This is a genomic window from Streptomyces sp. NPDC094143, from assembly GCF_040303825.1.
Classification (GTDB): Bacteria; Actinomycetota; Actinomycetes; order Streptomycetales; family Streptomycetaceae; genus Streptomyces.
Window position 1 is genome coordinate 1 of record NZ_JBEOTZ010000001.1, and the last position, 461,373, is coordinate 461,373.

395 protein-coding genes and 13 pseudogenes (1 of these 408 only partly in view) are annotated in these 461,373 nt (G+C 71.5%); 181 read left to right on the top strand and 227 right to left on the bottom strand.

Annotated features, from left to right (window positions below; all coding sequences use genetic code 11):
• Positions 1–302 precede the first annotated feature (302 nt).
• The 3 genes from ABTZ58_RS00005 to ABTZ58_RS00015 all read left to right on the top strand — a co-directional run bounded on the left by ABTZ58_RS00005 (position 303) and on the right by ABTZ58_RS00015 (position 4,555).
• Entirely contained in the window at positions 303–2,363 is a 2,061-nt protein-coding gene (locus tag ABTZ58_RS00005) for a GNAT family N-acetyltransferase (protein WP_351348400.1), read from the top strand.
• On the top strand, positions 2,360–2,839 hold the full coding sequence (locus ABTZ58_RS00010; RefSeq protein WP_345576891.1) for an ASCH domain-containing protein: 480 nt from the start codon (positions 2,360–2,362) through the stop codon (positions 2,837–2,839). Before ABTZ58_RS00005 ends, ABTZ58_RS00010 begins: the two co-directional genes overlap by 4 nt.
• A 456-nt stretch (positions 2,840–3,295) precedes the next feature.
• On the top strand, positions 3,296–4,555 hold the full coding sequence (locus ABTZ58_RS00015) for a hypothetical protein (protein WP_351348403.1): 1,260 nt from the start codon (positions 3,296–3,298) through the stop codon (positions 4,553–4,555).
• A 243-nt stretch (positions 4,556–4,798) separates the two neighbouring features.
• Here ABTZ58_RS00015 and ABTZ58_RS00020 read toward each other — a convergent pair whose 3' ends face one another.
• From ABTZ58_RS00020 to ABTZ58_RS00045, 6 genes are all read right to left on the bottom strand, one after another.
• The gene (locus tag ABTZ58_RS00020) at positions 4,799–7,438 is read right to left on the bottom strand and encodes a pPIWI_RE module domain-containing protein (protein WP_351348406.1); all 2,640 of its coding nucleotides are present in this window, start codon (positions 7,436–7,438) and stop codon (positions 4,799–4,801) included.
• Entirely contained in the window at positions 7,438–10,704 is a 3,267-nt protein-coding gene (locus ABTZ58_RS00025; RefSeq protein WP_351348409.1) for a pPIWI_RE_Z domain-containing protein, read from the bottom strand. The genes ABTZ58_RS00020 and ABTZ58_RS00025 overlap by 1 nt, the downstream gene beginning before the upstream one ends.
• 38 nt (positions 10,705–10,742) lie before the next feature.
• Complete coding sequence (locus ABTZ58_RS00030) at positions 10,743–12,083, bottom strand: restriction endonuclease-related protein (RefSeq protein WP_351348412.1); 1,341 nt, start codon at positions 12,081–12,083, stop codon at positions 10,743–10,745.
• 300 nt (positions 12,084–12,383) lie between these two features.
• On the bottom strand, positions 12,384–17,315 hold the full coding sequence (locus ABTZ58_RS00035) for a DEAD/DEAH box helicase family protein (RefSeq protein WP_351348415.1): 4,932 nt from the start codon (positions 17,313–17,315) through the stop codon (positions 12,384–12,386).
• A gap of 133 nt (positions 17,316–17,448) precedes the next feature.
• A complete protein-coding gene (locus tag ABTZ58_RS00040; protein WP_351348418.1) occupies positions 17,449–21,291 on the bottom strand; it encodes an Eco57I restriction-modification methylase domain-containing protein in 3,843 nt (1,280 codons plus the stop codon).
• Complete coding sequence (locus ABTZ58_RS00045; protein ID WP_351348421.1) at positions 21,285–24,242, bottom strand: helicase-related protein; 2,958 nt, start codon at positions 24,240–24,242, stop codon at positions 21,285–21,287. The genes ABTZ58_RS00040 and ABTZ58_RS00045 overlap by 7 nt, the downstream gene beginning before the upstream one ends.
• A 480-nt stretch (positions 24,243–24,722) precedes the next feature.
• On the opposite strand from ABTZ58_RS00045, the gene ABTZ58_RS00050 reads away from it, so the two are divergent.
• Positions 24,723–25,613, top strand: coding sequence for a DUF5655 domain-containing protein (locus ABTZ58_RS00050; RefSeq protein ID WP_351348424.1), 891 nt, complete (start codon positions 24,723–24,725; stop codon positions 25,611–25,613).
• Positions 25,614–25,694: 81 nt separating this feature from the next.
• On the opposite strand, the gene ABTZ58_RS00055 is transcribed toward ABTZ58_RS00050, so the two are convergent.
• From ABTZ58_RS00055 to ABTZ58_RS00135, 17 genes are all read right to left on the bottom strand, one after another.
• Positions 25,695–26,876 (bottom strand): DnaB-like helicase N-terminal domain-containing protein, encoded by a 1,182-nt coding sequence (locus ABTZ58_RS00055; RefSeq protein ID WP_351348427.1) that lies wholly within the window; start codon positions 26,874–26,876, stop codon positions 25,695–25,697.
• Complete coding sequence (locus ABTZ58_RS00060; protein ID WP_351349555.1) at positions 26,876–28,120, bottom strand: DNA cytosine methyltransferase; 1,245 nt, start codon at positions 28,118–28,120, stop codon at positions 26,876–26,878. Before ABTZ58_RS00060 ends, ABTZ58_RS00055 begins: the two co-directional genes overlap by 1 nt.
• Positions 28,121–28,125: 5 nt before the next feature.
• Complete coding sequence (locus ABTZ58_RS00065) at positions 28,126–28,998, bottom strand: adenine nucleotide alpha hydrolase family protein (protein WP_351348430.1); 873 nt, start codon at positions 28,996–28,998, stop codon at positions 28,126–28,128.
• Positions 28,999–29,123: 125 nt separating this feature from the next.
• Entirely contained in the window at positions 29,124–29,963 is an 840-nt protein-coding gene (locus ABTZ58_RS00070; protein WP_351348433.1) for a hypothetical protein, read from the bottom strand.
• Positions 29,964–30,150: 187 nt separating this feature from the next.
• Positions 30,151–30,600, bottom strand: a complete 450-nt coding sequence (locus ABTZ58_RS00075) for an XF1762 family protein (protein WP_351348436.1) — start codon at positions 30,598–30,600, stop codon at positions 30,151–30,153.
• A 4-nt stretch (positions 30,601–30,604) separates the two neighbouring features.
• Positions 30,605–32,395, bottom strand: a complete 1,791-nt coding sequence (locus tag ABTZ58_RS00080) for a type IV secretory system conjugative DNA transfer family protein (protein ID WP_351348439.1) — start codon at positions 32,393–32,395, stop codon at positions 30,605–30,607.
• A gap of 33 nt (positions 32,396–32,428) precedes the next feature.
• Positions 32,429–33,205 carry an SPDY domain-containing protein gene (locus ABTZ58_RS00085; RefSeq protein ID WP_351348442.1) on the bottom strand — a complete coding sequence of 259 codons (777 nt, stop codon included), beginning with the start codon at positions 33,203–33,205 and terminating at the stop codon, positions 32,429–32,431.
• A gap of 598 nt (positions 33,206–33,803) precedes the next feature.
• Positions 33,804–34,598: an SPDY domain-containing protein gene (locus ABTZ58_RS00090; RefSeq protein ID WP_351348445.1), complete on the bottom strand. Its 795-nt coding sequence runs from the start codon at positions 34,596–34,598 to the stop codon at positions 33,804–33,806.
• On the bottom strand, positions 34,595–34,957 hold the full coding sequence (locus ABTZ58_RS00095) for a hypothetical protein (RefSeq protein ID WP_351348448.1): 363 nt from the start codon (positions 34,955–34,957) through the stop codon (positions 34,595–34,597). Before ABTZ58_RS00095 ends, ABTZ58_RS00090 begins: the two co-directional genes overlap by 4 nt.
• A gap of 21 nt (positions 34,958–34,978) precedes the next feature.
• Entirely contained in the window at positions 34,979–35,782 is an 804-nt protein-coding gene (locus tag ABTZ58_RS00100; protein ID WP_351348451.1) for an SPDY domain-containing protein, read from the bottom strand.
• Entirely contained in the window at positions 35,779–36,162 is a 384-nt protein-coding gene (locus ABTZ58_RS00105) for a hypothetical protein (protein ID WP_351348454.1), read from the bottom strand. Before ABTZ58_RS00105 ends, ABTZ58_RS00100 begins: the two co-directional genes overlap by 4 nt.
• A 264-nt stretch (positions 36,163–36,426) precedes the next feature.
• Entirely contained in the window at positions 36,427–36,837 is a 411-nt protein-coding gene (locus ABTZ58_RS00110; RefSeq protein WP_351348457.1) for a hypothetical protein, read from the bottom strand.
• Positions 36,838–36,849: 12 nt separating this feature from the next.
• Positions 36,850–37,500 carry a hypothetical protein gene (locus ABTZ58_RS00115; protein WP_351348460.1) on the bottom strand — a complete coding sequence of 217 codons (651 nt, stop codon included), beginning with the start codon at positions 37,498–37,500 and terminating at the stop codon, positions 36,850–36,852.
• The gene (locus ABTZ58_RS00120) at positions 37,497–38,255 is read right to left on the bottom strand and encodes a hypothetical protein (RefSeq protein ID WP_351348463.1); all 759 of its coding nucleotides are present in this window, start codon (positions 38,253–38,255) and stop codon (positions 37,497–37,499) included. Before ABTZ58_RS00120 ends, ABTZ58_RS00115 begins: the two co-directional genes overlap by 4 nt.
• Positions 38,256–38,283: 28 nt before the next feature.
• Positions 38,284–38,976, bottom strand: a complete 693-nt coding sequence (locus ABTZ58_RS00125) for a hypothetical protein (RefSeq protein ID WP_351348465.1) — start codon at positions 38,974–38,976, stop codon at positions 38,284–38,286.
• A 14-nt stretch (positions 38,977–38,990) separates the two neighbouring features.
• On the bottom strand, positions 38,991–39,491 hold the full coding sequence (locus tag ABTZ58_RS00130) for a hypothetical protein (protein WP_351348468.1): 501 nt from the start codon (positions 39,489–39,491) through the stop codon (positions 38,991–38,993).
• The gene (locus tag ABTZ58_RS00135) at positions 39,488–39,928 is read right to left on the bottom strand and encodes a hypothetical protein (protein ID WP_345576835.1); all 441 of its coding nucleotides are present in this window, start codon (positions 39,926–39,928) and stop codon (positions 39,488–39,490) included. Before ABTZ58_RS00135 ends, ABTZ58_RS00130 begins: the two co-directional genes overlap by 4 nt.
• A gap of 552 nt (positions 39,929–40,480) precedes the next feature.
• Between ABTZ58_RS00135 and ABTZ58_RS40075 the strand changes: the two are divergent.
• Positions 40,481–40,573, top strand: a pseudogene (locus ABTZ58_RS40075) (IS5 family transposase); the annotation flags it as partial.
• An 85-nt stretch (positions 40,574–40,658) separates the two neighbouring features.
• On the opposite strand, the gene ABTZ58_RS00140 reads toward ABTZ58_RS40075, so the two are convergent.
• The 20 genes from ABTZ58_RS00140 to ABTZ58_RS00235 all read right to left on the bottom strand — a co-directional run bounded on the left by ABTZ58_RS00140 (position 40,659) and on the right by ABTZ58_RS00235 (position 58,338).
• Complete coding sequence (locus tag ABTZ58_RS00140; protein WP_351348471.1) at positions 40,659–41,513, bottom strand: hypothetical protein; 855 nt, start codon at positions 41,511–41,513, stop codon at positions 40,659–40,661.
• Entirely contained in the window at positions 41,510–43,033 is a 1,524-nt protein-coding gene (locus tag ABTZ58_RS00145) for an ATP-dependent nuclease (protein ID WP_345576831.1), read from the bottom strand. The genes ABTZ58_RS00140 and ABTZ58_RS00145 overlap by 4 nt, the downstream gene beginning before the upstream one ends.
• 329 nt (positions 43,034–43,362) lie before the next feature.
• Positions 43,363–43,860, bottom strand: coding sequence for a hypothetical protein (locus ABTZ58_RS00150; protein WP_351348474.1), 498 nt, complete (start codon positions 43,858–43,860; stop codon positions 43,363–43,365).
• Between the two features lie 449 nt (positions 43,861–44,309).
• Positions 44,310–44,654 carry a hypothetical protein gene (locus ABTZ58_RS00155; RefSeq protein ID WP_345576827.1) on the bottom strand — a complete coding sequence of 115 codons (345 nt, stop codon included), beginning with the start codon at positions 44,652–44,654 and terminating at the stop codon, positions 44,310–44,312.
• Positions 44,651–45,100 (bottom strand): hypothetical protein, encoded by a 450-nt coding sequence (locus ABTZ58_RS00160; RefSeq protein WP_351348478.1) that lies wholly within the window; start codon positions 45,098–45,100, stop codon positions 44,651–44,653. The genes ABTZ58_RS00155 and ABTZ58_RS00160 overlap by 4 nt, the downstream gene beginning before the upstream one ends.
• Positions 45,101–45,132: 32 nt before the next feature.
• Positions 45,133–45,696 carry a hypothetical protein gene (locus tag ABTZ58_RS00165; protein WP_351348481.1) on the bottom strand — a complete coding sequence of 188 codons (564 nt, stop codon included), beginning with the start codon at positions 45,694–45,696 and terminating at the stop codon, positions 45,133–45,135.
• On the bottom strand, positions 45,663–46,241 hold the full coding sequence (locus ABTZ58_RS00170; protein ID WP_351348484.1) for a hypothetical protein: 579 nt from the start codon (positions 46,239–46,241) through the stop codon (positions 45,663–45,665). Before ABTZ58_RS00170 ends, ABTZ58_RS00165 begins: the two co-directional genes overlap by 34 nt.
• Positions 46,234–46,971, bottom strand: coding sequence for a glycosyltransferase family 2 protein (locus tag ABTZ58_RS00175; protein WP_351349557.1), 738 nt, complete (start codon positions 46,969–46,971; stop codon positions 46,234–46,236). Before ABTZ58_RS00175 ends, ABTZ58_RS00170 begins: the two co-directional genes overlap by 8 nt.
• A 44-nt stretch (positions 46,972–47,015) precedes the next feature.
• Positions 47,016–47,633 carry a hypothetical protein gene (locus ABTZ58_RS00180; protein WP_351348487.1) on the bottom strand — a complete coding sequence of 206 codons (618 nt, stop codon included), beginning with the start codon at positions 47,631–47,633 and terminating at the stop codon, positions 47,016–47,018.
• Positions 47,634–48,165: 532 nt separating this feature from the next.
• Entirely contained in the window at positions 48,166–49,245 is a 1,080-nt protein-coding gene (locus ABTZ58_RS00185; protein ID WP_502995991.1) for a DUF8094 domain-containing protein, read from the bottom strand.
• Entirely contained in the window at positions 49,246–49,758 is a 513-nt protein-coding gene (locus tag ABTZ58_RS00190) for a hypothetical protein (RefSeq protein ID WP_351348493.1), read from the bottom strand.
• A gap of 14 nt (positions 49,759–49,772) precedes the next feature.
• A complete protein-coding gene (locus ABTZ58_RS00195; protein ID WP_351348496.1) occupies positions 49,773–50,021 on the bottom strand; it encodes a hypothetical protein in 249 nt (82 codons plus the stop codon).
• Positions 50,022–50,589: 568 nt separating this feature from the next.
• Complete coding sequence (locus ABTZ58_RS00200) at positions 50,590–51,024, bottom strand: hypothetical protein (RefSeq protein ID WP_351348499.1); 435 nt, start codon at positions 51,022–51,024, stop codon at positions 50,590–50,592.
• A gap of 95 nt (positions 51,025–51,119) precedes the next feature.
• Complete coding sequence (locus tag ABTZ58_RS00205) at positions 51,120–52,637, bottom strand: VirB4 family type IV secretion system protein (RefSeq protein WP_351348502.1); 1,518 nt, start codon at positions 52,635–52,637, stop codon at positions 51,120–51,122.
• A 28-nt stretch (positions 52,638–52,665) separates the two neighbouring features.
• Positions 52,666–53,121 carry a DUF6238 family protein gene (locus tag ABTZ58_RS00210; RefSeq protein ID WP_351348504.1) on the bottom strand — a complete coding sequence of 152 codons (456 nt, stop codon included), beginning with the start codon at positions 53,119–53,121 and terminating at the stop codon, positions 52,666–52,668.
• A gap of 40 nt (positions 53,122–53,161) precedes the next feature.
• Positions 53,162–54,634, bottom strand: coding sequence for an SCO6880 family protein (locus tag ABTZ58_RS00215; RefSeq protein ID WP_351348507.1), 1,473 nt, complete (start codon positions 54,632–54,634; stop codon positions 53,162–53,164).
• A gap of 84 nt (positions 54,635–54,718) precedes the next feature.
• Positions 54,719–56,125, bottom strand: a complete 1,407-nt coding sequence (locus ABTZ58_RS00220) for an SCO6881 family protein (protein ID WP_351348510.1) — start codon at positions 56,123–56,125, stop codon at positions 54,719–54,721.
• Positions 56,126–56,140: 15 nt separating this feature from the next.
• On the bottom strand, positions 56,141–56,809 hold the full coding sequence (locus ABTZ58_RS00225) for a hypothetical protein (protein ID WP_351348513.1): 669 nt from the start codon (positions 56,807–56,809) through the stop codon (positions 56,141–56,143).
• Entirely contained in the window at positions 56,809–57,126 is a 318-nt protein-coding gene (locus ABTZ58_RS00230) for a DUF6112 family protein (protein WP_351349559.1), read from the bottom strand. The genes ABTZ58_RS00225 and ABTZ58_RS00230 overlap by 1 nt, the downstream gene beginning before the upstream one ends.
• Positions 57,127–57,219: 93 nt before the next feature.
• Complete coding sequence (locus ABTZ58_RS00235) at positions 57,220–58,338, bottom strand: C40 family peptidase (protein WP_351348516.1); 1,119 nt, start codon at positions 58,336–58,338, stop codon at positions 57,220–57,222.
• Positions 58,339–58,857: 519 nt separating this feature from the next.
• On the opposite strand from ABTZ58_RS00235, the gene ABTZ58_RS00240 reads away from it, so the two are divergent.
• From ABTZ58_RS00240 to ABTZ58_RS00300, 13 genes and pseudogenes are all read left to right on the top strand, one after another.
• A complete protein-coding gene (locus ABTZ58_RS00240) occupies positions 58,858–59,613 on the top strand; it encodes a DNA-methyltransferase (protein WP_058082975.1) in 756 nt (251 codons plus the stop codon).
• 208 nt (positions 59,614–59,821) lie between these two features.
• Entirely contained in the window at positions 59,822–60,370 is a 549-nt protein-coding gene (locus ABTZ58_RS00245) for a DUF4913 domain-containing protein (protein ID WP_058084157.1), read from the top strand.
• A complete protein-coding gene (locus tag ABTZ58_RS00250; RefSeq protein WP_351348520.1) occupies positions 60,367–60,849 on the top strand; it encodes a hypothetical protein in 483 nt (160 codons plus the stop codon). The genes ABTZ58_RS00245 and ABTZ58_RS00250 overlap by 4 nt, the downstream gene beginning before the upstream one ends.
• Positions 60,850–60,865: 16 nt before the next feature.
• Positions 60,866–61,561, top strand: a complete 696-nt coding sequence (locus ABTZ58_RS00255; protein ID WP_351348523.1) for a hypothetical protein — start codon at positions 60,866–60,868, stop codon at positions 61,559–61,561.
• 13 nt (positions 61,562–61,574) lie between these two features.
• Positions 61,575–62,321, top strand: a complete 747-nt coding sequence (locus ABTZ58_RS00260) for a hypothetical protein (RefSeq protein WP_351348526.1) — start codon at positions 61,575–61,577, stop codon at positions 62,319–62,321.
• Between the two features lie 152 nt (positions 62,322–62,473).
• Entirely contained in the window at positions 62,474–62,809 is a 336-nt protein-coding gene (locus ABTZ58_RS00265) for an SH3 domain-containing protein (RefSeq protein WP_203349077.1), read from the top strand.
• A 105-nt stretch (positions 62,810–62,914) separates the two neighbouring features.
• Positions 62,915–63,382: a hypothetical protein gene (locus tag ABTZ58_RS00270; protein WP_479132021.1), complete on the top strand. Its 468-nt coding sequence runs from the start codon at positions 62,915–62,917 to the stop codon at positions 63,380–63,382.
• Positions 63,379–63,699, top strand: a pseudogene (locus tag ABTZ58_RS00275) (hypothetical protein); the annotation flags it as partial. The gene ABTZ58_RS00270 and the pseudogene ABTZ58_RS00275, both read left to right, overlap by 4 nt.
• 20 nt (positions 63,700–63,719) lie before the next feature.
• Entirely contained in the window at positions 63,720–63,941 is a 222-nt protein-coding gene (locus ABTZ58_RS00280) for an HAD-IA family hydrolase (protein ID WP_351348529.1), read from the top strand.
• Between the two features lie 28 nt (positions 63,942–63,969).
• Positions 63,970–64,830: an SPDY domain-containing protein gene (locus ABTZ58_RS00285; RefSeq protein WP_351348531.1), complete on the top strand. Its 861-nt coding sequence runs from the start codon at positions 63,970–63,972 to the stop codon at positions 64,828–64,830.
• 18 nt (positions 64,831–64,848) lie between these two features.
• Positions 64,849–65,340 (top strand): hypothetical protein, encoded by a 492-nt coding sequence (locus ABTZ58_RS00290; RefSeq protein WP_351348534.1) that lies wholly within the window; start codon positions 64,849–64,851, stop codon positions 65,338–65,340.
• A gap of 255 nt (positions 65,341–65,595) precedes the next feature.
• A complete protein-coding gene (locus ABTZ58_RS00295) occupies positions 65,596–66,084 on the top strand; it encodes an SPDY domain-containing protein (protein WP_351348537.1) in 489 nt (162 codons plus the stop codon).
• Positions 66,085–66,200: 116 nt separating this feature from the next.
• The gene (locus ABTZ58_RS00300; protein ID WP_351348540.1) at positions 66,201–67,223 is read left to right on the top strand and encodes a SpaA isopeptide-forming pilin-related protein; all 1,023 of its coding nucleotides are present in this window, start codon (positions 66,201–66,203) and stop codon (positions 67,221–67,223) included.
• 201 nt (positions 67,224–67,424) lie between these two features.
• Here ABTZ58_RS00300 and ABTZ58_RS00305 read toward each other — a convergent pair whose 3' ends face one another.
• Together ABTZ58_RS00305 and ABTZ58_RS00310 are read right to left on the bottom strand one after the other, a co-directional pair.
• A complete protein-coding gene (locus ABTZ58_RS00305; protein ID WP_351348543.1) occupies positions 67,425–67,646 on the bottom strand; it encodes a hypothetical protein in 222 nt (73 codons plus the stop codon).
• A gap of 504 nt (positions 67,647–68,150) precedes the next feature.
• Positions 68,151–69,068 carry a restriction endonuclease gene (locus ABTZ58_RS00310; RefSeq protein ID WP_351348546.1) on the bottom strand — a complete coding sequence of 306 codons (918 nt, stop codon included), beginning with the start codon at positions 69,066–69,068 and terminating at the stop codon, positions 68,151–68,153.
• A 523-nt stretch (positions 69,069–69,591) separates the two neighbouring features.
• Here ABTZ58_RS00310 and ABTZ58_RS00315 point away from each other — a divergent pair.
• The 3 genes from ABTZ58_RS00315 to ABTZ58_RS00325 all read left to right on the top strand — a co-directional run bounded on the left by ABTZ58_RS00315 (position 69,592) and on the right by ABTZ58_RS00325 (position 72,030).
• Positions 69,592–69,882 (top strand): hypothetical protein, encoded by a 291-nt coding sequence (locus ABTZ58_RS00315; RefSeq protein WP_351348549.1) that lies wholly within the window; start codon positions 69,592–69,594, stop codon positions 69,880–69,882.
• Between the two features lie 12 nt (positions 69,883–69,894).
• Positions 69,895–70,713 (top strand): SPDY domain-containing protein, encoded by an 819-nt coding sequence (locus tag ABTZ58_RS00320; RefSeq protein ID WP_351349563.1) that lies wholly within the window; start codon positions 69,895–69,897, stop codon positions 70,711–70,713.
• Positions 70,714–70,809: 96 nt separating this feature from the next.
• Positions 70,810–72,030: a HEPN/Toprim-associated domain-containing protein gene (locus ABTZ58_RS00325; protein ID WP_351348552.1), complete on the top strand. Its 1,221-nt coding sequence runs from the start codon at positions 70,810–70,812 to the stop codon at positions 72,028–72,030.
• A gap of 310 nt (positions 72,031–72,340) precedes the next feature.
• Here ABTZ58_RS00325 and ABTZ58_RS00330 read toward each other — a convergent pair whose 3' ends face one another.
• The 10 genes from ABTZ58_RS00330 to ABTZ58_RS00375 form a co-directional block, all read right to left on the bottom strand.
• On the bottom strand, positions 72,341–73,036 hold the full coding sequence (locus ABTZ58_RS00330) for a hypothetical protein (protein WP_351348555.1): 696 nt from the start codon (positions 73,034–73,036) through the stop codon (positions 72,341–72,343).
• A 77-nt stretch (positions 73,037–73,113) separates the two neighbouring features.
• On the bottom strand, positions 73,114–73,473 hold the full coding sequence (locus tag ABTZ58_RS00335; protein ID WP_381079850.1) for a hypothetical protein: 360 nt from the start codon (positions 73,471–73,473) through the stop codon (positions 73,114–73,116).
• A gap of 173 nt (positions 73,474–73,646) precedes the next feature.
• Entirely contained in the window at positions 73,647–75,365 is a 1,719-nt protein-coding gene (locus ABTZ58_RS00340; protein WP_351348558.1) for a relaxase/mobilization nuclease domain-containing protein, read from the bottom strand.
• Complete coding sequence (locus tag ABTZ58_RS00345) at positions 75,362–75,757, bottom strand: plasmid mobilization protein (protein ID WP_351348561.1); 396 nt, start codon at positions 75,755–75,757, stop codon at positions 75,362–75,364. Before ABTZ58_RS00345 ends, ABTZ58_RS00340 begins: the two co-directional genes overlap by 4 nt.
• A 263-nt stretch (positions 75,758–76,020) precedes the next feature.
• A complete protein-coding gene (locus ABTZ58_RS00350; protein ID WP_058083009.1) occupies positions 76,021–76,224 on the bottom strand; it encodes a hypothetical protein in 204 nt (67 codons plus the stop codon).
• Positions 76,225–76,343: 119 nt separating this feature from the next.
• Complete coding sequence (locus ABTZ58_RS00355; protein ID WP_058083010.1) at positions 76,344–76,535, bottom strand: hypothetical protein; 192 nt, start codon at positions 76,533–76,535, stop codon at positions 76,344–76,346.
• Complete coding sequence (locus tag ABTZ58_RS00360) at positions 76,532–78,157, bottom strand: hypothetical protein (RefSeq protein ID WP_351348565.1); 1,626 nt, start codon at positions 78,155–78,157, stop codon at positions 76,532–76,534. The genes ABTZ58_RS00355 and ABTZ58_RS00360 overlap by 4 nt, the downstream gene beginning before the upstream one ends.
• Complete coding sequence (locus ABTZ58_RS00365; RefSeq protein WP_351348568.1) at positions 78,154–78,798, bottom strand: WhiB family transcriptional regulator; 645 nt, start codon at positions 78,796–78,798, stop codon at positions 78,154–78,156. Before ABTZ58_RS00365 ends, ABTZ58_RS00360 begins: the two co-directional genes overlap by 4 nt.
• 158 nt (positions 78,799–78,956) lie before the next feature.
• The gene (locus ABTZ58_RS00370; RefSeq protein ID WP_351348571.1) at positions 78,957–79,640 is read right to left on the bottom strand and encodes a zinc finger domain-containing protein; all 684 of its coding nucleotides are present in this window, start codon (positions 79,638–79,640) and stop codon (positions 78,957–78,959) included.
• A 3-nt stretch (positions 79,641–79,643) separates the two neighbouring features.
• On the bottom strand, positions 79,644–80,555 hold the full coding sequence (locus tag ABTZ58_RS00375; RefSeq protein ID WP_351348574.1) for a helix-turn-helix domain-containing protein: 912 nt from the start codon (positions 80,553–80,555) through the stop codon (positions 79,644–79,646).
• A 1,153-nt stretch (positions 80,556–81,708) separates the two neighbouring features.
• Here ABTZ58_RS00375 and ABTZ58_RS00380 point away from each other — a divergent pair.
• From ABTZ58_RS00380 to ABTZ58_RS00390, 3 genes are all read left to right on the top strand, one after another.
• Positions 81,709–82,506: a helix-turn-helix domain-containing protein gene (locus tag ABTZ58_RS00380; protein WP_351348577.1), complete on the top strand. Its 798-nt coding sequence runs from the start codon at positions 81,709–81,711 to the stop codon at positions 82,504–82,506.
• Positions 82,406–83,293 (top strand): MmyB family transcriptional regulator, encoded by an 888-nt coding sequence (locus tag ABTZ58_RS00385; RefSeq protein WP_351349567.1) that lies wholly within the window; start codon positions 82,406–82,408, stop codon positions 83,291–83,293. Before ABTZ58_RS00380 ends, ABTZ58_RS00385 begins: the two co-directional genes overlap by 101 nt.
• 96 nt (positions 83,294–83,389) lie before the next feature.
• Positions 83,390–83,797, top strand: a complete 408-nt coding sequence (locus tag ABTZ58_RS00390) for an acyl-CoA thioesterase (protein ID WP_351348580.1) — start codon at positions 83,390–83,392, stop codon at positions 83,795–83,797.
• A 139-nt stretch (positions 83,798–83,936) separates the two neighbouring features.
• Here the strand turns inward: ABTZ58_RS00390 and ABTZ58_RS00395 are convergent, their stop codons facing one another.
• The 19 genes from ABTZ58_RS00395 to ABTZ58_RS00485 all read right to left on the bottom strand — a co-directional run bounded on the left by ABTZ58_RS00395 (position 83,937) and on the right by ABTZ58_RS00485 (position 104,515).
• Positions 83,937–84,773: a GNAT family N-acetyltransferase gene (locus ABTZ58_RS00395; protein WP_351348583.1), complete on the bottom strand. Its 837-nt coding sequence runs from the start codon at positions 84,771–84,773 to the stop codon at positions 83,937–83,939.
• Between the two features lie 68 nt (positions 84,774–84,841).
• Entirely contained in the window at positions 84,842–86,029 is a 1,188-nt protein-coding gene (locus ABTZ58_RS00400) for a bifunctional class I SAM-dependent methyltransferase/NUDIX hydrolase (RefSeq protein WP_351348586.1), read from the bottom strand.
• A 19-nt stretch (positions 86,030–86,048) separates the two neighbouring features.
• Entirely contained in the window at positions 86,049–87,953 is a 1,905-nt protein-coding gene (gene fxlM, locus ABTZ58_RS00405; RefSeq protein WP_351348589.1) for a methyltransferase, FxLD system, read from the bottom strand.
• Between the two features lie 20 nt (positions 87,954–87,973).
• Positions 87,974–89,962, bottom strand: a complete 1,989-nt coding sequence (locus ABTZ58_RS00410; protein WP_502995980.1) for an ATP-binding cassette domain-containing protein — start codon at positions 89,960–89,962, stop codon at positions 87,974–87,976.
• Between the two features lie 460 nt (positions 89,963–90,422).
• Positions 90,423–91,211: a 3-deoxy-manno-octulosonate cytidylyltransferase gene (locus ABTZ58_RS00415; RefSeq protein WP_351348592.1), complete on the bottom strand. Its 789-nt coding sequence runs from the start codon at positions 91,209–91,211 to the stop codon at positions 90,423–90,425.
• Between the two features lie 22 nt (positions 91,212–91,233).
• Positions 91,234–91,800, bottom strand: coding sequence for an NUDIX hydrolase (locus ABTZ58_RS00420; protein WP_351348594.1), 567 nt, complete (start codon positions 91,798–91,800; stop codon positions 91,234–91,236).
• A 4-nt stretch (positions 91,801–91,804) separates the two neighbouring features.
• The gene (locus ABTZ58_RS00425; protein WP_351348597.1) at positions 91,805–92,926 is read right to left on the bottom strand and encodes an adenosylhomocysteinase; all 1,122 of its coding nucleotides are present in this window, start codon (positions 92,924–92,926) and stop codon (positions 91,805–91,807) included.
• A gap of 26 nt (positions 92,927–92,952) precedes the next feature.
• The gene (locus tag ABTZ58_RS00430; RefSeq protein WP_351348600.1) at positions 92,953–93,954 is read right to left on the bottom strand and encodes an NAD-dependent epimerase/dehydratase family protein; all 1,002 of its coding nucleotides are present in this window, start codon (positions 93,952–93,954) and stop codon (positions 92,953–92,955) included.
• Positions 93,955–93,987: 33 nt separating this feature from the next.
• Positions 93,988–94,824: a phosphotransferase gene (locus ABTZ58_RS00435; RefSeq protein ID WP_351348603.1), complete on the bottom strand. Its 837-nt coding sequence runs from the start codon at positions 94,822–94,824 to the stop codon at positions 93,988–93,990.
• Positions 94,821–95,477, bottom strand: a complete 657-nt coding sequence (locus ABTZ58_RS00440) for a histidine phosphatase family protein (protein WP_351348606.1) — start codon at positions 95,475–95,477, stop codon at positions 94,821–94,823. Before ABTZ58_RS00440 ends, ABTZ58_RS00435 begins: the two co-directional genes overlap by 4 nt.
• Positions 95,474–96,235 (bottom strand): phosphotransferase, encoded by a 762-nt coding sequence (locus ABTZ58_RS00445; RefSeq protein WP_351348609.1) that lies wholly within the window; start codon positions 96,233–96,235, stop codon positions 95,474–95,476. The genes ABTZ58_RS00440 and ABTZ58_RS00445 overlap by 4 nt, the downstream gene beginning before the upstream one ends.
• Complete coding sequence (locus tag ABTZ58_RS00450; protein ID WP_351348612.1) at positions 96,232–97,077, bottom strand: class I SAM-dependent methyltransferase; 846 nt, start codon at positions 97,075–97,077, stop codon at positions 96,232–96,234. Before ABTZ58_RS00450 ends, ABTZ58_RS00445 begins: the two co-directional genes overlap by 4 nt.
• A gap of 31 nt (positions 97,078–97,108) precedes the next feature.
• Complete coding sequence (locus tag ABTZ58_RS00455) at positions 97,109–97,621, bottom strand: P-loop NTPase family protein (protein ID WP_351348615.1); 513 nt, start codon at positions 97,619–97,621, stop codon at positions 97,109–97,111.
• A gap of 96 nt (positions 97,622–97,717) precedes the next feature.
• Positions 97,718–98,782 (bottom strand): glycosyltransferase family protein, encoded by a 1,065-nt coding sequence (locus ABTZ58_RS00460; protein WP_351348618.1) that lies wholly within the window; start codon positions 98,780–98,782, stop codon positions 97,718–97,720.
• Entirely contained in the window at positions 98,767–100,485 is a 1,719-nt protein-coding gene (locus ABTZ58_RS00465; protein ID WP_351349571.1) for a carbamoyltransferase family protein, read from the bottom strand. The genes ABTZ58_RS00460 and ABTZ58_RS00465 overlap by 16 nt, the downstream gene beginning before the upstream one ends.
• Positions 100,486–100,493: 8 nt before the next feature.
• Positions 100,494–101,450: a thymidylate synthase gene (locus ABTZ58_RS00470; protein ID WP_351348621.1), complete on the bottom strand. Its 957-nt coding sequence runs from the start codon at positions 101,448–101,450 to the stop codon at positions 100,494–100,496.
• Complete coding sequence (locus ABTZ58_RS00475; protein WP_351348624.1) at positions 101,447–103,300, bottom strand: CDP-glycerol glycerophosphotransferase family protein; 1,854 nt, start codon at positions 103,298–103,300, stop codon at positions 101,447–101,449. Before ABTZ58_RS00475 ends, ABTZ58_RS00470 begins: the two co-directional genes overlap by 4 nt.
• Positions 103,297–103,926 carry an HAD family hydrolase gene (locus tag ABTZ58_RS00480; protein ID WP_351348627.1) on the bottom strand — a complete coding sequence of 210 codons (630 nt, stop codon included), beginning with the start codon at positions 103,924–103,926 and terminating at the stop codon, positions 103,297–103,299. The genes ABTZ58_RS00475 and ABTZ58_RS00480 overlap by 4 nt, the downstream gene beginning before the upstream one ends.
• A gap of 100 nt (positions 103,927–104,026) precedes the next feature.
• Complete coding sequence (locus tag ABTZ58_RS00485; protein WP_351348630.1) at positions 104,027–104,515, bottom strand: ATP-binding protein; 489 nt, start codon at positions 104,513–104,515, stop codon at positions 104,027–104,029.
• 343 nt (positions 104,516–104,858) lie between these two features.
• Between ABTZ58_RS00485 and ABTZ58_RS00490 the strand changes: the two genes are divergently transcribed.
• Both ABTZ58_RS00490 and ABTZ58_RS00495 read left to right on the top strand, forming a co-directional pair.
• The gene (locus ABTZ58_RS00490; RefSeq protein WP_351348633.1) at positions 104,859–106,247 is read left to right on the top strand and encodes an NsdA family TPR-like regulatory protein; all 1,389 of its coding nucleotides are present in this window, start codon (positions 104,859–104,861) and stop codon (positions 106,245–106,247) included.
• 75 nt (positions 106,248–106,322) lie between these two features.
• Positions 106,323–106,808, top strand: coding sequence for a TrmO family methyltransferase domain-containing protein (locus ABTZ58_RS00495; protein ID WP_100829610.1), 486 nt, complete (start codon positions 106,323–106,325; stop codon positions 106,806–106,808).
• Between the two features lie 101 nt (positions 106,809–106,909).
• Here the strand turns inward: ABTZ58_RS00495 and ABTZ58_RS00500 are convergent, their stop codons facing one another.
• Complete coding sequence (locus tag ABTZ58_RS00500) at positions 106,910–107,305, bottom strand: hypothetical protein (protein ID WP_351348637.1); 396 nt, start codon at positions 107,303–107,305, stop codon at positions 106,910–106,912.
• A gap of 148 nt (positions 107,306–107,453) precedes the next feature.
• Between ABTZ58_RS00500 and ABTZ58_RS00505 the strand changes: the two genes are divergently transcribed.
• From ABTZ58_RS00505 to ABTZ58_RS00525, 5 genes are all read left to right on the top strand, one after another.
• Entirely contained in the window at positions 107,454–108,560 is a 1,107-nt protein-coding gene (locus ABTZ58_RS00505) for a helix-turn-helix domain-containing protein (RefSeq protein WP_351348640.1), read from the top strand.
• A gap of 16 nt (positions 108,561–108,576) precedes the next feature.
• Entirely contained in the window at positions 108,577–109,245 is a 669-nt protein-coding gene (locus ABTZ58_RS00510; protein ID WP_351348643.1) for a YdcF family protein, read from the top strand.
• A gap of 21 nt (positions 109,246–109,266) precedes the next feature.
• Entirely contained in the window at positions 109,267–109,971 is a 705-nt protein-coding gene (locus ABTZ58_RS00515; RefSeq protein WP_351348645.1) for a WbqC family protein, read from the top strand.
• A gap of 763 nt (positions 109,972–110,734) precedes the next feature.
• Positions 110,735–110,941 (top strand): helix-turn-helix domain-containing protein, encoded by a 207-nt coding sequence (locus tag ABTZ58_RS00520; RefSeq protein ID WP_208898215.1) that lies wholly within the window; start codon positions 110,735–110,737, stop codon positions 110,939–110,941.
• Between the two features lie 219 nt (positions 110,942–111,160).
• Positions 111,161–112,096, top strand: a complete 936-nt coding sequence (locus ABTZ58_RS00525; protein ID WP_351348649.1) for a tyrosine-type recombinase/integrase — start codon at positions 111,161–111,163, stop codon at positions 112,094–112,096.
• Between the two features lie 380 nt (positions 112,097–112,476).
• Here the strand turns inward: ABTZ58_RS00525 and ABTZ58_RS00530 are convergent, their stop codons facing one another.
• The 10 genes from ABTZ58_RS00530 to ABTZ58_RS00575 form a co-directional block, all read right to left on the bottom strand.
• Positions 112,477–117,789, bottom strand: coding sequence for a sacsin N-terminal ATP-binding-like domain-containing protein (locus tag ABTZ58_RS00530; RefSeq protein ID WP_351348652.1), 5,313 nt, complete (start codon positions 117,787–117,789; stop codon positions 112,477–112,479).
• 467 nt (positions 117,790–118,256) lie between these two features.
• Positions 118,257–121,511, bottom strand: coding sequence for a type I restriction-modification system subunit M (locus tag ABTZ58_RS00535; RefSeq protein WP_351348655.1), 3,255 nt, complete (start codon positions 121,509–121,511; stop codon positions 118,257–118,259).
• A 306-nt stretch (positions 121,512–121,817) separates the two neighbouring features.
• Positions 121,818–122,765, bottom strand: a complete 948-nt coding sequence (locus ABTZ58_RS00540; protein ID WP_345576790.1) for a hypothetical protein — start codon at positions 122,763–122,765, stop codon at positions 121,818–121,820.
• A gap of 91 nt (positions 122,766–122,856) precedes the next feature.
• A complete protein-coding gene (locus ABTZ58_RS00545; protein WP_351348658.1) occupies positions 122,857–123,804 on the bottom strand; it encodes a hypothetical protein in 948 nt (315 codons plus the stop codon).
• 53 nt (positions 123,805–123,857) lie between these two features.
• A complete protein-coding gene (locus ABTZ58_RS00550; protein ID WP_351348661.1) occupies positions 123,858–124,412 on the bottom strand; it encodes a hypothetical protein in 555 nt (184 codons plus the stop codon).
• 903 nt (positions 124,413–125,315) lie between these two features.
• Positions 125,316–125,612 carry a hypothetical protein gene (locus ABTZ58_RS00555; RefSeq protein ID WP_351348664.1) on the bottom strand — a complete coding sequence of 99 codons (297 nt, stop codon included), beginning with the start codon at positions 125,610–125,612 and terminating at the stop codon, positions 125,316–125,318.
• A complete protein-coding gene (locus tag ABTZ58_RS00560; RefSeq protein WP_351348666.1) occupies positions 125,609–126,913 on the bottom strand; it encodes an NAD(P)/FAD-dependent oxidoreductase in 1,305 nt (434 codons plus the stop codon). Before ABTZ58_RS00560 ends, ABTZ58_RS00555 begins: the two co-directional genes overlap by 4 nt.
• Positions 126,906–127,079, bottom strand: coding sequence for a rubredoxin (locus ABTZ58_RS00565; protein ID WP_351348669.1), 174 nt, complete (start codon positions 127,077–127,079; stop codon positions 126,906–126,908). The genes ABTZ58_RS00560 and ABTZ58_RS00565 overlap by 8 nt, the downstream gene beginning before the upstream one ends.
• Positions 127,076–127,240 (bottom strand): rubredoxin, encoded by a 165-nt coding sequence (locus ABTZ58_RS00570; RefSeq protein WP_351348672.1) that lies wholly within the window; start codon positions 127,238–127,240, stop codon positions 127,076–127,078. Before ABTZ58_RS00570 ends, ABTZ58_RS00565 begins: the two co-directional genes overlap by 4 nt.
• On the bottom strand, positions 127,240–128,415 hold the full coding sequence (locus ABTZ58_RS00575; protein WP_351348675.1) for an alkane 1-monooxygenase: 1,176 nt from the start codon (positions 128,413–128,415) through the stop codon (positions 127,240–127,242). The genes ABTZ58_RS00570 and ABTZ58_RS00575 overlap by 1 nt, the downstream gene beginning before the upstream one ends.
• A gap of 105 nt (positions 128,416–128,520) precedes the next feature.
• Between ABTZ58_RS00575 and ABTZ58_RS00580 the strand changes: the two genes are divergently transcribed.
• Together ABTZ58_RS00580 and ABTZ58_RS00585 are read left to right on the top strand one after the other, a co-directional pair.
• Complete coding sequence (locus ABTZ58_RS00580) at positions 128,521–129,105, top strand: TetR/AcrR family transcriptional regulator (protein WP_351348678.1); 585 nt, start codon at positions 128,521–128,523, stop codon at positions 129,103–129,105.
• A gap of 365 nt (positions 129,106–129,470) precedes the next feature.
• Positions 129,471–129,665, top strand: a complete 195-nt coding sequence (locus ABTZ58_RS00585; protein ID WP_351348680.1) for a glycosyl hydrolase family 28-related protein — start codon at positions 129,471–129,473, stop codon at positions 129,663–129,665.
• A gap of 187 nt (positions 129,666–129,852) precedes the next feature.
• Here ABTZ58_RS00585 and ABTZ58_RS00590 read toward each other — a convergent pair whose 3' ends face one another.
• Both ABTZ58_RS00590 and ABTZ58_RS00595 read right to left on the bottom strand, forming a co-directional pair.
• On the bottom strand, positions 129,853–130,182 hold the full coding sequence (locus ABTZ58_RS00590; protein WP_351348683.1) for a hypothetical protein: 330 nt from the start codon (positions 130,180–130,182) through the stop codon (positions 129,853–129,855).
• Between the two features lie 14 nt (positions 130,183–130,196).
• Positions 130,197–130,316 (bottom strand): annotated as a pseudogene (locus tag ABTZ58_RS00595) (ubiquinone biosynthesis methyltransferase UbiE); the annotation flags it as partial.
• Positions 130,317–130,467: 151 nt separating this feature from the next.
• Between ABTZ58_RS00595 and ABTZ58_RS00600 the strand changes: the two are divergent.
• The 4 genes from ABTZ58_RS00600 to ABTZ58_RS00615 all read left to right on the top strand — a co-directional run bounded on the left by ABTZ58_RS00600 (position 130,468) and on the right by ABTZ58_RS00615 (position 133,306).
• Entirely contained in the window at positions 130,468–131,166 is a 699-nt protein-coding gene (locus ABTZ58_RS00600; protein ID WP_351348686.1) for a GNAT family N-acetyltransferase, read from the top strand.
• A 422-nt stretch (positions 131,167–131,588) separates the two neighbouring features.
• Positions 131,589–132,647 (top strand): peptidoglycan recognition protein family protein, encoded by a 1,059-nt coding sequence (locus tag ABTZ58_RS00605; protein WP_351348689.1) that lies wholly within the window; start codon positions 131,589–131,591, stop codon positions 132,645–132,647.
• Between the two features lie 86 nt (positions 132,648–132,733).
• On the top strand, positions 132,734–132,964 hold the full coding sequence (locus tag ABTZ58_RS00610; protein ID WP_351348692.1) for a hypervirulence associated TUDOR domain-containing protein: 231 nt from the start codon (positions 132,734–132,736) through the stop codon (positions 132,962–132,964).
• A gap of 6 nt (positions 132,965–132,970) precedes the next feature.
• On the top strand, positions 132,971–133,306 hold the full coding sequence (locus tag ABTZ58_RS00615; RefSeq protein WP_351348695.1) for a DUF3140 domain-containing protein: 336 nt from the start codon (positions 132,971–132,973) through the stop codon (positions 133,304–133,306).
• Positions 133,307–133,337: 31 nt separating this feature from the next.
• Here the strand turns inward: ABTZ58_RS00615 and ABTZ58_RS00620 are convergent.
• The 7 genes and pseudogenes from ABTZ58_RS00620 to ABTZ58_RS40080 all read right to left on the bottom strand — a co-directional run.
• Positions 133,338–133,596, bottom strand: a pseudogene (locus ABTZ58_RS00620) (gfo/Idh/MocA family oxidoreductase); the annotation flags it as partial.
• A gap of 141 nt (positions 133,597–133,737) precedes the next feature.
• Positions 133,738–134,007, bottom strand: coding sequence for a hypothetical protein (locus tag ABTZ58_RS00625; RefSeq protein WP_502995995.1), 270 nt, complete (start codon positions 134,005–134,007; stop codon positions 133,738–133,740).
• A 130-nt stretch (positions 134,008–134,137) separates the two neighbouring features.
• The gene (locus tag ABTZ58_RS00630) at positions 134,138–134,308 is read right to left on the bottom strand and encodes a hypothetical protein (protein WP_351348697.1); all 171 of its coding nucleotides are present in this window, start codon (positions 134,306–134,308) and stop codon (positions 134,138–134,140) included.
• Positions 134,309–134,519: 211 nt separating this feature from the next.
• Positions 134,520–134,747 (bottom strand): hypothetical protein, encoded by a 228-nt coding sequence (locus ABTZ58_RS00635; RefSeq protein WP_351348700.1) that lies wholly within the window; start codon positions 134,745–134,747, stop codon positions 134,520–134,522.
• A gap of 421 nt (positions 134,748–135,168) precedes the next feature.
• Positions 135,169–136,191 carry a CNNM domain-containing protein gene (locus ABTZ58_RS00640; RefSeq protein WP_351348703.1) on the bottom strand — a complete coding sequence of 341 codons (1,023 nt, stop codon included), beginning with the start codon at positions 136,189–136,191 and terminating at the stop codon, positions 135,169–135,171.
• On the bottom strand, positions 136,188–137,540 hold the full coding sequence (locus tag ABTZ58_RS00645) for a hemolysin family protein (RefSeq protein ID WP_351348705.1): 1,353 nt from the start codon (positions 137,538–137,540) through the stop codon (positions 136,188–136,190). The genes ABTZ58_RS00640 and ABTZ58_RS00645 overlap by 4 nt, the downstream gene beginning before the upstream one ends.
• A gap of 465 nt (positions 137,541–138,005) precedes the next feature.
• Positions 138,006–138,465: pseudogene (locus ABTZ58_RS40080) on the bottom strand (hypothetical protein).
• Positions 138,466–138,607: 142 nt separating this feature from the next.
• Here ABTZ58_RS40080 and ABTZ58_RS00655 point away from each other — a divergent pair.
• From ABTZ58_RS00655 to ABTZ58_RS00670, 4 genes are all read left to right on the top strand, one after another.
• On the top strand, positions 138,608–139,003 hold the full coding sequence (locus ABTZ58_RS00655) for a cell division protein SepF (RefSeq protein WP_351348708.1): 396 nt from the start codon (positions 138,608–138,610) through the stop codon (positions 139,001–139,003).
• A 180-nt stretch (positions 139,004–139,183) separates the two neighbouring features.
• Complete coding sequence (locus ABTZ58_RS00660) at positions 139,184–140,386, top strand: AAA family ATPase (RefSeq protein WP_351348711.1); 1,203 nt, start codon at positions 139,184–139,186, stop codon at positions 140,384–140,386.
• Positions 140,379–140,705, top strand: coding sequence for a nucleotide pyrophosphohydrolase (locus ABTZ58_RS00665; RefSeq protein WP_309097992.1), 327 nt, complete (start codon positions 140,379–140,381; stop codon positions 140,703–140,705). The genes ABTZ58_RS00660 and ABTZ58_RS00665 overlap by 8 nt, the downstream gene beginning before the upstream one ends.
• A gap of 200 nt (positions 140,706–140,905) precedes the next feature.
• Complete coding sequence (locus ABTZ58_RS00670) at positions 140,906–141,376, top strand: DUF6099 family protein (RefSeq protein WP_351348714.1); 471 nt, start codon at positions 140,906–140,908, stop codon at positions 141,374–141,376.
• Between the two features lie 448 nt (positions 141,377–141,824).
• On the opposite strand, the gene ABTZ58_RS00675 is transcribed toward ABTZ58_RS00670, so the two are convergent.
• The gene (locus tag ABTZ58_RS00675) at positions 141,825–142,001 is read right to left on the bottom strand and encodes a hypothetical protein (RefSeq protein WP_351348717.1); all 177 of its coding nucleotides are present in this window, start codon (positions 141,999–142,001) and stop codon (positions 141,825–141,827) included.
• A 239-nt stretch (positions 142,002–142,240) separates the two neighbouring features.
• Between ABTZ58_RS00675 and ABTZ58_RS00680 the strand changes: the two genes are divergently transcribed.
• The 6 genes from ABTZ58_RS00680 to ABTZ58_RS00705 all read left to right on the top strand — a co-directional run bounded on the left by ABTZ58_RS00680 (position 142,241) and on the right by ABTZ58_RS00705 (position 151,619).
• Positions 142,241–143,164, top strand: coding sequence for an LLM class F420-dependent oxidoreductase (locus ABTZ58_RS00680; protein ID WP_351348720.1), 924 nt, complete (start codon positions 142,241–142,243; stop codon positions 143,162–143,164).
• 159 nt (positions 143,165–143,323) lie between these two features.
• The gene (locus tag ABTZ58_RS00685; RefSeq protein WP_351348723.1) at positions 143,324–144,787 is read left to right on the top strand and encodes a 3' terminal RNA ribose 2'-O-methyltransferase Hen1; all 1,464 of its coding nucleotides are present in this window, start codon (positions 143,324–143,326) and stop codon (positions 144,785–144,787) included.
• Positions 144,784–147,360, top strand: a complete 2,577-nt coding sequence (locus tag ABTZ58_RS00690; protein WP_351348726.1) for a polynucleotide kinase-phosphatase — start codon at positions 144,784–144,786, stop codon at positions 147,358–147,360. The genes ABTZ58_RS00685 and ABTZ58_RS00690 overlap by 4 nt, the downstream gene beginning before the upstream one ends.
• A gap of 383 nt (positions 147,361–147,743) precedes the next feature.
• Positions 147,744–148,967: an arginine deiminase gene (locus ABTZ58_RS00695; RefSeq protein ID WP_351348729.1), complete on the top strand. Its 1,224-nt coding sequence runs from the start codon at positions 147,744–147,746 to the stop codon at positions 148,965–148,967.
• Between the two features lie 109 nt (positions 148,968–149,076).
• Positions 149,077–150,084, top strand: a complete 1,008-nt coding sequence (gene argF / locus ABTZ58_RS00700) for an ornithine carbamoyltransferase (RefSeq protein WP_351348732.1) — start codon at positions 149,077–149,079, stop codon at positions 150,082–150,084.
• Positions 150,085–150,188: 104 nt separating this feature from the next.
• Positions 150,189–151,619, top strand: coding sequence for an amino acid permease (locus tag ABTZ58_RS00705; protein ID WP_351348735.1), 1,431 nt, complete (start codon positions 150,189–150,191; stop codon positions 151,617–151,619).
• Here ABTZ58_RS00705 and ABTZ58_RS00710 read toward each other — a convergent pair.
• Positions 151,576–152,043 (bottom strand): ATP-binding protein, encoded by a 468-nt coding sequence (locus tag ABTZ58_RS00710; RefSeq protein ID WP_351349573.1) that lies wholly within the window; start codon positions 152,041–152,043, stop codon positions 151,576–151,578. The two genes, ABTZ58_RS00705 and ABTZ58_RS00710, sit on opposite strands and share 44 nt — an antisense overlap.
• Positions 152,044–152,350: 307 nt before the next feature.
• On the opposite strand from ABTZ58_RS00710, the gene ABTZ58_RS00715 reads away from it, so the two are divergent.
• A complete protein-coding gene (locus tag ABTZ58_RS00715; protein WP_351348738.1) occupies positions 152,351–153,178 on the top strand; it encodes an enoyl-CoA hydratase family protein in 828 nt (275 codons plus the stop codon).
• Entirely contained in the window at positions 153,163–155,508 is a 2,346-nt protein-coding gene (locus tag ABTZ58_RS00720; protein ID WP_351348741.1) for a bifunctional salicylyl-CoA 5-hydroxylase/oxidoreductase, read from the top strand. Before ABTZ58_RS00715 ends, ABTZ58_RS00720 begins: the two co-directional genes overlap by 16 nt.
• Positions 155,509–155,523: 15 nt before the next feature.
• Here ABTZ58_RS00720 and ABTZ58_RS00725 read toward each other — a convergent pair whose 3' ends face one another.
• The 3 genes from ABTZ58_RS00725 to ABTZ58_RS00735 all read right to left on the bottom strand — a co-directional run bounded on the left by ABTZ58_RS00725 (position 155,524) and on the right by ABTZ58_RS00735 (position 158,635).
• On the bottom strand, positions 155,524–156,102 hold the full coding sequence (locus tag ABTZ58_RS00725; protein ID WP_351348744.1) for a cysteine hydrolase family protein: 579 nt from the start codon (positions 156,100–156,102) through the stop codon (positions 155,524–155,526).
• A gap of 106 nt (positions 156,103–156,208) precedes the next feature.
• Positions 156,209–157,021 (bottom strand): PaaX family transcriptional regulator, encoded by an 813-nt coding sequence (locus ABTZ58_RS00730; protein WP_351348747.1) that lies wholly within the window; start codon positions 157,019–157,021, stop codon positions 156,209–156,211.
• Positions 157,022–157,036: 15 nt separating this feature from the next.
• Positions 157,037–158,635: an AMP-binding protein gene (locus tag ABTZ58_RS00735; protein ID WP_351348749.1), complete on the bottom strand. Its 1,599-nt coding sequence runs from the start codon at positions 158,633–158,635 to the stop codon at positions 157,037–157,039.
• A 126-nt stretch (positions 158,636–158,761) separates the two neighbouring features.
• Between ABTZ58_RS00735 and ABTZ58_RS00740 the strand changes: the two genes are divergently transcribed.
• Complete coding sequence (locus tag ABTZ58_RS00740) at positions 158,762–159,889, top strand: acyl-CoA dehydrogenase family protein (RefSeq protein WP_351348752.1); 1,128 nt, start codon at positions 158,762–158,764, stop codon at positions 159,887–159,889.
• The gene (locus ABTZ58_RS00745; protein WP_351348755.1) at positions 159,886–160,284 is read left to right on the top strand and encodes a RidA family protein; all 399 of its coding nucleotides are present in this window, start codon (positions 159,886–159,888) and stop codon (positions 160,282–160,284) included. The genes ABTZ58_RS00740 and ABTZ58_RS00745 overlap by 4 nt, the downstream gene beginning before the upstream one ends.
• A gap of 13 nt (positions 160,285–160,297) precedes the next feature.
• Here ABTZ58_RS00745 and ABTZ58_RS00750 read toward each other — a convergent pair whose 3' ends face one another.
• Complete coding sequence (locus tag ABTZ58_RS00750) at positions 160,298–160,492, bottom strand: DUF5999 family protein (RefSeq protein WP_351348758.1); 195 nt, start codon at positions 160,490–160,492, stop codon at positions 160,298–160,300.
• A gap of 467 nt (positions 160,493–160,959) precedes the next feature.
• On the opposite strand from ABTZ58_RS00750, the gene ABTZ58_RS00755 reads away from it, so the two are divergent.
• From ABTZ58_RS00755 to ABTZ58_RS00775, 5 genes are all read left to right on the top strand, one after another.
• Positions 160,960–162,549 carry an ABC transporter substrate-binding protein gene (locus ABTZ58_RS00755; protein ID WP_351348761.1) on the top strand — a complete coding sequence of 530 codons (1,590 nt, stop codon included), beginning with the start codon at positions 160,960–160,962 and terminating at the stop codon, positions 162,547–162,549.
• A gap of 20 nt (positions 162,550–162,569) precedes the next feature.
• Complete coding sequence (locus ABTZ58_RS00760; protein WP_351349575.1) at positions 162,570–163,538, top strand: ABC transporter permease; 969 nt, start codon at positions 162,570–162,572, stop codon at positions 163,536–163,538.
• Positions 163,528–164,427 (top strand): ABC transporter permease, encoded by a 900-nt coding sequence (locus ABTZ58_RS00765; protein WP_351348764.1) that lies wholly within the window; start codon positions 163,528–163,530, stop codon positions 164,425–164,427. The genes ABTZ58_RS00760 and ABTZ58_RS00765 overlap by 11 nt, the downstream gene beginning before the upstream one ends.
• 98 nt (positions 164,428–164,525) lie before the next feature.
• Entirely contained in the window at positions 164,526–165,455 is a 930-nt protein-coding gene (locus ABTZ58_RS00770; protein ID WP_351349577.1) for an ABC transporter ATP-binding protein, read from the top strand.
• Entirely contained in the window at positions 165,448–166,101 is a 654-nt protein-coding gene (locus ABTZ58_RS00775) for an ABC transporter ATP-binding protein (protein ID WP_351348767.1), read from the top strand. Before ABTZ58_RS00770 ends, ABTZ58_RS00775 begins: the two co-directional genes overlap by 8 nt.
• 36 nt (positions 166,102–166,137) lie before the next feature.
• On the opposite strand, the gene ABTZ58_RS00780 is transcribed toward ABTZ58_RS00775, so the two are convergent.
• From ABTZ58_RS00780 to ABTZ58_RS00805, 6 genes are all read right to left on the bottom strand, one after another.
• A complete protein-coding gene (locus ABTZ58_RS00780) occupies positions 166,138–166,437 on the bottom strand; it encodes a hypothetical protein (protein WP_351348770.1) in 300 nt (99 codons plus the stop codon).
• A gap of 139 nt (positions 166,438–166,576) precedes the next feature.
• Positions 166,577–167,341, bottom strand: coding sequence for a class I SAM-dependent methyltransferase (locus ABTZ58_RS00785; RefSeq protein ID WP_351348773.1), 765 nt, complete (start codon positions 167,339–167,341; stop codon positions 166,577–166,579).
• 90 nt (positions 167,342–167,431) lie between these two features.
• Positions 167,432–168,628, bottom strand: coding sequence for an aminotransferase class V-fold PLP-dependent enzyme (locus ABTZ58_RS00790; RefSeq protein ID WP_351348776.1), 1,197 nt, complete (start codon positions 168,626–168,628; stop codon positions 167,432–167,434).
• Between the two features lie 5 nt (positions 168,629–168,633).
• Positions 168,634–169,953: a pyridoxal-phosphate dependent enzyme gene (locus tag ABTZ58_RS00795; protein ID WP_351348779.1), complete on the bottom strand. Its 1,320-nt coding sequence runs from the start codon at positions 169,951–169,953 to the stop codon at positions 168,634–168,636.
• On the bottom strand, positions 169,950–171,431 hold the full coding sequence (locus ABTZ58_RS00800) for an alanine racemase (RefSeq protein ID WP_351348782.1): 1,482 nt from the start codon (positions 171,429–171,431) through the stop codon (positions 169,950–169,952). Before ABTZ58_RS00800 ends, ABTZ58_RS00795 begins: the two co-directional genes overlap by 4 nt.
• A gap of 370 nt (positions 171,432–171,801) precedes the next feature.
• On the bottom strand, positions 171,802–172,350 hold the full coding sequence (locus tag ABTZ58_RS00805) for a DUF488 domain-containing protein (protein ID WP_351348785.1): 549 nt from the start codon (positions 172,348–172,350) through the stop codon (positions 171,802–171,804).
• 135 nt (positions 172,351–172,485) lie between these two features.
• Here ABTZ58_RS00805 and ABTZ58_RS00810 point away from each other — a divergent pair, with 135 nt between their 5' ends.
• The gene (locus tag ABTZ58_RS00810; protein WP_351348788.1) at positions 172,486–173,541 is read left to right on the top strand and encodes a beta family protein; all 1,056 of its coding nucleotides are present in this window, start codon (positions 172,486–172,488) and stop codon (positions 173,539–173,541) included.
• 412 nt (positions 173,542–173,953) lie between these two features.
• Here ABTZ58_RS00810 and ABTZ58_RS00815 read toward each other — a convergent pair whose 3' ends face one another.
• Positions 173,954–175,483, bottom strand: coding sequence for a helix-turn-helix domain-containing protein (locus ABTZ58_RS00815; protein ID WP_351348791.1), 1,530 nt, complete (start codon positions 175,481–175,483; stop codon positions 173,954–173,956).
• An 84-nt stretch (positions 175,484–175,567) separates the two neighbouring features.
• Positions 175,568–175,768: a DUF4236 domain-containing protein gene (locus ABTZ58_RS00820; RefSeq protein ID WP_094053964.1), complete on the bottom strand. Its 201-nt coding sequence runs from the start codon at positions 175,766–175,768 to the stop codon at positions 175,568–175,570.
• Positions 175,769–176,302: 534 nt separating this feature from the next.
• Here ABTZ58_RS00820 and ABTZ58_RS00825 point away from each other — a divergent pair.
• Complete coding sequence (locus ABTZ58_RS00825; RefSeq protein ID WP_351348794.1) at positions 176,303–179,101, top strand: aconitate hydratase; 2,799 nt, start codon at positions 176,303–176,305, stop codon at positions 179,099–179,101.
• A gap of 74 nt (positions 179,102–179,175) precedes the next feature.
• Here ABTZ58_RS00825 and ABTZ58_RS00830 read toward each other — a convergent pair whose 3' ends face one another.
• The 6 genes and pseudogenes from ABTZ58_RS00830 to ABTZ58_RS00855 form a co-directional block, all read right to left on the bottom strand.
• Complete coding sequence (locus tag ABTZ58_RS00830) at positions 179,176–180,534, bottom strand: ABC transporter substrate-binding protein (protein WP_351348797.1); 1,359 nt, start codon at positions 180,532–180,534, stop codon at positions 179,176–179,178.
• Positions 180,535–180,592: 58 nt separating this feature from the next.
• Positions 180,593–181,879 (bottom strand): sugar ABC transporter permease, encoded by a 1,287-nt coding sequence (locus tag ABTZ58_RS00835; protein WP_502995981.1) that lies wholly within the window; start codon positions 181,877–181,879, stop codon positions 180,593–180,595.
• Complete coding sequence (locus ABTZ58_RS00840; RefSeq protein WP_351348800.1) at positions 181,870–182,649, bottom strand: ATP-binding cassette domain-containing protein; 780 nt, start codon at positions 182,647–182,649, stop codon at positions 181,870–181,872. The genes ABTZ58_RS00835 and ABTZ58_RS00840 overlap by 10 nt, the downstream gene beginning before the upstream one ends.
• 14 nt (positions 182,650–182,663) lie before the next feature.
• Positions 182,664–183,736, bottom strand: a pseudogene (locus ABTZ58_RS00845) (sugar ABC transporter substrate-binding protein).
• A 530-nt stretch (positions 183,737–184,266) separates the two neighbouring features.
• A pseudogene (locus tag ABTZ58_RS00850) lies at positions 184,267–186,588 on the bottom strand (SpoIIE family protein phosphatase); the annotation flags it as partial.
• An 801-nt stretch (positions 186,589–187,389) separates the two neighbouring features.
• Positions 187,390–187,539: pseudogene (locus ABTZ58_RS00855) on the bottom strand (aminoglycoside phosphotransferase); the annotation flags it as partial.
• A 72-nt stretch (positions 187,540–187,611) separates the two neighbouring features.
• On the opposite strand from ABTZ58_RS00855, the pseudogene ABTZ58_RS00860 reads away from it, so the two are divergent.
• A pseudogene (locus tag ABTZ58_RS00860) lies at positions 187,612–187,761 on the top strand (aminoglycoside phosphotransferase); the annotation flags it as partial.
• 238 nt (positions 187,762–187,999) lie between these two features.
• Positions 188,000–188,371, top strand: coding sequence for an MmpS family transport accessory protein (locus ABTZ58_RS00865; RefSeq protein WP_502995992.1), 372 nt, complete (start codon positions 188,000–188,002; stop codon positions 188,369–188,371).
• Positions 188,372–188,541: 170 nt separating this feature from the next.
• Here the strand turns inward: ABTZ58_RS00865 and ABTZ58_RS00870 are convergent, their stop codons facing one another.
• Positions 188,542–189,618 (bottom strand): acetylxylan esterase, encoded by a 1,077-nt coding sequence (locus ABTZ58_RS00870; RefSeq protein ID WP_351348805.1) that lies wholly within the window; start codon positions 189,616–189,618, stop codon positions 188,542–188,544.
• A gap of 231 nt (positions 189,619–189,849) precedes the next feature.
• On the opposite strand from ABTZ58_RS00870, the gene ABTZ58_RS00875 reads away from it, so the two are divergent.
• From ABTZ58_RS00875 to ABTZ58_RS00890, 4 genes are read left to right on the top strand one after another with little or no spacing between them, the layout of a single operon-like run.
• Complete coding sequence (locus ABTZ58_RS00875) at positions 189,850–190,836, top strand: ABC transporter permease (protein WP_351348808.1); 987 nt, start codon at positions 189,850–189,852, stop codon at positions 190,834–190,836.
• Entirely contained in the window at positions 190,830–191,702 is an 873-nt protein-coding gene (locus tag ABTZ58_RS00880) for a carbohydrate ABC transporter permease (protein WP_351348810.1), read from the top strand. The genes ABTZ58_RS00875 and ABTZ58_RS00880 overlap by 7 nt, the downstream gene beginning before the upstream one ends.
• Positions 191,703–191,743: 41 nt before the next feature.
• Positions 191,744–193,399, top strand: a complete 1,656-nt coding sequence (locus ABTZ58_RS00885) for an ABC transporter substrate-binding protein (protein ID WP_351348813.1) — start codon at positions 191,744–191,746, stop codon at positions 193,397–193,399.
• A 19-nt stretch (positions 193,400–193,418) separates the two neighbouring features.
• Entirely contained in the window at positions 193,419–194,102 is a 684-nt protein-coding gene (locus ABTZ58_RS00890; protein ID WP_351348816.1) for a hypothetical protein, read from the top strand.
• Positions 194,103–194,207: 105 nt separating this feature from the next.
• On the opposite strand, the gene ABTZ58_RS00895 is transcribed toward ABTZ58_RS00890, so the two are convergent.
• A complete protein-coding gene (locus tag ABTZ58_RS00895; protein ID WP_351348819.1) occupies positions 194,208–196,190 on the bottom strand; it encodes an alpha-glucuronidase in 1,983 nt (660 codons plus the stop codon).
• Between the two features lie 20 nt (positions 196,191–196,210).
• Positions 196,211–200,008 carry a GH92 family glycosyl hydrolase gene (locus tag ABTZ58_RS00900; protein ID WP_351348822.1) on the bottom strand — a complete coding sequence of 1,266 codons (3,798 nt, stop codon included), beginning with the start codon at positions 200,006–200,008 and terminating at the stop codon, positions 196,211–196,213.
• A 368-nt stretch (positions 200,009–200,376) separates the two neighbouring features.
• On the opposite strand from ABTZ58_RS00900, the gene ngcE reads away from it, so the two are divergent.
• The 9 genes from ngcE (at position 200,377) to ABTZ58_RS00945 (ending at position 212,633) form a co-directional block, all read left to right on the top strand.
• On the top strand, positions 200,377–201,831 hold the full coding sequence (gene ngcE / locus ABTZ58_RS00905; RefSeq protein WP_351348825.1) for an N-acetylglucosamine/diacetylchitobiose ABC transporter substrate-binding protein: 1,455 nt from the start codon (positions 200,377–200,379) through the stop codon (positions 201,829–201,831).
• Positions 201,832–201,873: 42 nt separating this feature from the next.
• Positions 201,874–202,800, top strand: a complete 927-nt coding sequence (locus ABTZ58_RS00910; RefSeq protein ID WP_351348828.1) for a carbohydrate ABC transporter permease — start codon at positions 201,874–201,876, stop codon at positions 202,798–202,800.
• The gene (locus ABTZ58_RS00915) at positions 202,800–203,723 is read left to right on the top strand and encodes a carbohydrate ABC transporter permease (protein ID WP_351348830.1); all 924 of its coding nucleotides are present in this window, start codon (positions 202,800–202,802) and stop codon (positions 203,721–203,723) included. Before ABTZ58_RS00910 ends, ABTZ58_RS00915 begins: the two co-directional genes overlap by 1 nt.
• Before the next feature lie 416 nt (positions 203,724–204,139).
• The gene (locus ABTZ58_RS00920; protein ID WP_351348833.1) at positions 204,140–205,351 is read left to right on the top strand and encodes an ROK family transcriptional regulator; all 1,212 of its coding nucleotides are present in this window, start codon (positions 204,140–204,142) and stop codon (positions 205,349–205,351) included.
• 133 nt (positions 205,352–205,484) lie between these two features.
• The gene (locus ABTZ58_RS00925) at positions 205,485–206,588 is read left to right on the top strand and encodes an ABC transporter substrate-binding protein (protein ID WP_351349581.1); all 1,104 of its coding nucleotides are present in this window, start codon (positions 205,485–205,487) and stop codon (positions 206,586–206,588) included.
• A gap of 184 nt (positions 206,589–206,772) precedes the next feature.
• Positions 206,773–207,564 carry an ATP-binding cassette domain-containing protein gene (locus tag ABTZ58_RS00930; RefSeq protein ID WP_298568213.1) on the top strand — a complete coding sequence of 264 codons (792 nt, stop codon included), beginning with the start codon at positions 206,773–206,775 and terminating at the stop codon, positions 207,562–207,564.
• Complete coding sequence (locus ABTZ58_RS00935; RefSeq protein WP_351348836.1) at positions 207,561–208,859, top strand: sugar ABC transporter permease; 1,299 nt, start codon at positions 207,561–207,563, stop codon at positions 208,857–208,859. The genes ABTZ58_RS00930 and ABTZ58_RS00935 overlap by 4 nt, the downstream gene beginning before the upstream one ends.
• Before the next feature lie 189 nt (positions 208,860–209,048).
• Positions 209,049–210,971 (top strand): 1-deoxy-D-xylulose-5-phosphate synthase, encoded by a 1,923-nt coding sequence (gene dxs / locus ABTZ58_RS00940; protein ID WP_351348839.1) that lies wholly within the window; start codon positions 209,049–209,051, stop codon positions 210,969–210,971.
• A gap of 147 nt (positions 210,972–211,118) precedes the next feature.
• A complete protein-coding gene (locus tag ABTZ58_RS00945) occupies positions 211,119–212,633 on the top strand; it encodes an amino acid permease (RefSeq protein WP_351348842.1) in 1,515 nt (504 codons plus the stop codon).
• A gap of 1,028 nt (positions 212,634–213,661) precedes the next feature.
• Here ABTZ58_RS00945 and ABTZ58_RS00950 read toward each other — a convergent pair.
• A complete protein-coding gene (locus tag ABTZ58_RS00950) occupies positions 213,662–214,033 on the bottom strand; it encodes a PIN domain-containing protein (RefSeq protein ID WP_351348845.1) in 372 nt (123 codons plus the stop codon).
• 80 nt (positions 214,034–214,113) lie between these two features.
• Between ABTZ58_RS00950 and ABTZ58_RS00955 the strand changes: the two genes are divergently transcribed.
• From ABTZ58_RS00955 to ABTZ58_RS00965, 3 genes are all read left to right on the top strand, one after another.
• Entirely contained in the window at positions 214,114–215,133 is a 1,020-nt protein-coding gene (locus ABTZ58_RS00955) for a hypothetical protein (RefSeq protein WP_351348848.1), read from the top strand.
• Between the two features lie 231 nt (positions 215,134–215,364).
• Positions 215,365–216,636: a nucleotide sugar dehydrogenase gene (locus ABTZ58_RS00960; protein WP_351348850.1), complete on the top strand. Its 1,272-nt coding sequence runs from the start codon at positions 215,365–215,367 to the stop codon at positions 216,634–216,636.
• On the top strand, positions 216,633–218,417 hold the full coding sequence (locus ABTZ58_RS00965; protein ID WP_351348853.1) for a glycosyltransferase: 1,785 nt from the start codon (positions 216,633–216,635) through the stop codon (positions 218,415–218,417). The genes ABTZ58_RS00960 and ABTZ58_RS00965 overlap by 4 nt, the downstream gene beginning before the upstream one ends.
• A gap of 62 nt (positions 218,418–218,479) precedes the next feature.
• On the opposite strand, the gene ABTZ58_RS00970 is transcribed toward ABTZ58_RS00965, so the two are convergent.
• From ABTZ58_RS00970 to ABTZ58_RS00995, 6 genes are all read right to left on the bottom strand, one after another.
• Positions 218,480–219,904 carry a polysaccharide deacetylase family protein gene (locus ABTZ58_RS00970; protein ID WP_351348856.1) on the bottom strand — a complete coding sequence of 475 codons (1,425 nt, stop codon included), beginning with the start codon at positions 219,902–219,904 and terminating at the stop codon, positions 218,480–218,482.
• Between the two features lie 59 nt (positions 219,905–219,963).
• Positions 219,964–221,403, bottom strand: coding sequence for a cellulose binding domain-containing protein (locus tag ABTZ58_RS00975; protein ID WP_351348859.1), 1,440 nt, complete (start codon positions 221,401–221,403; stop codon positions 219,964–219,966).
• A gap of 162 nt (positions 221,404–221,565) precedes the next feature.
• Complete coding sequence (locus ABTZ58_RS00980; protein ID WP_351348862.1) at positions 221,566–223,695, bottom strand: 3-hydroxyacyl-CoA dehydrogenase NAD-binding domain-containing protein; 2,130 nt, start codon at positions 223,693–223,695, stop codon at positions 221,566–221,568.
• Positions 223,692–224,909 (bottom strand): thiolase family protein, encoded by a 1,218-nt coding sequence (locus tag ABTZ58_RS00985; protein ID WP_351348865.1) that lies wholly within the window; start codon positions 224,907–224,909, stop codon positions 223,692–223,694. The genes ABTZ58_RS00980 and ABTZ58_RS00985 overlap by 4 nt, the downstream gene beginning before the upstream one ends.
• Positions 224,910–225,029: 120 nt before the next feature.
• Positions 225,030–226,067 (bottom strand): LacI family DNA-binding transcriptional regulator, encoded by a 1,038-nt coding sequence (locus ABTZ58_RS00990; RefSeq protein ID WP_351348868.1) that lies wholly within the window; start codon positions 226,065–226,067, stop codon positions 225,030–225,032.
• Positions 226,064–228,436 carry a glycoside hydrolase family 2 protein gene (locus ABTZ58_RS00995; protein ID WP_351348871.1) on the bottom strand — a complete coding sequence of 791 codons (2,373 nt, stop codon included), beginning with the start codon at positions 228,434–228,436 and terminating at the stop codon, positions 226,064–226,066. The genes ABTZ58_RS00990 and ABTZ58_RS00995 overlap by 4 nt, the downstream gene beginning before the upstream one ends.
• Positions 228,437–228,599: 163 nt before the next feature.
• Here ABTZ58_RS00995 and ABTZ58_RS01000 point away from each other — a divergent pair, with 163 nt between their 5' ends.
• From ABTZ58_RS01000 to ABTZ58_RS01010, 3 genes are read left to right on the top strand one after another with little or no spacing between them, the layout of a single operon-like run.
• Positions 228,600–229,913: an ABC transporter substrate-binding protein gene (locus ABTZ58_RS01000; RefSeq protein ID WP_351348873.1), complete on the top strand. Its 1,314-nt coding sequence runs from the start codon at positions 228,600–228,602 to the stop codon at positions 229,911–229,913.
• A complete protein-coding gene (locus ABTZ58_RS01005) occupies positions 229,913–230,860 on the top strand; it encodes a carbohydrate ABC transporter permease (RefSeq protein WP_351348875.1) in 948 nt (315 codons plus the stop codon). Before ABTZ58_RS01000 ends, ABTZ58_RS01005 begins: the two co-directional genes overlap by 1 nt.
• A complete protein-coding gene (locus tag ABTZ58_RS01010) occupies positions 230,857–231,687 on the top strand; it encodes a carbohydrate ABC transporter permease (protein ID WP_351348878.1) in 831 nt (276 codons plus the stop codon). The genes ABTZ58_RS01005 and ABTZ58_RS01010 overlap by 4 nt, the downstream gene beginning before the upstream one ends.
• A 15-nt stretch (positions 231,688–231,702) precedes the next feature.
• Here the strand turns inward: ABTZ58_RS01010 and ABTZ58_RS01015 are convergent, their stop codons facing one another.
• From ABTZ58_RS01015 to ABTZ58_RS01025, 3 genes are all read right to left on the bottom strand, one after another.
• On the bottom strand, positions 231,703–232,992 hold the full coding sequence (locus tag ABTZ58_RS01015; protein ID WP_351348881.1) for a ribonuclease D: 1,290 nt from the start codon (positions 232,990–232,992) through the stop codon (positions 231,703–231,705).
• Positions 232,993–233,209: 217 nt separating this feature from the next.
• Positions 233,210–233,872, bottom strand: coding sequence for a response regulator transcription factor (locus ABTZ58_RS01020; protein WP_003993737.1), 663 nt, complete (start codon positions 233,870–233,872; stop codon positions 233,210–233,212).
• Positions 233,873–234,195: 323 nt separating this feature from the next.
• Positions 234,196–234,870, bottom strand: coding sequence for a DUF3000 domain-containing protein (locus tag ABTZ58_RS01025; protein ID WP_351348884.1), 675 nt, complete (start codon positions 234,868–234,870; stop codon positions 234,196–234,198).
• Positions 234,871–235,000: 130 nt separating this feature from the next.
• Between ABTZ58_RS01025 and hemE the strand changes: the two genes are divergently transcribed.
• Entirely contained in the window at positions 235,001–236,068 is a 1,068-nt protein-coding gene (hemE, locus tag ABTZ58_RS01030; protein WP_351348887.1) for a uroporphyrinogen decarboxylase, read from the top strand.
• Between the two features lie 18 nt (positions 236,069–236,086).
• Here the strand turns inward: hemE and ABTZ58_RS01035 are convergent, their stop codons facing one another.
• The gene (locus ABTZ58_RS01035; RefSeq protein WP_351348890.1) at positions 236,087–236,905 is read right to left on the bottom strand and encodes a rhomboid family intramembrane serine protease; all 819 of its coding nucleotides are present in this window, start codon (positions 236,903–236,905) and stop codon (positions 236,087–236,089) included.
• A 134-nt stretch (positions 236,906–237,039) separates the two neighbouring features.
• On the opposite strand from ABTZ58_RS01035, the gene ABTZ58_RS01040 reads away from it, so the two are divergent.
• The gene (locus ABTZ58_RS01040; protein WP_351348893.1) at positions 237,040–237,372 is read left to right on the top strand and encodes a hypothetical protein; all 333 of its coding nucleotides are present in this window, start codon (positions 237,040–237,042) and stop codon (positions 237,370–237,372) included.
• 73 nt (positions 237,373–237,445) lie between these two features.
• On the opposite strand, the gene ABTZ58_RS01045 is transcribed toward ABTZ58_RS01040, so the two are convergent.
• Together ABTZ58_RS01045 and ABTZ58_RS01050 are read right to left on the bottom strand one after the other, a co-directional pair.
• Positions 237,446–238,843 (bottom strand): FAD-dependent oxidoreductase, encoded by a 1,398-nt coding sequence (locus ABTZ58_RS01045; protein ID WP_351348896.1) that lies wholly within the window; start codon positions 238,841–238,843, stop codon positions 237,446–237,448.
• 27 nt (positions 238,844–238,870) lie between these two features.
• Positions 238,871–239,860: a DUF4349 domain-containing protein gene (locus ABTZ58_RS01050; protein ID WP_351348899.1), complete on the bottom strand. Its 990-nt coding sequence runs from the start codon at positions 239,858–239,860 to the stop codon at positions 238,871–238,873.
• A gap of 158 nt (positions 239,861–240,018) precedes the next feature.
• Here ABTZ58_RS01050 and hemG point away from each other — a divergent pair, with 158 nt between their 5' ends.
• Both hemG and hemQ read left to right on the top strand, forming a co-directional pair.
• Entirely contained in the window at positions 240,019–241,494 is a 1,476-nt protein-coding gene (hemG, locus tag ABTZ58_RS01055; RefSeq protein ID WP_351348902.1) for a protoporphyrinogen oxidase, read from the top strand.
• A gap of 5 nt (positions 241,495–241,499) precedes the next feature.
• Complete coding sequence (gene hemQ / locus ABTZ58_RS01060) at positions 241,500–242,243, top strand: hydrogen peroxide-dependent heme synthase (protein ID WP_351348905.1); 744 nt, start codon at positions 241,500–241,502, stop codon at positions 242,241–242,243.
• Here hemQ and ABTZ58_RS01065 read toward each other — a convergent pair whose 3' ends face one another.
• The 8 genes and pseudogenes from ABTZ58_RS01065 to ABTZ58_RS01095 form a co-directional block, all read right to left on the bottom strand.
• Positions 242,244–243,845 (bottom strand): alpha/beta hydrolase, encoded by a 1,602-nt coding sequence (locus ABTZ58_RS01065; protein ID WP_351348908.1) that lies wholly within the window; start codon positions 243,843–243,845, stop codon positions 242,244–242,246. It lies immediately after the preceding gene.
• Between the two features lie 115 nt (positions 243,846–243,960).
• Complete coding sequence (locus ABTZ58_RS01070; RefSeq protein ID WP_351348911.1) at positions 243,961–244,731, bottom strand: TIGR04222 domain-containing membrane protein; 771 nt, start codon at positions 244,729–244,731, stop codon at positions 243,961–243,963.
• Positions 244,732–244,949: 218 nt separating this feature from the next.
• A pseudogene (locus ABTZ58_RS40085) lies at positions 244,950–245,360 on the bottom strand (SCO6045 C-terminal-like domain-containing protein); the annotation flags it as partial.
• Positions 245,361–246,287: 927 nt separating this feature from the next.
• Positions 246,288–247,109 (bottom strand): annotated as a pseudogene (locus ABTZ58_RS40090) (MbnB/TglH/ChrH family RiPP precursor modification enzyme); the annotation flags it as partial.
• 305 nt (positions 247,110–247,414) lie between these two features.
• The gene (locus tag ABTZ58_RS01080) at positions 247,415–247,876 is read right to left on the bottom strand and encodes a DUF7144 family membrane protein (RefSeq protein ID WP_351348917.1); all 462 of its coding nucleotides are present in this window, start codon (positions 247,874–247,876) and stop codon (positions 247,415–247,417) included.
• A gap of 70 nt (positions 247,877–247,946) precedes the next feature.
• Complete coding sequence (locus ABTZ58_RS01085; RefSeq protein WP_351348920.1) at positions 247,947–248,726, bottom strand: aminoacyl-tRNA hydrolase; 780 nt, start codon at positions 248,724–248,726, stop codon at positions 247,947–247,949.
• Positions 248,727–248,808: 82 nt separating this feature from the next.
• Positions 248,809–248,988, bottom strand: coding sequence for a hypothetical protein (locus ABTZ58_RS01090; RefSeq protein WP_351348923.1), 180 nt, complete (start codon positions 248,986–248,988; stop codon positions 248,809–248,811).
• A 43-nt stretch (positions 248,989–249,031) separates the two neighbouring features.
• Positions 249,032–250,549, bottom strand: coding sequence for an FAD-dependent oxidoreductase (locus ABTZ58_RS01095; RefSeq protein ID WP_351348926.1), 1,518 nt, complete (start codon positions 250,547–250,549; stop codon positions 249,032–249,034).
• An 85-nt stretch (positions 250,550–250,634) separates the two neighbouring features.
• Between ABTZ58_RS01095 and ABTZ58_RS01100 the strand changes: the two genes are divergently transcribed.
• Both ABTZ58_RS01100 and ABTZ58_RS01105 read left to right on the top strand, forming a co-directional pair.
• A complete protein-coding gene (locus ABTZ58_RS01100; protein WP_351348929.1) occupies positions 250,635–251,039 on the top strand; it encodes an ArsR/SmtB family transcription factor in 405 nt (134 codons plus the stop codon).
• A complete protein-coding gene (locus ABTZ58_RS01105; RefSeq protein ID WP_351348932.1) occupies positions 251,036–251,521 on the top strand; it encodes an SRPBCC family protein in 486 nt (161 codons plus the stop codon). Before ABTZ58_RS01100 ends, ABTZ58_RS01105 begins: the two co-directional genes overlap by 4 nt.
• 9 nt (positions 251,522–251,530) lie before the next feature.
• Here the strand turns inward: ABTZ58_RS01105 and ABTZ58_RS01110 are convergent, their stop codons facing one another.
• The 7 genes from ABTZ58_RS01110 to zapE all read right to left on the bottom strand — a co-directional run bounded on the left by ABTZ58_RS01110 (position 251,531) and on the right by zapE (position 258,856).
• Positions 251,531–252,385 carry a PPK2 family polyphosphate kinase gene (locus tag ABTZ58_RS01110; protein WP_351348935.1) on the bottom strand — a complete coding sequence of 285 codons (855 nt, stop codon included), beginning with the start codon at positions 252,383–252,385 and terminating at the stop codon, positions 251,531–251,533.
• Between the two features lie 85 nt (positions 252,386–252,470).
• Entirely contained in the window at positions 252,471–253,856 is a 1,386-nt protein-coding gene (locus ABTZ58_RS01115; protein ID WP_351348938.1) for an alkaline phosphatase PhoX, read from the bottom strand.
• 90 nt (positions 253,857–253,946) lie between these two features.
• The gene (locus ABTZ58_RS01120; RefSeq protein ID WP_351348941.1) at positions 253,947–254,810 is read right to left on the bottom strand and encodes a slipin family protein; all 864 of its coding nucleotides are present in this window, start codon (positions 254,808–254,810) and stop codon (positions 253,947–253,949) included.
• Between the two features lie 153 nt (positions 254,811–254,963).
• Positions 254,964–256,457 (bottom strand): SulP family inorganic anion transporter, encoded by a 1,494-nt coding sequence (locus ABTZ58_RS01125; RefSeq protein ID WP_351348944.1) that lies wholly within the window; start codon positions 256,455–256,457, stop codon positions 254,964–254,966.
• A 14-nt stretch (positions 256,458–256,471) separates the two neighbouring features.
• Positions 256,472–257,053 carry a carbonic anhydrase gene (locus ABTZ58_RS01130; protein ID WP_351348947.1) on the bottom strand — a complete coding sequence of 194 codons (582 nt, stop codon included), beginning with the start codon at positions 257,051–257,053 and terminating at the stop codon, positions 256,472–256,474.
• Positions 257,054–257,128: 75 nt separating this feature from the next.
• Positions 257,129–257,560, bottom strand: coding sequence for a hypothetical protein (locus ABTZ58_RS01135; protein ID WP_351348950.1), 432 nt, complete (start codon positions 257,558–257,560; stop codon positions 257,129–257,131).
• 198 nt (positions 257,561–257,758) lie between these two features.
• Complete coding sequence (zapE, locus tag ABTZ58_RS01140; RefSeq protein ID WP_351348953.1) at positions 257,759–258,856, bottom strand: cell division protein ZapE; 1,098 nt, start codon at positions 258,854–258,856, stop codon at positions 257,759–257,761.
• A gap of 37 nt (positions 258,857–258,893) precedes the next feature.
• Here zapE and ABTZ58_RS01145 point away from each other — a divergent pair, with 37 nt between their 5' ends.
• The 4 genes from ABTZ58_RS01145 (at position 258,894) to msrB (ending at position 262,336) form a co-directional block, all read left to right on the top strand.
• Positions 258,894–259,697, top strand: a complete 804-nt coding sequence (locus tag ABTZ58_RS01145; protein WP_351348956.1) for a pyrimidine reductase family protein — start codon at positions 258,894–258,896, stop codon at positions 259,695–259,697.
• Between the two features lie 242 nt (positions 259,698–259,939).
• Entirely contained in the window at positions 259,940–260,413 is a 474-nt protein-coding gene (locus tag ABTZ58_RS01150) for an indole-3-glycerol phosphate synthase (RefSeq protein WP_309094948.1), read from the top strand.
• Positions 260,414–260,522: 109 nt separating this feature from the next.
• On the top strand, positions 260,523–261,914 hold the full coding sequence (gene murC / locus ABTZ58_RS01155) for a UDP-N-acetylmuramate--L-alanine ligase (protein ID WP_351348959.1): 1,392 nt from the start codon (positions 260,523–260,525) through the stop codon (positions 261,912–261,914).
• A 14-nt stretch (positions 261,915–261,928) separates the two neighbouring features.
• Positions 261,929–262,336, top strand: coding sequence for a peptide-methionine (R)-S-oxide reductase MsrB (gene msrB / locus ABTZ58_RS01160; RefSeq protein WP_309094950.1), 408 nt, complete (start codon positions 261,929–261,931; stop codon positions 262,334–262,336).
• Between the two features lie 6 nt (positions 262,337–262,342).
• Here msrB and ABTZ58_RS01165 read toward each other — a convergent pair whose 3' ends face one another.
• The 4 genes from ABTZ58_RS01165 to ABTZ58_RS01180 all read right to left on the bottom strand — a co-directional run bounded on the left by ABTZ58_RS01165 (position 262,343) and on the right by ABTZ58_RS01180 (position 268,340).
• A complete protein-coding gene (locus ABTZ58_RS01165) occupies positions 262,343–265,252 on the bottom strand; it encodes an ABC transporter substrate-binding protein (RefSeq protein WP_351348963.1) in 2,910 nt (969 codons plus the stop codon).
• Positions 265,253–265,912: 660 nt separating this feature from the next.
• Positions 265,913–266,629: an FAD:protein FMN transferase gene (locus ABTZ58_RS01170; RefSeq protein ID WP_351348966.1), complete on the bottom strand. Its 717-nt coding sequence runs from the start codon at positions 266,627–266,629 to the stop codon at positions 265,913–265,915.
• Positions 266,630–266,632: 3 nt separating this feature from the next.
• Positions 266,633–267,040 carry an FMN-binding protein gene (locus ABTZ58_RS01175; protein ID WP_351348969.1) on the bottom strand — a complete coding sequence of 136 codons (408 nt, stop codon included), beginning with the start codon at positions 267,038–267,040 and terminating at the stop codon, positions 266,633–266,635.
• 13 nt (positions 267,041–267,053) lie between these two features.
• Positions 267,054–268,340 carry a ferredoxin reductase family protein gene (locus tag ABTZ58_RS01180; protein ID WP_502995993.1) on the bottom strand — a complete coding sequence of 429 codons (1,287 nt, stop codon included), beginning with the start codon at positions 268,338–268,340 and terminating at the stop codon, positions 267,054–267,056.
• Between the two features lie 205 nt (positions 268,341–268,545).
• Between ABTZ58_RS01180 and ABTZ58_RS01185 the strand changes: the two genes are divergently transcribed.
• The 7 genes from ABTZ58_RS01185 to ABTZ58_RS01215 all read left to right on the top strand — a co-directional run bounded on the left by ABTZ58_RS01185 (position 268,546) and on the right by ABTZ58_RS01215 (position 275,347).
• The gene (locus ABTZ58_RS01185; protein ID WP_351348975.1) at positions 268,546–269,244 is read left to right on the top strand and encodes a response regulator transcription factor; all 699 of its coding nucleotides are present in this window, start codon (positions 268,546–268,548) and stop codon (positions 269,242–269,244) included.
• Positions 269,241–270,698, top strand: coding sequence for a sensor histidine kinase (locus tag ABTZ58_RS01190; RefSeq protein WP_351348978.1), 1,458 nt, complete (start codon positions 269,241–269,243; stop codon positions 270,696–270,698). The genes ABTZ58_RS01185 and ABTZ58_RS01190 overlap by 4 nt, the downstream gene beginning before the upstream one ends.
• A gap of 81 nt (positions 270,699–270,779) precedes the next feature.
• A complete protein-coding gene (locus ABTZ58_RS01195; protein WP_351348981.1) occupies positions 270,780–271,904 on the top strand; it encodes an ABC transporter ATP-binding protein in 1,125 nt (374 codons plus the stop codon).
• Positions 271,901–272,602 carry an ABC transporter permease gene (locus ABTZ58_RS01200; RefSeq protein WP_351348983.1) on the top strand — a complete coding sequence of 234 codons (702 nt, stop codon included), beginning with the start codon at positions 271,901–271,903 and terminating at the stop codon, positions 272,600–272,602. Before ABTZ58_RS01195 ends, ABTZ58_RS01200 begins: the two co-directional genes overlap by 4 nt.
• Positions 272,599–273,264, top strand: a complete 666-nt coding sequence (locus ABTZ58_RS01205) for an ABC transporter permease (RefSeq protein ID WP_309096870.1) — start codon at positions 272,599–272,601, stop codon at positions 273,262–273,264. The genes ABTZ58_RS01200 and ABTZ58_RS01205 overlap by 4 nt, the downstream gene beginning before the upstream one ends.
• A gap of 75 nt (positions 273,265–273,339) precedes the next feature.
• On the top strand, positions 273,340–274,296 hold the full coding sequence (locus ABTZ58_RS01210) for an ABC transporter substrate-binding protein (RefSeq protein ID WP_351348987.1): 957 nt from the start codon (positions 273,340–273,342) through the stop codon (positions 274,294–274,296).
• A 127-nt stretch (positions 274,297–274,423) separates the two neighbouring features.
• Positions 274,424–275,347, top strand: a complete 924-nt coding sequence (locus ABTZ58_RS01215; RefSeq protein ID WP_351348990.1) for a hypothetical protein — start codon at positions 274,424–274,426, stop codon at positions 275,345–275,347.
• Between the two features lie 13 nt (positions 275,348–275,360).
• Here the strand turns inward: ABTZ58_RS01215 and ABTZ58_RS01220 are convergent, their stop codons facing one another.
• From ABTZ58_RS01220 to ABTZ58_RS01250, 7 genes are all read right to left on the bottom strand, one after another.
• Positions 275,361–275,945, bottom strand: a complete 585-nt coding sequence (locus ABTZ58_RS01220) for a GTP-binding protein (RefSeq protein WP_309096873.1) — start codon at positions 275,943–275,945, stop codon at positions 275,361–275,363.
• Positions 275,932–276,291, bottom strand: a complete 360-nt coding sequence (locus tag ABTZ58_RS01225; protein ID WP_351348994.1) for a DUF742 domain-containing protein — start codon at positions 276,289–276,291, stop codon at positions 275,932–275,934. Before ABTZ58_RS01225 ends, ABTZ58_RS01220 begins: the two co-directional genes overlap by 14 nt.
• A 1-nt stretch (position 276,292) precedes the next feature.
• On the bottom strand, positions 276,293–276,724 hold the full coding sequence (locus ABTZ58_RS01230) for a roadblock/LC7 domain-containing protein (RefSeq protein ID WP_010034179.1): 432 nt from the start codon (positions 276,722–276,724) through the stop codon (positions 276,293–276,295).
• A gap of 14 nt (positions 276,725–276,738) precedes the next feature.
• Positions 276,739–279,252 carry a sensor histidine kinase gene (locus ABTZ58_RS01235; protein WP_351348997.1) on the bottom strand — a complete coding sequence of 838 codons (2,514 nt, stop codon included), beginning with the start codon at positions 279,250–279,252 and terminating at the stop codon, positions 276,739–276,741.
• 191 nt (positions 279,253–279,443) lie between these two features.
• Positions 279,444–280,454 (bottom strand): substrate-binding domain-containing protein, encoded by a 1,011-nt coding sequence (locus ABTZ58_RS01240; protein WP_351349000.1) that lies wholly within the window; start codon positions 280,452–280,454, stop codon positions 279,444–279,446.
• Between the two features lie 397 nt (positions 280,455–280,851).
• Positions 280,852–281,328, bottom strand: a complete 477-nt coding sequence (locus tag ABTZ58_RS01245; protein WP_351349003.1) for a DUF6114 domain-containing protein — start codon at positions 281,326–281,328, stop codon at positions 280,852–280,854.
• Entirely contained in the window at positions 281,328–281,999 is a 672-nt protein-coding gene (locus ABTZ58_RS01250; RefSeq protein ID WP_351349006.1) for a DUF6230 family protein, read from the bottom strand. Before ABTZ58_RS01250 ends, ABTZ58_RS01245 begins: the two co-directional genes overlap by 1 nt.
• Positions 282,000–282,625: 626 nt before the next feature.
• On the opposite strand from ABTZ58_RS01250, the gene ABTZ58_RS01255 reads away from it, so the two are divergent.
• Entirely contained in the window at positions 282,626–283,267 is a 642-nt protein-coding gene (locus ABTZ58_RS01255) for a Tat pathway signal sequence domain protein (RefSeq protein WP_351349009.1), read from the top strand.
• Positions 283,268–283,285: 18 nt separating this feature from the next.
• Here the strand turns inward: ABTZ58_RS01255 and ABTZ58_RS01260 are convergent, their stop codons facing one another.
• Positions 283,286–284,146: a lytic polysaccharide monooxygenase gene (locus ABTZ58_RS01260; protein WP_351349012.1), complete on the bottom strand. Its 861-nt coding sequence runs from the start codon at positions 284,144–284,146 to the stop codon at positions 283,286–283,288.
• A gap of 361 nt (positions 284,147–284,507) precedes the next feature.
• On the opposite strand from ABTZ58_RS01260, the gene ABTZ58_RS01265 reads away from it, so the two are divergent.
• From ABTZ58_RS01265 to ABTZ58_RS01295, 7 genes are all read left to right on the top strand, one after another.
• On the top strand, positions 284,508–286,307 hold the full coding sequence (locus ABTZ58_RS01265; protein WP_351349015.1) for a S8 family peptidase: 1,800 nt from the start codon (positions 284,508–284,510) through the stop codon (positions 286,305–286,307).
• A gap of 272 nt (positions 286,308–286,579) precedes the next feature.
• Positions 286,580–287,227: a ScbR family autoregulator-binding transcription factor gene (locus tag ABTZ58_RS01270; RefSeq protein WP_351349018.1), complete on the top strand. Its 648-nt coding sequence runs from the start codon at positions 286,580–286,582 to the stop codon at positions 287,225–287,227.
• Between the two features lie 56 nt (positions 287,228–287,283).
• Positions 287,284–288,474 carry a damage-control phosphatase ARMT1 family protein gene (locus ABTZ58_RS01275; protein WP_351349021.1) on the top strand — a complete coding sequence of 397 codons (1,191 nt, stop codon included), beginning with the start codon at positions 287,284–287,286 and terminating at the stop codon, positions 288,472–288,474.
• A 159-nt stretch (positions 288,475–288,633) separates the two neighbouring features.
• The gene (gene cyc2 / locus ABTZ58_RS01280; protein WP_351349024.1) at positions 288,634–290,832 is read left to right on the top strand and encodes a germacradienol/geosmin synthase Cyc2; all 2,199 of its coding nucleotides are present in this window, start codon (positions 288,634–288,636) and stop codon (positions 290,830–290,832) included.
• Between the two features lie 205 nt (positions 290,833–291,037).
• Entirely contained in the window at positions 291,038–291,601 is a 564-nt protein-coding gene (locus ABTZ58_RS01285) for a PDZ domain-containing protein (protein WP_351349026.1), read from the top strand.
• 280 nt (positions 291,602–291,881) lie between these two features.
• Positions 291,882–293,009 (top strand): aminopeptidase P family protein, encoded by a 1,128-nt coding sequence (locus ABTZ58_RS01290; RefSeq protein ID WP_351349029.1) that lies wholly within the window; start codon positions 291,882–291,884, stop codon positions 293,007–293,009.
• A gap of 47 nt (positions 293,010–293,056) precedes the next feature.
• Positions 293,057–294,028, top strand: coding sequence for an aminoglycoside phosphotransferase family protein (locus ABTZ58_RS01295; protein ID WP_351349583.1), 972 nt, complete (start codon positions 293,057–293,059; stop codon positions 294,026–294,028).
• Between the two features lie 15 nt (positions 294,029–294,043).
• Here the strand turns inward: ABTZ58_RS01295 and treZ are convergent, their stop codons facing one another.
• Entirely contained in the window at positions 294,044–295,789 is a 1,746-nt protein-coding gene (gene treZ, locus ABTZ58_RS01300; protein WP_351349032.1) for a malto-oligosyltrehalose trehalohydrolase, read from the bottom strand.
• Between the two features lie 173 nt (positions 295,790–295,962).
• Between treZ and ABTZ58_RS01305 the strand changes: the two genes are divergently transcribed.
• Positions 295,963–296,514 carry an FHA domain-containing protein gene (locus tag ABTZ58_RS01305; protein WP_351349034.1) on the top strand — a complete coding sequence of 184 codons (552 nt, stop codon included), beginning with the start codon at positions 295,963–295,965 and terminating at the stop codon, positions 296,512–296,514.
• Positions 296,515–296,634: 120 nt separating this feature from the next.
• On the top strand, positions 296,635–298,056 hold the full coding sequence (locus tag ABTZ58_RS01310; protein ID WP_502995982.1) for a M14 family zinc carboxypeptidase: 1,422 nt from the start codon (positions 296,635–296,637) through the stop codon (positions 298,054–298,056).
• 9 nt (positions 298,057–298,065) lie between these two features.
• Here the strand turns inward: ABTZ58_RS01310 and ABTZ58_RS01315 are convergent, their stop codons facing one another.
• The 4 genes from ABTZ58_RS01315 to glgX form a co-directional block, all read right to left on the bottom strand.
• The gene (locus tag ABTZ58_RS01315; protein WP_351349587.1) at positions 298,066–299,316 is read right to left on the bottom strand and encodes a M14 family zinc carboxypeptidase; all 1,251 of its coding nucleotides are present in this window, start codon (positions 299,314–299,316) and stop codon (positions 298,066–298,068) included.
• A gap of 79 nt (positions 299,317–299,395) precedes the next feature.
• Entirely contained in the window at positions 299,396–299,632 is a 237-nt protein-coding gene (locus ABTZ58_RS01320) for a hypothetical protein (RefSeq protein WP_351349037.1), read from the bottom strand.
• 464 nt (positions 299,633–300,096) lie between these two features.
• Complete coding sequence (treY, locus tag ABTZ58_RS01325) at positions 300,097–302,460, bottom strand: malto-oligosyltrehalose synthase (RefSeq protein ID WP_351349040.1); 2,364 nt, start codon at positions 302,458–302,460, stop codon at positions 300,097–300,099.
• Between the two features lie 139 nt (positions 302,461–302,599).
• Positions 302,600–304,726, bottom strand: a complete 2,127-nt coding sequence (gene glgX / locus ABTZ58_RS01330) for a glycogen debranching protein GlgX (protein WP_351349043.1) — start codon at positions 304,724–304,726, stop codon at positions 302,600–302,602.
• A gap of 181 nt (positions 304,727–304,907) precedes the next feature.
• Here glgX and ABTZ58_RS01335 point away from each other — a divergent pair, with 181 nt between their 5' ends.
• The 3 genes from ABTZ58_RS01335 (at position 304,908) to ABTZ58_RS01345 (ending at position 307,760) form a co-directional block, all read left to right on the top strand.
• On the top strand, positions 304,908–305,474 hold the full coding sequence (locus tag ABTZ58_RS01335; RefSeq protein WP_351349046.1) for a hypothetical protein: 567 nt from the start codon (positions 304,908–304,910) through the stop codon (positions 305,472–305,474).
• A 190-nt stretch (positions 305,475–305,664) separates the two neighbouring features.
• Complete coding sequence (locus tag ABTZ58_RS01340; protein WP_351349049.1) at positions 305,665–306,906, top strand: DUF5919 domain-containing protein; 1,242 nt, start codon at positions 305,665–305,667, stop codon at positions 306,904–306,906.
• Positions 306,907–307,037: 131 nt separating this feature from the next.
• Complete coding sequence (locus ABTZ58_RS01345; RefSeq protein ID WP_351349052.1) at positions 307,038–307,760, top strand: 3'-5' exonuclease; 723 nt, start codon at positions 307,038–307,040, stop codon at positions 307,758–307,760.
• A gap of 14 nt (positions 307,761–307,774) precedes the next feature.
• Here the strand turns inward: ABTZ58_RS01345 and ABTZ58_RS01350 are convergent, their stop codons facing one another.
• A complete protein-coding gene (locus tag ABTZ58_RS01350; protein WP_351349054.1) occupies positions 307,775–308,638 on the bottom strand; it encodes a phosphotransferase enzyme family protein in 864 nt (287 codons plus the stop codon).
• A 159-nt stretch (positions 308,639–308,797) separates the two neighbouring features.
• Here ABTZ58_RS01350 and ABTZ58_RS01355 point away from each other — a divergent pair, with 159 nt between their 5' ends.
• From ABTZ58_RS01355 to ABTZ58_RS01370, 4 genes are all read left to right on the top strand, one after another.
• A complete protein-coding gene (locus tag ABTZ58_RS01355) occupies positions 308,798–309,742 on the top strand; it encodes a carbohydrate ABC transporter permease (protein ID WP_502995983.1) in 945 nt (314 codons plus the stop codon).
• Complete coding sequence (locus ABTZ58_RS01360) at positions 309,739–310,572, top strand: carbohydrate ABC transporter permease (RefSeq protein WP_351349057.1); 834 nt, start codon at positions 309,739–309,741, stop codon at positions 310,570–310,572. The genes ABTZ58_RS01355 and ABTZ58_RS01360 overlap by 4 nt, the downstream gene beginning before the upstream one ends.
• The gene (locus tag ABTZ58_RS01365) at positions 310,572–311,846 is read left to right on the top strand and encodes an ABC transporter substrate-binding protein (RefSeq protein WP_351349060.1); all 1,275 of its coding nucleotides are present in this window, start codon (positions 310,572–310,574) and stop codon (positions 311,844–311,846) included. Before ABTZ58_RS01360 ends, ABTZ58_RS01365 begins: the two co-directional genes overlap by 1 nt.
• Positions 311,847–311,927: 81 nt before the next feature.
• Positions 311,928–313,133, top strand: coding sequence for a glycosyltransferase (locus ABTZ58_RS01370; RefSeq protein ID WP_351349063.1), 1,206 nt, complete (start codon positions 311,928–311,930; stop codon positions 313,131–313,133).
• A gap of 60 nt (positions 313,134–313,193) precedes the next feature.
• Here the strand turns inward: ABTZ58_RS01370 and ABTZ58_RS01375 are convergent, their stop codons facing one another.
• Positions 313,194–315,443 carry an MMPL family transporter gene (locus tag ABTZ58_RS01375; protein ID WP_351349066.1) on the bottom strand — a complete coding sequence of 750 codons (2,250 nt, stop codon included), beginning with the start codon at positions 315,441–315,443 and terminating at the stop codon, positions 313,194–313,196.
• A gap of 340 nt (positions 315,444–315,783) precedes the next feature.
• Between ABTZ58_RS01375 and ABTZ58_RS01380 the strand changes: the two genes are divergently transcribed.
• Entirely contained in the window at positions 315,784–316,338 is a 555-nt protein-coding gene (locus ABTZ58_RS01380; RefSeq protein ID WP_351349069.1) for a DUF1697 domain-containing protein, read from the top strand.
• A gap of 145 nt (positions 316,339–316,483) precedes the next feature.
• Complete coding sequence (locus tag ABTZ58_RS01385; RefSeq protein ID WP_351349072.1) at positions 316,484–317,293, top strand: GvpL/GvpF family gas vesicle protein; 810 nt, start codon at positions 316,484–316,486, stop codon at positions 317,291–317,293.
• Between the two features lie 22 nt (positions 317,294–317,315).
• Here ABTZ58_RS01385 and ABTZ58_RS01390 read toward each other — a convergent pair whose 3' ends face one another.
• The 15 genes from ABTZ58_RS01390 to ABTZ58_RS01460 all read right to left on the bottom strand — a co-directional run bounded on the left by ABTZ58_RS01390 (position 317,316) and on the right by ABTZ58_RS01460 (position 332,118).
• Positions 317,316–318,059 carry a sirohydrochlorin chelatase gene (locus ABTZ58_RS01390; protein WP_351349075.1) on the bottom strand — a complete coding sequence of 248 codons (744 nt, stop codon included), beginning with the start codon at positions 318,057–318,059 and terminating at the stop codon, positions 317,316–317,318.
• A 5-nt stretch (positions 318,060–318,064) separates the two neighbouring features.
• On the bottom strand, positions 318,065–318,964 hold the full coding sequence (locus tag ABTZ58_RS01395; protein ID WP_309094638.1) for an ABC transporter permease: 900 nt from the start codon (positions 318,962–318,964) through the stop codon (positions 318,065–318,067).
• The gene (locus ABTZ58_RS01400) at positions 318,951–319,739 is read right to left on the bottom strand and encodes an ABC transporter ATP-binding protein (protein WP_309094637.1); all 789 of its coding nucleotides are present in this window, start codon (positions 319,737–319,739) and stop codon (positions 318,951–318,953) included. Before ABTZ58_RS01400 ends, ABTZ58_RS01395 begins: the two co-directional genes overlap by 14 nt.
• Positions 319,740–319,775: 36 nt before the next feature.
• Positions 319,776–320,879: an aliphatic sulfonate ABC transporter substrate-binding protein gene (locus ABTZ58_RS01405; RefSeq protein WP_351349079.1), complete on the bottom strand. Its 1,104-nt coding sequence runs from the start codon at positions 320,877–320,879 to the stop codon at positions 319,776–319,778.
• Positions 320,880–321,102: 223 nt separating this feature from the next.
• Positions 321,103–322,437 (bottom strand): sulfate adenylyltransferase subunit 1, encoded by a 1,335-nt coding sequence (locus ABTZ58_RS01410; RefSeq protein WP_351349082.1) that lies wholly within the window; start codon positions 322,435–322,437, stop codon positions 321,103–321,105.
• A gap of 2 nt (positions 322,438–322,439) precedes the next feature.
• Positions 322,440–323,378, bottom strand: coding sequence for a sulfate adenylyltransferase subunit CysD (cysD, locus tag ABTZ58_RS01415; RefSeq protein ID WP_351349085.1), 939 nt, complete (start codon positions 323,376–323,378; stop codon positions 322,440–322,442).
• Positions 323,375–323,911: an adenylyl-sulfate kinase gene (gene cysC, locus ABTZ58_RS01420; RefSeq protein ID WP_502995984.1), complete on the bottom strand. Its 537-nt coding sequence runs from the start codon at positions 323,909–323,911 to the stop codon at positions 323,375–323,377. Before cysC ends, cysD begins: the two co-directional genes overlap by 4 nt.
• A gap of 29 nt (positions 323,912–323,940) precedes the next feature.
• Complete coding sequence (locus ABTZ58_RS01425; RefSeq protein WP_351349089.1) at positions 323,941–324,651, bottom strand: phosphoadenylyl-sulfate reductase; 711 nt, start codon at positions 324,649–324,651, stop codon at positions 323,941–323,943.
• Positions 324,648–324,827 carry a hypothetical protein gene (locus ABTZ58_RS01430; RefSeq protein ID WP_053667764.1) on the bottom strand — a complete coding sequence of 60 codons (180 nt, stop codon included), beginning with the start codon at positions 324,825–324,827 and terminating at the stop codon, positions 324,648–324,650. Before ABTZ58_RS01430 ends, ABTZ58_RS01425 begins: the two co-directional genes overlap by 4 nt.
• On the bottom strand, positions 324,824–326,521 hold the full coding sequence (locus ABTZ58_RS01435; protein ID WP_351349093.1) for a nitrite/sulfite reductase: 1,698 nt from the start codon (positions 326,519–326,521) through the stop codon (positions 324,824–324,826). Before ABTZ58_RS01435 ends, ABTZ58_RS01430 begins: the two co-directional genes overlap by 4 nt.
• Before the next feature lie 130 nt (positions 326,522–326,651).
• Positions 326,652–326,735: a putative leader peptide gene (locus ABTZ58_RS01440; RefSeq protein ID WP_311241247.1), complete on the bottom strand. Its 84-nt coding sequence runs from the start codon at positions 326,733–326,735 to the stop codon at positions 326,652–326,654.
• 126 nt (positions 326,736–326,861) lie between these two features.
• Positions 326,862–327,434: a GNAT family N-acetyltransferase gene (locus tag ABTZ58_RS01445; RefSeq protein WP_351349096.1), complete on the bottom strand. Its 573-nt coding sequence runs from the start codon at positions 327,432–327,434 to the stop codon at positions 326,862–326,864.
• 22 nt (positions 327,435–327,456) lie between these two features.
• Positions 327,457–328,773: a hypothetical protein gene (locus tag ABTZ58_RS01450; RefSeq protein ID WP_351349099.1), complete on the bottom strand. Its 1,317-nt coding sequence runs from the start codon at positions 328,771–328,773 to the stop codon at positions 327,457–327,459.
• Positions 328,774–328,948: 175 nt separating this feature from the next.
• Positions 328,949–330,226: a GAF domain-containing protein gene (locus tag ABTZ58_RS01455; protein WP_351349102.1), complete on the bottom strand. Its 1,278-nt coding sequence runs from the start codon at positions 330,224–330,226 to the stop codon at positions 328,949–328,951.
• A 245-nt stretch (positions 330,227–330,471) separates the two neighbouring features.
• Positions 330,472–332,118, bottom strand: a complete 1,647-nt coding sequence (locus ABTZ58_RS01460; protein WP_351349105.1) for an acyl-CoA dehydrogenase family protein — start codon at positions 332,116–332,118, stop codon at positions 330,472–330,474.
• A gap of 110 nt (positions 332,119–332,228) precedes the next feature.
• Here ABTZ58_RS01460 and ABTZ58_RS01465 point away from each other — a divergent pair, with 110 nt between their 5' ends.
• Positions 332,229–333,380 (top strand): YihY/virulence factor BrkB family protein, encoded by a 1,152-nt coding sequence (locus ABTZ58_RS01465; protein WP_351349108.1) that lies wholly within the window; start codon positions 332,229–332,231, stop codon positions 333,378–333,380.
• A 14-nt stretch (positions 333,381–333,394) separates the two neighbouring features.
• Here the strand turns inward: ABTZ58_RS01465 and ABTZ58_RS01470 are convergent, their stop codons facing one another.
• Positions 333,395–334,210 carry an NmrA family NAD(P)-binding protein gene (locus tag ABTZ58_RS01470; RefSeq protein WP_351349111.1) on the bottom strand — a complete coding sequence of 272 codons (816 nt, stop codon included), beginning with the start codon at positions 334,208–334,210 and terminating at the stop codon, positions 333,395–333,397.
• Between the two features lie 159 nt (positions 334,211–334,369).
• Here ABTZ58_RS01470 and ABTZ58_RS01475 point away from each other — a divergent pair, with 159 nt between their 5' ends.
• Together ABTZ58_RS01475 and ABTZ58_RS01480 are read left to right on the top strand one after the other, a co-directional pair.
• Positions 334,370–335,305, top strand: coding sequence for an AraC family transcriptional regulator (locus ABTZ58_RS01475; RefSeq protein ID WP_351349114.1), 936 nt, complete (start codon positions 334,370–334,372; stop codon positions 335,303–335,305).
• Between the two features lie 85 nt (positions 335,306–335,390).
• Complete coding sequence (locus ABTZ58_RS01480) at positions 335,391–336,080, top strand: helix-turn-helix domain-containing protein (RefSeq protein ID WP_351349117.1); 690 nt, start codon at positions 335,391–335,393, stop codon at positions 336,078–336,080.
• Here ABTZ58_RS01480 and ABTZ58_RS01485 read toward each other — a convergent pair.
• Entirely contained in the window at positions 336,060–336,464 is a 405-nt protein-coding gene (locus ABTZ58_RS01485) for a VOC family protein (protein ID WP_351349120.1), read from the bottom strand. The genes ABTZ58_RS01480 and ABTZ58_RS01485 overlap by 21 nt on opposite strands.
• A 113-nt stretch (positions 336,465–336,577) precedes the next feature.
• On the opposite strand from ABTZ58_RS01485, the gene ABTZ58_RS01490 reads away from it, so the two are divergent.
• Together ABTZ58_RS01490 and ABTZ58_RS01495 are read left to right on the top strand one after the other, a co-directional pair.
• Positions 336,578–336,985: an SRPBCC family protein gene (locus tag ABTZ58_RS01490; RefSeq protein WP_351349123.1), complete on the top strand. Its 408-nt coding sequence runs from the start codon at positions 336,578–336,580 to the stop codon at positions 336,983–336,985.
• An 88-nt stretch (positions 336,986–337,073) separates the two neighbouring features.
• Positions 337,074–337,727 carry a ThuA domain-containing protein gene (locus tag ABTZ58_RS01495; protein ID WP_351349126.1) on the top strand — a complete coding sequence of 218 codons (654 nt, stop codon included), beginning with the start codon at positions 337,074–337,076 and terminating at the stop codon, positions 337,725–337,727.
• Between the two features lie 96 nt (positions 337,728–337,823).
• Here the strand turns inward: ABTZ58_RS01495 and ABTZ58_RS01500 are convergent, their stop codons facing one another.
• From ABTZ58_RS01500 to mmuM, 3 genes are all read right to left on the bottom strand, one after another.
• Positions 337,824–338,246, bottom strand: a complete 423-nt coding sequence (locus ABTZ58_RS01500; protein ID WP_351349129.1) for a RidA family protein — start codon at positions 338,244–338,246, stop codon at positions 337,824–337,826.
• A gap of 154 nt (positions 338,247–338,400) precedes the next feature.
• The gene (locus ABTZ58_RS01505; RefSeq protein WP_351349132.1) at positions 338,401–339,450 is read right to left on the bottom strand and encodes a LacI family DNA-binding transcriptional regulator; all 1,050 of its coding nucleotides are present in this window, start codon (positions 339,448–339,450) and stop codon (positions 338,401–338,403) included.
• Positions 339,451–339,673: 223 nt separating this feature from the next.
• On the bottom strand, positions 339,674–340,585 hold the full coding sequence (mmuM, locus tag ABTZ58_RS01510; RefSeq protein ID WP_351349135.1) for a homocysteine S-methyltransferase: 912 nt from the start codon (positions 340,583–340,585) through the stop codon (positions 339,674–339,676).
• A gap of 334 nt (positions 340,586–340,919) precedes the next feature.
• Between mmuM and ABTZ58_RS01515 the strand changes: the two genes are divergently transcribed.
• The 7 genes from ABTZ58_RS01515 (at position 340,920) to ABTZ58_RS01545 (ending at position 349,385) form a co-directional block, all read left to right on the top strand.
• Positions 340,920–342,038, top strand: a complete 1,119-nt coding sequence (locus tag ABTZ58_RS01515) for an aminoglycoside phosphotransferase family protein (RefSeq protein ID WP_351349138.1) — start codon at positions 340,920–340,922, stop codon at positions 342,036–342,038.
• A gap of 23 nt (positions 342,039–342,061) precedes the next feature.
• Positions 342,062–342,889, top strand: coding sequence for an MOSC domain-containing protein (locus ABTZ58_RS01520; RefSeq protein ID WP_351349141.1), 828 nt, complete (start codon positions 342,062–342,064; stop codon positions 342,887–342,889).
• A 141-nt stretch (positions 342,890–343,030) separates the two neighbouring features.
• Positions 343,031–344,122 (top strand): glycoside hydrolase family 43 protein, encoded by a 1,092-nt coding sequence (locus tag ABTZ58_RS01525; protein ID WP_351349144.1) that lies wholly within the window; start codon positions 343,031–343,033, stop codon positions 344,120–344,122.
• 1 nt (position 344,123) lies between these two features.
• Positions 344,124–345,536 (top strand): RICIN domain-containing protein, encoded by a 1,413-nt coding sequence (locus ABTZ58_RS01530; protein ID WP_351349147.1) that lies wholly within the window; start codon positions 344,124–344,126, stop codon positions 345,534–345,536.
• 175 nt (positions 345,537–345,711) lie between these two features.
• Positions 345,712–346,749 carry a rhamnogalacturonan acetylesterase gene (locus ABTZ58_RS01535; RefSeq protein WP_351349150.1) on the top strand — a complete coding sequence of 346 codons (1,038 nt, stop codon included), beginning with the start codon at positions 345,712–345,714 and terminating at the stop codon, positions 346,747–346,749.
• A gap of 78 nt (positions 346,750–346,827) precedes the next feature.
• A complete protein-coding gene (locus ABTZ58_RS01540) occupies positions 346,828–348,510 on the top strand; it encodes a DUF2264 domain-containing protein (RefSeq protein WP_351349152.1) in 1,683 nt (560 codons plus the stop codon).
• 59 nt (positions 348,511–348,569) lie between these two features.
• Positions 348,570–349,385, top strand: a complete 816-nt coding sequence (locus tag ABTZ58_RS01545; protein WP_351349154.1) for an isocitrate lyase/PEP mutase family protein — start codon at positions 348,570–348,572, stop codon at positions 349,383–349,385.
• Between the two features lie 17 nt (positions 349,386–349,402).
• On the opposite strand, the gene ABTZ58_RS01550 is transcribed toward ABTZ58_RS01545, so the two are convergent.
• Both ABTZ58_RS01550 and ABTZ58_RS01555 read right to left on the bottom strand, forming a co-directional pair.
• Positions 349,403–349,990, bottom strand: a complete 588-nt coding sequence (locus ABTZ58_RS01550) for a TetR/AcrR family transcriptional regulator (protein ID WP_351349157.1) — start codon at positions 349,988–349,990, stop codon at positions 349,403–349,405.
• A 162-nt stretch (positions 349,991–350,152) separates the two neighbouring features.
• Positions 350,153–351,490, bottom strand: a complete 1,338-nt coding sequence (locus tag ABTZ58_RS01555; protein ID WP_351349160.1) for a jacalin-like lectin — start codon at positions 351,488–351,490, stop codon at positions 350,153–350,155.
• A gap of 248 nt (positions 351,491–351,738) precedes the next feature.
• Here ABTZ58_RS01555 and ABTZ58_RS01560 point away from each other — a divergent pair, with 248 nt between their 5' ends.
• Positions 351,739–353,430 (top strand): PHP domain-containing protein, encoded by a 1,692-nt coding sequence (locus tag ABTZ58_RS01560; RefSeq protein WP_351349163.1) that lies wholly within the window; start codon positions 351,739–351,741, stop codon positions 353,428–353,430.
• Positions 353,412–353,939: a hypothetical protein gene (locus ABTZ58_RS01565; RefSeq protein WP_351349165.1), complete on the top strand. Its 528-nt coding sequence runs from the start codon at positions 353,412–353,414 to the stop codon at positions 353,937–353,939. Before ABTZ58_RS01560 ends, ABTZ58_RS01565 begins: the two co-directional genes overlap by 19 nt.
• A 6-nt stretch (positions 353,940–353,945) precedes the next feature.
• Here ABTZ58_RS01565 and ABTZ58_RS01570 read toward each other — a convergent pair whose 3' ends face one another.
• Positions 353,946–354,128 (bottom strand): hypothetical protein, encoded by a 183-nt coding sequence (locus ABTZ58_RS01570; RefSeq protein WP_351349600.1) that lies wholly within the window; start codon positions 354,126–354,128, stop codon positions 353,946–353,948.
• An 89-nt stretch (positions 354,129–354,217) separates the two neighbouring features.
• On the opposite strand from ABTZ58_RS01570, the gene ABTZ58_RS01575 reads away from it, so the two are divergent.
• Positions 354,218–355,513 (top strand): MFS transporter, encoded by a 1,296-nt coding sequence (locus ABTZ58_RS01575; protein ID WP_351349168.1) that lies wholly within the window; start codon positions 354,218–354,220, stop codon positions 355,511–355,513.
• Between the two features lie 46 nt (positions 355,514–355,559).
• On the opposite strand, the gene ABTZ58_RS01580 is transcribed toward ABTZ58_RS01575, so the two are convergent.
• The 6 genes from ABTZ58_RS01580 to ABTZ58_RS01605 form a co-directional block, all read right to left on the bottom strand.
• Complete coding sequence (locus ABTZ58_RS01580; RefSeq protein WP_351349171.1) at positions 355,560–358,433, bottom strand: glycoside hydrolase family 2 TIM barrel-domain containing protein; 2,874 nt, start codon at positions 358,431–358,433, stop codon at positions 355,560–355,562.
• Positions 358,434–358,445: 12 nt separating this feature from the next.
• A complete protein-coding gene (locus ABTZ58_RS01585; protein WP_351349174.1) occupies positions 358,446–359,327 on the bottom strand; it encodes a carbohydrate ABC transporter permease in 882 nt (293 codons plus the stop codon).
• The gene (locus ABTZ58_RS01590; protein ID WP_351349177.1) at positions 359,324–360,292 is read right to left on the bottom strand and encodes a carbohydrate ABC transporter permease; all 969 of its coding nucleotides are present in this window, start codon (positions 360,290–360,292) and stop codon (positions 359,324–359,326) included. The genes ABTZ58_RS01585 and ABTZ58_RS01590 overlap by 4 nt, the downstream gene beginning before the upstream one ends.
• Before the next feature lie 20 nt (positions 360,293–360,312).
• Positions 360,313–361,578, bottom strand: a complete 1,266-nt coding sequence (locus ABTZ58_RS01595) for an ABC transporter substrate-binding protein (protein ID WP_351349180.1) — start codon at positions 361,576–361,578, stop codon at positions 360,313–360,315.
• A 222-nt stretch (positions 361,579–361,800) separates the two neighbouring features.
• Positions 361,801–363,045, bottom strand: coding sequence for an ROK family transcriptional regulator (locus ABTZ58_RS01600; RefSeq protein ID WP_351349183.1), 1,245 nt, complete (start codon positions 363,043–363,045; stop codon positions 361,801–361,803).
• A 970-nt stretch (positions 363,046–364,015) separates the two neighbouring features.
• Complete coding sequence (locus tag ABTZ58_RS01605; RefSeq protein WP_351349186.1) at positions 364,016–364,402, bottom strand: STAS domain-containing protein; 387 nt, start codon at positions 364,400–364,402, stop codon at positions 364,016–364,018.
• Positions 364,403–364,629: 227 nt separating this feature from the next.
• On the opposite strand from ABTZ58_RS01605, the gene ABTZ58_RS01610 reads away from it, so the two are divergent.
• Positions 364,630–364,980, top strand: coding sequence for a helix-turn-helix transcriptional regulator (locus ABTZ58_RS01610; RefSeq protein ID WP_351349189.1), 351 nt, complete (start codon positions 364,630–364,632; stop codon positions 364,978–364,980).
• Positions 364,981–365,228: 248 nt separating this feature from the next.
• Here ABTZ58_RS01610 and ABTZ58_RS01615 read toward each other — a convergent pair whose 3' ends face one another.
• A complete protein-coding gene (locus ABTZ58_RS01615; RefSeq protein ID WP_351349192.1) occupies positions 365,229–366,485 on the bottom strand; it encodes a D-arabinono-1,4-lactone oxidase in 1,257 nt (418 codons plus the stop codon).
• A 180-nt stretch (positions 366,486–366,665) separates the two neighbouring features.
• On the opposite strand from ABTZ58_RS01615, the gene ABTZ58_RS01620 reads away from it, so the two are divergent.
• The 6 genes from ABTZ58_RS01620 (at position 366,666) to ABTZ58_RS01645 (ending at position 374,132) form a co-directional block, all read left to right on the top strand.
• Entirely contained in the window at positions 366,666–367,673 is a 1,008-nt protein-coding gene (locus ABTZ58_RS01620) for a hydroxyacid dehydrogenase (RefSeq protein WP_351349195.1), read from the top strand.
• 130 nt (positions 367,674–367,803) lie between these two features.
• The gene (locus ABTZ58_RS01625; RefSeq protein WP_351349198.1) at positions 367,804–369,129 is read left to right on the top strand and encodes a radical SAM protein; all 1,326 of its coding nucleotides are present in this window, start codon (positions 367,804–367,806) and stop codon (positions 369,127–369,129) included.
• 183 nt (positions 369,130–369,312) lie between these two features.
• Positions 369,313–370,806, top strand: a complete 1,494-nt coding sequence (locus ABTZ58_RS01630) for a cellulose binding domain-containing protein (protein WP_351349201.1) — start codon at positions 369,313–369,315, stop codon at positions 370,804–370,806.
• A 198-nt stretch (positions 370,807–371,004) separates the two neighbouring features.
• On the top strand, positions 371,005–372,111 hold the full coding sequence (gene rsgA / locus ABTZ58_RS01635; protein ID WP_351349204.1) for a ribosome small subunit-dependent GTPase A: 1,107 nt from the start codon (positions 371,005–371,007) through the stop codon (positions 372,109–372,111).
• A gap of 99 nt (positions 372,112–372,210) precedes the next feature.
• A complete protein-coding gene (locus tag ABTZ58_RS01640; RefSeq protein ID WP_351349207.1) occupies positions 372,211–373,626 on the top strand; it encodes a bifunctional transcriptional activator/DNA repair enzyme AdaA in 1,416 nt (471 codons plus the stop codon).
• Complete coding sequence (locus ABTZ58_RS01645) at positions 373,623–374,132, top strand: methylated-DNA--[protein]-cysteine S-methyltransferase (protein WP_351349210.1); 510 nt, start codon at positions 373,623–373,625, stop codon at positions 374,130–374,132. Before ABTZ58_RS01640 ends, ABTZ58_RS01645 begins: the two co-directional genes overlap by 4 nt.
• A 19-nt stretch (positions 374,133–374,151) precedes the next feature.
• Here ABTZ58_RS01645 and ABTZ58_RS01650 read toward each other — a convergent pair whose 3' ends face one another.
• Positions 374,152–374,634 (bottom strand): DUF456 domain-containing protein, encoded by a 483-nt coding sequence (locus ABTZ58_RS01650; RefSeq protein WP_351349213.1) that lies wholly within the window; start codon positions 374,632–374,634, stop codon positions 374,152–374,154.
• Positions 374,635–375,941: 1,307 nt separating this feature from the next.
• Between ABTZ58_RS01650 and ABTZ58_RS40095 the strand changes: the two genes are divergently transcribed.
• Both ABTZ58_RS40095 and ABTZ58_RS01660 read left to right on the top strand, forming a co-directional pair.
• Complete coding sequence (locus tag ABTZ58_RS40095) at positions 375,942–376,985, top strand: protein phosphatase 2C domain-containing protein (RefSeq protein WP_502995985.1); 1,044 nt, start codon at positions 375,942–375,944, stop codon at positions 376,983–376,985.
• A 66-nt stretch (positions 376,986–377,051) separates the two neighbouring features.
• Positions 377,052–378,794 (top strand): pyruvate dehydrogenase, encoded by a 1,743-nt coding sequence (locus ABTZ58_RS01660; protein WP_351349219.1) that lies wholly within the window; start codon positions 377,052–377,054, stop codon positions 378,792–378,794.
• Positions 378,795–378,800: 6 nt separating this feature from the next.
• Here ABTZ58_RS01660 and ABTZ58_RS01665 read toward each other — a convergent pair whose 3' ends face one another.
• Positions 378,801–380,573 (bottom strand): helix-turn-helix domain-containing protein, encoded by a 1,773-nt coding sequence (locus ABTZ58_RS01665; RefSeq protein ID WP_502995994.1) that lies wholly within the window; start codon positions 380,571–380,573, stop codon positions 378,801–378,803.
• Between the two features lie 33 nt (positions 380,574–380,606).
• Between ABTZ58_RS01665 and ABTZ58_RS01670 the strand changes: the two genes are divergently transcribed.
• Positions 380,607–381,230, top strand: a complete 624-nt coding sequence (locus ABTZ58_RS01670; RefSeq protein ID WP_351349224.1) for a hypothetical protein — start codon at positions 380,607–380,609, stop codon at positions 381,228–381,230.
• A gap of 425 nt (positions 381,231–381,655) precedes the next feature.
• On the top strand, positions 381,656–382,147 hold the full coding sequence (locus ABTZ58_RS01675; RefSeq protein WP_351349227.1) for an ATP-binding protein: 492 nt from the start codon (positions 381,656–381,658) through the stop codon (positions 382,145–382,147).
• 57 nt (positions 382,148–382,204) lie between these two features.
• Here ABTZ58_RS01675 and ABTZ58_RS01680 read toward each other — a convergent pair whose 3' ends face one another.
• Together ABTZ58_RS01680 and ABTZ58_RS01685 are read right to left on the bottom strand one after the other, a co-directional pair.
• A complete protein-coding gene (locus tag ABTZ58_RS01680) occupies positions 382,205–383,245 on the bottom strand; it encodes a DUF2637 domain-containing protein (protein WP_351349230.1) in 1,041 nt (346 codons plus the stop codon).
• Between the two features lie 305 nt (positions 383,246–383,550).
• On the bottom strand, positions 383,551–384,402 hold the full coding sequence (locus tag ABTZ58_RS01685) for a (2Fe-2S)-binding protein (protein ID WP_351349232.1): 852 nt from the start codon (positions 384,400–384,402) through the stop codon (positions 383,551–383,553).
• Positions 384,403–384,578: 176 nt separating this feature from the next.
• Between ABTZ58_RS01685 and ABTZ58_RS01690 the strand changes: the two genes are divergently transcribed.
• Positions 384,579–385,367, top strand: a complete 789-nt coding sequence (locus ABTZ58_RS01690) for a GntR family transcriptional regulator (RefSeq protein WP_351349235.1) — start codon at positions 384,579–384,581, stop codon at positions 385,365–385,367.
• Positions 385,368–385,599: 232 nt separating this feature from the next.
• On the opposite strand, the gene ABTZ58_RS01695 is transcribed toward ABTZ58_RS01690, so the two are convergent.
• Positions 385,600–386,364 (bottom strand): hypothetical protein, encoded by a 765-nt coding sequence (locus ABTZ58_RS01695; protein ID WP_351349238.1) that lies wholly within the window; start codon positions 386,362–386,364, stop codon positions 385,600–385,602.
• Positions 386,365–386,528: 164 nt separating this feature from the next.
• Entirely contained in the window at positions 386,529–388,202 is a 1,674-nt protein-coding gene (locus ABTZ58_RS01700) for a PucR family transcriptional regulator (RefSeq protein ID WP_351349241.1), read from the bottom strand.
• A gap of 377 nt (positions 388,203–388,579) precedes the next feature.
• Between ABTZ58_RS01700 and ABTZ58_RS01705 the strand changes: the two genes are divergently transcribed.
• From ABTZ58_RS01705 to ABTZ58_RS01725, 5 genes are all read left to right on the top strand, one after another.
• Positions 388,580–389,470, top strand: coding sequence for an FAD binding domain-containing protein (locus ABTZ58_RS01705; protein WP_351349243.1), 891 nt, complete (start codon positions 388,580–388,582; stop codon positions 389,468–389,470).
• A complete protein-coding gene (locus ABTZ58_RS01710) occupies positions 389,470–390,051 on the top strand; it encodes a (2Fe-2S)-binding protein (RefSeq protein ID WP_351349246.1) in 582 nt (193 codons plus the stop codon). The genes ABTZ58_RS01705 and ABTZ58_RS01710 overlap by 1 nt, the downstream gene beginning before the upstream one ends.
• Positions 390,052–390,053: 2 nt before the next feature.
• A complete protein-coding gene (gene pucD, locus ABTZ58_RS01715) occupies positions 390,054–392,441 on the top strand; it encodes a xanthine dehydrogenase subunit D (protein WP_351349249.1) in 2,388 nt (795 codons plus the stop codon).
• 203 nt (positions 392,442–392,644) lie between these two features.
• Positions 392,645–394,102, top strand: coding sequence for an NCS2 family permease (locus ABTZ58_RS01720; RefSeq protein ID WP_351349252.1), 1,458 nt, complete (start codon positions 392,645–392,647; stop codon positions 394,100–394,102).
• A gap of 33 nt (positions 394,103–394,135) precedes the next feature.
• Positions 394,136–395,290 carry an XdhC family protein gene (locus ABTZ58_RS01725; RefSeq protein ID WP_351349255.1) on the top strand — a complete coding sequence of 385 codons (1,155 nt, stop codon included), beginning with the start codon at positions 394,136–394,138 and terminating at the stop codon, positions 395,288–395,290.
• A 359-nt stretch (positions 395,291–395,649) separates the two neighbouring features.
• Here the strand turns inward: ABTZ58_RS01725 and ABTZ58_RS01730 are convergent, their stop codons facing one another.
• The 3 genes from ABTZ58_RS01730 to ABTZ58_RS01740 form a co-directional block, all read right to left on the bottom strand.
• The gene (locus ABTZ58_RS01730) at positions 395,650–396,090 is read right to left on the bottom strand and encodes an SRPBCC family protein (RefSeq protein ID WP_351349258.1); all 441 of its coding nucleotides are present in this window, start codon (positions 396,088–396,090) and stop codon (positions 395,650–395,652) included.
• A 147-nt stretch (positions 396,091–396,237) separates the two neighbouring features.
• Complete coding sequence (locus ABTZ58_RS01735; protein WP_502995986.1) at positions 396,238–396,768, bottom strand: Vgb family protein; 531 nt, start codon at positions 396,766–396,768, stop codon at positions 396,238–396,240.
• Between the two features lie 47 nt (positions 396,769–396,815).
• On the bottom strand, positions 396,816–397,604 hold the full coding sequence (locus ABTZ58_RS01740) for a polysaccharide deacetylase family protein (protein WP_502995987.1): 789 nt from the start codon (positions 397,602–397,604) through the stop codon (positions 396,816–396,818).
• 194 nt (positions 397,605–397,798) lie between these two features.
• Here ABTZ58_RS01740 and ABTZ58_RS01745 point away from each other — a divergent pair, with 194 nt between their 5' ends.
• Genes ABTZ58_RS01745 through ABTZ58_RS01760 form a run of 4 tightly spaced genes read left to right on the top strand, consistent with a single transcriptional unit; the run spans position 397,799 to position 400,807 of the window.
• A complete protein-coding gene (locus ABTZ58_RS01745; protein WP_351349264.1) occupies positions 397,799–398,431 on the top strand; it encodes a D-glycero-alpha-D-manno-heptose-1,7-bisphosphate 7-phosphatase in 633 nt (210 codons plus the stop codon).
• Positions 398,428–399,417 carry a glycosyltransferase family 9 protein gene (locus ABTZ58_RS01750; RefSeq protein ID WP_351349267.1) on the top strand — a complete coding sequence of 330 codons (990 nt, stop codon included), beginning with the start codon at positions 398,428–398,430 and terminating at the stop codon, positions 399,415–399,417. The genes ABTZ58_RS01745 and ABTZ58_RS01750 overlap by 4 nt, the downstream gene beginning before the upstream one ends.
• Positions 399,414–399,572, top strand: coding sequence for a hypothetical protein (locus ABTZ58_RS01755; protein WP_351349269.1), 159 nt, complete (start codon positions 399,414–399,416; stop codon positions 399,570–399,572). Before ABTZ58_RS01750 ends, ABTZ58_RS01755 begins: the two co-directional genes overlap by 4 nt.
• 59 nt (positions 399,573–399,631) lie before the next feature.
• Positions 399,632–400,807 (top strand): glycosyltransferase family 9 protein, encoded by a 1,176-nt coding sequence (locus tag ABTZ58_RS01760; RefSeq protein ID WP_351349272.1) that lies wholly within the window; start codon positions 399,632–399,634, stop codon positions 400,805–400,807.
• A 46-nt stretch (positions 400,808–400,853) separates the two neighbouring features.
• Here the strand turns inward: ABTZ58_RS01760 and ABTZ58_RS01765 are convergent, their stop codons facing one another.
• The 4 genes and pseudogenes from ABTZ58_RS01765 to ABTZ58_RS01780 form a co-directional block, all read right to left on the bottom strand.
• On the bottom strand, positions 400,854–401,174 hold the full coding sequence (locus ABTZ58_RS01765) for a DUF3040 domain-containing protein (protein ID WP_351349274.1): 321 nt from the start codon (positions 401,172–401,174) through the stop codon (positions 400,854–400,856).
• A gap of 114 nt (positions 401,175–401,288) precedes the next feature.
• Positions 401,289–401,935 (bottom strand): annotated as a pseudogene (locus ABTZ58_RS01770) (polysaccharide pyruvyl transferase family protein); the annotation flags it as partial.
• Positions 401,936–402,002: 67 nt separating this feature from the next.
• Positions 402,003–403,445, bottom strand: coding sequence for a family 43 glycosylhydrolase (locus ABTZ58_RS01775; protein WP_351349277.1), 1,443 nt, complete (start codon positions 403,443–403,445; stop codon positions 402,003–402,005).
• 146 nt (positions 403,446–403,591) lie between these two features.
• Complete coding sequence (locus ABTZ58_RS01780; RefSeq protein WP_351349280.1) at positions 403,592–404,404, bottom strand: class I SAM-dependent methyltransferase; 813 nt, start codon at positions 404,402–404,404, stop codon at positions 403,592–403,594.
• Positions 404,405–404,902: 498 nt separating this feature from the next.
• Here ABTZ58_RS01780 and ABTZ58_RS01785 point away from each other — a divergent pair, with 498 nt between their 5' ends.
• Positions 404,903–405,358 (top strand): VOC family protein, encoded by a 456-nt coding sequence (locus ABTZ58_RS01785; RefSeq protein WP_351349282.1) that lies wholly within the window; start codon positions 404,903–404,905, stop codon positions 405,356–405,358.
• 39 nt (positions 405,359–405,397) lie between these two features.
• Here the strand turns inward: ABTZ58_RS01785 and ABTZ58_RS01790 are convergent, their stop codons facing one another.
• Positions 405,398–405,559 (bottom strand): hypothetical protein, encoded by a 162-nt coding sequence (locus tag ABTZ58_RS01790; protein WP_502995988.1) that lies wholly within the window; start codon positions 405,557–405,559, stop codon positions 405,398–405,400.
• A gap of 275 nt (positions 405,560–405,834) precedes the next feature.
• On the opposite strand from ABTZ58_RS01790, the gene ABTZ58_RS01795 reads away from it, so the two are divergent.
• The gene (locus tag ABTZ58_RS01795) at positions 405,835–407,391 is read left to right on the top strand and encodes a Re/Si-specific NAD(P)(+) transhydrogenase subunit alpha (protein WP_351349284.1); all 1,557 of its coding nucleotides are present in this window, start codon (positions 405,835–405,837) and stop codon (positions 407,389–407,391) included.
• Positions 407,392–407,397: 6 nt separating this feature from the next.
• Positions 407,398–408,831, top strand: a complete 1,434-nt coding sequence (pntB, locus tag ABTZ58_RS01800) for a Re/Si-specific NAD(P)(+) transhydrogenase subunit beta (RefSeq protein WP_351349287.1) — start codon at positions 407,398–407,400, stop codon at positions 408,829–408,831.
• Positions 408,832–408,903: 72 nt separating this feature from the next.
• Here pntB and argG read toward each other — a convergent pair whose 3' ends face one another.
• From argG to ABTZ58_RS01820, 4 genes are all read right to left on the bottom strand, one after another.
• A complete protein-coding gene (gene argG, locus ABTZ58_RS01805; RefSeq protein WP_351349290.1) occupies positions 408,904–410,358 on the bottom strand; it encodes an argininosuccinate synthase in 1,455 nt (484 codons plus the stop codon).
• A gap of 72 nt (positions 410,359–410,430) precedes the next feature.
• Positions 410,431–411,423, bottom strand: coding sequence for a methylmalonyl Co-A mutase-associated GTPase MeaB (gene meaB, locus ABTZ58_RS01810; protein ID WP_351349293.1), 993 nt, complete (start codon positions 411,421–411,423; stop codon positions 410,431–410,433).
• Positions 411,420–413,606: a methylmalonyl-CoA mutase gene (scpA, locus tag ABTZ58_RS01815; RefSeq protein ID WP_351349296.1), complete on the bottom strand. Its 2,187-nt coding sequence runs from the start codon at positions 413,604–413,606 to the stop codon at positions 411,420–411,422. The genes meaB and scpA overlap by 4 nt, the downstream gene beginning before the upstream one ends.
• Complete coding sequence (locus tag ABTZ58_RS01820; protein ID WP_351349299.1) at positions 413,603–415,414, bottom strand: methylmalonyl-CoA mutase family protein; 1,812 nt, start codon at positions 415,412–415,414, stop codon at positions 413,603–413,605. Before ABTZ58_RS01820 ends, scpA begins: the two co-directional genes overlap by 4 nt.
• Positions 415,415–415,593: 179 nt before the next feature.
• On the opposite strand from ABTZ58_RS01820, the gene ABTZ58_RS01825 reads away from it, so the two are divergent.
• The gene (locus ABTZ58_RS01825; RefSeq protein WP_351349302.1) at positions 415,594–416,571 is read left to right on the top strand and encodes an SDR family oxidoreductase; all 978 of its coding nucleotides are present in this window, start codon (positions 415,594–415,596) and stop codon (positions 416,569–416,571) included.
• A 64-nt stretch (positions 416,572–416,635) separates the two neighbouring features.
• Here ABTZ58_RS01825 and ABTZ58_RS01830 read toward each other — a convergent pair whose 3' ends face one another.
• Entirely contained in the window at positions 416,636–416,857 is a 222-nt protein-coding gene (locus tag ABTZ58_RS01830) for a hypothetical protein (RefSeq protein WP_351349305.1), read from the bottom strand.
• Between the two features lie 134 nt (positions 416,858–416,991).
• Between ABTZ58_RS01830 and ABTZ58_RS01835 the strand changes: the two genes are divergently transcribed.
• The 6 genes from ABTZ58_RS01835 to ABTZ58_RS01860 all read left to right on the top strand — a co-directional run bounded on the left by ABTZ58_RS01835 (position 416,992) and on the right by ABTZ58_RS01860 (position 421,256).
• Positions 416,992–417,447, top strand: coding sequence for a DUF4383 domain-containing protein (locus ABTZ58_RS01835; RefSeq protein ID WP_351349308.1), 456 nt, complete (start codon positions 416,992–416,994; stop codon positions 417,445–417,447).
• Positions 417,448–417,453: 6 nt separating this feature from the next.
• Positions 417,454–417,927, top strand: a complete 474-nt coding sequence (locus tag ABTZ58_RS01840; RefSeq protein ID WP_351349311.1) for a hypothetical protein — start codon at positions 417,454–417,456, stop codon at positions 417,925–417,927.
• Positions 417,924–419,099: a zinc-dependent alcohol dehydrogenase gene (locus ABTZ58_RS01845; RefSeq protein WP_351349314.1), complete on the top strand. Its 1,176-nt coding sequence runs from the start codon at positions 417,924–417,926 to the stop codon at positions 419,097–419,099. Before ABTZ58_RS01840 ends, ABTZ58_RS01845 begins: the two co-directional genes overlap by 4 nt.
• Before the next feature lie 61 nt (positions 419,100–419,160).
• Positions 419,161–420,147, top strand: a complete 987-nt coding sequence (locus ABTZ58_RS01850; protein WP_351349317.1) for a Rieske (2Fe-2S) protein — start codon at positions 419,161–419,163, stop codon at positions 420,145–420,147.
• A complete protein-coding gene (locus ABTZ58_RS01855) occupies positions 420,125–420,673 on the top strand; it encodes a DUF1360 domain-containing protein (RefSeq protein ID WP_351349320.1) in 549 nt (182 codons plus the stop codon). Before ABTZ58_RS01850 ends, ABTZ58_RS01855 begins: the two co-directional genes overlap by 23 nt.
• A gap of 49 nt (positions 420,674–420,722) precedes the next feature.
• Positions 420,723–421,256, top strand: a complete 534-nt coding sequence (locus ABTZ58_RS01860; RefSeq protein WP_351349323.1) for a hypothetical protein — start codon at positions 420,723–420,725, stop codon at positions 421,254–421,256.
• 9 nt (positions 421,257–421,265) lie between these two features.
• On the opposite strand, the gene ABTZ58_RS01865 is transcribed toward ABTZ58_RS01860, so the two are convergent.
• Positions 421,266–421,940 carry a hemerythrin domain-containing protein gene (locus tag ABTZ58_RS01865; RefSeq protein ID WP_351349326.1) on the bottom strand — a complete coding sequence of 225 codons (675 nt, stop codon included), beginning with the start codon at positions 421,938–421,940 and terminating at the stop codon, positions 421,266–421,268.
• Positions 421,941–422,196: 256 nt separating this feature from the next.
• On the opposite strand from ABTZ58_RS01865, the gene ABTZ58_RS01870 reads away from it, so the two are divergent.
• From ABTZ58_RS01870 to ABTZ58_RS01880, 3 genes are all read left to right on the top strand, one after another.
• Positions 422,197–423,396, top strand: a complete 1,200-nt coding sequence (locus tag ABTZ58_RS01870; protein WP_351349329.1) for a hypothetical protein — start codon at positions 422,197–422,199, stop codon at positions 423,394–423,396.
• A gap of 10 nt (positions 423,397–423,406) precedes the next feature.
• A complete protein-coding gene (locus ABTZ58_RS01875) occupies positions 423,407–423,997 on the top strand; it encodes a hemerythrin domain-containing protein (RefSeq protein ID WP_351349332.1) in 591 nt (196 codons plus the stop codon).
• A 124-nt stretch (positions 423,998–424,121) separates the two neighbouring features.
• Positions 424,122–425,237 carry a winged helix DNA-binding domain-containing protein gene (locus ABTZ58_RS01880; protein WP_351349335.1) on the top strand — a complete coding sequence of 372 codons (1,116 nt, stop codon included), beginning with the start codon at positions 424,122–424,124 and terminating at the stop codon, positions 425,235–425,237.
• A 141-nt stretch (positions 425,238–425,378) separates the two neighbouring features.
• Here the strand turns inward: ABTZ58_RS01880 and ABTZ58_RS01885 are convergent, their stop codons facing one another.
• The 3 genes from ABTZ58_RS01885 to ABTZ58_RS01895 form a co-directional block, all read right to left on the bottom strand.
• Positions 425,379–426,170, bottom strand: a complete 792-nt coding sequence (locus ABTZ58_RS01885; protein ID WP_351349338.1) for a S1 family peptidase — start codon at positions 426,168–426,170, stop codon at positions 425,379–425,381.
• A gap of 205 nt (positions 426,171–426,375) precedes the next feature.
• A complete protein-coding gene (locus ABTZ58_RS01890; protein ID WP_351349341.1) occupies positions 426,376–429,231 on the bottom strand; it encodes a helix-turn-helix transcriptional regulator in 2,856 nt (951 codons plus the stop codon).
• 200 nt (positions 429,232–429,431) lie between these two features.
• A complete protein-coding gene (locus tag ABTZ58_RS01895) occupies positions 429,432–430,268 on the bottom strand; it encodes a helix-turn-helix transcriptional regulator (RefSeq protein WP_351349344.1) in 837 nt (278 codons plus the stop codon).
• Between the two features lie 125 nt (positions 430,269–430,393).
• Between ABTZ58_RS01895 and ABTZ58_RS01900 the strand changes: the two genes are divergently transcribed.
• The 7 genes from ABTZ58_RS01900 (at position 430,394) to ABTZ58_RS01930 (ending at position 442,124) form a co-directional block, all read left to right on the top strand.
• Complete coding sequence (locus tag ABTZ58_RS01900) at positions 430,394–432,073, top strand: AMP-binding protein (RefSeq protein WP_351349347.1); 1,680 nt, start codon at positions 430,394–430,396, stop codon at positions 432,071–432,073.
• Positions 432,070–433,653: an AMP-binding protein gene (locus tag ABTZ58_RS01905; RefSeq protein ID WP_351349350.1), complete on the top strand. Its 1,584-nt coding sequence runs from the start codon at positions 432,070–432,072 to the stop codon at positions 433,651–433,653. Before ABTZ58_RS01900 ends, ABTZ58_RS01905 begins: the two co-directional genes overlap by 4 nt.
• Before the next feature lie 68 nt (positions 433,654–433,721).
• Complete coding sequence (locus ABTZ58_RS01910) at positions 433,722–434,747, top strand: LacI family DNA-binding transcriptional regulator (RefSeq protein ID WP_351349352.1); 1,026 nt, start codon at positions 433,722–433,724, stop codon at positions 434,745–434,747.
• 262 nt (positions 434,748–435,009) lie between these two features.
• Positions 435,010–436,140: a glycoside hydrolase family 12 protein gene (locus ABTZ58_RS01915; protein ID WP_351349354.1), complete on the top strand. Its 1,131-nt coding sequence runs from the start codon at positions 435,010–435,012 to the stop codon at positions 436,138–436,140.
• A gap of 306 nt (positions 436,141–436,446) precedes the next feature.
• Positions 436,447–438,681 (top strand): glycoside hydrolase family 3 N-terminal domain-containing protein, encoded by a 2,235-nt coding sequence (locus tag ABTZ58_RS01920; RefSeq protein ID WP_351349357.1) that lies wholly within the window; start codon positions 436,447–436,449, stop codon positions 438,679–438,681.
• Positions 438,682–438,763: 82 nt separating this feature from the next.
• Positions 438,764–440,986: a glycoside hydrolase family 6 protein gene (locus ABTZ58_RS01925; protein WP_351349360.1), complete on the top strand. Its 2,223-nt coding sequence runs from the start codon at positions 438,764–438,766 to the stop codon at positions 440,984–440,986.
• Positions 440,987–441,041: 55 nt separating this feature from the next.
• Positions 441,042–442,124, top strand: a complete 1,083-nt coding sequence (locus ABTZ58_RS01930) for a lytic polysaccharide monooxygenase (protein ID WP_351349363.1) — start codon at positions 441,042–441,044, stop codon at positions 442,122–442,124.
• 64 nt (positions 442,125–442,188) lie between these two features.
• On the opposite strand, the gene ABTZ58_RS01935 is transcribed toward ABTZ58_RS01930, so the two are convergent.
• On the bottom strand, positions 442,189–442,866 hold the full coding sequence (locus tag ABTZ58_RS01935) for a hypothetical protein (protein WP_351349366.1): 678 nt from the start codon (positions 442,864–442,866) through the stop codon (positions 442,189–442,191).
• A gap of 183 nt (positions 442,867–443,049) precedes the next feature.
• On the opposite strand from ABTZ58_RS01935, the gene gcl reads away from it, so the two are divergent.
• Positions 443,050–444,834 carry a glyoxylate carboligase gene (gene gcl, locus ABTZ58_RS01940; RefSeq protein WP_351349369.1) on the top strand — a complete coding sequence of 595 codons (1,785 nt, stop codon included), beginning with the start codon at positions 443,050–443,052 and terminating at the stop codon, positions 444,832–444,834.
• Positions 444,835–444,902: 68 nt separating this feature from the next.
• Here gcl and ABTZ58_RS01945 read toward each other — a convergent pair whose 3' ends face one another.
• The 5 genes from ABTZ58_RS01945 to ABTZ58_RS01965 all read right to left on the bottom strand — a co-directional run bounded on the left by ABTZ58_RS01945 (position 444,903) and on the right by ABTZ58_RS01965 (position 449,503).
• Positions 444,903–445,082 (bottom strand): hypothetical protein, encoded by a 180-nt coding sequence (locus ABTZ58_RS01945; RefSeq protein WP_351349372.1) that lies wholly within the window; start codon positions 445,080–445,082, stop codon positions 444,903–444,905.
• Between the two features lie 473 nt (positions 445,083–445,555).
• Positions 445,556–445,792, bottom strand: coding sequence for a hypothetical protein (locus ABTZ58_RS01950; RefSeq protein ID WP_351349376.1), 237 nt, complete (start codon positions 445,790–445,792; stop codon positions 445,556–445,558).
• 312 nt (positions 445,793–446,104) lie between these two features.
• The gene (locus ABTZ58_RS01955) at positions 446,105–447,562 is read right to left on the bottom strand and encodes a catalase (RefSeq protein ID WP_351349379.1); all 1,458 of its coding nucleotides are present in this window, start codon (positions 447,560–447,562) and stop codon (positions 446,105–446,107) included.
• A gap of 198 nt (positions 447,563–447,760) precedes the next feature.
• Entirely contained in the window at positions 447,761–448,654 is an 894-nt protein-coding gene (locus tag ABTZ58_RS01960) for a 2-hydroxy-3-oxopropionate reductase (protein ID WP_351349382.1), read from the bottom strand.
• A 27-nt stretch (positions 448,655–448,681) separates the two neighbouring features.
• Complete coding sequence (locus ABTZ58_RS01965; RefSeq protein WP_351349385.1) at positions 448,682–449,503, bottom strand: TIM barrel protein; 822 nt, start codon at positions 449,501–449,503, stop codon at positions 448,682–448,684.
• 277 nt (positions 449,504–449,780) lie between these two features.
• On the opposite strand from ABTZ58_RS01965, the gene ABTZ58_RS01970 reads away from it, so the two are divergent.
• The 7 genes from ABTZ58_RS01970 (at position 449,781) to ABTZ58_RS02000 (ending at position 455,511) form a co-directional block, all read left to right on the top strand.
• A complete protein-coding gene (locus ABTZ58_RS01970) occupies positions 449,781–450,032 on the top strand; it encodes a hypothetical protein (RefSeq protein WP_351349388.1) in 252 nt (83 codons plus the stop codon).
• Positions 450,029–450,397: a helix-turn-helix domain-containing protein gene (locus tag ABTZ58_RS01975; protein WP_351349391.1), complete on the top strand. Its 369-nt coding sequence runs from the start codon at positions 450,029–450,031 to the stop codon at positions 450,395–450,397. Before ABTZ58_RS01970 ends, ABTZ58_RS01975 begins: the two co-directional genes overlap by 4 nt.
• Positions 450,398–450,560: 163 nt before the next feature.
• Complete coding sequence (gene uraD, locus ABTZ58_RS01980) at positions 450,561–451,070, top strand: 2-oxo-4-hydroxy-4-carboxy-5-ureidoimidazoline decarboxylase (protein ID WP_309095804.1); 510 nt, start codon at positions 450,561–450,563, stop codon at positions 451,068–451,070.
• Between the two features lie 7 nt (positions 451,071–451,077).
• Entirely contained in the window at positions 451,078–451,473 is a 396-nt protein-coding gene (gene uraH, locus ABTZ58_RS01985) for a hydroxyisourate hydrolase (RefSeq protein WP_351349395.1), read from the top strand.
• A 4-nt stretch (positions 451,474–451,477) separates the two neighbouring features.
• A complete protein-coding gene (gene pucL, locus ABTZ58_RS01990) occupies positions 451,478–452,425 on the top strand; it encodes a factor-independent urate hydroxylase (protein WP_351349398.1) in 948 nt (315 codons plus the stop codon).
• Positions 452,426–452,533: 108 nt separating this feature from the next.
• A complete protein-coding gene (locus tag ABTZ58_RS01995; RefSeq protein ID WP_351349401.1) occupies positions 452,534–453,913 on the top strand; it encodes an 8-oxoguanine deaminase in 1,380 nt (459 codons plus the stop codon).
• 209 nt (positions 453,914–454,122) lie between these two features.
• Positions 454,123–455,511 (top strand): nucleobase:cation symporter-2 family protein, encoded by a 1,389-nt coding sequence (locus ABTZ58_RS02000; protein ID WP_351349404.1) that lies wholly within the window; start codon positions 454,123–454,125, stop codon positions 455,509–455,511.
• 96 nt (positions 455,512–455,607) lie between these two features.
• Here ABTZ58_RS02000 and ABTZ58_RS02005 read toward each other — a convergent pair.
• The 3 genes and pseudogenes from ABTZ58_RS02005 to ABTZ58_RS02015 form a co-directional block, all read right to left on the bottom strand.
• Positions 455,608–455,742, bottom strand: a pseudogene (locus ABTZ58_RS02005) (acyl-CoA thioesterase); the annotation flags it as partial.
• Positions 455,743–455,822: 80 nt separating this feature from the next.
• Positions 455,823–456,458, bottom strand: a complete 636-nt coding sequence (locus ABTZ58_RS02010) for a hypothetical protein (protein WP_351349407.1) — start codon at positions 456,456–456,458, stop codon at positions 455,823–455,825.
• 77 nt (positions 456,459–456,535) lie between these two features.
• Positions 456,536–457,744: a pyridoxal phosphate-dependent aminotransferase gene (locus ABTZ58_RS02015; protein ID WP_351349410.1), complete on the bottom strand. Its 1,209-nt coding sequence runs from the start codon at positions 457,742–457,744 to the stop codon at positions 456,536–456,538.
• An 87-nt stretch (positions 457,745–457,831) separates the two neighbouring features.
• Between ABTZ58_RS02015 and ABTZ58_RS02020 the strand changes: the two genes are divergently transcribed.
• Complete coding sequence (locus ABTZ58_RS02020; RefSeq protein ID WP_351349413.1) at positions 457,832–458,470, top strand: winged helix-turn-helix transcriptional regulator; 639 nt, start codon at positions 457,832–457,834, stop codon at positions 458,468–458,470.
• 397 nt (positions 458,471–458,867) lie between these two features.
• Here the strand turns inward: ABTZ58_RS02020 and ABTZ58_RS02025 are convergent, their stop codons facing one another.
• Complete coding sequence (locus tag ABTZ58_RS02025; protein WP_351349416.1) at positions 458,868–460,361, bottom strand: IucA/IucC family protein; 1,494 nt, start codon at positions 460,359–460,361, stop codon at positions 458,868–458,870.
• A 100-nt stretch (positions 460,362–460,461) separates the two neighbouring features.
• Here ABTZ58_RS02025 and ABTZ58_RS02030 point away from each other — a divergent pair, with 100 nt between their 5' ends.
• Positions 460,462–461,373, top strand: partial view of an IucA/IucC family protein gene (locus ABTZ58_RS02030; protein ID WP_502995989.1) — the 5' portion only. Its footprint extends 621 nt past the window's final position; only the first 912 of its 1,533 coding nucleotides appear in the window; the start codon lies at positions 460,462–460,464; its stop codon lies off the right edge, out of view.

The following is a 461,373-nucleotide window of genomic DNA, read 5'->3' on the forward strand; positions in this document are numbered from 1 at the left end:
CTGGCGAGCTCCCACAAGCCGTCCGGAACAATCCAACTCCACGTACCCCGCCCCATGAACGGACCAACGAGCGATCACCACATAGGACACCGTCTAAGTCCGTGCGGTCGGCGTCATCACCGTTGCCGTCAGCTCGGCCTCCCTGACCTGCTGGCGAGTCGGCCATGGCGGCGGTGAACGAAACAAGAGCGGATGGGTTCCCGCCAGTTAGCCGGTTTTGATCAATCAGTGGCTCGCCACTGACGCTGTTGGGCAGTATGCCGTCCTGGGGCATTGTCGGTTGAGGGAACCGGAGGGGGAACATGGCGATCAGAGTGCTGCCGGTGTCTGCGGAACAGTCGGAGCTGCTGGACGCGGTTATCGCTTTGGGTAACCGGTATACGAAGTATCTCGGGCTGCTCACGCCTCCTGCCTACCGTAAGCACGCCGAGGACGGCGGCCTGCTGGTGGCCGTGGATGACGAAGAGGTCGTCGGCTACGCGCTCTTCGGGCTGCCCAAGCGGAGTCTGTATGTGCGGCTGGCTCATTTGTGTGTGGCTGAGGAACACCGAGGTAAGGGTGTCGCTCGTGAGCTGATCGACGCGATCCGCGCGCGGCACGCTCATCGGCTCGGTATCCGTGCCAAGTGCCGGCGCGACTACGGGCTCAGCGGCATGTGGACAGCGCTGGGTTTCGTTCCCAAGGGTGAGAGCCTGGGGCGGGGCAAGGACAAGGAGACGCTGGACACGTGGTGGCTCGATCTGGGACACGAGGATCTGTTCGCCGAGGCCCAGAGTGATGCGCTTCTGGTGGTGACCGTCGATCATGGCGTGTTCGCCGGGCTGCGCGGTGCGGGAACGGAACGCGCCGTTGAGGAGTCCCGTGCTCTCGCGGCAGGATGGCTTGCCGACCTGATCGAGCTCGCGTTCACTCCGCAGCTTCTGCACGATGTGCGTGATGTCGAGGAGCGTGCGGCGCGCAATCATCAGCGTGCGGGGCTTGCCGAGTTGCGGTCACTGTCTCCCGACAGCGCTGCCGTGGCCATCCGCTTGGAGGAGCTGGCCGCGGCAGCGAGGAAGGAGCTGCCTGCTGTTCCCCTCGATGATCGGCAGCGTGCCCGCTTGCGCTACGTGGCCGAGACGTCGTGTGCCGGGCTCCAGGTGCTGGTGACGCGCGATCCCGCACTAGCGGCTCTAGCGGACATCGCCTGGGACGTCGCACGGGTCAAGGTCGTCTCCCCGGCGGTGGTCACGCTGCATGTGGACGAATTGCGCCAGGCCCAGGTGTACCGTCCTGCGGATCTCATGGGCACTGCCTTCTCCGCCGAGGAGATCGCGCCAGGCGGTGAAGGAGAGCTGGTCGCCTTCTTCGACCAGGCTGAGGGCGACCGTGGAACGGGCTTCGCGGAGCGGCTGAAAAGCCTCGCCAATGACGGGGTGCTGTGGCGCAGGGAGTTGCTCCGGGATGGAGAAGGGCACCCGGTGGCCCTTTACGTCTGGGCGATGGACGGCCGCACGTTGAACGTCGCGTTCCTCCGTACGGCGTCGCACCCGCTGGAGGAGACACTTGCACGGCAACTGCTGTTCATGCTCAAGCGCCTTGGCCGGGAGCGAGGGGCGCAGGCGGTCCGTATCACCGATCCGTTCCTGTCTCCGACGGCTATGGCGGCTGCCGGCGCCGACGGCTTCACCGAGGACGAGAGCGGCTTCACCGCGCTTCTGGTCGACGTCTGCGGACCTGCTGAAGCGGTCTCGGAGAAGGCTGCGGAGATCGCGGGGCGGATGAGGCGGTCGACGCCACGGCTGGATGCTCGTGTGTCGCCCGAGATCGCGAGCGTGGCCGAGCGGGTGTGGTGGCCGGCCAAACTGATCGACACGGCCCTCCCCTCCTTCATCGCGCCCATCAAGCCGCGCTGGTCCACGGAGCTCTTCGACGTTCCGGCCATGCTGGTTCCCCGTGACGACGTACTGGGCATCAACCGCGAGCATGTCTACTACCGCTCGTCCGGACACCGCGGAGAGAGCGTTCCCGCCCGAATCCTGTGGTACGTCAGTGAGGGGACTTCTGGGCAGCAGGGCAAGATGGTCATCGGCTGCTCGCGCCTCGACGAGGTGGTCATCGACGACCCCGACACCCTCTTCTCGCGATTCGAACACCTGGGCGTATATGGTCATGCCGAAGTGCGTGCCGCAGCCGATGTGTCGGGCAAGGCCATGGCGTTGAGGTTTTCGGACACGGAGATCTTTCCCGTACAGGTGACGCATGCACGAGTGACCGCGTTGGCCAAGGGGCTGGGGCTACGGTGGGTACCGCCAATGCAGCTGTCAAAGATCAGCAACGCGCTGTTCCAGGCCATGTACGAAGAGGGGCACCGAAAGACGTGAGTGATCCGGAGCGCGCGATGCTGCTGTCCGTCCACCCTAGGTTCGCCACGGCGATCCTGGCCGGAACAAAGACGGTCGAGGTCCGCCGACAGCGCGTCGCCGTCCTGCCTGGAACTCCAGTACTCCTCTATGCGACCGCGCCCACGATGGCCATCGTGGGCATGGCTCGGATCGCTTCTGTGCAAGTGGCCTCCCCGCGGGAGGTCTGGTCGGCCAGCCGCACGAGTGCCGGGATCAGTCGTCGCGAGTACGACGAGTACATGAGTGGAGCGACTCAGGCCAGCGGTCTGTTGCTCAAGGAACCGATCACCTTCGAGGACCCGGTAACGCTGGCCGCGCTGCGAGCCTCGGGACCGTTCCATCCACCGCAGAGCTACCGGTACTTGACCGGTGAAGATCTTCGGAAGGTTGCTGAGGCGGCACCGGTGACCGGGGCGGCCCTTCAGGGCGCATTGAAGGACCTGACGCCAGCCTAGGCCGAATACACCTGCTCAACATGCGGGAGAGGATGCGCTAACGTCAGGGCGCGCGCCCGCCTCCCTCGCCGACCTGACCCAGGCCCGGACGGCTTGACCAGCCGAATGTCAACGCCCGCCATCCGAATGGTCGGCCGAGCATCGACCCGGCTACCGCCCGAGCGCTGTTTCTCACCGCCGAGGCGACTGCCGACCCAGGCGGGTCGGGCGAGGGCTACTCACTGGTGCCGTGGGTCGCGTGGTTGAGGTGTGCACCAGACTAGTGCTTGGGAACCATCCTGCTCCACGGTGCACCCCGCTACAGTCAGCCAGATGCAGATGGACCAAACTTCGCAACTGCGAGTGGAGTTGACGAGGTGGCTGACTCAGGTACGCGAGGCCAGCGCACTGGGAACACACGAGTCGGACTGGCGGCCCCTCGCCGGCCTCCCGGCCTGGCCATGCGTGAGGAACTGTGTGTCCGCGCTGGCCCCGCCGGAAAGGCGCGACGACTTGTATGCCGCGGACGGTAGCCTGCGGGATGAAACTCTGCTGTACCTGAGCGGGCTGAGCCGAGTGGCCCACGCCGTCGGCCACGGTGCGGACATCGACGATGATCAGGTGGCGGCGCGCTTCTCTACTTTTTGCACTGCGCCCCGGCCGGCCTCTGAAGACTGGCTGTTCCTTGATGGCCAGGCCCCGGCCGGCACAGACATCCCGCTCGGTGAGTACACCCTCCGCACCCTCCGGCGTGACGAACTGCGACACCTGCGCCCGCCGCTGCACTCTATTACCGGCTCTGTTGAGGAAGCGCCCGCTGCCGAGAGCGTTCTGGACGGGGCGCTCGTCCTCCAACGCACGGTCAATGAAAGGGCGTTGGTCAATGGCTACCGCTTCCCTCTGATGGGGATGCACACCCGGCCCGAACTGCTGCACTGGCGACCGCTGCTGACCTTGCTGTTGTGGAGCAGCAACATGCTCCGTATGAACGCCTGGTTCATCGTCGAACGAGAACGCCGAGCAGACCTCCACGCTGGCACCGTGCCCGTGGTCCCCGACATCCACGTCGACGACACGGGTAGGGAGATTGAGTACGAGAGGCGTGACACCGGCCTGTGGCGGGTGACCAAGATGGACCTGCCACGGTTGAACGCATTCGCAACAGCCGTGGACGGGCTGATCAGCACGGTGCTGGCGGGTGCTGACCAGAAGAGCAAGAGGGCCAAGATGCGTGCCAGGCGTCTGCAACGAGCGAGCGAGCACCTGGTCCGTGCCGCACACCGGACCTACGGCAACGACTTCGTCTGGGAGGACGATGCCGATGAGGTCACACTGCACTATGTAATCGCCTTGGAGGCGCTCCTGGCGGATGAGGAACAAGCCGATCTCAGCCGCAAGGTGAAACAGCGCGCCGCGGCTCTGTGGATGACCGACAGCCACAGGCTCGCGGTCGCTCAGGTTGTGGGCAGGGCCTATGGGCGCCGCTCGAAGTACGCCCACGGTGACGACACTGGCGACGCCGACACAAAGGAATTGCACCAGTTGCGGCGCGTAGCCCACAGCACGCTGCTGCGCTGGCTGGTCACAACCGTGTCGACGGGGCCGGATCTCCCGCTGGAACTCGACAAGACCCTGCTGTCCGACGAGCTACGAACAAGCACGGTCACGGCCCCGTTGAGGTCGTTCTACGAGGCAACACCGCCGGTGCGACTGCCTGCGGATTTGCTGTCTTCCTGACGCTAGGAGGTCGGATCTGGCCTGGGCGATTCCCAGTCGGCTCCAGACGCATCCGGGCTGGTGCTCATACCGCCAGTCGCGACCTGACTGAAGTCTCGCCGCGACTGGCTGAGAGTAAGGCACATGTGCGGAAGGTGCCCGCCACACCTCCGCGCCGCCGCGTTTGCAGGCCATTTGTCGTGGTGGTGTGCTGGTGTGCCCGGCCTGTGTGTGACCGAGCACCGGTGGGCCCAGCAGGGGAGATCAGAAGATGTATTCCTCCATCAGGTCGGCTAGGTGCACGATTGCCGGCCAGGTGGTCGCGATGGTCGTGTGGGCGTGGAGGCGTCGCTGAGCATGGACGTACATGGCCCAGTCGGCCGGGTTGTCGCCGTCCTGGAGGAAAGCGGGCACGATCTCCAGCGAGTTGGGATTGGAGCAGGTCCAGGTGCGGTTGGCGGTCTGGGCCGGGTCGAGCTTGGTGAGGGTGAGGGGGGTCTGGTTCTGGTCGGAGCGTGGGTTAATGCCCCAAAAGGCGCGTTCCCCGACTTCGACCAGGCCGGAGAATCGTCCATGTCGGGTCACAGAGATCAGTTCGTCGGTGTCGTCGCCGGCGCTGACCATCTCCTGGGTGATGCCGAAGGCTCTGGGTACCGCAGAGCGGTCGCTGCGCTCGCGTAGCCGGATGATGCGCAGGCCCGGTTGGTCGCCAGGCTTGCGGCGGACTGGGTCCGCGTTGGGGGCTGTGATGTCGATGCCCGGCAGTACGAGCTGGTCGAAGGTGATGCGGCCGTCCTGTAGCCAGGGCCAGATGTTCTTGTCGCTCGTCCGGGCGCGGCGTACGAGCAGCAGGCGGTCGGCGGTGGAGTCCAGCGACAGCGCGTTGGTGAAGAAGTCGGCGAGGGCCGCGCGTGCGGTACGGGGTACGCGTCCGCGTCCGGCCGCGAGGGCTTCCGGCAGTGCGGTCAGCGGCATGGGGTGCTCGGCGGGGCTGCCGGCCGTCGTCATGAGCTGTGCCGTGGGTTCCTCGTGGGTGTGCTGTCGGATGAGCATCGGCACGAGCATCCGCTCGCCGGCCGGGGCAAGCCATACGGTGATCAGCTCGAAGGGGCCTTCGACGCCGGGTGGGGCGGGGAGTTTGGGCAGATGGCCCGCCTGGCGGAGGGCGTCCCGGAGAGCGGAAGTGGCGCGCTCGATGTCGGTCGTGGAGAAGTCGGTGCCGGGGAAGCGCTTGGCGAGGGTTGCTTTGCTGGGATTGGGGTTTGCTGGCGGGATGGGGCGCAGTCCCTGGACGTTGCGGCGGAGGCTTGGGAGCACCTTCTTGAAGAGGGGCTTGGGGTCGCGTTGGCGTGTGCGGGTGAAGTAGGCCGCGCCTTCCATCTCCACGATGCAGGCGATGGGATGGGCAAGGCGAGGGAATGCACGGGTGATTCGTTTGGTGCGTTCGGCCTCGCTGGCTTCGTAGGCGGCCCGCCGGGCTGCTGGGTCCGACTCGGTGGAGCGCGGCAGGCCGGCGGTGAGGTCTTGCGGGTCGCGGCGGTGGAGGGTGAGGTTGATCGGCCCGGTGAAGCTGGTGCGATCCGCTGTTGCGGTGGCGGGGGCCAGGTCGAGTTTGCTGGCGGCGGTCTGCAGGCATTGCCAGGTGCGGTCAGAGGACGCCCAGACTTCGATCTCGTACGTGGGGGATTCGGGCAGCTGCATCGGCAGGCGCGTCTTCGCACGGGTCCGCGCCTTGGGCGTGGGCGTCAGCGGGACCAGGCACTTGTTCTCCAGCTGTCGGGCGACCTGAGTGAGGACCTCCATATGGTCGCGGGGCTGGTAGCCGTGGCCGACGGGGTGCTCGTGGGTGGCACGAGTCGGCGGGGTGCCGTCCTGGTCCGGATGGCGGTAGGTCATGCCAGTGCTGTGGACGAGGTGGGCAGCGAAGGGCTGAGCAGCGGCGTTGCCCGGAGCGTTGCGCAGCTCATCGAGGCTGGGTGGCTCGTGGTGGGTGAGGCGGGCGAGGATGCTGGCGACGCCCGGCTGCCAGGTCCAGGAGCTGTCCTGTCCGCGCCGACGGATGGTGACGGAGCTCTGCAGGAGCATGGGACGTTCGCGGCGGTGGATGAAGCCTTCCTTGGCGGAGAGCAGGACGCTGGCGGTGGGGTCTCCGTTTCCGCGGCGGGGGATGTAGTCGACGGCGTTCGTCGCGAAGCGGGTCATACCCAGGTCGACGTGGAGGTGGACTTCGGGGACGCCGGGGACGGTTTCCAGGTGGAAGGTGAGGACGTCCACGCTGGCGCCGGCCGCGCCGTCTTCATCGATGAGGAGCTCGGGTTGGCCGAGGTGCAGGGTGCGGCGGCCGTCGGCTTGGGTGGGGCCGAGGCGGAGATCACGGTGGTGGCCCAGGAGCCGGAGTTCGGTGATGGTGAGGTGTTCGGCGACGAGGCTGGGCAGGAGTTCGAAGACGTGCGGTGGAGGGTCGGCGGTGCCGTTGGAGTGGAGGCCGTGCTGGGCCAGGTCGAGGTCTTCTGGGATCCATTCGAACTGGCCGGCGCCTTCAAGACGGCCGTACCAGTCGGTGTCCGGCACGTCGGGCGCGACGTGAGCGGAGGCCCATGCCGACAGCGCGATCAGCAGCAGGTCCGGGTCGATCTCGGTACGCGCGCGGAGCCAGGCCGGATGGCGTGGATCCCAGTGCACGGAGGTGATGTCCGGGTCGATAAGGGTGAGCAGGTCCCTCAGTGACTTGGTCGGCAGGTGGTCGGGTCCGTTGCGCGTTCGGCGGCCCGGGCGGGCTTCCCAGGCTGCTTGGAGAAGGCTGAGCATCCCCGGTGGGCAGGTCGCGCGGTAGCCCGTGACGGGCCAGCTGGCCCCGGGGGCGAAGGTGAGTACGGTGGCCTGGGTGGCGCGGTAGGCAGGCATCAGCGGTGACCCCAGTCGATGTTGTCGAGGAGATGGGAGGCCAGGCCCCAGCAGGCGTGGGCGAGTGCGTGGTCTAGGCGTTCTGCCGCGCTGGCGGTCGGGCCTGGATCGGTGAGCCAGCCGTGTAGGAGTTGCTGGGCGGCGACGATCACGCTCGTGCGCGGAGTATCGGCGGCGGTTTCGTCGAGCGTGGCGGTGCGGGGCGCGAAGGCGGCGTCGCAGAGGTACACCAGTACGGGTTCGTTACCGCGGATGCCGCGGCCGATCGTCTGGTGGAGCGGGACGAGGAAGTTGCCGACGAACGCCGCGTGTTCGACCGGGTCGGTGAGGCGGGAGAACAGCACCGGTTCTCCGACTCGCTGCTGCCAACGGCGGCGCTCGACGTAACGGAGTTTGCGCGCGAGGTCGACGGGATCGATCAAGGGGTCGGCCAGTTCAATAGGGTCGCGGAGGCGGCGCATCGCCTCTCGGCTGAGCAGGGAAAGTGGGAAGGTGGCGTCGTCGGCGGGCGGGTGGATGCGGGCCAGGTAGAACACAGCGCCGAGGGCGGCGACGCGGCGGGCGTTGAGGATGTTGTGGCCGCGTTGGACGGCTCCTTCGGCAGCAACCAGGATGTCGGCGCCGGACGCGGCAAACGTGGGCAGGCGGCGCCTTGGGATGCTGTGCCGGGTGGGCGGGTCGTCGTCGCGAATGACGTGCAGGGCCGTGTACGGCGTTTTGTGGTTGATGTAGTCGGCGACGGTCTGGGCGTCGCGAGTGCTCTGCACGGTGAACAGGACTTGCTGACGGTCGGGGGCCAAACGCAGACGGGCTTGCTGGAGCAGGGACTCGCGCGCACCGGGGGCTGGGTTGCAGATCCAGTCGGCGGCCGTGCACAGGGCGTGGGTGTGGAGGGCGGGGTTGCCGCCGGTGCCCGAGGTGAAGACGGGACGACCGTCGGGGTAGCGCGGCGGCCGGAAGAACATCTTGCTCTGCTTCAGCGCAGCCCTGGCCTTTTCCGGCTCTCGTAGTACCAGGTTCGGGGCGACGTCCAGGTGGAAGCGGGGCGAGGCGGGCATCCAGCTGGTGGCGGAGGCAAGGACGACATGTGGCCCCTCGATGCCCTCGGCCGTCAGGAGATCATGGAGGTGGTAGAGCAGCCAGCGGCCAACCCCGCGGAGCCACAGGATGCTGAACGATCCGCTGTCACCACCGGGGTTGGGCTGCCACTGAAGCGCCATCAGGTTCCCGGCAGCCTGTTCGGGCACGAACGGCATCAGGTCACGCGGCGGCTGTCGGCTCCAGAAGTCCTCCCCGTCGCCGATCGGGGAGGAGCTGATGGCGGGCAGCCGTTGGGCGACTTCGAAGAAGGACGTAGTGATCCGCGCGGCCCACACCCCGGCCTGCAGCAGTTGTGCCCACTCCGCCAGCGTGTCTCGGACATCCGCCTCGTCGATGGCGGGCTGGTGGGTGGTGATCCACGCCTCCGCGGCCTCCTGGGCCGAGACACGAGTGTCATGGGCTGCCGTCATCGCCTCGATCAGCTCCGCCCAGTTCGCCGCAGGAGCCTGGAACGGAGCGGAGAGCAGCGAGGCGAAGTTCTCTTCGAAATACTCGTCGGAGGCTTTTTCCAGTTCCGCCTTGTCCGTGAAGTCGGTTCGTTCACCAAGGCCGTGAAGGCTGCGGGCCAGGCGCCGCAGGAGGCTGTACCCGGTGAACGGTCCCTCGGCGATGACAGCTCGCAGGGCATCCGCATCCGGTGCGATGACCAGCCGGTACAGCTCGGTCAGGGCCTGATCGTGCCGACGGAAGTGCTTGTCGCTGGCCGTTACCTCCGGGTCGAGGAGGTCGAGGAACCAGGAGTGCTCAAGCCGCTGTCCGATTCGGTCCCCCACCCGGTGACTCCAGCCCCTGCCGGGCTGGGAAAGGATCTCGTGCAGTAGGAACCGGTCGTCGAACTGCTGCTGCACGGTGTCGGCTTCGTCCACGAGCAAGACGGACAGGTGGTGCTGGGCCGCTTCAGCGACGCGGACTTCGATCTGGGACTGCGGCATCCGCGTTGAGGCCAGTCCCGCTGCGGTCGTCACCCACACCTGTGCATCGGCAACCATGCGTGCCGCCGTATGCGACGGACACTGGGACAGAAGAGGGCAGTCCCGACGCCCGCTCTCGCCGGCCACGGTGAGCCGGCCTGTGCAGGGTCGCTCCTCACGTGGCAGCGGGGCCCGGTTGGCCCTACTGGTCAGCCGCAGCTCCTCCAAGTAGCACTGGTCGTCGGCGAACGCCGCGGCAGGGTCCAGACCCGTGGGGAAGGTCTTCTCGCCATCGTGGAGGAGCGAGCGCCAGAACCGGTCCTTGTGGACGCCTTCCCGGGTGCGTCCGAAGATGGGCACAGCCGCGATGCCCAGGGCTTGCAGGAAACTGACCTTGGCGAACACGTCGCTGCCGGAGGCAAGGACGAACCCGACCTTGCCGCCGCGGTGGGCGACGATGAAGGCGATCAGGTCCAGCAAGGTGGATTTACCACTGTTCATCAGGCCGACCACATGCCACAAGCGGTCGATGGTCATCCGCCACCGCTGGTCGCGGAGATGACCTTCGATCTGGTCGGCCAGCAGGGCTTCCATCTGTTCGAACCGTTTGACGAAGTCCCGGCTTTCGATCTCCGGATGGGCTTCCAGGATCTTGTCGATCTGTTCGGCAGCCCACCGGAAGTCCTCTCGTGTGAGGGCGATGGGCTCCTGGGCCCGGGGGGCCGCTGCGGGCAGCACTGCTGGAGCGGGCGCCGGGATAAGCGTCTCGGGGACGCGGATCTGTTCCCTGCTGCCGTCGGCCCGCTCGAAGAAGCACACCGAACCAGGCGGTGCCGGTCGGTACGGGGAGGTCGTCTGGTAGGGGGCGATCTTCTGCAGCGTCTGACGGTAGAGGTCATGTCGGCCCGCGGCGTACGGGGTGGACCGGTGTGTGAATACGGTCGACAACTCCGGCTTGTGGCCGGGCATGTCACAGGGTTCAAAGCCGCGTACCTGGGCCGGGAGCTTCACGTACTGATCGAGCTTCTCTCGCATGGTCCCGGTCTTGGCGAGCGGGCCCATCAGCTCCCGCAGAGTCCGGATCTGCGGGCCCAGGTCCTCATCCAGGCGCATGTATCCGGACAGCACCGGCCACAGCGCGCCGATGCCCCGGCCGGGCAGATGGTCGTCCAGGAAGGACAGACCTACCTCAAGGGCGCAGACTTCCCAGGGCCTGAGGGGGCCGAGGAGGGGGCGCACACTGTCGTCCGCCAATTCCTTGATCAGGGACTTGCTCCAGGCACGGGTGTCCCTCATCGCGTTCCTCCTGCCCGGCGCGCACGGACGGTGACCTGCCGCAAGAACGTCTTCTCGTCGAGGACCTCGACGCCGGTAACTCGGCCCTGCAGCTCGCGCTCGAGATCCGCGCAGTAGCCGGGAGTTCTGAGGCGGTGCATGGGGATGACGATGATGTGCCTCCGCGCCGGCACGCGGGGATCGCAGCGAAATCCTCGGGCGAGCAAGGCTGGGCTTGAGCAGTCCTTGGCGTCGACGGCCCAGCACTCCGCCTCTGCACCTGGCTCCTTGGCCTTGAACGTCACTGCCATATCCCACGCGTCCAGGCACGGCCAGTCTTCGACGCACAGGCATTCGTGGGCGATTTCTCTCACCTGGTCCAGCAGCCGGCCCTCCAGAAGTCCCGGGTCGTGGAAGAACTGGCGGGTTGCCCGGTGCTGTGTCCAATAGCCACCCAGACACGCCACTTCGTAGCGCTCTGCCACCCCCGTGCAGCCAGGAGTCCCACAACCAAGCGCCCTGTCATCCAATGGATTACGGCAGTCGGCACAGCGCCGCAGGCGAACCTTCCCCGGCGCCTGGACCGGGTGGTGAACGTAGGCGATGCGGACGAATTTCGCGAGGAACGAGTCATGGTCGGAGTCCGCTGCCGGTAGTTCCCGTGCCAGCGTCTGGACCTCGCGGTCGCTGAGCACCGGATGGTCGATCAGCAAGCGCCGCAGCCGACGGTAGACCTGCTGGACTGCACCGTCGTCCCCACCGTTCATCCGTGCACACAGCATCAGGACGGCGAAGACCTGATTCTGAACGAGTTCCGCCTCGACGTCAGCGTGCTGGACCAGGTCTGCCGCCTGCTCGGCGAATTCGGACAGGGAATCGCCCTCCAGCAGCACCGCTTCCAGATCGACTTCGGCTAGGGACAGCGGTACAGGCCACGATCCCAGCGGGCGACGGCACCAGTCGAACAGCTCCAAGTCGTTGCCAGGTCCATCCAACCTCAGTGCCTGCGCCTTCCACCACAGGCGACCCCGTGCATCACGCCAGGCACGCGGCAACGGCCCCGACCCGTCCGTGCCAGTAGCTTGAAGGCCGGCCCGCTGCCGTTCGAGGCGGATTTTCGCCAAGGCGGCACACAGCAGCTCCACTAGCAGGTAATCGTCCTGAGCGGTCCGCGGGTCTCTGTCGTCACCGGGGCTAGCGTCACGCGACGCAGGGACCGCAGCAGCCCCGTGGTCGTCATCTGGGGAGTTACCGTCAACCGATCGCCGCTGCGTATGGCCGTAGGAGGAGGCAGCGTCCTGAGTAACACTCATAGTCGATCGGTATACCGGAACCCACCGACAACGCACGCCTTTCATGTGAACAAGCGTTCAGTTACTCGACCATGAATTCGAATCAATGCGTGGTGCTGCGATAATCTCGTGGCGCCGCTACTACACGCCAGAAATCGAGAGGGAGCGGCTCTCCGCTATGCGGATGGTCATCAAGCCGGTTGCCGCAAGACTTGATGCCCTTGCTCTCGTCCGTGGCTTGACCGGGGATATTGGCGAAGAGATCCCGCTGGTGTTGTGCCAAGCCGGTCGGTGACTGGCCCCGCCTACGCGATGGTGCCGGGAGCAACCGCCTTGAGGCGGTTGCTCCCGGCACCATGGAGTTGATCAGATCTCGGTGGTGAGGCGCTCCAGTATTTCTGCTGCGCACTGCTCGGCGTTGCGGACGATCTGCCCGCCCCAGTAGGACAGAACCGTCCATCCATCGGCACGCATGGCGTCCCGCTTGGCCTTGTCCGATGCCTGTCGCTCCGGGGTGTGGTGGTGCTTCCAGCCGTCGCAGAAGACGGCGACTTTCTGGTCGGGCCAGGCGAAGTCGGCCACCGTGACGGGGCGAGGCGTTCCATCAGTGGAGCCACGGTCTCCCCAGTTGTACTGGGCGTGGCCGCGAGGTGCTCCGAGGGCCATCAACGCGATGGCCAGACGCCGCTCAATTGCGGACCGCGGGCGGCCGTGGAAAGCGTCCGTGTAGCCGGGCACCCGACGCCCGTCCACTGCCGGAGCATTGGCGAAGCGACGCAGGAAGTCTGCGGCCACATGACGGTCGAGCAGGTCTTCTTCCAACTGGTTGCCGTAGGAGCGCAGGCAGGCGTAGCAGGAGCGCTCGCACGAACAGCCCTCCAGCACTGGGACTAGGGCGGCGGCCACTTCACCGAAGCGGGCGGCGAGCTGGCGCAGGTAGCCGGCGCCGCCGGGCACGTCTTCGTACAGAACCGCGAGTCGGAAGGTGGCCTCGTCGCTTTCCGGATCGGGTCGAGGCCAGTCGAAGCCCGCGACTTCGTCGTCGCCAGCCTGGAGCATGACGCGGCAGCCAAGATCCAGGGCGGCGCGGATGCTCGCGAGGAACTCCTCGAGCCGGTCCGGGCGGATGTCGAGTGCCTCTAGGTCGGGGAGGACCTGCAGACAGTCGACGCGGCGGTCGACCTGCAGAATGCTGTATTCGAGCCGCTGGTTACTGCAGATCTTGTCGTGGAACTGCTTGCGGTCTCGTTGAGCGCGGGTCGGGGTGGGGCCCGGGATCGCGTCGAACCACAAGCCGCACCCGGTGCAGATGACGAAGCGCTCGCTGGTGGTCTGGGTTCTGGTAATGCGCCCGCGGTTGAGGACGGTCAGATCCGCACCGCGCTCCCACTGCAGTACCAGGCCCTCGCGTTCGAAGAGGTAGGTCTCGGCGGTGTTGGGGGCGCCGAGGTGGTGGGTGACTTCGAAGGGAGATCGGGAACGGTGCTCTTCATCGGCGGAGATCCGCTGTCGGCGTGAGGCGCGCATGGCGCGCATCGGCACGCTGAGCTGAGGGCTCAGGTCGTCGCTGTCGCAGGACAGGCAGTGCGCGCTGGTCGGGGCGTTCACGGTGTCGCAGCGGTTGCACAGGTTGATGTGGTCGAGAGCGCCGATGCCGTCGGAGTTGATCAGGTTGGCGCGGCGGAAGTCGACTTGGTCAACGAGCCACTTGTCGCCGCGGGCGTACACGAGCTGCCCAGGGGCGTAGTCCTTCAGTGCCTGGACGGAGTCCTGGGACAGCTCAGCAGTCTCGCGTTCAAGCGCAAGGCTGGTGGTGTCGGTGGGGAAGGCGTAGGACGGAAGGAAGCCAACGGAGCTGAGGTAGGACAGCACGTACGCGCGGTTGCGGTCGCCGCTGCGCATGGCCTCAAGACTGGCGTTGATGCTGGTGAGTGCGCGGGAGGCTTCCTTGTTTCCCGGCTTGCTGGCGGCCTGCATCCACTCTTCCAGCAGACCCTTTTGGCGGATGCGGTAGGGCTCGACGTGTGCGTTGAGGTCGTCGATCCAGGAGTCGACCACCTCGTATGCCCAGTTTTCGGTGAGCCAGGTCAGATCGCCCTCGGCGAGGCCGAGGCGGAAGGCGGCGAGGATCTGGGTCGCAATGCGGTCGCGTCTTTCGGCGAGGGCGGTCTTGACTTCGTCTATGCCGTGGAGGTTCCCGTCCGTGTCCTCGGTTACCAGGCCCCGCATCCACTGGGGGAGGTTCTGTCCGCACAGCTCCAGTGCCATGGCTCGGGCGTGGCGTTTGAGCACACGCTGGTTGTCCAGCAGGAACGCCGGCGGGCGGATGGCACCGCGGATCATCTCCACCGGCCGCGCATAGTAGTAGCTGTCGTGGGGCATGCCGCCGGCGAAGGTGACGACGAGCGCGACCCGCTCCTCCCGTCGCCCGGCTCGGCCGGCGCGTTGGGCGTAGTTACTCGGACGCGGAGGCACGTTTCGCAGGATGACGGCGAGGAGCTGGCCCAGGTCCACGCCCAGCTCCAGTGTCATGGTGCAGACCAGCAGGTTGAGATCGCCCTCTTTGAACCGCTCCTCAATCTGCTCGCGGTCCTCCAGCGGCACCTGCCCAGAGTGCTCCTCGGCCTTGATGACCAAGGGCGCATCGCTTGCGGCCAGCAACCGCTCGTGGTCATCGGGGTCGCCATGCCACGGTTCCATGCTGCCCTTGCAGTTGAACGTCGCGCACCTGTTCTGCGGCGAAGGACCAGGCTGCACGGCCCGGCAGGCACGGCACCGGTAAGTGGTCTCGCTGGCGGGCTTGATCTCCACAGCCTGGGGCGGAACCTGCCGCAGCACGACCCGCTGTCGGCCGCTGCCCACCTGGGTGCCCTTCAGCAGCTCGTGCTCGGACAGCACGTCGACGGCCTTGCGTACGCCCCGCTCGATCGCATCGGAGCTGGTCACGCTTGGGAAAGCGGTCCGTACCAGACGTCCGGCCGCGCCCTTGGAGCTCATGGCTAGGGGATTGGCACCCGGCACTCTGATGTTGGTCTCGCCGTAGCCAGTGACGGACTGTCCCAACCCCATGGTGGCGCCAGCCTCGACGAGCTCGGCCTCCGTCTTGGCGTCCAGGCGCTTTTGGAGCAGGTCATGGCCGAGCCCACCGCGGGTGCGCACAAGATCTAGCATGCGGGCCAGAAGCCAGCGAGCCGCGGCGGTGTTCGCGCCCAACGTGTCGGTGAGCGGCTTGAGTGCTTCATCGCTCAGCGCTTCCAGGCCCGGATAACCGATCGTGACCAGCCCGAGGCGCTCCAGGGTCGGTGGCCGGCGCTCATCACTGGCGAGTTCCCCGAGTAGATCCCACTCGCACACGCGCAGAGCCCGACGGCGGGCGTCCTTGCCCGCCGGGTCTTCGTAGAGACCGGAGTCCTGGCCGCGCCGGAAGACGTCCTCGACAAGGCTGTTGAAGCTCGCGGGTGGCTCCTCCTTACGGACGCGGTCAGACACACTCTCCACGATCAGGCGGCGCACCTGCACGGCCCGGGATCGGTCGCGCAGGTAGCCTGCCTGGAACGCGGTGTCCTGCCGCGAGTCGGCGAAGATCAGCAGGCGTCGTAGCATTTCGTCATCGCTTTGCGCTGCCAGCCCCGTGTGCAGGCTGAACGCGGCAGCAGTGACCGCGGCGGCAGTACGCGCGGTGAACTCCTGCACAGCGCCATGCGAGCGGAGGTACCCGCACACTGGGCATCGCGTGAGCGGCCGATCGGGCTCTGGCACAGCGACAATGACCTCACGGGTCGCGGCTCCGCACCCGAGGCACGTCGCACCGTTGGCGTCCTTGCCGCAGCTCGTGCACCGGCGCGCCGGGTACCAGTTCCGGTCACCGGTCTGAGGAACCTGCAAAGGTTCATCGGCCGTCAGACGGCGGGCCACATAGCGAGCGACCGGACCGTCGGGGTCATCCCGCTCCAGGTCGTAGTCCTGACCACAGCCCAGGCACACCCCCAAGGGCGTTGTGACCTTGGCGCCACAGCCGTCGTGGCTGCACGTTGTTGCACCGTCCAGCAACAGATGCTCGGATTCCCCGGCACAGCGCACCGGAGTGGGCAGGCTCCGCAGGAACAGGTGGACCTTGGCTTCTAGGACAGGCGGGCCTTCCGGGGTGTGGGTGTCCGCCCCGAGCAGCAGCCAGCCAGCTACTTCGTCTTCTAGTGCTGCCCGGTCTGCGCCCTGCCGCTGCGGCAGACTCGCGAGAAGATCCATCAGCTCATCAACCGTGCTGGGCTCGGACAGGTGCGACCGCAGCAAATCCAGCACCGGACTTGCCTGTGGATCGCCCAGCACGGCCCGCAGCCGTGACGTGTTACCGCCGTCGGCGAGGGCCTGGCGAAGCTGGTCGCGGTCCGGTGCCGGGCCGATCAGGTCCACATCCGGCTCGGGCTGGGGCACGGCCGTCTCTTCAATGATGCTGTCCACATCGAACGGGGCGGCGAACAAGCTGCTCGCGAACTCGGCGGTGCGCTGCAGGTCGACGGCGTGGTCGCCTCCCGCGCTCACCGTCGCGGACAGGCCAACACAGATCAACCCCTCATCGGCGACATGACCGCGAAGCCGCCGCACAAGGCCGGCGATCTCGGTGCCAAGCGCGCCCTGGTAGGTGTGGATCTCGTCCAAGATCAGATGGCGCAGCACGCCGTTCCGGAAGAGCTCCCGATCCTCCCGGCGCGTCAGGATGTACTCCAGCATGGAGTAGTTGGTAAGCAGGATGTCCGGGGGCATCTCCTGCATACGAGTCCGGTCGTGCGTAGGCGTCGCGCCCGTGTAGACCCCGTAGGTCAGACCCAGCGCCTCGCAGGCCGCCTTGATCCGGTCCTCCTGGTCGTTGACCAGGGCATTCATCGGGTACAGCGCAATCGCCTTCACCCCGGGACGGTGCCTGTTCTCGTAGGCATGCGCGATAACTGGGATGAGAAAGGACTCCGTCTTACCCGAACCGGTACCGGTGGCCACCAACGTGTTCAGGCCCTGTCGGATCCGGGTCACCGCAGTCACCTGATGCGTGAAGAGTCGCTCGACCCGAGGGAAGGCGGTCGTGACCTCAGGCGGCAAGCCGATGCTCGCCGCGAGGTCGGACAACGTAGCATCCAACTGGAAGCGCGGCTGGACAGACAGGTACGGGCCGCGCCACAGCAACGCCTCGTCATCCACCAGCCGCTCCAGGCGGGACCGCAGCCCAGAGTCGGCGATGGGATAGGTGGTCCAGGTGAACCGCCGGTAGTCCTCACGCAACCGATCAGCCAGCTCCAGCGGATTCATCTCTTGCCCCTCCTGCACCCGTTGTTGATCACCAGTCGAACCGCGGGCGCTCCCGAACAGGGAGAGCCCGCCTACGACTTGGATTGAGCGTAGTGCCGAGTACTGACAACGCGTGCCGCGCGGGCGGTCAAGATCAGCCAGCCAGGCGCGCGAAGTGCTCGCGGACGAGGGCCTTGTACTCCTCGCTGGGCCGTACCGGACTGCCATCGGAGTCTGCGCTCTGCCGGAAGTCAGCCAGGATCAGCTCCAGCTGCGACGCAGACAGCCCGTAGAGGTGGGCGACTCGGGCGTCGAGCTCAGCTCGTAGAGCTTTTTCCTCTTCCTTCGTTAGGCCGCCGCAATCGACACCCAGGGCTTCGGCCAACTCATTGAATTCGGCGGTACGGCATGTGAGGCGGCCAGAGAGCCGTACGACTTCTGCACCCGGCCCCTCGTCAAGGGGCACATCCGGCACGGGCAGCGTCGAGATGATGGCCTTGCTGACGGTGGTCGATACCTTCCTCCGCGCAATGAAGTCCACTGTCAAACTATTGAGAAGGGCAGCCGCGAAGACCATAGCTTCCGAGCTGAGCACCGTGCGATAGCCATTAGCGGCATGATCGAAGACGGACCGATAGAAGAAATGCATCTCGGTGACCGCCGTTTCCGGAGGCACGATGGCAGCAATTAGGGTTCGCTCATCATTGGAACGAGCCTTTTTTCTCAAGCACAGCCTGTAAGAGTCGGCAGGGACTTCCAGTGTTTCCCGTCGGGGTCCGGTAGTCCTGAGGAAGAGTTCTCCGCGTGAGCGAGTCAAGGACCGAACGTCCTTCTTCTTCGCGCGCTTTCTTGCCCGTCCTACGAGTGCGGACTCGCCGATTCCCTCCTTGAGTCGATTGACGGGCTCCGCGAAATCATGAACGTATTGATGAATATCCTTGCCGTCCCGCATGGGAATTCCGGTACCGCTCGGGGAGAAAGCGGAACGGTCGTCGGAAATGTTGAACTCACGCCCCCATTCGATCTGCCACCTGCCAATCGGCATGGCGTCCAAGAAGAGAGGACGATCCTTGTAAATCGACTCCATCAACTGAAGCAGGCCGGGGTCTCGGGCATCCGGCACTGCAAGTGATTCGGGGTCAAGGGCCTCAAGTGTCGCTCGTGAGATGGGAAGGCTGCGACGCTCCAGGTCCAAGAGGTGTTCCAACTCCGACACGTTCGAGGTGAACGGAAGGGGATCCGTGTGACCGCCACGGCCCGCGACGAGGAGGATGAACTGCTCTCTCCGGTCGATCGGGAAGATGCCGTTGGTGTTGTCGCACAGGACGAATCTGTCGATGTCAAAGTGGTCCAACAGTTCACGGCGGTGGTCAGCCGTGGACACGTCCGAGGCGACTCCGGAGTCAATTACCAAGCCGATGCGCCCAGACGGGGACAGCAAGGAGATTTCCCGCTCAAGGAAGGTGCGGTAATAATTGAATGCGATACCATGAGAATATAGCATTCGATACAAGCCGGACGACTTGATGAATGCCTTAATTCCGTCAAGTCTCGCGTTCTCGGATTCCCTGGCTTGTCGAATTTCCGGCCGATCGTCCAGTTCTTGCTGGCGGGCGGTGCGCTCGGTTGCCTTTTTCAGCAGCGCATAAGACGGGTCGAACTGGCCATAGAACTCGGCTGCCTTGAATGCGATGCCTTCCCACGGGGGGTTTCCGATTATGGCGTCGAAGCCTGCATTCGGGCGCCGCTCTCCGTTCGTGTCGAAGAACACCTCGGGAAACTCGATCTCCCAGTGGAACGGGCGGATCTTTGTGCGAACCTGTTTTGGTAGGGCTGCCAAGTGGCGCTGAAGGGGATCTCCGCGCTTGATGGCGTCATGCGCGGCGAGCCACAGTCCACTATTCCCTTTGAGTTCGTCCGAGAAGAAGAAGGGGGCCACCCACCAGTCGCCGAGCGCCTGTAGCCTCGTGAAGTCGTCACCTTCAAGAAGCCGCTCGAAACGCTTCTCCTTCGCTCGTACCTGGAGGCGGTCTTCTGAGGGGCTAGACGCTAGCGCTTGACGCACGCGCACGACCGAGGCGAGATCGGGTTCCTCCACTGTGAACAGCGCATCTTGCAAGTCACTCGCTGTGGCAGAGGCGCGTTGAGCGCGCCCTCCTTGCGCTGGCACAGGGACGCCTGACCAGCTCCCGATCTCGGCCCCGACGACTGCATTACCGCAGCGGAGGTGCGCATCGAGGAAGGATAGGGGCTTTCCTGCTGCCGCTGTGGTGAGCCAGAGGGATACCTTGGCAAGCTCGACCGCCATCGGGTTGAGGTCGACGCCGTAGATGCAGCGTTCGACGATAAGGCGGCGATAGGTGGCGCGCTCAGCGTCGTCCAACTTGTGGTCGAGTAGTTCGCCTTCTCGGGCAAGGGCTTCACCGTAAGCCTCGGTCAACTGGTGCACAGCCGGGACGAGGAAGGCACCCGATCCCATGGCGGGGTCACAGATCTGCAGGTTGAGAATGTCTTCGGGAGCGGCGTCCTGGATCAGGGGCCGGAGGGTCTCGCCAACGACGAAGTGAGCCAGCGGACGAGCCGTGTAGTAGGAGCCAGAGCCCTTGCGCTGACCGCTGGCTTCGAAGAGGTAGAAGGTGCCAGGGCCGTAGGTTTCTAGGATCTCGGCGCCCGCGGGCAGCTGCTCGGCGTCGAGTACCTGCACGATGGCCGACTGTCCTCGTCCAATGCGGGCAAGAGCCTTGGGGGAGTCGGCGATCTGAGGCTCGAATGAGAGCAGCCCTTCGTAAATGCTCCCCAGCTGTTCGACGCCAAGCTCGCGGTAGTTGACTACTCGTCGTCCCATGGCTGTTTTGCTCGTGGGGCGTTCGGCCTCGGTCCAAGAGAGGGCGTCGATCGCGTCTCGGACGAAGATGTCGCCGACGGTCATGGCCGGGTCGTCGAGCAGCGGGCACTTGGCTGGGTCGAAGAGGCCCCCGTTGAAGCCGGTGATCTGGAGCTCGCCAGCGTCGATGCCGTCACGAAGCAGGGACCACGACGCTTGGAGAGAGTTCCACAGAAGACCGCCATCGGGTGCCCAACCGGTGTCGGTGAGGATCTCCCGCCGGAGGCCGCGCAGGGAGTAGCCCCGGTCGTATGAGGGGGTGCCGACGGGAAGGAGGCCCCGGTCCTCTGCGTAGGCTACGAACAGCAGCCGGTACGCGATCTTGAGGGCGTCGGCGAAGAGGTCGCGTGGCTCGGGGACGGGCTGCTGGTGTTGCCGCCAGTGGTGGAGAGCGCCGTTGGCGATGGCGCTGATGGCGGTGCGCACGCCGCCGGAAAGATTTTCACTAACGGCGGTGGCGGTGTCGGAGCTGGCGTCCTCCACCCGCTTCCACAGGATTTCGCCGGTGGAGTCGGCGACGAAGGCTTCGGGTCGCAACAGGGCCCACAGAACACGCCATTCGTGGTCATCACCGAGTTCAGCTAGGCCGACGAGATCCACTGAGAGGTAGCTGGCTTCCCCGCCGAGTCCGGGATCGCGTCTGATCACACGCAGTTCGCTCCCGTTACTGAGCAGGACGGCGGGTAGCCGGTGCTCGCGTGCGCACACTTCGGCCTGACGCTGGGGCCGCAGCTTGCCTGCGCGGCGGCCTGTGGGTGAGGCGTCCAGGTGCTGCCCGGGCGGGGTGATCAGCACGGAGACAAGATCGGTAGAACCGGGTTGGCCATCGGAAGCACTGGCGCGGCCGGGGACGGGTTCATCTATGGTCGGGAGGCTGCCGGCAAAGCTCCAACCGAAGCACGATAGCCAGGTGAGCATGCGCTTGCGGGTGTCCCCCGTAGTGCTGGTCTCGTCGATATCGGCGACCAGGCGCCGCAGCTCACGCTTGGCGTGACGGATGCCATCTGCCGCGTCGTCGGCTCCGACCCGGTCGTGTTGTTCGCGCAGGAAGAGCGCCGGGTCTGAAAGGTAGTACGTGGACAGAGTGGTGCCAGCGACGGTGATATTCAGCATGCCGGCACCTCCACGCACACGATGCACCCGACTGCTTCACTGGGGGTGACATCGGCGACCTGGTAGCCGCGGCTGAGAGTCTTGCGGCGTCGGCCAAACTCGTCGTCGACGGCGGCTCGGGCTTCTTCGAGGGTGTGGAAGGCACCGTGTCCGGTGTCAGCGAAGAGGCCGAACTGGACACTGTCACCCGCGCTCGTGGCGAAGCGTCTTTCGGCCTCGGCGAGTTCTGCCGCGTGCCAGCGGTCAAGGTCGGCGTGTAGGCGTTGAGATTGGGCGCTCAATTGTTCTCGCATGACTTCGGCGCGGACGGCGATTCGACGAGAGGCTTCTTGCTGCCCGAGGAGGGCGGCGGTGTCGAAACCAGGAGCCAGTTCCTGACGGGCCTTGTCGATGATGTCGAGGCTGCCCGAGGGCGCGGGGCGCTGGCGCAGGCGGCGCAGGTCTGCGGTCGGGTCCTGGCTGGGCGCGGCGGGTGTGCCATCGGCATTGCGAGGGACGAAGACGGGTACCAGCGGCTCTTCCAGGACACGGCCGTCGTCGGAGGTGATTCGGGCGACGTAGGTGAACAGCCACCCGGCATGGCCCACAGCCACGGGTCGCACGGCGACGCGGTTGGCGGCGCGCTCGTCATAAAGGCGGGTGCGGACGCGCTGCAGGACTGCCCGTACCAGGGGGTGGGCTGGCGTGAGGAAGGCAATTCCGTGGTGCTCAGGCTCAAGGGCGACGGAGCGGCTGAAGGTGGCCTGAAATGCCTCTTGAGGGACGAGCGGATACTGCTTGAGGAGAGGTCCAGGCTCGATGGTCACGATGTCACCGTTGCCCGAAACAGAGCCGCCGCACTGCCTCACCACGGAGGCCACCAGTTGCCGGAACTCGTCGAAGTCCGGTAGGAGCCAGCGGGCCTGTTCGAGGGCGGCCGTGGTCTCGCCCTCGACCTGCTTCTCGTTCTTCATGCTTTGCATAAGCACGAGGGCACCGCTGCGCTCGAGGTAGTCACGGACCTGCTGGACTGCCCGTTCCAGGCGTTGTTCCAGTTCTTCAGCGTCGATGTCTTCCAGGAGACCATCGATCACGTCGCTTCGGCCGGCGACGCCCAGGACGTCGCTGCTGGAGCCGAGCTGCTTGGTGATGGTGGAAAGCTTGTCACGTAGCCGCTGAAGGATTTCCTCGTCACGAGTCTCGGCCAGATAGAGGTAGCTGATCTCGACGACGTGCGGCTGGCCATAGCGGTCGACGCGGCCGTTGCGCTGTTCCAACCGGTTTGGGTTCCATGGCAGTTCGTAGTGAACCACAACGTGGCAGGCGTCCTGCAGGTTGAGCCCTTCGCCAGCGGCATCGGTGGCCAGCAGGATTGCTCCGGGCATGGCGGAAAACTTCTCCAGCACTTCGCGACGCTTTGCCAGCGGGATGGAGCCGTCGATCCGCAGCAACGGCCCGTGGCCCAGGTTTTTCTCCAGGTAGTCCAGTGTGTCGCGGTACTCGGTGAAGAGGATGACCCTCTCCCCCCGCCGCCCGGCGCGGAAGCCCTCCAGCCAGCCCTGTAGGCGGGTGAGCTTGCTGTCATCGCCGGGGCTGAGAGCCTCGACCATGTCCAGGAGCCTGCCGACCAGGCGCTGCTCCTCGCGCAGATGATCCTCTGGGAGATGAGCGGCCACGCCCTCCAGTGCCAGTTCCTCGGCGGCCCGCAGGTCTGCTTCCGGAAGTGCGGTGTCCCCGCGGTATTGCTGCAGTACGTCCATGCGCTGCCGACCGACATGATCGACCGGCGTGATGCCGAGACTCTCCGCTCGCCGGCGCAGGCTCTGCAGGAGCGCGTAGGGGCTGGACAGGGCGCGCTTGCGCAGCACCTCCAGGGCGAATGCCTGCACGTAATAGGAGTCCGTGCCGCGCAGGGCGTGCAGCGTGCGCTTGCTGTGCCCGCGCAGCCGCTGGTGGATCTCCTTCTCTCGGCTGGTTGGGCGGACCTCGATGGGCTGCGGTGGAAGGCGTCGGCTGATGGGCTGTGGCGGTTCGCCGCGGGTGACGTCGTCCTTGAGTCGACGCACGATGTAGGGCTGGACCAATTCTGGATCCAGCCGCCCGTCATCGGCGGCCAGGTGCGGAGACAGGAGCTGGAGCAGGCTGGCGAAAGACTCCTGGTACCCGTTATGCGGCGTGGCCGACAGCAGGACCAGCTCTCGGCTGTGGTCGGCCAGTGCGCGGGCCAGTCGGCTGCGGTCGGTGGCGCTGGAGCGCCCCTCTCCCGCGTATGCACGGGCGACGTGATGGGCCTCGTCGATGATCACCACGTCGAACGGGGGCGCGGCATGAATGGCCCCGACGTTGTTCTTCAGGTAGTCGATCGATGACACCGCGTACGGGATGGCGGTCCATGGACTGACCGTGGTCGGATTGTCCCGGCGGACCTCCAGCCACTTCTTGCTATCGACCTTGGCGAAGTCGAGGTTGAAGCGGAAACGCATCTCCTCGACCCACTGGTCTTGGAGTCCTGCCGGGCAGGCGATCAGTACGCGGTCCGCGCGGCCACGGCGGGCCAGCTCCATCAGCAAGAGGCCGGCCTCGATGGTCTTGCCCAGACCGACATCATCCGCCACCAGCAGGCGTACGCGCGGCTGACGCATGCCGACGAGGACGGGCACCAGCTGGTAGGGCTCCACATCGATCCGGCCGTGCTCGACCGCCAGAAGGTCTCCGCGGCCGTGGGCCATAGTGAGGGCCAGCGCGTCATGCAGTTCGTTAAGCAGGACGGCGTTACCTGGCTCGAAGCGTAGCTTGGTCGGCGCCTCCAGGCTGATTGTCGGTTCCCTACTGGCAAGCACCGTCAGATGGCGTGGCCCGGGGCGCTCATCGGCCCGGCGTAGATCAAGGAATGTCTCGCTGCCTGCGCCGCGGACAGCCTCGACCTCCCACACGCGATCTCGGAGCCGTACCCGCATCCCGCGCTCGTACATGACTGACGTGTCTCCCTACCTGCTGATGAGCAGGTAGAAGGCTACCTGGACCTACATCGCAGGGAGACAGATCAGGTAATCAGGTCTCGCGGGGTAGCGCGGCATCATAGTCCCACCCCACAGTGCGGTTCCGGGCCTGGCGAAAGATAGGGGATCTGTGCAGGACGTCCGCGACTGTTGTTGAGGTGGCAGAGTGGCTGCAGCGGCAGAGTGCTGAATGTGGATGAGATATGGAGCAAGGGGCCTAGAACACGCCTGCTCCGTCCACTGAGCTACGGGTCCTGACCTGCGAAGACGGAGTATCTCAGATGCTTGCGAATGTCGCAGCTGGGACGTATGTGGGTTTCCAGCTTCCCGGGACGGTGGGACGCCGGGGGCCCGGACGTAGCGTCTTACACCATCTTCACAGGCCCAGAGCCCCTCGCGGAAACAATCCCGAGCCTGCCTGGCGTTGAGGATCACCGACCCTAGGAGGCGGAGGTGTCGGGCCTGAAGCTGTTCCACACGACGACGAGCGGCGCGACCGAGGTCGCGCCGCGTCTTGCTGAGACCGAGGCAGATGTGCAGGGTCTGGTCGAGACACACATGGAGACGCTTCTGGGCGTCCGGTTTCTGGCGAGCGAGTACAGCACTGGACCTTTCCATGGGGGCAGGATTGATTCGCTCGGCCTGGATGAGAACGGATCACCCGTCGTTGTGGAGTACAAGCGCGGTGTTGACGCCGGCGTCATCAACCAGGGGCTGTTTTACCTGAGCTGGCTCGTGGACCACCGGGCGGAGTTCGAGCACCTGGTCCGCGACCGGCTCGGGGCCACGGCCGCGGCCCAGGTGCTGTGGAGCAGTCCGAGGCTGATCTGCGTCGCCGGGGACTTCACCCGCTACGACGTGCACGCCGTGCGCGAGCACCGGCGCAGCATCGACCTGGTCCGCTACCGACTCTTCGGCAGGGACCTGCTCGGCCTTGAGACCGTGGCCTCCGTCAGCGGCAGGTCGCCGGCTGTGCGACGGGTGCGCAGGCGGTCGACCGTACTGGCAGTGAAGGGCGGCCCGAGCACGGCGCTGGACGAGCTGGCGCAGGCGCTGGATGAGACACTGCTCGGTCTCGGGGATGGCGTGAACTGCGTTCAGCGTAAGACGTACCGGGCGTATCAGCGTCTGCGGAACTTTGCCTGCGCCTGCCCGCCGCAGAAGACCAAGCTCCTTGTCTACCTCAAGGTCGATCCGAAGGAGGTCGATTTGGTACCCGGCTTCACCCGGGACGTGACGGGGCTCGGTCATCACGGGACGGGTGACCTTGAGGTGCAGCTGCGCACGCTTCGGGACCTTGATCGAGCGCTAGACCTGTTCCGTGCCAGCTACGCAGCTGCCTGATGGGCTCACAGGTAGCGCCGACGAGGGGGTTCCTTCTGCCGACGGCCGCACCGGTTGGGTCCGGCCGCCGGAAAGGTTCGGTCAGCGTGCGATGCGGCTGGTCGGTGGGGCTGTGGTGGGCGGCGGGCCAGCGCGGGGCGCCGTCCTGGCCGTGCGGCGCGGGGACCAGGTTGTTGGCGTGGACGTGGTGGCGTGGTGCCACCGGGCGCGAATGGCGGTCATTTCGGCGAGGGCGCGGCGGCTGCCGACGACGAGTTGGTAGGGGGTGTTGGCCGGGTCGTCGGTGAACGCCACGATGCGGCGGCCGACGTGGTGGGCCGTGGTAATCACAGACCGGTGCAGTATGCGCTCGCCCAGGTAGAGCGCGGACACGTCCGGTTCGGCAAGGAAGGTGAGCAGGTGCCGAGGGTCGTCCGCGGCGCTCAGGGCACCGCGCTGCTGGGCCTCCCATATGACGGTAACGGGGTCGACTGGCACGTCGCGGCGTACAAGTGCGGTGAGGCACTGCCAGAGCGCTGCGTGCAGGGGGTGGGTGAAGTCCTCGGGGGTCAGCCAGCGCATCTGCTCGACTTCGGCCGGGCGTGCCGTGCACGTGGCCAGCAGCAGCCGCTCCTCCTGGGCGGCTTCGCCGCCGTCGTGCAGGGGCGCCGGCGGTGGTGCGGGAGTGCGCGGCAGGGGCCCGGAGTGCGCTGGGAAGGCGGCGGCGATGTCGTCCACGACGGATGCGAGGGTGTCGGCCTCGGCCAGTGCGGCCGGCACGGGATGCGGGAGCGAGGCTTCCCGTGCCGTGTGCACCAGGCGGTCGGCGGCCTTGCGCAGGCGGCGGCGGGCGGATTCGGCCGCGATGATCCGGGCGTACGCGGGGGTGTGCCGGGGGTTGGGACATGCGCTGATGAGTCCGTGCAGGTGTGCGGCGGTCAGTCCGCGTGCCTGCTTGCGGGCAGTGGTGAGCACTTTGCCGAGCCAGACGATGTGCTCGGTGCGCTCGGCCAGGCCAGAGGGTGATTGCGCACGCAGTGCGGCGAACGCGGCGGCGTAGTCGGTGTTGTCGGCCAGGGCGGGGGCGGGCACGGCGCAGATCGCTGCGAACACCGCGGCGTGCGCCGCGGTGGAGAACGCTTCTGGGCTGATCCCAGTTACGTCAGCGAGGTGCTGCGGGTCGGACAGGAGGGCGCCAAGTAGAGCCTGCTCGGCGTAGTACACCGGCGGCCACGACGTGATGGTGGCGAGGTCGTCCTCGTCAGGTTGTGGGGTGCGGGGCATCAGGCGGCCAGAGTGAAGTCGTCGGTGTTGAGCGGGACGTTGAGGTGCGGAGCGAGAAGGTGGGCGGCCAGCCGGGGAGGGACGGCGTTGCCGATCTGGGAGAACTGCTGGCCCTTGTTGCCCTGCCAGGGGTAGTCGGCCGGGAAGGACTGCAGGATCCCCGCCTCCCGGGCGGTGATCCGGATCGGCTCCGGCATCGCCAGGTTCTGCCCTTCAGGGACGTGCAGGGGTACGGGAGCGGCGGGTTCGGCGACCCAGGTGCATTCGTTCGCGCGGTGCCCGAAGAAGAGTGTCCCGGCCGGCTCGTCTGCCCGTCGCACGGTGGCGTTGGCCTGGTTGTTGCTCCGCAAGGACCATGCCCAGCGGTTGGCTTCCGCAGGGCACGGCTGCATTTCGCGGTCGACCAGCTGGTCGGTGCGCCTGCCGTGTCTGGCGGCCCCGCCCGGGTGTGGGGTCCAGGTGCCGCGAGTGCGGGCGTCGGTGAGGGTCTTGCGGGCCCCAGAGGGGAAGGGTTCGGGGCCGCCTCCTGGTCCGCCCCCGGCGCACACGGTGGGCACCGGGCCGTCGGTACGGCCCCAGCCCAGGGCTTGAGCCATCGACACCCACCGTGCGCGGCCGGGACCGAACAACGATTCGGGCTCGGCGACCTGGGCGTGTGTGGGCGGCGGCGGCTCGGCGGTACGGACGCGGGAGGCGAGGAGGATCGCACGACGGCGGGTCTGGGGGACGCCGTAGTCGGCAGCGTTCAGGATCCCGGTCCACACGGAGAAGCCCCAGGTACGCAGCACCGCGGCGTACTGCTTCCACAGAGGCAGGACGTCGGGGACCTCTTCCATGGCCACCCACTCCGGCTCGCCCACTGCATTTAGGGCGTGCAGGTAGCGCATGGGCTCGGCCGCGAGCAGGGAGCGGGCGTCGGCGCACGCGGCGAGCAGCTGCTCGCGGGTGTCGCGGCCGGCGGCGAGGTCGGTGACGGCCTGGTGGACGAGGGGCTGGTCGACTAGGCCGAGGCGTTTGCCGGCCATCGACCACGCCTGGCACGGCGGGGAGGCGATCAGCCCGAGCACGCGGCCGGCGAAGATCCATACCGGATAGCGGGCGACATCGGTCTGGATGGTCAACTGCCCGGCTCGGGCTCGCGTTTTGCAGGCCCAGGTGTCCCATTCCAGGCCGATGTCGCGGGCCCCGAGGACGGAGAGGGCGTGGCTCCACCCGCCGGGGCCGGCGAACAGGTCGAGGATGATCCGTCTCACGAGGCCAGGGCGAAGTCGTCCTGCACCAGGTCGGTCTCTCCTCGGCAGGTCCAGGGAGAGCAGCCGTCGACCACCCCGTTCTCCAGTTCCTCCTCCATGGGGGCGCGGTCGTCGAGTTCTTGCTGGCGGGCGGCCCACTCGGCAGCCGTGACGTGGTCGATCGGGGCCTGGTCGAGCGGCACCCGGGAGCGGTGGAGGAACGCCTGCCCCAGCAGCTGGTTGCCGCCGGCGTTCGCGCGGGCGTTGCCCTGGCGGATGGCGGCGTCGAATTCCACGACGTCCTGCCACTCGTCGGGGCTCGTGTCCCGAATGTGCCGCCACTGCGCGTTGCCGTGGAACGGGCAGCCCAGACAGCTGGACTTCGGGGTGTCCGCGAGACCCAGCGAGGTTAGGTAGCGGACGCAGTCGGTGCGCGACCAGCCCAGGTCGATGAGCGGGTGCCGGTTGCGCATGTAGCGGACGTCGGCGTCCTTGGCGCGGTGGAACTCGTCGGTGGAGATGCCGACCCACTGCTCGACGAAGACGTCCTTTGGGACGCGCTGCGGGTAGGGGTAGCCGAGGAGTTCCCGGACTTGTCGTTTGATCGGTTTTATCTTGTATTCGCCGGTGCACTGGCGACGGGTCATGCCCTGCTTGCCGTCCTGGTTGAGGATGTACAGGGGCATGGAGGCGAAGCGGTGACCGGGGTCGAGGGCGTCGCGTCGGATGTTGCCGGAGGAGACGCGCAGGATCGGTATCCCGGCGGGAGCGGCGATCTCCTTCTCCAGCCGGTTGAGGTGCCGGTAGACGGCGTGTGGCTCCCAGCCGGTGTCGGCGAAGATCGCGTAATCGGCCTTGGGGAGATGGCCGTTGGCGGAGAGGGCGAGCATGGCGCTGGACTGGACGCCGGCACCGAGCGATATACAGACGAGCGTGGGCGATGCGGGAATCTGGGGGCTTCCTTGTGTGAACGAGGCTGCGGCAGGAAGGCAGGCGGTGTGCGCGTGTGGCGCCGTCAGCGGCGTGCGCGGGCGGTGGTGGCCGTAGCCGGGGTGGAGACAGGGCGGGCCGCGGACAGGCGGATGTGCAGGGGGGAGCCGATGACCGTGCTGAGGACGGAAAGACCGAGAGATGTCAGGCGGACGCGGTCGCGTAGCGGCCCGCCGGGGAAGAAGGGGGGTGCGGAGGCGGGCTCGCGGGTGACCAGTTCCTGGGTTTCCAGGTGGCGCAGCACGTCGATGCCCACCGACACGGTGTGGCCGTAGCCGCGTTGCTCGTACTGCCCGGTAACGATGACATGGCCACGGGCGACTTCGAGCAAGGCGTCGCGATGGCCGGCGTCCATGCCGGGGACGGTGGTGCTGCTGCGCGCCCGGTCGGGAAGTCTGGCGGCAATATGCGTGGCGGACTCGACGATGGCGGCGGGAGCGAGGGCGGTGAGTTCGCGGGCCAGCCGCAGGTACTGACCGAGCCCGCGACGGGAATCGGGGGGTGCGTGCGCTGCATCGCTCTCGGGCAGAGCTTGCTGGGCGGCGGTGAGGTAGCGGGTGGCACCGCTGGTCAGGTAGGCGATCTGCTTAAGCCGTACGACGGCGCTGGACACCGGTTCGATGGCAGGCAGGCGCTGCTGCCGGACCGCTGTGATGGAGGCAAGGGCCTCGCGTTCCAGACGCCGGGCGGATGACACGGAAGCACCCGGATCATGAGGGGCGCGGCCGGAGAACAGCAGGTCGATCCGGTCGTTGTGCTCGGTGTACAGGTCGGCAAGCGCCAGCAGCCGCTCCACGGGCATCAGCGGCACGGGCGCGTCCACGTCGAATAGGGGCGTGTGGTTGTGGTCGGGTGGTGTCGTCATCACAGGTTGCGGAGGTAGACGGGGTCAGCGCAGACGGGCGGCACGCTGGTCGGGGAGTGGCGCCGGCACGGCGAGCCCGCCGGGCGGCTGTGCGATCTCACAGACAGGCTCGACTCCGGTTCATGACGAGGGATTTCAAGAGCGCCAGGTGTGGTGGACCGCCGGCCTCCGGCCCTGTCGCAAGGGTTCAGGGGGCTTCCCACAAGAGCCGGGCGATGCGGTCGTTGCCGCGGTCGGTCCGGGGCCGGCGGGGGGTGTGCCATCCGGCCCGGGGCGGCCGGCTGGCGATGACACGCCAGCCGGCCCCGCGCAGGGACGCGCCGCTCTCGCCGTCCTGTGTGTAGGTGATCAACCGCCGGTATCCGAGGGCTTTCGCCGCTCGCCATGCCGCTCCGTACAACAGCGAGTTGGCGTTGCGTGCCCCGTCACTGGCGGTACGGGCCACCTCCAGGGTGGTGCCGTTATCGAGGTGGCGGGCGACGGGTCGGCCCACGATCGCCACGGCACGCAGGGTGCCTTCCTCGTCGGCGGCTCCGACGGCGAAGATCTGTCCTGGCGGGGGCGCGTGGTGCCGGTGCCAGGTCCGGACGAAGTCCTTGGCCTCGCGGAGCGGACCGGCACCAGGTGCAGCCGGCACTCGCTCATGCGGCCTGCCCGTAGTCGGACTGGCTCGGGGCGTGCTTGGCGACGGCACGCTCGGTGATCGCCTTCGAGGCGCGGGCCGAGGCGGCGGCCAGTTCGTCTGCACCGGGCTCTGCGTACCAGGGGCGCAGGTCGAGCATCGCGGCGCGCATGCCGGTGGCGAAGACCAGGGCGGTTCCCTTGGGCAGGGCGCGGATCGCATCGGCCGGCAGGATCCGCTCCTGCCGCATCGACACGGACGTCGACTTCCCGGACTCGGAGGTGGAGGTGGAAGTGGTCTCGACGTCGTGGTCACCGATCAGTCGGGACAGCTTGTCCGCGAAGTCCGGGTCATCGATACCGGAGCCGATGACCTTGACGGTCGCGGCCGACCACATCGCGTCCATGCCCGCGTCACCCCAGACCTTCTGGCCCTGGCGGTAGGACTGCAGGATCGTGATCGGGATGATCCCGCGTGAGCCGAGGTGGGAGTACAGGTCCGGCAGGTCACTGATCTTGCAGACGTTGGCGGCCTCGTCCAGGATCGCCAGCATCGGCGGGTCGAGCCGGCCGCCGGCGCGCTCGGCCTGGGCGGTCGCGGCACGCATCACGGAGTCCGCGCACGCGGCGATCAGCGCCGACGCGCCTCCGCCGCCGTCCTTCGACAGCAGGTACAGGGTGTCGGTGGAGGTGACGAACTCGGCGGGCCGGAACTCGGGGACGTCCTTCTGCGGGGTGACCCAGGCGGCGATCTCGCTGTTGAGGAGGGCGGCGGCGTACTGGCGGGCGGTCTCGTAGATGCCGTCGCGGGTCTCGGGCGGGCCTTCCACGGTGCCCTTGAGCTGGGCGGCGACCGCGGTGAAGTCGTGGTCGCGCAGGATGTCGAGTGGGGTGCGGTCGGCGGGGAAGGCCAGCCACTGCATCACGTCGGTGATCGGCCGGTCATCGAGCGCGGCGGCGAGAAAGAGCTGGCTGAGGATGTTGGATCCGGCCTTGGACCAGAAGTCGCCCTGCTGGGAGGCGTCCACGGAGGCGGCGAGGAAGTGACCGGCCAGGCGGCCGGCGCCGTCCAGGGTCTTGGCGTCGGCGAGGGGGTTCCACCACATCTCGCGGGCGGCGTGCGCGATCTGCTGCGGGTCCATCGACCACACCCGGCCCACCGCTGCGCGGGCGTCGAGGGTGGCGGTGTAGGCGTCGCCGGCCGCCTTGTTCGAGGTCAGCAGGACGGGGCCCGGCGCGTTGAGGATGGAGGGGATCGCCAGCGAGGTGGTCTTGCCCGACCGCGGCGCCATGATGGCGACGGCCACGTCCTCGTACCCCATGCGGACCTCGTGCCTGGTGCCTTGGAGATTGCCGAGGAGGATGCCGGTGTCGCGGGCGTCGATGTGCTTAGCGGTCTTCAGGCTCGGGCGCAGCGAGCGCGCCTTGTCGGTGATCGCCTTGGCCATCAGAGGCTCGATGTCCTTCGGCTTGGCCATTCCGGTGATCTTCTTCTTCCGGCCGCCGCCGTTGCTCTTGTGCCGGGCCCACAGCAGGCCGGCTGTTGCACCGAGGGCGAGAAGGACGGTGACGGGGATGATGCGGGCACCGATCAGCAGGGACGTTTCTCCGGCCGTCGGCCAGAGCTGGTCGGGGTGGAGCAGGGCGGTGGTCGGCTGGTACGACGCCCAGGGGTGTTCGGTGAGGCAGGCGGTGATGTTGCCGGACAGCCAGGCGAGGTGGGACAGGGGGACGACGACGGCGAGGACGCCCATCAGGAGACGGAAGGCGATGTCGTAGCCGTCGGAGTTGTTGGCGGAGGTGGGAGGCAAAGGGCTACGTGCTTCGGTGCGGGGACAAGGGCATCAGTGGGTGCGGCCAGGACCGGCGGACGGGCGTCGGGGGATGGCGGTTGGCGCTGCCGGGGCCGCGTGTCGGGCGGCGAGTTGGCGGACGCGGTCCTCCAGCGCGGAGGCGACCTGCTGGGCCGGTACTTCCTGGCGGGTGTGGGTGACCAGATCTGGGTTGCGGGTCGGGAGGCTGAGTACCGTGCCGGTGCGTGCTGCCGGGTGCGGGTCGGTGAGCGCGGTGGTGAATGCGGCGATCAGGTGCTTGGGTGTGTGCTCGCCGCAGCGGGCCTGCCACACCGGGGGCCGTGCGTCGTCCAGGACGGCGCCGATCCACCAGGTCCCTGTCGTCTCGTGGACGTCGACCCGCACGGTGCCGTCGGGTGAGACGAACCGGTGGGGGTTGTAGGACGGCGACCACCCGGCGGCCAGGAGCGGTGCCAGGGGGTCGTGGGTTTTGTCCCGGTCGGTGGTGGGATCGGTGAGTGCGTCGGTGAAGCCCGCGATGATCTCGACGGGGGTGCGGGCGCCGAAGCTCGCGTACCAGGCGGGCCGGTCCTCGGTGGGCGCGTGCTGGAGCGTCCACCACTGGCCGTAGGGGTCCGGTTCCAGCCGCAGGAGGGCCTTTTGGTCGGGGCTGGAGAGGATGACGCGCGGCATCAGGGGGTCGTGGCCGTGGCTCCAGCTGCAGGCGTGGTGCAGGGGGACGGTGATCCATGCGGGATCACCGCCGCCGGCCAGGTGACGTGGAGCAATGAAGTCGACGTCGACCGTCTGGGAAGGGCCGTCGTGCACCGTCACCTCCGCGCTGCCGCGGTTCGGCCAGTGGCCCGGGCTGGTCGCGTGGTGGGCGGGGGAGCCAGCGGGGACGGCGCGTGCCGGGCAGCGTTGTTGATCTCACTGATCACGTGACCGTGGGTAGCCCAGTCGTCGAGGTAGCTCCAGCACTCGGCGCGGTGCTCGGCAAGGGCGGCGTCGAAGACGTTCGTCCCGGGCTTGCCGTCGGCCGGGAGACTTTCGCGGGTGCGGAGCCACTCCTCGTGCAGCGTGTTGAGGCGGTCCAGCGCGTCGCGCAGGACGCCGAGCTGGTAGATCCAGCGGGTCTGCGCGGTGCCGGCCGGAACCAGAGACAGTTGTGCGTCGGCGGTGTCCAGCAGCTGCTGGGCGCCTGCGCGCAGGTCCTCGAACGCTGCGGCGGTGTCGGCATCGCGCTGTTGCTGGCGCAGCCCGTAGGCGTGGTCGTCGTACGGCCAGCCGTCGAGGTCGGTGTGCTCGTCGGAGTAGACGTTCCAGGCGTCGAGGATCTTCTTGACCTCGCGGATGTAGCCGTCGAGGTGGCCCAGGAACTCACGGTGAGCGTGCGGGTAGGAGATAGGGGTGTCCTTTCGCGGGGTCAGCGGCGGGCGGCCAGCCGTGCGGCGGCGGGCGCCGCCGGGGAGGTGCTGGGTTTGCTGTTCTGCCGGCGGGCGGCACGGACCTTGGCACGGATGCTGTTGAGACGGTCCGTGTGTGCCTCGACGATCTGCTCCGGCCTGAGCGGGCTGGGTGTCTGAACGGCGCTGTGGTGGGCGGTGCGGTCGCCCATCCCGCGCTGGAGCGGGGCGGGGTCGACGAGCGTGGTGAGGAAGGCGTTGACCAGGTGGTCGGGCGTGCGGTCGTCGAAGGAGGCGTGCCACAGCCGGCGCCCGCGGTCGGGATCGTGGATCTCCACCTGCCAGGACGGGAGGGAGTCGGAGCGCCGTTTGAGGCGGCAGACAGCGTCCGGTGAGCTGGCCGCGCCGCGTGCGTCCAGGAGCCATCCCGCAGCGTCCGCCACATCCAGCGGGCTGCTGTGTTCGGTGGGTGCGGGGGCGACGAGGGCGTCGGTGAAGCCGGCGAGGACCTCGGCGGGCACGAGTTCGCCGAAGGTTGCGGTCCAGCCCGGCTCGGTGTCGGTGGATCCGACCCACAGCCGCCACCAGGCGAACGTGCCGGACTCCGGGACGAAGTCGAGGCGGTAGCGGTGATCCGGGCTGCTCAGGACGATCTCGGGGCTGAGTGGGTCGGAGGTGCGTTTCCATCCGGCGGCGGCCAGGCCGTGGGTGACATGGCGGGCGTCGCCGGGGCCGGCGAGGTGACGGGGACTGGTGTCGAACGGGATGCGCCAGGCGTGCCTCCTGGCGAATTCTTCGAGCTGCTGTCCGCTCACCGGCACGTGCCGCACCCCAGCGTGCGCGTCGGTTCGGAGGAGGCGTACAAGGCGCGGAGGTCGTCGATGACGTAGTGGAGAGTGTGCTGGTCGGTCTGTTCCCAGGCGGCACTGCGCAGTTCCTGGACCAGAAGGTCGACCTTATGGTCCAGCGGGGTGTGCGGGCGGTGGGTCTGCACGGTGCGGGCGAGGGCACGCAGGGCGTCGGCGAGCTGGACGGGAAGGCCGGTGTACTCGTCCAGCAACGGCTCGACCAGGGCGAGGGCTTCGGCGGGGTCCGGGTCCTGGCGCAGGTATTCGGTGAGGCGGGAGAGGGTCTCGGTGGCGGCGTGGACGCTGTCGGGGGTGAGGTCGGGCACAGAATTCCTTGGTGGTGCGGGTCAGCGGTGGGCGCGGAAGGCGCCGGCACCGGCGTGGTGTCGGGGAGTGGTGCGGGGGCGTGGGCTGCGGACGGAGTTGCGGGCCCAGGTGGCGGCGCGGGCGGCGGTGATGCGGGCCTGTTGCCAGGCGCTGAGCTGGGAGGGCAGGACGGACACGGAGGTGGTTTGGATCTTCGTGCTGTGCGGGACGCGTCCGCGGGGGCGCATGACCGGCTCCGGAGAGGCCAGCGCGGTGGAGAAGGCTTGGACGAGGTGCATGGGGGTGCTGGGTGCGAACTGGGCGGTCCAGCCGTTGCCGCGCTCGTCCCGGGCGCCTGACCACCACAGGGCGTTGCCGTCACCGTCCTGGCGGAAGTGCATCCACGCCGTACCGTCGGGGCTGGCCGCCGTGTAGTTCCGGCCTTCGAACTGCGTGTGCCAGTGCTGTTCTTGCAGGGGCGCCCACACGTTGGGGGCGTGCGCGGAGCGGGAGCGGGTGAGAGCGTCGGTCAGTCCCGCGACGATCTCCACCGGCGCCTGCCGGCCGATCACTGCCCACCACTCGGCCTGGTTGCCTTGTGCCGCGCTGCGGATGGTCCAGCCGCCGGGCTGGGTGTAGGGGGCGTAGGAGAGGCGGACCGCACGGTCGGGGCTCTCCATGACCAGAGGGCCGCCCTTCTTGGACTTGTCCTGCCAGCCGGACGCGCGCAGGAACTCCGAGACGTGACGGATGTCGCCTCCGCCGGCCAGCGCCCGGGGCTCGACGAGGTAGTGCTGCTCGGCCTGCTCGCCCGGCCCCCAGCCCTGCCACTGGGTGTTCCTCACCGGCGCCGCCGGGCGACCAGCGGGGCCGGGGCGGGAGGCTTGCTCGCTGCCAGGCCCGTCCGTGTGCCGAACTGGACGAGGGTGTCCTTGTGGTCGTCCAGGTCCCGGCCGATGCTGTACAGCTCGTTCGCGGCCCGGCCCAGGGACAGCCACACTTCTGCCGGCAGCGCACCGCGTTCGGCCTGGTGCCGGGCAAGGCGGGACCCGGCTTCGACGAGTTGTGTGAAAGCGCCGAGGATGCCGTCATCCGGGTTGACGATGCGCGCGATGACCTGGACGGCTTCGTCGGCAGGCAGTTGGTGCAGATCGTGGGAAAGGTGTGCGAGCCGCTGGGTGATCTCGGCGGTCAGTCGGGCGGTGTTCTGTGTCGGGTGCGGCATGCTCCTCCAGGCGGTAGATCGGGATTACGGGCGGGTGGTCCGGCGGGCTTCACTGAGGGCGGCCTCGGGGCGCGCACTGGCCAGGAGACAGGTGCGGTCGGGACCTGCCGGTATGCAGGCGCGCAGGTAGCGGCGGAACACGGCGGTCGCCAAGCGGGGGCTGAGGCGCCGGCTCATCGGCGGGGGTGTGCGGGGAGTTACGGGCTTCTCCGAGTGGTTGTTCGGGTGGGGGTGAGGGCGGGCCCCGGCTGGGGCCCGCCGCGTTTACGGGGTACGTCCGGTGGGCGCGGGGCGCCGGGAGGTGGCGGCAGGGCCGCCGGGCGGGTGGGTGGTCTGGCGGGAGGTGCCGGATCGGATCTTGTGCAGTGCCTGCTGGTAGGCGGCCTGGTCGAACACCTCGGGTGTGCAGTTGACCTTGTATCCGGCCAGCAGGAGGGTGGGGATGGCGCAGGTCGCCAGGCGCTGCTGCTCGGCGCTGTCGAGGTGTGCGGGGACCTCGTGCCAGATGTAGACGGGCTCCGGGGTGGGGAACTGGTGTCGTTCGAAGCCCAGCTGGTCGAGCTGGTCGAGCAGCTTCGCGGGCGCACCGGTCGGCGTCTCGACGTAGATGGTGGTATTCAGCCATCTGCGGTAGATCTCGACGTCGGTGCCGTACTCGTCGGCACGGTTGCCCATGACTCTCCTGTTTCAGCGGTTGCGGGATACGGCAGCGACAGGACGCTGTGCTGGGCTGTGCGTCCTCACGGCCTGACCCGGTTGGGCGGGCATGCGGGCGACGTCGTTCCGGACGCGGAGGATCTGGTCGGCGGCCCGCGAGAGCGCATCAGCCGCGCTCCCGAGCTGCGCAGCCGGTTCCAGGTTTGCGCCACTGGCGCCGGGCTGCAGGGACCACAAGCAGGCGACCGCTATGGCCTGCCGGATGAGCGGCAGAAGTCCCTCGGCGGGTGCGGCGATCTCGGTCAGGAGGGCAGCCCTCTCCTCGCCGCTTGAGGCACGAGTGCCCTGTTGGGCCAGCTCAGCGACGTACCGCAGTGCGGCCTCCCGGCCGGCGTCGGGTACTGCGAGGGCGTTCAAAGCTGGGTCGAGGTGAACGCTGTATCCGGCGCTCAGCAGGGCGTGCGATGCGGCCGTGGCTTTCCGACGCTGTTCGGCGGCGGGAAGACCATGGGGAAGACGGTGGTACGTGCCGCGGGGGCCGGGGTGATCGAGGAAGCCGGCTCGCTGCAGGAGAGCGGCGGCTTGCTCGGTGCCGCCCAGGGCGACGACCAGTCCGCTTCGCGCGTCCTTGGCGATGGTGACGTACTCCAGGACATCGAAGTCGGGCTCGACCTCGCTCATCGCGTCCGGGCCGCCGGCGCCCGGGACGCCGTCGGGGCCGGCGGGGCTGCCGGCGCCGTGGCAGTGGGGGCGATCCGGCCGGAGGGGTGCTGGAGTGCGGTGCCGATGCCGTGGGCGCGCAGCTGCTGGCCGGTTTGGCGGACGGCACGCGCCTGCTTGTAGGTGTCGTCGCCGGAGAGCCGGTACACGCCGGTCTGCTCGTCCTTGACGAAGCCGTTGGCGGCCAGCACGTTCGCGGCTGTATCCCCGACCGGGGCGGCGGCGAGGCTGCCGTCCGGCTGCCAGGTCAGCACGACCCGGTCCGGCTGCGAGGGCACGATGTCGTCCATGGCGTTGAGGCGGACGCGGGCCAGGGCGGTGTCGTAGCGGGCGAGCAGGTCACCGGCGACCTGTTCTGCGGTGAGGAAGGGATCGTCGGTCACCGCGATGCCATTGGGCTCGGGCACGCCGCGGTACGCCTCGTTGGGCAGGCCGCGCGGTGCAACTGCGGCGATGAGGAAACCGTCGCGCTCGTCGTGCCGGTCGAGAATGACCAGCTGGGCACCGTCCGGACGGGACAGGACGGCCGCCTGGTGCAACGGGTGCGCGGCGAGGGATTCGGCGACGAGGTCCAGGTCCCAGACGCGGTCGGCCAGCTCGGCAAGAGCCTCCTGGTCCTTGGCGGGGTGGTGGGTGCTGCGCCAGGTACCGGGGAGTTCACCGGCGAGAACGTCTGCGAAGGAGGCGAGGCGCTCGGGGTCTTCGTGGTGGTGCATGGAGTCCTTGGCGGGGGAGGGGGTGGTGTCAGCGGCGCGGTCCGGCGGCCACGGGCGGGGGGACCGGGATGGCGCGCGGCGGAGGTGGGCAGGCGCACACGGCGGACCGCTCGCGTTCGTCGGCAGGGACCTCCTGGGTGCACGCGACGCGGCCGGGGTGCAGGGCATGCCGGTCGGCGAGGTCATTGCGCGTGTGCACCAGGTCGGTGCGGACGACGGCGAGGCGTTCCTCGGCGAGGTAGCGCAGCCGTCGCGCGGTGTACGGGGCAGTCGGTGCGCCAAGACCGTCGTGGAACTCAGCCGCCGCAGTGAGGACTTGACCGACGGCATCGAGGATGCCGTCGCAGGGTGCAGCCAGCTCTGTCAGGATCTCAGCGACCTCCTCTGTGGTGGTCGCCTGCCGGATCCGGTCGGCGAGCTGGGCCACCGAGGCACCCAGCGGCTCGTACTGCGCGGGGCGGCGGTCGGTGTCGAAGGCCGGGTCGCAGTCGACGCGGTAGCCGACCGCCCGCAGCCGGGCCACGGCTTCGGTGGCCAGGCGGTTCTCCTCGTCCTGCACCAGGCCGGCGGGAGCGCGGTGGTAGGTCTCGTGAAGGCGGTGGACGGGCACGAAGCCCGCCCGTTGAAGCACGCTGTGGGCTTCCGGATCGCCACCGCGGGCAAGGACCTCCTCGGAGTGCGGGTCGCGGCGGATGGTCAGGGCGCGGTCGGCCAGAGGCAAGGGAAAGGTTTCTCCTAAGGTGAGTGCCCGGCACAGGCCCGGGCGGCCGGTACCACTGGCGCTGCGGTCAACCGCTTGGAGCAGGTGGTCAGGCGGGCAGCGGCGTCATCGAGGTCCTGCTGGATGCCGTAGAGGCGGCGGGCGATCAGCTCCAGCTGGTGCGCAGTGTCGGGACCGGTTGAGGACTGGAGAGAGGCGCGGTACGCGGTGTGTTCGATGAGGCCGCGCACGGTGGCCAGCGGACCGGACCGCTCGTCGGCGAGCTGGGCGAGGACGGTGGCGAGTTGAGCGGAAGCGGTCGGTACGGCCCTGGCCCCCTGCCGGTCGTCGGATGCGGACGTGGTGGTGGTGAGGCGCAGGTCCTGCTTAAGGCGGTGGGCATCAGATGCGAGCCGTTGCAGCAGGTCGGCTGCCAGGCGTGCTGGCCAGAACCGGAACGATGTGTCCCTGGTGGCCTGGGTCCGTGGGCGCGCCAGTGTGGGGGTGCGGCCGGGGCGGCGGAGAGGCAGTCTCACCGGCCGCCCCGGGCATCGGCGATGTGGACCAGTTGGCCGAGGGCCGTGGTGGTGTACCAGCCGCAGTCGATAACAGCGTCGGCGTGGTCGGCGTACTTCGGCATCAGATGATCAGCCATGGCTCGCAGGTAGCTCATGCAGTCCGGGCAGCGGCGCGAGAGGTGCACGAGGTAGCGGGGGTGCGCGGTGATGAACGTCTGCGCTCCGCCGTTGGGATCGCGTAGCCGCCAGCCGTCCTCGTCGGTCGGGGTGTGCCAGGACGAGGCGACGACCTGCATCGCATCCCCCCACAACTCGGCCCCCGACACACCCTTGACGACCACGACTTGGTCGCCGGCCTCGAAGTGCCCATGAGTGATGTCCCGATAGGGCGTGAGGGGATCGGGTGTCGGCGCGAAGGCCGGGGTGGATGGCGGGGTCCAGGATGGTGGGAGCATGCGGATCCTTCCACGCTGTGCGTGTGGCGGCGGGAGGATCAATGGTCCGCAGGATCACCGGTTTGGCTAACCGGCGATCTGCGGCTATGTTGCGCCCCGATCCGGAGGCCGGTATGCGCCGTGCTCTGGCGGAAAGTCACTCGCAGTAGACGCTGTCACGTGGGTAGAGCGCCGGGGAGAACGGCATGTCGGATCACCTTGGGGGGGGGTAGCAATGCGACGGTCACCGATTTCCGGCAGGGATCGTGGCGACGCTGTTCATCCTGGAGGCCGCAGCATCCGGTGGTCTTAACTGGGCCAGACCCAGAGGTCGTTTTCGCCTGAGTTGCCCGTGTATCCAGTGGATTGTTAGACCGCTGGGTTCTGGTGATCTTACTGCTGAGGGGCGGGTTGATTACTGCTAATCAGGTGGGGTGACAGGCGAGGCTGGAAGTGGCTTGTGCCTGTCTCACGCCAGGGTGCCCGGCCTTCGCTGCCGAGTGCTTCCGTTGTCGCGGCTGTGCGCCGGGGCGAAGTCAGTCCGCGGCGGTACGTGGAGACACCCCGACGTGACGCCCTTATCCGAGTGATCCGTCCGATGTTCGCTGGGAGTTGATCGAGCCGGTGCTGTCGGCCTGGCGCTTCGAATTCCGAAACGATGGGCTGTGGAGCGGACACCATCTCTTGGCCCGACCCGACACCACAGGCCAAACGTCACATGCAGTGATGAAACACCGAGAAAAGCGACCTCTTAAGGGGCTTCATCGACGCCGTGGTGGAGGTACCAATCACTGCTGGCTAGCCCGTAGCGCAGGGCTGTATCCCAGGCGTTTGGCCCATGTGTACGGGCGTGCTGCTTAGCGGCCTCATATAGGTGATCGGTCAGGGCGGGTATGCCTCCTTCGCTTCGTATCTGCCGGTGCAGCCACTGGTCCGCAGTCACCACGGACACACTGAACTCGGCATAGCGGTCAGCCAGTTGGAATGTGTCGAAGTGGTACTCCACGCGGGCACGGAGCTCAGCGTCCCAGTTGGGCAGGGCCTGGATGTGGAACTGCACGGGCCAGCCCGTGATGTCCGCAACGAGATACCGGCCAGTTTCGCCGGGGCGGTCGTAGTAGGGATGCAGGGTGCGCTGGCCAGCGGTGATGCCGATCCGATCGCCTTTCATCTGGTTGCACTTGCCGCAGGCCGGCACCAGGTTGACCGGACAAATTGCGTACAGCGGCAGTGCCTCCTTGGGCAGGTGGTGATCGAGCGAACCGATCTCACTGTTGCCGCACAGGAGGCAGCGCCCGAACGGTGCGCGGGCCTTGAGCTCGTCGTACTTCCTTCTCCCGTCGCGACGCCCCACCAGCCCTGCACTGTAGAGGGTCTTCAGATGTACCCCGTCACGGTCCGGTGTCTTCTTCTCGGCGTCGCGCTCGTAGATGGCAAGTGCGTAGAGCCGGTCCTGCTCGGCGAAGTAGGTGTACTTCTTCTCGGCTGCGGACAGGTCTCCTTCGCGGGCCAGGAGCCGCTTCTTCAGGACGGGGTCCTGCAGGCGTCTGCAGGCGGCGGTCAGTGTGTCTTTCACCGTCATGGCCGGAGGGTCGATCGGAATCATGAGGTGCTTCCCTCCCGGCGGAGGGTGAGGACACGCAGCAGACCGCGGGCTTCGCTGCCCAGGGACTCGAAGTCCGCCACAATGTCCTCGTAGCTCCGCCCCGCGTCAACCTCCCTGGCCAAGGCCGCGTAAAAGCCGGTGGCGGCGGACTCCAGGCCGAATGCCTCGTGCGTGAGTGCGCTGACGTTCTCCCCGTAGGTCTCCATCTGGGGCCGCTCCGCTTTCACCACGTCGCCGTAGCGGCGCAGCGTGTAGACGCACGACCGCGGTACCTCCTGCAGGACGACCGGTGAGTGCGTAGCCACGACCGCCATCCCGTTGACGTCGGACAGGAAGTCCGACAGGGCGCGGATGAACGCCGAGAGCAGGGGTGGCTGAAGGTGGGCTTCGGGCTCGTCCACGAAGACAACCGTGCGCTCGGTCACCTCATGGACTAGCCGTGTCAAGGTCAGCAAAGCGATCTTGTGGCCAGAGCTCATCGGCTCAAAGAGCTGCTTCGCGGCGGCTTCGAACCGGCGGTCAGATCCCTCGGACAACAGCGCTTCGAGGTCGCCTTCGTAGTCGTCCAGAAAGCCGGACTCCGGATACCGGAGCGTAGCCATGATCTGTTCCCAGCGGCTGCGCCGGGCACCGATACGGGCCGTGGCAAGACTGCTGGCGAATTCCTCGGACAGGTCCTCACCCGTCTTCAGGCGCTGCGGATCACTGCCGTCCCGCAGCCCGATGTACGCGAACCCCGCAGGCGCGTCCTGGTGGTGAAGTAGTTCATCGAAGGCGCTGAAGGACACCAGCACCACGTTCGGTGTGACCTGGGCAGATCGGGACGTCGTGAGCTGTCTGACCTCGATACTTCCCGAGGCTACCCCGGCAGCCATCGCACGCATCATGCTGGTCTTGCCCACTCCGTTGCGGCCGATCAGTGCGTGTACGTTGCTCGGCGGCAGTGACGCCGGGATGGCACGGAACTGCAACTTGGGCGGTTCATGGCCAGCATCGGGAGGTCGGGGAGGCGTATAGTCCCACTCGAAGGTGACGACCCGCTCTCGGCCTCGAGCGATTAGGTGCAGGCGCTCCAGTTCCGCTCGAGGATGGCGGACGTCCCGCATTAGGGAGTCTCTGAAAACCCGCAGATCCCGCACACGGTCCACAACGTCGTCGCTGTAGTCGTATGCGATGTCTCGCAGGGCAGTCAGCACGCTGACTCTCTCGCCATCAGTCAGCGTGCTGAGCGCCTCGTAGTACCGGTCATCGACGCCCAGGCTAAAGAAGTCCTCGTCGAGAGCAGTGAATCGGCGTGGCAGCCGACTCTCCGTGGCGTTGAACTCACCACGGCCACCTGACCCCATCTCAACGTGCCCGATACGGACACCGCCAACGGTCTGCGAAACACTCCCGCGACGCTTGATGCGCAACTTGTATAGCGTCACGAAGCCGTAGTCGTTCCAGTTGTCCGGCACCAGAAAGGCGCCGTCGAACTCCGCAGGTAGATCCCGTGGCCCTTCCACCACCACGAACTGCATGACGCCCCCTCATCCCCCAGCTCGCCCTTGATCACACTGTAATCCAAAGACCGCGACCAGCTACAGAAACCCTGAGTCGGACGACGTGCTGCCCACCCGGTCGGCAAATAAAGGGTCGTTTCTTCCTGGTGTTTCATCACTTATGCGACGTTTGACGTCTGGAGTCGGGTTGCGCCAGGAGATGGTGGTCTCGTTGGTGAGGCGTCGGACCATGAGGCCGGTCATGGCGTGTGGATCAAACGCACAAGGCAGTTCCCCATCATCATGGATGGCGAGTACCGGGCGGGTCGCGCGAGGTCCCCTGCTCACTACTTCGGCGCGGTCAGTTCCTAGCGAAACGGGTTCTCGGTACCACGGTCATGCTCGGTGGCGGCGTCGAGGAGTTCGGGCAGGTCAGTACCGTCAGCGTCGCGCTGATCGATCCACCACCCGGCCCGTGTGACCGTACGGGCTTTCTCCTCCAGATCTGCCCAATCGGCCTCGTCCCAGGTGCCTTCGACAACGAGCGTGGTGTGGGCTGCAGTCATGAGCTGGTGGCGGGAGCGTTCACCCCAGTCCACGGCGCGTTCCGGCCCTTCCAACGGGGGCATGCCGAACTTGGTGGCCCACTCGGCGGCGGCCCGCTGTTCCTCGGCCCGCTTGACGGCAAGCCACTCTTCCTTGGAGGCAGTGTCCTTGCCGCGGGTGGCCTTCCAGCAGTCGGTGCAGTCCCGTTCGCCGAGCCAGCGGGCGAACCCGGCCCGCCGGTCGGCGGCGCGGTCGGACAAGTCATGGACGATTTCGTGGCCGCAGGCGTGCTCGACGGTCCACTTCGTATGGACAGCCATAGATCGATCTCCTTGAACGGGTCGTGTGTGAGTGAAGGTGAAAAGGGGCCAGCCCGCCGAATCCGCAGGCGGTCCTACGCTCGGCGGGTGACGGCCGTGCTACGGGGCGGCGCTGGGGGAGGTGTGGTGCTCAGGGCGGGGCGGGGCCGCATCCGCGGTGGTAGCGGGGTGCGGTATGGCGGCAGCACGCCGACCGTGGCGGCGAGATCCTTGGCCGCGTCGTGCACCTCGCGGGTGAGGAACGTGAGTTGCCAGCCAATGGCGTCGAACTGCTGCCGGCGGACGGTGTCCAGCTGTAAGAGAAGCGGCCCGCCGTATCAAGGAGGCGCTCCAACCGGACCAAGGGACCGGCTTCGTAGCCTTGCTGCGGCGGTGAGCAGGGCCTCGGAGACCTCGCCGGCGGTGCGGGCCTCGATGACCTCTTGGAGCAGCTCCTGCATCGGAAGGTTTCAGCGGCGGGGCGGCCTGCTGGGCGGTGCATCGGCAGTCATGGCCGGCGGCCGTGAGGGCGCGGCCGGCGCCTCCTGGCCGGGTGGGTGAGGGCGAAGACCGGGGTCGAGGTGCACCGGGTAGCGGGCGGCGGTGAGCATGTCTGCTGCCCAGGCCGCGTGCTCGTTCTCCCAGCCCTGGCCGAGGTCGAACGGCAGCCGTATCCAGTGCCCGCGCAGGGCCGGCAGGAAGAGGAACCCGGCTCGGAGCAGGATGTCCCGCGCGAACGCGTCGATGGTGCCGGTGACCTCGACCTCGCCACCCCGCCCGCGGGTGATGCGGATCGTCTCACCGCAGGGTGTCATCGGGAGCGTCCAGCCGACAGGTGAACGGTCGGAGCGTAGGTGGGCTTCGGTGGGATGGCTCGCGTGGCCGGTGCGGTGGTGGTCGGCGCCGCACGGCGTTGGGGGGAGCGCATGGCCGCGGCCTGTGCGATGCGGGCGCGACGATCCGAGACATCGTGGCGCCGTACCGGGCGCGGTGCGGCGGCCGGTGCGTCCGGATCGAGGCCCATGTCGGCGGACACCGAGTAGCCCTGGGCCCGCAGATCGCGGACGGCCTGGCGGGTGCGGCGCGGACCCTCACGGTCGGGCTCGGTGAGGCGGTAAAGCCCGGGACGATCGGGGGTGGGCTCGAACTGCTCGCGGGTGAGGAACCAGTGGGCCAGGTGCGCGGGCATCGTGGCGGTGAAGGAGGCGACGAAGCCGTGCTGGGGATGAGTGCCGAAGGCGAAGTGAGTACCAGGGTCCAAGTAGGTGGGTCTCCTTAGGAATCGGGTGCCGGTCAGCGATGGCGTGCCTGGCCGGGCGTGAGCCGGTGGGGCGGCTGGGGAAGGGCAACAGTGGGGCGTGGGCGAGGGGAGGCAGCGCGGGCCTGGCGCAGAAACTGCTGGCTGTGGGCGAGCCAGGTCTCGATGGCCGGCCGGGTCTGTGCTCGGTGCTCGGCGCGAGACAGCGGAACGCCGCTGTTCAGGTCCTCGCGAACCTGCAGCGTGGTGAGGAGCGCGACGGCGAGCTGGTCGAGCACCTCGGCGTCCTGCGGCCACGCGCTGGTCGCTGGACGGCACTGGTCGAGTAGCGCCGGGGCGTGGTCCAGGACGGTGAGGAACTCCCGCCACGCGCTTTCCAGGAACTCGCCGACGGCCGTGGTGAACACCGGGGGTTCGACGCGAACGGCGCCGCCGGGCTGGGGGGCGGCAGGCAACTCATTCCAGGAGCCCCACTCCGACTGGATGAGGTCGAGGGCCTCGGCCACGTGCGCGATCCGGCGCTCGTGGACGGCGCGGTCGTAGGCGGGCAGGTAGCGCTGGATGATCACCTGCGCGGCGCGGCCGGGGAACGGTGGCACGGTGATGCTGCGGGGAGCGTGCGGATCGTCGAACCCCTCACCGAACGGCTCTGGTACGAAGCGCCGACGAGGTAGCTCAGTTGATGACCGGGGTGTTCGACGAGAAGCAAGGTGGTGCCGGAGATGGGGTCGGTGAGAGTGGCGGCGTAGGGGATTCGGTCGGTCTGTACGACGCGGGCGAGTTCGCCGCAGTCCCACAGGTAGGCCACGAGGTCTTCCTGCCACACCGGGTGGGAGTAGATCTCGACCCGGGTGTCCCACTGGCCGGGCAAGCAACGGGCGATGTCCTGGGCGGTGTCACCGATGAAGCGCCGGCTGCTGGCCGTCACCTGTATCCCCCGCGCCTCGGCACGCTCGGCCGAGTGGGCCAGGGTGGCTCTGACTGCCGCCTCGTCCGTGTAGGTCAGCTGGTACACCCCGGCCTCGCCCCGGCGAAAACCGGCATCGTTCAACGCGCTTTCCGCGGACTTGTACTGCTCGCCGGTCGCAATGGCGACGACGCCGACATTCCGGCTGTAGGTGAGCGTGATCTGTGCGTCAGCCACGCAGGGCCTCACGGTGCAGGAGCGAGCGCAGGCTGCGGCCGTACTGCCAGGCGTGCTCGCGGGCGGCGCTCTCCAGCTGGTCGTATCCCGGCTGGGCGGTCATCTGCCCGGTGTGCTTGCGGTAGCGGTAGACCGGCAGTGGCAGCAGGATCCCGGGAGCGAGGCTGGTGATGCTGACGGCCGTCATGTAGTCCTCGCCCTGGACGAGGCCGCCCATCGGGGCCGCGCGCACCAGCTCGGTGCGGGCCAGGATCGTGGTCGGTCCGATCGGAATGGTGTCGGCCGGTGAGCGCCAGTACGTCCATACATCCCCCGCCTGGTGCCGGCCGGGCGGCGCGGGGCACCGCCAGAGCGTGGTGCTGCCGTCGGGGTGGAGGTCCTCGCTCCACCCGGCGCACCAGCCCACCCCCGCCTGCTCCAGGGCGCCGAGCCGGGCGGCCATTGCGTGGTCTGGGAACAGGTCGTCGTCGTCCGCCCAGTTCACGTACGGAGTGCGGACGAGATTGAGGGCGAGGTTTCGGGCGCAGGCGGCGCCGACGGGCCGCGGCACTGTCAGGGTGCGTACGCGCGGATCGCTGGCGAGCGCTGCCGGCAGACGGTCGGCGCCGACGCCGTCGAGGGCGAGGACGGCCTCCCAGGGCACGGTCTGCCGACAGAGACTGCGGTGCATGGCGGTCAGGAAGCCGAGGCGGTCCTCGCGCAGGCGGGTGGCGATGACGACCGTGATCAGGGGGGTGGACAGGGCGAGGTCTCCGGTGTGCGGGGGCGGGTGGGTTAGCGGCGTGCGGCCGTGCGGGGCCGTGGCGAGACCGCGGCCCGAGCGGTCCGCGGGACCGTGCGCGTGGAGGTGGCGAGCGGCGAGGGCGTGGGCGCTGGCCAGTCAGCCGGATGGTCGCTGAAGAGGGTGCGGGGATCGGTGTCCCAGCCGATGACCGGACCGGCGTCGGCGTGGGGCACGCTGATCACTTCGATGCCCTCGGAGCGCAGGACATAGCCCCACTGCACGTCCTGGTCGGCGGCGGTTCGTTCCGTGACCGTCATACGGACTGGTGGGGATCCGTCCGGGGTGATGAGGTGGTCGAAGGTGCGGCTGGGCCACTGCTCGCCGCCGGTCAGCGCCGTGAATACCTGTGGTGGCGCGCCGGCAAGGAGGTTGGTGCCCAGCTCGTCCCAGCAGACGGCCACGCCGTCGACGAGGTGTTGGACCATGGCTTCGACGTCGCCTTCGAAGCGGTACTGGAAGGCGGCGAGGAGCAGGGGCAGCTTCGTGCTCGGCTGGCCGTCGAGCTGGACGTAAATGCCGTCATAGCCACTGGTGGTGGGGCGGGCGATGAAGGAACGGGTCGACAGAAGGAGCCTCCAGAGGTTGTGATCAGCGACCCGGGGCCGCACCGGTGGGCGGTGCGCCGGGCGGCGCGGGCGGGAGGCCGGGCCCAGCGCGGCCCGGGAACGGGCTGGGAGTGGGCGGCGGTGTCGGGTCGTACTCGGCGCGCAGGATCGCCAGATCCGCTTGATGGCCGAGGGCCAGCGCCGACAGGCTGTCGCTGGCCGCCCTCATCAGCATCTTGGGCGGTGAGCCCAGCTCCGCTCCGCGGTTCTGGCCCCGCCACCGGGCTGCAGCCACAAGGTACTCACTCACCGCTTCGAGCACGGGTGCGGTGGCATCCAGCAGGCGCTGGGTGACCGCACTGGCCTGCGCGGGGGTCTCGGCGGCGGCAAGGGCATGGAGATAGGGGCCGAGGTCGGGCGCCGGCAGCGGCTGCTCGGGCAGTGGGTGCTGGGCCAGGAACGGCTCGGCGTCCCGCCGGGCCCACCGCAGCAGGTCGTTGTCCGTGGCGATGCCGTAGCGGGCGGCGGCGATCTGGTCGCCGTCTCGGCCGACGTTGTCGTACAGATCGAAGTCGGGATCTCGCAGGGCCGGCTCCTAGAGAGAGAAGTCGGGGACAGTGGGCTTGGCGTCCGTCCGGCGGCAGCCGTAGCCCAGCAGGCTGGAGGGCTTCGGCGTGGCCGGGACACCAGCGACGTCGGAGCAGGTAAAGGTGTAGGTGAAGGCAGGGGCCGGTGCGTTGAGCCAGGCGCGGTCGAGCTTGTCCGGCACGATCTGAAGCCCCGGGGCGGCCACGGCGTCGTGCTGCGTGTGCGTGTGGGAGAAGATCACGAGTGCACCGGTAGCCGTCTTCAGCGCGTACGCATCAGGGAACTCCGTATCGGCCGAGGAGAAGCGGGTGGTGCCGCGTGTGCCGAACTTGCGGGTCGTCTGGTCGTGGACCTTGGTCTGCCGCCGGGACGCCTCGGTCGGGGTGAAGACCTTCTTCCCCGTCTTCTCGCCTCCGGTGGCGAAGTTGTCCGCGATGGCCGTCCGCAGCACGCCGACCGGCGCGGCGAGCGAGGCGGAGGAGGCGTCGACCGCGGTGGCGTAGCCGTCCTTGTCGAGGATGATGTTCGGCAGATGCTCGGGGTCGTCGAGGTCGACGGCCGCGACCATCTCCCAGCGCTTGGCCTTCGTGTTCTCGGCCAGGACCAGCACGCGGGCGTACTGCTTCCTGCTGCCGGAGCGGGTCACGGCGGCGAACCACCGCTGTTGCCCTGGCGTGATGCGCGGGATGTAGACATCCGTTGCGTCGAGGTCGTACGCCCACGGCCGGTACGGCTCGCGGTCCGACCTCGGCAGGGCCGCCTCCTCCTTGAGGTCGGCGGACGACATCGCGTACAGCGGTCCGTCCTCGACGGTGTCGAGGAGCTTGGTGTCGCCGGTGGCGTTGGCCGTGTTGTTGATCTTTGAGTAGTGGGCGATCTGGGCCAGAGCCTCCTGCTTCGCGAGCGCCGGCTCAGCGGTCGGCGTGGGCTGCGCGGTGCGGTGCGGGGCGCCCGTGGTGCTGTCGTGGGTGCTGCTGGAGGTGGAGCACGCGGACGCGGTCAGCGCGACAGCAGCGGCGGTGAGCAGGAGTGTGGTGCGGCGGACAGAAGTGTGCAGGGGAATGAGGAAACTCCGGGGGATCGTGATTCAGCGGGTGCGGGCTGGCGCGGGCGTCGGCGGTGACGGGGCTGGCCGTATCGATCGGGCGTCCGCGGCAGTGCGCAGGGACTTGGCGGCACGGGCGAGATGCGCGCGGCTCTCGGCAAGGCGTTCCACGAGTTGCTGGTGCGCGGTGTCCACGGTCCAGTTGCCGGCGCGGCCAGGATCTTGGTGGCTGAGATCGGCGAGGACGCCAAGGCAGTGGACGGCACCGCCCAGAGCAGCGAGTGCGGCTCCGAGGGCGAGGGCGGCGCGGCGTTGGGACGGCGTGGCCTGGTCCGGATGACGAGCAGCGGCTCGGTGGCGGAAGGCGCTCTCGCCGGCCAGGTAGCCCAGCAGCCGGGCCAGGTGCCGTACCTCATCGTCCAGAATCTCGCCGAGTCCGGGGCCCGGTTGGACCTGGTCAGGAAGCGGGAGCTGGTCGGCGACGGTGTTGATCCGGTCGGCCACGTCGTGCAGCAGCATCCGCTGGTCGGGATCGGACAGCGACGGTGTGCGCACAGGGAGGTCCGGTTCTACCGCCGGGCGGTCGGCTGCCTCGCGCCGGGCGGTGCGCCCAGGGCCGGTGCTGCCGTGCGGGGCGGAACGGATGGGATGGGGGCGGCATGCCGGAAGTTGACGCCGATGCCTTGAACGGTGAGCTGCCGGACCGCGCTCTGCAGCAGCAGGGCGCGTGCCTCGGTGCTGTAGGAGGCGGGGAGGACGAACGCCGCCTCGTGCGGGCTGTACTGGAAGTAGCAGGCGTACAGCACGGTGCGGGCCACGGCGGGCACGCTGGCGGACGGGGCGCCCACCACGCCGTCGGGGTACCAGATCAGCGTGAGCGACTTGGTGACCTCAGGCGCGGCGGGCCGGTGCGGTGGCTCCGGCTGATGGAGGGCGTTGCGCCGGACCGCGTTCAGGGCTTCGGCGTAGCGGGGCAGGACACGGCGGACGACCTGGGCGGCGGCACGGACCGGATCGTCGGGGACGGCGATGCCGTTCGGCTCGTCCCTCCCGCGGAAATGGTGCGGCTTGAACCCGTCGGGCCGTAGCGGCGCTACCAGGTACTGGCGGGGTAGCGGGGGCGCGGTATCACGCAGAGCTGTTCGCCGGCTGGCCCGTCGAGGAAGGCGGTCGGCGGGTCCCAGTCGAGCAGGGCCGAGTGGGTCGGCCCGCAGTCCCAGACCTGGTCTGCGACATGCGGCTGGTCCTGGGGCGGTGGGAATCCGGTGTACCGGCGGTGCCACTGCCCAGGGAGGTGCGCCGCGAGTTCGGTGGCGAAAGCGCTGTGAGTCTGTGATGACAGGTGGCTCCTCCTGGGGGCGGAAGGGGGCGGCCAGGGCGGCAACGTCAGCGGCGGGACCCGGGCGTGTGCCGTGGGGCGGTGGGGCCCGGCGAGGTGGTGGCCGTGGGCGCGGTCGCGCGTGTCGGTTCTGCGTTTGCTGTCGGTGGCGCGTAGTGGGCGCGCAGGTTCTCCAGGTCGGCTTGGGCCACCTTGGCCAGGGCGGTTCGGATGCTCAGGGCCGCTTCGCGCAGCAGGCGCACCGACTGGGGCGTGTGCCGGTGCTCGGTGCCGGCCCAGAGGGCTACGGCGATGAAGTGGCTGGCGATGTGGTCGAGGACGGGTGCGGTGGCGGCGACCAGCTGGTGGGTGATGGCGCTGACCTCGGCAGGTGTCTTGGCCGCGGGGAGCGCCTGGAGGTACGGCGTCAGGTCCGGTAGAGGGGTGGGCTGGTCCGGCAGCGGGTGGTGGGCCAGGAAGGTCTCGGCGTCGCGGCGGGCCATGCGATAAAGGTCGCAGGGTGGAGCGGGGCCGTCGGACTGTGTGGAGGGGCGTGGCGACAAGGAGTCTCCGGTGCGGTGGGCGAGGCCGTCCAGGGTCAGTGCATGCGGGCGTCGGTGTCGAACAATGCCAACTCGCCACTGTGTAGCAGGTGTTGGACGATGAAGGACCTGCCGGCGACCTTCCACAGGCCACGGCCGCGGTTGAGGTGGGCGATGGCGTCGACTTCGACGGAGGTCAGGCCGAGCAGGGAGGCGGCGGCGTGGAGCTGGTCGGTTTCCTGCCGGTAGATGATGCGGGTGGAGCAGTCGGCGAGGAGGCCCTCGGCGAGTGCCCGGCCCTGTGATCCGGCGTCGCCGGCGGTGAGCAGGTCGCTGAGCCTGTGGATGACCATGAGGTTGGCGATGCCGAGTCCGCGGGAGAGCTTCCACTGGGCCTGCATGCGCTGCAGCAGGCCGACGTGGCGCATCAGGCGCCATGCCTCGTCGTAGACGATCCAGCGCCGGCCCCCGTGCGGGTCGGTCAGGGCGGACTCCATCCAGGCGGAGGCGCAGGTCATGGCGAGGACGAGGGCGGTGTCGTCGCCCGATCCGCCGAGCCGGGACAGGTCGATGGTCAGCATCGGCGCACGCGGGTCGAAGCGGACGGTGGAGGGCGCGTCGAACATGCCGGCGAGATCGCCGTGGACGAGGCGGCGCATGGCGTGGGCGAGGTCGCGGGCGGCCTCGCCGAGGTGGCCGGACATCGTCCCGGCGGCCTCGTCGAGCTGGGCCGGGTTGTTGAGGGCGGAGGCGACGTCGCCGAGCAGCGGTGTGCGGCCGGTGCCGGCCGCACGGTTGACTGCGGCGTCGAGGGCGACGTCGAGCGCGGTGTGCTCCATGGGCAGCAGGTCCCTGCCCAGGACGGTCCGGGCCAGGGACCCGAGCAGGAGCAGGCGCCTTTTGCGGATCTCGCCCTCCCAGTCGGCCTCGGTGATGCTGTCCGGGCGCGGGGCCGCGTCCAGGGGATTGAGGCGGCCGGGCAAGCCGGGGCCGAGGGCGACGGAGGTGCCGCCCAAAGCCTGGGCGACCGGGGTCCACTCCCCCTTGGGGTCGCAGGGGACGTACACGCGGTAGCCGAAGGCGATGGAACGCAGAGCGAACGACTTCGCGAGCGCGCTCTTGCCCTGGCCGATCACGCCAGCCAGCAGCACGTTCGGGTTGGTGAAGCCCTCCACCTTGCCGTACAGCGCGAACGGGTCGAACACGAAGGATGCTTCGGCGTGGACGTCGCGTCCGATGTAGATGCCCTCCGCGCCGAGCCCCCCTTCGGCGAGGAAGGGATAGGCGCCCGCCGCGATGGCGGTGGTCATGCGGTGGGCAGGCAGCTTCAGCCGCTTTCCTCGGGCGGACGCCCGTCCGGGGCGCCCGCCGGGCGGATAGACGGGTGCAGGCGCGGCGTGCTCGTCCGGTGCCGGGCCTGTGGCCGGGTGGGTGGCTGTCTCGGCGCGTGCCTTTGCGGCGGCTTCGGCGAGCTGCCTGCGGGCGGCGCGCCGGGCGGCGCGGTCGGTGCCGTGCGGGGTGAACAGCGGGCTGGCGGAGGCGCGGCGGGCGCGGCGGGCGGGCCGGTGGTTCATCGGGGGCCCTCTATTCGGCGGATGGTGCTCAGCGCACGCACGAGGTGGTGTGCGGTGCGTGGTGCAGGTCGGTGGGGGTGGTCTTGCGGCGGACGATGTGCCCGGCGGCGAGGTGGCGCTGGCAGATGGTCAGGAAGGGAGGCCCTTCCGGGAGCTGTCCGGGCTGGCACTCGGTGGAGTCCGCGGACGTGGCCGGCAGAAGGTGGAAGGCCGCGTGGATGTCGGTGGTGGCCTGCCACAGCCGGGTGCGCGCCGCAGCAAGGTGTCGGCCAGCTGCGGGATGCGGGGGCCGTGCCGCGTCGGCCAACTGGTCGAGGAGCCAGTGGAGTTCTGTGAGGTGGGCGTGGAGGGTGTCGAGGTGCCCCCGGTCCGGGAGGATCGCGGGCACAGAGCCGCTCAAGACACGCCTGTGATGGCGGATGCCTGCGGTGGCGGCCCGCAGGTAGGGGTGGGAGTCGGTCTCGCTGGAGCGGGGCTGGGGCAATCGGGGGTCCTTGCCGCCGTGGAGGCGGGAGCGGTGGCGTTTAGAGGGTGGTGCGAGCGAGGGGGAGTGCCGCGACGGCGAAGGCGTCGGGCTGCTGATACCAGAGCCTGCGCAGGTCGACGCCTCCGGTGACGGCGGCGGTCTCGATCTGGGCGCAGGCGGCGTCGAGGGCGGCGTCGGTGTCGGCGGTGACGGTGATCAGGCCGGTCAGGGCGACGTCGGCGTGCCCGGCGATCAGCTGGCGCTCGCGGATTTTGACGTCGGCGTACTCGATGGAGTCCTCCTCGCTGTCGACCTGCCCGCGCCGGGCGCGTTCGGAGGCGTCGGCGATGATCGCGGCCTTCTTTCGCTGGACGTCGCGCAGCGCGGACTCGAGCCGCTGTGGGACGTAGGTGAGGGAGAGGGTGCGGCGCACGCCGGCGGTGAACATCAGGCCGTGCAGGAAGCCTGCGCCCATCTCGGTGCGCGGCCAGTTCTCCACCCAGTAGGTGGCGTGGCGGGCGGAGTCGGTGGCGATGCGGTCGTACTCCTCGACCTGGACGACGGGGCCGGCGGCAGCCGGGTCGGCTTCCGCGCGGCCGGTCGGGGACCACTGCTGGAGCGCGGCGAGGGCCTTGGGGTCGTAGGCGGTGCGCACGACGGCGGCGATCTCCCGCGCGGACAGCCACCCGGTGATCATCAGTCCGGCGTTCCGGGCGGCCTGGGCGATCGAGGCGGTGGTCTGTTCCATGACGGTGAACGCGCCGGGCAGTCCGCCGCCGGCCTGGGAGATGAGGCGCTTGGCGGCCTTGAGGTCGAGGGAGATCGCCAAGTAGGTCTCGTGCGGGGCGGCGGCCGGTCCGGCGGAGGCGACCAGGTCTGCGTACACCTGTCCTGCGACCGGTGCTTCGGGCCGGCCGTGCTGGGCCCAGTGCCGGGCCAGGGTGTCACCGGAGTCGGGGACCGTGCGTTCCAGGACCTGCACGGTGGCGACGTGCCCGGTGCGGGCGGTGCCCGCCAGCGCACGCCCCCAGCCGATGACGTTGTGGTTCTGCGTGGCCGGGTCGAGCAGGGCGAAGGCACGGCTGCTGACGCGGGCGACAGCGGTGAGTGTCTGATGGTGCGGGTCGTGCACGGCGGCGGCCCCATTGACGGAGTCGCCGGGGGTGACGACCTTGAGAGAGGCCGCCGTGCCGGGCAGATGAAGGATGCCGTCCTGGCGGGGCCGGGTGACGGGCCGGGCCAGCCACAGGGTCTGTCCGCTGTGGCGGCGCCAGGCGAAGCGCGCGACGATCGGCGCCCAGTCGATCAGCGAGCGTCCCTGCCGGCGAACGGCGACCACAACGGCCACCGCCGCCCACAGCGGAGTCAGGGTGATGGCGCCCAGCAGCCCGGTGGTCAGGACCGTGACCAGGAGCAGAGCCAGCGCGGCAGAGGCGAGGACGAGCTGGTGGAGGGTGAGGCCGAGCAGGATGCCTCGGCGGCTGCGGTGCGGGAACTTGACGGTGGCCGGGGATACGGCGAGGTCGGACAAGGAGGCTGCTCCTGGAGCGAGGGCCCGGGGGCGGGAAGGACCGTGAGCCTTCCCGCCCCCAGGGATCGGGCATCGGGCAGGAGATCAGAGACCGGTCGCGGGCGGCGGCTGTGAGGCCGCACCGTTAGGCGCGGAGGTCGTGCCAGCGGTCTGTGTGCCCGCGGCGGGCGGGGCGCCCTGTGGCGGCGGAGTCGTGGCCGACGGCGCGGACTGCCATCCGCCGCTGTGGCCGGCGGCTGCGGCACCTTGGCCGAATCCGCTCGCACCGGGGGTGCCTGCGCTGGTAGGGCTGCCGCCCATCTGGCCGCTGGTGTCGTCGGCGACGTGGGTCGGCGGCGGCTGGACGGCCTGCTCCAGACCGGACTTGGCGGAACTGCCGCCCGACGGGCCATCGGAGGCACCGCCTTGGGCAGTGTCCTGTCCGTTGCCGGACGAGTGGGAGGCGATGTCGCCGGGGAACCCGTCTTGGCCGGGCACGGTGTCCGGGCCCTGCGGAGCTGCTGCGGCTCCGGCCGCGGCACCGCCGGTTCCAGCGGTGGCCGCCATCGCCGCGGCCTTCCGGCCCGCGCGCTCGGCGTGCTGCCTGGCCAGCTGCGCGCCCGCTCCGCCGGCACGGTGCAACGTCTCTCCGTCGGATCCCTCGGCCGCCCAGTGCACGAACTTGAAGGTGGCGTAGGGGCACAGCAGCACCAGGATCATGACGACGATGCCGGCGAGGACGTCCGCGAGGGCGGCCAGGCCGTCCTTGGCGTCGGTCTTGCCCATGGCGGCGATGCCGAGGACGAAGACGATCGTCATCAGCAGCTTGGAGACGACGAGGGTGGCGGTGGCCTCGATCCAGCCCTTGCGCCAGCGGCGGGCGACTTCCCAGCCGCCGCCAGCTCCGGCGAACACGGCGAGGGTGACCATGACCAGGATGCCGACCTTGCGGACCATCATCACGCACCAGTACAGGAAGGCGCCGATGGCGGCTCCGATGCCGGCGAAGACGGCGACGAGCCAGCCGAGCCCGGCAAGTCCTGGCAGGGATGCCACCTTGACCATGCGGCGGACCGCGGAGGCTATGTCCGTGTGCGCGGCCTGGAAGAGGCCGGCGGAGAGGGCGTCGGTGACTTCGATCGCGACGGTGGTCAGGGCGATCGCGGCGAACGCGAAGATCACGCCGGAGGCGGTGCCGGTGAACGCCTGGGTCAGGGCCTGGCCGTCGCGGCGGATCGCGGCACGGACCAGCTGCGCGCAGAAGGTGGCCACGAGCATGACCAGGCCGATGGGCAGGATCGTCTCGTAGTTGTCGCGGAACCATCCCGCGTTCAGGTCGACGCGGGTGGTGGCGTCGACGGCCTTGGACGCCAGGTCGGCTGCGGACGCGGCGAGTTCGCCGGCGCTTTTCGCCATCCAGTCGCCGATGTACTTGCCCGGGTCGGAGGCGAAGTCGATGGCCTCGCCGACCGCGCAGACCTTGTCCGCGACGGGGAGATCACAAAACCCCATGAGGACTCCTTTCGGTCAGGGCGCGACGCGCGGGGCGATGGCGACGAGCGAGCAGTCGGCGGAGGGGCGGCACTGCACAGCGAGGGTCATCGAGCGGTCCTCCGCACCCCCGCCGCCCTTGGTCCAGGTGATCGTCTGCTGGCCGGTGACGGTGACTGCGTAGATGTACGCCTTGGTGATCGCGGCAGGGTCCTCGGACAGGGCCTGTTTGAAGGCGGCCGGGTAGTGGCCTTCGCTGATGGTCGCGGTGGCGTGCTGCTTCTGGTCCGCCATCCGAGACCACAGCACCGGGTCCGGTATCTGCGCCGAGACCGACGCCCAGTCGCCGTACTCGCTCTCCTTCGTCATCCACGCCTCCATGCCGGTCAGCTGCTGGGCCTGGCTGGTGGTGCGGGTGTCGTAGGACCAGAGCATCTTCGCGGCGGCTTTGGCGAACTCCACCGGATCGGAAATCCTCGGCGGCCCGGCCACCGGGCCACTGGCGGAGGAAGGCTGGTCCGTCGGGGAAGCGGAGCCGTGCACCGGCGCCGGGACGGGCGGGGCAGCGTGGGTGCGGTTGCCGTGGCCGGAGAAGATGGCCGCCGCGGCAGCCAGGGCGAGCAGGCAGGCCAGGCCGACCGCAATGGCGATGATGCGGCGATTCGGGGCCCAGCCGAGGCTGTATCCGGGGAGGCGTTTGAGCATCAGTGGACCTGCGACCCCAGACCGGAGAAGAAGGCCACGATGCCGTTCGCGGCGCCGAGCCCGAGGGCTGCGCCGGCGGCGACGGTGGCGCCCTTCTTGCCGTTGGCCTCGGCCTGGTGGCCACCGGTGTGGTGGCCCCACGCCCAGACCGCGAGGCTGACGGCCAGGGCGCCGACGACCGCGATGATCGCGAACATGTTGATGCTGTTGACGACGTTCTTCAGGACGGTCAGGCCCGGAAGGCCGCCGCCTTTGGGGGAGATGCCGGGATCGTAGGCGAGTTGGACGGCACGGGCAGCGAGGGGTGACGCGGGTATGGAGGGCTCCTTGCGTGGGCAGGCCCGAAGGCCCTGGCGGGAGGGGCATTTCAGAAAGAGGGGGTGTGCCGAGCGGCGGGAGAGAGGCCGGCGTCAGATGACGCGGCGGGCGGCGAGGACGGCCCAGTCCTTGAGCGGCGTGATCCGTACGGGCTTGCCGGTCCGGGGGGCTTCGATGACCAAGCCCTCGCCGATGTACATGCCGACATGCTCGGGCCGGGCCGCGGTGCCACGGCTGAAGAGCAGGTCACCGGGCTTGAGGGCCTTCGGTGAGACGGCCTTGCCCTCGCCGACCTGGGTGTAGGTGGTGCGGGTGAGGGTGATGCCGGCGTGGGCGTACGCCTGCTGCATCAGGGAGCTGCAGTCGCAGCGGGCCATGGCGTCCGGGCCGTGGGGGTTGGTGCAGGATCCGCCCCACTGGTACATCGTGCCGAGCTGCTGCATCGCCCAGACGATCGCCTTGCGGGCTCGCGGGTCGGTGCCCTTGGGGATCTTGTATCCCTTGGGAACGGCGCCCTCGGGGATGGGCCCGTAGGACGTGCCGTCGGCGGTGTCGCAGCCGGTCGCGGGGGCGGGCTTGTCGTCGGTCTTGCCGGCGTCCTTCTCCCCGGAGTCGGGGAAGGTGGCGGCAATCGCCTTCTGCAGCGTGGTCGCCAGCGGTTCCCACTGTGCGTAAGCGTCCGGATAACCGGAGCGCTGCACTGCTTGGGCGGCCTGGGTGACGGTCATCTGCTGCCAGCCGTGGACCTTCAGCAACGCCTTGTAGAACTGCTCGGACGCGTAGACGGGATCGTGGATCTGCGCGGCGGTGCCCCAGCCCTGGCTGGGCCGCTGCTGGAACAGGCCGAGAGAGTCACGGTCGCCGCCGCCTAGATTGCGCAGCCGGCTCTCCTGCATCGCGGTGGCCAGCGCCACGATCTGACCGCGCTTGGGAACGCCGAGGCTGATGCCGGTGGCGACGATGGTCTGTGCGTTCGGGATCTGCTCGCCGGGCAGGTCCAGGTCCTTGATGTGCACCTTGGAGGCGTCTGCACCGTCGAGGATCTTGGTGACCTGATCAGCGATCTTGCTGGTGTCCACGTCGGAGAGGCAGTCGAGCGATGAGGTGGTGCTCTGGGCGGCTTCGCTGGAGGTGGCCATCATCACGGCGCCGCCGCCGAGAAGGAGAGGGGAGAGGAAGACGACGCCGATGCCGGCGGCGAGCCCCTTCAACCTGTGGTGCCCACGCGCAGATCACCGGTTTCGGGCAGGGGCGGATAACGAGACGTCATGCAGGGGTCCTTCGGGTGCGGTGTCCGGCACGCCGCGCGAGCGCAGGGAACGCGGGAAAGGGAGCGCAGCAGACCGGGGTGGGCGGAATCAGGAGTGGCCGGCCACAGGCGAGTAGCCGCTCGCCGAGCGTGGCCGACAGGTGAGGTAGGTGTGCGGGGGCAGCGTGAACCTCCACGAGCCAGAGGGGGAGTGGGCCAGCGGCGGTGTGCGCCGGGCGGTCCAAAAACAGTAGGCCCAGATCGGCCGTTGACCAAAAAGTCGGCGCGAGGTGCCGGAATCCGGCCCCTCAGCAGCGCACTTCTTGGTCATCGGCCGAATCACGGCTACAGTTTTTGAACTCCCCCTCGCCCTCCCCAGACCATGGTCATGGGCCTGCTCATGCCCGTTTTCCGGCCAATGGGGCTTGCCGACGCGACGGGCATTCCACGCACGTACTCCCACCCGAATCGGGGTTCCTCTTTGCCTTTTTCCCTGCACCAGGGCGACGCGCTGAGCGTCCTGTCCAAGCTCCCGGACGACTGCGTCGACGCCGTCATCACTGACCCGCCGTACAACTCCGGTGGGCGCACGGCGAAGGAGCGCACCAGCCGCTCCGCCAAGCAGAAGTACACCTCCGCCGACGCCAAGCACAGCCTGGCCGACTTCACCGGCGAGAACATGGACCAGCGCTCTTACGGGTTCTGGCTGACGCAGATCATGACGGAGGCCCACCGCCTCACCAAGACCGGCGGTGCGGCGCTGCTGTTCACCGACTGGCGCCAGCTGCCCATCACGACGGACGCGATCCAGGCGGCCGGCTGGCTGTGGCGCGGCGTCCTGGCCTGGCACAAGCCCCAGGCCAGACCCCAGAAGGGACGCTTCACCCAGAACTGCGAGTTCATCGTGTGGGCGTCGAAGGGCGCCATCGACGGCTCCCGCAACCCGGTCTACCTGCCGGGCATGTACTCCGCTTCACAGCCGTCGGGCTCCCAGCGGCAGCACATCACGCAAAAGCCCGTCGAGGTCATGCGCGAGTTGGTCAAGATCTGTGCGCCCGGCGGCACAGTCCTCGATTTCTGCGCTGGCTCCGGATCCACCGGCGTGGCCGCCCTGCTCGAAGGCCGGGACTTCATCGGCGTGGAGAAGACCGAACACTACGCGTCCATCGCCGCCGACCGGCTGACGAAAACGATCCGTCAGACCCTCGGCCAGGAGGACGTGGTCCTCACCGCCTGACTCCACCGCCCCGCCACATACGAATCCGTGTCGACCGCCGCATTCGGTCGGTGCACTGCCGGATAGTTCCTGTCCCCATTTCCGCGGCACTCAGGAGGTTACTTCTCTCATGTCCGAATCCATCGACCCCCCGGCTGACGGAGAACTGGAGCCGGTGCGGATCCCGGACACGCAGCTGGAGGGGATCGAAGCCAGTGTCCGTCGGCTGATGGAACAAACCGCAGAACAGGCCCGGCAGTTGGATCACCTCGCCTCCGCTCCGCCCGCAGCTTCGCCGTTTGCGGCGTTCGGCATGCCGGGGTTCGGTGGATCCCCGGCACCGGCTGCGCCGGAGCCTCGTCCCATCCTGGAGCTGGAGGGCGAGGCGTACGAGGACGAACTCGACGCCCTGTCGGACTGGGTCGACGACTTCCTCTTGCCGATCTACGGGGCGGAGGTCACCACGGCGGCGCCCTGGTGCCTGCAATGGCAGGAGCACAGCGACGTCGTCGCCTGGCTGCACGCCCTGTGGCTGGCCTACCAGCAGCACAAGGACCCCGAGGCGGGCCTGGCCGGCATGTTTGTCTGGCACCGCGACTTCCTCACCCACGCCATGGCCGCGATCCGTGCACCTGGCGGCCCCCTGTCCGCCTGCATGACCTCCCCGGACCGTCCCGCGCACCGTCTCCTTCCCGGACCGCCCCCCTCGGCCCGCGCGGAGAAGGAGTCCGCCGCGGCGGAGGCGTCCGGGCCTGGGGAGTACGGGCTGACGGCATGAGCGAGGGGCAGCAGCCGGCTTTCGGCCTGAGCTTCGATCCCCGTGCCCTGAACGACCTGCTCCAGGCGCCATCCGACATCCGCGATCTCACCCTCGCCTATCTGCAGGAAGTGGTGAACGCCGAGCGCTTCGGGCTCCGCCTGACTGGTGACCTGGAGGGCTACCGCAAGCTGTTCGTGGACGCTCGCAAGGACTGGCGGGTCGTCTACGGCATCCGCCCGGCGCCCGAGTCGTCGGCGCACCGGCGGGAGATCCACGTGGTCGCCGTACGGCCGCGGCCGGGCAACGACGTCTACGACGAGGTCGGCCGCCGCCTGGGAATGACCCGCCGACCGCTCAGCGCCCGCACCCACGCGGCACGCGCCCGTTCCCCGCAGCTGGTCACCCGCGGTCCCGTACCCAGGCCGGCACCGCTGCCGTCCGCCATGCCGGGCCTGCCCCGCCCCGCGCAGAGCCCCTCCCCGCTTCACACTCGCTGACCACAAGGAACCGCCTATGCCCCCTGATCCGGCGCCCACGGCTGCCCGCCGCGCTGTGTCCCCGCTCGACCCTCGCATCGAGGCAGCCACCGGCCACGACGTCGACACCCTGTGGGCCCACCGCGACCGCGGCATCCTCGACCAGGAGCGCACCGAGCTGGTCGACCGACATCGGGAACTGGCCCAGGCCGAGACCGGCGTCACGTTCTACCGCACCCTCCTGCACCGGCTGTCCTCCGGGGAGTTCCCCGTCGATGCCGCTTTGTTCGAGCGGATCGACCGCACCGTGGACCAGCTGGAGGAGGCCGCCGCATCCCGCGACGCCGCCATGCGGCGGGTGCCCGACGCGCTGGAGCCGATCGAAGCCGCCGCGCGATCAGCACAACGTGGCGGCGAGGCGCAGATCACCGCGGCTGATCAAGCGGCGCTGCTGGCCATCGCCGGCGGCGCCAAGCTCTACGAGCATCTCCTGACCGGCCGGCTGTCCGTGACCACCGCCTCAGGCACCCGCGTCCCCTACGCCGAGCTTCAGCGGCTCCAGTCCGCCAGTCTCGTCGCCCTCGATACCAGCCATCCCGTCCAGGCCGGCCAGCCGGTCAGTCTGACCGACGCCGGCCGTGCCGCGCTGACCGCTAACCGCCGTACAACGCAAGCGTCGTTGCCCACGGCGCGACCAGGGGCATGGCCGTCCGCACCGGCACAGCGACGCTGAGCTGAAAGACCGCATGCCCACCCACGAACCATCCCCACCCGCCGACCGGGACCTGTCCCCTTCCCTGAGCTTCCGGGTGGACGACCTTGACGCCGACGAGCAGATCAGCGCGGCATTCTTCCGTCTCGTCAGCGTTCACAAGGACATGCTCGTCTCCCTCGCCGAGCACCACAGCGCCGATGGCGCCCGCAGCTTCTACGTCCTGTACGACGGCTCGGCCACCTGGGACCACCCAGGTGTGCCGCAGTACGTAGCTCTCCACCTGCAACGAGACCTGGAGAGACGCACGTTCAGTTTCGAGCGGGCCACGTTGCCTCTTTCCTCGATGGCGCAGTCCTGGCTGATCCGCCGCGGCTGTCCGCCCGAGTTCCTCACGCTCGATCCCGAACGGGGCACAGCGCCGGCCGACGAGGCGACGCAGGCCCTGGAGCAACGGCTCATGAGAGACGGGGACCACTACGCGCTCGGCTGGTCCCACACCCAGGACGACCCGGACGACTGGCTCACGCTCGCGGTGTTGCGGGCCCTGGACGAGCGCGCCCCCTCCCCATTCCGCGTCGTAGTCGAGGACGTCGACATCGAAGCGGGAACGCACACACTGCGCGAGGGCGGCTTCGATTCGGTCGAAGAAGCCTTGCAATGGTGCGATGACCGCCTCGGTGGCGTAAGTAAGGCTCTGCCGCCGGTCCGCCCGGTGCCATCCCGCCCTGCTCCTGCGCCGAAACCGGCGTCCTCCCGGCCCTCTGGCCGCTCACGCTGAAGCCCCGTTTTCCCGTCGGCGCGGCGAAACATAGCCGATGATCGCCGGTTGGCCAAACCGGCGATTCTCCGGACTCTTATACGGCCGCCGGGAGCACCCCGGGTTCGGCACTCCCCAGCATTCCTTTTCCCTCGTATGGAGGTTCTTTCCGCATGCGCGCAACCCGCATTGCCGTATCCGCTGCGATCCTCGGCGCCCTCGCCCTGCCGATCGCGTCGGCGACCACCGCCACGGCCGCCCCGAGCAGCGCCCTGACCTCCCAGTCCTGCAACGACCCCGGTCCGTGGGTCATCGGCACGAAGGCCGTGACCATCCGCTCCAAGGCGTCGGCCAAGTCCACCGCCGTGGGCATCCTGTACCGCGGGCATAAGTTCACCGTCCACAAGACCAGCGGCAACTGGCGCTACATCACGGACCGAACGACGGGTGTGAAGGGCTGGGTGTCCGCCACCTACGTCTACCGCGACGTTCGCATGTGCCTCGACTAAGCCGCGCACGCCAGTACTCGACTGTATAGCGGCGCTTTTGAGCGTTCGATTCCCTCCCGGATCTGCCAGTTAGAGGATCCCGGTGTCTACCAAGAGGAGTCTCTCGTGTCTGACGCTCCACTCGATGCGATAGACGATGTCGTGGGCGTGCTCACCGAACAGATCGAAATCCGTTTCGGGATGAGCATGAATCAGTTGAAAGCCGCCGTCGCCGCTGCGCCGACCGCCAACTCGCAGGCCACCGACGTGGTCAAGTGGCACGGCCTTCTCCTCGAATCGCAGGCAGCGCTGGAGCGTGCGGAGGACACCCTCGTGGCCGCGCTGGACGGCCAGCCCAGTGAGGTCGACGACCCGACGATGGAGTTGGCCCATCGCGTCAACGCTGCCGTCACCGCCCGCGACGGGCGGGCCATGGTTGTGCGGTGGCTAATCGACCCGGAGGCCAGGGGCAAGCAGGATCTGGCCGCCCGGCGGCTGGCCCGCTTGCGCGGGCGTCAGGGACCGGCCGTCACCACCAGCCCCCCGCCGAGGCCGGCGACCACCCAGCAGCAGGGAAGGAGCCTTGCGCGGTGAGCGCCCGGCTCAAGCCCAGCTCCGCGGACGACCGGCTGCACCAGGTCTTCGGCGTCCCGGTCTGCGACCTGTACACGGCAGCGGTTCGTCCCGACGCTTCCCCCGCGCTGTGCCGGGCTCTGGAGCTGCGCTCCTTCCTGGCTCTGGCCGAGGAGCAGGTCGCCCGGGTCCGTGACCGTGTACACGCGGCGATGGCCGGGGACCGTGACATGGGCGAACTGTCCGCCGAGGACCTGCGGACGGATGCGCAGTGGCTCGAGGCGGCACTCGATGCCCGCGACGGTTACCGCTTCGCCCTCGATCAGCTCCTCTCGACACCCACGACTGGCAGCAGCTGATGACCCAGGCCCTGTACTCGGCCCGGCTGGAGGCGTGCAAGCCCGACCCGTCCGCCTACCACCATGCCCTTGCGGCCACCGGCGCCCGCAACCCGGAGCGCGTGTTGTTCGTAGACGACCGCGCCGACAACTGCCAGGCCGCTCGCAGCCTGGGGCTGACCGCGCTGCACTACACCGGTCGGCCCGCCGTCCTTGAAGCGGCACTGCTCCCCACGGCGTGAACCGCCCCACCTCACTGTCCAGGATCCTGTGCTACCTCACGACGACACCATCGACGGGGACGTCTACGTCTCCCCGCGCTACCTTGCCCGCGCCACCGCGATCGGCGATCCCGGCCTCGACCCGCTGCGCAACCTCGGTTGGGAACTCCGCCACGACGATCTCGGCAACGCCTACCTGACCGCGCCCGACAGCAAGGTCCGCCTCGGCTACCTCCCCGAGGGCGAGGACGACGGCCTGTGGCGCATCAACGCCTACAAAGACCCCTTCGGCCCGCCCGTCTGGGGCGTGTGCTTCAACGACTCCTGTCCGACGGAGTTCGTCACCGCCTTCACCACCGCGCTCGCCGAGGCATATCAGCAGGGGCCGGACAGCTACCTGGCCAGACCCCTCTCGGGGGACAAAGACCATGACCCCTTCCTCGCGGTCGCACCACTCATCAACCGGGGCTGGCTCATCGACCGGCCCCGCTGGGGCGTCTTCGCCGTCCAGTCACCCGACAAGCTGGCCGGGCTCGAATACACCACCGGCGACCTCGACCCGGAAACCGAGCTGACCACCCGTGGGGCACGCTGGCAGCTGTGGGCCGGCACCTCCATCGACCGGCCCTACTGGTACGCCACTGCCAGCACGGACACCCCCGTGGCTCTGCTCAAGGCCGTCACCGAGTGCGTCTCCGACCCGGCGCCGCTGCCTCGCTGGCGCGAGGACACCTACAGCTACGTCAAGAGCAAGGGCCAGGTCACCTCCATCGTCCCGCCGAGCCCGCCGGCTCCGACCCCGCTCGATGTCCAGCGTGCCGTCACCCGCCGCCCGACCGCCCGGCCCGCTGCCAGCGTCCCGCGCTGGAGCACCACCAGCCGACCCGTGCTGGCCGGGCCACACCGCTGACACCACCGGGAGACCCACATGGCCATGCACGCCCCCGAGTTCTTCGCCCAACTCGACTTGCCCTTCGCCGACAGTGCCGTTGTCGGCGACACCTACTACGCCACCCCCGTACCCGGGGGACCGCTGCGGCTGCGGATCGACTTCAGCCCCACCCAATGGGCCAACGAGTACGCCGGCCTCCGCCTCGCTACCCTCCACCAGGACTGCGGGCAACTGGACGTCACCGTTCTGCGGTTCGCCGATCACGGGACGTTCGATCACCGCGACTCCACGCGCGGCCTTCAGCCGCACAACTCGGGCTACGGCACGTTCAAGGAGTTCAAGGACCGACCCGACTGGGTGCCGTGGGAAGGGGCCCACACAAACGGCCTGCGTGATGCGATCGAGCAGTACAGCGCTGTGTGGTTCCCCGGTACGTGGCCGGCACCCGCCCTCAGCCGAGCCGCGGGCCGGACGGCGCGGCCGGTCCCGTCGCCGGCGGCTCAACGCAGCGCCGCGAGGGCCCGCTGACCACGAAATTCCCACAGACAGGATCCCTTTCTGTTGCCCGACCCCTTCGAAGACCCCGACCGTGATCAGACGGTGCGCGTTCTGCCCCGCCACCTGGCGGGTCCCGGCTCGGTCGACTTCCGAGCCATCTGGCCCTTCCCCTTCGACGACGACTGGTCCCTGCATCAGCCTTCAAAGGAGGAAGGGGCGGTCGCGTGCAGCCCGTGCCTTCGGCTCCGTACCGGCTACGTCCCCGACCCCAACAGGCGGGGCCACATGCAGTGGATCACCGCCGCACACCGCGACCCCTTCGGCCCGGCCACCTGGCAGATCACCTCTGACGCCACCACGCCGGTCGAGCTGCTCGGCGACGTGCACAGCGAACTACTCGACCTGTACCTCGAAGGCCGACACAGCGACAAAGATCATCTGTTCCAGTCCCAGACGTCAGCGCAGGAGGCGTACGTCCCGCTGCTCGCCCACGGCTGGAGGCACACGATCAAGACCGACGGCACCCAGACCTTCCTCGCCCCAGACGCCCTGAGCGGGATGCAGCACCAGTACGACAGGACCCCCAGCTCCGACCTCGCGCCGTCCTGGCGGATCTGGGGCGGCCTGCCGGCCAACCCTGACTGGCGCGTGCAGTTCTCACCATCAACCCGCGTCGCGCTGGTCGCAGCGTTCACCGCCTCCCTGCTCTCCACCGAACCGCTAGAGCGCACCGTGAAGGACATCCCTTCTTCACGCGCCACCACGTCTCCATAGCGACCACAACGGCCAAGCAGAACGAGCCCTTTCCCCCGGTCGCTACGCCGCCTCCAAGACTGGCTATGAGCCGAACCCGCTAACGCCAGTACCCGCCACCAAGGAGCCCCTTCTTCGTGCACCCCCGTACCGTCCGCGGCACCGTCCGCTCCACGGCCATCGCCGCCGCAGTGGTCGGCACCCTTACCTGGGCACCGGCAGCGACCGCACAGCCCTCCCAGCCGACGCCCTCCAGCACCACCCTCACCGAGACCCTGGCACCCGATGCCGGAAGTGTCGCGCTCACCACGAAGGACCCGGCCGGGGACGTTGTCCAGGGCGCCTCATATCTGCTTCTCGACGCCACGGGCCAGGAGGCCGGGCACGGCACAACCGACGCACAGGGAACGCTGACCTTCCCCGGCCTCGCCCCGGGCGTCTACCGGCTGAAGGAGACCGCCGCCGGCAGCCCCCTCTATGACGTCGTCGCCGACCAGGACGTGATCGTCACACCCGGCGGCACAACCCGCCTGGCCATCGTCGCCCCGTTCAAGCCCGGCCACGTCCTGCTCCAGGCCAAGGACGACAAGACCGGCAAGCTCCTGCCCGGCGCCACCGTGAACATCGGCAGCGGCGACACGATCCTGCTCACCCTCACCACCGGGCCCAAGGGAACGGCCACCGGTGACCTGCCGGTGAGCAGCCGGAAGGCCGAGTTCTGGATCAAAGAGACCAAGGCTCCCGCCGGATACGACCTCTACACGCGCACCAAGACCTTCACCGCAGGCCCAGGCGACCCGGTCACCGTGAACGTCACCAACTCGAAGCGTTCGACTTCGTCGAACCCCCCGACCAAGAAGCCCACCCACACCCCGTCCGCACCAGGGGACGAGCCGACCAGCGGAACCTCCGGCGGATCCGGACCCAACCCGGCCACCTCCGGCACACCCGAAACCGCACCTTCGACCGCCCCGGTGCAGGACGCGACCGATGATCCATCGCCCACGGCCTCGGTCGGTTCTCTGGCCCACACCGGAGCCGACGCCAGCCCGTGGCTCCTGGGCGGCGCGGGACTCCTTGTCGCCGGTGGCACCACCGCCGTCATTGCCGCTCGGCGACGAGCCAGGACCGACAGTGAGGAAACCCCTGCCGACAACTGACCACAGCTGAGCACAGAGCCCAATTGCCCCCGGAACCCTCGCGGACCGGGGGCTCTCGGCTGTTCAGCCCACCTGTGGGGCGGTGGCTTACACCAGGCGCCTTGGAAGAGCACCGGAAGTCGGCGCGCTATGGGTTGATCGGCGCGTTCATCCCTTCAACGAGGAACTCCCGGGCGCCGCGTAGGCAGGTGACCAGCTCCGCTAGGTCGCGCGGCAGTCGAGGCGGATGTTGAGCCCACCAGGAATCCCTGATTCGCTGCGCCGTCCCGCCCGCAGCTTGGAGATGTTCAGCCCATCGCGGCGGGCGATGATCGCGAACTGGTCGTACTTGCCGGTGAGCGACTTTCGTTCGAGGCTCTCCAGCGGCGTGCGGCCTCCGGGGGGCGGACCGCTGCCCGGCTTGCCGGGGAGTTGCCGGCTCACTTCGTTGTGTTCGACGCCGTTCAGATCGATGGGCGTGAACTTTTGCGGACGCCGTCGTTGAGCGACGTGCCTGCCTGGAGGCCATGTTCATCGAGCACCGCCTGAGTGCCCCCTGGAGGCTGTGTCTGGAGACGACCGACGTTGTCCTCGCGCAGGAGTGGCTTATCTCCCGGACCCAGGTTCCCGGCATCGAGGGCCTCGTGACCGAAGTAGTCAGCAGCGCTACCTCCCCCCGGTACCCGAGCCCTCATGACGGTGCGCCGCCGGGACACGACGGAGGAAATGCCTCGATTCGATGCGGGTGCCATACCATCCGCACGATGACCGGGGTGTTGCGGTCCGCAGATAGCGGACCGGCGCGTGGAGAATATCGACAGAATTCTTGTGTGCTGCCATCCAATCGAGGTAGTTGACATCGAACCTAGTCGTCTTGTCCAGAGGCTGAGGCCGCCGAGTCGACAGGAAGCCATACTCACAGACAATCACACCCTGGATCGGCTTTCTCTAGTCGCTTAGAAGTCGAACTAGCTTCTGGAAGTGGTTATCTTTCTCTGTGAGCTCTTCGATGTCAATCTGGGCCGCACGGACACGCAACTCGTTCGGCCTCATCGTACTTTTCGCCTCACGCTTGGAAGCGAAACCCAACCATCTCTCGCTCCAGGGGCCTGCGATAACTCCCTCTAGTCGCCCTGCAACGTATATGACTGCATCAGGTAGCTGCTCTGCGGCACTTGCTAGATCCGTGAAGATCACGACAGGTCCGACGCGAGATTCCGAAGCGGCCAGTGCAACGTTCGCAAGTCCCATGGAGCCCTGTGACTGAATTACGGTCAACTTTCGTGTCTTGATTCCCTTGGAAAGGAGATTCTCTGCGATTCCACGGATAAACAACTCGTCGCGCATCCCTTCCACTACCACGGTGAGAGGTTTGTCGCTAGGTTTAATCGTTGCAACGTAGGGAACGAATACCTCCCCCAGCTCAGCTGCCAGGCGGAGCTTGTGTCGGAGAACGTTCCCGAACCCGTGTGTCGCGGCGGCGAAAACGTCATCACGATCAAAAAGGAGCACGTTCAAATTTTTACCTACGCGTAAGGCGTCGACGGCATCAGGGCTGTATTCTGACATGGAAATGAAGATGCCAATTGTTCCAACGAGCTTGCCGTCTACCTTTCCTTTGAACTGGTAGATGGCGGACGCGGGAACCTGGTCTTTCCACCACTTCGCCTCGACTAGGTGAAAGCGTCCCTCATACATAAAGGAACCATCTATCTCTTCCCCTGCAGGTCGAAACGATGTCCTCGGAAACATCCCCTCCGCTGCGAGGAGCCTGTTCAGCCATTCTTCGAATTTGCGCCCCCGTGTCTGAGGTGTCATTCCCTGATCAAGCTTGGCTAGGTTCTCTAGTTCTTCACGTGGCGTCACAGGCGGAACACTACGAGCCTTTGGGGCCAGACCGCAGGCGTAGTTCGGAAAAGGTAGGTGTCCTCCATCGTCACCGCTGTCGAGGAGACTGCCCCGTCACCCCGTCACCCCGTCACCCCGTCACCCCGCCGGGTCCGCAGCGGTCCGCCCCGACTTTGGTGGGCGTACGCACGGTCAGATGCACAAGTCGATGGGGCTCGATGGCATCCGCCCCTCCATTGCATGACAGAAGACAGTTTCGCCTGGGGCAGACAGGAAAGATCCGCGAAAGACTGGCCACCACTCTCAGCGGCATGTCAACGTAGACGACCTTCCCGCAAAACTGCCAGGTCAGAAAGGTGATGACGCGGGACGGTCGACCGCTAGCCGCTTCTCCCGAAGTTCCTTCAACGTGAGACGCCGGCTGGCACGCTGCGTCGCCCCCGTCCCAGAGGTGCCGGAGCCGCCCGACGCGTGCAGCGCGCCCGAACTCCAGGGCTCCGCCTGCTGGCTGGCCGCCCATCCCCATGCAAGGAGGCTGTCCGTGCCGTCTACGGAAATGACCGTTGGAGATCTCATCGACCTGCTGTCCGCCTGCGACCGCGACGCCCCGGTCCGGCAGGCGATCAACCCGTTCTTCCCGATGGAGCACCGCCTCGCCCAAGTCGTCCAGTCCCTGAACGCAGCCGGGCAGACGGTCGTCCATCTCGCCGAGGGCAGCGATGAGCACAGCCAGCTCGGTGTCCTGCCGCCCGAGGTAGCCGTGACGCTGGCCTGGCAGTCTCCCGTCCAGCCACCGCGTCGGCCCCGCCGCACGGCTCGCGGCGGCCAGTAGATCCTCATCATCCTGGAGGTACCCCTGAATCCCGACTTCCCCCTCGACCCCGCCGCACCCGATCGGACCCAGGCCGCGCACTGGGTGGGCCCCCGCCACCTGGCCGGCGACGACGGACGGCTCTACGACACCGTCGCCGACACCCTCACCGGCCTTGGCTGGATGAGCCTGACGATGGTCCGCGGCCGGCAGGAGCCGGACGAGGCGCCGGAGGACCGACAGGTCGTACGCAGCACCGTCCTGCACCTCAGCCCCGACACCCTCCGATGGGCCCAGTGGGTCCTGGCGGACGAGCCGTTCCTGCTGGGGGACCTGCCAGTCGCCTGGCAGGTGTCGGCTCGCACGGACACGGCCAGTCCGCTCGCGCAGTGGTCCGCGTACTTCACCCCCGACGTCCCCGGAGAGGCCGTCGTCGACTTTCTCGTCGCTCTCGACGCACGGCAGCGCCCGGCCGAGAAGTTCGGCGGGACCGAGCTGGTCCTCGACGCTGTCACCACTCACGGCTGGCTCCTCGACATCGACCAGCCCCGTGCGGGAGCGATGGACGCGACCTTCACCTCCCACATCAGCTACGGCACGGTGCCAGCCCTCATTCAGGACGCCGACCCGCGCACCCTGACCGACAACACCGCGACGAGCCTGGACGGGTGGCAGGCATGGGCCGAGCCAGTGCTCGGCGCACGATGCCTGTGGGCGGCGTCGTTCAGCTCCAGCGTCCCGCACGACCTGGTCGCCGCCTTCGCAGGCTCGATCAGTTCCACCGCGCCAGTCCTGCGCCGGGTGCTCCCCGCGAGCACCGAAGACCGGCTCCTGCGCGCCCCGGCCATCTGACGCCACGCATCCCGATCAACTCCAGGCGGCAGTCAGGAGACCGAGGCTGCAGAATCACACGTGCGATCAGTGGGATCAGCAGAGCATCATGCCGGGATGGGCCACTACTCCTACCTCCAGATCGGCACCGCCAGGGCGCTCCTCTGCCGCGAAAGCTATTACCGCGACCTGGCCGCTCTGTTCGTCGAAACTGACTGCTACCGCCGGAAGGAGACGGCCGAAGACTGGGGCGCCGAGGGGCAGTACGGCTACGAAGCCTCGATCCGCGAGATGTCCCAGCGCCTGGAGACGCAGGGCATCACGCCATTGGTTGCCCTGGCCGATCTGGCCGAGGGTTTGGGTAAGTGGACCGAGCAGCCCGCCGGTGGAGAGGGCCCGCAGAATCCAGAGCTGGCTCCGCCGGACATCGAGCAGGTTGAGCGAGATGTTCGGTTCTTTCTCAGCTCCGATCTCGAAACTCTCCCCTACTCCGAGTTCAAGCGAGTGAGCGACAGCGGTGTGCTCATCGACTTCCTGCACTGGTACATGGACACCCGGAGTCTGGTACGTCTACTGCTGCACTGGGCGCCGGACCAGAACGCAAGGATCGCGCTCGACCTGAGCGAGCTGACCGGATGCTGTGTAGAGCTCGACCCCACGAAGCCCTATGCCAGCCAGGCGCGGGCAGAGCAATTGGCGGTCGCAACAACCAACCTTCCGCTGGTCGTGATCACAGAAGGTTCCACCGACGCGCGGCTCCTCTCGGAGGGTATGAAGGTGACCCATCCTCACCTGGTGGATTTCATCAGGTTCTTCGACTACGGGGCTGGCTCCCGGCCGCGCGGCGGCGCTGACGCCCTTGCTGAGGTCTTCAAAGCGTTCGTTGCCGCTGGGATCGGGAACCGATTCGTCGCCATCGCGGACAACGACGCCGCCGCCCACGAGAAGCTTCTCGCTCTCAAGAAGAACCGCTGGCCGCCGACGTGCCGGATTCTGCACTACCCCACCCTCCCCCTGCTTCAGGCGTACCCCACCTACGATCCCGCCACCGGCATTTCCGCACCCGCAGACGTCAACGGTCAGGCCGGCAGCTTGGAGTTGTACCTCGGGAAGGACACCCTCACTGACACGAACGGCGACCTGATGCCCGTTCACTGGAAGGCGTTCGAGCCGAAGACTGGCCTGCGCCAAGGGACGCTGAGCGGTCCGGGCAAGAAGGCTGCGCAGAAGAGGTTCGAGGCGAAGCTCAAGGCGGCCCGCTCCGGCCAGGCGGTGGGCATCGAGGACTGGAGCGGCATCAGCGCGATCATCGAGTCGATCATCCGCGCGTTCCAGTGACCGGCTCGCTGTCGGCTGACCAGGCTTACTCCAGTCCCCTCAGGCCGTCTCGGACGCTCTGACGCTCGGCTTTCCCCGCGCTCCAGTGTCCGCTGGTGGACAAGAGGGTCGCGGTGGGATTCGACGGCCTGGCGCACGATGGTGGCCAGGATGTCCGGAGGCATTGCCTCAGCTGGGTGGTGGCGGTGCCAGAGAACGAGCGACGGTCGGTGGTCTTGGGTGGGGACGGTCGTACAGGGCTCCAATTGTCAGGCGACGGTGCCCCGTCCCGCCAGGAACGCGCGGGGCGGGGCACCGAGCAGTGGGAGTTTCAGCGGCCTGCGGTTGCCTTGGTGAGGGCCTTGTCGAGGTGCCGGTCGACGAGAGCGGGCGAACCGGAAACGACCACGAGGACGTTCCCGTCGCGGATCGCGGTCTGCTTCACCACCCTGTCGTGTCCGCCGGCGGAGAAGGCCAGCAGCTGGCTCCACTGCTCCTCGCCGAGGTGGGGCGATGCCGTCTTCTGGGTGGCGATGTCAACGGCGGAGCCGCCGACGAGGATTTGGTACTCGGGGCACCCGGCCATGGCGTCGAAGACCTCGACCATGCCGTCGGACAGCTTGGCGGGCGTGTCGCTGTACAGCTCCTCCGAGACTTCGGAGTCGCTGTGGCCGGAGTAGGTGAAGGAGGTCTTCGCCTGGCGGGGGAAGTCGAGCGATCCTCCGGTGGCCGCCTCGCCGCCGAGGTCGGAGAGGGCAGGGCAGCCGAGAACGGTGACGTCGTCATGCCGTGCAGGGAGCTCGGCCTTGCGGGTGTAGCCGCTGCCCAGGTCGCTCTCGTCGAGCAGGCGGGCGGTGAGTGCGGCCGACGACAGTGGGGTGCTGTTCACCTCATTGACGGCCGGGCTGCCGGAGGCGGCGGAGGACGACGGTGCAGGAAGTGCCGCGCTGTGGGGCGAGCAGGCGGGCAGGGCGAGCAGGGCAACGGCGGTGATGCCGACGGCGGTGGTGGCGACGCGAACGCGCACGACTTGACCCCTTGGTTCTGGGAGAAGGTTGGGCAGTGCGGGCCAGCGGGCCCTGTGGGGTCGTAGGGGTATAGGGGTCAGTGGCCGAGGTGGCGCAGGCAGTCCTCGAACGTGGCGTGCGTGGCATCGACCGGCGCGGAGTTCCGGTTGTACCAGGCCGTGTCCAGGCGCCTCTCCTGCTGCTGGTGACCGGCGCGGCAGCGCAGCCAAATCTCATCTTGGGTCGAGATGATGATCCAGTCCCGGTACGCGCCGCACTCCGCGCAGGTGACGACCTCGCCGTCCAGGACGAGAGGCCGCAGCCAGGGCATCATCCGGCCGGCGACCTGGTCGTGGCTCGGGACCCGCAGATCCGGCGGCAGGAAGTCGTCCACCTCGGCCACTGGCTCGGACAGCTGCACGCCAGGCTGCGGCATCGGAGGCGTGGGGAGGGGCATGCGCTGCCACATCTCCCACATCTCCTCGTGCCGGCGCTGCATCTCGATGTCGAACGCATCCGGCTTGCGGCGGCGTATCCGATCAAACACGCTGGCTCCTCCTGCGCCTCGTCCTGCTCGCGTCATGATCGTCCTCGAAGGCATGTGACCTGTTCAACTCGCAAAGTCCACAGTCACGACCGGCCTCGCCGGGCGGTGGTCCGGCCCTGCTCCGCGCGTCCGGTGCGGCTGGTCAGGTGCTCCGTCCCGCGGTCGGCGGTCACGGCATTGCTGGTGTCGGCGGGCAGGTCGGCACTACGGCGCAGGCGCCAAACCAGCACGTCGCTGACGGATTCCGCGGTGTCGAGTTCCCTGCGTCCGGCGGCATCGGCGAGGAGCGCGGTGGCGTTGTGGCCGGCGGCTTCGGCGTCGGCGAGGGTGGCTGCGAGCGCGTACCAGCCGGGCTCGGCCAGGACCTGGTCCGCCAACTCCGGCACAGCCTCACGCAGCACGGCCGTCTGCCGCTGCAGGAGAGGGTGGCCCAGGCGCCGGCCGCGCTGGTAGAGGGCGCCCAGCGGCTGGGCGGCGGCGGCCTGGTAGGCGGCACGAAGGTGTTCGGCGGCTTGACGGGCGGAGGCAGCTTGCTGAGCGTGGCCCTTCTTCGCGTGCCAGTGCATGGCCGCGGTGACGAGGAAGAACAACATGTCGATCGCCATCGCGGTGGTTGCCCCGTCCTCCCCGCGGCCGAGCGCGGGCCCGCTGAGGACCAGGTCGCGGGCGGCCTGCCGCAGCGCCCGGTCGTGGCCGCGCTCGGCCCGGAAGTGCGAACGGGAGGCCCGCTCGAAGGCGAGGGCGGCCTCGCGCAGTTGAGTCCGGGTGTGGGCGGCGGAGGTCTTGGCGAGCGCGTCCAGGACCTCGCCGGCCGAGGCGATGTGAGCGGCGGCGACCGCGTCGTCGCCTTCCTCGATGACGATCAGTGCCTGCCATGCCGCGGAGGCAGTGCCGCGGCGCGCGGTGGACGGGGCGCCGGGCGCCGTGCGTGACGGCGCAGCGACTGAACCGCTGGCCTGGTCGTCGTCGGCGGACCAGCGTTCGCGGATGCGGGGCAGCGATAGGTCCGGGGCAAGTCTGGACCCCGAGTAGAAGATGGGTTCGCCGTCCTTGTTGCGGTCGTCGGGCAGCGCGACGGTGTAGCCCAGCAGGTCACCGGAGGGCGCGATCCGCCGCCGGATGAGCAGGCCGGCAGCGGCGAGCCGGTCGAAGAACTCCCTCTCACCGGTGGCTCCGGCCACGGCCCGGCGAACGGTCTCACGCAGTTCCTCGCGCGGGGTGCGTTCCCGCTGCTGTCGTTCGGCCTTGTGGCGCTCGGCGCTGGTCGGCCGCTGGGCGGCGGTGCCGTCCCCGGTGTTGAGCCGCTTGAGGCCGTACTCGGCTTCGATCAGACGGGCTTCGGCCTGAGCGCGTCCCGCGTCGTTGTTCAGGCGGGGCCTACGGCCGTCCTCCCGGACGAGGGTGGCGATGATGTGGATGTGGTCGTCGGCGTGGCGGATGGCCGCCCAGCGGCAGGCGGCGGCGTCGCCGTCGGGGGCGATGCCGGTGGCCGCGACCATGCGCCGGGCGATCTCGCCCCACTGCTCGTCGGAGAGTACGGGGTCCTCTGGCGCGGCACGCACCGACAGATGCCACACATGCTTGGCCGGGCGACGGCTGGGGGCGAGGGCTTCGACCGGCTGGTCGAGGAGCTTCTGCAACTCCGTGTACGTCGCCTGCGGGTCGCGGCCGGGGTCTGGCGCCAGGCTGTCCCAGGCGGCCACGAGGTGCGGGTCGACGTGTTCCTCGTGCGTGCCCGGCCCGTACAGGTAGTACAGCAGCCCGATGGTGCGTGTCCCGCGCTTGTGGACTCTGGGGATCATGCGACGTGGTTCTCGGTGTCCAGGTAGTGCTGGGTGAAGGTCTCCACCCGCTTGGCGGCGCGGTGGACGGCGTCGAGGACGGCTCGGGTGTGCGGGACGTCGGCGCCGGCGTTGGTGGCCTTGGCCACCTGGTTGAGGTTGTTGCCGATCTGGCCGAGGTGCCGGCGTACGGCGAACAGCTCGGTCAGCACTTCTCGTTCGGTGGCGATCTCGGCAGCGGCGCGGTCGAGGTCACGGGCTGCTTTGAGGGCGGCGTAGGCGAGGAAGCTGGCGACGCTCATGCGGCAGGCGGACGCGGCGCGGACGAGGAGCTGGTACTCGTCGTCGTTCATACGGCAGCTGGGCTGACGCATGCGCTTGTGCTCGTCACGCAGGCGCTCGCGCTGGCGCACGTGTGGCTTCGGCGGCGCGGCGTGCTCGCAGTACGCGGTGTGGCACGTGTGCGGCAGCCCCCCTTCTGGATGCGGTCCGCCCTCGGTCGCATCCTGGTGGACCGGCACCTCCCGGTGCCGGTCCGCTCCCGCCATTCCAGAGGCGGGGGAGGCAAGAGCATTGCTCCCGACGGGAGCAATGCTCTTGCGATAACTTGCTCGCCCCCGGACCGAGTTGGGGTCCCGAGCAGGATCCGGGGTGGCGCTGTTCTCGTTCGGGTTCGTCATCGGCTGTCGGGCCTCGCCGTACGGAGCTGCCGCTGGATGGTGGCGGCCAGATCGAGAACGGAGGCCGGTCCGTGCAGGAGCTGGACCGGCCCGTTCGGCACCTGCTGGACGAGCCACTGGCCGGTCGGGACGGGCACCATGGCGTAGACGAGGTGCCGGCGGACCAGGACGGTGGCCCACGCAGCCGCCTCGGTGGCCATGTGCCGCGACGGAGGGTTGGGGTGGGAAACCACGGGATGCCTCTCGGTACGGGGCGGTGGCCCGGGGTGCGCCGGGCCACCAAAGGGGGACAGGGGGAGTGACCTGCTGGTTTGCAGGGTCAGCCGCACTCGGGGCAGCGTCCGACGTGGCCGCTGAGCGCCCGGGCCATCCGCGCCTTCGTTGAAGCGGCGTACGTCGAGCTGGCCTTCGCCGACGGCTTGCCGGCATGCCGCCTGGAGTGGGCGCTCAGATAGCCGATCTCCCGCTCGTATTCCTCACGGATGGCGGCGAACTGCGGGCAGGTCCTCATGGTGTGGTGCTCCTTGTCGTCGTGTTGCTGTTTGGGCTGCGCAGGGCTGCCAGGACCAGGCTGAGTCGGTCGTTTCGGCCGCCGGGGAGCTTCTCGCGGCGGATGATCTCCCTGAGCTGGACTCGAGTCACGGCCGCGTTGCCGTCCCGTTCCAGCAGCGCGGGCACGTGGGGGCGGATCAGCTCGACCAGCTGGTCGATGTCCTGCTCCGGCTCACGCGCCGGACGCTGAGCCTGCGGGCCGCGGGACCGGCTACTGCGTTTGCTCTTCCCCTTTGCCTTGGGGGCCGGCGTCCGGCGCAGGGGAACCTGGGCCCTCCGGTCCCCGGTGGTGTCGGTCACCGTGTCGTTCGGTCCCCGGTCCCCGGTGGTGTCGGTCACCGTGTCGTTCGGTCCCCGGTCCCCGGTGGTGTCGGTCACCGACTCGTCGGTCCCCGGTCCCCGGTGCCATTCAGGGCGTTGTGCAGGCACTTCATCGACCAGGAGGCCGGTCCCCAAGCGGCTCTCGTGCTCCTCACCGGGCTCCGCGTTCACTGCCTTGGTCCCCGGCTCGTGGGTCCCGTGAATCGAGCCTCGGTCCTCGGTCCCCGCCTCGGTCCCCGCTGCCCGGTCCTCGGTCCCGGGGTGCTGCTTGGCGTTCTCGGTGTCTGGTCTCCGGTGAGGTTGCAGTCCCCGGTCCCCGTTCCGAGTGACGACGATGTGGGGACCGTGGTTGGCCGAGCTGCTCTCGGTGCTAGCGGCGGGGACCGTGGTCGCCATCTCGCCGGAGCGCGGTGGGGACCATGGGGAGGGCAGCGGGACGGTGGCGAGCGCGAGCGCGTGTCGGCGGGCGGCAAGCTGGGCCAGCAGCTCGGCTCGCTGGGCGGGGACGGTGGCGACCGAGGCCCGGCCGATCGCTATCGACAGCCGCCGGGTCAGGCGCCGACCCCGTCGACTCTGCCGCTGCTCGGCTGTGAGTTCGGCAAGCCGGGTGGCCAGGGCCACGGCGCGGGCGGTGGCGCGGTCACGGCTGATCTGCGCAGCGTCGCGGTCCCGGGCGGCGATGCCAAGTCGGGACAGCAGGCGCTCGCGTGCTTCTCGCCCGAGAGTGGCGATCAGGCCGTGGGAGGCGGCACCAGGGGTGCGCAGGCGCAGCTCGATGCCCATGGCCAGGTGCCAGAGCATCGCCGCCATCACCGGTCCGACGAAGGCGCGGACAGTGCCTCCTACGGGACCGCTCTCGGCGTAAGCGGGGATCACTTGTACTCCGGTGATGAGCCACACCAAGGTGCCCGGCAGTCCAGGAGCGCCCTGGGTGTTCAGGTTCTGCCGGGCCATCAGGGCGGTGGCGAACAGGCCCAGTTCCGCGGCGGCGAACATGCTGGCGCGTTCGGCCGTGCCGGCGATGTTGAGATAGTCGGCGGCGAAGCGCCAGCTGGTGTCGGCGCTGTAGGCGGTGCAGCCGAGCGCGGCCAGGGCGGCGACCACGACCGCGGCATTGCCGAGTCGTTTCTGCGGGTTCTGTGCCCGTCGCCGGAACGCCCAGCCGACCAGGGCCAGGGCCAGCGCGGCGGCGGGGACGCCGAGGGCGAGCAGGTGGGAGAGGTCGGGGCTCGCACCGAGGGACAGGGAAGGGTGGGTCATGCGGCCTTTCCGAGAGGGGGGTGCGCCGAGGCCGGCGCCACCGGGCGGGTGACGGGCTGCTGTGTGGCGGGCCGGGCGGACCCAGGTCGGCTGGCCTTGCTGGGTGCGGCCTTCCTTTTTGCGTCCTTGCGACGAGGTACGCCGAGGGTGCGGTCGCGGTCGAAGACCTTGTTGGCGGCCTGCCGCAGCAGGTCCCGGGCGTGCTTGGTGCCGATCTGCAGAGCGACGGCGAGCCGGTCGGGGCGCCATCCGCGGACGTAGGCGTGGTCGATGACGACCTGCCGCTCGGCCTCGGTGAGGTGGACGTCGCGGCCGTTGAAGAAGGCGACCACGCGGCTGTAGTCGAGGCGATGGGGCAGTCCCTTGTGCCAGGGTTCGCGTTCTTCAGCGGTCAGCCCGCCCCAGACGCCCTCCTTGAGGTCGTTCTCCAAGGCGTAGTTGAGGCAGTCGCGGCGCACGGGGCACATGGCGCAGAGTTCCTTCGCGTCGGCGATGGCCTCGTAGTCCCGGGGCAGGGGAAAGAAGGTGGCGTCGGCGTCATCGGGGTCCATGCCGTGGCAGGCGCCGTGGGGCTGCCAGCTGGTGTCGCCGATGCCGCGCAGGCCGGTGGCCGGCGTGGTGTGGGTGGTGATGTGGCGCAAGGTGGTCTCCGGTGTGCTGCCGCGCCGGCCGACAGCAGGTCGGCGTGGGTGGACGCGGCGTCGGGCGCCTGCTGCGGCGCGGGACAGGGGCGCGGCAGCAGGGGCGGGACGGTGGTGTTGCGCGGGTGCACCGGACGGTGCACCGTCGTGCGAGTCGGTCAGGCCAAGGCCGCGTGCTGGGCGGCGGCGAGGTCCAGGCGGCAGTGATGCGGGGTGGCCCGCGGGGCGCTACCGCGTGCGAAACCGTCGGGGTCGACGCGCCGGCGGCGGCACGGCTCGCCGACCGGTGCCTCGCACCAATCGCAGCGCACCGAGAGAGCGTCGGGCTGGCCCTGGGCGAGGGCTGCCTCGCGGGCGGCGCGGGCGCGACGGAAGGGCGCGAGGGCAGCCCTGGCCTCCGGCGGAATGCAGGAGCCGACTTCCTTCAGCCGGGCTTCCAGCCTCGGGCTGACACGGCTTGCGGCCAGCTGCCGGTACATCACCGGCTGGGCGGAGCCGGTGGCGACCGCACGGCGGGTGCCGACCAGCTCAGCGGTCCATGCCGCCTGGTCGTCGGGGTCGGCCGACGGGGTGGGGTCGGTGTGCCGGTGCAGGCGGTCGCGCTTGTAGCTCTCCCACGGGCGGGCGATGTCCGCGGGCAGGATCTGGTACGGCGAGACGCAGATGTGGCGGCGGGCGACGACGCAGGCGTCCCAGCCGTGCGGCGTGGCCAGCGGTACCTCGTCCAGCAGCTCGTGCCACTGGGCGAGCTGGTCACGGGCTTCGCCCTGGTCGGTGCGGATGGTGCGGGGATCGAGTCGGCCGATGTAGGCCAGCAGGGCGGCAGTTTCGCGGCGGTCCATGGGCTACTCCGTTCCGGTCGGCGTCGGCTCGTTGAGGGCGGCGAGGAGAGCGGCGGTGTGGGCCTCGGCGCGGGTCATGCCGCCCGTCGGGGCGTGTCCGCTGCCGGGTATGGCGTAGAGCTTCGGGCGGGCCGGAGCGTGCTCCCGGGCGATCCAGGAGCGCCAGTCGGCAGCCCAGGCAGCGGGCGGTCGGGGGGTGTGCCCGGCGCGGTGGGCGCGCCACTTTGCGTCGGCTGTTCGCAGGCCCTCCTCGCCGAGGCGGTCGAGGTGGCCTTGCTGGCGGGCCCAGGTGTGGCTGGCTGGGTCGACCTGCCAGTCGGCAGCCGAGGTGACGGCAGCACCACTACTGCTGCCATTCCGGTTCAACTTAGGTTCTCTACGGTTCTGTGTGTCGGATTCCGTACCGTGCTGGGGTCGGATTCCGGCACGTCGGGGGGTCAGATTCCGACGCGAGGGGCCGGATTCCGTACCGGCCGGATTCCGGCGGGAGGGGCCAGATTCCGCACCCTTCTTGGGCCAGATCCCGTACCGCCGCAGGCCCTTCTCGGCCTCCTCGTCCAGCTTGGGCACCGGATCGGAGTCGGTCGGTGGGTCGACGTACGCCTCCGGGTCCTCACGTCGAGCGTCGGCGACCTTCGCCAGCCACGCGGCAGCCCGGGGCAGCCGGTACACCGTGGTCCGTTGCGGGCCCTCCAGGTGCCCCAGCACCCTCAGCTCGCCGCTCTTGTCGAGCGCGACCAGCGCGTCCCTCACTGCCGTCCGGCTGGCGTTCGTTCTCTGCACCAGACTCGTCAGCGAGGCCCAGGCGACGCACCTGTCGTCGGCGACCCGGTCGGCGATCGACAGCAAGACCAGCCGCGCGGTGCCCCGGCTGGAGCTGTGCTCCCACACCCACTCGCGTGCGTTGACGCTCATCGGACACCCCCGGCCGCGACGCCCGGCCGGCTGTTCACCGACGCCGGGCTGGCGTGCAGCGTGCCCAAGCGATGCGACGCCAGGGCGAGAGCCGATGCCGCGCAGGCCGGATGACGGGGCCTTTTGCGTATGGCGGGAGGCATGGAAGAATCCCCTTTGCAGTGTTGCCACGCTGAAGCGCCCGTCGGAAAGGGATCAGCGTGGTGATGGTGGGCAATCTCCGCCCTCTCTGGCCTAGCCGGGCCGGATCGGGGCGGTACGTGCCGCTACGCGTTCGGCGTCCAGGAGTAGCCGCTCCTGGGCGCCGTCGCTGTATACGGACCTGCGCGAGTCGTTGGGTTCCTGCCCTCCTCCTCACGCTCGATGGGCACCAGGCGGGGTGCCCGGGGGACGACGAACATACGCACCGACCCGTGTCAAGATCCAGAGTTGGCTCTAAAACTCTGTACTTGTTGCAGAGAGTGACGAGGTCGCACGTCCGGTCGACTGGTGGCGATCGACCATATACTGCTGAGCCGCTGCGGGGCGACTGCCGCGATTACCGGCAGTACTCATAGACACGAAGCCGTAATTCGAGGCGCTAACATCTGCGCAGAAAATATGAGGTGGTCAATTCCGGCGCTTGTCGTCGCCCTCATAGCACCGAATGGCGAATCAATAACCGTCGCGCTGCGCGTACCGCTATCCGGCTTCGGGTTGTTGTTTCAGTGGGCCGGCTCGACGGATGTTCCGGGTCGTCGTCGACGTCGACAAGCAACCGGCTAAGCGGTGGACACAGACCGAAGGACCCGAGCGTCTTGGACATGATCCTCACTGCGACCCCCTTGTGTCTCATGCCACATTGATGAGCGGAACTGCTGGCCAGAGCGATTTAAGTCAAGCCCGTCCGACCCCGTCAACGGCGATCATTTGTCCAGTTTGTGGGGGTAGGTGGCCAGGGTGTTGCAGTAGTTGGTGCGTACCTACGACGCCGTAACTCACCTATCAGGTAAGGGAAATGCCAGCAGCGGTGCCAACCGAATGTCTGCTAAGAAGTGTGGTCTAGACCGTTCATCGCTCCGCTCAGCGAAAAGCGGCAACGTTTTGCCGATTTGCCGGCCACCTCAAGGAGTGGATCTTGAGGCATGTCCGTTTAGGGCGTGAACGTGCCACCATGTCGCGCCTCATTTGTTCGACGTTGAACCATGTGGCCGCCTTTCGCGGGCGACCCACCCGGTTCAAGATCGTTAAGGATTGCGTATGGTTCTTCCGGGAGGCGAAGGGCGGGTCCAGCGCATTCGCTGCCGCTGGGCCCTTATGTGCGCCCAGAACGTTGCGTCTCCTGAGAGTCAAAGGCAGGATTTTCGTGGTCACGCAGGAACAAAAGCCCAGCGGGAATGACGCTACGGGCGGGCAGATTTCGGAGCGCGACGGCAGCGGACAGCAGTTGGCCGGCCACTACATGGGCTTTGGTGCCCTCCTGCGCAGGTGGCGCAAGGCGGCAGGGGTAACCCAGTATCGGACGGCCAGGGCTCTGGGCATGAGCGAGCGCACGTATCGCAAGATCGAACGTGGTGCGACACCGCCCCGACTGTCCCGCACGCAGTGCGAGGCCCTTTCCGAGCTACTTCGGCTGGACCGCGATGAGCGTCACGCACTGCTGCTCTACAACGTCGGCTCGATGCTCGTTCCGCCGAGTGGGTCCAGCCAGCCGGAGCTGCAACAGGCTTTGCGTCTGCTCATCGACCGGCAGATGCCCAGCCCCGCGTACCTGTGTGACCAGCACTGGAACATCCTGGCCTTCAACCACCGCCATGGCGGAGTGGTGGCCGTGGGTGATGGAGCCGGGCGCGAATCTCATTCGGTGGGCTCTGACGACGCCGGAGGCCCGCGCCCAGTACCAGGACTGGGACAAGCACGCCTCGGCGTACGTGAAGATCCTCAAGTTCGCCCAGGCCACCAGGCCGAATGACGCCGAGCTGCGCCGGCTGATCGAGGACGTCAAGAAGGACCCCGACGTGCGGCACGTCTGGGAGACCGAGCACGATATGGGGGAGACACGCGATGGCCATGTCTTCCGGATGAACGTGCCGACGCTGGACTGGGAGACGATCGAGGTCGTCAGCCACGTCCTCTATCCCGCGTCGATGCCCGACTGCCGCTTCGTTGTGATCACCTGGGTTGAGGGCCATGGCGACGAGGAGCGCGACGCCCTCGGCGGCGTCCGCGATGCCTGGGCAACCATGACCGCGAACGAAGAGGACGTGGCGACGGCCCAGCGGCACGCGCAGAACCGCGCGGCCGAAGACGCCGCAACCCGCTGGCGAAGGGAGGCGGCAACCCTCGCGTCTCGCATGGTCGTCGCCACTGCAGACGAAGCGGCAGCGCTGGCGGGTGAGAACGGCGTCCCCCTGCCGGCCATCAGCAGAACCGTGGGTCCCGACGTCCATCTGACGCTTTCCCCGGACAAGCGCACCGTGGTGTGGGCCACAGAAGAGACCACCGGCTGCTGGTCCGTCACCCATGTCTCACCGGCCACCGTTATCGCTCGCGTGCCCAGGCACACGATCGAAGGCGCGTGCCTCCTTGAGATGCGTCAGCTGGTGCGCGCTGCGCTGCCGGCCGATCCTGCGGCGGCAAGCGTTCGCATCGGGCAGCTCCTCGACGAGCGCGACACCGAGCAGCGTGTGCTCCGCGATGTCCTGCAGCAGGTTCAGGAAGGCAATGCCGAGTCGCCGAAGAGCTGCATGGCAGGCTGAAGGACCGAGATGGATGGCCTCGCTCAGAGCCGCCCGCCGACAGCATCAGTGGCCCCCATGCCATCTGCCCCCCACACACACAGGAAGACCTTTCTCGTGAAGAAGTACACCTATGCCCTCCCGTTGCGCTGGGCCGACGCGGACGCGTACGGGCACGTCAATAACGCACTCTTCCCCCGGTACATGGAGGAGGCGAGGACCCGGATGTTCCAGGAGATGCTGCCCACCGACGAAGCCGGCCGCCGCCAGCACGCATTCGTGGTCAGCCGCTCCATCGTGGACTACCGCGCTCCCCTGTCCTACCGCGAGGAGCCCGTTGACGTGCACGTCAGGGTCGTCACCTGTCGGGGGGCGAGGCTGGAACTTGCCTACGAAATCCGTGACGCGGACCATCTGTATGCCGAAGCCACGACCTTGATGGCCGCGTACAACCTGGAGACCGGCAGGCCGCGGCGGATCTCTCAAGCCGAGCTGGACTTCCTCGCTCGCTACGACGAGTCCTGAACCGCTGAGCTGTCTCTGCATGCATGCAGGCCCCGGCTGACGACGTCTAGCCGGGGCCCATGCGTCTCTGGCCGCATCCGTCACTGCCGGGAGAGGCGGTTGCGCACGTCGAGAAGCGGGAGCACGTGGCAGGGCTACGTCAGCGAAGCAGCTCGTCGCCGGAATCCTGTGATGGAAGGAACTTCGCGGCTTTTCGGGCCAGGACGGCAGTGAAGTATTCACGTGCGTCGGGACGCAGTCGTGCGAGGGCGACCATGCCAGTGATGACAGCGTCGGCCACCTCGTCTTGGACGTCTGTCCACGTGTGGCTGTGCCCTTTTCTCGGGTTGGTGCCCCGGGCTCCGATGACGGCCTGCGCGGCCTCGCCGACCTCTTCGGCGAGCTTGAGCACTTGCAGGGTCCATTGCTCCTCTGGCGCGAGTCCGTTCTCGGCATCGAGACGGCTGAACGTGTCGGCCAGACGCTGGATCGTGTCCCAGTCGTCGGTCAGAGCGCCGCACCTGTGCTGACCGCGGGATTGCGGAGGTAGTGCGGTTCTGCGCATCAGTGCTGGATCGCTGACGAATCCGAGCCCCTCGTACAGAGACGTGGATTCGTCACTGGCGTGCAGTTCGAAAAGGGTGATGTCCTCCTGCTCCAGGTCGTTGAGGAGCGCGGTGAGGGCGGCTTTGGCGTAGCCGCGACGTCGGTACCCGGGCCGGGTGGCCACGGCTTGGATGCGTGCGGCCAGTCCCTTGGGATACCGGGCTGCGGGCAGTACGGGGCTGACGAGTGCCAGGGCGCAGGTGACGAGTCCTCCCTCGGGTGCTTCGACGACGTAGGCCCGGGCATCGCCGTGAGCCTCGAGGCGTTCGGTCAGTTGGTCTCGGCACAGGGCCAGCCAGTCAGGGGTGAGCGGCTGGGAGAGGATCAGCTCGGACCGCAGGCGGGTGATGCCTTCGGCATCGGCGGGCGTGGCACGGCGTGGAGTGGTCACGGGATCGGTCCTGTTGATTCGGCGATGGGTGAGGCGGTAGGGGGTTCACCGGGCGAGGCCCGCCTCAGTCAGGGCTGGGATGACGCGGAGGCGGTCGTGTGCGGGTCGGTGATGGGCGAGAAGCGGGCGGGGGCGTGGTCGATGGGGAGGTCCGGGCGCCAGGTTGTGAGGATCTGGGCGCTGCATTCGAACAGGTCCGGCGGCAGGGCATCCAGCGGCCACCAGCGCCAGTCTCCGACACTCTCGCCAGGCTGGTCGGCCGGCTCGCCTTGCCAGTGGGTGGCGAGCGCGCCGAAGGTGATGCGGACGACGTCGCCGACCTGGTCGAGGAACATGCCGAGAAGACGGACGTCGGCCGGGTCGGCGCACAGACCGGTCTCCTCGGCGAGTTCGCGCACGACTGCCTCGTGCAGTGACTCGCCCGGCTCCACGGTCCCGCCGGGCAGCTCCCGTGTGCCCAGCCGGTGTCGGCCGAGGAGGAGGCCCTCGGGTCCGAGGAGCACTGCGCCGACGCCGACGGCCGCATGGGCGACGGGTGGCTTCGCGGTGCGGGGACGGGCGGTGATCCGGGCCGGCCGGTGGACCTGGAACAGTCGGTAGGAGGCGTGGTTGTTCCTCTCCGGCGCGTCGAGGACGGTGATGCCCTGCACGCGGAACCCGTAGTGCACGAGCAGGTCTTCCCACAACTCGGGTGTGAGCACCCACATGTGCACCGTGAGATCGTCGCCGCCGGCCATGCGCAGGATCTCCGGGCGTGGGGTGACGGTCGAGGTGGGGCCGTCGCCATCGGAGTTGGTGTGCAGCACGGTGAAGTACAGCCGTCCGCCCGGTTTGACGGCGGTCGACAGGGCGGGCAAGAGCCGATGCGGGTCGAGGAAGTGGAAGGTGCTGAGGGAGTAGATCACGTCGTACGGGGCTGTCGTGCCCAGGTACTCGACAGCGTCGGCGTGCACCAGCCGCAGGTCCGGTACATCGGGGTAGCGGGCACGCGCTCTCTCGATTTGGCTGAGGGAAGCATCGACGCCGTCCACCTGCGCTCCGTAGGTGCGGGCCAGGTGGGCGGCGTGCCGACCAGGGCCGCAGCCGATGTCTAGGACCCGCAGGCCCTCGACGTCCCCGAGGAGGGCGTCCCCGGGCCCGTTCGCTGCAGGGCCCCAGCTGATCCGTTCCACTTCCGGCAGGGGAGTGGCGCGCTCCAGGTGGTGCTTTCCATAGGTGTCCCAGGCGAGGCGGGTCTGATGCTCGATGTCCAACACGTCGACCTCCGTGCTCAGTTCAGGGGCGGAGTGCATAGCAGCGCAGCACGTCGAGATCGGCGGTGCGTACTACGGACCAGCCCGCGGTGAGGATTTCGGCCTCGGCGGGTGTGATACCGAGGTGCCTGTACGGATCGTCCTCCTCGCGGCGGCCGGCGAGTTCGGTGACGACCCAGAAGGTCCCGCCGGGCGCCAGGACCTGTCGGACGCGGTCGAGGAAGGCCGCCTTGTCGTCGATCCACCGGTAGACCAGGCGGCAGGTGACGATCGCATACGCGGCATCCGGCAGGGCGCTGAGGTCGTCGGAGACGAAGTCCATCAGGTGCCAGGCCGGCCCGTCGCCCCGCTGGGTGTTGCGGGCCGCGGCGATGGCGCTGGGCGCGAAGTCGATGCCGATGGTGCGGTAACCGAGCTGGTGAAGGTGGCGGGCGAGTGAACCCTCGCCAGTGCCGATGTCGAGTGCCGGGCGTCCGTGGCCCGGTCCGACATGATCGGCCAGCATCGCTGCCTCGGTGCTGGTGACCTCGCGATACCGGCGTCCGCCGGCCCAGAGCGGCTCCCAGTAGTCGGCGGTGGCCGGCACGGTCGCCACTCGGCCGCTTTGCGAGCGGGCCGAACAGCAGGGCTCATGGTCTTGGGCGTCGGCAAGGGCTGCAGGCGCTGCTTCGCCGGGAATGACGGGCCAGTCGATCTTGATCCGCGTGTGTTTCTTATGGAACACGTGCAGGCCGTCGGTATAGGCGCCGGTCGGTCCGGTGGCGTCCTTGGGCTGGACCGTGATGTGCGGGCAGGGTGCGGCGCGGTGGTTGCGCTGCCAGTGCCGGACGTGCTCGGCCATTTCTGTGGCCGCCAGGTGACCGGCCGGTCCGTAGCCGTGGATGACGAACTCGTAGGCGCCGTTGCCATTTTCGCCGTCTCCGATCCGCTCGTGTGCCAGACGGGCGAGTGACCTCCCACGCACCATGGCCGCGCCGGGCCAGTGCGGGGGTGGGGGACTGATGACGCCGGTGTGGTGGTCCGGGTCGACGGACAGGCGGCAGAAGCCGGGGAGAGCCCCGGCCAGATAGAAGCTGAGGGAGTCGAAGGGTTCCTCACCCCCGACGGTGACGTGTGTACGAACCGTTGAGGGCGCCATGTCGAAGGCCGGGGCCAGCTGGTCGACGGGCATGGGTGTTCCGTCCTCGAAGGCAAGGCGGATGCCGCAGCCTGGGATGGTGCGTAGATTCGGTTCCCATGCGCCGGCGCCTTGCATGGGGACGAAGCCGCACACGGTGAGTGGCTCCTCACTGATGAGTGCACCGTCGTGTTTCGTGAACCCAATGGACCAAACGTACTGGTGGAGGCGTAGCGGGGCGACGAGGCGTCCGCCCTCCGCGACCATGGTGATCCACGGCAGATCCCAGGTGTCGACCGTGACGATCACCGCGTCGAATCCGCCTTCGGGGACGACATCGGCGGGCAGATACTCGGCGTCCGCGGTGAGGACACGGACACGGTCGTATCCGGCGGCGGCGAGGAAGCGGGCGGCGCGGTCGGTGACGTCTGGGTCGATGTCGACGGTGGTGGCCTGTCCGGTCGGGCCGACCAGTTCGGCGATCAAGGCGGCGTTGTAACCGCCTGAGCCGACCTCCAGGACATGGTGGCCAGGCCGGAGGCGGGCCGATTCGAGCATGACGGCCTGGAGCCACGGTGCGCTGACGGAGCTGCTGATCCGGCCGTCGGGCGTGTGGCGTGTGGGGATGATGTCATCGGCGTACGCGGTCTTAACGGGCACTTCCGGTGCGAAGGCATGGCGGGGAACCCTGCGCAGGGCGGCCTCGACAGTGGCGGTGCGTACGTGGCCAGCCGCGAGGAGCTGGTCGACGAGCCGGTGCCGCAGTGCACTGGGATCGTGTTCCTGTGCGGTCGTGGGGGGAGTCGTCACCCGGGGGCCTTTCGAGCGGGTCATGCGGGATCTGCGATGGTGGGGGAGCCGGGGCGGGGGATGGTGCCCGCGGGGGCGTACTGGGCGGCTTGCGCGTCGAACATCGAGGCGTAGCGGCCTTGGGCGGCCATGAGTTCGTCGTGGCTGCCGTGCTCTACGAGGCGTCCGTGGTGCAGGACGTAGATGCGGTCGGCGTGGCGGACGCCGGACATGCGGTGGGTGACCAGGACGACGGCCCGGTTCGGGGCGGCGAGCCGGCGGATGCGGTCGAAGGCGGCGATCTCCGCTTCCGGGTCGAGGGCGGAGGTGGGCTCGTCCACGATGAGCACGCCGTCGGCATCCGAGGTGGCGCTGCGCCAGTGGGTCCGGGCGAGCCCGATCTTCTGCCACTCGCCGCCGGACAGTTCGCTCGCGCCGCGGAACATCCGGGCCAGCAGGGTGCGCAGCCCTTCGGGAAGTTTTGCGATGACCGGTCCGGCACCCGCGTAGTCCACCGAAGGCTGCAGGTGCTCGGGATCGGCCGGCCGGGCGGGCCGGCCGATACGGATGTTCAACGCCGCTGTCACGGGCCAGCGTTGGAAGTCCTGGGTGAGCAGTGAGACGCGGTCGAAGACCTCGGAGCGGTCCAGGGAAGCGATGTCCGCTTCTCCCCACCACACGATCCCGCTCTGCGGCAGCAACAGGCCCGACAACACCTTCATCAGAGTGCTCTTGCCTGAGCCGTTCTCGCCGACCACGGCGGTGACCGAGCCCATGGGCAGCGTGAGGGAGACCTCGTCCAGGGCGGGGGCTTCCCGGTCCGGGTAGCGGTAGCTCACTTTTTCCAGAGCGACCTGCCTCACCCGCGTCGGAACGGGATCGCCCCCGCTGGGAATGGTGCGCCGCGCCGCCTCGTCCAGGAAGCGGGCGTGGTCGCGGACGTAGAGGGACTCCTCGTGCAGCTGGTTGATGTTCATCACCAGCGCGCCCAGGCTCGCCGAGCCGGACCGGACGGCGATGACGGCGGTCCCGGCCACGGCCAGACTCATGTGCCCGCTCGTGATCAGCCAGAACATGGCCGCGTACGTCGCCGCCATGGCGAGCCCGGACAACGCGGCGGCCACCCACTCGGTGACCGCCTTGCCGACGGCCAGCCGCTCCTGCTCGGCCTCGGCGCTCTCGGCCATCCGCTCGTAGCGGCTGAGCAGGAACGGCCCGACGGCATGGATGCGCACCTCCTGCGCGGCGGAGCGCTCGGTGAGCAGGTTCCCGATGAGGCGGCTGGCCCGTACGTGCTCGACCCAGGTCATCACCGACACGTACCGTTCCTGCGCCACCCGCATCGCGCCCCAGCCGCGCGGCGCCGCGATCAGGATCAGCAGCGGCAGCAGCACCGGGTGGAGGATGGTGAGGACGCTGGCCGTGGAGATCAGGGAGATGGTGCCGTTCAGCGCGGCCACGCAGGCGCTGATCATGCGGCGGGCGGATGCGGCGCCGTACTGGGCGACATCGATCAGGCGTCGGAACTCCGGGTCCTCGATGGCCTCCAGCTCCACCGACGCGGCTGCGGCCAGGTACTGGGTCGTGGCGATCCGCTCGACCAGCGGCTCCAGCCGGCCCGCCCGCGAGGTGGACCAGCCGGCCAGACCCGAGTTGACCACGGCCGCTGCTGCGGCGGCGACCAGGCCCGGCAGCACCGCGTGCAGCCGCTGCTCGGCGGTGCCCGAGCCGAGCAGCGCGTGCATGACGGCGTTGACCGCGAGCAACCCGACCGCCGCGGCGACACCCTGCCCGATTTCGCTGACGGCGACCGTGAGCAGCGCGCGGCGGTCGGCACGCCACGCCATCCGCAAGGTCGCCCCGACCAGACCGGGCATGGAGCGCAGAGCCGACATCATCGTTAAGTCCAGCCGGGCACGCTCGTGTTCCGACCAGCCCAAGTCGTAGCGCAAAGGACCGCCGAAGAGTTCCTCCTCGGCGTCGGAGACCTCCGGCTCCGCCATCCGCACGCGTCCGAAGAACCTCTTCACCGGGCGCCTCCCGGCTCGGAGCAGCTCAGCGACCGGAGAGCCGGCGTGGGCAGCCCCCGCGCCATGGTGGCGACCATGATCATCCGCACAGAGGCCATGCCGCTGGACTCGTCGCGGTACGAGTACCCATCCCCTCGTGCCACGTTATGGGGAGTCGCATGCGCTGGTGTTCTGGCCGAAGTCAACGTGGTCCCCCTTGACGGTTGTGCGGCTGGTTCGTGTGGCTCAACGAGCCAGCCGCAATTTCGAACACATGTGTTTCGGTCGTGTTGGTAACCCTGGGATTCAGCGCGCGCCGGAGCTTGCGGGTGGCATCGACCCTTGCGGCCCCTGGGTCAGGGGTCGGAGCGGCGGTGGCCAAAACGCCGAGCATGCTGCTGCGGCGCCGGGGACGGGCGCGGTCTCGTCGAAGCGTGTGAGCAGAGCGCCGGATCCAGGGACTGGCGGTCGACCGCGGTCATCAGGAGAAGCGGGCGATCGCCCGCCCGGTGTGAGTCCGCAACAAGGTGCCGGCCCTCGCGAGGTCCTCGGGAGTGTCGACCGCCAACCCATCGTCCGCGACGCCGAGCATCCGTACGTCGTGGCCATGCTCGATGAAGCGCAGCATCTCCACGCCTTCGGTACGTTCCAGCGGCCCCTGAGGGAGACGCCGGAACGTGTCGAGGGCCGTTCGGGTGAAGCCGTAGAGACCGAGCTGACGCAGGTACCTCGGCCGGTCACCGCGCGGGTAGGGGATCGGCTGCCGGGAGAACATGAGGGCGTTGTGCTCGGCGTCGACGACGACCTTGACGACGTTGTGGTCCAGGACGGCACCGGCGTCGTCCAGCTCTGTGTATGCGTTCACTGCCAGGGCTCTGGGTGCCAGGTGCTCCATGGCTCGGGAGACAGCGTCAATCGCGGTGGGGGAGATGAACGGCTCGTCCCCCTGGACGTTGATGTAGGCGTCTGCGGGCAGGCGTTCTGCGCACTCCGCGACGCGGTCCGTGCCGGTGAGGTGTTCGCCTGTCCGCATGCACTCGACGCCCAGGCGGTGACACGCCTTCTCGATGCGCTCGTCATCGGTGGCGACCACCACCCCGTCGAGGCACTTTGCCTCCAGGCAGCGCTGGTGGACATGCCACAGCAGTGGCTTGTCCCCCAGCTGCGCAAGGGGCTTTCCCGGAAACCGGGAGGCTCCCCAGCGGCAAGGGATGACCGCTATGTGGTGGTGGCGCGCGGTGCTCGGCGGTGCGGCGGTGGTGGCTGCCACGGCGTACTCCCGTCGGTGAGTGTCAGGAATGGGTGGGGCGGGGGAGGAGGGCCAGCTTGGCGCGGACGGTCGGCGAGGCAGAGTCCTCGAAGGACCGCCACTCGTAGCCGCTGACCTCTTCGGTTTGGAGCCTCACGGCGTGTTCGGTCCGAATGAGGAAGGCCCAGCGGAAGTCCACGTGCTGGTGTGCCGGCTCGCCCTTCGCGGGGTTGGCGGCGATGTCGTGTACGTCGATGTCCAGCGGCACGGTCTCGAAGCCGGGGAGGGGGACGACGGCATCGCGAGGAATGCCGGCCTCCTCGCCCAGTTCACGAAGGGCGGCACCGGGAAGGTCTTTGTCGCCTGGCTCGTTGTGGCCGCCGGGAGCGAGGGCCTTGCCCGTGGCGTTGTGCTGAATGTGGAGCACCCGGTCGTTGCTGTTGATGACGATGGCGCTGCAGGTGACGTGCGTGGGAAAGGTCTTGCGGCTGGTCGGATCGTCCTCGCCGGTAAGGACGACGAAGAGCGCAGCCAGGGCGTCCCGCTCGGAAGGGTGGCGGGTGAGGTACGCCTCAACGGTGGCGCGGATGTGGTCGGGGGAAGGCGGCATGGGATCACCTGTCGAAGTAGTCGAACCAGATCCTGGCGATGGCTTGGCGGTCGGGTGCGGGCATTTCGTGGAGACCGGACTGGAAGCGGCCGTGGCTAAGGGCCGCGGTGGCGGCGAGTATTTCGGCCTGAACGAGATGGATGTATGAGCCGACGGCGGCGCCGTGCACGAAGTTGACGGCGCCGCCGTCAGCAAGGACGTAGAAGTAGTGGCCCGTGATCTCGTAACGCGTCAGGTGCTCGTTGACCGGGGTGCGCTTGTAGAGGCCATGGAGGCTGCCGAGTTCAAGTTCGTCCTCTGAGGACGTCACCGAGGCGAGATACGCCCCGTTGCGTAGTGCGGAGAAATCGCCTTGGCGTAGAGCGAGGTTGCCTGTGGCACACATGACGAGTTCCGCCTCCCGGAGCGCCTCGGCCGTCGACGCGCTCGTACGGAAGCCATGGGAATGCGCCTGCACTCTCTTGACCGGATCGGTGTCGTGGACGGTGACGCGCAGGTCTTGGGCGCGCAGCGTCTGAGCGATGGCCCGGCCGACCTTGCCGAACCCGATGACGCAGGCGTTTCGGCTGGTCAGAATGTCGCCGCGGGCGCGTACTAGGGCGTCGGTCGAGAAGACGATGGACCGGCCCACTAGGTGGTCCTCGCAGTCCTTCAGCGGGGAGCGGGCCACCGAGACGACGGGGCAGGGCAGGCGGTCGAGTGCCGCGTACCGCTGGTGTCCGTTCTCGGTGTCCTCGACGACGCCGAGGACGCGGCCGGAAAACTTCTCTACCAGGGTGTCGAGGCACGGCGCGAAGTAGCCGCCGATGTCTATCAGGATGACGTTCCGGCCGCCCGCTGTGTCCTCCAGGTACTCCAACGCCCAGGTCGAGTCGGCAAACAGTTCTCGGTTCAGGTCATGGATGGTGAAGGCACGTCGGACCTTTTCTAACGTCGGCTGGTCGACGGACCTGGGCTTGGGTAGTACAGCACCGACCGTGGACGTCGCGGCCATCGCGCGGAGGAACGCCGGCCGCTCGGAGAGCAGGTGCGTGATGATCAGCGTGGTGACGTGCTCGCCAGCGGGGAACCGTGTTGTGATCTGCCGGAAGAAGGCTTCCAGTCGCGCCTTTTCAGGACTCTCCACTGCAACTCCTCCTGGTGTCCCGTTGGTTATGCCGCGCGGCCGTACGCTGCGGTCTCGGCAGCCAGCGTCTGCATGTGGGCTCGCATGCCGTTGTGAAGGTCGACCTGGGGCTGCCAGCCCAAGACCTCATGGGCACGGCTGGGGTCGGCGCGGGTGGTGAGGACGTCGCCGCTGCGGGGGTTTTCCTGGTGAATTTGGATCTCGCGGCCTGAGAGGCTGTTCGCGATGTTGATCACTTCCAGCAGGGAGGCGCTCGAACCACCGCCCACGTTGATCACTCCGCTGGCGGTCGGGATCGTGGCCGCGGCGATGGTGGCGGCGACCGCGTCGTCGATGTACGTGAAGTCCCTGCGCTGGTGCCCGTCTCCGTACAGAGGTAGTGCCTGGCCGGTCAGGGCGGCCGTGAGGGCGCGGTGCGTGAACATGTCGGGGCGCTGCCGGGGGCCGTAAACGGTGAAGTACCGCAGTGCGACGACGCTGGTGGGGCAATGGGCCTGGGCGGAGTGCGCGAGGCAGAGCTGCTCCTCGGCGAGTTTCGTGACCGCGTACGGGGATGCCGGCTGTGGCCGGTCGGTTTCGACGCTCGGACCGCCCTCGGTGGGGCCGTAGACGCTGGAGGATGAGGCCACCACCAGCCGGGGAATGCCCATGCGGGTGATGGCGTCCATGACGCGGTGGGTGGCGAGAACGTTGGAGGCGACGTACTCGCTGAACTGTGGTCCCCAGGAGGGGCGTACCCCGGGGATGCCGGCCAGGTGAAAGACGGCGTTCGCGTCCACGAGAAGCGGCTCGATCGCGCAGTTGAGGAGGTCAGCGGTGACGTGCATGTACCCCGGGAGCCTCTGCAGGGCGGCAAGGTTGGCTGCGGCCGTGGGGTCGGTGGCCGGGTCGCGGCGGTCGACGCCGACGACGACGGCGCCGGCCTGGACGAGGGCATGGGCGAGGTGGGAGCCGATAAAGCCGGCGGCGCCGGTCACCACGGCCCGGCGGGGGACGGTGGTGGTCAGGTGGGATGCGTGCTGTGACACGGAGTTCTCCAGGAATCCGAGGAGGGTGGTGGTTCAGGCGAGCCGGGCGAGAACGGTGCGGCCGTGGGCGCTGAGGGCGAGATCGTCCTGCTCGTGTCCGCGGACCAGGGCGGTGACGGCCTCGATCGCGCCGAAGGACTCCAGCAGTCGCTGTTCGGTGTCGTTCAGCGGCGTTCCGTATCCGGCGAAGAAGGCCGTGCGGAGGTAGGGGGCGGCCTGCCAGCGGCGGAATTCGAGCCGGGCGAAGTCGCGGATGCGGGCGTCCCGGCGCATGTGCTCGAAGTCGCACATCCCGAAGACCTCCCCAAGGAGCCAGTTTCGCGGCTGGTAGTCGAGGTGGCACACCGCGCTGTCCATGAGCGTGTTCGCCAGGACGTCCGCGCTGTGGCTCATGCGGTCGCGTTCGGCCGTGGAGATGAGGCCGGCTCGGACTGCACGGACGATCCACTCGCGTAGCCGCTGGGCGAGTTCCGTGCCGACGGCGCCGGTACGCGGTACCGAGGTGGCGTGATGCAGCTTGCCCAGCACGCGCCCGGCCTCGTAGTGAGCCTGCTCCTCCTCCGGCGACCCGGGCGCGACCGTATCCGCCCGTACGCCGCGCACCGCTGTGAGCAGCAGGGTGCATGTTCTGTCCTGCTGGCCCACCACTCGGGGGACGTGCCCGATCAGGTGAGCTCCCCAGGCGAGATAGGCATGGAGTTCTCGGGTGTATCGGTCGCGTTCGCTGTGCTGCTTGGCGAAGAACTCATTGCCGTCGGCGTCGACGAGACGTAGGACTCGGGGCGGGAGAGTCGGATCGTGCACGATCCGGACCGCTCCCAGCGCGCCGCGTGCCAGGCTCAGCCGCGGATCATCGGACAGCGTGATCACGCGACAGCCTCCTGCGATAAGGCGGCCAGGTGCTCCGTGTCGTTGTGGCGGTCGAGCATCCACCGTCTCTGCCCAAGCCGGTTGAGGTGGTATTGCCACCGGGTGATGGACCCGTGAGAGACCGTGAACCCGGCCGGAGATCCGAGCGGGATTCCCAGGAGCAGGGTGTGGGCGACGATCACGGTCTCGCCGTGCGCGGCGAACAGGATGCGCTCACCCTCGTGATGGTCGATGAGCTCCCGTAGGAGGCGGCCTGCCCGCTCCAGGTAGCCGTTCCACGTGTCGGATCCAGCAGCCCAGGGCCTGTCCGGGTGGGCGTGCGGCCCGCCGTCGGCGGCGGTTTTCACCTCGGCCCAGGGTCTGCCGTCGGCGGCACCGTGGACCGGACCGTCGAGGCGGTCGTCGGTGGACATGGGGAGGTTGAGGGCCTGGCTGATGATCTCGCCGGTCTGGCGCAGGCGGAGGCGCGGGCCGGTGTACAGGGCGTCGAACGGCTTGTCGCGGTGCTCGATGGCGAGGCGGAGCGCGACATGTTCGGTCTGTGCGTATCCGCGGTTGGTAAGCCCGGTGCAGGTGCGCGGGCCGCCTACCAGGCCGTCGACGTTGCACTGGGCTTCGCCGTGGCGGACGAAGACGAGTTCGGTGGTGATCATGCGGATCCTCGGGGGCAGGGTCGGGGCAACCAGCTGTAGCGGTAGCCGTTGCGCCCGGCGTACGGAGCGGTCAGCACGGCGTGCAGGGCGAGGAAGTCGTCGAGCCGCTCGCGATCCGTGATGCCAAGCTGGGGGTCGTGGCGTACGGCGGCCTCGTTGTAGGCGCGCAGGGCCGAGTCAATGGTTGGAGCCGGCAAAGGCCCGTACGTCAGGACCAGCGTCGCGATCAGTTTCGCCAGGTCGTAACCCATCGGCGCCAGCGTCAGATCGTCGGTGTCGACCGTGTAGATCTCGCCGGCCTCGGTGATGATGAAGTTTCGCGGGTTGCTGTCCTTGTAGAAGGCGGTCGGCCCCTCGGCGGTCTTCTCCAGCAGCGTCAGCAATGCGTGCAAGGCCCCGCGGTCCGGCAGGTACCCCTGTTCCAGCCTTCTTCGCAGGGCAGCCTGCCGGGGACCGATGTAGTCGCCGAACGCGATGCCGTCACGGAAACGGTGGGGCCTGTAGAGCGCGGCCGGCCGGAGGTCGGTGATCCAGGCGGCCCCGTGGACATCGCCCAGCAACCCAGCCAGGGCCGGCAGGTCCTCGGTCCGGGCAGGACGGCCGTCGATCCACTCGTATGTCAGGCTCGTCGGCCCCACCACCGTCAGCGCCGGAAGCCGCAGCGGCGGTGCGTGCTCGACGAGCCAGGCGTGATGGCGGGCTGCCGAGGCCACCCGGCCGGGGGTCTCGTAGTGCTTGGTGAACTGGCGAACGCTCACGACCGTCCTCCCCCTGACTGGGCCACCACGAAGGTGACGAGGGACTTGGTGGTGAGGGGCCGGTCCGGCAGGAACTCATGCAGTGTTGCCGCGAGCGCGCCAGGATTGCCGTAAAGGCCCGGGGCGAGGTCGTACTTCGGGTTGGTGGCCAGGTACTCCGCCACGTGGTCGTGTCCGTCGAAGGTGAAGCGGTGTTCCTCGTGCTCCACAGCGAGTACGTCGAGCGACACGGCGGCCAGGTGGGCGAGGTTGTCGCTGTGCGCCGAGATGTACAGGCTCTCGTGCTGCTCGGCCCGCGGGTCGAGGCCGGCGGCAGCGACCAGCTGGTCCATCTCCCAGTAGCTGTCGAGTCCCTTCGTGACGAGCACGGCCAGCCCTCCCGGAGCCAGCACCCGCTTCATCTCCGCGACCACCGTCTGAGGCTGCGGTGAGTGGTAAAGGCAGAAGGCTGCGACAGCGACGTCGAATGACTGGGCAGGAAGCGGCAGTTGGTGGAAGTTGCCCATGAGGAAGCTGACTGGGACGTTGGGGAGCCGTTGAGCGCGGTGCAGGGCCTGTTCGATCAAGGCCGGAGCCGCGTCGAGACCGAGTACCCGCTGCGGCCGGAGTTGCTGGGCCAGGGCCAGACTGCTTGTACCGCGACCACAGCCGACGTCCAAGACCAGGCCGAGCTTGTCTGCCCGCTCGTGGTGGGCGCGCACCAGGCGCACGATCGTGTCTGGTACCGGGCGTCCGGAGGTTTTTGCCCGCATCAGGGCATTGGACCGGCCGGCCAGCCGCGAGGCGTGCCCATACAGCTCCGCTTGCCGCGCGGGGTCCAGGAACGGGTTGGCGCCGCTCATGCCGCACCCTCCCCTCGGGGGCGCGGAGCGCTCAGCGGTGCTCGGCGGCGACCTTGCCCAGCCAGCGGTGCGTCTGTCGCCGGTTGCGCAGCAGCACCACCTCGGCACGGCCCGAGGCGAATTCCTCGATCTTGGCCATGACGCGCGGGCGCATCTTGCGGCGGTACGTCGCCACGTACTTGATCACGCCCCAGTGGATGCGGTTGTGCACCCCGTTGCCCTTGTGCCCTGCCCCGTGCCGGACCTGACGGGAGAAGATCCCGTACAGCGCGGCCACGGTCGAGACGTCCATGAGGACCACCGTGTCGCAGGCTTCGAGCCGGATCTGCAAGGTGGAGTTGTAGTTGCCGTCGATCACCCACTTCGGCTGCGCGACCAGGTCCCGCTGCAGGGCGGCGAACTTCTCCATGGGCAGCGCGTTCCACGCGTCGTCGTAGAACGCGGCGTCCAGGTGAGTGACCGGGGCGTCGAGGATCCTGCCCAGCTCGCGTGCCAGGTAGGACTTGCCGCTGCCTCCGCAGCCGACGATGGCGACCTTCTTCATGGTGCTCCAGCGTAGAGGCGCTCGGGTGCCCGGTCGGACCGCCCGGTCGGACACGTTCGGATGATCCAGGTGCCATGGTCTGGGAAGCCAGCTGCATCACGCCGCTCCCCGCTCCACATTTACGGGGCTGGCAGCCGTGTCCAGTACGGCTTCCAACGCGTCTACCTGCCGACTCAGGCGGAACAGGTCCAGGCGGTCCAGGCAGGCTGCGATCAGGTCCGCGTGCTGCTGGGTGCCGGCGATCCGCTGGAGGTGGGCGAGCCGCTCGATCACCTCGCTGCCGGAGCTGACGATCAGTTCCTTGGGCACGAAGCGGTCCGCGTGCAGGATGTCGGCAGGGGTGAGCGGCAGGCAGCCGACGAGGACGGCCTCGAAGATCCGCTGCGTCATCTGCCCGACGACGGCGTACCGCTCCGGCAGCATCAGCACGGTTGCCAGAGACCTGCCATACACGGCGTGGACCGCCTCGAAGGGGAGCCTGCCGAGGAACCGGACGTGCGGCCAGCGACCGGTCTTGGTCCACTTGCCCCCGACCAGGTGATCGAAGCGGGTGGCGGCCGACGCGAAGAAGCGGTCGAAATGCTCGTCGCGGTCGTACTGGTTGCCGACGTACCCGAGGACGAGATCCCTGGGCTTCTTGGCGAGCACGATCGGATCCGCCTCATCGAGGAGACGGTCGTCGACCGGGAAGAGCAGGCGGTGGGCGTTCGCCGTAGGTTCGAGAGCGGCCTCGCACACAGTGGTTTGGCGGATACGCCGCCACACGCTGTCCGGCCGGAGCTGGCGGTCCTTATCCCAGATCACGGTCGGGGTGCCGAGCCGAACTGTGTACCAGGTGACCAGCTCTGTCTGGCGGTGCAGGTCGCAGGTGTGCCCCTCGGTGCCGCACGGGGTGGTGTTGCGCCCGTCGATTGCCCAGCGCCACTCCAGGAACAGGACGTCGATGTCCGGGGTGCCGCTGTGGAAGGCGTAGGCGTTGCCGAGGTCGTCGCCAGCCTCGATCAGGTCGCGGTTGGCCTGTAGGAAGACGATCTCGTGGCCGCGGCCGAGGAGGGCGTCGATCAGGGGCCGGCGGTGGCTGCGGCCCCCGTCTGGGGTGTCGGTGATTCCGTTGCCGAGGAATCCCCAGAAGCTGTATCCGATCTTCACTTTGTGATCCACCGACCTTCCAGCAGCAGGGCGTCCAGTCCGGAGTTGGCCAGGCAGTCCAGCGCCATCTCTGGTGTTCCGCAGATCGGCTTGCCCTTGACGTTGAGGGAGGTGTTGATCAGCACCGGCACCCCTGTACGGCGGGCGAAGGCGCTCAGCACGTCGTGCATGAACGCGTTCTGCGACCGGGTGACGGTCTGGAGGCGGGAGGTGCCGTTGGCGTGCACGATGGCCGGCACGCGCTCGCGCGCCTCGTCGGTTACGCCGGACGCCATCGACATGTACGGCGCCTCTTGGCCGAGGGTGAAGAACTCCGCGGCGCGTTCGGCCAGGACCATGGGGGCGAATGGGCGGAACGGCTCCCGGAACTTCACGGTGGCGTTCAGACGCTCGACGACCCCGGGCTCCAATGGAGAGGCGAGGATCGAGCGATTCCCAAGGGCGCGAGGGCCGGCTTCGACTCGTCCCTGGAAGAGCCCGACGATCATGCCGTGGGCAAGCTGGTCGGCGAGGAACTCGGCGGACTCCACGCCCAGCGTCTTCTGCTGGAGCCCGGGCCATGGCGTGAGGTCAAGGGCCTGGTGCTGGTACGACGGGCCGAGATAGCAGGCCCGGGCGACGCCGGACACGGGCCGCCGGCTGCGGCTGCCGGTGTGTGCGGCGATGGCGGCCCCGATCGCGGTGCCGGCGTCGCCCGGGGCGGGCGGGACGAAGACTTCGTCGAAAATTCCGGCCTCGACGATCCGCCCGATGCTCACGCAGTTCGTGGCGACTCCACCGCCGACACACAGGCGGCGCGATCTGGTGATCATCCGGGCCCTGCGGGCCAGATGCAGCATCACCTGCTCGGTGCGCTCCTGGAGGGCGGCGGCCAAATCCCGGTGGACGTCTTGGATCGGCTCGCTCGGGTGGCGCTCGGGGCACGTCTCGTCCATGAAGCGGCGAGAGGTCCTCGGGTAGCCCGAGGTCAGCACGCGCGGCGGGAAGTAGGCGGGGTCGACCGAAAAGCCCGTGGGTGTTGTGCGCAGGGCCCGGGCAAAAAGTGGGCGGAACCGCTCCGGATCGCCGAGGGCGGCGAGCGCCATCACGGTGCCCTCCTCGTCACCACGGCGCCACCCGAGGTGCTCGGTGACCGCGCCGTACACATAGCCCAGGGAGGCAGGGTCGTTGATCGCCTCCAGGGTGCGGGTGGAAGGGTGGAGCGCGTTGTGTCCACAGGCGATGGTGGTGGTCTGCCGCTCGCCGAGGCTGTCCACGATGAGCACGGCGGACTCGTCCCACCCTGAGGCGGCGAAGGCCGTCAGCTGGTGAGCCCGGTGGTGCAAGACAGGGATGACGCCAGCGGAGGGGAACCGCCGACCGAGGGCGCGGGTTCGCAGATGGGTGCGCAGCGCCACCTTGGTGAAGCCGTGAGCCCTCGGCAGCGCCCGATCGCGCGTCGTCGGCGACAGAGACAGGCGCAGGGCTGCTGGGGACTCGGCCAGGTAGTGGGCGGGCTGGAAGTTGTAGGCGACGGCGTCGACGTCGGCCGCGGTGAGCCGGGCCTCGCCGAGCAGCCACTCGACTGCGTAGCCGGGGTAGTCCTTGGTGTGTTTGTGCTGGGAGAGGCGCTCCTCCTCCACGAAGCCGATTAGCTCCCCGTCTACCAGCAGGGCAGCGGAGGAGTCGTGCGTGAAGGAACACAGCCCGAGGATGACCGAGGGCGCGCGGTCCATGGTGGCCATCACCGCGTCCCCGCCGTCTCGCGCGCGGTCGAGGCGCCGGCATGACGATTCAGCTCGCCGTACCAGGCGATGAGCGCCTCGCCCAGCGGCCCGTCGATCTTGTCGGCGACCCGCCACGCCTGCTCACGCGCGCCGTCCTTCCACAGGCGGTAGCTGCGCAGTGTCTCGGCCATCGTGTCCCAGCCCGGGTGGCCGGTCACGTCCCGGGCCTCGACCTGGTCGAGCAGATCGTCGAAGCCCCGCCACGGTGTGGTGAGGTTCGGCATGACCGCGCTCGCGGTCACCGCGGTCAGCTCTTCCGCCTGGTCGAGATGGTTCTCGTAGATGTGCAGTGATCCCACGTGGTGGTGGAACTCGCCCAGCTCGGTGCCGAGCCAGCCCGCGACCAGCTCATGCAGCACGGTGTAGAAGAACAGGTCGTACGGCATGCCGATCCACACGTCCTGACCACGCATCGTTGTCGACATGTGCAGGCGGCCGGTGCGCAGGTGGAAGCCGAAGCCCAAAGTGCAGGGCACGTCCTTGTGCCCGGCGGCGTCCTGGGCCGGGTCGTAGAGCTGGATCAGGGCCCGGCGGGAGTCGGGGTCCTCTTTGAGGATCTCGACGACGCGGCTCAGCTGATCCACTTTCCCGGCCCACTTCCGCATCCGCGGCCCGTACGCGCCCCGCAGGACACCGTCGTCGGCGTACTGCCGCAGGCGTGCGTTGTAATCGAAGATCCACGGGGCGTCCGAACCGGAGAGGTGCCACACGGTCTCCGCCACGGCGAACGCGGGGTTGATGACGCGTGCCGGCGGCGTGTACAGCAGTCGAGCCCGCGGCTGCGTCAGCCGCATGTGGACGTCTCGCACCTCACGGGTCGCCATGCCGCGAGGGCTGACCCTCTCGCCGCTCTTGGCCAGGGCGACAGCGCCGACGAAGAGTTCGGCGACGCTGTCGGCGGTCAGGTGTGTCATCGGACAGGTACTCCTTCGCCCTGCGGCCGTCCGGACTCGGCGGCGCGGGCATCGTGGTTGATGTGGTGGGAGTGCATGGCATGGCCGCCCGAGCGGCGGGTGATGAGGCATGCGACTTGGGCTGCGCTGTCACCGCGCCACCGGCACACCGCGTCCGTCGCCGCCCGGTCGGCAGGCGGGTGCGGACCGCGCAGTGCGACGAGAGCGTCGGCGATGTCATCGGCGGTGCTGCACCGCCGTGCAAGGCCGTGGTCGGAGAGTCCGAGCGTGCGCTCGCCGGGCGAACCCAGTTCGAGCACCGGCACGCCCATCAGCGCGGCTTCGATGCCGCACGTCGAATAGGCGCTTGCCAGGGCGTCGGCACCGGCGAGGCAGCCACGAGCGCTGACCCGGGGATCGGCCACGGCCATGAGCGGCCGACCGTGCCGTTCGAGCAGGGGGGCGAAGACGTCGATGCTCTGCGCCGGGTGCGGCGCGATGACGAGGCCCCAGTCGCTGCCGGCCTGCCACAGACCGTCCAGCAGCAGGTCGGCCTGGGCCTTGAGCCGGTCAGGACCGAGGGGCTGGCAGGCCCACACCGCGATACGGGCAGGACTGCGACGCGGGCCGTGGGCCAGCAGATGTTCCAGGTAGCGCCGCTGGGTATCGCGGCCGAGGCCAGCGAGTACATCGAAGCGGGGCTGGCCCAGGACATGGACTTCGGCGTCAGGGTGGCGCACCCACTCCTTCGCGAGGGGGAGGTCCCGCTCACCCATGACCACGATGTCGCGGCTGTGCAGGGCGGGCCATGCGACCGACTCAGCCGTCCAGGCCCCGTGCTGGACGTGCACCGTGTTCATCCCATGGCGCTCTGCCACATGTACGGCCAGCGTACCCAGCGGGCTGGTGTCGTTGCTGACCAGGACGGTATGCGGCCGTACGGCGGCGAGAACGCCGTCCAACCATGTCTCCGCCCGGACCACGGATCGCCAAGATGGCTGGGTGCACCCGCCGCTCGTCTCCAGAAGTACGGACACGAGGCGGAGCAATCGGGCCAGTCGGAGCTCGTGCTCGTCGACTCGAACGACGGGGCCGTCATCCTGCGGCCTCAGCCCGTCCACGACGCCGGAGAGGTCGAAGAGACTGGGCGGAGGCGAGCACAGGGTCACCCCCGCGACGCCCGAAGCCGGGCACCGCTCCGCCGGGTCGGTCGCCAAGTCCACCACGAGGCTGGGGCGCCCGCTCCTGGCCAGCTCCTCCAGCACTGGCAGCAGAGTGGCCGCGTGACGGGACGACCACGACAACGCCACCACCTCGCTCACTGGAAGCTCCGAGGGAGCCGAACTCGGCACCGATGCGGCCGTCAGGGCAGGGGGGAGGTTGCGTAACTGCGCGGATCGGAGGGGATTGTGAAGGGCTGCGGCTCCGAGCAGGTAGGCAATGCCCGACCAGGTGACCGTGTACGCCCGGTACTCGCGGGAGCTGCTCGACCGCAGCCCGACGAGTCCTTCGTAGGGCGCGAGTCTCAGCGGACCTGGGGCCTTGGCGAACGGCTCCCACGCGCTGAGCGCCGCCAGCTTACGTACGACCTGTGCCACCAGGCGCCGCGCCGGCACGTGCTGGACGTACAGCCACCCCGCGCCACCCGGAGTCCTCGCGAGGTCGGCGCCGTACGCTTCGAGGGCCTCCACCACATGGTTGACCCGTGCTTCAGCATCGCGTTGGTCTATGGGCAGGGCCTCCAGTTGGGAGGTCGTGATCCGGTCGGACTTCATGGTCGCGAGCGCGCCCTCGCCGACCAGCGCCCAGAGGGGCTTGCCATCGGAGTCGACGCGGGCGATGCCCAAGGCGCTGCGCTTGGTCGGCGTCATACCAGGCTCCCTTCGAGGATCGGCCCGGTGTCCATGAGCCGCAGCAGGTCCTTCGGCGATTTGGCGACCACGGGGGCCGGAGGGCTCGGGGTGCCGTAGCCCCAGGCTGCGTGCACGTACGAGACGCCGGCGCGACGGGCTGCCTCCTGGTCGACCGCCATGTCTCCGACGTACAGGGCATCGGCCGGGTCGGCGCCCAGGTCGATCAGGGCGAGCAGGATCGGGTCTGGCGCGGGTTTGCCCCGCCCTACCCCGTTCGGCGTGCGCACCGTGGCGAAAGGGACGCCGAGCTGAGCCAGGAGAGGGGTGGCTCGCGCCAACGGCTTGGACGTCACAATCCCCAGCCGCCAGTCGGCAGCGGCGAAGGCATGGAGGACCTCCGCGACGCCGTCGAACTGTCGGGCGAGGTGAGAAGCGGCCGTTGACGCCTTGGCGTAGGTCTGATGGATCGACTCGGCTTCAGCGAGCCCGAGCTGCTGCATGATGTCGGAAAACGGGCGGCCCAAGTGGCGTTCGTACTTCCCGAACGGCACGTCGAGGCCGTGGTCCTCACGGACCTGGCGCCACGCGCGCTCCATGACCGGGCGGGTGTCGACGAGCACGCCGTCCAGGTCCAGCAGCAGCACACGTACGGCTTCGGTGTCGAGGCCCAGCCTCGTTCCGCCGGAGGTGGGCGCGGGTAAGGACGTAAGCCGGGATGACATCAGGGATCTCCAAGGAAAGGGGTTAGGAGGTGAAGGGCGACTCGGTGCGCCTCACGAGAGCGATCACTCTCTTGCCGCGTCCGTCTTCCTTGGGGCAGGCAGCCCAGGCGTCGGCCGCTGCCGACACGAGGTGTAGGCCCCGTCCGCTGGTGGCATAGAGCGAGACGATCTGAGGCACCGGGGGCTCAGGGGAGTTGTCTTCGACCTCGATCCCCACAACACCGGCCTGCAGGGCTAACGTCAGCGTGATCTCTTCGACGGGCTCGCCTTCCGCTCTGGACGGAAGGCTCAGGTCGACGCCCGGAGTTCGACCGTGCCGCTCGGCGTTGGTGGTGAGCTCGCTGACGATCAGTACAGCCTGGTCCAGAAGGTCTTCCACACCCCACGCCATCAGCGCTTCCCGGGTGAAGGACCGCGCCTTGCCCGGAGCCCTGTCGTTGGCGGCGAGCGTCAGGGTCTTCTTCTGTTCGGGAGCGCTGATCACACTCCCCAGACTTTCGATTCGGTCCATGCTCGCCTTCTCACAACTGGTGCTTGAGCCCGCGGAGGACTCGATCGGCGGTCTTGTCGGAGTGGTCGAAGCGGCGGAGGTTTTGCACGAGCACGGCCACCGGCGGGGGGTGGTCGAGGTGCCGTACGCCAGACGTCGGAGCGGGAGCGCGCCCGTCGCCCGGCACAGTCCGGGTGTCGGTGCCAGTCGTGTGGCTGGTCTTCACCGGTTTCCTCCCGGACAAAGGCAGTTGGTGGTTTCGTTGATTACGAGCGAACCGTGGATCACATCGCGGCGGTATCTCCCGGCGGCTGCCGGGGCCGTCAAACCCGTCAAAGATCGTTTTGGTGAACCGAGGTAGACGATGGCGCGCGAGCGGAACGTGAAGCTGGCCGACGCGATCGCGGAAACAGGCTGGTCGCAGCAAAAAGTGGCGGCTGCCTTTGTGCGGGTCGCGGCCGAGGTGGAAGCGAGGGAACTGCTGGGCACCAGCCGCTCGCACATCGCCATGTGGGTGGCGGGAACACAGCCCTCGGGCAGAGCGCCCTTTATCTTGTGCGAGACGTTGTCCCGACGACTCCAACGCCCCATCACACCAGCCAAGATTGGGCTCTCCGCGCCGGAGGCGGGTGCAGCCGCAGCATCGGAGTGGAACGTCGATACGCTGACTGCGCTGGTAGACCTTGGGAGAAGCGACGTGGATCTCGAACGCCGCCGATTGCTGGCCGGCGCCGCCTACTCGGTGGGTGGCCTGGTTCTGCCTGGACAGCAGTGGTGGGATGAGGCTCCCCAACGGGCAAAGTCCCGCCCCGCCGCGACGAGCCGCAGGGTCGGGGCCGCCGAAGTCAGCGCTGTGCGTGAGATGACAGAGTTCTTCTCTCGAAGAGACCAGCGACACGGCGGCATGGATGGCCGCACGGCCCTCTACCAGTACCTCGTCGACGACGTTGCCAGGTACGTCGGAGGGGTATTCACCAGCGACGACACTCGTCGCGCCCTCCTCGCCGCTGCCTCCGAGGCGGTGTATGTCGCCGGCTGGATGAGCTTCGACGCCTCTCACCATGAGGCCGCGCGGCGCTACTTCACGCTGGCGCTGAAGCTCGCGGCGGAAGCCGACGACGCTCCCCTCGCCGGCCACATCCTGCGGGCGATGGCTCACCAGGCAACGGATCTCGGCCACCCACGGGCTGCCGTCGACCTCGCCACGGCTTCCGTGGAGCGTAAGCGGTACACCCTCGCGACGCCTCGCGAGCGGGCACTGCTCGGAGTGGTGCAGGCACGCAGTCTTGCTGCCAACGGACAGAAGCGGGCCGCGATCGCAGCGCTTCTCCGCGCCGAGGACGACCTGGCTGCGGCTGACGTCGGTGACGAGGATCCGAGTCGGGTGTGGTTCTTCCAGCGGGCTTCCCTGGCCCACGAGACCGCCCGCACCCTGTGGACGCTCGGCGATCTCGACGGAGCGCTCCAAGAATTCAACAACAGCGTGCTGACCAGGAAGGCCGACACCTTCAGCCGGACCCACGCGGTGACGTTGGGCTACATGGGCACTGTGCAGGCCCGCAAGGGGAACGTGGAGGCCGCGTGCCACACGTGGGCACAGGCCCTGGACGCGATGGAGGGCGTCCAGTCGGGCAGAGCACGCGAGGCAGCCGTGAACATGCGCCGGGTGCTGTCCCCTTTCCGCAATCGGGGAATCAGCGTGGCGGCGGAGATCGACGAGCGAGCCAAGGCCGTACTCGAACGAGTAGCCTGACGGCGCCATGGTGGTGAAGGCGGGCATGCTGTGGCTGACCGCCTTGCCGTGCCGCGAGCGGAGAAGGGGGAACCCGTGTCCACAAAGTCCATCGAGGTGCCGGTGATCGCCGAGGTGGTCGGGGGCCACAAGGGGCGCCTCGACGACTTCAAGGGCGGTGTGGAGTCGATCATTCGGCTGCGCCCGGAGTACCCGGAGGAAACCCTGCAGGGGATCGAGGAGTTCTCTCACCTCCAGGTCACCTGGTTCTTCAACTTCGGCTCTCCTGAGGACGTTGCCCTCCACGCGCGAAGCCCGCGGGACAACCCGGACTGGCCGGCGACGGGAACCTTCGTGCATCACAACCACCGGCGTCCGGCTCGCCTCGCGACCTCGTTCCCGCGGTTGCTCCGCGTCGACGGACGGGATCTGCACGTGACGGACCTCGACGCTGACGACGGCACGCTGGTGGTGGATTTGGTGGCGGTCTTCAAGGAGTTCCTGCCGCGCGGCCCCGTCACCCAGCCCGCGTGGCCCGGCGAGATGCTGAAGGACTACTGGAGGCACGCCGCCGAGCGCTGACTCGAGGCATCCTCCGTAACCGAGGCTGGCGGCCGGCCGGGACGTAGCCGCCCGAGCGGGCGCCAACCACGCTCGCGCAGGGCTGTACCGGCAGGCACTCATCACTCGGTGCCTCCGGCGGCGAGGGCTGCGGCGCCTTCGCCTGGGGGAGCCGTCTGTTCACCACGGATCAGCAGCAGATGGGCGCCGGTTTCGGTCAGCTGACTGCGCCGTTCAGCCGCTATGGCCTTGGGGCCGAGGTGCGACGGGGTGGGAAGTACCACCCCATAGGACCGAGTGGCCGTGAGGGCATCGAGCATGCCCACGAACGCGGACGGCGTGGAAGAGCAACGCTCCATGTAGACGCCGGCCAGTGTCAGCTCGTGACGACGGCAGTAGTCGCTGATCGCCATCGTCAGGGCCAGCTGACGAGCATGCGAGACCCGCACCAGGCGCAGATAGCCGAACACGAGCGGACCGGTGACGTGCCGCTGTTCGGTGAGGGGTTCCAAGATCATGACCGTCCATCAGGCCGTCTTCGGAGGGGCACTTCGAGCCTGATGGTGGCCGGGCGGTCGGGGAATCCACGGCCGTCCCACTTCTGTCCCACTTCCGTCCACCTGGCGCGACTCAGCGTGCTTCGATGGCGACGGAAAGGAGTGGCACGTGGCGACCGTTCATGAATGGACCGGCCTGGACGCACTTGCCCTCCGGAAGGCTCTCCGCTTGAGCGTGCGCGCCTTCGCCGAAAGACTGGGCGTCTCGGTCAATACCGTCAGTAACTGGGAAAAGTTTCTGGCCAAGCGGCGACCCAACACGGAGAGCCAGGCCATCTTGGATACAGCGCTGGCTCAGGCGAACGCGCAGACCCACGTGCGTTTCGAAACAGAGCTCGCCAGACTCGCCGAGGGGGACACCCCGCCGGAAACGACCGGGCGTGTCACCATTCCCCGCCCACGAGCTTGGGACTACGAGACGTGGGCCGACGACCTGGAGCGCGCAGTGGTGGCCCTTGCCCGTCAGAACTTTCCCTTCGCAGAATCACTTCTGCACCGCTGGACCTCTCGCTACAAAGCCTCGGAGCTGGATGAACGGGGCTTGTCCCTGCTGGCACGTTCCACCGCGCTGCACGGAGACCTGATGCGAGACCAGGGGGCCGTCGTTGGCCCACTCTCGGCCCAGCGCGCATACGCCAACGCTCGTTCGCTCTATATGCAGTTGGCGATCCCGCGCCGCGTAGCTCAGCTCGATCTCTCCCTAGCCGTCGTCACGGAGATGGTCGGCGAACTTGAGACAGCGGCGCGCCAGTACGAGGACCTGGCAGCCGACGATCGACTGTCCCCTCGTGACCGTGCCCGCGCTCGCCTGTGGGTGGGCACGGCTCTGAGCAAGGACGGCAACCACGACTATGCGGTCAGCGTGATGGAAACAGCGGTCCACGTTTTCGAGGACCTCGCCGAACAGGAGGACTGGTCGGTCGCGCAACAGAAGCTGGCCCTCGCTCACCGCGGTTCCGGAAACCTCGACGCCGCCCTGCGCCTCATCGACCTTGCACGCAGTACTGGCGTCACGGAATCGCCCATGCAGCGGGTACGCCTGGACACCGCATATGGCCACATCCTGCTCTCCGATCCCGCCACCCTGGATGATGGGTTACACGTCCTCGACGACGCTGCCAGGGAGGCGGCCCAGTACGGGCTGAGCCACCAGCTCCGCAGCATCACGGACATCCGGAGGACGGCCGACGGGGCAGCCCGCCCCACACGACGGTGACCAGGGAGATAAGCGAGTGACCGACAACCAGCCGGCCATCACCGAGGAGCAGATCAGCAAGGCCAAGCTGGTCTGGGACTTCCACCAGATGCATCACGACGTGAGCCCCGTCGACGTCGCGATCGGGCTCGGCAGTCACGACCTCGGCGTGGCCGCCTTCAGCGCCGAGCTGTACCGCGCCGGCCTGTTCCCCACTCTCGTGTTCACCGGCGGCAACAGCCCGACCACAGCCAAGGTGTTCCCCCGTGGGGAAGCCGTGCACTACCGCGAGCACGCCCTCGCCCTAGGTGTGCCGGATAGCGCAATCCTCGTGGAGCCGAACGCCGGCAACACCGGCCAAAACATCACCCTGTCCCGCGAGGTCCTCGCATCCGCCGGCATCACGCCGAAGTCCGTGCTGCTTGTCTCCAAGCCCTACATGGAGCGCCGCTCCTTCGCCACCGCCCGCAAACTCTGGCCCCAGGTCGACGTGACCTGCGCCTCGGAGCCCATGGAGTTCGACGACTACCTCAAGAGCATCGGCGACGAGAAGCTCGTCATCGACATGCTCGTCGGCGACCTCCAGCGCGTTATCGAGTACCCGAAGCTCGGGTTCGCCATCGAGCAGCATGTTCCGGAGGACGTACATGCCGCGTACGAGTCCCTCATCCGCGCCGGATTCACCAGCAGACTCATCGCCTCATGACCTCCCCGCGCCCGGCGGGCTATGCGCGACCAGCCGAACTTCCTGCCGCGACTGAACACTCTGGCCAAGCTGTTCGCGGCGGATTACTGGATCGTGCTCGACGACGTCCAGTTCGCCCGCCGCGACTACCAGCACCGTGCCCGGCTGGCCAGCATGTCCCACCCAAGCCGGCGTCAATGGCTTTCGATCCCTACCCACCTTCCTCATGGTCGGTCGACCCTCATCCGGGATGCTCTTCTGGTCGACCCGGAACGCTCACGTCGACGAGTCATGCGCATGCTCGCGCAGCACTACGGCAGCTCCACTGACTGGCCGCTCTTCCGGGAGGAATTGGACTCTGTGCTCGACGAGTTCTGGCGAACGGATAAGACTGCTGATGTGGCCGAGGCATCCACGCGGATGCTCCTCGGACTGATGGGGTGGAAGGGCCGCATCCTGTACAGCAGTCGTTTGCCCGCCCGCTCTGAGCGGTCGCAGCGACTCGCCGACCTCGCAACGGTGACCCAGGCCCGGAGCTACATCTGCGGTACCGGCGGTACACGCTACCTCGGTGTGGTCCCCTTCACCGCTCACGGGATAAGCGTGGTTTCCTTCCGTACGCCTGCATCTGGGGTGTGGGATGGCGGGCACGAGCTAAGCGCCGTGCACCCCCTCATGACCTACGGTATCCGGGCCGTAACCAAGGAAGTGCGTGCCGTTGCCGCCTTGTACCGCTTCGCCGATTAACATGCAAACTATTCGCATTAGGTCGGTGACAAGACGGCCTGCGACGGTCCTACTCCTTCGGCCGGGTCGATCTACGGCCGGGCGGTCATTTCGTCCTTACTGGGAAAAGCGTAGCCAGCGGTGAGAACGCTCCAAACAGCTCCGCAGCCCGCAGCAACTAAGCGTATCCGGGGCATAAAGGGACCTGTGGCCTTCAGTATTCGCTCACGGCAGACGAGAAAGCACGTCCAAAGGCTGGAACGCTACGCGGGGCTATGTCAATCTATAAGACCCCGAAAGCATGTGGGCAGGTGAATGGCCCACCGCTCGCAAGGTGAGGATCTTCTTCTTAGGTGTGCTAGCTCATATCAGTTCGGTTGACCATCCTGTTGACCTTCCCTTTTGGTGCCTACCGCTTGGATTTCACCCAGCAGGCCCTAGCACCGGAGCGTCTCAGCGGCCATGGAAGTTGGTGCCGTGGTTGTCAGCCGATGGTCGGCTTCTTGCCTGGCGCGACCGGAACATAGACCACGATCGCCGGTTAGCCAAACCGGCGATCGTGGCGACCATTGAGGGTGTTCGCGGTCGGCTGTGCTTGGCGGTGGGGCCGCAGCGAACGCAGGACAGCGCTTGGACCGGAGAGGAGAGCAAGAGCGTCGCTGGCCTGTGACCTTCTGGCATCAACAGCACGCCTCCGCCGAGGGGGGCAATGCCTCTTCCTGCTCAACAGGCCAGCTGAACCGATGCGCCGGCTCCTTTCGCATCCCACTCTCAAGGACTCACCATGCCTGCCCGTCTGCTATCCATTCCCGCTGTCGCCGCAGCCTTGGACGTCGATCGCCGCACTGTCTACCGCTTCATTGCGGCCGGGGAACTTCCGGTCGTCGACCTGCGCACCGGAACGGGCCGCTCGCGCGTCCGTGTCCCCGCATCCGGCTTGGAGGAGTTCATTACCAGCCGATCAGTAGCTTCCCCGCGCCCCCGCCGCTGACCTTCGCTGTCAGCTTGGTCCTCACCGTCCCCGGAATAAAGGAGTAGTGCCGCGTACCTGCGCAAGTTGAAGTCCGGCAAGTGGCAGGCGACCGTACGCAACCAGACAGGAGACCGGTTCAGTGAGTCATTCCCTCTCAAGGCTCAGGCGCGAGCTTGGGGCATTGAGATGGAAACTCAGTTTGCCCGCGGAAGCATGCGCGACCCGAGGGTTGGCGAAATGGCGTTCCGTGAGTGGCATGACCGTTGGTGGAACGCCCGCGTGGTCGAGCGCCACACCATGCGAGGCGACGCCTCCTGCATCAAGAACCACGTGATGCCCTACTGGGCGGACTGGGAGATGCGCGCCATCACCCGAATGGACGTCCAGAGCTGGGTCCGCTCCCTGGTCGAGAAGGGCGCGGGTGCTGCCGCGATCAAGCGGGCCTACAATCTGACGTCCTCGATCATGCGCGCGGCTGTCGACGACGACGTGATCACGGTGAGTCCTTGCCGCAGCATCGACCTGCCCAAGATCGCAGTTAAACCGCCGCAGTGGTTCACACTCGATCAGGCGCAGAGCGTCCTGGATGAACTGCCGTCCCCCTGGCGGACGATGTGCCTGCTCGGCTTCTACACCGGACTGCGCTGGGGTGAACTTTCCGGCCTTCATCGACACCGCATCGACCAGCGTCGCTCGCGACTGTTCGTGGTGGAGGTCAACACCAAGAGTGGCATCAAGGAGTACCCGAAGAGTTCCAAGAGTCGCCGGGAAGTTCCGCTGCCAGCCCATGTCCTGGAGGCACTTGAGCGCCACATCTACGGTCTAGACCGTGACGCGGTGGTATTCACCACCATCACAAAGGGCAGGGCCGGACGACTCCTCGATGACGGCAACTGGCGGAGGCAGACCTGGTGGCCGGCTGTAGAAGGCGCCTACTACTTTGACGGCGACGGTGAGCAGCAGCTCGTCCCGCGCTACCCACCGCACTCCATGCGCCACACCTGCGCCTCGTGGCTGGTTCAAAAGGGAGTCTCGCTCTACGAGGTCCAGCACCTCCTCGGCCACGAAAGCTTCCAGACCACGCAGCGATACGCCCACCTGCAGCCGGACGCTCACAAGGCTGTTCTCGGGGCATGGGAACGTCTGGAGACGCCGTTGACCATAGCTGCATAAAAGTGACTTCACCCTGTCCGTACTGGACAGGGTGAAGTCGTTTCGTGTCGTTCAAGCCCGGGTCATGGGAGTGGGCCGACTCGTCGGTGAGATGGTGTGCGGCTCACCGACGAGTCTTAGTGATCGTGCTCCAGTGGGCAGAAGTTCGGGTACGGCGAGACGGTGAGAGTAGGTTAGGTCCTATACCAGAGCCCTGACTGGCCTTGGGGCTGGCACGGTGTAGCAGCTGGCGGTCGGCTCCGGGGTGGTTCGCTGTGAGGCCGCATTACTCTGCGGCCGCGACGCTTATCGCTGTGACCTGTATGTTCTCCCGCCTCGATACATCGGGGCATGTTTCCGATGGCATTTCCCTTTACCGTCACCGATGTGTACTGACTCTCTTACTTCTTCGAGATCGGATGGGAGACTCCATCTGTTGGGTAAAACTGGTAACGCAGCCCCCGGCCTACCACCCGGAACCGGTCACGTCCGGCCGCCGCGAGTGGGTTTGGCAGTTCGAGCACGCGTCGCCGTTCTGGATCGAGGGCAGAGGTGATCAGCAAGATCCGATAGCGGGTGCTGCGTGCGTACTCTCGCGCAGCCCTTTCCTCGGAGACACCAAGTTCGAACTCCATCTGCTCCGTGTAGGACTCGCTGGTTGCCTTCACCTCGTAAAGGCGTGTGCTGCCGCGGTAGGCCACCTCAAAGTCGTAGCCGTGGGCGTCGGATGCTGCCGCGTCCTCGAAGAGGACCGCGGCGTAGCCCGAGACCCAGTGGACCTCGGCGTACCGGTGCTCCAGCCAGGCGCGTGCGGAGACCTCGCCCACCAGGCCGATGGCCGCCTTCTGTTCCTCGGTCAGCTGGGCCTTACGCGATACGACGACCCTCGTCGTCCGTGCGTCTGGTGTGCGGCGGGGTTGCGGTACGGGCGCCATGATGTCGAGACGCACCTTCCCGGACTGCCCGAGGAAGGTCTCGTCGACCGTGTGCGCCGCCAGGTCGGCGATGGCTGCAAAGTGGTCCCGCCCCACGACGATCTCTTTCTCGCCGATCTTGATCGTGGGCTGGACGGATCCGCGGGATCCGACGATGCCGGGTGATGGCACGGGCGGTTGTGCGAGGTCGTGGGCCGTGAGGCCCAGGAAGCCGGGGTCGGCACTGTGCGGCATGCCGGCCGGCCAACCCACGTTGCGGGCCACCTCGCTCAGGAGCCGCTTCTCGCTTAGGACGAGAAGGTCGGCCAATCCTGAACCGTGCACTGCGGTCCGCGCCTCCATCATGGGGGTGCTGTTCCAGCTGGGCGGCACGGGGACGCGGTGACGACGGCACCAGGCGGGCACCAGTTTCGTCAGTACGGAGACCAAGCGGTGGAGCGCTGCCGTGTTGAGGCTGCGTAGCTCGTCGACGGGCTCCAGATCACCCGCGCGTTCCAGGTCGTCTTCGGCTCCGTGAGACCGCAGCCAGTGGGCGACCCGTGCTCGCATCTGCTCCTCGGGAGGGGAGGCGAAGCGGGGCAGCCAGTCCGGGTCGGCAGTGAGGTCGTCCATATGGCGGGCCGCTGCGTACGCGGCCACGTCGCCTCCTCCTGCGGCCTGTGGCGCGTACCGCTCGCGCAGGCGGTCCAGGATGGAATCGGCGTGTGCGCGGAGGAACTCGCTGAACGTCCGGTCGTGGAGGTCCGGGTCGCAGACGGGCTTGTATGGGGCTCCGAGGGCGGCGAGCGCCTCGTTGAACGCCTGGTAGTCCAGCGCCAGGGCCTCGCGAAGCTCGGCGGGCGTCGTGGAGGTACGAGCGACGGTGAGCAGCTCGGCGGCGGGGAGCGGGAGGATGCACGGGAGCCCGCCGAGGACGGCAACCAGCTCCTCCTCGCTGGTGGCTTCATTCAGGGCCTCGGAAACCGCGCTGGCGCGGTCGGTGCCAGCCAGACAGACCAGGACGGGGCGGAGTTGCCGGACCGTGTGGTGCAAGTCGTTCGTGAGGCTGCGTCGCAGTTCCGAGATCCTGGACTCGGTCGTGTCGAGCGACAGCGCGAGTGTGCGGTCGTCGATGTGGTCCGGCATCTCGCCGCTCAAGTGCCGCTGCATCTTGACGAGAACGAGCTCCAGGGCGTCCTGCAAGGACGGCTGGTGGAGGAGCTGCGTGACCGCCGATGTGGCCGCCTGTAGTTCGTCCCAGTCACCGTCGCTATCGCTGGCGCCGTTCCAGACGACGACGGTCGGGTGGGCGGGATGGGGCAGCGGCAGGCTGCGGGTCGTCGGTGGGGGCTCCACGCGCTCGCCGGCGATCAGGATCTCAATCTCCTCGGCCCGGACGATCCGGATCGCGCGCAACCGGTCGAGCAGGGAGCGCACTGTGCGTTCGCTCCGGCGCAGGAACGCGCCGGACTTGAGCTCTATCACCAGGGCCACTACTAGGATCAGCCACTCCCGGCCCTCGGTCAGCCGGGCATGGTCGTCCGACGGCTTGATTGGCTTCTTGTCTCGGTTGTTCACCTGCACCCGCGCGTCGGAGAGCCGGGCCACGTTCACTCCGCCTGACTCCATTTTCTTCGCGATCCTCGCGCCGTCGTCGGATCCGGCGATCAGGACGGGATGACCTGCCAGTTCGACGAGTGTCTCCTTAAGCGGGTCGGATTCGTCGCAGACGTAGACCGGTTCCCCCTCGGAGGAGGGCGTGAGGGTGGTCAGTGTTTGCTCGCGGACCACCGCCAGCTGGACCGGCTCTCCGGCCGACCAGGGCCAGCGCCCGCTTTCCGCCACATAGGACCACGCCCTCCCGTAGTGCTTCTTGAACGAGACGCTGAGGTGGTCGGGCACCCCACCCGCGGCCACGATCGCGCCGAGGTCCCGCACGGCCGCCCCGGCGTGTTCGGATTCGTCCCAGAATCGCAGACCGCAGCGGCGCAGACGTTCGAGTACCGCCTTGTCGGCCAGAGCCCGACGGATCGAGAGGGGGAGTGAGGGGACGAACGCTGGAAGGTCTCCTTCGGCGCTGAACCAGGCACGGTTAGGCGGGACGAAGGCCGGACCGTCGGTGTCCCTGCCCTCCACCGGGACCCAGGGCATCGAGCGGAGGAAGGAGGCGAGCGGGCTCGGCCAGGTGTGGGGGTCGGGATTCCGGTCGTGGTAGGGCCGGTGAAGGGGGACGGTGAAGGCCGTGTCTCCCCAGGTGCGGAGCCCGATGAACAACAACTCCGCGAACTCTCGGCGGGCGGCAGGGCCCAGCTCCGCGACCTCGACGGCACCTGGCAGGTGCGGCAGCTGCCGGCGGAACTCGTACGGCGTCCAGGGGTGGGCGAAGCCGCTCCACGTACGGTCGACGTCCTTTGCCCAGACCCGTCCGAGCACGTCGCCGAGCGGCAGTCTCCTGGCCACGACTCCCGGTTCCATGTCCCGGCCGTTGGCTGCCCCGAGCCTGCCGCCGGCCCAGGAAAGGGGGAGGCCGTCGCCGACACCGATGGCCTTGAGGAAGTCGACGTAGGCCGCGAGGTCGCTGACCGGAACGGGCCAGTCGTCGGGGTCACTGAGCCAGCGCTTACGCAGGGCGGCCAGGGACGGGATCTCGTTGCCACCCGCGTCCAGGAACTTCGCCAGGCGTCGTCCTCCCTCGGTGCCCCAAGCGGGGGAAAAGAGGCAACGTGCCGCCTTGATCCAGTCGCCCTCACCAGTGGGCAGGCGGAAGCCTGTCTGGGGGAGCCGACGGCGCTCGACCTCGGTGAGTGAGGGGAAGAGGCGGAGGGCGAAGGACAAGGCATCTCGGCACAGGGCGTCCGAGGGGCTCTTGGCGAGGAGATCCCTCAGTGCCTCGAAGACCCGGCCGGGCCGGTACGGGCGTACCAGCCGGTGGGCTTCGAGGAAGGTACGTCCGGGACGTCCCCAGGCGATGCCGGGATGAGTGAAGGCCATCCGCCGACGCAGGGCCTTCAGCGCATTCGGTACCTGAGCGGTGCCGTTGCCGCCCTCGTCCTCGGGATGGAAGAAGACGGTTTGCTCACTCTTGCCGGCCGTTTCCGCACCACCGAGCGCGGGCCAAAGCCGGCCGTCCTGATCGAGGATGATCCGTCGGCCGCGAAGGTCTTCGGGGTGGTCGGCGAACGCTTGCGCGAGGTCGTCGTAGAAGTCCGCCCACAAGGGATCTGGCCGTGCCTCTCCAGAGGGCTGCAACCGTTCGGCGACGCGCTCCACCCACGCCGCAGCCGTCCGTGACGAAGGGCGCATGAGCTTTGCGAGAAGGTCTTGGTGGAGTTTGAGCAGACGGGTCTCCCGAAGTGGCCCGACGGAAGGATCGAGGAGGCGACCTCCGGCCTCGGCCAGCGCCTCGGCGGTGAGGACCTTCCAGGGGCGCTTCTTGTCGGGCCATGCGAACGAACTCCGAAGCGTGCCCCACGAGTCGGCCCCGACCAGGGGAACGATTGGCTCGTCCGCCAGCTTCCCGTCGAGCACCCTGTCGATTCGGGCCGGGGCGTCCCAGCACACGAGGTCCAGGATGATATGCCGGACTGCGGTACACGGCCCCTGGGCGCGCAGTGCCGAGACCAACTGCATGCAAAGTTCGGCCAATTGGTCCAGGAGGAACGCGTTTAGACCCACAGCCTCACTGATGTGAAGCCGGGCCAGCTTGGTGAAGAACGGAGCATGGGCGTGGCCATGGAAGGGCGCACGGGCCGCATCCGACATCGGGAGGAAGGTGTACAGCAGACCGCGCTCCAGGTCTTCGTCCAGCCGAAGCGCGATCCCGACCCAGGCTTCGCCTTCCCACTTCAGCCACTTCGCGTCGATCTCCCGTGCCTCGATGCTCTGTTCGATCGCCCGTCGCAGCCCATCGGGGGCGAGCGTGCGGCGGGCCAGCAGATAACGCCCGCCTTCCGCGAGGTCGACCTCCTCGACCCACCCTCCCTCCTGTCGGGCCACCAGCCTGGACGGGGTCACCGAGCGCGCCAGTACGCGGCGACCGCCCCGGTCCCCGCTGTCCTGGACGTCCACGATCAGTTCACCTACCCGGTCCAGGAAGAGCAGGAGCGGTGCCTCGCCATCGATCGCTTCGGTGGCTTGCGCGATCGCGGCCTCCACCGCGTGCTTGTTGCGCAGCGGCAGACGTACGACCGTGGAGAATCCCTCCGCGGCCAGGGACATGAGCGTGGCATCGGGGTCCTGGGCCGGGACTGGCAGGGCCAGCGGCGAGATGTCCTCGATCACCCGGTCTGCCAGCTCCGGATCGTCCACCAGCTCGCGCACGTCCTCGGGACGCGCGAACCGGAAGCAGAAGCCGTCGAACTTCACCGATGACGGGGATGCCTTGGAGTAGACCTCGGGCCAGTCCGTCAGCTGGAGCACACTACGGAATCCGAGCCCCTTATTGCCAATGCCCTCCCCGGCGCCCTTGTCCGACAGGGCGACTTCCGTGATCGCGCGGAAGTTGCTGTCGGTGAATCCAGCGCCCTCGTTGGCGACGTACAGGACACCGTTCTCGCCGGCATGCGGGCAGACCAGGACAGCGATCCTTCCGGAGCTGGACTCGGCCAGGGCATCGTGCCCATTCTGGATGAGCTCCAGTACGGCCCGACCCTCGTACTCCTGGGCCGTGTCCTCACTGACCGACTTCAGGCTCTCGGCAAAGCGCCAGTCCTCGCCCGCCTGCTCGTAGATCTGGATGCGCCGCTGCGTCAACGCCGTGATGATGTCCTGGAAGGCCGTGCCAGCCTCCGCGTCTCCCATGGATGAGATGACTTATCCCCCTCAGTGACCACGCACTCAACCGGTGCGTGCCGAAACCATGGCGCTCGCGCGGGGCCGCCCGCATCAAGGCTCGCTCTTTCTAGCCAACCTTGGTAATGAGCCATGGGCTGGCCAAAGACAGCTGCGTGGTGGCTCGGGATCAGAAGTCACCGGATGTGAGGCGGCCGTGAGATGGCTCAAAAGGATACTTCACATGCCCTAACTGTCAGTAACAGATGCTACGGCGCTGCACCGCACCATCGCACCGCCGAAGTCTCCCTCACGGGCGACCGGTCGAACGACGGAACAGGTCCATGACGGGTACGTCGGGACGAATCGTTCTGGACGACGCGCCGCGTCGCCGTGGAATGGCGGAGATCGTGAAACCGGATCGGCCGGAGGTGGGCGTCGCCTAGACCCTGTCCCGCACCCGGCGCAGCCGCGCCAGGTCGCTCAGCTTTGCCCCGCTACTCGGGCGGCCCGTACGTCATCTCCAGCGAATGCTCCTCCAGGCTGCGGAGCGTCAGCTGGTCGTCCCGGGCTTCATTGAGCAGGAAGAGCTCCCGGGTCCGACACTCCTCGCACAGGCTGACGACAGCGAACGGCCAGAGATCGACCGGAGCGCCGTACGGGGCACTGTCCACGTAAATGCGGTCGGGCCGAAGCGGCTGGGTGCTCGACCGCTCGAACGGCTCCCAGCTCGGATGGCTGCCCCTCAGCCGGAGCCCGACTATCCGGTACGAGCCCTCGTCGAGGTACTCGCACCGCTCCACCCAGTCCCAGTGCGTCCCAGAGAGCCAGCTGACCGCACTGATCGCCCGCACGATGTGCGGTTCCAGCCGCTCGACGTCCTCCGCCAGCTGATGGCTGGCGCGGACGCCGTGCGCGTGATGCGAGGTGTTTCTGAAATCCTTGATGTGGCCCAGTAGCGCGCGTGCGTTTCCCCGGTCGCGTACGGTGGCGAGCTGTTGGATGCGGGGCTCGATTCCCTCGGCCTCCAGCCGATCGAGGATCCAGAGCCAGGTGCCGAAGGTGGCGCCGGTCCGGAACTGCTTGCGCAGGTTCCGGGAGAAGCCGTTCGACGCGGCGAGCTCGGTGAGCGCCAGCACACCTAGCACCCGGGCCAGGCCCTCGCCCAGCTTGAGCAGTCCGTCCTTCCGCTCCGCCGGGTGCGTGCTGACCCGGTACCGACGAGATAGCGCGGCGGCGTGGTACGGAAAGCTCCACTCGGCGCGCGAGATTGGGTCGTCCAGCGGGCGCACGAGTTCGCCGATCAGGCCGGCCTCGTGGGCGGCGGCCCTGATCTCGTTCCGAACCCCCTGGACGTCCCTTTCGCCGCTGCCGAAGACGTTGGGCAAGATTCCCGACATCGTGGTCCGCAGTGCGCGCCGCCCCTCCTGCACGGTCTCCAGGAGGCTCTCCACCTCGCTGTCGGTCACCAGGTCGACGGGGACGTGCGTGTCCAGCAGATCGCGAGCGCTGGGGTACTGACCGTTGTCCTTGCGGGAGTTCAACCACTCGCAGAGCGCCTGGCCGCTGCCTCGGAGCGGCTGCAGCACGAAGAGCGAGGTCGCCGCCTCGCCGAAGCCCTGCGGCAGCAGGCGCCAGTTCCCCGGCCGTCCGACGAGCATGCCGCCCGAGCACAGGGTCAGCGCCACCCCATCCTCCGGCGCGTCCGGGAGCTCAACGGCCGAGTCCGCCTCGTGGAGGTCCTGGGCGCGCAGGTGCTTGGGCCGGTCGGCGCCGTCCTCCTGCTCCTCGCCGCGCTGCGGCGGGTGGACCCGCGTGGTCTCCAACCTGGCCAGGTTACGCAGCAGTTCGAACTCGCCGTCCAGTTCCGGCCGGTAGAAGAGCGCGGATGGGATCTCGCAACCCACCCGCGTCCTGCTGTCGTCGATCCAGGCATCCGGAGCGGTCGGGTGCACTTCGCGTCGGAGGTGGTCCATCGGATCCACCTGCAGCGGCAGGTGGACGAACTCGCGCAGCTCGGGATCCGGCTCGTACGCCTCGCCGATCCGCTGCGGCTCTCCGTCGCCATCGCGTACGCCGACGGCCTTGCGGACCGCCGCCTCGAAGACCTTCCCGCGCGGCCAGCTTAGGCCGGCCGAGGCGACCGCCCGGCGTAGCGCCGTGACGGCCTCCTGGCCCCTCGTCCACGTCGAGCCGACCAGCGGACGCAGGGCGGCCACCAGGGCAGCTGGATCATGGGTCTTCTGGATGACGCGCGATTCGGCGAGCCGAGTCAGGACCTCCTCGGACAGCTCGTACCTGAGCCGCAGCGGTTGATCGATCGTGATGCGCTGGTACATCAATTCGTGGGTGGAGACGACGCGGACCCGGTCGTCCGGCTGCTGGGCGGGGTCGGCGGATATGGTTTCCAGGTAGAGCCCGGTGATCTCGGCGATCTGGTCCGACGTGATGTATTTGCGCTTAGAGCCGATGGAGCGGCGCATCCGCTGCCACTGGTCCTGAGCGTTCAGCAGCAGCACCTGGCCCCTGCGCTGTGCCGGCTTGCGGTTGCTGAGGACCCACAGGTAGGTGCTGATGCCGGTGTTGTAGAAGAGATGGTCGGGCAGCGCGACCACGGCCTCGAGCCAGTCGTTTTCCACGATCCACCGCCGGATGTCCGATTCGCCGGACCCCGCACCCCCGACGTACATCGGGGAGCCGTTGAAGATGACCGCGATTCGGCTGCCGCCCTCGCCCGAGGCGCTCACCGGCTTCATCTTCGCCAGCATGTGCTGCAGGAAGAGCAGTGAGCCGTCGTTGATCCGGGGAAGACCGGCTCCGAAGCGGCCCGCGAAACCGAGCTGCTCGTGCTCCGACCGGACCGCGTACTCGCTCTTCTTCCAGTCAACGCCGAACGGCGGATTGGCGACGAGGTAGTCGAAGGCAGTTCCCTGGTGCCCGTCCTCGGCGAAGACGTTCCCGAAGGCGATCGTCGAGGCCCGGCGGCCACTGGTCATCATGGTGGCACGGGAGATCGCCCATGACTCCCGGTTTATCTCCTGGCCGTACAGCGTGACGTCCACCTGGGGGTTCATCAACGCGATGTACGAGGCAGCCTCGGTCAGCAGGCCGGCCGTCCCGCAGGCCGGATCCAGGATAGTGCGGACGGCATGCGGCGACGTCAGGAGGTCCGAGTCGGCGGCAACGAGGAAGCCGGCCATCAGGTGGGCGACGTCCCGGGGGGTGTAGTGCTCCCCGCTCGCCTCGTTGCCGCTTTCCGCGAACCGCCGGACGAGCTCCTCGAAGAGGCTCTCCATGTGGTCGTCGGTGATCATCTGTCCCAGGTCGATCGACACGAACTGCGCGACGACGCGGTAGAGGAGTCGGGCCTGGTGTAGGCGGGTGACGGTCCGCTCGAACTCGAAGCCGTCCAGCAGTTCCCTGACGTTTCGGGAGTACCCGTCGACATGGGCCAGGAGCAACCGGTCGGCGTTCTCCGGATCGCTGAGCACGCGCTCCATGGAGAACCGGCTGGAGTTGTAGAAGGGCCAACCCGAGGCGGCCGTCAGGCGCTGCTCACGCTCCTGCTCGCCGTCGGTGTGCTCGGCCTCATCGAGCACCGCCTGCCGGCTCGGGGCCAGCAGGCAGTCCAGCCGACGCAGCACCGTGAACGGCAGGATCACCCGCCCGTACTCGGAAGACTTGAAGTCGCCGCGCAGCAGATCGGCCACCGACCAGACGAGCTTGGACAGATGCCCGGTGCCGTCACTCATGCTGTCCTCCGCAGGCCGGTGCCCTCCATGGGACTGATCATCCCATGGCGGTGGCCGGGTCGGCCCACGAACGACGATGCCGAGGACGAGCAGGAGGGCGAACACGCCGACCATGCCGTACTGGACGAAGCTGCCGAGGATCGTGCCGACATCGGGTCCGCCGCTCGCCTCTTCGGCTGCGGCCAGGAGCGCGATCAGGTCAGGGATCTAGGGGAGCTCCTTGCGTGGGTGTGCGCAGGAAGATCCGGCGTGGGTCTGGGCATGCGAAAGGCCCCGGCCTGGGGACCGGGGCTTCGGGGGAGACGATCAATCCAGATCGACAGTTTCGGTGCCCAGGAACTGCTCAATCTTCATGCGGAAGGTCTTCTCTGAGGGCACTGCACCATCGAAAAACGTTGAGACCTGGAACGCGGCCAGATCATCAGCATGCTTGACGTCGACGCCAGAGGCTTCAAGCTCATCCCGAGTGGCCAGCTTCAAATAGCACATGGGGCAACGCAGGGCAATGACCGTGAAGTGGGGGGTCTCCTCCGTGCCCTGGTTCACTGAGAGAACGTGGGCTGCGCTCCTACAAGCTGGACACGGCTCGCGGATCGCGATCTCAACGCCGTTCTCCGCGAAGCGCACCCCGAAGCCGCCCAGCTCCAACTGCTCGACTGCAAGACGGTCCTGAAGATGTTCAGGAAGGTCCGAGAACCGATCGTCATACCGGTGTTTCGCCTGCCTGATTCTGACCTGCACGTTCCGATAGATCTCGCCGCGCTTGTTGTCCACGGCCATGCGGGCAGCGGTCGTCCACCGGCCCCAGAAGGCGTCCAGCGGGCCTCCGAGGTCCCCGAGCAGCGTTTCGACGGTCTTGGCGAGGATCGGCAGGAAGTCCTTGGCGTCCTCTTCGCTCCCCGTGTGGGCAACGCCATTCCGCACATCGATCAGCATGTCCAGCTCCTTGTCCAGAGCCAGGACCTCCAGCGTTCGTAGACGAGATATCGCCTCTGACGCCCCAATCGTGCGGACTTTCTTCGCCTTTCGGTGACCGCCCATGTGGAACAGCATGTCCACGCTGGCGTTGCCCCTGATCTCCACGATGTAGACCGGATTCTTCGAAACCAAGACGGCCTTGGCGAGGCGCTCCACGGCCACACCGGCGTGCAGCGCGAACTCGTCGTACTCCTCGCGCCCGTGGTCCTCCATGGCCCGGTGCGCGGCCTTCTTGGCACCCTCGCAGAAGCTCTCGAACGAGAGCGAATCGTCCATGAAGGGACGGTATCCACCCCTGTAGTACAGGGCGATGGAATTTAAGAAGACGCGGCCCCGACTCTGGGAGCCGGGGCCTTCGACGTGACGATCAGCCTGTCCTGGTCTCGCCGATCACGAGGCGTGCCTGTTCCTCCGGGGTGAGGGTGGGACCGTGGGATACGGACACCGTGGTGGTCAGTCCGGGGGTGTTGACCTTCCGCAGGGCGGCCATCTCGTCCGGACCGTGCACCTCGAAGTTGCACAGGTAGCAGCCGAAACCGTTCGCGGTGAACGTCGTCTCCGTGGCCGTATGGCCAATCGGCTCGAAGGTGAGGAGGCCCTGACCGCCACAGGCCGGGCAGTTGCCGCCCGAGGTCTTCAGGACGAGCAGGTCTCCGTCCCTGACCTCCATCGGCTTGGCGAACCACTCCTCCTTGCGGGGCTGGGGTGCCTTGAGAGCGCCTTCCTTTACCTCCGCCGGGAGACCCACGAACCGGTCCTCGAACGCGTGCCGGGCCTGGACCATCCGGAGCTGAACCTCGCGGAAGACCTGGTCCTCCTGCTCGTTCACAGCGTTCTTGACCGGGTCCGTCCACCGTTCCCAGAACTCGACCAGCGGCTTGCTGAGCTCGTCAAGCAGCGTCTCGATCGTCCGGGCGAGTGGAGTGATCATCCCCTTGGCCAGGGTGCTGTCCGATGCAGCATGGGCTGCGCCGTTGCGTATCTCGATCAGCAAGTCGAGATCGGTATCGGCCTTGAGCACACCGATCTTTCGGAGTCGCCTGATGGCCTCCGTGGCCCCGACAGTGCGGACTCTCTCCTCGTCCAACTGAACATGTCCGCCGAGATGCATGATCATGTCCGCACTGTTATTACGGATCTCCGCGACGTAGACCGGATTCTTCGCGGCGAGGGCCGCCTTGGCGAGCTTCTCGACCGCGACACCGGCGTGGAGCGCGAACTCGTCGTACTCCGGGCGGCCATGGTCGTCCATGGCCTTGTGGGCGGCCTTCTTGGCGCCCTGGTAAAAGCTCTCAGACGAGAGCGAATCGTCCATGTCGGGACGGTAGCGGCACCTGTGCCACACCCGCGACGGGTTAGGTGATCCATCTAAGCTGACGGCTGCCCCACCTGAATCGGCAGAGTGGGCGGGCAGGCGATGGCCGCCATTTGGGCTGCTGGCAGCGGCTTCAGCGGTGGCCACGTCAGCGTGGCGCCGACAGGCCACAGCGGATGGAACATGGGATGAGGGTCGAAGGGCGCGAGAACCTGATCGTCACTGAGGGACCCGGCCCGGACCAGCTGAATCAACAACCAGCCGATCCTCAGTGTCGAGATATACGTCGGGTTCGCGGTAGGGTCTGGCCCGCTGTACTGAGGGCAAACGAATTCCACCATGGCTGAACCCTCGTCGTTCTCCCAGGGCTCCATGGCACCGATTCTGGCGATCATGAAGCGACTAGGCTCACGATCGTGACAGAAGGCGGCACAGTCCTTCAGCGGCAGCATCTCCAACCTGGGATGCTTGTTCTGGCCTGAGAACATGAACATGGTCTTTAGGGACCAAGAGGCCAGCGCCCTCTGGTCCTCTGGGGTCAGCGTGACCGCTCGTCCGTTGATCAAGTCGGGCAGGAACGGACGCACCTCGTTTTCGAGTCTGTTCATCCATCCGTTGTTGCAGGATGCACAAACGATCTTGACTGTGGCGTCGAGAGCCGAGGCGACGTGTTGGACCCGGGTTGATTCTGTCTCTCTGATGTGGAGGGCCCGAGAGCCGCCGGGCGGCAACGCAGACTTGAGCCACCTGGGGAGTGTGTGCTCCTTCGTCAGCGGAGTGGCGCCACAGAAGACACAGGTACGAGCCATGCCGAGGACCGTACCGCCGCCTGTAGTACAGGGCGATGGATTTTAAAGACCCGGCCCCAGGGCGAACCACCCAGGAACTCCCCAGGGTCGGGGGTGGGGGGCAAACCTCGGGAGAGCTGGCCGGCTCGGTGAGCTCGGGCACGAGCTGGGCGTCTCCGTTGGCGTCGCCACTGTCGTCGGTCGTTCCTCGGCAACCGTCGATCAGCCGACCGGACGGCAGCCGTCGTTCTCTCTCAGTGAAGCCGCTCCACCTGTCCAGACCTCATATCTGCAACGTGCTCCGCACCAGACATAAACGCCAGACCTGATGAAGCACTGCTCGCTGAATTCCACCCGTTCCCTCGTCCGCCGCAGCTGGCGCGTTCGGGCGCGGGCGGCCTGTCCCGAAGCGCGAGTAGAAACTGTCTGGCGTGACGCTCGTTTGACGCTCCGAGTTCCCGTACGCGGGACCGCGGGCGGATAGACTGCCTCTGACCTGGGCTTTTTCGTGACCCGTCCAGGTCGATCCCTTTCCGATGACGTCGCACGTGGAGTGCGTGGCGATTCTTGAGCCCGTTGCAAAGGGTCTCTGACCTGTAGTTTTCCCGGATTGCGCAGGCGGAGGCGGGTGTACTCGACCTCTTTGCAGCGTTGTGCGCCGACCCCGGTGAGCTGGGCGCAAGCCCGTCCCGATGCTCGTGTGACGCTCTTGCTGACGGTGCGTCAGGTCAACTCGCCGGTTTGGACGGTCACGGGGGTCCCGACCGCCCCCGGCGAGGTGGGCGCAGGCGGTCCCGTTCTCGGTGTCAAGGCCACCGAACAGGGCGCGGCTGCCGTGGGGGCGAGGCCCGGCTCGGTGTAGCCGGTGATACCCGGGGCGCGCAGCTCGGCGATCACTCCCCGGATGGCCCGGCGCCGCTCGGCGATCGTGGGGGGGTGCATCCCCTCCTGCGCGAGGCGCTGCGCTGCCTCGCGCAGGATCCCGGTCGGCTCGCCGGGCCCGCGGCCGAAGAGCGTCACCCGGCGGCAGCGTGTGATCCGGGTTCCGGGACGTCCGGCTCCCCTTGCACAGGGCGTAGGGCGTGGCACGCCGTTTGTCCGCCCGCGAGAAGTGCGTGCGTGCCCGCCGGTGGGCGCCCAGAGCCTGGGGACGGGCCGGCGACCCCGTGGTCGAGGACCGCCCGCAGGGTACGGAAGTCGTGGGGTCTGCCGGCCGCCACGGCTCCCATGGGGCGTCCGTTCGTGGTCGCCAGGGCGGCGAAGTCGAAACCGGCGATGTCGCCTTGCACCGTCAGGGAGTCGGCGTCGGCGAAATGACCGGCGATCTGCAGCATGACGCCGTACTGGTCGGTCCACGACCAGGGCACCGCGGTGAAGGGTGTACTGGCGCCGAGCATGTTCCTCGCGACTGCGGCGGCCTGCTGCTGGGCGTGGTTCCACTGCTCCACGCGCACCCGTCGTCCAAGGAGCGGGTCGGGATGGAGAGCCACGTCCCCTGCCGCGAATATACGCGGATCGCTGGAAGCGCCGAAGGCGTCGACGATTATGCCGTCACCCACGTCCAGGCCAGCCCGGGCGGCCAGTTCGACGTCGGGCCGTATGCCGACGGAGACCAGCACCGTGTGGGCGCGCCAGCTCCTTCCGTCCCGGGCCATTGCCACGAGCATGCCGTCCCGACGGGCGAGTTGGGTGAGCGTGACCCCGGTGTGCACCCGAGTCCCGTGGGCGCGGTGAAGTTTCAGGACGGCGCGGCGCAGGGGAGCGGGCAGCACCCGGCGCAAGGGCTCCGCGCCGGCTTCCAGGACGGTGACGTCGAGTCCCCTCGACCGGGCGCTCGCGGCGACTTCCAGGCCGACCAGCCCCGCGCCGATGACCAGCAGCGGGCGGCCGGACTCCAAATCGGCGCGGAGAGCGGGCACGTCGCTGAGGCCACGCAGGGTGTGCACATGGTCGTGCCCGGCGGCGTACGGCAGCGAGCGGGCGCGTCCTCCGGTCGCCAGCAGCAGTCTGTCGTACGGCTGCCGGCTCCCGTCGGAGCATTCCAGGGTGCCGTCGGTGATGCTTGTGACCTTCGTACCGGTGCGCAGTTCGATACCCAGTTCCTGCCAGGCCGTCGGCGGCTTCAGGCGGAGCCGCTCGGACGTCAGGGCCCGCTTGCCGAGATCCTTCGACAGCGGCGGACGACGGTACGGGGGATGGGGGTCCTCACCGACCAGGAGGACGCGGCCGTCGAAGCCCTCCTGGCGCAGGGTGAGTGCTGCGGTCGCGCCGGCGATCCCGGTGCCGACCACGGCGATCGTGCGGGGCGTGGTCTCAGGCACGGGACGCCTCGACCATCTGGAAGTCGGCCTTGGCGGCCCCGCAGTCGGGGCAGGACCAGTCGTCCGGGATGTCCTCCCAGCGGGTGCCGGGGGCGATGCCTTCGTCGGGCCAGCCCCGCGCCTCGTCGTAGACGAAACCGCATACCAGGCATTCCCAGACCTTCATGCCAACTCCTCAAAGTCGATCTTCTCGCGGACCCCACAGTCCGGGCAGGGCCAGTCGTCGGGCACGTCCGCCCAGGCCGTACCCGCGGGGAACCCCTCGCGCGGCGCGCCGGAACGTTCCTCGTACACGTAGCCGCAGACGGGGCACAGGTAGCGGCTCATCAGCGGCTCCCGTGGCGGGTGAGGACCTTGCCCCTGGTGCGGGGATGGATGTTGGCCCGGGTGACGTCGCCGTCGTAGTGGGCGAGGAGCCGGGAATCCATCACACGACGCCACAGCGGCGGCACGACGGCGAGCAGGATCATCCCCGCGTAACCGGTGGGCAGTTGCGGGGACTCCTCGAAATGTCGCAGGGCCTGGTAGCGGCGGGTGGGGTTGGCGTGATGATCGCTGTGCCGTTGCAGGTGGTAGAGGAAGATGTTGGAGGCGATGTCGTCGCTGTTCCAGCTGTGCTGCGGGGTGCAGCGCTCGTAGCGGCCCGAGGGGGTCTTCTGCCGCAGCAGCCCGTAGTGCTCGAGGTAGTTGACGACCTCCAGCAGGCAGAAGCCGATGACCGCCTGGACCGCCAGGTACGGCAGCACCTCGACCCCGAACGCGGCGGTGAGCGCGGCGAAAAGGACCGCTGACATCGCCCACGCGCTGAGCACGTCGTTGTGCGGGTTCCACGGGCTCTTGCCCAGCCGGCCGAGCCGCTGCTTCTCCAGGTGCCAACCCGAGCGGGCGCTGCCGTACACCGAGCGGGGCAGGAATCGCCAGAAGGACTGGCCCAGGCGGGAGCTCGCGGGGTCCTCGGGAGTGGCGACCCGAACATGGTGGCCGCGGTTGTGCTCGATGTAGAAGTGCCCATAGCAGGTCTGGGCGAGGGCTATCCGCGCCAGCAGGCGTTCCAGCCCGTCCTTCTTGTGGCCCAGTTCATGCGCGGTGTTGATGCCGAACCCGGCGACGATGCCGATGGTGACGGTCAGCCCCGCCTTGTCCATGGCCGACAGGCCGCCGCGGGACCACAGCCAGCAGGCCAGCACCAGCCCGGCGTACTGGAGGGGCAGGAACAGGTAGGTGCACCAGCGGTAGTACCGGTCCGATTCCAGCCAGGCGAGGACACTGTCGGGCGGATTGTTGGAATCCTTGCCGACCAGCAGGTCCAGCAGCGGGATCACGCCGAAGACGACCGGTGGCAGCAGCCACCAGAAGTAGCCGTGCCCCGTGACCGCCGCCAGCCCCCACGCCGCGAACGGGAAGGCGGGCAGCACCAGTCCGAGCAACCACAGGTAGCGCTTGCCGTCTCGCCACGTCACGTGCGGCGACGGTGCTCCGAGCGGATACGAGGTTTCTGCCATGCCCCACCTCCATTGGACACTTCGACCGAGAACTGTCCAGAAATTAGACAGTTAAGTGCTGAGTCGTCAAGGTGTCGGGCGCTGCTCGCTAGGATGAGGGCCGAGATGACGCGCTATCGAGAGTCGGTCCGCTCCATGCTCAAGGAACGGATCCTGGACGCCGCCTACGAGCGGGTCGCGGCCGAGGGCTGGGACCGGCTGAAGATGACCCATATCGCCACCACCGCCGGAGTGAGCCGGCAGACCGTCTACACCGAGTACGGCTCCAAGGCGGCCATCGGCCAGGCGCTGGTGATGCGTGAGGTGGAACGCTTTCTCACCGGCATACAGGGCCAACTCCTCGCGCACCCCCGCGACATGCGGGCCGCCATCACAGCCGCCATCGGGTACACCCTGCGCACGGCGGCCGACAATCCACTCCTCAAGGCCATCCTGACCGGCAGCCGGGGCGGTGACGAGGATCTGCTCACCCACTTGACGACCCGCTCCGAGCCGCTCCTGGACACCGCCATCAGCATGCTCACTGCTCACTTGGCGGAGGTCTGGCCCGAAATAGACCCCGACTCGCGGGGCTTGGCCGTCGAGGCGGGGGTGCGCCTGACGGTCAGCCACCTCGTCCAGCCGGTCCTGCCGCCCGACCTTTCCGCGGAGCGCATCGCCGAGATCACCATGCGGGTCGCACAAGCCTGAAGTCGTGCCGTCCGCCTGCTTTCGAGGCTGACTCTCCGGCGTCAGGGCCCGGCATGGCCCCTAGCCACCTTGCTCTGTCGTACGGGGGGAGGGACGCGTTGTCGAAGCCATTACGCTGGCATGGCGTAATCATTCGCATCTGTAGAGTAACTACTCGGCGGGTCGGCCACCGTGCCCCACGCCTCCCTGAGCAGCCGGTCATGCAGCCCGTTCCCGGAGGGGGCGGACTGCTCTGCCGGGGCCAATCTCTTTGAAACCTCCGTTGAGATCGCTTCGATCGACTCTTCTCAGGGCCGAGGGCCGAACCCGGCGTTCCCCTGGTCACAGCTCCGCACCCGGCGTCGAGGCAAGCGACGGAGACCATCATGGCCACCAGTTACTGGTTCGATGTCATGGACTACGGTGCGACCGCCAACGGCGTCACCGATGACACCACCGCGATCCAGTCCGCGATCAATGCGGTTCCTCCTCCGGCGGAACTGTCGTTTCCCGGCGGGCACCTACAAAATCTCCTCCGCGCTGGTGACCCGCTCCAACCTGCTCCTGCAGGGCGTCAGTGACGGCTGAGGACGCTCCAGTGCACGCTCACGTCGCCGCTGCCGCCCGACCGGGCACCTCGCCACGAAGCGGCACTCGACAGACACGCGCACGGCCCGTGCCACCGGTCTCCTCCCGCTGCGCCCGTGGCCGGGTGCGCGGTACTGCGCGGGCGAGTGCGGGCAGCCCGGTGCCCGGCTCGGCCCGGTGTCAGGTGTTCGTGTTCCGGGCGAGCCGCTGAACCCGCTCGACATGGGGCAGGCCCGTGCCCCGGCCGGTGCGGATCGGTGTCGGGTCGGCCGCGGCGTGGGCCGGGTCGACCAGTCGGCGCGGGCCGGTGCTCAGGAGCGCGCCGTCGACGGAGGCCACGCCGCTGAGCGCGAGCACGGACACGACCTGGTCGAGCGCGGCCATGAGCCGCGCGACGTGGTCGACCGGGAGGTTCTCACGGCCGGCCGGCTCTCGGCCGCGATCCGCCCGCAGGCTCTCCCGGATGCACGAGTCCGGCCTCGCGACGGCCCACCACGGCTGGGACGTCACGGCCGTCACGGCCACCCGGCCGACGGCCCCCCGGCGGTGATCCGCGCCCGGGGCGCGGCCCGCAGCAGGGCCCGGGTGGAGGCGCCGGTGCCGCACCCGAGGTCCAGGACGTGCAGCCCGGCCCCGTCCCGGGGCGAGCTCCTCGCGACGCGCTGACGGCCGGCCGGGATCACGGGCCCGGTCCGCGGGCCGTGACCACCTCGTCGCCGCTGCGCCGTCCGGACCTGACACGATCCCGGTGACGCGCCACTCGGGGTGCGTGGCGACAAGTGGAGGTGCAGCACCATGACGGACCGCGACGTCCCGGCCCTCGACGACCCGGTGGGACAGTCCCTCGGGGACCGGCACGCGCAGCTCGCCCGCCGGTTCGGCCGGGCCCTGAGCTACGTGCCGGACGTGGCGTCGTTCTGCGCGGTCCCGGCCGACCCGGACGCGGCGGACTGGAACGACCTGGCGAAGCTGCTCGGCCCGGGCGAACTCGCCGACCTGTTCAGCGCTCCGGCCACGCCGCCGCCGGACTGGGAACCCGTCTTCCACATGGAAGGCCGTCAGATGGTGTGGTCCGGCGGCACCCCGCCGGAGCCGGAGGAGGCCGACGCCGCCGTCGTCGAACTGGGCGCGCCCGACGTGCCCGAGATGCTCGACCTCGTCGCGCGGACCCGGCCGGGGCCGTTCCGGCAGCGCACCCACGAACTCGGCACGTACCTCGGCATCCGCGAGCACGGCAGGCTGGTGGCGATGACCGGACAGCGGCTGCGGCCCCCGGGCTGGACGGAGATCAGTGCCGTCTGCACCGCTCCCGAGGCACGCGGGCGCGGCCACGCCGCACGTCTGATCATCGCGGTCGCCGCGCGCATCACGGCTTGCGGCGAGCGCCCCTTCCTGCACGTGGCCGAGGCCAACACCGGTGCGCTCGCCCTGTACGAGCGCCTCGGCTTCACCACCCGCAAGCGGGTCACCTTCCGGGGCTTCCGCACCCCCTGACACGGCCCGGCCGTGCGAGCGTCGGCCGTCAGCCGTTCCTCGACGAGGCCTTGAACGAGGGCGGCGTCGAACTTCGCCATGTCCAGTCCCGGTTCCGCGGCGTAGCCGCGGAAGACGTGCCCTGCCGGTGCGTCAGCGTCGTAATCTCGCCGAATTCGGGGTGGGGCCGCACGGCTGGGTGAGCGACGGCGTGAGCGGCGCGAGAATGGTGAGGGCCCGGTGAGTTCACGCGGCTCCTTGCGGCGATCGATCCGCCCTGCCCGGCCACGCCCCCCCACCACCCTGACAAGCCTGCTCGCACGACCCGCCCCCTCTCGCACGCCCCCACCGAAACCAGCTCCGCAGTCCGATCCGCTCAGGACGGCAGGACGGCAGGACGGCACCCCCGGACCAGCCCGCGCGCCGAAACGGAGGATTGACCCATGGCCACACCGCTCACCGCCGCCCGGCTCGTCGCCGCGTTGCGCGCCGAGGGCTGCTCCGTGCGCGAGGTCTCCGGCTGGCGCACCAACAACCGCAACCACGTGGGACCTTGGGGGCCAGTGCACGGCGTGATGGTCCACCACACCGTCACCGGACCGGGCACGGACGTCGTCGGTCTCATCTACCACGGACACAGCGCCCTGCCCGGCCCGCTCGCCACCGGCTGCATCACCAAGGACGGGGTCGTCCATCTGACCGGCAACGGGCGGGCCAACCACGCCGGCGGCGGCGACGGTGACGTCCTGAACGCCGTCATCGGCGAGTCGTACGGCACGTACCCGCCCCCGACGCACGAGCACGACGGCTCGGGCGGCGCGGTCGACGGCAACGCCCGTTTCTACGGCTGGGAATGCGAGAACCGGGGCGACGGCAGGGACCCGTGGCCGCCGGCGCAGTACCTCGCCATGGTCAAGGCCACCGCCGCGGTCTGCCGCGCTCACGGCTGGGGGCACAAGAGCGCGATAGGCCACCTGGAATGGAGCGACTGGAAGGTCGACCCGCGCGGGTTCGACATGGCCGACTTCCGCCGTGACGTCGCCGACGCCCTGGCCCTCCCGGCGGGCGTGTGGGAAGGAGAGGACATGCCCCAGTACGTCAACCTCGGTATCGCCGGGCCGTACCAACTCGTGCCCGGTGCCTGGGACTCGGTCGAGTTCGTGGCGGAGTGGACCGACGAGACCGGCGACCACGCCACCGGCGGCAGCGTCTTCGCACGCGGCCCGGCCCGGTTCAGCGGGACCTTCAGCGTGCACATCGACGGTCTGCCGGCCGGCGCGGTCGTCCAGGCGCGGATGTCGGAGTACCAGGGCGAGGAACTGCGCGCCGACCATCCCATCCACGAGGTCGCCGGGACCGGCGGCGGCACCTTCGTGGTGCTGCCCGTCACCAAGCGCCTGGCGTCGGGCCGCGGCATGCGGGTGCGGCTGCTGAACCAGTCCGCCGTCCCGGTCACCGTCGCGAGCGCCGTGCTGACCGTGCTGGTGTGGAAGGAGCCCTGAGCCACACGACGCCCGCCGGGCTGCGCCGTGCCCCTGGAGACCGCACGCTGGAGGGACAGCACACTTCTCCGCGAGGGAGCACCGGCATGGCGAAGCGCCGCAGCGAGGGCGGGAAACCGAAGAAGGGCGACCAGGTCACCTGGAGCAGCCATGGCAGCCGCACCGAGGGCACCGTGGAGCGGGAGATCACCGAGCGGACCGAGGCGTCCGGCCGCACGGTCGACGCCTCACCGGACGAACCGCAGTACGAGGTGCGCAGCGACAAGTCCGGCCGGACCGCGGTGCACAAACCGTCCGCGCTCAAGAAGAAGAAGTGAGGCGGCGTGGACGACGAGGAGCGCGAGAAGACCTGGAACGACTTCCGTGAGCTGGTGAACATGACACCGGCCGAACTGGAGAAGTGGCTGGAGTCGGACGATTCCCGCACCGCCGGCCAGCACCAGGACGGGGGCGAGTCCACCGGGCACGCCTCCGGGCGCCGGATCGTGACGATCCTGCGCGCCACGAAGGACGACCTCACGGACGACGACTACCGGCACATGCGCAAGGTCGTCGGCTACGTCCGCCGCCACCTCGCCCAGCGGCCCTCCGGGGACGTGCGGGACACGCGGTGGCGGTACTCCCTGATGAACTGGGGGCACGACCCGCTCAGCGAGTGACGGCCTCGTCCAGGAGCGTGGCGCAAAATCGCCAGCACTCCTCGTGGTCGATGCCGGCGGTGTCGTGGACCAGCGGTTCCGTCGATCCGAACAGGTCGACACGGGACAGGACCCGGGGCACCGCCACGGAACCCGACAGGGACGCCTGGCTCACGGCGCCGTTCTCGTGCTCGCAGGTCAGCTCGGATCCAGCGGCGGGAATCGACGGTGCCGCGCACGCGCGTGATCGGGCCGACGGCGGCGTCGAGCAGGTCGAGCAGGTGCGGGCCCAGGCCGAGCAGGGCGCCGTGGGCCGGAGGCGAGCCCGGGAGGGGTCGGCCGCTCCGCCGGTGGCGAGGTCGCGGACGCCCGTCATGAACGGCATGCCCGCCAGGTCGCCGGCCAGCATCAGGACGCCGGGGGTGAGGAGCGAGCCCACGGTCACCAGCACCTCACCCGCACGCTTGCCCCGCGCTGCGGGCGAGGCGGACGGCGTCGGGCTGGCCCTCGGCGCGGAGCCGGCCGCCGTCGGTAGCGGTCCAGCCGGGCATGATGGGCGGTTCCATGACCCGGCCGGTCTCCCGGTCGGCCGGTCCGGGCACGGACAGCCCGCTTCCGCAGACGCGCGCGGCGTCGATGCCCGCCGCGGTGATCGACACCGGCACGGTCTGCTCGACGGAGACGATGGCGAGACCGACGAGGTACCGGCTGCCCGAGGTCATCGCCGGCTACGACCGCTTAGCGGCGCCGAAGCCGGTGCCCTACCCGCACTCCTGCTCGCCGCAGGCGTGGGCGGCGGCCACCCCGCTCGCCCTGCGCACCGCACGGCGACTGGTCTGACCGCTTTCCGGGTCAGTGCTCGCCGGCCTCCGTGGGGGCCGCGGCGTGCCCGGCGAGCGCCTGGCTCATCTGCTGCTGGGTCTCTTCCGCCACCGCACGGGCCTCCTCGACTACGTCACCGCGTTCGCGTATGAGGCTTTCGTAGATCGGCAGTCCTGCGGTTCGGGTCGCGTCGGATTTCACAGCGGTCTTCCTGTCGATTTCACAGCCGGTTCCTGAGGGGTCCGAGTAAGTCTGCGTCACGGCCCCGCACCGCGTCACCCACCCCCGTGGTGTCCATATATCCGTCACGTACTCCGCGAATTCCCCACGTCTGTGGCCGCGCCCGGCCTCCGCCGCCGCGACGGGAAAAGGGCCCCGGGAACAGCTCCCGGGGCCCTTCGCGTGATACTCGTCAGAGCGAGGTCGTCCGCACGCCCGCGTGACCGCCCAGTTCGACGCCCTCCGACGACAGGGCGCCCTGCACCGTGGCGCAGATCTCGCCGGTCAGGGGCCCGACCAGACCGGCGGAGAGACCGGCCACGAGGCCCGCGGAGGCGCCGGCGCCCGCGTTGCCGCCGGAGATCTGCTCCAGGTCCGCGTCGGACAGCTCGGCGACGTCGACCCGAGGAGTGAGGTTCATGAGGGTGTTTCCCTTCGCGTGAATGTCTCGCAATGGCGGTGGGCACCGATGGGTACCGTGATTCTCGAGAATTCTCGAAAACTCTCGAGAACCGGGATTCCGCCCCGGCGGCTCCGCCGTGCGCAGGATCAAAGCACTCCCCGAAGAAGAGGGCCAGCCGTCCACCGCCGTGCGCGGCGTATTCCGGCGGCCGTCTTCACCGCTGTGTCCGGCGGGTGACCGGCGGGTCACCGGACCGGGGAAATTCTTCACAGGGCCCGTCGCCCGGCGGCACGCGCCGGGGGTTGCGCCCGGCGTTCCGAAGCGGGCACTTCGGTGCCAAGTTCCCATGCGGCGGCCCGACATGGGCGGCGGACCGGGGCGGCCCGCCGCCGCACGGCGCGCGGTGTGCAGATGTGCGGGAGGTTCGGGCCCCGTCCCGTCAGGCGGCCGCGGCCGGCTGCATCAGCCGGGCCAGCAGATCGTCCAGCGTGATCAGGCCCGAGAGCCGGCCGGCGTCGTCGCGCACCACGGCCAGGGACGACCGGCGGCGGCGCAGCACCTCGATCGCGTCGGCGACCGTCGTGGCCTCCGTCAGCTCCGGCACCGGCCGGGCCAGGTCCCGCGCGGTCGTCGCACGGCCGCGGGCCCGGGCGACCAGGGCGTCCCGGGCGTGCACGGACCCGAGGACGAGTCCGTCCTCCCGGACGAGCAGCCGGGTGCGGTCGTGTGCCGCCGCCAGCCGCAGCAGGGCGTCGACGGCCGCGCCGCCCTCGACCCAGGTGATGTCGGCGGCCGGGATCCGCAACGCGGCCACCGGCGTCTCCGGCTCGGTCAGCGAACGGGTCAGCAGCTCCGAGTCGGTCGCGCTGATCAGCCCCAGCCGCTCGGACTCCTCCACCAGGTGCGTCAGCTGCTCCCGGTTGTGCACCGAGGCCAGCTCGTCGCGCGGCGCCACCCGGCACAGCCGCACCAGGCCGTTGCTCAGGCGGTCGAGCAGCCGGATCAGGGGGCGCACGGCGCGCACCACCGCCCGGAAGGGCGGGGAGAGCAGCATCGCCGACCGCTCGGGGTGGGCGATCGCCCAGGACTTGGGGGCCATCTCGCCGACCACCATGTGCAGGAACACCACCACGACCATCGCCACGGCGAAGGCGACGCCGTAGCTCACGGCGCTGGGCAGGCCCAGCGCGTGCAGCAGCGGGTCGAGCTCGTGCGAGATGGCCGGCTTGGACACCGAGCCCAGGCCGAGCGTGCACACCGTGATGCCCAGCTGGGCACCGGCCAGCATCAGCGACAGCTCGCGCATGCCGGCCAGGGCCGCCGCGGCCCCGCGCCGCCCCTCGGCCGCCGCCTTCTCCATGCGGTGCCGCTTGGCGGCGACCAGCGCGAACTCGGCCGCCACGAAGAAGCCGCTGCCGACCAGCAGCAGCACGGTCACGAAGACCGCCATCGGGAAACTCACGCCATCTCCTCGGCTTCCTCGGTGTCCCCGGCGTCCCCGAGCACGCTGACGCGGACCCGGTCGGCCACGTGCCGGTCGAGCGTGCGCACGTCGATCACGGCGCGGCCGCCCCCGGGCAGCTCGACCGTGACCCGGTCGCCGACCGTCGGGAAGCGGCCCAGCCGGTCCACGACCAGGCCGGCCACGGTGTCGTAGTCGTCGTCCTCCGGCAGCCGGACACCGGTCGCCTCGGCCACCTCGTCCAGGCGGCGGCCGGCGTCGACCAGCCAGCCGTCGCCGACCGCGACGGCCAGGAGCGTGACCTTGTCGGACTCGTCGGCGATGTCACCGACCAGTTCCTCGGCGATGTCCTCGTACGTGACCAGGCCCGCCACGCCGCCGTGCTCGTCCAGGACGACCGCGAACTCGTCGTCCTGCTCGCGCATCCGCGCCACCGCGTCGGGCAGCGCGAGCGTGTCCGGCAGCAGCAGCGGCCGCCGGGCCACCTCGCCCGCCCGCGCGCCGGCGAGCCGGGCCGCGGGCAGCGCCATCAGCTCGCGCACGCCCAGCACACCCGCGATGTCGTCCGGGTGGTCGCCGAGTACCGGGTAGTTGGAGTGGCCGTGCCGGGCGATCAGGCCGACCGCCTCGTCGGCGCCGGCGTCCCTGCGGACGAACACGGCGTCGGCGCGCGGCACCATCACCTCGTCGAGGGTGCGCTCGGAGAACTCCAGCGCGTGGTCGAGCAGCGCGGCGGTGTCCTTGGGCAGCTCGCCCTGCTCGTGCGACTCGCCGATCAGATGGCCCAGCTCCTCCAGTGTGGCGCCGTGGTGCAGTTCCTCGACCGGTTCGATGCCGGCCTTGCGCAGCAGCCTGTTCGCCGCGGCGTCGAAGACGTGGACGACGGGTCCGACGAACTTCAGATACGCCAGCGTCGACGGCGCCAGCGCCTTCGCCAGCCGCTCGGGCACCGCGATGGCGAGGTTTTTCGGGGCCAGCTCGCCCAGCACCATCTGCACGACGGTGGCCAGCACGAAGGCGAGCACCACCGAGACGCCGCTCACGACGGTGCCGGGCAGGCCGAAGCCGGACAGGGCGGGCTTGAGCAGCGCGGACACCGACGGCTCGGCGATGAAGCCGACGACCAGTCCGGTGACGGTGATGCCGAGCTGCGCGCCCGAGAGCATGAACGACAGCCGCTCCAGCACCTTCAAGGCCCGGGCGGCCCGGCGGTCCCCGGCCTCGGCCTCACGGGCGAGGGTGAGCCGGTCGGCGGAGACGTAGACGAACTCCTGGGCGACGAAGTACCCGGTGCCGGCGGTCAGCAGGAACACGGCGAACAGGCCCAGCAGGGCCTCCGCGGCACTCATCGAACACCACCCCGCCGTGTGCCGCGCTCAGTGATGCCGTGGCGAGATGGTCGGGGACTGTGCCCCGGGGGGTCCGTCGGTCTGGCGGACAAGGACGCGCTCCTCATGTGTGGTCGGTATCCGGAACAACGCTCGCGAATGCGCTCGTGTTCCCGTAGATTCTACGGCGATGTAGAAATACCCGGCGTTCCGGGTCGCGGCTCCGGCACGACGCGGCGTCGTTCCATGGTGTCCCCTCCGGAATCCGTCGCGACGCCCGGCAGCGCTGCCTGCCCGGGGCCGTGCACGACGCCGTCCGGGTCACCGTCCGGACCGTGCCGGGCCGTGTCCGGCCGGCCGAAGATGTAGGCGGCCGGAGTTCGCAGCGGGCGGTGCGGTGGGCCGGCGGAGAGCAGCGGAGTGCGAGGGTCGCCCCCCGGCGAGGCGGCTGCGGAGCGGCAGGCCCGGCGCCGGCCGACCCGCCGTTCAGTACACGTCGCGCACGTAGCGCTTGTCCGTCGCGAGTTGCTTCACGTACGCGGCGGCCTCCGCCTCGCTCAGCCCGCCGTGCGCCACCGCGGTGTCCCGCAGCGCCCGGTCGACGCCCCTGGCCATGCGGGATGCATCCCCGCACACGTAGAAGCGGGCGCCGTCACGCAGCCAGTGCCACAGCTCCGGACCGTGCTCGTCGACGATGTCCCGCAGCCGCGCGGCGGTCCCGGCGATCGCGTCGGCCACCGGCGTGGGGACCTGCTCCTCGCCCCGCTCGCCCCGCACCAGCGCGGGTGGTCAGCCGACCGGGTGCGGCCAGCAGGTCGGCCGTCGTCGCGCCCTTGGCGCACAGCCGGCCGGCGTTCGCCGGGTGCGCCTTGTCGCCGGAGGCCTTCAGGACGGTGCGCCGGCCGTCCGGCCCCATGGCCACGTCGAGCACACACGGCTTGATCATCGGGAGTTGCCCCCGTCACACAGCCGCCGTCGGGCCGTTGTGAGGTGCATTGAGGTCGCGGAGCGTGTCGCAGTTGGGCCGAACGGGTGACTCTGCGCAAGAATTGCCCGATGCAGACAGCCAGTGCGAGCCAGGACGGAGCATGCCGGTGAACAGCCACGATGTCACCGACGAACAGTGGGAGGGGCTCGCCCAGGTCGTGCCGCTGCGGGGCCGGGACGCCTGGCCCTCCTCCGTCGGCCACCGCTCCGTACCCGAGGCCGAGACCGAGGCGCGGCGCCGTTTCGTCGTGCTGCGCGTGAACGTCTTCGCCGACGCCCGTGACGTCGCGGAGACCCTGATGGCCGGCGTGCCGGTGCTGCTCGACCTCACCGGTGCGGAGACGGAGGTCGCCAAACGGGTCCTCGACTTCAGCACGGGCGTCGTCTTCGGCCTGGCGAGCGGGATGCACCGGGTGGACCGGAACGTGTTCCTGCTGACACCGGCCGGAACCGAGGTGACGGGACTGATGGAGGGCGTCGGGGTGCCTGGGGCGTGACGCGGGGAGGAGCCCTGGGAGGCAGGGGCTGGTTGATCGCAGGGGGCGGTCGATCGAGAGGCCGATCGTCTCGGACAAGCCGGTCGACCGAGGGGCGCTGGACCGCGGGGGTCGCTCGATCGTAGGAACGCCGGGGAGACGGAACGGTTCGCCCCTCATGCGGCCCCCTACCGTCCGGACATGACGTCGCCCTCCGCTCCCGCCCCGGACACCGCTTCCGCCCCGGACCCCGCCACGGTCCCCGGCCCTGCCACACCCCCCGCGCAGCCCGACCGCCCCCGCATCACCGAGCTGCGCCTGTCCGCCTTCGCCGGGCACCGCCGGGCCGCGTTCCCGCTGGGACGGCTCACCCTCCTGGCCGGCCCCAGCGGCTCCGGCAAGTCCAGCGCGCTGCGGGCGTACGAGGCGCTCGCCCGGCTCGGGGGCGGCGCCACGCTCGGCGAGGCGTTCCCGGACCCCGCCCTCTGCGTCCCGGAGCGGGCCCGGCCGGACGCCCAGCACCGCCGGGGCTTCCGCATCGGCTGCACGGCCGACGGCCCCGCGGGTCCGGTCCGGCTCGACATCGCCGTGCAGGCGGAGCCCGAACTCCGCGTGGTGGGCGAGCGGCTCACCTCCGACGGACCGGTGCTGCTGGAGACCGCCCTGCGCGACCCGGGCAAGCGCACGGTCCAGGCCGCCTGGCACACGGCCGGACCGACCCCGGTGACCCGCGGCCCCCTGCCCGACGACCGGCTCGGCACCGCCTTGCTGCCGCTGCGCGTCGCGGGCCGCACTCCCGGGCAGCGCAGGGTGCTGGCCGCCGCCGAGCAGATGGTCGTCGCCCTGCGCTCGGTCTTCGCCTGCGACCCCGAACCCGCCCGGATGCGCGGCCCCGTACCGGCCGGCCCCGGCCGTCTGCTCGGTGACTGCGGGAACGTGGCGGAGGTGCTGTGGCGTACGCGCGCCGAGTGCGGGCGGCGACACGCGCGGTTGGTGGCGGCGGTGCGCGCGGGGTGCGCCGGGCCGGTGACGGACGTGCTCGCCCGCACGGACGGTCCCGGGGCCGTCCGTGCGGCGCTCGACCGCGGCGACGGCGTGTGGACGGACCTGGCGCGGCTCGGCGACGGCGAACTCCGCTACGCGGCCCTGTGCTTGGTTCTGCTCACCGGCCCCGGCGTCCTGGAGGTCGACCCGGCCGGTGAGGTGCCCGCCGCGTTCCAGACGCTCACCGTCCTGGCCGACGGGCTCGACCGCGCGCTGGACCCCCGGCAGCGGAGGGAACTGCTGGGGCTGGCGGCCCGGATGTGCGAGCGGGGGCACATCCGCCTTGTCGGCGCGGTCAGCGACGCCTCCTGGGCCGCCGGGACCGAGGGCGTCACGGTGGTACACCTGGACCGTGACTGATCCCCTGGACGTGGCGACACTGCAACGCCGACTGGCCGACTTCGCCGCCGCGCGCGACTGGCAGCAGTACCACACCCCGAAGAACCTGGTCGCCGCGCTCAGCGTGGAGGCCTCGGAACTGGTCGAGATCTTCCAGTGGTTGACGCCCGAGGAGTCGGCGGGCGTGATGGCCGACCCGGACACCGCGCACCGCGTCACCGACGAAGTCGCCGACGTGCTCGCGTATCTGCTCCAGCTGTGCGAGGTGCTCGGCATCGACCCGCTGGCGGCGCTGGACGCGAAGATCGACCGGAACGAACGGCGGTTCCCGCTGCCGTAGCCGGGTGTACGGCCCGGTGGGGGAGTCTCGCAGTCCACTTGTACGCTGCGTAATCAGACGGCGGCCCGAATCCGAATTGTTGTCCGTTAATTTCCGTCTTCCTCTGGCTTTTGGTCTCACGGCCCTTCACTCTGGGTAGTGAACAAGGGAGTTCGGGCAGGCGGACGCGCGGGGCGCGTCGGACAAGACGGGGGCAGCGCATGGACGCGGTGCGGCTCATCGTGACGAGCAGGCGGTCCCTGGCCGCGGGCGGCGAGGTGCGGGAGGTCATGGCCGAGGTGTGGCAGGCGCAGGCCCTCGCGCAGGCGATAGGGAGCCGCCTCGCGGTCGCCGGCCCACCCGAACTGCGCGGGGAGGCCCTGGGCTTGACGGAGCTGGCGGGCCGCGGCTGCGGCGTCCTGGACGCGCCCGAGCTGGCCCCGGGCGAGCTGCGGGCGGGTCAGCTCACGGAGTTGGGAGACGCCCGCCACACGTTGATGTACCTGGGCGGCCTCCTCGGCGAGGTCGGCATCGCCCTGGTCGCCCTGGCCTGCGCCGCGGCCGACGAGGGCACGTACTGGCAGTGCATGGAGGCCATCGACGCGGCGGACGAGTCCCGTGACCGCGTCCTGGAGATGCTCCGCAGACTCGCCGAACGCGAACAGGTGTTACCGGAGCGGGAGGCGGGTTGAGGGGGGAGATCCGGACGAGGACGGGGAGATGACCCGGACGAGGTCCCTCGGCCCGGGCCGCCCCTGGCGCGTGCCGTCCCCCTGGCGCGTGCCGCCCACCGATGCGTGCCGCCCACCGATGCATGCCGCCCACCGATGCGTGCCGCCCTCGGCGCGTGCCGCCCACGAGCGATGCCGCCTCGGCCTGTGCTGCTCTCGGCGCGTACCGCCCCCGTCCAGTGCCGCCCCGCCCCCGCCCAGTGCCGCCCCAGCCCCCGCCCAGGACCACCTCAACCCCGCCCGGTGCCGCCCCGCCCCCGTCCAGTGCCGCCCCAGCCCCCGCCCAGGACCACCCCAACCCCGCCCGGCGCCGCCCCAGCCCCGCCCAGTACCGCCCCCGCAGCCCCCGCCCAGGACCACCCCAACCCCGACCGGTGCCGCCCCCGCCCCCCGGACCGCGGTCGGTCGCCTAGCCGGCCCGTCCCTCCTCGACGGGCTCGCGCCCCGAGTCCCCCGACGCCTGAAGGTCCGCGTCCAACGCCGACAGGTCCGCGTTCAACGCCGCCATCAGCTCCTCCATCTGCTGCAACAGCCCTTTCGGCTGCCCGGTCGTCCCGCCCTGCTGCGGCACGGTCTCTTCGGACATGACGGCCTCCTCGGCCCCTGGCCCCCCGGGGAGGCCGTCGCGGGTGACGCCCCGGCGGTGACCGGCCGGTGCGGAAGCCGGGGGCTCCGGCTCCGCCCGAGCCAACGATCACCGCCGGGGGCGGTCACTGGCCCGGTCACGCCGGTCCTGCGGTATTGACGTAATTTCACCCGACCGGGGACGGCGCGGGACGGGGGACCGATCGCGTGGTCGCCCGCCCCGGAGTGCAGGATGGATGTATGGATCTCCGCATCTTCACCGAGCCCCAGCAGGGGGCCACCTACGACACTCTGCTCGCCGTCGCCAAGGCCACCGAGGACCTCGGCTTCGACGCCTTCTTCCGTTCCGACCACTACCTGCGCATGGGCAACGTGGACGGTCTGCCCGGCCCCACCGACGCCTGGATCACCCTGGCCGGACTCGCCCGCGAGACCAAGCGCATCCGCCTCGGCACGCTGATGACCGCCGGCACCTTCCGGCTGCCCGGCGTGCTCGCCATCCAGGTCGCGCAGGTCGACCAGATGTCCGGCGGCCGCGTCGAACTCGGCCTCGGCGCCGGCTGGTTCGAGGAGGAGCACAAGGCCTACGGCATCCCCTTCCCCAAGGAGAAGTTCGCCCGGCTCGAAGAGCAGCTGGAGATCGTCACCGGCCTGTGGGCCACGGCCCCCGGCAAGACCTACGACTTCCACGGCACCTACTACGACCTCACGGACTCTCCAGCGCTGCCCAAGCCGGCGCAGGCGAAGATCCCGGTGCTCGTCGGCGGTCACGGCCCGACCCGCACCCCGCGCCTGGCCGCCCAGTACGCCGACGAGTTCAACATGCCCTTCGCCTCCGTCGAGGACAGCGAGCGGCAGTTCGCCCGGGTGCGCGCCGCCGCCGAGGAGGCCGGCCGCAAGGGCGACGACCTGATCTACTCCAACGCCCTCGTCGTCTGTGTCGGCCGGGACGACCAGGAGGTCGCCCGCCGGGCCGCCGCGATCGGCCGCGAGGTCGACGAGCTCAAGCTCAACGGCCTGGCCGGCTCCCCGGCCGAGGTCGTCGACAAGATCGGCCGCTACGCCCGGATCGGGTCCCGCCGCATCTACCTCCAGGTCCTCGACCTGCACGACCTGGACCACCTGGAGCTGATCTCCTCGCAGGTGCAGTCGCAGCTGTCGTAGCGGACCGGGTCCGTCCGCCCTCGATAACCGAAGGCGCTGGTGGGCACAGGTGTGCGAAGCTGTGGGCGTCGTCCTGCCGAGCCCCCAGGATCACCCTTCCTGGGGGCTTTCGCGCGCACGGCACCGCAGTCATCCGACCCGGCCGGAGAGGCCCTCCGCATGTTCCTGACGATCAGTACCACCGGCACCCCGGAACGCCCCGCGACCGACCTCGGCTACCTGCTGCACAAGCATCCCGACAAGGCGCAGGCGTTCTCCACCTCCTCCGGCACGGCGCACGTCCTCTACCCCGAGGCCGACGCCCGGCGCTGCACGGCGGCACTGCTGCTGGAAGTGGACACCGTGGCCCTGGTCAGGAAGGGCAAGGGCAAGGGCCGCGGCGGCGCCCCCGACGCGGCGCTCGCCCAGTACGTCAACGACCGGCCCTACGCGGCCTCCTCCCTGCTCGCCGTGGCGCTGAGCAACGTCTTCTCCAGCGCGATCAAGGGCGTCTGCCACGCCCGCCCGGAGCTGCCCGGCCAGGCCAGGCCGCTGCGGATCGAGGTGCCCGCGCTGCCCGCCCGCGGCGGCCCGGACCTCGTGGCCAAGCTGTTCGGGCCGCTCGGCTGGACGGTCACCGCGCAGCCCGTGCCGCTGGACACCGAGTTCCCCGCGTGGGGCGACTCACGTTACGTCGGCCTCGTGCTGGAAGCGGACACGCTCACCCTCGCCGAGGCCCTGCGCCACCTCTACGTCCTGCTCCCCGTCCTCGACGACGCCAAGCACTACTGGGTCGCCCCCGACGAGGTCGACAAACTCCTGCGCGCCGGTGAGGGCTGGCTGCCCGGCCACCCCGAGCAGCGGCTGATCACCAGCCGCTACCTCTCCCGCCGCTGGTCCCTGACCCGCCAGGCGACCGAGCGGCTGGAGCTCGTGCGGCTCGCCGAGGCCGACGACAGCGAGGTCGAGGCGATCGACAACGCCGTCGGGGCGGAGAGCGAGACCGAGGAGAAGCCCACCCCGCTGGCCGTGCAGCGCCGCGAGGCGATCGTCACCGCGCTGCGGCGCTCCGGGGCCGCCCGGGTGCTCGACCTCGGCTGCGGCCAGGGCCAGTTGGTGCAGACACTCCTCAAGGACCCGGCGTTCACCGAGATCGTCGGCGTCGACGTGTCCGTACGGGCGCTCACCATCGCCTCCCGGCGGCTGAAGCTGGACCGCATGGGGGAGCGGCAGGCGTCCTGCGTCCGGCTCTTCCAGGGCTCGCTCGCCTACACCGACACCCGGCTCAAGGGCTACGACGCCGCCGTGCTCAGCGAGGTGATCGAACACCTCGACCTGCCCCGGCTGCCCGCCCTGGAGTACGCCGTGTTCGGCGCGGCCCGACCGCGCACGGTCCTCGTGACCACCCCGAACGTCGAGTACAACGTGCGCTGGGAGAGCCTCCCGGCCGGACACGTCCGGCACGGCGACCACCGCTTCGAGTGGACCCGCGCCGAGTTCCGGTCCTGGGCTCAGGCGGTGGCCGAACGCCACGGCTACACGGTCGCGTACGAGCCCGTGGGACCCGACGACCCCGAGGTGGGACCGCCCACCCAGATGGCGCTGTTCACCCTGGCCGGCCCGAAGGAGGCGAAGGCGGCATGACCGACGAGACGCAGGGGCACGTGCTGCCCGTCACCGACCTGTCCCTGGTGGTGCTGATCGGGGCCTCCGGCTCCGGCAAGTCCACCTTCGCCCGCAGGCACTTCAAGCCGACCGAGGTCATCTCGTCCGACTTCTGCCGCGGCCTGGTCTCGGACGACGAGAACGACCAGAGCGCCACCAGGGACGCCTTCGACGTCCTGCACTACATCGCGGGCAAGCGCCTGGCCGCCGGCCGCCGCACGGTCGTGGACGCGACCAGCGTGCAGTCCGAGGCCCGCCGCCAGCTGATCGACCTGGCCCGGCAGTACGACGTGCTGCCCATCGCCATCGTGTTCGACGTGCCAGAGGAGGTGTGCGCCGAGCGCAACGCGGCCCGCTCCGACCGCGCCGACATGCCCCGCCGGGTCATCCAGCGCCACACCCGCGAACTGCGCCGCTCGCTGCGGCACCTGGAGCGCGAGGGCTTCCGCAAGGTGCACGTGCTGCGCGGGGTGGAGGAGGTCGAGCGCGCCACGGTCGTCACCGAGAAGCGCTTCAACGACCTGACCCACCTCACCGGCCCGTTCGACATCATCGGCGACGTCCACGGCTGCGCCGCCGAACTGGAGGCGCTGCTCGGCAAGCTGGGTTACACCGACGGCGTCCACCCGGAGGGCCGCACGGCCGTCTTCGTCGGCGACCTGGTCGACCGCGGCCCGGACAGCCCCGGCGTGCTGCGCCGCGTGATGTCCATGGTGAAGTCCGGCAACGCGCTGTGCGTCCCCGGCAACCACGAGAACAAGTACGGCCGTTACCTGCGCGGTCGCAACGTCCAGCACACCCACGGTCTCGCCGAGACCATCGAGCAGATGGCGGGCCAGAGCGAGGAGTTCGTCGCCGAGGTGCGCCGGTTCCTCGACGGGCTCGTCAGCCACTACGTCCTCGACGGCGGCCGGCTCGTCGTCTGCCACGCCGGCCTGCCCGAGAAGTACCACGGCCGCACCTCCGGCCGGGTCCGCAGCCACGCCCTGTACGGCGACACGACCGGGGAGACCGACGAGTTCGGCCTGCCGGTGCGCTACCCGTGGGCGGAGGAGTACCGGGGCCGGGCCGCGGTCGTCTACGGCCACACCCCGGTCCCGGAGGCCACCTGGCTCAACAACACCATCTGCCTGGACACCGGCGCCGTCTTCGGCGGCAAGCTCACCGCGCTGCGCTGGCCGGAGCGCGAGCTGGTCGACGTACCGGCCGAGCGGGTCTGGTACGAGCCGCTGAAGCCGCTGCGCAGCGAGGCGCCCGGCGGGCACGACGGCCGCCCGCTGGACCTCGCGGACGTGCACGGCCGGCGGGTCGTGGAGACCCGGTACCAGGGGCGCATCTCGGTCCGCGAGGAGAACGCGGCCGCGGCACTGGAGGTCATGAGCCGCTTCGCGGTCGACCCGCGGCTGCTGCCGTACCTCCCGCCGACCATGGCCCCCACGGCCACGAGCCACGTCGACGGCTACCTGGAGCACCCGGCCGAGGCCTTCGCCCAGTACGAGCGGGACGGTGTCGCCCGGGTCGTGTGCGAGGAGAAGCACATGGGCTCGCGGGCGGTGGCCCTGGTGTGCCGCGACGCGGAGGCGGCCCGCAGGCGCTTCGGCGTCGGGGGCACCTCCCGCCCGAGCGCAGCCGAGAGTGGGGGAGGGCCGACCGGGTCCCTCTACACCCGCACCGGCCGCCCCTTCCTCGACGACGACTCCCTCACCGAGGGAATCCTCGACCGGCTGCGCACGGCGATCGGCGAGGCGGGCCTGTGGGACGACCTGGAGACGGACTGGCTGCTGCTGGACGCCGAGCTGATGCCCTGGTCCCTGAAGGCGTCCGGGCTGCTGCGCTCCCAGTACGCCGCCGTGGGCGCCGCGTCCGGCGCGGTGTTCCCCGGCGCGCTGGCCGCGCTCAAGGGCGCGGCAAAGCGGGGCGTGGACGTGTCCGGACTGCTGGCCCGCACCCGTGAACGCGCCGCCGACGCCGCCGCGTTCACCGCGGCCTACCGCCGCTACTGCTGGACCACCGACGGCCTGGACGGCGTCCGCCTGGCACCGTTCCAGATCCTCGCGGTCCAGGGCCGCAGCCTGGCCGCCCTGCCGCACGACGAGCAGCTCGCCCTCATCGACCGGCTCGTCGAGCACGACGGCAGCGGCCTGCTGCAGACCACGCGCCGGCTCTACGTCGACACCGCCGACCCCGAGTCGGTCCGGGCCGGCGTCGACTGGTGGCTGGAGATGACCGGCCGCGGCGGCGAGGGCATGGTCGTCAAACCGGTCGGCGCGGTCGTCCGCGACGGCCAGGGCCGCCTGGTCCAGCCCGGCATCAAGTGCCGCGGCCGGGAGTACCTGCGGATCATCTACGGCCCCGAGTACACCCGCCCGGAGAACCTCGCCCGCCTGCGGTCCCGCTTCCTCAACCACAAGCGCTCCCTGGCGATCCGCGAGTACGCGCTCGGCCTGGAGGCCCTGGACCGGCTGGCCGAGGGCGAGCCGCTGTGGCGGGTGCACGAGGCGGTGTTCGGGGTGCTGGCCCTGGAGTCGGAGCCGGTGGACCCGCGGCTGTGAGCCCGTACGGCGGCCTCCGGCCGGATCGCGCCACCCCGGCGCGATCCGGCCGGAGGCCGTGACGCCGGTCCCGACCGACCCTGGTGAACCGTGGGTCGCCGTGCCGGCTGCGCTGGTGGGTCCGGGCAGGTGAAACCGACTCCGGGGGAAAGCCGGTGCAGACAGGGTGCGGCGCCCGGCGCGTCCGGCGACTCCGGACAGCGGGCGGATCTCGAGCTGCTGTCACGGCTCACCCAGGTCCTCTGTGGAACCGCCACGGTGGTGCTCGAGACCGGGGCCGCTGGGACGGTCACGAGATGATGTCGTCACCCCGACGCGAACAGGAGCGGTCGGAAACGCGCGCGAGGTGAGTCAAGACGGGCTCCGGCGGTCAGGATGAAGGCATGGCATACCACGTCCACTCCGAGGCCGGGCGGCTGCGCCGTGTCATCCTGCACCGGCCCGATCTGGAGCTCAAAAGGCTCACCCCGAGCAACAAGACCTCGCTGCTCTTCGACGACGTGCTGTGGGTGCGCAGGGCCCGCGCCGAGCACGACGGGTTCGCCGACGTCCTGCGCGACCGGGGCGTGACCGTCCACCTCTTCGGTGACCTGCTGGCCGAGACGCTTCAGGTCCCGCAGGCCAGATCCCTGGTGCTGGAGCGGGTCTTCGACGAGAAGGAGTACGGCCCGCTGGCCACCGACCACCTCAGAGCCGCCTTCGAGCACCTGCCCGGGCGGGAGCTGGCGGAGGTGCTCGTCGGCGGCATGACCAAGCGCGAGTTCCTCGACGTGCACCCGGAGCCGACCTCCGTGCGCTTCCACGTCATGGAACTGGACGACTTCCTGCTGGGCCCCCTGCCCAACCACCTCTTCACCCGGGACACCTCCGCCTGGATCTACGACGGCGTGTCCATCAACGCCATGCGCTGGCCCGCCCGGCAGCGCGAGACCGTGCACTTCGAGGCGATCTACCGCCACCACCCGCTCTTCCGCGACGAGAGCTTCCGCGTCTGGTCGGAGGGCCAGGCCGACTACCCGTCCACCATCGAGGGCGGGGACGTGCTGGTCATCGGCAACGGGGCCGTGCTCATCGGCATGAGCGAGCGGACCACCCCGCAGGCCGTGGAGATGCTCGCGCACAAGCTGTTCGCCGCCGGCTCGGCCGAGACGATCGTCGCCCTCGACATGCCGAAGCGCCGCGCCTTCATGCACCTCGACACCGTGATGACGATGGTCGACGGAGACACCTTCACCCAGTACGCGGGCCTCGGCATGCTCCGCTCGTACACCATCGAGCCGGGCGTCGGCGAGAAGGAGCTGAAGGTCACCGACCATCCGCCGGAGCACATGCACCGCGCGATCGCCGCGGCCCTCGGCCTGAACGAGATCCGGGTGCTGACCGCGACCCAGGACGTGCACGCGGCCGAGCGCGAGCAGTGGGACGACGGCTGCAACGTCCTGGCCGTCGAACCCGGCGTCGTGGTCGCCTACGAGCGGAACGCCACCACCAACACCCACCTGCGCAAGCAGGGCATCGAGGTGATAGAGATCCCGGGCAGCGAACTGGGCCGGGGCAGGGGCGGACCGCGGTGCATGAGCTGCCCGGTCGAGCGCGACCCGGTGTGAGCGGACCGCTCCGTATAGGCATGCTGAGTTTCGTATAGTATTCCAGGGAGTCAGTGTCAGTGTCCCCGTTCCTGTCTCGTCACCGTCCCCGTATCCCTGGAGCGCCCCCATGGCGACAGTCCCGACCGCCCTCGCCGGCCGCCACTTCCTCAAGGAGCTGGACTTCACCGAGGAGGAGTTCCGCGGCCTGGTCGAGCTGGCCGCGGAGCTGAAGGCCGCCAAGCAGGCCGGGACCGAGACCCCGTACCTGCTGGGCCGGAACATCGCGCTGATCTTCGAGAAGACCTCCACCCGGACCCGCTGCGCGTTCGAGGTCGCGGCCGCCGACCAGGGCGCCTCGACCACGTACCTCGACCCCTCCGGCTCCCAGATCGGGCACAAGGAGTCGGTCAAGGACACCGCGCGGGTGCTGGGCCGGATGTACGACGCGATCGAGTACCGGGGCGACAGCCAGCACAAGGTGGAGGAGCTGGCCGCGCACGCCGGGGTGCCCGTCTACAACGGGCTCACCGACGACTGGCACCCCACCCAGATGCTCGCCGACGTGCTCACCATGACCGAGCACTGCGCCAAGCCGCTGAGGGAGATCTCCTTCGCCTACCTGGGCGACGCCCGCTTCAACATGGGCAACTCCTACCTGGTGACCGGCGCCCTGCTCGGCATGGACGTACGGCTCGTCGCCCCGAAGTCCTACTGGCCGGCCGAGGCGGTCGTCGACCGGGCCCGGGCGCTCGCCGAGGGCAGCGGCGCGCGCATCACCCTCACCGAGACCCTGGACGAGGGGGTGCGCGGCGCCGACTTCGTCGCCACGGACGTGTGGGTCTCCATGGGCGAGCCGAAGGAGGTCTGGGACGAGCGCATCACCGCCCTCGCCCCCTACGCCGTGACCATGGACGTGCTGCGCGCCACCGGCAACCCGGACGTGAAGTTCCTGCACTGCCTGCCCGCCTTCCACGACCTCGGCACGGAGGTCGGCCGGGAGATCCACGCCTCGCACGGCCTGGACCACCTGGAGGTCACCGACGAGGTCTTCGAGTCCGCCCACTCGGTCGTCTTCGACGAGGCGGAGAACCGGATGCACACCATCAAGGCGGTCATGGTGGCAACCCTCGCCTGAACAGGCCTTATGCTGACCGGCGGCCCGGAACCACCCCTTCTCCGCGGCCGTCCGCGCGACGCACCCGTCGCATCCGAGCACCACCAGAAACGAGCACCATCCGCATGCCCCGCTACAAGTCGCCCCACCTGCTGGTGGCCGAATCCGGCGCCGACCGCGAAGGTCACGGCCTCAAGCGCACGATGGGCCTCTTCCAGCTCGTCTGCTTCGGCGTCGGCGCGATCGTCGGCACCGGCATCTTCGTCGGCCTGTCCGACTCGGTCGCCCAGGCCGGCCCGGCCGTCGTGATCTCCTTCGTCCTGGCCGCGATCACCTGCGTCTTCACCGCGTTCGCCTTCGCCGAGCTGGGCGGCGCGATCCCGGTCTCCGGCTCCTCGTACTCCTTCGCCTACGCCGGACTCGGCGAGGGCACGGCCTTCCTCGTCGGCTGGTGCCTGCTGCTGGAGTACGGCGTGTCGGTGTCCGCGGTGGCGGTCGGCTGGAGCCAGTACGTCAACGAGCTCCTCGACAGCCTGGTCGGACTGCGGCTGCCCACGGCCCTGTCGGGCGGCCCCGCCGAGGGCGGCGTGGTCAACCTGCCGGCCGTGATCGTCATCGCCATGGCCGCCGTACTGCTGGTCCGCGGGGTGCGCGAGAGCGCCCGGGCCACGGCCGCGATGGCCGTCCTCAAGCTCGCCGTGCTCGTGGCCTTCGTCGCGATCGGCTTCACCGCCTTCGAGGACGGCAACCTCACCCCGTTCTCGCCGGAGGGCCTGGCCGGCATCGGCGCGGGCACCACCGCCGCCTTCTTCTCGTACATCGGCTTCGACGCGATCACCACGGCCGGCGAGGAGGCGAGGAACCCGCGCCGGGACATCCCGGTCGCGATCCTCGTCTGCATCGGCCTGGTCACCGTGCTCTACTGCGCGGTCGCCCTCGCCGCCATCGGCGCCATCGGCGGCGACGCGGTCGGCGGCCGGCCCGCCGCGCTGTCGTACGTCGTGAACCAGGTCACCGGCTCCACCATCGGCGGCGGCGTGATCGCCTTCGGCGCGGTCGTCGCCATCGCCTCGGTGGTGCTCGCCGTGATGTACGGCCAGACCCGGATCCTGCTGTCGATGTCCCGCGACGGGCTCGTCCCACGGGTCTTCGAGCGGGTCTCGCCGAGGACCTCCACGCCGGTCGCCGGCACGCTGATCGTGGCGCTGGTCTTCGCGCTGCCCGCCGCCTTCGCGCCGCTGGACGCCGTGGTCAACCTGTGCACCATCGGCACGCTCGCCGTCATGGCCGTCGTCAACATCGCGGTCATCGCCCTGCGCCGCCGCGAGCCGGGCCTCGCCCGCACCTTCCGCGTGCCGCTGTACCCGCTCACGCCGCTGCTCGGCGTCGGCTTCTGCCTGTACCTGATGTACGAGACGGGCCGGGCGACATGGCTGCAGTTCGCCGTGTTCCTGGCAGTGGGCCTCGCCCTGTACCTGCTCTACGGGCGCCGGAACTCGCGGCTGGCCCGCCTCACGCCGACGGACGCCGCTGAGCGGGAACCGCAGGCAGTCTGAACCACACGGCCTTGCCGGACTCCGTCGGCCGGTGCCCGCACGAAGAGCTCAGGGCGCGGATCAGCAGCAGACCGCGCCCGTGCTCCTGCCAGGGGTCGGGCGGCCCGCCGGCCGGACAGGTGAGGTCGCCGGGCGGGGCCGGGTCGGTGTCGTGCACCTCGACCTGGCAGCCCGACGGCATCAGCTCCACGACCAGCTCTATCGGTGTCCCGCCGGAGGTGTGCTCCACGGCGTTGGCCACCAGCTCCGCCGTGAGCAGCTCGGCGGTGTCGCAGTCCGCCCCGTGCTCCAGCTCGGCCAGCGCCGTACGGACCAGGGCACGGGCCACGGGCACCGCCGCGGCGGTGTGCGGCAGCGCGACGCGCCAGGAGGCGGGGGCTGAGGGGAGTTCGTACAAGGCGGGTCCGTTCATGGAGCAGGACATCCTGCTTTCAACCTTATGCATGGTACGGCGCCACTCCCTGGACGCGTCCGAGGGGCACCGGCGGGGGCACCGTCGCCCTCCTTGCCGACGGCTTACCCAGGTGAACGCGGTGCCGCGCACGGCTGCTCCCACCGTTACGCCGGTGTGGACGAGCTGTGACGGATGTGACCGGCCCGGAGCACTCCCGGACCCACCGGATTCCTACCCGGCCGGGCTATCGCGCACTCATGACGACGGTCACGAATGAGTGATAGCTTCAGGGGGTAGAGCTCAGTGAGGCAGTGCCCGCCCGAGGAGGCCGCCCGTCATGAGTCCCTTCACCGGCTCCGCCGCCCGCACCCCCGGCTGGGAGCACCTGCGCGTCGATGTCGCCGACGGCGTCGCGACCGTCACCCTGGCCCGCCCGGCCAAGCTCAACGCGCTCACCTTCGGCGCCTACGCCGACCTGCGCGACCTGCTCGCCGAGCTCTCCCGGGAGCGGGCCGTACGGGCCCTGGTGCTGGCCGGCGAGGGACGCGGTTTCTGCTCGGGCGGCGACATCGACGAGATCATCGGCGCCACGCTCGCCCTGGACACCGCCCGGCTCCTCGACTTCAACCGGATGACCGGCCAGGTGGTCCGCGCCATCCGCGAGTGCCCGTTCCCGGTGATCGCCTCGCTGCACGGCGTGGCGGCGGGCGCCGGGGCGGTCCTGGCCCTGGCCGCCGACTTCCGCGTCGCCGACCCCACCACCCGCTTCGCGTTCCTCTTCACCCGCGTCGGCCTGTCCGGCGGCGACATGGGCGCGGCCTACCTGCTGCCCAGGGTCGTCGGCCTGGGCCACGCCACCCGCCTGCTGATGCTGGGCGACCCGGTCCGCGCCCCCGAGGCGGAGCGCATCGGCCTGATCAGCGAGCTGACCGAGGAGGGGCAGGCGGACGAGACGTCCCGCCGGCTGGCCCGCCGCCTGGCGGAGGGCCCGGCCCTGGCCTACGCCCAGACCAAGGCGCTGCTGACGGCCGAGCTGGACATGCCCCTGGCGGCCTCGGTCGAACTGGACGCCTCCACCCAGGCCCTGCTGATGACCGGGGAGGACTACGCGGAGTTCCACGCGGCCTTCAGCGAGAAGCGCCCTCCCAAATGGAGCGGACGGTGACAGCGACACCCTCAGGGACGCGGGGAACCGCGCGAGCGGCCACACCCCACCCGCACACCGGGACGGGCGACCCCCTGCGCGTCGCAGTCATCGGCGGCGGCCCCGGCGGCCTGTACGCCGCCGCCCTCCTCAAACGACTCGACCCCACCCGCGACATCACCGTCTGGGAACGCAACGCCCCCGACGACACCTTCGGCTTCGGCGTGGTCCTCTCCGACGAGACCCTCGGCGGCATAGAACACGCCGACCCCACGGTCTACGAGGCCCTCCGGAGGGACTTCGTGCGCTGGGACGACATCGACATCGTCCACCGCGGCGTACGCCACACCTCCGGCGGCCACGGATTCGCCGCGCTGGGCCGCCGGCGCCTGCTGGAGATCCTCCACGGCCGCTGCCGCGACCTCGGCGTCCGCCTCCGCTTCCGCTCCGTGGCCCCCGACGACCTGCCAGGCACGCACGACCTGGTCATCGCCGCGGACGGCATCCACAGCACCACCCGCGACACCTACGCGGACGTGTTCCGGCCCCGGGTCACGGCACACCGCTGCCGCTACGTCTGGCTCGCCGCGGACTTCGCATTCGAATCCTTCCGCTTCGACATCGCCGAGACCGAACACGGCGTGATGCAGCTCCACGGCTACCCCTACGCGCCGGACGCCTCCACCGTGATCGTCGAGATGCGCGAAGAGGTCTGGCAGGCGGCCGGCTTCGACGAGCTCGGCGAGGCGGAGTCGGTCGAGCGCTGCGCCAAGATCTTCGCCGAGACGCTCCACGGCCGGCCCCTGAAGTCGAACAACTCCACCTGGACGACCTTCCGCACGGTCGTCAACGACCGCTGGTCGCACGGCAACGTCGTCCTGCTCGGCGACGCCGCCCACACCGCCCACTTCTCCATCGGCTCCGGCACCAAACTGGCCGTCGAGGACGCCCTGGCGCTCGCCGCCTGCCTGACGGAGCAGGACTCCCTGCCCGAGGCCCTGGCCGCCTATGAGGCCGAGCGGCGCCCGGTCGTCGCCTCCACACAGCGCGCGGCACGGGCCAGCCTGGAGTGGTTCGAGAACCTCGCCCTCTACCTGGACCAGCCGCCCCGCCAGTTCGCCTTCAACCTGCTCACCCGCAGCCGCCGCGTCACCCACGACAACCTCCGCCTGCGCGACGCGCACTTCACGGAGGCGGTGGAGCGCGAGTTCGGCTGCCCGCCCGGCACGCCCCCGATGTTCACCCCGTTCCGGCTGCGCGGTCTGACCCTGCGCAACCGGGTCGTCGTCTCACCCATGGACATGTACTCGGCCGTCGACGGCGTCCCCGGCGACTTCCACCTCGTCCACCTGGGCGCGCGGGCACTGGGCGGGGCCGGGCTGGTGATGACGGAGATGGTGTGCGTCAGCGAGCAGGGCCGGATCACGCCCGGCTGCGCCGGCCTCTACACCGGGCGGCAGGCCGAGGCCTGGAAGCGGATCACGCACTTCGTGCACGCCCGGGCCCCCGGCACGGCGATCGGCGTGCAGCTCGGCCACAGCGGCCGCAAGGGCTCCACGAAACCGATGTGGGAGGGCATGGACGAGCCGCTGGAGGAGGGCAACTGGCCGCTCGTGGCCGCGTCGGCGCTGCCGTACAAGCCGTTCGGCCAGACCCCGCGGGAGCTGTCGCGGGCCCAGCTCACCGATCTGCGCGAGCAGTTCACCGCCGCCGCCGTGCGTGCCGCCCGGGCCGGTTTCGACCTGCTCGAACTGCACTGCGCCCACGGGTACCTGCTCTCCGGCTTCCTCTCCCCGCTGACCAACCGCCGCACCGACGCCTACGGCGGCACCCTGGACAAGCGGCTGCGCTTCCCGCTGGAGGTCTTCGACGCCGTGCGCGACGCGTGGCCGGCGGAGCGGCCCATGACGGTCCGCATCTCCGCGACCGACTGGGCCGAGGGCGGGACGACCGCCGAGGAGGCAGTGGAGATCGCCCGGGCCTTCGCCGCGCACGGCGCCGACGCGATCGACGTGTCGACCGGGCAGGTCGTGGCCGACGAGCGCCCCGAGTTCGGCCGCTCCTACCAGACGCCCTTCGCGGACCGCATCCGCAACGCCACCGGCGTCCCGGTGATCGCGGTCGGCGCGATCTCCTCCTGGGACGACGTCAACTCCCTGATCCTGGCGGGCCGGACGGACCTGTGCGCCCTGGCCCGCCCGCACCTCTACGACCCGCACTGGACCCTGCACGCGGCAGCCGAACAGGGCTACACGGGCCCGGCCGCCCCCTGGCCGGCCCCCTACCGCGCGGGCAGCCGCCGCCCCCGCACGGGCCGCACGGACGCGCCGAAGCCGCGGCTGAGTCTGTGACGCGACGGCCCTTGCCTAGGCCGTCTGCGGGACGGTGCGGGTGAAGTCGACTTCCTTGGCCGTGGTGATCCGGGCGCCCATGTTGCGCCGCATCATCTCCAGGGCGGCGTCGGCCAGGTGCGCGTGGATGGAGGCGACGGCGTCCTGGGGGACAGTGACCTCCAGGTGGCGGATGTGCGCGTCGAGAGCGGAGTAGAGGACGCACTGCTCGGTGACCTGGCCGGTCAGCACCACGTGTCCGACGCCCAGGCTCCGCAGGAGGTAGGCCAGGGGCGTCTCGAAGAAGACCGAATGGCGGGCCTTCACCACGAACAGCGACTCCTCGTCGGGCCGGATCGGCTCGATCAGACGGGCGTGCGGCCGGGCGAGCGCGGCGTCGACGAGCTCTCCGTGGTGGGAGCGCCACCGTCCGAAGTTGTCGTTGGCGTAGATGACCGGCACCTCCGCCGCGCGGGCCCGGTCGATCAGGTCGGCGATGACGGGCACGACCTGCTCGACGGACGGCACGAGCAGCTCCGCGTCCTCGTGGTCATAGGTGTTGATCATGTCGACCACGATCAGAGCCGGCCGCGTCGGACCTTCCTGCCGTTCCATGGCCGTCTCCCGTGTGCTGCGTGTGGTGCGGGTCGCGAAGCGTGCTGCCGAGTACCCGGGGGCGTGGCGGAGCTAACAGCGGCCACGGGACGGGGCCACCGTGCCGTCACACCCCCACGAACCCCGCCCCCGCGTCTCGCAGCCGCTCGTGCAGCCCCCGGAACACCGCCGACGAGCGGACCCCCGGCCAGTCCTCCGGCAGGAGCGCGGCGGGCAGGCCCGGGTCCGTGTAGGGGAGGTGGCGCCAGGAGTCCAGGGCGAGAAGGTAGTCGCGGTAGGCCTCCTCGGGCGGGGTGTCCTCGCGCTTGTCCCAGGCGCGCAGGACGTGTTCGTGGCGGTCGAGGAACGCCTCGTGCTCCTTGGCGATGGCGGCCAGGTCCCACCAGCGGGCGACGGCGTCGGCGGTCGGGGCGAAGCCGAGGTGGTCGCCGCGGAAGAAGTCGACGTACGTGTCGAGCCGCAGCCGCGCGAGGGTGTGCCGGGTCTCCTCGTACAGCCGGGCGGGCGCGATCCACACGCCCGGGGCGGCGGTGCCGAAGCCGAGTCCGGACAGGCGGGAGCGCAGCACGTGCCGCTTCTGCCGTTCCGACTCCGGCACCGAGAACACCGCCAGCACCCAGCCCTCGTCCTCCGGCGGAGCCGTCGCGTAGACGCGCCGGTCGCCGTCGTCGAGCAACTGGCGTGCGTCCGGGGACAGTTCGTACCCCGCCGCGCCCTGGGCGGTGCGGGCGGGCACGAGCAGCCCGCGTCTCTTGAGCCGCGACACCGAGGAACGTACGGAGGGGGCGTCCACGCCGACCGCGGCCAGCAGCCGGATCAGTTCGGCCACGGGCACGGGGCCCGGGACGAAGCGACCGTACGCGCCGTAGAGCGTGACGATGAGAGACCGTGGTGCATGCTGGTCGGACACGTTGATCATCTTAGGTCGTACGGATCAGTCCCGGCCGCCTTCCGTGCGCAGCCGGAACCGCTGGAGCTTGCCGGTGGCCGTGCGCGGCAGCGCGTCCAGGAAGACGATCTGGCGCGGGCACTTGTACGGGGCCAGTTCCTTCTTGACGAAGGCGCGCAGTGCCCCGGCGTCCCGGTCGGCGCCCTCCCTCAGCACGGCGAAGGCCACCACGACCTGGCCGCGTTCCTCGTCGGGCCGTCCGACGACCGCCGCCTCCACCACGTCCGGGTGGCGCAGCAGCGCGTCCTCGACCTCGGGGCCCGCGATGTTGTACCCGGCCGAGATGATCATGTCGTCGGCGCGGGCGACGTACCGGAAGAAGCCGTCGGGTTCGCGGACGTAGGTGTCGCCGGTGATGTTCCAGCCGTCGCGCACGTACCCGCGCTGCCGTGGGTCGGCGAGGTAGCGGCAGCCGACCGGTCCGCGCACCGCGAGCAGCCCGGGCTGCCCGTCGGGCACCGGCGCGCCGTCGGCGTCCTGCACGCGCGCCTGCCAGCCCGGCACGGGAACGCCCGTGGTGCCCGGGCGGATGTGCTCGTCGGCGGCGGAGATGAAGATGTGCAGCAACTCGGTGGCGCCGATGCCGTTGATGAGGCGCAGGCCGGTGCGTTCGTGCCAGGCCTGCCAGGTGGCGGCTGGCAGGTTCTCGCCGGCCGAGACGCACCGGCGCAGGGACGACAGGTCGTGGCCGTCGAGCTCGCCGAGCATCGCGCGGTACGCCGTGGGGGCGGTGAACAGCACGGAGACCCGGTGCCGGGCGATGGCCGGCAGCAGCTGCCTCGGACCCGCCTGCTCCAGCAGCAGCGCGCTCGCCCCGGCCCGCAGCGGGAAGACGACCAGCCCGCCGAGGCCGAAGGTGAAGCCGAGCGGGGGACTGCCCGTGAACACGTCGTCGGCGCGGGGCCGCAGGACGTGCCGGGAGAAGGTGTCGGCGATCGCCAGGACGTCCCGGTGGAAGTGCATGCAGCCCTTGGGGCGGCCGGTGGTGCCGGAGGTGAAGGCGATCAGCGCCACGTCGTCGGCCGCCGTCGGGGCGGCCTCGAACGGGGCCTCGGGCGCCGGGCGGTGGAGCAGGTCGTCGGGCGCGTCACCGCCGTAGGCCGTGATGCGCAGACCGGGGATCTCGGCCTTGGCGAGGTCGTCGACGGAGCGGATGTCGCACAGCGCGTGCCGCACCCGGGCGATCTCGCACATGGTGCTCAGCTCGTGCGGGCGCTGCTGGGCGAGCACGGTGACCGCGACGGCTCCCGCCTTCAGCACCGCCAGCCAGCAGGCGGCGAGCCAGGGCGTGGTGGGTCCGCGCAGCAGCACCCGGTTGCCGGGGACGACGCCGAGTTCGCCGGTGAGCAGGTGGGCCACGCGGTCGACCCGGGCCCGCAGATCGTCGTACGTCCACGGCTCGCCGGCGGGGGTGAGGAACGCGGGGCGGTCGCCGGGCTGGCCGGTCAGCAGTTCGGCGGCGCAGTTGAGCCGTTCGGGATAGCGCAGCTCCGGCAGGTCGAAGCGGAGCTCGGGCCATTGGTCCGGGGGTGGCAGGTGGTCGCGCGCGAAGGTGTCGACGTGGGCCGTGCGCCGTGCATGCATACGGTTCGCCCCCTCGGCGTGGTGGGCTCGCCTCTGGAGCGTATCGTGTTGGTGACGGCAGTCAACGGTTCGCGATAGCCTCGGAGTGGCCCGGCCGGACGCAGGGCGGCGGAGAAGGGACCGGCGATGACCGCATTCTCGCTCGAACCGGCACAACTCGCCTGGTGCGCCGAGCTGCGCGCCCTGGCCGCGGAGCGGTTGCGCCCCCTGGCCGAGAAGGGTGAGCCGGGCCGGGTGAACCGGGCCCTGGTCGCCGAACTGGGCCGACTGGGCCTGCTCGGGCGCCTGTTCGCCTCGGGCGCGCTCGACCTGTGCCTGATGCGCGAGTCCCTGGCCCGGGCCTGCACGGAGGCCGAGACGGCCCTGGCCCTCCAGGGCCTGGGCGCCCACCCGGTCCACGCGCACGGCACCGCGGCCCAACGGGCCCGCTGGCTGCCCGGGGTCACCGACGGCACGGCCGTGGCGGCCTTCGCCCTGAGCGAGCCAGGCGCGGGCTCGGACGCGGCGGCCCTGGAGCTGACCGCCCACCCCGACGGCACCGCCCGCTGGCGGCTCACCGGCGAGAAGTGCTGGATCTCCAACGCGCCGGAGGCGGACTTCTACACCGTCTTCGCGCGGACCACCCCGGGCGCCGGCGCCCGCGGGGTCACGGCGTTCCTCGTGCCCGCCGACCGCCCGGGGCTGACCGGACGCGGGCTCGACATGCTCGCGCCGCACCCCGTCGGCGCGCTCGACTTCGACGGCGTACCGGTGACGTCCGGCGACGTGCTGGGCGAGGTCGACCGCGGCTTTCCGGTCGCCATGGGCACGCTCAACCTGTTCCGGCCCAGCGTCGGCGCCTTCGCCGTCGGCATGGCTCAGGCGGCGCTCGACGCCACCCTCGCCCACACCGCCCGCCGCGAGGCCTTCGGCGGCACACTGCGCGACCTGCAGGCCGTCTCCCACCAGGTCGCGGAGATGGCCCTGCGCACGGAGGCGGCCCGGCTGATGGTCTACGCGGCGGCGACCGCGTACGACGAGGGCGCCCCGGACGTGCCCGGGCGCTCCGCCATGGCGAAACTGCTCGCCACCGAGACCGCGCAGTACGTCGTCGACACGGCCGTCCAGCTGCACGGCGCCCGGGCGCTGCGCCGCGGCCACCTGCTCGAACACCTCTACCGCGAGGTCCGCGCGCCCCGCGTCTACGAGGGCGCCAGCGAGGTCCAGCGCGGCATCATCGCCAAGGAGCTGTACGCCCGGCGGGAGGCCCGGTGAGCACCGAACGCGTCAACCCGCCCGGCCTGTCCCCGCCGGCCGGCTTCTCCCACGCCGTCGTCGCCACCGGCTCCCGCGTGGTGTTCCTGGCGGGGCAGACCGCGCTGGACACCGACGGCAAGGTGGTCGGAGCGACCCTGCCCGAGCAGTTCGAGAAGGCCCTCGCCAACCTGCTGAGCGCCCTCGCGGCGGCCGGCGGCACCCCGGCCGACCTGGCCCGCGTCACCGTCTACGCCATTGACGTCGCCGCCTACCGCGCCCACGCCCGGGAACTGGGCCGCCTGTGGCGGAAGCTGGCGGGCCGTGACTACCCGGCCATGGCGGTCGTCCAGGTGGTCCGGCTGTGGGACGAGGAGGCGCTGGTGGAACTGGACGGCTTCGCGGTCCTGCCCTGAGGCGGCTTTCCGGTCAGGCCGCGGCGGCCAGCTGCCCCACGCCCACCCGGCGGGGCTCCACCACGTGTCCGTCCGGCAGCAGTTCGCCGGTGTCGTCGAAGACGATCGCCCCGTCGCACCGCAGGCTCCAGCCCTGCTCGGGGTGGGCGGCGACGACGTGCGCGGCGCGGGAGCCGGTCGCGGGGCACAGGGGCTGGTGGGCACACATGGCGCACCTCCACGTCGGTAGGGCCGTCCGAACGGTTCGGACGACTCGTACAGACAGACCATCCTCCCGCGCCGGACTCATCGGAACGGCACGGCCGGAAGCGTGACACGTCCCGGACATTCCCCGGACCGTTCCACGACGCCCGGCGCCAACTCGCCACCGAAGGGGTGAGGGTCCCCCGCGGTGGCGGCCCGGGGACCGACACGAGTAGTAGTACGACATTCCGCTCTTTAGCGGAGGTTTCCCCGTGCATGTGCGTGCGTTCCCTCGCTCCTCCGTGCGCCAGGACATCTCCACCACCCGCTACGGCGTCGGCGGCACCCGGGCTCGGGGGTGCGCCACCGGCCCGCGCGTGCGTCCATGACCTGGCTCTTCCGCACCGCGATGGTGCGCCACCACCCCCCTTGGCTGTTTAATTGCGAGGTCTTGGCAACAACCTGACTAGCGCAACAAGGGTGTGAGGTCACATGTCGACCCGTCGGATACGAGGGGCCGCCGTCACGGCGGCGCTGGCCGCGGCGGTCACCGCCTGCTCCGCTCCCGGCGACGGCGGCCCGGGCGACGGCACGTCCGCCGGATCCGTCGTCATCGGGGTGGCCTCCGAGCCGGACACCCTGAGCCCGCTGCTCGGCTACGGCAAGGACGGCAACTCCAAGATCTTCGACGGGCTCCTCGCCCGCGACGCCGACCTGAAGCTGAGGCCCGCCCTGGCGGCCGCGCTGCCCGAGGTCACCGACGGCGGCCGCACGTACACCTACACCCTGCGCGACGGCGTGGAGTTCAGCGACGGCGAACCGCTGACGGCCGCCGACGTCGTCTACACGTACCGGACCGTGCTCGACGCGAAGACGAACAACACCTTCAAGAGCGAGCTGGACGCCGTCGAGGAGGTCCGGGCCGAGGGCGACGACCAGGTCGTCTTCACCCTCAAGTACCCCTACGCCCCCTTCGCCGCCCGCACGGTCCTGCCCATCGTCCCCGAGCACCTCGCGGGCAGGCAGAACCCGAACACCGGCTCCTTCAACACCAAGCCGGTCGGCACGGGACCGTACGTCCTGTCGAAGTGGAGCAAGGGCGAGAAGCTCACCTTCAAGGCCAACCCCCGCTACTGGGGCGGCGCGCCGAAGGTGAGGAGCTTCACCATGGCGATCGTCGCCGACGACAACGTCCGCGCCACCCGCCTGCGCTCCGGCGACCTCGACGGCGCCGTCCTCCCGCCCAACCTCGCCGCCACGTTCAAGAACGACGACGGCAAGCGCACCTACCAGGCCCGCTCCTACGACTTCCGGGCCGTCACCCTCCCCACCGCGCACAAGGTCACCGGCGACCGCGCGATCCGCCGGGCCCTCGACGCCGCCGTCGACCGCGAGGCCATGGTCGACCGGATCCTGGACGGCGCGGGCCGCCCGGCCTACGGGCCGCTGCCCGTCGACGACCCGGCGTTCAGCAAGTCCGTCGAACGCGCCCACGACCTCGGCAGGGCGAGGAAGATCCTGGACGAGGCCGGCTGGAAGCCCGGCGAGGGCGGCATCCGCGCCAAGGACGGCCGGCGGGCCTCCTTCACCCTGCTCTACCCCTCCGGCGACAAGGTCCGCCAGGACCACGCCCTCGCCTACGCCTCCGACGCCAAGAAGGCCGGCATCGACGTCCGGGTGGAGAGCGCCACCTGGGAGGTCATCGAGCCGCGCATGAAGGACACCGCCGTCCTCGCCGGCTTCGGCAGCACCGGCGACCCCGACTTCGGCCTGTACACGCTGCTGCACTCCTCCCTCGCCGGCGACGGCTTCAACAACATGGCCCGCTACGACAACCCGGCCGTGGACCGCGCCCTCGACAACGGCCGCCGCAGCCAGGACCCGGACGAGCGCCGGTCCGCCTACGACAAGGTGCAGCGCGCCCTGGTGCAGGACCCCGGCTACACCTTCCTCACCCACATCGACCACCTCTACGTGCTGGCCGACCACTGGGACGGCCTGGGCACCCAACTGGAGCCGCACGAGCACGGCTTCGCCAGCGGGCCCTGGTGGAACATCGAGGACTGGCAGCCGAAGAAGTGAGCCGCGTGCCCTGGGGAGCCATGGCACGGCTGGCGGGACGGCGGGCGCTGTTCGCCGTCCCCGTCCTGCTCGTCGTCACCTTCGGCGTGTTCGCCATCGCCGCCGCCTCCCCCTTCGACCCCGTCAAGGCCTACGCCGGCACCGCCGCGCTCGGCGCCGACCAGGAGACACTGGACCGGCTCCGCGAGAACCTCGGCGTGGACCGGCCCTTCGCCGTCCGCTGGTGGGACTGGCTGACCAACGCGCTCACCGGCGACCTCGGCCACTCCAGCGTGCTGCGGCAGCCGGTAGCCCAGGTGATCGGCGAACGGCTCGTGTGGTCCGCGCTGCTGTGCGCGGCCGCCTTCGCCGCCGCCGTGCTGGTGGGCACGGTCCTCGGTGTGCTCGCCGCCCGCCGCCCGGGCTCCGCCGTCGACCGGGCCGTGACCTCCCTCGCCTACACCCTGGAGGCGGCCCCGGTCTTCTGGATCGCGCTGCTCGCGATCTGGCTGTTCGCCCTGCAGTGGGACGTCCTGCCGGCCGGCGGCCTGACCGACACGGGCCGTGAACAGGTGACGTTCGGGCAGGTCACGAGCCACCTCGTGCTGCCCGCGGGGGTCCTCGCGGTGTCCCAGCTGCCCTGGTTCACGCTGTACGTCCGCCAGGGCGTCGGCGACGCGCTGGCCGAGGACCCCGTGCGTGGCGCCCGCGCCCGCGGCCTGAGCGAACGCACCGTGCTGCTCGGGCACGCCCTGCGCTCCGGGCTGCTGCCGGTGCTCACGCTCATCGGCTCCCGCGTGCCCGAACTCATCACCGGCGCCCTGCTGGTGGAGAGCGTCTTCAGCTGGCCGGGCATCGCCGCCGCCACCGTCGAGGCGGCCACCGCCGTCGACTTCCCGCTGCTCGCCGGCCTGACGGCCCTGGCCACCGCCGCCGTGCTCGCCGGCAACCTGCTCGCCGACCTGCTCTACGGACTGTTCGACCCGAGGGTGAAGCTCAGTGACATGTGACGCACCGGCGCCCGCCGGCTCCCCGGCCGAGAGCGCGTGGCGGTCGTACGGGCCGAGGCGCCGCTCCACCCGCGCCCTGCGCGTGCGCACCTCCGCCGCGCTGGTGGCCGTGACCGTCCTGGCCGTGCTGCTCGTACCGCCGCTGGCCCAGCTCGACCAGCAGGCCGTCGACCTCGCCGCCAAGCTCCATCCGCCCTCCTTGCAGCACCCGTTCGGCACCGACGACGTCGGCCGCGACCTGCTGCTGCGCTGCGTCTACGGACTGCGCGTGTCGCTGCTGGTCGGCGTGGCGGCGGCGGTGACGGCGACCGTCGTCGGCACCGCCGTGGGCGCGGCGGCCGGGGCGCTGGGCGGCTGGGCCGACCGGGCCCTGATGCGGGTGGTCGACACGTTCTCCTCCGTGCCGCACCTGCTGCTCGGCATCTTCATCGTCGCGATGTTCCGGCCCGGCGTGTGGCCGGTGGTGATCTCGGTCGCGCTCACCCACTGGCTGTCCACGGCCCGGATCGTGCGCGCCGAGGTGCTGTCGCTGCGGTCGCGGCCCTACATCGACGCGGCCGTCTCCGGCGGGGCCTCCCGGTGGCGGGTGGCCGTACGGCATCTGCTGCCGGCCGTGCTGCCGCAGGCCGCCCTCGCCGCCGTGCTGATGGTGCCGCACGCCATGTGGCACGAGTCGGCCCTGTCCTTCCTCGGCCTGGGCCTGCCCACGCACACGGCGAGCCTCGGCACCCTCATCCAGACGGCCCGCGGCTCCCTGCTCGCCGGCCAGTGGTGGCCGACCCTCTTCCCGGGCCTCTTCCTCATCGTCCCCACACTGGCCATCGCGGGCCTCGCGGGCGCGTGGCGGGAGCGGCTCCATCCCCGTCACCGATCGGAGCTGATGCTGTGAGCACCTCAATCGGCCCCCAGCCGGCGGACACGGGAGCGGGCCCGGCCCCCCGGCGAGCCCCCGTGCTGTCCGTGCGTGACCTCTCCGTGCGGTTCCTCATGCCCGGCGGGCGGCGCGTCGCGGCCGTCACCGCGGCCCGGTTCGACGTGGCGCCGGGGGAGTGCCTCGCCCTCATCGGCGAGAGCGGCTGCGGCAAGTCCGTACTGGCCTCCGCGCTGCTCGGGCTGCTCCCCGGCAACGCGCAGACCGCCGGCTCGGCCCTGCTGGGCGACCTGGACCTGCTGACGGCGGGCGAGCGGACCCTCGCCCGCACCGTACGGGGCCGGCTCATCGGGCTCGTACCGCAGAGCCCGGCCGCCCACCTCACGCCCGTGCGCACCGTCCGTTCCCAGCTGGAGGAGACCGTCGCCGCCCTGACCGCGACCCGGGGCCGCGCCGCCCTGCGCGCCGCCGCCGAGGCCGCCGCCGAACGGGCCGCCTTCCCCGCCTCCCACCTCGACCGGTACCCGCACGAACTCTCCGGCGGCCTCGCCCAGCGCGCCGCCACCGCCCTCGCCCTGGTCGGCGACGCCCCCCTGCTCCTCGCCGACGAACCCACCACCGGACTCGACCGCGACCTGGTGGACCGTACGGTCGACGAACTGCGCCGGCACGTCGACGACCCGGGCGGGACGCGGGACGGCGGACGGGCCCTGCTGATGATCACCCACGATCTGGCGGCGGCGGAGCGCATCGCGGACCGGGTCGCGGTCATGTACGCGGGGCGGATCGTCGAACTCGCCGACGCCACCGCCTTCTTCGGCGACCCCGGCCCCCGCCACCCCTACAGCCGCGGCCTCCTGCGGGCCCTGCCCGACCGCGCCTTCACTCCCGTCCCTGGCATGCCGCCCGAACTGGGCGACCTCCCCGACGGCTGTGCCTTCGCCCCGCGCTGTGCCCGCGCCGACGGCATCTGCGCCAGCCACGCGCCCCCGCCCGGCCCGGTCGCCTGCCACCACCCGCACGTGCCGGAGGACGTCCGTGCTTGAACTGCGCTCCATCACCGCCGGATACACCAGGAAGACCCCCGTCGTCCGGGACGTCTCCCTCACCCTGGCCCCGGGCGAGTCCGTCGGGCTGCTCGGCCCGAGCGGCTGCGGAAAGTCCACCCTGGCCCGGGTCGCGGCCCTGCTGCACCGCCCCGACGCGGGCACCGTCCTGCTGGACGGTGCCCCCGTACGGCACTGGCGCCACCGCGCCCCGCGCGCCCAGCGCACCGCCTTCGGCGTGGTCTTCCAGCAGGCCAGGCTCTCCGCGGACCCCCGGCTGCCGCTCACCGACCTGATCGCCGAACCCCTGCGCGCCACCGGCCGCGCCCGGGAGATCCCCGAGCGGATCGCCGAGCTGGCCCCTGCCGTCGGCCTCACGCCCGACCTGCTGACCAGGCGGCCGCACGAGGTCAGCGACGGCCAGCTGCAGCGCGCCTGCCTGGCCCGCGCCCTGGTGCTGCGCCCGCGCGTGCTGGTGTGCGACGAGATGACCGCCATGCTCGACGCGTCCACCGCCGCCGCCCTGGTCGCCGCCGTCGAGGACTACCGTGCCGGGACGGGCGCCGCCCTGCTGGCCGTCGGCCACGACCGCACGCTGCTTCAGCGCTGGTGCGACCGCACCGTCCACTGGGACGCCCTGTCCTAGGACCCTAGGACCCTAGGACCCTGGGCCCGGCTCGGGTCAGTGGTCGTCCCAGTGCCCCTCGTGGGCGGCGTGGCGGTGCCCGTCGTGCACGTAGTCGGTGTGGTCGCCGTGCCGGACGGCCAGGTGGCCACAGGTGTCGCCGTGCTGGTGGTCGTGGTTGTGGTGCACGGTGTGACCGCCGGTGACGCACTCGTCGACGTGAACCTCGTGCATCCGGTGGACGTGGCCGTCGTGGGCGTAGTCCGTGTGGTCGCCGTGGGGGAAGGCGACGTGGCCGCAGGCGTCGCCGTGGGCGTGTGCGTGGTCCGCGTGGGTGATGTGCTCGGCGGTGTTCATCGGGGCTCCTCGCGTGTGCTGGTGGCCGCCGGGGGACCGGCAGGGCGGCATCGCCCTGGGGCGGCTTGTCTGCGTCCATGCTCCGGCGGCCCGCCGCCGCCCACCATCCGGCCACAGCGCAGGGGTGAGCCCAGGCTGGTCAGCGGACCGCGACCACCACGCAGCTCTCGCCGTACTGCCAGACCGGGCCGGCCTGCCGGAAACCCGCCCGCCGGAGCAGGTCCAGGTGCACGGAGACGGGGAGTTCGGCGGGGCGGCCGGTGCCGGCGGGCTCCGCGCGGCGCCGGCGCTCGGCGAGGAGGTCGGCCAGCTCGGGGTCCTCAGCGACCGCGGCCCACCAGGAGCCCCAGTCCTCGTGCGCGAACACCCGCTGCCGCCCGGCGCGGCACCGCCCCACATGGGCGGCGATCCCGGCCGGGCCCGCCTCGTCCTGGGGGAGGTGGTCGCCGTTGACGAGGACGCCACCGGGGCGCAGCAGCGCGGCGAGCTGCCGGTAGGTGCGCAGCAGGGTGGCGTGGTCGAGGTAGTGCAGGGCCGTGGTGGAGACGGCCGCGTCCAGCGGCCGGTCCAGCTCCAGGGCCTCGGTCCAGCCGGGTGCGCCGATCTCCGCGTCGACGTAGCGGGCGGCGTCCGGGTGGTGGGTCCGGCCCAGTTCCAGCAGGAGGGGGTCCCGGTCGACGGCCACGATCTCCGCCCGCGGCAGCCGCCGGACCAGCCGGGCCGCGAGCGAGCCCGGCCCGCAGCCCAGGTCGACCACGAGCGGCCGGCCCTCGCGCCCCGCCGTGATGTGCTCCACGACGTCGGCGATCACCGTGAACCGCTCCTCGCGGTCGACGGCGTACCGCTGCTGCTGGAGCTCCCAGCGCTCCACCCACCGCTCCGCCGTCCCCAGACTCAGCCCCATCCGGTCGTGCCACCTTGCCGTCTCGCACCTGACTCCTGCCGGAACGAGCCTACAGGTGGAAACGGTTCTCATTACGCCCAGTGGGTGTGGTCACTCGAGTGAGGCGAGAACGGACAGCAGCCGGTCGATCTCCTCCACGGTGTTGTACACATGCAGACTCACCCGCACCGAACCGGTCTTCTCGCCCGCGTCCCCCTGGCAGTGGTGATCCGAGCGCACCATGAAGCCGTGGCTGAAGAGGATGAAGCCCAGGTCGCCCGAGTCGATGGCCCGGTGCCGCAGGGAGACGATGCCCAGGCGCCGCTGCACGGGCGAGTCGGCGGCCAGGCTCAGCGGACAGCCGAGGATCTCGTAGGCGTCGAGCCGGCGCAGCCCGTCGGTGAGCCGGGACGCCAGGTCGGCCGTCCAGCGCTCGATCCGGTCCACACCGGCCGCGTCCAGCCAGTCGAGGGCCGCTTCCAGCGAGGCGATGCCCACCGTGTTCGGGGTGCCGCTCCACCCGCCGGGCACGAACGCCGGCCCGCGCGCCTGCCGCGCCCACACCGCACCCGAGCCGGGCAGGGCCAGCGCCTTGTGCCCGGAGAAGACGACGAAGTCGACGTCCAACGCGGCCACCGACACCGGCAGATGCCCCACGCTCTGCGCCGCGTCCAGACAGATCACCGCGTCCGGGCCCACCGCCCGGCGGATGCGCTGCACGTTCATGTCACCGCCGTAGACATGGTGCACGTGCGTCGTGGCCACGAACCGGGTGCGCGGCCCGGCCCGTTCGGCCAGCGCCCGGTGGTCGTAGTCCCCGGAGCCGTTCTGGTACGGCATCGGCACCACCCGCACCCGCACGCCCTCCCGCGCGAGCTGCCGCTGCGCCTCCAGCCACGGCACGATGTTGGCCTGGTGGTCGGCCTCGGGCACGACGATCTCGTCGCCGTCGCGCAGGAATCCGGGCAGCCAGTCACGGGCGATCGTGCGCAGCCCCTCGGTCGTGCCGCCGGTGAAGTGCACGACCGAGCCGCCGGTCCCGGGATCGCCCAGGAACCGGGCGACGCGCTCGCGGGTCCGCTCGACCAGCTCCGTGGTCCGGTTGGCCCAGGTGTACGTGCCGCGCGCGGAGTTGGCGTTGGACGTCGTGAGGTAGGTCTGCACGGCGTCCAGGACGGCCTGCGGCTTCTGCGCCGTGGCCGCGCTGTCCAGGTACGCGAGCTCCGGATGCCCGGTGACGATGGGGAACCGGGCGCGCAGCTCCCGCTGCCACGCGCCGAGGTCCTCGGATGCGGTCGGTGTCGTCATGCCCGTCAGTCCCGCACCAGGGGCGCGCCCGCGTCCCGCCAGGCGATGATGCCGCCCGCCAGACTGCGCACGTCCGGGTGGCCCATCCGGGTCAGCAGCGCCGCGTACCGGGCGGACTGCTCACCGACCGGACACGCCAGCAGCACCGGCCGGCTCCGGCTGAACGGCAGCCCGCCCCGGACGAGGTCGGCGAACAGCTCGTCGACGATGTTGACCGAACCGTCGATGTGCAGCGCCGCGTACGCGTACGGGCTGCGCAGATCGACCACGAGCGGCTCCTCGGCCTCGATCCAGCGCCGGGCCTCGGCCACCGTCACCGACGGCGCCGCGCCGACCTCCGCCTCCGACAGGTCGGCCGGCGAGTTCTTCCGCGGCGGCCGGCCCAGCAGGTCCGGCCGCCGCTGCCGGACGTAGCTCAGATAGCTCTCCACCCGGTCGCAGACGATGAACACCGCCGTGCGCCGCTCCTCCGACTCCTCGTCCAGGGCGCGCAGATGACGGACCGCGCCGAAGTAAGCGGCCCCACCGGTCGGCCCGCCCAGGATGCCGCAGCGGCGGTTCAGCGTGAGCATCCCCTCGATCGCCTCGTCGGCGGTCACCGACGCCATCGTGTCGTACGTGTCCGGGTCGAACAGGCCGACCTCCTGCACCTCGTCGATGGTGCGGATCCCGGGGATGAAGTCGGACTTGGCCGCCACCAGCCCGACCACCCGCACCGACGGGTCCTGCTCGCGCAGTGCGCGGGCCACGCCCGTGGAGGAGCCGGCCGTGCCGACGCAGGCGACGAACCAGTCCGGGACCCGGCCGTCCAGGTCCTTCACGATCTCCGGGCCCGTGCCGGACAGATGGGCCTCGGTGTTGCGCGGGTTGAAGTACTGGTCGGTGTGCAGGTGGGCACCGCCGGACGCCGACAGGGTGCGGTGGAAGAGGGTCAGCGGATCGTCCGTCGCCGTCGGGTCCAGGCACTCGCTCTGGCCCGGCAGCTCCTCGATCTCCGCGCCGAGCAGCAGCAGGAGGTCCTTGATCTCCGGGATGCGCATCCGGTTGGTGACGCTCTTGAAGCCCAGGCCGTGCATGCCGGCGACGACCGCCAGCGCCTTCGCCGTGTTGCCGCTGGACAACTCCACGACCTGGCTGCCCCGTTCGACCGCCTCGTCCAGCAGGGGCCGCGCCATGTTCCAGGCGGCCCGGTCCTTGACCGAGCCGAACGGGTTGAGCATCTCCAGCTTGGCGTACAGGTCGATGTGGCGCAGGCCGTGCACGGCCGGGTCGATCCGCACCAGCGGGGTGTTGCCTATCGCCTCCGTGATGCTGTCGTACCTCACTGGACTCCCCCCGAGGGCGTGATCGGCCAGAACTGGTCGTCGAGGCACCACCGCCAGGCGTCGCCGTCCTGCCATGCGGCGACCTTGCGGGCGGCGGGCTGCTGCTGGGCGCGGGTGGCGTGGAAGTCCATGGCGTAGCCCGCGGTGTTGGCGAAGGCCAGCAGGTCACCGGGGGCCGGGCGGCGCGGCAGGAACACCGTGCGCCGGGTGATCAGGTCGGTCTCCAGGCACAGGCTGCCGAACAGGTGCACGGCGACGGGCCCCTCGCCCTGAGCCGCACCGCTCCGGGGAACGACGACCGGGTCCATCAGCACGCCGTGGTCCTCCAGGGCGATGTCGTCCGCTTTCGCGGCCAGCCGCACGAGCAAGGCCCCGTCGGTGCCCTGCGTCCGCACCTCCAGCACCTTCGCGAGCGTCAGCCCGCACTGGTCCAGCAGCGCCCGGCCGGGCTCGGTGTACAGGTCGTACAGGTGCTCCAGCAGCAGCGCGGCCAGCGGGCGGCCGCCCAGGGACGGGGCGGGCTGGGCCAGCAGGTCGTCCAGGTAGGCGGGGCCCGCCACGGACCGGTGCGCGGGGTACAGGCCGAGCGCGCCGCGCAGGGTGCCCGACTCCTCGCGCAGCCCGTAACCGTGCCCGCCCCAGGTCAGAGGGGGGCGACGGCCCATCACCGCCGCGGTGAGCTCGCTCGTGTACGTCTCCCACTGCTCCCGCTCGGCGAGGTAGCTGACGCCGAACCCGCCGCCCACGTCCACGGCCCGGGGCCGCAGCCCCCGGCTCCGGCACGCCTCCAGAACCGCCAGGCACCCTTCGAGGGCGACCGCCTTCTCCGCCACGCTCGTGGTGTCCAGATGGAAGGCCACCCCGGTCGCCTCGACCGCGTCGCCGTGCCGCTCGACCGCCTCCAGCAGCTCCTCCGCCTCCGCCACGGGCGTGCCGAAGCGGCTGCGTCTGCTCAGCACCCGCACGCCCGAGGTCTCGAACCCCGACAGTCGCAGCAGGACCGGGACCCGGTCGAGGGAGTGCTTGCGCACCAGCGCGGCGAGCTGGTCCAGCTCCGCGGGCCCGTCCACGCCGACCGTGACGCCCGTACGGGCCGCGAGCCACAGGAACTCGGGGTTCTTCGGCCCCGTGGCCGTGATCCGGCCCGGGGCGAAACCGGCGCCCAGCGCGTGCTGCAACTCCTCCAGCGACGCGACGTCCACGCCCGCGTCCGTGGCGGCGAGGCGGCGCAGCAGGGCGCTGGAGCGGTTGGCCTTGTGGGCGTAGAAGATCTGCCCGCCCAGGTGGTGCGCGCGGTACACGGACCGGAACCGCTCCACGTTCTCCGCGACATGGTCGGGGACCACGACGTGCAGCGGCGAGCCGAGCGCGTCGGTGAGCGAGTGCAAGGTCCCGGCCGCCGCCATGAGCGACCTCAGCCGCGGTTCGAGCCGGGGTTCGAGATACAGCGGTTCGAGATACAAGGGCCGGCCACCCATGCGCGCTCCCTCCCCTGAAGCCGCTGCGCCCGGCATCCGGGCACGTCGGACACTCCCCGCGTGTCGCCGTATGACCCATATCCATTCTTCGGTCGCTTTACGCCCTGTAAGGCCGGGGCCTGTCCTGTGACTGGTGTGAAGCGGATCACGGCGACCGGGGGCGGCGCGCGCCGGGCGCCCGGTACGCGCCCCCCGGCCACCGGGCCGGGCGTCCCGCCACCGGGCCGGGCATCCCGCCGCACGCGTGCGCCACCCGAGCCAGGGGTACCCCGGCCGTGCCCGCGACCGATGGGGCGTGACCCGCGGGTGCTCCGCATCTGAACGCGGGGTACGCCCCGGCCGCGATCGCCGCCCTCCGCGATGCCCTGCCTCAGCCGCCCTCCGCCTCTCCCTCATAGCCGTCGTACACGAGGAGCCCGTCGTCACGCAGCCGCACTCCGGGCGTCGGCGTATGGGGGGTGAGGCGCCCGTCGTGCATGAGGTGATGGACCGGTACGCCACGGGCGAGCACCGCGAAGTCGGCGATCAGTCGACGGTGACACCGCCACCAGACCGCCTCGCTGCACATCACGGCCGTGCGGATCTCCGCGGCCTCGCGCAGCAGGCGGTCCATCGCGGCCACGAACTCCGGGGAGCGGGTGTGGGCGGCGTACCCGCGGAAGGACTTGTTGCGCCAGACGACGTCCGGGCTGTCCGCGGGCAACGGCCGGAACCCGCCGAGGGCGGGCTCCCACCGGTACCCGACGCCCCCGGCCGGCAGCCACCCGCCGAGCCGCTCCCGCAGCAGGTCGGGGTCCCGGCGACTGCCGGGAGCGATCCGTACGTCCACGACGGCCGCGACCCCGGCCTCCCGCAACAGCCCGGCGATCCGCTCCCGCCCGGCGGTGCTGTGGCCGAAGGTCAGCAGTGGTACGTCCACAGGGGCGGACTATCCCGATTCGACCGGTACACACATCGGCCACGCGGGCCGGAATCGCCCTCTTTTCAACCGCTCCGAGACGGACGGACCCTGGCGGGAAGGGATGCGCACGGACGGTGTCGAGGGGGAGCCGCGATGTCCGGACCGCTCTATGTTCCCGTTCTGCCGACGAAGCCGCATGCGGCCGGGGCCCTCCAGCGGCTCCGGCCGGACGTCCGGGCCGCGATCAGGCCGCTGTGGAACCTGCCGCCGTTGCCCGGGGCGCCGCCGGAGACGCTGGGTACGGTGGTCGGCACGTACGTCGGTCGGGTGAGCGCGGTGAGCAGTCACGGCGGATGGATCGACGCTCCCTTCGGCGAGGTCGCCCAGATCGCCGCTCTCGCCGAAGCGCTGGCCGTCTACTGCGAGTTGGGACGGTTGCGACCCGTCACCGGGCCGGAGCGGACCGCGGAGCAGCAGGCGGCGGCCGTGGAGACGGCCCGGCGGTGCCATCGGCGTCTGGGTGTGCGGGTGCGGGTCTCGGGGGAGTGGGACGGCCGCCTCGGAGAGGGGGTCAGGGGCCTGCTGGCGCTGACCGGTCCGGAGGTGCCGTTGGAGCTGCTGCTCGACATGGGGGTGGTCCTCGACGACCGGCCCGGCGCGGGCAAGGAGGCGCTGCGCGCCCTCGACGCGCTGATGCCCCTGGCGGTCTGGCGAAGCGCCACCCTGCTCGGAGGCGGCATTCCGCAGGTCACTGCCGACATGCTGGAGGAGGGATCGTGCGAGGCGTCACGTGCGGAGTGGAGCATGTGGCACGAGGTGCGCGCGACGGGCAGGGCCCATGCCCCGCTGCTCGGCTACGGCGACTACGGGGTGCAGCCCCCCGGCGCCCTCGCGCAGGCCCCGGCGCCCGGGAGGAAGGGCGGCCCGCCCTGGGGTGTGCTCCGCTACACGACCGACACCACGTACTTCTTCGTCAAGACGCTCACCCGAGGCCCCGACCGGATCGCCGTCAACCGTGCCGCGGCCCGCCGGATCACCGAACTGCCCGAGTTCCGGGGAGCGGGAGCCGGGCCAGGCGAAGAGTGGCTGAGCGGCTGCGCGGACGGCCCCCTCACGAGCAGTGAGGGTGTGGGCGGGCCCACGGAGTGGCTGAGGGCGGGAAACCTCCAGCACATGACGCACGTCGTACGGAGCCTGTCCGACGGTTGAGCGGGCCGTCGGCCAGGTTCCGAGGAGCCTGGCCCTGCACGCGGCTCAGTCGAACAGCGGTGCCGGCGCGGTCTTGCCCGACACGATCCGCCAGGCGGGCACCCGCACCGTCCGGCTCACCGGGCAGGCTCTGGCGCCGTGGCCCCCGGAGGGCAGTCGACGGCGTGACCACTCCCACGGTCGCGTCCGGTTCGAGTCCCGCCAGCAGTAAGTCGACGACGCGCCGCACGGTCTCCCTCGGCCGCGTTGCGCCTGGACCGCCCGTCGCCGCCGCGTGCCGAGCTCCCGGACGGTACGTCCACCCAGCCGAGCACCGGTGCCGGGGTGGCCTCCCGAAGGCGCCGCCACCTCCCCTCCCGCTTCGCCTCTACGCAGGTCAGCAGGGGCGTGGCGGCGCTTCTTCTGCGAACTCTCAGATGTCCCGGAAGATCTCGATCTGCGCTCCGATCGAGTTCAGCCGCTCCGCCAGGTCCTCGTAACCCCGGTTGATGACGTACACGTTGCGCAGCACCGACGTGCCCTCGGCCGCCATCATCGCCAGGAGGACGACCACCGCGGGGCGCAGGGCCGGGGGGCACATCATTTCCGCGGCGCGCCAGCGGGTGGGGCCCTCGACCAGGACGCGGTGGGGGTCCAGCAGCTGGAGGCGGCCGCCGAGACGGTTCAGGTCCGTGAGGTAGATCGCGCGGTTGTCGTAGACCCAGTCGTGGATGAGGGTCTTGCCCTGGGCGACCGCCGCGATGGCCGCGAAGAACGGGACGTTGTCGATGTTCAGGCCCGGGAACGGCATGGGGTGGATCTTGTCGATCGGCGCCTCCAGCTTGGAGGGCCGTACGGTCAGGTCCACCAGGCGGGTGCGGCCGTTGTCGGCGAAGTACTCCGGCGTGCGGTCGTGGTCGAGGCCCATCTCCTCCAGGACCGCGAGCTCGATCTCCAGGAACTCGATGGGGACCCGGCGGACCGTCAGCTCCGACTCCGTCACCACGGCCGCGGCCACCAGGCTCATCGCCTCGACCGGGTCCTCCGAGGGGGAGTAGTCCACGTCGGCGTCGATGGTCGGCACGCCGTGCACGGTGAGGGTGGTGGTGCCGATGCCGTCGACCTTGACGCCGAGCGCCTCCAGGAAGAAGCACAGGTCCTGGACCATGTAGTTGGAGGAGGCGTTGCGGATGACGGTGATGCCGTCGTGCCGGGCGGCGGCGAGCAGCGCGTTCTCGGTGACCGTGTCGCCGCGCTCGGTCAGGACGATCGGGCGGTCGGGGTTGACCGAGCGGTCCACCCGGGCGTGGTACTGGCCCTCGGTGGCGGCGATGTCCAGGCCGAACCGGCGCAGGGCGATCATGTGCGGCTCGACGGTGCGCGTGCCGAGGTCGCAGCCGCCGGCGTAGGGCAGCTTGAAGTGGTCCATGCGGTGCAGCAGCGGGCCGAGGAACATGATGATGGAGCGGGTGCGGCGGGCCGCGTCCGCGTCGATCGCCGCCAGGTCCAGCTCGGCCGGCGGCACGATCTCCAGGTCGACCCCGTCGTTGATCCACCGCGTGCGCACGCCGATGGAGCCCAGCACCTCCAGGAGGCGGTACACCTCCTCGATGCGGGCGACGCGGCGCAGTACTGTGCGCCCCTGGTTGAGCAGAGAGGCGCACAGCAGCGCCACACACGCGTTCTTGCTCGTCTTGACGTCGATGGCACCGGACAGCCGACGGCCTCCGACCACCCGCAGATGCATCGGGCCGGCGTAGCCGAGCGAGACGATCTCGCTGTCGAGGGCCTCCCCGATCCGGGCGATCATCTCAAGGCTGATGTTCTGGTTGCCGCGCTCGATGCGGTTGACGGCGCTCTGACTGGTGCCGAGCGCCTCGGCCAGCTGCGATTGCGTCCAGCCCCGGTGCTGCCGGGCGTCACGGATGAGCTTGCCGATGCGTACGAGGTAGTCGTCTGCCATGGGATTGAGGTTATCTCAGATATGAGATGGGGTCCGAACGGAGGGTCCGTACGGGTGATGGGCCGTCAATCCCGCCCCATGGCCTCAGTGTCGCTTGGAGGTCGTGGTGCGCCGCCACCCGAAAGGTCCGGGCAGATCCATCGATGTCGTACGACGTCCCGTGCTGCTGCGCGTGTGCCGGGGGCCGTTCTTGCCGCCGCCGGTGGTGATGGACCAGGAGCGCTTGTTGATGTTGAGCCGCACGCCGGGAAGAATCCGGAAACTCTTACGGAACGTGAGGGGCATTCAGGGCCTCCTTTCGGTGTCACCGGGGGTCCCCGGTTCCGTTCGGTTACCCCGAGTTCGCCTTCTGATGGCTGTGTTGGCGGCGGCGCAGGGGTCGCCGGGCAAGTGGCGGGCGTTCGCGGCGGTGGCGATCCGGCCGTCCCGGGCGCGGACCACGGCCGCCGTGGTGTGGTGGTGGCCCCGGCGGTGTGCGCGGGCGGCACGGGCCGCGGTCTCGACGAGTTCCCGGTCGGCCTGCTGGGTCCGTGGGGTCGGCGACTCCGCCGTCGCCGGGTGCTGGACGGCACCGGCCCGGAGTGGCGAGGGCGTACAGGCGGGTATCGGCCACGACGTGATCCGTCGCGGTCGCCGCCCGGGCATGACCAACCGCCCCCGGTGTACTAGAGTTATCTCGACATCGAGATATCTGCCGAGGAGCACCGCAGCCGTCACCCTGGTAAGGGTTGCCTAACTTAGCCTTACCTTAGCGGATCGGTCGAGAGGCCATGACGGCAGGATCGTGGTGGAACGCGCACATCAATGAAGGAGACTGTCGTGTCGGCGAACAGCTTCGACGCCCGCAGCACGCTGCAGGTGGGCGACGAGTCGTACGAGATCTTCCGGCTGGACAAGGTGGAGGGCTCGGCCCGCCTTCCCTACAGCCTCAAGGTCCTGCTGGAGAACCTGCTCCGCACCGAGGACGGCGCGAACATCACCGCCGACCACATCCGTGCCCTCGGCGGCTGGGACTCGCAGGCCCAGCCCAGCCAGGAGATCCAGTTCACGCCGGCCCGCGTGATCATGCAGGACTTCACCGGCGTTCCCTGTGTCGTGGACCTCGCCACCATGCGTGAGGCCGTCAAGGAGCTGGGCGGCGACCCGGCGAAGATCAACCCGCTCGCGCCGGCCGAGCTGGTCATCGACCACTCCGTCATCGCCGACAAGTTCGGCACGAACGACGCCTTCAAGCAGAACGTCGACCTGGAGTACGGCCGCAACAAGGAGCGCTACCAGTTCCTGCGCTGGGGTCAGACCGCCTTCGACGAGTTCAAGGTCGTCCCGCCCGGCACCGGCATCGTCCACCAGGTGAACATCGAGCACCTGGCCCGTGTCGTGATGGTCCGCGACGGCAAGGCCTACCCGGACACCCTGGTCGGCACCGACTCGCACACCACCATGGTCAACGGCCTGGGCGTCCTCGGCTGGGGCGTCGGCGGCATCGAGGCCGAGGCCGCCATGCTCGGCCAGCCGGTCTCCATGCTGATCCCGCGCGTCGTCGGCTTCAAGCTGACCGGCGAGCTGCAGCCCGGCACCACCGCCACCGACCTGGTCCTCACGATCACCGAGATGCTGCGCAAGCACGGCGTCGTCGGCAAGTTCGTCGAGTTCTACGGCGAGGGCGTCGCCGCCACCTCCCTGGCGAACCGCGCCACCATCGGCAACATGTCGCCGGAGTTCGGCTCCACCGCCGCGATCTTCCCGATCGACGACGAGACGCTGAACTACATGCGTCTGACCGGCCGCTCCGAGCAGCAGGTCGCGCTGGTCGAGGCGTACGCCAAGCAGCAGGGCCTCTGGCTCGACCCGGCCGCCGAGCCCGACTTCTCCGAGAAGCTGGAACTCGACCTCGCCACGGTCGTCCCGTCCATCGCCGGCCCGAAGCGCCCGCAGGACCGCATCGTCCTCGCGAACGCCGCCGAGCAGTTCGCCAAGGACGTCCTCAACTACGTCGAGGTCCCCGCCGCGCCGCAGTCCGGCACCGCGGCCTCCCCGGTCGACGAGGCGAGCGACGAGTCCTTCCCGGCCTCCGACGCCCCGGCCTACGGCAGCCAGGAGAACGGCGCCGGCGCGCCGCAGCACGCCGACGGCACCGGTGCCGCCGTCCCGTCCAACCCGGTCACCGTGACCGCCCCCGACGGCACCTCGTACGAGCTGGACCACGGCGCGGTGACCGTCGCGGCCATCACCTCCTGCACCAACACCTCCAACCCGTACGTCATGGTCGCCGCCGCCCTGGTGGCCAAGAAGGCGGTGGAGAAGGGCCTGACCCGCAAGCCGTGGGTCAAGACCACCCTCGCCCCGGGCTCCAAGGTCGTCACCGACTACTTCGAGAAGGCGGGCCTGACCCCGTACCTCGACAAGGTCGGCTTCAACCTCGTCGGCTACGGCTGCACCACCTGCATCGGCAACTCCGGCCCGCTGCCGGAGGAGGTCTCCAAGGCCGTCAACGACCACGACCTCGCGGTCACCTCGGTCCTCTCCGGCAACCGGAACTTCGAGGGCCGTATCAACCCCGACGTCAAGATGAACTACCTCGCGTCCCCGCCGCTGGTCGTGGCCTACGCGCTCGCCGGTTCCATGAAGGTGGACATCACCAGGGAGGCCCTGGGCACCGACCAGGACGGCAACCCGGTCTTCCTGAAGGACATCTGGCCCTCCGAGGCCGAGGTGAACGACGTCGTCGCCAACGCCATCGGCGAGGACATGTTCGCCAAGTCCTACGCGGACGTCTTCGCGGGCGACGCCCAGTGGCAGGCGCTGCCGATCCCGACCGGCAACACCTTCGAGTGGGACGCCGAGTCCACCTACGTCCGCAAGCCCCCGTACTTCGAGGGCATGCAGATGGAGCCGGCCCCGGTCCAGGACATCTCCGGCGCCCGGGTGCTCGCCAAGCTCGGCGACTCGGTCACCACCGACCACATCTCCCCGGCCGGTGCCATCAAGGCCGACACCCCGGCCGGCAAGTACCTCACGGAGCACGGCGTCGAGCGCCGCGACTTCAACAGCTACGGCTCGCGCCGCGGCAACCACGAGGTCATGATCCGCGGCACGTTCGCCAACATCCGTCTGCGTAACCAGATCGCGCCGGGCACCGAGGGCGGCTACACCCGCGACTTCACGCAGGAGGGCGGCCCGGTCTCCTTCATCTACGACGCCTCGCAGAACTACCAGGCCGCCGGCATCCCGCTGGTCGTCCTGGCCGGCAAGGAGTACGGCTCCGGCTCGTCCCGCGACTGGGCGGCCAAGGGCACCGCGCTCCTCGGCGTCAGGGCCGTCATCGCCGAGTCCTACGAGCGCATCCACCGCTCGAACCTCATCGGCATGGGCGTCCTGCCGCTGCAGTTCCCGGAGGGCCAGTCCGCCGAGTCCCTCGGCCTGACCGGTGAGGAGACCTTCTCCATCTCCGGTGTCACCGAGCTCAACGACGGCACCACCCCGCGCACGGTGAAGGTCACCACCGACACCGGCGTCGAGTTCGACGCGGTCGTCCGCATCGACACCCCGGGCGAGGCGGACTACTACCGCAACGGCGGCATCATGCAGTACGTGCTGCGCAGCCTGATCCGCAAGTAGGCGGCACGGCCAGGCAGGTCACGGCAGTTCGAGGGCCGCGTTCCCGGGTGACCCGGGGACGCGGCCCGCGCCGTTCACTCCCCCCGGTACTTCGCCGCCGCGGCCTGCGCGAGGTCCTGGGACTTCTCCAGGGCCGCGTCCACCGACTGCCGCCCGGCGATGGCCGCGGCGATCTGCTCCGAGACCGCCGTACCGAGCACGGCGAACTCGGGGATGCCCAGGAACCCGATGCCGCTGTAGGGGCGGGGGGCCACGCCGGGGTCCTTCGGGTCGGCCGAGTCGGTGGCCGCCGTGTACTCCTGCCGGTACCAGGCGCCGGCCGCCTGCTGGTACTCCGGGTTGGCGTACAGCGACCTGCGGTTCCCGGCGGGCGCCGCCGTCCAGCCCCGCTCCCGGCCCACCAGTTCCTGGTACTCCCGGGAGGAGGCCCAGGAGATGAACTCCCAGGCGGCGTCCTTCTCAACCGAGGCCTGCTGGATCCCCCACGCCCAGGTCCACAGCCAGCCGGCCTTCTCGGTCCTCTCGTGCGGGGCGGGGACGTAGCCCACCTTGCCCTTGACGGCGGAGGTGTCGGCCTCGATCGTCGACGCCAGGGACGTGGCGTCGTACATCATGGCGCAGCCGCCCTCGACGAAGCGGTCGAGGATCTCCATGACGCCCATCCGGTCGGCGTCTGGCTGGCCGTGCGCGCGCAGCAGGCCGACGTAGAAGCCGACGGCCTCCCGGAACTCCGGCGAGGTCAGGCGGGCGTTCCAGTGCATGTCGTACCAGGCGCCCCCGAAGGTGTTGACGACCGTGTTGAGCGGGGCGAGGTTCTGGCCCCAGCCGGGCAGGCCGCGCAGGCAGATGCCGCTCGCGCCGTCCGTGCCGTCGACCCGGGCCGCGAGGTCGGCGACCTGCCGCCACGTCGGGTTCGGCGGCATGGTCAGGCCGTCCTTGCGGAAGAGGTCCTTGCGGTACATCAGGAAGGAGCCCTCGCCGTAGAAGGGCTCGGCGTAGAGCCTGCCGTCCTCCCCGGTCAGCGACGCCACCAGGTTCGGGAAGACGTCGTCCTGGTCGAAGTCCTCGTCCGCCTTCACGTAGGAGTCCAGCGGGGCGAGCCAGCCGTTGTCCGCGTAGATCGGCACCTCGTACGCGCTGACGCTCGCCACGTCGTGGGTCCCGGCCTGGGTGGCGAACTCGCGGTTCATCCGCTCGCGCGCCTCGTTCTCCGGGAGCAGCGTGTAGTCGACCGTGATGCCGGTCCGCGCGGTGAAGTGCCTCTTGGTGAGCCTCTCCAGGGTCTGCATCTGAGGCGCGTCCGTCGCGAGCACGCTGAGGTCGGCCTGCTGCTCCTCGGCACCGGGCGGATCGGTGTCACCGCACCCGGCGAGGGCCAGGCCCACGGCGACCGTGGCGGCCACGGCCACCCTGACGAGGCGGCTCCCTGTCATGACAACCGGCCCATACCCACTCCTCGCATTCCTACGCACATGGGGCGAACGCGTCGCCTCAGGGTCGCCCTCTCCGGGCCGCCGCCCGTCTGGAGAGGGCGTCGGCCGCGACGGCGGCCAGCAGCACCCCACCGGTGATCATGAACTGCACGGCGTCCTCCACCCCCAGCAGGCCCATGCCGGAGGCGATCGACTGGATCACCAGCACCCCGAGCAGCACCGACCAGGGCGAGCCCCGCCCGCCGAACAGGCTCGTGCCGCCGATGACGGCCGCGGCGATCGCGTTGATCAGCAGCATCCCGGAACCGGCCGCCCGGGCCGTGGTCGGACTCGCCGAGGTCAGCCCCGAGGCCACGAACAGCCCGCCGATCGCGGCCAGCGTCCCCGACACCATGAACATCGCCACCCGCACCCGCTCCACGCCGATGCCCGCGCGGCGCGCCGCCTCGACCCCGCCGCCGAGCGCGTACACCCGCCGCCCGTAGCGGGTGCGCCGCAGCACGTAGTCCGAGACGACCAGCACCATCAGGAAGATCAGCAGCGCGAGCGGCAGGCCGTGGAAGCGGTTGAGGGTGTGGGCCGCGGCGAAGGAGGCCACCGCGAGCAGCGCCGTGCGCAGCCAGATCTCGCGCTCCGGCCGGTAGGGCATCCCCGCGGCCCGGTGGCGGCCGCGCCGGCGGCGCGCGGCCAGCAGGTACCCGGCCGTGCCGAGCGCCGCGACCGCGTACGCCGCCCCGTCGGCGCCGAAGTGCCGGCTGGTCAGGGACGCCACCAGCCCTTCCTCGTCGATGTTGATCGTGCCGCTCGCACCCAGCAGGTAGAGCGTCAGGCCGTTCCAGATCAGCAGTCCCGCGAGCGTCACCACGAACGCGGGCACCCCCAGCCAGGCGTGGAAGACGCCGTGGAAGGCGCCCACGGCCGTACCCACCGTCACCGCCACGACCACCGCGAGCCACTCCGGCACGCCGTGGTTCACGTTCAGCACGGCGAACGCCGCCCCCGCCAGACCGCTGACCGAGCCGACCGACAGATCGATCTCCCGGATCAGCAGCACGAACACGATGCCGACGGCGACCAGCCCGGTCCCGACGATGTCCACGCCGATGTTGGACAGGTTGCGCGGCGAGAGGAACTTGTCGTCCAGCGCCTGGAAGACGCACCAGATCGCGATCAGCCCGGCGACGACCAGCACCGGCCCGCGCTCGCTCTCCCGCACGCTCCCGCGCACCTCCAGGGCGTACCCCCGCAGGCTCTCCTGCCAGCCACGGCCGCGCCGTTCCCGGCCGGTGGTGACCGGCCCGGCCCCCGGACCGCCGCGCCTCGGCCCGACGCCGGTCACGGCCACGCCTCCTCGTCGCCCTTCGTGCGATGCGCCACGGCGTTGTCCGCCGCCCCGGTGACGGCGGAGATGATCTGCTCCTGCGTCACGGTGCTCACGTCGAACAGGCCGTTGTTGCGCCCCAGCCGCAGCACGGCCACCCGGTCCGCGACGGCCTTGATGTCGCCCATGTTGTGACTGATCAGGATGATCGCCATGCCACGGTCGCGCACCTCCTCGATGAGGTCGAGCAGATGGCTGGTCTGCTCCACGCCCAGCGCGGCGGTGGGCTCGTCAAGCAGCAGGACCTTGGGCTCGGCCATGAGCGAACGGGAGATCGCGACGGCCTGCCGCTGCCCGGCCGACAGCGCCGCGACCGGCACCCGCACGTCGGGGATGCGGATCGACAGCGCGCGCATCAGCTCGCGGGCCCGCCGCTCCATCTCCACCTCGTCGAGGATGCCCACCCGGTCGATCTCCCGGCCGAGGAAGAGATTGCCGACGACGTCCAGGTTGTCGCACATCGCGAGGTCCTGGTAGACGGTCGCGATGCCCAGGCTGTGGGCGTCGTGCGGACGCTTGATCTGCACCCGGTGCCCCTCCCACTCGATGACGCCCCGGTCGGCGGGGCTCACCCCGGAGATCACCTTGACCAGCGTGGACTTGCCTGCGCCGTTGTCACCCGCCAGCGCCACCACCTCACCGGCACGGACCCGCAGGTCCACGTCCACGAGCGCCTGGACGCCGCCGAACCGCTTGCAGATGCCGCGCAGCGCCAGCACGGGCGGATGGAGCACGGCGGCCACCTCCCTCACCGCGTGAGCCCGATCCGGTCGCAGGCGCGCCGGAGCTTCGGGGTGCAGATCTGGCCGACCGTGTAGACGCCGTCCCGGACGAGCGTCCGGCCGATGTTGTCCCGCGTGACGGCGGCCGGGTCGAGCAGCACCGCCGGGACGTCCCGGGTGGTGGGGCTGTCCACGGTCGTCGTGACGAGGGCGTCCACGTCGTCACCGCGTGCCAGCGCGACGGCCAGCGCGGCCACCGCGTCCGTCTCCAGCCGGAAGGGCTTGTAGACGGTCATGTACTGCTCGCCCTCGACGATGCGCCGCACGGCGTCGAGGTCGGCGTCCTGGCCGGTGACCGGGGGCAGCGGGGAGACCCGGGCGCTCTTGAGGGCCGCGATGACACCGGCGGCGATCGAGTCGTTGGCCGCGAGGACCCCGTCGATCCGGTGCGGGCCGAGGGCGCTGATCGCGGCGGACATCTGGTCGTGCGCGTTCTCCGTGCGCCACCCCAGAGTGCTGTACGACTTCAGGATCCGGACCTTGTCCCGCAGGACGGATTCCGCCCCGCGCTCGTACCAGGCGGCGTTCGGGCTGGACGGGTCGCCGTTCATCATCACGACACCGCCCCCGTCGGCCCGCGCGCCCATGGCCGTGAGGAGCGCCGCGCCCTGGAGCCGGCCGACCTGGTTGCCGTCGAAGCTGACGAACCCCGAGATCGGGCCCTCGGCGAGCCGGTCGTAGGCGATCACCGGGACGCCCTCGCGGTGCGCCTCCCGGACCGAGGAGCGCAGTGCCCTGGGGTCGACGACGTCCAGGATCAGCGCCGAGGCGCCTCTGGTGATCATGGACGCCATCTGCTGCCGCTGGCTCGCCGCGTCGTTCTCGGCGTTGGCGTACATCACCGTGCACTCGGCGCACAGCTCACCCGCTTCTCGATCATGGGCTTGTCGGACTGCTCCCAGCGGGGTACGGCACGGCTCGGCAGCAGCACGCCGACGGTGGGCCCGTCCTTGCCCTCGCCGCCGTCGCCGGTGCAGCCGGCTCCCGCGAGGACGGCCGCCATCAGGACGGCGGCCGCACGCCCCACCCGCCCTCTCACGACGCCCCTCCGTCCTCGGCCGGCGGCCTGGGCCGCCGGAGGACGCGGTTACGCCTCCGGCGGGAGTCGCGGGGGCGCTGGTGGGCCGGGTCGGGGGGCCGGTGGGGAGGCTGGTCGGTGGGGTGGTGCTGGTCGGGGGGCCGGTGGGGAGGCTGGTCGGTGGGGTGGTGCTGGTCGAGAGGTCGGTGGTGGGTCTGGTCCGTGGGGCGGGCCCGGTGTGTGCCTCGTTCGCCGCCGGCGCCGCCGGCGCCGCCGGCGCCGCTGTCATGGCCGCGGCTGTTTCGGCCGCGGCCGTCTCCGCCGCCGTCACCATCGCGACCGCGGCTGTCGTCGCCACCGCGACCGCGGCTGCCCTCGCCGTCGCCACCGCGGCCGCCATCGCCATCGCCACCGCCGCGGCCCCGGGTCCGGCCGCGGGTGCGGCCCAGGCTCCAGCCCCAGCCGCCGGTCCGGTTCCGGGGACGGTCCTCGGGCCGGGCCGGTCCGGGCGGCTCCGGGTCCGGTTCCGCCCGCGGGCCGGACCCCGGTCGGGGCTCCGCCTCCGCATCCGGGCGGGAGACGACGATCTCGCTCCACACCTGCTTGCCGCCACCGACCGGCACCGAACCCCAGGCCGCCGACATCGCCTCGACGAGGAACAGCCCCCGCCCGCCCGTGGACTCCCAGTCGACCACCACCGGCTTGGCCGGCGCGCGCGGCGAGGAGTCGTTCACCGTCACCCGCAGCCGGTCGGCGGCCAGGGTCAGGTCCAGCCGGACCGCGCCCTGCGTGTGCACCAGCGCGTTGGTGACCAGCTCCGACACCACCAGCAGCACGGTGTCGGCCTCCGCCACCACGCCCCACGAACGCAGCGTGCGCGCGCTGAACCGGCGCGCGTGCATCACCGCGTCCGGCAGCCGCCACACCACCCACCCGGCCCGCACCGGCCTGACCCGCATCCCGTCGTAGCGCAGCAGGAGCAAGGCCACGTCGTCCTCCCGGCGTCCGGCCTCGCCCAGCAGGTGGTCGGCCATCCGCCCCGGGTCGGCGGGGTCGGCCGCGGCCAGCGCCTGACGCACCAGCCGCATCCCCTCGTCCAGGTGCAGGTCGGCCGACTCGACCAGACCGTCCGTCACCAGGGCGAGGACCGAGCCGGGGGCGAGCGCGAGTGCCGTCAGCGGGAACTCGGCGTCGGCCAGGACCCCCAGGGGCAGCCCGCCCTCGACCGCGATCTCCGCTGTGCCGCCGCCGGGATCACGCACCAGGGGGGCCAGATGCCCGGCCCGCACGAACAGGGCGTTGCCCTCCTCCATGTCCAGCTCGACGTAGCAGCAGGTGGCGAACAGGTCGGTCTCCATGCCGACGAGCAGCCGGTTGGCGTGCGCGACGACCACGTCCGGCGGATGCCCCTCGACGGCGTAGGCGCGGACCGCGGTACGCATCTGACCCATGATCGTCGCGGCCCCGGCGCTGTGCCCCTGTACGTCCCCGATGACCAGGGCGACCTTCCCCTCCGACAGGGCGATCACGTCGTACCAGTCGCCCCCCACCTGGAGGCCGCGCCGGGCGGGCAGGTAGCGGGCCACGGCGATGCCGCCGGGCAGCCGGGGAAGGCGGCGGGGGAGCAGGCTGCGCTGGAGCATCGTCGCGAGTTCCTGCTCGGCGTCGTAGGCGTGCGCGCGTTTCAGGGCCTGTCCCACCAGTCCGGCGGTCGCGGTGAGCAGGGCCCGCTCCTCGGGGGCGAACTCGTGCGGGGCGTCCCAGCCGACCAGGCACACCCCGGCCACGCCGTTCTTCGCGGGCAGTGGCAGTACGGCCAGTCCGCCGGGGCCGACGCCGGCGAGCCCCGGTTCCAGCACGGCGCCCGCGGGCCACAGGCTCATCCGGCCGTCCCGCAGCGCCGCCTGCAGCGTGGGCAGGGCGCTGACCGGCGCGTCGGGCCACTCCGAGCGCCACTCCGAACGCCACAGCTCCGGCCAGGCACCGGCACCCGGCGGATCGAGCACCGTGACGGCCAGCCGGTCCTCCAGCACCTCGGCGAGCGCCACCCGGTCCGCGCCGAGCGGTTCGCGCAGGGCGGCGACGACCACGCGGCTGACGTCCCGCACCGTCGTCGCGTCGTCGAGCGCGGCCGTCAGCCACTGGATGCGGGCGACGTCGCTGGCGCCCCGGCGCAGCACCGGGGCCGCGGTGACCACGCCCAGCACGCGTCGCGGGGCGCCGTCGGGCTCCTTCAGCACACGGCAGCCCAGACGCAGCCAGCACAGTTCCCCGGTGGGCCGGCGGATGCGGAACTCCAGTTCACGGCGGCCCGGGGTCTGCGCGGACGGCTCGATCACCGACAGCAGGGCGGGAACGTCCTCCGGGACGCTGTACGACAGGAGGGTGTCGGTCTTGCCGTCGAACCCGTCCTCGGGGATGCCGACGAGTTCGAGCAGGGCCTGGTCCGTCTCGACCAGCCCGGTGCCGGGCGCCAGGGCGAAGGAGCCGACGCCCATGGCGCGCAGGGCCGAGTCCAGCAGCGGGGTGGGCGCGGACCGGTCTGCCTCGCCCCGCAGCCGCCCGGCGACGGCCTCGGCGTACCGCCCCAGGAACTCCCGCTGCTCGCCCCCGAACCCTTCCCCGGCCTCTCCCACCACGACCAGACATCCCAGCCACCCGCCCGCCGCCCCCAGCGGCAACGCCCCGAACGGAACGGGGACGGTCCCGTCCTCTCCCCGGGCGGACCCCACCCCGTCGAGCCACACGGCCCGGCCCCGCTGATAGGCCTCGACGACGGCGGCCGTGCGGTCTCGGCCTTCCGCGGTCCTGTCGGCTGGGGCCGGGACGGGCGGGGTGGGGGCCCCGGGGGTGGTGTCGCTCTCCGCTTCCACTGACTTCCGGCCGGGAGAGGGGGTGCGGTGCGGGTCGGGTCCTGGGGCGGTGGCGCCTTCCGGCTGTGGTGCGTCCCGGGAGGGGGTGTGGTGCGGGGCGGGTCCTGGGGCGGTGGCGCCTTCCGACTGTGGTGCGTTCGTGCCGGAGGCACCGCTCCGGTACCCCTGATCCGGCGCGTTCGCGACGGACCCGCGCGGGCCCCTCCTCGGTCCGACCGTGCCGCTCCCCGGAAGCCGCACCCCACTCGGCACCCCGTACCGCTCCGGATCGCCCCCGGTCGACTCAGCCACCCGGAGTTCGGTCCCGTCCTCGCTCCGCACGTACACCGCCGCCAGCCCCACCCCGGCGAACGCCAGCACCCGCTCCCTCGCGTCGGGCTCCGGCACGGGGCGAGACGGACCGGCGTCCCCGCTCCCCGGCGCCCGAAGGCCGGGAGCCCCGGCCCGGGTCTCGCCGTCATGAGGCATGTCCGCATCCACCTCCCGTCCATGCCGTGGCCACCGGCAGGTGGGAGTCCCCGGAACTCAGGCGACGACGACGCGGGCACGGGACCGGCGGCGCCGGGTCACACCGGCATGGCGGAACCACGCCGCGCATGAGCGGCAGGGCACCCACCAACAGAATCGCACACCTGGATAACCACGACATTTGGGGCGAAGGTCACCCCTGTCATGACTATCAAGGCGACGTACGATGCGGCACCTGGCACCTGGCACCTGGCGGAGAGTGGCCGCGTCCGGGGCCGGCTCGTAGGCGCCGTGGAAGCGGTCGGCGGCGGCCGTCCGGAAGCAGGGTCCAGGCCGGACGGCCAGGTCGTCACCGAGGCGCCAGATCTGGTTGTCCCAGCCTCGGGCACCGAGCCGTACCGGGTGAGCGGCGCGGTCGGGGCGCTGCCTGCGCAGCAGGTCCCGGACCGGTTCCGGGGTGATCTCGATCGACGCGTGGGTCATGCGGTGGAACGTTGGCCGGGTGGTGGCCCGGGGAGGTGGGGGTCGTGCGCTTCCCCGGGATGGCGCCAGGTGCGCGCCCGCGGCTGGGGCGTCCAGCGTGCCCTCGGCGGTCTCTTCATCGGCGAGGCCGGCCGCAAGGGCCTCCCGGGCGGCAAACCCACCTGGGGCCCACCGGCCCGGGCCACCCTGCGCCGCCTCGTCGCCACGGCCGGGCCGGTATGAGCGCCGTCGGCCGCGGCCGACGGACCTGCGCGGGATGGGGGCGACCGTGAGGGCAGGTTCCGGTCCGCCCTGTGGGAGCGCTCCCACCCCGCCTGCAGCGGAAGGTAGCACGATCAAAGGGGCGGCGCCCAGGTCAAGTTGACTTGGCTTGCCCGGTGCGGTTGGCTGCCGGTCCGACCATCAAGATCCGGGGGATCCTTTGAACCGCACCATCCGTGCCGCCGTGTGCTCCGTCGCGATGACCGGGCTCGTGCTCGGCCTCGGCGCCTGCTCCGAGGCGGTCGACCAGGTGGACAAGGCGGTGGACGAGACGTACGAGGTGACCTACGAGGTCACGGGGAAGAACGTCGACTCGATCGAGTTCCACGGCGGCGGTGGCAAGGCCATGGAGCCGAAGACCGAGTCGGTGTCGAAGCCCGAGCTGCCCTGGCGGAAGACCGTCACCCTGCGCGGCATCATGCCCGCCGCCGTCATGCCGGTCGCCGCGGACCCCGAGGGCGCCCAGGTCACTTGCAAGATCATTCACAAGGGCAAGGTGCTCGAGGAGCAGAGCGCCGAGGGTCTGGTGACCGCAGGCGGCTGCACCGCGGAGTCCCCTATCACGCAGTGACGCCGGGCCGGGCGGGCCGGGCCGGCCTCGCCTCGGCGGCCGCGACGTCAGGGCAGGGGCACCGCCGGTGCGGGAAGCGAGGCCGGGGGAGCGGCGGAACGCCGTGCCCGGGCCGCTCCCCGAGGTCACCGCTCCCCGAGGTCACCGCCCGGGGTCACCGCTCCCCGGGGTCACCGCACCCCGCAGGCCCCACCCGGCGCCGTGCCACGTCCCTCCGGCCCTTCCGGTCCTTCCGGCCCTTCCGGTCCCTCCGGCCCGTCCAGCACCGTCCGCAGCCACAGCAGTTGCCGCCGCACGTGCACCGCGTCCCCGCCCTCGTGCCCGTTGAACGGGTACGCGTGGATCTCCTTGCGGGGACCGGTCCCGGAGAGTTCGCCGTACCGGTTGAACGCCGCGTACGCCCCGCTCGGCGGGCACACCGTGTCCCGCAGGCCCACTCCGAAGTGGGCCGGGGCCCGGGCGCGGCGGGCGAAGGAGACGCCCTCGACGAAGGAGAGGGTGCGGTGGGCGTCGCGCTCGGCGCCCCGGTGGACGGAGAGGTAGGCGGCGATCTCGCCGTACGGGTCGGCGTCCGTGAGGTCCAGGGCCCGCCGGATCCCGCACAGCAGCGGCGCGGTCACCAGCACGGCCGCCAGGTCCGCGACGAGCCCCGCGGCGGCCAGCGCCAGCCCGCCGCCCTGGCTGTTGCCGGCCGCCACGACCCGCGTGGGGTCGACCCCCGGCAGTTCCCGTACCGCCGCCACCGCCCGCACCGCGTCGGTAATCAGCCGCCGGTAGTAGTAGTCCTCAGGCGTCCGCAGCCCTCGCGTCATCACCCCCGGGCCGCCCGGAACCCGGGCGTGCGGATCGGGCGTGTCACCGCCGCACCCGTACTGGTCGCCCTGCCCGCGGTTGTCCATGAGCAGATGCGCGTAGCCGGCGTTCACCCAGGTCAGCCGTTCGTGCGGAAGTCCCCGCCCGCGCCCGTACCCGGCGAACTCGACCACCGCCGGGAGCGGGCGCGTCTCACCGGCCCCGGCCGGCCGGCTGAACCACGCCCGGACCGGGTCGCCCGCGAAACCCCGGAACGTCACGTCCCGGGTCCGGGTCAGCCGCAGCCCCGAGTCCGCCTCCCGCACGGACAGCAGCGGTCCGTGCCGCCCGGCCTCCTCCAGCGTGCTCCGCCAGAACGCGTCGAAGCCCTCGGGCTCCTCGATGTCCGGGCGGTAGCGCTCCAGTTCGGCCGGTGGCAGATCGAACGCGGGCACGGCGTCACCTCGCAGGAGTCGGCGGACTTCCAGAAACTTGCGATGCGGAACAGGCGGGGAACCCTTGGGTTCTACCCGGCCTCGATGCGGATCCAACGCGGCACAGGCGCCCCGTCCGTCTGCCGCGTCACCCATTGACAGCGCTTTCTGGTGCCCCTAAGTTGCGCGAAGTTACCGGTAAGAGCTCGAAAGTTTCGGATCCACGTGCCCTGTCCACGGGAGGACCGAGCCATGAGCACGTCGACCACACCGGCCCCGCCGGGCACCGAGGACCCGCCTCCGGCCCGGGCCGCACCCCGGCGCGGCGGACGGGCACCGGCCGGCTGGCGGCGGGCGGTGCGCCGCGACTGGCAGCTGTACTCGCTGGCGATCCTGCCGCTGCTGTTCTTCCTGGTCTTCCGCTACCTGCCCATGATCGGCAACGTGATCGCCTTCCGGCGCTTCGAGCCCGGTGGGTCGCTCTTCGGCGAGGAGTGGGTGGGGCTGCGCTATGTGCGGATGTTCCTCGAAGACCCCACCTTCTGGCAGGTGTTCCGCAACACCCTGTGGATCGGCGGGCTCACGCTCCTGTTCTGCTTCCCCGTCCCGATCGTGCTGGCGCTGCTGCTCAACGAGGTGCGCCGGCGCTCCCTGAAGCGGTTCGTGCAGTCGGTGTCCTACCTCCCGCACTTCCTGTCGATCGTGATCGTCGCCGGCATCACGATGCAGATGCTGGCCAGCGACGGACCCGTCAACCACGTCCTCGGCTGGTTCGGCCACGACCCGATCCGCTTCATCCAGGAACCCGAGTGGTTCCGCACGATCTATGTCGGCTCGGAGATCTGGCAGACCGCCGGCTGGGGCACGATCCTCTACCTCGCCGCGCTCACCACGATCGACGAGGACCTGTACGAGGCGGCGCGCATCGACGGCGCCAATCGCTGGCAGCAGATCCGGCACGTCACCCTGCCCGGCATCCGGCCCACCATGGTGACGCTGCTGATCCTCAACATCGGCACCTTCCTGGCCGTGGGCTTCGAGAAGGTGCTGCTGCTGTACAACCCGCTGACGTATCCGACCGCCGACGTGATCTCGACCTACGTCTACCGGGCCGGCGTCGAGTCCAACAGTTTCAGTTACGCGGCCGCCATCGGACTGTTCGAGGCGATCATCGGCCTGGTCCTCATCACGTCAGCCAACCAGCTCTCGCGCCGCACGGTGGGGACGAGCCTGTGGTGAGGCCGAGCCGCTCCTACCGGGTCTTCCAGGGCGTCAACGCGGTGGTGCTCACCCTCGTGGTGCTGGTGACCCTCTATCCCTTCGCCAACATCCTCGCGCGGTCCTTCAGCGGCGAGCGGCACATCCGGGCGGGCGAGGTGACCCTGCTGCCCAAGGGGTTCGACCTCACCACGTACGAGATCGTGTTCCGGGACGCGATGTTCTGGCGCAACTACGGCAACACGGTGCTCTACACCGTCGTGGCGACGGCCGTGGCGATGGTGCTGACCACGTGTTACGCCTACGTGCTGTCCAAGAAGCAGCTCAAGGGGCGCGGCTTCCTCGTCGGCGTCGCCGTGTTCACCATGTTCTTCACCGGCGGCCTCATCCCCAACTACATCCTGGTCACCAGCCTCGGCCTGAAGAACAGCGTCTGGGCGATCGCCCTGCCGAACGCGATCAGCGTGTTCAACCTGCTGGTGATGAAGGCGTTCTTCGAGAACCTGCCGACGGAGCTGGAGGAGGCCGCGCAGATCGACGGCCTGAGCACCTACGGCATCCTGCTGCGGATCGTGCTGCCGCTGTCCAAGGCGGTCGTGGCGACCATGGTGCTCTTCTACTCGGTGTCGTTCTGGAACTCCTGGTTCAGCGCGTTCCTCTACATGGACCGGACCGAGCTGATGCCGGTCACGGTCTACCTGCGCAACCTCATCCAGGGCGCCACCGGCGGCGGCAACGCGGGCGCCGGCGCCGAGCAGCTCAGCCAGGTCGGCGCCAACATCCAGTCGGTCACCATCGTCCTCACCGCCCTGCCGATCCTCTGCGTGTACCCGTTCGTCCAGCGCTACTTCGTCTCGGGCGTGATGCTCGGCGCGGTCAAGGGCTGACGCCGCCTCCTCAACTCGCCTAACGGAACAAAGGAGTCTCCTTGCAGAACGCAGGACAGCTGTCGCGGCGCCAGATACTCGCCGCAGCCGGCTTCATCGGCCTCGCCACGGTCACCGGCTGCGGCAGAGGAGACGACGGCGGGGACGGGAAAGACCTGTCGAAGAAACGGAACGGGGCGATGAAGAACTACCGCGCCGGGCAGCGGTTCAAGGCGGCGAAGCCGCTGTCCTTCTCCGTGCTGCACAACAACAACCCGGTCTACCCCATGAAGAGCTCCTGGCTGTTCTGGAAGGAGCTCACCCGGCGCACCGGCGTGACCCTGAAGCCCGTCGACGTCCCGCTGGCCGACTACGAGAAGAAGCGCAGCGTGCTCATCGGGGCCGGGGACGCCCCGTTCCTGATCCCCAAGACGTACCACCCCTCCGAGGTCGCCTTCGTCTCCTCCGGCGCCATCCTCCCCGTCAGCGACTACGTCCACCTGATGCCCAACTTCCGCGACAAGGTCCGCAAGTGGAGGCTGGAGCCCGAACTCGACTCGATCCGCCAGTCCGACGGCAAGTACTACCTGCTGCCCGGCCTGCACGAGAAGGCCAAGGCCGGCTACTCCCTGTCCTTCCGCACGGACGTCCTGCACAGGCACGGCCTCGCCCGGCCCACCACCTGGGACGAGGTGCGCGAGGTGCTCACGGCGCTCAAGGAGGAGTACCCCGGCACGTACCCCTTCTCCGACCGCTGGAGCACCAACACCCCGTTCCCCTGCGGCGCGCTGTTCGGCTACCTCGGCCAGGCCTTCGGCGTCCGGGCCGGCTGGAGCTACGACAACATCAGCTACGACCACACGGCGGGGAGGTTCGTCTTCACCGGCGCCCAGGACGGCTACCGCCGGATGGTCGAGTACCTGCGCGGACTCGTCGCCGACAAGCTCATGGACCCCGAGAGCTTCAGCCAGACCGACGACCAGGCGGTGCAGAAGCTCCTCGCCGAGAAGTGCTTCGCGATGAGCGCCAACCCCCAGGAGCTGGTGCAGAACTACCGCTACAACCTGGAGAAGCAGGTCGAGGGCGCGACGATCGAGATGGTCCCGGTGCCGCTCGGCCCCGCCGGCCCGGTGGTGCTCGGCGGCACCCGCCTGGAGAACGGCGTCATGGTCTCGGGCAGGGCCCTCGAGAGCGACGGCTTCGTCGCGATGATGCAGTTCCTCGACTGGCTCTGGTACTCCGACGAGGGCCAGAAGTTCTGCAAGTGGGGCGTCGAGGGCGTCACCTACACCGAGTCCGGCGGACGCCCCCGGCTGAAGCCGGGCATCTCCCTGATGGGCTCGGACCCGGACGCCGGCAAGGACCTCCAGAAGGACTACGGCTTCTTCAACGGCGTCTTCACCTACGGCGGCAGCTGGGACCTGGTCTCCTCCTCCTTCAGCCCGGACGAGAAGAGGTTCCAGGACGCCATGGCCCAGCGCCGGCAGCTGCCCATCGACCCGGCCCACCCGCTGCGGTCCTTCGAGCAGGAGCAGGCGACCCTCTGGGACACCCCGCTGAAGGACACCGTCATCCAGAACACCTTGAAGTTCGTCCTCGGCAAGCGCCCGCTGTCCGAATGGGACGACTACGTCGCCGAGCTGAGGTCGAAGAACATGCAGCGACTCGTCGACCTGCACAACAAGGCCCACGAGCGGTTCGCGAAGGAGAACGGGTGAGGAGCGGGGAGGCGGTGGCATGAGCACCGTGCGGACCTCCGGCTTCGGCACCGGAGCCCTCTCCCGCGCCTGCGCCCTGATCCACACCCTCCTCACCGTCGAGGCGCTGCTGCTCCTCACCGCCTCCCCGGGCCTGGCCGGACTGCTCCTGCTCGGACCCGACCCCGCCAACCTGCCCCTCGCGGCGCTGTGTCTGCTGCCCCTCGGCCCGGCCCTGTCCGCCGCGCTCCACGCCCTCCACCACCGCAGCCGCGACCTCACCGAACTGCACCCGGCCCGGTCCTTCCTGCGCGGCTGGCGGCTCAACGCCGTACCGGTGCTGGCCCTCTGGGCGCCCCTGCTGGCCTGGCTGACGGTCATCGCCTTCACCCTGACCCACTTCGCCGCCACGGGCCTGCCCGGCTGGTGGGCGGTCCTGCTCGCGGGGATCGGCGCCGGCTCCCTGCTCTGGGGCGCGCACGCCCTCGTGCTCACCTCGCTCTTCACCTTCCGCGCCCGGGACACCGCCCGCCTCGCCGCGTATTTCCTGCTCCGGCAGGGCCGCGCCACCCTCGCCGCCGCCTCTCTGCTCGTCCTCACCGCCGCGCTGACCGCCCTGCTGACCGAGGCCCTGCCCGCCCTGCTGGCCGCCCCGCTGCTGCTGTCCCTGCTGCACGGCAGCCGCACGGTGATCACCGAGACCCGGCAGGAGTTCACCGCATGAGCGCGCCCCGCACCCCGAGGATCCCCCACGGCGGCGATCCCTCACCCGAACCGGCCCAGGCCGGAACGAGGCCAGGGCGGTGGCGTGCGCGCGGTACGCCGTCCTTCAGTGGATGCGCCGCCCGTGCGCGTCCGGCACACCGGACTTGCGGAAGAAGTAGCTGTTGATCTGGTCCCGCCACTCCAGGGCGCTGCGCGTCTGCTCCTCGTACCGCTGCGCCACGCGCGCGTGCCACTCCGGCGGGACGAGGTCCCCGAGGCCCGCCCACACCCGGCGGGCCTGCGCCACCTCCTCCACCCCCTCGAAGTGCGTGTCGTAGATGTGCTGGATGACCGTGCTGCCGCTGTGCAGCACATGCCCGTACGGCACGTGGTGGAAGAACAGCAGCAGCTCGTCGGGGCAGGTGTCCGGCGACTCGTACAGCCCGGACCAGGGCTTGCCGTACTGGCCGGCGTACCCGGTGCCGGTCGCCACGCTCCGGTCCACGCCGACGCCGTCCCGGTCGGCGAAGTGGTAGGTGCCCCACGGGCTGTACTCGTAGCCGTCGACACTCGGCCCGTAGTGGTGCCCGGGCTGCACCATGAAGCCCACCCCGAGCGGGGCGGTGTACTTCTCGTAGGTGCGCCACGAGCCGTCGAGCACCGCGTGCAGCCCGTCGGACAGCCGCCGCGGGGCACCGGGGAAGGTGAGCGCGATCCACTCGTCGAGCACCTCGCGCGGCTCGGCGTCCGGCTCCCAGGCGAGCCGCCCGAACGTGTAGAGGTTCGCCTGGGCGAGCGGATGCCCGGTCCAGAAGGGGCCGGCACCGGCGTTCGACACGGCCACGAGTCCGCCCCGCGCCGTCTCACCCACGCTCCGGCCGGGTTCGGGCCGGAAGCGCAGCACCTCGCTCCACATCGGCCCCAGCCAGCACACGTGCCGCTGCTGCCCGGTGTACTCCTGGGTGATCTGCAGCTCCACCGCCAGACGCGTGCGGGGCACGGCCCCGATCAGCGGCGAGACCGGCTCGCGCACCTGGAAGTCCATGGGCCCGTGCTTCACCTGGAGCACCGCGTTGGCCGCGAACTCCCCGTCCAGCGGCACGAAGTGGTCGTACGCGGCCCGGGCCCGGTCCGTCGTGCGGTCCCGCCAGTCCTGACGGTGGTCGTAGACGAACGCCCGCCAGTGCACGGTGCCGCCGAACGGCTCCAGCGCCGCCGCCAGCAGGTTCGCCCCGTCGGCGTGAGTGCGGCCGTAGGCGAACGGACCCGGCTGGCCCTCCGAGTCCGCCTTCACCACGTACCCGCCGAAGTCGGGGATCGCCTCGTACACCCGCCGCGTCGCCCGTGCCCACCAGTCGCGCACCGCCGTGTCCAGCGGATCGGCGGTGGCCAGCCCGCCGAGCACGACCGGTGCGGCGAAGGAGACCGACAGGTGGGTGCGGACGCCGTAGGGGCGCAAGGCGGCGGCGATGTCGGCCACTTCGCCGATCCGGCCGGTGAGCAGACGCGCCTCGGTGGCGTGCACATTGACGTTGTTGACGGCGACGGCGTTGATCCCGCACGCCGCCAGCAGCCTGCCGTACGCCCGCACCCGCTCCAGGTCGCCGCGCGCCCGCCCGTCGTCCCAGAACAGCGAACCACCCGCGTACCCGCGCTCCACCTGGCCCATGACCGGGTGCACGGCCACGTTGTCCCAGTGGTCGAGCATGCGCACGGCGAGCGCCGGGCGGTGCACCTCCCGGGCCCGCTCGCCGCGGAAGGCCTCCTCGCCGAGCCGTACGACGTGGAACAGGCCGTACAGCAGCCCGCGCCCGCCGGACGCCGTGACGGTCGTCGTACCGCCCTCGCGGACGCGGGTGAAGCCCTCGTCGCCGAGGCCGTCGGCGCCGAGGGCGAGGACCAGGTCGTACGCGCCGCCGTCCGGCACGTCGCGCTCGACCCGGCCCCCGAACCGCCGGCAGGCCTCGGCCACCTCCCCGTGCACCGTCTCCACCAGGGGAGCCGACCCCCGGATCAGCGTCCGGCGGCCACCGATCGCCCGGAAGGCTCCGGGCGGCAGCCAGGCCGGGTCGACACCCTCCGGAAGGACGGGCACGGGAAGCGGCATGAGACCCCCAACTCATCTGGTCAGCCCAGCAGTTCGACCTCCGCCAGTGTCGCCTCGCCGTCGAGGACCAGGCGGTACTTCCCGTACGTACCCGGTGACTTCACCGAGAACGCGCGGGTCTGCCGGTCCCAGGCGAAGGCCTCCCCGGAGCGCCGGTCCAGCGTGTGCCAGGTCTCACCGTCCGCGGAGCCCTGGAGCGTCCAGCCGGCCGGTGCCTTCGCCCGGTCCGCCGACGACGTCAGGGTGTACTGGACGGCCTTCGCACCCTCGCGGACCGGCAGGTCCACGGACGTCACCGCGGCGTCCGTCGCCGACGTGTCGTCGAACAGGGCGCCGTCGCCCGCCAGCAGGTCCGCCCGGGGCGCGGGCACCTCGTCGTCCTGCGTGATCGACACGGGCGCCGCGTCCTTGCCCGTGCCCCACGACGACGGCCTCGGGCCCATGTCGAACTCCAGGACACCGCCCTTGGCGACCAGCGCGTGCGGCAGCGAAGTCTTCGACCAGGGACGGCCGTTGACCTTGAGCCCTTGCACGTAGACGTTCTTCGCGCTGTTGCGCGGCGCCTTCACCACCAGCTCGCGCCCGTTCTCCAGGTGCACGGTCGCCTTCGTGAACAGGGGGGAGCCGATCGCGTACTCGCCGCTGCCCATCACCAGCGGGTAGAAGCCGAGCGCGGAGAACAGGTACCAGGCCGACTGCTCGCCGTTGTCCTCGTCGCCGTGGTAGCCCTGCCCGATCTCGCTGCCCGTGTAGAGCCGGGACAGCACCTCGCGGACGTTCTTCTGCGTCTTCCAGGGCTGGCCGGCCGCGTCGTACATGTACAGGGCGTGGTGGGCGACCTGGTTGGAGTGCCCGTACATGCCCATCCGCACGTCCCGCGCCTCGGTCATCTCGTGGATGACACCGCCGTAGGAGCCGACGAACTCCGGGGAGGCCGTCTCGGGGGTGGAGAGGTACTCGTCCAGCTTGTCGGCGAGGCCCTTGCGCCCGCCGTACAGGTTGGCCAGGCCCCGGCTGTCCTGCGGGGCGGTGAAGGCGTAGCCCCACCCGTTGGTCTCGGTGTAGTCGTGGCCCCACACCCGCGGGTCGTACTTCGAGGACTCCACCCGCCAGTCACCCTTCGCGTCCCGGCCCTGGAAGAACCCGGCCTTCTTGTCGAAGAGGTTCACGTAGTCCCGTGCGCGGTCCAGGAAGTACTCCGACTCCTCCTGGTAGCGCCGCTCGCCGGTCTCCTCGTACAGCTTCCGGCCCATGCGGGAGATGCCGTAGTCGTTGAGGTAGCCCTCCAGCGCCCAGGAAAGGCCCTCGTGGGTCTCGGTGCTCGTGTAGCCGAGGAAGGGGGAGGTGGCCATGCCCTTGCGGCCGACGCCCGAGTTCGGCGGGACGACCGTGGCGTTCTTCACGGCCGCGTCGTAGGCCGCCTTCGCGTCGAAGCCGACCCCCTTGACGTACGCGTCCGCGAACGCCACGTCCGAGGAGGTGCCCGTCATGAGGTCCGCGTAGCCGGGGGAGGACCAGCGCGAGGTCCAGCCGCCGTCCTTGTACTGCTGCACGAACCCGTCGACCAGCTCACCCGCCTGAGAAGGCGTCAGGAACGAGTAGGCGGGCCAGGTCGTCCGGTAGGTGTCCCAGAAGCCGTTGTTGACGTACACCTTGCCGTCGACGATCTTCGCGCCGGTGTGGGTCGGGGTGTCCGGGTTCGGCATCCGGGAGAACGGCGAGGCGTACCGGTACTTCCCGCCGACCTTCTCGAACCCGGAGTTCGGGTACAGGTACAGCCGGTACAGGCTGGAGTACAGCGTCGTCAGCTGGTCGGGCGTCGCGCCCTCCACCTCGACCTTGCCGAGCAGCCGGTCCCACTGCCGCTGGGCGCTCTTCTTGACCGCCTCGAAGGACCGGCCCTCCGGGATCTCCTGGCGGAGGTTGTCCTTGGCCTGGTCGACGCTGATGAGGGAGGTCGCCAGGCGCAGGGTGACGGTCCGGTCGTCGGCCTTGAAGCGCAGGTAGCCCTTGACGCCGCTGGAGTCGCCCCCGGCCACCGGCTTGTCGAACTCGCCGTAGACGAACAGCCGGGTCGCGCCCGTCGACAGCCCGGACTTGACGTCCGAGTAGCCGGTGACGATCCCGTTCTCCTTGTCGAGGGTGAGCCCCGCCTGGTCGGTGACGTTGTCGAAGAGGACGCTCGCATCGTCGCCCGGGTAGGTGAAGCGCAGTGCCGCCGCGTGGTCGGTCGGCGCCATCTCGGCCTTCAGCCCGTTCTCGAACCGCACCCCGTAGTAGTACGGCCGCGCGGTCTCGTTCTCGTGCCGGAAGGCCAGCTCCCGCGCCTCCCGCCCGTACTCCGGGGTTCCGCCGGCCACGGACGGCATCACCTGGAAGGTCTGCCGGTCACCCATCCAGGGGCTCGGCTCGTGGCTCGCGCTGAACGCCTGGATCGTCGGCAGGTTGTCCGCGTTGTTCGACCGCGCGTAGTCGTACAGCCAGCTCAGCGAACCGGCGTTGGTCACCGGCGTCCAGAAGTTGAAGCCGTGCGGGACGGCCGTCGCCGGGAAGTTGTTGCCCCGTGAGAAGCCGCCGCTGGAGTTGGTGCCGCGGGTGGTCACCGCGTAGTCCGACAGATGGGCCTTCGGCCGCTCGGGCGCGACGGAGGCGATGTTCACGTCGTCCAGCCAGCCGCGGAACTTGGCGGGGCCCTTGGGGGAGTCGTAGGCCACCAGGATCCGGTCCACGGTCTTTCCGGCCGCGACCGAGCCGATCCGGGACGCCACGTTGTTCCACTGGTTGACGTACAGGATCTTCGAGGCGCCCTGCCCCCGCGGGGTCAGCGGGAAGCCGTGCTGGTCGGTGGCGCGCAGGTCGCTCAGGTGGGTGCCGTCGGTGAAGGCGAGGTCGACGGAGACGTTCGTGGCGTCGTAGTCGAGGTCGCCGTCGGCCATGGACGGGAAGATCCGGTACGACAGCTGCGTGTTCCGGCCGACGGCCACGTTCACGTCGAAGACCTTGTTGTACGAGTACGCCCGTCCCTCGGCGGTGTGCCGTCCGGCGTAGCGCAGCGCCCGCTTGCCCGTGAACCCGGCGCCCGCCTTGGCGGTCGGGGAGCCGCTCGGGCCGCGGTCGACCAGCGAGAGCATGTCCTGCGGGACCGGTCCGTCGCCGCCGCCCGTGGACAGCTGGAGGTCGGCGAGCTGCAGGATGCCGCCGCCGTTGTTCCGGGTCACCTCCAGCCGGAAGTGCCGGTACTCGGCGGGTTCGGCCAGGTCGTACGTCTTCGTCTGGAACCGCTCCGGGAAGGACTCCCCGGACCGGGTGTCGAGCGTCGTCCACTCCTTGCCGTCGGCCGAGCCCTTCAGGGTCCAGTCCTTGGGGTCGCGCTCATCGGCGTCATTGGCCGACGTCAGTGCGTAACGCACAAGTTTGACTGGTTTGTCCAGGTCGAACTCGACCCAGCCGGTGGGCTCGAAGGCGAGCCACTTGGTGCTCGGTTCGAGATCGACGAGGTTTTCCTTCACCTCCCCGCCGCCCGTGTTCTCGGCACTGGCCCGGACGTCCGTGACCTGATCCGTCACATTGCCCGGTATGCCGCTGCTGTAGCCGCCGTCGACGCCCGAGGCGCGCTTGCCGCCGTCGGGGCCGGTGTCGACCGTGTTCGTCCAGTCCGGAAGCGGGTCGTCCGCCTCGAAGGAGGACGCGAACCCCCGATCAGGTCTCTCCGGGGCCTGGGGCAGTGCGACCGCAACGCCCTGCGAACCCAGGGCCAAAGCGAAGGCGGTCGTCGACACGACCGCCGAACCCCATCTGTGCCGAGCTTTCCGCTGCATCAACGGGTACCCTCCCTGCGCAGTGGACAACGTTGTCACCTTCAATGCGCAAGGACCAGTAGTTGCTCAAGTGCCGGGGCGTGTCAAGGGTTTTGCCTGTGACATTCGAGGGCGAAGACCGGGATTTTTCCGTCGTGAAACACACAGGCCGCTCATACTTCCGCGAGGTCTCAACTCGGATAAGACCCGCGGCCAACCTTGTGTTCGATCTTGATCCGCTGGCGGGAAGTGGACTATACCTGTCGGGCGATTCACACGATCCGCACGTCACCACCCGCACTTTCCTGCACGACCCAGCGTGACCCGATCGCGGTGCCGGCAAGGATCCGGTTCACCGCCTGAGTCCTGGAGAAGGCGAGGACTTGAGCATGGGATCCACTTCCGCCGAGCACCACGGCACCGAGGGTGTCGGCCGCCGTGACCTGATCAAACGATCCGCCGCGCTCGGGCTGATCTCCGTCCCCACCATGAGTTTCCTCTCCGCCTGCGCGAGCAGCGGCGGCGACGACAGCGGGGACAAGGCCAAGGCCGGCAAGAAGACCGCGAAGAACCCGCTCGCCGTCAACGACACGGCCGGCCTGGAATTCGTCCTGTTCGACGGCGGTTTCGGCAAGGAGTACGCCGAGGACGCCGTGAAGATCTACGAGAAGAACTTCCCCGAGGCGTCGGTGAAGTTCTCCGCCACCCAGAAGATCCAGTCCACGCTCCAGCCCCGCTTCAACCAGGGCACCCCGCCGGACCTCATCGACAACTCCGGCGCCGAACAGATGGACATGGGCGTCCTGGTGGGCAAGAACCAGCTCACCGACCTCACCCCGCTGCTGGACGCGCCCTCCTACGACGACCCGGCCAAGAAGGTCCGCGACACGCTGCGCCCCGGCATCGTGGAGATGGGCCAGTTCGACGGCGAGAAGGTCTGGATCCTGTACTACGCCTACACGGTGTACGGCGTCTGGTACTCGCAGAAGGCCCTGGACTCGCTCGACGAGCAGTACCCGGAGACCTGGGACCAGATGCTCGCGGTCTGCGCCAAGGCCAAGAAGAAGGGCATGGCGGGCTGGACGTACGCGGGCAAGTACCCGTACTACATCCCCTTCTCGCTCTACCCGATGATCGGCAAGGTCGGCGGCCGCGAGGTCCTCGACGCCATCGACAACCTGGAGCCCAACGCCTGGAAGCACCCGGCCGTCAAGGCCTGCTTCGAGGCCTACTACGAGCTCTACAAGAAGGGCTACGTCCTCAAGGGCACCCCGGGTCTGGACCACATCCAGTCGCAGACCGCGTGGGCCGAGGGCAAGGCGCTGTTCATCCCGAACGGCTCCTGGGTGGAGAACGAGTCGGCGAACGTCATCCCGGAGGACTTCGACCTGGCCGTCTCCGCGCCCACCGGCCTGGACTCCTCCGACAAGCTGCCCTTCGGCACGATCTGGGCCTCCGGCGGCGAGCCCTTCATCGTCCCGGCGAAGGCGAAGAACGCCCCCGGCGGCATGGAGCAGCTGCGCATCATGCTCAGCGAGGCCTCCTCGAAGAACTTCACCAGCAAGGTGAAGTCGCTGACCGCCTACAACGGCGGCACCGACGGCATCGCCCTCACCCCGGGCCTCAAGTCGGGCGTCGCGGCGCTGGAGAAGGCCGGCGAGAACGTGGTGAACCCCCGTCTGCAGGACTGGTACGTGCAGTTGCAGAAGGAGAAGATCGGCGTCTCCGGTCTGGGCGAGATGATGGCCGGCCGCCTCACTCCCGCCGAGGCCATCAACAAGATCCAGGGCTTCGCCGACGAGGCCGCCAAGGACGACTCCATCAAGCACTACAAGCACCAGTAACGGCACCGGAAACCCAATTTCCGCAACGGCACCGGAGTGGCGATGCAGCACGGCAAGTACCGGTTCATCGTGGGCTTCCTCGCGCTGCCCCTGGGACTGTACGCGCTCTTCGTGGTCTGGCCGTTCATCCAGTCCATCTATTACTCGTTCACGGACTGGACCGGCCTGAGTCCCGAATTCAAGATGGTCGGTTTCGACAACTACAGCCGGATGCTGGACGACGACATCTTCTGGAAGTCGTTGCAGCACAGCCTGTTGTTCGCCCTCCTGCTGCCGGTGGTGACGATCGGGCTCGCGCTGTTCTTCGCCTTCATGATCAACGTGGGCGGCAGAAAGAGAAAGAACGGCCCGGTCGTCACCGGTGTCCGCGGCTCCTCCTTCTACAAGATCGTCTACTTCTTCCCGCAGGTCCTCTCGATCGCCATCGTCGCGCTGCTGTTCGCGTTCGCGTACAACCCGGACAGCGGCGCGATCAACTCGCTCCTGCGCGGCATCGGCCTCGGCGACCTCCAGCCCCTCTGGCTGGGCGACCCCGATCTGGCCCTCTGGGCGGTGATGGCGGTCCTCGTCTGGTCCACGGTCGGCTTCTTCGTGGTCCTCTTCTCCGCCGGCATGGCCTCCATCCCGGCGGACATGTACGAGGCGGCCCTGCTGGACGGCGCGAACCGCTTCACCACGTTCTTCCGGATCACCCTGCCCCTCCTGTGGGACACGGTGCAGTCCGGCTGGGTCTACATGGGCATCCTGGCCCTGGGCGCCGAGTCGTTCGCGGTCGTGCAGATCATGACGACCGGGCCGGGCGGTCCCGACTACTCGACCACCGTCATGGTCCTGTACGTGTACCAGAAGGCGTTCCGGGACGGGCAGGCCGCCTACGCCACCACCATCGGTGTCGCCCTGCTCGTCGTCACGCTGGCCTTCGCCGCCGTGGTGATGCGGCTGGGCCGCCGCGAGCGGCTGGAGTACTGATGAAGACCACCGAAACCCCCGCTCCGCTCCCGGCCGGGTCCGGCGCCGTCCTCACCAAGGAGGACCTGCCGCCGGCCGCACCGCCCAAGGCGAAGAAAGAGGGCACGGTCCTCAACGTCTTCTCCCACGGCGTCCTGGTCATCTGGGCGGTCATGGTGGTCATGCCGCTGCTCTGGGCGGTCATGACGTCGTTCAAGGACGACCGCTCCATCTTCAGCTCGCCCTGGTCGCTCCCGGACTCGCTGCACTTCGACAACTGGTCGAGGGCGTGGACCGAGGCCAACATGAGCGACTACTTCCTCAACACGGTCCTCGTGGTCGGCGGGTCGCTCATCGGCACGCTCGTCCTTGGCTCCATGGCGGCCTACGTCCTGGCCCGCTTCGACTTCCCGGGCAACCGCTTCATCTACTACCTGTTCATCGGCGGCATGAGCTTCCCGATCATGCTGGCCCTGGTCCCGCTGTTCTACGTCGTGAACAACATGGGCCTGCTGAACACCATCCACGGCCTGATCCTGGTCTACATCGCCTACTCGCTGCCGTTCACGGTGTTCTTCCTCACGGCGTTCTTCCGCACGCTGCCGACGTCCATCGCCGAGGCGGCCTTCGTCGACGGCGCCTCCCACAGCCGCACGTTCTTCCAGGTCATGCTGCCCATGGCCAAGCCGGGCCTGATCAGCGTGGGCATCTTCAACTTCCTGGGCCAGTGGAACCAGTACATGCTCCCGACGGTCCTCAACACGGACCCCGACAAGCGGGTCCTCACCCAGGGCCTGGTGCAGCTGGCGGTGAGCCAGGGGTACAAGGGCGACTGGTCGGGCCTGTTCGCGGGCCTGGTCATGGCGATGCTGCCGGTCCTCGCCGCGTACATCATCTTCCAGCGGCAGGTGGTGCAGGGGCTGACGGCGGGGGCGCTGAAGTAGCCCGGGCCTGACCGGCACCGCCGGGTTGGTGCGCAGTCCGGCGCGACGAGGCGCCGCTGCGCCCACCCGCGCCGCCCTGGGGGCACCTCCCAGGCCCTCAAGGCACTGGGGGAGGCACGACTGCCCGCAGCTGAGCGGGCGACGACCCGCACCCCCCGGCGCGGCCCCGACCCACCACCCGGCGTCAGGCGAAGACCCCGCACTCCCACCCACTCTCCGGCGAAGACCCCGCACCCCCGCCCACCCCCCGCCGACAGTAAGCGCGAACTACCGCGTAGCACTCCGCAACCACCCGCATACCGCCCGGAATCAGTTCAACCTCTTGACGGGAGGCAACCCGAACGGCTCAGCTTAGAGTTCACTAGTTGGACATAGACGGGGCCTCATCGATGCGGCCCCGTGCGCAGGAGGTCGTCGTGGAGACTCCGGGGTCGCAGTCGTCGCTGCACCGAGCCAACCTGGAGCGGGTCGTACGAGCCGTGCGCCTGGCGGGCTCCCTCACCCAGGCCGAGATCGCGCGGACGACGGGCCTGTCCGCGGCGACGGTCTCCAACATCGTCCGGGAGTTGAAGGACGGCGGCACGGTCGAGGTCACGCCGACCTCCGCCGGTGGCCGCCGCGCCCGCAGCGTGTCGCTCAGCGGCGACGCCGGCATCGTCATCGGCGTCGACTTCGGCCACACCCACCTCCGCGTCGCCATCGGCAACCTCGCCCACCAGGTCCTGGCCGAGGAGTCCGAGCCCCTCGACGTCGACGCCTCGTCGACCCAGGGCTTCGACCGCGCGGAACAGCTGGTCACCCGCCTGATCGAGGCCACCGGCGTCGACCGCTCCAAGATCGCCGGCGTCGGCCTCGGCGTGCCCGGCCCCATCGACGTGGAGTCCGGCACGCTCGGCTCCACCGCCATCCTCCCGGGCTGGACCGGCACCAAACCCGCCGAGGAGCTGCGCGACCGCCTCGGCGTCCCCGTCCACGTGGACAACGACGCCAACCTCGGCGCCCTCGGCGAGATGGTCTGGGGCAGCGGCCGGGGCGTACGCGACCTGGCGTACATCAAGGTCGCCAGCGGTGTCGGCGCCGGCCTGGTGATCAGCGGGAAGATCTACCGGGGCCCTGGCGGCACCGCCGGAGAAATCGGACATATTACACTCGATGAATCCGGCCCGGTCTGCCGCTGCGGCAACCGCGGCTGCCTGGAGACCTTCACGGCCGCGCGCTACGTGCTCCCGCTGCTCCAGTCCAGCCACGGGACCGATCTGACCATGGAAGGCGTCGTGCGGCTCGCCCGGGACGGAGATCCGGGCTGCCGTCGGGTGATCGCCGACGTCGGCCGCCACATCGGCAGTGGAGTGGCCAATCTCTGCAACCTGCTGAACCCGAGCCGGGTGGTCCTCGGCGGTGATCTCGCCGAGGCCGGAGAGCTGGTGCTCGGGCCCATCCGGGAGTCTGTCGGCCGCTATGCCATCCCCAGTGCGGCGCGCCAGCTGTCCGTTCTCCCGGGGGCTCTCGGCGGCCGTGCGGAGGTGCTCGGAGCGCTCGCTCTCGCACTCAGCGAGATGGGCGATTCGACCCTTTTGGACGGGACGGCCGCAGGTCCCCTGAAGGCCGTCACCCCTGCCTTCACTTAGAGAACGGATGGCACCGTTGCCATCTCGTTAAGGATTTACTTCTTGACGTCGCACGTGTGGCCGAGTTGACTTCCAGCCACCTCGGCCGCAATGTCGCGGCCTCGTCAGGGAGGTTTCTGAAGTGAACACGCGTATGCGTCGCGCCGCCGTTGCTGTGGCCGCAGGTGTGATGGCTGTTTCGCTTGCTGCCTGTGGCAGCGCCAAGGAGTCCGGCGACAACGCCGACTCCACCGCGGGGTCCGCCAAGAAGGGCGACGACATCAAGGTCGGTCTGCTCCTTCCCGAGAACGCGACCGCCCGTTACGAGAAGTTCGACCGGCCGCTCATCGAGAAGAAGGTCAAGGAACTCACCAACGGCAAGGGCGAGGTCGTCTACGCCAACGCCAAGCAGGACGCCAGCACGCAGAACCAGCAGGTCGACACGATGGTGACCAACAAGGTCGACGTGCTGATCGTGGACGCTGTGGACTCCAAGGCCATCGCCGGTTCGGTGAAGAAGGCCAAGGACGCCGGCATCCCCGTCGTCGCCTACGACCGCCTGGCCGAGGGCCCGATCGACGCCTACACCTCGTTCGACAACGAGACCGTCGGCAAGACCCAGGGCGAGGCCCTGCTGAAGGCCCTGGGCGACAAGGCCAAGGACGGCCAGATCGTCATGATGAACGGGTCCTCCACCGACCCGAACGCCGCCCAGTTCAAGAAGGGCGCGCACTCCGTGCTCGACGGCAAGGTGAAGATCGGCCGCGAGTACGACACCAAGGAGTGGAAGCCGGAGAACGCCAACGCCAACATGGAGGGCGCCATCTCCGCCCTCGGCAAGGACAAGATCGTCGGCGTCTACTCCGCCAACGACGGCATGGCGGGCGGCATCATCACCGCCCTGAAGGCCGCCGGCATCGCCGACATCCCCGTCACCGGCCAGGACGCCGAGCTCTCCGGCGTGCAGCGCATCGTCACCGGTGAGCAGTACATGAGCGTCTACAAGCCCTACCCGCAGGAGGCGGACGTCGCGGCCGAGATGGCCGTCGCCCTCGCCCAGGGCAAGTCGCTCGACTCGATCGCCAAGGACAAGGTCGACAGCCCGACCACCAAGGCCATCCCGTCCGTCCTGGTCCCGGTCGTCTCGCTGACCAAGGACAACATCAAGGACACCGTCATCAAGGACGGCATCTACACCGTGAACGAGATCTGCGCGGGCAAGTACAAGTCCGCCTGCGACAAGATCGGCCTCAACTAAGCAGCCGCCAGGTCCGATGAAGACACCAGGGAGTCCGTCCGGACTCCCGGAACTCCCACGGACCGGCTGCCCCGAGTTCCTCCGGCGCCCCGCCACACCAGCCCCGCAAGCTCCGCGGGGCGCCGGAGTGATCACTCCTCCCACACTTCTGCACAACCTCCCGCCGGGTCAGGCGGCGAAGGAGATGGTTCACGTGTCCGCTACGCCCGTGCTGGCGTTGCGCGGGGTCTCAAAGCGGTTCGGTGCCGTACAGGCGCTCACCGACGTAGAGCTTGAGGTCCACGCCGGTGAGGTGGTCGCCCTGGTGGGCGACAACGGCGCCGGAAAGTCCACGCTGGTCAAGACGATCGCCGGCGTGCACCCCATCGATGAGGGCGTCATCGAATGGGACGGCAGGTCCGTCCAGATCAACAAGCCGCACGACGCCCAGAACCTGGGCATCGCGACCGTCTACCAGGACCTCGCGCTGTGCGACAACATCGACGTCGTCGGCAACCTCTACCTGGGCCGGGAGCTGCGCAAGCGCGGCATCCTGGACGAGGTGGAGATGGAGCGCCGCTCCCGCGAGCTCCTCGACACGCTGTCGATCCGCATCCCCAGCGTGCGCATCCCGATCGCCTCGCTCTCCGGTGGTCAGCGCCAGACCGTGGCCATCGCCCGGTCCATGCTCGGAGAGCCCAAGCTGGTCATCCTCGACGAGCCCACCGCCGCGCTCGGCGTCGAGCAGACCGCCCAGGTCCTCGACCTGGTCGAGCGGCTGCGCGAACGCGGTCACGCCGTGATCCTGATCAGCCACAACATGGCCGACGTCAAGGCCGTGGCGGACAAGGTCGCCGTGCTGCGCCTCGGGCGCAACAACGGCGTCTTCGAGGTCAAGTCGACCTCGCAGGAAGAGATCATCTCCGCCATCACCGGCGCCACCGACAACGCCGTGACCCGCCGTGCGGCGCGCACGAACGGGGAGGTTTCCAAGTGAGCATCGACAAGACCTCCGCGGCTCCGGGATCCGAAGAGCACGTCGTGGAGAACCCCGAGGCGGCCAAGGCCGCCGTCACGGTCGTCGACCCGCGGCTGCTGGTGCGCGAGCAGGGCCTCGCGGGCTACGTCACCGAGTTCAAGCGGAAGATGAAGTCCGGTGACCTGGGTTCCATCCCGGTCGTCATCGGCCTGGCCATCATCTGGCTCATCTTCACGAGCCTGAACTCCAACTTCCTCACCGCGGGCAACCTGTCCGACATGTCCGTCGCCATGGTCGGCACGGGCATGATCGCCGTCGGCATCGTGTTCGTGCTGCTGCTCGGCGAGATCGACCTGTCGGTCGGCTCGGTGTCCGGTGTCGCCGGTGCGACCTTCGCGGTGCTGAACGTCACCAACGGCATGAACGAGTGGCTCGCCTTCGTGCTGGCCATCCTCACCGGCACGGTCGCCGGCGTGCTGCACGGCTTCTTCTTCGCGAAGATCGGCGTCCCCGCCTTCGCCGTCACCCTGGCCGGTCTGCTGTTCTGGAACGGCTTCATGCTCCAGACCCTGGGCGACAACGGCACGATCAACCTCGACCCGGACGGGGTCGTGGCCCAGCTGACGAGCTACTACTTCTCCGACGTGGCCGCCGCGTACGCGCTGGCCGCGGTGGTGACCGCCGGGTACTTCCTCAGCTCCTTCTACGGCAACCGCCGCCGCGAGGCCGCGGGTGTGCCGTCCCGGCCGCTGAGCGAGACGATCGTGCGCACGGTGCTGCTGGCGGTCCTCGCCTTCGCCGTCGCCATCGTCTTCAACCAGTACAAGGGCCTGCCGCTCGCCGTGGTGATCTTCATCGTGGTGCTGCTGGTCACGGACTTCGTGCTGCGGCGCACGGCGTACGGCCGCAAGGTGTTCGCGCTCGGCGGCAGCGTCGAGGCCTCGCGCCGGGCCGGCATCAACGTGGAGATGGTCCGGATCTCGGTCTTCGCGATCTCCGGCACCTTCGCCGCGGTGGGCGGCCTGTTCATCGCCTCGAAGATCGCGGCGGCCAACCAGGGCGCCGGCGGCGGTGACCTGCTGATGAACGCGATCGCCGCGGCGGTGATCGGTGGCACGTCCCTCTTCGGCGGCCGCGGCCGCACGTGGAACGCGCTGCTCGGTGTGCTGGTGATCGTCTCGATCCAGTACGGCCTCGCCCTGGAGGGCATCGCCTCCCCGGTGCAGTACATGATCACCGGTGGTGTGCTCCTCGCCACGGTCGTCATCGACGCGGTGACGCGCAAGACGCAGAAGACCGCGGGTCGCGCGTAGCGCCGAAGACCCTCACTGTGCCCGGCACCGACAGGTGCCGGGCACAGTCGTGTCGTAGGCGGGGCCCAAGTTGGGTACAGCCGAATGCGTGACGGATGACGCACGGCCTCGGCGCGGTCCCCTGGGGCGGAACATTAGACTCGACACGCCCGGCAACAGCTCGATCAGCTCTACTGCAAGGAGGCACGGGTGCCGCTGCTGACCCGTATCAGGGGACCGCGCGATCTGGACCGGCTCAGCCTGGAGGAGCTGAACCAGCTGGCGGAGGAGATCCGGACCTTCCTTGTCGAAGCGGTCTCCAAGACCGGCGGTCACCTCGGCCCCAACCTCGGCGTGGTGGAGCTCACCATCGCCCTGCACCGGGTCTTCGAATCGCCCAGGGACAAGGTGCTGTGGGACACCGGACACCAGTCCTACGTCCACAAACTGCTCACCGGCCGCCAGGACTTCTCCCGGCTGAAGATGAAGGGCGGCCTGTCCGGCTACCCCTCGCAGGCCGAGTCCGAGCACGACGTCATCGAGAACTCGCACGCCTCGACCGTCCTCGGCTGGGCCGACGGCCTCGCCAAGGCCAACCAGCTGATGAAGCGCGACGACCACGTCGTCGCCGTCATCGGCGACGGCGCCCTGACCGGCGGCATGGCCTGGGAGGCGCTGAACAACATCGCCGACGCCAAGGACCGCCCGCTCGTCATCGTCGTCAACGACAACGAGCGCTCCTACGCGCCGACCATCGGCGGCCTCGCCAACCACCTGGCGACCCTGCGCACCACCGACGGCTACGAGCGCTTCCTCGCCCGCACCAAGGAGGTCCTGGAGCGCACCCCGGTCGTCGGCCGGCCGCTCTACGACACCCTGCACGGCGCCAAGAAGGGCCTGAAGGACTTCATCGCCCCGCAGGGCATGTTCGAGGACCTGGGCCTGAAGTACGTCGGCCCGATCGACGGCCACGACATCGAGGCCCTGGAGTCCGCCCTGGCCCGCGCCAAGCGGTTCGGCGGGCCCGTCATCGTGCACTGCCTCACCGAGAAGGGCCGCGGCTACCAGCCCGCCCTCCAGGACGAGGCGGACCGCTTCCACGCCGTCGGCAAGATCCACCCCGACACGGGCCTGCCGATCGCCAGCTCCGGCGCCGACTGGACCTCCGTCTTCGGCGAGGAGATGGTGAAGCTCGGCGAGGAGCGCGAGGACATCGTCGCCATCACCGCCGCCATGCTCCAGCCGGTGGGCCTGGACAGGTTCGCCAAGCGCTTCCCGGAGCGGGTCTACGACGTCGGCATCGCCGAACAGCACGGCGCCGTCTCCGCCGCGGGCCTGGCCACGGGCGGCGTGCACCCGGTGTTCGCCGTCTACGCCACCTTCCTCAACCGCGCCTTCGACCAGGTGCTGATGGACGTGGCGCTGCACAAGTGCGGTGTCACCTTCGTCCTGGACCGGGCCGGGGTCACCGGCACCGACGGCGCCTCCCACAACGGCATGTGGGACATGTCGATCCTCCAGGTGGTGCCCGGGCTGCGGCTGGCCGCGCCGCGCGACGCCGACCAGGTCCGCGCCCAGCTGCGCGAAGCCGTCGCCGTCGAGGACGCGCCGACCGTGGTCCGCTTCTCCAAGGGTGCCGTCGGCCCCGCCGTACCGGCCGTGCGCCGGGTCGGCGGGATGGACGTGCTGCGCGAGCCCGGCACCGACCGGCCCGACGTGCTGCTGGTCTCCGTCGGCGCCCTCGCGCCGATGTGCCTGGAGGTCGCCGGACTGCTCGACAAGCAGGGCATCTCCACGACCGTCGTCGACCCGCGCTGGGTCAAACCCGTCGACGAGGCCATGGCCCCGCTCGCCGAGCGGCACCGCGTGGTCGTCACCGTCGAGGACAACAGCCGGGTCGGCGGCGTCGGCTCGGCCATCGCGCAGGCGCTGCGCGACGCGGGAGTCGACGTCCCCCTGCGCGACTTCGGCATCCCGCCGCGCTTCCTCGATCACGCCTCGCGCGCCGAGGTGCTCGCCGAGATCGGCCTCACCGCGCCGGACATCGCCCGGCAGGTGACCGGCCTGGTCGCCAAGCTGGACGGGCGCTACGAGCGGGCCACGGTCGACTCCGTGGAGCCCGCGCGCGACTGACGCCCACCCGGTACCGCCGAATGGGCCGGTTTCACCCCCGACAAGGGTGGTGAAACCGGCCCATTGGCGTGATTCCGTCGCTGTCGGGGCATGCGGATGGTGCCCCCTCTCGATCATGTCGAGGACGACAAGCGTGGGAGGTACCCCGTGAGCAGCACCCTCTTCCGGACGAAGAAGGTCGAGCAGTCCATCCTCGATACCGAGGAGCCAGAGCACGCGCTCAAGAAGTCCTTGTCCGCGCTGGATCTGACCGTCTTCGGTGTCGGTGTGATCATCGGCACCGGCATCTTCGTCCTCACCGGCACCGTCGCCAAGAACAACGCCGGGCCCGCGGTGGCCCTGGCGTTCGCGGCGGCCGGTGTCGCCTGTGCGCTGGCCGCGCTCTGCTACGCCGAGTTCGCCTCCACGGTCCCGGTCGCCGGGTCCGCCTACACGTTCTCGTACGCCTCCCTCGGGGAACTGCCAGCCTGGATCATCGGCTGGGACCTGGTCCTGGAGTTCGCGCTCGGGACGGCGGTGGTGGCCGTCGGCTGGTCGGGGTACATCCAGTCGCTCATGGACAACGCCGGCTGGCAGATGCCGGCGGCCCTGGGCAGCCGGGAGGGCGCCGACGGCTTCGGCTTCGACATCCTCGCCGCCGTGCTCGTGCTGGTCCTCACGGTCATCCTCGTCCTCGGCATGAAGCTGTCGGCGCGCATCACCTCGCTCGTCGTCGCCATCAAGGTCACGGTCGTGCTCGTGGTGATCATCGCGGGCGCGTTCCTCATCAAGGGTGAGAACTACGACCCGTTCATCCCGAAGGAGAAGCCGGTGGAGGCCGGGGCGAGTCTCGACTCGCCGCTGATCCAGCTGATGTTCGGCTGGGCGCCGTCCAACTTCGGCGTGATGGGCATCTTCACCGCCGCCTCGGTCGTGTTCTTCGCCTTCATCGGCTTCGACGTGGTGGCCACGGCCGCCGAGGAGACGCGCAACCCGCAGCGCGACATGCCGCGCGGCATCCTCGGCTCCCTGCTGATCTGCACCACGCTGTACGTGCTCGTCTCGATCGTGGTCACCGGCATGCAGAACTACACCCGGCTGTCCGTGGACGCGCCGCTGGCCGACGCGTTCAAGGCCACGGGACACCCGTGGTACGCGGGCTTCATCAGCTTCGGGGCCGCGGTCGGTCTGACGACGGTGTGCATGATCCTGCTGCTCGGGCAGACCCGGGTGTTCTTCGCCATGAGCCGTGACGGGCTGCTGCCGCGGTTCTTCTCGCGCGTGCACCCCCGGTTCAAGACGCCGCACCGGCCGACCATCCTGCTCGGTGTGATCATCGCGATCCTGGCCGGGTTCACGCCGCTGACGGAACTGGCCGCCCTGGTGAACATCGGCACGCTGTTCGCCTTCGTGGTCGTCGCGATCGGCGTGATCATCCTGCGCCGGACCCGCCCCGACCTGCCCCGGGCGTTCCGCACCCCGTGGGTCCCGGTCATCCCGATCCTGTCGGTGTGCGCCTCCCTGTGGCTGATGATCAACCTGCCCGCCGAGACATGGGTCCGGTTCGGCATCTGGATGGCGGCCGGCTTCCTGGTGTACTTCCTCTACGGCCGCACCCACAGCCGCCTACGCGCCGGAGCGGCCGAGGAGCAGCCGACCGCGGGCGGCGGCACGACGCCCTAGCCGCCACGGAACCCGGGCCGCCGAGGGCGCCCGGGCGCCAGGGCCGCCGACGCCACACCGGGGGCGACGGACGCCCGCACGGCCCTCCGGCGGCTGCTGCCGGCCCGCGACGACCGCACGGCCCGGGCCGCCCCGCCCGGGCCGGTTCCGGACTACGAGGGGCGCGCGGGGTGAGGTCCTTAGCTGCTGCCGGGCTGCGACCGGCGCACCGCACGAGTCCCTGGGATGCGGCGGAGACGCGGCGCGCCGCCCGGGTTGGTCGCGGGCCGTGAGGGGCGCGCCGGGTGAGATCCCCGGGCTGCTGCCGGGCCGCGAGGGGCGCCCCATGCGAGGCCCGCGGGGCTGCTGCCGGGTTGCCAGGGGCGTACCACGCGAGGTCCCTGGGTTGCTGCCGGTCCGCGGCGGATGCGCGGCACCGGCCCTCGGGCCGGTCCGGGCGATTGGCGCGCGCCGCGCGAGGTCGCCCCGTGCTGCTGCCGGGCCGAGGGGGAGCGCACTGCGCGTCCTGGAGCCGTGCCGGGTCGCTATGGGCGCGCTGCGCGAGGCGACCTGGGTTGCTGCGGGTTCGTGGCGGATGCGCGGCACGGGCTCCCGGGCTGGTCCCGGGCGACGGGCGTCCCGCGCGAGGTCCCCGGGCTGCTCCCGGTTCGCGGCGGATGCGCGGCACCGGCCCTCGGGCCGGTCCGGGCGATTGGCGCGCGCCGCGCGAGGTCGCTCCCGTGCTGCTGCCGGGCCGAGGGGGAGGGCACCGCGCGGCCCGGAGCCGTGCCGGGCCGCTATGGGCGCGCTGCGCGAGGCGACCTGGGTTGCTGCCGGTTCGCGGCGGATGTGCGGCACGGGCTCCCGGGCTGGTCCCGGGCGACGGGCGTCCCGCGCGAGGTCCCCGGGCTGCTCCCGGTTCGCGGCGGATGCGCGGCACCGGCCCTCGGGCCGGTCCGGGCGATTGGCGCGCGCCGCGCGAGGTCGCTCCCGTGCTGCTACCGGGCCGAGGGGGAGGGCACCGCGCGGCCCGGAGCCGTGCCGGGTCGCTATGGGCGCACCGTGCGCGGCCCGGTCACCTTCGCGCCCAGGGTGCCGACCCGCCCGCGCAGCTCGCGGTCGGCCGTGACCACCAGGACGGAGCGGTCGCCGGCCGACGCCACCACCTCGACGATGTGGTCGTCCCCGCTGCCCGGCGCCGACGACACCCGGACCCCGGGTACCGACTCCACCCCCCTGGCCGCCCCCTCCACGACGAGGACGATCTCCACCGGCCCGGGCACCCCCGGCACCCCGTCCGCCGCCAGCCGGTCCCGCAGCCGCTCCGCGGCCCCCCGCCGGTCCCGCCACCACCCGTCCGGCACCGATCCGACGACATTCGCGGCGTCCACCACGACGAGGAGAGGCTCAGCGGCGTTCATGCGGCCAGGGTCGCACGACGGGCGCCGCGGCACGCGGGGGTGGGCCACGGCGGGCCGCCGAGCCCGCATAAAGTGAACTGGTGAACGGCGACTGGCTCCTGCGCGGCCGTGACGGCCGCCTCACCGTCTACCTGCCCTCCGGCGAAGCCGTCCTGTGCCGGGCGGAACGCGGCCCCGGCGGCCCCTGGGAGGACACCCCGCGCACCGTCGGCGGCACCCAGAAGCTGCACCCGGGCGCGGCGGTCGGGCAGGGCGCCGACCGCTACGCCCACCTGGCGGCCTGGCGGCCCACCGTGCCGGGGGAGTCGGGGCTCGTGCACACCACGCACTTCCGGCCCCTGCTGGCCCCCCTGGACTGGGTGCCGATCGGGCACCCCGACAAGAAGGGCGACCGGACCGGGCCGCCGGCCGTGGCCGTCGACGGCCCGGGGCGCGGCTACGTCTTCGTCCGCAACGCGGGCGGCGGGGTGAGCCTGCGCAACCAGAAGGTGAAGGGCGGCTGGGGCGGCTGGCTGGACCTCGGGGGGCAGGACGTAGAGCAGCAGCTGGCCCCCGTGGCGGGGGAGTCGGGGCTGATCGAGCTGTACGCCTGCGCGCCCGGCGCGATCCTGCACTGGCGGCAGGAGGGCGACGGGAAGAAGCCGGCGCGGGCCGGTGAGGTGGAGGCCGCCGTCCGTCCCGGGACCCTGCGCGCGCTCGCCACGTCGGCCGAGCACACCACCGTCTTCTTCACGGACCTGTCCGGTGACCTGTGCGCCTGGCGGCCCGGTGAGAAACCGGTGCCCCTCCTGACGGCCGCCGGACCCGGGCCGGTCTCCGCGGTGCGCTGTGTCATCGAGGGGCACGACTGCACCGTGCTCGCGCAGCGCTCGTCGAGCGGCCGGGTCGCCTTCGCCGCGTACCCGACCGAGCAGGAGTCGGCGGGGGCCTGGTGGACGGAGTCCGGCCCGCAACTGCCGTCCGACGCCCTGGTCGCGCTGGCGCTGGACGAGCACGAGGAGGTCGTCGCGGCCTCGCTCTCGCCGTCCAGCGGGACCCTGCTCCTGACCCGCCGCAAGGACGAGCCGGGGCTCGCGCTGGAGGCCTGGCGGGAGATCTGACGCCCTGCCGGAAACGGGGGGGGAGCCCTTCATTCCGAGGCTCCTGACGCACCAGACACACGAAGTGTGGCGAGGGTTGTACAGATGCCCGCGTGACAAGGCGCACCCTGGATGAACATGGTCAAAAAGTGAAGATCTTGTTAGCCTCCTTTGACTTGTTCGATTTGCTCGGGGGGCCGGTTGCTGCTGCGTCTGGCCGACGCCGTGGCAACGGGGTTGGGGAATGATGTCGTGAGCAGATCCTCCACGGTGGATCTTGTCGTTGTCGGACTCGGTTACGTGGGACTGCCGCTGGCCAGATCCGCCGCCGCAGTGGGTCTGAAGGTGGTCGGACTCGACCGCAGCCGGCGGGTGGTCGACGGACTGAACGCCGGCCGTTCGCACGTCGACGACATCACCGACGCCGAAGTGCGCACCATGCTGGATCAGGGCTTCCGCGCCGTCGACGAGGCCGGGGTCATCGCCGACGCCGCCGCGGTGGTCGTGTGCGTGCCGACCCCGCTCACCGACCACGGCGCCCCGGACCTCGGCGCGGTGCACGCCGCCGTCGACGACATCGCCGCCCACCTGAGGGCCGGCACGCTCGTCGTGCTGGAGTCGACGACGTACCCGGGCACCACCGACGAGGTCGTCCGCCCGCGCCTGGAGGCCGGCGGACTGCGGGTCGGCGTCGACTTCCACCTCGCCTTCTCCCCGGAGCGCATCGACCCGGGCAACGCCTCCTTCGGCCTGGAGAACACCCCCAAGGTCGTCGGCGGCATCACGGCCGACTGCACCAAGGCCGCCCGTGCCCTCTACGAGCGGTTCGTGCAGCGCGTCGTCGAGGCCAAGGGCACCCGCGAGGCCGAGATGGCCAAGCTGCTGGAGAACACCTACCGGCACGTCAACATCGCGCTCGTCAACGAGATGTCGATGTTCTGCCGGGAGATCGGCGTCGACCTGTGGGACGCCATCCGGTGCGCCTCGACGAAGCCGTTCGGGTTCGCGCCCTTCTACCCCGGCCCCGGCGTCGGCGGGCACTGCATCCCGATCGACCCCAACTACCTTTCGTACAAGGTGCGTTCGCTGGGCATCCCGTTCCGGTTCGTGGAGCTGGCGCAGGAGATCAACCAGCGCATGCCCGTGCACGTCGTCAACCGTGCGGCGGACCTGCTGAACGACCAGGGCAAGGCCGTGCGCGGCTCCCGGGTGCTGCTGCTCGGCGTGACGTACAAGCCGGACATCTCCGACCAGCGGGAGAGCCCCGCGCTTGCCGTCGCCGAGAACCTCCTGGCGCGCGGTGCCGAGCTCGTCTACTTCGACCCGCGGGTCGAGGACTGGCGCGTCGACGGTGCGCCCGTCGAGCGGGCCGGGGACTACCTCGCCGCCGCCGAGGCCGCCGACCTCACCATCCTGCTCCAGCCGCACCGCGAGATCGACCTGGACGCGCTCGCCGACCGCGCCCGGGCGCTGTTCGACACCCGGGGCAAGTCCGCCGACCATCCGCGGGTGGTCAAGCTGTGACTGCCGACGATACGTACATACCGGGAGCCGTCGACTCCGGTGGCCGTCGGGCCCACCGCAAGCGGCGGCACCTGAAGGTCTCGTACTTCGTCTTCCTGGGCCTGGCCGCGCTGATCGCCACCCGGCTCGACGCCGGCTCGCTCCACCTGTACTCGATGGGCGCCATGGGCCTGCTGGCCCTGAAGATGATCGGCGCCCTGTTCTACCGTCCGGCCAAGGCCGGGCGGGAGGAGCTGGAGTACCTGGAGAACGCCTGGGTCACCGCGGTCATCCCGATCTACAACGAGGACCCGGTGATGTTCGAGCAGGGCATGCGCAGCCTCCTCGCGCAGAGCCGCCTGCCGAACGAGATCCACATCATCGACGACGCCAGCGCCAACGACTCCGGCATCCGTGCGGCCAGGAAGCTGCGCCGCGAGTTCGAGGCCAAGGGCGTCAAGTACACCGTCAGTGTCCAGCCCGAGAACAAGGGCAAGCGCGAGGCGCTGGCGCTGGGCTTCGAGGCCGCGCCGTACTCCGACATCTTCCTGTGCGTCGACTCGGACACGGTGCTGTCCCGGGACACCGTGCGCGAACTGCTGCTGCCGCTGGCCGACGAGAAGATCATGGCCTCCACCGGCATGGTGCTGGCGCTCAACCACGACAGCAACATCTTCACGCGCCTGCAGGACCTGCGCTACGGCAACTCGTTCCTCTTCGAGCGGGCCGCCTACTCCCGGCTGAAGTCGGTGCTGTGCTGCTGCGGCGCGCTGTCCGCCTACCGCGGCACGCTGGTGCGCAAGTACCTGCCGGACTTCCTCAACCAGCAGTTCCTGGGCAAGCCGGCCGTCTTCGGCGACGACCGCCGCATGACCAACTACTGCCTGATGGAAGGCCAGGTCGTCTTCCAGGAGACGGCCGTCGGCTACACCGCCGTCCCCGAGAAGCTGCCGCACTTCCTGCGCCAGCAGGTCCGCTGGAACAAGTCCTTCTTCCGCGAGTCCCTGTGGGCGTTCCGCCACCAGAAGAAGTACCGCCCGGCTTTCTGGCTGACCTGCATGGAGCTCGCGCTCTGGCTGGTCTTCGGCTCGGCGATGTTCTACTCGATGGTCATCCTGCCCATCATCAAGCCCCAGCAGTTCCTGAACCACATCGGGGACTACCTGATCTTCATGGTGCTCATGGGGTACCTGCGCAACGTCCGCTACCTCGACTTCCCGCGCCGCGGCATGGGCTTCGTCAAGCGCTTCGGCATGTTCCTGCTCGCGCCGATCTACGGCGTGATCCAGCTGACGCTGCTCACCCCGCTGCGCTTCTACGCCCTGTTCACCCTGCACAAGGGCAGCTGGGGCACCCGTCAGGGCGGCGTGGAGGTGTCCGTGGCCGGGGACCACGAGCACGACGTGACGGAGATCTTCGAGGAAGAGGACCCGTACTCCGACAAGAAGGTCACCGAGACGCTCCAGCTGATGCGCCTGGAGGGCGTGGCCCTGCGCACCCGGCCGCGCCCGGCGGGCGGCATCCCCTCCCAGCCGCAGCCGATCCCCGGCTATGACGAGGAGCAGCACGCGGCCGTCCCGCAGCAGCGGGTGTCCTGGGGAGCCCCGGCACCGGCCGGCCAGCAGCAGTGGCAGGGCGGCGGCTACGGTCAGCCCGACCCGTACCAGCAGCAGTACCCGGGCCATGGCCACGACCCGCAGCAGGGCGGCTACCCCTACCAGGACCCCTCCTGGCAGCAAGGCCAAGGCCAGGGTCAGGGCCAGGGGCACGGCCAGGGCTATGGGCAGGGCGGCGGCTGGTAGGACCGCGGAAGAACGGAGAGAGGGGCGGCCGGGGGGCCGCCCCTCACTTGTGCGTCCGGGCCTCAGGTGTACGAGGCCATGGCCTCCTCGACCGTCAGCACCGGGATGTCCCGGTCGTCGATCGCCTTCATCAGGGTCTCCAGACCGGCCTTGCCGATCTCGGTGCTGGTCGCCGGGGGGCCCTCGGTGACCTTGTGCAGGCAGAGGATCAGCCAGTCGCCGCTGTTGACGCACCGGTCGAGCCTGCCGCCCGGGCCCGTCAGCTTCGACAGGGCCGTACCGCCGATGCCCGTGCCGTCGTTGATGCCGGTCAGCGCCTTGAGGCGGTAGGGCATCGCCGGGGCGAAGGACTCGATGGTCTCGGAGATGATCGACCGGGCGGTGGTGAAGTGCCGACTGGCGATCTGGTCGACCGGCACGCCGTCGGACGTCTTCTGGAAGGCGCCGTGCGGGTAGGCGAAGTGCTCGCTGGTGAAGCCGTTGGACACCAGCCACTCGCGCAGCTTGCGGAAATCGTCGTCGGCCTGTTCGGCGGTCAGCTTGGGGTAGCTGGCCGTGTGCACGGCGTTGGCGTACGAGTGGCCCGCCATCTCCCAGCCGGAGAAGTCCTGCATGGAGCGCATCTGGCCCATCGTCAGGAAGCTGCCGGTACCGATGGCGTCGGCGATGTTGTAGACCGTGCCGGGGAAGCCGAAGCGGTCCATGACCGGCCGGGCCAGGTCGTGGATCGACTTGTGGGAGTCGTCGAAGGTGATGGAGACGACGCCCTTGGGGAAGACCGAGACGGTGTCCGGGATCAGCTCCACGGCCTGCAGCCGGTAGGTCACCGGGCCGCCCGCGTTGTCGTACACGGCGAACGACATGTCCGTGAAGCCGGTCTTCGTGGACGGCTTGCCGTCCGCGCCGATGGAGTACGTACCGGCCGCCGCGTTGACGTCCGCCCACTGGAGGTGGACCGTGACCCACTCGCCGGACTGGACGTAGTTGGCCGACGTCTTGGAGTGGACGTGGAAGGTCCAGGCGAAGTGGTTCGCGAGCGAGCCGCTGCCCAGGTAGAAGACCATCTTGGCCAGGTTGGTGACGTCGTCGACGCGGAAGACGAGCCGGATCATCTTGCCGCTCAGGCTCATCGCGCTCAGGCCCGTCCTGCGGACGTAGGACTGCTTGCCGGTGCCGTTGGTGGTCACCCGGACCGCCTGGGTGCCGCGGACGAACTGGGTCTTGTCGTTCGCCTCGGCCGAGGCCGTGCCCGCGCCGCCGGGTGTCCAGCCGTGGCCCGACTGGAACTGCTGGGACCAGCTGGCCCGGCGGTACTTCGGGCGGCGCCCGGAGGGGGCGTAGAGGGGAGGCGTGGTGAGGCCTCCGATGGCTCCCTCGGCGGCGGGGGCGGCGGCCGGCTGTGCCATCACCTTGCCCATCCACGCGCCGGCACCGGCCATCGCGACGCCCCCCGCGCCGCCCATCAGCAGCGCGGAGCGCCTGCTCACCACCGGTTTGTTCTCCGTTGCCTCGGCAGCGTGCCTGTGGGCGCCGGACCGCCTGTTCCTCACCGGGTCTCCCGAACCGTGTCGAAGTAGTTCATGCCCTCGCCGGTGAAGTCCGCCACCTCGGCCTGGACCTCCTCCGCCGACAGCGTGTCGTTCGCGTTGTAGTAGAGCCAGTCGACCTTCATGTCCCAGGCGCGTTCGCCCTTGAACGGCAGGTCGATGAACCAGTGGTTGAAGTTCACGGACATGTCCGCGCGGGGCACGTACTTGCCGTTGCTCAGGAAGAGCTTCTTGCCGTCGAGCCAGTAGGCGACCACGCCGTCCTTCACCCGGATCAGCACGGTGTGCCAGGCGTCGAGGCTCTTGTTGGTCGTCTCGTAGACCCGGTCGTTGGTCTTGTGGTCGTACCAGGTGACCGTGTCGAGCTTGGGGCCGGGCCGGCCCCAGCCGCCGTTGGGCATGTACTCGTTGTCCAGCTCGCTGTACTTCGAGCCCTTGCCGCCGATGGTGTAGAAGGTCTGGTTGACGTGGTCGCCGGCCTTGCCGGCGGACGGCCCGTCGCTGAAGTGGATGCGGGCCGCGTAGGTGCCGTCGCGGAACTTGCTCGCGGCCGTGCCGAGACTCGCCTGCTTCGTCCCGGTCTTCGTGCCGTCCGTGCTCGCCCGGAGGTTGAGCACCTGGCCGTCCGCGTGGGAGCCCTCGGCGGTGGGGAAGCTGACGCCCTGAGCCGACCAGGTGTTCTCGATGCCGGGACCGCCCTTGCTGGTGCGGACCAGCCAGCCGTGCTTGAACAGGGCGGGGTCCTTGGGGCCCAGGTAGCTGAAGTCGTCGAACAGCACCCCGGCCGGCGGGGCGGGCAGCGCCGCGGGCGCGGTCTTCGCCGTCGCCTTCTTCTCGTCGCTCGCCTTCGTGCCGTCCGGTTCCTCACCCCAGGCGAGGACGCCCCGCTTGTACGCGGTGACCTTCTCGGCCTCCTTGTAGGACGTCTTCTCCGCGTCGAAGGAGCGGTCGTCGGACTGCTTGAGCTTCTTGTGGTCGGTGCGGAACAGCTGGACGTCGATTCCCTTGCTGTTGGCGCCGGCCCCGAGGTCACCGGCGCCCTCGGTGAACCGGAGTTCCAGGTAGTGGTCGGCGGTGTCGGTGGGCTTGTCCATCGCGACGATCCGCCCGGCCACGTTCGAGCAGCCGAAGACGGCGTTCACACAGTTGTAGGCGTACGAGGCGGAGCCGTCGGCAGTGAACCAGTACCGGAGCGTGACATCGCTCAACGGCAGCGGCTTGCCGGTGTCGTTGAAGACCTCAAGGGACGGCTTGGCCGCCGCCGCCGTGGCCGGGGTGTCCGTGCGGTAGCGGACCTTCAGCTCGGGCGGGTCCGGGTTGGCCGCCTTCCACACCGGGTACAGCGCGGTTCCGCCGGCCGCCACCACGGCCACGAGGAGCAGGAGCCTGATCTTGGGCCACACCCGTCGTCCGGACGGTCGGCGGCGGGAGGACGCCACGGAAGACTCCTTCTCAAGACACCGGCGGCCTTGGGTGGAGACCGTCGGAGCCAGGTAAACAATGGTCGGATTGTGTGAGGATCCTATCCGTGCAGGCATGCGCAGAGGGGGGCGGGTGCACGGATTGTTACCGCACGCCCCACCCCCCTCAGGGGTAACGCGTTACGCCGGGACGCTCGCGACGCCCGGAGCCAGGAACCTCTTGCCGTTGACGCGCTCGGAGACACCCTCGCGGTCCAGGTACGGCGTGATGCCGCCCAGGTGGAACGGCCAGCCGGCGCCCGTGATGAGGCACAGGTCGATGTCCTGCGCCTCGGCGACCACGCCCTCGTCGAGCATGAGCCCGATCTCCTGCGCGACCGCGTCGAGCACCCGCTCGCGCACCTGCTCCTCCGTCAGGACGGTGTCGCCCTGCTTCAGCAGCGCGGCGACCTCGGGGTCGAGCTCGGGCTTGCCGCTGTCGTAGACGTAGAAGCCGCGCTTGCCGGCCTCGACGACCGCCTTGAGGTTCGGGGAGACCGTGAAGCGGTCCGGGAACGCCCGGTTGAGCGTCTCGGAGACGTGCAGGCCGATGGCCGGGCCGACCAGCTCCAGCAGGACCAGCGGCGACATCGGCAGACCGAGCGGCTCGACGGCCTTCTCGGCGACCTCGACGGGGGTGCCCTCGTCGATGACGTTCTGGATCTCGCCCATGAAGCGGGTCAGGATGCGGTTCACGACGAACGCCGGGGCGTCCTTCACCAGCACCGCGGTCTTCTTCAGCTTCTTGGCGACGCCGAACGCCGTGGCCAGCGAGGCGTCGTCGGTCTGCTCGCCCCGGACGATCTCCAGCAGCGGCAGGACGGCGACCGGGTTGAAGAAGTGGAAGCCCACGACCCGCTCGGGGTGCTGGAGCTTGGAGGCCATCTCCGACACCGACAGCGACGAGGTGTTGGTGGCGAGGATCGCGTGCGCCGGGGCGACCGCCTCGACCTCGGCGAACACCTGCTGCTTGACGCCCATCTCCTCGAACACGGCCTCGATGATGAAGTCCGCGTCCGCGAAGCCCTCGGCCTTGTCCAGGACACCGGTCACCAGCGCCTTGAGGCGGTTGGCCTTGTCCTGGTTGATGCGGCCCTTGCCGAGCAGCTTGTCGATCTCGGCGTGGACGTAACCTACGCCCTTGTCGACGCGCTCCTGGTCGATGTCGGTGAGCACGACCGGCACCTCCAGGCGGCGCAGGAACAACAGCGCGAGCTGGGAGGCCATCAGACCGGCGCCGACGACACCGACCTTGGTGACCGGGCGGGCCAGGGACTTGTCCGGGGCGCCGGCGGGGCGCTTGCCGCGCTTCTGCACCAGGTTGAAGGCGTAGATGCCGGCGCGCAGTTCACCGCCCATGATCAGGTCGGCGAGCGCCTGGTCCTCGGCGTCGTAGCCCTGCTGCAGGTCGCCGTTCTTGGCGGCGGCGATGATGTCCAGGGCGCGGTAGGCGGCCGGGGCGGCGCCGTGCACCTTGGAGTCGGCGATGAAGCGGCCCTTGGCGACGGCCTGGTCCCAGCCCTCGCCGCGGTCGATCACCGGACGCTCGATCTCCAGCTCGCCCTTGAGGACGGCGGAGGTCCAGATCAGCGACTGCTCCAGGAAGTCCGCGCCCTCGAAGATCGCGTCGGCGATCCCGAGCTCGTAGACCTGCTTGCCCTTGAGCTGCTTGTTCTGGTTGAGGCTGTTCTCGATGATCACCGAGACGGCCTTCTCGGGGCCGATCAGGTTCGGCAGCAGCGTGCAGCCGCCCCAGCCGGGGACCAGGCCGAGGAAGACCTCGGGCAGGGAGAACGCCGGCACGGCCGCGGAGACGGTGCGGTAGGTGCAGTGCAGACCGACCTCGACACCGCCGCCCATCGCGGCGCCGTTGTAGTACGCGAAGGTCGGCACGGCCAGCTGCGACAGCCGCTTGAAGACCTCGTGGCCGCCCTTGCCGATGGCGAGCGCGTGCTCGTGCTCCTTGAGGATCTCGACGCCCTTGAGGTCGGCGCCGACCGCGAAGATGAACGGCTTGCCGGTGATGCCGACGCCGACGATCTCGCCGTCCGCCGCCTCCTTCTCGACCTGGTCGATCGCGGCGTTGAGATTCGCCAGCGAGGCCGGGCCGAAGGTGGTCGGCTTGGTGTGGTCGTGTCCGTTGTCCAGGGTGATCAGGGCGAAGCGCCCGGCACCCAGGGGGAGGTCGAAGTGGCGTACGTGCGCGACTGTGACGACCTCGTCCGGGAACAGTTCGGAAGCCTGCTTCAACAGCTCGGCGGTGGTGCTCACTTGTCCCCCTCGAAGTGCGGGTTCTCCCAGATGACCGTCGCGCCCATGCCGAAGCCGACGCACATGGTGGTCAGGCCGTAGCGGACGTGCGGCTGCTCCTCGAACTGGCGGGCCAGCTGCGTCATCAGGCGGACGCCGGAGGAGGCCAGCGGGTGGCCGAACGCGATGGCGCCGCCGTACTGGTTGACGCGCTCGTCGTCGTCGGCGATGCCGTAGTGGTCGAGGAAGGCCAGGACCTGGACGGCGAAGGCCTCGTTGATCTCGAACAGGCCGATGTCGGAGATCGACAGACCGGCCTGGGCCAGCGCCTTCTCCGTCGCCGGGATCGGGCCGTAGCCCATGACCTCCGGCTCCACGCCCGCGAAGGAGTAGGAGACCAGGCGCATCTTCACCGGGAGGCCGTTCTCCCGCGCGAACTCCTCGGAGGCGATGAGGGAGGCGGTGGCGCCGTCGTTCAGACCGGCCGCGTTGCCCGCGGTGACCCGGCCGTGGACGCGGAACGGGGTCTTCAGGCCCTGGAGGTTCTCCAGGGTCGTGCCCGGGCGCATCGGCTCGTCGGCGGTGACCAGGCCCCAGCCCGTCTCACCGGCCTCGGCGTTGGTGCGGCGGACCGAGACCGGCACCAGGTCGGCCTGGATCTTGCCGTTGGCGTACGCCTTGGCGGCCTTCTCCTGGGAGCGCACGGCGTACTCGTCGGCGCGCAGCTTGGTGATCTGCGGGTAGCGGTCGTGCAGGTTCTCCGCGGTCATGCCCATGAAGAGGGCCGACTCGTCGACCAGCTTCTCGGAGACGAACCGCGGGTTCGGGTCCACGCCCTCGCCCATGGGGTGGCGGCCCATGTGCTCGACACCGCCGGCGATGGCGATGTCGTAGGCGCCGAAGGCGACGGAGCCGGCGACCGTGGTGACGGCGGTCAGGGCGCCGGCGCACATGCGGTCGATGCTGTAGCCCGGGACGGACTGCGGCAGGCCGGCGAGGATCCCGGCCGTGCGGCCGATGGTCAGGCCCTGGTCACCGATCTGCGTGGTCGCGGCGATGGCGACCTCGTCGATCTTCTTGGGGTCCAGGCCGGGGTTGCGGCGCAGCAGCTCCCGGATCGCCTTCACGACGAGGTCGTCGGCACGGGTCTCGTGGTAGATGCCCTTCGGGCCCGCCTTGCCGAACGGGGTGCGGACGCCGTCGACGAAGACGACGTCCCTGACGGTACGAGGCACGATGGCTCTCCTCCAGGGTCAGGATTGCGGTGCTGCTGCGATGCGCTGAGCGCGCGCTCAGTCTCCATGCTACTTATGAGTAACGTAGCTGCACAGTCCTGACAGGCGGAGCGGTGAAGGTCACACCTTCGGCGGCGCCGTGGACCCCCGCGGTGTCAGGACGGGTGTGGGCACGGGATGCGACCCGGCCTCACCCCCCGTGATCACCGAGAACAGCGTCCGGGCCACCTCCGCACCGAAGCCGTGCACGTCATGGCTCATCGCGGACAGCGTCGGATGCGTCAGCCGGCACAGCTGCGAGTCGTCCCACGCCAGCAGCGACACGTCGTCCGGCACCCGCAGCCCCATCTCCGCGGCCACCGAAAGACCGGCCACCGCCATGATGTCGTTGTCGTACACGATCGCCGTCGGCCGGTCCGGCGGCGCGGCCGTCAGCAGTGACCGCGTCGCCCGCGCCCCCGCGTCGCCCGAGAAGTCCGTCGCCACCTGCCACGCCCCGGCCAGCGCCAGCGCTCCCGCCGCCTCGTCGAACGCCGCCGTCCGGATCGAGGTGTGCCCGAGGTCCGCCGCCCCGCCCACCCGGGCGATCCGCCGGTGCCCGAGCGCGGCCAGGTACCGCACCGCCTCCGTCACGGCCGTGGCGTCGTCGGTCCACACCGAGGTGAGCCCCCCGGTCAGCGAGGGGTGCCCGACGGCGACGGCCGGCAGCCCGAGCCGCTCGACCAGACCCACCCGGGGATCGTCGGCCCGGAAGTCGACCAGGATCGACCCGCCGACCTGCCGCCCACGCCACCACGCCTCCTGCACCCCCACCTCCTCGTCCAGACTCCGCACGAGCCGCAGCAGCAGCGAGCAGGAGTGCTCGGCCAGCACGCTCTCCACGCCCGACACGAACTCCATGTACCAGGGCTCGAGACCGAGCATCCGGGCCGGCCGGCACACCGCGAGCCCCACCACGTCCACCCGCGACCCGGCCAGCGTCCGGGCCGTGAGACTCGGCGCCCAGCCCAGCTCCCGCGCCGCCCGGAAGATCCGGTCCCGGGTCGCCTCGGACAGGCCCGGCTTGTGGTTGAAGGCGAGGGACACGGCTCCCTTGGACACGCCGGCGCGCGCGGCGACGTCCTTGATGGTGACGCGAGGGGTCGGCGTTGCCGTCATCGGGTGGGCTCCACGCAGTACAGGGCCGATCGAGCACGTTCCGCGTCCGGAGTCTTCCAGCCGCGCACCCCGATGGTCACCTCTTCGCCCGGCAGCAGCGTGACCAGCCCCCGGTCGGCCCGCGCCGACGGATCGAGCCGGTCGGCCTGCAGCAGCAGGTCCCGCACCAGCGTACGGGCGGTCACCGTGATCCCCTCCGGGGCGAGCGCGACCTCGAACTCCGGCCGGGGGCAGGCGACCTCCCGGTCGGGCACCGGGAAGTGCACCGCCCGCAGCCCGTCCGCGTCCGCCACCAGGAACTCCTTCGGTCCCGCCGGCACCAGTCCGTCCGGCACCCCGACCCGTGCCACGCTTCGCGCCCCGGCCGCCAGGGGCACGCCGCGCCGCCCCAGCACCTCGCCCTCGACGGACATCCGCCGCAGGGTCAGCGTCCCCGTCCAGTCCCCGGCCGCCTGGTTCACCGCGGCCAGCTCCAGCCGTCCGTCCTTTGTCCCCCGGATCGTCAGCAACCGGTCCGCGTACAGCCGCTTCAGCTCGTGGAACAGCGGCTTCTCGCGCCCGTCCCCGTCGATCGCCGCCCAGGAGGTCACCGGCCAGCAGTCGTTGAGCTGCCAGACGATCGTGCCCGCGCACACCGGCCAGTGCGCGCGCCAGTGCTCGATCCCGGCCGCGACCGCCCGGGCCTGGTTGACCTGCGTGAGGTAGTGCCAGCGGTCGAAGTCGCCGTCCGGCACCGCGAAGTGCCGGGCGAGACCGCGCGCCAGCTTGCCGTTGCCGTCGTCGGCCTTCTGGTGGTGCAGCATGCCGGGGGAGTCCGGCGCGAGATCCTCACCGGGCAGCGCCCGGCGCAGCGTGGCGTACGCGGGCGGCGCCTGCCAGCCGAACTCGGCGACGAACCGCGGCACGCTGAGCCGGTAGCCGGCGTAGTCCTCGCGGTTCCACACCTCCCACGAGTGGTGGGTGCCGTGCGCCGGGTCGTTCGGATGGTGCCGCCACGACCCGGACCAGGGGCTGCCTGCCGTGTACGGCCGGGTCGGGTCCAGCTCGCCCACCACCCGGGGCAGCACGCCCAGGTAATAGCCCTCGCCCCAGGAGTCCCCGGCCAGCCGCGGCTCCCACCCCCAGTCGCGGAAGCCCCACAGGTTCTCGTTGTTGCCGTTCCAGAGCACCAGCGACGGGTGCGGCATCAGCCGTACGACGTTCTCCCGCGCCTCGGCCTCCACCTCGCCGCGCAGCGGCTGCTCCTCCGGGTAGGCCGCGCAGGCGAACGGGAAGTCCTGCCAGACCAGCAGGCCGAGTTCGTCGCAGGCGTCGTAGAAGTCCGCGCTCTCGTAGATCCCGCCGCCCCAGACGCGCACGAGGTCCACGCCCGCGGCGGCGGCCTGCTCCAGCCGCTCCCGGTAGCGGGCGCGGGTGATCCGGGACGGGAAGACGTCGTCCGGGATCCAGTTGACGCCCCGCGCGAAGAGCCGCTCGCCGTTCACGACGAGGGTGAAGCCGGTGCCGTGCGCGTCGGCCCGCCGGTCCAGCTCCACGGTCCTGAAGCCGATCCGCCGCCGCCACACATCCAGCTCCTCGCCGCCGTGCAGCAGCTTCAACTCCACCTCGTACAGCGGCTGTTCGCCATAGCCCCGCGGCCACCACAGCGCCGGGTCCGGCACCCGCAGACGTACCGTCCCGCCCGTCCCCCCGATCTCGGCGCGGGCCCGTGCCCCGGCCACGGACGCCTCCACGGCGAGCGGTGCCTCCACCCGGGTCCGCTCGACGTCGACGGCCAGCTCGACGACCCCGGTGCCCTCCTCGACGGTCACCAGGGGCCGCACCCGGGCGATGCGGGCCGTCGACCAGTGCTCCAGGCGCACCGGCCGCCAGATCCCGGCGGTGACCAGGGTCGGCCCCCAGTCCCAGCCGAAGGAGCAGGCCATCTTGCGCACGTACTGGTACGGCTCGGCGTAGGCGGCGGGCCGTTCGCCCAGCCGGCCCCGGACGGCCTCGGCCTCGGCGTAGGCGGAGACGAACCGCACGGCCAGCCGCCCCGACAGCCCCGTCACGTCGAACCGGTACGAGCGGTGCATGTTCCGCACCGTCCCCAGCGGCCGCCCGTCCAGGGAGATCTCGGCGACGGTGTCGAGCCCGTCGAAGACCAGGTCGGTCTGCTCCTGCGCCGACGAGCCGTCGAGTTCCCGCTCGTAGGTCCAGTCCCGCCGCCCCACCCAGGCCACCTCGGTCTCGTTCCGGCCGAGGAACGGGTCCGGGATCACCCCGGCCGCCATCAGGTCGGTGTGCACGCAGCCCGGCGCGGCGGCCGGCAGCGCGTCCGGGCCGTGCCACAGGATCCATCCCTCGCCGAGCGGTGTGACCTCCAGCATGCGCACTCCCTTTACCGGTTAAGTGAAGAGTCGAGTGTCGATTTCGCATCGTTGGCGGGAATGGGACTTTACCGGTTGAGCCAGCGCTGTCAGAGTGCCGAACCAGCCATACCGCACGTGCTCGTCCGTCCCGAGTCCCCTGCCGCGAACGGAGCTGATGCACATGAACCGCCGTACCGTCCTCGCCCTCACCGTCGGAGCGGCCCTGCTGGCCTCCGGCTGCACCGGCACCGGAGGCAGCGCGAAAGGCGCGGATGCGAAGGCGCCCGACGATCCCTCCGAAGTCACCGGGACCATCACGGTCCTCACCCACCGGACCGACCTCGTACAGGACGGGACGATGAAGAAGTACGCCGCCGAGTTCCGCAAGACGTACCCCGGGGTGAAGGTCGAGTTCGACGCCATCACCGACTACGAGGGCGAAGTCAAGATCCGCATGAACACGGAGAACTACGGCGACGTCCTGATGATCCCGGGCGTGATCGAGAAGAAGGACTACCCCCGTTTCTTCGCCTCGCTGGGCAGCCGGGCCGAGCGGAGCGAGAAGTACCGCTTCACCGACTACACCACCGTGAACGGCAAGGTCTACGGCCAGAGTCCGCTCGGCGCGGTCCCCGGCTTCATCTACAACAAGAGGGTGTGGCAGCGCGCCGGCGTCACCGAATGGCCGAAGACCCCGGCCGAGTTCCTCGCCGCCCTGAAGGCGGTCAAGGCGAGGACCGACGCGGTCCCGTACTACACCAACTTCAAGGACATGTGGCCGCTCACCCAGTGGACCCAGGTCAACGGCTCGGTCAGCTGCGACGAACAGGCCACCACCCGGCTCGCCGAGGGCAACCCGTGGGCCGAGGGCTCCGACCTGCGGACGGCCGACACGCTGCTGTACGACATCGTGCGCGAAGGGCTCGCCGAGAAGGACCCGACCACCACCAACTGGGAGGCCTCCAAGCCCAGGCTGGCCAAGGGCGAGATCGCCACCATGTGGCTCGGCTCCTGGGCCGTCATCCAGCTGCGGGGCGCCGCCGAGCAGGCGGGCGCGAACCCCGACGACATCGGGTTCATGCCCTTCCCGGCGCGGAAGGACGGCAGGTTCTGCGCGGTCGCGCTGCCCGACTACAACCAGGCCGTCAACATCCACTCCGACCACAAGGCGGCCGCCCGCGCCTGGATCGACTGGTTCACCGAGGAGTCCGGCTACGCCGAGGACAACCTGGCCCTGTCCCCGCTGAAGGACGACCCGCTGCCCGACGTCCTCAAGCCCTACGAGGAGGCCGGCGTCAGGCTCCTCGACCTCGACGACTCCAAGGGCGCCGAGGTGAAGTCCATCGACAACACCTCCGAGGTCGGCATCAACAAGCCCGACTACCGCCAGGACCTCGTCGACCTCGCCCGCGGCGCCACCGAGGGCAGCCTGGACGACTTCCTGGACGGCCTCGCGAGGAAGTGGACCGAGACCCAGCAGTTCCTGGGGTCCTGATGACGGACACCACCGAGAAGGCGGCCGTCCGGCCCGCCCTGGGCCCGGCCGCCCCACAACCGGCCCCGGCGCCGCGCACGGCCCGCCTGTGGCGCGGGGCCACCCCCTGGCTGTTCCTGCTCGCCCCGCTCACGCTCCTGATCCTCTTCACCTACGCGCCGATCGCCAACATGGTCGCGTACAGCCTCACCGACTGGGACGGCGTCAGCCCCGAGCTGCGCTACACGGGCGCCGACAACTACGCCGAACTCTTCACCCGCTCCGACCTGTTCGAGGTCTTCTGGGTCAGCGGCTACTACCTGGCGGCCTCCGTCCTCCAGATCGTCGCCGCGCTGTACTTCGCCACGGTCCTGAGCTTCAACGTCCGCTTCCGGAACTTCTTCAAGGGCGTGCTGTTCTTCCCGTACCTGATCAACGGGGTGGCGATCGGCTTCGTCTTCCTCTACTTCTTCCAGGACGGCGGCACCCTCGACTCGGTCCTCGGGCTGTTCGGTGCGGAGACCGACCGTGCCTGGCTGGGCACCCCGGAGTCGGCGAACACCTCCCTGGCGGCCGTCTCGGTCTGGCGCTACCTGGGCCTGAACTTCGTCCTCTTCCTCGGCGCGATCCAGTCGATCCCCGGGGACCTCTACGAGGCGGCCGAACTGGACGGCGCCAACCGCTGGCAGCAGTTCCGCCACATCATCGCGCCCGGCATCAAGCCGGTCCTCTCCCTGACCGTGATCCTGTCGATCTCCGGCTCCCTGTCGGTCTTCGAGATCCCGTACATCATGACCGGCGGCGCGACGGGCACCGAGACCTTCGTGATCCAGACCGTGAAGCTGGCCTTCCAGTTCAACAAGACGGGGCTCGCCTCGGCAGCCGCGATCGTGCTGCTGCTGATCGTCCTGGCCGTGACCTGGGTGCAGCGGCGCCTCGTCCCCGACGACAAGGTGGACCTCACATGACGCGCCGCGCAGTCGCCCGCGCCCTGATGTACGCGTCCCTGCTCGCCGCGACCGCGGTGGTGCTGCTGCCGCTGGCGGCCGTCTTCCTGACGTCCCTGAAGTCCGAGCGGGAGATGGCGAACGGCAGCGGAGCCCTGGCGCTCCCCGACGACCCGCTCAACCTCGGCAACTACGCGACGGCGTTCCACGACGGCCGCATGCTCTCCGCGTTCGCCAACACCGCGTTCATCCTGCTCTTCGCCATCGGCGGCACGGTCCTGATCGGTTCCATGACGGCCTACGCGATCGACCGCTTCAGCTTCCGCTGCAAGAAGCCGGTCCTCGCCCTGTTCCTGATCGCCGCCCTGGTCCCCGGCGTCACCACGCAGGTGGCGACCTTCCAGATCGTGAACAGCTTCGGCATGTTCGACAGCCTGTGGGCGCCGATCGCCCTCTACATGGGCACGGACATCGTCTCGATCTACATCTTCCTGCAGTTCGTGCGGTCCATCCCCACCTCGCTGGACGAGGCGGCCCGGCTGGACGGCGCCAATGCCTTCACGATCTACCGCAAGATCATCTTCCCGTTGCTGAAACCGGCGATCGCGACGGTGGTGATCGTCAAGGGGATCACCACCTACAACGACTTCTACATCCCGTTCCTCTACATGCCGTCCGAAGATCTTGGCGTGATCTCGACGTCCCTGTTCCGCTTCAAGGGCCCCTTCGGTGCCCACTGGGAGACCATCTCGGCGGGAGCGATCCTGGTGATCCTCCCGACCCTGATCGTCTTCCTGAGCCTCCAGCGCTACATCTACAACGGCTTCACCAAGGGAGCGACCAGGTGAGGAGGCACCCGCCCCCTACGGCGCCTCGGCGGACAACGCGGTCACCAGCACCGGCGTGACCTGCTCGACCTGCCAGGCCCGGGCCCCGTACCCGGTCAGTGCCGCCGCGACGGACTCCGCGTCCACCACCGCCGGCGGCTCCCAGCACACCCGCCGCACCGTGTCCGGCGTGATCAGGTTCTCCTGCGGCATGTCGAGTTCCTCGGCGAGCGCGGACACCCCGGCCCGGGCGGCGGACAGCCGCGCCGCCGCCGCGGGATCCTTGTCGGCCCAGGCCCGGGGTGGCGGCGGCCCGGCCACCGACTGCCCCGGCTGCGGCAGCTGCGCCTCGGTCAGGGCCTTCGCCCGGTCCACCGCCGCCTGCCACTGCTCCAGCTGTCGCTTGCCCATCCGGTGCCCGAAGCCGTTCAGCGCGGCCAGCGCGTGCACGTTGGCCGGAAGGGCGAGCGCGGCCTCCACGATGGCCGCGTCCCCGAGCACCTTGCCGGGCGAGACGTCCCGCCGCTGCGCGATCCGGTCCCGGGTCTGCCACAGCTCACGCACCACGGCCAGCTGCCGCCGCCGGCGCACCTTGTGCATGCCCGACGTGCGCCGCCAGGGGTCCTTGCGGGGCTCGGGCGGCGGGGCCGAGGCGATCGCGTCGAACTCCTGGCGGGCCCACTCCAGCTTGCCCTGCCGGTCCAGCTCCTTCTCCAGCGCGTCGCGCAGGTCGACCAGGAGCTCGACGTCCAGCGCCGCGTAGCGCAGCCAGGGCTCGGGCAGCGGCCGGGTGGACCAGTCGACGGCGGAGTGGCCCTTCTCCAGGACGAAGCCCAGCACGCTCTCGACCATCGCGCCGAGGCCGACCCGCGGGAACCCGGCGAGCCGCCCGGCCAGCTCCGTGTCGAACAGCCGCGTCGGCACCATGCCTATCTCGCGCAGGCACGGCAGGTCCTGCGTGGCCGCGTGCAGCACCCACTCCACGCTGGACAGGGCCTCGCCCAGCGCGGACAGGTCGGGGCAGGCCACGGGGTCGATCAGCGCGGTGCCGGCGCCCTCGCGGCGCAGCTGCACGAGGTAGGCGCGCTGGCCGTAGCGGTAGCCGGACGCCCGCTCGGCGTCGACGGCGACCGGGCCGGAGCCGGCCTCGAAGGCGGCGATGACCCGGGCCAGGGCGGCGTCGTCCGCGACGACGGGCGGAATGCCCTCGCGCGGCTCCAGCAGAGGGATCGGCGCCTCCACAGCAGAAGATCCGCCGTCGTCCGGAGGGGCGCCTCCGGTGGTTCGCAGTGGGCTGTCTGCTGCGGTGTCGTGGGCGTCGGTCACCTGTCAAGGGTATCCGTGTATGGACAGCGCCCGCCGACGGAACGTTCCGTCGGCGGGCGCCCGAGGGTCGCAAACCAGTCATGCCGGGGAAGTGGCGGGTTCACGAGCCGCGCGTGAGGGAAGGGGACCGAGCGGCCGGTCCCGTTCATGGGTGAATGATCAGGAAGGGTCAGGGCGGGGGCGGATCGGGTGATCCGGGGGCGGTCGGTGGTCGGGGTCAGTGGATGATGCCGGTCCGCAGCGCCACCGCCACCATCCCGGCGCGGTCGCCCGTGCCGAGCTTGCGGGCGATGCGGGCGAGGTGGCTCTTGACGGTCAGCGCGGACAGGCCCATCGAGACGCCGATCGCCTTGTTCGACTGGCCTTCGGCGACCAGCCGCAGTACCTCGACCTCGCGGCCGGACAGTTCGCGGTAGCCGCCCGGGTGGCTCGGGGCGCCCGGGGGGCGGCGGTGCAGGCGCGCGGCGGCGGCGCCGATGGGGGCGGCGCCCGGCCGGGTGGGGAGCCCGACGTTGGTGCGGGTGCCGGTGACGACGTAGCCCTTCACACCGCCGGCGAGCGCGTTGCGCACGGCGCCGATGTCGTCGGCCGCGGAGAGGGCGAGGCCGTTGGGCCAGCCCGCGGCGCGGGTCTCGGACAGCAGGGTGAGGCCGGAGCCATCCGGCAGGTGGACGTCGGCGACGCAGATGTCGCGGGGGTTGCCGATGCGGGGACGAGCCTCCGCGATGGACGAGGCCTCGATGACATCGCGCACACCGAGCGCCCACAGGTGGCGGGTGACGGTGGAACGGACGCGCGGGTCGGCCACGACCACCATGGCGGTCGGCTTGTTCGGGCGGTAGGCGACCAGGCTTGCGGGCTGCTCGAGGAGAACGGACACCAGGCCTCCTGGGGTGCGGGACGGGGCCGGCTCGGGGGGGTGAAGCCGGGACGAACCGTGCTTTCAAGGTCACAGACGTCTTCGGCAGAGGACCCGTCCGCCTTTAGAGAATGATCACGATTCGGTGATAACAATCCGTGCAATTCGGACACGCGGTCGATCATTCGAAGGTCGGACGGTTTCGGTCTGCGTCGGTACGCGGTCGAAAGTGGCCGTATCGACAAAGTGATTCGGCCAAGAGGGGGACGCAGGTGTGATCGTCGGCAGGGCAGCGTTGACCACCCCGTACAAGTTCGATCAGTACGGGGTGGGAAGGGGTTCGATCAGCGGGACTGGGGCCCGCGCCGCTGGGGCAGCGTCACCACGGACGCGTCGCCGGGCACGGCCGGGGGCAGCCCCGCGACCTGGGCCAGCAGATCGCACCAGGACGCCAGGTGGGCGGCCGTGTCCGGCACCCCGCCCAGGCCATCGCGCGGCGTCCACGAGGCGCGGATCTCGATCTGCGAGGAGGCGGGGCGGGCGGACAGTCCGCCGAAGTAGTGGGAGCTCGCCCGCGTGACCGTGCCGCTCGGCTCCCCGTAGGTGAGCCCGCGCGTCTGCAGCGCGCCGGTCAGCCAGGACCAGCACACCTCCGGCAGCAGCGGGTCCGCGGCCATCTCCGGCTCCAGCTCGGCGCGCACCAGCGTCACCAGCCGGAAGGTGCCCCGCCAGGCGTCGTGCCCGGCCGGGTCGTGCAGCAGCACCAGACGGCCGTCGGCCAGGTCCTGTTCACCGTCGACGACCGCGGCCTCCAGCGCGTAGGAGTACGGGGCGAGCCGCTTGGGCGCCGGCGTCGGCTCCACCTCGATCTGGGGTCGCAGCCGCGCCGCCTTGAGCGCGTCGACGGCGGTCCGGAAGGGCAGCGGGGCGGAGTCCGCCTCCCGCCGGTCGTCCTCGGTGTCCTTCGCTTCGTCCATTCCGCCAGCGCCGTCCGACAGTCGTCCCTGAGCCGCAGCCATGCGGGAAGATTACGGGGACCGGAGCCCGGGTGCGGGCTAGACACCCCGCGCCCGCCCGTGCCCGCCCGCGCCCGTCCGCGCCCGTCCAGGGGCTGGATCGCGCTGCCTGGCGGCGTGCGAAACTTGGCCCGTGAGTGCCAACGACGCCCCCCGGGCCCCGCAGCCGTCCGCCCCGTACGACTCCGCCTTCCTCAAGGCGTGCCGGCGCGAGCCCGTGCCGCACACGCCGGTGTGGTTCATGCGGCAGGCCGGGCGTTCGCTGCCGGAGTACCGCAAGGTGCGCGAGGGCGTTCCGATGCTGGAGTCCTGCATGCGGCCCGAACTGGTCACCGAGATCACGCTCCAGCCGGTCCGCCGGCACGGCGTGGACGCGGCGATCTACTTCAGCGACATCGTCGTCCCGCTCAAGGCCATCGGCATCGACCTCGACATCAAGCCCGGCGTCGGCCCGGTCGTCGAGCATCCGATCCGCACCCGCGCCGACCTCGCCCAGCTGCGCGACCTCACCCCCGAGGACGTCTCCTACGTCACCGAGGCCATCGGCCTGCTCACCCGCGAACTCGGCGCCACGCCCCTGATCGGCTTCGCCGGCGCCCCCTTCACCCTCGCCAGCTACCTCGTCGAGGGCGGCCCGTCCCGCACGTACGAGAACGCCAAGGCGATGATGTACGGCGACCCCGGGCTCTGGGCCGACCTGCTCGACCGCCTCGCGGACATCACGGCCGCCTTCCTGAAGGTGCAGATCGAGGCGGGCGCCTCGGCCGTCCAGCTGTTCGACTCCTGGGCCGGCGCCCTGGCCCCCGTCGACTACCGGCGCTCGGTGCTGCCGGCGTCGGCGAAGGTCTTCGAGGCCGTGGCCGGCTACGGCGTCCCGCGCATCCACTTCGGCGTCGGCACCGGTGAGCTGCTGGGCCTCATGGGCGAGGCCGGCGCGGACGTCGTCGGCGTCGACTGGCGCGTCCCGATGGACGAGGCCGCCCGCCGCGTCGGTCCCGGCAAGGCGCTCCAGGGCAACCTCGACCCGACCGTGCTGTTCGCCCCGACCGAGGCCGTCGAGGCCAAGACCCGAGAGGTCCTCCAGTCGGCGGCGGGCCTGGAGGGACACGTCTTCAACCTGGGCCACGGCGTCATGCCGGCCACGGACCCCGACGCGCTGACCCGGCTCGTGGAGTACGTCCACACCCACACCGCCCGCTGACCCCGTCCGGCCCGGGACTCACCACCCGGGCCGTGCCCGCCTGCCGAACAGGACGCCGCGCGGCTGGGGAGGGGGCGGCGTGCCGGGGCGCAGCGGCAGGGCGATCAGCAGGCCGACGACGAACCCGGCGACGTGCGCCGCGTACGCCACCGTGCCGGCGTCGGAGACACCCGCGCCGGAGGAGTGCACCGCCTGCAGCACGAACCACAGGCCCAGCACGATCCAGGCCGGCAGCCGCAGCGGCAGGAAGACCAGGAACGGGACCAGCACCCACACCCGGGCCCTCGGGTACAGCACCAGATAGGCACCCAGCACCCCGGCGATCGCCCCCGAGGCGCCGATCAGGGGAGCGCCGGAGCCGGCGTTGAGGAGCGCGAAGGCGTAGGCGGCCGCGATGCCGCAGACGCCGTAGAAGAGCAGGAAGCGCAGGTGGCCCATGCGGTCCTCGATGTTGTTGCCGAAGATCCACAGGAACAGCATGTTGCCCAGCAGGTGCAGCCAGCCGCCGTGCAGGAACATCGCCGTCAGCACGCTGAGTTCCGGCGACTTGTCGTAGGACGGCGGACCGATCACACAGCCCGGCCCCTGCGGGCCCACGCCCACGTCACCGGTGGGCACCAGACGCGGCATCTCGTGGTGGATCAGCTCCCGCGGCACGGCCGCGTAGTGGTCCAGGAACGCCTGGAGGTGGCACAGCTGGGCCAGGCCGCTCCCGCCCGTGAGGGAGCCGGCCATGCCGGGGGTGAGCAGGAAGACGACGACGTTGGCGGCCAGCAGGGCGTACGTGACCCAGGGGGTGCGCCGCACCGGGTTCAGGTCATGGACGGGGATCACCACACCCCACGTGTGCCCGGGGCGCCGCCGGCGAATCGGTGGCGTGGGTGAACGCGGCCGTCGGGGCGTGCGTATGTGTCGGCAACCGCCCGCGGCGCGGGGAAGGCGGGTCGCGGGGCCGACGTGAGGAACAGGCGATGAACGACCGAGTGACTCCTGCGATGCACGCACTGCCGGACGGCGAGGCGGAGCTGACGCTGGTGGTGCGGCTGCCCTGGGAGGATGTGGCCCGCCTCGGCCAGGAGGCCGGACGGCTGGCCGCGCAGTGGCGGCGGCCGGTGACGCTGGAGGAGGCGGTGAGCCACCGGCTGCGTTCCTCGCGGGTGGCCGCGCACGCCAAGCCGTCAGGGGAGCAACCGGCGGCGGTGACGGCCGCGTCGGCGTCGGTGTCGTCCCTGCCGGCCCGGCCGCCGGCGGAGCAGGCCCGGCAGGCCATCGACCGGATCAACGGGACGGCCGGGACCGCGTAGGTTTCGCCGCAGGGGTGCGGGTTCTCGTGCGGGTGCGGGCTCGTTGTGGCTGTCGCGCGATTCCCCGCCCCCCTCAGGGCGCGATCGAACCGCGTACCTTCGCCGCCGCCTTGCGGGCCGCCACCAGGACCGGGTCCCAGACCGGGGAGAACGGCGGGGCGTAGCCCAGGTCCAGGGTCGTCATCTGTTCCACCGTCATGCCCGCCGTGAGGGCGACCGCCGCGATGTCGACGCGCTTGCCCGCGCCCTCCCGGCCGACGATCTGCACGCCGAGCAGGCGGCCGGTGCGCACCTCGGCGAGCATCTTGACCGTCATGGGGGAGGCGTTCGGGTAGTAGCCGGCGCGGCTGGTCGACTCGATGGTGACCGCCTCGAAACGGAGCCCGACGCGGTGGGCGTCCTTCTCGCGCAGGCCGGTGCGGGCGATCTCCAGGTCGCAGACCTTGCTGACCGCCGTGCCGACCACGCCGGGGAACGTGGCGTAGCCGCCGCCGGCGTTGGTGCCGATGACCTGGCCGTGCTTGTTGGCGTGGGTGCCGAGCGGGACGTGCCGCAACTGGCCCGAGACCAGGTCGAGGACCTCCACGCAGTCGCCCCCCGCCCAGACGTCCTCGTGACCGCGCACCCGCATCGAACGGTCCGTGAGCAGGCCGCCGTGGATGCCGAGGGGGAGCCCGGCCGCCCGGGCGAGCGCCGTCTCGGGGCGCACTCCGATCCCGAGCACGACCACGTCCGCCGGGAACTCGCACTCCTGCGTGGCCACCGCACGGACCCGGCCGTCGTCCCCGGTCAGGATCTTCGTCACCTCGGCGTCGTTCACCATCGTGATGCCCAGGCCCTCCATGGCCTCGTGCACCAGGCGCCCCATGTCGGGGTCGAGGGTCGACATGGGCTCGCTGCCCCGGTTGACCACCGTCACCTCGTAGCCGCGGTTGATGAGCGCCTCGGCCATCTCCACGCCGATGTACCCCGCCCCGACCACCACCGCCCGGCGGCCGCGCGTGCCCGCCAGCGTGTCGAGCAGGGCCTGGCCGTCGTCCAGCGTCTGCACCCCGTGCACCCCGGGCGCGTCGGCCCCGGGCAGATCGGGCCGGATCGGCCGGGCCCCGGTCGCGATCACGAGCTTGTCGTACGGCGTCCAGGACTCGGCGCCCGAGTCGAGGTCCCGGGCGCGCACCCGCCGCCCGTCCAGGTCGAGTTCCGTGACCTCGGTGCGCAGCCGCACGTCGATGTCCCGCGCACGGTGCTCCTCGGGGGTGCGGGCGATCAGCCGGTCCCGGTCGGTGACGTCGCCGCCCACCCAGTAGGGGATGCCGCACGCCGAGTACGACGTGAAGTGGCCCCGGTCGAACGCCACGATCTCCAGTTCGCCGGGGCCCTTCAGGCGGCGGGCCTGCGACGCCGCGGACATGCCCGCGGCGTCGCCGCCGATGACGACCAGTCGCTCCCTGCGCGTACGGCTCATGCTCATGCGAACACGCTACGGGAGCAGGGGATTTCAGTCCCGCTCGCCCGGGGTCCGCGGCTGTGATGCCTCCGGCGCCGGGCGGGCCGCCGGCAGCGGGCCGAGCGTGGCCGCCGCGGGCGCGGGCCGGGGCCGGCGCGACAGCCGGGGGCGTACGACGCGCAGCCACAGCAGTGCCAGCAGCGCCGCCACCGCCGCGAACGGCAGGACCGCGCCCAGCACCACCGCGAGCCAGCGCAGCATCGTCACGAAGGCGTGCCAGCCGCCCGCGAGGGCGTCCAGGAAGCCCGGATCGTCGTCCTGCTTCGCCTCCTTCCTCACGGGCGTCTCGGACAGCGTCAGGGTGATGGTGGCCAGGCTCGTGCGTTCCTTCAGGGACGCCTGCCGGGCGAGCAGCGCCTCCAGGTCGGCCTGCCGGGTGCTCAGCTCGCCCTCCAGGGTCACCACGTCGCTGAGCCTGGTCGCCCGGTCCATCAGCTCCCGGATCCGGGCCACGCTGGCCCGCTGCGAGGTGATCCGGCTTTCCACGTCCACCACCTGGTCGGTGACGTCCTCGGCCTTCGCACTGCGGTCGAGGAGCTTGCCGGCGCCCTCCAGAGAGGCCATGACGGCGTCGTACTTCCCGGCCGGCACGCGCAGCACGACCCTGGTGTGCTCGCGGCCCTGCCCGTCCCGGGTGGTGCTCTCGTTGCCGATGTAGCCGCCGGCGTCCTCGGTGCGCGTGCGGGCCTCGTCCAGGGCCTTCAGGACGTCCTTGACCTGCACGGTCAGCGAGGCGGTGCGGATGATGTGCTGTGCGGGCAGCTTCACCGGCGCGGTCGCCCCGGCCCCGCTTGCGGTGCCGCCGGGCGCGGCCTCCTTCGCACCTGCCCCGCCGCCGTCCTGCGCGAGGCCGCGCTCGGCGGCCGTGCTCCCGGCGGAGTCGTCCGAGGCGCCGCTGCACCCGGTGAGCGCGAGGGCGGCGGCGAGCAGGAGGGCCGCCACTGCCGGAGCGGGACGGCGGGTGGATCGTCGTGTGCGCATGCGGGCATCCCCCGAGGGTCGATTCTGCTGACGCTTCTTCGACGCGCGAACCGCGCCGGACGTTTGGCCCGGGCCGGTTCCGATGCGGTCACGGTCCGGACTCGTGACGGACACCGGGGCGCGGCGGCGCCGCTCGTGGGGTCTGAGAGGCTGGGGCCATGCGCGAAGTACAAGGTCGTGGGGGCACGGGGCAGGTCGTCGTCGTCGGGGCGGGCATCGCGGGGCTGGCCGCCGCGCACCGGCTGCTGCAGCGGGGGGCGCGGGTGACCGTGCTGGAGGCCTCCGGCCGGGTCGGCGGCAAGCTGCTGCCCGGGGAGATCGCTGGCGCCCGGGTGGACCTCGGCGCCGAGTCGATGCTCGCCCGCCGGCCCGAGGCGGTGACGCTCGCGCGCGAGGTGGGCCTCGCCGGCCACCTGCAGCCGCCCGCGACGGCGACCGCCTCGATCTGGACCCGAGGCGCCCTGCGCCCCATGCCCACGGGCCATGTGATGGGCGTGCCGGGTACCGCCGCCGCCCTGTCCGGCGTGCTGTCCGAGGAGGGCCTCGCCCGCATCGGGCGGGACGCCGAGCTGCCGCGCACGGAGGTCGGGGACGACGTGGCCGTCGGCCGGTACGTGGCGGCGCGCCTGGGCCGCGAGGTCGTCGACCGGCTGGTGGAGCCCCTGCTGGGCGGGGTGTACGCGGGCGACGCCTACCGCATCTCGATGCGCTCGGCCGTCCCGCAGCTCTTCGAGGCCGCCCGCACCCACGCCTCCCTCACCGAGGGCGTCCGCGACATCCAGGCCAGGGCCTCCGCCGCGCGGCAGACCGGCCCGGTGTTCCTGGGCCTCCGCGGCGGCGTGGGCAGCCTGCCGCTCGCGGTGGCGGAGTCGGTGCGGGCCCGCGGCGCCGAGATCGTCACCGGAGCCCCGGTGACGGAGCTGCGCCGAGTGGGCCGGCCGGACCCGGCGGGCGCGGCCTGGCGGGTGGTCGCCGGTGACCGGGTCCTGGAGGCCGACTCGGTGGTGCTCGCCGTGCCCGCCCCCGTCGCCGCCCGGCTGCTGCGCGCCGAGAGCCCCGGGGCCGCCGCCGGGCTCGACACCGTCGAGTACGCCTCCATGGCCCTGGTCACCCTCGCCTACCGCCGCGCCGATGCGGACCTGCCCGACGGCAGCGGCTTCCTCGTGCCGCCGGTCGACGGGCGCACCATCAAGGCGTCCACGTTCGCCTCGCAGAAGTGGGGCTGGATCGCCGAGGAGAACCCGGACCTGGTCGTCCTGCGCACTTCCGTGGGCCGCTACGGCGAGACGGAGATCCTGCGGCGCGACGACGGCGAACTGGCCGACGTCTCCCGGCACGACCTGAAGGCGGCGACCGGCCTCGACGCCACTCCCGTCGCCACGCTCGTCACCCGCTGGGACGACGGCCTGCCGCAGTACCCGGTCGGCCACCACGCGCGCGTGGCCCGCATCCGCGAGCAGGTCGGCCGGCTGCCCGGGCTCGCCGTCTGCGGCGCCCCGTACGACGGCGTCGGCATCCCCGCCTGCATCGCGAGCGCCTACGCGGCCGTCGACCAGATCCACGGCAACCCGCGGGGTGTGCAGCAGCTCACCGCCCACCCGGTGCAGAGCCTGCACGGCGGAGCGGGAGAATGAGGAGCATGAGTGACGACGCCTCCACCACGCCCTCCGGCACCGCGCCCGACCGCATCCCGAACAAGGGCAAGCTGGCCAAGGACCTCAACGAGGTCATCCGCTACACGCTCTGGTCCGTCTTCAAACTGAAGGACGTGCTCCCCGAGGACCGCGCCGGGTACGCCGACGAGGTCCAGGAGCTGTTCGACCAGCTCGCCGCGAAGGACGTGACCGTCCGCGGCACGTACGACGTCTCCGGTCTGCGCGCCGACGCCGACCTGATGATCTGGTGGCACGCGGAGACCAGCGACGCGCTGCAGGAGGCGTACAACCTCTTCCGCCGCACGAGGCTGGGCCGCGCTCTGGAGCCCGTGTGGTCGAACATGGCGCTGCACCGCCCCGCCGAGTTCAACCGCTCGCACATCCCGGCGTTCCTCGCCGACGAGACGCCCCGCGACTACGTGAGCGTCTACCCCTTCGTGCGCTCCTACGACTGGTACCTGCTGCCCGACGAGGACCGCCGCCGCATGCTCGCCGACCACGGCAAGATGGCCCGCGGCTACCCGGACGTGCGCGCCAACACCGTCGCCTCGTTCTCCCTCGGCGACTACGAGTGGATCCTCGCCTTCGAGGCCGACGAGCTGTACCGCATCGTCGACCTCATGCGTCACCTGCGCGCCTCGGAGGCCCGCCGGCACGTCCGCGAGGAGGTGCCGTTCTTCACCGGCCGCCGCAAGGACGTCGCCGAGCTGGTCGCCGGTCTGGCCTGATCAGCGGACGCGCTCGCCGGCCCCGGCTCCGCCCGGGGCCGGCGGCCTGGGCTCGGCGTGCGGCGCGCACTGCGCACGCCGCCCGGGCAGCCGCCCGTCCAGCAGATACGCCTCCATGTGCCCGTTGACGCAGGCGTTCGGCCCGCCCGCGAGGCCGTGGGCCCCGGCGTCCCGCTCGGTCACCAGCACCGAACCCGCCAGACGCCGGCGGAGTTCGAGGGCACCGCGGTACGGCGTGGCCGCGTCCCGTTCGGCGGCCAGGATCAGCGTCGGCGGCAGCTCGCCCGGCCCGGCCCCGACGTCCAGCGGCCGCTGCCGGGGCGCCGGCCAGGAGGCGCAGGGCAGGTTCGTCCACACGTTGTCCCAGGTCTCGAAGGGCGCCACCCGCGCGAGCCGGGTGTTGTCCCGGTCCCACACCTCCCAGTCCGTCGGCCAGGGAGCGTCGTTGCACTCGACGGCCACGTACACCGCCCGGGAGTTCTCCGCCTCCACGGCCGCCTCGGGATGCTGTTCCGCCTGCTCGACCAGGGGCCGCGGGTCGCCCTCGAGGTACGCCGACAGCGCGCGCGCCCGGTGCGGCCACTGGTCGTCGTAGTACCCGGCCTGCAGGAACGCCCTCTGCAACTGCGCCGGTCCGACCTTGCCGCCCGCGGGCTCGGCGGCCAGCCGCGCGCTCGCCCGCTCGTAGCTGCGCAGCACCTCCCGCGCGGTCCGTCCCAGTGCGTACACGCCGTGGTGGCGGGCGATCCACTCCCGGAAGTCCCGCCAGCGGTGCTCGAAGGCGGCCGACTGGGCGAGGTTGTTGCGGTACCAGATCCGCTCCGGGTCGGGATCGACCACCGAGTCGAACACCATGCGCCGCACGTGCCCGGGGAACAGCGTCGCGTACAGGGCCCCGAAGTACGTGCCGTACGAGGAGCCCAGGAACGTCAGCCGTTCCTCGCCGAGCGCGGCGCGCAGCACGTCGAGGTCGCGGGCGTTGTTCAGCGAGTGGTAGTGGCGCAGTGCGTCACCGGCGCGTCCGGCGCAGCCGCGGGCGTACGCCTCGGCCTGGACGCGGCGCTCCTTCTTGTAGGCCTCGGAGGGGTGCGTCGGCGCCTGCGTGGGCCCTTCGAAGAACTTCTTCGGGTCCTTGCACGACAGGGGAGCCGAGGGAGCGACCCCGCGCGGGGCGTAGCCGACGAGGTCGTAGGCGGCCGCGATGCGCTTCCACTCGGGGAGCAGGCCGATGAGCGGGAAGTACAGGCCCGTGGCGCCGGGTCCGCCGGGGTTGTAGACGAGGCTGCCCTGCCGCAGGACCGGGCGCTTGCCGTGCGGGTCCTCGCGGGTCGCCCGGGCCCGGCTGACGGTGAGCTCGATCTGCCGGCCGTCCGGCCGGGCGTAGTCCAGCGGGACCTTCACGGTGCCGCACCGCATGCTGCCGGGCAGGTCCTGCGCGTCGGGGCACGGCCCGAAGTCGATCCCGGCCGCCCCGGCCCGTGCCGCGGCCACGGCCGTGCCGCGCAGCTCGGCGGTCCCGGTCCGGTCCTCGGTGTCCGGGACGGCTGTGAGGGCGCTCAGCAGCAGGGACCCCGCGGCCGAGTAGAGGAGGGCGGCTCGCATCGGGTGTCCCTTCGCTGCACGGTGGCGACGCAAGGGATGTTTCGTGCGCGGCGCGGGGAAGGCAAGCACCGTCCGCCGGTGTCGGCGCCGATGCCCCCGGTGCGCCCCCGCTCGGTCAGTCGCGTGCCCCGCGGCGTGTGAAGGCGGCGCGCAGGTCGGGCTCGTCGATCGCGCTGACCCCGCGCACCGCCACCGAGGTGAGGTACGTGCGGTCGTCGGCGTCGCCGTCCGCGGTCCGGGCCAGGGAACCGAGCAGCCGCTGACCGGCCGGGGAGGCCCACCGCGAGTACGGGTGGACCTCGACGCGCGCCATGGCCAGACAGCTCAGCACCAGGGCGAGCGGCAGCGCGAACCACAGGGCGACCAGGTGGCGCGGCATGTCCGGCGGGAGCGGGGTCAGCAGCGCGGCGACGCCGAGGGCGAGCACGGCGACGGCCGCCCCGCGCACCTGCCGGACCGCCGCCGCGACCGTCGTACGGGCACTGTCGGGCACGGCCAGCCCCGCGCGCACCAGTCCGTCGGCGATCCCGCGCACCGCGTCCGCCGCGGCGGCGGTGGAGCGCACCGGCGCGATACGGGACTGTCCCTCGGGCCCGATGGCCCCTATCACCGACCGCTCCACCTCGTCGCGCCCGCGCGGATCGACGACCGTCGCCCAGCCGGTGTGGGCCAGCAGCAGACGCCGCTGGCGTGCCATGGCCACCAGGGTGACGTCGGCGACCCGCCGGGGCCCGCCCGACAGGAACGCGGCCTCGTACAGCGTGAGTTCACGGATCCGGCCGGTGTCCGCGTCACCGGCCGCGGCCCGAACGGCGGCCAGGCACAGGCGGGTGCACGCCGTACCGGCCACGGCCCAGGCCGCCAGCAGGAAAAGAACCCAGAGCATATGTTGTTTGTATGTGACACGGTTGCGCGAGCACCATGCCCTGGCCACGATCCGGACGGAGTGTTGTCGGTATGTGACGTACCGTTTCGCGGTCCCGGTGGGGGGCGGTACGCGGCTGGCGGAGTGTGACGGCGGAGGAAGGGGCCGGTGCGGGGGCGCCCCGTGGCCGCCGCCCGCCCGATGGGCCGTGTGCTCAGGGCGTCCGAGCGGAGCGGGCCTCAGCGCCGGAGCAGCGCCCTGCGCGTCGCGCGGGCCAGCCGGCGGACGGGCCGCGCGGAGCGGGGTGCGGGGCCCGAGCGCTCCAGCCACCACTCCCTCAGCTCCCGCCGGGCCTGCGTCTCCCCGGGCCGGCCGGCGGCGAGCAGGTGCTCGGCGAAGGTGAGGGCGTCGCGCCGGTAGCCGCCGGTCATGGGGTTCGTCTGGGCGTAGCCGAGGAAGGCCACTCGGTACTCCCGGCCCAGGATGACCGGCAGTTCGGGCGCGACCTTCGCCACGACGTCCGCCCGCTTCGCCGCGAGCGCCCGGGCCTGCACGCCGATCCGCGCCCGGTCGAACCCTTCCGGCACGGGCGTCCCGGCCACCAGCGCGGACAGCAGCGCAGCCTGCGCAAGCCCGACCCGCTGCCGCGCCTCGCCGACCCCGACCTCGGACCGCGGCCGGGCCTTTTCGTCCCGGGCCCCTTCGTCCCGGGCCCCTTCGTCCCGGGCCTCTTCGTCCCGGGCCTCTTCGTCCCGGGCCTCTTCGTCCACGGCCTCGGGCTGCTGTCGGGCTTCCGCGACGGGGTCCCCGGCCTCGGGCCGCGGTTGGGTTTCCGCGACGGGGTCCCCGGCCTCGGGCCGTGGCAGGGTCTCTTCGTCCCGGGCCTCGGGCCGCTGTCGGGCTTCCGCCACGACGTCCCCGAGCCGCGGCCGGGCCGCGCCGGGACCCCCCGGGCGCTGCCCGGCCGCCTCCGTTTCCCGGGGGTGGGGCAGGCCGAAGGCGCCCCGTGTCGCCTCGACCGCCCCGGTCTCGTCGCCCGGCCGCAGGACGGCCGTGCCGGCCTCGGGCATCTCCGCTCCCGCTTCGGGCGTCTCGGTCCCCACCTCGGGCGTGTCTGCCGCTGCGCGGGCAACGCCCGCCTCTGTCCGGGACGCCTCCGCCCCGTACCTGGGCCTCCCGGTCTCCGCCTCGGGCGTCTCGGCCACCGTGGGGGGTACGCCTGCCGAGGGCCGGGGTGCCTCCGCCGCAGCCCGGGGCGTTACCACTCCCGCCTCGGGCGTCTCCGCCGCCGTGTCGGGTATGGCTGCCCTGGGCCGGGGTGCCGCCACCCCACCTCGGGGTTCCTCCGCTCCAGCCCTGGGCGTTACCACTCCCGCCGCGAGCGTCTCCGCCGCCGTGTCGGGTACGCCCGCCCCGGCCTGAGGTGCCTCCGCCGCAGCCCGGGACTCCTCCGTCCCGGCCCGGACCACCCCCGCCCCGACCCGGGGCACCTTCGACCCCGGCGCGGACGGCCTCGTCGCCGGTCGTGCCGCCGTGCGGCCCGCTTCGCGGAGTTCCGCCTTCACGCGTTCCACCGCTCCCGTCTCCACTGCCCTGCGGATCGAGGCCAGCTCGGAGTGGAGTTCCGCCGCTTCCGGGAAGTTCTCGTCCCGTTCCAGCAGGACGCCCGGCGGGCGGACGCGGGACGCCAGGTCGGTCAGGATGTCGAGGACCGGCCGCGGCACAGGGTGGGCGTGGCTGTCGTGCCAGACGCCGTCGCGCTCGAAACCGCCCGCGACATGGACGTAGGCGATGGCCTCAAGGGGGAGCTCCGCCAGGGCCTTCGCGGGGTCCTCGCCGCGGTTGACGTGGTTGGTGTGCAGGTTCGCCACGTCGATCAGGAGACCCACCCCCGTACGGTCGGCCAGCTCGTACAGGAACTGGCCCTCCGTCATCTCCTCGGCCGGCCAGGAGATCAGCGCCGCGATGTTCTCCACGGCCAGCGGCACCGGCAGCGCGTCCTGCGCGATCCGCACGTTCTCGCAGAGCACGTCCAGCGCGTCCCGGGTCCGAGGGACGGGCAGCAGATGGCCGGCCTCCAGCCGCGGGGACGCCGTCAGGGCGCCGCCCGCCCGGACGAACGCGATGTGCTCCGTGACCAGCGGCGAGCCCAGCGCCGTCACCCGCTCGGCCAGCGCGGCCAGCCGGCCCTCGTCGGGCCGCTCCGCGCCCCCGAGGCCCAGCGAGACGCCGTGCGGCACCACGGTGACGCCACGCTCGCGCAGCCGCCGCAGCGAGTCGGGCAGGTGCCCGGGGCAGACGTTCTCGGCCACGGCCTCGACCCAGTCGATCCCCGGCATGCGCTCCACGGCGTCCGCGATCTCCGGCCGCCACCCGATGCCCGTCCCCAGTCGCTCCATCGTCCCCTCCTCCACCCGGCCCGCTCCCCGAACGTGAGGGGGGTATGGCCCAGCCGCCCGCCGCCGAACCCCGCACGGGCCGCCTTCAGAGCAACATTTGAGGTTCGACCCCACCGGCACAGCCCCCGCACTCGCGCCGCCCCCCGACGCGTCGCGGGCCGGACCTGCGCGAAGGCGGCGAAGCAGGCGCACCGCCCCGCGCGGGAACGGCGGGGGGCGGCCCCGGCCCTCACGACCCGGCGACTGCACACGCTGGTCGCCGGGAGGGGACCGGCGCCCGCCGGCCCCTGCGGCCGGGCACGGCTCTAGACGGCGCGGGGGGAGCGGTAGTTGAACACCGACCACAGGACGAACAGACCGGTGACGATCATGATGATCGACCAGAAGGGCTGGTACGGCAGCCACATGAAGTTCGCGATCAGCGCGAGTCCGACCACGACAGCGCCCACCATCCGGGCCCAGGCGGCGCCGGTGAACAAGCCGAACCCGGCCGCCACCACGAGCACGCCGACGATCAGGTGGATCCAGCCCCACGCGGTCAGGTCGAACTCGAAGACGTAGTCGCCGAAGCTCGTGTACACCTCGTCGTCGGCGATCGCCGCGATGCCCTGCAGCACCGCGAAGAGACCGTAGACGACCATCAGGGTGCCGCCGAGGGCGAGACCCCCGGAAGCCCACGCGTCACCGGAACCGCGCGGGCCGCCCCCACCGGGCATCCGGTCGTCGGGCGCGGGAGGAGCGGGGGGAGGGGGCGCGGCGCTGCTCATGGCTGCCTCCTGGGTCGGGGTTGTCTGGTAACCCCACTGGAGCACTCGTCCGGGACCCCCGCGCCCGCGGTTACTCCGAACGGGTGGACGCCGGGCCGCCGGCCCCGTGCGGCTCCCGGCGCAGCGCCGGATGGTCCGCGACGACCGTGCAGGAGCCGGGCGCGATCTCCGTGAACCCGGCGTCCCGGACCAACGGCAGTCCGCTGCCGGTCAGTGGGGGCCAGCGGGCCGGGTCGGCCGTCCGTACGGCGAGCGGGAAGCCCCTGTCCCGCCAGGCGGTCCGCTGCGCGTCGGACAGCTCCCACCAGGCCAGCTGGGCGGCGTGCCCGGCCTGGGCCATCGCCTTGCCCGCCGACATGCCGAGCTCCGGGTTGAGCCAGAGCACGGGCGCGGCCGGGTCGGCGTCCCCCGGCTCCCGCGGGTCGTCCAGGTCGGTGCCGGAGACCTGGAGCCGGGCGAGATCCTTGGGCCAGCCGTCCAGCGGCACCGGCGGGAAGACCCGCACCTCGGCCGACTTGCCGGTGACCGTGATGCCGGGCAGGGCCTCGGCCCGCCGCCACTCGGCGCCGCGCGCCCGGCGCACCACCTTGCGGATCCGCGCGTCCTGCCAGTCCCGCATCGCCCCCGCCCACGCGCCGTCGCCGGCCGAGCGCTCGTCGGCCAGGATCGTCAGGACGGCCCGCGCGGCCGTCTCCAGCGCGTCGGTGCGCGCCGGCGGGTCCGCCCGCTCGATCCGCACGACCAGCGGCAGCACGAACTGCGGTGCCGTGTCGCGGGTGGAGGTCTCGGACCGGAAGGGGCTGTCGTGGACGGGCGTCGGGTCGTTCACGGTCGTCGGGTCTTCGCTCACGCACCCCAGTGTGCCAGCCGGAAGATCGCGGCTGACCGGCCCGGGCGGCCGCCGGACACGGCCGCCGCCGGTCTTGCCCGCCTCAGCCCGAGCAGGCCGTGCGCTGGGCCTCCTGCCACTCGCAGACCGGGCAGAGCGTGATGCCCTTGTACGACTGGGGATACTCCGTCGGCTCCCGGCACAGCACGCACTCGGCGTACGGCGGTCCGTCCGCCCGGGGTGGCCTGGCCGCGTCGATCAGGCAGTAGTCGTCCTCGCTCATGTCTCCAGCGTAGGCCGGTCGGGACCGTCCGCCCACGGCCCGCTCAGATGTCCCGCCGTTCCAGCGGCCTGGTCGCCGGGCCCTGGATCACCTTGCCGTCGGTGTCGAAGCGGGAGCCGTGGCAGGGGCACTCCCAGGCGCGCTCGGCGGCGTTGAAGTCGACCAGGCAGCCCAGGTGGGTGCAGCGGGCGGAGAAGGCGTGCAGGGCCCCGTCGTCGTCCCGGTAGACGGCGAGCCGGTGGCCGCCGGCCCGGACCACGGCCCCCTCACCGGGCGGCAGGGACTCCACCGGCGGCGAGGGCCGCAGCCGGTCGCCCACGAAGTGCCCGGCCACCTTGGCCTGCGTCTTGAGGAACGACGGCGCCTCCCGCACGGCCGGCTTCACCCGGCGTGGGTCGTACAGCCCGCTCCACTCGCACTCCTCGCCGGTGATCTGCGCGGCGAGCAGGCGGCCCGCCATGATGCCGCCGGTCATGCCCCAGCCGCCGAACCCGGTGGCCACGTAGGAGTGCCGGGCGCCGGGGTGCAGCGGGCCGACCATCGGGACGGTGTCGGTGGGGGTGTTGTCCTGCGTGGCCCACCGGTGGGTGACGTCCAGGCCGGGGAAGTGCCCGGTGGCCCAGGCGGTGAGGCGTTCCAGCCGCTCCCGGGTGTCGCCCGTGCCCGGCGTGAAGTGCTCACCGGTGACGATCAGCAGGCGCCGGTCCCCGTCGTACGGCGCCGTGCGCACCGAGCGGGTGTTCTCGTCGGGCGTGATGAACATGCCGCCCGGGTCCTGGCCGGCGGGGATGGTCCCGGCGACGACCAGCTCGCGCTTCGGCGTGAGCCGGGCGAACAGCAGCGCCCGGTCGAAGATCGGGTAGTGCGTGGCGACGACGACGTCCCGGGCCCGGACCGTCGCCCCGGTCGCGGTCGACAGCCGGCAGGGCTCGCCCTCGTCCAGGCCGAGGACGGTGGTGTCCTCGAAGATCCGGCCGCCGCCCTCGACCAGGTCGGCGGCGAGGGCCAGCAGGTACTTGCGCGGATGGAACTGGGCCTGTCCGGTGACCCGGACCGCGCCCGCCACCTCGAAGGGCAGCCCGGTCTCGGTCACGAACTCGGCGGGCAGCCCGGCCTCGGCGGCCGCCCGGGCCTCGGCCCGCAGCTCCTCGACCTTGCCGGGGTCGCGGGCGTACGTGTACGCGCTCCTGGCCTCCCAGTCGCAGTCGATGCCGAGCTCCGTGGCGATCCCCGCCGCGCGCTCGATCGCCTCGGACTGGGAACGGGCGTACAGGCGCGCGCCCTCGGGGCCGCGGGTGCGGCGCAGTTTGTCGTAGACGAGGGAGTGCAGGGCCGTCACCTTGGCGGTGGTGTGTCCGGTGACGCCCGCCGCGACCCGGCCCGACTCCAGCACCGCCACGCTCCGGCCCGCGCGCGTCAGCTCCCACGCCGTGCACAGTCCGGCGATCCCGCCGCCGATCACCGCCACGTCGACGTCCAGGTCCTCCGCCAGCGCCGGATGGCGGCCGTCCGGTGCCGTGTCGAGCCAGTAGGAGCTGCTGACCTGCTGCTTCTCGCTCATGTGGCACCGGGTACCCCGGCGCGCCCGCGTCAGTGCCGGACGGATCGCTTTACAGAGGGAGCCGGCAGGGCTAACGTACAACCAAATGGTTGTAGATGAGCCGAGTGACGAGACGGCGGACCGGTTGTTCCACGCCCTGGCCGACACCACGCGCCGGGACATAGTGCGCCGCTGTGTGAGCGGGGAGCTGTCCGTGTCCCGGCTGGCCGAGGCCTATCCGATGAGCTTCGCGGCGGTGCAGAAGCACGTGGCGGTGCTGGAACGGGCGGGACTGGTCACCAAGCAGCGCAGCGGACGGGAGCAGCTCGTGCGCACCGACCCCGACGCGGTGGGCCGCGCCCGCCGGGCGCTCGACGAGCTGGAGTCCGCCTGGCGCGGGCGCGTGGACCGGATGGCCCGGCTGCTCGCCGAGGACCCCGGCGGCGGCGGGTCCCGGACCGGGCCGTCCGCAACCGGAGAGAACGACCCGACGGAAGGGCCCGAGAGATGAGTGTCACCCGTGTCGACAAGGACCTCGACCACCTGACCCTGACCCTGGTCGCCGACTTCGCCGCGCCCGTGGAGCGGGTGTGGCGGCTGTGGGCCGACCCCCGGCAGCTGGAGCGCTGGTGGGGCCCGCCGACCTACCCGGCGACCGTGGAGGATCACGACCTCACCCCCGGCGGCGAGGTCACCTACTTCATGACCGGACCGGAGGGCGACCGGCACCGCGGCTGGTGGCGGATCACCTCGGTCACCGAGCCGACGGCCCTGGAGTTCACCGACGGCTTCGCCGACGACGACGGCAAGCCCAAGGACGACATGCCGACCATGTCCGTGTCGGTCCGGCTCAGCGAGCGCGAGGGCGGCACCCGCATGGAGATGCGCTCCCTCTTCGATTCCTGCGAGCAGATGGAGCAGCTGATCACGATGGGCATGGAGGAGGGCCTGAAGGAGGCCGTCGGCCAGATCGACGCCCTGCTGGCCGCCTGACCGGCCGGGTCAGGACCCCAGCAGCCGCCGCCGGAACTCGGCCACGTCGAAGTCCGCCTCCGGGTAGCGCGGATCCAGCTCCCTCAAGTGCTCAAGGAGCAGCGTGCCGACCGCCCAGTCCCGGTACCACTTGTGGTCGGCAGGCACCAGGTACCAGGGCGCGTACGAAGTCCCGCAACGCTCCAGGGCGATCTCGTAGGCCTCCCGAAAGGCGGGCCACAGGGCGCGGTCGTCGATGTCGGAGGCGGCGAACTTCCAGCGTTTGTCCGGCTTGTCGAGGCGCTTGAGCAGCCGGCGGCGCTGCTCGTCGTAGGAGAGGTGCAGGAAGCACTTGACCAGGGTCGTGCCGTCGTCGGTGAGGGACCGCTCGAAGCGGTTGATCTGCTCGTAGCGCCGGGCGATCTCGGTGGCGGGTGCGAGCTGTCTGACGCGCGCGATCAGGACGTCCTCGTAGTGCGAGCGGTCGAAGACGCCCAGCTCGCCGCGGACCGGGAGGGCCTGCTCGACCCGCCACAGGAAGGGGTGCGCGCGCTCCTCGACGGTGGGTGCCCGGAACGCCGTGACCCGGCAGCCGGAGGGGTTCAGCCGGCCGATGACGTGCTTGACCGTGCCGCCCTTGCCGCTGGTGTCCATGCCCTGAAGGATCAGCAGGACGCGGCGCCGGTCGCCCCTGGTGCTCGCCGCCCACAGCCGTTCCTGCAGGACGGCCAGCCGCTCGCCGATCCGGGCCGTCCCGGCCCGGCCCGCCGCTTTGCCGTCCGGTCCGGCGGGGGTGCCGGCGGCGTCGTACCGGGCCAGGTCGACCGGCTCGCCGACGGGCAGGCGCAACCGGTCCCGCAGCGAGGTGCTCTCCTTGTGTGTCACCGGAACCCCTTCCGGTCCTGTGCCTGACGATCCGGCGGGGCGCCGGGCTGCGTACCCGCCGCCCCGGCCGGATCCGGAGCGCCGGCTACCGGCGCCAGGGGCCCGTCACCGCGAACGTGGTACCGGGCGTGTAGCAGTTGACGTACATCGTGTCGCCGTCGGGCGAGAAGGTCACCCCGGCGAACTCACCGAACTCGGGCTCCTCGGGGGTGCCGATGTTCTGGCGGTTGCGGGCCATCGCGTAGACCTCGCCGCGCCGGGTCACGCCGTACACGTGCTGGGCGCCGCTGCCGTCCTCGCAGACCATGAGGCCGCCGCCGGCCGCCAGGCAGATGTTGTCCGGGGACTCGCCCGGCAGCCGCACGTCGGTGTCCGGGCCGAACACGACGACCAGGGTCAGGCGGCGGCGCTCGGGGTCGTAGCGCCAGACCTGCCCGAAGTGGTCGGCCGCCGAACCGTCGCCGGTGCGCGCGAAGGACGACACGAAGTACACCGACCGGCCGCCCCAGTAGCAGCCCTCCAGCTTCTGCGCGTGGGTGATGCCCTTGCGGCCGAAGTCCTGCAACCGGATCGGCGTCTGCGCGGCCTGCGGATCGGGGACGTCCACCCACTCGACGCGGTCGAACGCGGCACCGGTGTCCTGGACCGTGGACAGGTCGGGCACCCCGGGCACGCGCATGGCCTGCAGCCGGCCGCCCGCGCGCAGCGAACCCCGGCCGCCCAGCGGCCGGTCGGGCAGGAAACGGTAGAAGAGGCCGAAGGGCCTGTCGAAGGCGTCCTCGGTCTCGTAGACCACGCCGCGCCTCGGGTCGACGGCGATCGCCTCGTGCTGGAAGCGGCCCATCGCGGTCAGCGGCACGGCCCCGGTGCGGCGCGGGTCGACCGGATCGACCTCGAAGATGAAGCCGTGGTCCTTGGCGTAGCCGTTGGTGCCCGCCTTGTCCTCGGTCTCCTCGCAGGTCAGCCAGGTGCCCCAGGGGGTGGGGCCGCCCGCGCAGTTGACGGCCGTGCCGGCGATCGCCACGCGTTCCGACAGCACGTGGTTGCGGGAGTCCAGGGTCAGGGCCGTACAGCCGCCCTTGCCGGCCGGGTCGTAGGTGAGGCCCTCGACGGCGGGCACGGGGATTCTGCCGCTGTGGCGGTTCTCGTGGTTGCGGACCAGGTGGACCCGGCCGCCCCTGCCTTCGAAGGCCGACATGCCGTCGTGGTTGGAGGGGACGGCGCCCTCCCCGGAGCGGAGCGGGTCGCCCTCGCGGGAGAGGATCCGATAGCGGAAACCTTCCGGCAGATCGAGGACGCCCTGCGGGTCGGGGACGAGGGGGCCGTAGCCGGTACGGCCGGTGGTCTGTGCGGCGGCGGTGCCGGCGAAGAGTTCGGACAGGGCGCCGGAGAACGCGATCCCGAGGCCCAGGGCCCCTGTTCCGGCGAGCACCTGGCGTCGGGTGGTGGCGGTACGACCGGTCTCGGTCATGGGACAACCTTCCTGCTGGCGGACAGGAACTGTGATCCCGCTGTGTCTACCACCCGGTGCCGGTGGCGGGAACCACGCGCGTAGCGCGCGTCACTGCTCGACCGCGTGCCGCAACTCCTCCATGGCGTCCCGCGCCTGCTCCGTGCGGCCGGCGGCCTGCTCCACCGGTGCCTGCGCGCCTTGCCCGCCCGTCTCGCGGCCGCCCCGTTCCAGGAAGCGGAGCAGTTCCACCGGGATGGGCAGCACCAGCGTGGAGTTCTTCTCCGCCGCCACGGCCATCACGGTCTGCAGCAGCCGCAACTGGAGCGCCGAGGGCGTGTCGGCCATCTGGTGGGCGGCCTGGGCCAGCTTCTTGGACGCCTGGTACTCGGCGTCGGCGTTGATCAGCCGGGCCCGCCGTTCCCGGTCAGCCTCGGCCTGGCGGGCCATGGAGCGCTTCATGGTGTCCGGCAGGGACACGTCCTTGATCTCGACGCGGTCGATGGTCACGCCCCACTCCACGGCCGGGCTGTCGATCATCAGCTCCAGGCCCTGGTTGAGCTTCTCCCGGTTGGACAGCAGATCGTCCAGTTCGCTCTTGCCGATGATCGAGCGCAGCGAGGTCTGGGCCATCTGCGAGACCGCGAAGCGGTAGTCCTCGACGTTGACGACAGCGGCCGCCGGGTCCACGACCTTGAAGTACACCACCGCGTCCACCCGCACGGTCACGTTGTCCCGGGTGATGCCCTCCTGGGCCGGAATCGGCATGGTCACGATCTGCAGGTTGACCTTGCGCATCCGGTCCACCCCCGGGATCACGGTGGTGAATCCGGGCCGCCGCACGTCCCCGTGCAGCCGCCCGAGCCGGAAGACCACCCCGCGCTCGTACTGCTTGACGACCCGCGCCGCCGCGGCCAGATAGACCACACCGCCGGCGCAGACCGCCGCCACCGCCCCGATCAGCTCCCCGACCATGCCGACCTCCCCGCTCAGAGGCCCCGTTCCGGATACTTCTGTCACGATATGCCCGGAGTGGGGGCCGGGGCCATGCCTGGGCGGACGGGGCCGGACGCACCGGATCCGGGGCGCGCCGACCGCGCGCCCCGGACCGGGTACCGTCCGCGTCGGCTAGGCCGCCGTGACCTTCTCGCTCTCCGGCGACGCCTCGGTCTCCGTGACCTTCACCGGCTCCGTGCCCGTCGCGCTGTGGCGTTCGGCCCAGTTCTCCAGGGCCGTGCGGCAGGCGTGGTCGAGGTGGTGCAGACCCGACAGGTTCAGCTCCACCGGGCGGTCCTGGGGCAGGGCCTCCAGACTGTCCATGATCTTCGGCAGCCGCAGGAAGGTCGCGTTGCCCGCCAGGTACACCTGGATCGGGCCGGCGCCCTTGTCGATGACCTCCAGCCTGCCCTGCGAGGCCTCCCAGGCGGTCTTGACGACCGACAGGGCCAGACCGATGAGCACACCCTCGAACATGTTCACCGCGACGATCGACACGGCCGTGACGACGAGGATCAGCGCCTCACCCTTGTGCGCCCGCCACAGCGCCGTGATCTGGCGGAACGGGATCAGCTTCCAGCCGGCGTGCACGAGGATGCCGGCCAGGGCGGGGATCGGGATCAGCGCCAGCGCCCACGGCATCGCGGCGGCGAACAGCAGCAGCCACACGCCGTGCAGCACCCGGGACGCCTTGGTCCTGGCGCCCGCGCTCACGTTGGCGGAGCTGCGCACGATGACCGCGGTCATCGGCAGCGCGCCCAGCAGACCGCACAGGGTGTTGCCCGCGCCCTGGGCGATCATCTCCTTGTTGTACTCGGTGCGCGGGCCGTTGTGCAGCCGGTCCACGGCCGCCGCGCTGAACAGGCTCTCCGCGGAGGCGATCAGGGCGAAGGCGATGATCGTGCCCCAGATGGCCGGGCTCGCCAGCTCGCCGAAGGCCTCGGAGCCGGGCGGCTGGACGACGCCGAGCAGGCCCTCCACCTGGACGGTGGCGACGGGCAGGCCGAAGGCGAGCGTGGCGACCGTGGCCAGGACGACCGCGGCGAGGGCGCCGGGCACGGTCCGCACCGCCTTCGGCATCCTCTTCCACAGCACGATGACGGCGATGGTGCCCGCGCCGATCGCGAGAGAGGTGAGCGCCTTGGTGCTGCCGAACGCGTCGGTGAACGCCCCGGGCAGGCCGGCGATCTTGCCGAGGCCGGAATCCGGTGCCTTCAGGCCCGCCGCGGCGTAGATCTGACCGGCGATGATCACCAGTCCGATGCCGCAGAGCATGCCCTCGACGACCGAGACGGATATCGCCCGGAACCAGCGGCCTATGCCGAAGAAACCCATGGCGAGCTGGAGCAGCCCGGCGAACAGCACGATCACGCCGAGCGTGCCCACGCCGAACTCGCTGACGGCCTCGAAGACCAGCACGGTGAGGCCCGCCGCGGGCCCGGACACCTGCAGGCTGCTGCCGCGCATCATCCCGGTGACGATGCCGCCGACGATGCCGGTGATGAGACCCAGCTCAGCGGGCACGCCGGAGGCGACCGCCACGCCGACGCACAGCGGCACCGCGACCAGGAAGACGACGATGGAGGCGAGGAAGTCCTGCCTCAGATAAGGGAACTTGGACAGCATGGTCAGCGGCCCCCTCAGAGCGTCTCGAACGTGTCGGACTCCGCGCGGTGTTCCCGCACGGCACCGGTGTGGACCTCGTAGTACCAGCCGTGCAGCTGCAGTTCACCCGCTTCGAGGCGCTTCTCGATGCACGGGTAGGAACGCAGTCGCAGCAACTGCGAGAGCACGTGGTGCTGTACGGCCTCGGCGACCGTCGGGTCCCCGGGGTCGGAGCACTCGGGCTCGTCCGCCGCGTGGGCGAGCCAGTCGCGCACGGCGGGTACGGCGGTGAGGTCGTCGTGGCGCACCACCGCGCCGACGGCGCCGCAGTGGGAGTGGCCGCAGACCACGACGTGCCGGACGCCGAGCACCTGCACGGCGTATTCGATGGTGGCCGCCTCGCCGGTGGGGGTGCCGGAGGCGTAGGGCGGAACGACGTTGCCCGCGGTGCGCAGCTCGAAGAGCTCGCCGGGGCGGGCGCCCGTGATCAGGGCCGGTACGACCCTGGAGTCGGAGCAGGTGATGAACAGGACGTCGGGGGACTGGCCCTCGGCGAGGCGGGCGAACTCCTCAGGGCGCTGTCCGAACTTGCGGGCGTTGTCGATGAGGGGCTGCATGGTGAGTGACTCCTCCTGGCGCGCAGTGGGGGCGCGTCGGACGGGCATGACAGAGGTGGGGGGCTGCTCTGCTGCTCAGCAGCGGAAGACCTGCAGGGCAGCCGGTGTGTGCGACGCCGAGGATCTCGACGTGTGCCGGTGCGCGGTGCGGGGTCCGGCCGGTTCGTCCGCCGTCGGCTGGATGTGCCGGGACAGCGGCGGCCGGTCGGGCGCCGTGGGCGCGGAGTCGGTGGCGTGGGACCGGTTGCGGGTCCGCAGGGGACCGGTCGGGTCCCCGTGGTGCCCGGAGCGGCAGGTGGCGATCTCGTCGCGCAGCACCTTGCCGGAGAAGGTGATCCCGGGGCGCGAGGCCGTACCGGAGGGATTGGTTCCGGGATGAGCCTTGGCCTCGGCTTGACTCGGTGTGTGCGCGGTTGCGAAGGACGCGGTCGGCGCGAAGAGCTGGAGGGCGAGCAGGACGGCGGCGAGGAGCGAGACCACGGTCCGTGCCGTCGTACCTCGATGCATGCGCCCCCCTTCAGTCATCGCAGACGTCTAGCGTTGACCAACACTTGGTCAACGGCTGGTCAAGAAACACGTTAACCCTGCAAAGTCGTTTGCAGGGTTAACTTAACGTTTCAAGCTGAAGAGAGCCTGAAAACCGTGGGTGCGCTGGCCGGAACCAGCCCTTCCCGTACGGCTGTTGACGCGATATTGGAAGCGGGGTTACCGACCGGTCGGCAAAGCGGCCGCGTCGCGGGCCAGCGCGGTGAGCCGCGAGATGGCCCGGAAGTACTTCTTGCGGTAGCCGCCGTTGAGCATCTCGTCGCTGAACAGCTGGTCGAACGGCACGCCCGAGGCCATCACGGGCACCTCGCGGTCGTAGAGCCGGTCGGCGAGTACGACCAGCCTGAGGGCGGTCGACTGGTCGGGAACGGGCCGCACGCCGGTGAGGCACACCGCCCTGATCCCGTCCGTCAGCGCGCCGTACCGGCTGGGGTGGACCCGGGCCAGGTGGTCCAGGAGGGGCGAGAACGAGTCGAGGGAGGCGCCCTCGGTGGCGTGCGCCGTCGCCGTCACCTGTTCGTGGGAGTACGGCGGCGGCGCCTCGGGCAGGCCGCGGTGGCGGTAGTCCTCGCCGTCGATGCGCAGGGCGCGGAAGTGCGCCGACAGGCCCTGGATCTCGCGCAGGAAGTCGGCCGCGGCGAACCGGCCCTCGCCGAGCTTGCCGGGCAGCGTGTTGGAGGTGGCGGCGAGGGCGACGCCCGCGTCGACCAGCTTGCCCAGCAGGGTGGAGACCAGGACCGTGTCGCCGGGGTCGTCGAGCTCGAACTCGTCGATGCAGAGCAGGCGGTGGCCGGAGAGCGTGCGGACCGTCTGCTGGAAGCCGAGGGCGCCGACCAGGTTGGTCAGCTCCACGAACGTGCCGAACGCCTTCAGGGCGGGCTCGGCCGGGGTGGCGTGCCAGAGGGAGGCCAGCAGGTGCGTCTTGCCGACGCCGTAGCCGCCGTCCAGGTAGACGCCGCGCGGACCGACCGGGGCCTTCTTCGCCGCCCTGCCGAAACCGAACAGCCGCCGCTTGCCCGAGCCGTCGTCCCCGCCCAGGCCGGCCGCGAAGCCCTCCAGGGCCCGCACGGCCTCGGTCTGACTGGGCTGGTTCGGGTCCGGTATGTACGTGCTGAACCGGACGGAGTCGAACCGCGGCGGCGGCACCATCTCGGCGACCAGGCGGTCCGCGGGCACGTGCGGCTCACGGGCGCACAGCGACAGCGGGGCCGGGTCGGTCACGGGGCCGGTTCCGGACGGGGAGGGGGAAGAGGACACGGTTCACCATGCTACGGCGCGTGGAACACTGCACGGCATGCGACGCCTGTTCCCTGTGACCGATGAAACAGCAGCTCCGGCCCCGGACGGCCGGTCCGGTGAGGGCGCCGGGCGGGAGTGGAGCCTGGCCGAGCTGGCCGCCGCGTACGCCTATCCCGAGCCGGGCACCGGGCGGGCGGAGCCGTATCTGCGGGCGAACATGGTCTCCACGCTGGACGGCGCCGCCCAGCACGACGGACGTTCGCAGCCCATCTCCAGCGCGGCCGACATGCGGATCTTCGGCACGCTGCGGGCCCTGGCCGACGTGGTGGTCGTCGGGGCTGAGACCGTCCGCCGGGAGGGCTACCGCCCGGCCCGCGCCCGGGCCGAGTTCGCGGCGCTGCGCGAGGCGGCCGGGCAGGCGCCCGCACCCGCGATCGCGGTGGTCACCGCCAGCCTGGACCTGGACTTCTCGCTGCCGCTGTTCACCTCGCCCCTGGTGCCCACCCTGATCCTCACCGGAGCCGCGGCCGCCCCGGACCGCGTCGCCGCCGCCGGGGAGGCCGGGGCGCTGGTGGTGACCGCCGGGGACGGCATGGGCGTGGACCCCGCCCGAGCCGTGGCGGCGCTGGCCGGACTCGGCCACACCCGTCTGCTGACCGAGGGCGGGCCCCGGCTGCTGGGGCAGATGGTGGCGGCCGGCGTCCTCGACGAGCTGTGCCTGACCGTCTCCCCGATGCTCACCGCGGGCGACGCGCAGCGCATCGCCGGGGGACCCGCCGTCACCGTCCCGCACCGCTTCTCCCTGCTGTCGATGCTGGAGGAGGACGGCTTCCTGTTCACCCGGTACGGCAGGGCCTGACGTAACGGACCCGGGGTACAAGGTGTCGGCGGCCGGTGCATCCGGTCCTCCGGTGGCACCGGAACAGGAGGGCGCTGGCCCTCCGCGGTCCGTTCGTCGGCGGCATATGCGTTCCGCTCGGGTTCCGGAGGGCACACTGGAGCCGGCAGTACCCGTGCGTACACGGGCAGGATGGTTTCCGCAGGGCCCGGCACGGCCCACGCAGGAGTGGGGCCGAGGCCCCGGAGCAGAAGGGGCGCCTGGTGTTCACAAGCGTTTTGATGATCGAGAAGGCCCTGACGTCCGCCGACGTGGAGTTCGTCACGACCTTGCACGGGGAGGAGGAGGTCTCCTTCCAGGTGCTGCTCCAGCCGCGCGGTGAACAGGCCGACCGTCTGCTGCGGGCCATCGACGACGTGGCGCTCGGTGAACTCGACGAGGCCGTGCGGGAGGGGGAGACGCCGGAGGGCGAGGAAGCCCTGAGCGTGGGGCAGCGGGCTCTGGAGGTCTCCCTCGCGGCGCTGCGGGCCTCGGGCAGCGCGGCGGAGGGGCGGCTGATCGAGGACCATCCGCTGGACGCGCTGAAGTCGCTGGTGGAGGAGGTGGGGGCCGATGAGGTCATCGTGCTGACCGACCCCCACTACGTGGAGGAGTTCTTCCACCGGGACTGGGCCTCGCGCGCCCGGCACAAGGTCGGGGTGCCGGTGCTGAAGCTGTTCTCGCACAGCAAGGCATAGCCCTCCACGCGGCGGCGCATCACGGCCCCCGCGGCCCTGGCACGGCCCCGCGCGCCACTGAAATAAGGTGGGTGCGCCCACACCCGTCACGCCGTACTTGGAGAACCGCATGGCACCCGGCCTTCCCACCGCCATGGACCGACCGCACTTCATCGGCATCGGTGGGGCGGGGATGTCGGGGATCGCGAAGATCCTCGCCCAGCGCGGGGCCGTCGTCGCGGGCAGCGACGCCAAGGAGTCGGCCACGGCCGAGGCGCTGCGCGCGCTGGGCGTGACCGTGCACATCGGGCACGCGGCGGAGCACCTGGCCGACGACGCCAGCTGCGTGGTCGTCTCGTCGGCGATCCGGCACGACAACCCCGAGCTGGCCCGCGCGGCCGAGCTGGGCATCCCCGTCGTGCACCGCTCCGACGCGCTGGCCGCCCTGATGGACGGGCTGCGCCCGATCGCGGTCGCCGGCACGCACGGCAAGACGACCACCACCTCGATGCTGGCCGTGTCGCTGAGCGAGCTGGGCCTGAAGCCCTCCTACGCCATCGGCGGCGACCTGGACGCGCCCGGCTCCAACGCGCTGCACGGCGAGGGCGAGATCTTCGTCGCCGAGGCCGACGAGTCGGACCGCAGCTTCCACAAGTACACGCCCGAGGTCGCGATCATCCTCAACGTCGAGCTCGACCACCACGCCAACTACGCGTCGATGGACGAGATCTACGAGTCCTTCGAGACCTTCGTGGACCGGATCGCCGAGGGCGGCACGCTGGTGATCTCCGCCGACCACGAGGGCGCGCGCGAGCTGACCCGGCGGGTCACCGGACGCGGCGTGCGGGTGGTGACCTACGGCGCGTCCGAGGACGCCGGTGTGCGCGTGCTGTCGGTCGTGCCGCAGGGGCTGAAGAGCGAGGTCACCGTCGTGCTGGAGGGCCGGGAGCTGACCTTCGCGGTCTCCGTGCCCGGCCGGCACTACGCGCACAACGCGGTGGCGGCGCTGGCGGCGGGCGTGGCGCTCGGCGTCCCCGCGGCCGAGCTGGCCCCGGCGCTCGCGGCGTACACCGGGGTGAAGCGGCGGCTGCAGCTCAAGGGCGAGGCGGCCGGCGTCCAGGTCATCGACTCCTACGCCCACCACCCCACCGAGATGACCGCCGACCTGGAGGCCATGCGCGGGGCGGCGGGCGACTCCCGCATCCTGGTCGTCTTCCAGCCGCACCTGTTCTCGCGGACGCAGGAACTCGGCAAGGAGATGGGGCAGGCGCTGGCCCTCGCGGACGCCTCGGTCGTCCTCGACATCTACCCGGCCCGTGAGGACCCGATCCCCGGCGTGACCAGCGAGCTGATCATCGAGGCGGCCCGGGCGGCGGGCGCGGACGTCACGCCGGTGCACGACACGGCGGAGGTCCCCTCGGTCGTCGCGGGAATGGCGAAGCCCGGTGATCTCGTTCTCACCATGGGAGCGGGCGACGTCACCGACCTCGGCCCGCGGATCCTGGACCGTCTGTCGAACTGAGGGGCTGGAGGCTCATGCCGTACGACGTCGAGAAGCCGGACGAGCAGTGGCGCGCGGAGCTGAGCCCGGGCGAGTACGCGGTGCTGCGCCAGGCGGCCACGGAGCCGGCCTTCACCGGTGAGTACACCGACACCAAGACGCGGGGCGTCTACTCCTGCCGTGCCTGCGGAGCGGAGCTGTTCACCTCGGACACCAAGTTCGAGTCGCACTGCGGCTGGCCGTCCTTCTTCGATCCGAAGGACACCGACGCGGTGGAGCTGATCGAGGACCGTTCGCACGGCATGGTGCGGACCGAGGTGCGGTGCGCGCGCTGCGGCTCGCACCTCGGGCACGTCTTCGAGGGCGAGGGCTACCCCACGCCCACGGACCAGCGGTACTGCATCAACAGCATCGCGCTGCGGCTGACGCCCGAAGCGGGCTGAGCGCGCTCAGCGGATCCGGCACTCCTTCCGGGTGAGGGGTGCCGTGTCCCCGGCCGTGCGGCGGCACAGCACATGGACGTCGGAGGTGCCGTCGGCGGAGCGGCGGACCTCCTTCAGCACGATGCTGTGCCCGGTGCGGTCGCCGTAGAGCGGGGCGCGGGTGAAGTCGATGGTGCCGGTGGCCATGCCCTCGATCCTGACGTTGCGCAGGTTCACCCAGGTCGAGGCGCGGCTCTGCGGCCGGTCGTCGCGGGTGGCCGCCCAGAACAGGGCCCGGGTCGCGTCGTGGGCCAGGGCGGTCTGGCCGCTGGCCAGGGCCGGGCTGTCGTAGCGCAGCCGGCGGCCCTCGAGGCCCGGCAGGTGCTTGGCGGCGTCCAGGTAGAAGGCCGTGTTGGTGGCGGCCTTCTGCAGCTCGGCGAGGGCCGCGTGGTACAGCGTGACCTTCGGCGCCACGGACTGCCCGCCGGCCGTGAAGTCGGCCTTGGACAGGTCGTCGCCGGTGAGGATGGCCAGGGGCCTGTCGGCGCAGCCGGGTTCGGTGCCCAGCTGGGTCATCAGCGGATCGACGTCCTCCACCCGGCCGGCGAAGTAGATCACCGACGGGACCCGCTCGCCCCGGCAGATCTCCTGCGCGTGCGAGCGCAGTTCCGGCGTGCCACCGCTGAGTTCGTAGCGGCGCTGTCCGAGCGGGGTGAAGCCCTGCCGCCGCAGCATCTGTCCGCCGTAGCGGGCCTGTTCGTCGGTGTACAGGTCGTCGGTCCGCGCCGTGTCGCGGGCGAGCACCAGGGCGTACTGCCGCCGCCCGGGGGTGCGCAACTGGGCGGCGACCAGGCCCAGTTGCCGGGTCTGCCACTCGTCCGTGGCGGCCAGGCTGAACCAGTTGGCGAACTCGCGGGGCAGATACGTGGCGGAGTTCGTGCCGGAGACGACCGGCAGGCCCGCCTCCATCAGGGTGCGGGTGGTGGCCCTGCTCGACTTCAGGTCGCGGCCGGTGCCGACGACGCCCACCACGGTCGGGTCGTGCGCGGCGTACGCGGCGATCGCCTCGGCCATCCGCTCCTGGTGCCCCAGGTCCACACCGCCGTTGGCGAGCAGCACGCGCAGCTTCACGCTGGAGTTCTCGTTGACGACGGCCTGCGCGAGGTACACGCCCGCCAGTTCCTCGGCGCCCTTCACCAGCGAGGAGCCGTCGGCCGGGTCGGCGCTGAGCGGTCCGGCGTAGACGACGGTGACGTACTTGCCGGGGTACCGGGCCAGGACGTCCGCGTTCTGCCGGTCGATGCGGTCCTCCAGGTCGGCCACCGTCCAGGGTCTCTCCTCGCCGGCCGTCAGGGCCCCGATCGCGTCGCCGGGCGCGGGCTCCGGCAGCCAGTCGGCGAAGCGGACCCCGTCCGTCGCTATGCCGATGCACTCCGTGCCGCCGCCGGGCGCCGTCGCGCGCCGGGTGTCGCGGTTGGCGGTGAGCAGGGACGCCGAGCAGTACCGGTCGTGCAGGGCGTCGGCCCGCATCACCGTCCCGGCGGCCAGCACGGCGATCACCAGCACCAGGGTGTGCAGGGCCCACACCAGCCGGGCGAGCGTCGGCCGGGTGGAGGCCCGCAGATGCCGGCGGCGCTCCTCGACGGGCCCGAGCTGGTCGTGCGGCACCGGGATCTTCATCACCCAGGGCAGGACGGACCGCTCCCGGCTGGGGGACTGCTCGGCGCGCAGGTTGTGCGCCCACTCCCGGTACCAGGTGCGCAGCCGCTCGCCGAACTTGGGCGGCACCGGGTCCGGATCGGGCGCCGTCCGGACCACGCTGCGCTCCAGGCGCGGCACGTCGTGCGCGCGCACCGCCGCCACCACCAGCAGCGGGTCGAGCTCGCTGCGCCGGCTGCGGACGTCGCTGACGGCGCGGACCAGCTCGATGCCGCCGTTGCGGGCGTCTGCGTGCGGCAGGAACAGCATCGGCGGGCGCGGCCGTTTGAACCCGCGCAGGTCCCAGCTCCAGCGGCGGTGGTTGTCGCGCAGGTCCTCCCGCAGCGCCAGCACGCACAGCTGCAGGTGGAAATCGCCACCGGCCTTGAGGGCCTCGGCCACGTCGTAGGCCCGGGCGGCGATCGCCTTCCAGGACCGCACCGGCCGCAGCAGCGACACCTCGGTGGGCTCGTCCTGGTCCGCCGCCCGGAGGAAGGTCGTCGTCATGAACCAGCGGCTCTCACGGCGCAGCCACAGAAAGATCGGCGCCCGGCCGGGCAGCACGTAGTTGAGGACGGTCAGCAGCAGCAGGAAGACCAGGCCCGAGCCCACCGCCACGTACCACTCGCTGCGGGCCAGCAGCGCGGCCAGCACGGTGACGAAGCTCGCCGGGAGGATGTGCGCCATGTCGAACAGCGGCAGACCCGAATGCCAGCGCGCGGTGTTGCGCGGCCGCCAGCGCTGCTGCGCCAGCTGGTTCAGCAGCAGCTGCCGCTGGTCCTGCCCGGCCTCGGGGCTGCCCGGGGCGGGCGCGGGCCAGCTCTCGCCCAGTGCCGCGACCGCGTCGTCGATCGCGTGCACCAGCCGCAGCCGCGGGAACGCGTAGCGCCGGTAGACCGCCTGCGGGCCGCCCCACTTCTTGGGGTCGCTCAGCGCCCGTACCAGGGCCGCGGCCCTGCGCACCTCCGTGGGGCCCTCGTAGGCGTCCTGCACCACCGCGCAGCGCGTGCCGTGCGCCTCCTGGCCCGCGTACAGCTGCCGGACCAGCCCGGCCACCGCGTCGTCGTCCGTGCTCTCCTGCGCGTGCACGACGAACACCGGCATGGGCGGCTCGATGCTCGTGCGGAAGTCCTGGATGAGCAGTTCGAGCTGGTCCTGGAGATGCGCACCGGCGCTGCTCTCCGGGATGCCGTCATGTCCCCCCGGGCAGTCCGGCGGCGTGCGTTCGGCGTTCACCATGGGCAACCCCCGTTCACCTTCGGTGACTTACGAGGCTAACCGCTGCGGCTGAGGTGGGAGAGGGCGACGCGGGAACCAGGGGTGCGATTTCGCCGGTGGCGCTGATTTCCCGGGGCGCCTCGATCCAGGGGCAGCCACCGCTGGCCGACGCCCACGGGGACCCGGACGGGCGGTCGTACGAGCGGATCTTCGACGCCTTCGCCGAGGCCCGGGCCCGCACCGGACTCCAGCCCGGCCGGCCGGCCCGGGCGGCCGGGGTGACGTACGACGAGTTCGGCAACCCGCGCGATCCGCTGCCCGTCACCGGCACGCACGCGCTCCCCCTGCCGCCGGACGCGCACGCCCTGCTGGACTACTCCCGGGCGGTCACCGGCAGCCTGTTCTTCGTGCCGCCGGCCGCTTTCCTGGAGGCCCACCGGGCGGCTGATCCCGGGCGGAGCTCACAGCACCTCGCGGTGTGGCATCTCGCGGTGCAGCAGGGCGAGGGCGGGGCGGGCGAACCGGGCGGCCGGACACAGGGCGGGGGCGGCCGAGACGCTCCCGGTCGGCGTGACGCCGCGGCGTCCGGGACGGGAAGGGAGACAGGCGGGCGAACGACACGGCAGGCCGGGGGAGCCCGGCCGGTCCCCGCGGCCCCCGTGACATGTGTCCGCCTGGCCCCTACACCGCCACCGGGAACCCCTCGCTGCGCAACACCCTTCTCCCCGCGTCCACCGCGAACACCTCGCAGCCCGGCCGGGACGCCGCCCAGAGGACGCCCTCCGCGCCGAGGGCGAAGGCCGCCGTGGCCACCGTGTCCGCCTCGGTCAGCGTCGGGGCCACCACCGTCATGCTGAGCAGGCCGGTGGCCGGGCGGCCCGTGCGGGCGTCGAGGATGTGGTCGCCGCGTTCGTAGCGGGCGGACGTGGCGACGGCGCGGTCCGTGAGGTCCAGGACCGCGCACAGCCGGCCGGCCTGCTCGGGGTGGCGGACGCCCACGCGCCAGGGGCCGCCGGCGGCGACCACGTCACCGCCCGCGTTGAGACAGAAGCGCCGCGCCCCGGCCGCCGACAGCAGCTCCGCTCCCCGCTGCACCGACCAGCCCTTCACCACGGCGCAGGGATCAAGCCTCCCGCCGGGCGGACGCACGTCGAAGGCGCCTCCGGTGGCGACCCGGTACTCCTCGCACAGGTCCAGGATCTCGCGCAGCTCCGGGCCGGGCCCGGCCGTCTCGCCCCGGTCCAGCCGCGACACCTCGCTGTCCGGGCGGAACGGGCTGAACCGTGCGTCCGCCTCCCGCAGCCACGCGAACAGCTCGTCCACCGGCTGCTCGGGGAAGTCCTCGTCGTCGATCCGTACCGAGACCGGGAAACCCATGACGTGCTCCACGCGCCGCATCCCTCAGCCCTTCGCGTCGAGGGCGGCCTGGAGCGACTCCTTGTAGCCGTCGCTGGTGACGGTGGCGCCGGAGACCGTGTCGATGTCGGCGCTCTGCGCCCGCAGCGTCTCCTCGATCAGCTTCGGCACGGCGGCGGTGGTCTGCGGGTGGTCCGGCTGCCGCAGCATCCGCACCGAGGAGATCCGGTCCCCCTCGAAGGTGACCTCGACCTGCACCGGGCCCTTCTCGGTGTCGATCGCGGATCCCGCGACGACCGTGGACGTCGTACCGCCGGGCCCCGCGGACGACGAGACGGAGGGCGCCGGAGCCGCGGCCTCGGTGGTGGAGGTGGTGTCCTGCGAGGGCGCGTAGCGCCAGACGGGGATCAGACCCGCGACGCTGAGGACGAGGACGGGCAGGGCTCGCTTCACGACAGTCTCCTCGTCATCCGGCCAGGCTGAAGCGTTCGAAGTGGATCTGCGGCCGGGGCACGCCCAGCTCGCGCAGGCTGCCGAGCACGGCGTTCATCATCGGCGGCGGGCCGCACAGGTAGACGTCCCGCTCGGCGAGGTCGGGCACCAGCCGCGCCAGCTCGCCGGGCGCCAGCCGGTCGGGCACCGGCGGGCCCGTCACCAGGTGCAGTTCGGCGCCCCGGGCCAGCGCGAGGTCGCGCAGCTCGTCGTGGAGGACGGCGTCCCGGTCGGTGGCGACCCGGTAGATCACGACCGCGTGGCCGTGCAGTTCCTCCAGCAGGGCGCGGATCGGCGTGACACCGACGCCGCCCGCGATGAGCACGGCGTCGGGCCGGGTGCGGTGCAGGGCGGTGAAGGCGCCGTAAGGGCCCTCGGCGAAGACGCGGGTGCCGATCTTCAGATGCCGCAGTGCCGCGCTGCCGCCGCCCGCCCGCTTGACGGTCAGCCGCAGCGTACGGCCGTCGGGCGCGGCGGACAACGAGAACGGGTTCGCCTGCCACCAGCGGTCCTTCGTCAGGAACCGCCACAGGAAGAACTGCCCGGCCCGCGCCGGCAGCCGGTCCAGGTCGCGGCCGGTGATGTAGACCGAGACCACGTCGTCGTTCTCGGGGACGACGGCCGTCACCCGCAGCCGGTGGCGCAGGTTCCGCCACACCGGCAGCACCAGCCGGCCGGCGCACACCGAGGCGAGGGCCGCGCCCCACACGGCGTACCAGTACGCCGTCGCCGCCGGCGAGGCGGTGAACGTCGTCCCGGCCGCGACCTGGTGCGTGAACGCCAGCACCACCGCCACATAGGTGTACAGGTGGATGAAGTGCCAGGTCTCGTACGCCAGCCGCCGCCGGGCGGAACGGGCAGAGACGGCCCCGACCACGATGATGATCGCCAGCGCGACGATCGCCCGCAGCACGCCCTCGACCGTCTCGGCGAGGTCCACCAGCTGGTTCAGCGGGTCCAGGGAGGAGGCCCCGGCGTACCCGAGGACGATGAACACCAGGTGCGCCAGCAGCAGCCACAGCACCGTGAAGCCGTTCCAGCGGTGCCAGGACGTCAGCCGGTCCATGCCGATCCGCCGGTCGAACCACGGCAGCCGCGCCACCAGCAGCAGCTGGAACGCCATCAGCAGCGCCGCGTACAACCCGGTCAGCCGGCCCAGCACGATCAGCGCGTTCGAGGCGAAACCGGCCTGGACGAAGAAGACGGTCACCACGGCCGCGTTGGCGAGCAGCACCGCGTACAGGGCGGTGCGGCCCACCACTTTCGGCCGCACACCGGGGCGGGCCGCCACGGGAGGTTGTCGGAGGGTCGTCACGGTCGGCAGCTCCTTGATCGGATCCTGGGATTCGAGCTTGGCGCCGGGGAGCTGTCGGGAAGCTGTCGCTCAACTTTCAAGTGTTTATCGATCCCGCCCCGGGAGGGCGGGCGGCTGGGGTGGCACGGGACCCGTGCAGCACTATGAGGGCGTGGAGAAAGTACGACTTCTCGTCGTCGACGACGACCCGCCCATCGCCGACCTCGTCGCGACCGTCGCCCGATACGAGGGCTGGGAGGCGGTCACCGCGTACACCGGCGAGGACGCGCTGCGGCGGGCCGCCGAGTTCCACCCGGACATCGTGGTGCTCGACCTGATGCTGCCCGGCGTGGACGGCTTCGGCGTCCTGGACCGGCTGCGCGCCACCGGCACGATGGTGCCGGTGGTGTTCCTGACCGCGCGCGACGGCGTCGCCGACCGGGTCGCCGGCCTCACCCGGGGCGGCGACGACTACCTGGTCAAGCCGTTCGCCGTGGAGGAGCTGATGGCCCGGCTGCGGACCGTGCTGCGGCGCAGCGCCGGCCCGTCCTTCCAGCGGTCCGTGCTCCGGGTCGGCGACCTCACCATGGACGAGGACACCCGCGAGGTGCGGCGCGGCGAGCGGCTGCTGTCGCTGACCCCGACCGAGTACGAGGTGCTGCGCTACCTCATGCGCAAGTCGCCCACCGTGCTCACCAAGGCGCAGATCCTCGACCACGTGTGGGAGTACGGCTTCGGCGGCCGCTCCAACGTCGTGGAGCTGGTCGTCAGCAGGCTCCGCCGCAAGCTCGACGAGGCCGGCGAGGGCGCCCCGGAGCTGATCCACACCGTGCGCGGCTTCGGGTACGTGCTGCGACAGGCCGCCGAGTGATCGCCCGACTGCGGCGGGCCTACCGCGGGATGCGCCTGGGCACCCGGCTGGCCCTGGGCCTCGGCGCCCTGTCGCTGGTGGTGTTCGCCGTGGTCGGCACCGCCCTGACCACCTACATGCGCGACTACCTGTCGGCCCAGCTCGACACCCAGCTCGCCCAGGCCCAGATCGCCCAGTCCAAGAGCATCGCCGACTACGGCACGCTCTCGGGCAAGAAGTACTACAGCTGGTTCTACGCCGTGTACGACGTGCGCGAGGGCAGGCCCGCGCTGCGCCGGCCCGAGGACCCGGCCGACCTGCCGAAGGACGTCGACGACTTCACCGCGCTGGCCTCGGCGCAGTCCGCCGCGCACACCGAGCTGCTGCGCACCGAGCACCTCAGGGGCGCGGGCACCTACCGGCTGCGCGCCTGCGAGGTCGAGCCCGGCGTGGTCCTGGTCAGCGCCGCGCCCATGGACGAGATCCAGGACACCGTCGGGCAGCTGATCACCATCCAGGTCGTCACCTTCGCGCTCGCGCTGCTCGCCCTGGTCGTCTTCGGCCGGCGCATGCTGCGCCGGGGCCTGAAACCGCTCAGCGACATGGCGACCACCGCCCACGGCATCGCCTCGCACGACCTGACCGAGTCGGCGGCCCGGCTGCCGCTGCGCGCCGACGGCCGGGACGGCGGGCCGGAGGTGGACGAGCTGCGGACCGCCTTCAACACCATGCTGGAGCACATCGACGACTCCCTCGCCGTGCGCGCCGAGGCCGAGCAGCGGCTGCGCCGGTTCGTCGCCGACGCCTCGCACGAACTGCGCACCCCGCTGATGTCGGTGCGCGGCTACGCCGACCTCTTCCAGTACGCCGCCGCCAACGCCCCCGCCGAACGCGACCGGCATCTGGCCCGGCTGCGCGCCGAGGCCGCCCGGATGGGGGTGCTCCTCGACGACCTGCTGCTGCTCGCCCGGCTCGACGCGGCCGAGGTGGAGACACCGCTGCGGCCGCAGGACGCCGATCTGACGGAACTGGTCGGCCAGGCCGCCGACGCCTTCCGCGCGGGCCACCCCGATCACCCGCTGACCGTGCTCGCGGGCCCCGGCCCGGTGCGGCTGCGCATGGACCCGCTGCGCATCCGCCAGGTCGTCGACAACCTCCTCACCAACGCCGCCGTGCACACCCCCGCCGGAACGAAGGTCTCCGTCGAGGTGCGCGTCATGCCCGGCACCGCCGAGGTGCGGGTCGCCGACACCGGTCCCGGCATTCCGCCCGACGACCGGGCCCGGGTCTTCGACCGCTTCTACCGCGTCGACAAGGCCCGCAGCCGCGACCGCGGCGGCAGCGGACTGGGCCTGGCGGTGGCCCGGTCCCTGATCCGGGCGCACGGTGGCCGGATCGAGCTGGACAGCACACCCGGAGCGACGGTGTTCACCGTGTCCCTGCCGCTCGGCGGCGCGGGCCCCGCGGGCCGCTGACCCGGGCCCTTTAGACTCGACCGGCAACATCCCGTACGACCATGGCCAGAAGTCTCCGCCAACCCGAAGGGCCCCGGCGTCTTGATACGGATGGAATCAGTCACCAAGCGGTACCCGGACGGCACGGTGGCGGTCGACCGGCTCTCGCTGGAGATACCCGACCGCTCGATCACCGTCCTCGTGGGACCGTCGGGCTGCGGCAAGACGACCACCCTGCGGATGATCAACCGGATGGTCGAACCCAGCGAGGGAACGATCCTGCTCGACGGTGAGGACATCCAGCGCCGGCCCGTCACCACCCTGCGCCGGTCGATGGGTTACGTCATCCAGAACGCCGGCCTCTTCCAGCACCGCACGATCCTCGACAACATCGCGACCGTGCCCCGCATGCTCGGCTGGGGCAAGCGGAAGGCCCGCGCCCGCGCGGCCGAACTGATGGAGCGGGTGGGCCTGGACGCCGCGCTCGCCAAGCGGTACCCGTACCAGCTGTCCGGCGGCCAGCAGCAGCGCGTCGGTGTGGCCCGGGCGCTCGCCGCCGACCCGCCGGTGCTGCTCATGGACGAGCCGTTCTCGGCGGTCGACCCGGTGGTCCGCAAGGGACTCCAGGACGAACTGCTGCGCATCCAGGACGAGCTGGGCAAGACCATCGTCTTCGTCACCCACGACATCGACGAGGCCATCAAGCTCGGCAGCATGGTCGCCGTGCTGCGCGAGGGCGGCCGGCTCGCCCAGTACGCACCGCCCGCCGACCTGCTGTCCGCCCCCGCCGACGCCTTCGTCGAGGACTTCCTCGGCGCCGACCGCGGCATCCGGCGGCTGTCGTTCTTCCCCTCCGCCGGACTCGCGCCCACGACCGGCCCGGTGATCCCGCTCGACGCCACCGCCGAGCAGATCGCCGCCCCCGGCGCCCCCTGGCTGCTGGTGACCGACGCCGACGGCCGGCCGCTCGGCTGGGGCGAGCCGCACACCCTGACGGCCGGCGCGATCCGGCCCGCCGAACTCCTCCCGCACGGACGGCCGTTCACGCCGGGCACCGACTCGCTGCGGACCGCCCTCGACAGCGCCGTGCTGTCCCCGTCCGGCCACGCCGTCGCCGTGGACGGCACCGGGCGGGTGACCGGGGTGGTCTCGCAGGCGGCCATCGCCGAGGCCATCCGCGGCGCCCACGCCGCCGACCGGGCCGACGAGGCCAGGGTCGCCTCGTGAACCTCGACCGCTTCTTCGACATCCCCAGCGACCTCCAGCACAGCTGGCCCGGCCTGATCGGACTGCACCTGCGCGAGGCCCTGCTGCCGGTCCTGGCCGGCCTGCTGCTCGCGTTGCCGCTCGCCCAGCTGTGCGTCCGCTTCCGCTGGCTGTACCCGCCCGTGCTCGGGGCCACCACCGTCCTCTACGCGGTGCCGTCCCTGGCCTTCTTCGTCGTCCTCATCGACTACACCGGCCAGACCGAGCTGACCGTGATGATCCCGCTGGCCGTGTACAGCCTCGTGGTGCTCGTCCCGGCCATCGTCGACGGGGTGCGCTCCGTGCCGCAGGAGACCCTGGCCGCCGCCACCGCCATGGGCTTCGGGCCCGTACGCCGTTACGTCCAGGTGCAGTTGCCCATCGCCGTGCCCGCCATCGTCGCCGGGCTGCGGGTCGCCACCGTCTCCAGCATCTCCCTGGTCAGCGTCGGCGCCCTGATCGGCAACCAGGGCGCCCTCGGCAACCTGCTCGCCGCCGCGCAGAAGTACGACCGGCCCGAACTGGCGGTGAACTCCGTGCTCACCACGGCCGCCCTGGCGATCCTGTGCGACGCCCTGCTGGTTGTGCTCCGCCTCGCGCTGACCCCGTGGATGCCCCGGGGCGGCCACCCGAGGACGGCCGGGCGGCAGCGGCCCGTGCCCGAGGACGTGATCCGGTGAACGTACTCAACTTCGTCCACGCCTTCTTCAGCGACAGCGCCCACTGGCACGGCTACGACGGCATCCCGCAACGCCTGCTGGAACACGTCCGGTACTCGCTGCTGGCGCTGGCCCTGGCCGCCGCGATCGGCCTGCCGGTCGGGCTGCTGACCGGGCACACCGGGCGGGGCGGCAACGCCCTCGCCTTCCTCGCCACCGCCGCCCGCGCGCTGCCCAGCTTCGGCCTGCTGGTGCTCATCGTCATCATGATGGGGTTCGGCCTGCTGCCCGTGATGATCCCGCTGGTCATCCTCGCCGTCCCGCCGATCCTGGTGACGACCTACGAGGCGGTCCGCTCCGTCGACCCGTCCCCGGTGGACGCCGCCCGCGGCATGGGCATGCGCGAGTCGCGGATCCTCTTCCAGGTCGAACTGCCCGTAGCCCTGCCGCTGATCCTCAGCGGCCTGCGCTCGGCGGCCATCCAGATCGTCTCCACGGCCACCATCGCCGCGTACGTGAGCCTCGGCGGGCTCGGCCGGTACATCGTCGACGGCCTCTACCAGCGCGACTACGAGAAGGTCGTCGGCGGCGCCACGCTGGTGGCCGTCCTGGCGCTCGTCACGCTGGCGGTGTTCTGGGCGGCGGGCCGCCTGGCCGTGTCACCGGGAGTGCGCAGACGGTGATCATGTGACGATCCGTCAGGAACCGTAACAAGGCCGCCCTTGACTGATCACAAAGCGGCTGGATTGGATCGGTGGATGACTTCTACCGCGAAGAACAGCTGGTCCAGGACGAGACACACCGGGGCGGCGGCCGTCGCGCTCTCCGCCGCCGCGGCGCTGCTCGCGGGCTGTTCGTCCGGCGACACCTCCGACGACCCCCTGGCGGGTGAGAAGGCGGAGGCGGGCACCGTCGTCGTCGGCTCCAACAACTTCGCCGAGAGCACCCTGCTCGCCGACCTCTACGGCGAGGCGCTCAAGGCCAAGGGCATCAAGGTCACGTACAAGCACAACATCGGCAGCCGCGAGACGACCTACGGCCTGATGAAGAACGGCTCCGTCACCGTGCTGCCGGAGTACAACGGCTCCCTGCTCGCCTACCTGGACCCCAAGGCGGAGCAGAAGTCCGCCGAGGCCGTGAACGAGGCGGTGAAGGCCAAGCTCGACAAGAAGCTGACGCTGCTGGAGTCCTCGCCCGCCGAGGACAAGGACTCGGTCACCGTCAACGCGCAGACCGCGAAGAAGTACAAGCTGACGACCTCCTCCACCCTCGCCGACCTCAAGGACGCCGCGCCGGAGCTGGTGATCGGCGGTTCGCCCGAGTTCCAGACCCGGCACCAGGGCCTGGAGGGCCTGAAGTCGGTGTACGGCCTGGAGTTCAAGTCCTTCAAGGCGCTCGACGCGGGCGGCCCGCTGACCCAGGCGGCGCTGACCCGGAACACCGTCCAGGCCGCGGACATCTTCACCACGGACCCGACCATCGTGAAGGAGAAGTTCGTCGTCCTGAAGGACCCGGAGAACCTCTTCGGGTTCGCCAACGTGACCCCGCTGGTGCGCAGGGACGCCTTGTCCAAGGAGGGCGTGGACGCCCTGAACGCCGTCTCCGCCGAGCTGGACACCAAGACGCTGCTGGAGCTGGACGCTCAGGTGCAACTGGAGAAGAAGGACCCGCTGGACGTCGCCAGGGCGTGGCTGAAGTCGGCGGGCCTGGTCTGAGCCGGCCGCCCGTCACGATGCGACAACGGCGGCGGACGGATCCCGGCGGGAACGAACGCGGCCCGGGGGCGGGGCGTCACAGGGACGGCCACCGTCCCCGGTCACCGCGAACCCCTGGGAGAGCGTCATGCGTACCGCCATGCCCCGCACCGTCCGCCTGCTCCTCGCCCTGGTCCTGTCCGCGGCCGTCGCCACCGTGGGATGCGGCACGACCGACGCCGGCGGCACGGAACCGGCCCCGACGGACGGCACCGCCCCGCGTCCCTCGGACCGCGCCCGGCAGGTCGCCGACGCCTGGGACGGCTCCCGGGCCGCCGCGCGGTGGCGCGAGGGCTACCACCCCGTGGCGCCGGCCGTCCGGCTGCCCGGGCCCGGCCTCCTCCGCGACGACGCCGACCGGCGCGCCTACGAGATCGGGAACTTCGGCCTGCGCGGGACACTCCCCGCCGCACCCGCCCGCGGCGGCCGGGTGACCTGGCCGGGCGGGCACTCGCTCACCGTGCCGCTCCTGAGCGCCGAGCAGGCCTACCGGGACCTGGACCGGGCCGACGGCCCCGGGCCGCGCCTGACCGTGACCGGGGCGCGGCTGGGCGGGATGACCGTGGCCACCGGCCGGGGCCCGGCGACCGTCCCCGCCTGGCTGTTCACGCTGGAGGGCTACGACCGCCCCCTCGCCCGCGCCGCGGTGCACCCGTCCGAGGTGCCCGCCTCGCCGATCGGGCCGCTGGGGCAGGACGTGGACGCGAGCGTGCTGGCGCCGCTCGGCGGCCTGACCGGCATCGCCGCGCACGGACGGTCCGTCACCGTCGTGGCCCACCACGGCTCCTGCGACGACGGCCCCGTCGTGACGGCGCACGAGACGGACGGCAGCGTCGTGCTGTCCGCGGCCGTGCGGGGCGTCCACGACGGCCCCTGCACCACCGAACTGCGCGGCGAGCGGGTGACGGTGGAGCTGCGGCGGCCGGTCGGCGACCGGGTCGTCCTGGACGCCTTCACCGGCCGGCCCGTGCCGTACACCGAGTGGCCGGGCGCCGCACCCGTCCCGAACTGATCCGCCCCCGGCCTCAGGCCTGCACCGCCGACGCGATCAGCTGGTCGATCAGCGCGATCAGCACGTCCCGGGACGACTCCCGGTCCCGCGCGTCGCACAACAGCACCTGCACGTGCTCCGGCACCGCGAGCGCCTCGCGGATGTCCTCGGCCGGATACGGGTGTTCACCGTAGAAGCCGTTGACGCCCACGACGAACGGGATGCCCCGGCGCTCGAAGAAGTCGATCGCGGCGAAGCTCGACTCGGGTCTGCGGACGTCCACCAGGACCACGGCGCCCAGCGCGCCGAGGGCCAGGTCGTTCCACATGAACCAGAACCGCTGCTGCCCCGGCGTACCGAACAGGTACAGCACCAGGTCCCGGCTGATGGTGATGCGGCCGAAGTCCAGGGCCACGGTCGTGGCCCGCTTCTCCTCGATGCCGTCGAGGTCGTCGACGTCCAGACCGGCCATGGTCAGGGGTTCCTCGGTGCGCAGCGGGACGATCTCGCTGACCGACCCGACCATGGTGGTCTTGCCCACGCCGAAGCCCCCGGCGATGAGGATCTTGACCGTGTCGGGTGCCGAGGACGCGTCGGTGGCAAGGTCAGAGCCGGCCAAGGCCGTCCCTCACTTTCTGCAGCAGGTCCAGGTCCGGAGAGATACGGGAGACGGGGCGCGGCGGGCGGACGGTGATCCGGCCCGCCTCCAGCAGGTCGCACAGCAGGATGGCGACCACGCTCACCGGCAGGTCGAGCCGGGCGGCCAGCTCCGCCACGGCGACCGGCTCGGCGCACATCCGCAGGATCCGGGTGTGCTCGGGCTGCGGCCGGGCCGCGTTGGCCGGGGGCGGATCGACCGCGGTGACCGTCGCGATGAGCGTGAAGTCGGCGCAGCTGGGCCGCGTCCGCCCCCCGGTCAGGGCGAACGGCCGTACGAGCCGGCCCGCCGTATCGCCTCCGCCCACCTCACACGCCGGGGTCGACGACGGGTCCGGCCACGCCCCGCGGGGCCGCGCTGAGGTGCTCGCCGATCTTCTTCACCAGCATGTTCATCTGGTACGCGACCACCCCGACGTCCGCGCCCGGCCCGGTCAGCACGACCAGGTGCGCGCCGGGTCCGGCGGAGGTCAGGATCAGGTAGCTGTTGGCCATCTCGATGAGCGCCTGGCGCACCGGACCACCGCGGAAGTCCATGCTGACGCCCTTGCTGAGGCTCATCAGACCGGACGCGGTCGCCGCGAGCCGCTCGGCGTCGTCGCGCAGGAATCCGGTGGACTTGCTGACCACCAGGCCGTCCTCGGAGAGCACCACGGCCTGGTTCACGTCGGCGACCCGCTCCACGAGTCCGGTCAGCAGCTGGTCGAGCTGGGTGTGCGTGGCGGGGATGGGGCGTGTCATTGCGGTGTCCTTCGTCAGCGGTCGGCGGGCGGGGTCGAGGGGAGGGCATCGGCGGCGGCCTGCCGGGGTGGTGCGGCCGCCTCCTCGCGGTCCGGCCGCTCGGCGTCGTCGTCGCGGGCGCGGAGCGTGCCGCGCTGGAAACCGGCCAGGGAGGAGGCGGCGGCCTCCGCGGTGAACTCGTCGAGGGAGACGTCCTCGCCGGAGGGCTCCTCGCGCAGCTCCTCCACGAGGCTGGTCTGCGGCACCCGGCGGGGCAGCGGGGCGAGGCCGTCCCGGCGGGGGATGACCTCGCGGGCGGCGGACCTGGGCGCGGGGGCGGCGGCCGCGGTGCGGGCGGCGACGAGCGGGCGGGGCTCTTTCGGGGAGGTCCCCCCGGACCGGGCGCCTCCGGCGCTCGCGGACGACCCGGTGCCCTCGGGCGTCCCCCTGTCCCGCGCGGTCCCGTCGGTCCCGGCCCGCGCGGGAGCACGGCCGTTCGCCACCGTGGTTGCGTCTGCCGGCATCCGCCCGTCCTCCGGAGTGTGGGCGGCGCCGTCCACACGGCCCTTCGTCCCGGCCCCGTCCTCGGCGCCCGGCGGCTCCGGTACCCCGCCGTCCGGAGCATCCCGCACCACGATCTCGTGCGGGACCAGCACGATGGCCGTGGTCCCGCCGTACGGCGAGGCGCGCAGGGTGACGGCGATCCCGTGCCGGTGGGCCAGCTGGGCGATCACGAACATGCCGAGCCGCAGGTCGTCGGCGAGCGCCACCACGTCGAACTGCGGGGGCAGGGCCAGCTGTTCGTTGAAGGACGCGTAGTCCTCCTCCGACATGCCGAGGCCCCGGTCCTCCACCTCGACGGCCAGCCCCTTGGCCACCATCGCGGCCCGTACGGTGACGGGGCTCGGCGCGGGCGAGTAGGCGGTCGCGTTGTCGATGAGCTCGGCCAGCAGGTGGATGACGTCGGCCACCGCGGGCGGGGCGACGTACACCTCCTCCTCGGTGTGCACCTCCACGCGCTGGTACTCGGCGACCTCCCCGATCGCGCTGCGCAGGATGTCGATCAGCGCCACCGGCTCGCTCCAGCTGCGGCCCGGCCGTTCGCCGCTGACGATGACCAGGTTCTCCTCGTAGCGGCGCAACTGGCTGGCCGTGGAGTCCAGTTCGTACAGGCCCTTGAGGATGTCCGGGTCGGTGTGCTCGCGTTCCAGCGTGTCCAGCTTGCTCAGCTGGAGGTTGACCAGGTTCTGGCTCTGCCGGGCGATGCCGAGGATGACCTTCTGGAAACCGCGCCGGGTGTCGGCGAGTTCGACCGCCGTGTGCACGGCCGTGCGCTGGGCGGTGTTGAACGCCTGCGCCACCTGGCCCAGTTCGTCGTGGCCGTAGTCCAGCTCGGGCGTCGCCGACGCCGGGTCGACCGTCTCGCCCCGCTCCAGCCGCGCCACCACGTCCGGCAGCCGCTCCTGCGCGAGGCTCACGGCGGCCCGGCGCAGCCCGCGCAGCCGCCGGGACAGCGAGCGGGTGATCCGCCAGGACATGACCACGCACACCAGCAGCGCGAGCAGCCCGCCGGCGCTCAGCAGCGCCGCCTTGAGCAGCAGGGCGTCCGCCTTGTCGGCACTGCGTTCCAGCAGCTCCGTCGTCTGCTGCCGGATGAGGCCCGCGTACTGCTCGGACAGCTTGTCCATGGCGGCGTTCCACCGCTTCCGGGAGTCCGGCAGGGCGATCCGGTCGGGCGCGGAACCGGAGTTCCGGGCCGCCAGCACCCGGTCCTCGATCGACTGCAGGGTCTGCCACTCGGGGCCCGCCAGGATCCGCTCGGTCTGCGCCTTGGCCTCGCCGGTCAGCTGCGGCACGACCTGGTCCTGCACCAGCCAGCGCCGGGTGTTCACCAGCTCCGCGAACTGCGTCCAGGCCGCGTCGTCCAGATGCCCCGACGGCCACGCCAGCGTCAGCTGCGCGTCCTCCCGGGAGACCAGCTCCGCCGTGTGCTCCAGCGCCACGAGCGGACCGGCCTGCGAGGTGAGGTCGCCGTCGTCGACCTGGGACAGCTCCTGGAAGGCGTGGATCTGGTCGTCGATGATCGAGGAGTACTGGTCGAGCGCCTGCTGCGGGGTGATGTCCGTGGGGTTGTCGACCTGGTCCCGGTAGTACTCCAGGCTGCCCACCGAGCCGAGCACCGAGTAGAGCCGGTCCGAGATGCGGGAGGGCGCCTCCTCGATCGCGTGCGCCTGCCCGACCAGCTTCGCGACCGCCTGGTCCGTCTCCTCGCGCTGCGCGTCCAGGGCGGCCCGGGAGCCGTGCGGCGAGGCCAGCCAGGCGGCCGACAGGCTGCGCTCGCGCTGCAGGGCGAGCGTCGTGTCGGTGCCCATGGCACCGGTCGACCGGCTCAGCTCGGTCTGGTCGCGCAGCCGCAGCCCCTCCGAGAACATCTGGATCGTCGTCACGCCCCACATGGCGGCGAGGGTGACGCCCGGCACCAGGGCCAGCAGCACCAGGGAGAGGCGTATGGAACCGAGACGGCGCCGGGCACCTGTCCGTCGAGACATCGTCGTCCTAGGGCGATCAGCGGGGGGCGAGGGAGGGGGAGGCGGAGCGGTCGGGGAGGGCGGGGGACGGGCGCGGAGGTGGGGGTGTGCCGGGCGCGGCACATGGGATGCGCAGGATGTTATCCGCACAAGTGGACGTACGGGCCGGGCCTGACCGAATCTTTGGCGAGACCGTCACGGCAAGGGGCCGGTCACCGGGTCCCGGCGGCGGCGAACCGCGCCACGGCGGACACGTTCTCCCTGGTCACGAAGGCGGGCCCGGTGAGCACCGGAGCCGCCCCGCCGCCGCTGACGTTGCCGTTGGTCCGGTACAGCCACAGGGCGTCCACCGCGAGGTAGCCCTGCAGATACGGCTGCTGGTCGACGGCGAACTGCACCGAGCCGTCCCGCACCGCCCGGACCAGGTCCTTGTTGAGGTCGAAGGTGGCCACCCCGGCCTTGCTCCCGGCCTGCCGTACGGCCTTGACCGCGGTGAGCGCGTACTGCGCGCCGTTGGTGACGACCTCGTCGATGGTTCTGTCCTGCCGCAGCCGGGCGGCGATCGTGGCGGTCACCGCGTTCATGTCGGTGCCGTCCACGTACAGGTTGTCGGTGTCGCCGCGGAAGGTCTTCTTCACACCGGCGCAGCGGGCCTCCAGCGCGACGTTGCCCCGCTCGTGCACCACGCACAGGGCGTGCTTGGCCTTCAGGTCGTCCAGCTTGTCGCCGACGGCCCGGCCCGCGACGGACTCGTCCTGGCCGAAGTACTCCAGCAGGCCGGTCGGCCGCCAGGCGTCGATGCCGGAGTTGAGTCCGACGACGGGTATGCCGGCCGCCCGGGCCTGCGCGATGGGGCCCCGCATCGCCGCCGGTTTGGCCAGGGTCACCGCGATGCCGTCGACCTCGTCGCGGACCGCGTCGCGCACCAGGCCGGCCTGCGCCGCGGGGTCGGCGTCGCTGACGTACGTCAGGTCGATGCCGTCCTTGGCGGCCGCCGCCTCGGCGCCCCGGCGCACCAGGTCCCAGAAGGCGTCGCCCTGGCCGCCGTGCGTGACGAGGGCGACCTTCATCCCCGCGCCGGACCCCGACCCCGAGGCCCCGTCCGAGGCGTCGTCGGCACCGTCGAGGACGGAGCAGCCGGACACCAGCAGGCACAGGGCGGACGCCAGGGCCGCGGCCCTGGCGGCTCTGCGGGGGGTGTGCGGCGGGGGTGGAGTGTTCATGGGGGCGGAACCTCGCTGTGCGGCCGTGCTGGAGCAGGGGGAGAGCGCAGGCGGGCCGCGGGGTGTGCACCGACCGGATGACTCTCGCTGGCCCGGAGCCAACCGTGTGTGACCACACCCCGTCAAGTGAGCAGCCACATGCCGTGAGTTGATGCTGCCGCATCGTGATGATCTGTCCGACTCGTCGAACAGGGGTGTTCCGCCTACGGCCTGCGCGTCACCGCCCGGTGGATCGCGATGTCCGCGTCGCGGATGCCCTCACCTCCGCGCTGCGTACCGTCCGCGCGGTTCGGCTGGCACGGGCGGAGCCGCGTCCCGGCTTCCGGCGTGTCCCCGCCTCGGCGGCCGGGCAGTGGCCGATGCCCCCGGGAACGCGGCCGGGCGGCACCGGCCGGGGTCAGCCCGAGGTCAGGGCCGCACCGCCACCGGGCTCCGCCGCCTGGGCCCGGGCCCGGGCCGCACGAGCCGCCCGGGCTTCCTTCCGGCGCCGCCGGCGGCTGACACGCGGCTCTTGGTCCGGCAGCCAGCCGAAGGCGAGGCAGCTGCCGACCACGCCCAGGAGCAGGCCGACGAAGAAGCCGCCCAGGTTGGAGGTCAGCCAGGAGCCCAGCGAGACCAGCACCCCGATGACCGAGTAGAACAGGCGCTGGGTGGGGTTGGCGAGGATCAGCACCCCGCACAGCAGCATCACGGCGGGGAGCAGATAACCGGCCAGGCCCTGCATGCCGACATGCAGGACGACGTCCAGCGACGCCCTGAGGGTGAGCAGGATCTCCGTCCCGCCCAGGGCGAGCAGCAGCCCGCCCCAGAACGGACGGCCGGCCCGCCACCGGCGGAAGGCGGGCCGGAGCTTTCCGCGCGGGCCGCCGGGCATCAGCAACCCGACTCGCTGAAGCCGAGCTTGAGCCCGGGCAGCTTGAACACACCCGCGGTCGTCGCGTAGTTGGTCTGCCGCAGGTTGGCGATGTGCACGGTGTCGGACTGCTGGCTGAACACGCCCTTCGGTCCGCGGCCCTTCGGCCCCGCCTTGTCGAGGGTGCTCGCGTCGTTGCCGATCTCGATGTTGTTGAACGCGGCGTCCCCGGAGAGCTGCGTCGAGTCGGTCGTCAGATCGCTGGCGGTGACCTTCTGCGCGCCCTCGCCCGCCCGGATGATCAGGTTCGTGCCGCCCAGGTCCACGCTCTGGCACAGCTTGGTGAGCGTGGCGTTCTTGATCACGGAGGTGACGACCAGCACCTGGCCGCCGGTGTCGCCGGCGTTCGGGCTGCCCTCGGCCATCTCGTCCAGGCCGCCGAACTGGGCGAAGCCGGTGCCGTTCAGCTCGGTCGCGGTGACCGTGAACGGCATGCCCGAGATGGCGAACTGTACGCCCAGCGCCCCCTCGGCGGTGAGGATCGCGAGGCCCGCGGCGACCGCGGCGGCCGGAACCGCCATCACCGCGGCCCGGCGCGCCCGGACCCGCCCGCGGCGCGCGGGGGCGTCGCCGGTGTCCGGTGCGGCGGAGCCGTCCGGTCTGTCGGAGGTGTGCTCGGCGGAGTCGGTCATCTCTGCTCCCGGTGCTGTCGGTGCGGATCGGACATCGGTGGCACGTTGCCCTGGCGCGGACACCGACCGCGTGCGCACGGCTCCCCGCAACTCCCGGCGGTTGCAAGGGCTTTCTCGTTGCGCCGCGGTAGCCGAACAGGAAGTTACCGGCGGTTACATGAGCGGTCAAGGGAAGTGTGAACGAAGAGTGTCGATCATGTGACGCAGGTGAGCCACCGCACTCCGGAAACACTCACGCACCGCACAACTTGCTTGGTGTGCCTTGACGTTGACGGGCCGCCAGGTCTACAACTCTGCTCGTCCCACCGGATCCGTGGCGCCGGGTCCGGCTGCTCGGCACCGTCCGCGCGTCCCGGACCGCCCGTTCCGTACGGGCGTCTTGCCGCCCGGTGATCCAGAACGGGCTTTCCCTCGCCCGAGCCCCACTCCCTCGGCACGGCCGCTTCCGCTGACGCCGTGCCCGCAGCCACCCCCGCCCGGTCCCGGCCGGAGGCCTGTCCGTGCACGTCTCCGACCGGTCCCGGCCCGCCGTTGCCGGCCCGTCACGTACGGAGAAGGCGTGACGGGCGGGCGACGGCGGGCACCGAGCGGCTCCTCACCCCCGCTGACGAAAGAGGTACACCCGCATGCGTACGCGCACCTTCCTCAGCCTCACCGCCGCCGTGGCCGCCCTGGGTCTCGCCGCCCCCGCCTCGGCGGCCGACACCCCGGTCCTGACCACCGCCGACGGCGCGGCCGTCGCGGTCGGCGACGTGCTCGACGCGTCCCTCGCGAGCGGCACGGCCGCCACCTTCTACTCCAGCGCGACCGGCACCAGCGGCATCTCCTGCACCAAGTCGGCGTTCGCCGCCACCGTCACCGGCAACCCGGCCGCCCCCGGCGTCGCCACCGAGTCCCTGACCTCGCACAGCTTCGACGCCGGCAGCTGCACCACCAACGTCGTCGGCGTGCTCGGCGTCAGCGGCATCACCGTCGACAACCTGCCCTACTCCACCAGCGTGTCCTCCGGCGGCGCCGTCTCCGTGACCCCGGCCGCCGGCTCCACCGTCCAGTCCACGGTCAAGCTGCGCACGCTGCTCGGCACGGTCACCTGCGTCTACCGGGCCCCCGGCCTGACCGGCACGGCGAGCAACGCCGACCACAGCATCTCCTTCAGCAACCAGCAGTTCACCAAGGTGTCCGGCTCGTCGCTGTGCTTCGCCAACGCGTTCTTCACCGCCAAGTACGCCCCGGTGACGAAGGGCGGTGTCGCGGTCAACGTCAACTGACGGCACACGGCCGGCAGTTCAGCGCCGCCGCAGCCGTAGGGCCAGGGCGGCGCCGCCGGTGAGCACCAGCATCAGGGCGGCGCCGCCCGCCAGCACGGGCGTGTTCGGCCCGGCGGCGCGCTCCTGCACCCGCGGCGTCCCGGCGGGCCCGGGCCGCCGCGGAGCCTTCTCCTCCGTTACGCCCTCGCTCTGCGGAGCCTTCTCCTTCCGCGCCTCCGCTCGCGCCGGCTCCTCCTCCCGGGCCGGGAACACCACGTCGGAGCACGAGTAATAGGTGTCCGGCGTACTGCTGTTCCGCCACACCGTGTACAGCACGTGCCGCCCGGTGCGGTCGGACGGCAGCGTCACCTTCATGCGGTACGCGCCGTCCGTCAGCGCCGGGTCCGTCACCCGGGCGAACGGTTCGCGCGGCAGGGCCGACCAGGACAGCGGCCCGGCGGGGTCGTAGCCGGGCTTCGTCAGGTACATCCGGAACGTGCCGGTGTGCGGGATCGTCGACGCGTACCGCACCGTCAGCGTCGCGCCGGGCGTCACCCGCGTCGCCGGCCAGTCCGCGCGGGCCAGGTCCAGGCCCCGGTAGCCGGGCAGGCCCCCGCTGCACAGCCTGCCGTCCGGGACGACCTGCCGGTCCCGGCCGTTCACGTCCGCCAGCCGCAGGTTGTCCCAGGCCGCGAACGGCCCGCCGTTCGCCGCCACGGCGGCCCGGCACGCCGCCGAGCCCGCCCGGTCCCCGCCTGTCGGGGAGCAGGCCACGACCCGGCTCACCGGATCGGTCGGTGCCCCGTGCGCCCGCGCCGGGACCGCCGCCCACAGCGGCAGCAGCAGCGGGGTCACGAGGGCGGCCGCGAGCGCGGCGCGGCGGGTGGTCGTACGGGGCATGGGGCTGCGTCTCCTCGTGCCGGGGGCGGCGACGTCCGGTAGTGCAGTACGGGAAACCGGCCCGACGCGTTCACCTCGTCACCAGCCGTTCGAAAAGGGGCACATGGGCGGGCGGCGCTCGGCCATAGAGGGTGGGTTTCCGGCCGGATCGAGGGTTTCCCCCGTATCCCGATGACCTGCCCTTTGCCTATCGTTCCTGCACAGCCGACCCACAGGTAACCCCGAACGGGTCCGCTTCTGTCTCGCGCCTGGCCGGCCACCGCGTCGCTCCCGCTTTTCGAACGACCCCCCTCCGCTTCGACGACGAAGCGACTCCACCGCCGCTCCGCCCAGCCCGGAGTCCGGCCACGAAAGGCAGACTGTGCGTACCTCCCCAACGCTCAGACGGAAGCTGATATCCGTCGCCGCCGTCTCCGCCGCCCTGCTGACCGCCGCCCCCGCCGCGGTCGCCGTCGCCCAGGAGTCCGCCCCCACCCCGGCGGCCGTCCCCGCCGCCCAGACCGAGGCCGCCCCGGGCACCCCGGCCGAGCGGCTCATCGTCGGCTACAAGTCCGGTGCCACCGAGGCCGAGTCCAACAAGGCCGCCGCCGCCGACGCCGCGGCCAAGGCCGTGAAGACCGGCGAGGACGTCGACTTCCAGCGCCGCCTCGGCACCGGTGCCGCCCTCGTCGACCTGGGCACCGACCCCACCCGGGCCGCCGTCGCCGACGTCGTCGCCGCCTACCGGGCCGACCCGCAGGTCGCCTACGTCGTGCCGGACCGCCTGAACAAGCCCACGGCCGTCACCCCGAACGACACCGAGTACGCCAAGCAGTGGGACCTGTTCGAGTCCACCGCGGGCATGAACGTCCCGGCCGCCTGGGACACCACCACCGGCTCCGGCGTGACCGTCGCCGTCATCGACACCGGCTACGTCGCCCACTCCGACCTGGCCGCGAACATCGTCGGCGGCTACGACTTCATCTCCGACACCGCCGTCTCCGTCGACGGCAACGGCCGTGACAGCAACCCGGCCGACCCGGGCGACTGGTACAACGCGGGCGAGTGCGGCGCGGGCATCCCGGCCTCCACCTCCTCCTGGCACGGCACGCACGTGGCCGGCACCATCGCCGCCGCCACCAACAACGGCAAGGGCGTCGCCGGCATCGCCTACGGCGCGAAGATCTCCCCGGTCCGCGTCCTCGGCAAGTGCGGCGGCTACGACTCGGACATCATCGACGCCATCACCTGGGCGTCCGGCGGCACCGTCTCCGGCGTGCCCGCCAACACCAACGTCGCCAAGGTCATCAACATGAGCCTCGGCGGGGGCGGCGCCTGCTCCACCGCCACCCAGAGCGCCATCAACGGCGCCGTGAGCCGCGGCACCTCGGTCGTCGTCGCGGCCGGCAACGAGAACACCAACGCCTCCAGCTCGTCCCCGGCGAACTGCGGCAACGTCATCACCGTCGCCGCCACCAACCGCGCCGGCAGCCGCGCCTCGTACTCCAACTACGGCACGGTCGTCGACATCTCCGCCCCCGGCGGCGAGACCCGCACCACCACCGCCAACGGCATCCTCTCCACGCTGAACTCCGGCACGAAGACGCCGTCGACCGAGAACTACGCCTACTACCAGGGCACCAGCATGGCCACCCCGCACGTCGCGGGCCTCGCCGCCCTGATGAAGTCGGCCAACTCCGCCCTCACCCCGGCGCAGATCGAGTCGGCCATCAAGGCCAACGCCCGCCCCCTGCCCGGCACCTGCTCCGGCGGCTGCGGCGCCGGCCTCGCGGACGCCGCCAAGACGGTCCAGGCCGTCAAGGGCGGCACGTCCACCGGCACGACCTTCTCCAGCACCACCGCCGTCGCCATCCCGGACAACGGCGCCGCGATCGAGTCGCCGATCAGCGTCACGGGCCGCAGCGGCAACGCCCCGTCGTCCCTCCAGGTCGGTGTCGACATCACCCACACCTACCGCGGCGACCTCGTCATCGACCTGGTCGCGCCGGACGGCTCGACGTACCGTCTGAAGTCGGCCGCGTCGGACTCCGCCGACAACGTGAACACCACCTACACCGTGAACGCCTCCGGCGAGGTCGCCAACGGCACCTGGAAGCTGCGCGTCCAGGACACCGCGGCGCAGGACACGGGCACGCTGAACGGCTGGAAGCTGACCTTCTGATCCTTCCTCGGGAACGCTGAACGAGGCGGGCCGTGAACGGGCGGGCCGGCCGGTGCGGATGGGCACCGGCCGGCCCGCCTTCCTGTGCGGCCCCTGACCATTAGAAACCGAACCTGCTGTTTTCTTTGACCAGTTGCGCTGGTTTTGCCGGATGTGCGCCCGCACTCCGGCACACTGCTGTGATGAGCGCCGTCTGAGGGTGAGTTATCGTGTACGGGGGGTAAAAACAAACGGCATGACCCGTTCATTTCCGTCCCGGGAGAGTTCAGTCGATGGCGAGGCAGTTGCGAGCCGAACAGACCCGCTCGACGATCATCACGGCCGCCGCTGACCTGTTCGACCGTCGCGGCTACGAATCGACCAGTCTCAGCGACATCGTGGAACACGCCCACGTCACCAAGGGCGCCCTGTACTTCCACTTCGCCGCCAAGGAGGATCTTGCCCACGCGATCCTCGAACTCCAGTCGCACACCGCCCGGCGGCTCGCGGCCGAGACCGACCAGCGCGGTTACACCTCCCTGGAGGCGCTGATGCGCCTCACGTTCGGCATCACCCGCATGTCCGTCGAGGACCCGGTCCTGCGGGCCGGACTGCGGCTCGCGACCGGCGGGATCCGTCCCCGGCCGCCCCTGAGCCACCCGTTCACGGAGTGGCTGGACATCGTCACGGCCCGGCTGGTCGGCGCCGTCAAGGAGTCCGACGTCCACCCCGACATCGACATCGACGTCGTCGCCCACTCCCTGGTCTGCTTCTTCGTCGGCACCCGGGTCGTGGGCCGCTCCCGCGAACCGGTCGCACGCCAGCCCCGCCGCACCGCGGAGATGTGGAACATACTCATCCGCGGCCTGGTCCCGGTGACCCGCCGCGCCCGCTACCTGAGCCTGGCGGCCCGTCTGGAACGGGAGATCGTCCCGGTGTGACCGGGGCGCCGCGCTCGGCGGCCGGCGCGGCGCACCCGCGCGTTACGGTGAGCCCCATGCCCGACACCCCCACCGCGCCCCTGCTCCTCGGCAACCGGCCGGGCTCGTTCCCGCACAGCGTGCTCGCCGAACGGCATCCCGCCATCATCCAGCAGGTCCGCGAGGCCTTCCCCTACGAACCGGCACAGCACCGCGCGCTCGACGCGCTGCTGGCCAACTGCACCGAGGGCACGATCGAGCCCCTCCCCGCCGACGCGCACGACCGGGAGAACTGGGATGCCTGGGGGCTGCCCGCCCACACCGGCCGCTCCTGGTTCGACGTGCCGTGGCTCTGGTCCGAGAGCTTCTTCTACCGCCGGCTGCTGGAGGCCGTCGGCTACTTCGGCCCCGGACCCTGGCAGGGCATCGACCCCTTCCGCCCCGCCAAACTGGCCGAACTGGACTCCCCGGGGACCGACGAGGAACTGGCCGCCCTCGACGACCTGGCCGGCCGGCCCGCCGAGGAACGGGCGCGGGCGCTGCTGCACGGCTCTCTCTGGGGCAACCGCGCCGACCTAGGCTTCCGTCTCTCCGCCGAGGGCGCCCGGGATTCGCGGGCCGTGCCCGCTCTGGTGGCCGACGACAGCGACCGGCTGTGGTCCCTGCTGGACACCGCCCGCCCGGGCACGCTCTGCCTGGTCGCCGACAACGCCGGCCGCGAACTCGTCCCCGACCTGCTGCTGATCGCCCACCTCCTGGCCGACGGGCGCGTCGAACGGGCGGTCCTGCACGTCAAGCCCTGCCCCTACTACGTCTCCGACGCCACCACCGCCGACGTCGTCGACGCCCTGCGCCGCCTGACCGGGGCCGGCGGAGCGGCCGCCGCGTACGGGCGGACGCTGTGGTCGGCCCTTTCCGACGGCCGGCTCGCCCTGCGGGCCCATCCCTTCTCCAGCGCCCCGCTGGCGTACGCGGAGATGCCCGGCGACCTGCGTGCCGAGTTCGCCGCGGCCACGCTCACGATCGTCAAGGGCGACCTCAACTACCGCCGCCTGGTGGGCGACCGGCTCTGGGACCCGACCACGCCGTTCACGGACGTGACCGCGTACTTCCCCGGCCCGGTCGCCGCCCTGCGCACCCTGAAGTCCGACGTGATCACCGGCCTCGACGCGCGCACCGAGGCCGCCCTGGACGCCGCGGAGGGCGGGCGCTGGCGCACGGCCGGCACCCACGCGCTGATCCAGGCCCGGGACGTCCGGGACGTCTGACAGCGGCGCGTGGGGCGGGGGCGCACCGTGGGGCGGGACGCACGCGGCCGGCGCCACAACGCGCGGGCCCGGCGGCCGTGTTCGCCACGGATTCACGCGATGGTGTGATCATGTGCGGCCTCGCGGATGCCGCCGTGAGGCGCCGGGTAGGGCCCGGCCATGACGCAGCCGTTCACACTCCCGCACTTCTACATGCCGCACCCCGCGCGGCTGAACCCCCATGTCGACGCGGCCCGGGCGCACTCGACGGAGTGGGCGCGCGAGATGGGCATGCTGGAGGGATCCGGCGTCTGGGAGCGAGCCGACCTCGACGCGCACGACTACGGCCTGCTCTGCGCCTACACCCACCCCGACTGCGACGGCCCCGCCCTCTCCCTCATCACCGACTGGTACGTGTGGGTCTTCTTCTTCGACGATCACTTCCTGGAGATGTACAAGCGCAGCCAGGACCGCGCCGCCGGCAAGGCGCATCTGGACCGGCTGCCCCTGTTCATGCCGCTGGACCTCGCGACCCCCGTACCGGACCCGGAGAACCCGGTCGAGGCGGGCCTCGCCGACCTGTGGGCGCGTACGGTGCCCGCCATGTCCGAGGACTGGCGCCGCCGCTTCGCCGTGGCCACCGAGCACCTGCTGAACGAGTCGATGTGGGAGCTGTCCAACATCAACGAGGGGCGGATCGCGAACCCCGTCGAGTACATCGAGATGCGCCGCAAGGTCGGCGGCGCACCCTGGTCGGCGGGGCTCGTCGAGTACGCCACCGCCGAAGTCCCCGCCTCCGTCGCCGGATCCAGGCCGCTCAGGGTGCTGATGGAGACGTTCTCCGACGCCGTCCACCTGCGCAACGACCTGTTCTCGTACCAGCGCGAGGTCGAGGAGGAGGGCGAGAACAGCAACGGTGTGCTCGTCCTGGAGACCTTCTTCGGCTGCACCACCCAGGAGGCCGCCGACACCGTCAACGACATCCTCACCTCCCGGCTCCACCAGTTCGAGCACACGGCGTTCACCGAAGTGCCCGCGCTGGCCCTGGAGAGGGGCCTGGGGCCGGACGAGGTCGCGGCCGTGGCGGCGTACACCAAGGGCCTGCAGGACTGGCAGTCCGGCGGCCACGAGTGGCACCTGCGCTCCAGCCGCTACATGAACGACAACGCCGTGCGCGGGGGCAGTCCCCGGCCGGGGTGCAGCGGCATGGGCACCTCCGCCGCCGACGTGCGCGCCCTGCTCGCCGCGACCGGCACGGTGGGGGCACCGCCCGCGCCTGCCGGGCAGTGGGGGAGGCTGCGCTCCTACACGCACGTGCCGTACCAGAAGGTCGGGCCGTCGCGGATCCCCGACATCCGGATGCCGTTCCCGCTGGAGCTCAGCCCGTACCTCGACCGTTCCCGGCGGAACCTGACCGACTGGGTGAACCGGATGGGCATCCTCGCCGAGGGCGTCTGGGACGCGGACAAGCTCAGGGCCTACGACCTGCCGCTCTGCGCCGCGGGCCTCGACCCGGACGCCACCCCGCAGGCCCTCGACCTCAGCTCGCAGTGGCTCGCCTGGGGCACCTACGGCGACGACTACTACCCGCTGGTCTACGGCCACCGCCGCGACCTGGCCGCCGCCCGGCTGACCACGGCCCGGCTGTCCGACTGCATGCCGGTCGACGGTGCCGAGCCGCCGGTCCCGGTCAACGCCATGGAACGCAGTCTGATCGACCTGTGGCAGCGCACCACCGCGGACATGACGCCCGAGGCGCGGCGCACCCTCAAGGCCGCCATCGACGCCATGACCGAGAGCTGGGTGTGGGAGCTGTCCAACCAGCTCCAGAACCGCATCCCCGACCCGGTCGACTATCTGGAGATGCGCCGGGCCACCTTCGGCTCCGACCTCACCCTGAGCCTGTGCCGGCTGGGGCACGGCCCGGCCATCCCGCCCGAGGTCTACCGCAGCGGCCCGGTCCGGTCGCTGGAGAACGCCGCGATGGACTTCGCGTGCCTGCTCAACGACGTCTTCTCGTACCAGAAGGAGATCGAGTTCGAGGGCGAGATCCACAACGCGATCCTCGTCGTGCAGAACTTCTTCAACTGCAACTACCCCACCGGCCTCGGCATCGTGCACGACCTGATGAGCCAGCGCATGCGGCAGTTCGAGCACGTCGTCGAGCACGAACTGCCCATCCTCTACGACGACTTCCGGCTCAGCCGGGAGGCGCGTGCCGCCATGGGGACCTATGTGGCGGACCTGCGGAACTGGCTGTCCGGCATCCTGAACTGGCACCGCCAGGTGGACCGTTACAAGGACGAGTGGCTCTCCCGGCGCGCCCACGGCTTCCTCCCCGGCCGGCTGCCGGCCGTGCCCGTGCCCGCCCTCGACTGAGGCGGCGTTTCCAGCCAAACTATCCCGGAACGGGACATGACGGAACCCCCGGCGGCACGTCGGGGGTCTTCCCGGGTGCAAGGGAGGCCGCGCCGGTCAGTCTCACTCGTTCGTGGCTCGTGGGCCGCCGACGGGCCGGGTAGAGCACCTGCCGAGATCGTTCCGGCGTCCGCCGGAGCCGATCGGCACCACCCGGAGGCGAGCCATGGAACAGACCGCGCTGCGACCCAAGCCGATGCCGGGGCGGGAACCCGAGCCGTCGCCGGCCGCGGGGTCCGGGCCGCCGCGGCGGCGCCCGCACGCCGCCCGGCGGCGCGGGCGGCGGCTGCTCAACGTACTGCTGGCCGGGTTCGCCGGTGCCGTCCTGGTGCTGTCCGGGATCGGCCTGGGGGCGATGGGCGCCACGGTGGCCGGCCAGGGCGGGGTGCTCGACCCGCGCGGGCGGCACACGCCCCCGCCCGCGCGACCCTCGTCGGCCACCGCCGCTTCCGCGCACGCGCCCGCCGCCGTGACCCTCGGTGTGCAGGTCATGGACGCGCGCAGGCCCGGGGCCGTGGTCGTCGGACTCCACGTGCCCGGACCGGCGCAGCAGGCGGGCCTGGTGCGCGGCGACGTCCTGCTGAACTTCGGCACGACCCGCATCGACACGGCCGCCGACCTGGCGCGAGCCGTCGCCCGGGCCCGCCCGGGGCGGGAGGTGAAGCTGACGGTGCGGCATCGTGGCGGCGGCTACGAGCAGGTGACGGTCGTACCGGCCCTCGTCACGTGAACCACGGGAAAGGCGGGCCCGGGCGGGATGTCGCGGTACGGGGCGTCGCCGTCGCGCTGCGACGAGATGCGCATCGTCGATGTGCGCGCCGGCACGGTCGTACGGCCCCTCGCCCGAGCGGCTGACGGCGTAGCCGCGCACAACACCAGGTCCGATGACCGAGCAGCGCGCTGCCGTCGGGCGTGAGGCTCGGGGGGAAAGCCCGCAGACGGCTCGCGCCGCCCCCTCCGGCCGGGCAGGATGCTGCCCGTAGCCCCTTCGTCCGTCCTGGGAGGCCCGGATGACCGCAAGCACGGCCGCGTCCTTCACCGCCGACGACTACCGGGCCCGCATGGAGCGCGCCGCGCGGACCGCCGCGGAGGCCGGACTCGCGGGCCTGCTCGTCGCCCCCGGGCCGGATCTGGTGTGGCTCACCGGATACACGCCCCCGGCCGTCACCGAGCGGCTCACCCTGCTGGTCCTGGCCGCCGGGCAGGACCCCGTCCTCGTCGTCCCCGCGCTGGAGGCCCCGGACGCGCTCGAAGCCGCCGGCGCGCCCGCCCTGACCCTGCGCGACTGGACCGACGGCAAGGACCCCTACGCCGCCACCGCCGCGCTCCTCGGCCCGGCGGGCCGGTTCGGCATCAGCGACAACGCCTGGGCGCTGCACCTGCTGGCGCTCGGGCGGGCCCTGCCGGGCAGCTCCTTCGCCTCGCTCACCGAGGCCCTGCCGATGCTGCGCGCCGTCAAGGACGCGGCCGAACTGGAACTCATGGCGGCCGCGGGGGCCGCGGCCGACGCCGCGTTCGAGGAGATCCGCGACGTCCCCTTCGCCGGACGCCGGGAGTCCGAGGTGGCCGCGGACCTCGACCGGCTGCTGCGCCGGCACGGCCACGAGCAGGTCGACTTCACCATCGTCGCCTCGGGCCCGAACGGCGCCAACCCCCACCACGAGGCGGGCGACCGGGTCATCGCGCGCGGCGACATGGTCGTCCTCGACTTCGGCGGCCTCAGGAACGGCTACGGCTCCGACACCTCCCGCACGGTCCACGTCGGCGCGCCCACCGACGAGGAGCGCCGGGTCCACGACGTGGTGCGCGCGGCCCAGGAGGCCGGCTTCCGCGCGGTGCGGCCGGGGGCCGCCTGCCAGGACGTCGACCGGGCCGCCCGCGCCGTCATCGCCGACGCCGGGTACGGCGAGTACTTCATCCACCGCACCGGCCACGGCATCGGCGTCACCACCCACGAGCCGCCCTACATGATCGAGGGCGAGGAGCAGCCCCTCGTGCCCGGCATGTGCTTCTCCGTGGAACCCGGCATCTACCTGCCCGGCCGGTTCGGCGTGCGCATCGAGGACATCGTCACCGTCACCGAGGACGGCGGGCGTCGCCTGAACGGCACCACCCGCGAGCTGGTCATAGTGGAGTGAGGCCACCGATGTCCCCCGCACGCCTCACGAACGGCAACGGCGCGACCATGACCCAGGCACCCACCCCCACCGCGGACACCGTCCGCCGGCTGGTCCTCTCCCTGCTGAAGGACGGCAGGGAGGGAAAGGCGGGCACACGGGACGAGCGCGGCGGGGGCACCGCGCGGAACGGCGGCCCCGACATCCGGCCCGCCACCGAGGGCGCCGAACCCACCACCTGGTGGGTCGGCACGCGCCACGTGCTGCGCCTCGCCGCCGACCGCGAGGCCACCGTGCGCCGGCGCCGCGAACTGCGCCTGCGCGACCTCGTCCGCCCGCACGTCCCGGTCGCGGTCCCGGCCAGCGTCGCGCACGGCGAATGGGCCCCCGGGCTGGTCTACACGCTGGACACCAGGCTGCCCGGCGGGTCGGGCGAACGGCACGACGTGTCCGCCGTCGGCGAGGCCGACCTCGCCGGGCTGCTCACCGGCCTGCGCGAGGTGCCGGTGAAGCAGGCCGAGACCCTCGGTGCGCCGCGCGCCGCGCCCCGCTCCCTGGAATCGCTGCGCCGGGCCGCCGTACGCGCCGCCGGGCGCCTGGACGAGGCCGACGAGTTCGACGCCGCCCGGCTGCACCAGCTCACCCCGCCGGCCGCGGCCCAGCTGGCCGCCCAGCCCGGTTCGGCGGTCCTCACCCACCGCGCCCTGACGGCGGGGCACCTGGTGGTCGGCGCGGACGGGCGGGTGCGCGGCGTCCTCGGCTGGTCCGCTGCGGTGGTCGGCGACCCGGCCGAGGACATCGCGGGCCTCGCGCTCGCCGTCGGCGCGCCCGCCGCCGTGCGCGCCGCCACCCTCGCCGGCTACGGGGCCCGCCCCTGCCTGCGCGGCCTGTGGCTCGCCCGCTGCGACGCCGTCGTCGACCTCGCCGGGGCCCTCACCACCCAGGACACCACCCTGCCGCGCACCCGGCTGCGTCACGCCTGGGAGCCGATCCTGCTGGAACGGCTGACGGACCCGGGCGCCACGGACGACGCCCTGTGACCCGCCCCGGGTGACTCACTCCTGCAGCAGCACCACGCCCGACTCGCCGGGCAGCCGCACCACCCCGTCCGCCCCGGGCGTCCGAACCGGCTCCCACGCGGCCAGCACGCGGGCGTGGGGCACCCCGAGCGGCAGCTCGGCCGGCTCCGGGGCCAGGTTCACCGCCACGAGGACGTCCCCGCGCCGGAAGGCGAGCCAGCGCCGCTCCTCGTCGTAGGCCACCTTCGTGTCGGCGAGGTCCGGATCGGTCAGGTCGGGCTGCTCGCGGCGCAGGGCGAGGAGCCGGCGGTACCAGTCCAGCATGCGCGCGTGGGGCTCGCGTTCCGGCTCGGACCAGTCCAGGCAGGAGCGGTCCCGGGTCGCCGGGTCCTGCGGGTCGGGCACGTCCTCCTCCTTCCATCCGTGCGCGGCGAACTCCCGCCGCCTGCCCCGGCGTACGGCGTCCGCCAGCTCCGGGTCGGTGTGGTCGGTGAAGAACTGCCAGGGCGTGCCCGCGGCCCACTCCTCGCCCATGAAGAGCATCGGCGTGAACGGCGCCGTCAGCACCAGCGTGGCCGCACAGGCCAGCAGCCCGGGGGAGAGCAGGGCCGAAAGGCGGTCCCCCTGGGCGCGGTTGCCGACCTGGTCGTGGGTCTGGCTGTAGCCGAGCAGCCGGTGCCCGGCCACCCGCGTGCGGTCCAGGGGGCGCCCGTGGTGGCGTGCGCGGAAACTGGAGTACGAGCCGTCGTGGAAGTAACCGCCGCCGAGGGTCTTGGCGAGCCCGCCGAGGGAGGCCCGCGCGAAGTCGGCGTAGTAGCCCTGCGCCTCGCCGGTCAGGACGGTGTGCAGGGCGTGGTGGAAGTCGTCGTTCCACTGTGCGTGCAGCCCGAGGCCCCCCTCGGCGCGGGCGGTGATGAGCCGCGGGTCGTTCAGATCCGACTCGGCGACCAGGAACAGCGGCCGCTCCACCTCGCCGGCCAGGGCGTCCACGGCCGCCGACAGCTCCTCGAGGAAGTGCAGCGCGCGCGTGTCCACCAGCGCGTGCACCGCGTCCAGCCGCAGCCCGTCCAGCCGGTAGTCCCGCAGCCACGCGAGCGCGCTGCCGATCAGGAACGCGCGCACCTCGTCCGAGCCGGGCGCGTCCAGGTTGACCGCGGCGCCCCAGGGCGTGTGGTGGGTGTCCGTGAGGTACGGCCCGAAGACGGGCAGGTAGTTGCCGGACGGGCCGAAGTGGTTGTGCACCACGTCGAGCACCACGCCCAGGCCGAGTTCGTGGGCCCGGTCGACGAAGCGTTTCAGCGCCTCGGGCCCGCCGTACGGCTCGTGCACCGCCCACAGGGAGACGCCCTCGTAGCCCCAGCCGTGGGTGCCGGGGAAGGGGGTGAGCGGCATCAGTTCCACGTGCGTGACGCCCAGTTCGGCGAGATGGCCGAGCCGCTCGGCGGCCGCGTCCAGGGTGCCCTCGGGCGTGTACGTCCCCACGTGCAGTTCGTACAGCACCGCCCCGGGCAGCGGACGCCCGCGCCAGGGCACGCGCCACGTGTAGCGCTCGTGCTCGACGACGGCGCTCAGCCCGTCCGGGCCGTCCGGCTGACGGCGCGAGCGCGGATCGGGCAGCACCGGCCCGTCGTCCAGCGCGAAGCCGTACCGGGACCCCTCGCGCGCCTCCGCCTCGCCCCACCACCATCCCGCCCGTTCCGGATCGCGCTCCAACGCGCGCGTGACGCCGTCGCACTGGAGCGTCACTCGGCCGGCCTGCGGTGCCCACACCTCGAACTGCACGGACGGTTCCCCTTCGTCTGCTCACCGTGATGTAGCCCGTCCATGGTGCGTCAAACGAGATCAATCCGCTGGTGCATCGACCCTTTTGCGGCGGGTCTCACCGGGTACGCGCGCGTGGCGGGCCTTTTCCGGATTCCTGGACAGCCCGGCCGCGCTGCCCGACAATCACGAGCGTGACGTCGTCCTTCGAGTTCAACACGTACCCCGCGCGGCTCTCCGACGCGGAGCGCGACAGGGCGCTGCGGGTGCTGCGTGACGGCGTCGCCATGGGCCGCCTGTCCCACGACACGTTCATCCGCCGCATGGAACTGGCGCTCGTCGCGCGCCGCCCGGACGAGCTCGCGGTGCTCACCGCCGACCTGCCCACGGAGAACAGGTTCGCCCGCCTGCTGTTCGGCTCCGTCGAGGCGGTCTCCGGATTCACCGTGCGGCTGCGCCGGGCCTGGCAGGCCGAGCGGCTGCCCAAGCTGTTGCTGCCGCACCCGGCGCACGGCCATCCGCTGCGCATAGGACGCGACCCCGCCAGCGGGCTGCGCCTCAACCACGAGACGGTCTCCCGCGTCCACGCCGAACTGCGCCACCAGGGCGGCCTGTGGGTCCTGCGCGACCTCGGCTCCACCAACGGCACGACGGTGAACGGACGGCGGGTCGTCGGCGCTGCCGTCGTCCGCGAGGGCGACCAGGTGGGCTTCGGGCACGTGCTGTTCCGGCTGTCCGCCACCTGACCGAAAACCGCGCCACCTCCGAGCCCTGGCCTTGGGTTGACCGGCCGTCGATCCTTCCGGAATGGCCGCAACCCTGTTGCGGACCGCGGTGTTGACGTGCCCCCGAAGTCGTGACTGACTGTGCGTACGCCATGTACTCCTGGTGAACCGACGGCTCCGCATCGGAGGTGTGCCCTGCCACCCCTCCCGCGCTACCCGACCGTCGACGAACTGGGCGCCCGGGCCGCCGCACTCGTCGCCCGCCATCCGCGCGACGCCCGGCTGCGCCGGGTCGGAACGTCCCGCGCGGGCACGCCCCTGTGGCTGCTGTCCGTCGGCCACGGCGAGCGCCAGGCCCTCGTGGTCGCCGGACCCCACGCCAACGAACCCGTGGGCGGGGCCACCGTGCTGCGCCTGGCCGAGCGGACCCTGGCCGACCCGCGGCTCACCGAGGGCGCCGACGCCACCTGGAACCTGCTGCTCAGCCTCGACCCGGACGGCCTGCGCCGCAACGAGGGCTGGCTCACCGGCCCCTACACCCTCGGCCGGTACTTCCGGAACTTCTTCCGGCCCGGCTTCCTGGAGCAGCCCGAATGGCTGCCCGACGGCGCGGCCGCCGCCGCCCTGCCGGAGACCCGCGCCCTCCTCGACGTCCAGGACGAACTGCGGCCGTTCCTCCAGTGCTCCCTGCACGGCGTCGACATCGGCGGCGGCTTCGTCGAGCTCACCCACGACCTGCCCGGCCTGGACCGGCGCCTGGCCCACATCGCCGCCCGGCTCGGCATCCCCCGCGAACTCGGCGCCTACGACGCGCTGTACTGGCCCGGTCTCGGGCCCGCCGTCTACCGCATCCCGCCGCCGCGCCGGGCCGATCTGGCCGCCGCCATCACGGAGGCCGCCGTCGAGTCGACGTGGTTCCACCCGTACCGGCACGGCACCGTCACCGCGGTCGTCGAGTCGCCCATGTGGGGCGTGGCGGCCGTGTCGGACGCGGCCCCGCCCGGGGACCGGGACGCGGTGCTGCGGGCCGTCAGCCGCAGGCTGCGCCACGACACGGGCCTCCTGCGGCACCTGCTGGCCCGGATCCGGCCGCACCTGGCCGGAGCGCGCGACGCGGCGCCCCTGCTGGCCCCGGTCGACGACTATTTACTGGTCTGCCCCGGTCTGGCCGACGCCTGGGACCCCGACACCGGCACCGGCGCGGCCCACTCCCTGCCCTCCCTCAGCACCGCCCACCTGGCGGCCCTGCGCATCTCCGGACGGCGACTGGCCCTGCGCACCGCCGGGCTGCTCCACCAGCTGGTACGGACCGCCGGCCACGATCCGGCCGGGGCGCTGCCGGAGCTGGACCGGCTGATCGACGCGTGGTGCGCCGACTACCGCGACGGCTGCGGGGCACGCTGGATCCCGGTCGCCCGGCAGGCGGAGTACCAGGCACGGGTGGTGCTGTCGGCGTTCGAACTCGCCGGGCGGCTCCCGCGCGCGGACATGGGGCCCGGCCCGGGGGAGGGCGGGTTGGCGGTCCGGGGCGGCGGTGCCGACACGGCGGGGATGGCGCCCTGACGCCGCGGACTAGCCGGTCTCCTCGCGCGCATGCAGCGCCGCCGCGACCACGGTCCGGGACTGGTGCTCGACCTGGTTCTCCAAGGGCACCCAGCGGGCGCGGAAACGTTCGGCGAAAGCGTCGCTCCAGGTCGCCACGAGATGCTCCAGCTGCTGCGCGGCCCGCTCGTCCGTCCCGCGCAGCACCCGCCGCAGCATGGCCGCCGCCCGCAGCGGCACGCGCCTCGCGAAGGCGTCCACACTGCCGACGTACGCCATGGTCCGGTCGGCGGGCGGGGTGTGCACCAGGTCGGCGGCCAGCCCCGGCACCAGCTCCAGACCCCACCGCGCGGCCCGCAGCAACGGTCCGTCCAGCTCCCCGAGCCGGGGCAGCGCGCCCTCCAGCACCCGCGTCACCTCCAGCGCGTCGCGCTGCAGCCGGCGCGCGAGCCGCCCGATCGCCGCCGCCGGGGCCGGATGCGGAGCCGGGTCGTCCACCAGGTCGCTCGCCCACATCGGCACCTCGACCACGGCGGTGAGGCCGCCGTAGCGGTGGGCGTGGAACCAGGTGCTGTGCCGCGCGTCGTCCGGCAGGCTCGGGTACGCCGGGCCGGTCCCCGGCGCGGGCATCACGTGCACGCCCGGGCCGGAGGCGGGCCAGCCCGCGGCGTCCGAGGCGCCGGTCTCCACCGGGATGTGCAGTTCCGCGGCGGACTTGGCGAACGGCTCGGCCAGTCCGGGCACGTCCTTGGTCAGCTGCACCCAGCTGCCGCCCAGGTCCGTGCCGTGCAGGGTCACCTGGAGGTAGGGACGCAGCTCGTCGATGACGCCGGTCAGCGCGCGGGTCTCGGGCGGCAGCCGGTCGGGCGGCAGCACGGACGGCGCCCACTCCGGCTGCTCCGGGCCCGCGGGCCGGAAGAAGCCGAGGTGGTAGTCGAAGAGGCTGCGCGGCGCCGGCGTCACGTGCAGACTCGCCCCGTCGGGGTCGGCGCACAGCAGGAAGTGCCAGGAGATGCCGTCGCGCAGCTTCCGCTGCTCCAGCACCCGCCGGGCGAGCGCGAGGAGCGTGCAGGAGCCGGTCGGCTCGTTGGCGTGGGCGCCCGCGACCACCAGCACGGCGCGGCGGGCCCGGCCCACGGACAGCAGGTGCAGCGGCCGGCCGGCCCGTGAGGAGCCCACCTGCCGCAGGGTGCACACACCGGGGCGCTGGGTGCTCAACGCGCGGGCGGCACGGACCTGTTCGGTCACCGTCGGGTAGCGCAGCTCCGGCAGGAAACTCACCCCCGTCATATCCGCCCGAGTTCGCAGTCGCAGTACCCCACGGCCATGGTGCGGTGTCAAGGGCGCGGTCGGGGAGGCCTCAGGGGGCGCCCGGAAGCACTGGACCGCCCGGACGGGGGCCGGTGCGGGTGGAGGTGCGGCGCGCCGCCGGACGGCTCGCCCCGGCGCCCCGGCCGGCGATCAGCCCGGGCCTGCCGACCGTGACGCCGGTCGCGATCACGGCGAGGCCGGTGAACAGGCACGGGAAGGCGAACGAGCCGCCCCTGCCCTGCCAGGCGCACCGCCGCCGGGCCACCTCGACCAGCACCTCGGCCACGGCGGAGCGGACGCCGGGCTCCGGGCCGGCCCGGTCCTCGCGGCGCCCACCGCCGCGTCACACGCACCGGGTGCGGGCCCGGCACCAGGCCGGCGCGTCCCCCTCCGGAGGCGTACGCGTGACCGGCCCCGGGGAATCCCGCGGCCGTCCGAGCCCCGGGCCGGGTCCGCCCAGTCCCTCCTGCCCCGCGACGCCTGGCACGCACTCTGGCCGCACGGACACAGTCCCGCGTACGCCCCGGTACGCGGGACTGCGTCCGGCACGCCGGGAGCACGCCCTGGACGCTGCGACCCCGCCCTCCGGGCGGACCGAGGGACCGTGTCCGGCACGCCGGGAGCACGCCCTGGACGCCGCGACGCCGCCCTCCGGGCGGACCGAGGGACCGTGTCCGGCACGCCGGGAGCACGCCCTGGACGCCGCGGGGCCCGCCCTCCGGGCGGACGGAGAACCGCGCGGGCCCGGGCCTAGTCGCCCACCCGTTCCAGCAGCGCCACCGGCAGCCCGGCGAACAGCTCCGCCACGCGCGCGTGCCCGGTGAACTCCCGGCCCGGCTCCAGCACGTCCGCCCAGCGCCCCGGCGGCAGCGGCAGCCGGGTCTCCCGCCAGCCGCCCGCCTCGGCGAGCCGCAGCGACAGACGCGTCACGGCCGTCACCAGCTCACCGGACCGGGCGAACGCCAGGCAGTGCCCGGCCGCCGGGCCCTCGGCCGGCAGCGCCATGTAGGTGGCCGTGTCGCCGAACGCGCCGGGCCGCCGGGCCCGCAGTCCCAGCGCCGCCCGCGTCAGCGCGGCCTTCTCGCCGGACGTGCCACCGAAGTCCGCGGGCGGGAAGTCCACCGCGCGCCGGTTGTCGGGGTCGACCAGGGCCCGGTACTCGGTCTCCGTGCCCTGGTAGACGTCCGGGACGCCCGGCATCGTCAGCTGCACCAGGGCCGTGCCCAGCACGTTGGCCCGGATGTGCGGGGCGAGCGACTCGCGGAACGCGGCGACCCGCTCACCCGGCGCCCCGCACGGCCCGGCCGCCACGAACCGCGCCACCGCCTCCTCGTACGTCGGCTCCTGCTCGGTCCAGCTGGTGAACAGGCCCGCCTCCCGCACGTGCTTCAGCAGCGCGCCCCGCACCCGCTCCTGCTCCGCCGGCCCCAGCCCGAACACCGTCTGCCAGGCCGCCCACGCCAGCTGCGCGTCCGGCACGCCCTCGCCGGAGCGGGTCACCTCCGCGAGGACGTCCGCCCAGCGGTCCGGGCACTCGGTGAGCACGTGCAGCGCCGCCCGGACGTCCGCACTGCGCTTGGTGTCGTGCGTCGAGGTCACCGTGCCGGTCAGCGGCCAGTCCCGCTGCACGCGCGCGCAGTAGCCGTGGAACTCCTCCGGCGACAGCGCGGGCGCTCCCGGGTTCCCGCCCACCTCGGTCGCCGACAGCAGCGGCACGTACCGGTAGAACGCCGTGTCCTCGACCGACTTCGCCCGCAGCGCCGACGAGGTCTGCGCGAACCGGGTCCGGAACTCCACCTGGGCCGGCCCGTCGCCGTACCGCCCCAGCACCAGGTCGCGCACGACGTCCACCGCGCCGGCCTCCTCCGGCACCGCGAAGGCGAGCCGGGCCTCGGCCGCGGCCTCCTCGGTGACCACGGACGCCGCGTCGACGGACTCGTACGGCCGGTAGACCTCCATGCGGACCAGCAGCTCCCGCAGCGCCGTGCGCAGCGCCCAGGGCGCGCGGTCGCGCAATGCCGGCTCCGGCGAGGTCGCGCACAGCCGGGTCGCCACCCGCGTCAGACGCTCCGTCTCGGTCGCCAGCTCGTGCGTGAGCACCTTGTACGCCGCCCGCCGCACCGTCGCGTCCCACTGCCCGCCCCGGTCCGTCTGCGGGGCCGCGAACTGCCGGTACCGGCCGAGCAGCTCCCCGAAGCCGGCCGGGTCGGTGAACACCCCGTCCACGTGCCGCAGGGCGTCGTAACCGGTCGTGCCCGCGACGGGCCAGGAGGCCGGCAGGTGCTCGCCGTCGGCCAGGATCTTCTCCACGACCGTCCAGCGCCCGCCGGTCGCCTCGTGCAGCCGGGTGAGGTAGCCGTCGGGGTCGGAGAGCCCGTCGGGGTGGTCGATGCGCAGCCCGTCGATCACGCCCTCGTGCAGCAGCTTCAGGATCTTGTCGTGGGTGGCCTCGAAGACCTCGGGGTCCTCCACCCGCACCCCGATGAGCTCGGAGATGCTGAAGAAGCGCCGGTAGTTGAGTTCGGTCCGGGCCAGCCGCCACCACACCGGCCGGTACCACTGCGCGTCCAGCAGGTGCGGCAGCGGCAGGTCCTCGGTGCCCTCGCGCAGCGGCAACACGTGGTCGTGGTAGCGCAGGACGTCCCCGTCGACGCGCAGGTCGTCGAGCACCTCGCCCACGGGCCCGCCGAGCACCGGCAGCAGCACCTGGCCGTCCTGGGCCTCCCAGTCGATGTCGAACCAGCGCGCGTACGGCGACTTCGGGCCCTCGCGCAGCACCTCCCACAGGGCCCGGTTGTGGCGCGGGGACATGGCCATGTGGTTCGGGACGATGTCCACCACCAGGCCGAGGCCGTGCTCGCCCGCCGTGCGCGCCAGCGCCCGCAGCCCGTCCTCGCCGCCCAGCTCCTCACGCACGCGCGCGTGGTCGACCACGTCGTAGCCGTGCGTCGAGCCGGGCATCGCCTCCAGGACGGGGGACAGGTGCAGGTGCGAGACCCCGAGCGAGGCCAGGTACGGCACGACGGCCGCGGCTGCTCCGAACGGGAAGTCGGGCTGCAGCTGCAGCCGGTACGTGGCCGTGGGCACCACCGGGTCAGGTCGCTCAGGTGTCATGGAAACGTACGTACCCGTCCCGCGGCGGTTCGTGCCCCCCCGGTCCCTCCGGGTGCGCCGCGCGTCGCCCGGACGAGTGGCTCTCGCCGGGCGACGCGGCGCCGCGTCGAGACTGCGGGGACGCGTGTGCGCGGGGTGGCTACACGGGCCGCTGGAGCACGGTCATGCTCCGGTCGGCGAGGGTCAGCCGGTCCCCGGCCTGCACCTTCGGGCCGGTGTCCGACGGCACGCCCTCCGGGAGCGCCGTGTCGACCACGACCTCCCACTGCCGCCCGTGGTTGACCGGGACGACGAACTCCAGCGGCTTGGGCGAGGCGTTGAACATCAGCAGGAACGAGTCGTCCGTGATGCGCTCGCCGCGCGCTCCCGGCTCCGAGATGGCGTTGCCGTTGAGGAACACGGTCAGCGCCGACGCCTGCGCCGAGTCCCAGTCCCGCTGGGTCATCTCCCGGCCGTCCGGGGTGAACCAGGCGATGTCGGACAGGTCGTCGTGCGTGCCCTCCACGGGCCGCCCGTGGAAGAAGCGCCGGCGGCGGAAGACCGGGTGGTTGCGGCGCAGCCACACCATCGCGCGCGTGAAGCCGAGCAGCTCCCTGCTCAGGCCCCCCTCGGTCTCCTCCTCGGGCCACTCCACCCAGGCCAGCTCGTTGTCCTGGCAGTAGGCGTTGTTGTTGCCGCGCTGGGTGCGGGCGAACTCGTCACCGTGGCTGATCATGGGCACGCCCTGGGACAGCATCAGCGTCGCGATGAAGTTCCGCATCTGCCGGGCCCGCAGCGCCAGCACGTCCGGGTCGTCCGTCTCACCCTCGGCGCCGCAGTTCCAGGAACGGTTGTGGCTCTCGCCGTCCCGGTTGTCCTCGCCGTTGGCCTCGTTGTGCTTGTCGTTGTAGGCCACCAGGTCGTGCAGGGTGAAGCCGTCGTGGCAGGTCACGAAGTTGATCGAGGCCAGGGGGCGGCGCCCGTCGTCCTGGTAGAGGTCGGAGGAGCCGGTCAGCCGCGAGGCGAACTCCGCGAGGGTGCGCTGCTCGCCCCGCCACAGGTCCCGCACGGTGTCCCGGTACTTGCCGTTCCACTCCGTCCACAGCGGCGGGAAATTGCCCACCTGGTAACCGCCCTCGCCGACGTCCCACGGCTCGGCGATCAGCTTCACCTGGGAGACCACCGGGTCCTGCTGCACCAGGTCGAAGAACGACGACAGCCGGTCCACCTCGTGGAACTGCCGGGCGAGCGTCGCCGCCAGGTCGAAGCGGAACCCGTCCACGTGCATGTCCGTGACCCAGTACCGCAGCGAGTCCATGATCAGCTGGAGCACGTGCGGGGACCGCATGAGCAGGGAGTTCCCGGTCCCTGTCGTGTCCATGTAGTAGCGGGGGTCGTCGGTCAGCCGGTAGTAGCGCGGGTTGTCCAGGCCCTTGAAGGACAGGGTCGGGCCCAGGTGGTTGCCCTCGGCCGTGTGGTTGTAGACCACGTCGAGGATCACCTCGATCCCCGCCTCGTGCAGCGCCTTCACCGCCGACTTGAACTCCAGCACCTGCTGGCCCCGGTCGCCCCAGGACGCGTAGGCGTTGTGCGGGGCGAAGAAGCCGATCGTGTTGTAGCCCCAGTAGTTGTTCAGGCCCATGTCGACCAGGCGGTGATCGTTCACGAACTGGTGGACCGGCATCAGCTCCAGGGCGGTGACCCCGAGCTCCGTGAGGTGCTCGATGATCGCCGGGTGCGCCAGGGCCGCGTAGGTGCCGCGCAGCTCCTCCGGGAGCCCCGGGTGGCGCATGGTGAGGCCCTTGACGTGGGCCTCGTACAGCACGGTGTGGTGGTACTCGGTGCGCGGACGCCGGTCGTCGCCCCAGTCGAAGTAGGGATTGACGACGACCGAGGTCATCATGTGCGGCGCCGAGTCGAGATCGTTGCGCCGGTCGGGATCGTCGAAGTGGTAGCCGTAGACCTCCTCGCCCCAGCGGATCGAACCGCTGATCGCACGCGCGTACGGATCGAGCAGCAGCTTCGCGGAGTTGCACCGCAGCCCGTGCTCCGGTGCGTACGGACCGTGCACGCGGAACCCGTACCGCTGCCCGGGCATGATGCCCGGCAGGTACGCGTGCCGCACGAACGCGTCGCTCTCGCGGAGCTCGATCGCCGTCTCCGAGCCGTCGTCGTGCAGCAGACACAGCTCTACTCGGTCCGCGGCCTCCGTGAAGACCGCGAAGTTGGTACCGGCGCCGTCGTACGTGGCACCGAGTGGATACGCCTCGCCAGGCCAGACCTGCATGGATACGACTCTTTCAGGTGTGCGGCGCCGGTGGGGACGCCTTGGCCCCCGAGTCTCCCCGGAAGTGGGGGGACCCCCTATGACTTATCTCCCTCCTACCGAGTGACCACTGCGGACGAGGTATGCCGAACCAATGGGGCCAAGACGTACTCCCGGGGCTGTGGGGGAGCAGGTGGAAGATGTGCGCACCATAGTGCACCGCCACCTGGACCAGGCCGTTCCCCCGGGCGTCGTCGAGCGGCCGGCGGCCGAGGGGGAGCGGGGCACGGGCCGCGACCCTCCGGCCGGGGACGGGCCGGGGCGGGCCGAGCGGATCGCCCTGAGCCGGCAGCGCTCCCGGTCCGGCGAGCCCGTGGACGGCGGGCGCGGCCCGCAGCGCCTCGGCGTCGGCCTCGCCGAACCCGGTTCCGGGGAGGCCGGCGACCCGGCCGCGCCGCGTCCCGCCGACGTGACGTGCCAGGAATACCGGGACGACACGTGCACCACCCGGACCGTCGGCACGGTGGTGCGCACCGGCACCCGGCGCGGCGTCCAGCCGCCCCGGAGTGCCGCCGTGACGGCCGGGGCGGCACCGCTGATCGCCGACCCGCTGGGCGCGGGACTCGGCGGGAACCACCGCCGGTGGCGCGTCGCCAGTGCGACCGGCAAGAACAAGGACGGACACGCGCGCTCCTACGAGATCGTCCCGGGACCCACCAGGTACCCGGGACGCGGCTGCGCCAAGCACGATCCGTACGTCACGCGGTGAGACACGTGCGAACGGTTCCACCGCCATGAATCCGCTCACTCCGGACGGGCTCGGACGGCAGAACGGGCACGGGTGGCCGCGCCGTTGAGAGCGATGCTGCCCATCGGGCTGCACCGCCGACCGCTCCCGGAGTACCCTTCCTTGATCGTTGGCAAGGGGAGTGCTCAGGGGAGCGGAAGGCGGTGCGCGGGTGGGCTCGGGAGGGCTGGAGCTGCCCCCTGGTGACGAGGGTCACGAGGGGAACTCCGCAGACGTCCCGACCGGTGCCGTGTCCCTGGCACGGCCGATGGACGCGTCGGGCTCGATCGGTCCGGAACTGGACTGGGACGCCGACGCCTGGCGCGAGGTGCGTACCCGCGCCCAGCGGGCCGGCCGGGCCTACATCTGGCTGAACCTCGTCGAGCAGCGGCTGCGCGCGGTCGTGGCCGCCGTGCTGCGGCCGATCTACGAACCCGTTCACGGCGACGACTGGGTGGTGGCCGCCGCCGGGCCCGCCGGCCAGGAGTGGGTGCAGCGCGCGGTCGCCGTACGCGAGGTCAGCCGCCGCAAGGGCTATCTGCTGGACCCGGCCGACGACAACGTGCTGTCCTTCCTCACCCTGCCGCAGCTGCGCGAGCTGATGGTGCAGCACTGGCCCTGCTTCGAGCCCTACTTCGACGACCGCCGCGACGTCGAACTGGCCCTGGACGAGCTGGAGGTCACCCGGAACGTCGTCTCCCGCAACCGGGCCCTGTCCGAGGCCGTGCTGAACCAGGCCGAGCGGGCCTCGGCCCGGCTGCTGGAGATGCTCGGCGCGGGCGGTGACGTGCCCTCCGCGCGCCGGCTGCCCGTCGACGCGGTCGAGGACCTGATCGGCGACCGGTACGCCGACGTGGTCGCCGTCCACCCGGACCGGGTACGGCTGATGCGGCAGTTCCCGGCCGAGGACATCTTCGGCGGCGCCCGCCGCCTGGACGCCATCGGCATCGGGCTCAACCTGCTCGTGCAGAACTTCTCCGGCCGCCGCCTGGTGCGGCTGGCCGAGTCCGGCTGCCGGATGCGGCTGCTGTTCCTCAACCCCGCCTCCAGCGCGGTCAAACGGCGCGAGCGGGAGCTCGGCATCAAGCGCGGCGAGCTCAGCCGGGCCGTCGAGATGAACATCCTGCACATGCGCCGGGTGCGGGCCCGGCTGCGCGACCCGGGCGCCTTCGAGATCCAGGTCTTCGACGAGACGCCCCGCTTCACGGCGTACCTGGTCGACGGCGACGGCGCCGACGGCATCGCGGTCGTGCAGAACTACCTGCGCCGGACGCGCGGCATGGAGGCGCCGGTGTTCGTTCTGCGCAACGGCAGCAAGGTGGTCAAGTCGGGCGAGCCCGAAGAAAGCGGCCTCTTCCCCACGTATCGCGAGGAGTTCGAGGTGATGTGGGCGGATTCGCGGCCCGTGTCGTGAACTGCGCCCCGCCACCGGGTGGTTCCGCGCCCGCCGCGGGGCCCGGGCGGAACGCGGTCCTCTGATTGTCAGTGGTGCATGGGAAGGTGGGGACCACTGGGGGAACGCACCACAAGAAGGGGGGCCCGCCCATGGGCTGGCACCGGGAGCTGCTGATCGGCTTCGACCTGGAGACGACGGGCACGGATCCGCGCGAGGCACGCATCGTCACGGCGGCCGTGATCGAGGTCAAAGGCGGCGAGCCGATGGGACGCCGGGAGTGGCTGGCCGACCCCGGGGTGCCGATCCCCGAGGACGCGGTGGCGGTGCACGGCATCAGCAGCGAACGGGCGGCCGCCGAGGGCAGACCGGCCGACCGGGTGGCCGACGCCCTCGCCGACGTCCTGACCTCCTACTGGAAGACGGGCGTACCGGTCGTCGCCTACAACGCCGCCTTCGACCTGACCCTGCTCTCCGCCGAGCTGCGCCGCCACGGCCTGCCGTCCCTGCGCGACCGTCTGGGCGGCGTGGACCCGGCCCCGGTCATCGACCCGTACACCATCGACCGCCGGGTCGACCGCTACCGCCGCGGCAAACGCAACCTCGAAGCGGTCTGCGCGGAGTACGGCGTCGTCCTCGACTCGGCGCACGACGCGCTGGCCGACGCCCTGGCGGCGGCCCGTCTGGCCTGCGCGATAGCCGACCGCCACCCCAAGATCGCCATGCTCGGCCCGGCGGAGCTGCACCACCGCCAGATCGAGTGGTACGCGCAGTGGGCGGCGGACTTCCAGAACTTCCTGCGCGGCAAGGGCGACGCCACGGCGCTCGTCGACGGGGCGTGGCCGCTGCGGGAGTTGGCGGACGACCGGGTCTGACCGGCCGCCCGCCCTCAGAACGGATACCAGCGCACGGTCTCGTCGCCGTCCCTGAGGGACGCCACCCGCCGCTCGAACTCGGCCAGCGCCTTCGGATTGCCCGGCGCGTGCTGCGCCACCCAGGCACAACTGGCGGTCTCCCGCGCGCCGCGCAGCACCGAACAGCCGTCCCACGCCCGGACGTCCCAGCCGTACGCCCGCGTGAAGGACGCGTACGCCTCGTCGGGGAGCCCGTACCGGTCGTGGGAGAGGACCATCACCACCAGATCGTGCTCGCGCAGGTCCGAGGAGACCGTCTCCAGGTCGACCAGGACCGGACCGTCCGGCCCGACGTGCACATTGCGCGGCAGCGCGTCGCCGTGGATCACCCCGGGCGGCAGGTGCGGCGTCAGCGCGGCGGCCTGCGCGGCGAACGCGTCCCGCCGCTCGCGCAGATACGCCGCGTCCGCGGGATCGACCGCGTCCCCCGCGAGCCGCAGCCAGCGCTCGACACCACCCAGCAGATCACGCCCGGCAAGCGCGAAGGGAGGAGGCGGCGTGGCGTGCACGATCCGCAGCAGTTCGGCCAGGTCCCGCGGCTCGGCGGGCCGTACGGCATCCGGCAGCCGGTGCCACACGGTCACCGGATGGCCGTCCACCAGCAGCGCCTTCGGCTCGGCCGCCCGCACCGCGGGCACCCCGGCCTCCGCGAGCCACACCGCGACGTCCAGTTCCCGGCGCGCCCGGTCGAGGAGTTCGGCGTCGCGGCCGACCTTGACGACCAGGTCACCGGCGGCGAACACCGCGTTCTCGCCCAGGCCGAGCAGCCGTGCCTCGCGGGCCGCGCCGGGCAGCACCCGCGCCGCCGCCAGTACGTCCCGTGCCCGTGCCTCGTCCATCGTCCGCCTCCGTCGTCCGCACCACTGCCGTCGGGTTCCGGCCATCCTCCGGTCAGTGTCGCATCGGCACAGGTGGCGGGGCATAGGCGGTGCCTCGGCGAGGCAGACCGCCTTCACGGCCATGACGTGGCCGGCCGAGCCGTGCGAAGGGGTGATTCCGTGACATCGGTGACCGGGACGTCGCCACCGAGGAGACCGGCCGGCCGTCGGCCCGGCGACGGCGGGCCCCGCCGGCCCGTCGACCACGGCGCCTGGTTCCTGGTGCTGCCCGCCCTGCTCCCCATCCTCGTCCTCAGCGTCGGCCCGCTGCTGTACGGGATCCTGCTGGCCTTCACCGACGCCCAGGCGGGCCGGACCGAGCCCACCGAGTGGATCGGCGCGCTCAACTTCCGGGACCTGCTGCACGACACGCTCTTCTGGGAGTCGTTCCGGATCGGCCTGGTGTGGGCGGTCGGGGTGACCGTGCCGCAGTTCCTGCTCGCCCTCGGCCTCGCCCTGCTGCTGAACCAGGACCTCCGGCTGCGCTGGCTCGCCCGCGCCCTCGCGATCGTCCCCTGGGCGATGCCGGAGGTCGTCGTCGGCATCATGTGGCGGCTCGTCTACCACCCCGACGCGGGCCTGCTGAACGAGACCCTGCGCGACCTGGGTCTCGGCAGCGGCCGGGACTGGCTCAGCGGTCTGGCCACCGCGCTGCCCGCCGTGATCGTCGTCGGCGTCTGGGCGGGCATGCCCCAGACGACGGTGACCCTGCTCGCCGGGCTGCAGAACACCCCGCGCGAGCTGCACGAGGCGGCGGCGGTCGACGGGGCGGGCGCCTGGCGCCGCTTCCGCACGGTCACCTGGCCGGCCCTGCGCCCCGTCGCCCTGGCCGTCACGGCGCTCAACCTCATCTGGAACTTCAACTCCTTCGCCCTGGTCTACGTGCTCACCAGCGGCGGTCCCGGCGGCCGGACCCGCCTGCCCATGCTCTTCGCCTACGAAGAGGCCTTCCGCTACGGCCAGTTCGGCTACGCGGCGGCCATGGGCTGCGTCATGGTCGCCGGGATCTCGATCGCCCTGGCCGTGTTCCTCGCCGGGCGCCTGCGGGGAGGTGACGACACATGAGGACCGGCACCCCGGCCCGCGTCGGCCAGTACACCGCGCTGCTCGCGTATCTGGTCTTCCTGGCCTTCCCGTTCGGCTGGCTGCTGTCCACCGCGTTCAAGCCGCCGCGCGAGCTGAGCAGCCTGCACCCGACCTGGCTCCCGGAGGACCCCACCCTCGCCGGCTTCCGGCAGGCCTTCGAGGAACAGCCGCTGCTGCAGGCCGCCCTCAACTCCCTGCTCGCGGCGCTCGCATCGGCACTCCTCGCGGTGCTGATCGCCACGCCGGCGGCCTACGCCGTCGCCCGGCGCCGTACCCGGCTCGCCAGGGCGGTGACGGGCTGGGTGGTGGTCAGCCAGGCGTTCCCGTTCGTACTGCTGATCATCCCGCTCTTCCTCGTGCTGAAGAACCTGAGAATGATCGACTCCCTGCCCGGGCTGGTGCTGGTGTACGTGGTGTGGGCGCTGCCGTTCGCGCTGTGGATGCTCGCCGGGTACGTACGGGCCGTGCCACGCGAGCTGGAGGAGGCCGCGGCGGTCGACGGGGCCGGGCGGGTGCGGACCCTGGTGTCGGTGACCGCTCCGCTGCTCGCGCCGGGCATCGCGGCGACCGGGCTGTTCGCGTTCATCACCGCGTGGAACGAGTTCTTCTTCGCGCTCGTGCTGCTCAAGACGCCCGAGAAGCAGACCCTGCCGGTGGTGCTCACGCACTTCATCGGCGCCGAGGGCGTCGCCGACCTCGGCCCGCTCGCGGCGGCCGCGTTCCTCGCGACCCTGCCCTCCCTCGTCGTCTTCGCGCTCATCCAGCGGCGCATCACGGGCAGCCTTCTCACCGGGGCGGTGAAGAGCTGATGCGCGCACGTCTGCTGGCTCTCGTCCTGCTGCTGCTCCTCGCCGGCTGCTCCCCGGACGGCACCCGCGACGACGGCCGGATCACCCTCCGCTTCCAGTCCCTGGCCTGGCAGGAGGAGTCCGTAAAGGTGACCAAGGACCTGGTGGCCGAGTGGAACGCCAGCCACCCGGACGTCCGCGTCGAGTACGTCCAGGGCTCCTGGGACAGCGTCCACGACCAGCTCCTCACCGCCTTCGAGGGCGGCGAGGCACCCGACGTCATCCACGACGCCTCCGACGACCTCGCCGACTTCGCCTACGGCGGCTACCTCGCCGACCTCACCGGCCTGTTGCCGGCCGAACTCAAGTCGGACATCCCGCAGCGCAGTTGGCGGACCACGACGTTCGGCGACGGCGTCTACGGCGTGCCGTTCCTCCAGGAACCGCGCGTGCTGATCGCCAACGCGACCTGGCTGAGGGAGTCCGGCGTACGGATCCCGACCCCTCGGAAGCCGTGGAGCTGGGGCGAGTTCCGCGCGATCACCGACCGGCTCAGCGGGAGCGGGCGGTACGGCGTCGCCTGGCCGCTGAAGGACCCCGTCTCCGCCACGCTCAACCTCTCCCTGTCGGCGGGCGGACAGCTGTTCCACCGCGAGGCGGACGGCAGGGTGACGGTCCGGTTCGAGGCGGCCGACCAGGTCGTGCCGCGCACCATCCGCGCCCAGACCGGCACCGACCGCAGCGCCTCGCCCACGACCCTGGGCAGCGGTGGCTCCGACACCCTGCCGGGCTTCTTCGGGGGCCGCTACGCGATGGTGCCGCTGGGCTTCTCCTACCGGCAGCAGATCGTGCAGCAGGCCCCGGAGGGCTTCGACTGGCAGGTGCTGCCCGCCCCGGCCGGCGCCGGCGGACTCGCCCAGGGCGTCAGCCCGCAGACCCTCTCCCTCGCCGAGGACTGCCCGCACAAGAAGGAGGCCGCCGCCTTCCTCGGCTTCCTGCTGCGCCCGGAGAACATGGTCCGTCTCGCCCTCGGCGACTGGATGCTGCCCACCGGCACCCAGGCGCTGAAGGACCCGGCCCTGCACACCGCACGCCACGGCTGGGCCACCGGCACGGCGCTGGCCGCCCATCTGCGCCCGGCCCCCGCCCAGACGGTCCGGGGCTACCCCGAGTGGAAGGACAAGGTGGCGACACCGGCCCTGCAGGAGTACTACAGCGGAGCCATCGGCCTCGGCGCCCTGCGCGAGCGGCTGGAGGAGGACGGCAATCTGGTCCTCGCCCGCTACCAGCGCTGACCCCGGACGGCTGCACGAGGTGCCGCCCCTGTGGCTGCCCGCAGGTTGCACGAGACGTATCGTCTCGTCTAGGGTCGGTGTATGACCACGCGCGCGCACATCGCCATGTTCTCCATCGCCGCCCACGGCCACGTGAACCCGAGCCTGGAGGTGATCCGCGAGCTGGTGGCGCGCGGCCACCGGGTGACGTACGCGATTCCGCCGGTCTTCGCGGAGAAGGTCGCGGTCACCGGCGCCGAGGTGAAGCCCTGGACGTCGACCCTGCCCTCGCCCGACGACGACCCGCAGGCGTGGGGGAGCACGCTGCTGGACAACGTGGAGCCGTTCCTCGACGACGCGATCCAGGCCCTCCCGCAGCTGATCGAGGCGTACGAGGGCGATGAGCCGGACCTCGTGCTGCACGACATCGCCGCCTACCCCGGCCGCGTCCTGGCCCACCGCTGGGGCGTGCCCGCCGTCTCCCTCTCGCCGGCCATGGTCGCCTGGGAGGGGTACGAGAAGGAGGTCGCCGAGCCCATGTGGGAGGAGCCGAGGAAGACCGAACGCGGGCGCGCCTACTACGCCCGCTTCCGCGCCTGGCTGGAGGAGAACGGCATCACCCTGCACCCCGACGCCTTCGGGGGCCGGCCCCACCGCTCGATCGTCCTGATCCCCAAGGCGCTCCAGCCGAACGCGGACCGGGTCGACGAGCGCGTGTACTCCTTCGTCGGCGCCTGCCAGGGCGACCGCGCCGCCGAGGGCGACTGGCAGCGGCCGGCCGACGCGGAGCGGGTCGTGCTCGTCTCCCTCGGGTCCGCCTTCACCAAGCAGCCGGCCTTCTACCGGGAGTGCGTGCGGGCCTTCGGCGACCTGCCCGGCTGGCACCTGGTGCTCTCGATCGGCAAGCACGTCGACCCGGCCGAACTCGGCGAGGTCCCCGCCAACGTGGAGGTGCGGTCCTGGGTCCCCCAGCTGGCCGTGCTGAGGCAGGCCGACCTGTTCGTCACGCACGCCGGCGCGGGCGGCAGCCAGGAGGGCCTGGCGACGGCCACACCGATGATCGCCGTACCGCAGGCCGCCGATCAGTTCGGCAACGCCGAGATGCTGCAGGGCCTCGGTGTCGCCCGGTACCTCCCGACGGAGCAGGCGACCGGCGAGGCCCTGCGCGAGGCGGCGCTCGCCCTGGTCGACGACCCGGAGGTCGCGCGCCGCCTGAAGGAGATCCAGGCGCAGACGCTCCAGGAGGGCGGCACGCGCCGCGCCGCCGACCTCATCGAGGCCGAACTCCGGGCTCGGACCGCCGCATGACGTGCGGCGGGGCCCGCCGGTGCTGTCGCGACCGGCGGGCCCCGCCACCCGGGGAGATGCTCAGACCTTGACGGGCTCGCCCTCGTCGTCGCGTGCCGCCGGCTGCGCGATCGCCTGCGGCGTCTCGTCGTGGGTGAGGTCCGGCAGCCGGTGCAGCCACCTCGGCAGGTACCAGTTGCGCTCGCCGAGCAGCGCCATCACCGCCGGCAGCAGCACACCACGGATGATCGTCGCGTCGATGAGCACCGCGGCCGCCAGGCCGACGCCCATCTGCTTCATGGACTGCATCGACAGCGTCCCGAAGATCGCGAACACGGCGACCATGATGACCGCGGCGCTGGTGACGACCCCGGCCGTGGTGACCACGCCGTGCCGGATCGCGTCCCCCGTCTCCAGGCCCCGCAGCCGGGCCTCGCGGATCCGGGAGACCACGAACACGTGGTAGTCCATCGACAGCCCGAACAGGATCACGAACAGGAACAGCGGCAGCCAGGTGATGATCGCGCCGACGCCCTCCGCGCCCACCAGGGACGCGCCCCAGCCGTGCTGGAAGACCGCGACGAGGATGCCGTAGGCCGCGCCCACCGACAGCAGGTTCAGCACGATCGACGTGAGCGCGATGGTCAGCGAGCGGAACGACAGCAGCATCAGGACGAAGGCGAACACCACGACGAACGCGAACACCGGCACGACGGCACCGGCCAGCTGGTCGTTGAAGTCCTTCGACCCGGCCACCTGCCCGGTGATCGGCGCCTCCAGCCCGTCGACCTTGCCGAGCGTGGCCGGACGCACCTCGTCGCGCAGCTTGTCCAGGCTCACCCCGGCCTTGTCCTGGTCGGAGCCGCCCACCAGCGGCACGTAGACGAACGCCACGTCCTGCGCGTCGTGCAGCTTGATCTCCACCGGGCCGCGCGAGGCGCCCGAACTGATCGCCCGCTCACGGAAGTCGGCGAGCGCGGCCTGCACCCGCGGCGCGTTGATGTCGTCCGCCCTGACGACCACCTCGGCAGGCTCCGAGCCGCCCGGGAACGCCTCGTTGAGCCGGTTGTACGTCTGCACGATCGGCAGCGAGTCCCCGAACTCCTGGTCCAGCGTGAGCTGTTGCGTCTTCATGCCGAGCGCGGGCGCCGCGACGGCCAGCAGCGCACCGGCCGCCACCACCACCGAGATCACCGGCCGGGCCAGCACGCGCCGCAGCACGGCCGTCCAGAACCGGCTGTCCTGACCCGTGCCCCGCTTGCGCCGGCGCAGGAACGGTATGCGGCCCTTCTCCACGCGCTCGCCCAGCAGCGACAGCAGCGCGGGCAGCACGGTCACGGACCCCACCATCGCCACCGCGACCACCATCAGCGAGGCCAGGCCCATCGCCTCGAACTCGGCGAGCCCGGTGAACAGCATGCCCGCCATGGCCACGCACACCGTGACACCGGAGACGACGATCGCGCGGCCACTGGTCGCGGCGGCGATCCTGAGCGCCGTCTGCGCGTCCCGCCCGGCCTCGCGCTCCTCACGCTCACGGCGCAGGTAGAACAGGCAGTAGTCGACGCCGACCGCCAGACCTACCAGCAGCATCACGGAGTTGGCGGTGTCGCTCATCGGCATGACATGGCTGACGACGCCCATCAGGCCCATCGTCGCCATGATGGCGGTGACCGCCAGCGCCACCGGCAGCAGCGCCGCCACCAGCGCGCCGAACGCGATCAGCAGGATGCCCAGGGCCACCGGCACGGCGGAGTACTCGGCCTTCTTGAAGTCGTCCCCGAACGCGTCGTCGAACGTCTTCATCATGCTGGCGCCGCCGATCTCCTCGATCAGCAGCGCCTCGTGCTCCTGCTGGACGCCCTCGACGGCCTCCAGCACCGGCTCGACCCGCTCGCCCGCGGTGTCGGAGTCACCCCGCATGTCGAACTGCACGAGCGCGCTGCGCCCGTCCTTCGAGATCGTCTTCGCGTCGTACGGCGAGGTCACGTCGGTGACCCGGCCGGTCTTCTCGACGGCACGGACGACCGCGGTGACGGCCTCGCGGAACTCGGGGTCCGTCGCCTTGAGTCCGCTCCCCTTGGCCTGGATCAGGACCGTCTCACTGGCCGGCTCCTCGATCCCGGCGTCCTCGATGATCCGGGCGGCGGTGTGCGTCTCCCCCTTGAGCTGGTCGCTGTCCTTGACGTCGACCCGGCCGGCCGCCGAGCCGAGCCCCATCGCCAGGACGACGAACAGTACCCAGATGCCGACGGCAGCCCATCGGTGCCGGGCGCTCCAGCCGCCGGCCCGGGCGGCGAGACCCCGCACCCGTGCTTCTCCGTTCCCCATGACGGGCTTGCCCCCTCGTGACGCGGCGGCGGCCACCTGCCGCCCCCTCTCCTGTCGAAGGTAGGGGCCGGATAAAGCCATCTCGTCGTGCTGCCCGGTGAAGCCGCGCGGCCGGAACTCATCCCCATGGACCTGGCTCCCTCCCCACTGGGGAGGACCCCCACCGACTGTGGTCCCTTACACCTATCGGGAGACGTCCCGGCCTCCTCGGGTGTGGGGATCCTGAGCAGACGGTTGTGCGCCGCGATGACCGGTGAGTAATTTACGGAGCCGGGCAGCCGCCCGCCGCGGCCGTCGTGCCCACCCCCACGGGGCACGACGGCCGCTCTAAGGTGAGCGGATGACGACGATGTACGCGGCCCTGCTGCGCGGGATCAACGTGGGCGGCAGCAGGAAGGTCCCCATGGCCGAGCTGCGCGCGCTCATGGAGAACCTCGGCTACGACGACGTCCGCACCCACCTGCAGAGCGGCCAAGCCGTGTTCTCCAGCGGGCACGGCGACGAGGACGCACTGGCCACCGAGCTCGCTCAGGGCATCGAGCGGCACTTCGGCTTCGGCGTCGACGTGATCGTGCGCGACCACTCCTATCTGCGGGCGGTCGCCGACGCCTGTCCGTTCCCGGCCGCCGACCTGGAGCCCAAGCAGCTCCACGTCACCTACTTCTCCGCGCCCGTCACCCCCGACCGCTTCGCGGAGATCGACCAGGCCGCGTTCCTCCCCGAGGAGTTCCGCCTCGGCGACCGGGCCCTGTACCTGTACGCACCGAACGGCCTGGGCCGCTCCAGGCTGGCCGAGCACCTGGCGAAGCCGCGCCTCAACAAGGGCGTGATCGCCACGACCCGCAACTGGAACACGGTGGTCAAACTCGTGGAGCTGACGGCGCCCGCGGCGTGACCCCCGGGTGACGCCCGCGGGCCGACCCGGTCGGTGTCTCGCGTGAACACCACGGCCCCCACCCGCGTACCTACGGTCGGACGGACGGTACGAGAACGGAGTCTCGCGAGAGGACGCGCACGGCCAGCGACAGGAGCCCGGATCCATGACCGACACCAACCTCGTCTACGCGTACGCGGTCCTGCGCCGCACCCCCGAGGCCACCGCGGCGGCCGCACACCTGCGCGGCGTCGCCGGAGAACCGATCCACCTGGTCGAACCCGCCACCGGCCCCCTGGCCTTCGCCGTCGGCCACGTCCCGCCCGCCGACTACGACGACGCGCCGCTGCGGGCCCACCTCGACGACCTGGACTGGATGGAGTCCACCGTCCGCTCCCACCACGCGGTGGTCGCCGCCCTGGTCGCCTCCGGCGCCGCCGTCCTCCCGCTGCGCCTCGCCACCGTCTACCGGGACGAGGCCCGCGCCCGCGAGGCCCTCGACACCCGCCGCGCCTACTTCCTGTCCCTGCTGGACCGCCTCACCGGCCACGTCGAACTCGGCGTCAAGATCTACGCCACCCCGGACATCACCCCGCCCGAAGCCGCCCACGACCCGGACCGGGACACGGCCCCGGGCCTCGGGGTCGGACGCGCCTACCTGGCGATCCGCCGCCGCAGACACCGCAGGAACGAGGAGGCCTGGCGCACGGTCGCCCAGGCCGCCGCCCGCCTCACCGAGACGGCCGGCACCCTCGCCGTCGACCGCGTCGCCCACACCCCCGAACGGGGCAGCCTGGCCGGCTCCGCCCCCGGCACCAACATGGGCAACGACGCCTACCTCGTCCCCAGGGACCGCGTAGACGCCTTCCGCACGGGCGTCCTGGCGGCCGCACGCGCCACCCCCGGCCTCCGCGTGGAGGTCACCGGCCCCTGGGCCCCGTACTCCTTCGCCCTCCAGCCGGAACCGGCACCGTAACCCGCGTGCGGCCGACCGGTGTTCAGGCGCTCAGAGGGGCCGCCAGCGCCGGCATCCGTGCCGCCTCGTACCGCTCCAGCACCACCCGCGCCACCTCCGGCGCCGCACCCAGGACGTCCGCCAGGACGTCGGCCCGGGCCGCGCCCCGGGCGATGCGGTCGGGCAGGAAGCCGGGGGCCAGGACGTAGGGCGCGACGGCGACGCGGGCGCAGCCGAGGGCGCGGAGTTCACGGACCGCGTCCTCGGTGCGCGGGAGGGATGCGGAGGCGAACGCAGGCCGCACGGCGCACCAACCGGTGTGCCGCCACTCCCGCGCGATGTCCGCGATCACTGCGATCGCCTCCGGGTCGGTGGACCCCGCCGAGGCCAGCACGACCCCGGTCGAGGACTTGTCGGCGGGCGTCAGACCCGCCTCGTACAGGCGCCGTTCCAGGGCCGCGAGCAGCAGCGGCGAGGGGCCCAGGACCTCCGCCTGGCGGATGCGCAGCCGCGGGGGCGCGTCCGCCAGGACCGCCGGGATGTCGGCCTTCGCGTGGAAGGCGCGGGTGAGCAGGAGCGGAAGGGCGACCACGTCACGCACGCCCTGGACCGCCAGGGACTCCAGCACGCCCTGCACCGACGGCACGTTGAAGTCCAGGAACCCGGTCTCCACCCGGACGTCGGGGCGCAGCGCGCGCACCCGGCGCACCAGGGCGTGCACCGTCGCGGCGTGCCGCGGGTCGCGGCTGCCGTGGGCGATGACGAGGAGAACGGGCCTGTTCGTCATGGAACTCAGCCCTTCACCAGCAGGCCGCGGCTGCGCAGCACCCACCGCTCCAGCGGGCTGAAGATCAGCAGGTCGATCGCGATGCCGACGATCAGGATGAGCAGGATCGCCTCGAAGACCATCGCCATGTCGCTGGCGTTGCGGCCGTTCTCCAGCAACTGGCCGAGGCCGACGCCGAGGTCGGGGAAGGACGCGATGATCTCGGCGGCCATCAGGGAACGCCAGGAGAAGGCCCAGCCCTGCTTCAGACCGGCCACGTAACCGGGCAGGGCGGCGGGCAGCACGATGTGCCAGGTGCCCCTCAGACCCGTCGCGCCGAGCGTGCGGCCCGCGCGCAGGAACAGCGGCGGCACCTGGTCGACGCCCGACACCAGGCCGTTGGCGATCGACGGGACCGCGCCGAGCAGGATCACCGCGTACATCATCGAGTTGTTCAGACCCAGCCAGATCACCGCCGGCGGCACCCAGGCGACCGACGGCAGGGACTGCAGACCCGACAGGATCGGGCCGATCGCAGCGCGGACGAACTTCACCCGGGCCACGATCAGGCCCAGCGGAGTGCCGATCGCCAGCGCGAAGCAGAAGCCGAGCAGGCCGCGCGAGACGCTGGTCCAGATGTAGCCGAGCAGCTCGCCCTGGAGCCACGCCGTGTGGACGACGTCCCAGACGGCCCCGGGCGAGGGCAGCTTGGTGGGGTCGTCGACGATCCTGAACGAGACGAGGGCCTGCCAGACCGCCAGCACCAGCGCGACGGCGAGGACGGGCGGCAGGATCTTCTCGGTGAAGGTCTGCCGGAACGGCCTGCGGGACGTCTGCCGCGTCTCCAGCGCGTCGAGGCCCGCCTCGAGACCGGCGAGATCGTTGCCGTCCTTGTCGACGGTCGTCGTCGAGTCAGTGCTGGCCATGACGGCGGATCTCCCCACGCAGTTCTTCGGTGATCTCGACGGACAGCTCCGCGACGGCGGTGTCCTCGATGCGGCGCGGATGCGGGATGCCGACGGTCCACTCGCGGGCGATCCGGCCCGGGCGGGAGGACAGCAGCACCACGCGCTGCGCGAGCCGGACCGCCTCGCGCACGTTGTGCGTGACGAACAGGACGGACACCCGCGTCTCGCGCCAGATGCGGGTCAGCTCGTCGTGCAGCACGTCCCGCGTGATGGCGTCCAGCGCCGCGAACGGCTCGTCCATCAGCAGCAGCCGGCTCTCCTGGGCGAGCGCCCGGGCCAGCGCGACCCGCTGGCGCATCCCGCCCGACAGCTCGTGCACCCGCTTGCCGAAGGCGCCCTTGAGCCGGACCAGTTCGAGCAGCTCCTCCGCCCGCTCGCGGCGCTCGGCCTTCGGCACGCCCCGCAGCTTCAGGGCGAGTTCGATGTTCTTGCCCGCGGTCAGCCACGGGAACAGCGCGTGCTCCTGGAACATCAGCGCCGGGCGGCCGTCCGTGCTGATCTCGCCGGCGCTGGGCCGGTCCAGGCCCGCCACCAGATTGAGCAGGGTGGACTTGCCGCATCCCGAGGCCCCCAGGAGGGTGACGAACTCGCCCGGCGCGACATCGAGGGTGATGTCGTCGAGAACGAGCTGCTGCCCGGCGGGGCCCGCGAACGACTTCGAGACGTGCTCGATCCGGGCGGCGTGCGTGGCCGCCTCGGTGCCGTCGGCGGCCTTGGCGAGGGTCGTGGCCATGGTCGTCACCTCCTGGGAACTCTTGGGGATCCGGGCTTACTTGACGCCGAGACCGGCGTCGTCGACCGTGGGCTCACCCTCGGCCTTGAGGACCTCGTTCAGCGGCGCGAGGTCGTAGATGCCCTTCAGGTTCGGCTTCTGGAGCAGCCCGGCCTTCACGGCGTGCTCCGCCTCGGTGTTGAGGGTGGAGGCCAGCGGGTCGTCGGTGAACCGGATCGACTTCCACGCCGGGTCGAGCACCTCGGCGGGCAGCGCCTTGCCGGTCTCCTTCTCCAGGAGCTCGTTCGCCGCCTCCTTGGCCGCGTCCGGGTTGGCGTTGATCCACTTGTTGGTGGTGACCGAGGCCTTGAGCACGGCCTCGACGACCTTCGGGTGCTTCTTCAGGAACTCCTGCCGCACGATGATGTTCGTGATCACGAACTTCCCGTCCGGCCACAGCGTCGCCTCGTCGAGCAGTTCCTTGCCGCCCTCGGCGACCAGCTTCGACGCGGTCGGCTCCGGCACCCACGCGCCGTCGATCGACCCGGCCTTGAAGGCGTCCGGGGTGACCTTGTTGTCGCTGCGGACGACCGTGACATCGCCCTTGCCGCTCTGCGGGTCGACCTTCCAGCCCTGCTCGGCGGCCCAGTTGAGGAACGCCACGTCCTGCGTGTTGCCCAGCTGCGGGGTCGCGATCCGCTTGCCCTTGACGTCCTTCAGGGACTTGATCTTGTCCGGGTTCACCACGAGCTTCACCCCGCCGGACGCCGAACCGCCGATGATGCGCAGGTTCCTGCCGCCGGACTTGGTGTAGCCGTTGATGGCGGGGGAGGGGCCGATCCAGCCGATGTCGATCGAACCGGAGTTGAGCGCCTCGATCTCCGAGGGGCCGGCGTTGAACACGGCCGACTCGACCTTGGTGGCGCCGAGCTCCTTCTGGAAGAAGCCCTTCCGCACGCCCACCAGCGCGGTGCCGTGGGTCAGGTTGCCGAAGTAGCCGATCTTGACGGAGTCGAGACCGTCGATCTTCTTCGCCCCGGCGGCGACCTTGGCGGCGCCGTCGTCCTCGGCCTTGGAGCCGTAGCCGCAGGCGGCCAGCGTGAGCAGGGGAAGCGCGGCGATGACCGCGAGACTGCGGCGAAGAGCGGATGAAGCAGGCACGGGAGGTGTTCCTCTCGCCAGGCCCGGCGGTCACGGTCTCTCAGGTCGTGGCCGGGAGGTCGGCAGGTTTTCGTCTACGGCGGTGGGGGGTGCGGGCGCGCATGCGGTGCGCGTACGTCAGCGCACACATCGCGCCACTCCGCCCTGCCCGCTGCCGAGCGCACCGCTGCCGACGCGACCGCCCTCCTTCGCGAACGTGGAGTAGAAGTCGGGGGAGCTCATGTCAGAAGTCCCACCCGTCGTCGTCGGACTCGTCCTTGACCGGCTCGGGGGCGGCGAAGGACTCGCCGACCATGCCCGCGGTCAGGGTCGTGCCGTCGTTCGGGTCGATCAGGATGAACGAGCCGGTGCGGCGCGAGTCGGCGTAGGAGTCGACGGGGAGCGGCTCGGCGGTGCGGATCTTCACCCGGCCGATGTCGTTGGCGGCGAGCTGCCCCGGGTGCGGGTGCAGGGACAGGTCGTCGAGCGTGAGCCGGGACGGAATGTCCTTGACGATCGCCTTGACCGTGCGCGTGCCGTGCTTGAGCAGCACCCGGTGCCCGACGGTCAGCGGGGCGTCCGCGACGTGGCAGACGGTCGCCTCGATGTCCTGGGTGGTGGGCGGCGCGTCCTTGCTGGGCACGATCAGGTCGCCGCGCGAGATGTCGATGTCGTCCTCCAGCAGGAGGGTCACCGACTGGGTGGTCCAGGCGACGTCGACCGGCTCGCCGAGCAGGTCGATGCCGGAGATCTTCGTGGAGCGGCCCGACGGCAGCACGGTGACCTGCTCGCCCACGCGGAACGAACCGGCCGCGATCTGGCCGGCGTACCCCCGGTAGTCGGGGTGGTCCGCGCTCTGCGGCCGGATCACGTACTGCACGGGCAGCCGGGCGTGGCAGTGGCTCAGGTCGTGGCTGACCGGCACCGTCTCCAGGTGCTCCAGCACGGTCGGGCCGCCGTACCAGTCCATGTGGGAGGACGGGTCCACCACGTTGTCGCCGACCAGGGCCGAGATCGGGATCGCGGTGACGTCGGGGACGCCCAGCTCGGTCGCGTACGACGTGAACTCCTCGGCGATGGCCGCGAACACCTTCTCCTCGTAGCCGACGAGGTCCATCTTGTTGACCGCGAGGACCACGTGCGGGACGCGCAGCAGGGCGGCGATGGCGGCGTGCCGGCGGGTCTGCTCGACGACGCCGTTGCGGGCGTCGACCAGGACCACCGTCAGCTCGGCCGTGGAGGCGCCGGTGACCATGTTCCGCGTGTACTGCACGTGCCCGGGGGTGTCGGCCAGGATGAACCGCCGCCGGGGCGTGGCGAAGTAGCGGTAGGCCACGTCGATGGTGATGCCCTGCTCCCGCTCGGCCCGCAGGCCGTCCGTCAGCAGCGCCAGGTCCGGCGCGTCCTGGCCCCGGCTCGCCGAGGCGCGCTCCACGGCCTCCAACTGGTCGGTGAGGACCGACTTGGAGTCGTGCAGCAGGCGGCCCACCAGGGTGGACTTGCCGTCGTCGACGGAACCGGCGGTGGCGAACCGCAGCAGGGTGGTGGCCGAGAGCTCCTCGGTCGTGAACGTGCTCATCTCTAGAAGTACCCCTCGCGCTTGCGGTCTTCCATCGCGGCCTCGGACATCTTGTCGTCGGCGCGCGTGGCGCCGCGCTCGGTCAGGCGGGAGGCGGCGATCTCCACGATCACCTTCTCGATCGTGTCGGCGTCGGAGTCCACCGCGCCGGTGCAGGACATGTCACCGACGGTCCGGTAGCGCACCAGCCGCTTCTCGACCCTCTCGCCGTCCTTCGGCCCGCCCCACTCGCCGGCGGTCAGCCACATGCCGCCGCGCCGGAACACCTCGCGCTCGTGCGCGTAGTAGATCTCCGGCAGCTCGATGCCCTCGCGGGCGATGTACTGCCACACGTCCAGCTCGGTCCAGTTGGACAGCGGGAAGACGCGCACGTGCTCGCCGGGCGCGTGGCGGCCGTTGTAGAGGTTCCACAGCTCGGGGCGCTGGCGGCGCGGGTCCCACTGGGAGAACTCGTCACGCAGCGAGAACACCCGCTCCTTGGCCCGGGCCTTCTCCTCGTCGCGGCGCCCGCCGCCGAAGACGGCGTCGAACCTCTCCGCCTGGATCTTCTCGGTCAGCGGCAGCGTCTGCAGCGGGTTGCGGGTGCCGTCCGGGCGCTCCTTGAGCACCCCGCGGTCGATGTAGTCCTGCACGGAGGCCACGTGCAGCCGCAGCCCGTGCTCGGCGACCGTGCGGTCGCGGTAGTCCAGGACCTCGGGGAAGTTGTGCCCGGTGTCCACGTGCAGCAGCGAGAACGGCACCGCCGCCGGGCGGAACGCCTTCAGCGCCAGGTGCAGCATGACGATGGAGTCCTTGCCGCCGGAGAAGAGGATCACCGGCCGCTCGAACTCGCCCGCCACCTCGCGGAAGATGTGCACCGCCTCGGACTCGAGGGCGTCGAGGTGCGACAGCGCGTACGGGCTGCCGGTCTCCTCGGACACGGTGGCGACGGTCGTCGTCATGCCAGTCCCCTTTCGGTCAGCAGGGCGTACACCGACGCCGCGGACTCCTGCACGGTCTGGTGCTGCGACTCGATGCGCAGATCGGGCGACGCGGGCTCCTCGTACGGGTCGTCGACCCCGGTGAGCCCCGTGAGCTCACCCGCGGCCTGCTTGGCGTACAGGCCCTTCACGTCCCGCTCGCTGCAGACCTCGACCGGGGTCGCCACGTGCACCTCGACGTAGGCCGTCCCGTTCGCCTGGTGACGCTTGCGGACCGCCTCGCGGCTGTCCTGGTAGGGCGCGATCACCGGGACGAGGGCCAGCACGCCGTTGCGGGCGAGCAGTTCGGCGACGAAGCCGATGCGCTGCACGTTGGTGTGCCGGTCCTCGCGGGTGAAGCCGAGGCCCGCCGAGAGGAACTCGCGGATCTCGTCGCCGTCGAGCACCTCGACCCGCCGGCCCTGCTCGCGCAGCCGGCCGGCCAGTTCGTGGGCGATGGTGGTCTTGCCCGCACTCGGCAGACCCGTGAGCCAGACGGTGGCTCCGGTCGTCACGTCGGTCTCCTGAATCGTCTGAGTCGTCGTCATCCGTGCAGCCCGCACTCGGTCTTGGCCCGGCCCGCCCAGCGGCCGGCCCGGGCGTCCTCGCCCGCCAGGACCCGGCGGGTGCAGGGGGCGCAGCCGACGGAGGCGTAGCCGTCCATCAGCAGCGGGTTGGTCAGCACGCCGTGTTCGGTGACGTAGGCGTCCACGTCGTCCTGGGTCCAGCGGGCGATGGGGGAGATCTTGACCTTCCGCCGCTTCTCGTCCCAGCCGACCACCGGGGTGTTCGCCCGGGTCGGGGACTCGTCGCGGCGCAGGCCGGTCGCCCAGGCCTGATAGCCCTTGAGGCCCTCTTCCAGCGGCTGGACCTTGCGCAGCTTGCAGCACAGGTCGGGATCACGCTCGTACAGCTTGGGGCCGTACTCGGCGTCCTGCTCGGCGACCGTCCGACGCGGGGTGAGCGTGATGACGTTGACGTCCATCACGGCGTCGACCGCGTCACGGGTGCCGATGGTCTCCTCGAAGTGGTAGCCGGTGTCGAGGAAGACGACGTCGACGCCGGGCATGGCGCGGGAGGCGAGGTGGGCGACCACCGCGTCCTCCATGGACGAGGTCACGCAGAAGCGCTTGCCGAACGTCTCGGCCGCCCACTGAAGGATCTCCAGCGCGGAGGCGTCCTCCAGGTCGCGGCCCGCCTGTTCGGCGAGCGCCTTCAACTCTTCCGAGGTGCGCTCTTGCTGAGCGGTCGTCATATCTGTGCCCCTCCGGAGTCGGAACGCTTCAGCCCCTGGGCCAGCAGCCCGAGGAACTTCAGCTGGAAGGCCCGGCTGCACGCCGCGCATTCCCACGCGCCGTGCCCCTCCTCGCTCGGCCGCAGGTCCTCGTCCCCGCAGTACGGGCAGTAGAACGGGGCCATCCGCTCGCTCACGACAGGGACTCCTCGCCGGCCCGGGCGGCCCACGCGGCGAACCGCTCGCCGTCCTCGCGCTCCGCCTGGAACCGCTTCAGGACGCGCTCGATGTAGTCCGGCAGTTCGTCGGAGGTGACCTTCAGGCCGCGCACCTTGCGGCCGAACCCGGCCTCCAGGCCGAGCGCGCCGCCCAGGTGCACCTGGTAGCCCTCGACCTGCTCGCCCCGGTCGTTCAGGACCAGCTGGCCCTTGAGACCGATGTCCGCGACCTGGATACGGGCGCAGGCGTTCGGGCAGCCGTTGAGGTTGATGGTGAGCGGTTCGTCGAAGTCCGGCAGGCGTCGCTCCAGTTCGTCGATGAGCTGCGCGCCGCGCTGCTTGGTCTCGACGATGGCGAGCTTGCAGAACTCGATGCCGGTGCAGGCCATGGTGCCCCGCCGGAACGAGGAGGGCCGGGCCGTGAGGTCGAGCGCCTCCAGGCCCTCGACGAGCGAGTCGACCCGGTCCTGCTCGACGTCGAGGACGATCATCTTCTGCTCGACGGTGGTGCGCACCCGGCCCGATCCGTGGGCCTCGGCGAGGTCGGCGATCTTCGTGAGCGTCGCGCCGTCGACGCGTCCCACGCGCGGGGCGAAGCCGACGTAGAAGCGGCCGTCCCTCTGCCGGTGCGCACCGATGTGGTCACGCCACTGGCTGGACGGCTGCTCCGGGGCGGGCCCGTCGGTCAGCTTGCGCTTCAGGTACTCGTCCTCCAGCACCTGCCGGAACTTCTCCGCGCCCCAGTCGGCGACGAGGAACTTCAGCCGGGCCCGGTTGCGCAGCCGGCGGTAGCCGTAGTCGCGGAAGATCGAGATGACGCCCTCGTAGACGTCCGGCACGTCGTCGATCGACACCCAGGCGCCCAGCCGTACGCCCAGCTTGGGGTTGGTGGACAGGCCGCCGCCGACCCACACGTCGAAGCCGGGGCCGTGCTCGGGGTGGGTCACGCCGACGAACGCGACGTCGTTGATCTCGTGCACCACGTCCAGCAGCGGCGAGCCCGAGATGGCCGTCTTGAACTTGCGGGGGAGGTTCGAGTACGCCGGGTTGTTCAGCACCCGGCGCTTCATCTCCTCCAGGGCCGGGGTGGCGTCGATGATCTCGTCCTCGGCGATGCCCGCCACCGGGGAGCCGATCATCACGCGCGGGGTGTCGCCGCAGGCGGTGACCGTGGACAGGCCCACGCCCTCCAGCCGGTTCCAGATCTCGGGCACGTCCTCGATGCGGATCCAGTGGTACTGGACGTTCTGCCGGTCGGTGATGTCGGCCGTCCCGCGCGCGAACTCCTGCGAGACCTCGCCGATGACCCGCAGCTGGCGGGTGGTCAGCGCCCCGCCGTCGATGCGCACCCGCAGCATGAAGTACTCGTCGTCCAGCTCCTCCGGCTCCAGCACCGCGGTCTTGCCGCCGTCGATGCCGGGCTTGCGCTGGGTGTACAGACCCCACCAGCGCATCCGGCCGCGCAGGTCGTTCGGGTCGATCGAGTCGAAGCCCCGCTTGGAGTAGATCGTCTCAATGCGTGTCCGCACATTGAGACCGTCGTCGTCCTTCTTGAACTGCTCGTTGCCGTTCAGCGGGGTGAAGTGCCCCGCGGCCCACTGGCCCTCACCGCGGTGACGGCTCACCTTGCGGCGGGGAGTCGCGGCGGCAGGCTTCTGCGGGGTGGCGGCCATGGTGGATACGTCCTTCGGGACAGGCGGGAATGCGGCTCTGACCTGCGCGTGCGGGCGCATGGGCATACGTGCGCGTCATTGCGCGGGAACGAGACGAGAAAGGGGGATGCCGGGCGCGTGCTGAGTGCTCTCAGTGCGCCGGACAGATGGCGCTGGACATGCGGCCGAGGTCGACGTGCCGTCGACTCACCAAGGCGATTCCAGTTCCAGACATGACGGAAGCGTGTCACGGCGATCTGGACACAGTCCAGCTTTGTCCGAGATGCGGACACCCTTGTCTCGAAGTGCGAGACAAGGGTGTCCTTGGTCACATCGCTCGAGGCCGCGGTGTCCGTCCAGGTCAGGCGGGGAAGGCTCCAGGCCACGGTCCTGGAGCGCTGACCTCCGGTTCCTCCTCGACCTGGGTGTCGAACAGCTTGAAGCCGCGGCGTTGGTAGTTGTCCATCGCGTGCTCCCCGTCCTTGCTGCAGGTGTGCAGCCAGACCCGCTTCGTCGGGGCCAGTCCCGCCCAGCGGTCGGCGAGGTCCCAGGCCCGGGCGGTGCCGTACGACAGCAGGTGGCCGCCGATGCGCCGGCCGCGGAACGCCGGCAGCAGCCCGAAGTAGACGATCTCCACGACCGCGTCGTCCTGCGCCTCCAGTTCCACGTACCCCGCGGGCGTGCCCCGGTCGTACGCCACCCACGTCTCCACGCCCGGCCGCTCCAGGTGCTCGCGCCAGCGGGCGTACGGCCAGCTCAGCCGGTCCGTCCAGCGGATGTCGCCGCCCACCGAGGCGTACAGGAAACGGCTGAACTCGGGGGAGGGCACCTCGGAGCGGACGATCCGCACGTCCCCCTCCGGCGCGACGGCCGGCAGCAGATCGGTCGGCGCGGTCTGCTCCAGGGACCAGGTGGTCACGGCGATGGTGGTCATGCGGGCCAGAAAACCATCCGGCCTACCGGTCTGTCGATCGGCCCAGTGCCCGGTCGACGGAGGCCAGCGGCAGCGCGAACAGCATCCGTCCGGACTGCGACCACACCTCGCCGCTCTCCTCCCAGTACGACAGCGAACCCGACCGGCCGCTCCAGCAGTGCCGGGTCCCGTCCGTCCCGCACTCCGTCACCCGGGCCCCGTCCGCGTCCTGGCGCCACAGCGTCCCGTGCCCGCCCGGTGAGCCCGCCGCGCGGTCCAGGTACCAGGCCGAGCGGTACGCCAGCACCCCTCGCACATCGGCCGTCTTCGTCTCGTACGCCTCGACCGGCTGGGCGCGTCCCGCCGAGTCGGTGCTGAGCAGACCCGAGCGGGCCGGGTCGCGGCTGAGAGCGTAGCGCCACAGCCGGGTCGGGCGGTCGCCGTCCGCCGGCACCCACTCGCTCGCTACCAGGCTGTCCGGGGCCGTGCTGCGGTCCAGGGACACGGCGGCCGGACGCGGCGCGTCCCCGCCGGGCAGGGTGTAGGAGCCGACGGCGGGCAGCACGTACCGGGAGCCGTGCGCCGCCCAGCCGCCCCGCACCCGGCCGACCGCGTCGGCGTCGACGGTGGCGCGCTGGATGCGGTCCAGGTCGTACACGTACAGCGCGTCCCGGTCGCCCTCGCGGGTCGTCACCAGCAGCTTGTCCTGGTACCAGACCATGCCGGACAGCGGGGAGACCAGGCCCCGGTAGTCCCGTCCGCCGTCCACCGGGACGGCCAGCAGGGCCCAGGTGTAGCGCAGCCGTGCGGGGTCGTTCGCGTCGACGAAGGCGACCTTGGCGAGGCCCTGCCCGGGGTCCGGGCCGTCCAGGGAGCCGCCCGCGGCGCCGCGGCTCCAGCCGGACAGGACCACGCGGTTCCCGGCCCAGCGGCCGTCGTCGTCCGCGTCGCCCGACGTGGTGACCGCGCCGGGCCGCCAGCCCCGGGTGTCGGAGGCGCCGAAACAGTAGGCGCGCGTGGCCGCCGGCTCGACCGGCAGGCCGTGCTTCTCGGGACCCGCGCAGTCCGCCGCGTTCCGCAGCGGCAGGTCGGCGCCCTCCAGCACCGCGCCGACACCGACCGGCCGGCCCATCTCCGACGCGAGCCGGTCCAGCCACGGCCCGGGCACCCGCCGCTCCGCCAGCGGCAGCCGGCCGGTCGAGGCCCCGACCGGCCGCAGGGCCCCGGGGTCGTCGGCGACGGTGGCCTGCGAGGCGCTGATCACGGTGGCCGCGGCGGTGAGCGCGAGGGCCGTCCCGGCCAGGGTCGCGCGCAGCGCCCTTCCCCGCCTGCGCCGCCGGTGTCTGCCGCGATGCTTCATAACGTCCTCCCGAGGCGGACCAACTGCGCCCTGTGATCCGTACGTTGACGGAGGAGCAGGTGGGGTGGCCCGTACCGCGATGCTACGGCAGGGGGAGGGGGTGGCGGACGAAGACCCCGCAAATATGCGAAAGACGCACCCCTCGGAGCGGCCCGGACGCCACGGAGCGTGAACCTCAGGGCGTCACCGCGGAGGAGCGCAGCCGCGCCACCGCCGGAGCGGTCGAGTGCGACAGCAGATCACCCGGGTCGTCCGGCAGCAGCACCTCGACCTCCGCGTCCTCGGCGAACCGGTACGGCCGGTGCTCCAGGAACGCCCCCAGATACCGCCGCACCCGGGACATCTCGGCGCGCACCGTCACCGTGCGCTCCGGGTCGCCGAACACGTCCGCGGCCAGCCCCGAGGCGCTGCGGCCCGAGCGGTGGACGGCGAGGAGGTACAGCAACTCGGCGTGCCTCGGACTGAGTTCCCGGGTCCAGGTGCCCGCACCGCCGGACACCTCCACCGACCAGCGGCGGGGGTGTCTGAGGTCCAGCACGATCCGGGTCCCGCCGCGCGGCAGGGGCTCGTCGGCCGCCGGCCGCAGCAGCCAGCCCCCGGCCAGCGGCTCCACCGCGCACAGCCCCAGCGCCGGCAGCCATCTCGGTCCCGCCGACAGCGACTTCGGCAGGGCCACGCGCCGCGTGTACGGCATCCCGCTCACCGCGGCCGTCCAGCCGTCCGCGTCGACGGCCAGGGCGCGGCCGCCGAGCCGGGCCAGTACCGGTGCCGCCACCGCGCGCAGCCGCTCCAGCGACTCCAGGTGCATCTCCCGCAGCCGGGCCTCGGCGAGCTTGGCCACCGAGTCGACCCAGGAGAGCGTGGCCGGATGCATGGTCTCCAGCGGCCCGCTGACGTCCACCACTCCCAGCAGCCGGCCGTCCCGCGGATCCGTCAGCGGAGCCCCGGCGCAGGTCCAGTCGGCCTGGGAGCGCACGAAGTGCTCGGAGGCGAAGACCTGGACGGGCCGGCGCACCACCGCCGGAGTGCCCAGACCGTTGGTTCCGACGACGCTCTCCCGCCAGTCCGCGCCCAGTTCAAAGCCAAGCACGTCCGCCCGGCGCAGCACCGGCGGGCTGCCCTCGCGCCACAGCACCCGGCCGTCCTCGTCGGCCACCACCATGATGTGGTGGGCGACGTCGGCCGCGGCCAGCAGGCCCTCCCGCAGCACCGGCAGCACATGACGCAGCGCCGACTTCTCGCGCCGCCGCTGCACCTCCTCGCGGGGCAGCGGGTCGGCCCGCACGTCGCGCTCCGGATCGACGCCGCCGCGCAGCATGCGCTCCCAGGACTGCTCGATCACGGGGCGCGGCGGCACCGGGACGCGCCGCCCGGACAGCCGGGCGGAACGGACCTCGCTGAGGAGCCGGGCCGCACGCGTGGTGTCCACAGCGGCCAGGTGCGTGACGTCCATACGCGTGCGCCCCCCCGAAGTTGAGTTTTTGACTGTCTGTCTCATAGTGCCGTCTGCCCCGGGGGTATGCGCACAGTCCGCACACAGTCACCAGCAAGTTGCAACCCCCTGCAACCCTGGTGGACGGCCCGGCCCTGACCGAGACTTGAGCGGCGCCGTCCGAGCGGCGTTCAGTGGCTCGAACGGGCCAGTGCGGCGGGGGTGGTGCCGTGTCGGCGCAGCACCACCCCCGCTTCCCGCGCGCGTCAGGACGCCGGGTCGTGTTCCGGCCGGGCCCGCTCCACCACCGCCGCCAGGTCGAGCGTGTGCGGCAGCGTCCCGAAGGCCGCGCCCCCGTCACCGCCCAGCCGGGCCGCGCAGAACGCGTCGGCGACCTGCGGTGGCGCGAACCGGACCAGCAACGACCCCTGGAGCACCAGCGCGAGCCGCTCCGCAAGACGCCGCGCCCGGCCCTCCACGCCCTCCAGGTCGGCCAGCTCGGTCAGCAGGTTCTTGATGGCCCCGTCCAGCCGGTGATCGGCGCCGCGCGCCTGCCCGACCTCCCGCAGATAGGCGTCGAGCGCCCCCGGCTCCCGCCGCAGCGCCCGCAGCACGTCGAGCGCCTGCATGTTGCCCGCGCCCTCCCAGATCGAGTTCAGCGGCGACTCGCGCACCAGCCGGGGCATCCCGGACTCCTCGACGTACCCGTTGCCGCCCAGGCATTCCGCGGCCTCCACCGCGACCGCCGGGCACCGCTTGGTCACCCAGTACTTGGCGGCAGGCACCGCGATCCGCAGCAGGGCCCGCTCCTGCTCGCCGCCGTCGTCGCAGGCCGCCGCCAGCCGCAGCGCCAGCGTCGTCGCCGCCTCCGACTCGATCGCCAGATCGGCGAGGACGTTGCGCATCAGCGGCTTGTCGACGAGCTTCCCGCCGAACGCCTCGCGGTAGGAGCAGTGGTGCACGGCCTGCGCCACCGCCTGCCGCATCAGCCCGGCCGAGCCGAGCACGCAGTCGAGCCGGGTCGCCGCGACCATCTCGATGATGGTGCGCACCCCGCGCCCCTCCTCGCCCACCCGGCGCGCCCAGGTCCCGTCGAACTCGACCTCCGCCGAGGCGTTCGACCGGTTGCCGAGCTTGTCCTTGAGCCGCTGGATCCGGAACACGTTGCGCGTGCCGTCCCCCAGCACCCGCGGCACCAGGAAGCAGGTCAGCCCCTCCGGGGCCTGCGCCAGCACCAGGAAACCGTCGGACATCGGCGCCGAGCAGAACCACTTGTGTCCGGTCAGCTCGTACGCCCCGGCCTCGGCGAGCGGCCGCGCGGCCGTGGTGTTCGCCCGGACGTCGCTGCCGCCCTGCTTCTCCGTCATGGCCATCCCGAACAGGGCCCCGGCCTTACGGTCGGCGGGCCGCAGCTCACGGTCGTAGACCATGGACGTCAGCCGCGGCTCCCACTCGGCGGCCAGGTCCGGATCCGCGCGCAGGGCGGGCACGGCCGCGTGCGTCATCGACAGCGGGCAGCCGTTGCCGGCCTCCACCTGCGTCCACACCACGAAGGCGGCGGCCCGGCGCAGATGCCCCGCCGGCCTTCCCCAGGCCGCGGTCAGACCGGCCGAGACGCCCTTGCCGAGCAGCCGGTGCCAGGCCGGGTGGAACTCCACCTCGTCGATCCGGTGGCCGTACCGGTCGTGCGTGCGCAGCCGGGGCGGGTTGTCGTTGGCCTGGGCGCCCCACTCCTGCACCTGGGCCGAGCCGGAGGTCCGCCCGAGGGCCGACAGCTCGCCGAGCACCTCCTGGCGCAGATCCGGCTCCAGCTGCCGTTCGACCGCGGCGGCCAGGGCCCGGTCCGCGGAGAAGACGTCGTACCCGACCAGCGGCGGGACCTGGTTCGTCACGAGGTGCGTGCTGCCTGCCATGGTGCGAACGTACCCCGCGGTAGCACCTCGGTCACCAGCGGACCCGGCCCGGCCCGCGAAGACCCGGCCTGTGGGTGAGTGGGGCCGGGCACGACGGATACCGTAAGGGGGTGCAGCCAGCAAGTGAAACCCCCGACACGCCCTCCGGGCGCCTCCACCGGGCGCGGGCCCTCTACCGGAACGTCTCCAAGCGCAGGACCGCCTGGCTGTTGCTCAAGGACACCGTCAACTCCTGCATCGAGTACCGCATCCTGGGTCTGGCGGCCGAGGCCGCCTTCTTCACGCTGCTGTCGGTGCCGCCGCTGCTGCTGAGCATGATCGGGCTGCTCGGCTACGTCGACGCCTGGACCGGCGCCGACACCATCCAGAGCCTGCGCACCAACCTTCTGGAGGCCTCGCGGACGGTGCTGTCCGACCGCGGCGTGCGCGAGATCGCCGAGCCGATCCTGCACGACGTGATGAAGGGCGGCCGGGTCGACGTCATCTCCCTCGGCTTCCTGATCGCGCTGTGGTCGGGCTCCCGCGCGGTGAACGTCTTCATCGACACCATCACCGTGATGTACGGCCTGGACGGCGTCCGGGGCATCGTCAAGACCCGCCTGCTGGCCTTCCTGCTGTTCATCGTGGCCCTGCTGATCGGCTCGGTCGCGCTGCCGCTGATGGTGGCGGGCCCGGACGCGGTGGTGGACATCCTGCCCTGGTCGACGACGGTGGTGCAGGTCCTGTACTGGCCGGTGGTGATACTGCTGTCGATCGCCTTCCTCACCACGCTCTACCACGTGTCCGTGCCGGTGCGCTCCCCGTGGATCGAGGACGTGCCCGGCGCGCTGGTCGCCCTCGGCATGTGGGTGCTGGGCAGCTTCCTGCTGCGGATCTACCTGCAGAACACCGTCGAGGGCGCCACGATCTACGGCTCGCTCGCCGCCGCCGTCGCCGTGCTGCTGTGGATCGGCGTGTCCGCGTTCGCCGTGCTCGTCGGGGCCGCGGTGAACGCCGCCATCGACCGGGTCTGGCCGGCCGCCGCGACGGCCGCGGCCCGCGAGGCCAACGAGCGGCTGCGGCAGGCGCAGGTCGCCGAGTACGTGGCGCGCGCCGCCGCCCGGGGCGAGTCCGACCCGGACATGCCGTCCGAGTTCCCCGAGCGCTGGTCCCGCTTCCTGCCCCCGGAGGACGTCACGGCCCGGCTGCGCACCCAGGTGAAGTCCACGCACGCCAAGAGCGGCCAGGGCACCGGGGAGGGGCAGCCGCCCGCCGAGAAGTGACGGGCCGGCCGGTCTCACGCCTTCCAGGTGCCGGCCGCCGCCTCCTCCCGCACGAAGTCCGAGAAGTCCCGGGGCGCCCGGCCCAGCACGTCCCGCACCCCGTGCGAGAGGTGGGCGTTGCGGCCGTCGAGGAGGGTGCCGAAGATCTCCGTCAGGGCCTCGGCCTCCCGCGGCGGCACCCCGAAAGCGGCCAGGGCCTCCCCGTAGTCGCGCGTCGGGACCGTCCGGTACGCCAGCGGCCGCCCGGTCGCCGCGGCGATCTCCGCGACCGCATCCCCGAAGGTCAGCAGCCGCCCGCCGGACAGGGTGAGGACGCGGCCCACGTACCGGTCCCCGGCCGTCAGCGCGGTCACCACCACGTCCGCGATGTCCCGGACGTCGAGGAACGGCTCGCGTACCTCGCCGGCCGGGAACACCAGCTCGCCGCGCTCCCGCAACTCCGCCGCCAGCGGGCCCTCGCTGAAGTTCTGCGCGAACCACGCGGCCCGCACGACCGTCCACTCCGCGCCCGAGGCGCACAGCGCCTCCTCGGTGGGCAGGGCCTGGTCCTCGCCCCGCGCGGACAGCAGCACCAGCCGCCGCACCCCGAGTCCGACCGCCTCCCGCGCGAGCGCCCCGACCGCCTCCGCGGCGCCCGGCGCCCCGACGTCCGAGGGGAGGACGAGGTAGGCCGCGTCGGCGCCGCGCAGGGCCTCCGCCCAGGTCGAGGCATCCCACCAGTCGAACCCCGTCGCCCGTGACGCGGCCCGCACGGTCAGCCCGGCGGCGCCGGCGGCCCGCGCCACCCGGCTGCCCGTACGGCCCGAGGCGCCCGTCACCACCAGCGTCATCTCCCGCGTGCTCCCTGCCGTGTTCCGTGCCGTGTTCCGTGCCGCGTTCCGCGCTGTGTTCCGTGCCGTGTTCGTCATGCCGTCGAGTCAACTGCCGTGCGGCGGACGGAACCATCGCTGAACGGCTCGTTCCCATACGGCCGCGTCTACGCTGGCCGTATGGACGCTCTCGCAGGCCTGCTCGACGGCCCCCGGGCACGGGGCGCGTTCATGATCAGGGCGTGCTTCGACCCGCCCTGGGCGGTACGGGTGGAGGACCGGGCGCCGCTCACCGTGATGCTCGTCGTGCGCGGCGAGGCGTGGGTCCTGCCCGACCGGGGCGCACGCACGCGGCTGCGCGCCGGCGACCTCGCCATCGCCCGCGGCCCCGACCCGTACACCTGCGCCGACGCCCCCGATACGGCACCGCAGGCGCTAATCCTGCCCGGCCAGGAGTGCCGCCATCCCGACGGACGGCCCCTCAACGGCTCGATGGACCTCGGTGTGCGCACCTGGGGCGACCGGCTCGACGGCGGGACCGTCCTGCTGATCGGCACGTATCCGCTGCGGGGCGAGATCGGCGGGCGGCTGCTGGACGCCCTGCCGCCGCTGCTCACGCTGACGCCCGAGGTGTGGGACTGCCCGCTCACGCCGTACCTGTGCCAGGAGATCGTGCGGGACGAGCCCGGCCAGGAGGTCGTCCTGGACCGCCTGCTGGACCTGCTGGTCATCGCCGCGCTGCGGGCCTGGTTCGCCCGACCGGAGGCGGCGGCGCCGGCCTGGTACCGGGCGCTGGCGGACCCGGTCGTCGGCGGGGTGCTGCGCCTGCTCCAGGACGATCCCGCGCACCCGTGGACGGTCGCCGGGCTCGCCGCCAAGGCAGGGGTGTCCCGGGCCGCGCTCGCCCGCCGCTTCACCGGCCTGGTCGGCGAACCGCCGATGACGTACCTCACCGGCTGGCGCCTCGCCCTCGCCGCCGACCGGCTGCGCGAGACCGACGACACGCTCGAAGCGGTGGCCCGCCGGGTGGGGTACGGCAGCGCGTTCGCCCTGTCCACGGCGTTCAAACGGGTCTACGGGGTGAGCCCGGCGGAGTACCGGGGGCGAGTGGGCTAGGGCCTGTCGTCCGGCCCGGTGCGCGTCGTGGAGCGAGGGACGCGCGGACCGGCGTCCCGTACACCGGCGGCGTAGCCTGGCAGCCGTGTATGCGGAGCGTGCGGCGCGGCTCGCCGGGGCGGTCCTGTGGACCAACAGCCCGGAGCGGTCCGGGCCGGGTCGGGTGCTGCCGGACGGGTGCATGGACCTGCTGTGGCACGACGGGCGGCTGCTGGTCGCCGGACCGGACACCCGGGCGTACCTCACCGACGGCGAGGGCGGCCCCTGGTCGGGCATCCGCTTCCCCCCGGGCACGGCCCCGGCCCTGCTCGGCGTCCCCGCGCACGAGCTGCGCGACCGCCGCGTGGAACTCACGGACCTGTGGCCGGCCTCGGAGGTGCGGCGACTGACCGCCCGCGTGCGGGCGGCCCCCGACCCCGTGAGCGGCCTGGAGGAACTGGCGCTGCGCCGGGCGGCCGACGCGGAGCCCCCGGACCCGCTGCTGCGGCAGGTCGTCGCCGCCCTCGACGCGGGCCGCCCGGTCGCCGCCACCGCCGACGAACTCGGCGTCGGGGCACGCCGGTTGCACCGCCGCTCCCTGGCCGCCTTCGGCTACGGGCCCAAGACCCTGGCCCGCATCCTGCGGCTGCGCCGCGCCCTCGCGCTGGCCCGGGCCGGCACGCCCTTCGCGGAGACGGCCGCCCGGGCCGGCTACGCCGACCAGGCCCATCTGTCGCGCGATGTACGGGAGCTGGCGGGCGTGCCGCTGAGCGAACTACTCGGCCGCGCCGGCTAGCGGGGCGAACAGGTCCACCCCGTTGCCGTCCGGGTCGAGCACCACGGCGTACCGCTGCCCCCAGAAGGCGTCCCAGGGCTTGAGCTCGCCGTGGTATCCGGCGTCCGTCAGCTCCGCGTACAGCGCGTCCACCTCGTCCGGCCCGTCGCACCGCAGGGCCAGCGAGGTCCGGCCCCCGCCCGTCGGCGGCCGCCACCCGGGCAGGAAGGAGCGGACCGTCTCCTCGGTGTCGAGCATCAGCCGCAGCCCGCCGGGCAGCCGGGCCTCGGTGTGCGGCTGCTGCCCGGCGTCCTCCGGGAAGGCGAACCCGAGCCGGCGGTAGAAGGCGACGGAGGCGGCCATGTCGGAGACGACCAGGCCGATGGCATCGAATCGTGCGGTCATGGGCCCACCGTAGGCAGGACCGCGACGGCCCGTCTTGAAGGAAACGGACACCGGACCGGGCCTGTCCGATCCGTTCAAGACCGCCGCCCCGGCGGCCCCGTAGCGTCGCCGCCATGACGACCACGACACGGCCATCGAGGCACCTGAGCGTCCATGTCGACCGCCCGCTGAAGGAGGTCTACGACTACGTCCGCGACCCCGCCAACGTCCCCGCCTGGGCCCCCGGTCTTGCGAGTTCCCTGCACCTGGTGGACGGCCGGTGGGTGGGGGAGTCGCCCATGGGGCGGATCGTGGTGGACTTCGCGCCCAGGAACGACTTCGGCGTGCTCGATCACGACGTCACGCTGCCCTCGGGGCACACCGTGCACAACCCGATGCGGGTGATCGCCGACGGGCCCGGCTGCGAGGTGGTGTTCACGCTGCGCCGGCAGCCGTGGACGAGCGACGAGGAGTTCCACCGTGACGCGGAGGCGGTGTCCGCCGACCTCGCCGCGCTCAAGCGGGTGATGGAAGAGGGGTGAGGGCCGGGGCGGCGAAACTTCTCGATGCCGGAGAACCTGCCGGAGAACCGTTCCGGCCGCCCCCGGATCTCCCCTAGGTTCGGATGCCATGGCACCACGACTGCTCGTCCACACCCGCACCACCGGATACCGGCACGACTCCATCCCGGCCGGTGTCGCCGCCCTGCGCGCCCTCGGCGCCTTCGAGGTCCACGCCACCGAGGACCCGGCGGCCCTGGAACAGCCCCTGGACGGCTACGCGGCCGTCGTCTTCCTCTCCACCAGCGGCGACATCCTCACCCCGGCCGGGCGGGAGCGGCTCGCCGCGTACGTGGAGTCGGGCGGCGGCTTCGTCGGCGTGCACGCGGCGGCCTGCACGGAGTACGGCTGGCCGTACTACGGTGAGCTGCTGGGCACCTGGTTCGACCGGCACCCGCGCCACCAGCCCGGCCAGGCCCTCGTCGAGGACCACGACCACCCGGCGACCCGGCACCTGCCCGCCGTCTGGGACTTCACCGACGAGTGGTACGACTTCCGCACCAACCCGCGCGGCACGGTCCGCGTCCTGGTCACCGCCGACGAGTCCTCCTACGAGGGCGGCGGCATGGGCGAGGACCACCCCCTGGTCTGGTGCCGTGACCACGGCCGCGGCCGGGTCTTCTACACGGCCCTCGGGCACGCCCCGGAGGCCTACGAGGACCCCGCCTTCCGGACGCACCTGCTGGGCGGCATCTCCTGGGCGGCCGCACTGCCCCTGCCCTGAGGGGCGCGCCGCCGCCGGTGGCCGGCCGCCGGAGCATGCCGCCCGTCGCACTCCCGGCCCCCGGCTACCCGCCCCGGGCCGGGCCGGGGGCGAAGCTCAGCCGGCGTCCGGCACCGTGGGACGGACCGCCACCGCGTCGACCTCGAACAGCATTCCCGGCAGGGCCAGCGCGGCGACCCCGCTCAGGGTCTGTGCCGGGAGCCGGTCGCCGAAACGGGCGTGCAGGGCCTTGCCGAGCACCTCCAGCCTGCCGGGGTCGTGGTCCACGACGAACGTGCCGAGCCGGACGACGTGTTCGTAGCCCAGCCCCACGCCCTCCAGCGCCGACCGCAGCCGGTCGAAGGCCAGGTCCACCTGTGCGGCGAAGTCCCCCGGCACGGGCGCGCCGGTGGCGTCGGAGGCGTACTGGCCGGCGATGTACACGGTCTCGCCGGGGGCCGAGACGGCGTGGCTGTATCCGAACGGGGTGGGGTCGTGGAGCGTGGCCGGATTGGTGATCGTGCGCGAGTCGCGCGTCATGACCGGGCAGTCCTTTCCGCCGAGCGCGGCCACCGCCTCGGCGGCGGCCCTGTCCTTCCTGCCAACTCCCCGCGGCGGCAGGCGCATTCCACGTGCGGCGAGCTCTCGGCGCACCCGTGTCAGGATGCCTGCCGTGCGCTGCGGGGGAGGGGGCCTATCGCCGCGTCCCGGGCGCCGCCGTGCTCGCTCGTTCCACCAGGCGCGTCGACAACTCCGTCCGGGTGCTCTCCGGGTGGTGTCCGTCCATCATGCGCAGCAGCGACCGCAGGGCCGTCGCTGCCATCTCCGACAGCGGCTGGCGGACCGTGGTCAGCGCCGGGGAGGCCCAGCGCGCCTCGGGCAGGTCGTCGAAGCCGACCACGCTCACGTCGTCCGGGACCCGCAACCCCCGTTCGGCCAGAGCCTCGTAGACCCCCAGGGCCATCCGGTCCGAGCACACGAACACGGCCGTCGGCGGCTCGGGCAGGTCGAGGAGCTCCAGCATGCGGCGCCGGGCCTGGCCCTCGTCGAAGCCGGCGTGCCGGACGTACTCGGAGCGCTGCCGGACCCCGGCCGACGCGAGCGCCGAGCGGTAGCCGGCGACCCGGGCGCTGCTGCACATCGTGCGCCGGGATCCCGCGACCACGGCGATCCGCTCGTGCCCCAGCGAGAGCAGGTGCCCGGTCGCCGTCAGACCACCCTGCCAGTTCGCCGCCCCCACCGACACCACACCCTCCGGCGGCTCCTGCACCGGGTCGATCATCACGAACGGGATGCGGTGCTGCTCCAGCCAGGCGTACTGCGAGGCGCTCAGCTCGGCCAGGTTGAACAGCACCCCGGAGGAGCCCCGCGCGACCAGCTTGTCCAGCCAGCCCCGCTCGGGGCGCCCGGCCCGGGAGCGGGTCAGCGCCGCCGACACCACGACCTCCAGGCCCGTGTCGTGCGCCGCCTCCTCCGCCCCGTGCAGCACGGCGCCCGACCAGGAGCTCGCCAGCGAGTGCACGACCAGGTCGACGAGCCGGGGCGCCTTCGTCGCGTCGAAGCGGGGTCTGCGTACGTAACCGAGCCGGTCGAGCGCCTCGGTGACGCGGCGGCGGGTCTCGGGCGCGACGTCCTCCCGGCCGTTGACCACCTTCGAGGCGGTCGGCACCGAGACCCCCGCCTCGCGGGCCACGACCGCCAGCGTCGGACCGGCCGCCGCGCTCGCACTCGCCGTACGCACCATCGGGAACCCACCTCTCCGGCCCGCCCGAGGGCCGTGGAAAGTTTCGACCAGCGCTGCCCACCGCGGCTCGGCTCCGACCCGGCAGAAAGCGCTTCCTACTGTAGGTGCGGCGCAGGACGGCGGGAAGACAGAACGGGCCGGCGTGGCCGGGGGTCCGTCGTCAACTCCCTGGCACCGCCCCCTCCGTCGCCACCGGCATCCGCGAGCACGGTCGCCGCGGGCGTCACCCCGCCGTCAGTGTCCTCGCGATGCCCGTGATCGCCTCCGGGCCCACCCGGCAGCAGCCGCCGATGAGTCGGGCGCCCGCGGTCTGCCAGCTCTTCACCTGGTCGGCGGTGAAGGTGGCGCGGCCGGACCAGGCCCGGGACGCGGCGTCCCAGGTCTCGCCGCTGTTGGGGTAGACGACGACCGGCTTGCCGGTCACCCGCGCCGCCGTCGCCGCCGCGTTCTCGACGTCCTCGGGCGCGCAGCAGTTCACCCCCACAGCGATCACCTCGTCCGCGCCGGCGGCCAGGGCGAAGGCCTCCTGGAGCGGCTGCCCGGCCCGGGTGCGGTCACCGGCGACCGAGTACGTCAGCCAGGCCGGCACCCCGAGTCCGCGCACCGCCCGCAGCAGTGCGGCGGCCTCGTCGGTGTCCGGGACCGTCTCCATCGCGAGGACGTCGGGGCCGGCCGCGGCCAGCACCTCCAGGCGCGGGCGGTGGAAGCGTTCCAGCTCGTCCACCGTCAGCCCGTAACGCCCCCGGTACTCCGAGCCGTCCGCGAGCATCGCCCCGTACGGACCCACCGAGGCCGCCACCCACAGGGGCCGACAGGCCCCGGCCCGGCGCGCCGCCTCCTTCGCCGACTCCACGCTCGACGCCATGAGCCGGGCCGCCCGGTCGCGGCCGATCCCGCGCCTGGCGAAGCCTTCGAACGTGGCCTGGTAGCTGGCCGTGATCGCCACGTCCGCACCCGCCCGGAAGTAGGCCAGGTGTGCCTCGGTGACCGCCTTTGGCCGTTCGGCGAGCAGGCGTGCGGACCACAGCTCGTCGCTCAGGTCGTGCCCGGCCGATTCGAGCTGGTTGGACATGCCGCCGTCCAGGACGACCGTCCCGGCGGCGAGGGCTTCGGCGAGGGCGGGGGTGCTGGTCATGCCGTCGACGGTAGTCGAGGTCCCGAGCGGGACCCCCGCACCCGTACGTCCAGCACGTGAACAGGCCGGCCAGCATGTGGGACGCCGGGCTTGTTCCCGGCGCCGTTCGCCCGGGTCGGCAAGGGCGGCCCGGCTTCGGCGTCTGGGCCTGCGCCCTGCTCGGCACGCTCCTCATCGCCCACCATCACACGGCGGGACCGGACACCACCTTCCGGAGCCTCGGCGGTCAGGTCGCGGGCGGGACCGGCGGGACGGACCCGCTCCCGGGTGTCCCGGGCCGGCCAGTACGGCTCGGCCGCGGCCGACAGCGGGGGCGTCGGCATAGCATCGGGGGATGCCCGAGGTCGCTGTCGCAGATGCCGAAGTCCGTGAGGTGCTGGGAGTCCCGGCCGGCCGGGCGGAGTGCGTGCCGCTCCCGCACAATCCCCGGAACGGCGTCACGGCCGGCGTGTGGCGGGTCACCGGCGGCGGCCGTTCGGCCGTGCTGAAGGTGCTGACGCGGACCAAGGAGACCGGCGTCGCGTGGGCGGCGTCCAACGACCCCCGGCACCGGAACTTCTGGCGGCGCGAGGCCTACGTCTACCGGTCCGGGCTGGCCCGGGTCTGGGAGCCGCACGGCATCCGCGCGCCCCGGCTGCTGGAGTGCGCCGAACGCGCCGACGGGGACGTGGCGCTGTGGCTGGAGGACGTGCCGGGCGCACCGGCCACGACCTGGTCCGCGGCCCGCCACGTCGAACACGCCCACCGGCTCGGCAGGGCCCAGGGCGCGGTGGGGGCGGGGGAGGACCACCCGTGGCTGTCCCAGCGCTTCCTGCGGGACTACACGGCAGGCAAGAGCACGGGCGAGGACCTCCTGGACGACGACGAGGCGTGGCGGCACCCCCTGGTCCGGCGGCACTTCCCGCCCGGCCTGCGCGCCGACATGGTCCGTCTGCGCCACGACCGCGAGTGGTTCCTGGACCTCATGGAGTCGCTCCCGCGCGCCCTGTCCCACCTCGACCAGTGTCCGGCCAACGTCGTCTCCGGCGGCCCGGGCACCAGCGTCCTGCTGGACTGGGCGTTCACCGGCGACGGCGCCCTCGGCGAGGACCTCGGCAACTACCTCCCCGACTCCGTCCTCGACCGCGTCGTGCCCGCCGACGACCTCCCCGGCCTGGCCAAGGCGGCCTACGACGCCTACCTGCAGGGCCTGCGTATGAGCGGCTGGCGCGGCGACGAGCACCTGGTCCGCCTCGGCATGTGCGCCTCCGTGGTGAAGTACGACCGGCTCACCGCGCTCATGCCGGCCCGGGCCGACGACGAGCCGGTGGCCTACGGCGGTGCGGGCGCCGTGCCGGCCGACCTCCGCCACCGGGAGCGGGGCCTGGCCCTGGAGTTCCTGGCCGAGTGGGCGGCCGAGGCCAGACTGCTGGCTCCGCAACTCGGTTTCCCCCCGGCCCCGAGCGGCCGCTGACCGCCCGGACGGAACGGAAGGCCATGGCCCGAGTCACCGCGTTGCTGACCTACCCCGTCAAGGGCTGCGCCGGGACGCCGGCGCGGGAGGCGGTCCTGACCCCGGCCGGTCTCGCACACGACCGCAGCTTCATGGTGGTGAGCGAGGAGGGCGTGTACCGCACACAGCGGCGCCATCCCCTGCTGGCCGTCATCCGCCCCGCCCTCACGCCCGACGGCACCCGTCTGACGCTCACCGCACCCCGGGCCGAGGCCCTCCACCTCGGGGTGGACACGACCGGGCCCCGGCGGGCGGTCGACCTGTTCGGCGCCGCCTACCAGGGCATCGACCAGGGCGAGGCGGCGGCCGAGTGGCTCTCCGAGGTGCTGGGCGCCCGCAGCCGCCTGGTGCGCGTACCACCGGAACACCATCGCGTGACCGACGGCGCGGCCCCGGGCACCTCCGGTTACGCCGACAGCTGTGCCGTGCACGTCCTGTCCCGCGCCACGCTGGCCCTGCTGGACCGGAAACTCGCCGCACGCGGCGCCCGTCCGCTCCCGGTGAACCGCTTCCGCCCCAACATCGTCGTCGACGGCTGGGACGAGCCGCACACCGAGGACCGTGCCCACCGCCTCCGCGTCGGCGACGCCGAACTGGCCTACGCCAAGCTGGCCATCCGCTGCGCCGTCACCCTGGTCGAGCAGGAGTCCGGGTCCCGAGCGGGACCCGAGCCGCTGCGCACCCTCGCCGGCTACCGCCGGGCGGCCCAGGGCGGTGTCGCCTTCGGCACGAAGTACGCCGTGCCGCGGCCCGGCCGGGTGTCCGTCGGTGACGAGGTGACCGTCACGTCGTGGGGTGAGTCCGAGGTGTGACCCGCGTCCCGAACGCCTCGGTCCCGTCGGACCCGTTGACCTGCTCGTGACACACCCTTACCTTTTCGGCGTTCGTAATGACAGATGACGTTCGAAATGCCAAACAGCGTCGTGTGTTTTCCCCCATGAGAGGCAGGCCGCATGAGCCGCGACCCCGCTCTGCCCGAACCCCCCAGCCGCAGGCTGTTGCTGAAGGGCGCCGCAGCCGCCGGCGCCCTGGCAGCAGTTCCCGCCGCCCCCGCGGTCGCCCGGGCGGCCGAGCCCGCCCGGCCTCCCCGGCCGGTCCCCTTCGTCAACCCGCTCGTGCGCAACCGCGCCGACCCGCACATCCACCGGCACAAGGACGGCTGCTACTACTTCACCGCCACCGCCCCCGAGTACGACCGCATCGTCCTGCGCCGCTCCCGCACCCTGAACGGCCTGGGCACGGCGGCCGAGTCCGTCATCTGGCGGGCCCACCCGACGGGTCCGATGGGAGCCCACATCTGGGCGCCCGAACTGCACCGCATCGGCGGCCGGTGGTACATCTACTTCGCCTCCGCGCCCGCCGAGGACGTCTGGGCGATCCGCATCTGGGTGCTGGAGAACGCCCACCCCGACCCCTTCAAAGGCAGCTGGGTGGAGAAGGGTCAGGTCAAGACGGCCTGGGAGACCTTCTCCCTGGACGCCACCACCTTCACCCACCGCGGCACGCGCTACCTCGCCTGGGCGCAGCACGAGCCCGGCATGGACAACAACACCGGCATCTTCCTGTCGGAGATGGCGAACCCGTGGACCCTGACGGGCCCGCAGATGCGGCTGTCCACCCCGGAGTACGACTGGGAGTGCGTCGGCTTCAAGGTCAACGAGGGCCCGTACGTCCTCAAGCGCAACGGCCGCCTGTTCATGACGTACTCGGCCAGCGCCACCGACTTCAACTACTGCGTGGGCCTGCTGACCGCCGACGCCGACAGCCACCTCCTGGACCCCCTGAGCTGGACCAAGTCACCGACCCCGGTCTTCACCAGCAACGACACCACCCGGCAGTACGGCCCCGGCCACAACTGCTTCACGGTCGCCGAGGACGGCCGCACCGACGTCCTCGTCTACCACGCCCGCCAGTACAAGGAGATCGACGGCGACCCGCTGAACGACCCCAACCGCCACACGCGCGTCCAGAAGCTCGGCTGGAAGCCCGACGGCACCCCCGACTTCGGCATACCGGTCGCCGACACGGCCACGGCAGGTGACTGACATGAGACGTGCCTGCGCCACCCTCCTCGCCCTGTTCCTGGGCCTGTTCGCGGCCCTCGCCACCGCCGGGCCCGCCCAGGCGGCGCCCCGGACGATCACCAACGGCACCCAGTTCACGGACACCTCGGGCAACCCCGTCCACGCCCACGGCGGCGGAGTCCTCAAGGTCGGCTCCTACTACTACTGGTTCGGCGAGCACCGCAACGCCGACAACACCTTCCGCTACGTCGACGCCTACCGCTCGACCGACCTGAAGAACTGGGAGTTCCGCAACCACGTCCTGACCGAGGCCAGTGACCCGGAGCTCGCGACCGCCAACATCGAGCGGCCGAAGGTCATGTACAACGCGTCCACCGGCAAGTTCGTGATGTGGATGCACAAGGAGAACGGCACCGACTACAGCGAGGCGCGCGCCGCGGTCGCCGTCTCCGACACCGTCGACGGGAACTACGCCTGGAAGGGCAGCTTCCGGCCGCTCGGCCAGCACATGTCCCGTGACATCACGGTCTTCACCGACACCGACGGCACCGGGTACATGGTCTCGGCCGCGCGCGAGAACTACGACCTGCAGATCTACCGCCTCACCGCCGACTACACCGGCATCGCGAGCCTGGTCGCCAACCCCTGGCCCGGCGGCCACCGCGAGGCCCCCGCCCTGTTCAAGCGGAACGGCGTGTACTTCATGCTGACCTCCGGCGCGACGGGCTGGAACCCCAACCAGCAGCAGTACGCCACCGCCACGAACATCGCCGGCCCCTGGTCGGCCATGAGGAACATCGGGGACGCGACGACGTACGGCTCGCAGACCGCGTTCGTCCTGCCCGTGCAGGGCACCTCGGGCACCTCGTACCTGTACCTGGGCGACCGCTGGGGCAACTCCTTCGGCGGCACCGTCAACGACTCCCGGTACGTGTGGCTGCCGCTGACGTTCACCGACTCCACGACCATGTCGATGTCCTGGTCACCGGAGGTCACCGTCGACACGGCGGCCGGAACCGTCACCGGCACCGGCGCGACGTACCACACGCTGGTCGCCCGCCACTCCTCCAGGTGTGCGGACGTCACGAGCCAGTCGCTCTGGGCGGGCGCCCAGATCAAGCAGTACGACTGCAACGGCGGCACCAACCAGAAGTACTGGTTCAAGGCCGTCGGGAGCGGCTACTACCAGCTGATGGTCAGGAACAGCTCGCTGTGCGTGCAGGAGAACGCGAACACGCTCACGCAGGAGAACTGCAACTCCTCCGCCACCAGCCAGCAGTGGTCGCTGACCACCACCGGCTCGTACGTGAACGTGGAGTCGCGGGCGAGCGGTGAGTGCCTGGACGTGAACGGCGCCTCCACCGCCAACGGCGCAGCCATCATCACGTACACGTGCAACGGCGGGACCAACCAGCAGTGGACGCGCGGCAGCTGATGCCCCCTCACGCCGGCACGGCGGTCCCCTCGACTGCCGTGCCCGGCGGTCCGGAAGAACTCGCAGGGCCGAGGGGGCGGCACTCCCGAGGATGTCCCCGAGGGGTCTGGAAAGCGCTTGCCAAGGACGGTACGGTCCACCCGCAGGTCGTGTCGTCCGCTGGGAGGAGCCGCGAGTGAGACGTTTCAGCATCGCCGTCGTGGCGGCGATGTCCCTGGCAACCGCCCTGCCTGCCGCACCGGCGGCAGCGGCCGAGGCCCCCGCGGGGCCCATCCGGTGCACCGCCGGTGTCTGCCACTTCGACGTGCCGCCCGGCACGTACGACGTGCGGGTCAGGCTCGGCGGACCTCACGCGTCCAGCACGAGCATCAGCGGTGAGACGCGCCGCTCCCTGCTGCCCGAGACGGCCGTCCCGGCCGGCGAACGCGTCACCCGAAGCTTCACCGTCAACGTCCGCACCCCCGAGGGCGAGCCCACCGGCCCCGACGGAACCCCCGGCCTCGACCTGCGGATCGGCGGCTCCGCGCCCGCGCCGGCCGACATCCGGGTCACCCCCGCCCGGCACACCCGCCAGATTTTCCTGATCGGCGACTCCACCGTCTGCGACCAGCCCGGCGACCCGTACTCCGGCTGGGGCCAGCAGCTGCCCCAGTACCTCCGCAAGGGCGTGTCCGTCGCCAACTACGCGGATTCCGGGGAGAGTACGGTGTCATATCCGGGGAACCCGAGGCTGTGGGCCACCGTACGGCCCCTGATCCGCCCCGGCGATCCGGTACTCGTCCAGCTCGCCCACAACGACAAGACCACGGACGAGGCCACCTACCGGGCCAACCTGGAGGCCCTGGTGGCGGGCGTCCGGGAGCGGGGCGGACAGCCGGTCCTTGTCACGCCGATCGTGCGCCGCTGGTTCAACGCCGACGGCACGCTGAACAACGGAACCGCCCTCCTGGTCAACGGCCTCGGCGTCGACCACCCGGCGGTCGTCCGCTCGGTGGCCGCCGCGCGGGACGTCCCGCTGGTCGACCTCACGGCGAAGACCAAGGAACTCGTCGAGTCGCTGGGCGTGGAGGCGTCCAAGGCGCTCTACCTCACCGACGAGGCGCGGGACAACACCCACACCTCCGTGCGCGGGGCGACCGTCTACGCGCGCCTGGTCCGCGACGAACTCGTCACCCGGCATCTGGTGCCGCAGGGCAAGGTGCGGGTGGGATGAACCCCTGGGGCGCCCCGACCGGAACCGGGGCGCTCCAGGCCCGAGCCGTTCCGGCCGGTCCGAGCACGAGAGAGAACGATGCAGCTGCCCCCAGCCCACCGCACGGCGTCCCCGTTCACCGGCTACACCCGCGCCCACTGGGAGGCGGCCGCCGACGCCCTGCTCGCCGCCGTCGAGCCGTACGCGTCCGAGGACCACGCGCTGTACCACCTGCCCGGCGACCGCTCCAGCTGGTCCGGCCGCCTCTCCGACGGCCTGGAGGGATACGCCCGCACCCTGCTGCTGGCCGCCTTCCGCCGCGACGAGAAGGCCCTGGAGCGCTATGCGAGCGGCCTCGCCGCCGGGGTCTCGGGCGTCTGGCCGCGCATCGAGGACCGCGGCCAGCCCCTGGTGGAGGCCGCGTCCATCGCCCTGGCCCTGCGCCTGACCCGGGACCTGCTCTGGGACCGCCTGGACGACGGCGTACGGCAGCGGACGGCGGCGTGGCTGGCCGACGCGCTCACGGCGCAACCCTGGCCGTGCAACTGGGAGCTGTTCCCCGTCACGGTCGGCGGCTTCCTCGCGGAGACCGGCCACGAGCCGGAGGCGTCCCGGGCGGCGATCGACCGCGGTCTGGAACGCATCGAGCAGTGGTACCGGGGCGACGGCTGGTACACCGACGGCGACGGCCGCAAGTACGACTACTACAACGGCTGGGCGATGCACCTCTATCCGGTGCTGCACGCCTGGCTGGAGCGGGACGCGTCCCTGCTGGAGGTGTACGGGGGCCGCCTGGAGCGGCACCTCGCCGACTACGCCCGGCTGTTCGGGGGCGACGGCGCCCCGATGCACCAGGGGCGTTCCCTGACGTACCGCTTCGCGACGACCGCTCCGCTGTGGCTGGGCGCGCTGACCGGCCGCACGCCGCTGGAGCCGGGCGAGACGCGGCGGCTGGCGTCCGGTGCCCTGCGGTACTTCCTGGACCGGGGCGCGGTCGACGACCGGGGTCTGCTCACCCTCGGCTGGCACGGACCCGACGCGTCCGTCCTCCAGGGCTACTCGGGCCCGGCCTCCCCGTACTGGGCGAGCAAGGGCTTCCTCGGTCTGCTCCTGCCGCCGGAGCACGAGGTGTGGACGGCGCCGGAACGCCCCGGGCCGGCCGGGCGCGAGGACGCCGTCACGCCCGTCGGACCGCCCAACTGGCTGATTCAGTCCACCCGTTGCGACGGCGTGGTCCGCCTCCACAACCACGGCAGCGAGGACGTCCGCTACGACCCGTACTACACGCGCCTCGCCTACTCGACCGTGACGGCACCCGCGGCGTCGTACGACAACAGCGTGATCGTGGACGGCGACCCGAGCCGCACCGGGATCGAACCGCTCGGTGCCGGGGCGGGCTGGGCGGCCTCGCGTCACACGGCGGGCGGGGGAGCGCGGGTGACGAGCGTGGTGCTGGCTCACGGGGCGGTGGAGGTGCGCGCCCACCTGGTCGCGGGGGCCGAACCCGGGACGGCGGTGCGCGTGACCGGGTGGAGCGCCCCGGAGGGCGTCCGCGCCGAACTCCTGCCCGCCGTCGGCCTCGACGGCGGCCTCACCGGCGTCACCACCGGGGACGCCACCCTGTTCGTCGCGCTGGCCCGGCTCACCGCCGAGTCCGATCCGGTGCCGCTGACCGAGGCGGTACGCGTCGACGCCGACGGGACCGGCGCGGTCACGGTCCGCTGGAGCGCGGGGCCCGAGGTGCGGGTCCGGCTGGACGAGGCCGGGGTGCACGTGAGCTGACCTGCGCGGGCGACGGTCGTTCGGCGCGGGCCGAAACGATCCGGACCTAGCGTGGCGGCATGACCCGATCCCCTCGGCGGACCCCGCCCGTCACCGCCTTCGCCGCGCTCCACCACGCCGACGAGCCGCTGCTGCTGCCCAACGCGTGGGACTACGCCTCCGCGCAGGCCCTCGCCGGGCAGGGCTTCCGGGCGGTGGCGACGACGAGCCTCGGTGTCGCCGCCGTCGCGGGCCTGCCCGACGCGGCGGCCGCGACCCGCGAGGAGACACTGCGGCTGGCCTTCGCCCTCGGCGCGCGGCCGCTGCTGCTGTCCGTCGACGCCGAGGGCGGCTTCGACGACGACCCGGACGAGGTCGCGGAGTTCGCACGGGAGCTGTACGCCGTCGGCGTCGCCGGCATCAACCTGGAGGACGGCCTGGCACCCGCCGAACGGCTGGCCGGGAAGATCGCCGCGGTGAAGAAGGCCGTCCCCGTCCTGTTCGTCAACGCCCGCACCGACACCCACTGGCTGGGCGACGGCGACACCGCGGACACGCTCTCCCGGCTGGACGCCTACCAGGCGGCCGGCGCGGACGGCGTGTTCGTCCCCGGGCTCACCGACCCCCGCCGGATCTCCGCCCTGGTGCGCCACCTGGACGCACCCCTCAACGTCCTCTACTCACCCGCCGGCCCGCCCGTCCGTGAGCTCGCCGACGCCGGTGCCCGCCGCATCAGCCTCGGCTCGCTGCTGTACCGCAGGGCGCTGGGCGCGGCGCTGCGGGCGGCGGCCGACATCCGGTCCGGCCGGACCCCGGCCGGACCGACCCCCTCGTACGAGGACGTGACGGACCTGCTCCCGCGAGGCCATGGCGCTGCGTCGGCGCCCCGGGCGTGACGGCGGCGCCGGTGTGTTCAGGCTTCGGGGGGCGTCTTCTCGCGGGGCCAGTTGAGCAGCAGCACGTGCAGGGCGTCGATCGCCTTGTCCCAGGAGGCCTGGGCGTCACGGGGCGCGCCGAAGGCGCCGGTGGACTCCAGGGCGCAGTAGCCGTGGAACGCGCTGCGCAGCAGGCGTACGGCGTCGGTGAGGTCGGGTTCGACCAGGCCGTAGGCGCGGAGCATGCCGTAGGTGACCTCGGCGGTGCGGCGCAGGGCGGCGGAGTCGGTGGCCAGGGCCTGGTCCAGGGGGATCTGCGTCGCCGCGTACCGGCCGGGGTGCTCCAGGGCGTAGGCCCGGTAGGCGCCGGCGAAGGCGGCGAGCGCGTCCCGGCCGGTGCGTCCGGCGACCGCCGCCGCGATCCGGTCGATCATCTCGCCGCCCGCGAGGAGGGCCATCCGCGTGCGCAGATCCCGCAGGTTCCTGACGTGCGAGTACAGGCTCGCGTCCTTCACCCCGAACCGGCGTGCCAGCGCGGACAGGGTGACGTGCTCGAACCCTGCCTCGTCGGCGAGGTCGGCCGCCGCCGCGACGAGGCGGTCCGGGGTGAGGCCGGCTCTGGGCATGGGTCTCGGGCCTCCCTCTCGGACGGTGCCGTGTCGGCTGGGGCGCTGTGATCGTAGCGGGCGCCGCGCCGCGCGCCGGGCGGCCGGACGCGAACCGGTGTCCGAGCGGCCCGTCCCGGGCCCGGCGGACCGGGCCCGCGCCCCCGGCGACGCCTCCGCCGCTCAGCGGACGGGGGCGTAGATCACCCCCAGCTTGTCGATCTCGGAGCCCGCGCGGCCGGTGAAGCCCACGATCTGCCGGCCGGCCGGGGCGGTGAGGGTCCGCGCGTCGGACGTGGCCGTGCCGGCGGACAGGGTGCGGCCCCGGTCGGTGGTGAAGGACGCCGAGAAGATCCTGGTCCGGCCGTCCTTCTGGCCCTGCGTCAGCCGCACCGAGGTCAGGTGCTCGCCCTCGGCCAGGGTCAGGGACCTGGCCGAGCCGCCCGTGCCGCCGTGGGAGAGGACCGTGCCGCCGTCGTGGGTGAGGGACAGCGCGTCCAGCCGGGCGTCGCCGCGCAGCGTGAGGGTGCGGGGCGCGGGTGTCGCGGGCAGGTCGTCCGCGTCGTTGAACGCCGTGCCGTGCGGGCCGCCGAAGAAGTCGCTCGCGCGCAGCGCGGAGTCGAGGGTGTAGGAGAAGCCGACGGTGTGCGGGAAGTGGTCGGAGAGGTGCTTGCCGTCGGAACGCAGGAAGGACCGCCAGTCGTTGGCGTACCCGGTGGCGGTGAGGTGCACGAGCGCGCTGCCCCGGTAGAGCACCTTGTCCACGACCTCGCAGTCGTCCGTCGGCGCCGCCGCGTCGCACAGCAGCGCGTCGCCGCCCTGCGCGGGCGGGGTGCCGCCCCGGACCCGCTCCACCCACGCGTCCGTCAGGCCGTTCTCCGTCAGCAGGGTGCGGATGTTGTCGCCGGTGCGGGTGTAGCGGGTGTTGGTGTCGCCCATGACGATCACCGCGTTGCCCGAGGAGTTCGCCCGGATGAAGGCGGAGAGCTGCTCGATGTTGGCCCGGCGCGCGGCCAGCGCGTCGTCCGTGGAGTCGGCGTTGGTGTGCACGTTGTACAGGTCGGCGTAGGCGCCCTCGGCCAGTCGCACCCGCGCCAGCGTGAAGCCCTTCGGGGTCAGGCAGTTGGTGCCGGTGCAGTGGTTCCACCTCACCCGCTGGAAGTCCTCGAAGGGGAAGTCCGACAGGGTGTTGAGGCCGTCGCCGAAGGCCGCGCCGCCGCTGGTCGCCGTGCGGTACGGGTGCTGGTCGTTGGCGTACAGCGACGCGTGGTGGTTGAAGTCCTCCTGCACGTTCACGATGTCGTAGGCCCCGAGCCGCCGGCCGATCAGCGGGGTGTTGGTCCCGGGGTCGCTGTCGCCGAGGCCGAGGGGCAGGCCCGCGATGTTGTAGGTCAGCACGTTGAAGGACCCGGTGGGCAGGGCCGCGGTGGCGGGCGTCGCGGTGGCGGGCGTCGCCGTGGTGGCGGTGAGTCCGGCGAGGGCCAGGGCGGCGGCGGTGAAAGTGCCGAGGAGTCGTCTCATGGTGGGGGTGTCTCCGGTCGGGAGGCGCGACGGAACCTTGAACGATGCTCAGGTTGGCTGCCAACCAGTGTGACGAACAAGGCGAGTTGGGAGAACAGTGAGGGACGGGGAGATCCGCCGTGCCCGGGCCGCCCGCCGCTCACCCCCTGGTCGTTCAACGTTCACGTTTCGCCTCGATCCTCCACACGCGGCGTGGCCACACGCCGCGGAAGGCAGCCGCCGCACCGGCGGCACACAGGAGGCGCTTCATGGGACACGGGCACGCACACGGCCACCACCACCACGGGCACGACCACGAGCACCAGGCCGCGCAGGCCCTGCCCGCCGCCTTCGACACCTCCGTCCCCGACGAGGCCCTCACCCCCGAGCAGGCCTCGCGCCGCTCGCTGCTGCGCCGGGCCGGCCTGCTCGGCGCGGGCCTCGCGGCCGGCGGCGTCCTGGCCCAGGCGGCGCCCGCCGCCGCGTCCGGCGGCCGCCGCCGGAACGGCTTCCTGTGGCTCGCCGGCGACCACCACATCCACACCCAGTACAGCAGCGACGGCAAGTACCGCGTCGTCGACCAGGTCCGCCAGGGCGCCCGGCACGGCATGGACTGGCTCGTCATCACCGACCACGGCAGCGCCACCCACGCCAGGATCGGCGTGGAGAAGGTCAACCCGGACATCAAGGCCGCCCGCGCCGCCCACCGGGACACCCTCGTCTTCCAGGGCCTGGAGTGGAACATCCCGGCCGCCGAGCACGGCACGGTCTTCGTGCACCCGGGCAGGAACGAGGTCGCCGTCCTCAAGCAGTTCGAGACCGACTACGACGGCAGCGTCAAGAACGCCTCCGACTCCACACCGGCCAACGAGGCGCTCGCCGTCGCGGGGCTGAGCTTCCTCGCCGACCAGGTCAGGCGCCGCAAGGTCAGGGACGCCCTGATGCTCGCCAACCACCCGGCCCGGCGCGGCGTCGACTCACCGCACGAGATCCGCGCCTGGCGCGACGCCGGCGGCCCCGGCCGGCAGATCGCCGTCGGCTTCGAGGGCGCCCCCGGCCACCAGGCCGCCGGTCTGCCCGCCCCGCTCGGCATGGGCCGCGCCCGCGGCATCTACGACAACAGCCCCTCCGCCAACTCCTTCCCCGGCTACCCGCCCGAGAGCTACCGCACCTGGGGCGGCTTCGACTGGATGACCGCCACCGTCGGCGGCCTCTGGGACAGCCTCCTCGCCGAGGGCAAGCCCTGGTGGATCACCGCCAACTCCGACTCCCACCAGGTCTACGCCGACACCGCCGTGCGCGGCCCCGGCGGCGACTTCAACACCGACGGCCGCTACCCGGACCCCGTCTACGGCGGGAAGATCGACGTCACCCAGGGCGACTACTGGCCCGGCCAGTACAGCCGCACCCATGTCGGCGCCGACGGCTTCTCCTACGCCGCCGTGATGGACGGCATCCGCGCCGGCCGCGTCTGGGTCGACCACGGGCAACTCGTCGACGCCGTGGACGTGCGCGTGACGGGCGGCGGCCGCTGGGCCACCCTCGGCGGCGCACTGCACGTGAAGAAGGGCACCAAGGTCACGCTGACGATCGACGTGACCCCGGCCGGCGGCCCCAACTGGGCCGGGTTCGTCCCCGAACTGGCCCGCGTCGACGTCATCCAGGGCGATGTGACGGGTCCCGTCGCCGACCGGGACACCTTCACCGCCCCGACCGCGAAGGTCGTCAAGGCCTACGACGTCAGCAAGGCCACCGGAGCCGTCCGCCTCACCTTCGACCTCGGCCGCGTGGACACGCCCCGGTACCTCCGGCTGCGCGGCACCGACGGCAACCGGTCCGCCGTCGGCGCCCTGGGCGCGGCCGTCGACCCGGCGGGCCCGGCGCTCGACGTCGTCGGCGACGCCGACCCGTGGCGCGACCTGTGGTTCTACACCAACCCGGTGTGGGTCCTGCCCTCGTGACGCCGTACGCCCTCACGATCGACCCGGGCCTCGGGCAACTGCGCGCGGCCGACCACCTGCTCCACACGCTTGCGGCCGAACTCGCCCTGCCCGAGGACGCGTTCGGCTGCACGCACCTGGTGCGGGACGGCCGTCCCCGGGTGGTGCTGTCCCTCGCCCTGCCCTCGGAGCCGCTCCACCGCACCGCCGTGGAGCGGCTCGGGGGCCTGGGACACACCGTGTCGCCCGGCGTCCCGGACCAGGTGGGGCGCGCGGTGCTCTACCCGGGCGCCGCGTCGCTCACCGGCACGCTGACGGTCGCGGACCTGCTGTCCAGGTCCGCGATCGACCGCGTGGCCGTCCTCGGCACGCCGGAGCGGCCCGGCCCCGCCACGCCCCTGGCGACCCGGGACCACGTGCGCCCGCAGTGGCAGGACGGCACGCTCGTGCTGACCGCCATGCCCGCGGCGGGCGGCACCCTCGTCCCCTTCGAGGTGCCGGACCCCACCCCGTGCTGCGCGGACCACTGACGTCGCTCAGCCCCGCCGCAGCAGCTCCAGGTCCGCGCCCCAGGCGTCGAGCACCCGGTCGTGACCGGCCCGCCGCGCCGCCTCCTCGACAGCGGTGAACAGACCGCGTGCGAAGGGGCCGCTGCGGCTCGCCGCCGCGGCTGCGGATCGGCCGCGTCTGCGGCGCCGGGGCACCGCCGGAGAGATCACCTCACCAACCCGAGGCAACCGTGCCGGGACCTGCTAAAAACCATGGCAGCGTCGGGGAGTTCGAGGGACACGGGTCACGGGGAGCGGGCATGACGTACGAGACGGACCGTCGCGAGGACGAGCCGGGTGGTGTCCCGGCAGGCACCGACGGCGAGCCCTTACCCGGCGCCCGCCCGCTGTGGCGGCAGCGGGACTTCGGGATGTTCTGGACCGCCCAGACCCTCTCGATGCTCGGTGACTCCTTCGCCCTGATCGCGCTGCCCCTGCTGGTGCTGGAGGCCACCGGATCGGTCGCCCGGATGGGACTGCTCACGGCGGTGGGCGGGGCGGCGTCCGTCGTGGCGGCCGTGTTCGCCGGGGCGGTGGTGGACCGGGTGGACCGGCGCCGGCTGCTCATCGCCTGCGACCTGGTCCGCATGGCGCTGTACGGCGTGATCCCGCTGGTGTGGCTGTTCGGCCCGCAGATCTGGCTGCTGTACGTGGTGCTGCCGCTGTGCGAGGCCGTCGGCATGCTGTTCGCGGTCGGCTACGTCACGGTCGTGCGCGCACTGGTCGGCACCGCGCGGCTGACGGAGGCCAACGGGCGGCTGAACGCGACGGCCGCCGCCTCGGGTGTCCTCGGGCCGCTGTGCGCCGGTCTGGTGGCCGCCTGGTCGGGCCCGGCCGCGGCCGTGGGCGTGGACGCGGCCAGTTTCGGGGTGTCGGCGGTGTGCCTGTTCTTCGTGCGGCTGCGGCCCCGCGCGGCGGACGAGCGGGCCGGTGAACGCACGGGCCTGTGGCGGGACCTGCGCGTGGGCGTCGCCTTCCTCCGCGGCCACCCGGTCCTGCGCTCCCTGACCGCCCTCCTCTTCGTCTTCAGCTTCCTCACCCTGGGCCTGAACGACCTGGTCATCTACCACCTCAAGCACGACCTCGGCCACGACGACGGCACCGTCGGCACGGTCATGGCGGCCGGCGCGCTCGGCACCGTCACCGGCGCCCTGCTGGTCGCCCGGGTCCGCCGCAGCCTCGGCTTCGGCGCGACCTGGACCGGCTCGGTCGCGGTGTGCGGCCTCGCCTTCGCCGGTCTCGGCTGGGCCCGTGACGTGCCGGTGGTGGCCGCCCTGAGCGCCGCCTTCCTGGCCTGCGCCGGGATGGCGGGCACCTGCTCGATGTCGCTGCGCCAGGAGGTCACCCCCGAGCACCTCCTGGGCCGCGTCACCTCCGCCTTCTGGACCCTCCAGTACGCGGCGGCGCCGATCGGAGCGGCGGTGCTGACCTGGGCCGCCGAGGAACGTGGCACGACCCCGGTCGCGCTGGCCGCCGGGGCGACCTGCGTCCTGCTCGCCGGGGCCGCCCTGTTCACCCCGATCCGCGCATCGGGCCGGCCGGCCCCATCCGGGTGACGCCGCCGCGGGCCGGCCGACCGCTGTGGACCTCCCTACGGGGTGGTCACCGGGTGGTCGAGAACACGAACGAGAACTCAGCCGGTTCGGCCCTCAGGTGGTACTGCGGCAGCGGGCCCGGACCGCAGGACTGCGAGCCGATGCCGTGCTGCCCGTGGTCGAGGTTGACCCACACCGTGTCGCCGGGCGCGAGGTCGGTGCGGTGCCGGGCCGCGTCCAGCTGCTCGCTGGTCCAGCGCCGCGCGGTGAACCAGAACTCCGGATCGCCCTCGATCCGCAGCCCGCCGAGCTCCACCCAGCGCACGTCGGCACGGGCGCCGTTCTCCTGCGGGCGGACGTACGGCGTCTGCAGCCCGTCCACCGTCGAGCGCCAGCGGCCCACCATGGACGCCGCCCGGGTGTCCGGGTACGCCTCGCCCGGGCCGCCGCCGAACCACTCCACCGCGTCGGCCTCCGGCAGCCCGAACCGCACCCCGAGCCGGGGCAGCGGCACCGTCCAGTCGCCCTCGGGCGTCACGGAGACCGACAGCCGCAGCCGCTCACCGTCGGACGTCCACCGGTACACCGTCGCCAGGCCCACCTCGCGGGCGGCGGGCGCCACCCGGGTACGCACCGTCAGCGCGTCGTCGCCGGCCTCGACCGACACCAGGCGGTGCCGCATCCGGTGCAGGCCGAGCGTGCGCCACAGCACCCCGTAGCGGGTGTCCGACTGCCACTCGGCGCCGTCGTCGTTGTCGGTCGGCGCCCGCCACACGTCCAGCCGCGGCGTCGCGCCGACCGGCACCGCGCCGATCGAGAGCAGCGCCCCGGTCCGGGCGTCGAACGCGGCCGGGCCCAGGGTGATCCGGTCCCCGTCGGACACGGGCCTGTCCGTCGCGGGCAGGCCCGGCAGCGGCCGCGCCCCGGCGGCGAACTGCCCCCAGGCCACGACGTGGCCCTTCGCGGCCCAGGAGGTGTCCTCGGCGAGGAGCGCCCGCACGGTCCACTGGCGTTCGCCGCCCCGGCCGTCCACGGGCGGCTCGGGCAGCTTGACCTCGGCGCTCTCGCCCGGCGCGAGCACCGGCACCGACAGCGAACCCGACTCGACCGTCTCGCCGTCCACCTGGCAGGACCACTCGAAGGCCAGCGCGGACAGATCGGCGAAGTCCTGCTTGTTGGTGATCCGCACACTGCCGTCGGCGCCGTCGCCTTCGATGTGGACCGGCTCGATGACCTTCTTGTACTCGACGAGGCCCGGCGACGGCGTCCGGTCCGGGAAGACCAGGCCGTCGCAGACGAAGTTGCCGTCGTGCAGTTCCTCGCCGAAGTCGCCGCCGTAGGCGTAGCCCAGCGAGGGGTGTTCGACGCCGTGGTCGATCCACTCCCAGATGAACCCGCCCTGGAGCCGCTCGTGCTTCTCGAACAGCTCCTGGTAGTCGGCGATCCCACCGGGGCCGTTGCCCATGGCGTGCCCGTACTCGCACTGGATGAACGGCAGTTCACGGCGCTTGCGGGTGCCGCCGTCGAGCCGCCGGCCGATCCGGTCGACCTCGTCGTGGGAGGCGTACATCCGCGAGTACACGTCCGTGTCGCGGCAGTTCCAGTCGCCCTCGTAGTGCACCAGCCGCTCGGGGTCCCGCTCGTGGATCCACTCGGCCATGGCGGTGAGCCCGCGGCCGGTGCCGGCCTCGTTGCCCAGCGACCAGAACACGATGGACGGGTGGTTCTTGTCCCGCTCGACCATCCGCGCGGCCCGGTCCAGCAGGGCCGGGGTCCAGCGGTCGTCGTCGACCGGGTTGTCCCGCCAGTCCTGCTCGGTGAAGCCGTGGGTCTCCAGGTCGCACTCGTCGATGACCCACAGCCCGTACTCGTCGCACAGGTCGAGGAAGGCCGGGTGGGGCGGGTAGTGCGAGGTGCGCACGGCGTTGAGGTTGTGCCGCTTCATCAGCAGCACGTCCTCGCGCATGGTCTCCAGGTCGAGCGCGCGGCCCTTCCTCGGGTGCCACTCGTGCCGGTTGACGCCCTTGAAGAGGACCGCCCGCCCGTTGACCTTGATCAGCCCGTCCTCCAGGGCGACCGTGCGGAAGCCGACGCGCAGCGGCACCCGCTCGCCCTCGGTGGCCAGCACACCGTCGTAGAGCCTCGGCGTCTCGGCGGTCCACGGCTCGACCGGGACCGTCACCGCCTCGCCGGTCGCGACATCGATGTCCAGGGCCGGGACGGTCACCCGCCCCTCGACGTCGGAGTCGACCCGCAGGGTGCCCTCCCCGGTGGTGTGGTCGTAGGAGGCGTGCACGAAGAAGTCGCCGGCGCAGCCCGGCGGGCGGTGCAGCAGCGTCACGTCGCGGAAGATGCCCGGCAGCCACCACTGGTCCTGGTCCTCCAGGTACGACCCGGCCGACCACTGGTGGACCCGGACCGCGAGCACGTTGCGCCCGGGCTTCAGCAAGTGCCCGACCGCGAACTCGTGCGGCAGCCGGGAGCCCTTGAACTCACCGAGCTCCGTGCCGTTCAGCCAGACGCGGGCGCAGGACTCGACGCCGTCGAAGCGCACCACCGCCCCGCCGTCCGACGGCCAGTCGGACGGCAGGTCGAAGACGCGCAGGTGGTCACCGGTCGGGTTCTCCGTCGGTACGTGCGGCGGGTCCACCGGGAAGGGGTAGAGGTGGTTGGTGTAGATCGGGGACCCGAACGCCCCGTCGCCCTGGAGGACCCAGTGCCCGGGGACCGTGACCTCGGCCCAGTCCCCGGCGTCGTGGCCCTCCTCGGCGAACGAGTCGTCCTCGGCGCCGGCCGTGGCCGACAGCCGGAAGCGCCAGCTGCCGTTCAGCGACAGGGACCGCGCGTCGGAGGAGGCGTACCAGGCGCGCGGCGGCAGGGCCCCGCTGCCGGGGGAGACGTCCTCGACGTAGTCGGCGGATGGGGTCGTGCGGAAAGACATCGGTCTCCTAGCTCAGCCCTTGATGCCGGTCTGCGCGATCCCCTGCACCAGCCAGCGCTGGAGGAAGAGGAAGACGAAGACCAGGGGCAGGATCGAGATGGCCGTGGCCATGAAGATCAGGTGGTAGTTGACGGTCTGGTTCGTCATGTACGACGACAGCGCCACCTGGACGGTCCAGGCACTCGGGTCCTGGCCGATGACCAGGGGCCACAGGAAGGCGTTCCAGCCGTTGATGAAGGTGATCGTGGCGATGGCCGCGAAGAAGTTCAGCGAGTTCGGTACGACGACGCGCCAGTACGCGCCCCAGTAGCCGAGCCCGTCCACGCGCGCCGCCTCCTCAAGCTCCTTGGGGAACCCCAGGAAGTACTGCCGGAACAGGAAGCACGTGAAACCACTGAAGAGGCCCGGGATGATGAGACCCCGGTAACTGTCCACCCAGCCGAGGGACGACACCAGAACGAAGCTCGGCACGAAGGTGACCGCGGTGGGAACCATCAGGGTGGCCAGGACGGCGTAGAACACCTTGTCGGCGTGCCGGTACGGGATCCGGGCCAGACCGTACCCGGCGAGCGAGCAGATCAGCAGGATGCCGGCGGTGTGCAGGACGGCGACGACCACGGAGTTCCACAGGGAACGGGCGAAGTCGACGGTGACGTCGTCGAACGGCTCGGTGATGTTGCCCCACTGGACGGTGGTGGGGAACCACTTCCACTCCTCGCCCGTGATCTCCGGGTCCGTCATGAAGGCGTTGCGGACGATCAGGTAGAAGGGGATCAGGAACAGGACGGCGGCGACACCGGTCGCCAGGTACAGGCCGGTGTTGCCGATGACACCGCCGCGCCGGACCCTGCCCGGCTTCGCGGCCTTGCCGGCCTCGGGTGCTGTGGTGGTCACCTGGACTCCTCACCCCTTCCGAAGCCCATGATCCTGCCCTGCAGCAGGGTGACGACGCAGATGAGCAGGGTCAGTACGACCGCTCCCGCGCTGCCCGCGCCGTAGTTCTGGTTCTCGCCGAGGGCCATCTTGTACAGCTCGACCAGCGGGGGCTGGCCCCAGGTGGCCTTGGAGAGCAGGTTGAAGAACTCGTCGAAGGCCTGGTAGGCGGCGATCAGCAGGAGCAGGATCACCGCGGTGGACGTGGCCCGCAGCTGCGGCAGCGTGATGTGCCGGAAGGTCTGCCAGCCGGGCCTGGCGCCGTCGATGGCGGCGGCCTCGTACAGCTCGCGCGGGATGTTCTGCAGCGCCGCGAGGAAAAGGATCATGAAGAAACCCGACTGGAGCCAGAGGCGGACGGTCACGATGACCAGCCAGTACCAGGGCGGGTCGGGGCTCGCCAGCCAGGCGATGTTGTCGACGCCGAACCAGCCGAGGACGGTGTTGGCGAGGCCGAAGCGGACGCCGTTGAACAGGGACATCTTCCAGATCAGCGAGGCGGCGACGTAGCTGACCGCGGTCGGCAGGAAGAACACCGACCGGAAGAACGCCCGCATGAACCGCAGCCGGTTCACCAGCAGCGCCAGGCCCAGCGAGAGCGCCCAGGTGGCGGGCACGATGAACGCGGCGAACACGGTGAACGTGACGAGCGAGTTGCGGAAGTCCGTGTCGGTCAGGACCTCCTCGTAGTTGGCGAAGCCGACGAACTCGCTCGGTGTGACGGTGAAGCGCGCCTCGAAGAAACTGAGCCAGACGCTCCAGCCGATCGGCACGAAGACGAAGATCACCAGGCCGATCAGGAACGGACCGGTGAAGAGCCAGAAGTTGAAGGTGCTGCTCGCCCTGAGGCCCCGCCGCGGCCGGTCCTGGGAGACCTTGTCCGGGGCGGGGCGTTCGGCGACCCCGGGTGTGGTGGTGGTCGACATGTCGCGATCCGTCCGGCGGCCTAACCGAAGAGCTTCTTGAGTTCGGCGCCGACCTTCTTCTCGCACGCGGCGAGCTGGGCCTTCGGGTCGCCGTTCTTGCGCACGGAGTTCGCCATGACGTCGTTGAACGCCGCGATCATGGCCTGCGTCCAGCCGATGTTGTCGAAGTGGCCGAACTCGTTGAACAGCTTCACGCCCTCGGCCGGCAGGCCCGACTTCAGCTTGCTCGCGGACTGCGCGAGGGAGGTGCGCGGCGGGATGTGGAAGCCGTAGGAGGTGGCGAAGTCCTCCTGGTACTTCTTCTGGTCGATCCACAGCCACTTGACGTATTCCTTGGCCGCCTCGACGTTCTTGCCCTTGGCGTTGACGAACATCGACCAGCCGCCGTTGTAGACGGACTCCTTGCCGGCCGGACCGACCTTCGGGAAGGGGAAGATGCCGATGTCGTCGCCGAGCGCCTCCTGCATGACCGGCATGGCCCACATGCCGCACCACTGGATCGCCGTCAGGCCCTGGGTGAAGGCCGACGGGTCCCACCAGTCGGCCGGGGCGCCCAGCAGCAGGTCGCCGCTGGTGAACAGTCCACGCAGCTGCTTGAGGCCGTCGGCGACGGCGTCGGTGTTGAAGGCGGGCTCGTTGTCGGCCGTGAGGGTGTCGGCACCGGCCGACCAGATCAGGTTGTGCTGGACCGGGGTGAGATCGTTGCCGAGGTAGGCGCCCTTGATCTTGCCGGTCCTGAGCTTGGCGGCGGCCTCGACCAGTTCCTCCAGCGTCGTCGGCACCTCGACGCCGGCCTTCTCGAACATCGACGGGCGGTAGAAGAAGAACTGCGGGTCGTCGATCATCCGGACGCCGTATATCTTCCCGTCGACCGTGTGGGACTTGATGTCGGCCTGGTTGAAGTCGTCCTTGACCGGCTCGATGATGTCGGTCAGGTCGGCCACCTGACCGCTCTTGACGAGCTGGATCTGCGGGTGGAACTCGAAGACGTCGGGCGCGTTGTCGGTGAGCAGCGCGGCGAACAGCTTCTGCTCGAAGTTGTTGCCCGTGATCCACCGTGTGGTGACGTCGGCGTCCTCGTAGGCCTTGGCGTAGCGCTTGACGGCCTGCTCGACGCCGGCCTCGCCGTACGCGTGGAAGTACTGGACCAGGTTCTTGCCCGAACCCGACCCGCCGCCCCGCCCGGTGTTGCTGCCGCAGGCGGCCAGTCCGCCGGCGGCGGCCAGGCCCATCGCGGCCCGCAGTACGGTTCGGCGGTCCCAGTTGCTGTTGCTCGATGCCGACATGCTGACGTCCTTGTCTCGAGTACGGCTGCGGCTCTTCGGCTCACGGCCCTGATGGCGCTCGGACCGGCGGCTCGCGCCGGATGGCTCAAAGAGGGGGTGCGGTGCGGGACGCTAGAGCTTCGGCTAAGCCTTCGGCAAGGGGTTGGACGAAGTCTGTGCGAAGCGTTGTCTCCGGTTCGCGATTTCGAACGCCCGGAGGGTGTGGAGGAGTTGCTTCCGCCGTTACGAGGGCGGGGCGGCGGCACGGCTGCGCACGGCGGCGCGGGTGCCGTTCTTCTGCCCGACCGCCTGCAGCGCGCCCTCCAGGGCGAACGTCGCCGCGCCCAGGCACACCGAGTCCGTGGGGATGGGCGACAGGACGATCTCGGTGGCGGCCAGCGGCCGCGGCAGCGCGTGCCGGGTCACGGCGTCGCGCACCTCGTGCAGCAGCGGCTCGCCCAGGGTGCGGGCGACCCAGCTGCTCAGCACGACGATCTCGGGGTTGAACAGGTTCACCAGGTCGGCGACGCCGGCGCCCAGATAGCGGGCGGTCTCGTGGACGGCCCGGCGCGCCACCGGGTCGCCCGCGACCACGCCGCGGGCCAGCGCGTCGATGGTCGCCGTCTGGTCCTCGGGGTGCAGCAGCGCGCTGTCGGGGCCGATCTCGCGCAGGTTCAGCATGATGCCGCGGGCGCCGACGTAGGCCTCCACGCAGCCGTGGTTGCCGCATCGGCACAGCCGTCCGTCCAGCACCATCGTGGTGTGGCCCCACTCGCCCGCGCTGTTGCTCACGCCGCGGTGCAGCCCGCCGCCCAGGACGAGCCCGGCGCCCACGCCCGTGCCGAGGTTGACCACCACGGCGTTCCCGCGCCCACGCGCGGCACCGAACCACAGCTCGGCCACCGCGCTGGCGCGCAGCGGGTTGTCCAGGTACAGCGGGTAGGCGATGTGCTCGGTGAGCAGGTCGAGCAGCGGCACGTCGTGCCAGTCCCAGTTGGGCGCGTACTCCGCGATGCCGGTGGCCCGGTCCACCTGTCCCGGCACGCTCACGCCCACCCCGAGCACCCGGGCGCCCTCGACGCCGGCCTGGGCGACCACCGACCCGACGGCGGTGGCCACGTGGCCGACCACCTGCTCGGGCAGGCTCTCGCCGGGCCGGACGTCCTCCTCGGCCCGGGCCAGGACGTTCAGTCCCAGGTCGAACAACTCGACGTGGACGTACGTCTCGGCGATGTCGACGCCGATCAGCGCGCCCCCGGTGGTGTTGACCGCGACCAGGCCCCGGGGGCGGCCGCCGGCCGAGTCCTCGAAGCCCACCTCGGTGATCATGCGGAGGTCGAGCAGTTCGCCGACGAGGGTGGCGACCGTCGCGAGACTGAGGCCGGTGGCCGCCGCCAGCTCCTGCCGGGAGGTGGGGGACGCCGCGATGATCTGGCGCAGCACCTCGTAGCGGTTCGCGGTGCGGATGTCGCGTGATGTGCGCTTCACCGGGTGCCCATCCCTTCCCAGACCGGCTCGGGCCGGGTCGTCATCGGCACCGGCGCGGCGCAAGGCTATGGGCTGCCGACGACTTTCGACAAGGGCTTTGGAAAGGGGCTTTATAAAGTGCCGCACCGGGGCCGCCGACCGGGAACCGGGGTGTGGCTCGCCCATGATGCCTCAGGGGTGGGGCGTGGGTGGCTCGGGGGTGGAGGCGTAGGTGCGCGGGGGTTGCGGGCCGGGGTGCTTCGGGGTCGGCCGAGCCCGGCTCTTGCCGGGGGCGTGGACGATGTGCCTTGGGGCAGGCCGAGCCCCGTCGGGCGCGCCAGGCTGCGCTCAGCGGGGGGCAGGGGGCGGGCGGGGAATGCCCCGGGCCGGGGTCGTTCCGCCCTCGCGGAGACAGGTGAGTTCCACCCTCGCGGAGAAACCGGCGTTGCATCCCGCCGACGTGACGGCCCAGGCGTTGCATCCCGCCGACGTGACGGCCCAGGCGTTGCATCCCGCCGACGTGTCGGCCCAGGCGTTGCATCCCGCCGACGTGACGCCCGTGGCGTGGCAGTCACGGCCTCGCGGGGGCCGGCGCGGTGGGTTCTGCCGGGGTCTGCCGGTGTGGGGGCCGGTGGGTGTGACTCTGTCCGTGTCGGGGGCCGGTGCGGGTCACGGCCTCGGGGGGCCGGTGTGGCGGGTCCTGTCGGTGCGGGGGACCCCGTGGGTGCGAATCCGTCCCCGCCGGGGACCGGCGTGTCAGGCTTCGGCCCCGGGTGGCCCGGGTCTGGGGCAGGTCGGTGTCGCGTCCTCCGGGGCCGTGCCGGGGGGCCGCGGCTGCCGGCCAGGTGCCGGGTCCGGTCCGGCAGCGTGCTGGCACCCACCGCGCCCACCAGGTCGCGCGCCAGGTGGTGCGGCTTCGTCTCGGTGTTCTGCGAGGTCCTCGCCGACGAGCCGCCCCGGGCCGGCTCGGGGTCGAGCGTGAAGGAGGTCGTCAGGAGGCCGCGGGCCAGGTCGATGGTGCGGCGGCGGCCGACGGGGTCACGGGCACCGGGTCCGCGGACGGGCCGGGCCGGCGCTCCGCGTCCTCGAACAGCTCCCTCGTGCCCGTCAGGTCGAGCAGGCGCCCGACCGCCGTCCCGCCGGAGCGGACGGTGATCGTCTTGCCCTGGGCGAGGGCGCGCGTACGCAGGTCCAGCAGCATGCCGAGCCCGGAGCAGTCACAGAAGCCGACCGCGTCCAGGTGCAGATCGATGCCGCTGCCCGACCGGGTGAGCGCGTCGTGGAGTCCGGGCAGGAGCCGCCGGCTGCCCAGATCCAGCTCGCCCCGCACGGTCACGTTCATCCGGTCACCGTCCGGCGTGACGTCCAGGGTCGCCATGCAGGGCGGCGTCGCCGTGGACGCGTCCTCGCTCGTCGTACCTGCGCGGTCCCCCTGGGGGTGGGACCGCGCAGGGTACGCAGGCTCCGGCATGGCTGTCGCTCCCTCTTCCCTTCGCCCTGCCTTCCTTTCCAGCCTTGCCTCTTTACCCCATACACGTCAACCGATACATGAAATGCAGTACGTGTTTTTGGGTGCGCGAATGTTCGGTCAGTAGAGTGGGGAGCATGGATGGAGTGCCCGAGCCACACACCGGATGGACGTTCCTCACCAACCACGCCCGGGTGCTGGCGGCCATCGCCGACAACCGCAGCGCCCGCATCAGGGACATCGCGGCCCACTGCCGGCTCACCGAACGCGCTGTCCAGAAGATCATCTCCGACCTGGAGCGGGACGGATACCTGTCCCACACCCGGGAGGGCCGGACGAACACGTACCGGATCGACCCCGGCAAGGTGCTGCGGCACCCCGCCGAGGCCGGCCTGACCGTGGCGTCCCTGCTCTCGCTGCTGCTCCAGGACGAGGCGGACCGCGTCGTGCCCCCGAGCACGCCCAGCCGGCCGCACGCCACGGCATGACCGCGCGTACGGCAGGCCGGCCGGCCTGCCGTACGCGGCCGGTCCAACCGGCACGTCCGCCTTCGGCGTGCCCTGATACAGGGCGTGCCCGGCCCCCGCGGCGGCCGGACGCGCCCGGCCCCTGCGGCGCGCCCGGCACCCCTGCGGCGCGCCCGGCACCCGCGCGGCGCGCCCTGTTCCCTGGCCCGACCGGCCCCCGCGGTGCGACCCACGTCCCCGCGGTGCGACCCACGCCCCCGCAGCGTGCCCTACGCCCCCGCCAGCACGTCCCGCACGAAGGCGTTGGCGAACGTGCCCCGCGGGTCCAGTTCCCGCGCCAGCGACCGGAAGTCGCCCAGACGCGGGTACAGCCCGGACAGCCCGGCGGCGGGCAGCGTGAACACCTTGCCCCAGTGGGGCCGCGCCCCGAAGGGGGCCAGCGCCTCCTCCACCCGCCGCACCACCGGCAGCACCGCCCGGGTGTCCGCCACCCACGTGAAGTGCACCGCCACGGTGTCCCGGCCGTAGGACGGGCTCAGCCACTGGTCGTCGCCGGCGACGGTGCGCACCTCGCAGGTCTGCAGGACGGGGGCGACGGTGTCCCGGATCGCGTCCAGCGCGTGCAGCACCTCCACGGCGTGCCCGCGCGGCATGAGGTACTCCGACTGCAACTCCTCCCCGCTGCTCGGCACGAACTCCGCCCGGAAGTGCGGCAGCCGCTCGTGCCACGGCCCCGGCACGCCGAACTGCTCGGTGCAGTTGACCGCCGGCATGCCCGGCACCGGGTGCAGCTTCTCGGTGGCCGGCGTGGCCCACGGGAACGCGGGCAGCGGCTGGTCGCTGCGCCGCTTGAGCCACACCTGCCGGAAGCCCGGCGCCCGCCAGTCGGTGAACAGGCTGACGCTGTACGCCGTCGCCATCACCGTCTCGAACGCCCCCGAGTCCAGCCCCTCCAGCGGCAGTTCGGTGAACAGGTGCTGCTCCACCTCGTAGGCCGGCTCCAGGTCGAGGGTGAGCGCGGTGACCACACCCAGCGCGCCGAGCGAGGTCACGGCCCCGCCGAAGCGCTCCTCGTCCCGGCCGATGCGCACCGTCGAACCGTCCGCCGTGACCAGCTCCACCTCGCGGACGGGCGCCGAGAGCGGGCCGTTGAGCACCCCGGAGCCGTGCGTGCCGGTCGCGACCGACCCGGCCACCGAGATGTGCGGCAGGGACGCCATGTTGGGCAGCGCGAGCCCGTGCGCGTGCACCCGCCGGGCCAGTTCCGCGTAGCGCACGCCGCCGCCGACCCGGACCGTGCGGGCCGCGGTGTCGATCTCCACCTGCGGTGGCAGGTCCGCCAGCGACAGCAGGACGCCCTCGGCGCCCGGCTCGGCTATCGCGTTGAACGAGTGCCCGCTGCCCAGCACCCGCACCCGGTCGCTGTCCCCGACGAGCGCCCGCAACGCGTCGAGCGAGGCCGGCCGGTGCAGTTCCTTCGCCGCGTAGGTGATGTTGCCGGCCCAGTTGGTCACGGTCCCGTTCATCGCGTCGTCCTTCCCGAGGCAGCCGGGGGCCGGGAAAGCCCCTGCCGGAACCTACCCCGGCCGCTGTCCGTTGCCGTCGCCGCCCGGGTCGGCATACCGTGGAGACCTCCTAGAGAGCGGTTTCTGCGGTGGTGCCGGAGCCGTTTCTCCCGCCGGTCGACGCGTGGGAAGGTCACCTCCTTGAGCCAGCGCCCCCAGGCACTGTTCGCCATGACCGCCGAGCACGTGCCGCAGGTCTTCCCGCCCGAGGTGCTGGCCCGGCTGCGCGCGTCGGTGCAGCTCGACCCCGCGCTGATCGCACAGGACTTCACCGACCCCGCCGTCCTCGACGCCCTGGCCCGGACCGAGATCCTGGTGACCGGCTGGGGCTGCCCCCGGCTGGACGAGGCGGTCCTGGACGCGGCTCCCCGGCTGCGCGCGGTGCTGCACTCGGCCGGGTCGGTGAAGTCGTTCGCCACGCCCGCGCTCTGGCGGCGCGGCATCGCCGTCTCCTCGGCGGCCGCCGCCAACGCGCTGCCGGTCGCGGAGTACACCCTCGCCATGATCCTGCTCGCCGGCAAGGGTGTCCTCGCCGCCCGCGAGCGGCTGCGCGCCACCCGGGTCTGCGCCGGCTGGGGCGTCGTCCCCGGCATCGGCAACCACGGCCGCCGCGTCGGTGTGATCGGCGCCTCCCGCATCGGCCGCCGGGTCCTGGAACTGCTCCGCCCCTTCGACCTGCGGCCCGCCCTGACCGACCCCTATGTCGACGCGCGGGAGGCCGCCGCGCTCGGGGTTCCCCTGCTGCCGCTCGACGAGCTCCTGCGCAGCTGCGACATCGTCACCGTCCACGCCCCCGAGACACCCGAGACCCGTCACCTGATCGGCCGCCGCGAACTGGCCCTCATGCCCGACGGGGCCACGCTGATCAACACCGCCCGGGGCACGCTGGTCGACCACGACGCTCTCGTGGCGGAAGTGCGCGCCGGGCGCCTGACGGCGATCCTCGACGTCACCGACCCCGAGCCGCTCCCGCCCGACTCGCCCCTGTACGACCTGCCCGGGGCGTTCGTCACCCCGCACCTGGCGGGCTCCCAGGGCAACGAGCTGGCCCGGCTGGGCCTGGCCGTGGCCGAGGAGGCGGAACGGCTGCTGACCGGGAACGGCCTGGCTCACGCCGTCGATCCCACGGCCCTGGACCGCGTGGCCTGACGGCGGCCACGGCTACCGCAAGAGCGGCGAACAGCGCATAGGCGTCGGCCGAGGGGGACCCGGTACCGCGCACCCACACCCATGGGCATACCGTGAGGAGTCGTACGTCCGAGCCGGAAGGAGACACGGGATGGGCAGCGGCAGCCGTACCGCGCTGGTCGAGGATCTGATGGAGCGGTTCCCGCACGTCCCGCGGGAAGCCGTCTTCAAGGAGGACCTGCTCCGCGGCGGCGTGGCCTTCGACCCGTCGGCGCTCAGCGACAACGAGGGCGGCGAGGTCAAGCCGAAGTCGTACTTCATCTTCTCCTTCGACCACGGCACCCTGCCCGAGCTGGGCGAGGCCGCGCTGCGCCGCCCGCCCGAGGAGATCATCCTCACCGGCGGCCCCTACGACCTGCGCCGCACGGTCGTCTCGGTCCGGGTGAACCCCGCCTCGCCCTACCGCGTCGCGGCGAACGAGGACGGTGTGCTCGGCCTCTACCTCGACGGCAGGCGGATCTCCGACGTCGGCGTGCCGCCGATGCCCGAGTACTACCGGCACACCCTGTCCAACGGGAAGTCGGTCATGGAGGTCGCCCCGACCATCCAGTGGGGCTACCTGATCTACCTGACGGTGTTCCGGGTCTGCCAGTACTTCGGCGCCAAGGAGGAGTGCCAGTACTGCGACATCAACCACAACTGGCGCCAGCACAAGGCGGCGGGCCGCCCCTACACGGGCGTGAAGGACGTCGAGGAGGTCCTCGAGGCCCTGGAGATCATCGACCGCTACGACACGGCGAAGACCTCCACCGCCTACACCCTCACCGGCGGCGCCATCACCAAGACGGTCTCCGGCCGCGACGAGGCCGACTTCTACGGCCACTACGCCAAGGCCATCGAGGAGCGCTTCCCCGGCCGCTGGATCGGCAAGGTGGTCGCCCAGGCCCTGCCGCGCGACGACGTCCAGCGCTTCAAGGACTACGGCGTGCAGATCTACCACCCCAACTACGAGGTGTGGGACGAGTACCTGTTCAAGATGTACTGCCCCGGCAAGGAGCGCTACGTCGGCCGCGACGAGTGGCACCGGCGCATCCTGGACTCGGCGGAGGTCTTCGGCGCGCGCAACGTCATCCCCAACTTCGTCGCCGGCGTGGAGATGGCCGAGCCCTTCGGCTTCAAGACGGTCGACGAGGCCATCGCCTCCACCACCGAGGGCCTGCGCTTCTTCATGTCCCACGGCATCACGCCCCGCTTCACCACCTGGTGCCCGGAGCCCACCACCCCGCTCGGCAAGGCCAACCCGCAGGGCGCGCCCCTGGAGTACCACATCCGCCTGCTCCAGGCGTACCGGCAGACGATGGAGGACTTCGGCCTCTCCTCGCCCCCCGGCTACGGCCCGCCCGGCGCCGGCAACGCGGTCTTCTCGGTCAGCTCCTTCATGGACAGCCTGCCCGCGGACGAACCGGTCGAGGTCTGACCCGGTCCGTTTGAGACGGAGCGGCGTGCCGTACGTACAGGGTCCCGGAGCCGTACTCCGGGATTTGAATACGCGGCTTGTCAGTTGTGTCGGAAGCGTGAAAAACTCCTCCCCGCCCCGAGGTTCCCCCCAACTCCGATGCCGACATGGTGAGTTGACCTCGCTTGCGGATGCAGGAGACTCATGCCCGACCTGCCGACCCCTCAGGACGCCTCCGAGGCCGCGCTGTTCTCCGAGTGCTGGGACGCGGTCCTCGCCTACGCCGACCTGTGCACGTCCGGTTCCACGGCCGCCGCACAGCTCGGCCGGGAGGCGTTCGCACACGGCATACGCGAGGCCCGCGCGGCCGAGGCCGGGCCGGTCCGCGGCACCGGCCGCCGCCCCGCCCGGCTGCCCCGCATACCCCTGCTGCTGACCTCCGTGCGCACCACGGCGGCGGCCTGGGAGGAGGACGGGCAGGGCCACAAGCTCGACCCCGATCTGCGGCTGTGGCTCAACTCCGACAAGGCCGCCCGCTACACGGGGCCGCCCCTGCGCCGCCCGCTCGCGCTGCGTGGCCTGCGCGATCTGCAGCAGGCGGACGCCGAACTGCTGTGGCTGGCCGAGGTGGAGGCGCTGCCGCTGTCCGCCGTCGCCCGGCGCCTGGGCCTGGACCCGGCCACCGCCGCCGAGGAACTCCAGCAGGTGCGCACCCTGTTCCGGGACCGCTGTCACCGCAACCACCTCGACACCCCGATGGACGCCCCCTGCCGCAGCTACGCCAGGCTGCTGGACGCCGTCACCCGCTCCCCGGCCGCCGACACCCCGGACGACCTGTCCCGGCACCTCGCCACGTGCGTGGAGTGCGCCGAGGCCGCCGCCTGCCTGCGCCTGCACGGCGGAGGGCTGCCGGGGGCGCTGGCAGGCGGGGTGATCGGCTGGGGCGGTCTCGCCTATCTGGAGCGCCGCCGCCGCGCCGCCGAGGTGCGGCTGGGCGCCGGCCGTCCCGGCCCTGCCGACCGGACAGCCGAGGAGGACGGGGACGGCGCCCAGAAGGCGCGCGTCGCCCGCAGCGGCCTCCTCGTCGCCGCCGTCCTCGTCTCCGTCCTGGCGCTCGGCGTCTCCCTGATGCCCTTCGGCGGCTCCGGCGAGGACCTCGGGACGCGCGACGACGCCGGCCGCCAGCCCGTGGCCGACCCCGGCCCGTCCCTGCCGTCCGCCCCCTCGCTGCCGCCCGCCACCTCCCAGCCGGCCGGCCGCGCCAGCGGTGACACCGACGAGCCGGACAAGCCCCGCGCGTCGGAGAGCAGCGACCGCCACACCGAACCGCAGGGCACCGCCTCGCCCACCGGCCGGAGGGCACCCGCCGAGCCCGCGAAGCCCACCTGCCGCGTCGAGTACGACCTGGTCAACCAGTGGCCCGACGGCTTCCAGGCCACCGTCAGCGTCACCAGCACCGCCGCGCTCGACTCCTGGCGCGTGTCCTGGTCCTTCCGGGACGGCCAGCGGGTCGGCCAGATGTGGGACGCCTCCGTCTCCCAGGACGGCTCCCGCGTCACCGCCACCGCCGCCGACTACAACAAGTCCGTGCCCGCGGGCGGCGACCTGGCGTTCGGCTTCCTCGCCTCCTGGCGCGGCAGGAACTCCCCGCCGTACGACTTCACGCTGAACGGCCGGGCCTGCGCGAAAAGCGGTTGACGCGACCGGCCCGGGACGGGATACGGTGACGCCGGTCGCTGCCACAGGCGCACGACCGGTCGAGGAACGAGGAGGTGTTGACCGATGGCTGTCACTGCGACGAGCGCTGCCCGCATCCAGTTCATCACGTCCACCTCCCTGGCCACCGGCTGAACCGACCCACCGTCGAGCCGGGGCCGACCTTGGAAAGGGTCACCCTTGACTTCCAGCTCCGCCTCTTCCGTCTCCTCCGCGCTCGCTCCCTACGGCTGGGACGACGCGTGGGCGGACGAGTTCGCCCCCTACGCCGCCGAAGGGTTGCTGCCCGGACGCGTCATTCGCGTCGACCGCGGGCAGTGCGACGTCGTCACCGCCCACGGTGTGCTGCGCGCCGACACCGCGTTCGTCACCCCGCACGACCCGCTGCGGGTCGTCTGCACCGGTGACTGGGTCGCCGTCGAACCCGGCGGCAACCCGCGCTACGTCCGCACGTACCTGCCCCGTCGCACCGCGTTCGTCCGCTCCACCTCCTCCAAGCGGTCCGAGGGACAGATCCTCGCGGCCAACGTCGACCACGCCGTCGTCGCCGTGTCCCTCGCAGTCGAGCTCGACCTCGGCCGCGTCGAGCGGTTCCTGGCCCTGGCCTGGGAGTCCGGGGCGCAGCCCGTCGTCGTCCTCACCAAGGCCGACCTCGTGCCCGACGCCGTCACCCGCTCCCACCTCGTCCAGGATGTGGAGACCAGCGCACCCGGCGTGCCGGTGGTGCCCGTCAGCGCACAGGACGGGGACGGGCTCGACGTGGTCGCGGCGATCGTCGCCGGCGGTACCTCCGTCCTGCTCGGCCAGTCCGGCGCGGGCAAGTCGACCCTCGCCAACGCGCTCCTCGGCGAGGACGTCATGGACGTCCAGGCCACCCGGGACGTCGACGGCAAGGGCCGGCACACCACCACCACCCGCAACCTGCTCGCCCTGCCCGGTGGGGGCGTCCTGATCGACACGCCCGGACTGCGGGGCGTGGGCCTGTGGGACGCCGGGACCGGCGTCGGGCAGGTGTTCTCCGAGATCGAGGACCTGGCCGAGCGGTGCCGCTTCCACGACTGCGCCCACGAAGCCGAACCCGGGTGCGCCGTGCTGGCCGCCGTGGACTGCGGTGAACTGCCGGAGCGGCGGCTGCACAGCTACCGCAAGCTGCTGCGCGAGAACCAGCGCATCGTCGCCAAGACGGACGCCCGCCTCCGGGCGGAGATCCGCAAGGACTGGAAGCGGAAGGGGGCGATCGGCAAGGCGGCGATGGAGGCCAAGCGAGGACCGCAGCGGCGTTCCTGACCGCACGGCCGGCGTCCCGCCCCCACACCTGGGCGGGCATCCGATCGCGGTGTCCGATTTCCGCCAGCGGCACCCTCGCCCACGGCGCAGACTGGACCCGTGAGCGACCAGTCGACGGACCAGGACACCAGGTACGAGGCCGTACGCAGCCGCGACGCCCGTTTCGACGGCGTGTTCTTCTTCGCCGTCGAAACGACCGGCATCTACTGCCGGCCGAGCTGCCCCGCGGTCACCCCGAAGCGGGCCAACGTACGGTTCTTCGCCACGGCCGCCGCCGCGCAGGGCTCGGGATTCCGGGCCTGCCGGCGATGCCGCCCGGACGCGGTGCCCGGCTCCGCCGAGTGGAACATCCGCGCGGACGTGGTGGGCCGGGCCATGCGGCTGATCGCCGACGGCGTCGTCGACCGGGAGGGCGTCGCCGGGCTCGCCGCACGGCTCGGCTACAGCGCACGGCAGGTGCAGCGGCAGCTCACCGCCGAGCTGGGCGCCGGGCCGGTGGCCCTCGCCCGGGCCCAGCGGGCCCACACCGCGCGCCTGCTGGTGCAGACCACCGAACTGCCGATCACCGAGATCGCGTTCGCCTCCGGCTTCGCCAGCGTGCGGCAGTTCAACGACACGATCCGCGCGATCTACGCGTCCACCCCGAGCCAGTTGCGCGCCGCCGCACCGCGAGGCGTTCGGAGCCGGCGCACCGCCACCCCCGGCGCCGGGATCCCGCTACGGCTCGCCCACCGCGGCCCCTACCAGGCCGGACCCCTCTTCGATCTGCTGCAACACGAGGCCGTGCCCGGCATCGAGGAGGTGAGCGGCCCACCCGGAGCACGCACGTACCGGCGCACCCTCCGCCTCCCCCACGGCACCGGCATCGTCGCCGTCGGCGAACGCCCCGGCACCGCGCGGACCGGCCCCGGCGCCCACCCGGGCGGCTGGCTCGACGCCCGGCTGCACCTCACCGACCCCCGCGACCTGACCACCGCCGTGCAGCGGCTGCGGCGGCTGTTCGACCTCGACGCCGACCCCTACGCCGTCGACGAGCGGCTCGGCGCCGACCCGCGACTCGCGCCCCTGGTCCGCGCCCGGCCCGGCCTGCGCTCGCCCGGCGCCGCCGACCCGGAGGAACTCGCGGTGCGCGCGCTGGTCGGGCGCACGGAGGCGGAACGCCTGGTACGACGCTACGGCAAGGCCCTGGACGCCCCCTGCGGCAGTCTCACGCACCTCTTCCCCGAGCCTGCCGTCCTCGCGGACGCCGAGCCCGGCGGCACCCTCGGGGCGCTCACCGCAGCCCTCGCCGACGGGGCCGTGCGCCTCGACCCGGGCGCCGACCGGGACGACGCGCAGGACGCCCTGCACGCCGTGCCCGGACTGGACGCCCGTACGGTGGCCGAGATCCGCACCCGCGCCCTCGGCGACCCGGACGCCGCCCCGCCCGGCCTCGACATCCCCGGCACATGGCGCCCCTGGCGCTCGTACGCCCTGAACCACCTGCGCGCAGCAGGGGAGTGGAACCTTCGATGACCCAGTCGCCGAACCGGCCGACCGAGCCGACTTATTGGACGAGCGTGCCCAGCCCCGTCGGGCCGCTCCTGCTCACCGCCGCCCCGACCGGAGAGCTGACCTCGCTGTCCGTGCCCGGGCAGAAGGGCGGACGCGTGGTGCGCGACGACTGGCGGCGGGACCCCGGGCCCTTCCGCGCGGCACAGGAGCAGCTGGCCGCGTACTTCGCCGGGGAACTGAAGGAGTTCCGGCTGGCGTGGCGCGCCGAGGGCACCGCCTTCCGGGAGCGGGTGTGGGCCGCGCTGGACGACATCCCCTACGGCTCGACCGTCACGTACGGGGAGATCGCCCGGCGGATCGGGGCGCCCCGGGCGGCCGTGCGGGCCGTCGGCGGTGCGATCGGCGCGAATCCGCTGCTCGTGGTCCGCCCCTGCCACCGCGTGATCGGGGCCGACGGCACGCTGACCGGCTACGCGGGCGGCCTGGACCGCAAGGTGCGGCTGCTGACGCACGAGGGGGTGCTCTGATCCCTGCCGCGAGGCTGGCTCAGCCCCAGAGGACCGCGCCCAGCCACGCTGCCGCGATCAGCTGGCAGGTGAACAGTTCGGCCAGGATGCCGGAGCCGCCCGAGCGCATCACGGTGCGCAGGGCGGACGAGGCCTCCGCGCGGCGGCCCAGCCGGACCCGTTCGAAGAGGTAGACACCGGCCAGGAAGCCGGGGACCGAGCCGAGGACGGGGAGCAGGACGAAGCCGGCGGTGGAGCCGGCTCCCGCGCAGGCCAGCATGCGGCGGCTGGTGCGGTTCGCCCGCAGCCGCCTCGGCGGCAGCGCCCAGCGCACGCCCTGGGAGACGAGCATCAGGACCGTGGCGCAGACCAGCACCCACCAGGCGACGGGCTGCGCATCCTTCAGCGCCCACCACAGGACCGCGGCCCACACCAGCAGCGACCCCGGCACCGCGGGCACCAGCACTCCGCACAGGCCGAGCAGGATGACCAGCCCGACCAGCAGGAGGTCCCACACTCCCATCTGACCAGACTGCCGGAACACGCGAGAAGGCGCAGGTCAGCAGCGTGCCGGGAACCAGACGCGCAGGTCGGCCGCCCGCGGCCCACGGGACGCCGGTATCGCATGACCGTTCTACGGCTCACTCGACGCGCCGGGTACGACGGGGTGGCGGGCCGGATTTTTCCACAAGCCCCGTTTTCATCCCGCTCCTGCGGTGGACAATTGCCGGCATGAGCCAGCAGGGGGGAAGGCCCACCGGTCACGAGGACGACTGGTGGGGGCAGTTGTACGACGACTCCACCGGCGACACGGGCCCCGCACCGGCCCCCGATTCCCTGGACGACCGCTTCGCCTCGGCGGCGGGGACGGTGGGCGGCCCGGGGGAGACCGGGTCGGCCGGGGCGGAACCGGGGCCACCGGGGCCGCCGGGGCCGCCGGGGCGGTCCGCCGGCGTGGAGCCGACGGTTCCGGCGCCCCGGTCCGCAGCGGACGACGCACCGGGCACCCCGCGCCCCACGGGCGTTTCCCCGCAGCGGGCCCCGTGGGAACCGCCACCCGCCCGGGCCACGGGCCCCGTGACCTTCCCGACGGCCTCGCGCCCACCGCTCCGCACACAGCCGGACCCGGCCGGGCCGCCTCGCCCTGCGGGACCCCCGACCTCATCACGAGGGGACGGTGCGCCCCCGTCGGAAGCCGGGGGGAAGGCCCCGCAGACCCCAGCGACGCCGCCCCCGGCCTCCTGGACGTACACGGGCCCCGAGCCCTCGCCTGCCGGGGCCGATTCGCCCGGGGCCGAGCCGGGAGGCGCCTCCGGGGGGTCGGGCGGGGCCTCGGGGGCAGTTGCGGGGCCTGGGGCCTCGCCTGCCGGGGCCGATTCGCCCGGGGCCGAGCCGGGAGACGGCTCCCGGGTGTCGGGCGGGGGTTCGGGGGGAGTCGCTGGTCCCGGGGCCTCGCCCGCCGAGGGCGATGTGCGCCCCGAGGACCCCCGAGAGGCCCCTGGGGCGGTGGTTCCCGCTCCTCGGACGCCCCCGGCCACGCCACCCGTCGCCCCGCCACCGCCCGTCGCCCCACCCGGCCGGCCCGGGGCCGGGTCCCCGTCCGCCGGGGTGGCCGGCCGGCCGCGGGACGCCACACCTGAGACCGTCGCCGGCTGGCTCGCCCCGCCGGTACCCGCCGACCCGCCCCCCGTGACTCCGGGAGCCGCCGGTCCGTCGTCCGAGTCATGGGGGCCGGCCGCCGGGCCACCCCCCGTGCCCCCGGACGCCCCGGGGACGCCGTTCGCGCCCCTCGCACCGCCCGCACCGCCCGCGCCGCCCGCCGCCGGGCCGTTGCCCCCGCCGTCTGCCGGGTTCGCCGCCGGACCCGAGGAGCCGGGCCCGCGTATCGAGCCGCCCGAGTCCGTCCCCCGGGCCCGGGGGCACGTCGGGTCGCGGCCTCCCACCTACGACGCCGAACCCACCGCTCTCCCGCCCGCCGACCCGGACGATCTCGACGACCTGGTCGCGGACACCGTGCTCGACGGCGCCCGCTACGGGGTGTGCACACTGCGCGCGGCGTCCGTGCGCGGCGACTCCGCGCGGTACCGGGGGGAGCCGCGCCGCGACTCGCTGCTCACCGCACGGTTCGGAACCGGCGAGCACGCGCTGCTGCTCGTGGCCATGGCGACGGGGTCCCGTACGGCACCGGGAGCGCACCGGGCCGCCGCCGAGGCCTGCCACTGGATCGGCCGGGCCGTCGGACGCAGCCACGCGCGGCTCGTGGAGGACATAAGGGGCGGCCGGCGCGGCGACCTCAAGTCCGGACTCCACCGTCTCACCGACCGCAGCCTGGGCAAACTCCGTGCCAGCGCCTCCGGACAGGGCGTCGGGCCGGAGGAGTACGCGGCCAGCCTGCGTTGTCTGCTGCTGCCCGCCGACCCGGAGTGCCGGACGCGCGTGTTCTTCGGCGTCGGCCCGGGCGGACTGTTCCGGCTGCGGGAGGGGGAGTGGCAGGACATCGAACCGCAGGTCACCGACGTCAGGGGCGAAGCGGTCGTGGGCTACGGATCGCCGCCCTCCGAAACCCCCGAGGGCGACCGGCTCACCATGGACCTGGGCATCCCCACCCCGCCCAGCCCCTACGAACCCGCCCCGGAACCGCCCCGCGAACCCTTCCGCTTCCGCACCTCCGTCGCCCGCCCGGGTGACACGCTCCTGATGTGCAGCGGGGGTCTCGCCGAGCCCCTGCGCGGCGAGCCCGAACTGGGCGAGTACCTCGCCGAGCGGTGGTCCCGGCCCGAGCCGCCCGGCCTCGCCGCGTTCCTCGCCGACTCCCAAGTACGGGTCAAGGGTTATGCCGACGACCGTACGGCCGCGGCCGTTTGGGAGGCGTGACCGGCCGCCCTGTGACTTGATGGAACCCGGAGGGATCCCAGGAGACCGAAGGGGCAGACGAGAACCATGGCCAAACAGAACGTCGCGGAACAGTTCGTCGACATCCTCACCCGGGCCGGAGTGAAACGCCTCTACGGCGTCGTCGGCGACAGCCTCAACCCGATCGTCGACGCCGTCCGCCGCAACTCCGCCATCGACTGGATCCACGTCCGGCACGAGGAGACCGCCGCCTTCGCCGCCAGCGCCGAGGCCCAGATCACCGGCGGCCTCGCCGCCTGCGCCGGCTCCTGCGGCCCCGGCAACCTGCACCTCATCAACGGCCTCTACGACGCCCACCGCTCCATGGCACCGGTCCTCGCCCTCGCCTCGCACATCCCCTCCAGCGAGATCGGCCTCGGCTACTTCCAGGAGACCCACCCCGACCGGCTGTTCGCCGAGTGCAGCCACTACAGCGAGATGATCTCCAGCCCGCAGCAGATGCCGCGGCTGCTGCAGACCGCCATCCAGAACGCCGTCGGCCGCAGCGGCGTCAGTGTCGTCACCCTGCCCGGTGACATCGCCGACCGGCCCGCCCCGGAGCAGGCCGTGGAGACCGCCCTCGTCACCTCCCGGCCCACCGTCCGCCCCGGCGACGCCGAGATCGACCGGCTCGCCGAGATGATCGACGAGGCCGGCAAGGTCACCCTCTTCTGCGGCAGCGGCACGGCCGGCGCGCACGCCGAGGTCATGGAGTTCGCCGCGAAGATCAAGTCCCCGGTCGGGCACGCCCTGCGCGGCAAGGAGTGGATCCAGTACGACAACCCCTTCGACGTCGGCATGAGCGGACTGCTCGGCTACGGCGCCGCCTACGAGGCCACCCACGAGTGCGACCTGCTGATCCTGCTCGGCACCGACTTCCCCTACAACGCGTTCCTCCCCGACGACGTGAAGATCGTCCAGGTCGACATCCGGCCGGAACACCTGGGCCGCCGCTCCAAGCTGGACCTCGCGGTCTGGGGCGACGTACGGGAGACGCTGCGCTGCCTGATCCCGCGGGTGAAGGAGAAGAAGAACCGGCGCTTCCTCGACCGGATGCTGAAGAAGCACGCCGACGCGCTGGAAGGCGTGGTGACGGCGTACACCCGCAAGGTCGAGAAGCACACGCCGATCCACCCCGAGTACGTGGCGTCCGTGCTGGACGAAGTCGCCGCCGACGACGCCGTGTTCACCGTCGACACCGGCATGTGCAACGTCTGGGCGGCCCGTTACATCTCACCCAACGGCCGCCGCCGCGTCATCGGTTCCTTCTCCCACGGCTCGATGGCGAACGCCCTGCCCATGGCGATCGGCGCGCAGTTCACGGACCGGGGGCGGCAGGTCGTGTCGATGTCCGGCGACGGCGGTTTCTCCATGCTGATGGGCGACTTCCTGACGCTGGTGCAGCACGACCTGCCGGTCAAGGTCGTCCTCTTCAACAACTCCTCCCTCGGCATGGTGGAGTTGGAGATGCTGGTCGCCGGGCTGCCCTCGCACGGCACGGCCAACAAGAACCCCGACTTCGCCGCCGTCGCCCGGGCCTGCGGCGCCTACGGGGTGCGCGTCGAGAAGCCCAAGGACCTCGCCCGGGCCCTGAAGGACGCCTTCAAGCACAAGGGCCCGGCCCTCGTCGACGTCGTCACCGACCCCAACGCGCTGTCCATCCCGCCGAAGATCAAGGCCGAGATGGTGACCGGGTTCGCCCTGTCCGCCTCCAAGATCGTGCTGGACGGCGGGGTCGGCCGGATGCTCCAGATGGCCCGCTCCAACCTGCGCAACGTGCCCCGGCCGTAAGGGCCGTCAGCGGTAGGGCGCCCACTGGCGTGCCGAGGTGTCGTACAGGTAGCGGGGCAGGCCCGTGATGCCGCTGGTGCGGAACGGGCGGCCGCCGTCGTCGACGCGGACCGTGCCGCTGCGCCCCTGGGAGGACCAGTCCAGCTCCAGGTACCAGCGGCAGTCGCAACCCCGCGTCCGGGCGTTGACCAGCAGCACCTCGGGGTCCCGTGCCGAGACGCGGTACGGCATGCTCACCGCCGGGATCGGCGTGCCGGCGTCGCTCCCGGCGACCGCGCGGGCGATGGGGCGGTCCTTGTCCAGGTCCACGTCGAAGGAGCGCGGGGTGAGCGAACCGCCGCAGCCCTGGTCCATGGCGTAGGCGTTGCCCTGGACCGGGTCGGCCCGCCCGACCACGCGCACGCGCAGCGCGTCCAGCACGACGGCCGTGTCGCTCCGCCCCTGCACGGACAGCCGCACGAGCGTCTCACCGCCGTGCACCGCGTTCACGGACGCCGCCCAGGCCCCGGCGTCCTGCGGGACCGGGGGCGGCGGGACCTGGGCCGGCGGCTTGGTGACCACGTAGTCGTGACCGCAGCCGAGCTTCCACGCCTGGGAGTTCGCGGACCAGGCGAGAGGTGCGGCCGGGTCCGCCCCGCGCTGCGGCGGAGCGGTGGTGGGGTCGGAGGGGGCGGGGGCGGGCCTGCCCTTCGCCTTCGGCCCGGCGGAGGGCGCCGACCGCTCGGGGGTGGGGGAGGTGCTCGGCGTCGGGGAGGCGCCGCGCCGCTCCGGTGCCGGGGTCCGCGTCGCACCGGGTGTGACCGGACCGGCCCCGCGGGCACGGTCGTCGTCGGCCTCGCGCCGCCCGTCCGGCAGGGCGGCCAGACTCCCGAGGGTCGCGAGGGCGGCACAGGCGGCGGCCACCCCGACGGCGAGGCGCCTGCGGCGGTACCAGGGACGACGGACGAGCACGGCTCCGGCACCCGGGCGGTCCCCGGCCCCCGCACCTGTCCCCTCCGGGGCCCCACCCTGGCCGATGGAGACACCTGCCTCTTGGGCCGGGTGCGCGTCCTGCGGGGCGCCTGCGTCTTGCGTCGCGCCCCTGTCCTGCGTCATGCCGGCGGCTCGCGCCGCGCGTGTGCCGTGCGGGGCGCCTGCGGCCTGCGTCGTGCGCCCCTCTCTCGCTGCGTCCGCGTCTTGCGCCGTGCCCGCGTCTTCTGCCACGCCGCAGGGGTCCTCTGTCACGCCGCCCGCGTCCCCGGTCACGCCGCCCGCGTCCTCTGTCACGCCGCCCGTCGCCGTGGTGCGTGGCCGTCGGCGGGCCGCCACCGCGAGGAGCCAGCGGCGGTGGAGGTCCAGACGTTCCCCGGGCGATGCCCCGCACAGGGCCGCGAACCGCTCCACGGGCGCGAAGTCGAGGGGCACCGCCTCGCCCACGCAGTACCGGTGCAGGGTCGAGGTGTTCATCGCCAGCCGTCGCGCCAGCGAACCGTAGCTGCGGTCCGTGCGCTCCTTCAGCGCGCGCAGCGACGCCGCGAACTCCGCGACGTCGTCTTCGCCCTCCACGCCCTCCACGTCGTTCACGTCGTCCCGTGCCGACACCGTGCCCCCGTCCGTAGGTGCGAACCGGCCCGGGACGGCATCCCAGGCACCCATGTACCTGCACGTCAGAGGGGCTGGGATGGTTCCATCCCGCTGGATCGGGCGCCGGCTGTTGCGCCCGCCCGCTGTGACCGCTGATGCTTCTGGTGTCGCCACCGACCAGGCCCGGCCGACCGACGGGCGTTCGCCGCGACACATCGCATCCACGCACCGAATCACGGGGGGACACCCATGTCCATGCGCATTCGAGCCGCCGCGCTCGCCGCACTCACCACCGCCGCCCTCACGGCCGGCACGGTCCTCACTGCACCGGCCGCCGGCGCCGCGCCGAAGGCCGCCGTGCCCAAGTTCCTGTCGGCGTCCCAGCTGCCGCCGCACCCGTCGTCGTCCTGGACCGCCGGGCCGGTCACCGAAGGGTTCCCGGAGGAGCTCGGCTTCTGCGTGAGCACGGAAGGCGTGCCCTCCTACGACTACCGGTACCGGCAGTTCCGGACCGACCTGGACACCGGCGCCGTCCAGCTGACCGTCGTGGCGGACACGGCCGCCCTGGCCAAGGCCCTGGCGAAGCACTACGACGACCTGATCCGCACCTGCGCCGACCGCATCGAGAAGGCCGACCCGGACGTCGAGGCCGAGGGCCGGGACTACGGCAAGCTGCCGGTCGAGGAGGGCGCCCGCGTCCGCGGTCTGCACACCGAGACCTCCTGGGGCGCCAACGACATCTCCCTGATGTCCGTCGGCCGGGACGGCAGGACCGTCACCGTCGTGCAGTGGGGGCAGATGGGCGACTTCGACGACGCCCCCGTGGCCGCCTTCAAGAAGACGACGACGACCGCCGTCAACAAGCTGTACTGACGGGCGGGCACCGGAAAGGACCGGGGCCGTCCTCCGCCACGGGGGTGGGGAGGACGGCCCCGTACCGGTCGGTGCCCCGGGAAAACCGTCGTACTTCGGCCAACTTCACCCGAGTGACGCGCACCCGGCCCGGCCGCGCCAACTCCCCGCCGGGTACGCACGGATCGGCAGCCGTCGGTCGGCCCATCGTCCGATCTCCGGCGGTCAGCATCCGCCCGGGGCCCTGGACCGGCTACCCTCTTGTCCCCCTTCCCCGTTTCGCCGCACTGCTCAGCGGTCCTCCACCCGCGTCGGCGGCGGCCTCGGCGTGGCCGAACACCTGGTCGTTGACGAGCCGGCATGACTGCCGCGTGCCCGACGGGGCATGGATCCCGTGAACGTGTTCGAGCAGGAGGGGAACCGACATCGGCGCGCGGGCGGGGGTCATGGAGAGGCAGGCACGAGGAGGCGGTCCCACAGCGATCGGGGCCTTCTCGGCGAAGACGGTGGAGGACGGGACCGACGACGTCAGGGAGCAGGCACCGGCGCCTCAGCTGAGGCGCAGACTGGGCAGGTCGGACCTGCGAGCCGTGCCGGAGGCCCGCAGGGCCCTGCGGGAGCTGCTCGGGCAGTGGGGAAGGCAGGGGCGGTCCGACATCTCCGACGTGGCGGAGCTGCTCACCAGCGAACTCGTCACCAACGCGATCGTGCACACCGATCACGACGCGGTCCTGACGGCGACCGTCGGACCCCGCGGACTGCACGTGGAGGTACGGGACTTCGTGGCCCGCAGGCCCCGGCCGCGGAGGCCGGTCGCCGACGACGGCACCAACGGCAGGGGCCTGTTCCTGGTGGAGACCCTCGCGGACGCCTGGGGCGTCCGGCCGCACGGCGTGGGCAAGGCCGTCTGGTTCGAGCTGGAGGCCGGGGCGGCGTGACAGCCGAAGGGGCGCGGCCCGCAGGCCACGCCCCCTCGCCGTACCGGTGCGGCTCGGCTAGCCGAACTGCTGCTCCAGGTCCTTGAGCTTGCGCTCCAGGGAGTCCAGCCGCGGCAGCGCCATGGTGTCGTCCTCCGCGGTGAGGTCGACGGTCACGGGGTCACTCCCTTTGCGGACGGGCTGCAGGGAGGGACGCGAGCGGACGGGCAGTTGCTCCGGCCCGGGTATGGCAGGCTCCGCGGTGACCTGCGAGGAGCCGCGCTCCACCTGGACGTCCAGCTGCCGGCCGCCGCCGCGGCCGAGGTAGCCGCGGTGACCGCGGCTGATCGCCTTCAGCTGGGCGCGCTCCACGCGCTGCTGGTCGCGGCGCCGCTGCCGCTCGGCGTCCTTCTTGCGCTTGTCCTCGCGCACCTCGTCGACCGCCTCGTCGAGGCTGCGCACACCCTCCAGCAGCATCAGCGACCAGGCCTTGTAGGTCTCCCGAGGGGCCCGCAGCCAGCGCACGATACGGATCTGCGGCAGGGGACGCGGCACCAGACCCTGCTCGCGCAGGGCTGCCCGGCGGGTCTGCTTCAGCGCGCGGTCGAACAGCACCGCCGCGGAGAGGGACATGCCGGCGAAGAAGTGGGGAGCGCCGTCGTGGCCGACGCCCCGCGGCGCGTGCACCCAGTTGAACCAGGCGGCGGCGAGCGCGAACGTCCAGACCAGTATCCGGGAGCCGAGCGCCGCGTCACCGTGGCTGGCCTCGCGCACCGCGAGCACGGAGCAGAACATCGCCGCGCCGTCGAGGCCGAACGGGACGAGGTACTGCCAGCCGCCGGTCAGGCCGAGGTTCTGCTCGCCGAAGCCGACCAGGCCGTGGAAGGAGAGCGCGGCGGCGACGGCCGCGCAGCAGAACAGCAGGACATAGGAAACAGTGCCGTAGATCGCTTCCTTGCGTCTGCGGCGTTCCTCGCTGCGCTCCCAGGAATCGTCCGCGCTCGTGTCCTTGACCGAGGAGCGCTTGCCGCGCGCGAGCACCGCCACCGCCGCCAGCATGCCCAGGAGAAGCACGGCGCCCGGAAGCAGCCAGTTCAGCGATATGTCGGTCAGTCTCATGTGGGTGGTCCCTTGCATGGGGATAGGGCGTAACGCCCGCCATAGTGGCCCAATCCCACCGGCCCTCAGGGGGTTTCGGGGCAAGAGGCCGCCAAGGAAGTGCAAGGGGATGCCCAGGGCGGCGTTCTGCTCGAACTGCCGCTTGAGGGGCGGGAGTTGAGTTCGAACAAGACTACCCTTACGAGTGGTTCTCCGGAAAGTTCCCGTGACGCGTGAGGGAGTTGTGAATCGCCGGTGGGCGTGCGGGTTTCCGGTTCCGTGATGATCCTACGGGACGCCGGGAGGGGTCGCCGCCCGACGGTGCGTCAACTGGCCGTGGCCAGCAGCTTGCCGACCCGGTCCGCGTCGCAGGTGCGCGGGCAGGTGGCGCAGGTGTCCTCGGGGCGCAGGGTGTAGAACATGCAGCAGCTCGCGCGGTCCCGGGTGCGCAGCGGCTCGCCGCCCGGGCCGGTCAGCTCGCGGAACGCGGCCGTGCCGACGTACGGCTTGGTCGCGCCCGGCAGGAGCAGCTCCAGTTCGCGCATCGCGCGCCGCTCCTCCAGCTCGCCGAACAGCTGCCCGACGTACCACAGGCCCTCGACGATCTCGTCGGTCGCCATGCCCCACAGGGCCCGGCCCCGGCGCCGCATCCGCGGGCCGAAACCGGCCAGGACCGGCTCCAGGTGCTCGGCGACCGCCGACCGCACCTCCGCGCGCAGGGCCTCCTCGTCCGCCACGACCCGGGCGCCGGGCAGCGCGGCGGCCTCGTCGCCGGGCAGGCAGGCGAAGCCGCCCGGGCGGACGGCGAGGTGACCGAGGGCGTGTGCGGGGTCGGTGCGGTCGTACGAGACGTGCGTCACGGGGTAGCGGGGGACGCGGCGGTGCAGGAACCACGGCACGGTGATCAGCAGGCAGGCGGGCCAGGCGTAGCGGTGCAGGCCGAAGCTGGCGACGACGTCGGGGCGGGCCGGCCGGTCGTAGTCCCGCTGGATCTGGGCCTCGTCCCAGGCCAGGAAGGCGTCCAGGCCCGGGCCCGCGGCGGCCAGGTCGGCGGCGGCGGTCCAGCCGCCGCCGCGCGGGGTCTCCTGCCCCGGGGCGAGTTCGGTGACGGCCAGTACCGGGAGGACCTCGGCCAGGCGGGCGTAGGCACCGGAGACGGCCGAACGGGTCGCGGGCATGTGATCACCGATCCGTGTCTGTAGACGGTCCCTCGCGGGCGGGTGTTGAAGGTAAGGCTTACCTTACCGAAGATCGCCGGGATTTGAACTGGCGGGCGGTGCGCTTATCGTGCTTGACGGACGAGTAACAACCCGTCGTAATGACCCCAAGTACCGATACGTCCGGAGGAGGACCCGTGAAGCAGGGCGCGCAGGGCTCCGCCGGGACGGGAAGCCCGCAGGTCCGGGCGGACGCCGCCGGGCAGACCCGGGTGCCGCGGCAGGCGGGGTCCGGGGCCGGGGCGGTGCGCGGGGAGCACACGCACTCCGAGCCGCCCGCGCCGCGGGTGCGGCCGGTCGTGCAGCGGGCCTCGGTGCGCGGGCAGATCCTCGACGCGCTGCGCGCCGCCCTGGTGGCCGGGGACCTCCGGCCCGGGGAGGTGTACTCGGCGCCGGTGCTGGGGGAGCGCTTCGGGGTGTCGGCGACGCCGGTGCGCGAGGCGATGCAGCAGCTGGCGCTGGAGGGCGCGGTCGAGGTGGTGCCCAACCGCGGGTTCCGCGTGGTGGAGCGGGGGGCGCGGGAGCTGGCCGAACTGGCCGAGGTCCGGGCGCTGATCGAGGTGCCGGTGATGCTGCGGCTGGCCCGGACGGTGCCCGCCGAGCGGTGGGCCGAACTGCGCCCGCTGGCGGAGGCCACGGTCCGCGCGGCGTCCTCCGGGTGCCGGGCGGCCTACGCGGAGGCCGACCGGGGCTTCCACCGGGCGGTGCTGTCCCTGTCCGGGAACCGGCAACTGGTGCGGATCGCGGAGGACCTGCACCGCCGGGCGCAGTGGCCGCTGGTCGGGGGCGGACCGGGGACGCGGGGGCGCGCGGACCTGGTGGCGGACGCGCACGAGCACACGGCGCTGCTGGACGCGCTGATCGCACGGGACCTGGATGTGGTGCGGGCGCTGGTGGGGGAGCACTTCACGGGGGCCGTCGCCTGACGCCGGGTGGTGGGTCGGGGCCGCGCCGGGGGGCCCGGCCCCGGAACGGCGCGATGGGGTCGGACGCCGGCCGACTGTCCGTTGACGCGCCAGCCGCTGCGGGGGCGGACACCGCCCGACACGGCCCCTTCCGGCCGCCGGCGGGTGCGGGTCCGCTCAGCCGCGGCGCGGCGCGGGTGGGCTCCGCCGGGTTGCGGACCCACCCGGCCTCAGCGACGACGCCGGGCCGCTGTCAGGCCGTCGCCGCCGGGGGTGCCGAGGGAAGGTGGCGTGCGAGCCACGTCGGCACACCGCCCAGCAGCCGGTGCAGCCATCGCGCCTCCGCCCGCAGCCGGGACGCCTCCGATTCCGTCTCCGTGTCGGCCAGGGACACCAACGCCGGTGCCGTGCCCACGAGATAGCCCAGTTCCTCGCGGAGGCGGAGGGACTCGGTGAAGCCGTGCCGGGCCTCCGCCAACTCGCCGTCGCGCAAGGCGAGTCCGGCCAGGTGGCGCCAGGTGAAGGAGAGCAGCAGCGGGTCGGCGTGGGCCGTGGCGCCCGCGTGAGCGCGCCGGTACGCGGCCCGGGCGGCCTGGGGCGCGCTCGTCAGGTTCTCCGCCAGCAGGCCCCGGCGGAAGTCCAGCAGGGCACGGGCCGGAGCCCCCGGAGGGATCAGCGCCGCCGCCCGGCCCAGCGCGGCCCGGGCCTCGTCGGCCCGGTCCCGGACCGCCAGCAGGGTCGCCGCGTAGGCCAAGTACCCGCGTTCACAAGCGGCCGCGCCGCGCTCGTCGTCGCTGTGTGCGAGGGCCTCGGCCGTGCGCAGCGCGTCCTCGGCCTCCTCCCAGCCCTGCTCGGTGTACAGACACCGCTCGACCAGCAGGGACGCGCGTTGCAGCGCCGCCGCCGGGGTGGCGGGCAGCAGCAGCGCGGCCGCGTCGGCCCAGCACCCGCGGGAGCGCAGCCGCCATACCGCGGTCTGGAGGGGATCGTCACCGGCGGTCGTTCCGTTACCAGACATGGCGGTATGCGCCACGTTGCCCTCCCCGAGCACGCCATCGAGCTGTTGAGTGGTGGCGGCATCTCAGCACGAATCGCGGGGCCGGGCCAAGAGGGCGGGTGAAGGATTTCACAAAGTCGTGGGACTCCGGGGCGCACCGGGTTTGGGCGGGAGAACCCCGTGCCTCAGCTCATCCGCAGGGCCAGGAAGAAGTCCAGCTTGTCCTCCAGCCGCGACAGGTCACGGCCCGTCAACTGCTCGATGCGCCCCACCCGGTAGCGCAGCGTGTTGACGTGCAGGTGCAGCCGGGTGGCGCAGCGGGTCCAGGAGCCGTCGCAGTCGAGGAAGGCCTCCAGCGTCGGGATCAGCTCGGCGCGGTGGCGGCGGTCGTAGTCGCGCAGAGGGTCCAGCAGGCGGGCCGTGAAGGCGCGGCGCACGTCGTCCGGGACGAAGGGGAGCAGCAGGACGTGGGAGGCCAGTTCCTGGTGGCCGGCCGCGCAGACCCGGCCCGGGCGGGCCGCGGCGACGCGCCGGGCGTGGCGGGCCTCCTCCAGGGCGCCGCGCAGGCCCTCCGCCGAGTGCACGGCGGCGCTGACGCCGAGGGTGAGGCGGCCGTCGTCGTCCAGGCCGGCTGTGAGGGGGGACCGCACCGATTCCAGCAGCGCGTCCGCGAGGACGCCGGTCTCCGCCCCGTCGTGCTCCGCGGAGACGGCCGGGAGGGGGACCAGGGCCATGGCCTCGTCGCCGGTGTGCGCGACCGCGATGCGGTCGGAGTGCTCCCGGCCGGGCCACGACGGGTCGACGAGGATCTCCTCCAGGAGGGCCTGCGCGACCGGGCCCGTCTCGGTCTCGGCGCCGTCCCAGTCCACACGGGCCACGACGACCTGCCAGTGCGGCGCGGAGCCGAGGCCGGGGAGCAGCACGGGAGCGGCCACGCGCAGACGGGCGGCGATCTCGGCGGGGGCCGCGCCCGTCTGGACCAGTTCCAGGACCTCCTGGGCGAGACGGCGGCGCACCGTGCGGGCCGCGTCCCGGCGGTCCCGCTCGACCGCGATCAGCTGCGTCACGCCGTGCAGCAGGTCCAGGCGCTCCTCGGCCCAGTCCCCGGCGTCCGCCTCGACCGCCAGCAGCCAGTCGGACAGCACGGTCTCCCGGACGTCCCGGGCGCTCTGCCCGGAGCGGCCCGCCGAGCGGATCGGGAAGAGCGAGTAGGTGGTGGAGCCCAGGATGACGCGGTGAGGGTCGCGGCGGCCCGTGCGGGTGGCGGACAGGTGCTCCGCCGCGAGACGGGCGCAGGCCTCGGCGGGCAGGGCCGGGCCCGCGGCCTTCGAGCCCGCGATGAGACGGCCGGTGGGGGAGAGCACCCAGGCCCGCAGGTCCAGGTCCGAGCCGAGCAGGTCCAGCACGACCTCCGGGCCGCCGCCCGCCGGGCCCGACGTCATCATCCGGCGGTGGCGGTCGACCACCGCCGCGAGGTCTCCGGCCCGCTCGCCGGAGACCTGCCGTACGACGTGTTCGGTGATCGTCGCGAAGGCCACCGACTCGTGCACCGCGAAGAGCGGCAGGCGGTGGCGGGCGCAGGCCACGACCAGGTCCTCCGGAACGTCGCCCAGTTCGGCCTCGCCCGCGGCCAGGGCCGCCACCCCGGCCTGGACCAGGATGCGCACGAACGACTCCGAGTCCGCGGCATCCCGGCGCCAGGCCAGGCCGGTGAGGACCAGCTCGCCGCCCGAGAGGTAGCGGCTCGGGTCGCGCAGGTCGGTGGTCATCACGCCGCGCACGGCGCGGTCCAGCTCGCCCTCGCCGCCGAGCAGCTTGAGGCCCAGCGCGTCCGTGTCCAGCAGTGCGCGCAGCCGCATTCTCGTCGCCGCCGTTCTTTGTCTCGAAATCTATGGTCGATCTTGGTGGGGTCGGAGGGAACGCCTGTTCGTCGGGCTGGTGAGCGGCGCTCGCCGTCCCCCGAGCCGTGTCCCGGCTGTGTCCCAGGTCACGCGGTCGTGTCGCGTGTTTCCACAGGTGAACGAGGAGGTTTCCGATGGCCTCCGTTCATATGAATCTACAAGATGCCTCTCCTGGCCAGCCAACTCCTTCATGGTTTCCGTGACTGACCCCGTCGGAGTACCGGGCTGTGTACTGAGGCCACAACGCGTCAACAGCACATGAACGAGCCGGGACCGCCGCACACGGATTGGCTCAAACCGAACGCTCCACGAGAAGACGAAGAAGAGAGCCGGTCATGGACTTCCTTCGCCCCGCCAGCTGGGAGGAGGCGCTCGCCGCGAAAGCCGAGCACCCCACCGCCGTGCCGATTGCGGGTGGCACCGACCTGATGGTCGAGATCAACTTCGACCACCGCCGGCCCGAGTACCTCATGGACCTGAACCGCATCGGCGACCTCTCCGAGTGGGAGGTCGGCGAGGAGAGCGTGCGGCTCGGTTCCTCCGTGCCGTACACGAAGATCATGGAGAACCTCCGCGCCGAGCTGCCGGGTCTCGCCCTCGCCTCGCACACGGTCGCCTCTCCGCAGATCCGCAACCGCGGCGGCGTCGGCGGCAACCTCGGCACCGCCTCCCCGGCCGGCGACGCCCACCCCGCCCTGCTCGCCGCGGGCGCCGAGGTGGAGGTCGAGTCGGTGCGTGGGACCCGCCTCATCCCGATCGACGCGTTCTACACGGGTGTGAAGCGCAACGCGCTGGAGCCCGACGAGCTGATCCGCGCCGTGCACATCAAGAAGGCCGACGGACCCCAGCAGTTCTCCAAGGTCGGCACCCGCAACGCCATGGTCATCGCCGTGTGCGCCTTCGGACTGGCGCTGCACCCCGCAACCCGCACCGTGCGCACCGGCATCGGCTCCGCCGCCCCGACGCCCGTACGGGCCAAGGCCGCCGAGGAGTTCCTGAACGCCGCACTGGAGGAGGGCGGCTTCTGGGACAACGGCAGGATCATCACCCCGTCGGTCGCCAAGCAGTTCGCGGACCTGTGCTCCGCCGCCTGCAACCCGATCGACGACGTCCGGGGCACCGCGAGCTATCGCCGCCACGCGGTCGGCGTCATGGCCCGCCGCACGCTGACCTGGACCTGGGAGTCCTACCGCGGCGCCCGCCGCGCTTCGGAGGGAGCTGCGTAATGCGTGTCAACTTCACGGTCAACGGCCGTCCGCAGGAAGCCGACGACGTCTGGGAGGGCGAGTCCCTGCTGTACGTGCTGCGGGAGCGGCTCGGGCTTCCCGGTTCCAAGAACGCCTGTGAGCAGGGCGAGTGCGGCTCGTGCACGGTTCGCCTGGACGGCGTGCCGGTGTGCTCGTGCCTGGTCGCCGCCGGGCAGGCGGAGGGCCGCGAGGTCGTCACCGTCGAGGGCCTCGCCGAGTACGCCAGGCAGCGCGCCGAGGGCGGCTGCGCTCCCGGCGCCTGCGGCACCGCGGTGCGGGACTCCCAGGCGTGGCAGGCCAGGGGCGCCGACTCGCACACCGGCGAGGGCACCGAACTCTCCCCCATCCAGCAGGCGTTCATCGACGCCGGCGCCGTCCAGTGCGGCTTCTGCACACCCGGTCTGCTGGTCGCCGCCGACGAGATGCTGGAGCGCAACCCCAACCCGACCGACGCGGACATCCGTGAGGCCCTGTCGGGCAACCTGTGCCGCTGCACCGGTTACGAGAAGATCATGGACGCGGTCCGCCTGGCGGCCGCCCGGCAGGGAGAGGCGGTCTGATCGTGTCTTCCCCCAACGGAACCCCCACCAAGATCACCCAGGGCGCGCAGACCAAGGGCGGCATCGGCGAGTCCACGCTCCGCCCGGACGGCACCCTCAAGGTCACCGGCGAGTTCGCGTACTCCTCCGACATGTGGCACGAGGACATGCTGTGGGGGCAGATCCTGCGCTCCACCGTCGCGCACGCCGAGATCGTCTCCATCGACACGGGCGAGGCGCTGGCGACGCCGGGCGTCTACGCCGTGCTGACCTACGACGACCTGCCGACCGACGTGAAGACTTACGGCCTGGAGATCCAGGACACCCCGGTCCTCGCCCACGGCAAGGTCCGCCATCACGGTGAGCCGGTCGCCCTCGTCGCCGCCGACCACCCGGAGACGGCGCGCCGCGCCGCCGCGAAGATCAAGGTGGAGTACAGGGAGCTGCCCGTCGTCACCGACGAGGCCTCCGCCACCGCACCGGACGCGATCCTCGTCCACGAGAACCGCGACGACCACCACGCCGGCCACGTCCCGCACCCCAACATCGTGCACCGCCAGCCGATCGTGCGCGGCGACGTGGCCGAGGCCCGCAAGCGGGCCGACGTGATCGTCGAGGGCGAGTACACCTTCGGCATGCAGGACCAGGCCTTCCTCGGCCCCGAGTCCGGCCTCGCCGTGCCGGAGGAGGACGGTGGCGTCCACCTCTACATCGCCACCCAGTGGCTGCACAGCGACCTGCGCCAGATCGCCCCCGTGCTCGGCCTGCCCGAGGACAAGGTGCGCATGACGCTGTCCGGGGTCGGCGGCGCCTTCGGCGGCCGCGAGGACCTGTCGATGCAGATCCACGCCTGCCTGCTGGCGCTGCGCACCGGCAAGCCCGTCAAGATCGTCTACAACCGGTTCGAGTCCTTCTTCGGGCACGTCCACCGCCACCCCGCGAAGCTGTACTACGAGCACGGGGCCACCAGGGACGGCAAGCTCACCCACATGAAGTGCCGGATCGTCCTGGACGGCGGCGCCTACGCCTCCGCCTCCCCGGCGGTCGTCGGCAACGCCTCCTCCCTGTCCGCCGGCCCGTACGTCATCGACGACGTGGACATCGAGGCCATCGCCCTCTACACCAACAACCCGCCCTGCGGCGCCATGCGCGGCTTCGGCGCGGTCCAGGCGTGCTTCGCCTACGAGGCGCAGATGGACAAGCTCGCCGCGAAACTCGGCATGGACCCGGTGGAGTTCCGCCGGCTCAACGCCATGGAGCAGGGCACGCTCATGCCCACCGGGCAGCCCGTCGACTCCCCGGCCCCCGTGGCCGAACTGCTGCGCCGCGTCAAGGCGATGCCGATGCCGCCGGAGCGCCAGTGGGAGTCCAGCGAGGGCGCCGACGTACGGCAGCTGCCGGGCGGCCTGTCCAACACCACGCACGGCGAGGGCGTCGTCCGCGGGGTCGGCTACGCGGTCGGCATCAAGAACGTCGGCTTCTCCGAGGGGTTCGACGACTACTCCACCGCCAGGGTCCGCATGGAGGTGCTCAACGGGGAACCGGTGGCGACCGTCCACACGGCCATGGCGGAGGTCGGGCAGGGCGGGGTCACGGTCCACGCGCAGATCGCCCGCACCGAGCTGGGCGTCACGCAGGTGACCATCCACCCGGCCGACACCCGCGTCGGCAGCGCCGGTTCGACGTCTGCCTCGCGGCAGACCTACGTCACCGGCGGCGCGGTGAAGAACGCCTGCGAACTCGTCCGCGAGAAGGTGCTGGAGACCGGCCGCCGCAGGTTCGGCTCGTACCACCCCGCCTGGGCGACGGCCGAACTGGTCCTGGAGGGCGGCAAGGTCGTCACCGACGGTGGCGAGGTCCTCGCCGACCTGGCCGACGTCCTCCAGGACGAGGCCGTGGAGGTCGAGGAGGAGTGGCGGCACCGGCCGACCGAGCCCTTCGACCTGCGCACCGGCCAGGGCAACGGGCACGTGCAGTACTCCTTCGCCGCGCACCGCGCCGTCGTGGAGGTCGACACCGAGCTCGGCCTGGTGAAGGTGATCGAGCTGGCCTGCGCCCAGGACGTCGGCAAGGCGCTCAACCCGCTCTCCGTGATCGGCCAGATCCAGGGCGGCACGACCCAGGGCCTGGGCGTCGCGGTCATGGAGGAGATCGTCGTCGACCCGAAGACGGCGAAGGTCAAGAACCCCTCCTTCACCGACTACCTGATCCCCACCATCCTCGACACGCCGACCATCCCCGTCGACGTGCTCGAACTCGCCGACGAGCACGCCCCCTACGGGCTGCGCGGCGTCGGCGAGGCACCCACCCTGTCGTCCACCCCGGCCGTGCTCGCGGCGATCCGCGCGGCGACCGGGCTGGAGCTGAACAGGACGCCGGTCCGCCCCGAGCACCTGACCGGCACCGCGTGAGAGCTCTCCGGGCGGCGCACCGGAACGTCACATTCCCGCGCCGCCCGGAGGACCGGGCACCGCACCGCTCGCGGTCCCCGGAAGCCGACTGATCGTTCGTCTCGGGCCGTCCCCCGGGTCGTGCGGCCGAAGCACCTTCCCAAATCCCGCACGTTGTCACGACGAGCCGCGGGTGCCCCTGTGAACCTTGGGAGTAGGCCCACATGACCCAGCAGTCCGCAGAGCCGAGGACCACAGCCGACGACGCGGGCGAAGGCACCCGCGTCCCGGCCGGGCGGTCCTGGCTCGACCGGTACTTCCACATATCCCACAGAGGGTCCACGGTCGCCCGTGAAGTGCGCGGCGGCATCACGACCTTCATGGCGATGGCGTACATCCTCCTGCTCAACCCCCTGATCCTCTCCGGCAGGGACGCGGCCGGCGACACGCTCGCCCAGCGGGGACTGATCACCGCGACCGCGTTCGCGGCGGCCCTCACCACCCTGCTGATGGGTTTCGTCGGCAAGGTGCCTCTCGCCCTCGCCGCGGGCCTGTCCGTCTCCGGGGTCCTCGCCTCCCAGGTCGCGCCCGAGATGACCTGGCCGCAGGCGATGGGCATGTGCGTGATGTACGGCGTCGTCATCATGCTGCTGGTCGTCACCGGCCTGCGCGAGATGATCATGAACGCGATCCCGCTCGCGCTCAAGCACGGCATCACCATGGGCATCGGCCTGTTCATCGCCCTCATCGGTTTCTACAAGTCCGGCTTCGTGCACCAGGGCGAGGCCACTCCGGTCACGCTCGGCCCGGCGGGGGAACTCGCCGGCTGGCCGGTCCTGCTCTTCGCCGCCACCCTGCTGCTGATCTTCATGCTGCAGGCCCGGAACGTCCCGGGCGCCATCCTCATCGGCATCGTCGGCGGCACGGTCGTCGCCGCGGTGCTCAACGCCGCCGGCGTCATCGACCCCAGGCAGTGGGCGGGCGGCGCCCCCGAACTCCACGGGAGCGCCGTGTCCATGCCCGACTTCTCGCTCTTCGGCGACGTCGAGTTCGGCGGCTGGGGCGAGGTCGGCGCGATGACCGTCGGCATGATCGTCTTCACGCTGGTGCTGGCCGGGTTCTTCGACGCGATGGCCACCATCATCGGCGTGGGCACCGAGGCGAAACTCGCCGACGACAAGGGCCGGATGCCGGGCCTGTCCAAGGCGCTGTTCATCGACGGGGCCGGCGGTGCGATCGGCGGTGTGTCGGGCGGCTCCGGCCAGACGGTGTTCATCGAGTCCGCGACCGGCGTCGGCGAGGGCGCCCGCACCGGCCTCGCCTCCGTCGTCACCGGACTGTTCTTCGCGGCCTGCCTGTTCTTCACCCCGCTCACGGCGATCGTGCCGTCGGAGGTCGCCGCCGCCGCCCTCGTCGTCATCGGCGCGATGATGCTGATGAACGCCCGGCACGTGGACTGGGCCGACCGCGCCACCGCCGTCCCGGTGTTCCTGACGGTCGTGCTGATGCCGTTCACGTACACCATCACCACGGGTGTCGCCGCGGGCGTCATCTCCTACGTCGCCATCAAGACCGCCCAGGGCAAGTGGCGCGAGATCGGCGCCTTCATGTGGATCCTCACGGCGGTGTTCCTCGTGTACTTCGCCCTCAACCCGATCGAGAGCTGGCTCGGCGTCCACTGACGCCCCGCTGCGGCCTTAAGGAGATTGAGACAGATGCTGGACATCGCCGAGGAGCTCAACCGGTGGGTCGAGCAGGGCCGTGACTTCGCCGTGGCCACCGTGGTGGCCGTCGGCGGCAGCGCGCCCCGGCAGCCCGGCGCCGCGCTCGCCGTGGACGCCGACGGCACGGCGCTCGGCTCCGTCTCCGGCGGCTGCGTGGAGGGCGCGGTCTACGAGCTGTGCGAGCAGGCGCTGCGGGACGGCGAGACCGTCCTGGAACGCTTCGGCTACAGCGACGACGACGCCTTCGCCGTGGGCCTGACCTGCGGCGGCTTCATCGACATCCTGGTCACCCCGGTACGCGCTGCCGATCCGGTCCGCCCGGTGGCCGGGGCCGCGCTCGCCGCCGCCGCGCGAAGGGAGGCGGCGGCGGTGGCCCGGATCGTGTCGGGCCCGCCCGAGCTGACGGGCCGGGCCCTGCTGGTCCGGCCCGACGGCTCCCGGTACGGCGGTTTCGGCGCCCATCCGGAGCTGGACCGTACGGTCGCGGCCGAGGCGGGCGCCTTCCTCGACGCCGGGCGCACCGGCACCCTGGAGATCGGAGAGCAGGGCTCCCGCTGCGGAGCACCGCTCACGGTCCTGATCGAGTCCTCGGTCCCCGCGCCCCGCATGATCGTGTTCGGCGCGATCGACTTCGCCTCCGCCCTGGTCCGCGTCGGCAAGTTCCTCGGCTACCACGTCACGGTGTGCGACGCCCGCTCCGTCTTCGCGACCCGGGCGCGCTTCCCCGAGGCCGACGAGATCGTCGTGGACTGGCCCCACCGCTACCTGGAGCGCACCGACGTCGACGCGCGCACGGTCCTGTGCGTGCTCACCCACGACGCCAAGTTCGACGTCCCGCTGCTGAAGCTCGCGCTGCGGCTGCCGGTGGCGTACGTCGGCGCCATGGGCTCCCGCCGCACCCACCTGGACCGCGACGCCCGGCTGCGCGAAGTCGGCGTCACCGAATTGGAGTTGAGCCGCCTGCACTCGCCGATCGGGCTGGACCTCGGCGCGCGTACGCCCGAGGAGACGGCCCTGTCGATCGCGGCGGAGATCGTCGCGGGGCGGCGCGGCGGGAGCGGGACGCCGCTGACCGGCGCTCACACGCCGATCCACCACGAGCCCGGACCGGTCGCGGCGGGACGGCGGATCGGGTCGGTCGCCTGAGCGTCCCCGCCGGGGCGGCGGACCGCGGCCTCCAGCGGCGGGAACGGTTCCCGCTCACCGCGCATCCGGGCCGGTCGGGCGACAGCGCGGCGACGACACCGCGTGGCCCGCCTCCTCGACGGTGCGCGGGGCGGGCCCGAGCCCGACGAGGACGGTCACCGCCGGCTGCGGGAGCACCCGCAGGTCAACCCGGCCGCGCACCGTCGCGGAACCCGGCCCTCAGGACTCCGTCGGGCGAGGGACCGCCGAGGGGGAGGGGGGCGACGTCCAGCCGGGCTCGGCCTCCGCTTCGTGGCCGCGCATGCCTCCACGGCCACCGGCTCCGGCCCGGTTGTCCTGGACGAAGGTTCCGCCCCGGCTCAGGGGTGGCGCAACAGCCGGTTCAGCGCCCGGCCGAAGACGTACCGCGCCGAACGCCGCACCACGCCGTCGAGGAGCGGCGGCAGGAAGCGGAGCCGGATCTCCTCCCGCCACACCACCCGGGTGCGCCCGCCCGGCCCCGGCCGCACCTCCAGTTCGGCCCAGCCGAGGACCACGCGCCCGCGCTTCTCCAGCCGGCAGATCCCCGGACCCCCGTCCGCCGGTGGCTGCCAGAGCGTGACCTCCATGGGGTCGTCGAAGGCGAGGGGCCCGATGCCCGAGCGGGCCACGACGCGTGTGCCTTCGCGGGTCGGGCCGGGCGGGACCACCCGGACCACCGTCAGCGGCACGGTGTCACCGTGCCGGGGCCACGCCGTGATCCGGCGCCACGCCTCGTCGAGGGGGAGCGGGGCCGTGCGCTGGAGCTCGATGTTCGCCACGGCACGATCGTAAAGAACCCGCGACGCGCGCCGTCCCGCCCGCGCCCCGTTCACCCGCCCGGCCCACCCGTGTGTCCGCAGCCCGGGCGGGCGACCGCCGCCCGGACCGGGCGTCCGTCGCGCCCCCGCCTCGCACGGTCCGCCGCCCTACGGCGCCACCCGCGCCACCGCCCCTGTCTCCAGGGCCACCCACAGCGCCCCGTCCGGCCCCACCGTGATGCCGTGGGGCTCGCAGGACGGGGTGGGCAGGATGTGTTCCGTGAGGGTGCCGTCCGGGGCGAGGCGGCCGACGCGACCGGCGCCCCACTCGGTGAACCAGCAGTCGCCGGGGCCGGTCGTGATGCCGTAGGGCCCGGCGTCCGCCGCCGGCAGGGCGAACGACGAGCTGTCGCCGTCGACGGTGACGCGGCCGATGCGGTGGTCTCCGGTCCGGGTGAACCACAGTGCCCCGTCCGGGCCGGGTGTGATGACGGTGGGGCGGCAGGACGGCGAGTCCAGCGGATACTGCGTGAAGGCGCCGTCCGGTGTGAGGCGTCCGATCCGGCCGTCGCGCACCAGCGTCAGCCACAGGGCCCCGTCGGGTCCGGTCGTGATGCCGTACGGTCCCGAGTCCGGGTCGGCCAGGGGGGATTTCCTGGATGGGCTGCGGCACGCATTCTCCCTTCGGCGCCCTCGCACCCTCCCCGCGATCGAGGTCGCCCACAACCTCTTTTCCCGGCGGCCCGTCACCGGTACACGGCCCCCGGCTCCGCCTTCCCCGGCGCCAGCAGCTGCGGCACCGTCACGAAGACGTAGCCGCGTTCCTTGAGCGCGTCGATGATGCCGGGCACGGCCGGCACGGTGCCGTCGTAGATGTCGTGCAGCAGGATGATGCCGTCCCGGGACGCCTGGTCGAGGACGCGGCGGCCGATCAGCTCCGAGTCGGTGGTCGTGTAGTCCTTCGCGGTCACGGTCCACAGCACCTCGGACAGGCCGAGTTCGCGGCAGATCTCGTGCACGGTGTCGTCGGTGCGGCCCTGCGGCGGGCGCATCAGGGTGGGGCGGCGGCCGGTGAGGCGCTCTATCTCCCGGTTCGGGCGCCGCAGTTCCTCGCGTATCTCCTCGGGTTCCAGGCCGGTCAGGATCTTGTGGTCCCAGGTGTGGCTGGCCACCTCGTGGCCCTCGTCGGCCATCCGCCGCACCAGCTCCGGGTACTTCTCGATGTGCCGCTCGCCCAGCAGGAAGAAGGTCGCCGGGACCTGCCTGTCCTTGAGGATGTCCAGCAGGCGCGCGGAGTGTTCGCTCGGCCCGGCGTCGAAGGTGAGCGCGATGCACTTGGCCTCGCGGCAGTCCACGGTCCCGAACCGGGCCGCCTGGGCGCCGGCGGCCGGCTCGGCCCGGACGGCGCTGGGTGCGGTGGTGTCGAGCCCCGAGCAGCCGCTCAGGACGAGGGTGAGGGCGGCGGCCGCCGCGAGCGTTCCGGCCGTTCGGAACGCGGTCCCCGTTTTCTTCATCTTCTTGGTCAGAGAAGGCATGCCGGGACTATACACATCATGTATACGCGTTGTTCATAGTGCTGTGGTTCGCCCCGGATGGCCCCACAGCGCTACTCGGGCTGACAAATCGGTGCTTTTGTCAGAAGTAGGCATCAATTGTTTAAGTCAGCTCACTCGCGGCACTCGCCAGCACCGAAGTCCTCCACACCCGCACGGGACGGAGCACCCGGTACATGCGCACCCTCGGGATCAACACGTCTTCCTCCGCCCGGCCCGTCAAGGCCGTGCTGTTCGACCGCGACGGCACGCTCGTCGAGGACGTCCCCTACAACGGCGACCCCGGCCTGGTACGCCCCGTCGACGGCGCCCGCGAGGCGCTCGCCCGCCTGCGTGAGGCCGGCATCGCCACCGGAGTCGTCACCAACCAGTCCGGCGTCGCGCGCGGCCTGCTCACCGAGGCCGACGTCCGCCGCGTCAACCACCGCGTGGACGAGCTCCTCGGCCCCTTCGACGTGTTCGCCGTCTGCCCGCACGGCCCCGAGGACGGCTGCCGGTGCCGCAAGCCGCAGCCCGGCATGGTGCTGTGGGCGGCCGGACGCCTGTGCACCCACCCCGCCGACCTCGTCGTCATCGGCGACATCGGCGCCGACGTGGAGGCCGCCCGCCGGGCCGGAGCGCACGGCATCCTCGTCCCCACCGCGCAGACGCGTCCCGAGGAGACCGCGGCGGCCGACCACGTCGCCCCCGACCTGAACACCGCCGTCCGCGCGGTGCTCGACGGAGTGCCGCGGGGCCGCGTCCTGGTCGACGAACGGCCCGTCCGGGAGGCCTTCACCTCCGGCCCCGGACCGGGGAGGTGCCGGTGAAAGCCCTCGTGACCCGACTCGACAGCTTCGGGGACGTGCTGCTCGCCGGACCGGCGATCCGCGCGGTCGCCGCCCGTGCCGACACCGTCACCCTGCTGTGCGGATCCCGCGGCGCGCCCGCCGCCCGGCTGCTCCCCGGCGTCGACGGCATCCTCGTGTGGGACGCGCCCTGGGTGGGCTTCGCATCCCCGCCCGTCGGCCGTGGCGAGGTCGACCAGCTCATCGACACGATCGACGCCGACACGGGGCTGATCCTCACTTCGTTCCACCAGTCGCCGCTGCCCGCCGCCCTGCTGCTGCGGCTGGCCGGTGTCGGCTTCATCGCCGCCGACAGCGAGGACTACCCCGGCTCCCTGCTCGACGTGCGCCACCACCGCGCCCCGCACGCCCACGAGGCCGAGGCCGCCCTCGACCTCGCCGAAGCCGCCGGGTTCCCGCCGGCCGACGACGGCCTCCTGCGGGTGCTCCCGCCACCCCCGACCGCCGGGCTCACCGGCCCCGGCCCCTACGTCGTCGTGCATCCCGGCGCCAGCGTCCCCGCCCGCGCCTGGAGCCCCGGGCGCTGCGCCGAGGCGGTGCGCGAACTGGCCGCCGCCGGACACCGGGTGGTGGTCACCGGAAGTGCGGGCGAGAGCGACCTGACCGCGTTCGTCGCGGGCGAGCAGGCCCTCGACCTCGGCGGCCGCACCGGCGCGGCGGAACTGTCCGGCGTCCTCGCGGGCGCCGACGCCGTCGTCACCGGCAACACCGGCCCCGCCCACCTCGCCGCCGCCGTCGGCACCCCCGTCGTGTCCCTGTTCGCGCCGGTGGTCCCCGCCGAACGCTGGCGGCCGTACGGCGTCCCGTACGTGCTGCTCGGCGACCAGGACGCGCCCTGCGCCGACAGCAGGGCCCGGGAGTGCCCCGTGCCCGGCCACCCGTGCCTGGACACCGTCACCGCGCAGGACGTGGTCACCGCCGTCGAGAAGCTGCGGGGGGAGGGATGAGGGTCCTCCTGTGGCACGTGCACGGCTCGTGGGCCACGGCCGGACCGGCCCGGGCCGTCCCCGAGGACGAACTGTTCCGGTACCTGCCCGACTTCCGTGCCTGGCCGGCCCGCGCGACGGCCCTGCTGGAGCGGGCGGCGGGAGGAGCGCGATGACCCACCCGATGAGCCGGGCCACGAGGGCGGACACGGAGGACCCACGGCAGTCTGCTGCCATGACACCGGACACCTCACGCGCCACGGCAGTCGGCACGGCTCCTGACACGGCGCGCGGCGCGGCAGGCGGCATGGCTCCCGGCACGGCATCCGACTCGGCTCCCGGCACGGCTTTCGGCGCGGCATCCGACCCGGCACGCGGCATGGCTCCCGACCCGGCACGCGGTACGGCACCCGACTCGGCACGGGGCCCTGGCGCGGCACCCGGCCCCGCGCCCGGCGCGACGCCGCCCCGCCTTCTCGTTCTGCGCGCGCTGGGGCTCGGTGACCTGCTCGCCGGCGTGCCCGCCCTGCGCGCGCTGCGGCGGGCGTACCCGCGGCACGAACTCGTGCTGGCCGCGCCCGCCGGGCTCGAACCGGTCGCCGCGGCGACGGGCGCCGTGGACCGGCTGCTGCCCGCCGCCGCCCCGGGGCGTGCGGTACCGCGGTCGCTCGACTGGAGCGGACCGCCCCCGGACGTCGCCGTCGACCTGCACGGCAACGGCCCGCCCAGCCACCGGCTGCTGATGGCGCTGCGTCCGCTGAGGCTGCTCGCCTTCGCCCACCCCGACACCCCCGAGGTCGACGGGCCGCCCTGGTACCCGGAGGAACACGAGCGCGACCGCTGGTGCCGGCTGCTCGGGGCCTACGGCATCGACGCCGACCCCGGCGACGTGCACCTGCCCCGCCCGGACACGGTCTCCCCGGCGCCCGGCGCGGTCGTGCTGCACCCGGGAGCCGGATCACCGGCCCGCTGCTGGCCCGTGGAGCGCTACGCCGCCGTCGCGACGGAGCTGCGCGCCAGGGGCTTCAGGGTCGTCGTCACGGGCGGCGCCGACGAGGGCGATCTCGTGGCCCGGCTCGCCAAGCGGGCCGGGCTGCCCGACACGGACGTCTTCGGCGGCGGCCTGCCCTACGGCCGGCTGGCCGCGCTCGTCGCCGGCGCGCAGGTCGTCATCAGCGGCGACACCGGCATCGCCCACCTCGCGGTCGCCCACGCGACGCGCTCGGTCACCCTGTTCGGCCCGGTGGCGCCGAGCCGCTGGGGCCCACCGCCCGACCCGCGCCACCGCGCGCTGTGGTACGGCCCCGAGGGAGACCCGCACGGCAGCCGGACCGACCCCGCGCTGCTGCGCATCACCCCCGCCGACGTCCTGGACGCCGTCGCCGCACTGCCCGGCATCCGGCACCCGTGAGGGGGGAACGGAGACCACACCTTGCCCGCCCCGCGCCCCCGGGCGCTCAGCCGCCGCACCACCAGCACATCAGCCGGAACCCGGCGAACAGCGTCACGGGCCACAGGGCGGCGAACGCCCAGATGACGGCGGGCTCGGAGGTCACCATCCCGGCCACCATCAGACCCGTCGACACCGCGAACAGCGACGCCACGGTCAGGACGCGGGGACGGTAGGCGGCCACCCGGGACAGCAGCCGGGCGGGGCCGGGGCGGCGGCTCGGCCGCAGGGTGCGCATCCGGCGGTCGAGACGGCGGTCGCGGCGCAGGGCGCGTTCCATCTCGTCGAGGATGCGCTGCTCGTGGTCGGGGAGTCGGCCGATGGACACGCGGTTCTCCTTCCGGGCGGCCGGACCGTGAGTCCTCCTGGGGACGTGCGGGGGGACGTGCGGCGGGGACGTGCGGCGGGGGACGACAAGCGGGTGCCCCGTGAGGTCCGTGAGTTAACCGCGGACCGGCCGCGCCAGCGCCTCGACGAGCCGGTCCGCGTTGTCCGGCAGGCGCCCTCGCGGAACCCGTCCCGGATCTGCCGCGCGGTCACCCGCCCACCGGTCAGGCACCAGTCCCACCAGCGGTCCAGCCGCCGCACCTCCAGCCGCTCGGCCGGCAACAGCGCGGGCCAGCCGCAGGCCCGGGCCTGTGCGGTCAGCCTGGCTCCGCCGGAGACTGGGTCGACGGCCGGCACCGGGGTGCCGGCCCGCAGCGCGATCACGAGGCCGTGCAGCCGGTCGGTGACCACGAGGTCCAGCCGGGCCAGCACGGACTGCAACTGCGCGGGCGTGGCGCTCAGGTGCCGGTCGTGGGTGTCGAGCCGGGTCTCCAGCTCCAGCCATGCGCAGTCCTTCGCGGCCAGCCAGCGCGTCACCTCCTCGGCGACCTGCCCCTGCCGCCGCGGCCGTCCGTACCCGTACTCCTCCTGCCCGTGCGTGAGGATCACCCCCACCACCGGCCGCGCGGGAACCTCGGGGGCGCGGGCCGCCAGGTCCTCCACCGGTTCGCTGTCGGGCGCGTCCCGGGGCAGCACCCGGTGGAAGCCGGTCACGGCCGCGCTGCCGGGGTCGATCACCGAGGTGATGACGGCGATCCGCATCCGCACACGCCCTGAGTGCCCGCCCACCGGGTGCGCAATCAGGGCATCACGCGCATATGACCCGCTGTCACTGGGCGTAGAAGGTGGCGTCCGCCCGGTCCGTGGCCGTGCTCACCGCCTGCACGTGCAGCAGGTACTCCCAGTGCCGGACGTACCGCCCGGGGTAGTTGTACGACTCGTACGAGACACCCGCGGAGTCGGCGAGCCCGCCGCGCCGGTGGAAGGTGGCGTCGGCGGCGAACGACGCGCTGCCGTCGTTGCGCTCCAGCCACACCTCGAAGTTGTCGTGCCGCAGGTAGTACCCGGGGAAGTTCGCCGACTCCAGCGAGACGGTGCCGCTGCCGGCGAGACCGGGCACGACCCGGAACTGCGAGTCGGCGAGCTGGATGACGTTCGCCTCGATCCGGGCCCGGTAGTCGTAGTGCCGGACGAACCGGTCCGGGAAGTTGTACGAGGAGAAGCGCTGCGGGGTGACCCCGTCGGCCACGGGAATGCCGAAGTTCGGGGTGCCGTCGGCGTTCCAGTACACCTTCTGCACGCGGGTGCGGCGGTTGGGGTCGTTGAGCGGGTCGCCGCTGATGTCCTTGTAGCTGCGGTCGTGGTAGACGAGGATGTCGCTCTTCCCGTCCTCGGAGACCGTGAAGGAGTTGTGGCCCGGGCCCCACTGCCCGGTCGCGGCGCTGCTCGCGAAGACGGGGGTGGCGCTCTTGCTCCAGGACGCCTGGCTGAGCAGGTTCGCGCTCACGGAGGCGGTGAGCATGCCGAGGCAGTAGTTGCTGTCGGTGGCGCTCGCGGAGTACGTCATGAACACCTTGCCGCCGCGCTGGATGACGGCGGGGCCCTCGTTGACCTTGTAGCCGGCGGTCTCCCAGGAGTAGGTGGGGCGCGACAGCATCACCGGAGTCCCGGTGATGGTCCAGGGGTTGGCCATCTTCGCGAGGTAGAGGTCCGTGTTGTTGCTCACCGACGGGTCGCGCTGCGCCCAGGCCAGGTAGCGCACGCCGCCCACCACGAAGGTCGTGGCGTCCAGGGAGAAGCTCTCCCACTGGGTCTTGATCTGGCCCTTCTCCGTCCAGGCCGCGGTGAGCGGGTTGGCGCCGGTGCCCTCCAGGACGTACATCCGGATCGCCCAGATGTCGTCGGTGGCGCCCGCGGCGAAGTACACGTACCACTTGCCGTCGATGAAGTGGATCTCCGGCGCCCAGATGTGGGCGCCCATGACGCCACTGGCGTGCTTGGTCCAGATCGTCGTCTCCGGCGCCGACTTCAGCCCCTGGATGGTGGTCGCCCGGCGCAGCACGATGCGGTCGTACTCCGGGACGGTCGCGGTGAAGTAGTAGTAGCCGTCGGTGTGCTTGACGATGTGCGGATCGGCGCGCTTCTCCGCGATCGGGTTGGTGTACGTGACGGCGGGGGAGTCCGGCACGGCGGCCTGCGCGGGCGCGCCGGCGAGGCAGGTCGCGAGGGCTACGAGGACCGCGAGCAGCAGCCGAAGGGGTATGCGTCTCAAGGGAGTTCTCCGGGAGGCGGGGGGAGGCCGAGGTGGAGATTCTGTCCGTCATGTCGAACGTGGTTCGTGAAATCGGCCATGAGTGAGGTCAGAAGATAAGGGGGGCTCCCATCCCCGTCAACGGTTCGGACAGCGGACGGCGCGGGTCAGCCGGAGAAGCGGGCCGTGCCCGTCAGGACGCGGACGTCGAGGTCGGTGACCTCGTTCGCGGTCAGGCGCGCGGTGAACTCGGCCCGCACCCGCTCCACGGCGTCCGGTGACAGCCCGTCGAGCATCCGGCGCGTCCCGCTGCCGGTGGCCAGGGTCCAGGCGGTGTCCGGGGACAGCGGGGCGTCGAACCGCCGCCGGCCGACCCGCGGCTCGCTCCCGCCAAGGTCCGTGAGCCAGGCCGCGAGCGTGTCGGCGGTGTCGATCCGCGCCAGCTGGTCGCGTTGCGGCGGGCGGGGCAGGTGGCGTTCGGTCTCGACGGCGCCCACGAGCGCCGACTGCCAGCCGCCGAGCGCCCCCTTCTCCCAGACGGTCACGACGAACCGGCCGCCGGGGCGCAGCATCCGGGTCAGCGCGGCGGAGTCCCGGTCCATGTCCGGAAAGAAGAACACGCCCAGCGCGCACATCACGACGTCGTAGCCGGCACCGGGCACGGGCCAGGAGGTGACCTCGTGCCGGTGGAAGCGGATGTTCTCCAGGCCCTCCTCACGCGCCCGGCGCTCACCGATCGCCAGCAGCCCGGCCGCGAGGTCCACGGCGTCCACCCGGCCCGCCGGTCCGACGGCCCGAGCGGCCGGCAGCGCCGACGCACCGGCCCCGCAGCAGGCGTCCAGCACCGACTCGCCGACGGCCGGGGCGGCCACGGCGGCGGTGGCCGCGCCGATCGGGTCCCACAGCACCGGCGACCAGTGGTGGAACTGCTCCGCCCCCGCGCTGAAGACGTCCCCGACGGTGTTCTCTCCGGTGGTCACACGCATCCGTCCCCTCGTCGTATGGCCGCAGAGTCTAGATTCGACGGCTCCGGTTCGCAGGTGATTACCGTGGGGCGGGTGCGGCGGTAGGCCCCGGGGCCGACGGGCCGACGGGCCGACGGGCCGGCGGGCCGCGAGCTTCGGGCCGCGACCTCGCCGCCCGGCACACACGCCCTCCGGCCGGTCTTCCGGCCTCGCCGCCCGCCGTCCGGCCCTGGCCGCCCGTTCCGGGAGTGCTGCCCGGTCCGGCTGGCGGCTTGGCCGCAGCTTCCGGCCCCTGGCCGTCCGGTCGGGGGTTTCGCGGTCCGGCTCGCGGGCCTGGGCCGTCCGGCCTGGCGGCTTGGCCGCCCAGCTACCGGTCCTGGCCGCCCCATCTGCGGCTTCGCGGTTGCCGCGCTCCCCGCTCGCCCGCAACCACGTGCCGCTCGACGGGTGACGGGGTCACGACGCGGCGCTTTTCTGCGATCCACGGTCCCCGGGGCCCGGCATCGTGCAGGCATGACACACACACCCGACACCCCGGCCGTCACCCGGCTCTACCCCCGGCTCGTGGTCTCCGACGGAACCCGCGCGATCGACTTCTACCGCGACGCGCTCGGCACGGAGGAGATCGAGCGCTACACCGGCCCCGGGGGACGGATCGTGCACGCCCTGCTGCGCCTCGGCGACGCGGTCTTCGCGGTCAAGGACGCCGACGGGGGCGACCCGGCCCCGCCCTCCCTCGGCGGCACCCCCGTGATCATGGCCCTGGACGTCACCGACGCGGACGCCGTTGCCGAGGACATGGTGCGGGCCGGGGCGACGGTGGTGTACCCCGTCGCCGACCAGCACTATGGACAGCGCGGCGGGCGGCTCGCCGACCCGTTCGGCCATCTCTGGATGATCTCCCAGACCATCGAGGACCTCACGCCGGAGGAGGTCCAACGGCGCACCGACGCGATGTTCTCGTCCTGACCGGCGCGACCGGGCCCCGCCGCCCACGGGAGGTGGGCATCAACCGGCCCGCGCCGACGGCTCCCCGGCCTTCGGAGCGTCCGCGTCCACCTTGCCGCCCGGGTGGCGCAGGGCGCACAGGAAGGCGACGCCGAGGGTGATGGCCATGCCGCAGAACACCCACTGGTTGGCCTCGGCGAAGTCCATGCGGATCGCGGACATCGCGTCCCGGGTCGCCTCGGCGGCGGACCCGGTGCCGGTGGGCGGCAGGGCGTCGCCGTTGCCCCAGTCCGCGCCCGGCCGTGCCCTGCCGCATCAGAGGACCCATGGCTCGCCGGTCCCAGCGATACCGCCGAACGCCTCTCCCGGCAACCCCCCTGCGGTGTGAGGACGCCCTCTCCGGCCATGTGACCACGGCCCGCCACGGATGCCGCGTCGAACGTGCAGGATGCGGGCACCAAGGAGGACAGGCACACGAACGACGGGAGAGGCAGACGATGGTCCCAGCGGAACCAGAACCCCAGAGGATCGGCGTCCCGGCCGAATCCACTGCGGGCGAGACCAGGGTGGCGGCGACGCCCGCCACCGTGGGGAGACTTGCCGCGCTCGGGTACGACGTCGTGGTCGAACCGGGAGCGGGGGCCTCGTCCCGCTTCTCCGACGCGGCCTACGAGGAGGCGGGAGCGCGGCTCGGCGACCCGTGGGCGGCCGAGATCGTCCTGAAGGTCAACGCCCCCTCGGCCGAGGAGATCGGCAGGCTCCGCGACGGGGCCACGCTGATCGCGCTGATCAGCCCCGCCTTCAACCCGGAGCTGGTCGAGGAACTCGCACGGCGGCCGATCACGGTGCTGGCCATGGACGCCGTGCCGCGCATCTCGCGCGCCCAGTCCCTGGACGTGCTCAGCTCGATGGCGAACATCGCCGGCTACCGGGCCGTGGTCGAGGCGGCGCACGCCTTCGGCCGGTTCTTCACCGGGCAGGTGACCGCCGCCGGCAAGGTGCCGCCGGCCAAGGTGCTGGTGGCCGGCGCCGGCGTGGCCGGGCTCGCGGCGATCGGCGCGGCCCGCAGCCTCGGCGCCGTGGTCCGCGCCACCGACCCCCGGCCCGAGGTCGCCGAGCAGGTCCGCTCCCTGGGCGGCGAGTTCCTGACGGTCTCCGCCGAGCAGGAGGTCAGCACCGACGGCTACGCCAAGGCGACCTCCGAGGACTACAACCGGCTCGCCGCGCAGCTGTACGCCGAGCAGGCCGCCGACGTCGACATCGTCATCACCACCGCGCTCATCCCCGGCCGCCCGGCGCCGCGGCTGATCACCGCCGAGCACGTGGCCCGCATGAAGCCCGGCAGCGTCATCGTCGACATGGCCGCGGCCCAGGGCGGCAACGTCGAGGGCACGGTCCCGGGCAAGGCCGTCGTCACCGACAACGACGTGACGATCATCGGTTACACCGACCTGCCCGGTCGGCTGCCCGCCCAGGCCTCGCAGCTGTACGGCACCAACATCGTCAACCTGATGAGGCTGCTCACGCCCGGCAAGGACGGCCGGCTCGTCCTCGACTTCGACGACGTGGTGCAGCGCTCGATCACCGTGGTCCGCGAGGGCGAGAAGACCTGGCCGCCGCCCCCGGTGCAGGTGTCCGCCGCACCGGCCCCCGCCGCCGCGAAAGAGGCCGCGGCGCCCGCCCCCGAGGCGGCGGCCAAGCCCGCCCGGCCCGCGTGGGCCTCCTACGCCCTCGTGGCCGCCGGCGCGCTCGCGCTGTTCCTCGTGACGGCCTTCTCCCCGAGCGAACTCCTCGGCCACTTCACGGTGTTCGTGCTGGCGATCGTCATCGGCTTCTACGTCATCGGCAACGTGCACCACGCCCTGCACACCCCGCTGATGTCGGTCACCAACGCCATCTCCGGGATCGTCGTGGTCGGCGCGCTGCTGCAGATCGGGCAGGGGGACACCGCCGTCACCGTGCTGTCGTTCGCCGCGATCCTGCTGGCGAGCATCAACATCTTCGGCGGATTCGCCGTCACCCGCCGCATGCTCGGCATGTTCTCGAAGGGCTGATCAGGGATGACCACAGACACGGCCGCACAGGCCGCCTACGTCGTCGCGGCGCTGCTGTTCATCCTCAGCCTCGCCGGCCTCTCGCAGCACCGCACCTCCCGCTCCGGAGTCGTCTGGGGCATCGCCGGGATGGTCGTCGCGCTGGCCGCCACGGTCGGTCTCGCCTCCCGGAGCATCACCGCCACCGGGCTGGTGCTGATCGCCGTCGCCACCGCCGTCGGCGCGGGCATCGGGCTCTGGCGGGCCAAGGTCGTGGAGATGACCGGCATGCCCGAGCTGATCGCCATCATGCACAGCCTGGTCGGCCTCGCCGCCACGCTCGTCGGCTGGAACGGCTACCTCGACGTCGACGCCGAACTCTCCGGCTCGCTGCTCGGCATCCACCACGCCGAGGTGTTCATCGGCGTGTTCATCGGCGCCGTCACCTTCACGGGCTCGGTCGTCGCCTACCTGAAGCTCTCGGCGCGCATCGCCTCCCGTCCGCTGACGCTGCCCGGCAAGCACGTGCTGAACATCGGCGCGCTGGTCGCCTTCGTGGGGCTGACCATCGCGTTCGTGGCCCGTCCGAACATGGGCCTGCTCATCGCGGTCACCGCGATCGCGCTGGCGCTCGGCGCGCACCTGGTCGCCTCCATCGGCGGCGGCGACATGCCGGTGGTGGTCTCCATGCTGAACAGCTACTCGGGCTGGGCGGCGGCCGCCTCGGGCTTCCTGCTCGCCAACAACCTGCTCATCGTCACCGGTGCGCTGGTCGGCTCCTCCGGTGCCTACCTGTCGTACATCATGTGCAAGGCGATGAACCGCTCGTTCATCTCGGTGATCGCCGGCGGCTTCGGCACTCCCGCCGCCGCTGCCGACGAGGGCGAGCAGGGCGAGCACCGGGAGATCAGCGCCGAGGAGACCGCGGAACTCCTCGGCAACGCCACCTCGGTCATCATCACCCCGGGCTACGGCATGGCCGTCGCCCAGGCGCAGTACCCGGTCGCCGAACTGGCGCGCAAGCTGCGCGAGCGCGGCGTCGAGGTGCGCTTCGGCATCCACCCGGTCGCCGGCCGCCTGCCCGGGCACATGAACGTGCTGCTGGCCGAGGCGAACGTGCCGTACGACATCGTCCTGGAGATGGACGAGATCAACGACGACTTCGCCGCCACCTCGGTCGTCCTGGTCATCGGCGCCAACGACACCGTCAACCCGGCCGCCACGGACAACCCGTCCAGCCCGATCGCGGGCATGCCGGTGCTGCACGTGTGGGAGGCGGCGAACGTGGTCGTCTTCAAGCGGTCGATGGCCGCCGGCTACGCGGGCGTGCAGAATCCGCTGTTCTTCCGCGAGAACACCCAGATGCTCTTCGGCGACGCCAAGCAGCGGGTGGAGGACATCCTGCGGGGCCTGGACGCCCTGGACACCCCGGCCCGGGAGATGGCGGGCTCGTCCCGCTGAACCACCGGGCACGGACACGGGAGGGCCGGCTCGACGGTGTCGAGCCGGCCCTCCCGCTTTCGGTCCGTGCGGTCAGTCCGTGCCGGACTCCATCGCCGCGCGGTCAAGCCAGGCGTCCTCCTCCGAGACCGCGCCCCGGGAGGCGATGGCCTCGGCGCCGCCCTCGGGCAGCTCCGGCATGGTGCCGATCAGCCCGGTCGCGGCGGCCTGGGAGGCGCCGATGGTGGGGCTGCCGGTGCCGATCAGGCCGATGCCGGCGTACTGCTCCAGCTTGGCGCGCGAGTCGGCGATGTCGAGGTTGCGCATGGTGAGCTGGCCGATCCGGTCCACCGGGCCGAACGCGGAGTCCTCGGTGCGCTCCATGGACAGCTTGTCCGGGTGGTAGCTGAACGCCGGGCCGGTCGTGTCGAGGATCGAGTAGTCCTCGCCGCGCCGCAGCCGCAGCGTGACCTCGCCGGTGACGGCCGCGCCGACCCAGCGCTGCAGCGACTCGCGGATCATCAGCGCCTGCGGGTCCAGCCAGCGGCCCTCGTACATCAGCCGGCCGAGGCGACGGCCCTCGGTGTGGTACTGGGCGAGGGTGTCCTCGTTGTGGATGGCGTTGACGAGGCGCTCGTAGGCGGCGTGCAGCAGGGCCATGCCGGGGGCCTCGTAGATGCCGCGGCTCTTGGCCTCGATGATCCGGTTCTCGATCTGGTCGGACATGCCGAGCCCGTGCCGGCCGCCGATGGCGTTGGCCTCCATGACCAGGTCGACGGCGGAGGCGAACTCCTTGCCGTTGACCGACACCGGGCGGCCCTGGTCGAAGCCGATCGTCACGTCCTCGGTGGCGATCTCGACCGACGGGTCCCAGAACTTCACGCCCATGATGGGCTCGACCGTCTCGATGCCGGTGTCCAGGTGCTCCAGGGTCTTCGCCTCGTGCGTGGCGCCCCAGATGTTGGCGTCGGTGGAGTACGCCTTCTCCGTGCTGTCGCGGTAGGGGAGGCCGTGGGCGAGCAGCCACTCCGACATCTCCTTGCGGCCGCCCAGCTCGGTCACGAACGCCGCGTCCAGCCAGGGCTTGTAGATCCTCAGGTGCGGGTTGGCGAGCAGGCCGTAGCGGTAGAACCGCTCGATGTCGTTGCCCTTGAAGGTGGAGCCGTCGCCCCAGATCTGGACGTCGTCCTCCAGCATCGCCCGCACCAGGAGCGTGCCGGTGACGGCCCGGCCCAGCGGGGTGGTGTTGAAGTACGCCCGCCCGCCCGAGCGGATGTGGAACGCGCCGCAGGTGAGTGCGGCCAGGCCCTCCTCGACCAGCGCGGCCCGGCAGTCGACCAGGCGCGCGATCTCGGCCCCGTAGGTCTTGGCACGGCCGGGCACCGAGGCGATGTCGGGCTCGTCGTACTGGCCGATGTCGGCGGTGTAGGTGCACGGGACGGCGCCCTTGTCGCGCATCCACGCGACCGCGACGGACGTGTCGAGACCGCCCGAGAAGGCGATGCCGACGCGCTCGCCGGCGGGCAGGGAGGTGAGGACCTTGGACATGGAAAGAGTATGTCTCACTTTGCATAATCATGCAAGCCGGATATGGGCATCGCCGTCCCGGCCCGGTGACCTTCAGGAACCAGTCGCTCCGGAACCGCCGAGCGCGCCGAGGATCCGCTCGGCCGCCAGCGTCGGGGTCAGCTCGCCCTCCCGGACCTGCCGCTCCAGCACCGGTGCCAGGGCCCGCACCGCCGGGTCGGCCCGCAGCCGGCCGAGGAGTTCGTCGCGGACCATGGTCCAGGTCCAGTCGACCTGCTGGTCGCGGCGCTTGGCGGTGAGCCGGCCCGTGGAGTCCAGCAGCGTGCGGTGCTGTTCCAGGCGCTCCCACACCGCGTCCAGACCGGTGGACTCGCGGGCGCTGCAGTGCAGCACCGGCGGCGTCCAGAAGGCGTCCTTGCCGTGCATCAGCCTGAGCGCGCCCGCCAGTTCCCGCGCGGCGGCCCGGGCGTCGCGCTCGTGCGGCCCGTCCGCCTTGTTGACGGCGATCACGTCGGCCAGCTCCAGCACGCCCTTCTTGATGCCCTGGAGCTGGTCGCCGGTGCGGGCGAGGGTCAGCAGCAGGAAGGTGTCGACCATGTTGGCCACGGCCGTCTCGGACTGCCCGACGCCGACCGTCTCCACCAGGATCACGTCGTAACCGGCCGCCTCCATCACCACGATCGACTCGCGGGTGGCCTTGGCGACCCCGCCCAGCGTGCCCGCGGTGGGGGAGGGGCGCACGAACGCCGCCGGGTCCACCGCCAGGCGCTCCATCCGGGTCTTGTCGCCCAGGATGGAACCGCCCGTACGGCTGGAGGACGGGTCGACGGCCAGCACCGCCACCCGGTGCCCGAGCGAGGTCAGCAGCGTGCCGAAGGCGTCGATGAACGTCGACTTGCCCACCCCCGGCACCCCGCTGATCCCGATGCGCCGGGCCCGGCCGCCGTGCGGCAGCAGCGCGGTCAGCAACTCCTGGGCCAGTGCCCGGTGCTGCGGCCGGGTCGACTCGACGAGGGTGATCGCGCGGGCGACGATCGCCCGCTTCCCGTCGAGTACGCCCTTCACATACGCGTCGACATCGATCACAGGTCGTGCCCGAGGCCGTCCGACAGCCGCTTGACCAGGTCGTACGCCGCGTCCGGGATCACCGTCCCGGGCGGGAAGACGGCCGCCGCGCCCATCTCCAGGAGCGTGGGCACGTCCTGCGGCGGGATCACGCCGCCGACCACGACCATGATGTCCTCGCGGCCCTCCTCGGCCAGCGCCTCGCGCAGCGCCGGGACGAGGGTCAGGTGACCGGCCGCCAGCGACGAGACGCCGACGATGTGCACGTCCGCCTCGACGGCCTGCCGGGCCACCTCGGCGGGCGTCTGGAACAGCGGGCCGACGTCGACGTCGAAGCCGAGGTCGGCGAAGGCGGTGGCGATCACCTTCTGGCCGCGGTCGTGGCCGTCCTGGCCCATCTTGGCGACCAGGATGCGCGGGCGGCGGCCCTCGGCCTCCTCGAAGGCGGACACCAGGGTGCGGGTGCGGTCCACGCTCGGGGACTCTCCCGTCTCGTTGCGGTACACGCCGGTGATGGTACGGATCTGGCTCGCGTGCCGGCCGTACACCTTCTCCAGGGCGTCGGAGATCTCCCCGACCGTGGCCTTGGCGCGGGCCGCGTGCACGGCCAGCTCCAGCAGGTTGCCCTCGCCCGCGGCGGCCCGGGTCAGCGCGTCCAGGGCCTCCCGGCAGGCCGTCTCGTCGCGCTCGGCGCGCAGCCGCCGCAGCTTCTCGATCTGCTGGGCGCGCACCGAGGAGTTGTCGACCTTGAGCACGTCGATCTGCTCGTCGGTCTCCACGCGGTACTTGTTGACGCCGATCACCGGCTGGCGGCCCGAGTCGATGCGTGCCTGGGTGCGGGCCGCGGCCTCCTCGATGCGCAGCTTGGGGAGGCCCGCGTCGATGGCCTTGGCCATGCCGCCCGCGGCTTCCACCTCCTGGATGTGCCGCCAGGCCCGCCGGGCCAGGTCGTACGTCAGCCTCTCCACGTACGCGCTGCCGCCCCACGGGTCGATGACCCGGGTCGTGCCGGACTCCTGCTGCAGGAGCAGCTGGGTGTTGCGGGCGATGCGCGCCGAGAAGTCGGTCGGCAGGGCCAGCGCCTCGTCGAGCGCGTTGGTGTGCAGCGACTGGGTGTGGCCCTGGGTGGCCGCCATCGCCTCGACGCAGGTGCGTGTGACGTTGTTGAAGACGTCCTGCGCGGTGAGCGACCAGCCCGAGGTCTGCGAATGGGTGCGCAGCGACAGCGACTTGGCGTTCTGCGGGTCGAACTGCTTGACCAGCTTCGCCCACAGCAGGCGCGCCGCGCGCAGCTTGGCGATCTCCATGAAGAAGTTCATGCCGATCGCCCAGAAGAACGAAAGCCGGGGCGCGAACGCGTCCACGTCCAGGCCCGCTTCACGGCCCGCGCGGATGTACTCCACGCCGTCCGCGAGGGTGTACGCCAGCTCCAGGTCGGCCGTCGCACCGGCCTCCTGGATGTGGTAGCCGGAGATGGAGATGGAGTTGTAGCGCGGCATCCGCTGCGAGGTGAAGGCGAAGATGTCGGAGATGATCCGCATCGACGGCTTCGGCGGGTAGATGTAGGTGTTGCGGACCATGAACTCCTTGAGGATGTCGTTCTGGATGGTCCCCGCCAGCTTCTCCGCCGGTACGCCCTGCTCCTCCGCCGCCACGATGTACAGCGCCAGCACCGGCAGCACGGCGCCGTTCATCGTCATCGACACGGTCATCTTGTCCAGCGGGATCCCGTCGAACAGCTGCCGCATGTCGAGGATCGAGTCGATGGCCACGCCCGCCATGCCGACGTCACCGGTCACGCGCGGGTGGTCGCTGTCGTACCCGCGGTGCGTGGGCAGGTCGAAGGCGACCGACAGGCCCTTCTGCCCGGCCGCGAGGTTGCGCCGGTAGAAGGCGTTGGACTCCTCGGCCGTGGAGAAGCCGGCGTACTGGCGGATCGTCCAGGGCTGGTTGACGTACATCGTCGGGTACGGCCCGCGCAGGTACGGCGCCGCGCCCGGGTAGGTGTCCAGGAAGTCCAAGCCCTCCAGGTCACGGCCGGTGTACAGCGGCTTGACCGCGATGCCCTCCGGGGTCTCCCACAGCAGGTCGTCCCCGCCGGAGGCGTTCTTGACCGCCGCGCGCCACTCGTCGGGGCTGCCGTCGGCGGCCGGGGTGCCCAGCTCGATCCCGGAGAAGTCGGGGATGCCATCGGGGGCGGTCATCGGGCAACTCCCATGCGGTCGAGGGTCGCGGACAGCACGGCCACGGCGTCGCAGCCCGCGAAGACGTAACCGTCGACACCCGGGTACTCCCCGGGCCGCCCGGCGAGGAACACGTGCGAGGCGCCCGCCTCCTTGAGCTCCGCGGCCCGGGCCGCCGCCTGCTCCTCGTAGAGGGCGTCGCTGGAGCACAGCACGGCCTCGGCCGCGCCGCTCCCGGCGAACGGGCCCTCGGTGACCGGCTCGATGCCGCCCGCCTGGAACAGGTTGGAGGCGAAGGTGAGGCGCGCGGTGTGGGCGGCGGCCGGGCCGAGCGCGGCCAGGTAGATCCGCGGCCGGGAGCCGGTCGCGGCCAGGTGCGCGTCCGAGCGGGCGCGCAGCGCCTCGAAGGCCTCGTCGCGACGCACCCGCGGCAGCCCGCCGGACGGCTGCTCGGGGGCGCTCGCGCGCACCACCGGCTTCTCCGCCAGGAACGGGAACTCGCTGACGCCGGTGACGGGTTCGCGCCGCTTGGCCAGCCGGGCGCTCCGCGCCCGCCAGGTCTCGGCGAGGTCCCGCTCGACGTCCCCGGAGCGCAGGGCGGCCGCCATGCCGCCGAGCCGCTCGATGCGCTGGAAGAACTCCCAGCCGGCGTGGGCGAGTTCGTCGGTGAGCCGCTCCACGTACCAGGAGCCGCCCGCCGGGTCGATGACCCGGGCCAGGTGCGACTCCTCGATGAGGATCGTGGAGGTGTTGCGGGCGATGCGGCGGGCGAACGCGTCCGGCAGGCCGAGCGCGTGGTCGAAGGGCAGCACGGTCACCGCGTCGGCCCCGCCCGCCCCGGCGGCCAGCGTGGCGATGGTCGTGCGCAGCATGTTCACCCACGGGTCGCGCCGCGTCATCATCACCGGCGAGGTGACGACGTGCTGCGCCTGCGCCCCGGCGCGCGGCGCGCCGCACACCTCGGCGACCCGCGCCCACAGCCGGCGCGCCGCCCGCAGCTTGGCGATGGTGAGGAACTGGTCCGCGGTCGCCGCGTAGCGGAACTCCAGCTGTCCGCAGGCCTGTTCGACGCCCAGCCCGGCGCTGGTCAGCTCCCGCAGGTACGCCACCGCCGTGGCCAGCGAGGCGCCCAGTTCCTGCGCGGCCGACCCGCCGGCCTCGTGGTACGGCAGCGCGTCCACGCTCAGGGCCCGCAGCCCCGGGTACCGCTCGTCGCACAGCCGCGCCAGCTCCGCCGCCGGCGCCGCGTCGTCCCGCTGCCCGGTACGGGCCTCGTGGCCGAGCGGATCGACGCCCAGGTTGCCGCGCGCGGCCTCCGGTGCCACGCCCCGCTCCTCGTACAGCCGCAGCAACTCCCGTGCGGCACAGCGCGCGTCGGGACCCGCGTCGAGCACGACCGGGGCGAGATCGAGGTAGACGCCGTCCAGGACCCGGCCGAGCTCCGGCACCGGGATGCCGCCCTCGCCCACGGTCAGCCAGAGGGAGGTGACCCCGTTCTCCAGGTCCGCGAGCACCGCGTCGTGGTCGGCCGTGGTGTGCCGCTGCCGTACGTCCCAGCCGCCGACCGTGTTCCCCTCGGCGCGGCCGCCGCGCACAAAGGGCGCGAAGCCCGGCAGACCCGGCTCGGGTGAGGCGTCGCGCGCGGTGTAGAGGGGCCGGGTGCGCAACCCGTCCTCCAACGCGGTGGAGAGGGCTTCCTCGGCCTCGGCGCCCTCGACGTCCTTGCCCGCTCTGCGCAGCACACCCGCCACAAGGCGCTGCCACTGCTCATGGGGCACGTCAGGGAACTCGCCGGCCAGCTCAAGCCCGTCGTCAGGCAGGACCGTCATGCTCGGATGCTAGGACACGAGCAGGAAGGAGCAGCAGAGGGCGCGGCTGTGACCTTTCCCTCGCCCTGACTGTGACCCCGCTTACCGGGCCGGTGCCGTCCCGCGCGGCGCGGGTACCCGGCGGGCGGCGGAGGCGGGCACGAGGGGCCCGGCCCGCGGCAGACGTGAGGAGGTGCGGGATGCGACTGCGGGATCACGTGGTGGTGGTGACCGGGGCGTCCAGCGGGATCGGACGGGCCACGGCGGAGGCGTTCGCCCGCAAGGGCTGCGCCGTGGTGCTGGCGGCGCGGCGCGAGGAGGCGCTGCGGGCGGCGGCCGAGGAGTGCGCGAGGCACCGGGGGGCCAGGACGCTGGTCGTACCGACCGACGTGAGCGACGTCGAGGCGGTCGAGGACCTGGCGCGGCGCGCGGTGGAGGAATTCGGCCGGATCGACGTCTGGGTCAACAACGCGGCCGTCAACGCCTTCGGCCGGTTCGAGGACGTGCCGCTGGAGGACTTCCGCAGGGTCCTGGACGTCAACGTCATGGGGTGCGTCCACGGCGCCCGGGCGGCGCTGCCCGTCATGCGGGAGCAGGGCTCGGGCACGCTGATCAACGTCTCGTCCATCGTGGGGGCCGTCGCCCAGCCGTACAGCCACCCGTACGGCATGTCCAAGCACGCCGTCCGGGCGCTCGGCTCCGGTCTGCGGCAGCAGCTGCGCGTGGAGGGCGTGAAGGGCATCGACGTGTGCACGGTGCTGCCCGCGACCATCGACACGCCCCACTTCCAGCAGGCGGCCAACTACACCGGGCACAAGGTCGTGGCCATGCCGCCCGTCTACACCCCCGAGCGCGTCGCCAAGGCGGTGGTGGCGCTCGTCCGCCACCCGCGCCGCGAGGTCGTGGTCGGCCCGGCCGGCCGCGCGCTGGTGCGCCAGTCGCGGATGGCACCGGCACTGGCCGAGCGGGCCATGGCCCGGCAGACGGACCGCGCCCACCTGGACCACGACGAGGACGCTCCGGCCACGCACGGCGCGCTGCACGTCCCGGCACCCGGCGAGGGCGCGGTGCACGGCGGCTGGGGCGGGCGACGGCGCACCGCGCTGCGCAGGGCCGCCCTGGCGGCCGCGCTGGCGGGCGCGGCGGTGACCGCGGGGCGGCGGCTGTCCCGCGCCTGAGGGCGACAGGGCGATGGCCCGCCCCCAGGAGCGGGCCATCGCCCTGTCGCGTCCGGTGGGCCGTCTACCCCACGGGCACCGGCACCCGGACCGACCCGATGACGAACCCGTTGCGCACCCGGGCCGGTACGCGGTTCAGCGGGATCCTCACGGCGTGCTGTCCCCTCAGGCGGGTGCGCACCAGGGGCGCGTCGGTGCGGGCCCTGCGGTCGGGCAGCCAGGTGTACCCCTTGGCCAGCAGGGCGAGCGAGCTGTCCGCGAGTGGTGCACGACGACTTTCATCCATCGCGCGGTGAGTGCCCGCCGGCCTCACCGGAAAAACACGGGCCCCGCACCGCACGATTGCGCCCCGGAAAGGGGTACTCGCCGCGCATCGGGGCGCTCACCGTGACGCGCCCCCCGCGCCGGAAGGCCACCGTCATGAACACACGCACTTCGCCGACGAGAACGGCCCGCACCCCCGTCCAGCAGGCGGCGATGCTGGTCGGAGCGGTGTTCCTGCTGGTGGGGATCCTGGGCTTCATCCCGGGGATCACCACGGACTACGACACCATGGAGTTCGCCTCGCACGACTCCCGCGCCGAGCTCCTCGGGATCTTCCAGGTCTCGATCCTGCACAACCTCGTCCACCTCGCGTTCGGCGTCGCGGGCCTGGCCCTGTCCCGCAGCGCCTCGGGCGCCCGCACCTACCTCCTGGCGGGCGGCGCCATCTACCTCGTCCTGTGGCTGTACGGCCTGCTCATCGGCCACGACAGCGACGCCAACTTCGTCCCGCTGAACACGGCCGACGACTGGCTGCACTTCGTCCTCGGCATCGGCATGATCGCCCTGGGCGTGCTGCTCACCCGTCGTGGGGCCACCTCCCGGAGGATGTGACCGCCGATGGCTCACGCGAAGACACTGTGGGCGGCCGCCGCGGGGATCACCGCCGGCGCCGTGATCGCCTGGCAGCGCAAGGCGGCGGGCGCCTCCGGCCCCGCCGCCGCCGACGACCGCTGGCTGGCCGTGACGATCAACATCGATCCCGGCGAACTCCAGCCCGACAAGCTGCCCGCGCCCCTGCGGGAGTACGGCGACCGCATCGAGACACGCATCAGCCCGGCCCCGGGTGACCGCGGCACCGAACTCGCCGTACGGCTGCGGGAGCCCCAGCCCGAGGGCGCGCACTCCCTGCCCGCCCGGCTCGCCGGCGAGGACCCGCGCCAGGACCTGCGCCGGGCGCTGCGCGACGCCAAGTCGCTGCTGGAGGCCGGAGAGGTCCTCGAACCCGACGCGCCGCCCACCACCCACGACACCCCGGGCGGGAAACTCGTCGGACTGCTCGGCCGCCGCGCCGGTGGGGAGGGAGTGCTGTGAAGGCCCTGTGCTGGGAAGGCGTCAACAAGCTCTCCGTCGAGCAGGTGCCCGACCCCGAGCTCCGGGGCGACCAGGACGTCATCGTCCGGCTCGTCGCCGGCACCACCTGCGGCTCCGACCTGCACCTCATCGGCGGCTACATCCCCTTCATGCGGTCCGGGGACGTCATCGGCCACGAGTTCGTCGGCGAGGTCGTCGAGGTCGGCTCGGCCGTGCGCAGGCACAAGGTCGGCGACCGGGTCGTGGTGTGCTCCTTCGTCGGCTGCGGCCGCTGCTGGTACTGCACCCACGACCTGTGGTCCCTGTGCGACAACACCAACACCAACCCGGGCATCGGACAGGCCCTGTTCGGCGCCGACACCGGTGGCATCTTCGGCTACTCCCACGCCATGGGCGGGCTGCGCGGCAGCCACGCCGAGTACGTGCGGGTGCCCTTCGCCGACCACGGGGCCTTCCCCGTCCCGGAGGGCGTCGACGACACCAGCGCCCTGTTCGTCTCCGACTCGGTGCCCACGGGCTGGATGGGCGCCGACCTGGGCGGCGTCAAGCCCGGCGACGTGGTCGCCGTGTGGGGCTGCGGGGCCGTCGGCCAGATGGCGGCCCGGGCCGCGATCCTGCTGGGCGCGGAACGCGTGATCTCCATCGACCGCATCCCCGAGCGGCTGGCGATGACCGAACGTCACATCGGCAGTGAGGTCATCGACTACACCGCCACCGACGTCGGCGCCGAACTGCGCGAACGCACCGGCGGCCGCGGCCCCGACGTGTGCATCGAGGCGGTCGGCATGGAGGCGCACAGCGACAGCCCGGTCCACCTCTACGACCAGGTGAAACAGCAACTGCGCCTGCAGACCGACCGGCCCACCGCCGTGCGCCAGGCCATCCACGCCTGCCGCAAGGGCGGCACCGTCTTCGTCCTCGGCGTCTTCGCCGGCGCCGTCGACAAGTTCCCCCTGGGCGCGGTGATCAACAAGGGCCTGACGATCCGGGGCGCCCAGCAGCACGGCCAGCGCTACATCCCGATGCTGCTGGACCGGCTGGCGGCCGGGGAGCTGAGCACCTCCCACCTCGCCACCCACAGCGTGCCCCTGGACGATGCACCGCGGGCCTACGAGATGTTCAAGGACAAGAGCGACGGCTGCGTCCGCGCGGTCATCCGGCCGGGCGGCTGACGTGCCCCACCACCGCACACTGCCCCGTTTACCGCTCATACCGGTGGAAACCCGGCGGGGCATGAGTGCAACGCGACGCCGCCTGCTGCGGCAGAACCGGGTCCTGTGGCTGCTGGACCGCCTGGAACGCGAGCCCCGGGCCGACGCGGTGATCGACACGCTCCGCAAGGGCGTACGGTCCCTGCCGCTGGGCCGCGGCAGGGACCTGCTGCACGGCCGCTGGCTGGGGCACCCGGTGCATCCGCTGATGGTGCAGGTGCCGATCGGCAGCTGGCTGTCGGCGGCCGTGCTCGACCTGCGGCCCGGCCGCTCCCGCGAGTCCCGGCTGCTCATCGGCGTCGGCCTGGCCGCCGCCGCTCCCGCGGCCCTCGCGGGCTGGACCGACTGGGCGGAACTGCACCGGCAGCAGCAGCGCGTCGGACTGGTGCACGCCCTGTCCAACACGGCCGCCGTCGGCCTCTACGCCGCCTCGCTCGCCTGCCGCGTCAAGGGACGCGAGGCGGCGGGCCGGACCTACGGCTTCCTCGGCATGACGGCCGTCGGGATCGGCGGCATGCTGGGCGGCCACCTCGCCTACCGGCAGGCCTCCGGCGCCAACCACGCCGAGGAGGTCCCGCACGTCGTCTCCGAGGGCTGGCACGAGGTCGGGACCGTGGACGAGTTCCCGGCCGGCCGCCCGGTGCGCCGGGTCGTCGACGACGTGCCGGTCCTGGTGGTCCGCGAGACCGGCGGGCAGCTCCACGCCCTCGCCGAGCGCTGCAGCCACCTCGCGGGACCACTCGCGGAGGGCACCGTCGAGGACGGCTGCGTCCGGTGCCCGTGGCACGGCAGCGTCTTCCGGCTCTCCGACGGCTGGAACGTACGCGGCCCGGCCACCGCGCCACAGCCCTCCTTCGAGACCCGGATCACCGACGGCCGGGTCGAGGTGCGCCTGCGCCACCAGAACGGAGGACGGCGTGCGGAGCAGCACCGGGAACCGGCCGGACACGGAAACACAACACGAGGAACGCGAACGGATGCCGCACATGGACACGACGCCCGTGGCTGACAGCCGCCCGGTACGACGGCTGCGCGGCCTGCTGCGGCGCGCCCAGCAGGAGTACTCGGCGGGACACGACCGGCCGCTCGGCGGCTACGTCACGGCCATGGCCGGCTTCGCCGTCTTCACGACGGCCTGGACCACGGCGGTCCGGCTACGAGGCCGCCCGGTGCCCGACCGCCCCGAGCCGTGGGACGTCGTCCTGACGTCGGTGGCCACCTTCCGGCTCAGCCGGCTGCTCACCAAGGCCTCGGTGACCAGCCCGCTGCGCGCCCCCTTCACCCGGTACGCCGGACCGCAGGGCCCGGCCGAGCTGCACGAGGAGGCCCAGCCCGGGCCGGGCAGGCACACCGTCGGGGAGCTTGCCACCTGCCCGTTCTGCATGAGCGTCTGGGTGGCCTCGGCCCTGACCGCCGGCCAGCTGCTGTGGCCCCGCGCCACCCGCACCGCCATGGGCACCCTCACCGCCCTGGCCGGGGCGGACACACTGCAACTGGCGTACAGCGCCCTCATGGACAAGGCCACCGGCGACTGAGGGACGGACGGCGCGTGACCCGGTCCCGGAAACGGGTACTCGCCGGGACATGCTCAAGCGCGCACTGTGGCAAGGACTGCTCGCCGGTACCGCCGGGGGCGCCGTGATGACCCTCGGCGAGAAACTGGAGCAGGCCGTCACGGGCCGGCCGGCCTCCCATGTGCCGGCCCGCGTCCTGCAGCGGCTGACCGGCCTGCCCGAGCGGCCCGGCACCCAGCCGCTGAAGGCCAACTGGGCCATGCACTTCGGCCAGGCCGCCCTCCTGGGCGTGCTGCGCTCGGTCATGGCCCAGTCCGGGCTGCGCGGGCCGGTCGCCTCCGCCAAGTTCACCGTCGTCCGCCTGACCAACGACCAGATCCTGGAGAACGCGACCGGCGTCGGCGCCCCGCCCGAGACCTGGCCGCGCCGGGAACTCGTGGTGGACGTGGTGCACAAGGCCGTCTACGCCTTCGTCACGGGCGCCGTCGCCGACGCCCTGGCCGCGCGCGGCGGCCCCGGCCCCGGACAGCGGCACGCCGCCCGGCGTCCCGGCCGCCACGCGGACGTCGGCCCCCTGCCCCGCGGGGACGCCCACGGGCGGTGACCCGCCGGCTCAGCGCCGCCTGCGCACGATCACGGCGACCGCGCCGGAGACGAGCAGCCCGATCAGACCGGACAGGATCCTGCGGCCCCACGGGCCGGACACGCCGAGCCCCAGCCCGTCGCGGAGCCGGTCGTAGAGGCTGAGCGGCACGCCCAGGACCGCGTTGCCCGGCGGGCGCCGCGGCACGACCGGGTGCGGATGGGTCGGCGCGCTCCTGCGCACCGTCTCCCACGCCGCGCCGAGCCGCCGCAGCCGGGCGGTGTCCAGGGCCTCCTGCAACCGCGGCAGGACGAGGTCCTCCTCGTCCCGGATGTCCTGCCGGATCAGGGCGAAGACCCGCTCCACCATCTCCTCGCGCTCCGCCGTGCCGGGCTCCAGGCGCTCGATCCCGGCGACCAGGTCGTTGATCTCCTGGTGCTCCTCCTCGACCCGGGAGGTCAGCTCCTCCCCGTCCGCGACCGCGCGCCGCACGGCCGGCCACAGCACCGTCTCCTCGGCGAAGGCGTGGCTGAACACCAGCTGGACGACCTCCTTCAGGACCCGCTCCCGCTCCGCGCCGTCCTCCAGCGCCCGGTACCGGTCCATCAGCCGGTCCATCTCCGCGTGATCGCGGCGCTGGCGGGCCAGGACGCTGCCCGGGCCTCCCAGCTGGTCGACGCTCTGTGCCTCGATGGTCGTGGCCATGCCCCGCTCCTTCCCGTGCCGCAGGCGTCATGCCGGCGTCCGCCGCGGCACCCGCCGGTGCCGCAGGGCGCGAGTACCCCTTTTCCCGCGGGCGCCCTTCCGTCACCCGGCCGGCGCAACCCGCACGTCGACGGGGCGTGAGCGGTGGCCGGACCCCGGCCCGGTCGAAAGACTGCGAGGGACGACCCCGTGCTCGCCGGCCCTGGCGGGGCCTCGGCCGGCGCGCGAGTGCACCCCCCCACCCAGGAGACCGTCCGTGACCTTCAACCCACTGGAGCAGCGGGGCATCCCGCTGGACCGCCAGCTGCGCAGCTGGCGCGAGCTGAACGTGCAGCCCATCGACCCCGACCGCTGCGACCCGTACACCCGCTGCCGGATCATCACCATGAACGGCATCGAGGTGGAGGCGATCCTCTTCAGCCACCAGCTCGCCCGCAACACCGTCGACCCGGAGGTCAAGCGGCAGCTCGCGCAGACCCGGTACATCGAGGCGCAGCAGCAGAAGGCGGTCAACTGGCTGCTGCCCGGCGTCTCCTCCGTGCTGGAGACGACCATCGCCTACGAGCAGGTGGCGGTGGACCTGACCGCCTGGGTGGCCCGCATGGAACCCGACCCCTACCTCAAGCAGGCGTACCAGTTCGGCGTCCTGGAGGACTTCGACCACCTGTACCGCTACGCCAACCTCTACGAGATGATCGAGCACCGCAAGGCGGAGTCGATCGTCGACGGACTGACCGAGGTCATGCCGGGCCGGCCCACCAAGTACCACCACCGCCACCCGGCCGACAACGTCCGCGACCCGTACGACAAGGACCGGACGAACCCGCTGTCGAAGCTGCACGCCCTGACGATCCTGTCGGCGGAGCAGCAGACGATGAACTTCTACATGAACACCGGCCCCACCTACATGGAGCCGATCGCCCGTCAGCTCTACCAGGAGATCGGGCTCATCGAGGAGGAGCACGTCACCCACTACGAGTCCCTGGTGGACCCGGGCGAGACCTGGTGGGAGCAGCTCGTCAACCACGAGTACAACGAGTGCTACCTGTACTACTCCTTCATGGAGCAGGAGAGCGACCCCAAGGTCAAGGCGATCTGGGAGCTGCACCTGAACATGGAGCTGGAGCACCTGCACACCGCCTGCGAGCTGATGCGCCGTCACGACGGCCGGGAGCCGCAGGAGGTCCTGGCGCCGGAGCTGCCGAACGTGCTCACCTTCGAGCCGAACAAGCAGTACCTGCGCGAGCTGCTGGAGACCCAGATGGACCTCACCACCCTGGGCGCCGGGTATGTGCGCGAGGCCCATGAGCGGTTCGAGAAGCTGCAGGAGCAGATCCACGGCGGCGAGGAGCCGCCGAGCGAGCGCGTCATGGCCGAGCACGACGCGATGTTCGGCCGCGAGTACCGGGTGCAGTCCGAGGGCGAGCACCCCGACCCCGCGATGCGCGAGAAGTGAGGCGGCCGTCATGACCGATCTCCACACCCCCCAGGCCGGCGACGACCGGGCACCGGACACCGACGTCGTGGCGCTCCTCATGCGCCAGCACGGCGACATCCGCAACCTCTTCGACGAGGTGGAGGCCAGTGCGGGCGAGGAACGCCGGGACGCGTTCCGGCGCCTGGTGCGGCTGCTGGCCGTGCACGAGACCGCCGAGGAGGAGGTCGTCCACCCCTTCGCCCGCCGGTCGCTGCCGGGCGGCGAACAGGTCGTGGAGGACCGGCTCGCCGAGGAACGCGCGGCCAAGGAGACCCTCGCGGCCCTGGACGACATGGACACCGACGACCCGGAGTTCCTGCCCCGGCTGCGGGAGCTGCGCACGGACGTGCAGGAACACGCCCGGGCCGAGGAGCGCTACGAGTTCACCCACATCCGCCGCAGCACCGACACCTCGGGCCTCGCCTCCATGGCCAAAGCCGTGAAGGCCGCCGAGGCCATGGCCCCCACCCGTCCGCACCCCGGCGTCGAGTCCGGCGCGGCCAACGTGGCCCTCGGGCCCGTGGCCGCGCTGATGGACCGCACCAAGGACGCGGTCCGCAAGGCCATGGGCAAGGACTGACCCGGGTTCGGAAGTCCGCACCACGGGAGGGTGCCGTCGTGGTGCGGACTCGCGGTCCGCGCGGCTCCTGAGCCCTCCTCAGTCGCGGACAGACCCTGTCCGCGAGCCCCGGTACCGTCCCTTCATGACGAACACCAAGCGGAGCGTCGCGCGTACGGCACCCCACCTCGGGGTCCGGGCCCTCAACCGTGCCACCCTCGACCGGCAGCTGCTCCTGCGGCCCGCGCGGATGCCCGCCGCCGGCGCCGTCGAGCACCTGGTCGGGCTGCAGGCGCAGAACGTCAAGCCCCCGTACTACGCGCTCGCCGCCCGGCTCGACGGGTTCACGCCGGAGGAGCTGTCGCGGCTCATGGCCGACCGCGAAGTCGTCCGGATCGTCACGATGCGCTCCACCATCCACACCCACACCGCGGCCGACTGCCTCGCCCTGCGACCGCTGACGCAGCCCGCGATGGACCGGGAGCTGGCAAACTTCCACAAGGGCCTCGTCGGCGTCGACCTGGACCGGCTCGACCGTCTGGCCCGCGACCTCGTCGAGGCCGAGCCGCGCACCATGAAGCAGCTGCGCGAGGCCCTGGGCCAGGAGTGGCCCGACGCCGACCCGCAGGCCCTGGCCGTCGCCGCCCGCTGCCGTCTGCCGCTCGTGCAGGTCACCCCGCGCGGCCTGTGGGGCAGGAGCGGGCAGGTCGGTCTCACCACCGCCGAGCAGTGGCTCGGGCGCCCCGTCGGGGAGCCCGCCACGCCCGACGCGGTCGTCTGGCGCTACCTCGCCGCCTTCGGCCCGGCCTCCGTGCGGGACATGCAGACCTGGGCCGGACTGACCCGCCTGGGCGAGGCCTTCGAGCGCCTGCGCCCGCGGCTGGTGACCTTCCACGACGACAGGGGCACCGAACTCTTCGACCTGCCGGACGCCCCGCGCCCCGACCCGGACACCCCGGCCCCGCCGCGCTTCCTGCCCGAGTTCGACAACCTGCTGCTCTCCCACGCCGACCGCACCCGTGTCGTCCCGGCCGAGCACCGCGGCCGCAGCTGGCAGGGCAACATCGCCTACTGCACCCTCCTCGTCGACGGCTTCCTCGCCGGCCTGTGGCGGCTGGAGGAGGACGCCCTCGTGATCGAGCCCTTCGAGCGGCTGGGCACGGCCCGACGCGAGGAGGTCACCGCCGAGGGGGAGCGGATGCTGAAGATCATGCACCCGGACGCGTCGTACGACATCCGCTTCGGCACCGTACGCAAGTGAGCGGTGAACGACCCGGGATCGTAGGCGAGTCGGGCCGACCAGCCCGGACCCGGGCATGGAGAGGGGGCGTTGCGGGCTGCTCGTGGAAGCCCGCAACGCCCCCTGGTCTTTTCACCCGAGGGTTGCCCGGGAGTCAGTCGGTCACGAGTTGACCTGCGTCGTGACCAGGTTCGAGAAGGTGGTCAGCCGGGTGTAGACACCCGGGTAGCCGGCCTGGGCGCAGCCTTCGCCCCAGGAAGTGATGCCTGCCAGGACGCCCCCGATGAGCAGGGGGCCGCCGCTGTCGCCCTGGCAGGTGTCCACGCCGCCGGAGGTGTATCCGGCGCACACCATGTCGCTCTGCACGAAGTCGGAGCCGTAGGAGCCGCCGCAAGCGGAGTCGGACACGGTCGGTACGGTCGCGGTGCGCAGCTGGTTGGAGGAGCTGCCGCCGGAGGAGGTGGTGCCCCAGCCGAGGATCCGGGCGGTGGTGCCGGCCGCGTACACCGAGGTCTGGGAGGAGGAGACGTACTTGGCCGGGGTGTACGGCATCGACGTCGACAGCGTCAGCACGGCCACGTCGTCGCCGTTGGTGGCGTCGGTGTAGCTCGGGTGGATCCATATCCTGCTGACTCTGCTGACGGTGCCGTTGGTGCCGTTGCGGTAGGTCCGGCCGCCGACGACGCGGACGCTGCTGGTGGTCTCACCGACCATGCAGTGCGCGGCGGTGACCACCTTCGTGGGCGAGACCAGCGTGCCGCCGCAGAACTGGCTCTGCGAGGCGTTCGTGATCTGCATGACGAACGGGTACGCGGTCGTCGTGGTCGTGGTGCCGCCGACGATCGGCTGGGGCGCGGCCACGGCCGTGGGGGCGGCGAGCAGCGCGGTGGTGGCGGCGGCAGCGGTCGCCGCGACGACGGCGGCGGCCTTCTTGGCGGCGTTGAGCCCGAACATGGGTCTCCTTGGGGAGTTGCCGGTGGGGGGTCGCGCGGGTGGGGTGGAGCACGGGGACCCTGACGCCGTTGTTCGGATCTCCGTGTGCCCGGCGAGCGGCACGCCCCCAAGCTAGGGCTCGGCGCCGAGGGCCCCCAATGAGGGAACCCCCTAGGGGAGTTGGGCAGGGAAAACCCTCGGTGCGGCGCCGTAAACCCAGGTCGGGTCAGGTGCTGCGGCGGCCCGCGGCCAGCCGGACGATGTCCACCCGCGAGCGGATGCCCAGCTTGCGGTAGACCCGGGTCAGGGTCGCCTCGACGGTCTTGACGCTGATGAACAGGCGGCCGGCGATCTCCCGGTTGGTGGCGCCCTCCATCACGAGCGAGGCGACCTGACGCTCCATCGAGGCGAGCCCCTCCAGCGCGTCGAGCGCCACGGGCGGCGTGACGGAGGCCGGTTCCACCGCCGCCGCGGTCCCGGCGGTGACGGCCGCGTCGACCTGCCGCAGCCACGGCATCGCCCGGCAGCGCCGGAACAGCCGGGCGGCCTCGTCGTACGACGCCGGCCCGGGCGGGGCGGTGCCGCCCGGGCGCGGTTGGGGGGCGGCCCGGTCGCGCAGCCGGGCCAGCACGAACGCGGCGCGGGCCTCCTCCAGGCCGTAGCCGAGCCGCCCGAGCCGGTCCTGCACCGACGTCAGCCGGACCACGGCGGCCTCGTGCTCGCCGCGCGCCGCCCGCACCAGCGCCTCGGCCCGGTCCAGCACGGCCAGCACGCTCTCCCGGCCCAGCCGCAGCGCGTGCACCCGGGCCGTGTCGATGACGTCCTGCGCCTCGCCCGGTTCGCCGATGCGGACCAGGGCCTCGGCGAGGTCGCCGTGCCAGCGGCCGCGCGCCGGGTCGTTGATGCCGAGGCCCTGCTCCAGCTCCCGCACGCGGCGCAGCGAACGGACCGTGCCCGCCGGGTCACCGGCCACCAACTGGGCGTAGCCCAGGGCCGCCAGGGCCCTGGAGAGGTACATCTGGTCGCCGTCGACCTCGGCGTGGTCGGCCGCCTCGCGGGCGAGCGCGAGGGCTCGGTCGACGTCCCCGGCGGAGGCCTCCGCGAGCGAGGTCAGCATGGCGGAGGCACCCTCGCCGATCCCGGAGTCCCGGGCCAGGCGCAGGCTCTCGCGGGCGAGGTCCAGGGCCCGGCCGCAGTGCCCGGAGCGCAGCTCGGTGTCGGCGAGGAAGCGCAGGAAGTGCACCTCGCTCTCGACCATGCCGCGGCGCCGCACCTCGCGCAGCAGCGCCGTGATGGTCGCGCGCGCCTCGGGCAGCTGGTCACTCATGATCAGCCAGCGGAAGCGGGCCGAGCCGGCGCCGTTGTGATGGCAGGCCACGTACGGGTCCTGGGGCTCCTTCAGGGCCCGCTTGACCGTCGCGGGGGCGTCCGGGTGGCCCATCAGGGTCTCCGTGGAGGCCTGGAAGGACAGCGCCATCAGCTCCGTGCGCCGGTCCTCGCCGCGGGCGGCCAGCTCCGCCGCGTGCGCGGCCTCCTGCCGGGCCTCGGCGAAGTCGCCCTCCACGACCAGGGCGCGCCAGGCGAGCTGGTAGCGGACCAGGGCGAGCAGCCGCGGGTCGTCGCCGGCGTCGGCCAGCACCTGCGGGAAGACGGCGTCGACCTCGCCGAGCGCCTGCCCGGCCGCCTCGATGACCACCATCCAGGCCCGCACCCGCTCCGCCGGCACGGTGGCCCGGGTCAGCACGTCCCGGGCGATGTCCCGGGCGAGATCGGCCTCCCCGGCGGTGATCGCGTCCTCGGCGGCCTGCAGCCGCCGCTCGTCAGGGCCGGGGACGCTGTCCGCCGGGGTGTGCCGGGCCGCCAGCAGCCCGAGCGAGGCGGCCACCGACGGGGCGCCGCGGTCCCGGGCCAGCGCACCGGCCTCGGCGAGCCGGGCCGCCACCTCCGGGTCGGTGCCGGTGGTGGCCAGGGCCAGGTGCCGGGCCCGCTCGATCGGGTCGGAGGCCGCCGTGGACAGCGCCGCGTGCGCGGCCCTGCGCTCCTGCGCGGGGGCCTCCGCGTACAGCGCCGCCGAGATCAGCGGGTGCGCGAACCGCAGGGCCGGGGCCTCCGGGTCGGTGGCCAGCAGTCCCAGCGCCGCCGCCTGGGCGGTCTCGGCCTCGGCGTGCTCCCGCCCGGCCGCGTGCAGCAGCGCCAGGGTGGGCCGGGCACCGGCGCTGGCCACCAGGAGGGTGCGGCGGGCCTCCTCCGACAGCATCTCCAGCCGGCTCAGCACCAGCGCCCGCAGCGAGGTGGGCACCGGCAGCGGCTCGCCCGGCCGGGGCCGGGCCGGGCTCTCGGCCAGGGCACGGCCCAGTTCCAGCGCGAAGAGGGGGTTGCCGCCGCTGGTGCGGTGGATGTCGCGGATCGTGGAGCGGGACAGGGGGGTGTAGCCGCGGTGGTCCAGCAGCGCGGAGACCTGCGTACGGGTGAGCGGGCCCAGCCGCACGGCGAGGGTGTCGGGCGGGGACGCGCGTAGATGGCGGTCGTACTCCTCGCCCTCGGTCCGCACCGCGGACAGCATCTGCACGGGCGTGTCGCCGAGCCGGCGGGCGGCGAAACCGAGCAGTTCGGCGCTGGCCGCGTCCAGCCACTGCAGGTCGTCTGCGACGACCAGCACCGGGCCCTTCACGGCCAGGGCCCGCAGCGCCGACAGCACGGCCAGGCGCAGCGCGAGCCCGTCGCGCTGCAGGGTGGACTCGCCACGGCCGGTGAGCGCCGACTCCAGGGCCGTGCGCTGCGCGGCGGGCAGGTGGCCGGAGACCTCGTCGAGGACCAGGCCGAACAGATCGGCCAGGGCCAGGAAGGGCAGATGGGATTCGGACTCCGTGGCCGAGCAGCGCAGGACGGTGCGGTCCGGGCCGCCGTAATCCGCGGCCAGTGCCCGCAGGATCGTCGACTTTCCAATTCCGGCCGGGCCGTGGAGCAGCACACTGCCGCCCCGGCCGAGCTGGTCACGGGCCGAGGCGAACAGCTCCTCCCGGCCGATGACCAGGTCGGGGCGGTTTCTGGGAGGCTCCTGGAAGTCCCGTCGAACGGTCACCTCTGTCCTCCCTGTGTCGTGTCCTGGCCAATATTAGGCAACAGCTCTTTGAATTTCGGACGGACGCTGTGGTGAGGGAAATAACAGCCCGTGTCGGGCGGACGAATTCACCGGCCTCCCGAATCCGCCGGAACACCCCCTCCCGGTGGCACGTCAGCGCCCTGTCGAACAGGTCAGACCAGTGGAAAACACCAGAAACCTTAAGGCAACCACCCGGCCCGGCGTGCGGCGACCACGGCCTCGCCCCGGGTCCGGGCCCGCAGCTTGCGCATGGCCGATCTGAGATACCCCTTGACGGTTTCGGCCGTCACCCCCAGGCGCTGAGCGGCGACCGCGTTCGTGGCCCCGTCGGCGACACACGCCAGCACGTCCACCTCCCGGGGCGCGAGCCGGACCCGGGGCGAGGGGCCGCCGGACGCACCGGGACCGGCCGCACCCGGGCCGGCCGCGAGCAGCGCGCACGCGCCGAGCAGCTCGGCCCGCAGCCCGGGGTCCGCGATCCGCGGGGCCAGCGCCCGCAGCGCCGCGTGTGCCTCCCTCACCTGCTCCCAGCCGGCGCCCGGCCCACCGCCCCCGGCGAGCGTGCGCGCCTCGTCCCGCAGGACCAGCGCCCGCTCCACGTCCCGCGCCGCCTCCACGGCCGCGTCCAGCATCCGCCCGCCCAGCGGCTGAGCCGTGCGCAGCGCCCCGTAGAGCACCCCGCGCACCCGGTGCCGCACCACCACCGGCACCGCCAGCACCGAGCGCAGCCCCTCCACGGCCACCGGGGCGTCGTACTCGTGGCTGATCTGCCGCGAGGCGGAGTAGTCGGTCACCACGCACGGCCGCGACAGCGCCACCGTCTTGCCGCCCAGGCCGGTCCCGGACGTCACCACCAGCGACCGCAGCGCGTGCGTCGCGGTGCCGCTCAGTTCGCTGATGCGCATCTGCCGCCCGGCCTCCAGCAGGCCGCCGAAGGCCACCGGGAGACCGGTGGCGCGGCGCAGACGCAGCAGCGCGTTGCGTACCTCGACCGCGTCGGACGCCTCTGCCGTCACCTGTTCGCCCCTTCACTCCGGCGCCTGTGCGGGCGCACCCCCCGTTCGGGGGTGGTGAGACCCGCATCACGGATTACACGATGGCTCAGAGCCGCCCGGCAATGGTCCGGCACCGAGGAGGACGCATGACATCGGCGACGGAGCTGTTCCGCAGCGCGCGGGACTTCCTGCTGGAACACCGCGAGGACTACGCCACCGCCTACGGGGGTTTCCGCTGGCCCCGTCCCGAGTACTTCAACTGGGCCCTCGACTGGTTCGACGAGATCGCCGACGGCAACGCCCGCACGGCCCTGCACATCGTCGAGGAGGACGGCCGCGAGACGCAGCTGTCCTTCGGTGAGATGTCCGTGCGGTCGGCGCAGTTCGCCACCTGGCTGCGCGCCCGGGGCGTGCGCGCGGAGGACCGGATCCTCGTCATGCTCGGCAACCAGGCCGAACTGTGGATCACCGCCCTCGCGGCGATGAAGCTGCGCGCGGTGGTCATCCCGGCCACCCCGCTGCTCGGCCCCGCCGACCTGCGCGACCGGGTGGAGCGCGGCCGGGTCCGGCACGTCATCGCCCGTCCCGAGGACGCCGGGAAGTTCGCCGAGGTCCCCGGCGACTACACCCGCGTCGCCGCCGGCACGGTCGGCGCCGTGCCGGCCGGCTGGCTGCCGCTGGACGACGCCTACGGCGCCTCCGCCGACTTCACGCCCGACGGCCCGACCCGGTCCGACGACCCGCTGATGCTCTACTTCACCTCGGGCACCACCGCCCGGCCCAAACTGGTCGAGCACACCCACACCTCGTACCCGATCGGCCATCTGGCGACCATGTACTGGATCGGCCTGAAGCCGGGCGACGTACACCTGAACATCTCCTCCCCGGGCTGGGCCAAGCACGCCTGGTCCAACCTCTTCGCCCCCTGGAACGCCGAGGCGACCGTCTTCCTGCACAACTACACGCGCTTCGACGCCGCCCGGCTCATGGCCGAGATGGACCGGGCCGGCGTCACCACCTTCTGCGCCCCGCCGACCGTGTGGCGCATGCTCATCCAGGCCGACCTGACCCAGCTGCGCACCCCGCCCCGCGAGGTCGTCGCCGCCGGGGAGCCGCTCAACCCGGAGGTCATCGAGCAGGTCCGCCGCGCCTGGGGCGTCACCATCCGGGACGGCTTCGGCCAGACCGAGACGGCCGTCCAGGTCGCCAACAGCCCCGGCCAGCCGCTGAAGACCGGCTCGATGGGCCGGCCCAGCCCCGGCTACCGGGTCGAGCTGCTCGACCCCGTCTCGGGCGCGCCCGGCGCCACCGAGGGCGAGATCGCGCTCGACCTGTCGGACCGCCCGGTCGGCCTGATGACCGGCTACCACGGCGACGCCGACCGCACGGCGGAGGCGATGGCCGGGGGCTACTACCGCACGGGCGACATCGCCTCCCGCGACGCTGAGGGCTACCTGACCTACATCGGCCGCAGCGACGACGTCTTCAAGGCCTCCGACTACAAGATCAGCCCCTTCGAGCTGGAGAGCGCGCTGCTGGAGCACGAGGCGGTGGCCGAGGCGGCGGTGGTGCCCGCCCCGGACGAGGTGCGGCTGTCGGTGCCGAAGGCGTACGTCGTCCTGGCGGACGGCTGGGAGCCCGGGCCGGACACGGCGAAGGTCCTGTTCGAGCACTCCCGCGAAGCCCTCGCCCCCTACAAGCGCATCCGCCGCCTGGAGTTCGCCGACCTGCCCAAGACCGTCTCCGGCAAGATCCGCCGGATCGCACTGCGCGAGGCCACGGCGGCCGGCTCGGACGCCGAGTACCGCGAGGAGGACTTCCGGTGAACTCCTACAGCCACGGCACCGGCACGACGCCGCTGCTCGGCGACACGATCGGGGCGAACCTGGACCGGGCCGTGGCCGCCTGGCCGGACCGCGAGGCCCTGGTGGACGTGGTGTCCGGCCGGCGCTGGACCTACGCGCGCTTCGGCGCGGACGTCGACCGCCTGGCGTCGGCCCTGCTGGCCTCCGGTGTCGCCAAGGGCGACCGGGTGGGCATCTGGGCGGTCAACTGCCCCGAGTGGGTGCTCGTCCAGTACGCCACCGCCCGCATCGGCGCGATCATGGTGAACATCAACCCGGCCTACCGCACCCACGAGGTCGAGTACGTCCTGAAGCAGGCCGGGGTGTCCGTGCTGTTCGCCTCGCTCAGCCACAAGACGAGCGACTACCGGGCGATGGTCGACCAGGTGCGGGGCCGCTGCCCCGGGCTGCGCGAGGTCGTGTACTTCGGCGACCCGGGCTGGGAGAGCCTGCTGGCCCGGGCGACCCCCGACCCGGCGTTCCCGGAGCTGTCCTGCGACGACCCCATCAACATCCAGTACACCTCGGGCACCACGGGCTTCCCCAAGGGTGCCACCCTCTCCCACCACAACATCCTCAACAACGGTTACTTCGTGGGGGAGTTGCTCGCCTACTCCGAGCAGGACCGGATCTGCGTGCCGGTGCCCTTCTACCACTGCTTCGGCATGGTCATGGGCAACCTCGCCGCCACCTCGCACGGCGCCTGCATCGTCGTCCCGGCCCCGTCCTTCGATCCCGAGGCGACCCTGAACGCGGTCCAGCAGGAGCGCTGCACCTCGCTCTACGGCGTCCCGACCATGTTCATCGCGGAGCTGAACCTCCCCGGCTTCGCCTCCTGGGACCTGTCCTCCCTGCGCACCGGCATCATGGCGGGCTCGCCCTGCCCGGTGGAGGTGATGAAGCGGGTCGTGGCCGAGATGCACATGGCGGAGGTCGCCATCTGCTACGGCATGACCGAGACGTCCCCGGTCTCCCTGCAGACCCGGCGGGACGACGACCTGGAGCACCGCACGGGCACCGTCGGCCGGGTCCTGCCGCACCTGGAGGTCAAGGTCGTCGACCCGGCGACCGGAGTGACACAACCCCGCGGAGAGGCGGGCGAGTTGTGCACCCGCGGCTACAGCGTGATGCTCGGCTACTGGGACGAGCCGGAGAAGACCGCCGAGGCGATCGACGCCGGCCGCTGGATGCACACCGGCGACCTCGCCGTCATGCGCGAGGACGGCTACGTCGAGATCGCCGGGCGCATCAAGGACATGATCATCCGGGGCGGGGAGAACATCTACCCCCGCGAGATCGAGGAGTTCCTCTACGCGCACCCCAAGATCCGGGACGTCCAGGTCGTGGGCGTCCCGCACGAGCACTGGGGCGAGGAGGTGCTGGCCTGCGTCATCGCCCGCGACCCGGAGGACCCGCCGACCCTGGAGGAACTGCGTGCCTTCTGCGCGGGGCGCCTCGCGCACTACAAGGTCCCCAGCCGGCTGCAGGTCCTCGACTCCTTCCCCATGACGGTGTCCGGAAAGGTGCGGAAGGTGGAACTGCGCGAGCGCTACACCGTCTGACGACCGCGGGGGCGTTCGGTGGCACGGGAGCCCCGGCCCGTAAGATCGGCGCCCTTGGGGGGTGACACATGGTCAAGCGGCGGCCCGGTACGACGCCCACGCTGGAGCAGGTGGCCGCGCTCGCCGGCGTCGGGCGGGGCACGGTCTCCCGCGTCATCAACAACGAGGCGGGCGTCAGGGAGTCCACTCGCATCGCCGTGCAGCGGGCCATCGCCGAACTCGGCTACGTGCCCAACCTGGCCGCGCGCTCGCTGGCCGGGCGGCGGGCCGACGCCGTGGCGCTCGTGATGACGGAGCGCGACTGGCGGCTGTTCGGTGAGCCGTTCTTCTCGGAGACGGTCACCGCCGTCGGCGACGCGATCGCCGAGACCCCGGTGCAGCTGCTGCTCACGCTGGTCCGCACGGACGCGGAGCGGCAGCGGTTCGTCGAGTACGCGCGCGGCGGCCGGGTCGACGGGGTGCTGCTGATGTCGGTGCGCGCCGAGGACCGGCTGCCCGACATGCTCGCCGACGCGGGCCTGCCCACCGTCCTGCTGGGCCGCCGCTCCGGCGACGAGCAGATCACTTATGTCGACGCGGACAACGTGGGCGGCGCCCGCGAGGCGGTGGACCACCTGCTGCGCGGCGGCCGGCGGTCGATCGCGACGATCACCGGCCCGCTCGACATGTACGTCGCCCGGTGCCGCCTGCGCGGCTACCGGCAGGCACTGGAGCGGGCGGGGCTGCCCGCGCCGGCCTCCCGGACCGTCGAGGGCGACTTCACCGAGGCGAGCGGACGCCGGGCGATGGCCGAACTCCTCGAGCGCCACCCGGACGTGGACGCGGTGCTCGCCGCCTCCGACACCATGGCCGCCGGTGCCCTGGCCGTGCTGCGCGCGGCGGGGCGCCGGGTGCCCGACGACGTGGCGGTCGTCGGCTTCGACGACTTCGAGCTCGCCCGGCACACCGACCCGCCGCTGACCACCGTCCGCCAGCCGCTGGAGCAGATCGGCCGGACGATGGTGCGGCTGTTGCTGGAGGAGATGGAGCAGCCGGAGGTGGCGTGGCGCCATGTGATCCTGCGGACGCAGCTGGTGGTGCGGGAGTCGGCGTGAAGCCGTCCGGGAGCGCTCCCAACTCCCGCGCACTGCGCAGCCGTTGATCGGGACGGCCGACGCACCCCACTGACCTGCGGCTTCGAAATTCATTCGATGGATTCCCGTCTAACGGGTTGTCAGGGACATGGAGTGGCTCCTACAGTCGCGACCGAAACCGGTGAGGTGGGAGCGCTCCCATCAGTGGGGAGGTGGGAGCGCTCCCGAACTCCGAAGCCGCAGCACCTCCGTCATCCGGTTCCCACGGAGAGAGGCCCCCCGCATGCGATCGTCACCGCACCGCCTCCGCACCGTCCGCGCCCTGTTCGGTGCGTTGCTCACCACGCTCGCCACCCTGGCGGCGCTCCTCGCCGCCACCGCGCCCGCCCGGGCGGACACGGTCGTCTGCGAGCAGTTCGGCTCGACCGTGATCCAGGGCCGCTACGTCGTCCAGAACAACCGCTGGGGCACCAGTGCCCCGCAGTGCGTCACCGCGACCGACACCGGCTTCCGGGTCACCCAGGCCGACGGCTCGGTACCCACCAACGGGGCGCCGAAGTCGTACCCGTCGGTCTTCAACGGCTGCCACTACACCAACTGTTCGCCGGGCACCAACCTGCCGGCACAGCTCAGCACGATCTCCAGCGCGCCCAGCAGCATCTCGTACGGCTACGTCTCGGGCGCCGTGTACAACGCCTCGTACGACATCTGGCTGGACCCGACGCCCCGCACCGACGGCGTCAACCGCACCGAGATCATGATCTGGTTCAACCGGGTCGGGCCGATCCAGCCGATCGGCTCCCAGGTCGGCACCGCGTCCGTCGGCGGGCGCAGCTGGGAGGTGTGGACCGGCAGCAACGGGTCCAACGACGTGATCTCCTTCGTCGCTCCCTCGGCGATCTCCAGCTGGAGCTTCGACGTCATGGACTTCGTCGACCAGACGGTGGCCCGGGGGCTGGCGCAGAGCAACTGGTACCTGACCAGCGTCCAGGCCGGCTTCGAGCCGTGGCAGAACGGCGCCGGGCTCGCCGTGAACTCCTTCTCGTCCACCGTCAACACCGGGGGCCAGGACCCGGGCGGGCCCGGCGGCCCGGCGGCCGCCTGCCAGGTGGCGTACGAGGCCAACGTCTGGCAGGGCGGCTTCACCGCCGACGTGACGGTGAAGAACACCGGGTCGACGGCGGTCGACGGCTGGAAGCTCGGCTTCACGCTGCCGTCCGGGCAGCGGGTGGCCAACGCCTGGAACGCGACCCTGTCCGGCACCTCCGGCGCCGTCACGGCGAGCCCCGCCGCGCACAACGCGCGGATCGCGGCCGGCGGCACGCAGAGCTTCGGCTTCCAGGGCACGTACAGCGGCGGCTTCGCCGAGCCGGGCGGCTTCACCCTGAACGGCACGCCCTGCTCCGTCGCCTGACCCGCGGCGCACCGACCCGCTCCGGGCTCCGCCCTGCGCCGAAAGGGCGGACCCCGGAGCGTTCCACCCGCGGCTCCCGGGGGCGGCGCGTGACGTGCCGTCCCCGGGGGTGCCGAAGCGGGCACCGTCCCGGGAGCCCGCGCAGCGCGTCTCACGGACTCGCGTACGGCCGGCCGCCTTGAGCTCCGGACCGGGTGCGGTCGGTCGGACCCGCGGGGGCACCGCCCCTGCGGCCCGCACCACGCACCGGCCCCTGCGGCCCGCACCACCCCCGCCCCTCCGGCCCGCATCCGGAAAGGCTCAGCCATGACCCCGCCCCTCCGCGAAGCTCCCACCCGACGCTCCACCCGACGCCCGGCGTTCGTCGCCGCGCTGTGCGCCGCCGCCCTCGCCGTGACCGGGCTCACCGCCGCCGCCCCGCCCGAGCGGGACACCGTGCGGGCCGCCGCCGTGCCGCCGTACCAGGACCCGGCCCTGCCCGTGCCGCAGCGGGTCGAGGACCTGCTGGGCCGGATGACGCTCGACGACAAGCTGGGCCAGATGACGCAGATCGAGAAGGACGCCCTGGTCCCGCGCTCCGACCTGGCCACCTACCGCATCGGCTCGGTGCTCTCCGGCGGCGACTCCACGGTCAGCCCCAACAACGCGCAGACCTGGGCCGACACCTACGACACCCTCCAGCGCACCGCCCTGACCACCCCGCTCGGCATCCCGATGATCTACGGCATCGACGCGGTGCACGGCCACAACGCGGTGCGCGGCGCCACCCTCTTCCCGCACAACATCGGACTCGGCGCCACCCGCGACCCCGCCCTGGTGGAGCGCGTGGGCCGCGCGGTCGCCGAGGAGGTCGCCGGCACCGGCATCGACTGGTCGTTCGCCCCGTGTCTGTGCGTGGCCCGCAACGACCGCTGGGGGCGTACGTACGAGTCGTTCGGCGAGACGCCCGAACTGCCCACCGCCATGACCTCGTTCATCACCGGCCTGCAGGGCGGCACCCTGGGCGGCGACCCGGCCTCCGTGCTCGCCACCGCCAAGCACTACCTCGGCGACGGCGGCACCACCGGCGGCGTCGACCAGGGCGACACCCGGCTCTCCGAAGCCGAGTTGCGGGCCGTCCACCTGCCGCCGTTCAAGGAGGCCGTCAAGCGGGGCGCGGGCTCGGTGATGCTCTCCTACAGCAGCTGGAACGGCGTACGGTCGCACGCCCACAAGTACCTGGTCACCGATGTCCTCAAGGGTGAGCTGGGCTTCACCGGCTTCGTCGTGTCCGACTGGGCGGCGGTCGACCAGCTGGACGGGCAGACCGGTTTCACCGGCGCCGAGATCACCACCGCCGTCAACGCGGGCGTCGACATGGTGATGGTCCCGCACGACTACAAGAAGTTCCTCAGCCTGCTGCGCGGTGAGGTGAACGCGGGCCGCATCCCCATGGCCCGGATCGACGACGCCAACCGGCGCGTCCTGACCAAGAAGTTCCAACTCGGCCTGTTCGAGCGGCCGTTCACCGACCGCTCGTACACGCCCACGGTCGGCTCGGCGGCCCACCGCACGCTCGCCCGGCAGGCGGTGCGCGCCTCGCAGGTGCTGCTGAAGAACGACGGCGGCGTGCTGCCGCTGCCGAAGACCGGCCGGCTGTTCGTCGCCGGGAAGTCGGCCGACGACATCGGCAACCAGAGCGGCGGCTGGACCGTCGGCTGGCAGGGCCGCAGCGGCCCGGTCACCGAGGGCACCACCGTCCTCCAGGGCATCCGCGCCGCCGTCACCGACCCGTCCCGGGTCACCTACGACCGCTACGGCAACGGCATCGACGGCGGCTACACGGCAGCGGTGGCCGTCGTCGGCGAGACCCCGTACGCCGAGATGCGCGGCGACCGGCCGGACGGCATGGGCCTCGACCAGGAGGACCTGCAGACCCTGGCCCGGCTGAAGGCGAGCGGCGTGCCCGTCGTGGTCGTGCTGGTCTCCGGCCGCCCGCTGGACATCGCCGCCCAGTTGCCCGACTGGAAGGCCCTGCTCGCGGCCTGGCTGCCCGGCACCGAGGGCGGAGGCGTCGCGGACGTGCTCTTCGGCGACCACGCGCCCACCGGCAAGCTGCCCATGACCTGGATGCGCAGCGCCTCCCAGCAGCCGATCAACGACGGCGACGGCAAGAGCCCGCTCTTCCCCTACGGGCACGGCCTGACCTACGGCACGAACCCCGGCCCGGATCCCGATCCCGAGCCGGACCCCGACCCGACCCCGGCCAAGGCATGCACCGCCACCCACAAGCTGGTCAACTCCTGGCCGGGCGGCCACCAGGCTGAGGTCACCGTCAAGAACACCGGCACCGGCCCGATCACGGGCTGGACGGTCGACTGGGACCTCGGCGGCGCGACCGTCACCAGCCTCTGGAACGGCACCCACACGGTCGCGAGCGGCCGGATCACGGTCCGCAGCACCGGCTCGGGCGGCACCCTCGCCGCCGGCGCCACCACCTCGTTCGGCTACACGGCGAGCGGCACCGCGGGCACCCCCGCCCCGCGCTGCACCCCCGCCTGACCCGACCCACGGTTCTCCCCACCGGTTGATCCCGCGGATGTCCCCACACCCGTCACCCGCACCCCCGCACCGAGGAGAGCACATGACAGACCGGACCAGACGCGCGGACACCCGCCCGCGCAGGCCGCACCGCAAGCGGACGGCGGCCCTGGCCACCGCGGTGAGCACGCTGCTGCTGGGCGCGGCGGCCCAGCTGACCGCGCCCCAGGCGTCCGCCGCGGAGGCGCACGTCGACAACCCGTTCGCCGGCGCCTCGTTCTACGTCAACCCGGACTACGCGCGCCTGGTCGACGGATCCATCGCCCAGACCACCGACGCGACGCTCAAGGCCAGGATGGAGAAGGTCAAGAGCTATCCGACGGCCGTCTGGCTGGACCGGATCGCCGCCATCCACGGCGGCGAGGTCAACGCGGGCCGCAAGAGCCTCGCCGACCACCTGGACCTGGCCCTCGCCCAGAAGAAGCCCGGCCAGCCGCTCGTCGCCACCTTCGTCGTGTACGACCTGCCGGGCCGCGACTGCTCCGCCCTCGCCTCCAACGGCGAACTGCCGCTCACCGCCGCCGGGTTGGCGCGCTACAAGAGCGAGTACATCGACGAGATCGCCGAGGTCTTCGCCGATCCCAAGTACCAGGACATCCGCATCACCACGGTCATCGAACCGGACGGCCTGCCGAACCTGGTCACCAACCTCAACGACCCCGAGTGCGCCCAGGCCAAGAGCAGCGGCATCCAGGTCGACGCCATCCGGTACGCGCTGAACAAGCTGCACGCCATCCCGAACGTGTACACGTACATGGACTTCGCCCACTCGGGCTGGCTCGGCTGGGAAAACAACCTCTCCCAGACCACCCAGCTCTACACGGACGTCGTCAAGGGCACCACGGACGGCCTGCGCAGCGTGGACGGTCTGATCACCAACGTCTCCAACTACACGCCGCTCGCCGAGCCGTTCCTCCCCGACCCGAACAAGACGGTCGGCGGCAACCAGATCCGGTCCGGCAAGTACTACGAGTGGAACCCGAACTTCGACGAGTCGGACTTCACCAAGGCCGTGCACGCCTCGCTGGTGGCGCAGGGCTGGCCCGCCTCCACCGGCATGGTCGTCGACACCTCCCGCAACGGCTGGGGCGGCGCCGGGCGGCCGACCGCCGAGTCCACCAGCACCGTCCTCGACACCTACGTCAGCCAGTCCAAGGTGGACCGGCGGACCCACCGCGGCCTGTGGTGCAACGTCAACGGCGCGGGCCTCGGACAGCCGCCGCAGGCCTCGCCCGCCGGGTATCCGGACTCGCACCTCGACGCCTTCCTGTGGATCAAGCCGCCGGGGGAGTCGGACGGGGCCAGCAAGGACATCCCGAACGACGAGGGCAAGCGCCCGGACCCGATGTGCAACCCGGACTACACGGCGCCCAACGCGGGCGGCAACCCGACCGGCGCCATGCCGGACGCGCCGCTCGCCGGCCACTGGTTCCACAACCAGTTCTCGATGCTGGTGCGCAACGCGTACCCGGCCGTGCCCACCGACGGCGGCGGCAACCCGGACCCGTCCGACACCACGGCCCCGACCGCGCCGGCCGGCCTGCGGGCCACCGCGAAGACCGCGTCCAGCGTCTCCCTGGCCTGGACGGCGGCCACCGACAACGTGGGCGTCACCGGCTACGACGTCTACCGCGACGGCACCAAGGTCAGCGCCTCGCCCGTCACCGGGACCACGTTCACCGACACCGGACTGAGCGCCGCCACGGCGTACAGCTACACCGTGCGCGCCCGGGACGCCGCCGGGAACGTCTCCGCGGCCTCGACCGCGCTGAGCGTCACCACCGAGGCGGGCGGCGGCGGACCCGACCCGGTCGGCGGCCTCAAGGTCACTTACAAGAACAACGACGCCTCGGCCACGGACAACGCCATCCGCCCCGGCCTGCGGATCGCCAACACCGGCAGCGCCTCCGTGGACCTGACCAAGGTCACCGCCCGCTACTACTTCACCCGGGACGACGGCTCGTCCACCGTGAACGCGTTCTGCGACCACGCGGGCGTGGGCTGCTCCAACCTCACCCTGCGGGTGGTACCGCTGACCACCCCGGTCGCGGGCGCCGACGCCTACCTGGAGGTCGGCTTCCGCAGCGGCACCCTGGCCGCAGGCAAGGACACCGGCGACCTCCAGCTGCGCCTGGCCAAGTCCGACTGGTCCGCGTTCGACGAGACCGACGACCACAGCCGGACCACCACCGCCTCCTACACCGACGCCCCGAGGGTCCCCGCCTACCTGAACGGCGCCCTGGCCTGGGGCACCCCGCCGGCCTGACCCGCCCCGAACCCCCGGGGAGACAACCGAACCCACCATCCCCACAGGAGAGAACATGGCTCGAAGCACCAGACGCCCCCTGTCCTTACTGGCGGTCCTGGTCACCCTGCTCAGCGGGCTCGGTCTGGCCCTGATCGGCCAGAACAGCGCGCAGGCGCACGGCGTGACGATGACGCCCGGCTCGCGGACCTACCTCTGCTGGCTGGACGCCAAGACCAGCACCGGCTCCCTCGACCCGACGAACCCCGCGTGCAAGGCCGCGCTCGCCGAGAGCGGCGCGAGCGCGCTGTACAACTGGTTCGCCGTGCTCGACTCCAACGCGGGCGGGCGCGGCCCGGGCTACGTCCCGGACGGCAAGCTGTGCAGCGCCGGCGACCGCTCCCCGTACAACTTCACCGGCTACAACGCCGCCCGCGCCGACTGGCCCCGCACGCACCTCACCTCCGGGGCGACCATCCGAATCAAGCACAGCAACTGGGCGGCGCACCCGGGCGACTTCCGGGTGTACGTCTCCAAGCCCGGCTACTCGCCCACCAAGCCGCTGGGCTGGGGCGACCTGGAGCTGATCCAGACCGTCACCAACCCGCCGCAGTCCGGTTCGGTGGGCAGCGAGTCCGGCCACTACTACTGGGACCTGAAGCTGCCCTCGGGCCGCTCGGGCGACGCGATGATGTTCATCCAGTGGGTGCGCTCGGACAGCCAGGAGAACTTCTTCTCCTGCTCCGACATCGTCTTCGACGGCGGCAACGGAGAGGTGACCGGCATCCGCGGCTCGGGCGGCACCCCGGACCCGACGCCCACGCCGACCCCGACGCCCACCGACCCGCACACCGGGTGCATGGCCCTGTACAAGGTGACGAACCAGTGGGGCGGCGGTTTCCAGGGGTCCGTCGAGGTGATGAACCACAACACCACCGCGCGTGACGGCTGGGCCGTGCGCTGGCAGCCGGGAGCCGGGACCCGGATCAGCCAGGTCTGGAACGGCAGCCTGAGCACGGGCACCGACGGCACGGTGACGGTCAAGCACGCGGACCACAACCGCACCATCCCGCCGGACGGCACCGTCACGTTCGGCTTCACGGCCACCTCGACCGGGAACAACCTGCCGGTCGGCACGGTCACCTGCGTCAACCCGTAACACCGCGCACGCCGGCGCCGGTTCCCGCACCGCGGGGGCCGGCGCCGTCCTGCGTGCGGGCGTCTCAGGCGGCGAACTCCTCGGCCGGCTCGTTCAGCGGCTGGGGAGTGCCCGTCAGATCGAGCACGAACAGCGGCACGCCCAGCGCGTCGGCGCGGGCGCGGGCCTCGTCGCCGTACCCGGCGAGGGAGAAGTAGACGCAGGCCGCGGACTCCGTCATCGCGGTCAGCCACAGGCACTCCACGTCCCGCGCGTCCGCCGGGCGCACGGTCGGATCCACCTGGGCCAGCACGCCCCGCGCGGCGAGCCCGATCCCCGAGGGCGGACGCCGGTCGGCGCGGCGCACGTCCCGGTGGCCGAGCCAGCGCAGATAGAGGGCGGCCGCGGTCACCGCGTCACGCGCGGTGCGGATGGTCACCGGCCGGAAGGCGGGGCGCACCGGCCGCGGCGGGATGTCGCGCGGGGCGTCGCGCACGCCCGCCACCGGGAAGCGCAGCACCGTGCCGCAGGGACAGCCCAGTTCCGGATGCGGCCACGCGGAGGGACGGTCGCAGGCCGCGCAGTGCACGGTCACCCACTCCTCGTCCCAGGACCGGTGGGTGACGGTGGCCGGCAGCGCCCGCGGATCGAGCGGGGGCGCGACGGGCGCTCCGCAGGCGCACGGATAGGACGGCACGGCGAAACGATGGGCGCGCCCACAGACCGGGCAGCGCAACGGCACGCTCTCGGACATGCCTCCCATCGTCCACCCGCGGGCCCGCGCCTGTCCGTTGCTCCGCCCATCACCCCGGACGTCTCTTGACGGCTTCACCGCACCCCCCTACATTGCTTCCAGATAGTAGAAACTAATTTCCGCAATACGGAAGGTGCTCACGGCGGGGCGCGACGGGAGTGCGTATCCGACAGCCGAACCAGGAGTAGATCCATGGCTCGTATGACCGCTGCCCGCGCGGCAGTCGAGATCCTCAGGCGTGAGGGCGTCACCGACGCGTTCGGTGTCCCGGGCGCGGCGATCAACCCCTTCTACGCGGCGCTCAAGGCCTCCGGAGGAATCGCCCACACCCTCGCCCGGCACGTCGAGGGCGCCTCCCACATGGCCGAGGGCTACACCCGTACCCACCCGGGCAACATCGGCGTCTGCATCGGCACCTCCGGCCCGGCCGGCACCGACATGATCACGGGCCTGTACTCGGCGACCGGCGACTCCGTCCCGATCCTGTGCATCACGGGCCAGGCCCCGACCGCCGTGATCCACAAGGAGGACTTCCAGGCCGTCGACATCGCCTCCATCGCCGAACCGGTCACCAAGATGGCCGTGACCGTCCTGGAGGCCGCGCAGGTCCCGGGCGTCTTCCAGCAGGCGTTCCACCTGATGCGCTCCGGCCGCCCCGGCCCGGTCCTCATCGACCTGCCGATCGACGTGCAGCTGACGGAGATCGAGTTCGACCCGGAGACGTACGAGCCGCTGCCGGTCTACAAGCCCGCCGCCTCCCGCGCCCAGGTCGAGAAGGCCCTCGGGATGCTGAACGCCGCCGAGCGGCCGCTGATCGTCGCCGGCGGCGGCGTCATCAACGCCGACGCCTGCGAACTGCTCGTCGAGTTCGCCGAGTTGACCGGCACGCCCGTCGTGCCCACCCTCATGGGCTGGGGCATCCTGCCCGACGACCACGAGCTGAACGCCGGCATGGTCGGCCTGCAGACCTCGCACCGCTACGGCAACGCGACCTTCCTGGAATCCGACTTCGTCCTCGGCATCGGCAACCGCTGGGCCAACCGCCACACCGGCAGGCTGGACGTCTACACCGCCGGACGGAAGTTCGTCCACGTCGACGTCGAGCCGACCCAGATCGGCAGGATCTTCCCCCCCGACTACGGCATCGCCTCCGACGCCAAGGCGGCCCTGGAGCTGTTCGTGGAGGTGGCGCGCGAGATGAAGGCGGCCGGCCGGCTGCCCGACCGCTCCGCCTGGGCCGCGTCCGCGCAGGAGCGCAAGGCGACCCTCCAGCGCCGTACCCACTTCGACGACATCCCGATCAAGCCGCAGCGCGTCTACGAGGAGATGAACAAGGCCTTCGGACCGGAGACCCGCTACGTCTCCACCATCGGCCTCTCGCAGATCGCCGGGGCCCAGATGCTCCACGTCTACCGGCCCCGGCACTGGATCAACTGCGGCCAGGCCGGGCCGCTCGGCTGGACCGTCCCGGCCGCGCTCGGCGTCGCCAAGGCCGACCCGGAGGCGTCCGTCGTCGCGCTCTCCGGCGACTACGACTTCCAGTTCATGATCGAGGAACTGGCCGTCGGCGCGCAGCACCGGATCCCGTACGTCCACGTCCTCGTGAACAACTCCTACCTGGGGCTGATCCGGCAGGCGCAGCGGGCCTTCGACATCGACTTCCAGGTCAACCTGGAGTTCGAGAACATCAACTCGCCCGAGCTCGGCGTCTACGGCGTCGACCACGTCAAGGTGGCCGAGGGCCTCGGCTGCAAGGCGATCCGGGTGACCGACCCGGCCGAGCTGGGCGCCGCGTTCGAGCAGGCCAAGAAGCTCGCCGCCCAGTACCGGGTCCCGGTGGTCGTCGAGGCGATCCTGGAGCGCGTCACCGACATCTCCATGTCCACGACCAACGACATCGGCAACGTCGTGGAGTTCGAGGAGCTCGCCACCGAACCGGGGCACGCCCCGACGTCGATCAGGACGCTGAAGGTCTGAAACCCGCGGGCCAGGGGCGGTCCGTCCGTGAGGACGGGCCGCCCCTCACCCATGCCCGGAGGCGCGGATCACTCCCCGCCCTCCGCCGCGGTAGGAGTAGCCCCGTAACCGCCGCCCGTGCCGCGCGGCGAGTGCTTCAGCAGGGTCTTGCCGCCCACCTCGGAGCGGCGGACCAGGCCCGCCCGCAGGGCGAAGCGGGGCACCAGCAGGCGCAGGGCCGGCTCGCCGCGCAGGGCCACGGCCGGCAACCGGTCGTCATGACTCGGTCGTGCCTGCTCGCGGGCAGGGGCCGGGTCTGCCGCAGGTCCCGGACATGGCGGGCGGCGCGCGTCGGGCCGAGCAGCGGCCGGCGCGGCAGGCCGGCCTCCGCGAGCGCGATGCGCGTCAGCGCGGCGGCCGGCCGGATGCCGGGGTCCCTCACCAGGGTCCTCAGCCCGGCGGCTGGGGGACGGCCAGCTGGCCGCCGTCACGGTCGCCGTGGTGGACCTGCGTCCAGGGGCCTGGTCGAGGCCGATGCGCAGTGCGATCTCGGGCGGCTCCAGCGGCACCGCCGTACCGTCGCTCATGGCCTCACCCCCGAACCGGGCCCGCCCCCCCCGTGCCGGCGGGCCCGTGTGCCGAGAATGTGCCCGGCCCCGGGGGCGGTTGAAGCCCCCCGGGGCCGGGTTCAGAGGTTCATTTGAGGGTTCCGTACGCCGCGTACGACCGGTGCCGTACGCGCTCAGCTGCCGTGGTGCTCCGAGAGCCCGGGCCAGTCGTCCGGGCCGCCGCCCTGCCACTCGACGAGGTCGTTCTCCTCGACATCGGTCACATAGAGGTCGGCCAGCCGCAGGATCTCCGCCACGTCGTCGACGTGGGTGGCGACGCCCAGGGGCTCGTCGCCCAGCGTGACCCGTCGCGAGCCGTCCAGGGCGGGAGCGTGGACCACGACGTTCGGATGCCCGGTCGGATGTGCCATGCCTTCAGGCTGCCGCCGCGGGGGAGGTTCCGCACCCCGGGGGCCGGCTGGCCGTCCGGCGGCGCGAGGCTGGGCGCGACAGGTCGTTCGCGCCGCCGGACGGGGTGTGGGGGGAGGGGAAGTGGGTGCTGGGACCGCGGCGGGTGCGACGGCGTCCGGAGCGGACTTCCCTCAGGTCGAGAAGCCGGTCCTGACCCCTTCACCACCGCACTGGCTCGCAACCGCCGCGGTCCGTGCCCTGCCCGTGTCCGTGCCCGGGGCGGCCACCCCTCATCCGGGCCGCAGCGGGCGGTCGGACACGGTCAGGGAGTCTCAGTCCTCGCGCAGCGCGCGAACCGCCTCCGCCACGCGCCTGCCGTACTCCGGGTCGGCGGCGTGGAAGTGCGCGAGGTTCTTGTCGATCACGTCGTCGCGGGAGACCCGGGACAGGTCCCCGGCGATGTTCGCGACCAGACGGGACTTCTCCTCGGCGGACATCAGCCGGTACAGCTCGCCCGCCTGGAAGAAGTCGTCGTCCTTGGTGTGCGCGGGCGCCGCGTGGGTGCCCGTGTGGCCGTGCACGGCGAGCGGGGCCGACAGCGGCCGGCCGGTCTCGACCGGGCCGTCGTAGGAGTTCGGCTCGTAGTTCTTCGCGTGGCGGCCCTGCGGGTTGGACGCCATCAGGCCGTCCCGGCCGTAGTTCTCGGCGGTCGTGGCCCGGGGCGCGTTGACGGCGAGTTGTGTGTGGTTGACGCCCAGCCGGTAGCGGTGGGCGTCCGCGTAGGCGAACAGCCGGCCCTGGAGCATCTTGTCCGGCGAGGGACCGATGCCCGGCACGAAGTTGTTCGGGGAGAACGCGGCCTGCTCGACCTCGGCGAAGACGTTGTCCGGGTTGCGGTCGAGGACCAGCCGGCCCACGCGCCGCAGCGGGTGGTCACCGTGCGGCCAGACCTTGGTCAGGTCGAACGGGTTGAAGCGGTACTCCGCCGCCTCGGCCGCCGGCATGATCTGCACGTACAGCGTCCACGACGGGTGCACGCCCCGCTCGATTGCCTGGAGCAGGTCGGTCTGGTGCGAGTTCGGGTCCTTGCCCGCGAGCTCGGCGGCCTGCTCGCTGCTCAGGCAGCGGATGCCCTGGTTCGTCTTGAAGTGGTACTTGACGAAGAAGGCCTCGCCACGGGCGTTGGTCCACTGGTAGGTGTGCGAACCGTAGCCGTTCATGTGCCGGTACGAGGCCGGGATGCCGCGGTCGCCCATCAGCCAGGTCACCTGATGCGTGGCCTCCGGGGAGTGGGCCCAGAAGTCCCAGACGTTGTCCGGCTCCTGACGGCCCGTGAACGGATCGCGCTTCTGCGAGTGGATGAAGTCCGGGAACCTGATCGGGTCCTTGATGAAGAAGACCGGGGTGTTGTTCCCGACGAGGTCGTAATTGCCCTCCGCCGTATAGAACTTCACCGCGAAACCGCGCGGGTCTCGCACGGCGTCCGCGCCGCCGAGGCTGTCGGCGACGGTCGAGAAGCGCACGAACACCTCGGTGCGCCTGCCGGCCTCGCCGAGGAAGTCGGCGTGGGTGAACTCCGTGACGTCGTCGGTCACTTCGAAGTGGCCGTACGCGCCCGAGCCGCGGGCGTGCACCACGCGCTCCGGGATGCGCTCGCGGTTGAAGCGCGCGAGCTTCTCCAGCAGATGCTGGTCCTGGAGCAGGAGCGGGCCGCCGACGCCGGCGGTGGCGGAGTTCTGGTTGTCGGCGACGGGGGCGCCGGACTCGGTGGTGAGCACGCGCTGCGACATCGTGACCTTCCGTACGAGAGGGCAGCGGAAAACTGTTTCCGCTTTGTGGAGCCTAGGGTCGGGGCGATCGGAGCGTCAACAGTTTGTTGAAGCGGTGGGCATGGCAGGACCGGGCGGTGCCGCCCCTTTGGGCGCGACAGGACAGATGTCAGCGGCGGCACCGCCCGGAGCGGGGAGACCCCCCTCGACCGGGCGGGGTCAGATCCGTGTGCCGGAGAGCCGTTCCACGGCCCGCAGCAGCGCCGAGTGGTCCAGGCCGCCGTCACCCTGCGCGCGCAGGGACGCCACCAGCTGAGCGACCACCGCGCCGACGGGCAGGGCCGCGCCGACGTTGCGGGCGGCGTCCGTGACGATGCCCATGTCCTTGTGGTGCAGGTCGATCCGGAAGCCCGGCTTGAAGTCCCGGGTGAGGAAGTTGTCCTTCTTGCGGGCCAGCACGGTCGAGCCCGCCAGGCCGCCGCCCAGGACGTCCAGGGCCGCCTTCAGGTCCACGCCGGACTTCTCCAGGAAGACCACGGCCTCCGCGCACGCCTGGATGTTCACGGCGACGATCAGCTGGTTGGCGGCCTTCACGGTCTGGCCGGAGCCGTGCGGGCCGCACAGCACGATCGTCTTGCCCAGCGCCTCGAAGACGGGCTTCGCCTCGTCGAAGTCGGCCTGCTCGCCGCCGACCATGATGGACAGCACGGCCTCGATCGCGCCGGCCTCGCCGCCGGACACCGGGGCGTCCAGGACGCGAATGCCCTGGTCCGCGGCGGCCTTCGCCAGATCGACGGACGTCTGCGGCGTGATCGAGGACATGTCGATCAGCAGCGCGCCGGACCGCGCGTTCTCCAGGATCCCGTCGGGGCCGTAGGCGACGGCCTCGACCTGCGGCGAGGCGGGGACCATGGTGATGACGACGTCGGCGTCCCGCACGGCTTCGGCGACGGAGGATGCGGCCGTTCCGCCCGCCGCAGCGAGCCGGTCCAGCTTGTCCCGCTCCAGCGTGTAGCCGGTGACCTGGTAACCCGCCTTGATCAGGTTCTCGGACATGGGGGAGCCCATGATGCCGAGGCCGATCCAGGCGACCTTGGGGAGGGTGGAGCTCATGATGGGGTGCCTTTCGGTGAAGAGGGGTCAGCGGGGCAGCCAGTCGAAGGCCTCGGCGCTCGGGCGGTCACCCGGCTTGTACTCGAGGCCGACCCAGCCGTCATAACCCGCCTTCCTCAGCCGGTCGAGGAGGTCTTCGAGGGGGAGCGAGCCGGTGCCCGGCGCGCCGCGTCCCGGGTTGTCGGCGATCTGGACGTGGCCGGTCCTCGGGGCGAACCGCTCGATCACCGCCGGCAGGTCCTCGCCGTTCATGGACAGGTGGTAGAGGTCCATGAGGAAGCGCGCGTTGCCCAGTCCGGTGGCCTCGTTGACCCGGTCGACGACCTCGACGGCGGCGGGCGCGGACACCAGCGGGTACAGCGGGGACTCCGGCTTGTTCAGTGCCTCGATCAGCAGCACGGCGCCGATCCGGTCGGCGGCCCGGGCCGCGAGGACCAGGTTCTCCAGCGCGAGCGCGTCCTGCTCGGCCGGGTCCACTCCCTCGACGCGGTTGCCGTACAGCGCGTTGAGGGCCGTGCAGCCCAGCGAGGCGGCGAGGCCGGCGGCCACCTCGATGTTGGCGCGGAACCGCTCCGACTCGGTGCCGGGGACCGACAGGGCGCCGCGGTCCGGGCCCGGCAACTGCCCGGCGTAGAAGTTCAGCCCGGTGAGCCGTACGCCCGCGTCCTCGATCGATCGCTTCAGGGCGTCGAGCTCGGACTGCCCGGGGGTGGGTGTGTCGGTCCAGGGCCACCACAGCTCGACCGCGGTGAAGCCGGCCGCGGCGGCGGCCGCGGGGCGCTCCAGGAGCGGGAGTTCCGTGAAGAGGATCGACAGGTTGACGTTGAAGCGCTGGTCTGCGAATCCCATCGGGCCGCGCTCCCTTCCGCTGTATTTCGCATTGTGGAAGTTGCTTTCTGCTTAACGGAAGACTGCCGTCGGATCTCCCCGCTTGTCAAGAGCGCGTGGGGGGAGTCCGTTCCTCGGCTGCCGCCCGGATCCCCCGGCAGGTGTGGCCCGCCCCGCCCGCCCGTGGGTCGGCTAGGGTCGCCTCGTGGCGGGCCCGGCGTGTCCGCCGGTCGCCGCCGCGTCCGCCCCGTCGTGGGCGGGCCGGTGACGGCGCAGGTCATCACGGTGAGGGGGCGCTATGCGCTTGAGGGTGGAGTTCACGACCGAGCCCTTCGACCTGGACGAGGCGCCCGCGCACGCGCTGGTCGCCCGCGAGGTCGTGGAGGCCGCCGAACTGGACGCCGTGGACGTCGGCCCGTTCGGCAACACCGCGCAGGGCGGTGCCGACGCGGTGCTCGCCGCCGTGGACGCCCTGCTCCGCAGGACCCTGGAGGCCGGCGCCACCCGGATCTCGCTCCAGGTCAACGTGGTCGAGGAGGACCGGGCATGACCGGCGCGGGGGACGAGCCGTTCATCGCGGCCGTGAAGCCCCTGGTCGACGCCATGGGCGGCGAGATGATGCCCCCCGACGAGGCCGGACCCGACGACGTCGTGCTGTCCTGGGAGGGCCGCGACGCCGTCGCCGTACGGCTGCCGCAGCTCGCCGACTCCCTCGATCACATCCTGGCCGCCATGGAGCGCCGCAAGGGCATGCCGCTGGCCGACCTGGACCGCAAGGCCAAGCAGGAGGTCGTGCGCATACTGGAGGCGCGCGGAGCCTTCTCCGTACGGCACGGCGTGGAGACGGTGGCCGGCGCCCTCGGCGTCAGCCGCTTCACCGTCTACAACTACCTCAACCGCGAGAAGGGGTCCTGACCGGCCCTCCCCGGCCTCTTTGGGCCGCGCCGCCGCCGCTCGGTTTCCGCGCTGTTTCCCCGCCGCGAATTTTCAACAAACTGTTGACGCGCTGTCGCGGAAGGGCGTTAGCTATCGGCACGCCCGTTCAGCACGACGGCCGCATCCGGCCACGGAGGCTCCCGTGACTTCCACTTCCACGCCGCCGGGGCTGGCCCGGTTCAACACCCTGGAGGAGCACGCGGCCCTCACCGCGCTCCACGAGGCGTGCGCCTCCACGGCGTGGGCGAAACGCCTGCTCGCCGCCCGCCCCTACGCCACCCCCGAGGACCTGTACGCCGCGAGCGACGCCGCCACGGCGGAGCTGACGGCCCCGGACCTCGACGAGGCGATGGCCGGTCACCCGCCCATCGGCCGCCCCAGGCCCGGCGATGCCACCTCGGCCCGCGAACAGCGCGGCATGGCCGGCGCCTCCGACGAGCTCAAGGCGGAGATGCTGGAGCTGAACCTCGCCTACCAGGAGAAGTTCGGCCATGTCTTCCTGATCTGCGCCACCGGCCGCACCGGCGAGCAGATGCGCGACGCGGTCCGGGAGCGGATCGGCAACACGCCGGAGCGGGAGCGGGAGATCGTCCGCACCGAACTGGGGAAGATCAACCGCATCCGTCTGGCCCGACTCGTCGAAGAGGACTGACCGCACCATGAGCACCTCCGCCACCGCGTCCGTGTCCACGCACATCCTGGACACCAGCGCCGGCCGCCCGGCCGAGGGCGTCGCCGTCCACCTGTCCGCCCGGCCCGGGCGTGCGGCCGGCTGGCAGGCGCTCGGCGGCTCGGCGACCGACGCGGACGGCCGGTGCAAGGACCTTCCGGCCCTGCCGGAGGGAACCACCCACGTGCGGCTCGACTTCGCCGTCGAACCGTACTTCGAGAAGAAGCAAGCCGATGCGCAGCAGGACGCCCCCGCGAATCGGGACAGCGGCGCCGGCGTGTTCTTCCCGGAGGTGGCGATCACCTTCGCCGTCGTCCCGGGCGAGCACTACCACGTACCGCTGCTGCTCAACCCGTTCGGCTACTCCGTATACCGAGGGAGCTAGCTCAATGACCGTCAATTCCCGCCCCGGCCGCCCTGTCCTGCTGGGACAGAACCAGTACGGCAAGGCCGAGAACCGAGTCGTGAGGATCACGCGGGACGGCGCCACCCACCACATCAAGGACCTGAACGTGTCCGTGGCGCTGAGCGGCGACATGGACGAGGTGCACTACTCCGGCTCGAACGCCAACGTCCTGCCGACCGACACCACCAAGAACACGGTGTTCGCCTTCGCCAAGGAACACGGCATCGAGTCCGCCGAGCAGTTCGGCATCCACCTGGCCCGGCACTTCGTCACCAGCCAGGAGCCGATCCACCGGGCCCGGATCCGCATCGAGGAGTACGCCTGGGAGCGGATCGAGGCCTCCGACGCCAACTCGCAGTTCATCGGCGCCGACGAGGTCAAGCACTCCTTCGTCCGCAAGGGCCAGGAGACCCGCCTCACGCAGATCACCTACGACGGTGAGAAGTGGGAGGTGATCTCGGGCCTGAAGGACCTGGTCGTGATGAACTCGACGAACTCCGAGTTCTGGGGCTACGTCAAGGACAAGTACACGACCCTGAAGGAGGCCTACGACCGCATCCTGGCCACCGAGGTCTCCGGCCGCTGGCGCTTCAACTGGACCGACGACGACGAGCGCATGCCGAACTGGGAGAAGTCCTACGAGCAGGTGAAGAAGCACATGCTCCAGGCCTTCGCCGAGACGTACTCGCTCTCGCTGCAGCAGACGCTGTACCAGATGGGCGCGCGGATCATCAACCACCGCAGCGAGATCGACGAGGTCCGCTTCTCGCTGCCGAACAAGCACCACTTCCTGGTCGACCTGGAACCGTTCGGGCTGAAGAACGACAACGAGGTCTACTACGCCGCCGACCGCCCCTACGGCCTGATCGAGGCGACGATCCTCCGCGAGGGGAGCGAGGCGCGCATCCCGGTGGACCTCACCAACCTCTGACGTTCCCTTTTTCGGCACCCGTGGCCGGGGGAACCCGTCCCCCGGCCACGGCACTCAAACTCCCGGGGTCCTGCCGTGCCCTGCCCACATCAGCGCAAAGGACGAACCATGGCAGCAGACCGGCGCATCGTCATCGAGCACTGTGCGATCGCGACCGTCGACGGACACGACACCGAGTACGCCTCCGGACACGTCGTCATCGCCGGCAACCGCATCGAATCCCTCGGCGCGGGCGCCGCTCCCGAGGGCCTGGCGAACGTGGCCCGCCGCATCGACGCCTCCGGCCACCTCGTGACCCCCGGCCTGATCAACACCCACCACCACTTCTACCAGTGGATCACCCGCGGCCTGGCCACCGACCACAACCTCTTCGACTGGCTCGTCGCGCTCTACCCCACCTGGGCACGCATCGACGAGCCGATGGTCCGCGCGGCGGCCCAGGGCTCGCTCGCGATGATGGCCCGCGGCGGCGTCACCACCGCCATGGACCACCACTACGTCTTCCCGCACGGCTCCGGCGACCTCTCCGGCGCGATCATCGGCGCCGCCCGCGACATGGGCGTCCGCTTCACCCTCGCCCGCGGCTCCATGGACCGCAGCGAGAAGGACGGCGGCCTGCCCCCGGACTTCGCCGTGGAGACCCTCGACGGCGCCCTGGCCGCCACCGAGGAGACCGTACGCCGGCACCACGACGCCTCCTTCGACGCCATGACCCAGGTCGCCGTCGCCCCCTGCTCGCCCTTCTCCGTCTCCACCGAACTGCTGCGCGACGGCGCCCAGCTGGCCCGCCGCCTCGGTGTCCGGCTGCACACCCACGGCTCGGAGACCGTGGAGGAGGAGAAGTTCTGCCACGAGCTGTTCGGCATGGGCCCGACCGACTACTTCGAGTCCACCGGCTGGCTCGGCGAGGACGTGTGGATGGCGCACTGCGTCCACATGAACGACTCCGACATCGCCGCTTTCGCCCGCACCCGGACCGGCGTCGCGCACTGCCCCTCCTCCAACGCCCGCCTCGCGGCCGGCATCGCCCGCGTCCCCGACATGCTCGCCGCCGGCGTCCCCGTCGGCCTCGGCGTCGACGGCACCGCCTCCAACGAGTCCGGCGAACTCCACACCGAGCTGCGCAACGCCCTGCTCATCAACCGCCTCGGCGGCCACAAGGAGGCCGCGCTCAACGCCCGCCAGGCCCTGCGCCTCGGCACGTACGGCGGCGCCCAGGTCCTCGGCCGGGCGGCTCAGATCGGCTCCCTGGAGCCCGGCAAGCTCGCCGACCTGGTCCTGTGGCGGATGGACACCCTCGCCCACGCCTCCATCGCCGACCCGGTGACCGCCCTCGTCCTCGGCGCGGCGGCCCCGGTCACCGCCTCCTTCGTCAACGGCCGGCAGATCGTCGAGGACGGGCGCCTGCTCACCGCCGACGAGGACGCGATCGCCCGCGCCACGCGCGACGAGGCCCGGCGCCTGGCGCGGATCGCCGCCGAGGCCTGACCACCCGGATACTCCGGCCGGGAGGGACGGCTCCCGTCCGGTGGCCGTGGACCCGAGCGGGGTCCGCGGCGGCTGTTCCGGGGCGCGCACACGCGCGCGCCCCGGAACAGCCACCCGTCACCAGGTCCCGCACGACCACCCGCACCACCTCCTTGACACCCACGGCCGCCGCTCGGCGCAGCCGTGTAACCGACCGGAGGGACGCCGCCGTGGCCGACCACCCCGTTGACGAAAAACTCCCCGCGCTCAAGATGGCGACGACCGGCCTGCAGCACGTGGCCGCCATGTACGCCGGAGTCGTCGCCCCACCCCTGATCGTCGGCGCGGCCATCGGCCTTACCGCCACCGACCTGACCTTCCTCACCGGCGCCTGCCTGTTCACCGCGGGCCTCGCCACCTTCCTGCAGACCCTCGGCATCTGGAAGATCGGCGCCCGGCTGCCGTTCGTCAACGGCGTCACCTTCGCCGGTGTCGCCCCGATGACCGCCATCGTCGCCTCCACCGAGGACAAGTCCGACGCCCTGCCGGTCATCTTCGGCGCGGTCATCGTCGCCGGACTCCTGGGCTTCTTCGCCGCCCCCGTCTTCTGCAAGGCGATCCGCTTCTTCCCGCCGGTCGTCACCGGATCCGTGATCACCCTCATCGGCATATCGCTGCTGCCCGTCGCCTTCGGCTGGGCGCAGGGACCGAATCCGGCCGCGGACGACTACGGCTCGGCGACCAACCTGGGCCTGGCGGGCGGGACCCTGCTGATCGTGCTGCTGCTGCGCCGCTTCACCCGGGGCTTCGTCAAGCAGATCGCCGTGCTGCTGGGCCTGGTGGCCGGCACGCTGATCGCGATCCCGTTCGGCGTCACGGACTTCGGCCCGGTCGCGGACGCGGCCGTCATCGGCTTCCCGACCCCGTTCCACTTCGGCGCCCCGCAGTTCCAGCTCGCCGCGATCATCTCGATGTGCGTGGTGATGGTGGTGTCGATGACCGAGTCGACCGCCGACATGCTGGCCCTCGGCGAGATCGTCGACCGCCCGGCCGACGAGCGGACCATCGCGGCCGGCCTGCGCGCCGACACCCTCGGCTCGGCACTCAGCCCCCTCTTCAACGGCTTCATGTGCAGCGCCTTCGCGCAGAACATCGGCCTGGTCGCGATGACGAGGATCCGCAGCCGGTACGTCGTCGCCGCGGGCGGCGGGTTCCTGGTGCTGATGGGCCTGTGCCCGATGGCCGCCTCGCTGATCGCCGTCGTACCGCGCCCGGTGCTGGGCGGGGCGGGCGTGGTCCTGTTCGGCTCGGTCGCGGCCAGCGGCATCCAGACCCTTGTCCGGGCCGGCCTGGACAAGGACAACAACGTCCTGATCGTCGCCGTCTCCCTGGCCGTCGGCATCGTCCCCATCACGGCGCCGGAGTTCTACCACGCTTTCCCCGAGACGGCCCGGATCGTCCTGGACTCCGGCATCTCGACCGGCTGCGTGGCGGCGGTGCTGCTGAACCTGGTCTTCAACCACCTGGGCCGGAAGGGCCGGGACGCCCACGACGTGACCCACCCGATGGAACCGGGCGAGGAGCTCACGAGCGCCCGCAAGGCACCGGCCGCCTCATGAACCCCACGGACTCCGCATAGGAGGCTGCTGCCCCGGTCGGCTCACCGTCGGCCGGGGCCAGGGGGCCGGGGAACGAGGGGGAGACGGGCCGATGGGGCTGATCCCGGCTGCCTGGAGCAGCGACCAGCGGGCGTGCTCCGCGTAGTTCAGATAGACCGCCTGGTTGAGGTGTCCCTGCACGTCCGTCTCGCATCCACGGACGGTCACAGGGACGGAAAACGGCTCGCTCACGGCTTTCCCTTCTCGCGCCGGACTTCCTCGCACGGGCGTCCCGTGCCCTGTGCAACGATCCGTCGATCCTGGCACGCGCGTCACGCCCGGCGCGGTGAAGCCAGCAGATACCGGGTTGCGGTGCGCGGCTCGCGGTGCTCGCTCACCTGCCAGCCCGCCCCTTGCAGCGTGGCCGCGCAGGTCCGCAGCGCCTCGCCGTCCGGCTCGTACACGGCGACGGCCTCCGGCTGCGGGGTCTCGCGCACCCGGTAGCCCCCGTCGTCCGGCCCGGCCGGGCGGTGGCCCGCCGCCTCCAGCGCGAGCGCGGCGGCCCGCACCAGGTGCGCACGCTCCCAGCCGCACGGCCGGTCCACCGCCCCGTCCGGGTTGGTCATCCGGCGCAGCTCCAGCAGCCCCTGCCAGGCGCTGTGCACCTCACGGCGCCGGGCGGGCCCCGGCCGCGGAGGATCCGGCTCGCCGCCGGTGCGTGCCGCGAACACGCCCGTGGGGGCGGGGTCCTCCCCGGACCCGGCCGGTTCGGGCTCCCCGGTGACACCCTGCCGTATCCGGTGCCCCTCCGGCGTCAGGAAGTGCTCGTGCGGCGGACGGGGGTGGCGGAAGGCGAGACCCCGCTTGACCAGCGCGGCGAGCTGCGCCTGCGTACCCCGCAGCCGTCCGGTCACGGGGTCGGCGGCGTCGATCACACGCCGCTGCGCGGCGGTCGGCGGTCGGGTCACGGAGTGCTCCTCTCCGGCCGGTCTCAGGGCACTGGCCCATCTGCTCGAAGGCTACGACCCGCCACTGACAACCGCGCCTACTGGCGGTAGCCGGCGAGGAACCGCCCGATCCGCCCGATCGCCGCCTCCAGGTCGTCGGCGTACGGCAGCGTCAGGATCCGGAAGTGGTCGGGCGCGGGCCAGTTGAAGCCGGTGCCCTGCACCACCTGGATCTTCTCCCGCAGCAGCAGGTCCAGGACGAACTTCTCGTCGTCGTGGATCGGGTACACCTCGGGATCCAGCCGGGGGAAGGCGTACAGCGCGCCCTTCGGCTTCACGCAGCTGACGCCGGGGATCTCGTTGAGCCTGCGCCAGGCCACGTCCCGCTGTTCCCGCAGCCGCCCGCCCGGCGCGGTCAGCTCGCCGATGGACTGCCGGCCGCCGAGCGCGGCCTGGATGGCGTACTGGGCGGGCGCGTTGGCGCACAGCCGCATGGAGGCCAGCATGGTCAGCCCCTCCAGGTAGTCCCTGGCGTGCTGCTTCGGGCCCGTGACCACCAGCCAGCCGGAGCGGAAACCCGCCACGCGGTAGGTCTTGGACAGGCCGCAGAAGGTGAGGACGACCAGGTCCGGAGCGAGGGCGGCGGCCGAGTGGTGCACGGCGTCGTCGTAGAGGATCTGGTCGTAGATCTCGTCGGCGAAGACCATCAGGCCGTGGCGGCGGGCGAGGTCGAGGATGCCCTCGACGATCTCCCGGGGGTAGACCGCGCCGGTGGGGTTGTTCGGGTTGATGATCACGACCGCCCTCGTCCGGTCGGTGATCTTCGCGGCCATGTCGTCCAGGTCCGGGTACCAGTCGGCCTGCTCGTCGCACAGGTAGTGGACGGCCTTGCCGCCGGCGAGAGTGGTCACCGCCGTCCAGAGGGGGAAGTCGGGCGCGGGGATCAGGACCTCGTCGCCGTCCTCGACCAGTGCCTGTACGGCCATGGAGACCAGCTCGGAGACACCGTTGCCGAGGAAGACGTCGTCGACGCCGACCTCCAGGCCCAGCGTCTGATAGCGCTGGGCCACGGCCCGGCGGGCGGAGAGGATGCCGCGCGAGTCGGTGTAGCCGTGCGCCTGCGGCAGCATCCGGATCATGTCCTGGAGGATCTCCTCCGGCGCCTCGAACCCGAAGAGCGCGGGGTTGCCGGTGTTCAGGCGCAGCACGCTGTGGCCGGCCTCCTCCAGGGCGTTGGCGTGCTCTATCACCGGGCCGCGGATCTCGTAACAGACCTCGCTGAGTTTGCTCGACTGCCGGAACTCCATGCGCCGCTTCCCCTCTGCCGACTTGTGTTGCTTGGTTTTACCAAGTAGGCGCTTGGAAAGTCCAACAACTTGTCTAGACTGCGTCGCATGCCACCTCGCCGAAGCTACGACCAGTACTGCTCCGCCGCCCGCGCGCTCGACGTCGTCGGCGACCGCTGGACCCTGCTGATCGTCCGGGAACTGCTCGCCGGCCCCCGCCGCTACACCGACCTGCACGCGGACCTGCCCGGCGTCAGCACGGACGTACTCGCCTCCCGGCTGAGGGACATGGAGCGCGACGGCCTGGCGACCCGGCGCCGGCTCCCGCCGCCCGGCGCGGCGAACGTCTACGAACTCACCCCCAGGGGGCGCGAGTTGCTGCCGGTGCTGCAGGCGCTGGGGGAGTGGGGGCAGGGCGAACTCGGCGAGCGCAGGCCCACGGACGCCGTCCGGGCGCACTGGTTCGCGCTCCCCCTGCTGCGCCTGCTGGACGGCGAGGGACTCGTCGAAGTGCGCCTGGAGGAGGGGAGGTTCCACCTGTACGCCGGAGCCGGGGAGGGCCCGCTGTACGGTGACGGACCCGCACCCGCGGAGCCCGACGCCCTGCTGGCCCTGGACACGGCCACGTGCACGGCGCTCAGCCGGGGCGAGCTGGACCTGGTCCGGGCCGTGCGGGAGGGCCGGGTCGAGGTGACCGGAGAGGGCCCCCTCGCGAAGACCCTGCGCGAGACGCGGCACGGCCGGTGAGGGGGGAGCGGCGGTCAGGGCGGCGAGGGAGGGTACGGGTGCCCTCGGCCCCCACGGGTGCCCGCCTCCGGCCGTACTGCACGCCTCCGGCCGTACTGCGCCTCCGGCCCCACGGGTGCCCGCCTCCGGCCCCAGGGGTGCCCGCCTCCGGCCCCAGGGGTGCCCGCCTCCGGCCCCAGGGGTGCCCATCCCCGGCCGTACGGGTGCCCGCCCACGGCCGTACGGGTGCCCGCCCACGGCCGTACGGGTGCCCGCCTCCGGCCGTACGAGTGCCCGCCTCCGAGGGTGCGGGTGACCGCCCCGGGCCGTACGGGTCTCCCCGACCGCGTACGGGCGATCGTCCGCGGATCCCGTTGATCACCCGGGCCGTCCGCACCGACGCACTCCACCACGGCGTTCAGCGGAGCGGATTTGGCAGCTCCGCCCACTGGTCCCCGGGCGTCCGGGGCGAGAGCCGCATCAGCGTCAGCGCCTTGGTGGGCAGGGGCTCCGCCCGCAGGGCCGCGAGGTCCGCGGTTTCCGGGAGGTCCCCCAGAGCCGTCTCCAGCGCCGCCGTGAGCGCCTCGCCCGACCCGGCCGTCCCGGCCAGCGCGCCCGCCACCAGGGAGCCGAACAGCTTGCGGCGCAGGGTGCGCTCGTCGTCCGTGACCATGCGGGCGGGCAGCTCCGGCACCGCGATGCCATGCCGGGCGAGGCGGGCCGGACTGACGCGGATGTCGGCCAGGTCGCGGTAGACCAGCCGCAGCGGGTCGCCCGCCGGCGACAGGACGACCAGGAGGTTCTGGCCGTGCGCCTCCAGGGCCACGCCCAGTTCCAGCAACCGCAGCCCGACCGTGAGGGCGAGACGGGCGAAGCCGGCCAGCCAGGCGGCGCTGCGGGGCAGTTCGGTGGTGGCGAGGGCGGCCACCGGCAGCACCCGCTCACCGCCGCCCGCGTACGTCTGCGGCGACTCCCGCAGCACGGCCGCGAAATCGGGCGAGCCGGCCGCCGCCGCGCCCAGGGTGCGGGTGACGTGCAGCAGCCCGTCCGTGCGCGCGGCCGGGAGCGCGGCGAAGTCCGACAGCAGCGCGGAGGCGGCGACCGAGGGCAGCGAGATGTCCCGGACCGAGGACGTCAGCCGGGCGCTCAGCGAGGTCTTCACATGCGGCCCGCCGGGCAGGGCGAGCGTCCGCAGGGACATCAGCGGATGCCCGGGACGGTGTTCCTCGCACGCCCGCTTCAGCACGTGCGCCGCCTGCCAGGGGTGCACCGGCAGCACCACGCGCCCCCCGTCCCGCAGCTCCTCCGGCCACACGCCACTGACCAGGCACTCCGCCGCCGGCACCGGCACCAGCCCCAGCTCCACCACCGGCCGGTGCTCGGGCCCGTAGGCCAGCTGCTCGGCGACCGAGAAGCCCGGCCGGGAGCGGCAGGTCGGGTGGAACGGGTGCCCGTCGACGATCCGCTGCTCCCACTCCCAGTCCCACTCCGGCCACGCCCGGCGGTCCTCCTCCTGCCCCGCCCTCGACAGCGCCAGCGAGGCGACGCCGTGCCCGAGTTCGGCCGCGAAGGAGGCGGAGTGCGGCACGCCCAGGTCTGTCATCAGCCGTGCCGGATCGGCGTACTCCCTCCCGTCGAGCCGCACGGCGGTGACGTACGCCCCGGTCGCGTACGGATCGGGCAGCGGACCGTGCAGCCGGCGGCCGTCGGCGAGCGACAGGGTCAGTCCGTCCCGGCACCGCCGCCCGCCGGTCACCCAGGGCAGTGGATCATGGGTCAGGCCGCGCCACAGGCGGGACAGCACGGCCGCCCGGGCACCGGGCAGTTCGGCCTCGTACCGCGGCAGGAGTCCGGGCCGGACGACGGACAGCTCGTCGGCGACCTCGGCCTCGGCGCTGGGGGGACGGTGCACGGGCGGGCTCCTCGGGTACGAATAGGGCGTCACAGCGGGATGGCGACGACCGACATACTGATCATCTCCGCCCGGAACGCTGGAAGGACCGTAGGGACGAGTGGAACGCGTGGACCTCATGCCCCCGCCCGCCGACGACGACTCGGCCCACGGTGACGACCCGGCCATCGGGCGTCTCGCCGACGCGTACGCCGCCGTGCCCCTGCTCAACTGCCTGCTGCGCGAGGTCGCCCGGCCGGTGCGTGAGGAGGGCGGACACCGCGTGTACCACCTGCCCGGCGGGGACCGCCTGCTGCGCGTGCGCGCAACCCGGCGGCCCGCGGCGCCCGAGGTCGAGGCGGGGGGTGCCTGGCGGCGCCTCGGCCACACCGAGCTGGTCGACCTGGTCGCCGGGGAACTGCGCCGGCGCACCGGTCTGGACAACCCCGGCCTGCCCGCCGAGATGACCGACAGCCGCGACGTGGTGGCCGCGCTGCTCGCCGCCCGCGCCGGGACCACCCCGCCCGACGACCTCTACCAGCGGTCCGAGCAGTGCCTGCTCACCGGCCACACCCACCACCCCGCCCCCAAGGCCCGCGGCGGCGGCCCCGCCGCGGCCTGGCTGCCGTACGCGCCCGAGGCGTACGCCCGCTTCCCGCTGGTCCTGCTCGGCCTGCGCGAGGACACCGTCGTGGAGGACGGCGACACCGCCGCCCTCGACGCCCTCGGCACGGCCCCGCCCGGCTACCGGCTGCTCCCGGCCCACCCCTGGCAGCTCGGCCTGGCCGCCCGGGAGCTGGCCCCCGCCTTCGCGGACGGCAGACTCCTCCGGCTCGGCACCACGGCCTGCGACACCTGGCCGACCGCCGCGATCCGCACCCTCTACGTCCCCGGGCGGGACCTGTTCCTGAAGTTCAGCCTGGACGTGCGCATCACCAACGACATCCGCCGGCTCTGGCGCCACGACCTGCTCGCCCTGCGCCGGACCGACTCCGCCACGAGCGCGGCCTTCGCGGCGTACGACGGCCCGCCC

Bases quoted from the DNA above. Each gene is read 5' to 3' on its own strand.
- ABTZ58_RS01105 (WP_351348932.1), top strand. From the start codon at position 251,036: ATGAGTGTCACCCGTGTCGACAAGGACCTCGACCACCTGACCCTGACC.
- ABTZ58_RS01170 (WP_351348966.1), bottom strand. From the start codon at position 266,629: ATGCGGCGCGTGGAGCACGTCATGGGTTTCCCGGTCTCGGTACGGATC.
- ABTZ58_RS00475 (WP_351348624.1), bottom strand. From the start codon at position 103,300: ATGACGCCGACCAAGCGCAGCGCCTTGGGCATCGCCCGCGTCGACTCC.
- ABTZ58_RS01470 (WP_351349111.1), bottom strand. From the start codon at position 334,210: ATGACGCTGGTGGTGACGGGCGCCTCGGGCCGTACGGGCAGCCGGGTG.
- ABTZ58_RS01580 (WP_351349171.1), bottom strand. From the start codon at position 358,433: ATGTCTTTCCGCACGACCCCATCCGCCGACTACGTCGAGGACGTCTCC.
- ABTZ58_RS00580 (WP_351348678.1), top strand. From the start codon at position 128,521: ATGACGCGCTATCGAGAGTCGGTCCGCTCCATGCTCAAGGAACGGATC.
- ABTZ58_RS01295 (WP_351349583.1), top strand. From the start codon at position 293,057: ATGACCCAGGCACCCACCCCCACCGCGGACACCGTCCGCCGGCTGGTC.
- ABTZ58_RS01625 (WP_351349198.1), top strand. From the start codon at position 367,804: ATGGGCAGCGGCAGCCGTACCGCGCTGGTCGAGGATCTGATGGAGCGG.
- ABTZ58_RS01000 (WP_351348873.1), top strand. From the start codon at position 228,600: ATGAACCGCCGTACCGTCCTCGCCCTCACCGTCGGAGCGGCCCTGCTG.
- ABTZ58_RS00045 (WP_351348421.1), bottom strand. From the start codon at position 24,242: ATGTACGAGCGCGGGATGCGGGTACGGCTCCGAGATCGCGTGTGGGAG.
- ABTZ58_RS01520 (WP_351349141.1), top strand. From the start codon at position 342,062: ATGGCCCGAGTCACCGCGTTGCTGACCTACCCCGTCAAGGGCTGCGCC.
- ABTZ58_RS01820 (WP_351349299.1), bottom strand. From the start codon at position 415,414: ATGACGGTCCTGCCTGACGACGGGCTTGAGCTGGCCGGCGAGTTCCCT.
- ABTZ58_RS01670 (WP_351349224.1), top strand. From the start codon at position 380,607: ATGTCCATGCGCATTCGAGCCGCCGCGCTCGCCGCACTCACCACCGCC.
- ABTZ58_RS01910 (WP_351349352.1), top strand. From the start codon at position 433,722: ATGGTCAAGCGGCGGCCCGGTACGACGCCCACGCTGGAGCAGGTGGCC.
- ABTZ58_RS00605 (WP_351348689.1), top strand. From the start codon at position 131,589: ATGGCCACACCGCTCACCGCCGCCCGGCTCGTCGCCGCGTTGCGCGCC.
- ABTZ58_RS00065 (WP_351348430.1), bottom strand. From the start codon at position 28,998: ATGCTCGCCCTCTCCGCCAACGGCCATCTCCCCAAGGCCGATTACGCG.
- ABTZ58_RS01235 (WP_351348997.1), bottom strand. From the start codon at position 279,252: ATGTCTCGACGGACAGGTGCCCGGCGCCGTCTCGGTTCCATACGCCTC.
- ABTZ58_RS01685 (WP_351349232.1), bottom strand. From the start codon at position 384,402: ATGCCCGCGACCCGTTCGGCCGTCTCCGGTGCCTACGCCCGCCTGGCC.
- ABTZ58_RS01995 (WP_351349401.1), top strand. From the start codon at position 452,534: ATGGCAGCAGACCGGCGCATCGTCATCGAGCACTGTGCGATCGCGACC.
- ABTZ58_RS01900 (WP_351349347.1), top strand. From the start codon at position 430,394: ATGACATCGGCGACGGAGCTGTTCCGCAGCGCGCGGGACTTCCTGCTG.
- ABTZ58_RS01720 (WP_351349252.1), top strand. From the start codon at position 392,645: ATGACCCAGCAGTCCGCAGAGCCGAGGACCACAGCCGACGACGCGGGC.
- ABTZ58_RS01935 (WP_351349366.1), bottom strand. From the start codon at position 442,866: ATGGGAGGCATGTCCGAGAGCGTGCCGTTGCGCTGCCCGGTCTGTGGG.
- ABTZ58_RS01025 (WP_351348884.1), bottom strand. From the start codon at position 234,870: ATGGCTGCGGCTCAGGGACGACTGTCGGACGGCGCTGGCGGAATGGAC.
- pucL (WP_351349398.1), top strand. From the start codon at position 451,478: ATGACCGTCAATTCCCGCCCCGGCCGCCCTGTCCTGCTGGGACAGAAC.
- ABTZ58_RS00135 (WP_345576835.1), bottom strand. From the start codon at position 39,928: ATGCTCCCACCATCCTGGACCCCGCCATCCACCCCGGCCTTCGCGCCG.
- ABTZ58_RS00525 (WP_351348649.1), top strand. From the start codon at position 111,161: ATGGCGTTCCGTGAGTGGCATGACCGTTGGTGGAACGCCCGCGTGGTC.
- ABTZ58_RS01460 (WP_351349105.1), bottom strand. From the start codon at position 332,118: ATGGCAGGCAGCACGCACCTCGTGACGAACCAGGTCCCGCCGCTGGTC.
- ABTZ58_RS00030 (WP_351348412.1), bottom strand. From the start codon at position 12,083: ATGAAAGGCGTGCGTTGTCGGTGGGTTCCGGTATACCGATCGACTATG.
- ABTZ58_RS00490 (WP_351348633.1), top strand. From the start codon at position 104,859: ATGGCGCGCGAGCGGAACGTGAAGCTGGCCGACGCGATCGCGGAAACA.
- ABTZ58_RS00740 (WP_351348752.1), top strand. From the start codon at position 158,762: ATGACCGCATTCTCGCTCGAACCGGCACAACTCGCCTGGTGCGCCGAG.
- ABTZ58_RS00515 (WP_351348645.1), top strand. From the start codon at position 109,267: ATGCGCGACCAGCCGAACTTCCTGCCGCGACTGAACACTCTGGCCAAG.
- msrB (WP_309094950.1), top strand. From the start codon at position 261,929: ATGCCGTACGACGTCGAGAAGCCGGACGAGCAGTGGCGCGCGGAGCTG.
- ABTZ58_RS01215 (WP_351348990.1), top strand. From the start codon at position 274,424: ATGCGTACCGCCATGCCCCGCACCGTCCGCCTGCTCCTCGCCCTGGTC.
- ABTZ58_RS00545 (WP_351348658.1), bottom strand. From the start codon at position 123,804: ATGGACGATTCGCTCTCGTCTGAGAGCTTTTACCAGGGCGCCAAGAAG.
- ABTZ58_RS01755 (WP_351349269.1), top strand. From the start codon at position 399,414: ATGAGGGTCCTCCTGTGGCACGTGCACGGCTCGTGGGCCACGGCCGGA.
- ABTZ58_RS01240 (WP_351349000.1), bottom strand. From the start codon at position 280,454: ATGAACACTCCACCCCCGCCGCACACCCCCCGCAGAGCCGCCAGGGCC.
- ABTZ58_RS01795 (WP_351349284.1), top strand. From the start codon at position 405,835: ATGGTCCCAGCGGAACCAGAACCCCAGAGGATCGGCGTCCCGGCCGAA.
- argF (WP_351348732.1), top strand. From the start codon at position 149,077: ATGGCGACAGTCCCGACCGCCCTCGCCGGCCGCCACTTCCTCAAGGAG.
- ABTZ58_RS01575 (WP_351349168.1), top strand. From the start codon at position 354,218: ATGACGTACGAGACGGACCGTCGCGAGGACGAGCCGGGTGGTGTCCCG.
- ABTZ58_RS01550 (WP_351349157.1), bottom strand. From the start codon at position 349,990: ATGCCCAGAGCCGGCCTCACCCCGGACCGCCTCGTCGCGGCGGCGGCC.
- ABTZ58_RS00200 (WP_351348499.1), bottom strand. From the start codon at position 51,024: ATGGCCCGCCGCGACGCCGAGACCTTCCTGGCCCACCACCCGCTGCCG.
- ABTZ58_RS00890 (WP_351348816.1), top strand. From the start codon at position 193,419: ATGAGCACCGTGCGGACCTCCGGCTTCGGCACCGGAGCCCTCTCCCGC.
- ABTZ58_RS01930 (WP_351349363.1), top strand. From the start codon at position 441,042: ATGGCTCGAAGCACCAGACGCCCCCTGTCCTTACTGGCGGTCCTGGTC.
- ABTZ58_RS01495 (WP_351349126.1), top strand. From the start codon at position 337,074: ATGGCACCACGACTGCTCGTCCACACCCGCACCACCGGATACCGGCAC.
- ABTZ58_RS00810 (WP_351348788.1), top strand. From the start codon at position 172,486: ATGTCCGGACCGCTCTATGTTCCCGTTCTGCCGACGAAGCCGCATGCG.
- ABTZ58_RS00485 (WP_351348630.1), bottom strand. From the start codon at position 104,515: ATGGACCGAATCGAAAGTCTGGGGAGTGTGATCAGCGCTCCCGAACAG.
- scpA (WP_351349296.1), bottom strand. From the start codon at position 413,606: ATGACCGCCCCCGATGGCATCCCCGACTTCTCCGGGATCGAGCTGGGC.
- ABTZ58_RS00725 (WP_351348744.1), bottom strand. From the start codon at position 156,102: ATGGAACGGCAGGAAGGTCCGACGCGGCCGGCTCTGATCGTGGTCGAC.
- ABTZ58_RS00520 (WP_208898215.1), top strand. From the start codon at position 110,735: ATGCCTGCCCGTCTGCTATCCATTCCCGCTGTCGCCGCAGCCTTGGAC.
- ABTZ58_RS01875 (WP_351349332.1), top strand. From the start codon at position 423,407: ATGACCGATCTCCACACCCCCCAGGCCGGCGACGACCGGGCACCGGAC.
- ABTZ58_RS00420 (WP_351348594.1), bottom strand. From the start codon at position 91,800: ATGCCGCCTTCCCCCGACCACATCCGCGCCACCGTTGAGGCGTACCTC.
- ABTZ58_RS00450 (WP_351348612.1), bottom strand. From the start codon at position 97,077: ATGAGCGGCGCCAACCCGTTCCTGGACCCCGCGCGGCAAGCGGAGCTG.
- ABTZ58_RS01490 (WP_351349123.1), top strand. From the start codon at position 336,578: ATGACGACCACGACACGGCCATCGAGGCACCTGAGCGTCCATGTCGAC.
- cyc2 (WP_351349024.1), top strand. From the start codon at position 288,634: ATGACGCAGCCGTTCACACTCCCGCACTTCTACATGCCGCACCCCGCG.
- ABTZ58_RS01130 (WP_351348947.1), bottom strand. From the start codon at position 257,053: ATGCAGCCCCTCATCGACAACGCCCGCAAGTTCGGACAGCGCCCTGAG.
- ABTZ58_RS01630 (WP_351349201.1), top strand. From the start codon at position 369,313: ATGCCCGACCTGCCGACCCCTCAGGACGCCTCCGAGGCCGCGCTGTTC.
- ABTZ58_RS01450 (WP_351349099.1), bottom strand. From the start codon at position 328,773: ATGAAGCATCGCGGCAGACACCGGCGGCGCAGGCGGGGAAGGGCGCTG.
- ABTZ58_RS00830 (WP_351348797.1), bottom strand. From the start codon at position 180,534: ATGACAGGGAGCCGCCTCGTCAGGGTGGCCGTGGCCGCCACGGTCGCC.
- ABTZ58_RS01605 (WP_351349186.1), bottom strand. From the start codon at position 364,402: ATGGCGACCCTGGACGTCACGCCGGACGGTGACCGGATGAACGTGACC.
- ABTZ58_RS00295 (WP_351348537.1), top strand. From the start codon at position 65,596: ATGCAGTGGATCACCGCCGCACACCGCGACCCCTTCGGCCCGGCCACC.
- ABTZ58_RS01540 (WP_351349152.1), top strand. From the start codon at position 346,828: ATGCAGCTGCCCCCAGCCCACCGCACGGCGTCCCCGTTCACCGGCTAC.
- ABTZ58_RS00790 (WP_351348776.1), bottom strand. From the start codon at position 168,628: ATGACGACACCGACCGCATCCGAGGACCTCGGCGCGTGGCAGCGGGAG.
- ABTZ58_RS01525 (WP_351349144.1), top strand. From the start codon at position 343,031: ATGAGCCGCGACCCCGCTCTGCCCGAACCCCCCAGCCGCAGGCTGTTG.
- ABTZ58_RS00465 (WP_351349571.1), bottom strand. From the start codon at position 100,485: ATGGACCGCGCGCCCTCGGTCATCCTCGGGCTGTGTTCCTTCACGCAC.
- ABTZ58_RS01270 (WP_351349018.1), top strand. From the start codon at position 286,580: ATGGCGAGGCAGTTGCGAGCCGAACAGACCCGCTCGACGATCATCACG.
- treY (WP_351349040.1), bottom strand. From the start codon at position 302,460: ATGACACCTGAGCGACCTGACCCGGTGGTGCCCACGGCCACGTACCGG.
- ABTZ58_RS00705 (WP_351348735.1), top strand. From the start codon at position 150,189: ATGCCCCGCTACAAGTCGCCCCACCTGCTGGTGGCCGAATCCGGCGCC.
- ABTZ58_RS01120 (WP_351348941.1), bottom strand. From the start codon at position 254,810: ATGGTCGGGGAGCTGATCGGGGCGGTGGCGGCGGTCTGCGCCGGCGGT.
- ABTZ58_RS00260 (WP_351348526.1), top strand. From the start codon at position 61,575: ATGCCCACCCACGAACCATCCCCACCCGCCGACCGGGACCTGTCCCCT.
- ABTZ58_RS01505 (WP_351349132.1), bottom strand. From the start codon at position 339,450: ATGGTGCGTACGGCGAGTGCGAGCGCGGCGGCCGGTCCGACGCTGGCG.
- ABTZ58_RS01880 (WP_351349335.1), top strand. From the start codon at position 424,122: ATGACGAACACCAAGCGGAGCGTCGCGCGTACGGCACCCCACCTCGGG.
- glgX (WP_351349043.1), bottom strand. From the start codon at position 304,726: ATGCAGGTCTGGCCTGGCGAGGCGTATCCACTCGGTGCCACGTACGAC.
- ABTZ58_RS01040 (WP_351348893.1), top strand. From the start codon at position 237,040: ATGAACGACCGAGTGACTCCTGCGATGCACGCACTGCCGGACGGCGAG.
- ABTZ58_RS00055 (WP_351348427.1), bottom strand. From the start codon at position 26,876: ATGCCCCGCACCCCACAACCTGACGAGGACGACCTCGCCACCATCACG.
- ABTZ58_RS01230 (WP_010034179.1), bottom strand. From the start codon at position 276,724: ATGACACGCCCCATCCCCGCCACGCACACCCAGCTCGACCAGCTGCTG.
- ABTZ58_RS01745 (WP_351349264.1), top strand. From the start codon at position 397,799: ATGCGCACCCTCGGGATCAACACGTCTTCCTCCGCCCGGCCCGTCAAG.
- ABTZ58_RS01445 (WP_351349096.1), bottom strand. From the start codon at position 327,434: ATGACCACCATCGCCGTGACCACCTGGTCCCTGGAGCAGACCGCGCCG.
- ABTZ58_RS01050 (WP_351348899.1), bottom strand. From the start codon at position 239,860: ATGCGCACACGACGATCCACCCGCCGTCCCGCTCCGGCAGTGGCGGCC.
- ABTZ58_RS01350 (WP_351349054.1), bottom strand. From the start codon at position 308,638: ATGGACGAGGCACGGGCACGGGACGTACTGGCGGCGGCGCGGGTGCTG.
- ABTZ58_RS00750 (WP_351348758.1), bottom strand. From the start codon at position 160,492: ATGTGTGCCCACCAGCCCCTGTGCCCCGCGACCGGCTCCCGCGCCGCG.
- ABTZ58_RS01740 (WP_502995987.1), bottom strand. From the start codon at position 397,604: ATGCCTTCTCTGACCAAGAAGATGAAGAAAACGGGGACCGCGTTCCGA.
- ABTZ58_RS01970 (WP_351349388.1), top strand. From the start codon at position 449,781: ATGCGCTTGAGGGTGGAGTTCACGACCGAGCCCTTCGACCTGGACGAG.
- ABTZ58_RS01365 (WP_351349060.1), top strand. From the start codon at position 310,572: ATGCGCGCACGTCTGCTGGCTCTCGTCCTGCTGCTGCTCCTCGCCGGC.
- ABTZ58_RS00550 (WP_351348661.1), bottom strand. From the start codon at position 124,412: ATGAACAGACTCGAAAACGAGGTGCGTCCGTTCCTGCCCGACTTGATC.
- ABTZ58_RS00585 (WP_351348680.1), top strand. From the start codon at position 129,471: ATGGCCACCAGTTACTGGTTCGATGTCATGGACTACGGTGCGACCGCC.
- ABTZ58_RS00380 (WP_351348577.1), top strand. From the start codon at position 81,709: ATGTCGCGCCTCATTTGTTCGACGTTGAACCATGTGGCCGCCTTTCGC.
- ABTZ58_RS01275 (WP_351349021.1), top strand. From the start codon at position 287,284: ATGCCCGACACCCCCACCGCGCCCCTGCTCCTCGGCAACCGGCCGGGC.
- ABTZ58_RS00370 (WP_351348571.1), bottom strand. From the start codon at position 79,640: ATGGACCGCCGCGAAACTGCCGCCCTGCTGGCCTACATCGGCCGACTC.
- ABTZ58_RS01530 (WP_351349147.1), top strand. From the start codon at position 344,124: ATGAGACGTGCCTGCGCCACCCTCCTCGCCCTGTTCCTGGGCCTGTTC.
- ABTZ58_RS00035 (WP_351348415.1), bottom strand. From the start codon at position 17,315: ATGAATCCGCTGGAGCTGGCTGATCGGTTGCGTGAGGACTACCGGCGG.
- ABTZ58_RS00140 (WP_351348471.1), bottom strand. From the start codon at position 41,513: ATGATTCCGATCGACCCTCCGGCCATGACGGTGAAAGACACACTGACC.
- ABTZ58_RS00720 (WP_351348741.1), top strand. From the start codon at position 153,163: ATGGAGCGGACGGTGACAGCGACACCCTCAGGGACGCGGGGAACCGCG.
- ABTZ58_RS00350 (WP_058083009.1), bottom strand. From the start codon at position 76,224: ATGGCCACCGAGGCGGCTGCGTGGGCCACCGTCCTGGTCCGCCGGCAC.
- ABTZ58_RS01395 (WP_309094638.1), bottom strand. From the start codon at position 318,964: ATGGCCAGCACTGACTCGACGACGACCGTCGACAAGGACGGCAACGAT.
- ABTZ58_RS01710 (WP_351349246.1), top strand. From the start codon at position 389,470: ATGCGTGTCAACTTCACGGTCAACGGCCGTCCGCAGGAAGCCGACGAC.
- ngcE (WP_351348825.1), top strand. From the start codon at position 200,377: ATGGGATCCACTTCCGCCGAGCACCACGGCACCGAGGGTGTCGGCCGC.
- ABTZ58_RS00760 (WP_351349575.1), top strand. From the start codon at position 162,570: ATGGCACGGCTGGCGGGACGGCGGGCGCTGTTCGCCGTCCCCGTCCTG.
- ABTZ58_RS01045 (WP_351348896.1), bottom strand. From the start codon at position 238,843: ATGAGCATGAGCCGTACGCGCAGGGAGCGACTGGTCGTCATCGGCGGC.
- ABTZ58_RS00375 (WP_351348574.1), bottom strand. From the start codon at position 80,555: ATGAGCGTCAACGCACGCGAGTGGGTGTGGGAGCACAGCTCCAGCCGG.
- ABTZ58_RS01345 (WP_351349052.1), top strand. From the start codon at position 307,038: ATGGGCTGGCACCGGGAGCTGCTGATCGGCTTCGACCTGGAGACGACG.
- ABTZ58_RS00680 (WP_351348720.1), top strand. From the start codon at position 142,241: ATGGATCTCCGCATCTTCACCGAGCCCCAGCAGGGGGCCACCTACGAC.
- ABTZ58_RS00335 (WP_381079850.1), bottom strand. From the start codon at position 73,473: ATGCCCCTCCCCACGCCTCCGATGCCGCAGCCTGGCGTGCAGCTGTCC.
- ABTZ58_RS01925 (WP_351349360.1), top strand. From the start codon at position 438,764: ATGACAGACCGGACCAGACGCGCGGACACCCGCCCGCGCAGGCCGCAC.
- ABTZ58_RS00600 (WP_351348686.1), top strand. From the start codon at position 130,468: ATGACGGACCGCGACGTCCCGGCCCTCGACGACCCGGTGGGACAGTCC.
- ABTZ58_RS01455 (WP_351349102.1), bottom strand. From the start codon at position 330,226: ATGGACGTCACGCACCTGGCCGCTGTGGACACCACGCGTGCGGCCCGG.
- ABTZ58_RS01080 (WP_351348917.1), bottom strand. From the start codon at position 247,876: ATGAGCAGCGCCGCGCCCCCTCCCCCCGCTCCTCCCGCGCCCGACGAC.
- ABTZ58_RS00040 (WP_351348418.1), bottom strand. From the start codon at position 21,291: ATGCTGAATATCACCGTCGCTGGCACCACTCTGTCCACGTACTACCTT.
- ABTZ58_RS01425 (WP_351349089.1), bottom strand. From the start codon at position 324,651: ATGACGACCGCTCAGCAAGAGCGCACCTCGGAAGAGTTGAAGGCGCTC.
- ABTZ58_RS00755 (WP_351348761.1), top strand. From the start codon at position 160,960: ATGTCGACCCGTCGGATACGAGGGGCCGCCGTCACGGCGGCGCTGGCC.
- ABTZ58_RS01830 (WP_351349305.1), bottom strand. From the start codon at position 416,857: ATGGATGAAAGTCGTCGTGCACCACTCGCGGACAGCTCGCTCGCCCTG.
- ABTZ58_RS00355 (WP_058083010.1), bottom strand. From the start codon at position 76,535: ATGAGGACCTGCCCGCAGTTCGCCGCCATCCGTGAGGAATACGAGCGG.
- ABTZ58_RS00150 (WP_351348474.1), bottom strand. From the start codon at position 43,860: ATGGCTGTCCATACGAAGTGGACCGTCGAGCACGCCTGCGGCCACGAA.
- ABTZ58_RS01545 (WP_351349154.1), top strand. From the start codon at position 348,570: ATGACCCGATCCCCTCGGCGGACCCCGCCCGTCACCGCCTTCGCCGCG.
- ABTZ58_RS00280 (WP_351348529.1), top strand. From the start codon at position 63,720: ATGACCCAGGCCCTGTACTCGGCCCGGCTGGAGGCGTGCAAGCCCGAC.
- ABTZ58_RS00610 (WP_351348692.1), top strand. From the start codon at position 132,734: ATGGCGAAGCGCCGCAGCGAGGGCGGGAAACCGAAGAAGGGCGACCAG.
- ABTZ58_RS00785 (WP_351348773.1), bottom strand. From the start codon at position 167,341: ATGGGGCTGAGTCTGGGGACGGCGGAGCGGTGGGTGGAGCGCTGGGAG.
- ABTZ58_RS01250 (WP_351349006.1), bottom strand. From the start codon at position 281,999: ATGACCGACTCCGCCGAGCACACCTCCGACAGACCGGACGGCTCCGCC.
- ABTZ58_RS01100 (WP_351348929.1), top strand. From the start codon at position 250,635: ATGGTTGTAGATGAGCCGAGTGACGAGACGGCGGACCGGTTGTTCCAC.
- ABTZ58_RS01260 (WP_351349012.1), bottom strand. From the start codon at position 284,146: ATGCCCCGTACGACCACCCGCCGCGCCGCGCTCGCGGCCGCCCTCGTG.
- ABTZ58_RS01380 (WP_351349069.1), top strand. From the start codon at position 315,784: ATGACGACGATGTACGCGGCCCTGCTGCGCGGGATCAACGTGGGCGGC.
- ABTZ58_RS00780 (WP_351348770.1), bottom strand. From the start codon at position 166,437: ATGAACACCGCCGAGCACATCACCCACGCGGACCACGCACACGCCCAC.
- ABTZ58_RS01475 (WP_351349114.1), top strand. From the start codon at position 334,370: ATGGACGCTCTCGCAGGCCTGCTCGACGGCCCCCGGGCACGGGGCGCG.
- ABTZ58_RS00655 (WP_351348708.1), top strand. From the start codon at position 138,608: ATGCCGGTGAACAGCCACGATGTCACCGACGAACAGTGGGAGGGGCTC.
- ABTZ58_RS01920 (WP_351349357.1), top strand. From the start codon at position 436,447: ATGACCCCGCCCCTCCGCGAAGCTCCCACCCGACGCTCCACCCGACGC.
- ABTZ58_RS01695 (WP_351349238.1), bottom strand. From the start codon at position 386,364: ATGTCTGGTAACGGAACGACCGCCGGTGACGATCCCCTCCAGACCGCG.
- ABTZ58_RS00340 (WP_351348558.1), bottom strand. From the start codon at position 75,365: ATGATCCCCAGAGTCCACAAGCGCGGGACACGCACCATCGGGCTGCTG.
- ABTZ58_RS00670 (WP_351348714.1), top strand. From the start codon at position 140,906: ATGGACGCGGTGCGGCTCATCGTGACGAGCAGGCGGTCCCTGGCCGCG.
- ABTZ58_RS00255 (WP_351348523.1), top strand. From the start codon at position 60,866: ATGCCCCCTGATCCGGCGCCCACGGCTGCCCGCCGCGCTGTGTCCCCG.
- ABTZ58_RS00820 (WP_094053964.1), bottom strand. From the start codon at position 175,768: ATGCCCCTCACGTTCCGTAAGAGTTTCCGGATTCTTCCCGGCGTGCGG.
- ABTZ58_RS01070 (WP_351348911.1), bottom strand. From the start codon at position 244,731: ATGCTCTGGGTTCTTTTCCTGCTGGCGGCCTGGGCCGTGGCCGGTACG.
- ABTZ58_RS00440 (WP_351348606.1), bottom strand. From the start codon at position 95,477: ATGATCACCACCGAACTCGTCTTCGTCCGCCACGGCGAAGCCCAGTGC.
- ABTZ58_RS02015 (WP_351349410.1), bottom strand. From the start codon at position 457,744: ATGGAGTTCCGGCAGTCGAGCAAACTCAGCGAGGTCTGTTACGAGATC.
- cysD (WP_351349085.1), bottom strand. From the start codon at position 323,378: ATGACGACGACCGTCGCCACCGTGTCCGAGGAGACCGGCAGCCCGTAC.
- ABTZ58_RS00155 (WP_345576827.1), bottom strand. From the start codon at position 44,654: ATGACACCCTGCGGTGAGACGATCCGCATCACCCGCGGGCGGGGTGGC.
- ABTZ58_RS00710 (WP_351349573.1), bottom strand. From the start codon at position 152,043: ATGTCCTGCTCCATGAACGGACCCGCCTTGTACGAACTCCCCTCAGCC.
- ABTZ58_RS00535 (WP_351348655.1), bottom strand. From the start codon at position 121,511: ATGAGTGACGGCACCGGGCATCTGTCCAAGCTCGTCTGGTCGGTGGCC.
- ABTZ58_RS00570 (WP_351348672.1), bottom strand. From the start codon at position 127,240: ATGAGCCGCTACCTGTGCCCCGTCTGCGGCTACGTGTACGAGGAACGT.
- ABTZ58_RS01855 (WP_351349320.1), top strand. From the start codon at position 420,125: ATGGACACGACGCCCGTGGCTGACAGCCGCCCGGTACGACGGCTGCGC.
- ABTZ58_RS00220 (WP_351348510.1), bottom strand. From the start codon at position 56,125: ATGGGGTTTTGTGATCTCCCCGTCGCGGACAAGGTCTGCGCGGTCGGC.
- ABTZ58_RS01675 (WP_351349227.1), top strand. From the start codon at position 381,656: ATGGAGAGGCAGGCACGAGGAGGCGGTCCCACAGCGATCGGGGCCTTC.
- ABTZ58_RS01705 (WP_351349243.1), top strand. From the start codon at position 388,580: ATGGACTTCCTTCGCCCCGCCAGCTGGGAGGAGGCGCTCGCCGCGAAA.
- ABTZ58_RS01485 (WP_351349120.1), bottom strand. From the start codon at position 336,464: ATGACCGCACGATTCGATGCCATCGGCCTGGTCGTCTCCGACATGGCC.
- ABTZ58_RS00815 (WP_351348791.1), bottom strand. From the start codon at position 175,483: ATGGCAGACGACTACCTCGTACGCATCGGCAAGCTCATCCGTGACGCC.
- uraH (WP_351349395.1), top strand. From the start codon at position 451,078: ATGAGCACCTCCGCCACCGCGTCCGTGTCCACGCACATCCTGGACACC.
- ABTZ58_RS00735 (WP_351348749.1), bottom strand. From the start codon at position 158,635: ATGCATGCACGGCGCACGGCCCACGTCGACACCTTCGCGCGCGACCAC.
- ABTZ58_RS01090 (WP_351348923.1), bottom strand. From the start codon at position 248,988: ATGAGCGAGGACGACTACTGCCTGATCGACGCGGCCAGGCCACCCCGG.
- ABTZ58_RS00115 (WP_351348460.1), bottom strand. From the start codon at position 37,500: ATGAGCGAGGTCGAGCCCGACTTCGATGTCCTGGAGTACGTCACCATC.
- murC (WP_351348959.1), top strand. From the start codon at position 260,523: ATGGCACCCGGCCTTCCCACCGCCATGGACCGACCGCACTTCATCGGC.
- ABTZ58_RS01825 (WP_351349302.1), top strand. From the start codon at position 415,594: ATGCGACTGCGGGATCACGTGGTGGTGGTGACCGGGGCGTCCAGCGGG.
- ABTZ58_RS00690 (WP_351348726.1), top strand. From the start codon at position 144,784: ATGACCGACGAGACGCAGGGGCACGTGCTGCCCGTCACCGACCTGTCC.
- ABTZ58_RS01115 (WP_351348938.1), bottom strand. From the start codon at position 253,856: ATGACCGAGACCGGTCGTACCGCCACCACCCGACGCCAGGTGCTCGCC.
- ABTZ58_RS00500 (WP_351348637.1), bottom strand. From the start codon at position 107,305: ATGATCTTGGAACCCCTCACCGAACAGCGGCACGTCACCGGTCCGCTC.
- ABTZ58_RS01840 (WP_351349311.1), top strand. From the start codon at position 417,454: ATGGCTCACGCGAAGACACTGTGGGCGGCCGCCGCGGGGATCACCGCC.
- ABTZ58_RS01515 (WP_351349138.1), top strand. From the start codon at position 340,920: ATGCCCGAGGTCGCTGTCGCAGATGCCGAAGTCCGTGAGGTGCTGGGA.
- ABTZ58_RS00625 (WP_502995995.1), bottom strand. From the start codon at position 134,007: ATGACCTCGGGCAGCCGGTACCTCGTCGGTCTCGCCATCGTCTCCGTC.
- ABTZ58_RS00020 (WP_351348406.1), bottom strand. From the start codon at position 7,438: ATGCCTGCCTACCGCGCCACCCAGGCCACCGTACTCACCTTCGCCCCC.
- ABTZ58_RS01560 (WP_351349163.1), top strand. From the start codon at position 351,739: ATGGGACACGGGCACGCACACGGCCACCACCACCACGGGCACGACCAC.
- ABTZ58_RS01665 (WP_502995994.1), bottom strand. From the start codon at position 380,573: ATGTGTCGCGGCGAACGCCCGTCGGTCGGCCGGGCCTGGTCGGTGGCG.
- ABTZ58_RS00675 (WP_351348717.1), bottom strand. From the start codon at position 142,001: ATGTCCGAAGAGACCGTGCCGCAGCAGGGCGGGACGACCGGGCAGCCG.
- ABTZ58_RS01290 (WP_351349029.1), top strand. From the start codon at position 291,882: ATGACCGCAAGCACGGCCGCGTCCTTCACCGCCGACGACTACCGGGCC.
- mmuM (WP_351349135.1), bottom strand. From the start codon at position 340,585: ATGACCAGCACCCCCGCCCTCGCCGAAGCCCTCGCCGCCGGGACGGTC.
- ABTZ58_RS01850 (WP_351349317.1), top strand. From the start codon at position 419,161: ATGAGTGCAACGCGACGCCGCCTGCTGCGGCAGAACCGGGTCCTGTGG.
- ABTZ58_RS01410 (WP_351349082.1), bottom strand. From the start codon at position 322,437: ATGAGCACGTTCACGACCGAGGAGCTCTCGGCCACCACCCTGCTGCGG.
- gcl (WP_351349369.1), top strand. From the start codon at position 443,050: ATGGCTCGTATGACCGCTGCCCGCGCGGCAGTCGAGATCCTCAGGCGT.
- ABTZ58_RS00930 (WP_298568213.1), top strand. From the start codon at position 206,773: ATGGTTCACGTGTCCGCTACGCCCGTGCTGGCGTTGCGCGGGGTCTCA.
- ABTZ58_RS01360 (WP_351349057.1), top strand. From the start codon at position 309,739: ATGAGGACCGGCACCCCGGCCCGCGTCGGCCAGTACACCGCGCTGCTC.
- ABTZ58_RS00070 (WP_351348433.1), bottom strand. From the start codon at position 29,963: ATGACGACACCACCCGACCACAACCACACGCCCCTATTCGACGTGGAC.
- ABTZ58_RS00635 (WP_351348700.1), bottom strand. From the start codon at position 134,747: ATGAACCTCACTCCTCGGGTCGACGTCGCCGAGCTGTCCGACGCGGAC.
- ABTZ58_RS00005 (WP_351348400.1), top strand. From the start codon at position 303: ATGGCGATCAGAGTGCTGCCGGTGTCTGCGGAACAGTCGGAGCTGCTG.
- ABTZ58_RS01700 (WP_351349241.1), bottom strand. From the start codon at position 388,202: ATGCGGCTGCGCGCACTGCTGGACACGGACGCGCTGGGCCTCAAGCTG.
- ABTZ58_RS01860 (WP_351349323.1), top strand. From the start codon at position 420,723: ATGCTCAAGCGCGCACTGTGGCAAGGACTGCTCGCCGGTACCGCCGGG.
- ABTZ58_RS00540 (WP_345576790.1), bottom strand. From the start codon at position 122,765: ATGGACGATTCGCTCTCGTTCGAGAGCTTCTGCGAGGGTGCCAAGAAG.
- ABTZ58_RS01385 (WP_351349072.1), top strand. From the start codon at position 316,484: ATGACCGACACCAACCTCGTCTACGCGTACGCGGTCCTGCGCCGCACC.
- argG (WP_351349290.1), bottom strand. From the start codon at position 410,358: ATGTCCAAGGTCCTCACCTCCCTGCCCGCCGGCGAGCGCGTCGGCATC.
- ABTZ58_RS00915 (WP_351348830.1), top strand. From the start codon at position 202,800: ATGAAGACCACCGAAACCCCCGCTCCGCTCCCGGCCGGGTCCGGCGCC.
- ABTZ58_RS01500 (WP_351349129.1), bottom strand. From the start codon at position 338,246: ATGACGCGCGACTCGCGCACGATCACCAATCCGGCCACGCTCCACGAC.
- ABTZ58_RS00575 (WP_351348675.1), bottom strand. From the start codon at position 128,415: ATGGCAGAAACCTCGTATCCGCTCGGAGCACCGTCGCCGCACGTGACG.
- ABTZ58_RS01435 (WP_351349093.1), bottom strand. From the start codon at position 326,521: ATGGCCGCCACCCCGCAGAAGCCTGCCGCCGCGACTCCCCGCCGCAAG.
- ABTZ58_RS00225 (WP_351348513.1), bottom strand. From the start codon at position 56,809: ATGCTCAAACGCCTCCCCGGATACAGCCTCGGCTGGGCCCCGAATCGC.
- ABTZ58_RS01135 (WP_351348950.1), bottom strand. From the start codon at position 257,560: ATGCATCGAGGTACGACGGCACGGACCGTGGTCTCGCTCCTCGCCGCC.
- ABTZ58_RS00565 (WP_351348669.1), bottom strand. From the start codon at position 127,079: ATGAAGGTCTGGGAATGCCTGGTATGCGGTTTCGTCTACGACGAGGCG.
- ABTZ58_RS01610 (WP_351349189.1), top strand. From the start codon at position 364,630: ATGGATGGAGTGCCCGAGCCACACACCGGATGGACGTTCCTCACCAAC.
- ABTZ58_RS00205 (WP_351348502.1), bottom strand. From the start codon at position 52,637: ATGAACCACCGGCCCGCCCGCCGCGCCCGCCGCGCCTCCGCCAGCCCG.
- ABTZ58_RS01950 (WP_351349376.1), bottom strand. From the start codon at position 445,792: ATGGCACATCCGACCGGGCATCCGAACGTCGTGGTCCACGCTCCCGCC.
- ABTZ58_RS01725 (WP_351349255.1), top strand. From the start codon at position 394,136: ATGCTGGACATCGCCGAGGAGCTCAACCGGTGGGTCGAGCAGGGCCGT.
- ABTZ58_RS01370 (WP_351349063.1), top strand. From the start codon at position 311,928: ATGACCACGCGCGCGCACATCGCCATGTTCTCCATCGCCGCCCACGGC.
- ABTZ58_RS00360 (WP_351348565.1), bottom strand. From the start codon at position 78,157: ATGACCCACCCTTCCCTGTCCCTCGGTGCGAGCCCCGACCTCTCCCAC.
- ABTZ58_RS00120 (WP_351348463.1), bottom strand. From the start codon at position 38,255: ATGCACCACCACGAAGACCCCGAGCGCCTCGCCTCCTTCGCAGACGTT.
- ABTZ58_RS00990 (WP_351348868.1), bottom strand. From the start codon at position 226,067: ATGACGGCAACGCCGACCCCTCGCGTCACCATCAAGGACGTCGCCGCG.
- ABTZ58_RS00895 (WP_351348819.1), bottom strand. From the start codon at position 196,190: ATGCCGCTTCCCGTGCCCGTCCTTCCGGAGGGTGTCGACCCGGCCTGG.
- ABTZ58_RS01210 (WP_351348987.1), top strand. From the start codon at position 273,340: ATGACTTCTACCGCGAAGAACAGCTGGTCCAGGACGAGACACACCGGG.
- ABTZ58_RS01095 (WP_351348926.1), bottom strand. From the start codon at position 250,549: ATGAGCGAGAAGCAGCAGGTCAGCAGCTCCTACTGGCTCGACACGGCA.
- ABTZ58_RS01760 (WP_351349272.1), top strand. From the start codon at position 399,632: ATGACACCGGACACCTCACGCGCCACGGCAGTCGGCACGGCTCCTGAC.
- ABTZ58_RS00730 (WP_351348747.1), bottom strand. From the start codon at position 157,021: ATGATCAACGTGTCCGACCAGCATGCACCACGGTCTCTCATCGTCACG.
- ABTZ58_RS00265 (WP_203349077.1), top strand. From the start codon at position 62,474: ATGCGCGCAACCCGCATTGCCGTATCCGCTGCGATCCTCGGCGCCCTC.
- ABTZ58_RS01255 (WP_351349009.1), top strand. From the start codon at position 282,626: ATGCGTACGCGCACCTTCCTCAGCCTCACCGCCGCCGTGGCCGCCCTG.
- ABTZ58_RS01065 (WP_351348908.1), bottom strand. From the start codon at position 243,845: ATGCGAGCCGCCCTCCTCTACTCGGCCGCGGGGTCCCTGCTGCTGAGC.
- ABTZ58_RS00470 (WP_351348621.1), bottom strand. From the start codon at position 101,450: ATGACACACCTGACCGCCGACAGCGTCGCCGAACTCTTCGTCGGCGCT.
- ABTZ58_RS01400 (WP_309094637.1), bottom strand. From the start codon at position 319,739: ATGGCCACGACCCTCGCCAAGGCCGCCGACGGCACCGAGGCGGCCACG.
- ABTZ58_RS00105 (WP_351348454.1), bottom strand. From the start codon at position 36,162: ATGCCGCACCCGACACAGAACACCGCCCGACTGACCGCCGAGATCACC.
- ABTZ58_RS01125 (WP_351348944.1), bottom strand. From the start codon at position 256,457: ATGCTGTCCAAGTTCCCTTATCTGAGGCAGGACTTCCTCGCCTCCATC.
- ABTZ58_RS00900 (WP_351348822.1), bottom strand. From the start codon at position 200,008: ATGCAGCGGAAAGCTCGGCACAGATGGGGTTCGGCGGTCGTGTCGACG.
- ABTZ58_RS00995 (WP_351348871.1), bottom strand. From the start codon at position 228,436: ATGCTGGAGGTCACACCGCTCGGCGAGGGATGGATCCTGTGGCACGGC.
- ABTZ58_RS01555 (WP_351349160.1), bottom strand. From the start codon at position 351,490: ATGAGACGACTCCTCGGCACTTTCACCGCCGCCGCCCTGGCCCTCGCC.
- ABTZ58_RS00245 (WP_058084157.1), top strand. From the start codon at position 59,822: ATGGAACAAACCGCAGAACAGGCCCGGCAGTTGGATCACCTCGCCTCC.
- ABTZ58_RS01145 (WP_351348956.1), top strand. From the start codon at position 258,894: ATGCGACGCCTGTTCCCTGTGACCGATGAAACAGCAGCTCCGGCCCCG.
- ABTZ58_RS01615 (WP_351349192.1), bottom strand. From the start codon at position 366,485: ATGAACGGGACCGTGACCAACTGGGCCGGCAACATCACCTACGCGGCG.
- ABTZ58_RS01285 (WP_351349026.1), top strand. From the start codon at position 291,038: ATGGAACAGACCGCGCTGCGACCCAAGCCGATGCCGGGGCGGGAACCC.
- ABTZ58_RS01975 (WP_351349391.1), top strand. From the start codon at position 450,029: ATGACCGGCGCGGGGGACGAGCCGTTCATCGCGGCCGTGAAGCCCCTG.
- ABTZ58_RS00290 (WP_351348534.1), top strand. From the start codon at position 64,849: ATGGCCATGCACGCCCCCGAGTTCTTCGCCCAACTCGACTTGCCCTTC.
- ABTZ58_RS00865 (WP_502995992.1), top strand. From the start codon at position 188,000: ATGACCGGGCTCGTGCTCGGCCTCGGCGCCTGCTCCGAGGCGGTCGAC.
- ABTZ58_RS00950 (WP_351348845.1), bottom strand. From the start codon at position 214,033: ATGAACGCCGCTGAGCCTCTCCTCGTCGTGGTGGACGCCGCGAATGTC.
- ABTZ58_RS01865 (WP_351349326.1), bottom strand. From the start codon at position 421,940: ATGGCCACGACCATCGAGGCACAGAGCGTCGACCAGCTGGGAGGCCCG.
- ABTZ58_RS01390 (WP_351349075.1), bottom strand. From the start codon at position 318,059: ATGACGAACAGGCCCGTTCTCCTCGTCATCGCCCACGGCAGCCGCGAC.
- ABTZ58_RS01885 (WP_351349338.1), bottom strand. From the start codon at position 426,170: ATGTTCGGGCTCAACGCCGCCAAGAAGGCCGCCGCCGTCGTCGCGGCG.
- ABTZ58_RS01680 (WP_351349230.1), bottom strand. From the start codon at position 383,245: ATGAGACTGACCGACATATCGCTGAACTGGCTGCTTCCGGGCGCCGTG.
- ABTZ58_RS01595 (WP_351349180.1), bottom strand. From the start codon at position 361,578: ATGTCGGCATCGAGCAACAGCAACTGGGACCGCCGAACCGTACTGCGG.
- ABTZ58_RS01005 (WP_351348875.1), top strand. From the start codon at position 229,913: ATGACGGACACCACCGAGAAGGCGGCCGTCCGGCCCGCCCTGGGCCCG.
- ABTZ58_RS00715 (WP_351348738.1), top strand. From the start codon at position 152,351: ATGAGTCCCTTCACCGGCTCCGCCGCCCGCACCCCCGGCTGGGAGCAC.
- ABTZ58_RS00685 (WP_351348723.1), top strand. From the start codon at position 143,324: ATGTTCCTGACGATCAGTACCACCGGCACCCCGGAACGCCCCGCGACC.
- ABTZ58_RS01010 (WP_351348878.1), top strand. From the start codon at position 230,857: ATGACGCGCCGCGCAGTCGCCCGCGCCCTGATGTACGCGTCCCTGCTC.
- ABTZ58_RS00530 (WP_351348652.1), bottom strand. From the start codon at position 117,789: ATGGGAGACGCGGAGGCTGGCACGGCCTTCCAGGACATCATCACGGCG.
- ABTZ58_RS00800 (WP_351348782.1), bottom strand. From the start codon at position 171,431: ATGGGTGGCCGGCCCTTGTATCTCGAACCGCTGTATCTCGAACCCCGG.
- ABTZ58_RS01245 (WP_351349003.1), bottom strand. From the start codon at position 281,328: ATGCCCGGCGGCCCGCGCGGAAAGCTCCGGCCCGCCTTCCGCCGGTGG.
- ABTZ58_RS01965 (WP_351349385.1), bottom strand. From the start codon at position 449,503: ATGGGATTCGCAGACCAGCGCTTCAACGTCAACCTGTCGATCCTCTTC.
- ABTZ58_RS01960 (WP_351349382.1), bottom strand. From the start codon at position 448,654: ATGAGCTCCACCCTCCCCAAGGTCGCCTGGATCGGCCTCGGCATCATG.
- ABTZ58_RS01835 (WP_351349308.1), top strand. From the start codon at position 416,992: ATGAACACACGCACTTCGCCGACGAGAACGGCCCGCACCCCCGTCCAG.
- ABTZ58_RS00250 (WP_351348520.1), top strand. From the start codon at position 60,367: ATGAGCGAGGGGCAGCAGCCGGCTTTCGGCCTGAGCTTCGATCCCCGT.
- ABTZ58_RS00910 (WP_351348828.1), top strand. From the start codon at position 201,874: ATGCAGCACGGCAAGTACCGGTTCATCGTGGGCTTCCTCGCGCTGCCC.
- ABTZ58_RS00925 (WP_351349581.1), top strand. From the start codon at position 205,485: ATGCGTCGCGCCGCCGTTGCTGTGGCCGCAGGTGTGATGGCTGTTTCG.
- ABTZ58_RS01955 (WP_351349379.1), bottom strand. From the start codon at position 447,562: ATGTCGCAGCGCGTGCTCACCACCGAGTCCGGCGCCCCCGTCGCCGAC.
- ABTZ58_RS01785 (WP_351349282.1), top strand. From the start codon at position 404,903: ATGACACACACACCCGACACCCCGGCCGTCACCCGGCTCTACCCCCGG.
- ABTZ58_RS01650 (WP_351349213.1), bottom strand. From the start codon at position 374,634: ATGGGAGTGTGGGACCTCCTGCTGGTCGGGCTGGTCATCCTGCTCGGC.
- ABTZ58_RS00455 (WP_351348615.1), bottom strand. From the start codon at position 97,621: ATGAAGAAGGTCGCCATCGTCGGCTGCGGAGGCAGCGGCAAGTCCTAC.
- ABTZ58_RS01915 (WP_351349354.1), top strand. From the start codon at position 435,010: ATGCGATCGTCACCGCACCGCCTCCGCACCGTCCGCGCCCTGTTCGGT.
- ABTZ58_RS01660 (WP_351349219.1), top strand. From the start codon at position 377,052: ATGGCCAAACAGAACGTCGCGGAACAGTTCGTCGACATCCTCACCCGG.
- ABTZ58_RS01645 (WP_351349210.1), top strand. From the start codon at position 373,623: ATGACCCAGTCGCCGAACCGGCCGACCGAGCCGACTTATTGGACGAGC.
- ABTZ58_RS01440 (WP_311241247.1), bottom strand. From the start codon at position 326,735: ATGTCTGGAACTGGAATCGCCTTGGTGAGTCGACGGCACGTCGACCTC.
- ABTZ58_RS00875 (WP_351348808.1), top strand. From the start codon at position 189,850: ATGAGCACGTCGACCACACCGGCCCCGCCGGGCACCGAGGACCCGCCT.
- ABTZ58_RS02020 (WP_351349413.1), top strand. From the start codon at position 457,832: ATGCCACCTCGCCGAAGCTACGACCAGTACTGCTCCGCCGCCCGCGCG.
- ABTZ58_RS01375 (WP_351349066.1), bottom strand. From the start codon at position 315,443: ATGGGGAACGGAGAAGCACGGGTGCGGGGTCTCGCCGCCCGGGCCGGC.
- ABTZ58_RS00660 (WP_351348711.1), top strand. From the start codon at position 139,184: ATGACGTCGCCCTCCGCTCCCGCCCCGGACACCGCTTCCGCCCCGGAC.
- ABTZ58_RS00110 (WP_351348457.1), bottom strand. From the start codon at position 36,837: ATGGGCAACCGTGCCGACGAGTACGGCACCGACGTCGAGATCTACCGC.
- ABTZ58_RS00145 (WP_345576831.1), bottom strand. From the start codon at position 43,033: ATGCAGTTCGTGGTGGTGGAAGGGCCACGGGATCTACCTGCGGAGTTC.
- ABTZ58_RS00770 (WP_351349577.1), top strand. From the start codon at position 164,526: ATGCCCGGCGGGCGGCGCGTCGCGGCCGTCACCGCGGCCCGGTTCGAC.
- ABTZ58_RS01590 (WP_351349177.1), bottom strand. From the start codon at position 360,292: ATGTCGACCACCACCACACCCGGGGTCGCCGAACGCCCCGCCCCGGAC.
- pntB (WP_351349287.1), top strand. From the start codon at position 407,398: ATGACCACAGACACGGCCGCACAGGCCGCCTACGTCGTCGCGGCGCTG.
- ABTZ58_RS01790 (WP_502995988.1), bottom strand. From the start codon at position 405,559: ATGTCCGCGATCCGCATGGACTTCGCCGAGGCCAACCAGTGGGTGTTC.
- ABTZ58_RS01165 (WP_351348963.1), bottom strand. From the start codon at position 265,252: ATGGTGAACGCCGAACGCACGCCGCCGGACTGCCCGGGGGGACATGAC.
- ABTZ58_RS00325 (WP_351348552.1), top strand. From the start codon at position 70,810: ATGGGCCACTACTCCTACCTCCAGATCGGCACCGCCAGGGCGCTCCTC.
- ABTZ58_RS00645 (WP_351348705.1), bottom strand. From the start codon at position 137,540: ATGAGTGCCGCGGAGGCCCTGCTGGGCCTGTTCGCCGTGTTCCTGCTG.
- hemQ (WP_351348905.1), top strand. From the start codon at position 241,500: ATGAGTGACGACGCCTCCACCACGCCCTCCGGCACCGCGCCCGACCGC.
- hemG (WP_351348902.1), top strand. From the start codon at position 240,019: ATGCGCGAAGTACAAGGTCGTGGGGGCACGGGGCAGGTCGTCGTCGTC.
- ABTZ58_RS00695 (WP_351348729.1), top strand. From the start codon at position 147,744: ATGGCATACCACGTCCACTCCGAGGCCGGGCGGCTGCGCCGTGTCATC.